General features: G+C 38.2%; 352 protein-coding genes (2 of these 352 cut by a window edge). 151 read left to right on the top strand and 201 right to left on the bottom strand.

The features are described from left to right. The 7 genes from R3E32_02970 to R3E32_02940 form a co-directional block, all read right to left on the bottom strand. A protein-coding gene (locus R3E32_02970; GenBank protein MEZ4883675.1) for an ATP-binding protein crosses the window boundary here: on the bottom strand, positions 1-283 show its start. It extends 2,210 nt beyond the left edge of the window; the window shows 283 of its 2,493 coding nt (coding positions 1-283); the start codon lies at positions 281-283; the stop codon falls past the left edge of the window. A 79-nt stretch (positions 284-362) separates the two neighbouring features. Further along, on the bottom strand, positions 363-776 hold the full coding sequence (locus tag R3E32_02965; protein ID MEZ4883674.1) for a response regulator: 414 nt from the start codon (positions 774-776) through the stop codon (positions 363-365). Between the two features lie 37 nt (positions 777-813). Continuing rightward, entirely contained in the window at positions 814-1,518 is a 705-nt protein-coding gene (locus R3E32_02960; protein MEZ4883673.1) for a LytTR family DNA-binding domain-containing protein, read from the bottom strand. Between the two features lie 17 nt (positions 1,519-1,535). Beyond that, on the bottom strand, positions 1,536-3,722 hold the full coding sequence (locus tag R3E32_02955; GenBank protein ID MEZ4883672.1) for a response regulator: 2,187 nt from the start codon (positions 3,720-3,722) through the stop codon (positions 1,536-1,538). 2 nt (positions 3,723-3,724) lie between these two features. Beyond that, positions 3,725-4,267, bottom strand: a complete 543-nt coding sequence (locus R3E32_02950; protein ID MEZ4883671.1) for a heme NO-binding domain-containing protein — start codon at positions 4,265-4,267, stop codon at positions 3,725-3,727. Positions 4,268-4,415: 148 nt separating this feature from the next. Beyond that, entirely contained in the window at positions 4,416-4,952 is a 537-nt protein-coding gene (locus R3E32_02945; protein ID MEZ4883670.1) for a heme NO-binding domain-containing protein, read from the bottom strand. A gap of 230 nt (positions 4,953-5,182) precedes the next feature. Next, positions 5,183-6,325 (bottom strand): PLP-dependent aspartate aminotransferase family protein, encoded by a 1,143-nt coding sequence (locus R3E32_02940; GenBank protein MEZ4883669.1) that lies wholly within the window; start codon positions 6,323-6,325, stop codon positions 5,183-5,185. 374 nt (positions 6,326-6,699) lie between these two features. Here R3E32_02940 and R3E32_02935 point away from each other — a divergent pair, with 374 nt between their 5' ends. The 5 genes from R3E32_02935 to tnpA are packed head-to-tail and all read left to right on the top strand — an operon-like array spanning position 6,700 to position 10,015. Continuing rightward, entirely contained in the window at positions 6,700-7,113 is a 414-nt protein-coding gene (locus R3E32_02935; protein MEZ4883668.1) for a hypothetical protein, read from the top strand. 17 nt (positions 7,114-7,130) lie between these two features. Next, positions 7,131-7,427: a hypothetical protein gene (locus tag R3E32_02930; protein ID MEZ4883667.1), complete on the top strand. Its 297-nt coding sequence runs from the start codon at positions 7,131-7,133 to the stop codon at positions 7,425-7,427. Then, on the top strand, positions 7,370-9,163 hold the full coding sequence (locus R3E32_02925; GenBank protein ID MEZ4883666.1) for a tetratricopeptide repeat protein: 1,794 nt from the start codon (positions 7,370-7,372) through the stop codon (positions 9,161-9,163). The genes R3E32_02930 and R3E32_02925 overlap by 58 nt, the downstream gene beginning before the upstream one ends. Before the next feature lie 13 nt (positions 9,164-9,176). After that, positions 9,177-9,653, top strand: a complete 477-nt coding sequence (locus R3E32_02920) for a hypothetical protein (GenBank protein ID MEZ4883665.1) — start codon at positions 9,177-9,179, stop codon at positions 9,651-9,653. Next, on the top strand, positions 9,587-10,015 hold the full coding sequence (gene tnpA / locus R3E32_02915; protein ID MEZ4883664.1) for an IS200/IS605 family transposase: 429 nt from the start codon (positions 9,587-9,589) through the stop codon (positions 10,013-10,015). The genes R3E32_02920 and tnpA overlap by 67 nt, the downstream gene beginning before the upstream one ends. 94 nt (positions 10,016-10,109) lie before the next feature. On the opposite strand, the gene R3E32_02910 is transcribed toward tnpA, so the two are convergent. The 4 genes from R3E32_02910 to R3E32_02895 all read right to left on the bottom strand — a co-directional run bounded on the left by R3E32_02910 (position 10,110) and on the right by R3E32_02895 (position 15,246). After that, complete coding sequence (locus tag R3E32_02910; protein MEZ4883663.1) at positions 10,110-12,353, bottom strand: amino acid permease; 2,244 nt, start codon at positions 12,351-12,353, stop codon at positions 10,110-10,112. Between the two features lie 170 nt (positions 12,354-12,523). Next, positions 12,524-13,054 (bottom strand): GNAT family N-acetyltransferase, encoded by a 531-nt coding sequence (locus R3E32_02905; GenBank protein MEZ4883662.1) that lies wholly within the window; start codon positions 13,052-13,054, stop codon positions 12,524-12,526. A 17-nt stretch (positions 13,055-13,071) separates the two neighbouring features. Next, positions 13,072-14,133: an alkaline phosphatase D family protein gene (locus tag R3E32_02900; protein MEZ4883661.1), complete on the bottom strand. Its 1,062-nt coding sequence runs from the start codon at positions 14,131-14,133 to the stop codon at positions 13,072-13,074. Positions 14,134-14,169: 36 nt separating this feature from the next. Then, positions 14,170-15,246: a glycosyltransferase family 1 protein gene (locus R3E32_02895; protein MEZ4883660.1), complete on the bottom strand. Its 1,077-nt coding sequence runs from the start codon at positions 15,244-15,246 to the stop codon at positions 14,170-14,172. A 428-nt stretch (positions 15,247-15,674) separates the two neighbouring features. On the opposite strand from R3E32_02895, the gene R3E32_02890 reads away from it, so the two are divergent. From R3E32_02890 to lysS, 7 genes are all read left to right on the top strand, one after another. Next, the gene (locus R3E32_02890) at positions 15,675-16,214 is read left to right on the top strand and encodes a hypothetical protein (GenBank protein ID MEZ4883659.1); all 540 of its coding nucleotides are present in this window, start codon (positions 15,675-15,677) and stop codon (positions 16,212-16,214) included. Positions 16,215-16,319: 105 nt separating this feature from the next. Then, positions 16,320-18,722 carry a TonB-dependent receptor plug domain-containing protein gene (locus R3E32_02885; GenBank protein MEZ4883658.1) on the top strand — a complete coding sequence of 801 codons (2,403 nt, stop codon included), beginning with the start codon at positions 16,320-16,322 and terminating at the stop codon, positions 18,720-18,722. A gap of 203 nt (positions 18,723-18,925) precedes the next feature. Further along, a complete protein-coding gene (locus R3E32_02880) occupies positions 18,926-19,348 on the top strand; it encodes an ABC transporter substrate-binding protein (protein ID MEZ4883657.1) in 423 nt (140 codons plus the stop codon). 108 nt (positions 19,349-19,456) lie between these two features. After that, the gene (locus R3E32_02875) at positions 19,457-21,904 is read left to right on the top strand and encodes a DUF3536 domain-containing protein (GenBank protein ID MEZ4883656.1); all 2,448 of its coding nucleotides are present in this window, start codon (positions 19,457-19,459) and stop codon (positions 21,902-21,904) included. 32 nt (positions 21,905-21,936) lie between these two features. Further along, positions 21,937-22,452 carry a hypothetical protein gene (locus R3E32_02870; GenBank protein ID MEZ4883655.1) on the top strand — a complete coding sequence of 172 codons (516 nt, stop codon included), beginning with the start codon at positions 21,937-21,939 and terminating at the stop codon, positions 22,450-22,452. Between the two features lie 34 nt (positions 22,453-22,486). Then, positions 22,487-23,521, top strand: a complete 1,035-nt coding sequence (locus tag R3E32_02865) for an NAD(P)H-dependent glycerol-3-phosphate dehydrogenase (protein MEZ4883654.1) — start codon at positions 22,487-22,489, stop codon at positions 23,519-23,521. A gap of 123 nt (positions 23,522-23,644) precedes the next feature. Beyond that, positions 23,645-25,153 carry a lysine--tRNA ligase gene (lysS, locus tag R3E32_02860; GenBank protein ID MEZ4883653.1) on the top strand — a complete coding sequence of 503 codons (1,509 nt, stop codon included), beginning with the start codon at positions 23,645-23,647 and terminating at the stop codon, positions 25,151-25,153. Positions 25,154-25,228: 75 nt separating this feature from the next. Here lysS and dapB read toward each other — a convergent pair whose 3' ends face one another. Then, positions 25,229-25,945, bottom strand: coding sequence for a 4-hydroxy-tetrahydrodipicolinate reductase (dapB, locus tag R3E32_02855; protein ID MEZ4883652.1), 717 nt, complete (start codon positions 25,943-25,945; stop codon positions 25,229-25,231). A gap of 323 nt (positions 25,946-26,268) precedes the next feature. Here dapB and R3E32_02850 point away from each other — a divergent pair, with 323 nt between their 5' ends. The 4 genes from R3E32_02850 to R3E32_02835 all read left to right on the top strand — a co-directional run bounded on the left by R3E32_02850 (position 26,269) and on the right by R3E32_02835 (position 29,456). Next, entirely contained in the window at positions 26,269-27,660 is a 1,392-nt protein-coding gene (locus R3E32_02850) for a PQQ-dependent sugar dehydrogenase (protein ID MEZ4883651.1), read from the top strand. Positions 27,661-27,719: 59 nt separating this feature from the next. Continuing rightward, on the top strand, positions 27,720-28,151 hold the full coding sequence (locus R3E32_02845; GenBank protein ID MEZ4883650.1) for a DoxX family protein: 432 nt from the start codon (positions 27,720-27,722) through the stop codon (positions 28,149-28,151). Positions 28,152-28,264: 113 nt separating this feature from the next. Then, positions 28,265-28,735: a toxin-antitoxin system YwqK family antitoxin gene (locus R3E32_02840; GenBank protein MEZ4883649.1), complete on the top strand. Its 471-nt coding sequence runs from the start codon at positions 28,265-28,267 to the stop codon at positions 28,733-28,735. After that, positions 28,713-29,456 carry a copper homeostasis protein CutC gene (locus R3E32_02835; protein ID MEZ4883648.1) on the top strand — a complete coding sequence of 248 codons (744 nt, stop codon included), beginning with the start codon at positions 28,713-28,715 and terminating at the stop codon, positions 29,454-29,456. Before R3E32_02840 ends, R3E32_02835 begins: the two co-directional genes overlap by 23 nt. Positions 29,457-29,464: 8 nt before the next feature. On the opposite strand, the gene R3E32_02830 is transcribed toward R3E32_02835, so the two are convergent. The 3 genes from R3E32_02830 to R3E32_02820 form a co-directional block, all read right to left on the bottom strand. Then, on the bottom strand, positions 29,465-30,223 hold the full coding sequence (locus R3E32_02830; GenBank protein MEZ4883647.1) for an ATP-binding cassette domain-containing protein: 759 nt from the start codon (positions 30,221-30,223) through the stop codon (positions 29,465-29,467). 63 nt (positions 30,224-30,286) lie between these two features. After that, complete coding sequence (locus tag R3E32_02825; protein MEZ4883646.1) at positions 30,287-31,570, bottom strand: hypothetical protein; 1,284 nt, start codon at positions 31,568-31,570, stop codon at positions 30,287-30,289. Then, on the bottom strand, positions 31,567-33,360 hold the full coding sequence (locus R3E32_02820; protein ID MEZ4883645.1) for a L,D-transpeptidase family protein: 1,794 nt from the start codon (positions 33,358-33,360) through the stop codon (positions 31,567-31,569). The genes R3E32_02825 and R3E32_02820 overlap by 4 nt, the downstream gene beginning before the upstream one ends. A 240-nt stretch (positions 33,361-33,600) precedes the next feature. Between R3E32_02820 and R3E32_02815 the strand changes: the two genes are divergently transcribed. The 5 genes from R3E32_02815 (at position 33,601) to R3E32_02795 (ending at position 37,759) form a co-directional block, all read left to right on the top strand. Continuing rightward, on the top strand, positions 33,601-34,467 hold the full coding sequence (locus tag R3E32_02815; GenBank protein ID MEZ4883644.1) for an SPFH domain-containing protein: 867 nt from the start codon (positions 33,601-33,603) through the stop codon (positions 34,465-34,467). A 154-nt stretch (positions 34,468-34,621) separates the two neighbouring features. Beyond that, the gene (locus tag R3E32_02810; protein MEZ4883643.1) at positions 34,622-34,819 is read left to right on the top strand and encodes an Arc family DNA-binding protein; all 198 of its coding nucleotides are present in this window, start codon (positions 34,622-34,624) and stop codon (positions 34,817-34,819) included. A gap of 130 nt (positions 34,820-34,949) precedes the next feature. Then, a complete protein-coding gene (locus R3E32_02805) occupies positions 34,950-35,498 on the top strand; it encodes a sugar transferase (GenBank protein MEZ4883642.1) in 549 nt (182 codons plus the stop codon). 7 nt (positions 35,499-35,505) lie between these two features. Further along, positions 35,506-36,924 (top strand): radical SAM protein, encoded by a 1,419-nt coding sequence (locus tag R3E32_02800; protein MEZ4883641.1) that lies wholly within the window; start codon positions 35,506-35,508, stop codon positions 36,922-36,924. 292 nt (positions 36,925-37,216) lie between these two features. Continuing rightward, positions 37,217-37,759 carry a hypothetical protein gene (locus R3E32_02795; GenBank protein ID MEZ4883640.1) on the top strand — a complete coding sequence of 181 codons (543 nt, stop codon included), beginning with the start codon at positions 37,217-37,219 and terminating at the stop codon, positions 37,757-37,759. Positions 37,760-37,893: 134 nt separating this feature from the next. On the opposite strand, the gene R3E32_02790 is transcribed toward R3E32_02795, so the two are convergent. Together R3E32_02790 and R3E32_02785 are read right to left on the bottom strand one after the other, a co-directional pair. Continuing rightward, positions 37,894-40,722, bottom strand: coding sequence for a TonB-dependent receptor (locus R3E32_02790; protein ID MEZ4883639.1), 2,829 nt, complete (start codon positions 40,720-40,722; stop codon positions 37,894-37,896). Between the two features lie 290 nt (positions 40,723-41,012). Next, positions 41,013-41,738 carry a hypothetical protein gene (locus R3E32_02785; GenBank protein MEZ4883638.1) on the bottom strand — a complete coding sequence of 242 codons (726 nt, stop codon included), beginning with the start codon at positions 41,736-41,738 and terminating at the stop codon, positions 41,013-41,015. 432 nt (positions 41,739-42,170) lie between these two features. Here R3E32_02785 and R3E32_02780 point away from each other — a divergent pair, with 432 nt between their 5' ends. Then, on the top strand, positions 42,171-43,214 hold the full coding sequence (locus R3E32_02780) for a histidine kinase (protein ID MEZ4883637.1): 1,044 nt from the start codon (positions 42,171-42,173) through the stop codon (positions 43,212-43,214). A 197-nt stretch (positions 43,215-43,411) separates the two neighbouring features. Beyond that, positions 43,412-43,996 (top strand): response regulator, encoded by a 585-nt coding sequence (locus R3E32_02775; protein MEZ4883636.1) that lies wholly within the window; start codon positions 43,412-43,414, stop codon positions 43,994-43,996. 172 nt (positions 43,997-44,168) lie between these two features. Here R3E32_02775 and R3E32_02770 read toward each other — a convergent pair whose 3' ends face one another. Next, on the bottom strand, positions 44,169-44,360 hold the full coding sequence (locus R3E32_02770; protein MEZ4883635.1) for a hypothetical protein: 192 nt from the start codon (positions 44,358-44,360) through the stop codon (positions 44,169-44,171). 326 nt (positions 44,361-44,686) lie between these two features. On the opposite strand from R3E32_02770, the gene R3E32_02765 reads away from it, so the two are divergent. Then, positions 44,687-44,878, top strand: coding sequence for a LytTR family DNA-binding domain-containing protein (locus tag R3E32_02765; protein ID MEZ4883634.1), 192 nt, complete (start codon positions 44,687-44,689; stop codon positions 44,876-44,878). Positions 44,879-45,002: 124 nt separating this feature from the next. Next, positions 45,003-47,759 carry a T9SS type A sorting domain-containing protein gene (locus R3E32_02760; GenBank protein ID MEZ4883633.1) on the top strand — a complete coding sequence of 919 codons (2,757 nt, stop codon included), beginning with the start codon at positions 45,003-45,005 and terminating at the stop codon, positions 47,757-47,759. 16 nt (positions 47,760-47,775) lie between these two features. On the opposite strand, the gene R3E32_02755 is transcribed toward R3E32_02760, so the two are convergent. After that, positions 47,776-51,471, bottom strand: a complete 3,696-nt coding sequence (locus tag R3E32_02755; GenBank protein ID MEZ4883632.1) for a CheR family methyltransferase — start codon at positions 51,469-51,471, stop codon at positions 47,776-47,778. Positions 51,472-51,836: 365 nt separating this feature from the next. Here R3E32_02755 and R3E32_02750 point away from each other — a divergent pair, with 365 nt between their 5' ends. Beyond that, positions 51,837-54,140, top strand: coding sequence for a TonB-dependent receptor (locus R3E32_02750; GenBank protein MEZ4883631.1), 2,304 nt, complete (start codon positions 51,837-51,839; stop codon positions 54,138-54,140). Between the two features lie 91 nt (positions 54,141-54,231). Here the strand turns inward: R3E32_02750 and R3E32_02745 are convergent, their stop codons facing one another. After that, positions 54,232-54,939, bottom strand: coding sequence for a hypothetical protein (locus R3E32_02745; protein ID MEZ4883630.1), 708 nt, complete (start codon positions 54,937-54,939; stop codon positions 54,232-54,234). A 231-nt stretch (positions 54,940-55,170) separates the two neighbouring features. Here R3E32_02745 and R3E32_02740 point away from each other — a divergent pair, with 231 nt between their 5' ends. Beyond that, positions 55,171-57,972, top strand: coding sequence for a hypothetical protein (locus R3E32_02740; GenBank protein ID MEZ4883629.1), 2,802 nt, complete (start codon positions 55,171-55,173; stop codon positions 57,970-57,972). Positions 57,973-58,048: 76 nt separating this feature from the next. Here the strand turns inward: R3E32_02740 and R3E32_02735 are convergent, their stop codons facing one another. Beyond that, positions 58,049-60,415, bottom strand: coding sequence for an FAD-binding oxidoreductase (locus tag R3E32_02735; protein MEZ4883628.1), 2,367 nt, complete (start codon positions 60,413-60,415; stop codon positions 58,049-58,051). A 418-nt stretch (positions 60,416-60,833) separates the two neighbouring features. Between R3E32_02735 and R3E32_02730 the strand changes: the two genes are divergently transcribed. After that, the gene (locus R3E32_02730; protein ID MEZ4883627.1) at positions 60,834-61,928 is read left to right on the top strand and encodes an AAA family ATPase; all 1,095 of its coding nucleotides are present in this window, start codon (positions 60,834-60,836) and stop codon (positions 61,926-61,928) included. 147 nt (positions 61,929-62,075) lie between these two features. Here the strand turns inward: R3E32_02730 and R3E32_02725 are convergent, their stop codons facing one another. From R3E32_02725 to R3E32_02715, 3 genes are all read right to left on the bottom strand, one after another. Next, positions 62,076-63,326, bottom strand: coding sequence for an NAD(P)/FAD-dependent oxidoreductase (locus R3E32_02725; protein ID MEZ4883626.1), 1,251 nt, complete (start codon positions 63,324-63,326; stop codon positions 62,076-62,078). A 2-nt stretch (positions 63,327-63,328) separates the two neighbouring features. Continuing rightward, entirely contained in the window at positions 63,329-64,648 is a 1,320-nt protein-coding gene (gene rseP, locus R3E32_02720; protein MEZ4883625.1) for an RIP metalloprotease RseP, read from the bottom strand. Positions 64,649-64,750: 102 nt separating this feature from the next. Further along, entirely contained in the window at positions 64,751-66,250 is a 1,500-nt protein-coding gene (locus R3E32_02715; GenBank protein ID MEZ4883624.1) for a GH3 auxin-responsive promoter family protein, read from the bottom strand. A 217-nt stretch (positions 66,251-66,467) separates the two neighbouring features. On the opposite strand from R3E32_02715, the gene R3E32_02710 reads away from it, so the two are divergent. After that, entirely contained in the window at positions 66,468-67,019 is a 552-nt protein-coding gene (locus R3E32_02710) for a hypothetical protein (protein MEZ4883623.1), read from the top strand. 161 nt (positions 67,020-67,180) lie between these two features. Beyond that, positions 67,181-67,726, top strand: a complete 546-nt coding sequence (locus tag R3E32_02705) for a hypothetical protein (GenBank protein ID MEZ4883622.1) — start codon at positions 67,181-67,183, stop codon at positions 67,724-67,726. A 103-nt stretch (positions 67,727-67,829) separates the two neighbouring features. Here the strand turns inward: R3E32_02705 and R3E32_02700 are convergent, their stop codons facing one another. Beyond that, a complete protein-coding gene (locus R3E32_02700) occupies positions 67,830-69,281 on the bottom strand; it encodes an NAD(P)/FAD-dependent oxidoreductase (GenBank protein ID MEZ4883621.1) in 1,452 nt (483 codons plus the stop codon). An 80-nt stretch (positions 69,282-69,361) separates the two neighbouring features. Continuing rightward, the gene (locus R3E32_02695; GenBank protein ID MEZ4883620.1) at positions 69,362-69,880 is read right to left on the bottom strand and encodes a DinB family protein; all 519 of its coding nucleotides are present in this window, start codon (positions 69,878-69,880) and stop codon (positions 69,362-69,364) included. A 722-nt stretch (positions 69,881-70,602) separates the two neighbouring features. Between R3E32_02695 and R3E32_02690 the strand changes: the two genes are divergently transcribed. The 4 genes from R3E32_02690 (at position 70,603) to R3E32_02675 (ending at position 77,448) form a co-directional block, all read left to right on the top strand. After that, the gene (locus R3E32_02690) at positions 70,603-72,408 is read left to right on the top strand and encodes a M12 family metallopeptidase (GenBank protein ID MEZ4883619.1); all 1,806 of its coding nucleotides are present in this window, start codon (positions 70,603-70,605) and stop codon (positions 72,406-72,408) included. Positions 72,409-72,685: 277 nt separating this feature from the next. Further along, the gene (locus R3E32_02685) at positions 72,686-74,995 is read left to right on the top strand and encodes a discoidin domain-containing protein (protein ID MEZ4883618.1); all 2,310 of its coding nucleotides are present in this window, start codon (positions 72,686-72,688) and stop codon (positions 74,993-74,995) included. 199 nt (positions 74,996-75,194) lie between these two features. Further along, complete coding sequence (locus R3E32_02680) at positions 75,195-76,730, top strand: M12 family metallopeptidase (GenBank protein ID MEZ4883617.1); 1,536 nt, start codon at positions 75,195-75,197, stop codon at positions 76,728-76,730. Between the two features lie 73 nt (positions 76,731-76,803). Then, on the top strand, positions 76,804-77,448 hold the full coding sequence (locus R3E32_02675) for a DUF4377 domain-containing protein (GenBank protein MEZ4883616.1): 645 nt from the start codon (positions 76,804-76,806) through the stop codon (positions 77,446-77,448). A 104-nt stretch (positions 77,449-77,552) separates the two neighbouring features. Here the strand turns inward: R3E32_02675 and R3E32_02670 are convergent, their stop codons facing one another. The 4 genes from R3E32_02670 to R3E32_02655 form a co-directional block, all read right to left on the bottom strand. After that, on the bottom strand, positions 77,553-78,824 hold the full coding sequence (locus tag R3E32_02670) for a DUF3570 domain-containing protein (GenBank protein ID MEZ4883615.1): 1,272 nt from the start codon (positions 78,822-78,824) through the stop codon (positions 77,553-77,555). 83 nt (positions 78,825-78,907) lie between these two features. Then, positions 78,908-79,126 (bottom strand): DUF4266 domain-containing protein, encoded by a 219-nt coding sequence (locus R3E32_02665; protein MEZ4883614.1) that lies wholly within the window; start codon positions 79,124-79,126, stop codon positions 78,908-78,910. 87 nt (positions 79,127-79,213) lie between these two features. Beyond that, the gene (locus R3E32_02660) at positions 79,214-80,644 is read right to left on the bottom strand and encodes an FAD:protein FMN transferase (GenBank protein MEZ4883613.1); all 1,431 of its coding nucleotides are present in this window, start codon (positions 80,642-80,644) and stop codon (positions 79,214-79,216) included. Positions 80,645-80,903: 259 nt separating this feature from the next. Beyond that, positions 80,904-81,611 carry an RDD family protein gene (locus R3E32_02655; GenBank protein MEZ4883612.1) on the bottom strand — a complete coding sequence of 236 codons (708 nt, stop codon included), beginning with the start codon at positions 81,609-81,611 and terminating at the stop codon, positions 80,904-80,906. Positions 81,612-81,751: 140 nt separating this feature from the next. Between R3E32_02655 and R3E32_02650 the strand changes: the two genes are divergently transcribed. The 3 genes from R3E32_02650 to R3E32_02640 all read left to right on the top strand — a co-directional run bounded on the left by R3E32_02650 (position 81,752) and on the right by R3E32_02640 (position 84,280). Next, positions 81,752-82,738: a stage II sporulation protein M gene (locus R3E32_02650; GenBank protein MEZ4883611.1), complete on the top strand. Its 987-nt coding sequence runs from the start codon at positions 81,752-81,754 to the stop codon at positions 82,736-82,738. Positions 82,739-82,760: 22 nt separating this feature from the next. After that, positions 82,761-83,732 (top strand): polyprenyl synthetase family protein, encoded by a 972-nt coding sequence (locus R3E32_02645; GenBank protein MEZ4883610.1) that lies wholly within the window; start codon positions 82,761-82,763, stop codon positions 83,730-83,732. Positions 83,733-83,794: 62 nt separating this feature from the next. Continuing rightward, positions 83,795-84,280, top strand: a complete 486-nt coding sequence (locus R3E32_02640; GenBank protein MEZ4883609.1) for a PKD domain-containing protein — start codon at positions 83,795-83,797, stop codon at positions 84,278-84,280. Positions 84,281-84,396: 116 nt separating this feature from the next. Here R3E32_02640 and R3E32_02635 read toward each other — a convergent pair whose 3' ends face one another. Next, on the bottom strand, positions 84,397-85,959 hold the full coding sequence (locus R3E32_02635; GenBank protein ID MEZ4883608.1) for a hypothetical protein: 1,563 nt from the start codon (positions 85,957-85,959) through the stop codon (positions 84,397-84,399). Between the two features lie 90 nt (positions 85,960-86,049). Here R3E32_02635 and R3E32_02630 point away from each other — a divergent pair, with 90 nt between their 5' ends. Continuing rightward, a complete protein-coding gene (locus R3E32_02630) occupies positions 86,050-86,409 on the top strand; it encodes a hypothetical protein (protein MEZ4883607.1) in 360 nt (119 codons plus the stop codon). 33 nt (positions 86,410-86,442) lie between these two features. Here R3E32_02630 and R3E32_02625 read toward each other — a convergent pair whose 3' ends face one another. From R3E32_02625 to R3E32_02605, 5 genes are all read right to left on the bottom strand, one after another. Beyond that, entirely contained in the window at positions 86,443-87,756 is a 1,314-nt protein-coding gene (locus R3E32_02625) for a glycosyl hydrolase family 18 protein (GenBank protein ID MEZ4883606.1), read from the bottom strand. Between the two features lie 411 nt (positions 87,757-88,167). Continuing rightward, positions 88,168-88,989, bottom strand: a complete 822-nt coding sequence (locus tag R3E32_02620) for a BtpA/SgcQ family protein (protein ID MEZ4883605.1) — start codon at positions 88,987-88,989, stop codon at positions 88,168-88,170. A gap of 28 nt (positions 88,990-89,017) precedes the next feature. Next, positions 89,018-89,971, bottom strand: a complete 954-nt coding sequence (locus R3E32_02615; protein MEZ4883604.1) for a succinylglutamate desuccinylase/aspartoacylase family protein — start codon at positions 89,969-89,971, stop codon at positions 89,018-89,020. After that, the gene (locus R3E32_02610; protein MEZ4883603.1) at positions 89,972-90,913 is read right to left on the bottom strand and encodes a hypothetical protein; all 942 of its coding nucleotides are present in this window, start codon (positions 90,911-90,913) and stop codon (positions 89,972-89,974) included. A 73-nt stretch (positions 90,914-90,986) separates the two neighbouring features. Further along, positions 90,987-92,453 carry a hypothetical protein gene (locus R3E32_02605; protein MEZ4883602.1) on the bottom strand — a complete coding sequence of 489 codons (1,467 nt, stop codon included), beginning with the start codon at positions 92,451-92,453 and terminating at the stop codon, positions 90,987-90,989. Between the two features lie 198 nt (positions 92,454-92,651). On the opposite strand from R3E32_02605, the gene R3E32_02600 reads away from it, so the two are divergent. Further along, positions 92,652-93,212, top strand: coding sequence for an STM3941 family protein (locus tag R3E32_02600; protein ID MEZ4883601.1), 561 nt, complete (start codon positions 92,652-92,654; stop codon positions 93,210-93,212). A gap of 76 nt (positions 93,213-93,288) precedes the next feature. On the opposite strand, the gene R3E32_02595 is transcribed toward R3E32_02600, so the two are convergent. Continuing rightward, positions 93,289-95,688, bottom strand: a complete 2,400-nt coding sequence (locus R3E32_02595) for a choice-of-anchor B family protein (protein ID MEZ4883600.1) — start codon at positions 95,686-95,688, stop codon at positions 93,289-93,291. Between the two features lie 227 nt (positions 95,689-95,915). Between R3E32_02595 and R3E32_02590 the strand changes: the two genes are divergently transcribed. Further along, complete coding sequence (locus R3E32_02590; protein MEZ4883599.1) at positions 95,916-96,557, top strand: viroplasmin family protein; 642 nt, start codon at positions 95,916-95,918, stop codon at positions 96,555-96,557. Between the two features lie 143 nt (positions 96,558-96,700). After that, positions 96,701-97,996 carry a HAMP domain-containing sensor histidine kinase gene (locus tag R3E32_02585; GenBank protein MEZ4883598.1) on the top strand — a complete coding sequence of 432 codons (1,296 nt, stop codon included), beginning with the start codon at positions 96,701-96,703 and terminating at the stop codon, positions 97,994-97,996. 7 nt (positions 97,997-98,003) lie between these two features. Here the strand turns inward: R3E32_02585 and R3E32_02580 are convergent, their stop codons facing one another. From R3E32_02580 to R3E32_02555, 6 genes are all read right to left on the bottom strand, one after another. Continuing rightward, positions 98,004-101,666 carry a family 16 glycoside hydrolase gene (locus R3E32_02580; GenBank protein ID MEZ4883597.1) on the bottom strand — a complete coding sequence of 1,221 codons (3,663 nt, stop codon included), beginning with the start codon at positions 101,664-101,666 and terminating at the stop codon, positions 98,004-98,006. A 122-nt stretch (positions 101,667-101,788) separates the two neighbouring features. After that, positions 101,789-102,229 (bottom strand): 8-oxo-dGTP diphosphatase MutT, encoded by a 441-nt coding sequence (mutT, locus tag R3E32_02575; GenBank protein MEZ4883596.1) that lies wholly within the window; start codon positions 102,227-102,229, stop codon positions 101,789-101,791. Beyond that, a complete protein-coding gene (locus tag R3E32_02570; protein MEZ4883595.1) occupies positions 102,214-103,038 on the bottom strand; it encodes a sterol desaturase family protein in 825 nt (274 codons plus the stop codon). The genes mutT and R3E32_02570 overlap by 16 nt, the downstream gene beginning before the upstream one ends. A gap of 99 nt (positions 103,039-103,137) precedes the next feature. Beyond that, positions 103,138-103,896, bottom strand: a complete 759-nt coding sequence (locus R3E32_02565; GenBank protein MEZ4883594.1) for a hypothetical protein — start codon at positions 103,894-103,896, stop codon at positions 103,138-103,140. A gap of 30 nt (positions 103,897-103,926) precedes the next feature. Continuing rightward, on the bottom strand, positions 103,927-104,895 hold the full coding sequence (locus tag R3E32_02560; protein ID MEZ4883593.1) for an alpha-E domain-containing protein: 969 nt from the start codon (positions 104,893-104,895) through the stop codon (positions 103,927-103,929). Between the two features lie 79 nt (positions 104,896-104,974). Further along, on the bottom strand, positions 104,975-106,435 hold the full coding sequence (locus R3E32_02555) for a circularly permuted type 2 ATP-grasp protein (GenBank protein MEZ4883592.1): 1,461 nt from the start codon (positions 106,433-106,435) through the stop codon (positions 104,975-104,977). Positions 106,436-106,620: 185 nt separating this feature from the next. On the opposite strand from R3E32_02555, the gene R3E32_02550 reads away from it, so the two are divergent. Continuing rightward, entirely contained in the window at positions 106,621-109,935 is a 3,315-nt protein-coding gene (locus tag R3E32_02550; protein ID MEZ4883591.1) for a transglutaminase family protein, read from the top strand. Between the two features lie 111 nt (positions 109,936-110,046). Here the strand turns inward: R3E32_02550 and R3E32_02545 are convergent, their stop codons facing one another. The 3 genes from R3E32_02545 to R3E32_02535 form a co-directional block, all read right to left on the bottom strand. Further along, complete coding sequence (locus R3E32_02545; GenBank protein MEZ4883590.1) at positions 110,047-111,219, bottom strand: lamin tail domain-containing protein; 1,173 nt, start codon at positions 111,217-111,219, stop codon at positions 110,047-110,049. 75 nt (positions 111,220-111,294) lie between these two features. Next, positions 111,295-115,803: a DUF5689 domain-containing protein gene (locus R3E32_02540; protein ID MEZ4883589.1), complete on the bottom strand. Its 4,509-nt coding sequence runs from the start codon at positions 115,801-115,803 to the stop codon at positions 111,295-111,297. Positions 115,804-115,866: 63 nt separating this feature from the next. Beyond that, entirely contained in the window at positions 115,867-116,604 is a 738-nt protein-coding gene (locus R3E32_02535; GenBank protein MEZ4883588.1) for a hypothetical protein, read from the bottom strand. 321 nt (positions 116,605-116,925) lie between these two features. On the opposite strand from R3E32_02535, the gene R3E32_02530 reads away from it, so the two are divergent. The 3 genes from R3E32_02530 to def all read left to right on the top strand — a co-directional run bounded on the left by R3E32_02530 (position 116,926) and on the right by def (position 118,720). Next, positions 116,926-117,324, top strand: a complete 399-nt coding sequence (locus R3E32_02530; GenBank protein ID MEZ4883587.1) for a hypothetical protein — start codon at positions 116,926-116,928, stop codon at positions 117,322-117,324. A 308-nt stretch (positions 117,325-117,632) separates the two neighbouring features. Then, positions 117,633-118,031, top strand: a complete 399-nt coding sequence (gene ruvX, locus R3E32_02525; GenBank protein ID MEZ4883586.1) for a Holliday junction resolvase RuvX — start codon at positions 117,633-117,635, stop codon at positions 118,029-118,031. A 95-nt stretch (positions 118,032-118,126) separates the two neighbouring features. Continuing rightward, positions 118,127-118,720: a peptide deformylase gene (gene def / locus R3E32_02520; GenBank protein MEZ4883585.1), complete on the top strand. Its 594-nt coding sequence runs from the start codon at positions 118,127-118,129 to the stop codon at positions 118,718-118,720. Positions 118,721-118,856: 136 nt separating this feature from the next. On the opposite strand, the gene R3E32_02515 is transcribed toward def, so the two are convergent. The 3 genes from R3E32_02515 to R3E32_02505 form a co-directional block, all read right to left on the bottom strand. Beyond that, complete coding sequence (locus tag R3E32_02515) at positions 118,857-120,242, bottom strand: L-serine ammonia-lyase (GenBank protein ID MEZ4883584.1); 1,386 nt, start codon at positions 120,240-120,242, stop codon at positions 118,857-118,859. A 159-nt stretch (positions 120,243-120,401) separates the two neighbouring features. Further along, on the bottom strand, positions 120,402-121,889 hold the full coding sequence (locus tag R3E32_02510) for a CHAT domain-containing protein (protein MEZ4883583.1): 1,488 nt from the start codon (positions 121,887-121,889) through the stop codon (positions 120,402-120,404). A gap of 287 nt (positions 121,890-122,176) precedes the next feature. After that, the gene (locus tag R3E32_02505; GenBank protein ID MEZ4883582.1) at positions 122,177-122,335 is read right to left on the bottom strand and encodes a hypothetical protein; all 159 of its coding nucleotides are present in this window, start codon (positions 122,333-122,335) and stop codon (positions 122,177-122,179) included. A gap of 176 nt (positions 122,336-122,511) precedes the next feature. On the opposite strand from R3E32_02505, the gene R3E32_02500 reads away from it, so the two are divergent. Then, on the top strand, positions 122,512-123,987 hold the full coding sequence (locus R3E32_02500) for a hypothetical protein (GenBank protein ID MEZ4883581.1): 1,476 nt from the start codon (positions 122,512-122,514) through the stop codon (positions 123,985-123,987). On the opposite strand, the gene R3E32_02495 is transcribed toward R3E32_02500, so the two are convergent. The 3 genes from R3E32_02495 to hemL form a co-directional block, all read right to left on the bottom strand. Then, entirely contained in the window at positions 123,974-124,303 is a 330-nt protein-coding gene (locus R3E32_02495) for a hypothetical protein (GenBank protein ID MEZ4883580.1), read from the bottom strand. The genes R3E32_02500 and R3E32_02495 overlap by 14 nt on opposite strands. A gap of 269 nt (positions 124,304-124,572) precedes the next feature. Further along, complete coding sequence (locus R3E32_02490; protein ID MEZ4883579.1) at positions 124,573-125,643, bottom strand: HAMP domain-containing sensor histidine kinase; 1,071 nt, start codon at positions 125,641-125,643, stop codon at positions 124,573-124,575. Positions 125,644-125,720: 77 nt separating this feature from the next. Then, a complete protein-coding gene (hemL, locus tag R3E32_02485) occupies positions 125,721-127,013 on the bottom strand; it encodes a glutamate-1-semialdehyde 2,1-aminomutase (GenBank protein MEZ4883578.1) in 1,293 nt (430 codons plus the stop codon). 575 nt (positions 127,014-127,588) lie between these two features. Between hemL and R3E32_02480 the strand changes: the two genes are divergently transcribed. From R3E32_02480 to R3E32_02460, 5 genes are all read left to right on the top strand, one after another. After that, positions 127,589-128,530, top strand: coding sequence for a cysteine synthase family protein (locus R3E32_02480; GenBank protein ID MEZ4883577.1), 942 nt, complete (start codon positions 127,589-127,591; stop codon positions 128,528-128,530). 20 nt (positions 128,531-128,550) lie between these two features. Beyond that, positions 128,551-129,054, top strand: coding sequence for a M67 family metallopeptidase (locus R3E32_02475; protein MEZ4883576.1), 504 nt, complete (start codon positions 128,551-128,553; stop codon positions 129,052-129,054). Positions 129,055-129,088: 34 nt separating this feature from the next. Beyond that, positions 129,089-129,367 carry a MoaD/ThiS family protein gene (locus R3E32_02470; protein ID MEZ4883575.1) on the top strand — a complete coding sequence of 93 codons (279 nt, stop codon included), beginning with the start codon at positions 129,089-129,091 and terminating at the stop codon, positions 129,365-129,367. A 50-nt stretch (positions 129,368-129,417) separates the two neighbouring features. After that, complete coding sequence (gene moeB / locus R3E32_02465) at positions 129,418-130,608, top strand: molybdopterin-synthase adenylyltransferase MoeB (protein ID MEZ4883574.1); 1,191 nt, start codon at positions 129,418-129,420, stop codon at positions 130,606-130,608. A 369-nt stretch (positions 130,609-130,977) separates the two neighbouring features. Next, positions 130,978-131,685 carry a transglycosylase SLT domain-containing protein gene (locus R3E32_02460; protein MEZ4883573.1) on the top strand — a complete coding sequence of 236 codons (708 nt, stop codon included), beginning with the start codon at positions 130,978-130,980 and terminating at the stop codon, positions 131,683-131,685. Between the two features lie 93 nt (positions 131,686-131,778). Here R3E32_02460 and R3E32_02455 read toward each other — a convergent pair whose 3' ends face one another. Next, entirely contained in the window at positions 131,779-132,282 is a 504-nt protein-coding gene (locus R3E32_02455) for an RNA polymerase sigma factor (protein ID MEZ4883572.1), read from the bottom strand. A gap of 470 nt (positions 132,283-132,752) precedes the next feature. On the opposite strand from R3E32_02455, the gene R3E32_02450 reads away from it, so the two are divergent. Continuing rightward, complete coding sequence (locus R3E32_02450; GenBank protein ID MEZ4883571.1) at positions 132,753-133,799, top strand: endonuclease/exonuclease/phosphatase family protein; 1,047 nt, start codon at positions 132,753-132,755, stop codon at positions 133,797-133,799. Between the two features lie 16 nt (positions 133,800-133,815). Here the strand turns inward: R3E32_02450 and R3E32_02445 are convergent, their stop codons facing one another. The 6 genes from R3E32_02445 to R3E32_02420 all read right to left on the bottom strand — a co-directional run bounded on the left by R3E32_02445 (position 133,816) and on the right by R3E32_02420 (position 139,818). Beyond that, on the bottom strand, positions 133,816-134,151 hold the full coding sequence (locus tag R3E32_02445; protein MEZ4883570.1) for a phage holin family protein: 336 nt from the start codon (positions 134,149-134,151) through the stop codon (positions 133,816-133,818). 157 nt (positions 134,152-134,308) lie between these two features. Continuing rightward, entirely contained in the window at positions 134,309-134,785 is a 477-nt protein-coding gene (locus R3E32_02440; protein ID MEZ4883569.1) for a Dps family protein, read from the bottom strand. A 69-nt stretch (positions 134,786-134,854) separates the two neighbouring features. Then, positions 134,855-135,190 (bottom strand): phosphoribosylpyrophosphate synthetase, encoded by a 336-nt coding sequence (locus R3E32_02435; protein MEZ4883568.1) that lies wholly within the window; start codon positions 135,188-135,190, stop codon positions 134,855-134,857. 717 nt (positions 135,191-135,907) lie between these two features. Then, complete coding sequence (locus R3E32_02430) at positions 135,908-136,930, bottom strand: AraC family transcriptional regulator (protein ID MEZ4883567.1); 1,023 nt, start codon at positions 136,928-136,930, stop codon at positions 135,908-135,910. Positions 136,931-136,967: 37 nt separating this feature from the next. Continuing rightward, positions 136,968-138,584: a hypothetical protein gene (locus R3E32_02425; protein ID MEZ4883566.1), complete on the bottom strand. Its 1,617-nt coding sequence runs from the start codon at positions 138,582-138,584 to the stop codon at positions 136,968-136,970. 43 nt (positions 138,585-138,627) lie between these two features. Continuing rightward, a complete protein-coding gene (locus tag R3E32_02420) occupies positions 138,628-139,818 on the bottom strand; it encodes a DUF5706 domain-containing protein (protein MEZ4883565.1) in 1,191 nt (396 codons plus the stop codon). Positions 139,819-139,839: 21 nt separating this feature from the next. Between R3E32_02420 and R3E32_02415 the strand changes: the two genes are divergently transcribed. Continuing rightward, positions 139,840-140,751 carry a YihY/virulence factor BrkB family protein gene (locus R3E32_02415; protein MEZ4883564.1) on the top strand — a complete coding sequence of 304 codons (912 nt, stop codon included), beginning with the start codon at positions 139,840-139,842 and terminating at the stop codon, positions 140,749-140,751. Positions 140,752-140,848: 97 nt separating this feature from the next. Next, positions 140,849-143,242 (top strand): FHA domain-containing protein, encoded by a 2,394-nt coding sequence (locus R3E32_02410; GenBank protein MEZ4883563.1) that lies wholly within the window; start codon positions 140,849-140,851, stop codon positions 143,240-143,242. Positions 143,243-143,246: 4 nt separating this feature from the next. Here the strand turns inward: R3E32_02410 and R3E32_02405 are convergent, their stop codons facing one another. Genes R3E32_02405 through R3E32_02395 form a run of 3 tightly spaced genes read right to left on the bottom strand, consistent with a single transcriptional unit; the run spans position 143,247 to position 146,090 of the window. After that, the gene (locus R3E32_02405) at positions 143,247-143,999 is read right to left on the bottom strand and encodes a hypothetical protein (GenBank protein ID MEZ4883562.1); all 753 of its coding nucleotides are present in this window, start codon (positions 143,997-143,999) and stop codon (positions 143,247-143,249) included. Next, positions 143,992-144,159 (bottom strand): DUF2256 domain-containing protein, encoded by a 168-nt coding sequence (locus R3E32_02400; protein ID MEZ4883561.1) that lies wholly within the window; start codon positions 144,157-144,159, stop codon positions 143,992-143,994. Before R3E32_02400 ends, R3E32_02405 begins: the two co-directional genes overlap by 8 nt. Positions 144,160-144,194: 35 nt before the next feature. Next, positions 144,195-146,090: a DUF885 domain-containing protein gene (locus R3E32_02395; GenBank protein MEZ4883560.1), complete on the bottom strand. Its 1,896-nt coding sequence runs from the start codon at positions 146,088-146,090 to the stop codon at positions 144,195-144,197. Positions 146,091-146,157: 67 nt separating this feature from the next. On the opposite strand from R3E32_02395, the gene R3E32_02390 reads away from it, so the two are divergent. Together R3E32_02390 and R3E32_02385 are read left to right on the top strand one after the other, a co-directional pair. Further along, the gene (locus R3E32_02390) at positions 146,158-146,772 is read left to right on the top strand and encodes a rhomboid family intramembrane serine protease (GenBank protein MEZ4883559.1); all 615 of its coding nucleotides are present in this window, start codon (positions 146,158-146,160) and stop codon (positions 146,770-146,772) included. 10 nt (positions 146,773-146,782) lie between these two features. Further along, entirely contained in the window at positions 146,783-147,094 is a 312-nt protein-coding gene (locus R3E32_02385) for a hypothetical protein (GenBank protein ID MEZ4883558.1), read from the top strand. Positions 147,095-147,105: 11 nt separating this feature from the next. Here the strand turns inward: R3E32_02385 and R3E32_02380 are convergent, their stop codons facing one another. From R3E32_02380 to R3E32_02345, 8 genes are all read right to left on the bottom strand, one after another. Next, positions 147,106-147,945: a hypothetical protein gene (locus R3E32_02380; protein ID MEZ4883557.1), complete on the bottom strand. Its 840-nt coding sequence runs from the start codon at positions 147,943-147,945 to the stop codon at positions 147,106-147,108. Positions 147,946-148,038: 93 nt separating this feature from the next. Continuing rightward, a complete protein-coding gene (locus R3E32_02375) occupies positions 148,039-148,458 on the bottom strand; it encodes a hypothetical protein (GenBank protein ID MEZ4883556.1) in 420 nt (139 codons plus the stop codon). 195 nt (positions 148,459-148,653) lie between these two features. Next, the gene (locus R3E32_02370; GenBank protein ID MEZ4883555.1) at positions 148,654-148,869 is read right to left on the bottom strand and encodes a hypothetical protein; all 216 of its coding nucleotides are present in this window, start codon (positions 148,867-148,869) and stop codon (positions 148,654-148,656) included. Positions 148,870-148,903: 34 nt separating this feature from the next. Beyond that, entirely contained in the window at positions 148,904-149,092 is a 189-nt protein-coding gene (locus R3E32_02365; protein MEZ4883554.1) for a hypothetical protein, read from the bottom strand. A gap of 107 nt (positions 149,093-149,199) precedes the next feature. Beyond that, entirely contained in the window at positions 149,200-149,502 is a 303-nt protein-coding gene (locus R3E32_02360) for a hypothetical protein (protein MEZ4883553.1), read from the bottom strand. 283 nt (positions 149,503-149,785) lie between these two features. After that, positions 149,786-150,442: a hypothetical protein gene (locus tag R3E32_02355; GenBank protein ID MEZ4883552.1), complete on the bottom strand. Its 657-nt coding sequence runs from the start codon at positions 150,440-150,442 to the stop codon at positions 149,786-149,788. A gap of 4 nt (positions 150,443-150,446) precedes the next feature. Continuing rightward, a complete protein-coding gene (locus tag R3E32_02350; GenBank protein MEZ4883551.1) occupies positions 150,447-150,737 on the bottom strand; it encodes a hypothetical protein in 291 nt (96 codons plus the stop codon). 70 nt (positions 150,738-150,807) lie between these two features. Continuing rightward, positions 150,808-151,689: a DUF4339 domain-containing protein gene (locus R3E32_02345; protein MEZ4883550.1), complete on the bottom strand. Its 882-nt coding sequence runs from the start codon at positions 151,687-151,689 to the stop codon at positions 150,808-150,810. 371 nt (positions 151,690-152,060) lie between these two features. On the opposite strand from R3E32_02345, the gene R3E32_02340 reads away from it, so the two are divergent. Beyond that, entirely contained in the window at positions 152,061-153,533 is a 1,473-nt protein-coding gene (locus R3E32_02340; GenBank protein MEZ4883549.1) for a hypothetical protein, read from the top strand. An 84-nt stretch (positions 153,534-153,617) separates the two neighbouring features. Here R3E32_02340 and R3E32_02335 read toward each other — a convergent pair whose 3' ends face one another. Continuing rightward, positions 153,618-153,830, bottom strand: coding sequence for a hypothetical protein (locus R3E32_02335; GenBank protein ID MEZ4883548.1), 213 nt, complete (start codon positions 153,828-153,830; stop codon positions 153,618-153,620). Positions 153,831-154,125: 295 nt separating this feature from the next. Between R3E32_02335 and R3E32_02330 the strand changes: the two genes are divergently transcribed. Further along, positions 154,126-154,941, top strand: coding sequence for a hypothetical protein (locus R3E32_02330; GenBank protein ID MEZ4883547.1), 816 nt, complete (start codon positions 154,126-154,128; stop codon positions 154,939-154,941). Positions 154,942-154,954: 13 nt separating this feature from the next. Here R3E32_02330 and R3E32_02325 read toward each other — a convergent pair whose 3' ends face one another. From R3E32_02325 to R3E32_02275, 11 genes are all read right to left on the bottom strand, one after another. Then, on the bottom strand, positions 154,955-155,797 hold the full coding sequence (locus tag R3E32_02325; GenBank protein ID MEZ4883546.1) for a toll/interleukin-1 receptor domain-containing protein: 843 nt from the start codon (positions 155,795-155,797) through the stop codon (positions 154,955-154,957). 207 nt (positions 155,798-156,004) lie between these two features. Next, entirely contained in the window at positions 156,005-158,278 is a 2,274-nt protein-coding gene (locus R3E32_02320) for a glycoside hydrolase family 3 N-terminal domain-containing protein (protein ID MEZ4883545.1), read from the bottom strand. A gap of 151 nt (positions 158,279-158,429) precedes the next feature. After that, the gene (locus R3E32_02315; GenBank protein MEZ4883544.1) at positions 158,430-159,314 is read right to left on the bottom strand and encodes a glycosyl hydrolase family 17 protein; all 885 of its coding nucleotides are present in this window, start codon (positions 159,312-159,314) and stop codon (positions 158,430-158,432) included. Positions 159,315-159,438: 124 nt separating this feature from the next. Continuing rightward, on the bottom strand, positions 159,439-160,869 hold the full coding sequence (locus tag R3E32_02310; GenBank protein ID MEZ4883543.1) for an MFS transporter: 1,431 nt from the start codon (positions 160,867-160,869) through the stop codon (positions 159,439-159,441). Between the two features lie 47 nt (positions 160,870-160,916). Beyond that, entirely contained in the window at positions 160,917-162,410 is a 1,494-nt protein-coding gene (locus tag R3E32_02305; GenBank protein ID MEZ4883542.1) for a glycoside hydrolase family 30 protein, read from the bottom strand. Between the two features lie 246 nt (positions 162,411-162,656). Continuing rightward, positions 162,657-163,955, bottom strand: coding sequence for a glycosyl hydrolase family 17 protein (locus R3E32_02300; GenBank protein ID MEZ4883541.1), 1,299 nt, complete (start codon positions 163,953-163,955; stop codon positions 162,657-162,659). A 132-nt stretch (positions 163,956-164,087) separates the two neighbouring features. Then, entirely contained in the window at positions 164,088-167,546 is a 3,459-nt protein-coding gene (locus tag R3E32_02295) for a hypothetical protein (GenBank protein ID MEZ4883540.1), read from the bottom strand. A gap of 102 nt (positions 167,547-167,648) precedes the next feature. Next, positions 167,649-168,497 carry a glycoside hydrolase family 16 protein gene (locus tag R3E32_02290; protein ID MEZ4883539.1) on the bottom strand — a complete coding sequence of 283 codons (849 nt, stop codon included), beginning with the start codon at positions 168,495-168,497 and terminating at the stop codon, positions 167,649-167,651. A 140-nt stretch (positions 168,498-168,637) separates the two neighbouring features. Further along, positions 168,638-170,011: a T9SS type A sorting domain-containing protein gene (locus R3E32_02285; GenBank protein ID MEZ4883538.1), complete on the bottom strand. Its 1,374-nt coding sequence runs from the start codon at positions 170,009-170,011 to the stop codon at positions 168,638-168,640. Positions 170,012-170,186: 175 nt separating this feature from the next. Continuing rightward, complete coding sequence (locus tag R3E32_02280) at positions 170,187-172,124, bottom strand: hypothetical protein (GenBank protein ID MEZ4883537.1); 1,938 nt, start codon at positions 172,122-172,124, stop codon at positions 170,187-170,189. Between the two features lie 207 nt (positions 172,125-172,331). After that, on the bottom strand, positions 172,332-175,478 hold the full coding sequence (locus R3E32_02275) for a glycoside hydrolase family 2 TIM barrel-domain containing protein (protein MEZ4883536.1): 3,147 nt from the start codon (positions 175,476-175,478) through the stop codon (positions 172,332-172,334). A gap of 453 nt (positions 175,479-175,931) precedes the next feature. On the opposite strand from R3E32_02275, the gene R3E32_02270 reads away from it, so the two are divergent. The 5 genes from R3E32_02270 to R3E32_02250 all read left to right on the top strand — a co-directional run bounded on the left by R3E32_02270 (position 175,932) and on the right by R3E32_02250 (position 183,545). Beyond that, positions 175,932-178,643 (top strand): hypothetical protein, encoded by a 2,712-nt coding sequence (locus R3E32_02270; protein MEZ4883535.1) that lies wholly within the window; start codon positions 175,932-175,934, stop codon positions 178,641-178,643. A 330-nt stretch (positions 178,644-178,973) separates the two neighbouring features. Continuing rightward, complete coding sequence (locus tag R3E32_02265) at positions 178,974-179,522, top strand: DUF4258 domain-containing protein (protein MEZ4883534.1); 549 nt, start codon at positions 178,974-178,976, stop codon at positions 179,520-179,522. 82 nt (positions 179,523-179,604) lie between these two features. After that, a complete protein-coding gene (locus R3E32_02260) occupies positions 179,605-181,578 on the top strand; it encodes an acetoacetate--CoA ligase (GenBank protein MEZ4883533.1) in 1,974 nt (657 codons plus the stop codon). A 291-nt stretch (positions 181,579-181,869) separates the two neighbouring features. Further along, a complete protein-coding gene (locus tag R3E32_02255; protein MEZ4883532.1) occupies positions 181,870-182,259 on the top strand; it encodes a response regulator in 390 nt (129 codons plus the stop codon). A gap of 158 nt (positions 182,260-182,417) precedes the next feature. After that, positions 182,418-183,545, top strand: a complete 1,128-nt coding sequence (locus tag R3E32_02250) for a DUF3524 domain-containing protein (GenBank protein ID MEZ4883531.1) — start codon at positions 182,418-182,420, stop codon at positions 183,543-183,545. A gap of 66 nt (positions 183,546-183,611) precedes the next feature. On the opposite strand, the gene yjjX is transcribed toward R3E32_02250, so the two are convergent. Beyond that, positions 183,612-184,757 carry an inosine/xanthosine triphosphatase gene (gene yjjX / locus R3E32_02245; GenBank protein MEZ4883530.1) on the bottom strand — a complete coding sequence of 382 codons (1,146 nt, stop codon included), beginning with the start codon at positions 184,755-184,757 and terminating at the stop codon, positions 183,612-183,614. Between the two features lie 197 nt (positions 184,758-184,954). On the opposite strand from yjjX, the gene R3E32_02240 reads away from it, so the two are divergent. Beyond that, a complete protein-coding gene (locus R3E32_02240) occupies positions 184,955-187,462 on the top strand; it encodes a hypothetical protein (GenBank protein MEZ4883529.1) in 2,508 nt (835 codons plus the stop codon). 3 nt (positions 187,463-187,465) lie between these two features. Here R3E32_02240 and R3E32_02235 read toward each other — a convergent pair whose 3' ends face one another. Together R3E32_02235 and R3E32_02230 are read right to left on the bottom strand one after the other, a co-directional pair. Continuing rightward, positions 187,466-188,188 (bottom strand): hypothetical protein, encoded by a 723-nt coding sequence (locus R3E32_02235; GenBank protein MEZ4883528.1) that lies wholly within the window; start codon positions 188,186-188,188, stop codon positions 187,466-187,468. Between the two features lie 175 nt (positions 188,189-188,363). Then, a complete protein-coding gene (locus R3E32_02230; protein MEZ4883527.1) occupies positions 188,364-190,079 on the bottom strand; it encodes an ATP-binding protein in 1,716 nt (571 codons plus the stop codon). Positions 190,080-190,307: 228 nt separating this feature from the next. Here R3E32_02230 and R3E32_02225 point away from each other — a divergent pair, with 228 nt between their 5' ends. From R3E32_02225 to R3E32_02205, 5 genes are all read left to right on the top strand, one after another. Next, positions 190,308-192,713, top strand: a complete 2,406-nt coding sequence (locus R3E32_02225) for a TonB-dependent receptor (GenBank protein MEZ4883526.1) — start codon at positions 190,308-190,310, stop codon at positions 192,711-192,713. 3 nt (positions 192,714-192,716) lie between these two features. Further along, on the top strand, positions 192,717-193,172 hold the full coding sequence (locus tag R3E32_02220) for a hypothetical protein (protein ID MEZ4883525.1): 456 nt from the start codon (positions 192,717-192,719) through the stop codon (positions 193,170-193,172). Continuing rightward, positions 193,169-193,744: a non-canonical purine NTP diphosphatase gene (locus R3E32_02215; GenBank protein ID MEZ4883524.1), complete on the top strand. Its 576-nt coding sequence runs from the start codon at positions 193,169-193,171 to the stop codon at positions 193,742-193,744. Before R3E32_02220 ends, R3E32_02215 begins: the two co-directional genes overlap by 4 nt. A 62-nt stretch (positions 193,745-193,806) precedes the next feature. Next, complete coding sequence (locus R3E32_02210; protein ID MEZ4883523.1) at positions 193,807-194,379, top strand: RNA polymerase sigma factor; 573 nt, start codon at positions 193,807-193,809, stop codon at positions 194,377-194,379. Next, a complete protein-coding gene (locus R3E32_02205) occupies positions 194,372-195,832 on the top strand; it encodes an outer membrane beta-barrel protein (GenBank protein ID MEZ4883522.1) in 1,461 nt (486 codons plus the stop codon). Before R3E32_02210 ends, R3E32_02205 begins: the two co-directional genes overlap by 8 nt. Here R3E32_02205 and R3E32_02200 read toward each other — a convergent pair whose 3' ends face one another. Then, the gene (locus tag R3E32_02200; GenBank protein ID MEZ4883521.1) at positions 195,833-196,417 is read right to left on the bottom strand and encodes a tRNA-(ms[2]io[6]A)-hydroxylase; all 585 of its coding nucleotides are present in this window, start codon (positions 196,415-196,417) and stop codon (positions 195,833-195,835) included. A gap of 105 nt (positions 196,418-196,522) precedes the next feature. Here R3E32_02200 and R3E32_02195 point away from each other — a divergent pair, with 105 nt between their 5' ends. Continuing rightward, on the top strand, positions 196,523-197,749 hold the full coding sequence (locus tag R3E32_02195; GenBank protein ID MEZ4883520.1) for a glycosyltransferase: 1,227 nt from the start codon (positions 196,523-196,525) through the stop codon (positions 197,747-197,749). A 3-nt stretch (positions 197,750-197,752) separates the two neighbouring features. On the opposite strand, the gene R3E32_02190 is transcribed toward R3E32_02195, so the two are convergent. Continuing rightward, positions 197,753-198,952: a glycosyltransferase family 39 protein gene (locus tag R3E32_02190; protein ID MEZ4883519.1), complete on the bottom strand. Its 1,200-nt coding sequence runs from the start codon at positions 198,950-198,952 to the stop codon at positions 197,753-197,755. Positions 198,953-198,997: 45 nt separating this feature from the next. On the opposite strand from R3E32_02190, the gene R3E32_02185 reads away from it, so the two are divergent. Further along, positions 198,998-199,990, top strand: coding sequence for a hypothetical protein (locus tag R3E32_02185; GenBank protein MEZ4883518.1), 993 nt, complete (start codon positions 198,998-199,000; stop codon positions 199,988-199,990). Between the two features lie 53 nt (positions 199,991-200,043). Here the strand turns inward: R3E32_02185 and R3E32_02180 are convergent, their stop codons facing one another. After that, positions 200,044-200,691: a hypothetical protein gene (locus tag R3E32_02180; GenBank protein ID MEZ4883517.1), complete on the bottom strand. Its 648-nt coding sequence runs from the start codon at positions 200,689-200,691 to the stop codon at positions 200,044-200,046. 375 nt (positions 200,692-201,066) lie between these two features. Continuing rightward, the gene (locus tag R3E32_02175; GenBank protein ID MEZ4883516.1) at positions 201,067-201,780 is read right to left on the bottom strand and encodes an SGNH/GDSL hydrolase family protein; all 714 of its coding nucleotides are present in this window, start codon (positions 201,778-201,780) and stop codon (positions 201,067-201,069) included. Between the two features lie 82 nt (positions 201,781-201,862). On the opposite strand from R3E32_02175, the gene R3E32_02170 reads away from it, so the two are divergent. After that, complete coding sequence (locus R3E32_02170) at positions 201,863-202,651, top strand: hypothetical protein (GenBank protein ID MEZ4883515.1); 789 nt, start codon at positions 201,863-201,865, stop codon at positions 202,649-202,651. A 54-nt stretch (positions 202,652-202,705) separates the two neighbouring features. Then, positions 202,706-205,078, top strand: a complete 2,373-nt coding sequence (locus R3E32_02165; protein ID MEZ4883514.1) for a hypothetical protein — start codon at positions 202,706-202,708, stop codon at positions 205,076-205,078. Here R3E32_02165 and R3E32_02160 read toward each other — a convergent pair. Both R3E32_02160 and R3E32_02155 read right to left on the bottom strand, forming a co-directional pair. Next, a complete protein-coding gene (locus R3E32_02160; protein MEZ4883513.1) occupies positions 205,075-205,677 on the bottom strand; it encodes an SET domain-containing protein in 603 nt (200 codons plus the stop codon). The two genes, R3E32_02165 and R3E32_02160, sit on opposite strands and share 4 nt — an antisense overlap. A gap of 126 nt (positions 205,678-205,803) precedes the next feature. After that, a complete protein-coding gene (locus R3E32_02155; protein ID MEZ4883512.1) occupies positions 205,804-206,742 on the bottom strand; it encodes a hypothetical protein in 939 nt (312 codons plus the stop codon). An 81-nt stretch (positions 206,743-206,823) separates the two neighbouring features. On the opposite strand from R3E32_02155, the gene R3E32_02150 reads away from it, so the two are divergent. Next, the gene (locus R3E32_02150; protein ID MEZ4883511.1) at positions 206,824-207,279 is read left to right on the top strand and encodes a MaoC family dehydratase; all 456 of its coding nucleotides are present in this window, start codon (positions 206,824-206,826) and stop codon (positions 207,277-207,279) included. Between the two features lie 27 nt (positions 207,280-207,306). Here R3E32_02150 and R3E32_02145 read toward each other — a convergent pair whose 3' ends face one another. From R3E32_02145 to thrS, 3 genes are all read right to left on the bottom strand, one after another. Beyond that, complete coding sequence (locus tag R3E32_02145; protein ID MEZ4883510.1) at positions 207,307-208,185, bottom strand: lysophospholipid acyltransferase family protein; 879 nt, start codon at positions 208,183-208,185, stop codon at positions 207,307-207,309. Positions 208,186-208,252: 67 nt separating this feature from the next. Then, positions 208,253-208,891, bottom strand: coding sequence for a translation initiation factor IF-3 (gene infC / locus R3E32_02140; protein ID MEZ4883509.1), 639 nt, complete (start codon positions 208,889-208,891; stop codon positions 208,253-208,255). Between the two features lie 433 nt (positions 208,892-209,324). After that, positions 209,325-211,268, bottom strand: a complete 1,944-nt coding sequence (gene thrS, locus R3E32_02135) for a threonine--tRNA ligase (protein MEZ4883508.1) — start codon at positions 211,266-211,268, stop codon at positions 209,325-209,327. 262 nt (positions 211,269-211,530) lie between these two features. On the opposite strand from thrS, the gene R3E32_02130 reads away from it, so the two are divergent. Further along, positions 211,531-212,025, top strand: a complete 495-nt coding sequence (locus R3E32_02130) for a hypothetical protein (GenBank protein ID MEZ4883507.1) — start codon at positions 211,531-211,533, stop codon at positions 212,023-212,025. A gap of 8 nt (positions 212,026-212,033) precedes the next feature. Here the strand turns inward: R3E32_02130 and R3E32_02125 are convergent, their stop codons facing one another. Then, positions 212,034-213,113: a tetratricopeptide repeat protein gene (locus R3E32_02125; protein MEZ4883506.1), complete on the bottom strand. Its 1,080-nt coding sequence runs from the start codon at positions 213,111-213,113 to the stop codon at positions 212,034-212,036. A 90-nt stretch (positions 213,114-213,203) separates the two neighbouring features. On the opposite strand from R3E32_02125, the gene R3E32_02120 reads away from it, so the two are divergent. Then, the gene (locus R3E32_02120; GenBank protein MEZ4883505.1) at positions 213,204-214,364 is read left to right on the top strand and encodes a hypothetical protein; all 1,161 of its coding nucleotides are present in this window, start codon (positions 213,204-213,206) and stop codon (positions 214,362-214,364) included. A gap of 5 nt (positions 214,365-214,369) precedes the next feature. Here R3E32_02120 and R3E32_02115 read toward each other — a convergent pair whose 3' ends face one another. Next, entirely contained in the window at positions 214,370-215,218 is an 849-nt protein-coding gene (locus tag R3E32_02115; protein MEZ4883504.1) for a DUF4037 domain-containing protein, read from the bottom strand. 154 nt (positions 215,219-215,372) lie between these two features. Here R3E32_02115 and R3E32_02110 point away from each other — a divergent pair, with 154 nt between their 5' ends. From R3E32_02110 to R3E32_02100, 3 genes are all read left to right on the top strand, one after another. Continuing rightward, the gene (locus tag R3E32_02110; protein MEZ4883503.1) at positions 215,373-216,185 is read left to right on the top strand and encodes a crotonase/enoyl-CoA hydratase family protein; all 813 of its coding nucleotides are present in this window, start codon (positions 215,373-215,375) and stop codon (positions 216,183-216,185) included. Positions 216,186-216,463: 278 nt separating this feature from the next. After that, positions 216,464-217,435, top strand: a complete 972-nt coding sequence (locus tag R3E32_02105) for an NADPH:quinone oxidoreductase family protein (protein MEZ4883502.1) — start codon at positions 216,464-216,466, stop codon at positions 217,433-217,435. Between the two features lie 117 nt (positions 217,436-217,552). Beyond that, positions 217,553-219,226: an AMP-binding protein gene (locus tag R3E32_02100; protein MEZ4883501.1), complete on the top strand. Its 1,674-nt coding sequence runs from the start codon at positions 217,553-217,555 to the stop codon at positions 219,224-219,226. A gap of 40 nt (positions 219,227-219,266) precedes the next feature. On the opposite strand, the gene R3E32_02095 is transcribed toward R3E32_02100, so the two are convergent. Both R3E32_02095 and R3E32_02090 read right to left on the bottom strand, forming a co-directional pair. After that, on the bottom strand, positions 219,267-220,481 hold the full coding sequence (locus R3E32_02095) for a molybdopterin molybdotransferase MoeA (protein MEZ4883500.1): 1,215 nt from the start codon (positions 220,479-220,481) through the stop codon (positions 219,267-219,269). Between the two features lie 110 nt (positions 220,482-220,591). After that, the gene (locus R3E32_02090; GenBank protein MEZ4883499.1) at positions 220,592-223,594 is read right to left on the bottom strand and encodes a GH92 family glycosyl hydrolase; all 3,003 of its coding nucleotides are present in this window, start codon (positions 223,592-223,594) and stop codon (positions 220,592-220,594) included. Between the two features lie 196 nt (positions 223,595-223,790). Here R3E32_02090 and R3E32_02085 point away from each other — a divergent pair, with 196 nt between their 5' ends. Both R3E32_02085 and R3E32_02080 read left to right on the top strand, forming a co-directional pair. Continuing rightward, complete coding sequence (locus R3E32_02085; GenBank protein MEZ4883498.1) at positions 223,791-225,449, top strand: DUF4139 domain-containing protein; 1,659 nt, start codon at positions 223,791-223,793, stop codon at positions 225,447-225,449. An 85-nt stretch (positions 225,450-225,534) separates the two neighbouring features. Next, entirely contained in the window at positions 225,535-231,384 is a 5,850-nt protein-coding gene (locus tag R3E32_02080; GenBank protein ID MEZ4883497.1) for a carboxypeptidase-like regulatory domain-containing protein, read from the top strand. Here the strand turns inward: R3E32_02080 and R3E32_02075 are convergent. Then, on the bottom strand, positions 231,381-232,061 hold the full coding sequence (locus tag R3E32_02075) for a hypothetical protein (protein MEZ4883496.1): 681 nt from the start codon (positions 232,059-232,061) through the stop codon (positions 231,381-231,383). The two genes, R3E32_02080 and R3E32_02075, sit on opposite strands and share 4 nt — an antisense overlap. A 95-nt stretch (positions 232,062-232,156) precedes the next feature. Here R3E32_02075 and R3E32_02070 point away from each other — a divergent pair, with 95 nt between their 5' ends. The 7 genes from R3E32_02070 to R3E32_02040 all read left to right on the top strand — a co-directional run bounded on the left by R3E32_02070 (position 232,157) and on the right by R3E32_02040 (position 238,532). After that, entirely contained in the window at positions 232,157-233,239 is a 1,083-nt protein-coding gene (locus tag R3E32_02070) for a hypothetical protein (protein MEZ4883495.1), read from the top strand. Positions 233,240-233,289: 50 nt separating this feature from the next. Further along, positions 233,290-233,916 (top strand): sigma-70 family RNA polymerase sigma factor, encoded by a 627-nt coding sequence (locus R3E32_02065; protein MEZ4883494.1) that lies wholly within the window; start codon positions 233,290-233,292, stop codon positions 233,914-233,916. Next, positions 233,913-234,539 (top strand): hypothetical protein, encoded by a 627-nt coding sequence (locus R3E32_02060; GenBank protein ID MEZ4883493.1) that lies wholly within the window; start codon positions 233,913-233,915, stop codon positions 234,537-234,539. Before R3E32_02065 ends, R3E32_02060 begins: the two co-directional genes overlap by 4 nt. A gap of 13 nt (positions 234,540-234,552) precedes the next feature. Beyond that, on the top strand, positions 234,553-235,059 hold the full coding sequence (locus tag R3E32_02055) for a TRAP transporter small permease subunit (protein MEZ4883492.1): 507 nt from the start codon (positions 234,553-234,555) through the stop codon (positions 235,057-235,059). Positions 235,060-235,119: 60 nt separating this feature from the next. Then, entirely contained in the window at positions 235,120-236,475 is a 1,356-nt protein-coding gene (locus R3E32_02050) for a TRAP transporter large permease subunit (GenBank protein ID MEZ4883491.1), read from the top strand. A 120-nt stretch (positions 236,476-236,595) separates the two neighbouring features. Continuing rightward, the gene (locus R3E32_02045) at positions 236,596-237,531 is read left to right on the top strand and encodes an NAD(P)-dependent alcohol dehydrogenase (protein MEZ4883490.1); all 936 of its coding nucleotides are present in this window, start codon (positions 236,596-236,598) and stop codon (positions 237,529-237,531) included. Between the two features lie 14 nt (positions 237,532-237,545). Then, positions 237,546-238,532 (top strand): N(4)-(beta-N-acetylglucosaminyl)-L-asparaginase, encoded by a 987-nt coding sequence (locus R3E32_02040; GenBank protein MEZ4883489.1) that lies wholly within the window; start codon positions 237,546-237,548, stop codon positions 238,530-238,532. Positions 238,533-238,675: 143 nt separating this feature from the next. On the opposite strand, the gene R3E32_02035 is transcribed toward R3E32_02040, so the two are convergent. Both R3E32_02035 and R3E32_02030 read right to left on the bottom strand, forming a co-directional pair. Continuing rightward, a complete protein-coding gene (locus R3E32_02035; protein ID MEZ4883488.1) occupies positions 238,676-241,690 on the bottom strand; it encodes a TonB-dependent receptor in 3,015 nt (1,004 codons plus the stop codon). Positions 241,691-242,068: 378 nt separating this feature from the next. Continuing rightward, positions 242,069-245,077 (bottom strand): TonB-dependent receptor, encoded by a 3,009-nt coding sequence (locus tag R3E32_02030; protein ID MEZ4883487.1) that lies wholly within the window; start codon positions 245,075-245,077, stop codon positions 242,069-242,071. Between the two features lie 532 nt (positions 245,078-245,609). Here R3E32_02030 and glmM point away from each other — a divergent pair. Then, entirely contained in the window at positions 245,610-247,010 is a 1,401-nt protein-coding gene (glmM, locus tag R3E32_02025; protein MEZ4883486.1) for a phosphoglucosamine mutase, read from the top strand. An 11-nt stretch (positions 247,011-247,021) separates the two neighbouring features. On the opposite strand, the gene R3E32_02020 is transcribed toward glmM, so the two are convergent. From R3E32_02020 to R3E32_01985, 8 genes are all read right to left on the bottom strand, one after another. Continuing rightward, entirely contained in the window at positions 247,022-248,137 is a 1,116-nt protein-coding gene (locus R3E32_02020) for a serine hydrolase domain-containing protein (protein MEZ4883485.1), read from the bottom strand. 97 nt (positions 248,138-248,234) lie between these two features. After that, positions 248,235-249,056, bottom strand: a complete 822-nt coding sequence (locus tag R3E32_02015; protein MEZ4883484.1) for a 2,3,4,5-tetrahydropyridine-2,6-dicarboxylate N-succinyltransferase — start codon at positions 249,054-249,056, stop codon at positions 248,235-248,237. A gap of 48 nt (positions 249,057-249,104) precedes the next feature. Continuing rightward, entirely contained in the window at positions 249,105-249,653 is a 549-nt protein-coding gene (locus tag R3E32_02010; protein MEZ4883483.1) for a metalloregulator ArsR/SmtB family transcription factor, read from the bottom strand. Between the two features lie 318 nt (positions 249,654-249,971). Beyond that, on the bottom strand, positions 249,972-250,937 hold the full coding sequence (locus R3E32_02005; protein ID MEZ4883482.1) for an AAA family ATPase: 966 nt from the start codon (positions 250,935-250,937) through the stop codon (positions 249,972-249,974). A gap of 224 nt (positions 250,938-251,161) precedes the next feature. Further along, positions 251,162-252,514 carry a peptidylprolyl isomerase gene (locus R3E32_02000; GenBank protein ID MEZ4883481.1) on the bottom strand — a complete coding sequence of 451 codons (1,353 nt, stop codon included), beginning with the start codon at positions 252,512-252,514 and terminating at the stop codon, positions 251,162-251,164. 33 nt (positions 252,515-252,547) lie between these two features. Further along, positions 252,548-253,423 carry a peptidylprolyl isomerase gene (locus R3E32_01995; GenBank protein ID MEZ4883480.1) on the bottom strand — a complete coding sequence of 292 codons (876 nt, stop codon included), beginning with the start codon at positions 253,421-253,423 and terminating at the stop codon, positions 252,548-252,550. A gap of 57 nt (positions 253,424-253,480) precedes the next feature. Further along, positions 253,481-255,472: a peptidylprolyl isomerase gene (locus R3E32_01990; GenBank protein MEZ4883479.1), complete on the bottom strand. Its 1,992-nt coding sequence runs from the start codon at positions 255,470-255,472 to the stop codon at positions 253,481-253,483. Positions 255,473-255,677: 205 nt separating this feature from the next. Continuing rightward, on the bottom strand, positions 255,678-256,811 hold the full coding sequence (locus R3E32_01985) for a cytochrome c peroxidase (protein ID MEZ4883478.1): 1,134 nt from the start codon (positions 256,809-256,811) through the stop codon (positions 255,678-255,680). A gap of 314 nt (positions 256,812-257,125) precedes the next feature. Here R3E32_01985 and R3E32_01980 point away from each other — a divergent pair, with 314 nt between their 5' ends. The 7 genes from R3E32_01980 (at position 257,126) to R3E32_01950 (ending at position 267,626) form a co-directional block, all read left to right on the top strand. After that, complete coding sequence (locus tag R3E32_01980) at positions 257,126-259,300, top strand: ATP-binding protein (GenBank protein ID MEZ4883477.1); 2,175 nt, start codon at positions 257,126-257,128, stop codon at positions 259,298-259,300. Between the two features lie 98 nt (positions 259,301-259,398). Further along, positions 259,399-260,118 (top strand): outer membrane beta-barrel protein, encoded by a 720-nt coding sequence (locus R3E32_01975; protein ID MEZ4883476.1) that lies wholly within the window; start codon positions 259,399-259,401, stop codon positions 260,116-260,118. A 103-nt stretch (positions 260,119-260,221) separates the two neighbouring features. Further along, the gene (locus R3E32_01970; GenBank protein ID MEZ4883475.1) at positions 260,222-261,229 is read left to right on the top strand and encodes an AAA family ATPase; all 1,008 of its coding nucleotides are present in this window, start codon (positions 260,222-260,224) and stop codon (positions 261,227-261,229) included. 175 nt (positions 261,230-261,404) lie between these two features. Further along, complete coding sequence (locus tag R3E32_01965; protein ID MEZ4883474.1) at positions 261,405-261,854, top strand: MarR family transcriptional regulator; 450 nt, start codon at positions 261,405-261,407, stop codon at positions 261,852-261,854. A 26-nt stretch (positions 261,855-261,880) separates the two neighbouring features. Then, positions 261,881-262,993: an HlyD family efflux transporter periplasmic adaptor subunit gene (locus R3E32_01960; protein MEZ4883473.1), complete on the top strand. Its 1,113-nt coding sequence runs from the start codon at positions 261,881-261,883 to the stop codon at positions 262,991-262,993. A gap of 96 nt (positions 262,994-263,089) precedes the next feature. Further along, positions 263,090-266,248 carry an efflux RND transporter permease subunit gene (locus tag R3E32_01955; protein MEZ4883472.1) on the top strand — a complete coding sequence of 1,053 codons (3,159 nt, stop codon included), beginning with the start codon at positions 263,090-263,092 and terminating at the stop codon, positions 266,246-266,248. A gap of 61 nt (positions 266,249-266,309) precedes the next feature. After that, complete coding sequence (locus tag R3E32_01950) at positions 266,310-267,626, top strand: TolC family protein (GenBank protein ID MEZ4883471.1); 1,317 nt, start codon at positions 266,310-266,312, stop codon at positions 267,624-267,626. 4 nt (positions 267,627-267,630) lie between these two features. On the opposite strand, the gene R3E32_01945 is transcribed toward R3E32_01950, so the two are convergent. From R3E32_01945 to R3E32_01920, 6 genes are all read right to left on the bottom strand, one after another. Continuing rightward, on the bottom strand, positions 267,631-268,773 hold the full coding sequence (locus R3E32_01945; protein MEZ4883470.1) for an anti-sigma factor: 1,143 nt from the start codon (positions 268,771-268,773) through the stop codon (positions 267,631-267,633). After that, positions 268,774-269,322: a sigma-70 family RNA polymerase sigma factor gene (locus R3E32_01940; GenBank protein ID MEZ4883469.1), complete on the bottom strand. Its 549-nt coding sequence runs from the start codon at positions 269,320-269,322 to the stop codon at positions 268,774-268,776. 78 nt (positions 269,323-269,400) lie between these two features. Then, on the bottom strand, positions 269,401-270,189 hold the full coding sequence (locus R3E32_01935) for a permease-like cell division protein FtsX (GenBank protein ID MEZ4883468.1): 789 nt from the start codon (positions 270,187-270,189) through the stop codon (positions 269,401-269,403). A 116-nt stretch (positions 270,190-270,305) separates the two neighbouring features. Beyond that, the gene (locus R3E32_01930) at positions 270,306-271,067 is read right to left on the bottom strand and encodes a hypothetical protein (protein MEZ4883467.1); all 762 of its coding nucleotides are present in this window, start codon (positions 271,065-271,067) and stop codon (positions 270,306-270,308) included. Positions 271,068-271,089: 22 nt separating this feature from the next. After that, the gene (ilvA, locus tag R3E32_01925) at positions 271,090-272,373 is read right to left on the bottom strand and encodes a threonine ammonia-lyase (protein MEZ4883466.1); all 1,284 of its coding nucleotides are present in this window, start codon (positions 272,371-272,373) and stop codon (positions 271,090-271,092) included. Between the two features lie 44 nt (positions 272,374-272,417). Continuing rightward, positions 272,418-272,954, bottom strand: a complete 537-nt coding sequence (locus tag R3E32_01920; GenBank protein ID MEZ4883465.1) for a DUF1232 domain-containing protein — start codon at positions 272,952-272,954, stop codon at positions 272,418-272,420. 134 nt (positions 272,955-273,088) lie between these two features. Here R3E32_01920 and R3E32_01915 point away from each other — a divergent pair, with 134 nt between their 5' ends. Beyond that, positions 273,089-273,307, top strand: coding sequence for a hypothetical protein (locus R3E32_01915; protein MEZ4883464.1), 219 nt, complete (start codon positions 273,089-273,091; stop codon positions 273,305-273,307). A gap of 3 nt (positions 273,308-273,310) precedes the next feature. Here R3E32_01915 and R3E32_01910 read toward each other — a convergent pair whose 3' ends face one another. The 12 genes from R3E32_01910 to R3E32_01855 form a co-directional block, all read right to left on the bottom strand. Further along, positions 273,311-274,597 (bottom strand): cation:proton antiporter, encoded by a 1,287-nt coding sequence (locus R3E32_01910; protein MEZ4883463.1) that lies wholly within the window; start codon positions 274,595-274,597, stop codon positions 273,311-273,313. Positions 274,598-274,612: 15 nt separating this feature from the next. Then, positions 274,613-275,338 carry a hypothetical protein gene (locus R3E32_01905; protein ID MEZ4883462.1) on the bottom strand — a complete coding sequence of 242 codons (726 nt, stop codon included), beginning with the start codon at positions 275,336-275,338 and terminating at the stop codon, positions 274,613-274,615. A 19-nt stretch (positions 275,339-275,357) separates the two neighbouring features. After that, positions 275,358-277,757: a hypothetical protein gene (locus R3E32_01900; GenBank protein MEZ4883461.1), complete on the bottom strand. Its 2,400-nt coding sequence runs from the start codon at positions 277,755-277,757 to the stop codon at positions 275,358-275,360. Positions 277,758-277,997: 240 nt separating this feature from the next. After that, a complete protein-coding gene (crtD, locus tag R3E32_01895; GenBank protein MEZ4883460.1) occupies positions 277,998-279,461 on the bottom strand; it encodes a 1-hydroxycarotenoid 3,4-desaturase CrtD in 1,464 nt (487 codons plus the stop codon). Positions 279,462-279,604: 143 nt separating this feature from the next. Beyond that, entirely contained in the window at positions 279,605-284,644 is a 5,040-nt protein-coding gene (locus R3E32_01890; GenBank protein ID MEZ4883459.1) for a T9SS type A sorting domain-containing protein, read from the bottom strand. Between the two features lie 255 nt (positions 284,645-284,899). Then, the gene (locus R3E32_01885) at positions 284,900-286,444 is read right to left on the bottom strand and encodes a tetratricopeptide repeat protein (GenBank protein MEZ4883458.1); all 1,545 of its coding nucleotides are present in this window, start codon (positions 286,442-286,444) and stop codon (positions 284,900-284,902) included. A 223-nt stretch (positions 286,445-286,667) separates the two neighbouring features. Next, complete coding sequence (locus R3E32_01880; GenBank protein ID MEZ4883457.1) at positions 286,668-292,112, bottom strand: T9SS type A sorting domain-containing protein; 5,445 nt, start codon at positions 292,110-292,112, stop codon at positions 286,668-286,670. Positions 292,113-292,194: 82 nt separating this feature from the next. Beyond that, a complete protein-coding gene (locus R3E32_01875) occupies positions 292,195-292,800 on the bottom strand; it encodes a hypothetical protein (protein MEZ4883456.1) in 606 nt (201 codons plus the stop codon). Then, positions 292,797-293,057: a hypothetical protein gene (locus R3E32_01870; GenBank protein MEZ4883455.1), complete on the bottom strand. Its 261-nt coding sequence runs from the start codon at positions 293,055-293,057 to the stop codon at positions 292,797-292,799. The genes R3E32_01875 and R3E32_01870 overlap by 4 nt, the downstream gene beginning before the upstream one ends. A 48-nt stretch (positions 293,058-293,105) precedes the next feature. Next, positions 293,106-293,927, bottom strand: a complete 822-nt coding sequence (locus R3E32_01865) for a sialidase family protein (protein ID MEZ4883454.1) — start codon at positions 293,925-293,927, stop codon at positions 293,106-293,108. Beyond that, the gene (locus R3E32_01860) at positions 293,896-294,270 is read right to left on the bottom strand and encodes a hypothetical protein (GenBank protein MEZ4883453.1); all 375 of its coding nucleotides are present in this window, start codon (positions 294,268-294,270) and stop codon (positions 293,896-293,898) included. Before R3E32_01860 ends, R3E32_01865 begins: the two co-directional genes overlap by 32 nt. Positions 294,271-294,678: 408 nt before the next feature. Next, complete coding sequence (locus R3E32_01855) at positions 294,679-296,880, bottom strand: sodium-translocating pyrophosphatase (protein MEZ4883452.1); 2,202 nt, start codon at positions 296,878-296,880, stop codon at positions 294,679-294,681. Positions 296,881-297,166: 286 nt separating this feature from the next. Here R3E32_01855 and R3E32_01850 point away from each other — a divergent pair, with 286 nt between their 5' ends. The 3 genes from R3E32_01850 (at position 297,167) to R3E32_01840 (ending at position 300,755) form a co-directional block, all read left to right on the top strand. Continuing rightward, positions 297,167-298,168, top strand: coding sequence for an SPFH domain-containing protein (locus R3E32_01850; GenBank protein MEZ4883451.1), 1,002 nt, complete (start codon positions 297,167-297,169; stop codon positions 298,166-298,168). Between the two features lie 67 nt (positions 298,169-298,235). Next, on the top strand, positions 298,236-299,714 hold the full coding sequence (locus R3E32_01845) for an IS66 family transposase (protein ID MEZ4883450.1): 1,479 nt from the start codon (positions 298,236-298,238) through the stop codon (positions 299,712-299,714). 33 nt (positions 299,715-299,747) lie between these two features. Then, on the top strand, positions 299,748-300,755 hold the full coding sequence (locus tag R3E32_01840) for a hypothetical protein (protein MEZ4883449.1): 1,008 nt from the start codon (positions 299,748-299,750) through the stop codon (positions 300,753-300,755). Positions 300,756-300,859: 104 nt separating this feature from the next. Here R3E32_01840 and R3E32_01835 read toward each other — a convergent pair whose 3' ends face one another. From R3E32_01835 to R3E32_01820, 4 genes are all read right to left on the bottom strand, one after another. Further along, a complete protein-coding gene (locus R3E32_01835) occupies positions 300,860-301,807 on the bottom strand; it encodes a DUF4249 domain-containing protein (protein MEZ4883448.1) in 948 nt (315 codons plus the stop codon). A gap of 701 nt (positions 301,808-302,508) precedes the next feature. After that, complete coding sequence (locus R3E32_01830; protein ID MEZ4883447.1) at positions 302,509-303,378, bottom strand: nucleoside phosphorylase; 870 nt, start codon at positions 303,376-303,378, stop codon at positions 302,509-302,511. A 310-nt stretch (positions 303,379-303,688) separates the two neighbouring features. After that, the gene (locus tag R3E32_01825; GenBank protein MEZ4883446.1) at positions 303,689-305,875 is read right to left on the bottom strand and encodes a T9SS type A sorting domain-containing protein; all 2,187 of its coding nucleotides are present in this window, start codon (positions 305,873-305,875) and stop codon (positions 303,689-303,691) included. A 310-nt stretch (positions 305,876-306,185) separates the two neighbouring features. Continuing rightward, the gene (locus R3E32_01820; GenBank protein ID MEZ4883445.1) at positions 306,186-306,806 is read right to left on the bottom strand and encodes a YigZ family protein; all 621 of its coding nucleotides are present in this window, start codon (positions 306,804-306,806) and stop codon (positions 306,186-306,188) included. 31 nt (positions 306,807-306,837) lie between these two features. On the opposite strand from R3E32_01820, the gene R3E32_01815 reads away from it, so the two are divergent. Then, positions 306,838-307,374: an NUDIX hydrolase gene (locus R3E32_01815; GenBank protein MEZ4883444.1), complete on the top strand. Its 537-nt coding sequence runs from the start codon at positions 306,838-306,840 to the stop codon at positions 307,372-307,374. A gap of 177 nt (positions 307,375-307,551) precedes the next feature. Further along, the gene (locus tag R3E32_01810) at positions 307,552-308,982 is read left to right on the top strand and encodes a nucleoside transporter C-terminal domain-containing protein (GenBank protein MEZ4883443.1); all 1,431 of its coding nucleotides are present in this window, start codon (positions 307,552-307,554) and stop codon (positions 308,980-308,982) included. Positions 308,983-309,293: 311 nt separating this feature from the next. Here the strand turns inward: R3E32_01810 and R3E32_01805 are convergent, their stop codons facing one another. After that, positions 309,294-310,742 (bottom strand): hypothetical protein, encoded by a 1,449-nt coding sequence (locus R3E32_01805; protein MEZ4883442.1) that lies wholly within the window; start codon positions 310,740-310,742, stop codon positions 309,294-309,296. A 34-nt stretch (positions 310,743-310,776) separates the two neighbouring features. After that, the gene (locus R3E32_01800; protein MEZ4883441.1) at positions 310,777-311,703 is read right to left on the bottom strand and encodes an SEC-C metal-binding domain-containing protein; all 927 of its coding nucleotides are present in this window, start codon (positions 311,701-311,703) and stop codon (positions 310,777-310,779) included. 367 nt (positions 311,704-312,070) lie between these two features. Here R3E32_01800 and R3E32_01795 point away from each other — a divergent pair, with 367 nt between their 5' ends. The 4 genes from R3E32_01795 to R3E32_01780 all read left to right on the top strand — a co-directional run bounded on the left by R3E32_01795 (position 312,071) and on the right by R3E32_01780 (position 317,179). Beyond that, a complete protein-coding gene (locus tag R3E32_01795) occupies positions 312,071-314,431 on the top strand; it encodes a TonB-dependent receptor (GenBank protein ID MEZ4883440.1) in 2,361 nt (786 codons plus the stop codon). Between the two features lie 76 nt (positions 314,432-314,507). Continuing rightward, positions 314,508-315,509 (top strand): DUF4249 family protein, encoded by a 1,002-nt coding sequence (locus tag R3E32_01790; GenBank protein MEZ4883439.1) that lies wholly within the window; start codon positions 314,508-314,510, stop codon positions 315,507-315,509. A gap of 98 nt (positions 315,510-315,607) precedes the next feature. Further along, on the top strand, positions 315,608-316,606 hold the full coding sequence (locus R3E32_01785; GenBank protein ID MEZ4883438.1) for a DUF4249 domain-containing protein: 999 nt from the start codon (positions 315,608-315,610) through the stop codon (positions 316,604-316,606). A gap of 93 nt (positions 316,607-316,699) precedes the next feature. Then, positions 316,700-317,179 (top strand): hypothetical protein, encoded by a 480-nt coding sequence (locus R3E32_01780; GenBank protein ID MEZ4883437.1) that lies wholly within the window; start codon positions 316,700-316,702, stop codon positions 317,177-317,179. Positions 317,180-317,344: 165 nt separating this feature from the next. Here the strand turns inward: R3E32_01780 and R3E32_01775 are convergent, their stop codons facing one another. Beyond that, on the bottom strand, positions 317,345-317,707 hold the full coding sequence (locus R3E32_01775) for a TM2 domain-containing protein (protein ID MEZ4883436.1): 363 nt from the start codon (positions 317,705-317,707) through the stop codon (positions 317,345-317,347). A 272-nt stretch (positions 317,708-317,979) separates the two neighbouring features. On the opposite strand from R3E32_01775, the gene R3E32_01770 reads away from it, so the two are divergent. The 4 genes from R3E32_01770 to R3E32_01755 all read left to right on the top strand — a co-directional run bounded on the left by R3E32_01770 (position 317,980) and on the right by R3E32_01755 (position 322,221). Further along, positions 317,980-318,645: a hypothetical protein gene (locus tag R3E32_01770; protein MEZ4883435.1), complete on the top strand. Its 666-nt coding sequence runs from the start codon at positions 317,980-317,982 to the stop codon at positions 318,643-318,645. Between the two features lie 98 nt (positions 318,646-318,743). Next, positions 318,744-320,291, top strand: coding sequence for an SPFH domain-containing protein (locus R3E32_01765; protein MEZ4883434.1), 1,548 nt, complete (start codon positions 318,744-318,746; stop codon positions 320,289-320,291). A 108-nt stretch (positions 320,292-320,399) separates the two neighbouring features. Beyond that, a complete protein-coding gene (locus tag R3E32_01760; protein MEZ4883433.1) occupies positions 320,400-321,395 on the top strand; it encodes a TraB/GumN family protein in 996 nt (331 codons plus the stop codon). Between the two features lie 67 nt (positions 321,396-321,462). Continuing rightward, positions 321,463-322,221, top strand: a complete 759-nt coding sequence (locus R3E32_01755; GenBank protein MEZ4883432.1) for a phosphatase PAP2 family protein — start codon at positions 321,463-321,465, stop codon at positions 322,219-322,221. 8 nt (positions 322,222-322,229) lie between these two features. Here the strand turns inward: R3E32_01755 and R3E32_01750 are convergent, their stop codons facing one another. Both R3E32_01750 and R3E32_01745 read right to left on the bottom strand, forming a co-directional pair. Further along, positions 322,230-322,679, bottom strand: a complete 450-nt coding sequence (locus R3E32_01750) for a hypothetical protein (protein ID MEZ4883431.1) — start codon at positions 322,677-322,679, stop codon at positions 322,230-322,232. A gap of 809 nt (positions 322,680-323,488) precedes the next feature. Further along, positions 323,489-324,391 (bottom strand): LD-carboxypeptidase, encoded by a 903-nt coding sequence (locus tag R3E32_01745; GenBank protein ID MEZ4883430.1) that lies wholly within the window; start codon positions 324,389-324,391, stop codon positions 323,489-323,491. Positions 324,392-324,588: 197 nt separating this feature from the next. On the opposite strand from R3E32_01745, the gene R3E32_01740 reads away from it, so the two are divergent. Both R3E32_01740 and R3E32_01735 read left to right on the top strand, forming a co-directional pair. After that, entirely contained in the window at positions 324,589-325,452 is an 864-nt protein-coding gene (locus tag R3E32_01740; GenBank protein MEZ4883429.1) for an ABC transporter ATP-binding protein, read from the top strand. Positions 325,453-325,527: 75 nt separating this feature from the next. Next, entirely contained in the window at positions 325,528-329,127 is a 3,600-nt protein-coding gene (locus R3E32_01735; GenBank protein MEZ4883428.1) for a M1 family aminopeptidase, read from the top strand. A gap of 72 nt (positions 329,128-329,199) precedes the next feature. Here the strand turns inward: R3E32_01735 and R3E32_01730 are convergent, their stop codons facing one another. The 3 genes from R3E32_01730 to R3E32_01720 all read right to left on the bottom strand — a co-directional run bounded on the left by R3E32_01730 (position 329,200) and on the right by R3E32_01720 (position 333,503). After that, positions 329,200-329,823 (bottom strand): Uma2 family endonuclease, encoded by a 624-nt coding sequence (locus R3E32_01730; protein ID MEZ4883427.1) that lies wholly within the window; start codon positions 329,821-329,823, stop codon positions 329,200-329,202. Positions 329,824-330,023: 200 nt separating this feature from the next. Then, positions 330,024-332,285: a beta-glucosidase BglX gene (gene bglX, locus R3E32_01725; protein MEZ4883426.1), complete on the bottom strand. Its 2,262-nt coding sequence runs from the start codon at positions 332,283-332,285 to the stop codon at positions 330,024-330,026. Between the two features lie 33 nt (positions 332,286-332,318). Then, positions 332,319-333,503 (bottom strand): family 16 glycosylhydrolase, encoded by a 1,185-nt coding sequence (locus R3E32_01720; protein ID MEZ4883425.1) that lies wholly within the window; start codon positions 333,501-333,503, stop codon positions 332,319-332,321. 299 nt (positions 333,504-333,802) lie between these two features. On the opposite strand from R3E32_01720, the gene argH reads away from it, so the two are divergent. Together argH and R3E32_01710 are read left to right on the top strand one after the other, a co-directional pair. After that, positions 333,803-335,185: an argininosuccinate lyase gene (gene argH / locus R3E32_01715; GenBank protein ID MEZ4883424.1), complete on the top strand. Its 1,383-nt coding sequence runs from the start codon at positions 333,803-333,805 to the stop codon at positions 335,183-335,185. A gap of 67 nt (positions 335,186-335,252) precedes the next feature. Further along, entirely contained in the window at positions 335,253-336,287 is a 1,035-nt protein-coding gene (locus R3E32_01710; GenBank protein ID MEZ4883423.1) for an amidohydrolase family protein, read from the top strand. Between the two features lie 127 nt (positions 336,288-336,414). Here R3E32_01710 and R3E32_01705 read toward each other — a convergent pair whose 3' ends face one another. The 3 genes from R3E32_01705 to R3E32_01695 form a co-directional block, all read right to left on the bottom strand. Beyond that, entirely contained in the window at positions 336,415-337,521 is a 1,107-nt protein-coding gene (locus R3E32_01705) for a YCF48-related protein (GenBank protein MEZ4883422.1), read from the bottom strand. A 262-nt stretch (positions 337,522-337,783) separates the two neighbouring features. Beyond that, positions 337,784-338,530: a TIR domain-containing protein gene (locus R3E32_01700; protein ID MEZ4883421.1), complete on the bottom strand. Its 747-nt coding sequence runs from the start codon at positions 338,528-338,530 to the stop codon at positions 337,784-337,786. A 115-nt stretch (positions 338,531-338,645) separates the two neighbouring features. Beyond that, entirely contained in the window at positions 338,646-339,935 is a 1,290-nt protein-coding gene (locus R3E32_01695) for a hypothetical protein (protein ID MEZ4883420.1), read from the bottom strand. A 164-nt stretch (positions 339,936-340,099) separates the two neighbouring features. On the opposite strand from R3E32_01695, the gene R3E32_01690 reads away from it, so the two are divergent. The 3 genes from R3E32_01690 to R3E32_01680 all read left to right on the top strand — a co-directional run bounded on the left by R3E32_01690 (position 340,100) and on the right by R3E32_01680 (position 342,048). Continuing rightward, a complete protein-coding gene (locus tag R3E32_01690; protein ID MEZ4883419.1) occupies positions 340,100-340,909 on the top strand; it encodes a TerC family protein in 810 nt (269 codons plus the stop codon). A 4-nt stretch (positions 340,910-340,913) separates the two neighbouring features. Beyond that, positions 340,914-341,339, top strand: a complete 426-nt coding sequence (locus tag R3E32_01685; protein ID MEZ4883418.1) for a hypothetical protein — start codon at positions 340,914-340,916, stop codon at positions 341,337-341,339. Between the two features lie 145 nt (positions 341,340-341,484). Further along, the gene (locus tag R3E32_01680) at positions 341,485-342,048 is read left to right on the top strand and encodes a hypothetical protein (protein ID MEZ4883417.1); all 564 of its coding nucleotides are present in this window, start codon (positions 341,485-341,487) and stop codon (positions 342,046-342,048) included. A 161-nt stretch (positions 342,049-342,209) separates the two neighbouring features. Here the strand turns inward: R3E32_01680 and R3E32_01675 are convergent, their stop codons facing one another. Further along, the gene (locus R3E32_01675) at positions 342,210-342,353 is read right to left on the bottom strand and encodes a DUF5522 domain-containing protein (GenBank protein ID MEZ4883416.1); all 144 of its coding nucleotides are present in this window, start codon (positions 342,351-342,353) and stop codon (positions 342,210-342,212) included. Between the two features lie 8 nt (positions 342,354-342,361). Continuing rightward, positions 342,362-343,411, bottom strand: a complete 1,050-nt coding sequence (locus R3E32_01670) for a rhodanese-related sulfurtransferase (protein ID MEZ4883415.1) — start codon at positions 343,409-343,411, stop codon at positions 342,362-342,364. Between the two features lie 315 nt (positions 343,412-343,726). On the opposite strand from R3E32_01670, the gene R3E32_01665 reads away from it, so the two are divergent. Continuing rightward, positions 343,727-345,127: a M12 family metallopeptidase gene (locus R3E32_01665; protein ID MEZ4883414.1), complete on the top strand. Its 1,401-nt coding sequence runs from the start codon at positions 343,727-343,729 to the stop codon at positions 345,125-345,127. 292 nt (positions 345,128-345,419) lie between these two features. Next, positions 345,420-346,022: a DUF4377 domain-containing protein gene (locus R3E32_01660; protein MEZ4883413.1), complete on the top strand. Its 603-nt coding sequence runs from the start codon at positions 345,420-345,422 to the stop codon at positions 346,020-346,022. A gap of 136 nt (positions 346,023-346,158) precedes the next feature. Here R3E32_01660 and R3E32_01655 read toward each other — a convergent pair whose 3' ends face one another. From R3E32_01655 to R3E32_01640, 4 genes are all read right to left on the bottom strand, one after another. Next, entirely contained in the window at positions 346,159-347,553 is a 1,395-nt protein-coding gene (locus R3E32_01655; protein MEZ4883412.1) for an NAD(P)(+) transhydrogenase (Re/Si-specific) subunit beta, read from the bottom strand. Next, positions 347,553-347,834, bottom strand: a complete 282-nt coding sequence (locus R3E32_01650; protein ID MEZ4883411.1) for an NAD(P) transhydrogenase subunit alpha — start codon at positions 347,832-347,834, stop codon at positions 347,553-347,555. The genes R3E32_01655 and R3E32_01650 overlap by 1 nt, the downstream gene beginning before the upstream one ends. 150 nt (positions 347,835-347,984) lie before the next feature. After that, a complete protein-coding gene (locus R3E32_01645) occupies positions 347,985-349,061 on the bottom strand; it encodes an NAD(P) transhydrogenase subunit alpha (GenBank protein ID MEZ4883410.1) in 1,077 nt (358 codons plus the stop codon). 172 nt (positions 349,062-349,233) lie between these two features. Next, on the bottom strand, positions 349,234-349,527 hold the full coding sequence (locus tag R3E32_01640; protein ID MEZ4883409.1) for a metalloregulator ArsR/SmtB family transcription factor: 294 nt from the start codon (positions 349,525-349,527) through the stop codon (positions 349,234-349,236). A gap of 129 nt (positions 349,528-349,656) precedes the next feature. Here R3E32_01640 and R3E32_01635 point away from each other — a divergent pair, with 129 nt between their 5' ends. Beyond that, positions 349,657-350,796, top strand: a complete 1,140-nt coding sequence (locus tag R3E32_01635) for an FAD-dependent oxidoreductase (protein ID MEZ4883408.1) — start codon at positions 349,657-349,659, stop codon at positions 350,794-350,796. A 195-nt stretch (positions 350,797-350,991) separates the two neighbouring features. Then, positions 350,992-352,410, top strand: coding sequence for a TlpA disulfide reductase family protein (locus R3E32_01630; GenBank protein ID MEZ4883407.1), 1,419 nt, complete (start codon positions 350,992-350,994; stop codon positions 352,408-352,410). A 171-nt stretch (positions 352,411-352,581) separates the two neighbouring features. Here R3E32_01630 and R3E32_01625 read toward each other — a convergent pair whose 3' ends face one another. Then, entirely contained in the window at positions 352,582-353,229 is a 648-nt protein-coding gene (locus R3E32_01625; GenBank protein MEZ4883406.1) for an HD domain-containing protein, read from the bottom strand. Positions 353,230-353,372: 143 nt separating this feature from the next. Between R3E32_01625 and R3E32_01620 the strand changes: the two genes are divergently transcribed. The 5 genes from R3E32_01620 (at position 353,373) to R3E32_01600 (ending at position 356,965) form a co-directional block, all read left to right on the top strand. Beyond that, a complete protein-coding gene (locus tag R3E32_01620; GenBank protein MEZ4883405.1) occupies positions 353,373-353,855 on the top strand; it encodes a thioredoxin family protein in 483 nt (160 codons plus the stop codon). A 46-nt stretch (positions 353,856-353,901) separates the two neighbouring features. Next, a complete protein-coding gene (gene ccsA / locus R3E32_01615) occupies positions 353,902-354,600 on the top strand; it encodes a cytochrome c biogenesis protein CcsA (protein ID MEZ4883404.1) in 699 nt (232 codons plus the stop codon). 34 nt (positions 354,601-354,634) lie between these two features. Then, positions 354,635-354,994: a preprotein translocase subunit YajC gene (yajC, locus tag R3E32_01610; GenBank protein ID MEZ4883403.1), complete on the top strand. Its 360-nt coding sequence runs from the start codon at positions 354,635-354,637 to the stop codon at positions 354,992-354,994. A 131-nt stretch (positions 354,995-355,125) separates the two neighbouring features. Beyond that, positions 355,126-356,055 (top strand): YbbR-like domain-containing protein, encoded by a 930-nt coding sequence (locus R3E32_01605; protein ID MEZ4883402.1) that lies wholly within the window; start codon positions 355,126-355,128, stop codon positions 356,053-356,055. A 34-nt stretch (positions 356,056-356,089) separates the two neighbouring features. Next, complete coding sequence (locus R3E32_01600) at positions 356,090-356,965, top strand: alpha/beta fold hydrolase (protein MEZ4883401.1); 876 nt, start codon at positions 356,090-356,092, stop codon at positions 356,963-356,965. 16 nt (positions 356,966-356,981) lie between these two features. On the opposite strand, the gene R3E32_01595 is transcribed toward R3E32_01600, so the two are convergent. Both R3E32_01595 and miaA read right to left on the bottom strand, forming a co-directional pair. Further along, a complete protein-coding gene (locus R3E32_01595) occupies positions 356,982-358,238 on the bottom strand; it encodes a hypothetical protein (protein MEZ4883400.1) in 1,257 nt (418 codons plus the stop codon). A gap of 20 nt (positions 358,239-358,258) precedes the next feature. Next, positions 358,259-359,170: a tRNA (adenosine(37)-N6)-dimethylallyltransferase MiaA gene (gene miaA / locus R3E32_01590; GenBank protein MEZ4883399.1), complete on the bottom strand. Its 912-nt coding sequence runs from the start codon at positions 359,168-359,170 to the stop codon at positions 358,259-358,261. Between the two features lie 242 nt (positions 359,171-359,412). Between miaA and R3E32_01585 the strand changes: the two genes are divergently transcribed. Beyond that, on the top strand, positions 359,413-359,889 hold the full coding sequence (locus tag R3E32_01585) for a hypothetical protein (protein MEZ4883398.1): 477 nt from the start codon (positions 359,413-359,415) through the stop codon (positions 359,887-359,889). Positions 359,890-359,905: 16 nt separating this feature from the next. On the opposite strand, the gene R3E32_01580 is transcribed toward R3E32_01585, so the two are convergent. Beyond that, complete coding sequence (locus R3E32_01580) at positions 359,906-361,585, bottom strand: choice-of-anchor B family protein (GenBank protein ID MEZ4883397.1); 1,680 nt, start codon at positions 361,583-361,585, stop codon at positions 359,906-359,908. Positions 361,586-361,745: 160 nt separating this feature from the next. Between R3E32_01580 and R3E32_01575 the strand changes: the two genes are divergently transcribed. Further along, positions 361,746-362,390: a response regulator transcription factor gene (locus R3E32_01575; GenBank protein ID MEZ4883396.1), complete on the top strand. Its 645-nt coding sequence runs from the start codon at positions 361,746-361,748 to the stop codon at positions 362,388-362,390. 190 nt (positions 362,391-362,580) lie between these two features. Here the strand turns inward: R3E32_01575 and R3E32_01570 are convergent, their stop codons facing one another. After that, entirely contained in the window at positions 362,581-362,730 is a 150-nt protein-coding gene (locus R3E32_01570) for a 30S ribosomal protein THX (GenBank protein MEZ4883395.1), read from the bottom strand. Between the two features lie 60 nt (positions 362,731-362,790). On the opposite strand from R3E32_01570, the gene R3E32_01565 reads away from it, so the two are divergent. Further along, a complete protein-coding gene (locus R3E32_01565) occupies positions 362,791-364,008 on the top strand; it encodes an alkaline phosphatase (GenBank protein MEZ4883394.1) in 1,218 nt (405 codons plus the stop codon). A gap of 339 nt (positions 364,009-364,347) precedes the next feature. Here the strand turns inward: R3E32_01565 and R3E32_01560 are convergent, their stop codons facing one another. The 3 genes from R3E32_01560 to R3E32_01550 form a co-directional block, all read right to left on the bottom strand. Then, the gene (locus R3E32_01560) at positions 364,348-364,755 is read right to left on the bottom strand and encodes an integrase core domain-containing protein (GenBank protein MEZ4883393.1); all 408 of its coding nucleotides are present in this window, start codon (positions 364,753-364,755) and stop codon (positions 364,348-364,350) included. Beyond that, positions 364,749-365,171: a hypothetical protein gene (locus R3E32_01555; GenBank protein MEZ4883392.1), complete on the bottom strand. Its 423-nt coding sequence runs from the start codon at positions 365,169-365,171 to the stop codon at positions 364,749-364,751. The genes R3E32_01560 and R3E32_01555 overlap by 7 nt, the downstream gene beginning before the upstream one ends. A 473-nt stretch (positions 365,172-365,644) precedes the next feature. Further along, positions 365,645-366,886 carry a hypothetical protein gene (locus tag R3E32_01550; protein ID MEZ4883391.1) on the bottom strand — a complete coding sequence of 414 codons (1,242 nt, stop codon included), beginning with the start codon at positions 366,884-366,886 and terminating at the stop codon, positions 365,645-365,647. Positions 366,887-366,901: 15 nt separating this feature from the next. Between R3E32_01550 and R3E32_01545 the strand changes: the two genes are divergently transcribed. After that, positions 366,902-368,002, top strand: coding sequence for an IS4 family transposase (locus R3E32_01545; GenBank protein ID MEZ4883390.1), 1,101 nt, complete (start codon positions 366,902-366,904; stop codon positions 368,000-368,002). A 21-nt stretch (positions 368,003-368,023) separates the two neighbouring features. Here the strand turns inward: R3E32_01545 and R3E32_01540 are convergent, their stop codons facing one another. The 11 genes from R3E32_01540 to R3E32_01490 form a co-directional block, all read right to left on the bottom strand. Then, a complete protein-coding gene (locus R3E32_01540) occupies positions 368,024-369,049 on the bottom strand; it encodes a hypothetical protein (protein MEZ4883389.1) in 1,026 nt (341 codons plus the stop codon). A gap of 514 nt (positions 369,050-369,563) precedes the next feature. Then, the gene (locus R3E32_01535) at positions 369,564-370,484 is read right to left on the bottom strand and encodes a hypothetical protein (GenBank protein MEZ4883388.1); all 921 of its coding nucleotides are present in this window, start codon (positions 370,482-370,484) and stop codon (positions 369,564-369,566) included. Between the two features lie 10 nt (positions 370,485-370,494). Next, positions 370,495-372,990, bottom strand: coding sequence for a TIR domain-containing protein (locus R3E32_01530; GenBank protein MEZ4883387.1), 2,496 nt, complete (start codon positions 372,988-372,990; stop codon positions 370,495-370,497). Positions 372,991-373,023: 33 nt separating this feature from the next. Next, on the bottom strand, positions 373,024-375,384 hold the full coding sequence (locus R3E32_01525) for a VWA domain-containing protein (protein MEZ4883386.1): 2,361 nt from the start codon (positions 375,382-375,384) through the stop codon (positions 373,024-373,026). Continuing rightward, on the bottom strand, positions 375,374-376,036 hold the full coding sequence (locus R3E32_01520) for a hypothetical protein (protein MEZ4883385.1): 663 nt from the start codon (positions 376,034-376,036) through the stop codon (positions 375,374-375,376). Before R3E32_01520 ends, R3E32_01525 begins: the two co-directional genes overlap by 11 nt. A 13-nt stretch (positions 376,037-376,049) precedes the next feature. Then, complete coding sequence (locus R3E32_01515) at positions 376,050-378,629, bottom strand: hypothetical protein (protein ID MEZ4883384.1); 2,580 nt, start codon at positions 378,627-378,629, stop codon at positions 376,050-376,052. 4 nt (positions 378,630-378,633) lie between these two features. Continuing rightward, positions 378,634-379,362, bottom strand: a complete 729-nt coding sequence (locus tag R3E32_01510; GenBank protein ID MEZ4883383.1) for a ubiquitin-conjugating enzyme E2 — start codon at positions 379,360-379,362, stop codon at positions 378,634-378,636. A 303-nt stretch (positions 379,363-379,665) separates the two neighbouring features. Then, entirely contained in the window at positions 379,666-379,983 is a 318-nt protein-coding gene (locus R3E32_01505) for a hypothetical protein (GenBank protein MEZ4883382.1), read from the bottom strand. A gap of 25 nt (positions 379,984-380,008) precedes the next feature. Beyond that, a complete protein-coding gene (locus R3E32_01500) occupies positions 380,009-381,373 on the bottom strand; it encodes a hypothetical protein (GenBank protein MEZ4883381.1) in 1,365 nt (454 codons plus the stop codon). Between the two features lie 17 nt (positions 381,374-381,390). After that, the gene (locus tag R3E32_01495) at positions 381,391-382,593 is read right to left on the bottom strand and encodes a ThiF family adenylyltransferase (protein ID MEZ4883380.1); all 1,203 of its coding nucleotides are present in this window, start codon (positions 382,591-382,593) and stop codon (positions 381,391-381,393) included. Positions 382,594-382,600: 7 nt separating this feature from the next. Continuing rightward, positions 382,601-383,659 carry a serine/threonine-protein kinase gene (locus tag R3E32_01490; protein MEZ4883379.1) on the bottom strand — a complete coding sequence of 353 codons (1,059 nt, stop codon included), beginning with the start codon at positions 383,657-383,659 and terminating at the stop codon, positions 382,601-382,603. 345 nt (positions 383,660-384,004) lie between these two features. On the opposite strand from R3E32_01490, the gene R3E32_01485 reads away from it, so the two are divergent. Beyond that, a complete protein-coding gene (locus R3E32_01485) occupies positions 384,005-385,384 on the top strand; it encodes a DUF2157 domain-containing protein (protein ID MEZ4883378.1) in 1,380 nt (459 codons plus the stop codon). A gap of 150 nt (positions 385,385-385,534) precedes the next feature. Next, complete coding sequence (locus R3E32_01480) at positions 385,535-386,125, top strand: GDYXXLXY domain-containing protein (GenBank protein ID MEZ4883377.1); 591 nt, start codon at positions 385,535-385,537, stop codon at positions 386,123-386,125. A gap of 110 nt (positions 386,126-386,235) precedes the next feature. Here the strand turns inward: R3E32_01480 and R3E32_01475 are convergent, their stop codons facing one another. The 6 genes from R3E32_01475 to R3E32_01450 all read right to left on the bottom strand — a co-directional run bounded on the left by R3E32_01475 (position 386,236) and on the right by R3E32_01450 (position 391,836). Further along, positions 386,236-387,336, bottom strand: a complete 1,101-nt coding sequence (locus R3E32_01475) for a bifunctional 3-deoxy-7-phosphoheptulonate synthase/chorismate mutase type II (protein ID MEZ4883376.1) — start codon at positions 387,334-387,336, stop codon at positions 386,236-386,238. 75 nt (positions 387,337-387,411) lie between these two features. Continuing rightward, on the bottom strand, positions 387,412-388,254 hold the full coding sequence (locus tag R3E32_01470) for a prephenate dehydrogenase (GenBank protein ID MEZ4883375.1): 843 nt from the start codon (positions 388,252-388,254) through the stop codon (positions 387,412-387,414). 41 nt (positions 388,255-388,295) lie between these two features. Beyond that, positions 388,296-389,477 (bottom strand): aminotransferase class I/II-fold pyridoxal phosphate-dependent enzyme, encoded by a 1,182-nt coding sequence (locus R3E32_01465; protein MEZ4883374.1) that lies wholly within the window; start codon positions 389,475-389,477, stop codon positions 388,296-388,298. A 65-nt stretch (positions 389,478-389,542) separates the two neighbouring features. After that, on the bottom strand, positions 389,543-390,382 hold the full coding sequence (locus R3E32_01460) for a prephenate dehydratase (GenBank protein MEZ4883373.1): 840 nt from the start codon (positions 390,380-390,382) through the stop codon (positions 389,543-389,545). Positions 390,383-390,732: 350 nt separating this feature from the next. Then, positions 390,733-391,194 (bottom strand): DUF2147 domain-containing protein, encoded by a 462-nt coding sequence (locus R3E32_01455; GenBank protein ID MEZ4883372.1) that lies wholly within the window; start codon positions 391,192-391,194, stop codon positions 390,733-390,735. Between the two features lie 12 nt (positions 391,195-391,206). Further along, positions 391,207-391,836, bottom strand: coding sequence for an LON peptidase substrate-binding domain-containing protein (locus R3E32_01450; GenBank protein ID MEZ4883371.1), 630 nt, complete (start codon positions 391,834-391,836; stop codon positions 391,207-391,209). Positions 391,837-392,288: 452 nt separating this feature from the next. On the opposite strand from R3E32_01450, the gene R3E32_01445 reads away from it, so the two are divergent. Then, positions 392,289-394,403 carry an alkaline phosphatase D family protein gene (locus tag R3E32_01445; protein ID MEZ4883370.1) on the top strand — a complete coding sequence of 705 codons (2,115 nt, stop codon included), beginning with the start codon at positions 392,289-392,291 and terminating at the stop codon, positions 394,401-394,403. A gap of 130 nt (positions 394,404-394,533) precedes the next feature. Here the strand turns inward: R3E32_01445 and R3E32_01440 are convergent, their stop codons facing one another. Together R3E32_01440 and R3E32_01435 are read right to left on the bottom strand one after the other, a co-directional pair. Continuing rightward, positions 394,534-394,764: a hypothetical protein gene (locus tag R3E32_01440; GenBank protein ID MEZ4883369.1), complete on the bottom strand. Its 231-nt coding sequence runs from the start codon at positions 394,762-394,764 to the stop codon at positions 394,534-394,536. A gap of 575 nt (positions 394,765-395,339) precedes the next feature. Then, positions 395,340-396,002, bottom strand: coding sequence for a heme exporter protein CcmB (locus R3E32_01435; GenBank protein MEZ4883368.1), 663 nt, complete (start codon positions 396,000-396,002; stop codon positions 395,340-395,342). Between the two features lie 77 nt (positions 396,003-396,079). Between R3E32_01435 and accC the strand changes: the two genes are divergently transcribed. Then, complete coding sequence (accC, locus tag R3E32_01430) at positions 396,080-397,570, top strand: acetyl-CoA carboxylase biotin carboxylase subunit (protein MEZ4883367.1); 1,491 nt, start codon at positions 396,080-396,082, stop codon at positions 397,568-397,570. Between the two features lie 292 nt (positions 397,571-397,862). Here accC and R3E32_01425 read toward each other — a convergent pair whose 3' ends face one another. Continuing rightward, positions 397,863-399,983, bottom strand: a complete 2,121-nt coding sequence (locus tag R3E32_01425) for an AAA family ATPase (protein ID MEZ4883366.1) — start codon at positions 399,981-399,983, stop codon at positions 397,863-397,865. Positions 399,984-400,090: 107 nt separating this feature from the next. Between R3E32_01425 and R3E32_01420 the strand changes: the two genes are divergently transcribed. From R3E32_01420 to R3E32_01395, 6 genes are all read left to right on the top strand, one after another. Continuing rightward, entirely contained in the window at positions 400,091-400,939 is an 849-nt protein-coding gene (locus tag R3E32_01420) for a DUF1963 domain-containing protein (protein MEZ4883365.1), read from the top strand. Between the two features lie 134 nt (positions 400,940-401,073). Continuing rightward, on the top strand, positions 401,074-402,669 hold the full coding sequence (locus R3E32_01415; GenBank protein MEZ4883364.1) for a caspase family protein: 1,596 nt from the start codon (positions 401,074-401,076) through the stop codon (positions 402,667-402,669). Positions 402,670-402,684: 15 nt separating this feature from the next. Then, positions 402,685-403,722: a hypothetical protein gene (locus R3E32_01410; protein ID MEZ4883363.1), complete on the top strand. Its 1,038-nt coding sequence runs from the start codon at positions 402,685-402,687 to the stop codon at positions 403,720-403,722. Next, the gene (locus tag R3E32_01405) at positions 403,707-404,678 is read left to right on the top strand and encodes a MoxR family ATPase (GenBank protein ID MEZ4883362.1); all 972 of its coding nucleotides are present in this window, start codon (positions 403,707-403,709) and stop codon (positions 404,676-404,678) included. The genes R3E32_01410 and R3E32_01405 overlap by 16 nt, the downstream gene beginning before the upstream one ends. After that, positions 404,668-405,825: a hypothetical protein gene (locus tag R3E32_01400; GenBank protein ID MEZ4883361.1), complete on the top strand. Its 1,158-nt coding sequence runs from the start codon at positions 404,668-404,670 to the stop codon at positions 405,823-405,825. The genes R3E32_01405 and R3E32_01400 overlap by 11 nt, the downstream gene beginning before the upstream one ends. Before the next feature lie 8 nt (positions 405,826-405,833). After that, complete coding sequence (locus R3E32_01395; protein ID MEZ4883360.1) at positions 405,834-409,556, top strand: tetratricopeptide repeat protein; 3,723 nt, start codon at positions 405,834-405,836, stop codon at positions 409,554-409,556. A 73-nt stretch (positions 409,557-409,629) separates the two neighbouring features. Here the strand turns inward: R3E32_01395 and R3E32_01390 are convergent, their stop codons facing one another. Further along, a complete protein-coding gene (locus R3E32_01390; GenBank protein MEZ4883359.1) occupies positions 409,630-411,351 on the bottom strand; it encodes an AAA family ATPase in 1,722 nt (573 codons plus the stop codon). A 164-nt stretch (positions 411,352-411,515) separates the two neighbouring features. Then, on the bottom strand, positions 411,516-413,141 hold the full coding sequence (locus R3E32_01385) for an AAA family ATPase (GenBank protein ID MEZ4883358.1): 1,626 nt from the start codon (positions 413,139-413,141) through the stop codon (positions 411,516-411,518). A 99-nt stretch (positions 413,142-413,240) separates the two neighbouring features. On the opposite strand from R3E32_01385, the gene dacB reads away from it, so the two are divergent. Beyond that, entirely contained in the window at positions 413,241-414,737 is a 1,497-nt protein-coding gene (gene dacB / locus R3E32_01380) for a D-alanyl-D-alanine carboxypeptidase/D-alanyl-D-alanine-endopeptidase (protein MEZ4883357.1), read from the top strand. A 17-nt stretch (positions 414,738-414,754) separates the two neighbouring features. Here the strand turns inward: dacB and R3E32_01375 are convergent, their stop codons facing one another. Both R3E32_01375 and R3E32_01370 read right to left on the bottom strand, forming a co-directional pair. Then, entirely contained in the window at positions 414,755-415,978 is a 1,224-nt protein-coding gene (locus tag R3E32_01375) for a T9SS type A sorting domain-containing protein (protein ID MEZ4883356.1), read from the bottom strand. Between the two features lie 198 nt (positions 415,979-416,176). After that, complete coding sequence (locus R3E32_01370) at positions 416,177-416,995, bottom strand: DUF6503 family protein (GenBank protein MEZ4883355.1); 819 nt, start codon at positions 416,993-416,995, stop codon at positions 416,177-416,179. Between the two features lie 198 nt (positions 416,996-417,193). On the opposite strand from R3E32_01370, the gene R3E32_01365 reads away from it, so the two are divergent. Next, entirely contained in the window at positions 417,194-417,727 is a 534-nt protein-coding gene (locus R3E32_01365) for a hypothetical protein (GenBank protein MEZ4883354.1), read from the top strand. Positions 417,728-418,164: 437 nt separating this feature from the next. After that, a complete protein-coding gene (locus R3E32_01360; GenBank protein ID MEZ4883353.1) occupies positions 418,165-420,570 on the top strand; it encodes a TonB-dependent receptor in 2,406 nt (801 codons plus the stop codon). A gap of 106 nt (positions 420,571-420,676) precedes the next feature. On the opposite strand, the gene R3E32_01355 is transcribed toward R3E32_01360, so the two are convergent. The 11 genes from R3E32_01355 to R3E32_01305 form a co-directional block, all read right to left on the bottom strand. Next, positions 420,677-421,294, bottom strand: coding sequence for a hypothetical protein (locus R3E32_01355; protein ID MEZ4883352.1), 618 nt, complete (start codon positions 421,292-421,294; stop codon positions 420,677-420,679). 105 nt (positions 421,295-421,399) lie between these two features. Continuing rightward, the gene (locus tag R3E32_01350) at positions 421,400-421,948 is read right to left on the bottom strand and encodes a DUF3841 domain-containing protein (GenBank protein MEZ4883351.1); all 549 of its coding nucleotides are present in this window, start codon (positions 421,946-421,948) and stop codon (positions 421,400-421,402) included. A gap of 91 nt (positions 421,949-422,039) precedes the next feature. Next, entirely contained in the window at positions 422,040-423,167 is a 1,128-nt protein-coding gene (locus R3E32_01345; GenBank protein MEZ4883350.1) for an ABC transporter permease, read from the bottom strand. Beyond that, complete coding sequence (locus tag R3E32_01340; GenBank protein MEZ4883349.1) at positions 423,164-424,273, bottom strand: ABC transporter permease; 1,110 nt, start codon at positions 424,271-424,273, stop codon at positions 423,164-423,166. Before R3E32_01340 ends, R3E32_01345 begins: the two co-directional genes overlap by 4 nt. 240 nt (positions 424,274-424,513) lie before the next feature. Further along, positions 424,514-425,254 (bottom strand): ABC transporter ATP-binding protein, encoded by a 741-nt coding sequence (locus tag R3E32_01335; GenBank protein ID MEZ4883348.1) that lies wholly within the window; start codon positions 425,252-425,254, stop codon positions 424,514-424,516. A gap of 222 nt (positions 425,255-425,476) precedes the next feature. Next, entirely contained in the window at positions 425,477-426,376 is a 900-nt protein-coding gene (locus tag R3E32_01330) for an ABC transporter ATP-binding protein (GenBank protein MEZ4883347.1), read from the bottom strand. Positions 426,377-426,804: 428 nt separating this feature from the next. Then, positions 426,805-427,722, bottom strand: coding sequence for an HlyD family efflux transporter periplasmic adaptor subunit (locus R3E32_01325; protein MEZ4883346.1), 918 nt, complete (start codon positions 427,720-427,722; stop codon positions 426,805-426,807). A 57-nt stretch (positions 427,723-427,779) separates the two neighbouring features. After that, positions 427,780-429,081 carry a TolC family protein gene (locus R3E32_01320; GenBank protein MEZ4883345.1) on the bottom strand — a complete coding sequence of 434 codons (1,302 nt, stop codon included), beginning with the start codon at positions 429,079-429,081 and terminating at the stop codon, positions 427,780-427,782. A 95-nt stretch (positions 429,082-429,176) separates the two neighbouring features. Continuing rightward, on the bottom strand, positions 429,177-429,800 hold the full coding sequence (locus R3E32_01315) for a helix-turn-helix domain-containing protein (GenBank protein MEZ4883344.1): 624 nt from the start codon (positions 429,798-429,800) through the stop codon (positions 429,177-429,179). 117 nt (positions 429,801-429,917) lie between these two features. Next, positions 429,918-430,682 (bottom strand): enoyl-CoA hydratase-related protein, encoded by a 765-nt coding sequence (locus R3E32_01310; protein ID MEZ4883343.1) that lies wholly within the window; start codon positions 430,680-430,682, stop codon positions 429,918-429,920. 14 nt (positions 430,683-430,696) lie between these two features. Next, the gene (locus tag R3E32_01305) at positions 430,697-431,950 is read right to left on the bottom strand and encodes a DUF3570 domain-containing protein (GenBank protein ID MEZ4883342.1); all 1,254 of its coding nucleotides are present in this window, start codon (positions 431,948-431,950) and stop codon (positions 430,697-430,699) included. Between the two features lie 239 nt (positions 431,951-432,189). On the opposite strand from R3E32_01305, the gene R3E32_01300 reads away from it, so the two are divergent. Together R3E32_01300 and R3E32_01295 are read left to right on the top strand one after the other, a co-directional pair. Then, positions 432,190-432,801 (top strand): DUF937 domain-containing protein, encoded by a 612-nt coding sequence (locus R3E32_01300; GenBank protein ID MEZ4883341.1) that lies wholly within the window; start codon positions 432,190-432,192, stop codon positions 432,799-432,801. 115 nt (positions 432,802-432,916) lie between these two features. Beyond that, positions 432,917-433,816: a YihY/virulence factor BrkB family protein gene (locus R3E32_01295; GenBank protein ID MEZ4883340.1), complete on the top strand. Its 900-nt coding sequence runs from the start codon at positions 432,917-432,919 to the stop codon at positions 433,814-433,816. On the opposite strand, the gene R3E32_01290 is transcribed toward R3E32_01295, so the two are convergent. Continuing rightward, positions 433,799-434,743 (bottom strand): hypothetical protein, encoded by a 945-nt coding sequence (locus tag R3E32_01290; protein MEZ4883339.1) that lies wholly within the window; start codon positions 434,741-434,743, stop codon positions 433,799-433,801. The genes R3E32_01295 and R3E32_01290 overlap by 18 nt on opposite strands. 175 nt (positions 434,744-434,918) lie before the next feature. Between R3E32_01290 and R3E32_01285 the strand changes: the two genes are divergently transcribed. Continuing rightward, positions 434,919-435,674, top strand: a complete 756-nt coding sequence (locus R3E32_01285; GenBank protein ID MEZ4883338.1) for a hypothetical protein — start codon at positions 434,919-434,921, stop codon at positions 435,672-435,674. Between the two features lie 126 nt (positions 435,675-435,800). Here R3E32_01285 and clpB read toward each other — a convergent pair whose 3' ends face one another. Then, a complete protein-coding gene (clpB, locus tag R3E32_01280) occupies positions 435,801-438,431 on the bottom strand; it encodes an ATP-dependent chaperone ClpB (GenBank protein MEZ4883337.1) in 2,631 nt (876 codons plus the stop codon). Positions 438,432-438,992: 561 nt separating this feature from the next. Between clpB and R3E32_01275 the strand changes: the two genes are divergently transcribed. The 3 genes from R3E32_01275 to R3E32_01265 all read left to right on the top strand — a co-directional run bounded on the left by R3E32_01275 (position 438,993) and on the right by R3E32_01265 (position 448,108). Further along, positions 438,993-444,470, top strand: coding sequence for a C25 family cysteine peptidase (locus R3E32_01275; GenBank protein ID MEZ4883336.1), 5,478 nt, complete (start codon positions 438,993-438,995; stop codon positions 444,468-444,470). Positions 444,471-444,647: 177 nt separating this feature from the next. Beyond that, positions 444,648-445,580 (top strand): type IX secretion system membrane protein PorP/SprF, encoded by a 933-nt coding sequence (locus R3E32_01270; protein ID MEZ4883335.1) that lies wholly within the window; start codon positions 444,648-444,650, stop codon positions 445,578-445,580. Between the two features lie 668 nt (positions 445,581-446,248). Then, positions 446,249-448,108 (top strand): DNA topoisomerase IV subunit B, encoded by a 1,860-nt coding sequence (locus R3E32_01265; protein MEZ4883334.1) that lies wholly within the window; start codon positions 446,249-446,251, stop codon positions 448,106-448,108. A 4-nt stretch (positions 448,109-448,112) separates the two neighbouring features. Here the strand turns inward: R3E32_01265 and R3E32_01260 are convergent, their stop codons facing one another. The 3 genes from R3E32_01260 to R3E32_01250 all read right to left on the bottom strand — a co-directional run bounded on the left by R3E32_01260 (position 448,113) and on the right by R3E32_01250 (position 452,573). After that, positions 448,113-449,363 (bottom strand): Hsp70 family protein, encoded by a 1,251-nt coding sequence (locus R3E32_01260; protein ID MEZ4883333.1) that lies wholly within the window; start codon positions 449,361-449,363, stop codon positions 448,113-448,115. A 134-nt stretch (positions 449,364-449,497) separates the two neighbouring features. Beyond that, on the bottom strand, positions 449,498-451,984 hold the full coding sequence (locus tag R3E32_01255) for a penicillin acylase family protein (GenBank protein MEZ4883332.1): 2,487 nt from the start codon (positions 451,982-451,984) through the stop codon (positions 449,498-449,500). Between the two features lie 97 nt (positions 451,985-452,081). Next, complete coding sequence (locus tag R3E32_01250) at positions 452,082-452,573, bottom strand: YkgJ family cysteine cluster protein (protein ID MEZ4883331.1); 492 nt, start codon at positions 452,571-452,573, stop codon at positions 452,082-452,084. A 106-nt stretch (positions 452,574-452,679) separates the two neighbouring features. On the opposite strand from R3E32_01250, the gene R3E32_01245 reads away from it, so the two are divergent. Beyond that, the gene (locus tag R3E32_01245; GenBank protein MEZ4883330.1) at positions 452,680-453,249 is read left to right on the top strand and encodes a YdeI/OmpD-associated family protein; all 570 of its coding nucleotides are present in this window, start codon (positions 452,680-452,682) and stop codon (positions 453,247-453,249) included. Between the two features lie 103 nt (positions 453,250-453,352). Here the strand turns inward: R3E32_01245 and R3E32_01240 are convergent, their stop codons facing one another. The 5 genes from R3E32_01240 to R3E32_01220 all read right to left on the bottom strand — a co-directional run bounded on the left by R3E32_01240 (position 453,353) and on the right by R3E32_01220 (position 460,979). Further along, on the bottom strand, positions 453,353-454,489 hold the full coding sequence (locus R3E32_01240; GenBank protein ID MEZ4883329.1) for a glycerate kinase: 1,137 nt from the start codon (positions 454,487-454,489) through the stop codon (positions 453,353-453,355). Between the two features lie 217 nt (positions 454,490-454,706). After that, a complete protein-coding gene (locus R3E32_01235) occupies positions 454,707-456,908 on the bottom strand; it encodes a S8 family serine peptidase (protein MEZ4883328.1) in 2,202 nt (733 codons plus the stop codon). A gap of 894 nt (positions 456,909-457,802) precedes the next feature. After that, positions 457,803-458,522 carry an arylesterase gene (locus tag R3E32_01230; GenBank protein ID MEZ4883327.1) on the bottom strand — a complete coding sequence of 240 codons (720 nt, stop codon included), beginning with the start codon at positions 458,520-458,522 and terminating at the stop codon, positions 457,803-457,805. Positions 458,523-458,651: 129 nt separating this feature from the next. Further along, entirely contained in the window at positions 458,652-459,428 is a 777-nt protein-coding gene (locus R3E32_01225) for an SAM-dependent chlorinase/fluorinase (protein ID MEZ4883326.1), read from the bottom strand. A 39-nt stretch (positions 459,429-459,467) separates the two neighbouring features. Continuing rightward, positions 459,468-460,979, bottom strand: coding sequence for a sigma 54-interacting transcriptional regulator (locus R3E32_01220; GenBank protein MEZ4883325.1), 1,512 nt, complete (start codon positions 460,977-460,979; stop codon positions 459,468-459,470). 222 nt (positions 460,980-461,201) lie between these two features. On the opposite strand from R3E32_01220, the gene R3E32_01215 reads away from it, so the two are divergent. Continuing rightward, a protein-coding gene (locus R3E32_01215) for a tetratricopeptide repeat protein (protein MEZ4883324.1) crosses the window boundary here: on the top strand, positions 461,202-461,373 show its 5' end (the start). Its footprint extends 2,078 nt past the window's final position; the window shows 172 of its 2,250 coding nt (coding positions 1-172); its start codon is at positions 461,202-461,204; the stop codon falls past the right edge of the window.

Raw genomic sequence — 461,373 nt, 5'->3', positions numbered from 1 at the left:
TTGTTTGAAGTTGGTGACAAATGTGATTAATATTGGTGAGTTTTATATCTCTAACTTTTGCTGCGGGATAGGCAAATAAAAGATCGAATTTTTTTTCGCTGCATCGTTCTTCTTTAAACTCTACACTCGGAATATTCCGAGCCCATATAGATACAAATGAATATCCCTTTTGTGTGACGAGTGCTTTTACAAACTCTTCACAGTTTTTTTGGGTTTCAATAGATCCACCAACTGCTAAAGATAATTCGTACAGTGTGATAAGGTTGTGTGTGTGTAAGGTCATCCGTGGTACTAAATTGAAAGGCGATATTAATCTTGTGTGATATCCAACATTGGACTTTTTATTGTTGAGGTTAAATGGATTACTCTTTTAGTTTTTTCAACAAAATTTCTTTTTCCTGTCTAAGCACTAGCACCTCCTTTTGAAGATTGACAATGTTCAAAATCCTATATTTGGTATTCAAATCTTTGGAAATGAAATCAAATGCTCCCATTTTCAACATGTTTTTTGGAGTGTTTTTATCTACCGAACCCGAAATAACAATCACAAAAATGTCCTTGTTGAACTGTTTGATTTGCTGCAATACGATTTCCCCACTTACATCAGGCAAGCTATAATCCAGTAAGATAACATCTGGATTCAATGCTAAATTTGCAATGCAATCTTGACCGTTTGCAAACACATGAAGGTTGTATTCCTCCTTTGAGTTGAAGATATACGACAGCATTTTGCTATACATTACTTCATCATCAACAATAAAAACATTTAATTTCATTCACTTAGGATTTTATAGTGTGTTATTTTTTGGTGGACTACAATAGGTTCAATCTATCCATTAAAATAGGTTTGTTTGAACGGCTAATCGGAATCACTTTATCTGCTACGACAAGAGTATTGTCTTCAATATCAATAATCTTATTCAAGTTTACGATATAGGAACGATGCACCTTCAGAAACCGATTTTGAGGCAATTTAGACTCCATGTTCTTCAAGGTACTATGAACAATGTGGCGGTTTTTTGTAGTGAAGATTGTAGCATAATCTCCTGATATTTCAACGTAAAGCATATCGTCGTATTTGATACGCACATACCGATTGTTGTCTTTGATGTAGATTTCCTCTTCGTTGAGTCCTTTGCTTTCATCAATTGAATTATCGTTGGTTTTCTCATAGATAGCGATGGCTTTCTGCACCGCTTGTTGCAGCCGAGGAAAACGCACAGGTTTTTGTACATAATCAGTTGCTTCGTACTGAAAAGCTTCAAAAGCATATTCCGTTTTTGAAGTGGTAAAAATGACTTGAGGCATCACCGAAACGTGGTCTAAAAGTTCAATACCCGTCAAGCCTGGCATTTCTACATCCAAAAAGACAAGGTCAATCTCCTTTTTTTCCAACACTTCCAATGCCTCCTCTGCATTTTCGCAAATTTGGACTACTTCTACTTCAGGAATTCTACTGCATAATTTTTCAAGTGACTTACGAGCCATCAATTCATCATCTACTATGATACATTGCATTTTCATGGATATTTTTTTTAGGATTGATATTCTTTCATCCGGTTGAGTTCGGATGCTATTAAAGTTATTTTTTCAGGCAAAGCGGCTTCAATTTCATCCATCAATTCGAGCAGTTCTTGACCAGTAGAACCTCTTGCAACCATCTTTTCTACTTCTCTAAATTTGGGTTCAAAGGAAGTCAAGCCTACTATCGAGAAAGTAGGGGCAATTTTGTGCGCCAATTTGGACAAATCCTCCCAATTTTTGGCTTCCGTATATTTCTTTAAATGAGGTACTTCTGAAACAGTGCTTTCAAAAAAGCTTTCAAACATATCTATCATGTAGTCTAAATCGCCTTCGTAAAACTCATGTAGATAATCTTTATCCAGTTCCCCTACAAAGACAAATTCACTATCAGGGTTGTATGCTTCTATTTCAACTGCTTTATTTTTTTCAACAAGAGCAACATCTTCTTCAATGGTAAATACATTCGCTTCAATTCCTTCTTTATTGTTCGATGTCTGTGCATAGGTCTTGATACCTTCCAATAATTGAGTCGGTGTAAAAGGTTTGGTGATATGACCATTCATTCCCAAAGACAAGGCTTTTTCTCGCTGATCCAATAATGCCGAGGCTGTTAGTGCAATAATTGGCGTATTTTTGTTAAGGTTGTGACTGTTTCTAATCGCAATCGTAGCCTGATAACCATCCATGACAGGCATCTGAATGTCCATCAAAATGAGGTCAAACTGTTGCTTGTCGACCCACTCCATAGCGTGTTTCCCATTTACTGCCATTTCGTGACGTACATTCCACCTTTTGAAAAGACCATCTAAATACTTTCGATTCATCTTGTTGTCCTCCACCACGAGGATATACAATTTATCCAACTCAAAATTATCAATAACCTTCTTTGACTTTTTTTCATCTTTGAAACCTGCATCTTTCACAGGAAGCGTGAATGTAAAAGTTGTACCTCTGCCGACTTCACTTTCTACAGTAATTTTTCCGCCCAAAAATTCAATTAGCTTCTTTGTAATCGGCAATCCCAAACCTGTACCACCATACTTCACACGAACTTCATTGTTCGCTTGTTTAAATTTCTCAAATATAGCACCGAGTCTATTCTTTTCAATACCAATACCTGTATCATACACCTTGAATTTTAGCAACATGTCTTCACCATCCTTCTCCATCAATTTTACCTGCAAGCCAATACTTCCAGACTCCGTAAACTTTTCGGCATTGCCCAATAAATTCAACAGTATTTGATTGATGAGCATTTGATCACTCAAGATGTAATTTTCAATAGCAGTATCTACAAAAGATTCTACTTCAATGTTTTTACTATTCAGTTTGATTTGAAACGTTTTTTGAAGCGCACGAATCAAACCTACCAAATCAATTGGGTTCTCATTGTATTCAATCTTTCCAGCTTCAATTTTTGACAAGTCCAAAATATCAGAAATTAGTGCTTGCAAAATATTGGCAGATGTTTGAATTATATCAAGGAATTCTATTTGTTCTTTCGTAGGACGGGTATCGTACAACAAGTTGGCCATTCCAATCACCGCATTCAAGGGTGTGCGAATTTCGTGACTCATACTTGCCAAAAACTGTTTTTCTGCTTTTTGCATCTGTTCAGCCATCCTTTTTGCCTGTTCAATTTCCAGTAGTTCGATGTTTCTTAGGGTTACATCTCGGTACTGCCACAAATGGCCTAAGTATCTATCTTTTTCAAAAATGGGTATGTAATCTCGTTCCAAAACCAGTCCATCTTTCATAAACAACCTCTCTTCTACACATATCTTTCTGGATTCAAGTAATTCATTCACTCTATTAATAAATCCTTCTGGATCCACAAAAAGATGTTTAGACATCTCTGCCGAGCCACGACAATCCATTCCAATCAAAGCTTCGGGAGGTGCATCAATGTGAAAGGTTTTGCAGAAAAAACCATTTGTTACCACTACCCTTCGATCTTCATCCTCCAATAATATACCCGAATGAAGATTGCTAATCAAAGTAGATAGACGTAACTCACTTGTCTGTAAGTCTTGCGTACGTTTTAAGATACCCTCCTCTAAGTTATCATTCAGTTCTTTAAGTTGCTTATTCACCTGATACAACTCCAGTGATTTTTCTTCCAGTATCCTCTCGGCTTCTTGACGAGCCATTTTCTCACGTTGAAACCGTCTTTGATACAATGCTTCATTACTACTCATGTCTAATATTTTTCAATCGTAAGTTTAACTTTTTTGCCATCTTCTGTTATATTAACCTTTTCTATACTTGCCGTTTCACCAAAATGCTTCAAACATCCTTCAATAAGGCCAACTGCCAAATCCCCCATAGCTCTCTCTGATTGATACATCATTACCAATCGATTTTCAGTTTCTCGGTAGGTACTAAAAGTAGGCAATTCAGATTTTGCGTATAATTTTTGTACCTGTATATGAATATGTTCTTCAATGCTTTCTAAAAGATCAAAAGAGGATTTCATTTCTTCAAAGCCAAGCGGATGGTAAATTTTCGCAAAACGATGAAACAGATAATTTCCAAATACATTTAGCAAGGTGGAAAACGGAATATTTTGTTCATCACTTAATTGTTCAACCAATGCAAACATTTCCGAAGAAGGGTATGTACCTATTGAAGTATAAGCACCCTGAGATTTCACCTCTGATTTAACAATAATCGAATCAACTGTTTCATAACCAAACTTATCCTCCACCATTTCTAAAAACTCTGTAAAAACGACTCCTTTCATTGAACGAAATTTTCATTAATGATATGTGTTTTATAAAGTACCGTCATCAAAAACACTATCCAGTTGGATAAATATTCGATGATATTATCTCTATTATTCACCAAATTCTTAATCCAAAGCTTTGTCAAGAGGCCTCCTTACTATGATACTATTTTTCAATTGTGAGCTTAACTTTCTTACCATCCTCCGTTTCATTTGTCTTCCTTATGCTTGCTGTCTCGCCAAAATGTTCCAAACATCCTTGAATAAGACCAACCGCCAAATCTCCCATAGCCCTCTCTGATTGATACATCATCACCAACCTATTCGCTCCTTCTCTACGAACACTAAAATTCGGCAGTTCGGCATCTGGATACAGTTTTTTGACCTGAACATGAATGTGTTGTTCAATGCTTTCCAAGAGCTCAAAAGAGGTTTTCATTCCTTCAAATACAAATGAATAGATTTTCGCAAAACGATGAAACAAATAATTACCAAAAGCATTCAGCAAGGTGGGAATAGGAATATTTTGTTCATCACTTAATTGTTCAACCAATGCAAACATTTCCGAAGAAGGGTATGTACCTATTGAAGTATAGGCACCTTGAGATTTTATTTCTGATTTAACAATAATCGAATCAACTGTTTCATAACCAAACTTATCCTCCACCATTTCTAGAAACTCTGTAAAAACAACTCCTTTCATTCAATGAATTTTTAATTTGTGATATGTGTGTATCTATATTTAGTATAGACATCAAAAATGCTACCAAAAGCTTTTCGTTTTGGTAGCATCTACTTGTTTTCGGGCATGTTTCTTCAACAAACCCCCATTGTTAAGCTATAAGTTAAAAAAAATTACAGTTTCTTGACAATTTAGTTCAGTTATTGGCCAGAAAACTTGCCTGTGTTGAATGATTTTAGTCAATTAAACAATCACACTTTCTCCAATGCCTGCTCCAAATCTGCAAGAATATCTTCAATCGCTTCAATACCCACAGAAATACGCACCAAGCTATCTGTTAAGCCCCTTGCATATCGGTCATCTCTCGGTACTCCTGCGTGCGTCATTGTTGCAGGATGCGTCACCATCGTTTCGACAGCCCCCAAGCTTTCCGCCAGATAACAAAGCTCTACACTGTTCATCAATGTTCTTCCCGCTTCAATTCCACCGTTCAACTCAAACGAAATCATCCCACCAAAAGACTTCATCTGACGTTTGGCTACATCGTGATTGATGTGACTTTCCAACCCTGGATAATTCACCTTCGACACCTTAGGATGCGCCTCCAAAAACTTGGCAACCGCCATACCATTCTCAGAATGTCGGTCCATTCTCAAAGCCAAAGTTTTGATGCCCGACAAAGTCAACCAACAATCAAATGGGCTTGGAATCGCTCCCAAACTCTTCTGCACAAACTTCAATTCGTCATACACATTTTGGTGATTCGTGATGACCGCACCGCCAATAATTTGGTTGTGACCACTCAAATATTTGGTCGTACTGTGCAGCACAATGTCAATGCCCATCTCCAATGGTCGCATCAAATAAGGCGTTGCAAAAGTATTGTCCACACCCGTCAAAATACCGTGTTTCTTACCGATTGCGGCCACTCCTTCCAAGTCTGTCACCTTCAATAATGGATTGGTAGGTGTTTCGAGCCAAATCATTTTGGTGTTCTCTTGAATCGCAGGTTCAATGGTCGATAGGTCAGATGTATTGACGTAGGTAAAGGTCATGCCGTACTTGGTCAAAATCTGATTGCACAAACGAGTCACACCGCCATACACATCATCACTCATCACAAAGTGATCACCCGCCTTGAACATTCTAAACACTGCATCTACCGCCGACATTCCCGAAGCATAACACACGCCATACTCCCCACCTTCCAATGCCGCCAAATTTGCCTCCAATACCGAGCGAGTAGGATTTGAAGAACGGGTATAGTCAAAGCCCTTGTCTTTGCCTACTTCCTCCAATACGTAAGTAGCTGTTTGGTAAATCGGTGGCACAATCGCACCTGTTGTTGGGTCGGGCTTGATGCCTGCTCTCACTACTTTTGTTTCAAATTGCATATTGATTGATTATTTTTTTGATAAAAATGTTTGTTTCAATGTCTGTGAAAATCAAACTGCGATAATACGAAAAATCAAAGAACAACACTGCAAATGGGCAAAGTGTTCTTTCAATTTGTGTAAAGACTACTGCTTTAGACTTTGGACGAGGGAGCAGAGATGCGAGAAGTGAGATATTAATCAGTTGATAATAAATGATTTACGATTAAACGACAAAAACAAGTAAATCATTGATTACCAAATCTTGACATCTTGCTTCTCACTTCTTTCGTCCAAAGTCCAATACTACTAAAAAGTAATTTTTGTTATTTCCCTAATTTTTAGGATATTGCCTACAATTTAAAATTCATCACCATTTACAAATACATTTCACTATGGATCCCATCACTATTGCAGCCATCAGTACCGTTGTAGCCTACATGGCAAAAACCTTTGCCGACACCAAATCCTTCAAAGATTTCACTAATGAATTTTCCGAAGAATCCATCAAATGGGTCAAGCCCATTTTTCTGAAAGAAGCGGAGGATAAACCCAAAGAAGTAGTCGAGAAACTCCAAGAGAAACCCGATAGCAATGCCCGCCAAAACCAAGTCAAAGCTGCACTTGAAGTAGCCATAGAAGATGATGCTCAGTTGGAAACGCACATTCAAGCGATGGCAAAAGAAATTGAAGCGAAGAAAAAGAGAGGGGAAAGTGTTTCGATTGTGAACAGCAAAAATGTGATTCAGGGAAGCACGATTCATGTTGGTGGGAATTTTCGTCAAGGGGATACAACAATCAATAAATAGCTATCCATGCTCCATCCATGTCCCATCTATACCCCATCCGTAGCCCACGAATTAATTCGTGGGCTACGGATGGGGATTTAATACAAAGAATTATGGAAAAAAACATCATACAAAATAGCAACATCACCGTCACGGGTAATTTCCATCAAGGCGACATCATCACCCACCACAACTACTTCAATGAAGAACGCAAAATTCCGCAAAAACTGACCTTTATTCCACCAGTGAATTTGAGTGAGGTCATGGTAAAACGACCTTGGCGCAGGCATTTGTCGAAAAAAACAAGGACAAATACCTACACTTCGTTTGGCTGACGCAAAAAGACGACAATCCGCAAGCCATTTTTTTGAACGATGTGGATTTGTTGAACTCCCTGCAATTGAATTTTGAAGGGAGCAATCTATCTGCCGACGACCAATTGAAGTTGATTTTTTCGGCGATGCGGCAATTGGTAAAACCCGAAAAGCCGAACTTATTGGTGATAGACAATGCAACGGCTGCCCTGAGCCAAATCCGAGAAATCCCCACTCCTCCCGAATGGCAGGTATTGGTCACTTCTCGTCAAAGCATCGGAGGATATGAAGAAATCCCACTGGGTTTTTTGTCTGAAAATGCCGCCTATCAACTGTTTATCCAACACTATACGCACTCTGTCACAGTCGAAAATACAGCACTCATCCACCGACTGCTGAAAGCCCTCGGCTACCACACCCTCTCCATAGAACTCTACGCCAAAACCGCCCAACACCTCAATATTCCTCTGCAACGACTGGAACAAAAACTGCAAAACAGCCTGCAATTGGGTTATGAAACCGCTATCAGCAGCCCACACCGACAAGGCAAAAACATCGAACAGGTATTCCCCTATTTGGTGGAGATTTTCCAATTGGGTGAACTGTCCGAAAAAGAGGAAAAGCTGCTGCGATTGTGGACTTTAGTGCCTCCTCAGTTTGTTTCTTTGGATTTCGTGTTGATGTTGTGGGGCTTACATCCCGACAAAGACGATGTAGAATGGTATGCCTATATGAATGCCGCCAAAAAGTTGGCGCAAAAAGGTTGGTTGGACAGAGAAGAACAGGAAAATGGCAGCACACTCTACAGTATGCACCGAGTGATTCGGGAAGTGCTGCACCAAAAATGGGTCATCGCCGACTATGAAACAGAATACCTCCCCTTTGCAGAATCGGTGGGCAGCTTTCTATACGAAGGAAACCACAATGTGTCCCTCCGAACCTATTTGATTCCCTTTGGTGAAAACCTCCTCCACTTTCTCGACAAAGAAAAGCACACTTCGTTATTGGGAGCATTGGCAACTGCATATCAAAAAATCCACCGCCTTGATGCCGCCCTTGAAGCCTATCAGGAAGCCTTAGACATCTATCGAAGATTGGCACAGGCGAATCCACAAGCCTTTTTACCCGCAGTCGCTACTACCTTGAATAATTTGGCGGTTTTACACAGTGATAAAAATGAGTTCGCCGCCGCCCTTGAAGCCTATCAGGAAGCCTTAAACATTAGAAGAAGATTGGCACAGGCGAATCCACAAGCCTTTTTACCCGATGTAGCTGGTACCTTGAATAATTTGGGGATTTTACACAGGGCTAAAAATGAGTTCGCCGCCGCCCTTGAAGCCTATCAGGAAGCCTTAGACATCAGAAGAAGATTGGCACAGGCGAATCCACAAGCCTTTTTACCCGATGTAGCGATGACCTTGAATAATTTGGCTAATTTACACAGTGCTAAAAATGAGTTCGCCGCCGCCCTTGAAGCCTATCAGGAAGCATTAGACATCTATCGAAGATTGGCACAGGCGAATCCACAAGCCTTTTTACCCAACTTAGCCATGACGATGGTCAATCTGAGTATTTTTTACCTGCAAAGCAAGCCCGATAGAAAGGCTTCGGTAGAATTGGCAAAAGAGGTGGTGTTGATTGCACTTCAATTTCAGCAGATTCCGATTGTCATGCAGTATGCACGAGCAGCAATTCAGGTTTTGAAGGCTTGGGAGGTAGATGTGGAGGAGTGGTTGAAGGAACAGGGGGGTGGGTAGATACCCCTATTCGTTGCCCACCATTCATAGCCCACGAATTAATTCGTGGGCAACGAATGGGGTAGCCATGACGATGGTCAATCTCAGTGTTTTTTACCTGCAAAGCAAGCCCGATAGAAAGGCTTCGGTAGAATTGGCGAAAGAGGTGGTGTTGATTGCACTTCAATTTCAGCAGATTCCGATTGTGATGCAGTATGCAGGAACAGCGGTTCAGGTTTTGCAGGCTTGGGAGGTCGATGTGGAGGGGTGGTTGGAGGAACAGGGGGTTGGTAGATACCCTATTCGTTGCCCACCATTCATAGCCCACGAATTAATTCGTGGGCAACGAATGGAGATTGGGATGAGGAATACCAAAATTTTGCCTTATTTTCACCCTTTTGTTTTCAGAAAATTTAAGTATCAAACCCATCAAAAAACAATACCATGCACACTTTTCACCAGATTTGGATTCATCTCGTTTGGTCGACCAAATATAGAAATCCATTGCTAAACAAACCTATTCGCAAACGGGTTTTTCAGTTTATGCGCCACAAAGCCAATGAACACGAATACACAATAGACCTCATCAATGGTGTGGAAGACCATGTGCATTGTTTGATTTGCCTCAAACCCACAGAAGCATTGAGTGATGTGGTCAAAAACATCAAAGGCAGTTCTTCTCGTTGGGTCAATGAAATGCAATTGACAGACGAACATTTTACTTGGCAAGTGGGATATGGTGCTATTTCGGTTAGTCCAAGGAATGTACAGCAGGTTCGCAATTATATTCTGAAACAAGAAGAAAACCATCAGAAGAAGGGTTTTGAGGAAGAGATGAAGGAGTTTAAGGCAGCATTTTATTATGATGCGTGAATTCCTATTTGTAGCCTATTCGTTGCCCACGAATTAATTCGTGGGCAACGAATACTGTTGTCAAAGTTCTCCGACTCTTGACAAAGTTTCGCTGCTACTCCCCTATCACCCTACCCAACAAAGCCTTCACAGGATGGTAGTGTTTCACCATAATCACGGTATTCTCCGAACCTTTGGCGATGTTTTCGGGAATACTACCGAAGAGGATTTGGGGGTAAATGCTGTCACGAGTCGCACCGACCATGATAGCATCATAGTTTTTGCCCTCTTCGATTACTCCTTTGGTGATGTCGGAATGATGGATAATTTTGCTGTTGACCTTTACTCCTTTTTTAGTACCAACCCTTAGAACTGCCTCCTCCAATTGTGCTCTCACTTCAATGGATTTTTCCGCATTGATGTCTTTCGGTTGCACACTACAAACGGTTACACTACCATTTTCATACATTCTACCAATGGATGCCGCATATTGTTCGGCGGCACGAGCATGTTCACCGCCAGCCGTTGGGAGGAGAATACTTTGCAGTTGAAGTCCCGTTTTGGGGATTTTGACGAGCATGAGATCGGTGCGGGCGTGTGTGACAACGGCATCGGTTATTTCCCCCAGTATTTTTTCGCCTCTCGTAGAAAAACCTTTCCAACCCATTACTATCAAATCGCAATCATGGCGGCGGCTAATTTCCAAGATGGCTCTAGCGGTATTGTGTGCGATGCAGACCAAAGAAGTCACAGGAACGCCATGTCTTTCACCACTTTGGTCTGCGCTATCCAAAAGCCCTTGCTCCTCCTCCACCAATCGGCGGTGATTGCCCCGCACAGGCGTTTGTTCGGGTACATTGACGACCCTCAAGGCGACTACTTCGCCCCCTTTTTCTTTGGCAATAGCAGCAGCGAGTTTCATCAAATTATCTAAAGTAGCGGGATTTGAAATCGGTACCAAGACCCTAAAGGCTTCTTTTTCATCAGAGGTAAGGCTGTAATGACCGACAGCCACCCTTGATTCTTCACCAGGCAATGAGTCTGCTTCTGACTGCGTTCCTTTCCACATCAAAAAACCAACCATACCGAGCAGCAATGCACCAAAGGCCAAAGCAACAGGAAGCGGATGGTGGAAAATTTGGCTCAATAGGTAAATGTTGAAGACAATACCCAAGCCTGGTAAAATCGGCACTAATGGAACTTTGAAGGGACGCACCATGTCGGGAAATTTACGGCGGTGCACGATTAATGCGGCATTGACCAATATCAAAACCAACAATAAGACCGTATCGGCAAAATGCGCCAAATCTTCTAAGGGCAGCAGCAATACAAATATCAAAATACTGCCTGCAACTAAAAAAGTGGCGATAATGGGGGTGCGTGTTCGGGGATTGATGGTCCCAAATTCTTTTGGAAAATGCCCCAATTGACTCATCGCCAATGCCACCCTTGAACCTGCCATGATCGAGGCATTGGAGGCAGAAATCATAGAAAACAAACCTCCTGCAATGATGACCATGCCGCCTACACCCCCCAAAAACATTTTTGCAGCTACACCCATTGCCGCTTCGTTGTATTCGGTGAGATTTGCAGCCAAAATAACCAAAACCACCATTGTATATAAAACAGTGACAATTCCCATAGATAAAAAGATGGCTCGTGGAATATTTTTTACAGGGTCTTTCACCTCTCCTGCCGAGGCTGCAATGGCGGAAAACCCAAAGAAGGTGATGAAAACCAAAGCGGAGGTGCTAACGATTTGCACGACATCGGTGCTAAATTTCTCGATGACTTCTTGGGGATTGACATGGCTCAAACCTCCAATGACAAACCACATCAACAACAATACTTTCACTACCGTAACGATGACCTGGAAACTTCCACTTTCTTTTGTTCCCTTGATGTTCAACATCGTGAGGGCAATCAAAGCAACGATTCCAGACAGTTGTTCTACGGGAGAATGCCACAAAAATTCATTGAAGTAGCTCGACAAACTCGCAATGTAGAAAGCACAAGAGGAAGCATATCCCAAAAACAAAGCCCAACCGACAAAATAAGCCAAGGGTGCGGGATAGGTTTTTCGGGCATACAAATAACCTTCGCCAGAACGGGGATAGATGGATACAAATTCGCAATAGGTCAGGGCGGTGAATAAGGCTACAAGTGCTGCCAACAAAAAGGAGAGAATGGCAGCAGAGCCTACATTCCTGATAGCCAAGCCAGAAAGGGTGAAAATACCTGCGGCAATCATGGTACCAACACCAATGGCTAAGGCGGTGGTCAGCCCCAAATCTCGGCTGAGTTCTTCTTCATGAAAAGGCTGTTCGTTTACTGCATCTGTGCTTGCAGAATTGCTCATAATAGATGATTTTGTAGTTTGAATTGTTTGCTTTTAGGTGCAAATGGCATGAAAGAGTGCGGTGTGTAAATATAATAAAAATGCCGACTTGGTTTTTCAATTTTTGCCTTTGTCAGTTGAATTTCAAAAATTTTTGAAGCCTTTATCCTCAAATCAAACTATAAATATCTCTATATCAGAACGTACCAAATCATGTGATGGGCATCCTTTCCCCAATAATTTCTAAGGGTAAAGGTGGGCCTACCCAATTTTTTTCGCCAAAATTGTTGAGAAGTTCTGTACCCACTGTCGAGACAAAATTTTTGGATGCTTCTACGTTGAAGCGTTTCTACCAGTTTTTTGAAGAGCAAACTACCAATTCCCTTTCCCTGAAAAGCGGGAAGTACATAGACACTTTTGATTTCGGGAACTTGGACATAATCAAGGGCTAAATTTTCGGTGATGATTCGGTTTGGTTTGCCATACGCTGCAGTCGCTACAATCTGCTCACCATATCTCGCTACCAAATAAAATGCCTCAGATCCATTTGTTTGAAAATACTGTTGCAGTGTATTCAATTGTCCTTCAATTTCTTCTTCAATTTCAGTAGCACTGATGGGTTGTATTTGCTCTTGTTCAAAAGTATGGTGAATTGTTTTGACAAACAATCGGCGAATCGCTTTTATATCTGTTACCTTTGGGCTATCAATGGTGACTTGCATAGTATTCCAACTTTTCTTCAATAATTCCATGTAAATGTATTGATTTCTTTGTTATCCAATCCACGCATCAAAGCTTTCACTTCAATGGTTTCTCCCCATTTTATCTGCAATACGCCAAAATTCAGCTCACTGGCCACTTCTCCTACTCTGTATTTATTGGCTTCCCCTTTAAAGTTGGTATAAGCATGGGTCAAGCCACTGGAAGTAAACTCATAAATTGGATACTCTATGCCTTCCACCTCCAATTTAGAAATTTCGCCAATGTGTCGGTCACCGCTCAACAGGATTACCCCTTTGGCTTGGGTCTTTTTGATGAGGTCAAACAATCGCTGCCTCTCGTTGGGAAAATTTGCCCATTTTTCATAATTGTGTTCTTCTGGAATAATCTGGATGCCATTGCCAATAATGTGCAATTGGGCAGTGCTATTTTGCAGTTCGCTTTCGAGCCATACCCACTGTTCTTCCCCCAAAATCGTCCCCTCCAAATTAGGTTTATATCCTCCAAACAATAACTTATTTGGATCATCCCTAAAATATCGACTGTCCAACAAAATGATTTTTACTTGTTTTCCTGCATTGCCGAGTGTATAGGATTGGTAAACTCCTTCCCTACTTCTAACAGCTGCATTTGTTGGCACTCCCAAAAAATCCAACATCAGTTCTTTGTTTTGATTTTTAGCATCAAAGTCTTTTCCCCCATTGTTCAATCCATAATCATGGTCATCCCAAATACCGACAATAGCCGTTGATTTCATTAGTTTTTGGTATCTTTTTACTTTGAGTTGCAAATTATATTGTTTCTCCATGTAGTCCTTATTTGCAGAATCTCCATAAATATTGTCCCCCAGCCATATCCACAAATCTGGATGGTAAGTATTTATGGATTGCCAAAGCGGTTGGGCATCGTATTGATGGTTGCAAGATCCAAAAGCGATGGTTCGCACGGTTTTGGAGGGATTGGGTTGTTTGGGAACAACCATGTTGATTTTACCTACAGAGGACAAATCAGCATGGGTTGAATTGGTTTTACAGGAAACAAGAAAAATAAATATAAATGTTATTTGGAGTAAACGAATCATAGGTTTTTTTTATGAAATTTATAAGGCCGCCTTGTACTATACATCTTGGCTCACAGAAATCCTTTCTATTGTTTCAACATCTTGGTATGGAAGACCTTTTACCTCTTTATCTTCCGTAAATTTCGCTAAAAATTGTCGAAAATGCAGTGCGCAGTTTTCCCAAGTGAATTGCTTGGCATAAGGAAGACAATTTTCTCGATTGACTTGCAGGGCTTTTTCAACCGCTTTTGACAAATCTATATCCAATGCTCCAACTGATGCATCACCAATGACATCTTTTGGGCCTGTGACGGGAAAAGCTGCAACAGGTGTCCCGCAAGCCAAAGCTTCTAGCAACACCAATCCAAAGGTGTCTGTCAGACTTGGAAATACACACACATCTGCATTGGCATAATAAGCCGCCAATTTATCACCATTTTGATACCCAACAAACACTACGTTCGTATATTTTCTTTGCAGTTTAGCCAAACGAGGGCCATCACCAACGACTACTTTTGTTCCTACATTGGAGAGTGACAAAAATGCTTCAATGTTTTTCTCGTAAGAAACCCGTCCCACATATAGTAAAATTGGTTTTTGAAGTCCCTCATACACCTCACTTTTGATGGGTTTGAAGACCTCTAAATCTACACCTCTTGACCATACTTTTACATTTTCAAATTTTCGGTTGTCGAGTTCTTCCTTCATGCTTTCGGAAGGAACCAATACATGGGAAGAATGTGCGTGGAAACGGCGATAGCAAGGATAACTCCACGAAAGTGGTATGTGTAGGTATTGACGGAGGTAAACAGGAAACCGAGTATGATAGGAAGTAGTGAAAGGCAGTTGCCGTTGAAGGCAGATTTGACGGGTAGCCAGACCAATAGGGCCTTCTGTACCAATGTGAATGGCATCGGGTTGAAATTTGTCTATCGCTGCTTCCACTTTATTGCGGGCAAATAAGGTAAGTTTTATTTCGGGATAGAGGGGAAATGGAATCGTGGGAGAATTTTCGGGTGTAACAAAATATATTTCATCTCCTTTTTCCTTCAATATTTTGGTTACCGTTTGGTAAGTTCTCACTACACCATTCACCAAAGGTGTCCAAGCATCCGTAGCAATGAGTATTCGCATAATAAGCAGATTTTGAAGTATAAAAAATTAAGTGTTACTTCAAACCTAAGTGCTTTTATTGATTGATAAAACCCATTTCAACGAATTAACAAGAACATAAAAATGTGTTTGTATTCACTTAAAAAAAGCTTAACATTGGGTGTTCTTTTTCTTGCCAATTAAAATCTGAGAGAAAAATTTCTAATACTGTCAAAAAGCTTTGGTCATTTGAATTGTTTTGGTGAAATTTGAGATAAAAGGTAAATCATATAGAGATATCAATTATTTGAAACGTCCTTATTGTGCATCAACCATTAATTAATTGATAATGAAAAAAATGCACCCAATATATAAACTTAAAAATTTCCTGTACATTTGCGATATAAAACCGAGTGATTGTACAAAAGAGGCAAATTTCCATAAATATTGATTCTTTGAATTAACATAAAATGCTGAAAAAATCCCTGCCAATATTGATGTTGATTGTAGTCATATATAATATGACAGGGATTTTTATTGTCTTCAAAATTGAGCAATATCATATCAGAAAAGATATAAAACATCAAATAAAGGCAGGTATTCCCAAAGATGAATTACATTTTTTTAGTTTCTCTCAAAATGAGTATGAGCAATTAGAATGGATAAGACCGGATATAGAATTTCGTTTGGGCAATAATATGTTTGATATAGTTCGGGTAGAAAATTTTCAAGATTCTATTCAATTATATTGTGTGAATGATAAAGAAGAAGCTATCCTTTTTGCCCAGTTAGATGAAATGATTCGAAAGAAAATGGAGCAGGAATCTAATACCTCGGATAGTCCGCTCAGTAAAGTTGTCAAAATATTCAAATCGGTATATACTTCTGATTTATTTTGTTATCAATTCACTACTCAATCATCTCAAATTTCATCAGATTACCATGATTTGAATAGTTTTTATTCTTCACCTTTTATTGAAAATTCAACTCCTCCGCCAGATACTGTTTAATTCTATTTCAGATTACTTCCTTTACCCTTATTAAGATTCTTGTTAAGGAAGGGAAAGGTATGTCTTTTTATTAACAAAAATTTATAACGAATTAAACAGAACAAAATGAAAAATTCATTTTTTTTCGTATTGATGATGGTTTGTTCATTGCTAACCTTTGGACAAACCAGTCAACTCAAAGGAAGAGTAGTTGACGGACTCGAAAGAACTTCTTTGATTGGAGCTAATATTTTTATTAACAATTCGAAAGGAGTTGTAACTGATAAAAACGGTGAGTTTACCATAAATTGTACCGACTCGGTTCTTTTAAAGATAACTTTTGTAGGCTATAAAACGCTGCAACAATATTTTAAATGTAAGGATGGTGGTATGATTCAAATCACCATGATGCCTAATTCACAAAAATTGGGTACAGTAGAAGTTACAGCCACTTCAAACCCCAACAAATCACAACTGGAACAACCAAGTTCTATTGTAAAAATAGAAAAAATGGCTCTGAAAAGAGCCACAGGACTCTATCTCGATGATGCCATCAATACCAATGTACCAGGTGTAACTATGCAGCGTAGAACGCAGTCTGGTGGACAACAAATCAATATCAGAGGTTATGGCGGCGGAATGGGATTCAGAGGTGTGAGCAACAACTTTGACGGTCAGGGTGTCAAAATGTATCTCAACGGTATTCCAATTACCGATGCTGAAGGTATTACAGTGATGGATGATATTGATTTTGGCTCTGTTTCAAATACCGAGATTCTGAAAGGTCCATCAGGGAGTTTATACGGTTTGGCCATTGCAGGAGTTGTCAATATGAAGACGGAACAAGCTCCTAAAAACACCACCTCTATCGATCAGGAAGTTATGGCAGGAAGTTATGGTTTGTTGAGAACCACCACTCGCTTGAGTATTGGAGCAGAGAATTCTTCGCTGTTGCTCAACTACGGCCATCAGCAATTTGACGGATTCATGCCCCACACCAACTCACAAAAAGACTTTGTGAATTTGATGGGAGATTTTCGTTTGAATGATAAACAATCCATCACCACTTATTTTGGTTATGCGGACAGTTATGACGAACGCAATGGCGAATTAACAAAAGAACAGTACGAAACCTTAGATTATTCGGGAAATTCAAGATACATTCAGAATAATGCACACTCGGCGGTTAGAACGTTCAGAGCAGGCTTAGGACATACGTATCGATTCAATAAGAATATCTCAAACACCACCACAATTTTTGGTTCGTCACAAAACAGTGACCAAAGTTCTGCTGGAGGGTGGACTGATAAATTACCATTGAATTATGGTTTACGCTCTGTGTTTGAAAAGAAATTTCAGCTATCTGAGAAAATTAAATTAACAGGTATTACAGGAATAGAAGCCCAAAAAATGAATGCTTCAACTCTAGGGTTTGGTATGGGTACAGACAGTACCAATCTTAGTGGTTACAATACTATAACCAGCATTCGTAGCAATCAAGCAACTGCGAATTCTACCTATTCCTATTTCACTCAATGGACTTTGGGTTTACCCATGCAGTTTAGTTTAACCGCCGGAGTGGGCGTAAGTAACATGAGCATTCGTTTAGAAGATCGCTTGTGGGGATTGAGCAATAATACACCAGAAAATACCAAATTACAAGTCTATGAAAACAAGTACAACAATTTGGTTTCACCTACTATTGCCATTAACAAGAACATAAACAGTGTTGCTTCTGCTTATATTTCTTATTCTACTGGCTATAAAGCTCCGGTAAGCGGAAATATCTTAATTGCTACAACAGGTGAGTTAAATACAGGTTTGAAACCAGAAAAAGGGACTCAAATTGAGTTGGGAACAAAAGGTAGTTTCATGGACAATAGATTGTTTTATACGGCAGCTATCTTCAATGTAAAGTATGAAGACAAGTTTACAACAATTACGGTTCAAAATCCAGAAAATACAGCTACTTTATACTCGTATATAGTGAATGGTGGCCGTTTAAATAACAATGGACTTGAAGTATTGTTGAGTTATAAAGCCATAGAATCTAACACCGGATTTATTAAACTGCTACAACCTTTTGTCAACTTCACCTATTCTGATTTTGAATATGAGAATTATCAATTCCAAAAAATTGGGAAAAACTCTGCTAATAAAGACAGTACAATTGTGGAGGATTATTCAGGAAAAGCAGTAGCTGGAGTAGCACCCACAGTCTTCAATGCAGGAATTGATGTAGAGACAAAAATTGGTCTATATGGAAATGTCTATTACAATTACCGCAGTAGTATGCCTTATACTTCTGACGGCTTATATAAAACCAATTCGTACAGTTTGCTCAACGCAAAATTAAGTTACCACAAAAGCATCAGGTATTTTGAGTTTGATCTTTACGCAGGAGCGAACAATATCTTGGGGACGCAGTACTACAATATGGTATTTGTGAATCAATTATCTGATGCGTATATTCCTGCACCCAATGAAATCAATTTTTTTGGAGGTTTAAATCTTAAATACAAATTCTAATTATAGGTCTTCGCATTAAAAAGGAATAAATCGCAACCCACCCCTGCCCCTCCAAGGAGGGGAATACTTGTACCAAGTGGGAAATTCCCCTCTTGGGAGGGGTAAGGGGTGGGTTTAAGTAATATAAACAATCAATGCGGAAACCAATAATTACTAAGGCCTGCTTCTAAATTCAGAAGTAGGTTTTTTTTAATATTATACCTATGAGAACCAACATTTTATTCCTGCTGACTACCCTGACATTTATGAGTTGCGGAAGGTTTAGCAATAAAAACGAAAAAAATGAAACCCAACAAAGGATTGTTTGTATTTCCAAACAATACTCAGAAATAATATTTGCTTTGAAAGCACAAAAAAATATTGTTGCAGTGGATTTGTCAAGCACTTACCCTCCTCAGATACAACAACTACCTACAATTGGCTATCACAGGGCATTGAGTGCAGAAACAATTTTGGCCATGAAACCAACACTAATACTGCATGACAATAATATCGGACCAGAACATGTGGTGAAACAGTTATCGGAATTAAAAATTCCAATGAAAACATTTGGAGATTATCAACCTACTATTGAAGGTACAGACTCATTGATTAGAGAAATGGGAAGTTATTTTGGAAAGGAATAACTAACTAAAACTTCATTTTTGCAGTTTTACTATTTAGACATCAGATAAAGTTTTATTTGGCGGAATAAATTCCATCCTACTTATTTCTCTTTTCACTATTTTTACCCCATGACAAATAAATATATCTGCATACACGGACATTTCTACCAACCGCCACGAGAAAACGCTTGGCTGGAAACCATTGAGATACAAGAATCTGCAAGTCCTTTCCACGATTGGAACGAAAGGATTACCGAAGAATGTTATGGCCCAAATGCTGCTTCAAGAATCTTGGATGATGAAAAAAACATCACCAATATTGTGAACAACTACGCCAATATGAGTTTCAATTTTGGTGCAACTTTACTTTCTTGGCTCGAAGAACACAAACCAGAGGTGTATTTTCCCATTTTGGAGGCAGATCACGCTAGCCAGCAAAAATTTTCGGGACACGGCAATGCCTTGGCTCAAGTGTACAACCACATCATCATGCCACTTGCCAATGAACAGGATAAAATAACTCAAGTCGTTTGGGGTATTGCGGATTTTGAGCACCGCTTCAATCGCAAACCTGAGGGAATGTGGTTGGCAGAAACGGCTGTGGATTTGGCTACCTTGGAAGTATTGGTCGACTACGACATTAAGTTCACTATCCTAGCACCACAACAGGCACACAAAGCCAAGTTGTTGGATGCAGAGGAATGGATAAATGTGAATGGCAGCAGAATTGACACCAAAAAACCCTATTGGTGCAAACTACCATCAGGACGTTCGATTGCCTTGTTTTTCTATGATGGTCATGTAGCCAAAGATGTGGCTTTTCAGAGGCTTTTGAACAGCGGTAAAAACTTTGCCTATCGTTTGGCAGGGACAGCCAATATGTATGACGATAACCCACAAATCATCAACATTGCTACGGATGGCGAAAGTTATGGACACCACCACAAACATGGTGATATGGCACTATCGTATGCCATTGGTTATATCGAATCACACGAGTTGGCGCATTTGACCAATTATGGGGAATTTTTAGAAAAATTTCCTCCCAAACATGAAGTGTTGATTCACGAAGATTCCTCTTGGAGTTGTGTCCACGGAATCGAGCGTTGGCGCAGCAATTGTGGCTGTACAAGCAATGATCACCACCACCAATTATGGCGTGCGCCTTTGAGAGAAGCTTTGAATTGGCTAAGGGATGAACTAAAAAAAGTATATGAGCAGGAAATGAAGTCTTTTACCGCCTACCCTTGGGAAATGCGGGATGCTTTTATTGAAGTAATTTTGGATAGGTCGGAAGAAAAATTGGATAAGTTTCTTGCTGATTGGTGTAGAAAACCCATTGAAGGAAAAGATAGGACTAAGATTGTCAGAATGTTGGAGATGCAACGCCATGCGCTGTTGATGTTTACCAGTTGTGGTTGGTTTTTCGATGATATTGCACGCATTGAAGCACAGCAGATTCTACAATATGCAGCTCGTGCAATTCAATTAGCAGGATTAGAGGCAAATATAGATTTAGAACCTTCATTTTTAGAACTATTGGCTTTGGCTCCCTGCAATGATAAAACATTGGAAAACGGAGCAGATGTTTACAACAAATATGTTATTTCTTCAAAATTAAGCCTTTACAAAGTAAGTATGCAGCATGCTGTCTATTCGCTTTTTGAAGACCTACCCGAAAATATTGAAGTGCTGAACTACAAATCAGAGAGCGGTGTGTTGTATAAATATGAAGCAGGTCAGATTAAAATGGTAGTTGGAAAGGTGCGTGTTCGCTCCAAAATCACCTATGCCAAAGCAGATTATAGCTTTGGTGCCTTGTATTTAGGACAACACAACATAGTAGGCAATACCTCAGAAATCATTGATGATGAAACTTTTGAAGAAATGCACCAAAAAATGAAAGAGGCATTTTACCAAAGTCGCATTGTGGAATCCGTCTATATCATGAATCAACCTCGATACTTACACAAAGGAGCATTCACTTTTTGGGACTTATTGAAGGAAGAGCAACGAAAAATTTTGAGGAATATCGCCCAAGCGGGTCTTGAACAGGCAGAAAGTTCTTACCATAAGATTTATGACAGCAATTACCACTTGATGAATGTTCTAAAAATCGCAAACTTAGATGTTCCTCGCTTGTTTCGCAAAAACTTGGAAGTGGTGATTAACAGTGATTTGCGGGCAATTTTCGGAAAACCTACTATCAATTTGAGAAGGTTGGAAGAATTGGTAAAAGAAATCAAAAAATGGGATGTTGATTTGGATAAAAAAATCATTGGTTTTGAAGCGAGCAACAAAGTTTACGAAATGATCAGTGGTCTGAAGACAAGTAGTGATGAAATTCGTACTTTGGAAACGCTCAAAAATACCTTACATTTTTTGCAGCAAATTAACATTGGTTTGGACTTGTGGAAAATTCAAAATCAATATTTTAAACTGGGTAAGCAAATTGTTTTGGAACGTGCAGACCTGCCTCCAAGTATGGCAGAAGATGCGCTTCAATGGTGGAAAGTCTTCAAAGAAGTGGGCATTTACATCAAAGTAAAAATGAATTTAGATGCTTTAATAGATTGACAGATAATTAATAACCTTTATACCTTTTTGGTATGGAAAATGAACGCAATCAATACGACAAAAAAGATTCCTTAAAAATTGGCAATCAGGCAGAAAACTCTTTTGCTGCAATTGCCGAACAAGGTGGTTGGACTGTAGAAAGTGCCAATCGTCAACAAAATATTTATGAGCATTGGGATTTTAGAATTTCAAAAGAAAACAGCCGATATAAAGTAGATGTGAAGGCCCGAAAAAGAATTAGTCGAAGTGACCAAGACCTTCAAGATGAATGGATTTGGATAGAAATTCACAGCGTCAGAAAAAACGATCAAGGTTGGTTATTTGGAGGGGAATCGGATTTGATTGCGTTTGAACAAAAAGATGCTTTTTGGTTGGTATTGCGAGAAGATCTGAAAACATTGATTCCACAAAAAGTCGAAAAAATTTGGGTTGAAAAATCTTGGCAAGCACAGTACAAACTCTATCGAAGAAAGGGTAGGCATGATATTTTGACCCTGATTAAAGCTACTGATTTGAAGGAAATAATCTGGGAAATATGGAAAAAGTGATTGGATAAATTATAGACTAAAAATTCAAACAAATATGGATTACTATGGTGTCATCGGTTCTGGAAATTTTGGTACGGCAATGGCCAATGTCATGGCTCTCAACGGTAAAGTATTGATTTATGTTCGTCGCCAAGAAGTGTATGACAATATACTGCACAAACGCTTCAACCGAGGACAAACGATGCATGCCAACGTTCAGCCGACCATGAGTTTAGAAGAAGTGGCTAATAAATGTAAACTGATTGTTCCATTGGTTCCTTCCTCCAATTTTCGAGAAATGATTCAGAAAGCAGCTCCTTTTCTCACTCCTGAACATATTTTGGTACACGGAACGAAAGGCTTAGACATTCAACTCCCCACTAATCCAACGACAGAAAAAGCTATTCCTCTTCGCAGAGAATACATACATACGATGTGCGACATCATTCAACAAGAAAGTGTGGTCATCCGTGTAGGTTGTTTATCAGGGCCTAACCTATCCAAAGAAATTGCTAACAATGAACCTACTGCAACAGTGGTTGCGAGCCGTTTTGATGAAGTGATTGAACAAGGAAAACAGGCATTGAAAGGTTCGATGTTTCGGGTTTATGGCAGTCACGATGTTTTGGGAATAGAATTAGCTGGTGTGTTAAAAAATATCATGGCCATTGGAGCTGGGATGTTGCGGGGCTTGAATTTTGGAGAAAATTCTAAGGCGATGTTGATTTCTCGTGGTTTGGGTGAAATGATTAAACTCGGAAAAGCTTTGGGAGCTGATACGAGTGCTTTTCTCGGGGTAGCGGGTGTGGGTGATTTGGTGGCAACTTGTTCGAGTCAGCTGAGTCGCAATCATACAGTGGGTTATCGCTTGGCAAAGGGAGAAAACTTAGATACTATTGTGGAAGACATGAATCAAGTGGTGGAGGGTATCAAAACGGTGAAAATTGCTAAGGGAATTTCGATGTTTTACCACCTTGAATTGCCCATCGTTGAAGGGCTCTATCGTGTTTTGTATGAAGGGGATAGCATCAGTAATTGCATGAATTATTTGATGAGTCATGGCTTTGATAAGGACGTGGATTTTTATTAGCCGTATAGTGAAGATTGAATTGTCATACATGATTGGGCATTTAAAATATTTCCTATTTCTACAACTTTACTTACCTTTACGGATTAATTAGTTATCAAACAGATTAGCACAGAAAAACACATCATGGCAAGAATATTGAGCGAACAGGAACAAATTAGAAGAGACGCATTGCAGGCGATTATTGATTTGGGAATCAATCCTTACCCTCCAGAAACTTTTGAAATCAATGCGAAAGCGGCCGACATTTTGGCACAATACAATGACGAGGAAAAGAATTTTCAAGAAGTCAGTTTGGCTGGGCGATTGATGGGAAAGCGAATCATGGGCAAGGCTTCTTTTGCAGTGATTCAAGACTCTACTGCAAAAATTCAATTGTATATCAATAGGGATGAAATTTGCCCTGACGAAAACAAAGATTTATACAACAAACTGTTCAAAAAACTATTAGACATCGGCGATTTTATCGGTGTCAAAGGGTATGTCTTTACCACCAAAACAGGCGAAACAAGTATTCATGTCCATGAATTGAAGCTACTTAGCAAATCTCTGAAACCTTTGCCGATTGTGAAGGAAAAAGACGGCGAACGCTACAATGAAGTCACCGATCCTGAGTTTCGCTACCGACAACGTTATGCCGATTTGGTGGTCAATCCTCAAATTCGAGAGGTGTTTATCAAGCGGACAAAGATGGTCAACTCCATGCGAGAATTTATGAACCGTTATGGATATTTGGAAGTTGAAACACCGATTTTGCAGCCATTGTACGGTGGCGCTGCAGCCCGCCCTTTCAAAACACACCACAATACACTCGACATGACCTTGTACTTGCGAATCGCCAACGAGTTGTATTTGAAGCGATTAATTGTTGGAGGATTTGATGGAGTGTATGAGTTTTCTAAGGATTTCCGAAATGAAGGTATGGATCGTTTCCACAATCCCGAATTCACACAAGTAGAGCTTTATGTAGCCTACAAGGACTATGAATGGATGATGGATTTTACGGAAGAGATGCTCGAAAAAGTAGCAATAGATCTAAACGGCACGACCAAATTTCAGATGGGTGACAACACAATTGACTTCAAACGCCCTTGGAAACGCTATACCATGTTTGAAGCCATCGAGCATTTCACAGGCATTGACATCTCTGCAATGGATGAAGTAGAACTTCGTGAAACCGCCAAAAAATTAGAGATTCACATTGATGCGAAATTGGGTAAAGGTAAAATCATTGATGAAATTTTTGGAGAGAAATGTGAGCCGCATTTGATTCAACCTACTTTCATCACCAACTACCCTATAGAAATGTCGCCGCTTGCCAAAAAACACCGCAGCGAAGCAGGTTTGGTAGAACGTTTTGAAGGTATCTTCAATGGCAAGGAATTCTGCAATGCTTTCTCGGAATTGAACAATCCGATTGACCAAAGGGAGCGTTTTGAAGAACAATTGGAGTTGGGCAAACGAGGCGACGATGAAGCAATGGTTTTGGACGAAGATTTCTTGCGTGCTTTGGAATACGGAATGCCTCCGACAGCAGGAATTGGAATCGGTATTGACCGTTTGGCAATGGCGATGATGAACCAACATTCTATTCAAGATGTACTGTTTTTCCCGCAAATGAAAGCGGAGAAATAAGTTGATGGATTAGATTAGTGACTGGTGGATTGGTGGTAAATCTAATCAACTGGTCACTAATCTACTATTCACTGATTAACTCCCTCCCAACATATCCTTCATTGTAAACATCCCCTTTTTACCCACCAACCATTCTGCCGCCTGAATTGCCCCCAAAGCAAAACCTGCACGGGTATGAGCCGTATGTTTGATTTCAATGGTGTCAATATCAGAAGAATAGGCAATAATATGTGTGCCTTTTACATCCTCCTCTCGATGGGAAACAATGTCCACATTTGCTGCTTCTCCGCTCGATTGATTGACCCATTTTTGCTTTGAAGGATTCATTTCCATGATTCCTTCTGCAAGTGTAATGGCTGTTCCACTGGGAGCATCAAGTTTTTGGGTATGGTGAATTTCATCAATTTGCAGATGATAATCAGGATAATCCGACATCATTATTGCCAACTTTCGGTTCAATTCAAAAAAGAGGTTTACACCAATGCTGAAATTGGAGGCGTAAAACAATGTCTGGTTTTGGGCTTCACAAAGTTGGGTAATTTCCTCCAATCTGTTCAACCATGCGGTTGTGCCTACAACAATCGGTACATTGGCTTCAAAACATTTCAAAATATTGTGGTAAGCAGCATCGGGTGTGCTAAACTCTATGGCCACATCTGCCTTTTGCAGGTTTTCGATGGTCATTTCTGAAGCATTTTGACTGTTGATTCTCAGCACTATTTCGTGCTTTGTTTCAATCAACGCTTCAATGGTTTTACCCATTTTACCATATCCTATGAGTGCGATTTTCATGGGTTTATATTTTTTTGTTTGGTCTCTCATTATCAAATCTTTGCGAAAAAAAAACTTATTTAAGTCGCTAATATATTCAATTTTCTTCAACAAATTAGAATGGGCATCGTTGAAAAAGAAACTATTGAATATCATTTAGACTTTGGACGAGGGAGCAGAGATGCGAGAAGTGAGATATTAATCAGTTGATAATAAATGATTTACGATTAAACGACAAAAACAAGTAAATCATTGATTACCAAATCTTGACATCTTGCTTCCTACTTCTCACTTCTTTCGCCCAAAGTCCAAAATATCATCTTTACCTTATTATTCAAAAAAATATGAGTACAACACAAAAACCCTTTTTCCTTTTTTGTATGCTATTGCTAATCTGTAATTTTGCACCAGCACAACCCACCCTAAAACTACAAACTACCACCCTAACCCTCCGAACCATTGCCCAAGATCTGGTCGTTCCGTGGGAAATACTTTGGGGACCAGACAATTGGGTCTGGATGACCGAAAGAAGAGGCAATGTCAAAAGAGTGAATCCTGAAACAGGAGAAGTGAAGCAGTTGCTGAACATTGAAGACTGCTACGAACAGAGTGAATCTGGTCTATTGGGTATGGTTTTACACCCAAATTTTGAAACTACTCCACATGTTTTTTTGGTTTACACTTATTTAGACAATGGCATCAAAGAACGCTGTGTGAGATATACGTATAACGAATCAACACAAAAACTAAATGACCCTTTTGTGTTAATTGAAGGTATCAAAGGTAATACCACACACGATGGTTCTCGCCTGCTCATTCTTCCCGATTTAACTTTATTGATGACCACTGGTGATGCCCAAGATCAGCCTTCTGCTCAAAATAAAGATGCCCTTACAGGGAAATTTTTGCGAATGAATTTAGATGGCAGCATCCCCAGCGATAACCCCTTCAATAATTTGACCTACTCTTTCGGACACCGCAATGCACAAGGTATGGTATTGGCAAGCAATGGAAAATTGTATAGTTCAGAACATGGACCTAACAATGATGATGAATTGAATATCATTGAAATGGGTAAAAATTATGGATGGCCTGATGTGCATGGTTTCTGCAATGGTGTGATAGAAGAGGCTTTTTGTGAGGCCAACGATGTAGCCGAACCCATTAAGGCATGGACTCCGACTTTGGCAGTAGCAGGAATTGACTACTATGACCATCCGGCAATACCCGAATGGCAAAACAGTATTTTGCTGACTACATTGAAGGAGAGTGACTTTCGTGTATTGCATTTGAATGAAGCAGGTGATTCCGTTGTGCAAGAGGAAATATATTTAAACCAAGATTTGGGGCGATTGAGAGATGTATGTGTAGCACCTGATGGGCGCATCTTCTTGGCAGTCACCAATCGAGACGGTCGAGGTTCTCCAAAGGCAGGTGATGATAGAATTGTAGAATTGAAAAACGATGAAGAAACCAACATTGAGGAAATATCTGCCTTCAATTTCACATTGTTTCCCAATCCCAACAATGGAATATTTACCTTTTCTTGGGAATCCTCCTCTTCGATGACCAATTACCAGTTACACATTGTGGATATATACGGTAAAGAAATTTACAAATATGAAGGAAAAGACAGCAACCTTCCCATAAATTTAACTACCTTTCCCTCAGGAATGTTTTTTTTGCAAGTTCAACAGAACCAAAAGGTTTGGACTTCAAAAGTAGTTATTCATTGAGAATTGGCACTACTCTTTTCTAGTCAAAAATCTATTTCACCTCCAAAATCTATTCGTTTATGCAACAACACAACGAACGAAACCGAAACGCTGCCTTGCTTTTTATCCGTTTATTATTAGGCATCATTTTTCTGATGCAGGGCTATGGAAAAGTCTTTTCCATTGGAGTAACAGAACTGTACGATTCTTTTTTCACCGAATACGAAACCACGTTCCTACCTATTTGGATACTCAAACTTACCGCCTACTACACATCTTATGTTGAATTAATCGCTGGCGGCTTGCTAATTCTTGGTTTATTTCGCAATTTTGCCTTATACCTTTTAGCAACTGTATTGCTGGTCGTATCTTTTGGACACGGTGTCATGATGCCAATATGGGATTTGCAGCACGTACTTTTTAGAGCTGTATTATTAGTTCCATTATTGCTACTCCCTGAAGAATGGGACAATTGGCAACTTGAAAATTGGATACGCAAAAAAAATAATTAAAATACTTTTTCGATATGAAAACAAAGGTTTTAAGCTTTTGTGTAATCTTGTTGTGTTTCCTTTCAGCCTGTTCTGGCTCACAGCCTAGCGAAGTGAATATCAAGGAAATAAAAATGAAGTCAAATGAAGCAGGTAAAAGTCTTGCTTATCGAGATGGAAAAGTTTTTACGGGTACAGTCGTTTCTTATCACTCCAACGGCAACAAGTTTACTGAAAAACGATACGTAGATGGCATAGAAGCAGGCGAATGGACTACCTATTATGCGGATGGTAAAAAAATGAATGCTGGCAATATTGTCAATGGATTAAATCACGGCGTTTTTCATGATTGGTATCCGAACGGTCAAGTAAAATACGAACAACCTTATACCAACGGCAAAAAACATGGCAAATGGCTTTCGTGGTACGAAGATGGTCAAAAATGGACAGAGCGAGATTTTGAAAATGACCAACTCAACGGCAAAGTTTTGGTTTGGACAGAAGACGGCCGTTTGGGAAAAGAATATACTTACCGCCAAGGCCAATTGATTGACAAAAAACTGCATTTTGAAGAATGGGAAGATGAAACCGAAAATAAAAATTGAAATCTGCGCCAACTCTCTGCAATCTGCCATTCACGCACAAAAAGCAGATGCTGACAGAGTGGAATTGTGTGGTAATCTTTTTGAAGGAGGCACTACGCCAAGTGCTGCAACGATTCAACTGGCAAGAAAACATCTGACAATTGACCTATTTGTATTGATTCGCCCAAGAGGAGGTGATTTTTGTTACAGCGATTTGGAAATAGAACTAATGCTGGCAGATATTGATTTTGCTAAAAAAGCAGGGGCAAATGGTGTTGTTTTGGGGGTACTGCAATCGGATGGCAAAATAGATGCCGCACGCAATCAGCTACTTGTTGAAGCTGCAAAACCGATGCAAGTTACATTTCACCGAGCTTTTGATGTCTGTTCACAACCTTTTGAAGCATTGGAGCAAATTATTGACTTGGGTTTCGACCGAATATTGACTTCGGGACAACAACAGACGGCTATTGAAGGGGCAGATTTGATTCGTAAACTTGTTGAAATAGCGGGTGAAAGGATTCATATTTTGGTAGGTTCGGGAGTCAATTCCGAAAATATTGCAGCATTGAAGGAAAAAACAAACGCAAAGGAATTTCACTGTTCAGCAAAAGAATTGGTTTGCAGCAAAATGTCTTTTCAAAACGAAAAGGTGAATTTTGGAGGCAAAATAGAAATTCCTAACAATCATTATTTTGAAAGTAGCATAGAAAAAATTATAGCCTTCAAAAACCAACTTTAAAAATCCACCTACTTCCCCGCCCCTTCTCTCAAAGCTCTCAAAAACTCCGAAGCAAAGATAAAATCATTCACCGCCTCATTTTTGCTCTTCAAAACTTCCTTGTTGTTGCCCTCCCACTCCTTCAATCCGTGGTGCAAAAACACAATTTTTTCACCAATTCCCAAGACCGAATTCATATCGTGCGTATTCATGATAGTCGTCATTTTGTATTCTTGGGTGATGTCGTGTAGCAACTCGTCAATCACAATTGCAGTCTTAGGATCTAAACCTGAATTGGGTTCATCACAAAACAAATACTTGGGATTCAGGACAATGGCACGGGCAATACCCACACGCTTCATCATTCCTCCACTGATTTCACCAGGAAACTTGCCGTTTGCTCCATTGAGAGTTACTCTTTCCAGACAAAAATTCACTCGATCCAGTTTTTCTTTATGTGTCATATTGGTGAACATATCCAACGGAAATTTCACATTTTCCTGAACGGTCATCGAATCAAACAAGGCAGATCCTTGAAACAACATCCCAATTTTGGTACGTATTTCCTTCTTTTCCTTACGGTTCAGCTTGGTAAAATTAACACCATCGTATATCACATCCCCCGATGTTGGCTCCATCAATCCGATTAGGCATTTCATAAAAACCGTTTTGCCCGAACCACTCGAACCAATGACCAAGTTGATTTTACCTGTTTCGAATTTAGCGGTGATGCCCTTCAATACTTCTTTATCATCAAAAGATTTTCTAATATTTACTGCTTCTATCATGAATTGGGAAATTGATTTGGTGTTGAGACAAATATAGGAAAATCCAACAATTCGCCAATTGTTTTACCAACGAATCGGGATTTTTTGTGTCCGAACATCAATATGAACAAAGGAAGTTCTGCTCGAGTTCTGCTCATAAAAACCCATTCCACCAATAAAAGGTTTATACCAACTTTGTTTTTGAAAACTATCTATCAAATCATACAGTACTTTTGCATCTTCAGAACTCCGTTTTCCGTCCCTATTTAAATCATCCATCCAACCATCGTTATCATTGTCTATGTAAATATCTACAGCCCGTCCAAATTGATGCCGACTATAAGTTTCATTGTCTTTCAATTGGTTGTAATAAGGTGTGCGATAACCACTCAACACTGCAAATTTATCACACTTCAAACCAGCGTCATTGACAGCGGCCAACAATAATTCCAACTTTATCAGCAATTGTTCGTCCAGATAAACATAGTTAGGATATTTCCATTTCCCTTCTTGATTACTCAAAAATTCGGAAAGTTGAAAGTTGGGTGAAACATAAGCTTTCTCATTCGTTTTGTTTACTTCAATGAACCCTTTTGGAGCAGCGTGTTCTTCCTTTTGAGGCGAAGGGTAGTTGCCTATTTTGAAGTCTTTTATTACCAAATCTTCTTTGCCTAAAGGCATTGGGGTCATCACCCAGCAGTTGATTTTCATGGTTTGGCTTGACCCCACAGGAGTCAAAACGATGGTATATAATCCACTAGCTTTAGGAGCTGTCCACTTCCACGAATGATTGTCTTTTTTGGTTAAATTACCTTTCGTTGTCACCACTTTTATTTGGGAGGATTTCTCGCCTCCAACCACTTCAAAAACAAAAGCTTCTTCAGGAAGTAGATATACACCAAATACATTGAAGTAAGATACAATGCCATTGAAAATCAATCCAAAAGTCAGTACATCTTCTTTGGCATAGCTGGGTATATTTTTAAAAAGATTGTTTTTTTTGACTTTTACCTCAATGGTATTCACTCCATCTACATTGCGTTCGGAATCTTCATCATCTGTTATATTTTCTTCTGGAACATCTGCCACTTCTGCTGCGATATCATTCGGCATATTCTCATACATCCCATCACCTTTCTGCTCATTTTCCTCTTGAACATCTTTTACACTGATTTCGTCCAATTCGATACTTGGAATATCCTCAATAACTGTGATGTTATCTGATTCACCGTTGTATTCTTTTCCGATTTCTTGCTTTTCGGAAGATGGAAATTTGGGATGCAAATTTATTAACTGAAAGTACTCAGCAAGTACTGCCATTGCAATGATAAAAACGATGACATTTAATAAAAATCTAAGTATTCTCATTTTTCAACTATAGCTAATTGTTTTTCATCAAACTTATACACGTCTTCCTCAAAATGTATTATAGCATCTTGGTCTGCCCAGGTGGTGAAATACACCAAAAAAACAGGTACTGCTTCTACTAAATTTTCTACATCGGTTTCTGTCTTATTCATGTATTCCGCTACTTTTTCTTCTGTCCAATTACCTTCATTTTTAGCCAATAATTTCACAGTTAAAGCATTTGGATCTTCAACACGAACACATCCGTGACTAGCATCTCTTTGATTTTCACTGAATAAAGCTTTAGCAGGAGTATCATGTAAATAGATATCCATTTCGTTTGGAAACATAAATTTCACTCGCCCCAACGAGTTGTCCACACCAGGTTGTTGTACCAATTTGAAAGGAAAATTATCTGCACTGATTTTAGTCCACTTTATTTTTTTCGGGTCTAATTTTTTGGCATTTCTACTCCAATCTTCATAAATTACCATATTCTTCTCTTTGAAGTAATTAGGATTTTTCTTAATTTTAGGAAGAAGGTCATTTTTTGCAATTTCTGGAGTTGGAGTCCATGTAGGACTAAATACTATGTGGTCGATTTTGTCTTTGAAAGCAGGAGTTGGATTGTATGATTCTCCAACAACGACCTTCATGTCTAAGGTAACTTTCTCATTTTCTACAAAATACAACTGAAATGCAGGAATATTGACCCATACATATTTTTCACCCAAATTTTCTGGAAGCCATCTCATTCGCTCCATATTAAGTTTGATTTGAGTGATTCTCTTCTCTACAGGAACATTCATTATTTGCAGTGTATTAGGCCCAATAATGCCATCTGTGTTCAGTTTATTGCGTTTTTGAAAATTTTTCAGAGCATCAACCATTTCTTTTGTAAAAGTATGAGAATTTAGATTTTCTGAAAGACCTTTTTCTCTCACCGCTCTATTAGCAGTGTCTTTTGTAGCAACTGTTTTATTCACTTCAATGCTAGTATCTTTTTGAGAATTGAACTGTTTATTAGATGTTTCCTTCAACTGTTTTTTGGACATAGAAGAACGCCAATATTTAGTAGACAAATCGCCAGTTGCTGTCAAATACGTAGCTATTGTAGGCACAGCTTCATGTTTTTCTCCTTCTTTCAGCACCAAATCCATGGGTAATTCCAGCAAATTTGTATCGTTTTTTATCTTGTTGTAATAGAGTAAAGTTGTTTTGAGGTGTTTGTAATCGGGTATTTTAGGGGACAATTCGTTTACCGTAGAATTTATGTCACCGCTATTAATAGTTTGTTGAAGGTGTTTGAATACATCTATTTTGCGTTTTTCAAAAATAAATGCTGTATCTATCTCTGCAGGTTCAAATTGCCCTTTTGATAAATGTTCCATATAAGTAAGGTAAGCCTGTGAAAGTTGAATTTCAAATTTTGCAGCTTCTTCCTGTTCTATACCTATTCCAAAAATCTTTTCTTGTAAGTTTCTCATTGCAGGCACGCGATAGTTACTTACTAAGAGTCCTTCTTCATCGGCTTGTTCGAGTTTGTCCAATAGATTACAAGCAAGGTTGGTAAGTATTTCTCTTTCTTCATCCACCCATAAGGATTTATAGTTTCTCAAACGGTAAAAATCTTGAAGATTATCAGTCAATTCTTCCTGCCTTTTTTCAGATAAATATTCATCATATATCCAATTAGTAAGTGTATCACTAATTTGGTGTATATAAAAAGTAAGTTCTTTTTTGTCAAGTTTATTACCCTCTATATTGCTTGCATTGAGATTTAATTGAAGGAGAATGAATACAAATAACATATTAATTACTTTCTTAGTCTGTATAAACATTTTTCGATGGGTTATTAGGTTTATTGAGTAGAAAATTTTAACGCCCTTATCAAGATTATGTTTATTACCGTTGGAAAACCGAAATTCTGTCGATTTACTCTATCCATAAAAAATAATTTTATTCAATTTCTTTATTTAAATGGAACTTTTTGCACCCAAAGTGATATTAAAATAGTATCATTGTAATTCAAAAAACAAAATTTCAATCCTATGCAACAACAAGAAATTTCTCGTTCCGCTTTGTCGGGTTACATCATGATTTTGATAATCATGGGTTTAATTGCAACAGCTTTTTTCCTGTTTTTCTCTTTTCCGCCTCCTCAATTGCTGTTTGGGATGATTCCCATTATCATTGCCATTTTTTGCAGTATGGGCTTTTTCATTGTCGACCCCAATGAATCCCGTGTGTTGATACTTTTTGGAAACTATCAAGGCACGATTAAAGAAAACGGTTTTTACTGGGCGAATCCTTTTTTGGTCAAAAAGAAAATCTCTTTGAGAGCCAGGAACTTCAATAGTGAATTGATCAAAGTCAATGACAAATTGGGTAATCCGATTATGATTGGAGTCGTCTTGGTTTGGAGAGTGACCGATACTTTCAAAGCTGCTTTTGAAGTAGATTTTTATGAGAAGTTCGTTACCATACAAAGTGAAGCCGCTGTTCGAAATTTGGCAGGGCGTTATCCCTATGATTCTTTTGACGATGATGAAGCAGAAATATCGCTTCGCTCAGGTGGTGAAGCAGTACACCATGTTTTGGAAAGTGAATTGGTCGAGCGTTTGTCAATGGCAGGTATTCAGGTGATTGAAGCTCGGATTAGTCACTTGGCTTATTCTTCTGAAATTGCAAGTGCCATGCTTCAAAGACAACAAGCGACTGCAATTGTCGCTGCAAGATTGAAGATTGTGGAAGGTGCGGTAAGCATGGTTGAATTGGCTTTAGATGAATTGTCTAAGAAACAAATCGTGGAATTGGACGAAGAAAAAAAGGCTGCAATGGTCAGCAATTTGATGGTTGTGCTTTGTTCCGACAAGGCGGCAAGTCCGATTGTGAATGCAGGAACGCTTTATCCGTAGAGAAATTCAAATTCAAGGCTCAAATTCAAACTCAAACTCAAAAAAACAATGAAATGATTTGAGTAAATGGCAATTGGGGTAGTTTCTACTTCAATTGCCATATCTTAATTTCACTAGTCACCGATTACTAATTTTAACCAATCACCAAACAATCATGCCTAAGAAAAAACAATTTGTTTTGCGAATTTCTCCAGAAATGTACAAGGCACTCGAAAAGTGGGCTGCAGACGAGTTTCGGAGTACCAATGGACAATTGGAGTGGATGATTCATGAGGCATTGAAGAAGGCAGGGCGATTGCCGAAGAAAGGGGAATTGGAGGGAGAAGAAGGCATTAAAGATAAAGGTGGATAATATTTAGAAAAGCCTGTTTGAAACTTGCTTCAAGAATTTCGCTCAAGTTTGGAAACTTGATCGTGCGAGATTGTGTTCTTTCTTATATCTTTTGTCTTGTGTCTGTTATCTTTCGTCTAAATGCCTACTAATGAAACGACTCTTCGACCTATTTTTCTCCTTCGTGGCTTTGACCATTTTTTCCATTCCCATGTCCATCATTGCGGTATTGCTGACCTTCAAAGAAAAACATCCCATCTTTTTTACCCAAGACCGAATTGGCGAAAACAAGATTCCCTTCAAAATTTGGAAATTTCAGACTTTGGTGGGCGGCACACCGACTCCAACGGGTGCGGTGCTAAGAAAAACGGGATTGGATGAACTTCCGCAGTTTATAAATGTACTAAAGGGTGACATGAGCATCGTAGGGCCGAGGGCTTTGACTCAATTCGACATTGAGCGACTGAATTGGGACGATGATTTTCATGCAAAACGGTGGCACACCAAACCAGGCATTACGGGTTTCGCCCAACTCTATGGCGGACAACACCGCAAAACTTCTTGGTTTTGGGATGTCTATTACCTCAAACACTCCAACGTTTTTGTGGACTTCTGCATCGTTGCCCTTTCGTTTTTGATGAATATTTTTGGCAAACAGCGAGTCCGCAAAATCGTCTTTCAAAAAGGCACTCTAAAATAACATTCCCATGAAAGTCAAAATGATATTACCCGCATTGGCAGAAGCAGAAAGTCCATTTTGGCGACCCATCAAATACTCCTTGTTTCCGCCGCTTGGCTTGGCAACTTTGGCCGCCTACCTTTCACCAAACGATGAAATCGACCTGCAAGACCAACACGTTGAAACACTTAACTTAGAGGACTTCCCCGATTTAGTAGTTATCCAAGTATATATCACCAATGCCTACCGTGCTTATAAAATTGCAGACCACTATCGAAGTCGAGGGGCGTATGTGATTTTGGGCGGTTTGCATGTCACCTCTTTGCCTTTTGAAGCGGCAGAACACGCAGATTCGATTTTCATGGGCCCAGGGGAAGAAACTTTTCCTCAATTTTTGAAGGACTTCAAAAACAACACACCCAAAAAAGTTTACAATTCCTCTATACGAACCTTGGATAAAATCCCTCCAATCAGACGAGATTTAATCAAACGCAACCGCTATTTAGTGCCTAACTCAATTGTCGTGACAAGGGGCTGTCCACACCATTGCGACTTTTGCTACAAAGACGCTTTTTTTGAAGGAGGCAGAACTTTTTACACCCAACAAGTGGATGATGCTTTGGCCGAAATTGACCGATTGCCAGGCAAACACCTCTATTTTTTGGACGACCATCTGCTCGGAAATTCCAAATTTGCGACCGCCTTGTTTGATGGAATGAAGGGCATGAATCGGGTTTTTCAAGCGGCTGCAACTATAGATTCGGTACTGCGAGGAGATTTGATTGAGAAGGCGGCAGAAGCGGGATTGCGTAGTTTATTTGTAGGTTTTGAAACTTTTTCACCCGAAAACCTCAAACAAAGCAACAAGAAACAAAACCTCCACAAAGACTATATCAAAGCGGTCAATCGCCTTCATTCTTTGGGTATTATGATAAATGGTAGCTTCGTTTTTGGACTGGACGATGACGGCCCCGATGTCTTCCAAAGAACCGTTGATTGGGGTGTTGAAAATGCCTTGACCACTTCCACCTACCACGTTTTGACTCCTTATCCTGGCACTCGACTCTACAAAGATATGGAAGCGCAAGGTCGCATTTTAACCAAAAATTGGGATTTGTACGATACCCGAAATGTGGTCTATCAAACCATCAAATTGTCGGCGGAGGAACTCAAAAACGGCTACGATTGGGCATACAAGGAGTTTTACAGTTGGAAGAACATCTTCAAATCGAGTTTTCAACACGAATCGCACAAGCACAAATTGAAGCACTTCTTCTATACAGGCGGTTGGAAAAAATTTGAGCCTGTTTGGAATTTTCTGATTAAAACCAAGAGCCTCAACAATATGTTGCCGATTTTGGAGTCTATTTTGTCGAAGGTGAAGGTTGGTGAAGGGGCTGCAATGTTGGAGGATGATTTGGATATAAGTATTGGACTCAAGACATAAGAAACACATTACCCGATTAATTTTCAAAAGTCCAACTATGAATTTCACGTCTTACACCTATTTCACTCCACCCAACTCACAGTCCCATTTCTCGACTGCAAATAATCCCCCTGCGAATCATTCAAATATGAAAAGGATTTGCCATTACCTAAAAGGTTAGTATAAATTTATAACGATTAAGCCATAAAATGAGCACTTGTTAATGCTATAAAAATAAAAAAATAGATATTTGGTTTAGTATGTGTAAAACTCTTACAAATTAAATAACTCGCTACTCAAAAGAAAACAAAACATGGATAAATTATCACAACAATACAATAATTTAAAACAAGCGTATCGAAAGTATGAAAATTTATGCAACAAAGAGGAAATCGAAAGCGAGGAAGAATGGCAGGAGTTTTTCAATCTTAGTGAGGAATTTATTAATCAAATGTCTAAGACTTCCCTATTTGTTAATGAAGAAGCTGAATATAGTGTTGAAAACAATAACCAATTGATAGAAAGATTGCTAAAAAGCATTGATGAAAATAAATGGGAAGATGTATATTTGGCATCCAATTTAATTAATTATCAATTAATTGAAGAATACTCAATTAGCTTGATTTGTAAAGGGGTACATAAAATTCTTGCAAAAAATAATTTAATTGAAATTTCGGAAGGAGTTTCCATTGAGTGGGCTAAAGGAGTGCTATTGGAATACATTGTAAGATTGTTAGATGCTCATTTAAAACAGGAAATAGTAAAGCAAACCTTATTGAAGATTATTTCAACAGTAGATGCAGATGATAGTGACAACTACCATTTGATTCATGCCTCAAAATCAAGGGCGAACTAAATAGAAGGCAAAAAAAGGCGTTGAAGCTATTCATGCTCCAACGCCTAATGTATTCAAACCCAAAATTCATTATTTTTTGAAAAAACTCCCTTTTCCCACTTCCCACTTCCCACTTCCCACTTCCCACTTCCCACTTACTTTATGTTAAAATGCTTCAACTGATACGTAAAAGTCAAGAGAGCATATTGCTGCAAAGCATTCGTTTCACTGTCTTCAATATACGTACTTGTCACATTACGAGAAATGTTGTTGTTTTGCTTCAAGATGTCAAACACCGCCAATGAAATTTCTCCACGGTTGTCTTTGAAGAGTTTTTTGCCAATGCTGGCGTTCCACAATAGGAAGTTTTGATTGAAACCATCTGAAAGGCCTGTGTAAGATTGATGGTTCAAATCGGTTCTCAAGACCAAACCTTCAATTGGAGTCAAAGTCAATTTGAAGCTCGTGTTTTGATTGAAGTAGCTGGTGTTCAAGTCACTTCTCAAGCTGTTGTTGACATTGCTAAAATTAGAGCGAGAAGAAATCGTGAAATCTACTTTTTCGCTAATGTTGCTGCTCAACACTGCGCCCAAACCAAAAGTCGAGTTGTTCGCAAAGTTCAGTTCATCGTTTACCAAGCCAGGTTGTTTGGTATAATCTGCCGAAATATTGAAGTTCAAATTCGACTTGATGGGGCTAATCGGCAAACCGTAGGTAATAAAAGAACGGATTTTGCTGTATCCATTTAAGTTCACAGGTTGCGACAATTGTACGCCGTCTGCTAAGGTGAGGTTGTCAAAAATCGGATTATCAGTTTGGTCTAAATAGGTGCTTCTCCCGATGTAGTTATCACTGAAAGTCAAGTTCAAAGTCGCAAAAAACACAGTGGATTTATCGGTATTCGTTGCAGAATATCTGGAGAAAATATTGTGTTGATACGCCTGCGTCAAATCGGGATTTCCAAGCGACAATTGCAGCGGATTGGAGTTGTCGACCACATTTTGAAGCTGTTCCAAATTCGGCAAATCGGTGTTGCTGCGGTAGCCCAAACGGATGTTTTTTTGTTTGGAAAGATTGTATCGAAGCATTGCAAAAGGTACAACGGTGGTAAAATCTTGCTTCAAAAGTCGTTCATTAGGAAACAGTTGATCGCTCTCCAAAGTCGTTTTCTGCAAGTTGGCTCTTGCCATCACCATCAGGTCTTTGTTGGGACGATAGTTGTAGCCCAAACCGAGTTGTTGGATAAATGCGTGGCTCTCAAAAGTATTGGAAAGGTTTTCGTTGAATTGGTCGAATCCTTCTGAATTGGGGTCAAAATCATAGGTTTTTTTGTCCGATTTGTCTTGTTGCCAATCCGCACTGTAGTTCAACATCAGCATACTTTTTTCTCCAATAGGTTCTGTGTAGGAAATGTTTGCGCCTACTTTCCAACCATTAGCATCCAAAATAGATTGTTGGTACAAAGAGTCGTTGATGCTTTCGGTAAAATATTGATTGGCGGACTCCAAAGTGCTTTCACCTTGTTTTTCGGTATAACCTGTGTTCACATTCACCGAAAGTGTTCGGCGGTCTTTCTCAAATTTGTGGCGAAATAAAATACTATTGCTGAAATCCACTGCTGACAAATCGGATAGAAAATTGTTGCTCGTTTGGTTCAAAAGCGTATTGTCCAAAGCCGTTTGTCCGAAAGTCGCTGAGTAGCCATCGTTTTGCTGCAATGTCAGACGTGGACGCATGGTGATGGAGTTGTTGCTATCTATATTGTAGTCCAATTTGGCCGAGAATCGGTGGTTGATGTTGTTGCTTTCGCTGTTGTTATTTTCCGTGTAAATTTCGCTGGCATCGGTGACATCCAAAAATTCCCTTTGCAGGTTTTCGATGGATTCAGTGTTGCTTTTGTTGAAGAAATAACTTCCTGATACTTCCATTTTTTCGCCCCATTTGTCCGAAAAATTCAAGCCAAAAGCACTGGTTGTAGATATTCCACCACTCGGATTCACCAAAAAGTCGCTTACCGAGCTGCCTCCTCCAAAACCACCACCACCACGACTTCCACCGCTACCAGAACCACCTCTACTACCTCCACCACCACGTCCGCCTCTTCCTCCTCGGCTACCACTGCTTCCCACAACACCCAACAAATCTTCGGTGCTGAAATTTTGAACATTCACATTGTTGGACAAACCAATAATCGAAATGCGTTGGTCACCATTGAAGAGGTTGATATTGCCGCCCAAAGCATATTTGTTGTCCAAACCATACCCCAAATAGACCTTGCCAAACTGTCCGTTTTTGCTATTGCCTTTGGTGATGATGTTGATGGTTTTGCTGCTTTGTCCATCGTCGAAACCTGTGAATTTGGATTGGTCGCTTTGTTCGTCGTAAATCTGAATTTTGTCGATAATTTCGGCAGGTAAGTTTTTGAGTGCAGCATTGGGGTCTTCACCAAAAAATGGACGACCATCCACCAATACCCTTTTCACATCTTCCCCCTGCGCCTGTACTTTGCCATCTTGAATCACGACCGTAGGCATTTTTTCGATCAAATCCTCTGCATTTGCATCGGGATTGACCTTGAAAGCATTGGCATTGAACTGTGTAGTATCTCCTTTTTGTACTGCAATAGGCAGTTTTTCCTTTACTTCCACACCCTCCAACTCGGTTACTTCTTCGGCTAAAAAAAGTTTGCCGATATCATTGTTTTTCTTGGTGATTTCAAGGCTTTTTTGCAGTTCTTCAAAACCCAAAAAGGACACCTTCAATGTGTAAGCACCTCGCTCCAAACCTTCAAAACGAAATTCGCCATCAAGATTGGTGACAACAGTTTGCTCAAAAGTCACATCTGTTCCCGTCAAAGAAACGTGTGCGCTTGGCAGGGTAGTATTATCGGCTTGCGACTGAACGACTCCTGTTAGGCTTGCATTTTGAGCCATTGCAGAAAGGCTGGTAAATAAAATAGTTAGGGCTAAAATTAAGTTTTTCATGGTTTTATGCACGGTTAAATATGAATTTTGGACGAAAGAAGTGAGAAGCAGGAAGCAAGATGTCAAGATTTGGTAATCAATAATTTACTTGTTTTTGTCGTTTAATCGTAAATCATTTATTATCAAATGATTAATATCTCACTTCTCGCATCTCTGCTCCCTCGTCCAAAGTCTAAATGAATTGAAAGAAGGGAATTTATTCTAAAAAATATAAGAGCCATCCATTCATCTCATTGCTTCAACAAATGGATGTACTCTTATTGATAACCTAAATACTTTCTACTATGCTACTATTTCTGGCTTCCTCGTTTGCCGCCTTTATGCTCACCTCTTTGAGCTTTGTGTTCGGCTTTCAAGGCTTCCATTTTGGTGATTTGTGCAGGAGTCAAAACGGCTTCAATCGCTGCTTTTTGGCTTTTCATCAAATCCTTCATGCTCGCTTTGGTGGCTTCTTTGTCGGTAGAATTTTCCCAAAGGACTTTCTTTCTATTGCCATACTGCAACAAAATAGACTGAATTTGAGATGCTTGTGTCGTGGACAATCCCAACTCCTCGGTCATTTTTTGGGTGTGTTTCTGCGCTCTTTCTTCAGGGTTCATATTCGCATGACCTCCTTTTTTACCACCTTTGAAGCCACCTTTGTGTTCTCCTCTATTGGCTTTTCTTTCTGCTTCAAGGGTTTGTAATTTGGTCAATTGTGCGGGAGTCAAAACGGCTTCAATTGCAGCTTTTTGGCTGGTTCTCAACTCTTTCATCTTTTCTTTGGCAGCTTCTTTATCCGCAGTGCCATCAAAAAGAGATTTTGCTTTTTGGCTGTATTCCAAATTGATGGAATAGACTTTGTTGGCTTGTGCATCCGAAAGCCCCAATTGTTCGGTCATTCTTTCGGAGTGTTTTTTCGCCTTTTCTTCGGGGTTCATGTCACCGAATTTGTGGTTGGCTTTTTGAGCGTAAATAGAGCTTACGCCCAACAACAACATCAAACATGATAACATTAATTTGCTTGCTAATTTCATTTTTTGAGATTTTAAATAGAATGATAAAAAAATAATGATTGTCACAGGTTTCGATTTCGATGCGGTTATGGTTGACAGCTTCAAAAGCGAAATGTAAAGTGACGTTGAAAAATCGGTTATTGATTATCAACACTGCAAAAATGCCGCAATTTGTAGCCTGTGCCAAAATTATTCAATGAACGAGGTGATTTCCTCTATGAAACTTGTTCTTTTTTTTGAAAAGGGTAAAGATTTTGAAAATTTACTTCTTAAAAAATTGATTCTTAGCAAAATAAATTAGAGATTTTTCAAAAGAGGAAACTTCCCAAGTTTCATTTCACCGATTTGGGCTTAGAATCTTTTTTCATTGACAAAAACAGCCTGTTCATTGATTAAACTTTGTGCTTCTGTTTATTTACTTCAATTTTACGAAAACAAACAAAACCCATCGTCATGAACTACATTGGAGCAAAACGCACTTGGTTACAAATCCTGTTTTGGGGAGGATTGTGGTTACTGATACCGCTTATTCTCTCCTCCGATAATTTTTTTAGCAAGACATTTTACCGCAGCTTGATAACATTTGCGGGCATAGCCATCCTTATATACATCAACCTTGAAGTGTTGCTACCTCAACTTTATTTCCAAAAAAGACAAACTGCCTATATTTTTGCTGCAATTCTATTGATTGCCCTACTTGTCTTTTTGTTTGACTGGGATTTAGCACCATGGGCAGAATACATTAGCAGAAAACCCAACAAGCCATTTGCTGATTCAGATAAGGCGCAGTCATTCTTCAATATGTGTTTGATAAGTTATTCTATGCCTTTTTTTACTTCATTGATTGGCAGTACTTTATTTGAAGTTGCCCGCTACGCATCAAACAAAGAGAAAGAAAGTGTCCAACTTCAAAAGGAGAAATTGGAGGCGGAAATGAATTTTTTGAAATCTCAAATCAATCCGCATTTTCTCTTCAATGCGCTGAACAATATCTATACGCTGACGGTCATCAAGTCCGACCTTGCGCCTGATAATTTGCTCAAACTTTCGGATATGCTTCGGTACATGCTTTATGAATGTAAGGCAGACAAAGTGCCGCTTCACAAAGAAATTACCTACATCGAAAACTTTATTGACCTCTACAAATTGAAGGATAGCAGTGGACTGAATATTGAAGTGGAGATTGACAAACACCGCCCAGATTTGATGATTGCGCCTTTGTTGTTTGTTCCTTTTATCGAAAATGCCTTTAAACACAGCAAAATTGAAGATACAAATAAGGGGTGGATTCGCATCGGATTGAAGGTTTTGGAGCAGAAAATTGTGTTTGAAGTCACCAACAGTATTCCTTCTCATGCGTTTACCAAAGACAAAACGGGGGGCATTGGGCTGCAAAATGTGAAACGTCAATTGGAGTTGATGTATCCTCAAAAACATGATTTGCAGATTGAAGAAGATGGGAAAAGGTTTCGGGTATTACTGGAGATGGAGGTTTGAGGACAGTGGGCGATTGACGGCAGATGCTTTTTTATTGCCTGTTCAAGACTCTTGGCTTGAACAAAATTCTTGTGAGAAGTGTCCACACTCCTACCTCTATACAATCGCAAGTTTGGAAAATTGCTGCAAGGATTTCGTTCAAGTGAGGACACTTGAACGGGCGAGAATTTCAATCATTTAAAACTAAAAATAACCAAATGATCACAACTATAAAATGCTTAGTAGTAGATGACGAAGAGCTTGCGAGGATATTACTCGAAACATTCATTAGACGTTTGCCGCAATTGGAGCTAGTTGGAAAATGCAAAAATGCCATTGAAGCAATTGAAGTGTTGCAAAAACAAACAGTGGATTTGCTTTTTTTGGACATTCAAATGCCCGAATTGACGGGAATCGAACTTTTGAAGACTTTGCAGCAAAAACCGCTGGTGATTTTTACGACTGCTTATTCCGATTATGCACTAGAAGGCTATGCTTTGGATGTGACAGATTATTTATTGAAACCCTTTAGTTTTCAACGCTTTGTGCAGGCGGTCAATAAAGCTAATGAAATGCTGCAATTGAAGGCAACTGCTCAAAATGTGGCTGCAAATACCAAATATCCTTCTACCAATTTAATTCCTTCAAATACAGAGGAAACGGGTGATACTTCAAAGGAAAAGGATTACATTTTGGTCAAATCCGAACATCGGGTGCATCGCCTCAAATTTGACGATATTCACTACATCCAAAGTATGCGGGAATATGTATCTTTTTATACCAATCGAGTAGGTAGCCCGTAAGCGGTTTGCCTACGGGAGTACCTCTCACACCACCGAGCGTACGGGTCTCGTACTCGGCGGTTTCCTACCCATCTCCGATGATGCTCTTTTCACCATCACCAGCTATTTTGTACTTTAACATAGGGCTACTATCTGTCTATGCTTTTACAGCAATGGGTGACAACATAGCTCCCTATCCAATTTCCAAAAGGGTAAGATTCAGTCCTTCGCCATGAGCAATCAATGCTCGGCTACTATGACCTCTGCTGACTTCTGCAATTGCCACCTTGCTTGTTACCAAGCGGTGTTTGCTCTTCGGCTGATGCGTTGCCTCCGTCTTTACAATTACAGACCTCCCTCGGTAAGGTAAATATCCTTCGGTCAATCCCTGCTGAATCTACTGTATAAGTACAGCATCAAATAATTGATGTTTAGGGCGTTAGTATGCGTGGCTACCTTACCCGACCTATACAGCCTCATATCCAGTTTCTGTTCGTCAGTACCGACCTTTGCAGTCCTGCTTACTTCCAGTGCTTGGGTCGCCCCAAACCACCTTGCAGCTTGCTAACAGTTCGAGTCGTCACACCCGCCTGTAAGAGACTTTCACTCTCTGGACATTTTGCTTTCTCTTCACAAAATCAAACGATTCTTTAGGCAATAAGCTAAATCTTCGTTATATTTACCATTCAAGGCGCACCACAAGGTCAGATTTTGTCGCTTTATTCTTTGAAACAGTTGGAGAAAGACTTACCTACTGACCGTTTTATGCGGATTCACAAATCCTATATCGTGGCGATTGACCAAATCAAAACATTGGAGGGCAATATGTTGGATATTGGCAAAAAGGAGTCTTTACCGATTGGAGCGAGTTATCGGGAGGAGGTTTTGGGGAGGATTTTTTGAAGTGATAAACAGCAAAATATGTATTTGCTGTTTTTAGCAAAAATATAGATATTTGTTTTGTGATGAGTCTTGTAAATCAAGAACTTCACCTATAATATGTTCCATCAACCACAAACTTTTATCTATGAAAAAGTCATTACTGACCCTCCTGTTTTTTTCTCTATGTGCCATCACCGCAAGTGTTTATGTAATGAAAATCAAACAATTATCAATTTCAGAAGCAAAAGAATCAAATCTTCTACGAGCCTCTATCCAGAATTTTGAAGAAAAAACCCATTCGTTTATCGGTGCTTACGAGTATATCAGGCAAATGAAAGCGAACTTGAAAACAGGGCATATTGAGGCGGCAGATTTGGTGAAGGCGCAACAAGCAGCCGATAAACTCGCCAAAAATCGAACAAAAAAAGCAGATCAAATTCATTGGAAATTTTTGGGGCCTACTAGTGTAGGTGGTCGCACCCGTGCAATTTTGGTGGACAAAGACAATTCGCAGCGAATGATTATTGGAGGTGTATCAGGCGGTATTTTCACCTCCAATGATGGCGGGCTGAATTGGACAGATCACCCCCAAAATACCGAATTTCTTTCCTTGTCGATTTCGGCTATTGCACAAGCTCCAAATGGCGATATTTATGTCGGAACGGGTGAAAATTTTGATGGGCGGTCGTATGGTGAAGGGAAATTGGGAAATTCTGTTTTGCCGGGAACGGGTGTGTATAAATCAACAGACAGAGGCAATAGTTTTCAGCTATTAGCATCCACTATTCCGAATCTTAACAATGGAAGCAGCAATATTTATAACCGTGATTGGGCTGCCATTCAAGATATTGAAGTACATCCTAACAATTCCAACTGGGTGTATGTGGCAACGAGTAGAAGCTTGCAAATCAGTCAAGATGGCGGTGAAACTTGGTCGAAAGCCAATGGAATTCCTACAACATCTGTAGCGTATGACATTGCAGTAGCAGAAGACGGAACAGCCCATGCAGTTGTAGGTTCAAGGTATTATCAAGCGATAGACGGCCTAAATTTTACTGGTGAATTTACGGGTACGAGTCTGGGGCAGTTTGAAATTTCATCGGGTAATAAGGTGTTGGCTATGTCACCTTCTGACAATGATTATTTATACATTGTCACCGTCAAAAGCAATGGCTGTTTGCGGAAAGTATGGCAATCCAAAGATGGCGGTGAAATTTGGATCATTATTGGTGAGGGCGACAATACCTTTTTCAATCCTATGAGGAATGGAAATAGTTGTCAGGGTTGGTATGACTTGTGTGTAACGGTTGATCCTGCCAATAAAGAACGTATCTTTTTGGGTGGGGTAACATTGTGGTCTTGGTCGCCAGAAGATAGCTGGAATCAGTTGGACGGCGGTGCATCACCTTACGATGTGCATCCCGACAAACACACACTTGTATTTGACCCCAACAATTCCAACACTTTATACATTGGTTCGGACGGTGGCATCACCCGTAGTTTGAATGCCCAAAATTTGTACCCTACTTTTGAAGCTATCAACCAAAACTACTTTGCCACCCAATTCTATGGCATTGCAGCCAACATTGAAGGGAATGTAATTGGTGGAACTCAAGATAACGGAACCGTGTTTGTTGCACCTGATGGCAGTTCTATTTATGACGGAGGTCAGCCTTATATCACAGGTGGTGATGGTGGATTTTGTGATATTTCTAAGCTCAAGCCTTTGGCGACATTTGTATCTTCAGTAAATGGTGGAATCAAACGCTCGGGTAGTGCAAAACCTCCTTTTAGCTCATTTTTTGATTACAATGCAGACTGTGCACCTACTAATCCTGAAGGTAGTTGCAACCCAGATGGACACTTAGACGGCAACCCCTTGTATATCACTCCGTTTATATTGTGGGAAGATGTGTTTGCCAATGCAATTGATCCCAGTGTACAAAAAACCAAATTCATCACTGGAGCTTGTGACGGTCGGGTGTGGATGACCGAAGGAGCATTGGATTTTACGGCTATTCCTAGTTGGAAGCAGATTGGTAAATTTGTGGCAAGTCGCTGTATCAGTGCTTTGACGGTTTCCTATGATGGAACTACTGTTTATGCAGGTACAGCGGATGGCCGAATGATGTGTATCTCCAATTTGGATAGTGACAATCCTTCAACTAAGGAATTTCTCATAGAGGGGGCAATAGGTCAGTACATTAGCAGCATTGACGTTGACTACAATAATGGACATATTGTGGTGGGTTTGGGCAATTATGGTCGAGACCAAAACATCGTGAAATCCTTCAATGCCAATTCCGTCATCCCCACTTTTTCGTCTATTCAGCACAACCTTCCTTTGATGCCCGTTTATACGGTAGCACAGAATAAATTTAATGTTAGTCCGCTCGTTGTAGGAACAGAATTGGGGATTTGGATGTATGATGAAAATACCCAAACATGGACGGAGGAAAACGGCTCAATGGGAAGAGTACCTGTGCATAGCCTTCGTTTTCAGCAAGTAAAAGCGGCACATTGTGGCGTTTTGTATGCAGGTACGCACGGGCGAGGTATTTACCGCAGCACCGATTTTCTTTTGCCAGATTGTGAAGATATTTTTCCCGGTGATACGGTAGGAATTGAACATTTGAACCAAATTTCACAACTTCAATTGTATCCCAATCCTATGTCTAAAAAAAGCACTTTGGAAGTTACTTTGATTGAAGCAGCTGATTTACAACTTCAAATTTTTGACCTGCAAGGGCGAATAGTTCGACAGCAATATTTGGGTGAATTGGCGGCTCACAACCACAAAATTGACATTCAAAGAGGTGATTTGGTAGCTGGTGAATATGTAGTAGTGCTTCAATCGAAGAATGGGCGAGCGAGCAAAAAAATGCTTGTAAAAGACTTTTAGCAACACTCAAAAACCATTACATATCTACAATCATGGTGTAAGGCTTGATATGTACTGTAAAAACAGTGCCTTTACCCAATTCACTTTGCACTTCAATTTTTCCACCATTTTTTTTGATGGTATTGTTCAAGATACTTAGACCAATACCTGCCCCCTCACGGGTTGTAGCAATTCTTTGAAAAGGTTGAAATAATAGATGTCCGTATCGTTCGAGGTCAATGCCAATACCATTGTCTGCCACACTAAACACAACATAACCATCTTGTTCCTTCACTTTCACAGAAATTTCGAGAGGTCTATTGTCGTCTCTATATTTGATGGCATTGTCCAACACATTGTACACCATACTTACAAGGTAGGGTTTGACATAGTAAAAGTTAGGGCTATCATTGAAGTCGGTTTGTATAGTAGATTCTAATTGTGAAAGCTGGTCAGTAAGTTGAGTTTTTACCTCATAGAAAATATCTTTAATATTAATATTCAGAATAGCGTGTGAACCATTTTTTTGAAAATCAAGAAATTGCATCAAACCATTGAGAACCGATTCAAGTTTTTGACTCGCCATTCCTACCCTTTCGAGGAGTTTTTTTCTATCTGCTTCATCCTTTGCTTTACTCAAAGATTCTACATAGGATTTCATTCGCAAAATTGGCGCACGCAAATCGTGTATAGCTCCATTTACAAAATCATCTAAAAAAGAATTCAATTCTTCTAAATATTCATTTGCATCCTCTAAATCAGCTGTTCGTTCTTCTACTTTTTGCTCCAATTCTTCATTGAGCCTTTTGATTTCCCTTTTTCTAGCCTTAATATCTGACAAATCTCGGGTTGTAATTGCTACTTCTTCTACATTTCCATCTCTAAAAATGGGGCTAACCTTTGCTTCAATAAAGACTACTTCACCGTGTGGAAGTATGAAATCCAAATTATAAAACACATTTTCGCCCGTTTCAAAAACCTTGTCAATTGCATATTTGATGATGTCTTTATTTTCAGGAGTAACCCGATCATAAACTATAGTACCAATCACCTCATCTCTATGATAACCTGTAAAAGTGAAATTCAAATCTAAGAAAGTTCCCTCTCTATCATAAATGGATAGGTTGTCAATTGCATTTTCAAAAACGGCCTTATAACGTGATGAGGTTGCTAAATTTTTAGCAGCCATTGATTTTACCTCATTGATGTTCGTAAAGGTGATAACGACACCGTTGATCATGTTTTCAGAGGTTCGGTAAGGCAATATCCTCATTAAGAAGAAATTGTCATGTATATCTATCACTTCTTTTTCAATCGTATTGAGATTGAGCAATACTTTTTTGGCTAAACCTGCCAAATCCACATTTTTTAGAGTATGAGAAAAAGTAGTTATAGAACGACCGATATCGCTATCTACTAAGTCCAATTGTTCGCTTATTGCAGAAGTAAATTTTCGGATTCTTAGGTAATTGTCCAAGAAAATCGTCGCTATTTCAGTACTTTTCAAAAGGTTTGCAATGTCATTGTTTATCGTTGTATATTCTTCAATTTTAGATTGCAACTCCGTATTTACCGTATAAAGCTCTTCATTGACCGATTGCAATTCCTCATTTGTACTTTGAAGTTCTTCGTTGGTAGCCAACAACTCTTCATTAGAAGCTTGTAACTCTACATTTATTGATTCAAGCTCTTCAATCAGCGACTTTTTTTGTTCTTTTACTTCTTTGAGTTCCAGTTCCAAAGTACGTACACGTTCCTCTTTCAACAATCCTGCATCAACTTCCAAAACATTTTCAGAGCTTAAAGCGGTAGTACTTCCTTTGATAAAAATTTCGACCAATACAACTTTATTGTCCACTTCTGGAATGTGCACCCAAGAGAAATTAATATCCAAATTAAACAACTCTTCATATTTGTTGAAGGGAACATCTTTATATGAAATCGTCTGTCTGGTTTCCAATGCACGACGCACTCCATTTCTAAACAACAAACTCTCTTGTGATTCTAGTAGATTTTCAATGTTCATCCGCACGAGTGCCTGTGGAAAGTGAAACAACTGCCCTACATTACCATTGATAAACAATACATCGAGTTCCTTACTGAGAAACAAACAAATAGGGGAATGTCTTCTGACCAATGCACTTGTGAAAAATGTTTCTTGTCGCTTGTAATTTAAATAGTTATCTTCTGAATTGGATGAACTCTCCGAAGGCTTTAAAGTTGATTTCCTAGATGTTTTTGAAGCAAAATTTTTTGTAACCCAAGCAGGAGCTTTTTTACTATAAGTATTAACCACATCATATACATTTTCATAAATATTCCATTTTTGGTCAATTGAATGAAAGAATTGCTTCAAATTTCCAATTGATTCGCTAGGCCCTAAGAATAGATATCCTCCTTGATTGAGTGAATAATGATAATTTTCCAACAATCTTTTTTGAACATCGGTATTTAAATAAATCAAAAAATTACGGCAACAAATCAAATCTGCATTGATAAAAGGAGGATCTTGTAATACATCATGGTTCACAAAAATAATGCGTTCTCTAAGCTTCTTTTTAATATGAAATTTGTCCATTTTCAAATCAAAAAATTGCTCCAAACGTTTACTGCTAACATCTGCAACAATGTTGTCGTGATAAACTCCCTCGCTCGCAAAATTGATTGCTAAATCATCCACATCCGTTGCAAATATTTTGAAATTGGGAGGAAGGTCGTTCTCCACCATATACTCCATCATCAGCATGGCTATGCTATATGCTTCCTCGCCAGTAGAACACGCTGCAATCCATATCCTAATCGTTTCATAAGAATTTTTATTTTTTACAATTTCGGGAATTATCCTTTCTTGTAATATTTCAAAAGCTTCTGGGTTTCTGAAAAAACGGGTTACTCCGATTAAAAATTCCTTTCCTAGTAATTTTGCTTCTGATGGATTGACCTCCATATATTCATCATAATCTTCTATTTTGTAGATATGATTCAACTGCATCCGCTTCTCAGAGCGTCTCAAAAGCGTTTGTTTTCGATAAGCTTCAAAATCAATCCCCGTAGCGTTGTATACCTTCAACAAAATCCTTTTAAATATGCCTTGCAAACTAATGTCGTTTTCTTCATCGAGCAGTTTGTGGGGAAAAGTATTCGCTAATTTGGTGACAGTTTCAGCCAACAATGAGGGCGTTAACACATTATCTGCCAACCCAATAGAAATGGTCGCCAAAGGCATTCCATTAAATTTTGCAGAGTTTGGATCTTGAACAAGGACAATTCCACCAGCTTCTTTGATTGTTCGAGTTCCCCTAGATCCGTCCGTTCCTGTACCTGACAAAATCACTCCAATAGCATTACTGCCCTGATCGTGGCCCAATGAGTGAAGGAAGATATCAATGGGTAAGTTTAACTTACCACTCCGATTGACCACCAGAAGAACTCCATTTTTTATAACAATGTTTTTATCACGAGGAATCAAATAAATATGATTAGGATATACGGGCATGTCATGATTCACCGTCAGTATTGGTATCTTTGTATATCGTGCCAATATTTCATCCATTAAGCTTTTGAAATCAGGCGATAAATGTTGAATAATCACAAAACTGGCATCTATATTATCAGGTATATGACTAAAAAATTGCCTCATTGCTTCCAACCCACCAGCCGATGCCCCTATTCCTACCACTCTCAGTTTTTTACCATGCCTAACCTCTCCAACAATATTCTGAATCAGCTCCATCTATATGATTTTTTTATAACAAAAAATAAAATTGTTATTATCCTAACCTACATTCACGAGTTGCCAGTATTGAATTTTCTAATTAATTGAATTTGTTTTAAAAATAAAATATACGTAAATTTTATTTTGTTTTTTAAAATTCTTAATGAATTAATTATCAAAATCTATTTTTGAATGTAGAATCCTAAGTAAATAGTTTATTATAAATACTGGCATTGTTCATTGGGTTAGTAAGCAGACAATTCTATAAAAGAAAATTTATAGTTTGAAAAGGGAAGCACTAAAATAAGGGATTATCTTTAAATAGCAAATATTATTCTGCAATAATTTAATAATACCCCAATAATTAATTTTTATCTTCGACTATGAAAAAAATTACCTGCACTTTCTCGCTTATGTTTTTTAGCATACAACTTTTTGCCCAAATAGCTATTGTTCGTGGTAAAGTAGTCAAACAATCTACCAACGAACCTATACCTTATGTCAATATTACTGCAGCTAAAAATGGCATTCAATCAGATTTTAATGGTGAATACCAATTAAATTTAACTGAAGGCAAACATACGCTAAAATTTAGTTTTATTGGATTTGAAACACAACAAATTGAAGTAACATTAGTCGAAAATCAAATCCAAGAATTAAATATTTCTTTGGTCGAACAAGAGGAATTACTACAAACAGTGGTTGTAAGTGGGAGTAAATATGAAAGACGTTTGAGCGAAGAAACCGTTTCTATTGAAGTGATTCGTCCTTCTATCATCGAAAACAGCAATTCTGCACAAATGGATGAAGCATTGGAGAAAGTGCCAGGAGTGAGTGTAGTAGATGATCAAGCCAACATCAGAGGAGGTAGCGGGTACTCTTATGGAGCAGGTAGCCGTGTGTTATTACTCGTGGATGACATGCCGATTTTGACCAGTGATAGTGGTTCTCCCGCTTGGGATTTCATTCCACTGGAAAATGTACAACAGGTTGAAGTGGTGAAAGGAGCTTCTTCTGCACTCTACGGCTCATCGGCACTCAATGGCATCATCAATATCCGCACTGCTTACCCAACTGCAAAACCTTACACCAAAATCAGTATTTTCAATACACTCTACCAAAAACCTGCTGACAATAAAATCATTGCAGCCAATGGTGAAGTCACCGAAAAAGCATGGTGGGGAAACAAAGCACCTTACGAATTGGGTGCAACTTTCACACACCGCCGAAAAATTGGACAATTTGACTTAGTTGGAGGTGCTTATCTATACAAGCAAAAAAGCTGGCGCAAAGAAGAATTTATCGAAAGATACCGCATCAACCTCAATACTCGCTACCGCTTCAAAAACACTCCAAACCTATCTATTGGATTGAATTTCAATGCTCAAAAAACAGAAAGTGCTACCTTCTTTTTGTGGAATGGCAGCGGTGCAGAAGCTTACCTACCGTGGAATACGCTCGAAACGCCCTTGAATGACCGCAAAAATTTCAGTATGGATCCTTATGCCGAATACTTCAATCCCAAAAAAAATATCCGCACTAAACTACAAGGACGTTACTACTACGTGGACAACCAAAACCAAACTGACCAAAGCAAGACAGTCCACAACTATTACGGTGAATGGCAGTTTCAAAAAAAATATCCAACTGCAGATTTTTCCTATACTTTGGGCTTAGTAGGCTCGGCGGTCAATACAACAGCCGAACTCTATGATGGCTTTTTCCAATCCTCTAATCTATCCGCTTACGTTCAGTTAGACAAAAAACTATTTGACCGACTCAACATTGCTTTGGGAGGACGCTATGAGCGCAACAAGCTGCAAGGCAAAAAAGAAGCAAAACCTGTTGGTCGTTTGGGTTTAAACTACCAGTTGGCAGAAGGTACATTTTTGCGGGCTTCCTATGGCGAAGGCTACCGCTTTCCTACCATTGCAGAAAAATTTGTATCTACGAGTCTCGATGACAGAGGTTTAATTACGGTTAGCCCCAATTTGGAATTGGAGTCGGAAACGGGATGGAGTGCAGAACTGGGTATCAAACAAGGTTTTAAATTGGGTGATTGGCAGGGGTACGCAGATCTTGCAGGTTTCATCAATGAATATCAAAACATGATGGAATTTACCTTCAATTATTGGGAAGATCTTCAAGCATTGGCATTCCGATCCGTCAATATTGGCGACACGCAAATAACGGGGATTGATGCGAGCATTGCAGGAAAAGGCAAGATGGGAAAAGCGGAGGTAAATGTTTTGGCGGGTTATACCTACATCAATCCTCGCCTCGAAACACCTTTGGACTCTATTCCAGCAGGTTCTTGGCCCGCTGGCCCAAATATCGAATATGGTGATGGAACAAATGCATTGCTCAAATACCGATTTCGCCACTCTTTCAAAACAGATATTCAAACGGATTACAACAAAATTTCGGCAGGAATCTCGCTTCGTCACAACAGTTCCATTGAAGGGATTGACAGCATTTTTCACTTCATCATTCCCGACCTTCAAAAATATAGAACCGAACACGACAAAGGTGTTTGGCTAATGGATACTCGTATTGGCTATGAAATCATCAAAGGAGGTACGCTTTCTTTTATTTGCCGAAATTTGTTCAACAAGGAATACGCTATTCGACCTGCCTTGATTGAAGCTCCAAGAAGTTTTACCTTCCGATTTTCACAGGAACTTTGAAGAAAATTCATACATTTTACCCACTACCGCTCAAAGAATAACTTCCCGATTGTATTTTTCAGATAGTTTGAGTTTGTAGGTTCATTTATTGCTAAGTTGTCCATTCGCCATGTGCTATGCCAACCAACCACCATTTACCATGATGTGCTTCAAAAAATAAGCGCAACATCCCCCAATCCATACCTCCAAAATCGGGATTTGTGCCATCCATGTAGTACTCAACCATGATGGCATTGGGGTAAACTTTTCGCCAATTGTCAATCATATTTCCTGTTCCTTCAGTAGCGTTGTATTTGACCTTTCTACTTGTTTTATAGTCTTTGTTGTAGATATATCGTTCATAATATTCCGAAAAAGGCAAGCCAATTGCTCCTCCTTCTCCATCACTCATACCCCAATTAATGGTCGTTGTGTCTCCCCATGCATACATTACTTGACTTGCAGCATATACCTGGTCTTTTTTTATATCAATATAGGAATAAGGTGAAAAACGAATACCATGAATAGGATGAGCATATTGTTTACCGATACTCGCAAATGCTTTTTGGCTGATAAGTTGAATGATTTCTGTTGATTTAGCCTCAATAATTGCTTTCGTTGCGTTGGGAGGTAATTTAGAAGATAGCATGGTAAGTGTATCAATACTCTTTGCTTCTGCTTCTTCTAATTTGGCTTTACTCATTTCTTCTCCTACTTTTGGAAGATGCTTTTGAGAGATTTTTTTTGGTTTATTGGGTTGATTGCAGGCTGTCAAAAAGAACAGCGCAAGCAATATTATACTGAGAATGTTTTTGTGCATACTTATGATGGTTTTAGGGATTGTGTTCATTACAATTTTTAAGGTAAATCCTATAAAACAGTTATATGGGTATTTGATTTTCAATCTTTTGAGTTCAACTAAAAAATGATTAGATTTGTAGAGATTAGGTGAATACTGTTTTAAAGGTATTCGTTTTCAAACCCTTCTAACTACAAACCATCTAAGAAATAAAGCATTACATTGGTATTGTACCCTAAAAAATCAATCAACATGAAAAAATTACTCCTTTACTCTTGGATATTTTGTTTATTAGCGGTCAATTTACAGCTATTAGCGCAAACAAACAATAACTCACTTAAAAATCGCCGCCCTCCAAGTCGCACAGAGATTGACGGCACAAGTCGAAATAATCAACCTGAGAAAAGAGCTTGTTTGGAACAATCTGCTTCAGAAAGTTTACGCTTTCAAAATCTAACTTATACCATCACTTACTTAAAGCATATTTCAGCACGTATCGAACAGAATGGTCATTACTATTCGGATGTAGTCATTGAAATAGAAAGAATCAGTCCAACGATAGACTATAAAGGATTTGATCTCACTGATTTATTCAAAGGAAACATTGAAGTAACAGTCCGTTTGCAAAGGCTAAATGGGCAAGGTCAAGTAGTAGATACCAAGACATTCAAAGAATCCCTTTCAGCAAATGAAGTAGTTTGGCGATACAATTTCCCAGACTTTGATAGTTCGAAAGACTGCCCATTGAATCTGCAAAGTGTCACTTTTACCTTAAAAAGTAGCAGCACATTGCAACAACGAACTCAACTCATTGATGAATATGTACAGCAATTGTCAAAATTGGAGGCTTATGCTAAGGAGTTGAACAGATTAGAAGAACCTAATTTGTCTAATTTGAGTAGTCAAGTAGATGAACTCAACAATTTGTCTTACAAAATCAAAGCATTGGAACGTTATAATTTTAGCGCATTGAATCTGACACCAAATAGCAGTGAAGATTTTGCCTATCAGTTGAGCATTTTACAAACACAATACAATGATTTGCAAGCGACCTTGCCAAATATTTACTATGATGCAGGCATTCAGAAACTGCGCTATCCTGCCGAAGCCAAAAAATATTTTGAAGCAACGCTGCGATTGTATCCACAACACATTGGTGCAAGAAACGAAATAGCGAACTTTCATTTTGCAGAAAACAACATTTCAGCGTATTTACAAGACATTGAAGAACTGGAAAAACTCCGCTATGATGGCACAGAACGTTTGGTCAACAAAGCCTTCAATTGGTATTTAGATGCAGCAAGTATGCAGGCAAATCACCCAACAGAATATGAAGCGGCAATGCTGATTTATGAAGATGCCAAACATCTCTGCAAATATGGCTATGTGAGGGATTGCTACGAACAATTAGAAAGCCGCAAAAGGCGTACAATTGAAGTCATAGGTGCCCAAAAAACACAATTGTATGAAACGATGCTCTACGATGCCATGCAAGCAGCCAATTACAATCGTTTTGGAGACGCACAAAATTTATTGAGACAAGCTGCTCTTTATCAGCAAAATAACCACAACTGGATTCCGCTTACCATCAGCACTCATCAGACGCTGTCTCACGTCTATTGCACAATGATCAATGATGCAAACCAACAAATTCAACGGGGTTCACTCATTGAGGCCCGTCAAGCATTGGATCAAGTGAACGTTTTAGAAAATGATTGGAAGTATTGGAGTTGGACCCGAAATGATGCTACATGTGGTGGGCAGTTGGAGCAGGCATACGTCAGATTGTACCAATCTTACCTAAACAACTCAAATCAATTGACCAATCAAAACAACTTCAAAGCTGCCCGTCAATCTTTGACATCGGCGCAGGATTTGTGTCGTCAGCAACAATTCAACTGCGGCAATGAACTGGAGCAGGCTTACTTCAAAATTCAAGAGGCAGAATATAAACAGACCATTGAGAAAGGTCAGCAACAACTTCGAAGTCGCAGATATTTAGATGCAGTTACCTATTTTGAAACAGCGGAAAATATTTGCAGTCAAGACGATAGAATCACTTGTGCCAATTCTTTAGCTGGAGGTTTGTACGATTCTTATATGGCATTGGCACAGCAAAAAGCGGCAGCCAAGGAATACGAAAAAGCAACCGACTATTTTAGAAAAGCACAACAAAATATTGACCGTTATCAACCAGTCAACTATGCCAACTTACAGCGTCAATTGATGGAAGCGATGCAAGGCGTTGGGGAAAATTACGTTGCAGATAAAATGGTGGAGGCAGAACAAGCAATTCGCAAGAATGAACTTTGGGAAGCCAACAATATTCGTGGGGAAATCGACGATTTGATTGCCACTTATCAACTGCAATCTGACCGAAACATTGGCGATAAAATGGAGGAAATAAATGGCCGTATTCAATCGCAGCAGTGCATCAATACTGCAAAAGATATTTCTGACCGCTATTTAGAAGCCAAACGATTAACAGACAATCAGCAATTTGTGATTGCAAATGCCACAATTGGCACAGCCCTTCAATTGAGCTACGAAAATGCAGACTGTCAAATCGCTACGCAAAAATTGGTGACGCTACAAAACCAAATTTTGCCTGCTGTGGAATATCAACAAATGATGGATGTAGTGAACAACTTGGTAAAAAATCGAAGTTATACTGCTGCAATTGATGCTTATTTGAAGGCAGGTGAACACGCTGAAAAGTACCAACTGTCAACATCTTTAAAGCTCAATCATGCAAGTTTGTATGAGTTTTTGCAGCAATCAGACATCGGCTGGCTTCAAGTAGCTGGTGTTCAATATTTTCATCAACAAAAAGACTGGAACCAAGTTCGTTCGCTCATGCGTATTTTGGCAACTGCTTATTCTTCAAAGGCTGCTAAGGATTTCTTCTCCTCTTTAGGTACGGACTTGGCTCGTGCGGACAAACAAAACACCAATTTTGATGTGGCAGATTTGGGGATAGAACAGTACCAACTCAATTCCTTCAAAATATATAAGAAGTTCAAAAAGGCTTATGCGAAACAATGGAAAAACTGATGTTTTGGAGTTTTGGGGTGTTAAAGTGTTGATTTCAAAATATTAACACCTCAACACCTCAAAGCAGCCTTCAAACCTACACCAAGCTATAGCGTTTCGGAGAAATAATATTGTTTGGATCCAACACCTGTTTAAGTTCTTTGGTAATACGCCAAAACTCATCTTTTTCAGATACAACCTGTTCCATCTGATTGATAGCCATACGGTATAAAATAAACCCTTCGTTCATAAATGCGCTATTGAGCTCTTCAATACAGGTATTTGCTTTGGCTAATTTTGCAGCATCTCTTTTGTCAAAAGCGAGATTGATTACCCCCTCCAAAGATTTGGTATTAATCATATTGAGGGTAATGTAAGCATCAAAACCCCATTTACGAAAAATAGACGTGGTCAAAGCATTCATTTTCAACACGGACAAACCGTCCATCGGCACAATCGGCAAACTGAACAACAATCCTGCATTGCTGTGGTCTGGATCAGATTCATTTTCGGGTGTACCTTGAATGGGGTAATACACGCTTTTGAGTGCCATATCGGAAGGAATACCCAAACTCAAACCAAATGCTTTCTCTAAGGCATTTATGACTAAGCCTTTTTGTTTGAAAAATGGAATGAATTGCAGTGAATGAAAGATTTTTTTGAGTTTTTGCAGTTTTGGAGTCGTCACCAAAGTCACTTTGCCGTAAGGTGACAAGTGTTTTTTGAGTTGAGCAAAACACTCTTCTACATGTGCTTTTGTTCCCATTACCCCTCCAATAGCACTCCAAGAATTTTTCATTTCTGCTTCAAAAAGTTGCTGGGCAAGCGGGCGAGCCTCTGCTTCTGACAACCCTTCTTCAGTCATCAAGGTGTCCATGACATGAGGAATCAAAGCAATTCTTCCACGTTCTCGATTAGCAACATGAATGGCAGTTTGCAGAATACCCAAACGTCTCAGCCTCGCCAATACCTCAATAAATTGCGGCAAAAGGTGTTCTTGTTCCAGACCACAAAGTATTGCTCCATGTACTGCCCGTTTTGGAATCAATTCAAAACCCGCTTTGACCACAATACCATAGTTAGACTGAAAAAACAACCCATCAATCGAAGGACCAACGCCATGAGGATACAAGTGTGTTGTTTGTGCTTGTTCGTAATGGCCAAAACCTGTACTGATTATTTTGCCATTTCCCAGTACAACTTCCATACCTGTAAGGTTTTCAACCCTTGAAGAGAAATAACCCACTCCCCTATCCAATGAGTTGCCTATCAAACTTGTACCTAAGCCCGAACCTGTGACATTGAAGATAAAAGGTAGATTGCGTTCTTGTAGGTATGCATACAACTGACCTTGTGTGACTCCTGGTTCAATGACTGCATAACCATGCTGTTCATTCACTTCAATGATTTTGTTCATCTTGGCAAGCGACACAACCAATGCGCCATCTTTGACAGGTAATTTAGAACCTAAGCCCCAATTTTTGCCAGTACTAATTGGGTAAAGTGGAATCTTGTATTGATTGGCCAGTTCAACAATTTGTTGTACTTGCTGTGTATTCGTTGGAAATACTATACCCCTGATTTTTTTCGTAATAGCAGCCGCATTTTCGGAGTCATAACTGATGTCTGTTTCAGAAAAGCGACAATTCTCTGCACCAAGAATTTGGCTAATTCTATGTGTAAATCGATTTTTTTTTATCAACACATTGTCGGGTAAGTCATTGCCATATCCATTGGTGTTTACCAGCAAAGCGTTGTCGGAGTGTTTTGAAAAATTTAATTTGCTCCCTTCTAAAAAACTAAGTTTAAAGGATGTTTTGGCTATTGCCTTCTGATTTTCTTTGATATAGAAACTACAAATTCCCTTAGTTACAAATAAAGTGCGGTAGGTATCTACTACGTCAAACATTTGCTGTTTTGTACAAACAGTCAGTTTTGGTAAATCCAATGGGTCAAAATAAACAGGTGATATTTGCTTCAATGACTCTACATTGTGCGGTATTACATCATAAGTTTCAAACTTATATCCTACATCATAAAGAGAAGACAGCAAATGAGGTTTGATGATAGCAATCCACCCTTCTTTTTCATACAGTTCCATGTATTCTTGTATTGCAATCTGCAACCCCATAAAGATGATGCTTTCTTCTTTTTTGTTAAAAAGGGATTCTTCTTTCGCAAAACGACCTATTTCTATGGTATTTGAACGGTTCATACCATTGTGTAAATAAGTTTCCGTTTCTTGTTGGTACAAATCCTCAAAATTAAACTGCTGATAAGAAGGTACAATACAAGCGGTGCCTACTAACTTCTGGTCTGGCTCTTGACAACAAAGAATGTAAATTGCATCCAATTTATGGAGTTGGTCTTTGATGTAACCTGCTGTTTTGTATGTAGCTTTGACAAGTTCGTGAGCTTTATTGGCTTCATGTGGTGTCTGCGCCAATCTAAATGAATACTTCATAAGGTCAAGTAATTTTAGGGTACAATTAAATAGAGCGGTTTCGCTCCGACAATTGGTTAAAACTATCGGTTAGGCTTATCCACATAATTTTGCTACTTTGTTCCGTATTATCGGACTATTAGTAAGTCAGTCAACAAAAATTATTGCAGATTCCTCTGTGATTTGGGGTGGGTTATAAAGTTATTTTGGATTTGGGGGGATACACTACAAAACATAGGTCAATAAAATGTATTATTGACAAGATGTCTTTTCTTAAATTTAATGAAATAGAAGCTAAAAACGAAAAATTCGATAACGGTGTGTGTTCCAAAATTAACAAAAAAAATTTGTTCTACCTAAAAAAAGAAATAAATTAGTAGAGATTTTTCAGAGAAAACAAACATAGTATCATTTTTTTCAAATTGATTATTATATAAATATGCCTAACAGCCTATATATTGCAGCAACCAATCAAAGTATTGGAAAAACTACAACTACTTTGGGTTTACTCACAACACTTAGAAAGAGAGGAATTGATGTCGGCTATTGTAAACCAATGGGGCAGATATTTGTTAATCACAATGGATGCAAAGTAGATAAAGATGCTGCCTTATTTGCAGATATTCTAGGTTTTGAATTGGATCCGAGCTTGCATAGTCCGTTCATTATGGAGAAAGGTGATAGTTCAAGTTACATACAATCTCCTTTTTATGAAATCATTGCTCAAAAAATTGATTATGCATCAAGTAAACTCGAAGCCCAACATCAATGTGTAGTTTATGAAGGTACAGGACACCCTGGAGTTGGGAGCGTATTTGATTTTTCCAATGCAGATGTTGCCCAAAGATTAGGAACATCTGTCATATTGATTGTAGAAGGTGGAATTGGCTATACCATTGATTATATTACACTCTGCAAAAATTTATTTGAATCTAAAGGTGTACCAATTGCAGGAGTAATCGTGAACAAAGTTTTTCCCGAAAAAATGGAAAAGGTTCAGGAGAGTCTTCAATGTTATCTCGAAAAACAAAAAATTGAATTATTGGGCCTTGTTCCTTTTGCAAAAGATTTGGCATATCCCATGCTTTCTACTATTGCCACCGAAATTCAAGGTAAAGTTTTGTGTGCTGAAGATTACATGCACGAGTTGGTGCAAGACATTATTGCAGGTTCTTTAATTGATTTAGATGATTTGAATACGGATCACAACTATTTATTGGTGGTGAGTACACAACGATTAACGGCTGCATTGACAAAGCTGCAAGACATTTGGAGTTACAAGAATATACCCCCCGATTTGACAGGAGTAGTAGTGACAGGATCTACACTTGTATCGGCGGACAACCTTTATTTCTTGAATCGCCACAACATTCCTGTAATTCAAACACATTTTGATACCTATGAATCGGTTATAAAAATCAATAAGTTGGATGTTAAATTGAACACCAAATCTCCTCAAAAAATCAAACATGCCATCGAATTGTACGAACAGCATGTAAATATTGACAGGATTTGTACTTTTTTAGGTGTGTAACACTCCTTTTTAGGTTCATCGAAGACTATATTGATAAAAAACTTTTGAAGTTTATTATCAAAGGTATAAGGTTTTTAAAACCAGTGCTTTCTTAAAAAAACTTCAAAATTTTTAGAAATGCCACTAAAAACCTATGCGAGTCTTTCTTTAATTAGCAGTGTTTTCAATTATTACCTCGGCAGTGAGCCTACCCGAAAGCATTGCAGCATTGATAGACCCATTGAACGTATAATCACCGCATACATATACATTGTCTTCAACAGGGTGAATGTCTTTTTTATCAAAAGGTGCAATCGTTGTTTTTGTAGGCAAAGCGTTTGGAATGTGATACGTTTTTAGGTGTCGAAGAATGACCACTTCTCCAAACCATTCCCTTATTTCGTTTTGCACCGCCAACCTCAGTTCATTCAAGGTCAATTCAGTAGGCTTTACCACCGTCACCGACAAAAGCGATTGTCCTTCGGGTGCATAACTTGGCTGCACCAAATTAGGCACACAAATATTGTTAATCAAGCCATTTCGATTGCCATTGAGCATCAAAATTGGCTCTTTCACCAGATTCCACGGAGTTGAAAAATACAAACAATACGTGCCGTTTGTTTGAGAAGGAACATCATCTAATGGTATCAATTTTTTGGCTGCATGAACATCTGTCGCAACAATAATACATTCGGCATCAATTGTTTGCCCATCCTCAATCACCACTTTCCCCTCTTTGATTTCCACTACCTTGCTATTGAGTTCAATCACTCCATCCTCCAGCTGATTCGCCAGTTGTTCGGGAATCGCTTGCATACCACTTGCAGGTAAAGCCGCATACCCCTCGCCGAACATTTTGAAGACAAATTCAAACATTCTACTCGACGTTTGCAGCTGTTCTTCCAAAAAAATGCCTCCCAAAAAGGGTCGAAAAAAATGCTGGATAATTTCGTTAGAAAAATTCCATTCTTGCAGAAACTCAAGTGTAGTTTGTTCTTTTTGGTGAAAGATTTGCGAAACCTTCAATCGTTTTTGACGGTTCCGCAAAGCCAACATTTTCATTTTATCTGCAAAATTGACAAAGGGAGCTTTGAAGGTCGCAAATATTTTTTGGGGTTCTCTGAAAGGGTCTGCAATGCGGTAGTTTTCATACCCATATCGCACCAATGATCCAGCCGAAAAATTTCCTAAATGAAGTGTGTTGTAGTTCAACAATCGCTGTGCTTCGGGATAAGCCGTTAACAATACTTGAAACCCCCTATCCAACAAAAAACCTTCGACTTTATCGGTTCTTACCCTACCTCCAACAGCATCAGAGGCTTCCAATACTTTTACACTCAAACCCTCATTTTGCAGGTGAATGGCTGCGGATAAACCTGCCAATCCTGCTCCTATGATTGCGACATCGTATTTCGACATAACTATTTGAAAAGCTTATAAATATCAATTCCAAAGGCAAAGACCATCAATGCCATAATCAGCACAAAACCAAATATCTGTGCTTTTTCTAAAAAATTATCACTCAAGGCTCTACCTGTCACCATTTCAAATAACAGGAAAAGCATGTGACCTCCATCTAAGGCAGGAATCGGCAAAATGTTCATAAATGCCAAAACAAAAGACAACAAGCCTGTGAGAAACCAAAAACGATCCCAATCCCAAACAGGGCCGTAAATCTTCGCTATACCAATAGGACTCGTCAAGGATTCTGTCACCTTCAATTTGCCAGAAAACAACATCCCAAAGCTAACTACTTGAGCTGCAATCAAATCATAGCCTTCTCGATAGCTGTAATGGAAGGATTTGCCCCAATCATAAGGTGCAAAATCGTATTTTTCTTTAGATGTTTCAATATCTGGCTGAAAGCCCAATCGCCCTGCTGTATCTACTTTTGCTTGCAATACAACTGACTGACCATCCCGTTTCACTTTCAATGTAACGGTATTATCTTTGTATTCCTTCAAAGCTTCTTGTAGAATCGGAAAATTTTTAACTTCCGTATCCCCAACTTGTTCTATCACATCACCCACTTTCATTCCCCCACGTTCTGCCCCAGAATCTGGTGCAATCGCAACTACCGAAATATCTTCATACATCGGTGAAATAAAAGGTTGTCGGATATTTTTATGAAAATCTTTGGGCAAAGCAATCTCTTCTATCTGACCATCTGCATGTTGAACTGTAATCGAATTTCCCAAATATAAATTAGTCGAGACACACTCACGGAATCTTTCGGGTGTATTTCCATTCACAGCAATGATTTTATCACCTGTTTTCACACCAATCTCTTGAGCCGTCTCGTAGGCATACACACCGTGTTTATTCAGTTCACTGACAGGCAAATATTCAGTTTTGAAAACGTGAAGGTACATCGCAAAAATCAAAATTCCTGTAATCACATTCATCACAATACCGCCAATCATCACAATAAAACGCTGCCATGCTGGTTTGGCTCTAAATTCCCACTCTTCGGGTTCTGGCGACAAATCTTTGGCATCTTGTGTTTCGTCAATCATCCCTGCAATCTGCACATATCCCCCCAAAGGCAACCAACCGATACCATATTCTGTATCTCCAATTTGTTTGGACCATATCTTCTTGTCCCAAGCATCGAAGAAAATATAGAACTTATTGACTCTCATCCCAAAAGCTTTTGCAGCCATAAAATGCCCTAATTCATGCACAAATACCAGAAGTGATAATCCTGCAATTAGCTGCGTAGCCATGACAATTGTACCCATACTATTTATTGATTCGTTTTTAAATTTTTATCTTACTAAAATGCAAAGTTAGTGTTTTTAACAGGGAACAGGAAGCGAATGTTTCCAAACCGTTGTAAATCCCTAAACATTAAACTTTTTTAATGCTTCTACCAATTTTCGATCATTCGATAAATGTGGCAGTTTGTTTTGTCCACCCAACTTGCCAATAGATTTTTGATAGGCCTTGAAAACGCCCTTTTGGACTGCAATAATCTTCAAAGGTTGCAAAATCCGCCCTCGAATCAAATCCGCATAGTAGCTGTTTTGCCGCACCAAAGAGGCATCTATCTTTGCAGCAAAAACAGACAAATCATTCGGTAACTGCTCAAACTCAATATACCACTCGTGAAAAGGCGTTTCTTCAACGGTGTTTATTTTGGGCGCAACAGTAAAATCGTTCACCAAAGCATCTGATTCTTCAACCGCTTCCTTCAATGCTGTCTCAATTTCCTTCCCAATCACATGCTCTCCAAAAGCCGAAATAAAATGTTTGACACGACCCGTCACCACCAACTTTGGTGGCTGCACAGAAATAAAGCGCACTGTATCGCCCAAAATATACCCCCACAGTCCAGCATTGTTGTTGACGATAATAGCATAATTCACACCTACTTTCACTTCTTTGATACTCAATCTTGTAGGATTTTCTGCAAAAATTTCGTTGGTAGGAACAAACTCATAAAAAATGCCCGAGTTAACAGTCAATAAAAGTCCTTCTTCTCGGTAATCGTTTTGGTAAGCTATCAAACCCTCCGAAGCTGCATACAATTCAAGTGTATCAATTTTCCCTCCAATCGTTGCCTCCATTTTAGCTTGGTAAGGTGCATAATTTACACCACCATGCACCATCAGCCGAAAATCGGGAAACAATTCTTTTGCCTTTTTGCCACTCTTTTGCTGCAATCGCTCAAAAAACATCAACATCCACGGCGGAATCCCGCTGACCATAGACATATTCTGTTGCAGCACTTCTTCAATAATCGCCTCCAATTTTTCTTCCCAATCTTCAATACAATTCATCTCGTAATCAGGAATCTTGTTTTTCTGCAAATAATTGGGAATGTGATGGTTTACGATACCTGACAAACGCCCGATTTTGATGCCATTTTTGTCGGTCAGTGCTGGACTACCCGATAAAAACACCATTTTGCGGCTGGTGAAGGTTTCCGAAATTTGGGTATGGTGTATATAATGTAGCAGCATCGTTCGAGTCGATACAATATGATTCGGTATAGATGATTGGGTGACAGGAATATATTTTGTGCCAGAAGTTGTCCCCGAAGTTTTGGCGAAATAAAGTGGTTTTCCTTTCCACAATACATCTTTCTCTCCTTCAATAACCCGTTGAATATAAGGATTCAAGGCTTCATAATCCCGTAAAGGAACGGCTTGTTTGAATTCGGAATAGGTATGTATGTCATTGAAGTGATGGTCTTTGGCAAAGACGGTTTTATTCGCAGTCGTTTTGACCAAGTTGGTCAATACTTGCTGCTGACAGACAATCGCTTGTCGACTTTCTTTCTCGGTTTTTTGTACCGTATAAGCTGCCCATTTTTTGGCTATTGAAGATTTTAGGCTCATGATATTTTAACGTTTAAAGGTTCAAAATTATCAGCGTTATCTGTGTTATCCTCTTAATCTGTTATTTTTTTTCACAATTTTTTCCAAACCGAAAAACCTATGCGTCTAAAATGGGCGAAACAACGACAGTAACACTTCAACAAATAAAAAGAAAGCATTACTAAGTTGGCACAAACAAGAAAAAATAATTTTTTAAAAAACTTAAATACCTCTTATCATGACAAATTCAAAAAGTATTTTCAACCAATTATTCGCATTAATTGCTCTTTTCGTTTTGACCACATTATCTATCAGCAATGTATCGGCTCACACTTCAAATACAGATGTTGATTTCACTTACAATCAAACAGACGTACAATTTGCAGTAGAAAACGATTTCACTGAAACTGCAAGCCCTTTTGCTCCTTTGAATCCCAACATTTACAGTGCTGCCTCAATGGGTATCAAGATAAAAATCAAAATTATCATCATTGTCAAGAAAAAGAAAAAAGGCGTAGTTGAAGCAGTTGGAATAAGAGTACCACAAGAAAGCAAAACCACAGAATTAGCCTCCAATGAAATTCTATTGGAAGTATCGAGAGAAGGGAACAGCTTTTTGATGCGACCACTCAAAGGAGAACTTGCCAATAGTATTTTAATGGTTCCACAAGGCTTCAAAGTAAGCAAAGAAGTTTCCTTGAAGTTGGGTAGCAAAGAGCCATTCGGATTAAAGGCAACTATGAAAGATATCAGAGTGAATAGTTTGGGCAACTTTGAGATTCAAGATTAATAATTTTTATTTTTTCTCACTCTTTTTTCCAAAGTCAGAATTCCATGCGTCTAAAATGGACGAAACAACGAACGTAGTACTTCAATAAATAAAAAGAAAGCATTACCAAGTTGGCACAGAAAAGAAAACATTTTTTTTTAAAACTTTAAATACCTTATATCATGACAAATTTAAGAAGCATTTTCAATCAAGTATTCGCTTTTATTGCAGTTTTAGTTCTTACTACTTTATCTATAAGCAATGTATCGGCTCATACAACAGATGCCGTATTCACTCAAAACCTTACAGACATTCAATCTGCAATGGACAGTGATTTTGCAGATGCAGCCAGTCCTTTTGCTCCTCTTTCACCCAATTTTTATAGCCCCGAAGCAATGGGTATCAAAATTAAAATCATCATTATCATCATTATCAAGAAAAAGAAAAAAGGAGTAGTTGAAGTAGTCGGAACAAGGATTGCGGAGCAGGGTTTGAAAACACAATTAAAGGAAAATGAAGTATTGGCAGAAGCAACAAGAGATGGTAAAGAATTCTTCATCATGCCTTTGAAGGGTGTTCATGCAAACAGCGAGTACGGATTTCCACCAAGTTTCAAATTATCTAAGGATGTATCTTTGAAATTGGGAAGTGAACGACCTTTGGGATTGAAAGCTATAAGAGTAGAAATGAATGTAAACAAAATGGGAAATTTTGAAATCCAAGATTAACATTGAAGCACTCTCAAATATGTAAGAAATAAGATTGAAGCAAAATAAAACCCATCTTAACATCAAGTTAGGATGGGTTTCTTTTTATTGAGAAAACTTGTATTTATCTAAACTCCAACACCTCATCTTCAAAACTGCTGTATTTGAAATTGAAGATGTCCAAAACATAATTTTGGTGTACCCTCCACGGAGTTTTTGAGCCTTGTTTGGGGAGTTGGTCTCTTGCACGAAGAACATAGCCCGAATTGAAGTCCAAAAAAGGCACTTCAATGATATCACTGCCTTTCAGACGGGGAGTACATTGTTGGACATTCTTTTTTTTCATGTAGTTGAGGAGGCGACAAACATATTCACTGGTCAAATCCGATTTCAAGGTCCAAGAGGCATTGGTGTAACCAAAAAACATTACAAAATTTGGTAAGTCACTAAACATCATCCCCCTATAACAAAAAAGATTAGATGATTGAATGGATTTGCCATCTACAGTAAGTTGGATATTGCTGAGTACTTTCATTTGAAGTCCCGTTGCAGTGACGATTAAATCTGCTTCAATTGTTTCGCCCGATTTCAGTTGTATGCCATTTTCGGTAAAAGTTTCAATTTGATCCGTCACAATTTGTGCTTTTCCCGATTTGAAGGACTCAAAAATGTCACTATCAGGAGCCAAACACACCCTTTGGTCCCAGGGATTATAGCTGGGTTTGAAGTGCTTTTCTACTTCAAAATCCTCTCCAAGTTCTTTTTTGGCATTTTTCACAAATAGATTTCTCACAAAATTGGGCTTGCTACGGGCCAATTTGAAGAAAAGCATCCCCAAAAGAATATTTTTCCATCGGGTGATAGCATAGGCAATTTTTGAAGGAAGCACACGGCGCAAACCATTGGCGATAAAATCTTTAGAGGGGGCAGATGTGATATAGGTAGGCGATCGCTGCAACATGGTGACTTTTGCGGCTTTTTTGGCAAGTTCAGGAACCAAGGTGACAGCCGTTGCGCCACTTCCAATGACCACCACTTTTTTGTGGGTGTAGTCAATATCGGAGGTCCATTTTTGAGGATGTACAATGCGCCCTTTGAAGCGGTCTCGACCTTTAAATTCAGGTGTGAAACCTGCTTCGTAGTCATAATAACCACTGCACATAAACAAAAAATTGCAGCTAAATTCCACTTTTTCATGGGTATCTGTTCTTTCAACAGATACTGTCCATCGAGCTGTTTCAGAAGACCATGCAGCAAAGGTGACTTTGTGTTTGTAGCGGATTTTTTGGTCAATACCTCCATCCTTTGCGGTATCTTGAATATACTGCAATATGGAAGGCCCATCTGCAATTGCTTTTGCTTCTTCCCACGGACGAAAAGAATAACCTAATGTAAACATATCAGAATCAGAGCGAATGCCTGGGTAGCGAAACAAATCCCATGTTCCGCCCATTACATCTCGTGCCTCCAAAATGGCGTAAGTTCGCTCGGGACAATGTTCCTGTAGGTGGTGCGCTGCTCCAATGCCCGAAAGTCCAGCTCCTACTATTAGTACATCTACATGCTGTAGTGTCATATGTATTTTTGTTTGTAGTTGATTAGTGAATTCCGCTAATATTCAAGACAAGGTTTGGGTTTAAAGAATCAGTTTAGATTTTAACAGGAGGTCTTCAACTCTTCTATTTGTTGAGTATGGCGTTTGCAATGCCCTGCTACAAATGCTATCCAGTTTTTTACATTCAACATGCCTAATGTCATGTGGTTGAAAGCGATTTTTTCTAAAGGCAACTCGGTTGTAGTTACAAAATCGTCTATTTTTGAGCGGATAGTGCGATAGGCTGCAATGGCTTCTGCTTTGGTGGTGAACCTTCCTTGTGGCACAAAAAAATCGGGTGCGTTTACTTTTCGTCCTCTTGTGGTAACGATTTTCACAAGGTGTTCATTCTCCCAATTTTCAAGCGCAGCATCCTGTACTTTTGAAGCATGTTTTTGAATGCTGCTAAGTACCCCTGTATCTATCATGACAAGATGTTCTACAATTTCCGACATAGACCATTGTTCATCAGAAGGTTTTGAATGAAATGATTCTTCACTTACATCCTGCAATGTAGTAATTAACTCTCCTTCGCTTTCTTTCAAAAGACCAAGTAGGTAAGTTCTCTCAGCATTGTTCATGTTCTTTCAGCTATTTTGGGATGAAACTAAATTTTACCTATCCCAAAAGTAAAAACTTTCAGCAGGAATTGTTTAATATCTTTAGCCTTTAATCAGTTGCATGAAGTTAATTTTTCTTTTCTGCTAAACATCTTTTTATTTGCAAAGCAGCAATTAAATCGTTAAATTGCATTAATTATGTTTTTGCAACCCTCCTTTTAGTGAAGCTTCAAGTTTGAAGTACATGCTCAAAACTTTGTGTGCACTGCAATCAAGTTTCAACAATAAATAACAGGTAAATAATTGAAGTTGAAGTACATTTAACTTTATCTGTTTTCACTCAATATCCAATAACTCACACATATTTATCTCAAACTAAATTTGAAAAACAAAAAGCTTGAGACGAAATCTTTCATAACAACAATATTAAATAATCTATTTTTTAAAATAACGATTTCATTCCCTGTCACTGTTTACACCATTATAATTTGCTTAATATGAAATCACTACCTTATACTTAAAAAATACTGCATTTTTTACAGCAAAAAACTGTGGTAAAGAATGAAGCAATATTAAAATCATCTTTCTAATAACACACTTTATCAAAATCATTTAAACATTACCAAATGAAAAATCTTCACAACAAAAATGCCGCATTTTTGACACTTCAAAGAATGCAAAAAACATCTCATTTAACTATTCTTTTTTCCTTATTCCTGTTTTGTCTGGTAATCTCATCAGATATGTTTGCTCAGAGAGGCAGGGGACGAGATGTCCAACCAAGCAAGCCTACCACACCTACTGAGGTTGGTGAAAACCAACAAGATGTAGAAGAATACAAACCCGATGTCACACAGCGCAATGTACGCACTGTTGAAGGAACTTTACCACTCCATGATGAGGTAATTGAATTTGACATTGAAGTATTAGACGGACTGGCTATTTTTGAAGGGGATATGGTTCTTGGCGATGCTGCCCAATATGACCCCAATATTGAACATGCGGTGGCTATTTCTGGTGCAAATTACCGTTGGCCTAATGGCATCATTCCGTATGTGATTCAAAGCGGACATCCTAAAAAAACACAGATTGAACAGGCAGTTAAGCACATCAATGACCGAACCAAACTGTGCATCAAACCTCGTTCGGGTGAATCAGATTATGTAGAATTTATCAATGGCTCAGGTTGTTGGTCGTATGTAGGTCGTCAAGGCGGTAAACAACAAATCAGCATTGGAGCTTGCAGTTTTGGCAGCACCGTTCACGAGATATGTCATGCAGCAGGCTTGTACCACGAACAATCCGCTCCCAATCGAGATACCTACATTACCGTAAATTTCAACAACATAGTTGACAGCAAAAAACACAACTTCGACAAAAAAGGATTTAGCGTCACTGCCTACGATAAGGGTTCGATTATGCACTATCCTCCTTATGCTTTTTCCAAAAACGGTCAAAAAACGATTACCTGCAAAAGCAATCCTTGCAACATCGGACAACGCACTGCAATGAGTGCCAATGACATTGCAGGAATCAATACTTTGTATGCCAGTGCATCGGGCTGTGGAGGTTCTGCTCCAATTTGGGAAAGTTTGGGTGGAACAATTACCAGCAATCCTACAATTGTCTCGTGGGGATCAAACCGTTTAGATGTTTTTGCCAGAGGCACAGATGGTGCAGTTTGGCACAGATGGTGGGATGGTAGCCGTTGGGGTGGATGGGAAAGCCTCGGTGGAAAAATCCCTGCAGGAACGAATATTAGTGCTGTTTCTTGGGGCGCAAACCGCCTTGATTTGTTTGTGCAAGGTATGGATGGTGCTTTGTGGCACAAATGGTGGGATGGTCGAAAATGGGGAGGTTGGGAAAGCTTAGGTGGAAAAATAACCAGCGATCCAAGTGCTGTTTGTTGGGGATCTAACCGCATTGACGTGTTTGCAAGAGGAACAGACGGTGCAGTTTGGCACAAATGGTGGGATGGTAGCCGTTGGGGTGGATGGGAAAGCCTCGGTGGAAAAATCCCGGCAGGAACAAATGTAAGTGCCGTTTCTTGGGGTGCAAATCGCCTTGATTTGTTTGTGCAAGGCATGGATGGTGCTTTGTGGCACAAATGGTGGGACAGTCGCAAATGGGGAGGTTGGGAAAGCCTCGGTGGAAAAATTACGAGCAATCCTGATGCCGTTTGTTGGGGTTCTAATCGCATAGATGTATTTGCAAGAGGTACTAACGGTGCCGTTTACCACAAATGGTGGGATGGGAGCAGATGGGGTGGTTTTGAAAGTCTTGGAGGAGTTATTCCTGCTGGAACAAATAGCAACACTGTGGCGTGGAGTGGCAACCGTTTGGATTCTTTTGTACAAGGCATGGACGGTGCACTTTACCACAAATGGTGGAACGGCAGCAAGTGGGGCGGATGGGAAAGCCTCGGTGGAAAAATAACCAGCGATCCTCTAAGTGTAGCATGGGGACCGAATCGCTTAGATGTGTTTGTGAAAGGAACAGACAATGCGCTCTGGCATATGTGGTGGAATGGTAGCAAGTGGGGGAAATAAAAATGACCTAACCTTAATTTTTCGCCTAAAGCCTTCCTTATCTTTTTTCATAAAGCAGGTTATTACAATCAATAACCTGCTTTTTATCAAACATCAAGGAGAAATTTACAAGAATGTATGCCTGCAATTTTTAGATTGTTCTCTTCTATTTGGAGAGTAGGGTTAATAAAAATTACTTCAAATCTTTTTTAAAAATGTCGGAACGTCTATCTGAAATTCGTCTAATGGAGCATCTTTCTTTACAAACCTTTTTCCTTAACATTAAATAGTTTTTTAGATGAAACACTTATATTTTTTCAAAAAATCTACATGGTTAGTAGCTATAATTTGTTTTTTGACATTCAGCAGTTTTGTAGGACACCCTACCGCTACACCCGACAATTCAGATATTAGCTTAACCTCTCGCATAGAGGATGCTTTGATAAGTGCCAAAAACTACCTACAAAGTTTTTTTGGTGAAACAGTTTCGGCTGCAGTTGAAGAAGCAGAAATAGAACTATTTGTCAATAGTTTGGAGTGCAACTTAGAACCTTCTTGGGAAGCACACCCCGCTGAAGGCAAAAAACTACTGATTTTGGGTCGTCCTGGACCGCTTGCAAGGGCTTTGGGCGAAGGCAATCAAGTCAAAGTACGAGAGGAGGAAGCTCCTCAAAGTGATTCTGGTGTGGGCAGAACAAATTCAAATACAGGAAATTCACGAGCTAGAGGCAGAGGAGTTGCGCCATCTACCAATACTGCTCCTCCTACTGGTGAAGATGGGCCTACTCAGCCCAACAAACAAGAGATTATTCAATTGGTGCAAGGAGCAGATGCTTTATTGATAGAGGCGAGTTCATTGCAGGCTAAAAACTTGAAGGAAAACGATTATGTGCAGGCTGCTTTAGACGGAGGAGTTCCTATTGTAATGGAAAACCTTGATGGTCAAACTTTATCAAGCCTTACAGGAGTCGGGTTTGATGTGAAAGCAGGTATTATCAAGTTGCGTAGAAATGGCAGCATTGAAATGGATGTTTTGGGTACGGAAAGCGATCTACAATCGGTTGCCAATCAAGTAGAACCCAATCCGTTGGAAGGAAAAAAGAGTGAAAAAGTAAAAAACAGCAGAGAGTATCAAGAGGCTGTAAGGCGCAGAGCAAGAGGCGTTCAAGAGGACGAAGAACCTGATGTTGTCAAAAATGAACCACAATTTGATGACTCTCCAAAACTTACCTTGGAGGATGTAAAAAACGAGGCTATAGAAATACTAAGTAGCCATCAAAAAATGCCTATACAAAAACCGCAAGCGGATTTTGCAGGAGGTATTAAAGACTACTCTAAAGGAGATCCATTTTACATCAGTTTGACAGGTTACAAACAAACGACAACTAGCCAAAAGAGTTATTACAAAGTCGAATTGAAGGTTCAGTTGTTTGCCGCTAGTACTCAGAAATATGTAAAAGTAACAACTACGGGCGGGTCTAAGTTTATTGCAGCCGCTAGTGGTACAAGCTTAACTTGGAATACCCGCTTAGATAAGGGTTATTACACCGATCAAGTGAGAGTAGAATATGGACCTATTACATCAGGACATGGTTTGGTAATCGAAGATGAAAATCCAAAAAGTCAAAACAATACTGGTCAATACATTGTATCAAAAGGATTTACAGTGGGAGCAAGTGCAGATTTTGCCAAAGACCCAAGTATGGGAGTGAATGCTTCTTACTCTCAAACAGAAACATCGGTTCAAAATTTTACAGATTTTACCTGCTTCAATGCAGTAGAAAACAACTACGCCAAATTCAGATGGGAAATGACCCAAACAGGGAATTCAACACCCTACAACAACTATTGGGATTTGAGAGATTATGGCTGTTGTGACTGGGATCCAGGACTTTACTCTCTTCCTACAATGGCAACAGGCAGTTTGAATCCTCAATCGGAAGTAGTATGGCGAGCTCCAAAAAACGAAAACAGGAAGATTACCTTCAAATTATACATTTACCACTATTTAGTAGATTTCTATAGAACTCGTTGGAAATGGTACGATTTTGATTTTGGACATTGGAATGCCCTCACTGGTCCTACTTATGCTTACCAAAAAACTTTCACTGTAGATTTTAGTTCTGTGTGGGTACCGAGCCTTTCGGCAGGAAGACCAACAAATATGTCCAGTATCAACAGCAGTTATCGTTGGGAATCTGGTAGAGCAGTAGATGGCAAAAATGCCAATGACCGTTGGGGTTCTTCAACAGCGACTAAATACGAATTGAATCCTTGGTGGGAAGTAGATTTGGAAAGCACAAGAACGATTCAAAACATTGAAGTATATGATGCCAATTGGACTTGTTGCAGTAGCTGGCGTTTGAAAGACTACTACATCATGTTGGCAAATAGAGAAGATGATTTTTACAAAGCAGGGCGGGTATCCAAAACATTGGATGAAGCCTTGGCTACTCCAAGTATCAAAGCAGAGTTTTTTCCTGGTATTCAAAATGGTTACAAAAAATACAACCTAACAGGTAGTTACAACAATTACCGCTATGTTCGGATTTGGATGAAAGGAAATGGTATTATCCCTCTTTGCGAAGTAGTAGTCAATCGACCATAAAGCCATAACATTGAAGGAGAATCTAAATATTTGAGAATGAGCTATTCCTTTATTTTGAAAATGAAGGAATAGCTTTTTTGAGTACAAAAAACTATACTTATATTTTCGTTACCTTTATTTTCAAAAAAATGTCGGATTCTAAGATTCAAATTCGTCTAATAGTCCATAAAACCTCATTTTTTATTGTAAACATATTATCATGAAATACACAAAATTATTATTTCCCTTATTCGTTTTACTATTGTTCTTCAATGATTCAACTCTACATGCTCAATCAAGGGGTAGTTCTCGCATCCCTCAAGATGCCGAAACCTATAAACCCGACAACGACAATAGGAAGATAAAAGAATTGGATGTTACACTACCGATGCGTTTCAATCGCCAAAGGTTGAAGCTGGAAATAGTGGACAATATGGCGATTTATGAAGGTGATATTGTGTTGGGACATGAAGCTGAATTCAATGGAGAAGTATCATTTGCAGTCGCTATAGCAAACAATACATATAGATGGGAAGACGGAATTATGCCTTATGTTCTTTCACCCAGCCATCCCAGAAAAACAGAGATTTTACAAGCCATTGACCATATCAATAAAAAAACTAAAATATGTATGGTTGAGCGCACCAATGAACGAGATTATGTGAACTTTTTGTCAGGAAGCGGTTGCTGGTCCTATGTAGGCCGCCAAACCTTTGAACAAGCCATCAATATTGGCAATTGCAGCCTTGGTAGCATTATTCACGAGATTTGCCATGCAGCAGGATTGTACCACGAACAATCGAGAAGTGATCGTGATCAATTTATTGAAATAAAATGGGACAATATCAGCGAGGACAAAAAGCAAAACTTTGATAGAAAAGATGCAACAGGTATGGATATTGGTGTGTATGATTTTGGCTCTGTGATGCACTACCCTGCAACGGCTTTTAGCAAAAATGGGCAGCCCACTATTGTGAGTAAAGTCGGCGCAAAGGCTTTTGGTCAACGAGATGGCTTGAGTCCTATGGATATCAGCGCATTGAATAACTTGTATAGTGAAGCTCCTGGTTGTGGAAATGAAGAAGTGGTGGTTGCCCCTCCTACAACAGGTACTGGAGGTGGAACAACTACAACAACACTAGTGCCTACTGGTGGTGGAGAAACAAAAACGCCTAATCCTACAACTGGTACTGGTGGTGGAGAAACAAAAACACCTAATCCTACAACTGGTACTGGTGGTGGAGAAACAAAAACACCTAATCCTACAACTGGTACTGGTGGTGGAGAAACAAAAACGCCTAATCCTACAACTGGCATAGGCGGTGGAGAAACAAAAACGCCTAATCCTACAACTGGTACTGGTGGTGGAGAAACAAAAACGCCTAATCCTACAACTGGCACAAATCTCGGAACAAAGATAAGAGGTGGGAATTTGGGTAATACAGGAAAACCCATCGTCACAACACCCGAACCCAATACAAAAGAACCAAAACCTATCCAAGGAAAAGTAAGCTTTTTCTCTGAGGTCAACTACGAGGGAAAATCTATACAATTGACCACAGGCCGTTATAGTGTTGAACAATTACTCAAACAGTTGGGTACAGAAAACATTCGCTCAGTATTGTTCGGCAAAGAACTGGTGATTGAATTTTATCTAAAAGACCGCAATCGAAAAGTATTGTCGGAAAGTATCCCTAACCTGACCGACTTCAAAGAAAGATACGAAATGCTGATCATTAAGGGGAATAGGAGGTAATTAATTGCCCTCCGTTTAGGATAAATAACAGCATTTTTTTCATCAACATTTTTTTACAAAATTTTCTAAACATATGAATTTATTACCAATAGTTTTTGTTTTTTTAATAGCATGTAGTAGTGCCAATGTATCAGATACTTCTTCAAGTCAAGAACCTGCAAAAGAGAACACTACTGCAATGCCCGAAAGTGATGTTCCCTCTACTAAAGCAAATACAACGACCTTGTGGATATCACATTATCAAGTGCCTTGTGTAGGCGAAGGCGATGTTTCTTTATGTTACTTGGCCCAAGAAGGCCCATCTATTGTAGAAGATAATTGGGAGTATTTTTACGATGTTATCCAAGGTTTCGACGACTATGAATTGGGCAATGTGTACCAATTGAAGGTCAACAAAACCGAACGAAAATCACCCATTCCCGAAGATGCAGGCGGTTTTGAGTATTCACTGGTAGAAATAACAGCCAAAGAAAAGGCTGATGCAAATACTACTTTCACCTTACCTCTTAGAATGGAACCTTCCGCCTTGCCTTTTATTATGAAAAAACCAGAGGGTGACGATTACTACCTACTTGATTACACCAAAGTAAACTTAGCAGACAAGACACTGAAAACGGATTTGGAAAAAGCCATCAAAGGAAATAGCACCTTTGCAGGAATTTTTGAGCATACGAGTGACCCTAACACCATTTTGTTGAAGAGTTTGGAAGTGGACTAACCAGATAAATGAATAATTGGAAAAGGGCGGCAACTTTGGTTGCCGCCCTTTTTTTATGCTTTGCATATTCATCAAACAAGGATTTAGCTTTCTTCTTATGGTCTTTAAAAGGTAAATCCCATATCCAAACTAATCAACCATGCCTTCAATCCGTCACTTCTGTCATACAAAGTACCTCGTAGGTCAATGCTTTTGAACAACAAGATATTGGCAGGTTTTTTACCCAATTTGAGCATTTTCATACGTCCAATACCGTTGAGAGGTGAATAGTGAACGCCTACACCATATTGCTGACTGCTGAACGCCGAAAGATCGTAATCCGAAGTATAGAAAGTATCGGATAGACTGTGTTCTTTGTAAGGTTTGAAGTAATCCGCAGCCGTCTGTGTATAGTAACGATAGTGGGGGTAAATGGAGAAAAAGCGATTGATTTTGAAGGGAATTTCAAGGCTAGCTGTATGTCCTGTGATACCCCAATCATCGGAATAATAACGGTAGTAACTTCTCAACAAAATTTTGTCAGATAAGTAGTAGTTGATTCGCAATCCCAACGGAATTTTGAGACGGGTATCGGGCAATTGTTCGATTTTGGCTTGTTGCTGTTCTAAAAAATACACACGGTGAAAAGGTGTGGACAACAAACCTGTTTGATAGGTAACTTCTGGATTGAAAGCGATTTGCATTCGCTTATTAATTACTTGCGAGTACGTTGCCGATAGGTTGTAGGACTGTCGGATATTGGTGTTGAGCAAAGCACCTTGATTCCGCAATTCGATGGGATAAATCAAGTCCCAAGTATCAAAAAATGCTTGTGCTGCAAGGCTTATTTCTCGGTTGTTGTCCTTAGACGCTTTGCTGAAATTCAATCCACCTTGAAGCGAAGTAACGTCATATTCTCTGGATCCACCAATCATTACTCCGAAACTCTTGTTTTTGTCTGGCACAAGGCGTGAATATCCCACATTGAAGTAAATCCGCGAATCACTGCTTGAAGCAGAAGAAATACGGGTGTCAATGTTGTCCGTTGAAGCAGAGGAATAAAAATCAAAACCTGCGGTAATGTCCATTTTGCTTTTTTCATTTAGAGGCAAATTGACAATGATGGTCGAAGTATAATCCTGCAACGATTCTGTTCCTATTCCACCTGTCACGGGTGAATGATTGCCATCTTGACTGTAATAGCTAAACAAAATATTCATCTCCGCTTCTTCCAATTGTTTGGTTGGAGCATCTATTTGCGTTGAAGAATTATCAATTGTGGGGTCAGGAGTGCTTTGACCCATTGAGGTTTGGGATGCCAATAATACGACAACAATAAGAGTATAAAAGCTTTTGAGAGTACGTGCTTTATCACACAGAATGGTTGCTAAATTCATATTGAAGTGATCTATTAAATGAAATGTTTTTTTCGTAGATGGGTAAAATAGCCTTCTGAAATTTTTGTAGTACTATTTGTAAGCTAATTGCAGCCACAACCGCCTCCTACTTTCCCTCCATTCGCGCCAGAAGCTCCTTCTCGGTAGGTCTGAAAATTGGTTTCATACATTTCTACTTTGCGTTTACTCAGCTTCATGTCTTCATCGTTGAGGTACATTTTTTGGTATTCTTTGACGGATACACAGGAACTTGTGAATTGAATCGCAAAGCAACAGAAAATAAATATTTTGAGTAGTTTCATTTTTTGTGTTTTTGTGTGTTGGAGTATTGATGTGTTTGTGATACTCGAATAAAAAAAAAATCATAGTTCCAACATTGTTAAACAACGTCACTCATAATAATTAAGAGCCAAATGTTCAGAGGTTTTGATTTCATTTTCATCTGTCACCAACAAACACTCAATGCCCTTCAATTGATTCACCAAATTGATGCCCGCACCTTCACCCAATACAAAAATGGAAGTCGCCAGAGCATCCGCCAATTCTGCATCGGGGCAAATAACGGTTACGCTTTTTAAGCCCGTAACAGGCATACCTGTACGAGGGTCAATGATATGAGCATAGCGAGTTCCGTCAATCATCGCAAATTTTTCGTAGTTTCCCGAAGTCACTACGCTTTGATTGACAATACTCAGCCACGAAAAAATTTTGTCCTTTTCTTGTGGATCTGCAATTCCGATTTTCCAAACCGTTCCATCTTCTTGTTCTCCCCAACCAATCAAATCGCCTCCCGCATTAACCAATCCATTTTCAATACCCATTTCTTGCATGATTTTCTTCGCCCGATTAGCGGCATATCCTTTACCGATTGCACCAAAACCAATCCTCATGCCTTCTTCCTTCAAGAAAACCGTTTGTGTTTCATCATCCAAAATAATGTTGTGGTAATTGATTTTAGCTACGGATGCTGCAATTGCTTCTTTACTTGGCAGTTCGGTCATCGAACCATCAAACTTCCATACCTTCTCCAAGGATGCAAAACTGATGTCAAAAGCTCCATCCGTCAGTTTAGAAACCCTCAATGCTCTGTGAATCAAATCATAAAGTTCTTTGTCGACCTTCACAGGCTCAATGCCTGCTTTGCGGTTGATTTCACTGGTTTCGGAATCTTCTTTCCATGAAGAAATAAGGTTTTCGATGCGGGTGATTTCTGCAATACCTGCATTGATAGCATCCCATGCCAACTGCTCATCTTCCTGAATAGCAGACACTTCAAAACGAGATCCCATCAACTTCAATACCTTGGTGTGGGTTTTGTTGGTCTCCTTTTCGGAGTTCATGCCTTCGGAGTTCATGCCCATTTTGGAGAAACTAGAAAAGTAGGCTATGTAATCCTTTATTTCAAAGTCTTTTTTGTAGCCCATTCCTCCCAGTTTTTTGCCAGTGTGGTCGAGGAGAATCATTGAAGGAAAAACACCATTTGGATTGTACGTTTCGGCCAATTTGTCATTGTGTGCCGTTTGTTCATCACTCAATCGGTTCTTTTTTTGAGCTGGAAAATCGGCTTCGACCAATATTAGATTTTGAGAAGCATATTCTTCAAACTCGGAGGAGGTCAATACTTCTTGCTTCAATTTCATACAGGGTTTGCACCAATCTGAGCCTGAAAAAACTACTAAAATGGGGTTCTGCGTTTTTTCGGCTTCTTGTTTTGCGACTTCAATATCGGTGTACCATTGGATTCCTTCTGCAAATGTTGCATGAGCATAGAAGCTGGTCAGCATTAACAAAAACAAAAATTTTATTGCAAATAATTTCATAAATTAAAAAAAATTTGTGTAAGCAATACATACAATTGCAGCCTAGCATTTGTTTAGTATTCTTGCTGTAAATGTATATCTTAATATCGTAAAAAGAGAGTATCTTATTGCAGTAGGCAATAAAGGCAGCTATGTTGACAGGTTTTTCAATCCTTAGTTTAAGGAACTGATTTTCAAATATTAATTTTTGGAATACAAATAATAATAAAGTATTGAAGGTGTAAGATTAGTGCAGTTTTTGTAAATGAAATGGCGTAAATTAGGAATTGAGGTGATTGTAGTCCTTGAGAATTGTTTCCAAGAAAATACGAGCAGGTAAACTGCTTTCTATATCCAATAGTTTTTTCAATTTAGCGACCAGAGCTAATATAACTTGGTTATTGCTAGTCTGTTTGGCATCGTTCATGATTTCTTTGATAAGCGACACATCCTTATCGGTTAGGTTTTGTACTTGTTTGAAGGTCACTTGATAGTTTTCATCGGTAAATTCAAATAGTGTATCGGATAGCTTTTTACGAGATTTGAGACTAACGACTGCCGTACCTGCTGCCATGTCCCCCAATCTTTGACCTTTGCCATTCATTACGATGGTCAATACTGCCAAACCTCCAAAGGTCATAAACACGTCAATCAAACGAAACAACCAGCGAATAAAATAACTACCAAACGATACGGGTAGTCCATTGATATTGATTACTTTGATGTTCATTTGTCGTTTACCAATACTCTGCCCATTCATAAACAACTCACAAAGAAGATGATACAACCAAACTGGAAAGATAAATATCAAAATAATGGCCCATTGGGGTAATGCGCTTGAAATAATGTCTATGAAATAGAGCATACCCAATAAATACATTCCTAAGATGAGGTAATCAATCAAACCTGCAATAAAACGGTCTCCTAGTCCTGCGGCTTCGTATTCTATCGCCACATTTTGTGTTGTATCAATACTAATTCTTTCCATAAATCAAGTCGGTGATATTGTTTTTTCTTTAAGTTCTTCTAATGAATTGCGAAAGTTATCAAAACTTTCGTAATCTTGGCATATATTTGATTTTGAACTTGTATATTAAATTCTTAACAAGCCCCCAAATTACTTATAAAATGCGAGAACCTGCTTTTATCAAAAAAAATAAAGATAAATGGCAACGTTTTGAAGCCTTATTAGATAAGAAAGAACGTACTGTAACTCCCGATGAGCAAGCTACGCTTTTTATCCAAATTACCGATGACCTTTCTTATGCCAAAACTTTTTACCCAAAAAGTTCGATCACACAGTATTTGAATACTTTGGCAGCAAAAGTACACCAGTCTATCTACCGAAACAAAAAAGAGGAAAGCAGTCGAATTGTTCAATTTTGGAAATACGAATTGCCGATGGTCATGTACGAAGTACGCCACAAACTGCTGTATGCTGTATTGATTTTTGGCATTGCCGTTGCGATTGGAGTGATTTCGAGTGCCAACGATGCCACATTTGTGCGATTGATTTTGGGAGATGGTTATGTCAATATGACTCTTGACAACATAGAAAAAGGCGACCCAATGGGTGTTTACAAACACATGGAGCAAATGGAAATGTGGGTATATATTGCATGGAACAATGTGAGAGTTTCGTTCATGGCATTTATTTTTGGTGTATTTCTGTCATTTGGAACAGGTCTTGTGCTACTCCAAAATGGGATTATGCTTGGGGCATTTCAGTATTTTTTCTACCAAAAAGGACTATTTCTCACCTCTTTTCTCACAATCTGGATACATGGCACACTCGAAATATCAGCGATAGTCATTGCAGGTTGTGCAGGTTTTGTGATGGGCAACAGCATTTTATTTCCCAAAACTTATTCGAGGCGACAGTCTTTCTTGATAGGTGCTAAAAAAGGCTTGAAAATAATTGTAGGTTTGATTCCCATATTTATCTTAGCAGCCTTTTTTGAAGGATTTGTTACAAGATTGACCGAAATGCCTGATTTGTTAAAGCTAACGATTATCTTGATTTCTTTGGCTTTTGTGATTTGGTATTTTGTGGTTTATCCGAAGCATTTGATGACTTTAGGTGAGAGAGCAGAGGAATTAGAAACGAGAGTTTAAAAATTGAAAATGATACTTATTGATGAAACACTTATTTGATATATTTATAAAATCCTTAGAAGAACACAGTGCTGCTAAACCTCCCTTCAATCTGTATGAGCCTGTCGACTATCTGCTGCAATTGGGCGGAAAAAGAGTGCGTCCTGTGTTGTGTCTGATGGCTTGTGAACTGTTTGACACAGATGTTAAAAAAGCTCTCGCACCTGCAATAGGCATTGAGTACTTTCACAATTTCACGCTTGCACATGATGATATTATGGATGCTGCTCCCCTACGACGTGGCAAGGAAACGATGCACACGAAATACAACTTAAATACTGCAATTTTGTCGGGTGATGTGATGTTTGCCAAAGCCTATAGCTATATCTGTCAAGTAGATTCTTCTATTCTTGGACTTGTACTTCAAACATTTAACCAAACGGCCATTGAAGTATGTGAGGGGCAACAATACGATATGGATTTTGAAACCTTGCCTGTAACGGAAGTAAGTGTGGAAGATTACCTCAAAATGATAGAATTGAAAACAGCCGTATTAATTGCTGCAAGCCTGAAAATTGGAGCCTTAGTGGGCGGTGCTTCAATTGAGGAAGCTCAAAATTTGTACGAATTTGGGCGATTGGCAGGCATTGCATTTCAGCTACAAGACGACATTTTGGATACCTATAGCACGGATGAAAATTTTGGAAAGCAAGTTGGCGGTGATATCATTCAAAATAAAAAAACCTTTCTCCTTTTGGAAGCGGTAAATCTGGCTGACGAGAAAAATAGGAATAATATATTGCACTGTATTTCTCTTCAAAATTTCGACAAAGAAGAAAAAATAAATACAATAAAAAACATATTCAACTTATTGAAAATAAAAGAAAAAGCAGAGAAATTAATGGAATCTTACTACCAAAAAGCTTGCGAACATTTGGATGCAACTAAGCTAAGTATGAAAAAAAAACAATCTCTTCTCACATTTATTGACTATTTAATGAAGAGAAAACAATAATTTTGCTTAAATTGTGATATGAACCCCAAAATCATTAATCCCTAATGTAAACCTATTCAGATATGAAACAATTACTCCTACTTTCTTTCTGTTTATTGTTCAGTATATGCAATTATGCTGGAGTTGGTGTCGGAAGTACTCATGTAAATGAAAGCGAAATAGTTGCAGATATCAATATCGTAGAAACTGCTGCAACAGCTTTTTTGGATCGTGCGCCAATTTACGACAAAGATGTTTGCAAATTAGATATGTTGTTTGACCTCACGATTGAAGGCTTAACTGTAACATTCAAAAACAAAGCCGTAGGCGAATATTCTAATGTAGAATGGACATTTGGTGATGGAGCAATCTCAGAAACCAAAGATATTCAACATACCTACAAAAAATCAGGAATTTATTATTTCACAGTGATGATTCACAATACATCAACAGGTTGTATCGATTTTATTGGCGGAAATTACTATTTACAAGCGACCAATCAATTGCACAATCCACAAAAAATCACACAAGAGGAAGTCAATCAATCCAAGATTTTAAACCTTGAATAAGATTGAAGTAAATTTGTTATTTATCAAACAATAAAATTGATTTAAAAAAGATATATTCCCGAATTTAATTCAATAGCCTACTGACTTTTTTGTTGGTAGGCTTTTTTATTTCTACTTTATTTATTTTTTGATTCCCAATCTTTTATCATTACTTCTCTAAGGGGAACTTCTTCTATTTTGCTGTTCAACCAATGTATCAGATTGAGGTAGGCACTTGCAGATTCTTCAAATTTTTGGAGCATGAGATGTTGAAGGGCATCCTTAAATTTTTGGTACAATTCTTTTGTCAAATCAAGATCACTAGTGCTTACCAACCTATGTAAATATTTTAAGATTGTATCTTCTACTTTATACAGTCTTTCTTTTTTCTGCAAAAATCGGCGTGTCGACTTGATTTCATATTGCAGTAAATCAAAGTAAGAGTCTCCCATATCATAGTAAATCAGCAACTTCAAAATTTTTGCATAACAGACTGTTCCATCCGCTCCATTTTGCTTTTCGTGAACATCAATTTTGGATTGCCATTCTAAAGCATTGTTCAACTGACCTGTATAAAACAACAACTTACTAACTTCAAAATAGAGATATATTTTCGTCTCATCATCCAAAACCGTTTTATATTTTTTTAGGCCTTTTACTATCCCGGGAATTAGTGCCAATGCTTTGTCAAATTGTCGTGTATTGAAGTAGTAATTGGCTAATAAGCTATGTGTTGTGTCAAATAACTGTGAATAATAATGAACGCTAAGTTTTTCAGTGTATTCCTTTTTTTCAGAAATAACTTGTACTTTTTTCATAATATCATTAAACTCACCATAGCGTTTAAGTTCTATACAGTTGTATAGTAGATTATGACAAATTTCTATATAGTCAAATATCTTATCCTCTTTGATTTTCTTATTTTCTTCAAGTAGTTCTAACTGCATTTTGTCATAAAAAAAAGCTATTGAATATTCTTGTTTGATGGTATGGTACAAAGCCCAAATATTATAAAACATTTTTTTGGAATCATAAACCAATGCTTTGTCTATATTTTGCAGTAATGGATGCCTCATCACTTCCTCGTACTTTTTCAATTCTTCTTCCGTTCTCACTACCATATCTTCTCTATAAAGGTCATACACTTTATCAGAAAGCATGTGGTATTGATGCGTATTTTCGATAACCTCAAATAAATACGCTCGCTCTGTCAAGTATTTCTTTTTGTATTCCTTTAGCTTTTCATTGGAATAACACATGGCCACACAAGAATATTCCAATTCCAATACATTGATCAAATTATTGATTTTTTCATATTCCCAAGCTATTTGTTTTGTTTTTCTAATAATTTTTAATGCTCGTTTGTAAAAACCTCGGTGATGCAACAATTTGACGGACTCCAAATCTTCATTGATTTTTGAGTCAATATCTTTACCAGAATAATAAGATCGTAAACTTTTGAGGATGAAATTATAAAGGTAATTTTTGGTGACTGAAAACTGCTTGATGAATTTTTCATTTTTGAACTTCTTCAAAATAGCCGTTTCGTCATATTCTTCTTGTTTATCAACTACTTCAAATAGTTTCACATAGTTCTTTTGTTCTCCTTTCACATGAGTTGAAGAAAAAACCTTGAAATAGCGTTTTTCGGATTGTTTGAGAGATTTAATCAATCTAAATAAATCATCAGAAGTAGCCATATATCATCTGCAAATTAGTATCCTTAAATAACAATTAAGCATCATCAATTTACCAAAAATACTTAACTTGCCACATAAATCTATTAATTAATGACCAACTTCTTTCAACGAACTTTTATCATAGCATTGCTTTCAGGTGTTGCTCAATTATTTATGCCTTTTTGGATAGTAGTAATAATTGCAGCAGTAGTGAGCTTGTTCACAGCAGACTCCGCAGCAAGCGGCTTTGCAAGCGGTTCAGCTGCAATTGGGACTTTATGGCTTTTCACTATCATGTATTTAGATATATCCACTTTGTCAGTTCTGACCAATAGGATGGTAGAACTTTTCACCCTTCCTTCAAAAACTCACCTCATTACGATTACCGTTTTCATTGGCTCGCTTCTTGGCGGGATGGGTGCAATGACAGGTGCTTTATTGCGGCAGTTGTTTCTGAGAAGCAAGGCCTGATTGACCTAAGAGTTACATTTACCTCATTTCCTATCAGTTTGCCAATCGATTGTAAACATCAATTAGCACTTTATACAGTGGTGGGCGGGCTGTAGTGGCGGCTCTCTGTTTTTGAGAGGAAGCAAACAGCAATTTTGCCTCTTCTCCACATACTTGAAATTTTTCTTGCAGCAATTCCCATAAATCTGTATGACCTTTGTCATAACCCAAAGCCCACATACCTACTCCTCCAATATCTTCGGTAATCGCCAAATCATATTTTCTTCCAATACTTTGTTTGCTGTCAAACCAACACTGCTTGAAATCTCCAGCTTTGCCTCTTACAAAATAAGGTGTTGCACTTTCGATATGCCATTTTTCGGTGTATTGTCCCTCGTATTTCGATTTGATTTCTGCAAAAGTACGGGAACTCACATAAGCCATACTATTGGAAGGAACTCCATAACTTTTTGTCTGCCATTCTCTACCGTAATAAGGAACTGCTAATATCAGCTTAGCCCTATCTACTCCTGTACAGATATAGTTTCTCAAAGTAGTTTCTAAAGATAAATATCCCTTCAATGGTGCAACTGGGCCAGCATGTTTGCTATTGGAATAATGGTAGTCGTAGCCCATGATGATAAACGCATCTACTACATCTTGCAAAGTTGCTACATCGTAAATCTGATAGTTGTTGAGTCCAGGAACAGCCATCGTCACAGAAGATCCAGGACGTTCTGTTTTCAAGCGTTTGGAGAGATATTGTACAAATTCGGTTAGCGAAGCTTTTTGTTCTCGCCGTACTCCTTCAAAGTCAATATTTACCCCATCGGCATTTCTATCATCCAATAATTTCATCAATGTATCGGTCAATCGAGTCCAAGCTTTTTTGTTGGTTAAAAAGCGAAAATTGTTCGTTCCTCCAAAATTGGTGACAGCCAACTCCACTCGATTACCCGCAGCTTTCGCCAAATCAATCGACTGTGTGGTTTGCCAATGGTGAATATCTCGATAACCGCCCGTATAGGCATTAAGGTCGTAGCCAAAATAGCAAAAGGTAGTAAGTAACGAAAAATCATAGCGTTGATATGCATCAGCCCCCATCCAATGTGGATGATAACCATACACCTGCTTTTTCATTCCACAGCCAGAATTTTCACTACAACTAGGTGCAATAGAAGTTTTGAGTTGTTCAAACGTGTTAAAAGGCATCACATCAGAAGATTCTGCTTCATTTTCTTCATAGAACGTAGCTTGCTCGTGTCTAATAGAGATATGTTCTTCTGGTTCAAAATCTTGGGCTTCGGTATTGGTAAAAATCAGTAGGAAAAGTAGTGGTGCTAAACAGTAATAGTTGTAAGTTCTCATTGTAGAAAGTTTTTATGCAAGATTAACAAGCATAAAATATGCCATAGACTTTCAAAATATGTCAGAAACTTGGTGGACATTAAGCGAGTTAACAGACTATTTTTAAACTAAAAGTCATTCTTGATTAATGACTTAGCCTCAACTTTAATTTTCATTTTTTACTTTCGTTTGAGATGACAGCAAAATAGACCTCCTCTCTTATATTTCTCCCCCAGTTTATAGCCCAACAATACACCTAAGATTCTATTTTTTATTGCTGTGCCATCTTCTGTATAATTAGATATATTTTCCAAACCTAATTGGTAAAAGATGTTCACTATGAATGAATTTAATTCAACCTCTGCTCCCGCCATCAATCCAAAATCCAAAGGTTGAATATATCGTCCTCAACAACATTTACGATTCAAAATTTCAATCTTTTCTCCATTTCATAACTCTTTCCATAAGTCTCCTAACCCTTTCCTTCTCTAATTCATTCGCCCAATGTCCATATTTTTTGAAGTAAGAACCCACAATCAAGGCATCGGCCACCTGTAAGTATTCCTCTACATTCTGCAAATTGACCCCTGATCCTACCAAAACAGGAATTTCTGTTTTAGCCTTCACTTCTTTTATTTCCTCTAAATCAGCAGTTTGACCTGTTGAAGCTCCAGTAACAATCACTCCGTCACTGCGAAAAAAAGCAGCAGCTTTGGCAGTTTCTGCAATGTCGACATCAGCAGTCAAAGCATGTGCGCTGTGTTTCTTTTTAATATCGGTCAAAACCAAAATATCTTCACCTTCAATGTGTCGCCGATAGCGCATCAACTCACCCGCACAGCCATCTATCCATCCTTCATCTGCTACATGTCCAAATACGAATCCTTCCACTCGTACAAAATCCAATCCTCCTGCTTTCGCTATCGCCAATGCCGATTTGTTGGCACCAGCCAATACTTGCACACCACAGGGGATTTGGGTTTCCTGCTTGATTTTGTAAGCAATGATGCTCATCATTGCTACGATTTCTGGATTGGCTTCTCCTTTTAGGTAAGGCGTATCGTGCATATTTTCAATCATAAGGGCATCTATCCCTGAATGCTGCAAAAGAATAGCTTCTTGTGTTGCCTTTTCGATGATTGAAGTTGTTGAGCCATCATAATTTGGGGTATTGGGAAGAGCTTGTAGGTGTATCATGCCAATGATGGGTTTGGCAATTTGAAAACATTGATGGAAGCGGTTGATCGTAGTCATTGAAGCTTTCTTTTTTGCAGTATTAAGATCAAACCGTTCCCAAATGCAATATCCTACCTCCTGTTTGATTTACAGGACTCACGCTTTTGCCAATCACAATCCCATCATTAGGAGCATAGTATTTTTGCATTACATCGCCAAAAATATTTCGTATAGTAGCAATCAATTCACCTTGTTTCACGAAATCTGTCACCTCGGGCATTACAGTTAATACACCACCTGTATCTGTATAAATCCATTTTGAGTCTTTGCAGTAAACAGTTGGTTTTTCTGGAATTTCAATTTCATCATCTGTCATCTTCAAGTATGCCAACACATTGTGAATTCCAATCAATCCAGAGCGAATCATGCGTTTTTGAAAACGGTTCGGATTGCCAACTTCAAGGGTAACAGCACATATTCCCATTTCATCAGCTGCCCCACGAAGCGTACCGTCAGAAGGGGGATCGTTGACTACAATTTGTGCATTTTGCAATTCGGCTAATTTTGCAGTCATGGTCTTACTCAAATCTGCTCGAACATAATGCGAATTGATACGCCCAAGACTTGCTGTATGCAAGTCCAATAAATATTCAAACTCATGAATCACTCGATGAATAATTCGATAAGCATATACCTGACTTACATTGCCGTCTATTTTCCCCGGCATAATATGGTTAAGGTCAGTTCCGTCATTGAAACGTCGTTTGCGGCGAATAAAACTTGGCACATTTACAATTGGTACACCCACAACTGTTCCACGTAGTTCTTTGGCATCCAATTCTCCAAACAACCGCTGAATGGCTGGAATCCCATTTAGCTCATTCCCATGCACTGCCGCCGTTAAACCCAAAACAGGGCCATCTTTCAAACCCCTTGCAACCATTACGGGGACATTGATAGGGTTTCCCAATCCGTCCGAAATCAATTTTACCCAAAATCGGGTAATTTCACCTTTTGGAGCACTTTCAATCTCTAACTTATTTACATTTCTAATGTCCATCTATATTCTCCTTCGTTTGGTTTCTAAATAATCAAAAATTAAATCTACTGCTTGTTCCACTACAGGTTGCCCCGATTGCTCGGCAGCTTGTGGGAGTCCGCCAACGCTTAAAGTATTGATTTCGGATAATACCCTTTTTCCATCGTCATCCACAAGCGTATCAAATCCACATACCACAATTCCTTGTTCCAATAAGCTCGGGCTTATTGTTGCGGCAATCAAGTGTTCCTGTTCGTCTGCTTCCGACAAAATGGAACTTCCGCCTTGCGCCACATTACACATCCAAGAGCCTTTAGGTGGCAACCTCAATGAAGCTCCCAAAATCTGCCCATTCACTAAAATAACTCGTTTATCTCCTTGATGCACATTTTTCAAATATTTCATTCCCAAATACGCACCATCTGTTGTGAGATTTTCTTTAAGAGTCGGTAAAAACTCATTGAAGTCCATCATACTATTACCATAATACACCTGCTCTCCTTCAATTTTTACGATACCCTTGCCACCATAATTTCGCAAAGGCTTCAATACTATCGAAAACTCCTTTTTGAATTGCAGAATATCTTCGATTGTATGACATAGTTTTATTGGAGGACAAACATAAGGAAAATTTAGCAGATATTCTTTGGAACTAGTCATTACTATACCACTTGGACGGTTGACAATGTATTTTTCAGGAAAATTATTCTTCAAAAAATCAAAAAATCCTGCCCCAATAGGTCGAGGTAATCGCATCATAATCAAATCATAATCCTTCAAATTACACACTACCGTATTCTTCAAAAACTGCCTTCCATCTTTCTGAAATTCAAAATTTTCGTCAATCCTCGTGACCTCTAAACTTGTACTGGTAAAATGGTGAAAAAAGGAATCATTGGCAGGATTTCCTCGACTGGCAACATCAATACTACTGCAATTTGGATGTTGTAACATAGTTCGCATGAGAGCATAAATAGAGTTTTCTGAACTATGCCCACTGTGGTCCGTTAATGTTAAAACTTTGTATTTCATTTATTTACAACATAATTTCGTTAACCAAGGTTTGGTCATCATTTAGCGGTTTAAACAAACGCATACTGAACCTTCCTTTGGCATTAATGAGTGTGTGCGACATTTTATCAATCGCAATGGTAGACAAGACGGTTTGAATATATGCTTCAATCAAATCATCTAAACCGATACCTAATTTATTAAAGTCCCTACGGTCAGTGAGTATCAACCGATTCGTATCGCTATCCCAACTCCCATCCTCGTTTTTGATTGAAAGGTTTGTACCCAATATATCCCACGAATCACCGCTTTCCGATATTTTATCAACCAACGGTTTGGCTGCTCTTCGGGAATAAACACCCAATGGACGTATCCCTTCCTTCGTACTGCTTACCATCATCCTTAGGTCAAAAACATAAGTATTTCCCTTTGCATTGGGCATCGTTCCTACGTGGTAAAACTTCCCATCTGAACTTATAGAACTCCAATGATAGTTACCAATCAAACTTTGAACAATAAAACGCTCATATTCAAATTCTTTTAACATAAAATCATCGAGTTCTTTTTGATTGACAATCGTAAAAACCCCCTGCCCAGCATTGCTGTAAGGAATTTTTATCACCGCTTGTCCTCCCATTTTTTTGACCCATAGCGGAATTTCGGCTTTGCTTACATCCCAAATTGTTTCGGGAATAATGATTTTCAAACCAGCAGACCGAATGTCGGCATTGAAAAAATCGTATGCTTTTGCAGCTACCATCTTATTCCGACCACCTGTTAGACAAGCAATAATAGGATTTAAGATGCGTGTTTTGGTATGTAAAGGAATACGGTTCCAAGGACGCTGTGTCACATACCGAAAAGCTGCTCGGATTTGATGCCATTCTCCATCTTCGGTTCGTATAAACATTACCCCATCTTCAAATTTCACAGGTGGATCTTTGTCGAACTGTTCAAAATAAGCGTAATAAACTGGTTCTTCAAATACATCTGCAATCACTTTAGCATACCCTAAGGTTTCCATCGGATTTTTGTCGTGTATAACCGCCAATGCACCTTTGATTCGGGGTGCGCCACTCTTCGACTTCAAATAAGGTTTGAAAGTACGCTCTATCAATAGACGATAACTACCTTCTTCTTGGTGATCATCACGCAATGGCATAGATTTTTGGCCAGACGGACAGGAATTGTTTTCAATAACTACCATCTGACGCTTGCCTTTTGCAGAGGTAACATTGATTAGATCCGCTCCTGCCCACATAAAATACTTGCATTGATAATCCAACAATTCGCTCAGTTTTTCTCGATCTACCATCGGATGTAAATGACAGTATCGATTCACAATCCTGTCTTTATCTAAATTCAAGAAAAAGTTGACCATTGGGTGAATGGTTGAATTGAATGCTTTGGCGTACCAGTGGTCTTCTGCTTCAAATGTTCCTGGTTGGATTATTTGAGCATTGTGTATTTGACTGTTTGTTTCGCTTGACATAGTTTTTGTATTTTAGAAGCTACCTTTTTTTTGAAGCCGCAATAATAGACTTTAAATGTCTATTTTGTCACACTTTAATTTAAAAACTTTTGCTTAATATTTCTCTATTTTTCTCTACTAATTTTGGAACTTATATCTGTTTATAAGAGTTAAATTAACAACTAAATAACGCAATGATTCACATATAAAAAGAAGAAAATGAACAACACAGACATCATTGAAATTCCTCTCAGCAAAGTAAAATTGAGCTTACTTTTGCTGAGTTCTATACTATTTGTCGTTTTGAGTTATTGGTTACTTCTACGGTATATCAATTCCCATGATTCATTTTTTGAAGGTGATTCATGGTTCATTTGCATTGTATCGGTATTGGGATTTTTGATGGGTTTGGGTGGAATGTACTTTTTCACCAAAAAATTATTTGATAAAAAACCTGGACTGGTGATTGACGAATTGGGAATTATCGACAATTCAGGTGGTTTGTCCATTGGTAGAATTTATTGGACAGATATTATTGATATTTATGAATATACAGTTCAGGTAGGTATAGCATCCAAACAAAGATTCGTGGCTATAACCCTTCAAAATCCCAAAGATTACATCGCTCGCCAAGCCAACCCATTGAAGAAAAAAATAATGCAATCAAATGAAAAATACATGGGAACACCTGTCAGTATTTCTGCAAATGGACTGAAAATTTCCTTTGATGAGTTATTGATTTTGATTGAAGAGAAAATGCAAAATTTTAAACAATCGTAGAAAAAATCAATATTCTTCAAAGAGTAGACTTCAAAAGTCTCCACCTCGAATGTGGTATTTATTTTGTTGCCAGTATTTAGTATTTCAATACCTTCCTTGTTTCGCCTCCAAATTTCACAATATACAAGCCCGATTCTGCTGATTCTCCCCAATTGAAGCCAATAAGTTCATGCTGCAAAAACCTCCGTTGCAAAACCATTCTTCCCATGCTATCAAAAATTTGCAGCAAAATAGGATTGGTAGTAGCAGGGACATTTTCAAATTGAAAAATTGTTTGATTTTCAAAAGGATTGGGTATAATTTGCAGGTTGAACCGATTGTTTGAAATGGGCTCTTCAATGTCAGTTGGATTTGCATCCATGATTCTAAAAACGTCTATTGCAGCTTCTACCACCAAATCCGCTGAAGATCCTTTTGCAGTGATAATCAACTGCATATTTTGTGTTGCAGGCAAATACTCCAACACATTAAAGGATTGCTGATGCCAAACATTCTGGGTTTCATAATCGGTATAAATTGTTTGTAAATCAACAGTATCTATACCGTTTTTCAGTTCAAATTTTACAAAATCCGCTTCATTATCTGATACATCACTGCTGCAAAACCATTGGTAAAAAGAAAGAATGGGCAGATTGAAATCGGTGAGATCAAAAATCGGTGAAAACAAAGTCGTTGTGCCACCATCGAGGTCATTGTCCTCCAATTCGCCTCCGCTACTGCCAGTCACAAAACAGAAATTGCTAAAATCATCCTGCACATCTTTGTCGGGATTGCACGCACTTCCATCCTCCAAAAAAGTTCCTTTAGGCACATCCCTCTTCCAAACGCCTGTCATATCTCCCGCAACGCTGACCGACCAACCGAAATTAAGCCAAAAATCATCTTCGTATTCCCGTTGAAGTTCCAAACGCAAATGTGTGTTCGATTCATTCACCACTATATCTTTAATCCATGTTACCAAGCCCCATTTGTATGCCAAAATCAAGTATTTGTCAGCGTAAAAAGAACTTATAGAAATATTCCCCGATTCGTTACTCAATTGTGCGTAGTTAATTGCAGGTATTTTTGCTTCAAACTGTACTCCTTCAATCGGTTTGCCTGTTGCTTTATCGACTATTTCTACTGTCAATTCAAAACTTGTACGGGCTTGAAGTTCTACATTCAAGAGCATTATTTTTGCCGTTTCTAAATTTACATTTTCGATTGTCAATGGCTCATAACCATACTTGTAGAATGAAAAAGTATATGTTCCAGCTTGTGCTACTCCTGTTTTGAAGTGTCCTCCAAAATCACTTATTTCCATACCTTCTTTTCCTTCAATCTTTATCTCTACTCCTTCAACAACTTCACCTGTTTCCTTATTGGTAACATTGCCTTCCACATAAGCGGCTCTTTGGTAAGTAGGGCGCAAAACAAACAAACCTTGCTCACGGTCAGTCGCCAAAATATTACCCGATGGTAGAAAAGGATAAGCCCCCCAACATCCCAATGCTCCCATACCACTGTGCAGCGAAGTATCGAAATATTCGGTTTCGACCAAAGCATCAGGTTCGTGCGCATCTACAATGATTACGCCATCATTATAATAAGAAATCACCAGAAAATCATTGAATACATGCACATTGTGAGGCATCACATTTTCGCCGGGTGAAGATTGGTATCTATCCAACTCTCGGATGTCACTCAAATCAGAAATATCATAAGAAGCTATGTAGGCATCGTTTTTTTCATCGGTTGTAAATACGACCTGCCCATTATCCGAAAACCAAGCATTGTGTGTAAAATCATTTGGCGTTGAATGAGTTGCCAAAACCACTGGATTCATCGGATCACTTACATCTGCAATCATCAACTGTCCTACATATACTTCTGAACTCAATAAAATACCGTTCCTTACATACGCATCGTGTGAATATTGGTGGGTAAAGTCATACAAAAAAGTGGGCGCAAGAGGATTGGGCTTCAAATCCAATATTTTGACTCCTCTTTGTGCCGTCGGAATAGTTTTTTTGAAATTATTGTAGCCCGACAAATACGCCAAGCCACGCTCATCAATATAAATATTGTGAGCAGTATTGAGGCTGCTATCTTCAATGTAAACCGAGGTATCTATAGACATAGGTAAATTTTGAAGATCAATGATTTGCATTCCTCCTTTTGTTTCATTCACAACGTAGAGATAGTGTTCATAGGTCTTTAAATCACGCCAGATACTACTTTCACCTTCAATGAAAAACAACTCTTGTGGCTCAACAGGGTTTGTGACATTGACAATCGAAACTCCCGTCTTCACTCCCACCAAGGCATACTCATTGCCTGATTCATCTACATATCCCCAAACATCATTTAACCCATCTGGATAAAAAAGATTAGACAAGGAGTCCATTTGAATTTGAGCAAAAACTGGGAGAAATAAGGTGCCAACAATAAAGCATACACAAGCAAATTGCAGCAAGGATAAAATGTATTTTTTCATCAAAAAAAGATTGAGTTTTTTGTAAAAAATCAAGCAGCAAAAGTACAATTTCTGTGAACTTTGAGCTGTCAGCATAGTTGCTTATAGTTGTTTTGGTTTAACTTTATATGCTAATTATATCAATTGTTTGTTTGAAAGCGTTATTTTAATCGTTCAATGACACACTAAATGGGATCTTCAAAAAATCCGTATATTTCGACTTTTATTGAAAAGAAAGAATTAGAGGTATGGCAAAAAGTAAGAAAAAATACTACGTAGTTTGGGAAGGCAATGAAACAGGCATTTTCGACAATTGGGCAGATTGTCAAGCCCAAATAAAAGGTTTTGCTGGAGCGAGGTACAAATCCTTCCAAAGCAAAGAGTTGGCGGAAGAAGCCTATTATGGAAATAGCAGCGATTACATCGGTAAAAATGTAAAAAACGATACTTCTTTGACAGAAGAACAGTTGCGCTTAATCGGGAAACCCATATTGGAAAGCCTTGCAGTAGATGCAGCTTGCAGTGGAAATCCAGGGGTTTTGGAATACCAAGGCGTTGATACCAAATCGGGGATTCGTTTTTTTCACCAAGGGCCTTTCCCTCAAGGAACAGTCAACTTGGGTGAATTTTTGGCTTTAGTACATGGTTTGGCATATTTGAAGCAGAAAGGCAGTAATATTCCTATTTATTCAGATTCGAGAACTGCAATGGCTTGGGTTCGCAACAAACAGGTAAAGACTACTTTGCAGCGAAACAATACCAACCGCCATTTATTTGAACTGATAGATAGGGGTTTAGCATGGCTAAAAAACAACACCTACTCCAATAAAATATTGAAGTGGGAGACAGCAGCATGGGGCGAAATTCCAGCAGATTTTGGTAGAAAATAAGTAGTGAATGAAAATTAAAATGAAAAAAATCTTTGATAAGCAGGCTATTATAAAAAATTAGTTGTTAAGTTAAATTTGACTAACTACTTAAGTAATATTTTATTGACAATTCTAAGTAAAAGTCTAAACATCAACACAATTACATGAACCTATACGACAAAACCCTTCAATGGAAAATAGCTTTGATAGCAGCAGCACTCATCATCGTTGCCATCAGTTTATATTACAGCCAATCACTCGCCAATCAGTTGGCAAATGAAGAGCGTAAAAAGATAGAATTATACGGCAAGGCGGTAAATGAAATCAAAAATATTTTTTCATTTATGAACCAAAAGGAACAGTTAGACCCTTTGGCACAGAAGGTATTGGAAGAATATGAATCCAATATTCTTGCTTTTTTGCAGGAAATCACCACTTCGAATACGACCATTCCTGTCATCCAAACCAATGGCAAGGACCAAATTACAGGCACTCGAAATCTCGACCCCAATGACAATGAACGAACCTTTGATTTGAAAAATTTGGAAGATGCTGCCATTGTGATGGACGAATTGGAGGCTATGAAAAACAGTTTTCCTCCCATCGAAATTTCGGCTCGCTTCAACGAAAGAGATGATGAAGGAAACGAAACAGGTAAAATATTGGAGCGAAAAAGTTTTATTTACTACAATGAATCAAGTATCCTGCAACAATTGCGAACCTATCCCCTCTTTCAGTTATTCATCATTTCTATTTTTCTACTGATTGCGTATGTGGCTTTTGATGCTGCAAGACGAGCCGAACAAAACAAGGTGTGGTTGGGTATGGCGAAAGAAACAGCGCATCAATTGGGTACACCTTTATTTTCGATGGTAGGCTGGGTCGAAATGCTCAAAATTTCGGAAGACCCCAGCGGGGAGGCACAAATGGTAGGTGAAGAATTGGAGAAGGATGTGGGACGCTTACAACTCATTGCAGACCGTTTTTCAAAGATTGGCGCACAACCCAAACTATCTCCTACCAACATTGTAGAATCTGTCAAAGAAACGACTACTTATATGCGCCGCAGAGCGTCCAAACAAGTCGTGGTGAGTTTTGAATCCGCACAACCTGAAATTCGTGCCAATGTAAACAATGTTTTGTTTGATTGGGTCATCGAAAACCTTATTCGCAATGGACTGGATTCGATGGGCCCAGAAGGGAAATTGGATGTCAAAATGTGGGAAGAGGCAGGCAAGGTAATCATTGAAGTAACGGATTCGGGTAAAGGGATTCCAAAATCCAAATTCAAAACAGTTTTTAAACCAGGTTACAGCACCAAAAAACGGGGCTGGGGTCTTGGTCTATCACTCTCCAAACGCATCGTGGAGATGTATCATAAAGGGAAAATTTTTGTTGCTCAGTCGGTTTTGGATCAAGGAACGACTTTCAGAGTGGTTGTGCCTGTTTTGGAGGATTAGTGGCTGATTACTTCAGCCTCCTCACCTTCAAATTCCTATACCACACCTTATCTCCGTGGTCTTGCAGCGCAAGATGGCCTTTTTTTGACATGCCAAAAGCGGGCATATCTTTGAATTTGCTATTGGCAATCAGTTCGTTCCATTCTGGGGTAAACATTTCCACCTCCACCAATTTTCGACCATTTAGCCAATGCTCAACCTTGCCATGGTTTGATACAATTCGAGCCTGATTCCAGTTACCAGCAGGTTTCACTGTTTCGTATTGGCAAGCAATCAAATCGTACAAATCACCCGCTCGGTGTTTGGGATATTTGGCATCGGGATGGCACACATTGTCCAATACTTGCATCTCAGGTCCTGTTCGCCAAACAGCGTCGTATTCACTGGATTCCAAGACATTGTAGAAAATACCACTATTCCCACAAGCCTGAATTTTCCAGTCCACGCTTAGCTCAAAATTCTCGTATTCATCATCCGAAACAATGTCACCGCCCTCGCCATTTGAAGTATCCAACATCAAAGCATTGTCTTCAATTCTCCAACCTTTCCCAACAGTTTCTTTGCCGTAATTATGCCACCCTTCTATGCTTTTACCGTCAAAAAGTAAGCTCCAACCATCGGCTTTCTCTACTTCACTAAGGGTATTCATTGCAGTAGAAGGCTTTGAAGTTTTGCTCTCAAAGCCTTTGTCATTTTCGGGAATCGCATTGAGGGTGTACCATGCCTCCGAAGACCACAATTCATGCCCTTTTTCACTGATAAATGGGTTCGCAATCCGCAAATACACAACGTGTTCAGCTTTTATGTTTTTCAATTCAAGGAACACTTTCTTTCGGTCTTCCGAAACCTGCACTGATTGAATCGGCAAGGTTTCTTCATCAAGTTTAGGACCACCATAATCCTCCGTAGGTTTGTACCACCATTGTTTGGCTTGGTAATCACTTGTATTCCAGCCATCTCCATTTCTGAGAGGTTCGGTAAATTCAATTTCAAAACCATTCGATTTGACACGCACCGCCAACATTTCAAACGTTCGGTCTTCTTTGTAGGCCATTCGCTGCAAACCATACCACAATCCGCCTGTATGCTGCCAATTACCCGATGAACCAATCCCGCCCATATACAATGCACCGTCAGGTCCCCACACGATTCGATTGATTCCCGCTTCCAAACCTTGCGTAAACCGAAAAACAACACCTTGGTAGTTGCCGTTTACTTTTTCGACAAATACCCGCTTCAATCCGCCATGTGTCACTTCCCCATGAATCATCTGTCCTTTGTACAATCCATCATTGAAGTAAGTGGGTTGACTCGGAGAATTACCGATTTCGTTTTGCGGAAGCCAAACCACAGGCAGTGTTGCTTCAATGCCTTCTGTCCCTGCAAAATCAACTGAACGTGAGCCATACCAAGCATTTTCTTTGACGTGCAGGATTTTGCAGGAAGGCAGCCAATCGCCTTGATTGTCTGCCACAAATATTTCGCCATCCACACCGATTCCGATACCATTTGGAGTTCTCAAACCGTGAGCGATAAATTCTACTTTGCCTGTCTCCTTAGAGATTTTCACCACTTTTCCACGGTCGGGAATTTGTGGATTGGTACTTGCACCTCCTGATTGAATGGCGGTTGCCAAAGTCGCATAGAAATAGCCATCTTTGTATTCCAAACCAAAGGCAAACTCATGAAAATTAGCGGAAGTGCGCCAATCTTGCGAAACGGCTCGGTATTCGTCAATGATGTCGTCGCCATTCGTGTCCACCAATTTGGTCACTTCTTGTTTTTGCAGCACATAAATTTCGTTGTCCACCACCTTCAATCCCAAAGGTTCTGCCAAACCTGATGCAATGCGTTTGGTGGTGATTTTTTCGGGATTTCCGGATGCCACATTGTCCAAAATATAAACTGAACCTGTTGGATCCCAAGTACTAATAACCAAGCGACCATCTGCTAAAAAGTCCATTCCACCGACTTTTGGAGTAAAATCGTTGGGGCGTGCTTGGGTGACTTCATAGTTGGGATGCACAGACTGCAAGGGGAAACCATCGCCAGGAATTTCGGGTGCATTGATAAACGAAGGGGCGGGATATTGAAGGTTGGGAGCTTGTTGGGTTTTGTGGTGAAGCAGGGCTGCAATGGGTACTTTATCAAACTTTTCTGCTTTGCTGCTTTTCCACTCAAAGGTCAAACCTTGTCCACCCAAACCTTGAAAAAACAGAACTTTGAGGGCATGTTTGCCTTTGCCGAGTGCCATTTTTCCTTCAATGGCTTCCATCCCATGAAACCCATCGTTGTCAACAACTATTTGTTGGTTGATAAACAGTTGAGAACCATCGTCACTCGTCAATTTGAAGGTGTAAACATCCGATTCTGATACTTCCAAATAACCATCGTAGCGAATGACATAGTTGGATTCTATCGAAACAAAATCGGTACTTTTGACCACTACATCCGAAACCACAGTTTGGAAATAGGGCTTGGCTTCAAAATCAAAATCCGTAAAAGTCGGTATCGGTTTGTCTTTCCAAAAAGTCATCAATACGCCTGATAATAAATCTCCATCCGCTATTTCTGTGCCTTTTTGGTGAGCAGTGTTTTCAGTGTCTGTTGCGGTAATTTTCTGCTCTTTTGCTTCAGTATCAGCATCCAAACCCATGATATAACCTACCATTTCTTCAATGTCCTTGTCGGCTACTTCGGGATGGGGGGTCATGGGCGTTTCGCCCCAAACACCTGCGCCTCCATTTTTGATTTTTTGGACCAAATAGTCTTTACTATTTGGATTGTTGGGATATTTTTGAGCCACTTCAATATAGGCAGGCCCAACGGTTTTCTTCAGTCGGTTGTGGCATGTTTTGCAGTCGTTTTGGGCAATCAACTTTGCTCCTTTGGGAAGGTCTTCCTCCTCTTCAATTTTGTTTTCATTCAGTATAAAAGGTGTGCCTAAAAATTTGACAGTCAAATGTGTACTCTCATTGGACTTGAGTATCAATTTGGCATCTACATCAATTCCTTCTACTGCGCTGTTTAGCTTTCTAGGACTGTTTTGGATGATTTCCAACTGACCATCCGTTTCGATATCTTCTATTTTTGAGATGGAACTAACGTTGACCAACATAGCTAGTTCAAAACCTTTGGGTACATTTTCTGTGGTGAAAATGCGTTCCAAACCTTGCTGATGTGTGCCGCTGTTGAAGTGTTCGACTTGTTCGGTCACATTGATGTTTTCACCTGTTGGGGTAGTCAGTTCATACATCAATTGCACATATCCGTTCTCAAAACGATGTCCTTTGTATTTGGCAGTCAGCAAAGTAGCATCGTGGTCTTCTACCAATAACCACGGGTTTGCGTATTTATTAACCATCCAAGCATCACCATAACTGACAGGCTGGGGGCCGTGCATGGTGTTGTAAACAGCTCCCTGAAAGACTACTCCTCCACTCCATGCCTTATATAGAGAGGCTTTGTCGGTGCGGTAAGCGACCCACATTTTGTCGTCCAAAGCGAGGGTAATCATTCGGGCTTGTGTGTCCAATACCGAGCGAAACACCCACGGGCTATTTGGACGTTCTTTTTGTGTCTCTTGGTTATTTGTAGTATTATCCTCACATCCAACGAGAAACATTAACAAAACTGTACTAAAAAAAAGATAGAGTAGGGTTGATTTCATAGTGTTCTTTTGTCTGTCTTCGTAATTGAAGGCATGAAAATAACAAAATTAATGGCAGTGTTGAAAGATGCAGAGAATGAAGATAAATATTTTTTGAAGACAACATTTCAAATCAATTGTTATTAAAATTCTCCTATTTGAGAATACAAGAATTTGACAATGGGAATGTCTGCTGGTGCAAAATCATAGTTTTGCATTTCCTGCAATGTCACCCATTCTATTGCAGCATGGTCATGGAGCTGGAATTCACCAGAAAGGTAGAAGGTTTTGTAGGCCAATAAGCGGATGTGAATATGTGGGTATTGGTAGTCAGTCTGATATAAAAAATAGCCAATGCGGGTTTCGATACCCAATTCTTCCTGCAGTTCTCTTTGAAGGCAGATTTCAGGACTTTCTCCTACTTCAATTTTACCGCCTGGAAATTCCCATTTTCCTGCTAACCTATCCCCTACTTTTCGCTGGGCAATCAAGATTTTGCCGTCTTTTTCGAGAATTGCAGCAGTGACTTGAATGACATTGAAGTCGGTATTTTTTTCGTTTTGAAGTCTTATTTCTTTACCCATACCAAACCTTCTTGGGTAGGAGTATTTGAAGTAACGGATTCCATTTCAAGTTCTTTTCCATTGGTGGTTTGCTCATACGTTTCATCATAATCCGTCCGCAAAGTTCCTATCATTCTATCCCAAAAAAGGAAATACAAGCCGTAATTGCCGTGAAATTTTTTGTGGTGTAGGTTGTGTGCTACTGATGTATTGACCCATTTGCCGAGCCAGTGTTTGTGGAAATTTTTCGGATATAGTTCAAAGCCCAAATGCCCATAGACATTGTACATGATTTGGAACAAGAAAAACAATCCAATTGCAGATTTGTGAACAGGCAAAGTGAAGGCTATCAAGGGTAATATAGCCACTTCTACTACTGCTTCCAGTGGGTGAAAGGCGTAGGCTGTCCACGGTGAAGGATTGGTGGATTTATGGTGGACAAGATGAACGTGTCGGTACAAAAATGGATGGTGCATGGCCCGATGTGCCCAATAGAACCAGGTGTCGTGCAGAAAAAACATCCATACCCAAGTGAAAGCATAATACGCCATTCCGTATTCACCTATCTCGCTGTAAGTATTGGAGTATGCGCCAAAGGTTACAAAAGTTAAGAAGCCAATGGTGGCAAAAATGGTGACAGTGAGGAGTGAAAAAAGTATATCTCTGCCATAATCGGTCAGTTTGGGCATCTTCTTTTGGACTTTCCGAAACCACATTTGGCGTTTGAAAATCACATAGAATAGTGTAAATGCGATGGTCGCAAAAAAGAAATAGCGAGATACAATTTTTGTCACATCTTTCAGCCAAAACTCAAAAAAGGAATGTTCCATTGGGATTGTTACTTTGTTCTCTAAAATTAATGCAATTCATTCTCTTTACACAGAAAAGGGTGATTTGTTCGTTGAATTTCGGATAATTTTTACCATTGCCTATATTTCACCCATCCAATCATCTGGAATTTCCTTGATGATTTCTTTCAGACGATGTCCCCAAATTTCGCCAATATCGCCTGTATCTTCCTCATAGTATCGTTTTTCTATGATTACTTTGGAATCTCTTCTGAGGATGACTACATCTATTGGATAACCTACATCGTTGGCACTCACACGGGTAGAGTCAAAAGATAGAAACCCTGTCTTCAAGGCATAACGAATTGAAGATTCGTAGGTAAGTGCGCGATTAAAGATGGGCTTACCATATCCAGAGTTTCCGATGATTGTAAAAGGAGAAGCTTCACCAATTTCTATCCAATTTCCTTCGGGGTAGAGCAAATACAGTTTGTGTTCTTTGTCGTTTTCCAATTGACCGCCAACGATGGTAAAAAGATTGAAAATCAAACCCGACTCTGCCAAGGCTGCCTTATCTTCCTTGGCTACCCGCCTCAATTGTTCCCCAAAAGCATTGACAGCTTTGTACATTTTGTCAAAGTTCAACTCATTTTGTTCGAGCAACTCTTCAAAATAAGTAACCGCCTTATCCCGTATGGATCTCAATCCTGAAGTCATCAAAAAGATGCTGTTTTTGCCATCCGAATGAAGCGATATTTTTTTTGCAGTAGTTGTTTCATTTCCAGAAGTGATCCGGGTATCAGCAATGGCGACAAGCCCTTCTCTTACTTTTATTCCTACACAATAAGTCATAAATACAATTACATCTATTTTAATAAGTGGGCTTTTTGATAGCTCCAAAAATGGGGTTTAGTAAGCCTCAAATATAGCTTATTCAAAGTATTCTTTTTCGATTAACTCGTGAAGTTGGTAAATTTTGTTCAATGAACTTGTCAAAAATTCTTGTAGATTACCTTCAATTTCTTCATATTCCAAATACTTAAAACTATTTGCCAATTTACCAGCCTGAAAAGCCAACTGAGAGTTTGGACTTGCTGCAAAAGTAAGACAAGAGAGCATTTCGTTCACTTTTGATAAAGAAAACGCTATGGAACAAGGAAGTGTTGGATGGCTTAGTAAAAATTCTAATACCTCTTTTTGATTGATTACACTTCGGTAAACCCTCCTATACATATCAAAGCTTTCCAAAATTTTTAAAGTTGTAGTCCATTGATAGACAGCAAGAGGATCTTCTTGTTTATTGTTAGTAAGTGAATGAATGTCAATAATTTTATTCAACAATACACGGATAATCTGTGCAGACCTTTCCACATGAAAACCAAGCTTCAAAAATGCCCATATATCATCGTTTAGGAGGGTACTATTGGCATAGGATCGAATAATCGAGCAATGCTTCCTAGCATTTACAGTAAAATCATACAATCCTCTTGTTTTATAAAAATCAACAGAATAGGTTTTGACAAAATGATAGTATTGGTTGATTGCCTCCCAAAGACCTGTGGAAAGAAGATAACGGACACTTCTTGCATTCTCTCTGGCGTTTTGCACATTGGAAAAGATGGAATTGGAATTAGTAGGATTAAAAGTCACTTCAATCAAAATATCTTGTTCCTTGAAGCTAGTGGACAGGGATTGTTGCTGGCCATTTTGTTGCTGCTCTTGGGTTATAGATTTAACGCCCGCCATTTGTAAAATAGAAGTTAGAATGACTTCTTTTTGTAGGGTCATAGGAGCATCTAACGTAGAAAAATACTGCACATTCAAATAACGTGCAAGGTGTTCTGAGCGTTCAATGTATCGTCCTGTCCAATAAAGCGAATTGGCAACTCTGGCTAACATAGGTTATATTTAAGTATGGTACTAAAAAAAATGACAGATGAATAAATTATTTACTTGTGAATTTTACTCTGCTTGCAACCTAAGCATCTATTACCCAAGTATCTTTTGAGCCTCCTCCCTGAGAAGAATTCACAATCAAACTACCTTCTTTCAGTGCTACTCTGCTCAGACCTCCTCCCAAGGTAAATTGGTAATCTTTTCCCAATAATGTGTATGTACGCAAGTCTATGTGTCTGGGTTGAAATCCTTTGTCCTCGTCGATATAAGTGCTGTGAACGGAAAGACTCATTTTAGGTTGGGCGATAAAATTTCTAGGATCGGCTTTTATTTTGGCTATTATTACTTCCAGTTCTGCATCAGATTTGGTATCACAAATTTCTACACCATATCCACCAGACATATCTACTGGCTTGATAACCATTTTTTTGATATTGCTCAGCACATGATCTAAATCCTTCTTCCTTTCACACAAGAATGTCGGAACATTCTTGATAATAGGATCTTCATCGAGATAATACTTTATCATATCTGGCACATAAGAACAAACTGCTTTATCGTCTGCTATTCCCGTACCTGGAGCATTGACAATCGTGACATTGTTCTTTTTGTAGGCAGACATTAACCCTTTGACTCCCAATAAAGAATCAGGTCGAAAAACATCAGGGTCTAAAAATGCATCATCAATCCGACGGTAAATCACGTCTACTTTCACCCGTCCTTTGATGGTTTTCATATATACAAAATTGTTTTCTACAAAAAGGTCTCTACCTTCAACAAGCTCTATTCCAGTAGTTTGCGCCAAAAAAGAATGTTCATAATAAGCTGAATTGTACAAGCCCGGTGTAAGCAATACACAAGTAGGTGCCCACGCATTACTAGGAGCGACTGACTCCAATACTTTGCACAATTCAAAAGGATATTCATTGACAGCTTTCACTTTGAAGTTGTGAAAAACATCCATCAATGTTCTCCTCAAGGCTTTCCGATTCGATAGAACATAACTCACACCCGAAGGGCTCCGTAGATTATCCTCCAATACATAAAAATTGCCATCTACATTTTTGATTAAATCTGTACCACATATATGCGTATAAATCCCTCCTTTTGGAGAAATCTCTTCCATCAATTTACAGTAATGAGACGACGATAAAATGAGCTTTTCTGGAACAACCTTATCTTTTAAAATTTGCTTTTTGTTGTAAATATCTTTGACAAAAAGATTGAGGGCCATATTTCGCTGCTTCAAACCAACTTCTAAATACTCCCATTCTTTAGCACTTATGATACGGGGAAATAAATCGAACGGAAAAATTTTTTCGGTTCCTCCATTTTCTTCTGAATAAACGGCATAAGTAATTCCTTGATTCAAAAAAGACAACCTAGCATACTCGTTGAGTTTTCTAAAATCTGAAATTGACATAGACTCGAAAAGGCGGTGAACATCCTTGTAAGATTCATTCACCTTATCGCTTCTTTCCCAAACCTCATCTTTCAAATCAGGTGAAAATTTGTAATTGGAAAATGGAGAAGTATGACTCATTTTATTTGCCTTTAGTGGAATTTAAAACTACGGAAATATTATTGAAATAATAATATTGCTACTACAAAGATTGCTTTTTTTTTAAAAAAAAAGAGATTTGGTTCTATTTTTATTACTTTTGAAGGATTATTTTTAAAGAATTTTAAAGATAATACACTGTTTAATAAAATCAAAAATTGGCATTTATGGCTATTCATGTAGCAATACAACATTTCACCCAATACCTTTACAATAAGCCGATTCATGTTTCTCCGCAGGTTATTAGGTTGAGGCCTGCACCACATTCTCGAACCCCTATTTTGGGTTATTCTTTGAATATCACTCCCAAAGAACATTTCATCAATTGGCAACAAGACCCGTTTGGCAACTACTTAGCTAGGGTGGTATTTCCTGACAAAATTCACTCGTTAAGCATTGAAGTGGAGGTCATTGCAGATATGATCAGCATCAATCCTTTTGATTTCTTTCTGGAAGAGTATGCTCAGCATTTTCCATTTAAGTATGATCAACAATTGCTCAAAGAACTCACTCCTTATCTGGAAATCAAAGAAAGTGGGTCTCTTTTAATCCAGTGGGTTGAAAAAATGAAACTGCAAAAACAAACCGAGGAAACAACCAACGACTTTTTGGTACGACTCAACCAACAACTTTGTAAAGATATTAATTATACCATACGATTAGAAACAGGTATTCAAGATTGCGAAACTACCTTGAGCAAAGCTTTGGGTTCTTGTCGTGATTCAGCTTGGCTATTGACACAAATTTTTCGACATTTTGGCTTGGCAGCACGTTTTGTTTCTGGCTATTTGGTGCAATTGAAAGCCGATGAAAAACCATTGGAGGGGCCATCGGGAACAGAGGTGGACTTCAATGATTTGCACGCATGGACAGAAGTTTATTTGCCCGGCGCAGGTTGGGTAGGATTGGATGCTACTTCTGGTTTGTTGGCGGGTGAAGGCCATATTCCTTTGGCTGCAACACCAGACCCAGGAAGCGCAGCTCCAATTAGTGGCTTTACAGAACCGTGTGAGGTAACATTCAAATACAAAAATGAAGTATCCAGAATTTATGAATCGGCAAGGGTCACCAAACCATATTCTGATGATCAATGGCAGGCAGTTTTGGCACTAGGAGAGACGGTAGAAGAAACATTGCAGCGAGGAGATGTACGCCTAACTATGGGCGGTGAACCTACTTTTGTGGGTACAGAAGATAGAGATTCACCCGAATGGAACGATGATGCTGATGGAGAAAATAAACGCAAACAGGCTTTGCAGCTCGCTCAAAAATTGAAAAACCACTTTGCTGCAAATGGATTCATCCATTTTGGACAGGGCAAATGGTATCCCGGTGAGCCTTTACCCCGATGGCAATATGCGATTTTTTGGCGAAAAGATGGTAAAGCACTTTGGATAGACGAATCTTTGGCTGCCGACCCCACAAAAGACTATGGGATGACTGAAAAACACTCTGAAACGTTTATCAAAACCCTTAGCACACAATTGGGCATCAATGAAAAAAATTGCCTGCCTTGCTATGAAGATATTTATTACTTCCTTTGGGAAAAAAACAATCTGCCCGTCCAAGTAAATCCCGAAGATATTGACAAAGAAGATAGTCTGTCAAGGCAAAAACTTTTGGAGGTTCTACAAAGAGGGCTCGACAAAGCCGTAGGATATGTATTACCTATTGCCCATGATTATGTGGATGGTGGTTGGAAATCTTGTTTATGGCAATTTAATAGAAATGAGCTTTTCTTGATTCCTGGCAATTCTTCAATGGGCCTTCGTTTGCCTTTGAACCGCTTGCCCAAATTACTACCTGAACAGGAGGAAGCTCCTTATGAAGTGAGTCCTTTGGACGAACTACCCCCCTTACCTGATCACAAAGATTTATCTACTAGTACAATTGACAAGGGCATTGTTCCTCTTAGAACCGCTTTGTGTGTTGAGCCACGAGAGGGCAAATTGTATGTCTTTATGCCTCCTTTACAGTCGCTCGAAAGTTATGTGGAACTCTGTTACCACATCGAACAAACGGCAACTATTTTGTCCCTCCCTGTGATTATTGAAGGCTATCATCCGCCTACAGATTACAGACTGGAAAAATTGGTCGTTACGCCTGACCCGGGAGTGATTGAAGTAAATGTTCAACCTGCAAAATCTTGGCAAGAAATTGTCCACAATTATGAGCATTTATTTGAGTTGGCGAAGGAATGTAAATTGACCTCTGAGAAATTTATGCTCGATGGCAAACATACAGGTACTGGCGGTGGAAACCACATCACTCTCGGTGGAACGACTCCAAAAGACAGTCCTTTGCTGCGAAAACCATCATTGCTGCGGAGTTTTGTGAATTTTTGGCAAAACCATCCGGGCTTGTCCTACTTGTTTTCTTCTGCCTTTGTAGGGCCAACGAGTCAAGCACCACGAGTTGATGAAGGCCGCAAGGAAATCTTGTACGAATTGGAAATCGCTTTCGACCAAATTGATAAGTACGAAGATCCTCCTGCATGGATTGTCGACAGGGTATTCCGCAATCTGCTGATTGACCTTACGGGAAATACACACCGAGCAGAATTTTGTATTGACAAACTCTACAGTCCTGATTCACAATCTGGTAGATTAGGGATATTGGAAATGAGGGGTTTTGATATGCCTCCTCACAAGCAAATGTGCTTGGTGCAATTGCTGCTTATTCGGACACTTACAGCGTGTTTTTGGAAAAATCCTTACAAACAAAAGCTGGTGCGTTGGGGAACAGAACTACACGATAAATTTTTGATTCACCACTATGTGAGAGAAGATTTAATGGATGTGGTTGAATACCTTCAATCCAATGGTTTTGATTTTAAGATGGAATGGTTAGAGTCGTTTTTTGAATTTCGATTTCCTATTTTAGGCACTTTAACCGTCAAAGACATGACCCTGACCTTGCGGACGGGCATAGAACCGTGGAATGTTTTGGGAGAAGAAATGTCAAGTAGTGGCACTGCTCGTTATGTGGATTCATCTGTTGAGCGAGTCGAAGTATTGGTAGAAGGCTTCAATGCAGATCGGTACAAAGTACTCTGCAACCGCCATGCCGTTCCAATGATTGCGACTCCTACCAAGGGAAAATATGTGGCTGGTATTCGCTACAAAGCATGGAACCCTCCTTCGGCATTGCATCCTACTGTTGGAGTGGATGTGCCATTGGTATTTGACATTTACGATACTTGGAACAAACGCTCTATTGGGGGTTGCACCTATCATGTTGCCCACCCTGGAGGACGAAGTTACGATACATTCCCTGTCAACAGCTATGAGGCAGAAGGTAGACGCATCTCCCGCTTTTGGGATTACAACCACAGTATTACGGATATTGTATCACAAGAAAAGAAACAAGATGGACCATATCGCTATACGACCATAACTGAACAACCTGCCGAAAACATTGAAGTGAATGAAGTACCGCCTAATTTGGATTATCCGCATACGTTTGACTTGAGGAGGGTTTGAGTCACTAATTTCACATAGAAAAAGGGCAATAAAACGGTATCGTTTTATTGCCCTTTTTTATCTGCAGACTGCAAAAGTTTTAAGAACTTTTGTAGTCTTTTAGTACTGTTGTTATCTAACAATCAATTTTTGAACTGACAAGTCGCCACCTGCAAAATTGACATGAAGCGTGTAAAGTCCTTCTGGTAAGTCGTTGGTATTGACTTGAACTTGATTGAAGGTACTGTTCAAGACTTTGGTCACTACTTGCTGACCTGTCACATTGAACAATTGTACACTTTCGATAGCTCGTGGAGCAGTCACCAATACAAAGTCCGATGAAGGATTAGGATATACCCGAATCGGCACTTGATTGATGGAAGTCGCTGCCAAAGATTCTGGATGACACTCACATTCATGGTCTCCTAAGAAACTAAAGGTATTTTTGCGGTAAGACCACCAGCCTTCACCAGTAAAGGTTCCACCCAAAACAAAACCTACCTCATTCAAATCTTTGCGGCCACTCATGTTGTCGGTCGTGCGAATGATGGTTTGGTCTAAGGTTAGGCAATAACCATCTCCATCAATCCAACATTCTTCGACATTGCCAAATGCAGTTAGGTTAGAAGGATTCTCACCAATCACACCTACCACATCCACTAAATTGCTGTAAGCTAAAAGATCTATCTCTGTTCCTTTAACCAATGCCATTGCATCATTGCCATTGAAGCTCATGGTTCTATTGGTATCGTAATCGGGGTTCAAAAACACATTTGCTTTGCCTGACAAATCAAATTTTTCGTAATAGTTTCTTTGTTCGTAATCAAACGTTGCAGTATAACCAAACTCATCGGAATCTTCATACACTACGTCCAAAATCACGTTGCCATTTGAATCCAATTCAGGCTCACCCGTTACAATATTGAATACGGTATCCACATTCAAATAACCATTCCAAACAGGTTTGTCGAAAGCAGAAAAAACAGTATTGGGTGTTACAATCGTTCTATCCAATACGATTACATAACTTTCATCAGGCTGCAACATATAGGCTGGTAGTTGGGTAATTGACTTTGGATTGGTTGTTCCGGGCGCATCTGTTGCACCATTTCGGAAACGAGCTATGGAGTAACCTGACAAGTTGATGGCTTGCTGTGTAGGATTGTAAATCTCTAAGGCTTTGTTATTACCATATCCTTCAACGTATTCTGAGATGAATAAGTCGCTACAAGGTTGGGCCATGAGATTGGGACTACTAAGTTCTAATATAGCCACCAATGCAATTAATAGTATTAATTTTTTCATTTTTAACTAAGGTTTTGTTTTTAATATTTGAAGGCATAAAAAGGAGGCTGTAACAAAAACAGCCTCCTCTATTAGCTATTTATTAACAACGAATTTCTCCGCTTGATTATTGACACTCAAGATATACATACCGTTTGGCAAATCCTGTAAGTCAATTGACAATTTTTCGTTTTGTGCATTTTTGATGCTATTAGCATACACCACTTGACCTGCCATATTCTGGATACGAATAATCGCATCTGTTGGTTGATCAGCCGAAAACTGAAGCGTTACTTCGCCTTTTGCAGGATTTGGATACAATAAAGTAGTCCATTTCACTGCCATTACATCATCAATGCCTACCATCAAAGTTCCACCCAGTTCTTGGAAACGTTGAGAAAATTCTTGGTAATGTAAATTCGCAATCGTTGCGTCATGTACCACTACTACATTTTCATCGTTGCGGAAACGAGCAGAGTTAGACCAGTTGAAAGAACCTGTCCACACCAAAGCATCTGATTCTGGATGTCCTTGATCCACAATTAATGTTTTGTGGTGAAAGATGTAAGATAAATTATCTTGAAGAATTTGATCATTGCCCAATCCGTCAAACAAAATACCATACGGATAGTTAGAACCTTCTCCAAAAGGATTGAAGTCATCGTCAAAAATACCTGCCACATAAGTACCTTCGTTGTGTTCATCCAAAATAGCATAGGCTACATTGTTGAGTGTAAAAGACAGAATTTCAAAGTACAATTCGTAGTCTGCACTTCTAACCGTTTCGATCAGCTTATCTTGTGGATCTTCACTTGGCGTGAAAAACAATTCTACACGTTTTCCTCCAATCAAAAATTCATTGGGTGTATTGTGGCGTTTTTTGTCACCAAATTTACCCGACAGCATTTCTTCAAATTCAATCTTATAAGCTCTAGCCAAACTTTGATCTTGGAAAATAATCACATTATTTGGATCCACATTCAACTGATCATCAGATAAATTCGTTCCTCCTGTCCAAAGTAATGGTTCATTAGGATCTGGCGAATCTGCATCAATGATGATAAATTTGTTGTGCTGAATTCCTCCAATCTCACCAGCAGCGGGAGCAGGTCGTCTGATTTTTTGCCCCGGGAATAAATTATATGCTCCTGGACTTGCATCAGCATCTGTTACCAAACGTACAACAACACCTCGATTGTGTGCTGCAATGATTGCATCTAAAATGCCATTGGAAGTATCCATGGTATAGCTCGTTACATCAACTGTATATTTGGCATTGTTGATGTAGTAAATCAAAGTATCTGCTATTCCAAAAGGCAAAAACAAGGCATCTCTACCTGTTGATACCGAAGTATCTACTTTGCGGTTGAAAAATGCTTCAATATGTCCCGTTGAAAGTGAAACAGTTGCAAAAGCCTGAACAGAAGAGGTCGACACATCACCCGTTTCGCCAACACTTGTTGCCTGCACATAATAAATCTGACCAGCTTCCAAACCTTCCAAAGTTGCCGTGTGATTGGTCACAAAGTTTCCATCATTTACGATTTCACCCAACTCTAAAGCCTCTGTCAAACCATAGCTAATGGAGGTTGTACCATTATTCAAGGTTTCAAAGTTAACTTCAAAAGAAGTCGTTGTCATATTGTTTTGAGTCAACTGAGAAGCAAAAACAGGTGGATTGCCCAAATATTCAAAGTCTTGAAGGCTTCTTGGCAATAATTGATAGGTGTCTTGAAACTGTCCCAATATGCCAGTGATATTGATAACTCCTTGTGGAATAGGCGTTCCAGCAATATCTGTTCCTGCATTGATACGCACTTCATACAAACCTAAGCCGCTGACTAATTGATAATTGCTGCTTCCTGCTGCAAAATTTCCTGTACTAAAAAATTTCACATTGTCGAAACGAATCAATTGTCCTTCGTAGTCCTCTTTGTAGCCTTGTGCAGGTAATAAACCAGTCACTGGTTCGGGCAGCATATTGCCTGAGCTGATTACTTCCACCGAAAAATCTCCGCCGTCTGTAATCTCCAACAAATTGTTGAATTCCGATAATTGACCTTTCACCTTGATAATATCGCCAAGTATTACATTGTCCAATACACCGCCAGTTGCAAAAACTGCAATACCCGCTGTTTCGTCTTGAAAATAGCGAATCGCTCCAAATTCTGCTCCATTCGTCACCGTACCTTGAACCGTAACTGTTGCACCTGCCAACTGTGTGCGGGCTTCTGCAATCGTTATCACTCCTCCGCCTGTATTGCCGCCAATGCCCAAATCGGCTCGGCTTCTTGGCAACAATTGATAGGTTTCTTGAAACAATCCCATGATACCCACTGCTGCAATTGCATCTTCTGGAATAGCTGCGCCTTTGATATCAGTACGTCCATCCACACGCAAAGCATAGGTATCCATCGTTCCACCAATGGTCACATCATAGTTCGTACTATTTGAAGGAAAAACGCCCGCTTCTGGAAATTTCACCCCTTCAAAACGAACCAATTGTGATTCGTACTGTATAGAGTAACCTTCACTTGCAGTTAGTGTTTTGGGTTCAGGCAAATCATTGCCGCTACTCAAAATTTCAAATGCAAAACCATCTCCACTGATTTGAAGCAAATTGTTGAAGACCGACAAAGGGCCTGTTATTCTAACTTTATCACCAGACATAGCTACTGCTGCAAAGTCGGTATTGAAGGTCGCAATTCCAGCCGTTGCATCTTGCATATAGCGAGTACCGCCAAATTCTGCGCCCGATGTAATAATTCCTTCAACCGTTACCACTGAACCCAATTCCATCGCTCTCGCTTCTGCAATTGTGATCGCACCGCCAGTATTTTCTTCACCCAAATCTGCCAAACTGCGAGGCAATAATTGGTAGGTATCTTGAAACTGTGACATAATGCCCACTGCTGCAATTGGTTCTTCTGGAATCGGAGTGCCGCCAATGTCTGTGCGACCGTCCACACGCAAAGCATAAGTGTCCATGCTTCCGCCAATCGTGACATCATAGTTGGTGCTGTTGTCTGCAAAAACACCTGTTTCAGGAAAAGTCACCGCTTCAAAACGAACCAACTGACCTTCGTAAGCTTCTGAAAAACCATCGTTTGCAGCCAAAGTTTTGGGTTCGGGTAAATCGTTGCCACTGCTCAAAATTTCAAAAGTGACATCACTACCAATTTGCAGCAAATTGTTAAATTCGGTCAATCCCCCAGTGATTTCCACTTCATCTCCAAGGCTTACGGCTGCTGCCAAGTCATTGCTGAATACCGCCAAGCCTGCTGTTGCATCTTGAATATAGCGCACACCACCAAATTCACTTCCAGAAGTGATGATACCTTTTACCGTCACAACAGTTTCAACTGCTTTGGTACGGGCTTCTGCAATCGTGATCAAATCGTTTCCGCCTGTCATGCCTCCCAAATCTGCCAAACTACGAGGCAAGAATTGGTAGAGGTCTTGAAACTGCGACATAATGCCCACTACTGCAATCGGTTCTTCTGGAATCGAAGTACCGCCAATATCTGTGCGACCGTCCACACGCAAAGCATAAGTGTCCATGCTTCCGCCAATCGTGACATCATAGTTGGTGCTGTTGTCTGCAAAAACACCTGTTTCAGGAAAAGTCACTGCTTCAAAACGCACCAACTGACCTTCGTAAGCTTCTGAAAAACCATCATTTGCAGCTAGAGTTTTTGGAGTTGGCAAGGCATTGCCGCTACTCAAAATTTCAAAGGTTACACCACTGCCAATTTGCAGTAAATTATTGAATTCTGTCAATCCACCAGTGATTTCTACTTCATCACCAAGGCTTACGGCTGCTGCCAAAGCATTGTTGAACACTGCGATACCTGCTGTTGCATCTTGAATATAGCGCACACCACCAAATTCACTTCCAGAAGTGATGATACCTTTCACAGTTACAATCGTTTCTGTGGCTTTGGTGCGGGCTTCTGCAATGGTAATTAAATCACTCATAACAGGTGCTAAACCCAAGTCGTCTAAACTTCGAGGAAGCAATTGGTAAGTGTCTTGAAATTGAGCCATAATACCAACTGCTGCAATAGCTTCCGTTGGAATCTCTGCACCTCCAATGTCTGTGCGACCGTCCACACGCAAAGCATAAGTGTCCATGCTTCCGCCAATTGTGACAGCGTAATTCGTACTGCCTGCAGGAAAGGTACCCGCTTCGGGGAAAAGTACCCCTTCAAAGCGAACCAACTGACCTTCATAGGCTTCTGAATAGCCTTCGCTTGCAGTCAAAGTTTTGGCTTCGGGAAGATCATTACCAGAACTGACAATTTCGTAGGTAAAACCATCACCGCTGATTTGCAGCAAATTGTTGAATTCAGAAAGTGGTCCTGTAATGACTACTTCATCACCTGATTTGGCTGCTGCTGCAAATTCCGTGTTGAAGGTTGCAATCCCTGCTGTTGCATCTTGCACATAACGAGTGCCGCCAAACTGTCCATCAGTGGTAACAATTCCTTTAACTGTTACTACTGATTCTAAGGCTTTTGCACGAGCATCGGCAATGCTTATTTCTTGCGCCTTGAGCGATGTAAAAGTTAAAAATAGGGTTAAGTAGAATAAAAATCGTTTCATTGTGCTGATTTATAATGAAAAAAATTAAATTATTTATTACTATATTTTGACAAATATTATTCGTCAATAATTATTCACATTAACAGTTGTCTTCTGCTGAAACACTATATCGTTTCCAAGTGCTGTCTGTGCATGTGCAACTATGTTGTAGTCCCGTGTCAATCCTGTATTTGGCGGTATATTCATACGAAACATACCTGCGCCCTTTTCGTTTTTGATTTCCACCAATTTCTTGTTCAAGTATTTGCCATCCGTCAAGTCGCCATGGTACCATTTCACTTTGGTATAACCTTTTGGCAATCGCAATTCCAAGATATATTCCCCTTTTTTCTTCAATTGATTGTCAGCTTTGATGTCTATTTTTACCTTTTCATGTTCCACTATCAGTTCTCCTTTCTTGTTGTATTCTTTTGTTCCCACTCCCAATGTATCGTTGTGGTAGGGAATTTCTGCCATCACTTGTCCATTGCGGTAAAGGCGTTTTCTGAATCCTTCTTTTTTACTTTGTTCAAAATTGGTCACTTGATACAATAACCTATCTTTATCTTGGTAAAACCATTTCGCTTCCCCCTGTTTTTCACCTTCCACATAATCTATTTCCGCACTCACATTACCATTTTTGTAGTAAGTTGTCGCCAATCCATGTCGCTTACCTTCTTTGTAGTTAATTTCGGTTCGGGTTCCATCGTCATCCGTTTTTTTTATCAGGCCATTTTTTAAATCAGAAGAAGACCCACCAGATTCACAGGCTGTCAACAAAAAGAGGCTAACCAAAAGAAATTTGAATATTTTTTGTGTCACACGTTTTTACTTTAAGGTTTCATACTAAATAATAGTGCGAAATTACTATTATTCGGTAAAATTAGAGGAATTGAAGGATTAAAACATTGTTATTAATTGTCGAAGAGGTTGCTAAAATCAGTACAAAATTACTTGGCATTACTGCTATAAGAACGAATAAAAATTAAAATGAGAATAAAAATTAAAAAATAACTTCAATATCATTTTTTTACGAAAGGAATTTTGTGAACTTATTTTTTGAAGTGTTCCATATTTAATAAGTATCCGTATTTTGTGCGTTTATTTAACTTACACTCAACAAAATCATACGCTGCAATAAACATGACAATTCTCCAATCCATAGAATTTTTCACCGCCATTAACTTAGCTATTACAGGTTTATCCCACTTTTTGCAGCCCAAAATATGGGTGGACTTTTTTGTGTTCTTACACTCCAAAGCCAATGTCGGCAACATTGTCAACGCACTAATTTCGGTGGGGATGGGTTCTTTTATATTGTCGTTTCACCTTGTTTGGGACTTTCCAAGAATCTTAGTGACAATGTATGGTTTCTTACTGGTCTTGAAAGGTTTCTTATTCCTTTTGATTCCTTCAATGGGCATCAAAAGCATTGGTAGTGTTACCATAAAAGGAGCTGAAAAATTTAGGATTGTCGGTTTGGTGATGTTTTTATTGGCCATCGGGATTGTATATGGATTGGTGGTAGAAGGGGCTTTCTGAAAATTATAGATATATGGAGTCTCTGTATATTAACGAAATCTTCCTAATGGATTGGAGTGTTGAAAAATACAAACACAGATAAATATCATTGCAGTTCAATCCCATCCTCTTGGGTTTTGAAATCTCAAACAATCAACAGCCGATTGATTGTTTGATTGGCAGTTGGAGGAAAGGTAATGGTGGTAAAGGAAAATGAAAATTAGAATGAAAATGAAAAAATTAGACATTTCATACCTTATCTTTGCAGCGAACATAGAATTGAACATCATTTATTACTAATTTTATCATTGAGGACTGTGGCAAGAATAATGGCAATTGACTATGGTATGAAGCGGACAGGCATTGCAGTGACAGATCCTATGCAGATTATTGCAACGGGCTTGACGGCAGTAGATACTAAAACCATTTTCGATTTTTTGAAGGAATATCTCAAAAATGAGGATGTAGAACAGTTCGTGGTAGGCTATCCGATTCACTTAGATGGTGATGAATCGCAGATGTCTTTGGCGGTGGATAAATTTATTGAAGACCTGCAAAAAAATCATCCGACAATTCCTGTGGATAGAGAGGATGAGCGTTTTACTTCCAAAATGGCAGCGCAGGCACTTGTGCAAAGTGGTGTAAGGAAAAAGAAACGCCAAGATAAAAAATTGCTAGACGAGGTAAGTGCGGTATTGATTTTGCAGGGATATATGGGGCATCGTTGAGGTGTTGATATCAACTATTTCTGCCTTTTCGAAGCCTCTACGTCACAGAATTTTTCAATTAATTATTTTATAATTATTATAATTTTATTTTATTCATGATACTTCCAATTATTGCCTATGGTAATCCCGTTTTACGACAAGTTGCTGATGATATTCCTGAGGATTATCCTAAACTGAAAGAATTAGTAGCCGATATGTATGAAACCATGTACAATGCCAAGGGAGTTGGTTTGGCTGGGCCACAAGTAGGTTTATCTTTGCGGATATTTGTAGCAGATACCATCCAAATTTTGAAGGAGACACCAGAGGACAATGATTTTGCAGGGGAAGAAGGCATCAAAAAGGCTTTTATCAATGCAGAAATAATTGAAGAAAGCGGTGAGGAATGGGCTTACGATGAAGGCTGTTTGAGTATTCCGAATATCAATGAGAGTGTGACAAGAGAGGAACAGGTTCGGATTCAATATTACGATGAAGATTTTAATTTTTACGATGAGGTTTATACGGGCTTCACTGCTCGTGTGATTCAACATGAATACGATCATATTGAAGGCATACTTTTTACTGACCATATTTCTCCTTTGAAACAGCGTATGATGAAACGCAGATTGGAAAAAATTTCTAAAGGGGAGGTTGATGTGAATTATCGAATGAAGTTTAATGTGGTGAAAGGTAAGAAACGGAAGTAGCTAAGTAGTAAATCAAGACAATTAAAATGAAAAAACACACTGATAAACAGTTGTTTGAGAAATTTGAATTGTTGAGATAAATATGGTTGAATACTTACTTAGTCTGCTGCTAAGTGATGCCAACTAAATCACCAAATTAACTTCCTGGCATCCCATAAGTAGCCGCTAATCCTCCTCGTGCTGTTTCCTTGTATTTAGAAGACAGGTCATTGCCCGTTTGACGCATCGCCTCCACTACCTGATCGAATGAAATAAGTGGTTTTGTTGTTCTATTGGAAGCCAACAGATAGGCATTGTAGGCTTTGATAGTTCCATTGGCATTTCGTTCGATGCAAGGAACTTGTACGAGTCCTTTGATGGGATCACAAGTCATTCCGAGGTGATGTTCCATGGCGATTTCGGCGGCCGAACTGATTTGGTGAATGTCTCCTCCATATACAAAACTAAACAAAGCCGCAGCCATTGCCGCAGCCGAACCAACCTCCGCTTGACACCCCAATTCTGCCCCTGAAATAGAGGCATTTTCTTTGACAATGTACCCAATCATTCCTGCTACCAGCAGACCTTTTTGCAGCAATTCATAGGGCATTTTGCAGTCATTGCGTAAATATTCCAAACAAGCAGGAATAATGCCTGCTGCCCCATTTGTAGGAGCAGTCACAACCATTTGCCCATCTGCATTTTCTTCAGAAGTTGCTAAAGCATATGCATTTAAACGAGCAAAAAAAGCATCTCCATAGCGTTGTTGGCTTTCCATTTTCAAGGCATTTTCGTACATAATTTTGGCTCGACGATGTACGTTTAAGCCACCCGGCAAAACACCTTCTTTCGCCAAGCCTCCTATCACGCTTCGGTGCATCACTTCAATGATTTCTTGGATGCCCTTCAATATACTTTCTTGATTGCGTTCACTAATTGCCATTTCGTTTTGCAGCAGAAACTCATCAATAGGCAAACCCGATTTTTCCAAAACAGTCATCAATTCTGCAAAATTGGAGTACGGAAATTTAGGTTGTAAACGGTCGGCTGCTTTTATGCTTGCCCCTTCTTTTTGGATGAAGCCCCCTCCTATCGAAAAATAGGTTTCTTCAAAGACGGATTGAAAATCTTTGAGTAAAACAAATTTCAAGGTATTGGGATGCCAATATTTACTAGGGGTATAATCGAAAAAAATATCGCTTTCTTCAAAAGGTATTGTCCAGTTTTTGAAACGAATAAAGTATTGTTTTTTAGGTTCTTCAAAATAATTGTTCAGTTGCTCAATATCCACCATGCGGGGTTCTTGCCCCAATAAACCTGCAAAAATCGCTCGGTGCGTACCATGACCGTGACCTGTTGCAGCCAATGCACCATACAATTCCACTCTTATTCTAAGCTTATTGGTGTCTTCTGTCGATACTTGCTGCAATGTTTTCCAAACATTCCGACGAAAACGGTTGGCAGCTCGCATGGGGCCAACCGTGTGTGAACTTGAAGGACCTGGACCTATTTTGAATAGTTCAAAAAAAGAAGTGGTAATCATGAACACAGATTTATTTTGGGGTTAGATTGATTAATCGAAAAGATTCTTTTATTTACAACAACAACTGGTTAGATGCAAAAAATGAATATCCACAAAGTACCATTTTGAATTTGTAATGAAGCCCTATAAGTTAAAACTTAACGGTAAAATGATATATGCTTAAAGGTTGGCGATTAGTTGGGCATCTCTTTGTTTCCTAAGTTTCTCCAAACCGCTTTTGAGGTGCTGTTCGACTTTTCGCATAGGTTGAAGTCCGTCTTTGTCATTGCTAAAGATTTCTTCTAATAAATAATCTAATTGACTTTCACCATATTGGTCAATCCAATTGTTTACATCATTGATTCTTATAGGATTTAATTCGGGAAGTAAACGACAACATTGAGGAGATTTTGCAGCGATTTCGGCCAGCAATTCTCTTATTTTTCCTTTTTTAAATCCTTTACTAAATAACTGTTTGAAGAAACCTCCGCTGATTAAGGGGTATTTTACATTAATAAAAATAATGACTTGGGGGAGACTAAAGTCATATTGTATATTCCAAAACGAATTGATGTACCAATCCAGTAACTTGGTGGTTTGTGCATCCCAATCTGTTCCGTCAATGCTGTGTTCCAATACAATTACACCTTTTCGGCTTTGGTATTGTTGAACAATTTCTATTGCTTTTACTTGTAGGCTATTGTTGGTTTTGAAGGTATTAGAGAGTTGGCGTTTGAGCGTATTTTGCATATCCAACAACTGCCCAAATATGGGCCATACTTCTTTGATTTGTGGTCGAAAAATCTGTTCTTCTTTAGTAATTGGAATAGCCTTAAATAGCTCAATTTCTGCAATGCGTGAAATAAGGCTGCTGTGACTTTCGTCCGCCTCACCATATACGAGGTAAATATTGGGTTGTTTGGGGAGTAGTTCTACACGATTGATAATACAATTGCAAAAACTTTCAACTTGGGGAGAACGGTTACACAATAAGTGTTTGTAGCGTCCTAAACCAGAGGTTTGGGTATCTGCTTCTTTTTGATACAAACCCCATGCAAAATTGTCTAAAGAGATTTGCTTTTTACTGTAAACCCGGCGACTAATTTTGACTTCATTAATTGATACTTCTTTGCCTTTGAGGTCAAATTCAGCTTTGGCATCTTTAAAAGCAACTTCTATGTTGTTACCACCTATCAGACTTTGGTAGAAAGCTACTGCAAAATCTGTAGCCAGTTGATCCTCAATGCTTCTATCTGTTGCAATAACTTTTGTAATACCTGCATTTAATAGACCTTCAACCTGTCCTTTGGTAGAACATCCGTTTAGAAAAACCAATTGCAGATTCTCTTGTAATGCAAGGTAATCTGCTAAAGCTTTTGCATCTGTTGACTGCTGTAAACCTTCAAAAGTTTCGAGCATGATTTCGCCACTACCTGCATGACCACCATAGTGAAACGCAACAATACGACCACGATTAGCAGGTCGTCTGAATGCTTTTACAATCTTGTCAATTGTAGCACTGTAGATTATACTTATCTCATAAGCAGCATTGACGGTGTCTTCACATACTTCTTTTATTCCATCTAATTCTTTTACCAAAAAATGGAGGTGTTCACCATTGAAGTAATCATTGGCGAAAGCTAACAATATGATTGGCTTTTGCGGCATAATGCAGGAAAGTAACTTTTTTTTTACTAATTTTAACGTAAATATACACCACAAGGTTATGGAGTCGTATATTTTCGTGCAAATACCTTAATAGAAACTTCCCTCTCATTGTAGATAGAGAGCTATAATGAAGAGGGAAGCACATATTGCTAAAAACCATTTTAAAAACTATATAGCTATTGGAGTAGGCTATAAAGTGTTACTGTTTTTTACTAATAATCTTTAATTAGCCAAAGTTGAAGACTATAAGTTTATAACTAATTTTCTTCAATGGCAAAAAACATATTTCAATATTCGTATTCATCTAAATCCCATCCAGTTATGATTATTTCTGGAGTTCCTCCTTTAATAGTGGATAGTTGATGGTTGCTAATAATGTTTTCATCAAATTGGTTAGACAAATTTGATTTTTCGATGTTTGTTGAAGTAAATTTTGAAAATAGCATAATGTTAAATTTTAAAATATTCGGGAGTTGTTTTCTAAATACAAATGCAATATGGGGATAAATGGCATCGTGAGAAAGGATAAAAACTTGTCTATTTATAGACAGTCTCAACAAAAAAATCAATTGTCCTTTTTTGTAAAAAAATATTAATCAACAGATTACAAATTAAATGTTCTATGGAAAGCTTGATACAGATAGTGGATAAATTGAAGCAGCCAGAACTTAGAATGTTGAGGGGTTTTTACAAAATAAAGCAAAACAAAGAGCCTAGTAAGAAGCTTGAGCTATTAAATTTGATAACTAGAGATAAAGTAAAAACTGATTCAGAGGCTATGGAAAGATTGTATGGGGGATCCAATTCTGTTTCTGGTTTTTCACATTTAAAAGAACGACTGAAAACGGACTTGCTTAATACAATCCTCTTTTTACACCCAGAAAAGATTTATTCAACGCTTTTTATAAAAAACAAACTTGAATGTAGGAAACTAATTATTCAGGCCGAGTTGTTATTAAACAGAAGTGACATAAAAATTTCTAATGATATTTTATTAAAAGCACTTGCTATTGCTGAAAAATTTGAATTCCCAGACCTTGAAATTCAAATAAGAGATACATTGCGAGCTAAAAAGGGGTTCGAATTCAAATTTGAAGATTTCCATGAACACAATAAACGGATTGAAACTTGTATAAAACTTCAATCTGCAATATTGAAATCCAAAGAATACTACTATTATATTCAGTATTTGAACAGTACAAATACTCCGAATCATTTAGAATACGAAAATTTTGTTTTAAATGCTCTAACTGAAATCAAACAGTTTATTGAAGATACAAAATCAGTTCAAATTAAATATTGGTACTATTTAGTAGCTGTTCCTTTTTATATTAGCACAAAGAAAGACCATGAGCAGGGAATCAAGCTACAACTTGAATTTATCAAACTTATTGAAAAAGAAGTTTCGATTCGTTCTAAATCGGCCATAGGAGGTACCAATATGCAGCTTGCTCACATATATTTAGTGACTAATGATTACACTAAGGCTCTCAAACCTGCTTTGAAAGCAGTTGAAAACTTCCGAAAAGACTCATTCAATTATTTGAGAGCCTTGGAATTTCTATTTTGGACTTATTTTCGGACAGGAGATTTGGTAGCGGCAGAAAGTACAATTGAAAATGCACTGAATCACAAATACATCAACCGTTCACCACATTTTAGTGCTAAGTGGAAATACCTAAAGGCTAACTTGATGTTTTTGAAAGGAGATTTAGAGGCTGCTCATGATTATTTATTGCAGTCAGACGAATTGACCAAAGATAAAGGAGGTTGGTATATCGGCTTCAAACTATTACTTATATACATTACTTTTGAACAGGAGAATTATTATTGGTTGGAATCTCAACTCGAAAATTTCAGAAAATTGATTGCCAGAAACAAACAGGCAAACCTAAAACGAGCAAAAGTAATTCATAAAGTTGCCCACACGCTGTTACAAAATCATGGTGATTTCCAAAGAGCTCAGGAGCTTAGTCAAAGAGAGTTGAGTTTATTAAGTAATGCCGAAAAGGATATGGAATGGGATCCGACGGGTTATGAGGTAGTACGGTTTGATGATTGGTTCAACAAAAAAAAGCTAAATATTACATCAAAATAAGTTTCTCAACTTTTTCGTCATATTGCTCACCTAGTTTTTCCTGAATATTTTGCAAATGTTCTTGAATAGACTCTTGCATTTGCTTTCTCACAAAATCTAAATAGGCCTCTGTTTCTTCCTTGCTAAGTTCTACTTCATTAATATCCGATTTATTTTCCTTTGATAATCTTATTGTATTATCGGATTCCTCCACCGAATTTGAAGCTTTCTCCTCAACAGTGTTCGGAAATGTTCTAGGAGCAGATGTATTGTTTGGTGCTTGACCAAAATACAAGCAAATAATAGTTGAGATAAGAGCAAAAAGGCTGATTTTCATCTTACAGGTATTTTATAGAGCTAATTCAAAAAAAATACAGAAAATGGAGCAGCGAGTACAACATTGCAAGCGAAACCCGCTGCCCTTATCTTCACTCAATGAATTTATCATTAAGAAAGAGTATTCTGTAAGGTACTATGCGTTGCATAGTAGCTATTATAACCTCTTAATACAAACAAGAACAAAATAGTTCCCTAACGCACATTTTTTTTTGAAAAAAGAAGTCAATTTACCTGTAAGTCGCTTTGTATAAACCAATAGTTACACCTTCAAGCTATTTTTTTTTCCTCCAATGAATTCAACTGCTTTCTTGGAATGATGCGTGGAACTTCAACAGTAAAAATACTACCGTTTGGCACATTGTCTTCAATCCTTATTGTACCTTCATGAAAATCAACTAATTGCTTGACTATAAACAAACCCAAACCAGTGCCTTTTGCTTTACGGGTATCTTCATTGCCAACTCTATAAAACTTGGTGAAAATCTTTTCTTTTTCAGCTTCTTCAATCCCAATTCCCTCATCTTTCACAATCAATTTGCACGTATTTTTATCTGCAATCAACTCAACATATATTGTAGAATTTAGTGGTGAATACTTAATAGCATTTTCCACTAAGTTGATAATGATTGAGGTAAGTGCACCAGAATCACCTTCCACAAAAATCCCCGGCTCAATAGCAATATTAAAAGCACGTTGCCGTCCAAATTTGTCTTGGATATTGCGTGCGCTTTCCTCCACTATTTTAGACAAGCTTACATCAAATCTAGTAAAAATAATAGACTGGTTTTCAATCTTGGCAGCCATCAAAATATTGTCCACCAATGATTTGAGTCGTTCCGTATCTTTTAATGAATTTTGAAGCAATCGACGTTGTTGATCGAAGTCCAATTTGCGAGTATAAAGCGTTTCGAGCGAAAGTTTGATACCTGCAATGGGAGACTTCAACTCATGCGTAATGGACAACAAAAAATTTCGCTGCTGACGGTGAAGATCCAATTCCTTTTTAATTCCAGCATGAATCTTGTAAGCTCCCCAAATCAAAATCAAAATAAAAAGCAAGCCTACGCCTAAGACAATCAGATTACTATTTTCTCTCTCTGCCAATGCCATATTGTAGCCCGTTGAGCCCAACACATCTTCCGCCTTCAAATTGTTTTCTTCAAAAGTTTTTTCCAAAATGCCAATAGAATTTTGGAAATGTTTGTTACTCGCACTTATATTGTAGTAAATCCACCATCCAAAACCCAAAACTGCATATAGACTGATGGCATAGAAGCTGAACATTGGGCGAGAGGCAAAATCAGATATTTGATTAATTTTTTCTTTAAGCTTAGCCATAGCAATTATTGGTATATTTCTAAATTTGACATTTCCATTACGAAAGTAATCAAACGTCGCTGAAAATCAAAAGCAAATCAAAAAATATTATCCAATGCCTGACACATAATCACAGCAGCTCGCTCCAAATCTTCTGTAGAATGAGCTGAGGATACAAAACCTACCTCATATCCCGAAGGTCCTATATACACACCATTCTCCAACAAATATTGATGCAATTCTTTGAAATAGTTCATTTTACCCGCTTCAATTTGATCTGACCGCTGCACCTTATCCGCATCCGTAAAAGCAATCCAGAAAATGGAACCAATAGAAAACAAATGAAAAGGATAGCCTTTCTCTTTTGCATATCCATTGATAGTATCCACAAATATTTTGGTTTTCTCCTCCAATCCTTCATAGAAATTTTCGGCAAGACATTCTTGTAGTTGCGCTGCACCAGCCGCCATTGCCACGGGATTTGCAGACAAAGTACCTGCTTGATAAACAGGACCATCTGGTGCCACAAAACCCATTATCTCCTTACTCGCCCCATACGCACCAACAGGCATTCCACCTCCTATTATTTTGCCATAGGTAATAATATCAGGTGCAATATTATAATAACCTGCTGCTCCTTCAAACCCCACTCTAAAACCCGAAATCACCTCGTCAAAAATAAGCATTGATTGGTATTCAGTACATTTTGCTCGCAGTAATTCTAAAAATGATTTGTCTTGAAGCAAAAGTCCATTGTTGGCAGGAATCGGCTCCACTATCACCGCCGCAATATCATCTTTATAATCTTCAAATGCTTGACTCAACGCATCTGCATCGTTCAATGGTATCACAATCGTTTCACGAGCAAAAGATTCGGGAACACCTGCTGAAGAAGAAACTCCAAAAGTCACCAATCCTGATCCAGCTTTGACCAACAAATGATCAACATGACCATGATAACACCCTTCAAACTTAATCACCTTATTCTTGCCCGTTGCCCCTCTCGCCAATCGAATGGCAGACATCACTGCTTCTGTCCCTGAACTGACAAATCGTATTTTTTCGATAAAACGATTGTTGGCCAAAATCAATTTTGCCAACTTGTTTCCATACGCTGTTGGTGTACCAAATGAAGTACCTTTCTCCACTGCTTCAATGATGGCAGTTTTCACTTTTGGGTGGTTATGCCCTAAAATCAAAGGTCCCCAAGAACAGCAAAAATCAATATAAGTATGATTGTCTTCATCTGTCATTCGACATCCATCTCCTTTTTTTATAAATAGTGGTGTTCCATTAACAGATTTGAAGGCTCGAACAGGAGAATTGACTCCTCCTGGAAAATACCCGAGTGCTTCTTGATACAACTTTTTAGATTTTATATTATTGTGCATAATAACAAAAAATATGTTTTAGAATTTGAAGATGCAAAAATACTACTTTATTAGGCGAATAGCATTCCACGATTTGCTTTTTTAAAAAAATACAAAAAAATAAGTTCATTATTAGCCACTATATCAAAAAACAACTTATATTAGCAGCTTAATAAAAAAAGAAATTTACATCCTCTCCTATGAAAACAGGTTATACATATTTTTTGTGTTGCTGTTGTTGTTTAATCTGCTATTAAACGGAGAGGATATATCATTGTATGGGATATACCCCAAAAAGCCTTTCCACAAAAAAAATGGAAAGGCTTTTTTTATGCTTCTATACAACCATTCAACCTTTTTATTGTTGATAATTAAATATAAGTAATTCCATCTTCAGGATGGTAAAACAGAATTAAACATGATTTTTTCCTTCACACTTATCGCTAATTATTGCTGCTGCTGTTGTTGCATGAATCGCTACTTTGGTGAAAGGGGAAAAATATGTGAATAATACGCAAATAATCCATCTAAAAAAATAGAGCCTTTTCGCTAAAGTAGTAGTGAAAAGGCTTTTTTTTATGCCAAAAAATTAAAAAATGACTGCAATACAAATATCATCCAATTCTGGATTAATCAAGAGAATCAATGAGATAGAACATCTTATCGGCAATACGCCATTGTTGGAGATTCGCAATGCCTATCGAAAACGAGGTGTTAGAATCTTTGCCAAACTAGAATGGCAGCAACTCGGTAACAGTGTGAAAGCTCGCCCTGCCTTCAATATTTTCAAACAAGCTATTTTGAACGGCAAAATCAAAGCAGGTATGCACCTTTTGGATGCTACTAGCGGAAATACAGGCATTGCCTATGCTTCAATTGGGGCCGCACTTGGCGTAAATGTCACACTTTGTCTTCCCGAAAATGCTTCACAAGAGCGCAAATTGATTCTCAAATCATTGGGAACGAACATCACCTATACTTCTCGCTTTGAAGCAACTGATGGTTCGCAAGTGAAAGCACTTGAAATGAAGGACGCACTTCCAGAACAATATTATTATGCCGACCAATATGCAAACGACAACAATTGGAAAGCACATTACTACACAACTGCCGAAGAAATCTATCAACAAACCAATGGAACAGTCACACATTTTGTGGCAGGTTTGGGAACTACGGGTACATTTGTAGGCACAAGTCGAAAATTGCAGTTGTTGAACCCCAATATTCAGACGGTTTCATTGCAGCCTGAGTTGGCACTACACGGAATGGAAGGCTGGAAACATTTGGAAACAGCGAAAGTTCCTAAAATTTATGATAGTAGCATTGCCAATCAAAATTTGACAGTCGACACTATGGAGTCTTACGAATGGATCAAACGGTTTGCCCGAAAAGAAGGGATTTTATTGAGTCCCTCTGCTGCTGCAAATTTAGCGGGCGCAGTGAAAGTGGCCGAACAGATTGAAGAAGGAGTAATTGTCACCGTTTTTCCTGATAATGCAGATAAATATGGTGAAGTATTGAAACACATTTTTGGATAAAATAAAATATAAAATTCACAATGTCTAACCAACTATTAAACATTACAGAAGAAGCCTCCGAGGTTATGATTGCAGATGCGCTCAATGCTTTTCCCAATGAGTGCTGCGGTTTTTTCTATGGAAGTGAGAATGAAAATGAACGCATCATCACTATTGCCAAGCCTGTAGTGAACAGCAAAGAAGGTGACCAAAGAAGGCGTTTTGAAATATCCCCTTTTGATTATATGAAAGCCGAGCAATTTGCACTTCAAAATGGCTTGTTGCTTCTGGGTGTTTACCACTCTCATCCCAATCATCCTTCTGTTGCTTCAATACATGACTTAGCGAAAGCAATGCCTTACTTTTCGTATGTTATTATTTCGGTAATGAAGGGAAAGTTAAATACGGTTCAGTCTTGGAGGTTGAAGGAAGATGTACGGGAATTTGAGGAGGAAAAGGTCAATATATATAAAATACAAGGAGCGAGGAGTATAGAATCAGGAATTGTTCCTCAAATTGCTTCCGTTTCGGAAACAAAATATTAATACATTAATCAAACAAACATAAACACATAAAAAAATGGCTAAAATAATTATTCCAACACCGTTGAGAAAATTCACAAACGGTCAATCTACTTTTGAATCTGATGGTACAACTGTTCAAGCAGTTGTAGATAGTTTGGTAATAAAAAACGCTACTCTTGGTCAGCAAATCCTTGATGGAACAGGTAATATTCGCTCTTTCATTCGGGTTTATGTTGGTGATGAAGACATCAACGAGTTAGAAGGGGCTGATACAGTGGTAGATGACAACTCAGTTATTAGCATTGTTCCCGCCATTGCAGGGGGAATAAGTTGATAAAACTCAAGTTTAAGGTACAATCTAAGATTAAAAAAACAACAATAAATATGTCATTATTAAACGGCAGAGCAAAAAATATTCAATTCTCAAAAGAGGAATTAGAGCGGTATAGCCGACACATTATCATCCCAGAATTCAACATTGAAGGACAGCGAAAACTAAAGGCTGCAAAGGTGTTGGTGATTGGTTCGGGAGGATTGGGCAGTCCGTTGTTGCTGTATCTAACGGCTGCAGGTGTGGGTACGATTGGTATTGTGGACTTTGATGTAGTGGATGACAGCAATCTTCAACGTCAGGTCTTGTTTTCGGTGGACAATGTGGGACAGCCCAAGGTTGAAGCAGCAAAAAAACGATTGGAAACACTTAATCCACACATAAATTTTATTCTTCACAATCAGCGTTTGACTTCCGACAATGCCCTCGAAATCTTCAAAGATTACGATTTGGTGGCGGATGGCACAGACAATTTTCCAACACGCTATTTGGTGAATGATGCGTGCGTATTGTTGGGTAAACCCAATGTGTATGCATCTATTTTTCGCTTTGAAGGACAGGTTTCGGTCTTCAATTATACAGATGAAAATGGGGAAGCGGGCCCTAACTACCGTGATTTGTTTCCCGAACCGCCTCCTGCCGAATTGGTTCCCAACTGTTCGGAGGGTGGTGTGATTGGCGTATTGCCTGGTATTATTGGCAGTATGCAAGCATTGGAGGTGATTAAGGTGATTACTGGAGTGGGTAAAACCCTTTCAGGACGGCTATTTTTGTACGATGCGGCTACGTTTGAAACTCGCACATTGAAGGTGAGAAGGAGTAAAAATAATCCTTTGACGGGTGAAAATCCTACTCAAACAAGTTTGATTGATTATGTGGAGTTTTGTGATGTCAAACTTCCTGGGGCAAATTTGGAGGAAAAACCTGTGAAAGAAGTTACCGTCAAAAATCTTCAAAGCCTTATCAAAAAAGGCATTGATTTTCAGCTCATTGATGTTCGTGAACCTTATGAATACGAGATTGTGAACATTGAAGGAGAATTGATTCCACTGGGTCAAATTGCAGAGAATGTACACCGAATCGCAAGGGATAAACAGGTCATTATTCATTGTAGAAGTGGCAAACGCAGTGCTGATGCTATTCGTGAATTGGAGAAAATAACTGATTTTGACAACCTTTACAATTTGAAGGGCGGCGTATTGGCCTATGCAAAAGAGGTAGATACGAGTTTGGCGACTTATTAACTGAACTTGAAAGTATCTTTCTTTAAAAATCCTTATTTGTTGATAAGCAATAAATAAGGATTTTTTTATTTACTTCAGTGAAGACTCCTGACTGTGTGATTGATTTTGTGGAAGATTCTGTTGTCTTAGTTGAAGTTTCCCCATTTTCTTTTCAACAAATTATCCACTTCCCTTTCCCTTATTATGCACACTCACCATAGTCAATTAGACGTTCTTGTAAACACTCAATACACCAATCTTCCTATAAAAGCTTCTTTCATTTTTTTTATCCACATTACAGTCAAGTTACAGATTTTCAACTCTTTCGTTTTTAGCGTATCTTAGTGTTGAACGGAAAATTTTATTATTTACTGCTTAAATCTTGGAAGGATGAATCTTATAAAATTTGACAGAAAAAGACTGTATCAGGCGTTGGCCAAACAATATTTGAAGGTGATTGTGGTGTTTATTTTGCTCTCCAATTTTGCGACTTACACATTCAGCAATTGGACTATCCAAAAACACCGCAACAACGAACCACAACGATTGTATTTGCTCGAAACAGCCGAACCATTTGTGTATGATGTGGGCGATTTCGAACAAAAGGTAAGAAGTATATGCCACAAACTACGTGTTCCTCCTGAGTGGTTGATGGCTGTGATGCACTCCGAATCACGTTTTGATGCATCGGTTGCCAACTTCAAAGGGAGCGGCGCAACGGGTTTGATTCAATTTATGCCTACTACGGCCGAGGATTTTGACATTACGACTGCCAAACTCCGAAACCTGAACCACGTTCAGCAATTGGATTATGTGTATGCTTATTTTGATGCCAAACGAAAACAATACAAACAGTATGAAACGCTTACCGATTTGTATTTGGCTGTGCTGTACCCAAAAGCATTGGGAGAAGATTACTGCTACACGCTATATGCAGAGCCTTCTAAACCTTATGAAATGAACAAAGGACTGGATGTCAACAAGGACGGCAGGGTAACGGTACAGGATATTGACCTGTTTTTGAAGCAAAAATATACTACCGCTTATAGTATCAACAAGCCTTCGTTTTGGGGAAATTTAGTGACATCTGTGTGGTGATATTGATATTTTCTATTCAAGAATATTTCTACTACAACAAAAGGGCAGACTCCACTAAGAATCTGCCCTTTTACTTTAGAATTAACTAACTGATTATTTCATTCTTTGATTGAATTGTTTTTTGAGTTGTCTTCTTGCCAAGAAGATGCGGCTTTTGACTGTTCCCATTGGTAAATCAAGTGCCTCTGCAATCTCATCATATTTATAACCTCTAAACCGCATCACGAAAGGTACAGATAAGGTTTTGGGCAGTACATTTACCAATTGCACCAGTTCCTCATAAGAAACTTTCCATTCACCGTCATTAGAGACTGTTTTACCACTATTGATATAAAAATTATTATCAGAATGGTCTAAAACTATGTTGGCTCTTTTCTTACGACGATAACCATTGATAAATAGATTTCGCATAATCGTAGCGCACCAAGCTTTGAAGTTAGTACCTTGCTTGAAAAGATGACCTTTGGTTAATACTTTTAGTACTGTATCTTGGTATAAATCTTGGGCTTCGCTGCTACTCTTCGTCATATAGTAAGCGAAGTTTAACAAATATTTTTCTACTGAAGGAAGTTGTTGCTGAACATAAGATGTTGACATAAATAAGGTTGTTTTTAGGTAAAAAAAATGGTAATGCAAGAAGCCAATAATAGTAGTGTAGAAAAATTTAATTGGAATTGTTTTAGTGATAGAAGTATTTACGAGATTTTTGTGAGTTTGGATTATGAAGATTCAAAAAAATTAAAATAAACAAAAAAAAACATTGGAATCTTGCTAAAGAATAGGAAAGTAATATATCAACTCATATAGGTATTTTAGGTTATGGTAATAGGGTGTTTGCATTATTTTATGCAACAACTTGTATCAATAAAACAAGCTAAGATGAATTTTGTTTATAAAAACTTTTAAAAAAGTGAACTTTTTTGAAAATCCATCCTTCTTCATTTCAAATCAAAGCTATTGATTGTAGTGCATATTATTTTTGCTGCAATTAATGCCGATATTCAATGCTCACAATACTCAAATGTCAAGAATCATTGATGGCGTTGTAAAAAAAAATACATTGTTGCATGAAAACAATCATTATCATTTTAAGCTGGTTATCAGTACTCTTTACGCTTATTCCTTTCGTCAAACGTGATGCTTGGTGGATTAGAGTTTTTGATTACCCCAAGATTCAATTCACTGTTTTTTCTATCGTTTGTTTGTTTCTTTGCTTTCTATTTATAGGCTTCAATACGCCTCATGAATGGTTCTTATTGCTGAGCATGCTTACTTGTATTTTATATCATGGTTATATCATTGTTCCCTACACCTACTTTTTTCCTAAGCAGTCTTTGAATTGTGACTCGAGAGAAGAACACAATAGCATCAGTTTGCTCATTTTCAACGTTTATATGTACAACAAAAAATCTGATGAGTTTCTGCAATTGGTAAAAGAAAATCAACCTGATTTAATATTGCTAGTAGAAACAGATAATTGGTGGAAACAACAAGTTGAAGTATTAGACCAAAATTATCCGTTCAAAATGGAATATCCTGTAGATAATACCTATGGGATGCTACTTTTTTCAAAATATGTGCTTACCGATTCTCATATCAACTTTTTGGTAGAAGAGAATATTCCCTCCTTTCACACCAAAATTGAGTTGCCTTCTAAACAAATGGTTCAATTTTATGGATTGCATCCAAAACCTCCCGTTCCAGGAGAAAGTTTACAATCTACTGAAAGAGATGCCGAATTGTTGTTGATTGGCAAAAAAGTTCGACATCAGGAAATGCCAGTGATTGTTGCCGGCGATTTAAATGATGTTGCATGGTCTTACACTTCAAAATTGTTTTTGAGAATCAGTGAATTATTAGATCCGAGAATTGGTCGTGGTTTCTATAATTCATTTCATGCCCAGTATCCAATGTTTCGATGTCCTTTGGATCACGTTTTTCACTCAAATCATTTCAAATTATTGACATTAAAACGATTATATCGATGTGGTTCAGATCATTTTCCTATTTTTATTCAACTTTGCTATCAAAAGGAGGCTCCTGAGCAACAAGATACTCCCGCTGCCGACAAAGCAGATATTATTTTGGCAAAGCAAAAAATAAATGCTATTTGAACCAAATTCCTATTTTCTACTTTACAAACATTCCCAAAATATAGTTGAGAATGGCTAAAAGGATAGAAAAAACTATCGCTACTCCAAGTCCACTTACAGAAAATCCATCTATTAGGGAATCCGTAAATAAAACCATCGCGCCATTGATTACCAAAAGAAAAAGACCAAGCGTAAGAATTGTAATAGGGAGTGTGAACAATGTAATGATGGGTTTGATAAATGTATTGATTAATCCAAGTACAATCCCTACAATAATCGCTTCTCCATATCCCGCAACAGATACGCCGTCCATAAGTTTTGAAGCCAAAAAAACGGCTAATCCATTCAGTAAGATAGAAATGAGAAATCGCATAAGAATAATGTTTTTAGGTGTTAAAAAATTTGAATAAATTATTCTCAATATAATGTTCTTGGATGGATTTTCCAAATTTGTTAAAAAAAACGAAATGGGAGCAAGAACAATGTTCCTGCTACCCCATTTCTAAATTACACTACTAAATGGCATTGTGTTATTTCTCCAAAAAAGAACGGAGCATCCAGTGTTTTTTCTCCATTCCTTTAATAATATTATTGATAAGATCAATTGTTCCAACGTCACCAATTTCTGATGCCGCTTCGGTACTGGCAACTAGATATGTGAGCAAATTTTCGAAATCGTCCATCACTTCTTCAACCATTTTATCTCCACTCAAATCTGTACCAACTTCTTTTATGGTAGATTTTTCTAAATATTCTTTTAAGGTACTAATAGGTGTATGATTGAAAACTCGGATACGCTCCGCAATTTCATCTATATTCAGTTTTGCCATGTCATACAATAACTCAAAATTTTCGTGAAGATCGAAAAAATCTCCTCCTTTCACATTCCAATGAAAATTTCTAAGCTTTTGATAATGAACATGATAGTTACACAATAACTCATTCAAAGGATTTACTACTTTTGCAGTTTCCTCTTTAGTAAATCCAAGTCTTTTTGCGGTTGTCATACTTTTGTTCTTTGACATTTTTTGTTTTTTAGGTTAAAAAAGGGTTGTGTATATCACTATACCAACAAGTTATTCGTTGCTATGAATCATTTCTTCACTATTCAATTCCACTGCTTTTATAAACTCCACCAACTCCATATCTGCATACATGCCATAAGCGGTTACTATGATACCCTTATCACCGTTCTTGCATTCAACCGCATATACAATTGACATATCACTTGGATTTGATTCACCTTCAAAGCGATGAAATTCAACAATGTGAACATCTTTAGGATATACTGTTTTGTTAGAATCAATGCAAATCATCTCGTTGTTTACTACTTTAAAACTATTGCTAAACCCCCTATGTTGAAGCCCTTCAACAGCTTTAGATAATGTCGAATAAGATTGATTGGTAGCCATAAGTTGGAGAATTTTAAAAGTGATGATAAATGTTCTACTATGGGAGGCGGTCAATATACTGCCATCCATTAAAATTCAGTATATAAAACATGGTTTACTCCTATTGTTATGAGCATTAAATGCAATAAAAGATATATTTTATGTACTTACACTGCCTAAATGATAGTTTTCGGCATACAATCTTATAAAGATTATTGAAACAAGTGACCACTAAAATATACCTAATGGATTAGATTAGCTTGATTAAGAAAATTCAATGGATACTAAAAACTATAATTAATGAAGCAGTATAAAGGAATTACCATAGTAGGATTATTAATAGGTTATGATATTAAAACACATCAACTAATTTTTTGTTTACCTCGATATACAATTTAATAAAATAAAATTATATTAATGTAATAATGTCAAAGAACTAAAAAACGGCTTTTGTCAAATTAAAAAATTATTGACAAAAGCCTTGTAATAAGGTTTTTAGGAGGGTTTTATGAATTAATGAAAAAAATCGATAGGATTGCCAAAAAGTAAATCTCAATATTATTTTTCAACCTACTCCAATTGTTTTCTAATGAGAAAATATATCTTGATGTTACTCAAAAAATCCTTGCTACATTCCGTAATCTTTTCATAAACCAAAGATAAATACAAATGTAGAATAACTCACAACCCAATCCGAACACATTGTACCTCAAATAGAATTACTACTACTATGAATTATTATGTTGTAATCTCAGTCATCACTTTTTTAGCATATTCTTTGGGTTGAACGCCATATTTTTCCTTGAAGCATTTAGAAAAATGACTTGCATTGGAATAACCCACCTTTTCCGAAATTTCTCCAATATTAAAGCTTCCTTCTAATAACAGTATCTTGGCTTTGCTCATTCGATAGTTCCTTAGATAGCGATTGATTGTTGTACCAAATACCAACTTGAAGCCTTGCTTTAGCTTTTGTTGATTGATACCTGCCAAGCGTGCCAAATCTGTAATTTTGGGCGAATCCTGAATATCTTCGACCAAAATGTCTCTCGCTTTCACTATTTTATCTACATCATATTGCTTCAACAAAACACGCTTCCCTTCAAAATTCATATCATCATCATATTGATTTATTTGCATAGAAAGCACCTCCAATGTTTTGGATTCCAAAAAAATACGCCGCACCATTCCTGTATGTTCACACTGATTCATCGTATCTAAACTTTCAGATATGACATAACTGTAATTGCTTTGATGCAGAAAAGAAACCTCTCCATCAACATCCGACAGTAGTTTTGAAAACTGTTCAGGCAAATCAGGCAGATTGCACTCTATTTTATTAATGTATTTTGCTCTATCTATTTGAATAATCGTAATCAGTAAAGGAATATTTGAAGGAAATCTAAATCGCTCTACTTCATCACATTTAGCACAAGCAATCGATCCCATGTAGGTATTCAATTGGTATTGTCCATTTTCTCCCATTGAGTGTACAACTTCGCCCAATGAACAGTAAATGAGTCGAAGAGGCACACATTCTGAGTTTTCGTACTCAATACTCATCATTTCATACAAAGTACAATTGAAAGTCAATAACTTTACGCCATCATTGAAATGAACAGCTCTAATTTCTCCTTCTCCCATTTTTTCAGGTAGCTTCAATATAGCTTCATCACAATCTATATTGTAATCTACACTCGCTATACCCGCAATTTTTTGTACTACTTCTTGTGAGTGATATGAACTTAAGACAAATTCCATTGATTGAGTTGTTAATAGTAAAAAAAGTCGAAATATACTACTTTTTTTCTAACAACTCAACCTCCATCATTTTATCTTCTTTTACATAACCCACTTCTTGTTCATCAATGTACACAACCAATTTATTACCTCCTTTTCGTACAATTGAATTATTTTCAAAACTATCCAAACCACTACCGCCAGATAAAAATAAATTTATACCTTTAGATACCTCTCCCGATACTTCAAAACAATCATTACCACCCAGTCCATATAAATGAATCTCATCAGTTTCTACACTATAAAAAATCCTCTCATAAAGGATTCTTCCTTTCTTTCCATTTTCATCCACTGCATACATTTTCAAAGATGTCTGCTTATCATCCAAGCGTTCCACTTCAAACCATTCCTGCTCATTGCTGCCAACCAATACAGCTTTCTTTGCCAAAATTTGATAAAACTTCACCGCATAATCCACCAATCCATTCCTCCTACTCTTCAATTTTTCTATGATTTCTTTACCCGAAATATTAAAAATTTGTTCAGGCAATTGCCTAACAGCCAGTTCAATAATAGAATCTGTTAATTCTTGTTTGACTGAATCTGAAATAAGTTTCCAATCATCCATAGAAAATTCATTCAAAAATGATTGATCCAAATCTTTTGCCTGCATCGTCATTCCCTTCACATCGTTTACTTTCCCTCCAAAATGTTTCATTTTACGCATAGCCCATTTCCGAGTCGTCAGCCACGGTAGTAAACCTTCAAACTGAACAAAAGCTTGATCCCTATCTCTTGGCACAGGACGGTAAATAGCGTATGAGTCTTTTTCAAACTCTGCCCATCGCCATTGATCTTGATGCCGATCCCAATCTCCTATCAACATGTCCAACAACCTCGCTCTTGCATACATCCAAGCATCTACTTTATCTTCCTGATTTTCATGTAGTTTCTCAAAGAGTTTATCAGTGCTTACCACATTCTTAGAATAACCAAATCTTGAAAAAGCAGACAAATCATCATCCGGCCGAACCTCCAACATTCCCAACATATCCCCAAAAGATTCCCTGTATTCTCCCAAATAATCCGTTGCAGGCAAATAATAAATTGTTGGAGTAGTATGGAATATACCCACTGCCTCTGCTAAATAGGGAACGACCAAAAAACCATACGGATGCGCCGAAGAAATACCATCTTGTAGAAAATTCTCCACAAAAGTACCTTGAAATACAGGCTTCAACGCCCCACCAATATCTTTGTCAATAGACCGAAAAGTGTATTCTACACTATCCTTACTAATGAAACGAAGCGATTTGGTTTGCATTCCACCTCCTTTTTTGATAGGTGTCAAGCCACCTTTTGCAGTTGTAATATCCAAACAAGGCACTTTGATAGGAGTCGCCCATTCTTTTCGATAATGTTTACCAAAAAATAGACATCCAAATTTACTACGCTTGTATTTTGTACTGCCTACTACTATGGTGCTGTCACCCTCTGTTGCAGCCTTCAAGGAATCCGTGATAAGCGTTGCATTGTCTAAATCATGTTTATCTAATTCAATACTTCCTTGAACTGTTGCAGTTAATAAAAATAAGCTCCCCAATATGGCAATAAGGCACACAAAGCAGAAGCGTAAACGGGTAAAAAAGCGGAAAAATATAGTGGAGTTAAACATAAAAAAACATCAATGATTTAGTTGAAAATTTTAATATATTCACTTACGTAGTAGTATAAATAAAAATAACAATAAACGTAAGCACGCTGATTACCAAGCCTCCCATAAAGGTATTGTAAGAAATTCGCAGTAGTTTATACTTTCTTTCCAAAACCAAACCCAGATAATAAATATCAACACTCATGTTGTCATACAGTAGTTTCTGGTCCATCTTGAAGTTATTCAAAAACTCTACGAATTTCTCCAATGGTATCTGCGTGAAATTACCAAAAAACAAAACACTCGATTTTCGTTCCTTCAATTTCTTCTCTGTCATCGTCTTTTCCGTCACCTTTGGACGAGCTGAAAGTACTGCAAAAACTACCGAAATAAGTGAAGCCACCAAAAGAACCATGATTGGAACAATGAACCGATACCGTTCTATCATCATGCTACTCGAAATAGTGAATCCCGTTCCTGCAAAAGTAATGATAACCGACATGATGATTGTGTTGATACTAATCATCATATTAGCTTTTGCATCTGCAATCGAACTCAAGTTGATATGGTTTCGATATGTTGCTCTATACAACGTTTCAATGCCCCGACCAAAACTTTTTCCTGCTTTTTTCTTTTTGCGATTTTGTTTCGACTTCAGTAAATTACCATGTTGTTTCTTGATATTTTTCGCTCTTCTTGAGCTAAACTTTTCGACTGCATATTGAGTAAAAAACTCGTTGTCCAATAAAAAATCCAACTCAATCTGTTCCCATTCTGAAGCAGTGTGGCTTTCACCTAAATTCTGCTCCACTTCAATCCGAAGCAAAGTTCCTTTCCTAAAAAAATCTTTCTTACCAATGTGCATTAAATTCGCATCGTGTAGAATCTCCTGCAATAGATTACCAGGATGGTCTGTTAGTGAAGAATTGCGAATCAATACCAACACCCTATCCAATTTTTCTTTAGGATAGTCCAATTCCATTAAAAAATCTTCGGCAATAATTATACTTTCGTTATCATGGTCTCTATAATCCGCCATATAACCTGTATTTTGGAAGCACGCTGCCAGCATCAATATTTCTTTATCTCTTTGGGATAATTCGTAGTATTGTGCCATATCTTCACATACATCTAATATTTCCAGTGTATGGTTGTAAGTATGATAAACTAATTTCGTAGAAGATTGTTTCTTAAACAATTGGTTAATATGCTGTTTTGCTTTTGATAAAACATCTATTTTTTCAGTTTTTGCCATTATTGTATTATTTTCTTATACATGATTCGATACTTAAAAAACTTCTATTCTTTTGCCTTAGAAGTAATTGACGAGGCCATTAAAGATAACATTCTATCTTTAGGTGCATCCATTGCCTATTTTACTATGTTCTCATTTGGGCCCGTCATCGTTATCACCATTGCATTGGTTAGCATTTTTTTTGGTGAAGAAGCCATTCGTGGCAACATTTTTAATGAACTCAATTCCTTATTAGGAGCCAAAGCAGCCATCCAAGTACAAGCATTGGTTGAAAATGCCTACCGAAGTGGCTCATCTTACAGTGCCACCATTATCGGAATTGGTACTTTCTTCTTTGGAGCTACTGGCGTTTTCGTAGAACTAAAAGGCGCACTCAACATCATTTGGGGAGTGAAAGCAAGTCCTCGAAACGGTATTATTCAATTTGCCATTGACCGTTTTTTATCTTTTGCCATGGTTATTTCCATCGGATTCATACTACTTGTAGCACTCATTATCAATACCTTCATTGCAGCTTTTAGTGAAAAAATATTGACCATCATTCCCGAAATTTCGGAAATTTTATTAACTATTTCAAGCATTTTATCTTCCCTCATCATACCCAGTTTTCTTTTCGCCATCCTCTTCAAAGGTTTACCTGATGCCAACGTCAAATGGCGTGATGTCTGGATCGGTGCTTTGTTCACAGGCGTTCTGTTTACCATCGGCAAATCCCTTATTGGATTCTACATCGGCAACAGTGAGATTACCAATACTTTTGGCGCAGCAGGCTCTCTCGCCGCTTTGCTAATTTGGGCCTACTATGCCGCTCAAATCGTACTTCTGGGAGCAGAATTCACCTACGTCTATGCCAAACATTTTGAGACCAAAATTGAAGCATCGGAGTACGGAATACGGGTAAAGCGAATTGAAAAAGAAATCAGAACCAAATAACAGCCTAAAAGCAAAATTTAAAACCCAGAAGTCCTATAATGTTTAAAATTTCGCATAAAATTGTTGATTGAAGATTATTATTGCTTATTATTGCTATATGAATAAAAAATTTGCCAGAATACTACTCTACAAAGATGGAAAGATTCAACGCCGATTGGTTGTTCGCCAAAATCAATCTGCACCAATAACCATTGGCAAACAAGGATTTGGATCTATCATAGATATTGAGGAAAGATTTATTTCGAGAAATCATGCACGCATTGAAGTAAGAGAAACCTCTGAATTGTGGATTCAAGATTTGGACAGCACCAATGGCACTTTTGTCAATGGAGAACAAATTACTGCACAATTATTGAAGGATGGTGATGTCATTACCTTGGGATCGAAAAGCGTTTATAAAATTGCTATTGAAATGCTGAGTCCCAACGAAATGATAGAAGAACCAAGCTACACCGAACAAGTTGATAATGACCCCAAAAGCACTTCTTCCCATAAAAATAGAGAATACCTAGCCTCCGACATCATCAATGTACTCGACCCAAATAGCACAGGCGACTTAGCTTCCATGCTTCGATTCAAACCCGAGATAGTCATTGGCCGCTCCAAAGAATGTGACATTCAGTTGGATCAATTAACTGTTACTCGAAAACACGCTGTCATTCTCAAAAAATCTGAAGACTCCTACATTATCAAAGATTTGGGATCAAAAAATGGCACTTTTGTCAATGGCGCTCGTATCAAACCTCAAATTGAAATAAGTATTTCTAAAGCCGATGACATCAACATTGGAGCTTATAAATTTAGATTGGGCAAACCTGCCGAAGATATTCGTAAACATAAGGCCATCATTGTAGAAGGCGTTACGAAAACTGTCAATCGAGGTAAAATTACCATTTTGCGAGACATTAGTTTTCAAGTAGATGCACAAGATTTTGTGGCAGTCATGGGGCCTTCAGGTTGCGGCAAATCTACCCTGCTTAGGGCTTTGAATGGAGATTTTCCAGCTTCAGAAGGAAGAGTCTTTATTCACGATATGGAACTGTATGGAAACTACGATTACCTCAAGCGACTCATCGGATATGTGCCTCAAGATGACATTGTTCACAAAGAACTCTCTGTCGAAAATTCCTTGTACTATGCCGCAAAATTGCGCTTGTCTTCCGATGTGAGCAAGGAAGATATTTGGGAAAAAATCAATGATGTATTGACCAACCTCAACATCAATGACCCCGAAATCAGAAAGCGAAAAGTAGGTGACTTATCTGGTGGTCAGCGAAAAAGAGTGTCTATTGCAGTAGAATTGCTAACCGATCCGTCCATATTATTTTTAGACGAACCTACTTCTCCCCTTGACCCAGAAACCATTGAAGACTTTTTACTATGTGTCAAAGACCTCACCAAAAAAGGAACAACGGTGATGATGGTGACACACAAACCCAACGACTTGTACTATGTGGACAAAGTGATTTTCTTGTCAAAAGGTGGTTACATGACTTACTATGGCGGAAAAGAAAACTACCTCTCTTTCTTCAATGCCAAAAATGTGATTGAAGTCTATTCCAAAAATGGAACGGTCGAACAAGGGCATTTGTGGGCAGAAAAATGGAAACAAACCCATCAAGAAACGGATCTTGGACAAACAGCCAACCAAGAAATTGAAAGGAGGCAGGATGCTTCGATGCTTAGTCAATTTTTTTGGCTGACCGTCCGCTACTTCAATATCAAAACAAGTGATGCAGCCAATACACTGATTCTCTTAGCACAAGCTCCCATCATTGCAGGACTGATTGCCTTGATTTTTGAAGAAGTAGAACTGAGTGTACTTTTTCTGATGTCCGTTTCTGCAATATGGTTTGGAACGAACAACTCAGCCAAAGAAATCGTAGGTGAACTCCCGATTTATCGGCGTGAGCGAATGTTCAACCTCCGCACACTTCCTTACATTTTCTCCAAAATAGTCGTTTTGACTTTTTTCTCAGCGATTCAAGTCTTGATTTTCGTAGCCATTATTTATTACCTCGTTGGGACAGACGCATTGACGTTTACGGCTTATTGGGACAATGTATTTTTGATGCTCTACCTCTGTTTTTCAGCCACTTTGCTGGGTTTGTTGGTGTCTGCATTGGTCAACAATACCGAAAAAGTCATGACTATTATTCCGATTGTTTTGATTCCACAAATCATGCTGGGCGGTGTGATGGCAACGATTCCTTCAAAAAGTGCCGTAGAGTTTGCGAGTTATACCATGCTATCTCGTTGGGGGACAGAAAGTTTCGCCTACGTCCAAGACTCCATTCGCTCTTATATGGCATTGCCTACTCAGCCCGATTCATTGGTATATCGAACAGTTGATGCTGTTGAATTTCTAAATTTACCCAATACGCTTGAATTAGCTCCCGAATTGAGTTCCAATTTGTGGGCCATTACGGTATTAAATTTAGTGGTATTTTTGGGTATTGTGTGGGCATTGAGGAGGAAGGATAGTGTGTAAAAATCTATTGCACAAACTCCCATTGTGCATCCTCTTCCACATTCGTAATCGTAGTCGTTCGGCGAATACAAGTCCCAATCGTTGTATCAACCACAGGGTTGGATATTTGTCGAATCGTGTCTTGAATCAAAGATGCATATTCTATCACCAACTCCTGATGTGCCAATCTCAACAAATTGAAAGTGCGGTCATTGTAACTAATAGGTGCACTCGTTGAAGCAATGGCGGTCACATCAATCAATGGAAAATTGACAAATGTTACCGCCGATTTTTCTTGATTGTCATTTCGCCAATACCATGTATTGTCTTTCACACTGAATCCACCATCAATCTGTTGCTGCGAACCATTGTCGAAATAGCTATAAGTTCCATCACATTTATATGTTCCTTTTTTATCAATATCCAATGTATAATGAATGTCAATATCATACAAAAACGTTTCACCTACTCCTGCTGTTGTATTGCTAACAATGCTATTCAACTGCTGACCTTCAAACTCGTTGTTCACCGTTTGATTTTTCGTTTCTGTTCCTGCTATACCCAGCGAGTCACAGGCCGTATTGTTAAAGTTGATGCTCGTCTGAACCACATTTCGTTCGTCCAATGTAAATTTTTTTAATTTCCATTCTCCCGCCAAACGGTCGGTACGTGTTCGGAAACTCAAAAGAGGATCGTCACTCCCTTTTTTCAAACATGCTACCATCATTGGAGTCCACAACACAAATAGCAATAACTTTAGTAAATCCTGTTTATTCATTGATTTTAATTCGATTAGTATCATTTTTTTTGGAGCTACACCCCTTGCTGCAATATTTCACCTCCTCCCAATCTTTCGCCCATTTTTTGCGCCAACTGAAAGACCGTCCACAAACCACACATACTTTAGTCGGAAAATCTTGTTTTTTTCGTTGCTTCATTTTCCTATTATTTTACATTTTCTGACACCCGCCGTCTATCGCCCATCGTCTTCTGTTCGTATTTTTTCGTTAGCCATCAACTTACGAATCTCCTTCACAGGTGCGCTTCCAAAACTCAAAAACTGCTCATGAAATGCTTTTAAATTGAAGTCTGCTCCCAGTTCTTTTTTCTTTTCCTCTCGAAAATTGTAAATCTCGGTCAAACCTGCAAAATAGCTGCAAAGTTGCACTTGACTCAACTGCGCTCTTCTCCATTTTTCCTCAGCTTCCGTTTGTTCTTGAAATGCCTCGTGAATCAACAATTCCATTGCATCTTCCTGACTCATTTCCAACACATGCACCGAATAATCCAAAATCGTATTGCAGACTATCCGCAAATTCCATTTGTAGTACATCAACCACATTTCAGGTGCATTATCACCATAACCTTCTTCCAACATCATTCGCTCGGCATAACAAGCCCAACCTTCAATCATTGCCCCATTACCAAAAATACTTTTCACCAAACTAGGCGACTGATTCGCATAAACCAACTGTGCATAATGTCCTGGAATTGCTTCATGTATGTTCAAGATTTGCAGCATATAGTAGTTGTATTCCTTCAAATAACTTTCGGCTTGCTCATCGGTATAGTGGTCGAGAGGAGTTACATTGTAGTAAGTCGCCGCATCTTTATCAAAAGGTCCTGGGGCAGAAATCGAAGCTCCTGCTGTGCCTCGCATATATTCGGGTGTTGCTCTCACCTCCAATGGTTTTGAAGGGTCAAGGTAAAGCAAATCTTTTTTCTTTACAAAATCAACCAATTCAGGCAGTTGTTTTTCGATAGACGTTATAAATTCACCACGTTTGACGTGCTTTTGCGAAATTATATCAATCAACATTTCGACCTTCATCAATTTATCCTCTGGCGCATTTGTGGAAGGAAAATACTTTGACCACAACTTGTCTGCAATCCCAAACATTTTTTGGTGAATCGCCACTTTTTCTTTCACTGCAATATCGTACAACTCACTCGCAGAATAGCCCGATTGAATGTCGAATTTGAATTTTTCGTCATACAGTTCTTTCCCAATTCTGAAACTACGAACATCTGGAAAATTCTCTAAAGCAGGCAGTAGTTTTTTGTTCAAATATGAGTCAAACATCTCAATTGAAGTAATTGCTTCCTCCAGACGTTGGTAAAAGTTTTCCTTAGATATTTTCTCCCAATCTTCTGGTTTGGCTTCTTTCGCCAAGTTCTTAATTTTGGTATTGAAGACATCCAAAGTACCTCCTATTCGATAGACTGCCAATTGTGTGTGTTCTAAAGTAGGATCTTTGATATTTGTGATAGCAGCTTTGTAGTAGGCGGGTACATGCTGCATTTTTTCATAGAGTTTTGCGATTCTTTTCGATGCAGAGATTTCATCGTCACTAACCAAACGATCAAAGCTTCCTCCAATGTTGTAAACAGAAGGATTCCATTCAAAGCTGCGAAACGTTTGACTATACCACAAAGCGGACTCCAATTCATTCTTGATCAAAGCATAATCTGTTTTGTCCTCATTCGAAAATTGTCGAATTCCCTCCAATGCTTGTAGTTCTTTCAATAATTGCAGGTAGGTTTTTTCACTGCTTTCCCTCTCGCTTTGACCCAAAATAGTCATTTGTGTGTCATAATCAGACAATCCTAAATAGGCAGCGTATTCGGGATTGAGTGACCAATAAGTTTTGAAGAAATAATCTTTGTATTCTTCAAAAGAAGAAAACTTTTGACTCATTCCATCACTCTTTTTTATACCGCCCATCTGTCTCATGTTAATACCGTCACTGTTCGTTTTCATGCCTCCTTTTTTGCCAGGCCCAAACAATATGGTTTGGGCATCTGTCTTATTGATGCTCGTAAAAAGCAAGATAATTGCTAAAAAACACCCTATATGGAACTTATTCATTTGCAAAAGAATTTTTAAATAGAAATATTTGGCGAAATTCGTGTTATTTGCAGTAAAAACAAATTTTATGCTGACCCTTTTTATTATTGGCCTCACAGGTATTGTTTCTTTTCTTTGCTTCAATGACCCCGTATTGAAGCAAAAGTTGCTCTTGTACCCCTACGATATGGTGCGAAATAACAACTATTACCGCTTCATCAGTTCGGGTTTTGTTCATGCCGATTGGATGCACTTGCTCTTCAATATGTGGGCTTTGTATCTATTTGGAGGAATGGTTGAATCACGTTTTGGTGAATACTTCGGTGGAATGGGGATAACGCTGTATTTGCTGCTATATTTTGGCGGAATGGTAGCTGCGAGTTCGGTTTCTTTTATGAACCACCGAGAAAATCCTGCTTATCGGGCATTGGGTGCATCGGGTGCAGTATCAGCCGTCTTGTTTGTCGCCATAGTCTTTGACCCGTGGATGAGTCTTATTATTTTTCCCATTCCTATTCCTATGCCTGCCATTGTGTTGGGCATTGCATACTTGGCGTATTCTTATTGGGCTGCTAAACAAGGCAGGGACAATATTGGTCACGATGCCCACTTTTACGGTGCATTGTTTGGAGTCTTGTTTATCATTGCTTTTAGGTATGAAACTGCAATTGAGTTTTGGAATCAGTTGATGGGCAAGTTTTAAGTAAAAGACGGTGAAAAAAATACTTGTTATTGGGAGTGGCGGCTCGGGCAAATCTACCTTATCGCTTCAACTTCAAAAAATACTACAAATTCCTCTTATTCACTTGGATGAATACTATTGGTGTGCGAATTGGGTCGAATCTACTAAGTCTGAATGGGAACAAAAGGTCAGACAGTTGATGGAAGGTGAAACGTGGATCATGGATGGCAATTATTCCAGCACTTTGGAACTGAGATTGACCAAAGCTGATACGGTCATTTTTCTGGATTTTCCGAGAATAAAGTGCATCACAAAGGGTGGAATAGACAATTGTAAAAAATAAATATTTATTTTTTAGTTACAACATGAAGGACACGCTTCTTTCAATGATTTCATTAGTACAGATTGATTGTTAGGGTTTTCTTCAAATTTTTTCCATTCAGGCAAAATGTGTGTTTCTATCCATTTCCATCTTTCCTCAAAATTAGCAATATTGTCGCCTGGAAATTCTTGATTGTCACCTGGTACTGGTGATGTTAAAAGATTTCCTTTAAAAAATGTTATAAGATCAGAATCAAGTGTCCACCAAATACTCGAATAAGGACTATACATAATAGGTTGTAATATTTGACTTTGCTCATAAAAGAGCAAATCTTTATTTCCTTCCCAAACATCACCTTGTTCGATTTTAGCCCAACCATAATAAGCTTCCTTGCTAATTTGACCAGCACAATATAACTTTTCGATTTCAGCTATTCCGTTCTCTTGAAAAGCCAAATGTTGCCAGAATAAATCTTCATATACGCTTCTATTTCCTTTAAATACATCATCTTTCAAATCAGTTCCAAAATCAAAGTCGTCTTGACTCTCTCCTACTTTCCCCGAAACAATAGCTGCTAACCCTGCCCACTTAAATTTTTCAGGGTTTTGTAAATATATTTGAGCATAAGAGCAAGTAATGGATTGATTCTTTATAGTAGAATTGGGAAAAGATTGCAAATATCTTCTTGCCTTATCTTTCCAAGATATTGAGGAATCAATATTGGAATTACGAGCTAAATCACCACAAGGTTTTACAGGTACAGGAGAAATCCCTATCCTTTGTCCCGACCTATTGGCAGGAGTGGCGATTGTAGCACTTGGATTGAATACTACTTCTTTGATATTATCCGTATTGTCATTTATTGGTTTCACACTACCCTGAAGTGCGAGAATTTAAGCTTACACTCCCTTCAAAAGGAACATATACATCTATTCTGGCTTCTTTGTAGCCTCTTGGGAAATACCTTACAAAAAACCATTTGGATGATACGACCACCTACCTTTAGACACCTCTCTAATCATATCTTCTGCGGGAGCGACTCCTGCAAGGATAGCGATGGATTCTATTTCTTGATAGGTTTTATTTTGTGTAAGGGTCGTTCTTATTTTAGCATCTGCCTCAATTATTTTTTGGAGTTGGGGAGCTATTTTTCCCGTTAGTTGTTGCTTCAATTTATCCAGTTCTTTACCAAACATTCCATTCAACCAATCTTTCCCTTTGTACTTTAACAATTCTGAAGGAGTAAACAACTTACTCAATGTTTCCATATATTTAGCATCCATGGTATTCATATCTGCGCCTGCTACAATCGCCCACAATAACACTTGAATGTTTTGTTGTTTTATTTCGGGGTGTTTTGCATATCGTCCAAGTATTTCTTGCACAAAGTCAGCTTGTTTTCCTTTGAGTGGAGCATATAAATGACCATCTCCTCTACTTGTGCCTGCAGGCACCTGCACGCAAGCAAAAACTACGAGCAGTCATCGTATAAACTCCACTTGTCAGACGAAATCCTCCATCTTCAGTAGATGGTTGAATATCAAGAGGGCGGTATTCCGACTCCAAAGGCTCAAAATTGCTTAATAATTCAACTTCATAAATGGCATCATCAAAATTCGTAGAGATAGGTCTTTTTTGTCAAATTTTTGGAGTACTTCACTAAAGGATTTTTGAGCAGTCTTGATTTTAGGTAGTTTAATGCCATCACCTTTGTTAAAAATTTTTGGAAATTCTATTTGAGCAAACGTTAAAGACATTGGTAGCCAAAGAAGAAGTATAATAAATAGTTTTTTCATTTTCCAATATTTTATATTTTTTGCAATTCATTATCTATCTTCTATCTCTTTCATCTTCATCATTATCCTCATCATCTTTTGAAGATTTATAATCCTCTTTAGCATCTTTCAACATATCCTTAATCAAAGATTTATCTTTCAATATTTCATTAACATTATTCTTCAATTCTTCCTCTGTTTCCTCCGATTTATCAAAATCTTTTAACATAGCAAGTGCATTCATGTATATAATCCCAGAAACAACAGTCACTGAATATATTGTTGCTGCAACTACTGCGCCTCCGCCTACTGTACCTACAATAGGAACGAACTTGAAAAAAGTACCTAAAATTAAAGAGCTGCCACTGCTGCCCCTAAGTTTGTAGCAACAGCAGAACCTATACTTTTTATTATATTCTCCTTAAATGGAATGCCAACTTCATTGTTTATCCTAATATACATCGTCCAAATGTTAGTAGCAGCAGCAGCTATATCTGCCCCTGTAATTGGTATGAAGCCACTTGCTACTGCGAGTGCAGAATGTAACTTAACGATTCCTGCTAATTTCTCAGATAGTTGGTTATCTGCAAAGCCACTGACGGCATTTGAAAGCTTCATAGCAGAATTAATCAATTTCCAGTCTTCTTTTTTCATATCCATATATATTAATTATTTTATAATTACTAAATATTCAAATAATTATCACTAAATCAATTCCCATAAACCTCCTCCGCCAACAAAACATACTCCCCAAACTTATTCGTTCCAGTCACCCGAATCGTATAATTACCATCAGTTTGAGGTGTAAATAGCATTTCTTCGAATTGAGTAGAATCTCAATGAGTTCCGCCTCGTTGCAGTTGTTCGCCAGCAGCATCCAAAATTTGCAGTCTATAGCCCAAATTGTATTTTTCGCCTTTTCCCATTGTCTTAATCATCAAAGGAGTATTGGCAGTTCCCTCCAATTGATAATCATCATAGCTCCTTCGGCTAAAGTCTGCTCATAGCGTTTTCCCATTTCTATCACTTGAAGATCAGGCTTATCGAAGGTATAGTATTTGACTGCGTAACTACCCAAATTGCTTCTTCCTTCTATTCGCAAGGTGTAAGTTGCATCTTCCGTAGGCGTAAATGGATTTTCGTCAAATGTCTCAGCAGCCCAATTCACTCCACTTTTCCACAATACTTCTTCATCGCTGTTCAATATCAAAACAAGATAGCCCAACCTGTCTTCCGTTCTCGTTTGTAAAATCACAGGTGTATTCACATATCCTTCAAAGGTGTAATCGTCGTACGCTCCTTCTCCAATTCTATTGAAGTATTTCTCTGCATTGTCCTCCAATGCAATCACCTTGTTAGGTTCTTGTTCTTCATCATCAATATAGGAGATATGTAGTAGATAGTTCCCAACCTTGTTTGTACCCCAAACCCGAACCGTATAAGTAGCTGTTTTTAAAGGTGTAAAAGGAATTTGTTCAAATTGGTCAGATACCCATACACCTCCTTTTTTCTTCAAAATTTCTTCATCTGGATTGAGTATTTCTATCCGACAACCCAATTTTCCAAATACCTTCACTTCAATCAGAATCGGCACATTTTCAACTCCTTGAAATTGGGTGTCTTTGTAGGCATCCTTGGCGAGTTGCTCCGAAACAGGTGGTAACTTCGCCGTCTGAATCGGTGGTTTGCGTATAAGTTTTGCCCTCTACTTCAATCACAACCGTTACATTTTGCAATGTCTCTTGATTGATTTGGTTGTGAATTTGAATGGTGTAGGGAAAAGTGTTTTCTTTTTGAAGAATGAAAATAGCTATGGCAACGGAGGCAGTGATAAGGGCACCGATAATCGGTCCCCATCCTGGCCAAAGTTTTGATTTTGGTTTACACATGTTTGGTTTGTGTTTTTTAGGGTCAGATTAAGATTATGGATTGGATTGCAGAATTATGGATTACCTTAATTCAAGGTGTTTTATCATCGACATCTGCTCTGTAGAAATGATGAAATAACAATATATAGGGTAAACTTAAAATAGTCCTTAGAAAAATTCCTGAATCACTTCCAAGTATTCCTTCTGAAAAATAATTACAAAACAAAAAGGGTAATAAAAACATGCAGCTAACTGCAATGCGTTTTAAGGGAAAAGGATAGCGTCTATTAACCATCAATATTCTAAATCCAGCTATGAAATTAGCAACTGCTGCTACCATTACTAAAAACATAATGAATCCAATGTGACTAGCAAATTCATTTACACAGCCGATGGTAAATCCAAATAATAATAATATCAAATCAAATATAGAACAATCCATTAAGTCTCCCCAAGGCACAATAGAGATGTAGAAGTAAGCAAAGCCAAATAAAGCATGTGCTCCCATAATAACCATTATGAAATTACCTGTGATGGTGTCTTTTTGTGAATCAAAATACTGTTTAAAATACCACCAGGAAGCAATAGCAAGCCCTGTAACACCAAGCATTCCCACAGATGAAAGAGCAACATCCAATAAAATGATGTTTAATACTAATAATATTCCTGTTAGAATCATTGCAGTTTTGTAGTTTACACCTGCTTTATCCTCTACCTCACTATAATCGTATCTTGGTTTATTATTTTCTTCTTCTATTACCGATTCTTCAACAGGAACTGGCGGAGGAGAAGTCTTTATTATATCTATCAATTCGGGAAGGTCTCCTGCATTTATCCAATCAGCTAAACCTGCTCTCCATACTGGGGTATCTTTAAAAATGGGTTTATTGGATAATTCCTCAAATGATAAAGGTCCTACTTTAGAATTTCCGTCAAAAAAATAGTATTGTGTTATTTCTTGTAATTGGTTCATAGAATGAATAAATTAAAAATAAAAGATTAGTTAAGATTTTTGTAAATCATCGAATGAATGGTTAGTCCACCCGATGATTGAATTACTATGAGAAAAACTATTGCATTTTTTAGGTTAAAAACTTTAGTTCCGTTTAATGGCTTTAACAGACACGCTTATGGCATGGTTCCAAACTATTCTGCTCCATTTTTTGGCAAAATATCTGGGTTTATAGCTGCAATTCTTGACAATTTATTGAAATATCAATATATACATTTATTATTTTCAATTAAATATAAAATTTGACTTTTGGACAAAAAAAATGATTTATCATTTTCACCAAATGGCTGTATATTTATCCACAAAACCCCTTTATGCAAAACCAGCCCTTGATGTCTATTTTAGATTCTTTTGAAGAAAAAGAATGGAACAAATTTGAAGATTTCTTGCGTTCTCCATTTTTCGATGTCAAATCTCAAGCTCAAGTAATTGACATATATTTGGTTATAAAAAATCATTATGCAGAAAAAGAAAATACATTTCCAAATGACAACCAACTATGGAACGTATTGAAGCAAAAAGATACTTTGAACACTAATTACCTTACCAATTTGTTATACGAATTAAATACGCAAGCAAAACGCTTTTTGGCTTATTCCTACTATGAATCCACAAGCTCTTATTTGTTCAATAACTTGCGAATTCATTCTCAGCTTGCACTACCCAAAATATTCAAGCGTTTTCATGATAAATTGGTAAAACGAGCTTCTAAAAAAGCAGTAAAAAATGAGACTGAGTATTTTGAAAACTATCTTTGGAAGAAAGAAGTAGATATTTTTTATGGCAAAACCGACCGCAAGTTTGATAGGATCTCTCACCTTCAAGAGATGACAACTGACTTGGATTACAGCTATTTAATCGGAAAACTGAAGCAGTATTGTATTCTATTGAGCAAAGTAAAAGAAAAAAACGAGCTTCAGGGTTTTACCTTATTCAAAAAATACCTGGCTGATTATATGACACAATTTGAACTAAATGCAGCTTCAACTCCTCCCCTTTTGCAGGTTTATTTGCAGATGTTAAAAACGATAGAAGAAAAAACTTTTGCCAATATTGCAGAATTAAGAGAGTTGTTCTTTGCTTATGGAGATGCTATGGAAGAAAGGGACAAAAGCAATGTTCGGCAAACGATTATCAATCTTTATACCCAACAAATCAATAAAGGAATTTTTCTATATAGACAAGAATTGTTTGATTACTACAAAAAATTAGATAGCGAAAATTTATTGACCAACCGCAAAAATGAAATTCAATACCTCAACTATCAAAACGCTGTTTTGAATGCGTTTGAACTGTCGGCTGCAAATGAAGCTCAAAAAACAATTTACCTACAATGGGCAGATAAATTTATTCGTAAATGTAAAAAACGCATCTACCCACATCAATATGCCGAAAATGCCTATAATTTCGCAACAGGAAGTTTGCTTTTTCAACAAAAAAAGTGGGCAGAAGCCGAAGATATTGCGGATAAACTAACCAGCGACCCTAAGAATCCTTATTACTCTCTGAGAGGCTATGTTTTGTGCATTCGTTCTCTTTATGAACTAAAAAATAACTCTGAAAGATTAGAATTTAAAAGAAAATCGCTCTATAATTATGCTCGAAGAAAGTCTTTAAAGTCACATACCAAAGAACATTTTAAGGAATTTGCCATCATTATAAAACAATTCATTCAATTGAAAACCAAAAACTTAGAAGAACCCGTCTATAAAAAGTTGAAGAAAGAAATCGAAGAAAAGAAAAAACTCCTTCACCGAAATTGGTTGTTAGAAAAATTAGAAGAAGCAAGTAACAAATCTCAATAATATTTCATTGAAAAAGCCAACAGCCTTTACACATTATATTGCAATAGATTGTTGGCTATAGATTCATGTTTTACATCAATCTTATTAAATCAATTCTTCTACTTCAATGTCATTTTCACTTGGCCCCCCGACTCCTCCTGTACCGCCTTTGAGTTTCGACGATTGGTTTGTGCTAAGTACATTGTCAGCGAAAACAAAAAATGGAGAAATGGTATCAGGGTCTTTGAAGCGGACAGACGATTGGCTAACAGATGTTTTCATTCCGAAACATCTGGCAATTAAATTGCGTGCATTCATGTTTGTATGTATTTAAAAAATGAAAAATAACCCCGCCCCTATCCTTCCATTGAAGGGTGAGTAGGGCAAATACAAAAGCACGCTATTGCAGCATTATCCGCGGCTAAAAGACTGAATAGCAGTTTATTTTCTAATCATTAACTGCTGCAAATATATGGGGAAAAGTAGGAGGCTGGCGAACAATGAAGTACCGATGATTTCCAATAAAATGACTTTAATTTCAACTTTTTTTCAGAAGAAAAAGTAAATTTGGAAAAACGATTGTCTTCAATACCTTCAAAAAAATTATTTCAGAATGAGTTTTCGATTAAATACCATTGATTTATTGTTTGATAAGATGGCAGAAAAAGAAGATTTGCCATTGAATGCCAGCAGTTTTCATGTTTTTAGTGATAAAATAATGGACGCAGTTGGAGAACATTTGGGAATTACTATTAGTCAGAAATACTTAAACGAGAAGTATAAAATAATCGAAAAATCTAAAAAAATAAACAAAGGCTCTATTGTAGGCAGCAAAGCACATTTTGATGCCATTGCTAAATATTTAGGATATATTGATTTACATGATTTTGAAAAAAAAATGTTTCCCCCATCAAGCGAACTTTCGCCTATACTATGGGCTTGCAAAGGACTATGGTACAGCTACCTTCGCTGCAATTCGGGCAGAAATGATGTATTGATATCTCCCATCGAAATCTATGAAGCTGATGGCAAAATGTGGATGATTATGCGAGGGCCGTCCAATACCTACAAGGGTGAATTATTATTGAAGGGAAGTTGTTTGTTTTGTGCTTTGGATTCGGGTACAAACAAAATGTACTACGTCACCTACAAAATTGGTGAATGTTTGAATGCCAAGGCATTGATAGGCACTTTTTGTGGTATGACCACTGCGGGCGACCCAATTGCAGGGAGGGAAGTTTTGGAAAGGCGAACAGATTACAAAAAATTGGAGGAAATGCACAACAAAACGGTTTCATTGAAGGACACAGAAACCCTTGAACAATATGTGGATTGGCGCATTGCCAAATATTTTGAGAAATACGAAACCAATTACATCAAAATCACCAATGTTGGTACGTTCAGTTTGAATGATTTGGTGATGGAGTAAACCCAAAACAAGTTCAAATTGAAGGAGATTGGGAATACAATAATCGAAGCACTCCATAGAGATTTTGACTACCTCCAAACAAATTTCCTATGCCATGTGCAGAAGCTAAATAATCGCTTTTGTCTTGAAACCAAGCCGTTTGCCCTCGATTGTAGGTGACTTTTACCCAATTTTTAGCTACATCACCTGACATATTAGTGTGTTCAATTTCTTCAATCGTATCTGCCTGAATATATATATTTTGGGTCTTTTTTTGAAACCATTCTTTTTTATCTCCACCATAAGCAATACCTCTTTCGCTCAATCGCAATTCTCCAACAAAAGAATTTCGGTAAGCAAAAAATCCATATTCTTTTGGTGCATACCAAATTTTGTTGAAAAGATGTTTGGTTGCCTCGGTATTTGGGAGAAGGTTTTGCATATTCTGAACCATCTTTAAAACATGATTCGCAATTTGGGTCATATCCCTATTTTTTGACTCGATTGCAGCAAACTTATCGGCAAAAACGAGAGGGAAAATTTTCAATATTTCTTCATAAGTAATTTGATGCCAAATAGGTATAATTTTAGGCTTATCCAATTCTGCCAATGCAAAAAAAGCAGATGCTTCTGTTATTGTCCATTTTTTGGTCAAATAAGGTTCGCTTACCAATGCCACTGCAAACTGACTATTGACAACTCCTTTGTTGATTTCCCACATTAAAGAAGTCTGTCTATCTCGAAGTTGCTCAAAAGAACCCCAAACTTTCAACCCTGCCTGTTTCAAATGCTCATACAATTGCCGAGCAAAATCTCTGTCTTCATTTGCAAAAGAGAGAAAAACATCAAATGCATATGTTTTTTCGTTTTTTTTCATATTAAAAAATCAGAATCTCCAAAATTCAACAATTAAAACCCTTTAACATACTCAATTGGACTTTGGACGAAAGAAGTGAGAAGCGGGAAACAAGTTGTAAATGTTTGATAATCAATTATTTGCTTATTCTTACCATTTAATCGTAAATTATTCATTATCAATTGATTAATATCTCACTTCTCGCATCTCTGCTCCCTCGTCCAAAGTCTAATACTCAAACTCTCCCTTCAATCCCCCAACATTCACCTCAAACTCCCCTTCTTCCGTCACCCATTGATTATCAATCCCTACAAATGCTAAATTTGAAGCACGAATCGAAAATTCCACTGTTTTGCTTTCACCTGCCTTCAAGTCCACCTTTTCAAAACCCCGCAATCTTTTCACCGAAGGAGTAACTGTTGCCACTTTGTCGGTAATGTAGAGTTGCACTACCTCTTTACCATCCATTTTACCTGTGTTTTTCACTACTACTGAAACATTCAAATTTCCCTTTGCATCCAATTGCTTGCTACTCAAATTCAAATCACTGTATTCAAAAGTTGTGTAGCTCAATCCATGCCCAAATTCCCATTGTGGATTGAAGGCATTATAGCTGAAATCGGTTTTGATTTGGTCTGTACCTTTGTGGTCGTAGGTCAAAATAGAATGAGGAAACCTTGGATAAGTGTAAGGTAATTTACCATTGGGATTGTAGTCACCAAATAGCACTTCCGCAATCGCTCGCCCCCCTTCATTGCCAGGAAGATATGCCAACAACACTCCTGCTACTTTTTCTTCAAATTTGCTCACCAACCGTGGACGACCTTCCGCCAATACCAATACAATCGGAGTACCCGTTTCGACAATCGCTTCCACCAATGCCCGTTGTGCATCAGGTATGTACAAATCGTCCCTATCCCCAGGTTTTTCGGTATAAGGCATTTCTCCTAAACAAACAATCGCCACTTCAGCTTTTTTTGCAGCCTCTACCGCTTCCTGAATATTTACCGCCTCCAATTCGCTTGCACCTTCCACAAAGGTTACTTGTTCTTTGCCTAATTTGGCCTGTATTGCTTCCAATATAGTCTGTTTGCCTTTGGTGTTGTATTGCTCATTTCTTCCTTGCCAAGTACCTGTCCATCCGCCATTTAAGGCATTAATAGAATTGGCAGTAGGCCCTGTCACCAACACCTTTCCAGTTTTGGATAGAGGTAAAATATTGTCGTTGTTTTTCAGCAATGTCAAACATTCCAACGCTGTATTGAAGCTGGCAGTAGCATGTTTTTCGGATCCAAAATCGGGATATTTATCCGCATTGTAAAAAGGATTTTCAAACAAACCCAATTGAAATTTTAGCTTCAAAATGCGACTTACCGCCTCGTCAATGCGCTCCATCGGTACTTCTCCTTCTTCAACTAATTCCTTCAATAAAACAGGAAACTCTGTATTCATTGGCACCATGCTCATATCAATACCTGCATTAACCGCCATTTTTATGGCTTCTTTGTGGTCTTTGGCAACTCGATGACGACTGACCAACAACAAAATATCCTCCCAATCCGATACTGCCAATCCTTCAAAACCCATTTCATCTCGAAGTAAATCTTTCAGAATCTTAGGGTTGGCATGAACGGGAATACCATTCATTTCGCCAGAACTGATCATAATCGTTGCGGCACCTGCATCTATGGCAGCCTGAAAAGTAGGTACAAAATACTCCTTCAATTGGCGTTCGGGAATGTAGGCAGGCGTACGGTCTTTGCCTGTCCACGGTGTGCTGTATCCCAAAAAATGCTTCATACATGCAGCTACATGATAAGGATTGTTCAAGTCATCACCTTGATACCCTTTTACCATCGAAACGCCCATTTTTTTCACCAAAAATACATCCTCTCCAAAAGTTTCCCATAAACGAGACCAACGAACATCTCGTCCCAAATCAAATACAGGTGAAAATGTCCAAGGAATACATGAGGCCCTTGTTTCATAGGCAGTTATTGATCCTAATGAAAAAGCCAAACTTGGATTCCAACTTGCAGCTAAGGTAATTTGTTGGGGAAAAAGCGTGGCATCGACTGTATAATTCGTTCCATGAATCGCATCAATACCATACAGAACGGGAATACCTTTTTCTTTCATGGCTATCTCTTGAATGTTGGTCATGATATCACGCCAATGCTCCCTTGTATAAGCATGTCCTGACACATTCATAATAGAACCCACTCTCAAATCTCTAAACACTTTCTTCAATTTGGCTGGGTCTAACTGATGAGGTTCTTTTGTATTGTGAGGTTCTCCAACTGAAATCATATCAAGTGCCAATTGCGTCATTTCTCCTACTTTGTCTTTCAAAGACATTTTAGACAACAAGTCAGCAACTTTTTGGTCTATTTCGTCTGCTTTTTCTTTGGGAGTTTCTCCTATTGAAGTATAGGGCATAAAAGAGAGCATAAAAATCATTGAAGACAATAGCATTAAAAGGAATGTAATTTTTCGTTTCATTTTAACTAAAAACTTATATAGGTATCAATAAAAAAGCAGGAATCAATATTCCTGCTTTTTGGATTAGCATCAAAGTTAAAACTATAATGTCGCTTGACACACATTTGTGCTACCAAATTTTAGCGGCATCAGTCCATTCATTTTTACTATTTCACCACTTAAGATTTCCTTTTTTGTCCCACAATCCCCAATAAGCACCTACATCACCTTCAGCACCTACCTTCCAAGATTCATCAAATGAAGTAAAATAAAAAAGATCAATGTTTTCTTCTTTCGACCACTTTTGTGCGTTGATGAAATATTTCATGGTATTTTCATTGGAGGGATGAGCATCTTTTAAACTAGTACCATGACTTGGCCATCCTGTTTCAGTAATGATAACTTTCTTACCATTAGCAGCATGTAAGGCTTGATAGTACATTTGTTTCATGTGCAATAGAGAATAATCAAGGTGACAGCTTTCCCAAAAAGGATAACAGTTGGCCAAAATAACATCACAGGCTTCGGTTATTTGAGGGTGAACCGTAAATTCATAATAGGCATCTACATAACCTACTTGCGTATCAGGAAGTGCTTCTTTAACCTGGTGAATATAATTCAGTAATTCTTCATGTGTTAAATCATTGCGATAAAGCACTTCATTTCCTACCGCAGCAATGTCAACAAGACCATTTTTAGCCAATTCAATTAAGCCCTCTATTTCTTTTTCATTTAACTCTTTATCTTTACCTAACCAAGCACCCACTAGTGTTTTTAAACCATAATCGTGCGCCACTTTCGGAATCAATTCATTACCCTCGATACAAGAAAAAGTACGGACCCATTTTGTATAAGGAGCAATAATTTCCATTCGTCTCCTAATCTGTTCTTCACTTAAAATACTACCTGGCTCTTGCCCTTCTTCATAAGCACTATAACATAGTCCATGCATTCCATCTTGTAATACTTGGTGAAACAAGGCAGTTAATTCTTCATTGGTTACATCGCTATAATCAATTCCTCTTAGGGATAATTGTTTTTCTATTCTATAAGACATATTTTGATTTTATTTTAAGTGGTTTAATCTAAAATATTTTTACTGACAAAAAAAACATACGCTTACTTTCAGCACAATCAAACTGCAAACCAAACAATATAGACTCAATTAAAAATATTCTTATTTATAATTCTCCTCTACGTTCCACAAGTGCCGCTTGTATTTCTTCAGCCCTTTCTTCTGATAGTGTATAAGTCCACATTACCCAAATTGCCAACGCAGCTGTTGTTGCGGGAATAACAATATCCGCAATACGAAGATTGGTCATGGTTTCAGCTGTTTGAACAGCAGCATTTTGGTCAAATCCTACCAATTTCAAAACCAAACCTCCTAAAACAAGAGCCAATGCTTGCCCCAATTTCACCATCCACCAATAAATCGCTCCAAAAGTTCCTTCCTTACGAGGCATTCCATTTTCTAATTCATCCAAATCACATACATCAGCAGTCATACTCATCATTAAGGTAAATAATCCGCCGAGACCAAATGCCATGAATGGGATTGGCATAAAGATTAACCAAGGATTTCCTGGGCTAAAACCCCACCATTTGAGAATATAACCCACAATAGAAAGTGCCGTTGAAATTAGAAAAGCATTTCGTTTTCCCCATTTATTGGCCATCCAAGAAACAATTGGAATAACCAAAAATGCGGTTGCAAACGCAGTTACTGTAGAAAACCATGCAGGCCAGTGTCCAGTTGCGCCAAAGTCACCGTTAAACATATAATAAACGATGATGAAATAACTAAAAGAAGCCACCAACTGAAAGCCATTAAAAACCAAAAATGTAGCTCCACATAGTTTGACAAAAGGTTTGTTTTTGGAAACTTGAACTATGCTAGCAACAAGGTCTTTTACATTAGAAAACATGGTTTTAAATGTAATTTCTTTTCTATTTTCCATGTGAGAAGCATCAATACCTCGACAGAATATGGCTGGCAAGACTCCTAATACCATACAAATAACACCAACAATAACAGAAAGCTGTCTAACACCAATAGCTTGTGTTTCAAAAAGATTTGGATTGGCAATCAGTACCCAAAACCACGGCACAATCATCCAAGCAATCTGACCTACTATTTGCGAAGATGCCATTAAACGAGTACGCTCATTGTAGTCAGAGGTCATTTCGTAACCCAAACCGATTAATGGCGTAGCATACATGGTATTACCAATTAAAAAAATCATGGAAAAAATAAGGAAATACCAGAAGTTATACATCTGCGAATTTTCTGGATTGAGTTGCCATAACAGGGCAAATAGCAAACCACTCAAAATAGCTCCTATAAAAATGTAAGGTCTTCTCCTACCCCATTTTGATTTTGTGTTATCCGAAATAAAACCCATAATAGGATCCGTGATGGCATCAAATATTCTTGGCAAACCACCTAATAACCCTGCTAAAAAGGGATCCATACCAAAAGCGGTAAGCAAAAAGAACATAAAAATTCCTAATGCCCCTGGCAATAAGTTGAGTACTAGGTGACCTGCACCAAAGGCAGCTTTTTGCACAAAAGGGACTTTATGTCTTGCACTTGTAGTGTGTTGTGTCATTGTTATTTTTTTAGGCTGATGATAAGTTAAGTTGGAATTTTTTTGATTTATTTTGGAATTACGATAGTTTGAATAGCTTGTGCATCAATCGTTATGTTTGTAGTTTTGTCGTTCAATGCTATCGTAAAATTTTTCGTTTCTGTTCCTTGATTGAGTACCACAACTGCAATTGATCTATCGGGGTTTTCAGCAGCTGTTATCAGCAGCTTATCATCTGAATTCTCAAAACCTATCCTTTTTGCTCCCGGTCTGATGTATTTGCTGAAATGAGCCATCGTATAATATATTGGGGTAAAATAAACCTCATCTTTTTCGGGGTCGACAATCACAGGCGCAACACACCAGTTTTTAAACCAGTTAGGCCCCCCCTGTTTGTCCAATACCATGTTCCAATCCACCCAGCCATCTACCCAATTGTTGAGACAGCCAATGATGTCCCGAGCATAGCGGTAAACAGGTGCATATTTTGGGTGCATGTGTTTGTCTTGTTCTGGTGCCCAATCCCAACCCCAATCTGTGGCTTCTTTTGACCAATACCATTTGTCATCCTTCCACTTGGGAATTTCAGAATCTACACAGGCTTCGGTCTGAATAAGGTACTTAGAAGGAGCTTTTTTATGTGCGTATTGCAGTTCATCGGGAAACACTTCAAATGTACTCGCATACCAGTGAATGGCAGTACCATCATAATATTTTGAAGTTTCCTCATTCTTGTACATTTCATCTACCCAATGCTTCAAGTGTTCACGATTTTGGTCATAGCCTAAAATCTTCAAATCACCCTTTCCATCAGCTTCAAGCTTTGGTCCCAAATGATTTTGAACAAAATTCGTCATCTCCTCTGCTGTGAAGTGCATACTTTCCCAGTTTTTGTCATTTCCCAAAGGCTCATTTTCTACCGTAAAACCCCAAATATCGATTCCCTCCGCTTTATAAGCATCAATATACTTTGAGAAAAACAATGCCCAAGTATCATTGTATTCAGGCAAAAGCTTACCCCCTCTCCAATCCTTGTTGTCTTTCATCCACGGTGGAGCTGTCCAAGGTGAGGCAATGATGTTGAAACCATCTTTAGAAACAGCCATAGCATCTTTAATCATTGGAATGATGTCCTCACGGTCTTCGTCTATCGAAAAACTTTCCAGCTCTTTATCCCCCTCTACTGGTGCATAGGAGTAATTACTCAAAGAAAAATCGCAGGAGTTCATGTGTGTTCGGGTCAAGGAGTATTTCGCCCCACTTTCTCCAAAATAAGCCTCCAATATTTTATTACGATTTTCTTGGCTCAGTTTGTTGAGTAGAGAAGCCGATGCTTCTGTAAAAGAACCTCCAAATCCAGTGACGGTCTGGAATTTTTCATCAGGTAACAACTTTATGGTTTCGGTTTTTTCTGCTTTAGAAAATTCCGACAACTTCTTCAATTGATTGCCACTTGCAGAAGTCTCATAGACCTCGACCTTCAATGGCTCTACCTTTTCGTTGCAAGCACTGAACATCATAATCAATGATAATAGGATTGTAGATTTTTTTAACACATTCATCTCCTTTTGTATTTCTTTAATATTTCGAAAAGTCCGTTCGGACTTGAATATTTGTAGAAAAATTAAACCAGTGATTACAGAACTCCATAAGAGTTGGTGATTAATACATTTGAAAACATTCTATAAATATTGCACTCCTACGGAGTAAACGTTCGTCTGTATCGTCTAATTAATTCATTAGACGGCGAAACAATACGCACCATCGAATAAATTCGACGATACAAAAAACTATCACTTAGTGAACTTTTACTGCACCGTCACACCCACCTTAACAGGTGGATTCTTTACCTCTTTCATCAATGACTCCTTGTCTCCATTGTAGGTTTTGCCAATAGACTTCCCTCCTCTCGTTAATCCTTCAAACACTCCTTTATCCACCAAATCCCACAAAGCATATTTCGCTTGTCCGTCAATGGTAAACAACCCAAAGTGATTTTCTGAGCCACCAGAATTGTGTGCATCCTTCCAAATTTCATCAAAAGCCTCAAAATAGAAACAGGAAATCCCTACACTATCTGTCCACTCTCGCATGTATTGGTGATACAATGCTTCTTTATATTCATCCGTAGCCTGAGACCCTTTATTGCCATAATGCCCATTGGAGAAACTTGCCCAACCTGTTTCCCCAATATGAACAGGTTTTTCAATTCCTAAACTCTTCATGTAGTTTACCGTATTTTGGTACTGAGACATCGCATATTCTTTGGCACGCACCATCGCTTTTTCTATCTTTTCCTCATCCGATAGCGATACCTCACTCTCCAATGTACCCCAAAAATCGGGATTGTAATGCGTATCGTGCATCGGATACGTATGCAGCGATATGTAATCTACGGCTTTCATCAATGCCTCTAAATCAGGGACATGGTATTGGTCTTCTCCACCTCCCCAAGAAGCAAAATTATCAGAACTGGTAATCCAAAGGTCTTTTGACAATTTGTTCGTTTTCTTCAACTCTTGTAGGTGATTCACCCACTTCAAAATCACCCACGGCTGTACAAAATAACTTGCCGCCCACTTGACCATTGCCTCATTTCCAACGGCGATTACCTTTACAATGTCAGGGTACTTATTCGCCAAATCTACTGCTCTTTGAATCTCAGCAGCGTTGCCTTCAGCATCTTCCTCGTCGTGATTAGGAGCTTGATTCGTCCACGCATTGGCACAATCAATCCATGCCCCTAGCATAACATACATTTCAAAATCTGGATTTTCGCCCTTCAATTGATGAATGGCTTCCAATGCATTGGAGGCATGTTTCAATTTTGTATTGTAAGTCCTCAATACTCTAATACCCATTGCATGAAGGATTTTCATATCTTCCTTCAATTCTTCAACAGTAGGCTGTATATCACGACTTTTCTGACGATAGCCACCATACGAAATTGCTTGATAATTTGGATTTCCTAGTATATTTTTAGCTGTCACTTCTTTTTTGATTTGTGGTTGGGTATCTCCCCCTGCATCTTCGGATTGTCTTTGATTGCAGGAAAAACTAACTATTAAAAATATGGCTATCAATAAAACTATTGGTATTCTAATCATAGTCGTCACATTTATTTAGAAGGAAGTTAGGGCATAGCTGCGGTATTTGAGGACAATTATGTTTTAAAATGCGAAAGATGAAATCTGTTTAATTAGCAAAGTAAAATTCCACTTCCCGAATCTCCCCCTCTTTCATTTTAATTCCGATTTTTTTATTTGAACCCTAATTTGAATAACATCACCTGTTCTTTCAAAGACTTGTTTGCTCATCGCTACATCCAAACTTAATGATTCAAATTTATTAATAGTATTGTCTTTACGAATTATTTCCAATCCGTTTGACTCAGCCAATTGATATACAATAGGCACTTGACAGAATGTAAAACAGAGTGAATCTGATTTTACCTCCAATTGCTTGTGTTCAGAGTGAACATCCACATATTCAAACACTTTACTATTAGTAAGTAATTCGTCTTTTCGCAATAAGCTAGGATTGAAGCAGAGTTTACCTTCTTTGATAAAGACTCCCAACTCTCCAAATCGGCTCAAAATATCTTCTTTCACCTGTCCTGTCATTCCAGGCTGCTGTGCGCCCCTTCCCGCAGGCGTATGCGAATAAGGGTCGGTAGGAAATGCGCCGTAGAGTTTTGGAGATTTGTGAACGCCAATACCTTCGTTGATTTCATAGTAATGCTCCAACAATCTGCCAATGACCTCAGCCTCCTCTTTCTCCTCGATCGCCTTCAAACAACACTCTTGAACCGCCAATTGCAGTTTAGAAACCATGTGCCAATAAATAGAACCTAAACCTTCATAGCCAAAGAATGTACCTGACCTTCCTGTGAATGCTTTGTGATTGAACACTTCTTCAAAAATTTGAAGCACCAAATCTTTGTCTTTTTCGACCAACTGTGAATAGCTACTTTCGGCAAGCTGCTCCAATGTAAAGCTCAAATCATTGGCATTTTTGAAGCTGCCATTGAAGTGATACTCGCCATTGATGTCTTTCTCGACAACTTGAGCATTCCCTTCCGAAACTAAGTACTGCAATAGTTCGGATCGAAGAATTGCTTTTTCGGGAATGGTATTTTTTGCAATAAATCCAAGTAAATCCTTGTTGGGGTAGAGTATATAACTGTATTGGTCTTCCCTAAACAATGCGCTGTTTTTCAAGGCATCTAACACTTTCAAAGCTTCCTTTGAAGAAAGATAACCCGCACTCAATACGGCTACTTGTCCTTCCAGCATTTCACTCAAATGAGAAATAGAAACTGCTGTGTCACTTTCAATTGTCACCAAATTATAGGAGTGGTATAGATTGTCGCTTCTTCGATTTGCTTCAATTGAATGTTCTAAGTATTGAAGGGAAATTTCTACAAAGTGCTTCAAATCAGCCAAACTGACTGTTTTCTTTACACCTGAAAAAGCGTGTTCATAAATCTGCCACCTAAAATCACTCCCTGCTTCTCCCAATGCGTCTAAAACCTCTTTGCGTTGGATATCATTGATTGCCCCTGACAACAAATCTATATGGGTATTAAAGGCATCTACAGTTTGAGTAAAGAAATTTGCTAATTCTTCGGAAATTTCCACTTCCTCCAATTTTGATGCCGCAAATACTCCTTTGAAGAAGTGCAAAAATCGTCTCAAATAGTACAACGTGACCATTGATATACCATTACCAACCAGAGCATTATTAGCATCATTCCATTCTGGGCGTTGTGTATTCATCCAAATACCTCCTTCAGGAATGAAATTGGAGAGTTTCGCCAATACTGTTGCCAGTATTTTTTCTATAAAGTTAACATTGTAAATTGCTCCGCTTTCATCTTGAAGCAATGCGCCATCTGCACCTTGCACCTCTCTTCTTTCACGTATTTTAGTGTCTAGATGATGATCAAAATCAATGGTATCTTTTGAGTTTTTTAGAATGTCTTGGTAGCTCTTGATTTTGTAGGGAACATTGGCATAGACAAATAAATCTTGGTTAAAATAGCTTTCCAGCTTACTCGGCTTGTATTCTTCTACAAATTCCAAGAACTTCAACAAATAAATGATTTGATGGTCGCCCCAATAACCAATATAAGACCAAGGATCGTCAGGTTCAATGGCTTCCCAGTCAAATCCATCTTTGGTGACTCTATATGGATTGTAGCCATCGAAAGTAGTGGCGTTCAAAAATTTATGGATCATGCTTTCGATGAATTCAGGGTAAGAATGAGCAAGTGCCTCCCAATTCTGGAAGATATCTCTCCAGTTTCCTTGATAGTCCAAAATCTTTGAGCCATCGACTTCACTTTGCGTATTGATGGAAAACTTGTTCCAAGGTCTGCTCGGGTCTCCATGTCGTCGGCTGAACTTCAAAGGCATATACTCCAAACACAGGCGTTTGAAATGTGGGTCATTACTTTGGTCGACAATCTCTTTTAGCTTCGATAAAGTAAAAATACCGGTTAGTTCATCCAATGTTTTCTTGTGAGCAGCATAGGACTCCTTGTTCGCTTTTTGAAGATAGTTCGTAAAATCCCACTTTTCGATTTGATAGTTGTTGTCGAAAATACCTCCTCGCATGATGTTGAAGAGGGTATTGGAGAAATGCCGGGAATCCCTGCGTTCATCTGCGGTCAATTGCAATCCATCGGAAGCAGCAGTCAGTCTAATCAACTTTTCTGTTCCCATCTGTATGTCTTGCTCAACCAATTGAGATAGGTTTTTGTCTTCTGTTATCGATTTGATAATCTGCGCAACTCCTGCATGGTTCTGATTGATATTAGCAACAATGTTCCACGATTTTTCTGTATTGGAAGGAATGGATAACTCGGTGTGTAGAAAGTAAGCTCCTTTTTCTGCTTTGACATCTATTTCTTCGTGAATGGCTTTTCCTTTTCGGAAGTTCTTCAATTGTAGGGACGAGACAAGGTATTTTGGGTTTTCTAAACCCATTGACCATGCTATGTTTGCTTTGAGGGCTTCACTTGGTTCTGCTTTATCGACAATGATGGCACTTAGGGCATAGATTCCCAAACCAGATTCCTTGTCCAGTTCGCTTCTTTTATAGGCATCCACCAGATTACTGGTGCTATTTTGTAAACCACTGGGAACGCCAAAGGGCATGATGTTTTGGATTCCATCCAATACCGAAATTTTGACTTCACTATCAGCGTGATTGACAAGTGTTGTCTTCCTCACAAAGCCATAGATATTGCTGGAACTCCATTGATAGCGAAAGGTAAGTTGAAGATTGTGATTGGTTTCTTCAAAAATCACTTTGTTTCCATAAACACTTTTGTATAGATTTCTAGTGACTGCATACATTCCATCGAATCTATCCGAAATAGGTTCCCAAAGGTGTGACTTACCTCCTTTTTCAACCCAAAAAATACTTTTACTGCCTGTGATTTCGGCAGATTCGGTGATTTTATCATGGGTATAATAGGGGAATAAAGCATTTTCTGCATCCTTTCTACCTGCACTCAATCCTCCATTACTCGAAACAAACATCCAGTGATTGGAGTCACTCACTATGCTCATAAAAAATGGCTCCATCTCATCACTATTGGAGATTTTGTAGTAGTTTTCGCCCTCTATTTTGACTCGGCTCATAACTACTTGTGACTTATCGACTTTTTGATTAGATTCTAACACATTCATTATTTAATCTCTTCAGTTTTCAATTCAATGAATAAAACTCCAATATCTCGATTTTGTAAGTATTTTCATACTTTAGGTAGAATAGGATAGAAAAATAATTATTTAATTAACTTCTTTGTAAACCCGTACATAGTCGACCAACAAAGTTTGTGGAAATTTTGTATCACTATTTGGAGATCCTACATAATCGCCGCCTACTGCTACGTTTAGTATCATGAAGAAAGGATGATCGTACACCCATTCGCCTGGCACATCTTCGGGAGCAATTCGTTGATAGAGATTGTCATCTACATAAAAATCAATGAAATCTAATCCCCACTCTATGGCGAAAACATGGAAATCTACATCAAAACGACTATTTTCTAATACGAAACTTGACGTAATAGAGCCCCCCCCCGAATAGCCTGGTCCATGTACAGTCCCTTGAACTAAAGTTGGTTCCTGTCCTCGATTTTCCATAATGTCAATTTCGCCACATTGAGGCCATCCTACGGTTTCAATATCACTCCCCAACAGCCAAAATGCGGGCCAAAGACCAAATCCCCTAGGCAATTTCGCCCGAGCTTCAAAGCGACCATAAGCTTGATCGAAAATTTCTTGTGTTTTAATTCGAGCAGAAGTATAATTTTTGCCTCCAAAACTTTCACTTCTTGCAACGATAGCCAGCATACCTTCTCCATCTAAAGATACATTGGTAGGAGCATTTGTATAGTACTGTAATTCTCTGTTACCCCATCCGTTTTGACCTGTTCCAATATCAAAAGTCCACTTTGTGGCGTCTGGTAATTCACCAGAAGAGCCTTGAAAATTATCTTCCCAAACCAACTCATAGTTTCTATTTGTTGTGTCTGCATCTTTTGTACATCCAGAAATTGCAAAAAGAATAAAGGATATAAGTACGCCATATATTAAAATATAATTTATTTTAATCATGTTGAATATTTTAGGCATTAAATAAATACTTTACAAAAAGATTGGTTATAGACTTTTGAAGTTTATCATTTTGAATAACACTAAATTATAGTCTTTCAATTCAATAGCAATAAACTTCAAAAGTCCTCTGTTTTTCAATAACCATTATTCAAAGTCCCTTACTCTTTAATAAGTTTCATACTGAACACACCCTGTGGTGTTTTTACTTGAGCAAAGTACAATCCTGCATCTAAGTTAGATGCGTCAATTTTTGCGATATTACTGTTATCTGGAAGTATAGACAATACATTTTTTCCTGCCATATCAAACACTTGAATAGAGGACATTCCTACATTTTTGGTTTCTAATGTCCAGCTATTCTGTGTAGGATTAGGGTAAACAAGTGCCCCTACTGACTCCAATATAATATCATTGGTGCTTACATTGCCATTAGAAGTAAAATATACATTGTCAATAAATACCGTACCATTGCCATCAAATTTCCATTGGAAAATATCATTCAAATCATAGTCAAATCCAGTAGAAGGATAATCTATAAAATGCTGCAATGGGATAAAAACACTTTTCCACTCTCCCTGAACCAAAGTCTCATCTCCACCAGATGTTGAAATAGAATACCTTGGCTCTGCAATGTTTCCACCAGGAATACCTGCGGTTGCGTCAATCAAATAAAAATTGAATAGTGTTGAAGTAGTTGCCCAATAGTCTAAATGTACATAAAGATATGAACTCAAGTTTACAGCATCCCATTGAGCACCATAAAAAGACAGGTTTTCTATTTTAATTGTTTTGTTACCGTCGCCTGCAATCTCTGTTTCTGAAATAGTACCTCCTCCCTGAAAAGCATTCAAGTTGAAATTAGTAACCGTATTCTCAGCTGCATAAGACTCACTGTAAACAGAAAGTACCTCGCTTGCATCAATTGTTGGATTCGGAGCTGATACAGTAGGCTCGCCTGAAGGCGGAGGAGAGGCATTGAATGTAACATTGTCAAAATATACTACATGCCCAGTTGCTCTTGGACCATAACTTGGGAAAAAGATAAATTGGTCTGGGGTTTCAGGGGCTCCTATCCATCCAGACATATTAAATTCAATTAACACCCATGCATCTGCAACTGAATTAGGAATAACAACTTCAGGAAAAGCAAATCCAGTTGGTGACGCAAATTTGAGCGCAACAGGTGCAGCAAAGCCCTCTTGGTAAACCATCATCCTTACAATCTTGTTTTGCTCCGTAATAGTAAAGGTTCCTATATCAGAACCGTGCATGGACTCACATCCAGCACTACCCCAACCTGCATCAGTTGCATAACTTATATCCATTTTGGCAACATTGGCAGAACCATTTAGGGCATCAACTGAAGGATTGGCGACCACGCTAAAGGTAGGATTGCTTTCTCCCATTGGTGCTTCAAAAGTTGCCCATGTCCAAGATGCGCCAAAACCATCTGGCTCAAAGTCAATCGGTGCATTTTGTGAAAAAACGAATGTTACTTGTAGTAAAAGAATTAAAAGAGTAATTTTTTTCATTGTATTTGTTTTATAATAATTAAATATATTTATTAAAAATTAAAGTAACTTCACAATTCCTATTTCAGTAAAACACATCATGAAGTTACTCTTTTGTTAAAGTTAAATGATTTTTACTTATGAAAGCAGGTATTTTCTAAATAAATATTGCCATTTCCATCAAATTTGAATTGAATTATTTGTAGAAATACACATTGTCCAAGTTAATAGTTGGAATATCACCTGAAAGTACCAATTGAGCCAAGTTTTTTCTACTATTCAAACCTACGAAATTAGATAGTGGAATGTCTAAGCTAATCCATTGATTAGTAACTAAGGTTGGGCTGCTAAAAGGCAATTCGTGGCTAGAATCATCTCCTCCACCAAAACTTCCATCTGCTCCAAAATCTACCAATAAAATCTTGAATACTGCTGGCGGTGCGGTTGGGTCAGGTGTCCAAATATCCATATGGAAATGGGTCATATCGCTTGCATCTATCTGCTGAGAAACAAATTCGATTCCAACAAAATTGAGTAGTTTGTATTGCTTTATATCGTCTCCCTGTACTTGAATGTCAAAGTTGACTGCCGTTGAAAATTCCCAGAATGGATTCCACGTATCTACTGGCACATCGTTGTAAGCATTACTAAACAGAGAGATTACATTTGCAGCATTACGAGTAGGCGTTGGGGCGGGGGTAGTTGGAGCAGATAAATCTTCAACTTCTTCATCAGATTTGTAGAAATAAACGTTGTCAATAAAAACGTTGGGGAGGTCTCCAGATAAAACTAATTGCCCCAAATGTTTTCTGTTTAATAAGCCTATGAAATTCGCTAATGGAATATCCAAACTTACCCATTGATTGCTAACCAAGGTAGGACTTGTAAAAGCTAGCTCATGGGAAGTATTGTCATTGCCTTCTACAACTCCATCTGCTCCAAAATCGACTAATAAAACCTTGAATGCCGCAGGAAGATCAGTTGGATCAGGTGTCCATATATCAATATGAAAATGCGTCATATCAGTTGCATCGATGGTTTGAGTTTTAAACTCAATACCGACAAAATTGAGGAACTTATATTGCTTCACATCATCTCCATCTATTTGGAGGTCAGAGTTTGTCGCTGTTGAAAATTCCCAAAATGGATTCCAAGTATCAACTGGAACATCTACATAAGCGTTGCTAAACAAAGAAATTACGCTATCTGGGTTCTGTGTTGGAGTAGGAGCTGGAGTTGCAGGTCTTACAGCTTCTCCTGTAGATACAACTTTTAAAGAACCTACTGCATCAAGTCCTGCTAGTTTGGCACTGATCACTGCTTCCTCACCACCAACTACAGATACAATACCTGTAGGACTCACTGTTGCAGTACTGGTATTAGAGGAAGTGAAATCAAAATAGGAAGGAGCAGTTTCTACTCTTTGATTGGCACCTGTAGAGAGGTTGAATATGGTGAATGTTCCACCAATTGGTAAGTCATCACCTATCTCAGCAGGAATCTCTTGGTCTTGTCCCTCCAATATTCCAGTTTCGGCAAGTACTATATTGCCTAGTTTTTCAAACTGTACTTCATCAATCCAGAAAGTATAGCCTTTTCCATCTTCTGGTCCTTCAGAGTAGAAAAACATCCCTTTTTCTTGGATTAATTTGGAAGGATCGGGGATTGGGATGTAGTATTTCTTCCAGTTAGTATTAACGTTTAAACCAGATATAGTTGCCACATATTTGTTTTCATCCAAATCATTTCCAAAACCCACAACATCGATTGAGGCAGCTTTAGAGGCTCTTGCCCAAAAAGTAAGTGCATCATAACCAGAAAGATCTCGCCCTGAACCTAAATAAAAACTTCCTCCTGCATAAGCTCCTTCTGGATCTCCTACATCGGGAACAGCAAATCTCATAGACGCAGTTCCATCATATTTTATATCTGTATCTACATCAAAAGCGGTCACTTTTGACCCACCAAATGCAGCATATTCCATGCCTCCTGTAAAGGTATCCAAAAAGACATCCCCATTGGTCGGAAAGGAGGCTGGTTCTAATTCATCGATGTCTCTGGAACAGCTAAAATTTATTAGAAGAAAAGTTATCATTAGCGCAATCACGCTATTATTGCAATGTATGCTTTTCATTTTGTTTGTATTTTTTATTATTGATTGTGAGTATTGGGATAAAATAGATTCTTAGAGATTTTGAATGGTCAAATGATATTTTTGAAATATCAGGCTTTTGAAGTTTTTCATTAGGAAAGAAAGTTAATAAAATTTTACAACTTTTTTAACTGCAAACTTCAAAAACCCTTTATTTCACCAACCAAATAGCAATGGAGCTATCTTTTTTTACATGATATTGATGTGCAAATAGGTTCTGATTTCCCATTCGGAGCCATTTCCATATCCTAATGCATCTGGATTACATTCTAAATCACCTGTCACCCCTAAGCTTTCTGTTGGGCAGTAACGCGGAGAATACTTATCTAAAGAACGCCATGTGTAACGCAATCCCAATTGTGAATTTGGCAAGCCAAACCAAGATTGTTTTCCTACAGTTGTGGATAGATCTGCCGTAAGTTGTAGTGGGAAGGTCTGGTTAAAGTCACGGTGATAGTCAAAAGGTCCCCAATCATCTACTTTTACGATAGACATGAATTTTACTTTTTTGAAAATAACACGTAAATCACCTCCAAATCTTTCAATCAATCTATCATCGCTACCGTTGGCTTGTGCATTTCCTGCATAAAGGTTGGCAATCAATCCCAAGTCTGGATTTACCTTTGAAACAATTCGTGAATTTACTTCCCATAAATCTTCTGCTGGTGGAGCACCAGGGAAAGGAAATGTGGTACGTCCATCTGCAAAGATACCAATTGCAGCATCTTGAGTAGTAGGCAAATGACGATATACAAAGCCAAGATTTGCTGCAAATTTTGCATCTTCCGCCATATCGTTGTCCCACTCATACATCCAAGTACCTGGGGTAGGGTCATAAGTTAATAGTATTTCTCCTGCAACCGTTTCTCTGTTGCCTCTCACTACAAAAGGATCATCTACGATGTTTCGAGGTCTTCCTGGAGCAGCTACGCCAGTTGGAATAGGCCCAACAATTGGCTTTTGCCACAAGAAGTTGGGAGCAATTTGGAAATTACCTGTTGTATAAGTAAAACCAGTCAAAAAGTTGTATTGATTTCCACTACCACTGTCTTTTAACCTCCAACCTGTATAAGTTCTTGTATAATCTGCTCCGCCAAATGCGACCAATCCCATTGCAGCACCCTGTGCATACCAATTGATAGGACCTGAAGAGAACGTAATTTTGGCTTTTCCTCCCCAAGTATCTTCTGGTTGAATCTCATCTTGATATATTGGAGAATCTAATCCCATATCTTCGTCAACCACTTGGAACTTTCTTCCCACCAAAGGGTCGCCTCCCCAAATACCTCCAAGCTCGATTCCCAAAGCACCTATTTCTTTCTCCAAATGAAGTGTCGCTCTACGAGTTCTAGGCATAGGTATCGCAAATGAACTCACTGCAGCACCTGGCTCATCAATGTCTTCGTGAAAAACACCTGTCACATCAAAACCTGCAATATGACGACTGTATTTCACTAATACTGCGGGGTTTGCTCCCCACCAAAGTTCAGGGCCAAATGCTACTTTCAGTCCTTTTAACCCTTTTTTTCCATCAATCTCAAAACCGAAAGGAGCTTCACCATTGTAGATATCTATATTGGGACCGTAATTTGCCTCTGGATACAAGCCAAAAAAGTCTCCTTCATACCCCCAGTGATAATGACCTGTACGATAAAAACCTCTGAGGTCAAACTCTTTACCCTTCCATTCTACGTCTGCTTGATAGAGTTGAAGGCGATTGAGAGAAGGAATAGTCAAAGCTCCTTGATTGGTATTTACTTCACGTACACGCCCTCTATTTTCATAGAAAATTTCATTGATAGGATTTTCCGCTACGTTTCCAAGAATATTGAAGGTTACATTTGCTCGAACACTTGCGCTCGGATTTGCTTCAACACCTACATAGAAGGATTCCATATGGTCGAAACCCTGAAAACTTGGGTAGGTCAAATTTTGAGGATCTTTACTTTCGGGTGTTGAAATCAAATCCCCTCCCGTAGTGAAAGTTGTAAATTCAGCTCTCAAACCACTTAAACGAATTTTTTGAGATTTTTCACCTTCCAAAGCAGCATTATCTCCTCTTGCTTTGAGAACAGCATCCATGAGGTTAATATTTGAGAAATGATTAGTTACAGTCTCAAGAGTAACCCCATTCATATAAGGATTTAAGGAATGTGCTTCTTTAAGCGAATAATAGGCTGCACGAGGATAGAGTGTATAGAGTCCACGTTGATTGGTTTCTCCTTTGGCGCAAATACCAAACCACTCTTCGTTCATATTATTTTCTCCTTGTACAAAATCCCTTTGGTATCCACCATTAGACCAAGAAGCGTTATTATCATGAACATCTAAATTTATTGTTTGTCCAAATTTCCACCACCCATCACTGAACTGGAAAGTAAATCCACCGATAGAGTTTCCTGCTTTTCCCAAACCAGCTGCATTCTCATATATCTCTTTCCAGTTGCCTACCATATAGTAAGCTTGTGACTGCTGATCTTCTGCGTTTTCAATAGCATTGAAGGCATCTGCACCAAATTCAGTAAATAATATAGGTTTGTTAACTTTGTCTCTAACAGTTGTGAACGCATCCCCAAAAGATACTCCACGATACATATTTACACCATATATATCAACATCTTTACATTCTTCAGCAATGATGTCGATAAACAAAACATCACCATTACAGATTGCCACAGGATGGGATCCATCCATTGACTTCATTTTAACAGCTGCATCGTTCATGAGTTTGTACATGGGTCTTCCCCGTTTTTCCCCCACTTCTCTTTTTTTATCCTCTTCATCTGGAAAATCTTCTGTTTCTGCGCCTGCCCAAAAAAGACCATAGTTGTTTTCATTTCCTAAAAGATACAAGAGTAAACCTGGTGTATTCTTATACTCTTCGGTCATTTTGGTCACTTCTTCCATTAACAATTTTTGTGTTGCTGGATTTCTATAATCTGTCACAGCTACCCAAGAACCGTTTATGCTAAGACCATAGCGACCAAAAGAATGATTCAACATTGTATAAATACCATATTTTTCGTATATGTATGCAATCCACTTTGGTTGAATTCCAGTATATATTCGGATTGTATTGACTCCCATATTTTTTAAGAGAGACATTTCAGCATCTAATGCTGCTTTAATCACATCATCAGATTGATTCCACAAACTGTAGTTGAAGTTAGTACCAATCGGAAAATAATCCCAGTTCATACCATTAACCATAAAGTCATTCCCATTTACGACCAATCTCATTCCATCCTTATCCTTTGAGACGGAAACTTGGTTCGTTTGGGTAAATGCAGGACTTGCCAGCAATAAAAGAAGTAGTGTTAAGTAGAAGTTTTTCATTTTGTTTGTTGTTTGTTTGCAATCTGAATGAATGTTATTCACTATTTCACTTACAGGAAAATTGTGTCATATAACTTCATGGAATATTTCTTTTCACTCATGAATTTAATGTATTCTTTGCAAATATAAACCTACTTTTGTGATTAAGTTCACAAATTCCTTCTATATTAATGGAAGACGTAGTTCATCAATTATTTCATCAATTATTCCTGAAACTACTACAAAATGACATTTTTGAAAAAATAATCATTTATTATTCAAACATTTAAGTCATTAACAAACTTGCTCATGATTAATTTTGACTACATCACAAAATATTTTCCTTGCTTGATTCTTATCCTTTTTATAAGTCATCAAGCTTACTCTTTTTCTGGAAAGTATCCTATTCAAAATTTTACTCCTACAGAATATAAGGCGGGAATCCAAAATATAGATTTCGCTCAAAATCGAGATATGAACGTTTTTGTAGCAAATAATTTGGGAGTCCTTTCTTATAATGGAAATGATTGGAAAGTACACAATTTCAAAAATGACAAGAAAAAGAGATCTTTGGCATTTGATGAAAACAACAATCGCTTGTATGTGGGTTCTCAAGGAGAGTTTGGATTTTTTGAAGAAAATTGGAAGTATACCTCTATTGTAGATATTATCCCAAAAGATTCGAAAGATTTCGACGATGTTTGGGATATTTTCTTTTTAGACTCCAAAGTTTATTTTTGTACCTTCAAAGGAATTTATATATATGACAACGAGACGATTACAGTAATTCGAAATCAAGAAGGGTTGAATAGGTCATTTTACGTTGATAAAAAAATATTCACCCAAAATCAACAAGGAAGGCTTTTTGAAATTAAAGGTGATAAGCTGACTAATACTTATCCTCAAAAACAAACTGGCCAAATTATTTCAGGCATATTGGCAAAGGATGGAGGACATTTGTTGTTTTATAATTCGGGACAAATTGAGTTCAACGCTGCATTTAGTGCTACCGAATCCTACGAGGATTTAATTAAAACTTTACAAGGAAAATATGTCAATCATGTCCTTCAACTTTCAGATACTCGTATAGCTATTTCTACGCAGACTTCAGGCCTATTTTTGTATGACTTCCAAACAAAATCTATCGAAAATTTAACTACCCAAGATGGTTTACAGACCAATGCATGCTTACGTTCCTTTCAAGATTTTTCAGGAAATTTATGGATAGGAATGCAAAATGGAATTGCGCTCATAGATATAAATTCTCCCATACAATTCATTAATGGAAAAGCAAACGTACAAGGAAGTGGATACGAAACATTTGAAACAGATATAGGTACTTATTTTACAACCTCAAATGGAATCTATTTTTTGCCAAAAAATGCCAATCAAAGTGTATTTTTGAAGGGAACTGAGGGCCCTGCCTATGGTATGCAAAAGATTGCAGGAAAACTTTATGCTGGACACCACACCGGCTTATTTCTTTTAGAGAATGGTAATGCAAAACGTTTGGTCAATACTGAGGGTTTGTGGCAGGTAAAGCAATTGCGTTCTAATCCTGACTTTGTGATTGGAGGTGCTTATGACGGTCTATATCTTTTTAAGTTAAATGAAAATAAGGTGTTAGAAGGAGTTCAAAAAATCAATGGCTTCAATGAATCCAGTCGCTTTTTTGAAGAAGACAATCAAGGAAGGATATGGGTTGGACAGTTTTACAAAGGTTTGTATCAACTACAATTAACAGAAAATTTAACCGAAGTAAGTGTCAAGAAAATATCTGATGACTATGATTTGCCTATTGACGAACAGATCATCCTCAGTAGAATTGACAATGAGATTTATATAGCAACAAAAGCAGGACTGTACAAACTCGACCAAAAAACAGATAGAATCGTAGATGCAGATTTATTTTCGAAGTATATTGGAAAAAAAACGGTTTACCTAATTACACAAGACCTGCAAAAAAATATACATCTGTTTGCAGAAAACTTGGTGGGTTCTTTTAAACAAATTAGTTCCAATAACTATAGCTTTGTTCCTTCTTCCTTGTTTCAATTTCGCTATTCTTTCAACAATGACCTTCTCAATATATCGATAAATGTAAATAGTGGTATTTATTACAATGCAAATAAAGGCTTTATACATTATCAACCTGAATTGGAAAATTATCCAGCACTTAAGAAGCCCCTTGTGGTCGGTAGGGTTTTTAGTGTTGCGGAAGATAGCATTTTATTTGTCCGAAGACCATTTGAAGTAGAACCTGAAAATAAAGAGAAAATAATCAAAGTCAATTCTTACCAGGCAAAGGTCTTGCAGTTTTATATAGAATCATTTCAATTCAATGTAAATAGCCAACAGTTTCGATATTTTTTGGAGGGTTTCGATGAAAAGTATGGAGAATGGACTACGGTTACTACAAAAGAATACACCAACCTCAATGAAGGAGAATATACATTCATTGTACAAACTCGAAATTATTTTGGAGAAACAGTTAGTAGTCATCCTTTGGTATTGAAGGTTGCCCCGCCGATTTATAGGAGTTTGTTAGCAAAAATATTGTATGTAATTTTTGGTCTTTTGTCTTTGTTTATGGCTTTTAGATTTCAAAGGAATCGATATAGAAAAAAGGAAAAAAAGATTGTAGAAGTCAAAAAACAATTGCTTTTAGAGAAACAACAAAAACTAATCGAAATAGAACAACAGAAAGAGCAAGAACTTACCAAATTGAAGCAAGAAAAAATGTTTGACGAATTGAATCACGTAAAGAGTTTGTTGGCTGCTTCAACGATGAATTTGGTTGTGAAAAATGAATTCATTGAAGGAATTAAAGAAAATTTGAAGCAGGTCAAGCGCAAAGGAAAAAGCAATGAAACCAAACAAGCATTGGAACAAATAGTGAGAGAGATAGATACAACGCTAAGACTACAAGAAGATTGGAAACAGTTCAAACATCATTTTGACCAAGTACATAGTGACTTTTCTATTCGTTTGGCTAAGGAATTCCGTGACCTCACTCCCAATGACCAAAAACTCTGTGCTTTTTTGCGTCTGAATTTGAGTACAAAAGAAATTGCCAGTCTTATGGGAATATCTATAAGAGGGGTAGAAATTGCTCGTTATCGCTTACGTAAAAAAATAGGTCTCGAAAAGGGACAAAACTTGTCTAAGTTTATACTAGAGTATTAACCATAATATGATTTTCTGACAAAATCTGTGAAAATTGATTTCCCTGCTGCAATGATTTGACATTCTACATTTTGGGGTGTGTGGATTTTGGAGGGATTTTTATGTCCGATACTTCTCCCACATAAACAGGAACATGGGTAATTTCCTGTTTTGGAGGAATTGTAAGAATGGTGGACACGCTTGTTGCAGGAACTAAGCGTCAGCAAGCAGAAAGCTAAAAATAGCGTCAATTTTTGCATGATAATGGCTTACAAAAAAAAGTTTTTGCAAATATGCCCGAAGCGTTGTATTATTGCCCTTTCACTTCAAAAATTTCGCAAATCAATAATAATGGCAACTCCTACTAAAAAACAAAATATTGTTCTTAGCACAGCACTTTTATTATTGCTTTGGCTGCTACAGCACTTTGGAATTATTGATGTTTCAGAATATTTCCCTCAAGACAACAAAAATCCTTCTATTGAAGAACAAACCAACACAGAAAAGGAGAACAAAGAACCTTCATTGCCTTCCGCTCATTCCAAGACCACAGAAGAATTGGACAAAGCTCCTAAAGCATTGCCTAAAACAAAAACGCCACCTCCAAATACGGTCAATAGTGATCTGCTTTCTGAACGCCTGGTTTATACACGGCATGCACGTTGTAGAATGGACTGTCGGTATATTTCGGAAGCAGAAGTCGCTTATATTCTGAGGAATGGAAAAATCAACCCTCAAAAAAGCAAACCGCACGATGCCCCCTGCCCTACTTATGCATTGGAGGGAATAACACCAGACGACCGACAAGAAGTTAGAATAGTTTTTGCGGCCTGTGATGATGCAACTAAGGTAATTACTACCATTGATTTGGGAAAGGAATACCAATGTCATTGCGAATAAATAAAGAAAACTGATTACCTAATTTTTTTTTTGCGTCTAAAGAATAATTTTGACACTCTCCAAAAAAAATACTTTTAATAACATGATTCCTCTTTGGCAACCTTCCGAACAATTCCAACAAAACTCTAACCTCAAATCTTATATTGATTGGTTGATCATCAACAAAGGGTTAGAATTTGGAGAAGATTACCACCAACTTTGGCAATGGTCTATTGACCAACTTGCAGTATTTTGGGAAACGATTTGGGAGTACTACGAAATCAAAAGTTATTCTCCTTATCATCAAGTATTGTCTATTCCTGAAACGGATACAATGATAGGCACGAAATGGTTTGAAGGAGCAACACTTAATTATGCTGAACATGTTTTTCGAAATCAAACTGATGCGTATCCTGCCATTGTTTTTCAGTCCGAAACTCAAGTTCTGACCCATATTACATGGCAAGATTTAGAGCATCAAGTAGCGACTATGGCCACTTATCTAAGAAGCATTGGGGTGGAAAAAGGAGATAGAGTTGTCAATTTTATGCCCAACATCCCTCAAACAGTCATTGCATTCTTAGCCGCCAACAGTATCGGAGCTATTTGGTCGAGCTGTTCGCCAGATTTTGGCACCAAAAGTGTAGTTGATCGATTTCAACAAATTGAACCCAAAGTGCTTTTTACAGCCGATGCATACAGTTATAATGGCAAGATTTATGACAAAACAGAGGCTATTCAATCTCTTATTGCAGATTTGCCTACTTTAGAACAAGTCGTTTATTTACCCTACATACATTCTGACCGCAAAGGTGATAACATTCCCAAAAGTGTTCTTTGGCAAGAAGCTATGAACACCCCAACTCAACATTTAGTCTTTGAATCTGTGCCCTTTGAACATCCTATTTGGATTGTCTATTCTTCAGGTACTACGGGCAAACCCAAAGCCATCACACATAGTGTAGGAGGTTCATTGGTAGAACATTACAAAGCTTTGGGTCTTCATCAAAATTGTCAAATAGGGGATCGTTTCTTTTGGTATTCTACTACGGGTTGGATGATGTGGAACTATGCCCTGGCCTCTTTATTGTTGGATGCTACGTTGGTAATTTATGATGGGTCAGCAGGTTATCCGAATATAGAGCAATTGTGGAATTTTGCAGAACAAGCACACATCACCCATTTTGGTGGCGGGGCAAGTTATTATATAGCCTGTATGAAAGATGGCTTAAATTTTGTGAACTCCAATAAATTAGCTAAACTACAATCCATTGGCTCGACTGGCTCACCACTTCCTCCCGAAGCTTTTGAGTGGATTTATAATTTTGTGAAAAAAGATGTATGGCTCATTTCATTGAGTGGTGGAACCGATATTTGTAGTGGTTTTGTAGGAGGCAGCCCTTTTTTACCTGTTTACAAAGGAGAGATTCAGTGTAGAATGTTGGGAGTGGATTTGCAAGCATACAATGAGGAAGGAATTTCGGTCATTGAAGAATTGGGCGAAATGATTATTGCTCAACCCATGCCTTCTATGCCTATTTATTTTTGGAATGATGCTGGAAATCAACGTTATCACTCCAGTTATTTTGAGACATATCCCAATGTATGGCGACATGGTGATTGGATAAAAATAACCGATAGAGACACTTCTATAATCTATGGGCGTTCCGATGCAACGCTCAACCGTGGAGGAGTCCGTATTGGCACAAGTGAGGTATATAGTGGGGTGGAACAATTAGAGGCGGTGAAAGACAGTATCGTAATATGTTTGGACAAAGAAGGAGGTCAACATTACATGCCTCTCTTTGTTGTATTACAAGATGGCTTAAAATTGACTCCGGATTTGAAACAAAAAATCAAGAACAATCTTCGTTCACTATTTAGTCCGAGACATGTACCTGACGCTATTTTTCAGATTGAAGAAGTACCTTATACTATTAGTGGCAAAAAAATGGAAACACCTATCAAAAAAATATTGATGGGAGTACCTCTTGAAAAAGCTATCAGCAAGGGTGCTATGAAAAATACACATTCACTTCACTATTTTATTAATTTTGCAAACGAGAATAAAATTTAATTTTTATATGCATTTAAATAAATAATTAACAATTATAATGGTATTAGATGTATAATATTTTTTTTCTTAAAAATACGGTATGGTTCATTAGCTACCTAACATTTTAGACCCTTTTTAGGGGACAAAAAATAAAATCTAATTTTTATAATTTAAAATTTTTACTTAAATAAACAATAATAAGTTAAAAATAATTATTAAGTTTTTTTACCTATTTGAACTGTTAAGTAAAAACAAGCGGCTTATGAACCATACCAAAAATACATTTAAATTCACAACTATTTTGCACATAATATGAAAACAATAAATTCAGTTTTATTAATTGAAGATAATGAAATAACAAATTTCTACAACAAACATTTGTTTATTAAAAATGGATTTGTAGAAGATGTTAAAATTGCTACGAATGGGAAAAAAGCACTGGAATATCTCTATAGTGCTGAGAATAAACCAGACCTGATATTACTTGACCTCAATATGCCTGTCATGAATGGTTTTGAGTTTTTGGACGAATATGAAAAAATGGATTCTGAGGTGCGAGAGGGAATTGTTATCTGTGTGTTAACCACCTCATTACATGAAGAAGACTTGGAAAAAGCAAAGAAGTATGAGGTCATAAGTCAATACTGCAAAAAACCTCTTTCTGCTGATCAAATTCAAAAAATTATTACTCAGTTTTTCTAATCTCCCCATCGTATTTTTTTTCAATTAGATTTCATCCAGTATACCTTTTTTTATAAGAGTTTAGTTATATTACCACTTCAAATCAACTATCTACTTGTTCATGCCATTAATCAAATAGCTAATATAACAGCATTCTTAGCCATTTTTCAAAAAATATTATGAATATTTTACTACTAGAACCTTACTTTACTGGCTCACACGCTAGTTGGGCAGATGGATATGTGAAACACAGTGGGCATCAAGTAGAAATTTTTAAGCTCCAAGGTTATTATTGGAAATGGAGAATGCATGGAGGAGCAGTAACCTTGGCCAAAAAGTTAATGAAAAGCGATTTTCAGCCCGATTTGATTTTGGCTACCGACATGCTCGACCTAACTACCTTCCTTTCGCTTACCAGAAAAAAAACAAAGAACGTTCCTACAATTGTTTATTTCCATGAAAATCAATTGACTTACCCTTGGTCGCCCGTAGATGTAGATGTAGCATTGAAGCGTGATAACCATTACAGTTTTATCAATTACACTTCTGCCTTAGCTGCCGATGCTGTTTTCTTCAATTCAGCTTACCACCATCAATCCTTTCTTACTGCCCTCCCTCGGTTTTTGCAGCAATTTCCCGACCACAACGAACTACAAACAGTCATGGAAATTGAAGAAAAAAGCTATGTGTTGCCATTAGGTATAGACTTGCAGATGTTTGATAGATATAAGCCTTACTGGCTTCCTGTCAATGAAGTCCCTTTATTGCTTTGGAATCACCGCTGGGAATACGACAAAAATCCACAAGAATTTTTTGAAGCCCTTTATTTGTTAGCCGCAAAGGGAGTTGACTTTGAATTGGCAATTTTAGGCGAACAATTCAGCCAGCAACCTAAAATATTTCATCAAGCTCAAAAACGACTAAAGGATAAAATCTTGCATTATGGTTTTGTAGAAAACTTTGCAACCTATGCAAAATGGGTATGGAGAGCTGATATTTTGCCAGTATCTTCCAAACAAGATTTTTTTGGAGGAAGTGTCGTACATGGTATTTACTGCAATTGTTTTCCGATTATTCCCAATCGATTGGCTTACCCAGAACATATTCCCGAAGAATACAAAAACCAACACTTGTACGATAGTTTTGAAGATTTTGTGATTCGATTAGAAGATGCCATCATCAATATTGATCAAACAAGAAACCGAGAGGTTCAAGATTATGTGTCAAGATATGATTGGCGAACAGTAGCACCTCTTTATGACGAAACCTTTGAACGTGTGCTCAAACAATACCACTCAATCTACTAAAATAGAAGAAGATACATACTTTACAAATTTAATTTCAATAAATAACAAACGATAAAGTCATTTTTTCTATTCATTGACTCCCTTCACCATACTGTACACTACCAAATCCACAAAATGGTCATATAGCCATTCTGCATCCTTCAATGTACCCTCCTCTCGAAAACCCAATCTTTCAGGTATTGCACGGCTTTTGGCATTTTCTACCGCACACCTTATTTCGATTCGATGTAGATTCAGTGCATCAAAACCGTAGTCAACCAATGCTTTACAAGCATGAGTCATGATTCCTTTTCCTTGATAAGCATCCGCCAACCAATAACCAATACTTGCTTGTCGGTGCATTTGGCTAATCGTATTGAAACTAATTACGCCAGCCAGTTTTTCTCCAAGCCAAATTCCCAATACCAAGTTTCGGCCTACTTTGTAATCTCGAATTCCTGCTTCAATATTGGCCAAAGAATCCCCAACTGTTTGATTGAAATCAAGCCACGGCAACCATTTTCGGAGATATGCACGATTGATTTCGATGAGTGCGAATTGCTCCTCAGCATGTTTGGGTTCACGAATAGCTAAATAAACATGCTCGTTTACTGGAATCTTTAACATTGGAATTAGTTCTCCCTCCTCTTTTTTTATTGAAGAAAACACCTTCCGTTTTGTGTATAAGTCATTATTTTTGAAGGGAATGATTGCTAAAATTATTGCTTGTTCGTAGAGAATTACCCGATTCATTACATTCTGAGTTAGCAATCCTGTTGCCCCATTTTTCTGTTTAGAGTTGTTGTCTCCAAAAACCAAATCATTGGCGTGTCCCAATTCATAACCTTGGTGTATCAAATCTGCAATAGAAGGAGCAATCTCAAAAGAAGCCGTCCTTGCCTTTCCAATAATTGTTGGATTATCTTTAGAAAGCACTATTATCCATGCAAAAGCTTCCATCTTCCCTGCAATATTATAAGTTAATCCACCTTCAATTCCTACCCAAAAATTGGCATCCTGTGACTCTAATCGTGCATTTTTTGCCCTATTCATTGCTCCTTCAAATGTCTCTACATCACTCATAGGTTGGTCACTGACACCAGAACCTACACTAATTCCCTTTACTTCAAAGTCATGGTTGGAGAACATTCTCTTAAAACCCAATAAAGTAGCTTTGATCTTTGTAGGGTTGGCTGATGCCACAATGATATTATTATTTTTTAGAATAGTCAAACTGAAAGTTTTTAAGGATAGAAAATGTATTAGTTATGGAAGTCAAAGGTAAAAAATTCTTAAAATCTAAAACTCGAAATAGGCTTATAGATAGTTAATTACCATTATTTTTTATCTATTCTATTCATGTTTACCAAAGTGGACTAATATTTGCTGTAAAAAAATACCCACCTAAGAACAACTAAAACCACTTAACCATGAAATTTACGATACTCAGCTTCTGGCTGTGGTTATCAATGGATAGCCTATTGTTACCATTTAAGCTATCCGCCCAAACCGTAAGTCCCTGTCCACAAGATTATAATAGACTTATACAGCTTGCTCAAAAAGAAGGTGAAAGGGAAAAGTATGCCGCTGCAATAAGTTTACTAAATGATGCTGAGACATGTGATCCTTCAAAAGAGAACGAAGTCGACACCAAACTAGTACAACTGGCTAGCAAATGGGAAAACACACAAAGGAGGGCAATTAATATGGCTACAAACGCCATAAATGCACTGAATAAGGAAAAAGAAAAAATAATCCAACAAAAAGAAGCCGCTGAACGAAGTTCTTTTGAGGCAAGAAAACGAGAATTGGAAGCCTTAGAGCGCATTGAAGCAGAAAAAAAACAACGAATAGCTGCCATCTACCAAAAAAATAAGGCAGATAGTTTGAGTAGTTTTGCCTTGCAGCAACAAATGAATATTGAAAAACGCTATTTGAATACGCAAGCAGACTTACTACTTGAACAAGGAGATTTGGTAAAAGCATTTAGAATTTCGGAATATGCCCGCAAAAACGACTCTCTCATCAAAAATAATTTCCTCCTCAATAAAATTTATTACCATCAACCTTTTCAAATTGACAGTCAAAAATTTGCAGCCCCATTTTATGGTATTGTAAACAATTTTGATGAGTCTATAAGGGATATCCAATTCTCACCTGACAATACGCAGTTACTCCTTACTTTTGAGAAACAATCTAACCTTTTGATATTAGAAGAACCTGGTCATGAACAAATTTTCGTAAAAGGACATTCAGCACCTATTGTTGCTGCCCAATACTCTCCTGATGGAGAATATATTTTTACGGCTTCAATGGATAGCACCATAAAAATTTGGAATCGAGATGCTTTGTTTTTAAGCAATTTCAAAGGATTATCAGGAAATCTTCGTGATCTCCAAATTTCAGAAAACGGTCGTTATGTATTGACAGGTGCTTATGGAGAAGCCAAAATATGGGATGATGACGGCAATCTCTTGCTTGTGCTACCTGTACCAAATCAACAAATTACAAAAGTAAGTTGGAGTCGCAACCAAAAATATATCCTACTGCACTATGGCAATACTATTGAAGTATTGCAGCGAAAAGGGAATAATCTCAAGTATAAATCCATATTTTCCAAAACTTTTTCCACCAACTTTCATTCACTTCAATTTTCGAAAGATGACCAGTATATTTTAGCGGCGGCTGATGATGGCACTTCAAGAATTTGGCAAATTAACGGGAGGGAATTGAAGGAAAAGATGGTATTGAAGGAACATCAATCGGCAGTTAATACAGCTTATTTTTCTAGTAATTATAAATTCATTATTACCGCATCTGATGACTTTTCTACCAAGATATGGAAGTGGGATGAGGTAAAAGGTGTGGCAACAGAGATTGAAGGTTTGCTGTTGAAAGAGCAAAATTCGGCTATTCGAAGCGCACGATTTTCGGCAAACGAAAAGCAAATAATGACAGTTTCGGCAGAAGGAAGCCTTAAATTTTGGAATTGGAAGGCAAAACCCATTCCCTTTTTTGAAGGAACTTTCCATTGTCCTGCGATTTCTCCTGCTGATTACTTGTTTGCTGACATTGCAAAAGACCAAATTGAAGTACGGAATTTTAATAATGAAACCCAGTCTATATGGACACATCAACAAACGGGAATACTTCATTTAGATTTCTCTGAGGATGGCAAATATTTGTTGAGTACAGGGACAGACAGCACTTTGAAGGTTTGGGATTGGAAGGAGCAAGTATTAATGGATAGTCTGAAAATTAACAGTTCACAATTATTTGCAGAATTTTCACCAACAAATAGTCAATTGATTGCAATTGGTTCGTCAGATGGTTGTGTTCGCTTCTATGATTGGGAAAAGAAAAAATTGGTTAAGGAATTGAAAGCACATCAAGCTCCCATTAATTCTATTCATTTTTCTAACGATGGTCAATTCTTGGCCTCTGCTGCTGATGATAAAATGGCAACTATTTGGAATACTCAAACTGCTGAAAAGGTGATGATGCTGCAAGGGCATACAAGCCCCGTGATTCATGCACGCTTTTCGCCTAATGGCAATTATTTGGTAACGGCTTCAAATGATAAAGCAGGAAAAATTTGGCAAACAAATGGTAATCAGGTGATTCGACTGGATTACAAAGGGCATACATTAGGACTTTCAGATGCATGTTTTTTGGGTAACAATGACCAAATATTGACAACCTCTATGGATGGTTTGGCTAAAATTTGGGATAAATCGGGGAAATTGTTGCAGGACATTACAAAACACCATTCAATAATTGCAGCAATGCCCAGTTATGACCTTCAATACCTACTTATTTTTACCTCCCAAGGTGTATTTATTGAGTATGTAGATAGCGAAAAATTAATCGAAAAAGTGAATCAGTTGGGTGTTCCAGAATTGACAGAGGCAGACAAAGAATGGTTTGATTTGAAGTGAGCTCTATTTACCTTCTACAATCGTTAGTTCATCGAACTCTACTGTCTGTTTATCTTCTACAAATACACCTACATAATTCCAATTCAATCCTTTAGCGCCCTCATAAGCGAGTGTGCCATTGATGTAATATTGGACCATATCCCCCCGTACTTTCACTATCCAAACATCCTGCATCCCGTCTTCATTGTCAAAACCTGCGGTGATTGGAAAAGGGCGTGGTAGATATTCTCCATTTGTTTTGATATTGACGCTAACGTATCCAGATTTGGTAATACAATAGCGGACAAAATTATTTTCATCAGTACAAAAAAACAAGCCATACTCTGAATCTTCGCTACCTTTTTTGTGGTCTGCAATTAGTTCCACATCGTAGTCAGTCGGAATACTGTCAGGTAAGGAAACTGTTGCCCAAGTAAAAAAATTATCTTCTCCATATTCAAATATGAATTTACCTCCATACACAAGGCGAGTAGAAGTTTCGGTGATTTTAGCTGTCCAATTATTGATATTGCTGTCAAAGGTTTCTCGAAACAAGATTTTATTAGCAGGTTTTTTAAGGAGTTGGCTACTGTCAACCATGGCATTGCCTATGATTCCACCTGTTCGCAAGGAATCAACTTGATTGGATAATTTTGATATTTGTGAGTTGAGTCCAAAAAATGTCAATGCACAGCCAACAATAGCACCAATCAGTAATATGAAAAAAGGATGTCTATTAAGACGCATATAAGGAACGATTTTAAGGGTTAGACTATTTAGTAACGAATAAGAATTAAAATGAAAAAACCACGAAATCAGATTGTTGGAAATTTCAAATGCACAACTTATTTTTTGACCGTTACTTAATTAAATTTAAAGGTAAATATTCTAAGGGAAAAACCCAGTTATTTTTGCTGCGTTTTTATGCAAGGTTTTTATGAATCGAAAAATAAAACGTTGTTCCTTTGTTTCCGTTCGAATCTACCCAAATTCGTCCTCCGTGTTCTTCTACAATTTTTTTGCAGATGGCCAGGCCGATCCCCGTTCCTTCAAATTCGCTACGAGAATGTAGACGGCGAAATAATAAAAATATTTTCTCATGAAATTCTGGTTGAATACCAATTCCATTGTCTTGAACTGCAAATAGCCAATGCCCCCCTTGGTCTGTGCAGCTAATTTTCACAACAGGAGTAATCCCTTCTGCCTGAAATTTGATTGCGTTTGTGATAAGGTTTTGAAGTAATTGACGAAATTTAGTAGCGTCTGCATTAATGGCAGTCGGTAAATTTTCTACTTGAATGCTTGCATTTTTTTCTTGGATTTTTGCTCTGAGGTCAAATTGGATAGTTTCTAATAAACAGTTAATGTTCAATATATCAAAATTCACACTTTGCGAGTTAACCCTCGAATAGGTAAGCAAATCTTCTATTAATTTTTGCATGTTGATTGTTGCCTTCTTCAACATCAGTAAATACTGTTTTTCATCCTCATCAAATTTTTCACTCGCCGACAATTCCAATAGATCTACCAAACCTTGTATAGAACAGATAGGCTCTTTGAGATCGTGCGAAGCGATATATGCAAAATTTTCGAGTTGCATATTAGACTCGATATATTTTTTCAATTCTGCATTTTTGAGATTTAATTGTTCTACATTGTTTTCAATGATTAACTGCTGTTTTTTCCGCTTGCTAATATCTTCGACCATCCCAATAGCATTAACAATGTGCCTTTGCTTATCTCTAATAACAGCAACAGATAAATTACTCCAAACAATTTCTCCAGTCTTTTTGATAAATCGTTTTTCTATCACAAAATTATCGCTTTCATCCTCAACCAAATCCTTAGCTGCAATTCGTTCTCTCTCTCTATCTTTTTCAAAAGAAATATCCGCCGCAGATAAACCAATCAATTCTTTTTCTTCATATCCCAACCAATCACATAAAGTAGGATTTGCTTGAGTGATGATTCCTATTCCATCGGATATTGCAATTCCCACAGGATTGTACTCATATAGATTCCGAAACGAAACCTCGCTTTCTCTGGTTGCACGCAGCAATTCCTCATAAATCAATACCAAACCAAGCATTTTGTAAATCAAGATGATGAAGAACGCAGAAATGGAAACGTTTTTGATAAAACTCATTGATTTTGAGTCCAATTCCAACCTACCGTAGAAAAACTCAAAATCCAACAAATACAAGATACCAAAGATTCCCATGTAGCTACCGAATACAGCAAAAGATTGGTAAGGTCGCCCCAAATAATAAATAAAGCCAGACATTCCAATCGCTATCAACAATAAATGAAGATAAGATTCTTCACCCAACCAAAATGCTAAAAACAAAATAACTATTAAAAAATAACTAAGCATCAAAACATTAGATACAGAATGCAAATAAAACCGATTCAATGCAAATACTATCCATGAAACAAAAATTGTCCCAATTAAAAGAGCCACCAACAATGGATGAAGATATACTCTGTCTATATAATAAGCTAACAAAACAAAAATTGGAATAAGTGTACTCATCAAAGCATCAACATTAAGCATACGTACTTTGAGAGCAATTTCTTTGTTGTCCTCTTTTTTGATGCCAAAATTTAGAAGATAATCAAAAAGCCATTTTATATTCATGCGATAGGTGTTAACTATAAACTTATTTTTAGTTGTTCATTGATAAATCTACAAAACAGACATCAAACATTTTTCTCTAAAACAGAAGATAAAGCTTCTAAAATTATGCCACTCTACTTTGGTCTTGGTAAAAATCCATATCAACACATAAAACTACCAACTTCCATGAACTTTATCTTGCTCTACAACATTGTAGCTTTGTAAATTCTATGATTTGACAAACAACCCATGAAATACAAATACATACTCCAAATATTACTCTTTTTAGTTTTCTCCTTCAATGCCTTACACGCCCAATCCCAATACACCCTAAGTGGCTACATTAAGGACTTCAAAACAGGAGAAACACTCATTGGCGCAAACGTCTATAACAGCGACAACAAAGTACAAGGTACATCCGCCAATCTATATGGTTTTTATTCGCTCACTCTACCCGAAGGTAAATACAAAATAGAAGCTTCATTTTTAGGGTATAGCACCCAACAAATTGACATCGAACTGAATAAAAATATTTCTTTCAACTTCAAAATGGTGCAGGATGGAATATTATTGGAAGACATCATTGAAGTAACTGCCAAACGCAAAGATGAAAATGTCCAAAGTACGGACATGGGGCGTGTAGATTTGTCTATCGAAAGCATCAAATCTTTACCTGCGCTTTTGGGTGAAGTAGATGTATTGAGAGCGATTCAACTCTTGCCAGGAGTGATGTCGTCTGGCGAAATCAATTCAGGGCTATATGTGCGAGGTGGAGGACCTGACCAAAACTTGATATTGTTGGACGAAGCCGTAGTTTACAACACAGGCCATTTGTTCGGCTTCTTTTCGGTCTTCAATCCAGATGCCATCAAAAATACAACCTTGCACAAAGGCAGTATGCCCGCCGAATTTGGAGGACGGTTGTCCTCGGTTTTAGAAATAGCAATGAAAGAAGGCAATAACCAAGAATGGGAAGCCGCAGGCGGCATTGGTTTGATTTCCTCCCGTTTGACCCTACAAGGACCTTTGGTGAAAGACAAAAGTTCCATCCTCATTTCGGGGCGACGAACGTATGCCGATGTATTGGCGCAGCCGTTTTTGAAAGGAACCAACTTTGAAGGGAATGGCTACTTTTTTTACGACCTCAACACCAAAATCAATTACCAGTTTTCGGACAAAGATAGGATTTATGCCAGTGGTTATTTTGGGCGAGATGTCTTAAACTACCGCTCAACGGATGGTTTTGTGTTAGACATGCCGTGGGGAAATGCAACGGCAACAATGCGCTGGAATCACCTGTTTAACAACAAGTTGTTTTTGAATATCTCTGCCATCTACAACTCTTACAACTTTGAAGTAAAGACCGACTTCAATGACTTCAGTTCTTCCCTCTATTCGGGTGTAAACGATTGGAACTTCAAGCTCGATTTTGACTATTTTCCCAATCCCCAACACACCATCAAATATGGCGCAAATTACACCTACCATACGTTCACTCCCTATACCATTGACGCACAAGTAGGTGAGACCAACATTGACACCGACACACTGACCCAACAATACGCCCATGAAGCTGCGATTTATGTACAGGATGAATTTAGTATTGGAAAAAGACTGAAAGCAAATGTGGGAATTCGGGCTTCGGCTTTTCGGCAAGTAGGCCCTTACCAAAACATCGTGCAAACAGGTATTTCGGACATTGATAGAGATACGATTCAGTATGCCAAAGGAGAACCTATTGAGACTTATTTTGGCATTGCTCCCAGGTTGAGTTTGCGCTATACGATTGATGAACAAACTTCATTGAAGGCAAGTTATGTATTTAGCAATCAATACATTCACCTCGTCTCCAATGCTACTTCAACTTTACCAACCGACCTTTGGGTACCGAGTACCGCAAAGGTTAAACCACAACGAGGAGAACAATACTCATTGGGAATTTTCCGCAATTTTGCAGAGGATAAATATGAAGCCTCAATTGAAGGCTACTACCGAAACATGGACAACCAAATCGAATTTTCCGAAACCTATGTTCCAGAATTGAACACCAATATTGAAGACCAATTTGTATTTGGTGCAGGACGTTCGTATGGTTTGGAGTTGTTTTTGAAAAAGCGGAAAGGTCGCTTCAATGGATGGATAGGTTATACGCTTTCACGCACTACTAGGAAATTTCCAGACATCAACGGCGGCAAGAGTTTTCCTGCAAGGTATGACCGCACACATGACCTTTCGTTAGTGGGTTCTTACAAGTTGAGCGATAGGTGGCAGCTTTCGGGAACGTTTGTGTATGGCACAGGACAGGCTTTGACAATTCCGAATAGTTTTTATGTGATTGAAGGTTGGGTCTATTCGGCTTTCGATAGTCCACGAAATTCTTACCGCTTGAAACCCTATCACCGTTTCGACATTGCGGCTACTCGTGACCTCCGCAGCCCCGAAAAGAAGCAAAAAAACCCTAACTTTGAATCGGAATTAGTCGTAGCGATTTACAATGTTTACAGCCGCCAAAATCCGTTTTTCGTGTATGCAGTTCCAGAAATCAACGATGAAACAGGTGGTACCGGCATTACGAATGGCTCAGTGGATATCAAATTAAAGCAGGTGTCTATTTTTCCGATTATTCCGTCAGTGACATGGAATTTTAAATTTTGATTTATGTTTGAATTCAATAAAGTAAGTATTTCCAAGCTATTTGAAGAAGAACTCTATAGTTTAAAAACGGAGGAACCTTCAAGTGATGTCTCAAATGCAGACAAGAAAATAGCCCTTGTAGCGAATTATGCAAAAGATGAATTTCCCAAGATAGAATGGGATTTGTTGGAGAAAATATTGAAGGCTGCAAAGGTCGATATGGAGCAAGTTGCCATTTTTCATGCTCAGACCGAGTCTTTTTCCTTCAAATCTATACTTGAACAAACACAATCCAATAGACTGATTGTGTTTGGATTGAAGCCTTCTTCTTTGGGATTAAACATTCGATTGGGCTTGTATCAGTTGCTCACCTTTAGAGGCTGTCAAATTTTGTTGGCGGATGATCTTACGACTATCTCAAAGGATGTACAACGAAAAACATATCTTTGGAGAAATTTGCAAAAAATGTTTGAACTATGAAATTAATTTTTGCTACGAACAACCCAAATAAAGTTTCGGAGGTAAAAAAGGTGGTTGGCGATAAATTTGAAGTAGTAAGCCTCAAAGAGTTTGGTTTTACGGACGATATTCCCGAACCTCACGACACTTTGGAGGAAAATGCCTACGAAAAATCGAGTGTGATTCACCAAAAATTTGGGGTCAATTGTTTTTCGGAAGACACTGGCTTAGAAGTCTTTGCATTGAATGGCGAGCCAGGAGTAAAATCAGCACGATATGCAGGCGAATTATGCAAAGCAAGCGACAATATAAGCTTATTGTTGTCAAAATTAAAGGGCATCGAAAACCGGCAAGCACAGTTCCGAACAGTTGTTTCATTGATACTCGAAGGGCAGGAATATCAATTTGAAGGTATCGTAAAAGGTAGCATAATTGATTCACTTAGAGGCGACAAAGGTTTTGGTTATGACCCTGTTTTTGTGCCAGAAGGATACAGCCAAACCTTTGCAGAAATGGATGCAGACGAAAAAAATAAGATCAGCCATCGAGCAAAAGCTATTGAAAAATTAGTTGTTTTTCTAAAAAATTACTAATTTGGAGGGTAAAACAAGGGGACATACAACGTTTTCATCTAATTTTCGCTCTATAAAATCGTATGATGTTTAAAAACGACATCCCAGATAAAAAACTTATTCAAGGCTGTATTGCTCGCAAACGAAAATTTCAGGAGTTGCTTTATGCAAAGTTTTCTCCCAAAATGTTTTCCATTTGCTTGCGATATGCCAGTGATTATCACAGTGCAGAAGACATTCTACAAGAGGGCTTTGTGAAAATTTTCAAAAATGTTCACAAGTTTAGATTTGAAGGCTCATTTGAAGGATGGATTCGGCGTATCTTTGTGAACACGGCCATTGAACATTTTCGTAAATCGGTTCCTATGTATCCCATCATGGATGTCAACAATTCGCACTTTGATGTGATTGATGATCACACGATAGAAAACCTTGCTGCAAAGGATTTGATGAAAATGGTACAAAGTTTGTCACCTGGTTATCGAACGGTCTTCAACTTGTATGTCATTGAAGGGTACTCACACAAAGAAATTGCTGATATGCTTGAAATTAGTGAGGGTACTTCAAAATCACAATTAGCTAGAGCTAGATACATTTTACAGAAAAAAGTACACGAATTATACAACAGCAACACTGTTAAAGAAGCTTATGTCTAAATATCACATAGACGATATTTTCCGAGAAAACCTAAAGGACTTCGAAGTATTTCCTTCTTCAAGTATTTGGGAAAACATGGATTTGCCATTACCCATCCCCTTCTATCGGAAGCCTGCATTTATTACTTCTACAGTGATTGGTGTTCTAGTGTTAATTGGTTCTTTATTATACATTTCAACAAAGAGTACTTCTACTTCAAACAATAACATTTCAAATATTGCTATAAACACACAAGAAGTCGTAGACCGCAATAATACACCTTATGCTATAGTGATTCCTTTTTCTCCTGATTATAACATATCATCAAGAATAAATTCAAATCCTTCTAATGATAATAAAGTTAATGTTGATCAACATATTGCACACACACACGCAAGCAGTTTCACTACGAGTAGTACATCTAGTGCAAATGATTTGGAAGTAAAATCAAGTATTGCACACACACATTTGTTCCATTTTGATGATGGCAACTCTTCTCCTTACTTTTCAATTTCTCGTTGGGAGTCCATGCCCGTTAATACACCTTTTTATTCGAACTTCAATACAATTGGAGTTAACACAAAAAGTATTTCAGACGCTACACACTATTTTGGACTTTACAATTTGTCATCATCACCCTTGACTGCTACTAATTCATTAGACCAAAAAATTTCTTCATCAGAGGGTACATTGAGGGATTTAGTTACTGACTTAGAGGCTATTCAAAGTATGCCTATTGCACTGTTGGATGAGCCAGATATTGACATCAATGCTAACGATAAAGAGTTGTTTGTAGGCACAGAACGAGATGCAATTATGTCTCGTTACCGTCAACATCTTGATTTAACAAAAGGTTTTCATATTGGTGGGTTCACCTCTGCTCACAATAACTGGATTCTGAACCCAGCTTTGAAAGAAACTGTTACACAAAACAGCAACTTAATACATCAATTGGATTTTGGTTACTCCTATGGAGTTGCGATGGGATACGAGTTTAGCAACAAATGGGGCCTTCAATTGGAATGGATAGTCAATTCTGAGCAAGGACAAAAGTTCTCCAAAGAAGCCGTATATCGCACTTCTTCAAGAAATTCCAACACGGACATCAATCTCACCTACACTTATTTTCCTGTCCTCTTGAAGTACCGCAACCAGCGAATGTTCTCTTTAACCAAACAGCCATTGGTTATCAACTACATTACAGGTATTCAATACGGTATGTTGAAGTCTGCTGAAATCAACATCAACAATCCTGTTGTTCAAGAAGACTTGTTGCAGTTGAGTAGTTGGGGTTTTGTATTGGGTTTAGACTATGACTTTTATCTCAATAAAAATTACTTCCTCACCTTTGGCGCACGAACGAGCTTAAGCACAAGTTCAGATTCCAAATACAAGCCTGTTTTTCCGACAGCCAATACCTCCAATAGTTTGTTGATAGGATTAAGAGCAAGTTTCAATTATCAATTTGATTAATCAATGCAATGCTGCTCGAATTTCTAAACCATTGATTACCTGCGCTTCCTTCTCTACAAACTCCTCTAAACGTTTGTAAACAACATCTTTGTCATAATAATTCAAGGCCATTTTCACAAAAATATGTCCATGCTTTGCTTCCGAAGCCCACAATATTTTGTAAAAGCGGTGCATTTCAGGGTCATCTTGTGCATCCGAAACCATTTTGAAACGTTCTGCACCACGAGTTTCCACTACTGAGGCCAATAACAATCTATCCATCAATCGGTCATCTTTTCCATGTCTGCAAAACTTCACCAATTCCTGCACATACGAATCACCTTTGATTTGATGGGCTAATTGTATGCCTCGCTTCTCCATCAATTCATATACCTGTTGAAAATGCTCCAATTCTTCCACCGCTGTCGCTATAAGTTCAGGAATAATCTCCACTCGGTCTGGATATTTTGCTACAAAACTCATGGCCATTGAAGATGCTTTGCGCTCACAATCGGCATGATCTTGCAAAAAACTACTAAAGTCATTCATCACTGCTTCAATCCATTCTGGTTTACTTTGACAAGCTAAATCAAGATTTAATTTCATAGTTTCAGTATATTTTCTATTCAATTTGCCTAAAAATACGACATTTGCTTTAGTAATTAATGACTTGCAATTGCTTTTTCAAAAATTTAAACCACAATCTATCTTATGGAAATTGAACACAACCCCCCTCTCAATAACTTAGGAATAGTTGTGGTGATTCCTTGTTACAATGAGAATCAGTTGATTCGCAGCCTTCAATCCTTGTCTAACTGCAATGCTCCAAAATGTACTGTTGAAGTCATTGTAATCATCAATGGTTCAATGAACTCTCCTCTTGAGATTCAACTCCAAAATTTGCGAACTTATGAGGATGCTCAAAAATGGGCAAATCATCAAAGTCATTCATGGCTGCAATTTTTAATTCGACATTACCCACAATTATCTCCTAAACATGCAGGCGTTGGTTTGGCACGCAAAATCGGTATGGATGAAGCTGCACAACGTCTTGAAAGTGTAAGTAATCCCAAAGGCATCATTGCTTGTTTCGATGGAGATAGTCAATGTAATAAAAATTATTTTGAAGCATTGGAGACTCATTTCCTGCAATATCCCAAAACACAGGCTTGTAGCATCCATTTTGAACATCCGATTGCTGGAACTGAATTTTCTGAGGAGGTTTATCAAGCTATTGTCCAATATGAATTACACCTAAGGTACTACATTGAAGCCCAAAAATGGGCGGGGTTTCCGTATGCTTACCAAACTATTGGATCGAGTATGGCTGTGCGTTCAAATGCTTATCGACAACAAGGCGGGATGAATCGCCGAAAAGCTGGGGAAGATTTTTACTTTCTTCACAAATTCACTCCATTGGGTCATTTTTCGGAATTGAATACAACTTGTGTCATTCCCTCGCCTCGTATTTCTGATCGTGTGCCTTTCGGAACAGGCAAGGCTATTGCAGACATATTACAACAATCCAACTCCTCTCCTATTTACCAAACCTATCATTTTCAATCTTTTGTAGATTTAAAATTCTTTTTCCTTCAATTAACAAAATACTATGAAGTCGACTCATCTCAATTTTCGAGCCTCATGAAAGAATTACCAAAGTCAATATTTAACTTTGCATTACAAATTAATTTCAACAAAAAACTTAATGAAATTCGCAACAATACCAGCAACTACTGTACCTTTCACACACGTTTTTTCAAATGGTTCAATGCTTTTATGGTTATGAAATATGTCCATTTTGCGAGGGATTATTATCATCCAAACATTGCCGTTGAAGTGGCTGCAAAGCATTTATTGAAAGAACTAATTACTTGCATTGAAGTAAAAGATAGTAAAGATATGTTGTTGGCTTTCAGAGAAATTGCACTAAGAAAATGAGGTTTAAGTTTTAACCATTTTGGGTTTTCTACTCCAAAGATTCCAAAAAGAAGCGGCCAAACCCAACACAAACAATCCAAAGCCCAATAAGTATTTGGAGGTCAAAATATCAAACCACTGTTCTGCAATCTGCCAACTATTGGCTGTAAAAAATCCACCTGTTCGGGTATTGTGTCCTTCATACAACAATCCTTGGATAAACTGCAATTCGAGCAATGAATTGGGAGAAGAAACTACGAATGCAAGTCCAAAAACCATCAAAGAAATCGTGCTATAATAAAAGCCGAATTGAAATTTATTTTGCTTTGAATTAGAAAGTTTACGCCAATTCAAATAATATAAAATTACAAACAATAAGGTTATCAAGAATAATCCTATTCTAACAAGCTCAATGGTATCTCCAATCCAATCACTTTCTATATGACCGTCTGTACTGAAAAGAAATGTTACCACCGATTGCTGCAATAAGATACCTGAAAATAAAAAAGTTACAATAAAAAAACCGAGCATCTGGCTTACCCTTTTTTCGATTTTTGGCGGCTCCTCCAAGCTTTCTGCACGGTACAATTGAAGTCCAAAAACAAAAGCAATCAAAGGCAGCAGCAAAATACCCGCATATTTTGCCGAAAAAGCCAAGCCTGCCATACCACTTGCCCATAGCAAATACTTGGTATTGAATTCCTCTGCCAACATACATGTGAAATACAGACTCGCCAAAATGAAAAACAACTGTAAAGTATCGGGATGAGCAATTGTACTGTATTCTAAGAGGGTAAGTGGAATAAACATCATCAAACAAGCACTCAACCAAGCTGTCCATCTTCCAAAAAATCGCCTTGCTATCATAAAAGTCAAACCCACGCTTCCTAAACCAAATATCCAGCTTATAACTCTCAATGCCAACAAAATATGCACATCGGTAATAATGAAAAATTGCTGCAAAAATAATAACGGTATCAACACCAAATTGAAGAAAAAATGACCGTAACTTACAAAATGTATCCGCAAGGTCTGCGCCTCCAATCCTCCACGAATAACTTGCACATACCGCCCTTCGTCAGGATAAAATACCGAAGCCATTTGCACATTGTCGCAAGCAGTGAACAACATGGGCAGCAAATAAGCCACAAAATAGCCTATCAACAACACTGTAAACAACATTGCTTCCACATCCCAATTGTAATTGTTTTGTAACTTCACCATCTTTTTAAGAAAAATTCAGAATAGAAACCAAAATGAAAACCATTGATGGGCATAAATAAGGTCTCAACAAATATAGGAACAATTGTGGGTTTTGCATTGTGCATTGTATTGTTAAGCGGCTATGCTTTGGCGAGTCATTATTTTGAAATGGGCTATACCAACATCATAGACACGATGCAATATGACCGACACCAACGCTTATTGGCGGGAGAATCTCCTTTCTTCAATCCGTGGCAATACCGTGTTCTTGCTCCTTATGCCATTGAAGTCTTGGCACAAATAGGCTTGACTTTGGGCTTGTCGACTGCCAAGACTTATTTTGCAGTTTTCATGGGTTTTCGCTTTTTAGAACACCTTGTCATCTTTGGTTTGGCTTACCTTTTTTATCGAAAATTTACTGCAAATTCTTACCTCATTCTGTTTGCCTTCATTCCACTATCATATGCCATGTCTCGTGCCGTTTTTGATAGTGATTTGAGTTTCAGCACCTATTTGGATGTTATTTTCTTTTTGTTGGCTGCAGTTTGTTTGTGGTATGAGCGTCCTTTGTGGTGGTTTGTTCCACTGTGTATTTTGGCTGCTTTCAATAGAGAAACGGCTGTATTGATTCCGATTTTTCTGATGGTTGATTCGGTAAACTGGAATGGACTACAAAGTAGGGTTCACTCTTTGCCTCAATTGAAGGTAGGCGCACTTTGTTTAGTATTATTTGTAGCCATTATTGTGAGTTTACGGATGCATTATGGTTATCCCCAACGTGTTGCACCAGATATTTCTTATATTTTGTGGCTCAACTGCTATTTGGGTCACACGCATTTTTGGACTTTCGGTATGTTCAATATCTTGCCTTTATTGACTTTTATGGTTTTCAGGTATTTACCTACTCGATTGAAGCTATTGTTTTGGGTAATTGTCCCGATTTGGTTTGTCATTCATTACAGCATGACGGCTTGTCATGAAAGTCGCCTGTTCTTAGTGCCTACGGTTTTGGTGTTTATGCCTGCTGCTTTGGTTTTGATAGATAAAAATCAAGAATAAAAGATGAAAAATAAAATATAATCAACTGAAAGTCAATATTCTTTTAGCTAAAACTACTCCTTCACCAAAACGGCTTTCTTCAAAATATAATTACAGTGATCTACATCTGTTCCGTTCAACTCGAAAGTACCTTCAAAAGTACGAAAAGCATCCAGTTCGTATGCTTTTGAAGGATTAGCCTTTAATTGCAATTCCAAAATAGATTCTGGCCCTGCTTTTCCACAAAAAAAGCAAGCACTAAAGGGATTAGCTGATAAGACATAGTAATGGGTTTCTACATCTACGGGAATAATGAATCCTTTGATAGACACCTTTTTACCATCCAATGATTTTACGATTTGACCAAATGTAGGATATAAATACAAGGCACTGTCTTGGGCTGCAATTTTTTCTTCAAACTTAATGTCTGTGAGTGTCAACCAATTGATTTCATAAATACCTCGCTCATTGGGTTCATAATCTGATATACTTTGTGGGGGAGTCAGCATTTTATTGTCTGCAATGCTGTAACTATTCACGGCTACGGTATCATTTGCTGCAATCGTATCCATTAAAGAATCATTTGTCTGGATATTTGCAACTACTTCAATGCTATCTGTTTTTGAATCATTGCCATCGTTGGAGTTTGTTGAATCATTGTTACAAGCAACAAAATAAATGACAAAACATAAAATAAGGCAAAAAACAAGTCTATTATTCATGGTGCAAATAGTATTCTGATAGTACAGTAAAAATTCTGATAAATAATGTTTTGTAAAACCAATAACCAGTCACTAATAGACTAATTACTGTAATAGGTTGTTTGAAGAGCGAATTTATATAAAAATAACTATACTAAGTAGTCAGCCATATTTATCTTAACAATTAATATTCCTCAAACAACTGTTTTGGACTTTGGACGAAAGAAGTAAGAAGCAGGAAGTAAGATGTAAAGATTTGGTAATCAAAGATTTGCCTGCTTTTGTCGTTTAATCGTAAATTATTCATTATCAATTGATTAATGTCTAACTTCTCGCATCTCTGCTCCCTCGTCCAAAGTCTAAAACTATTTATCAGTGTGTTTTTTCATTTTCATTTTATTTTGCCAACATTCCTTTCACCTCCTCCAATATCAACTCTACCCACAGTCGATACATTTCGCCAGAAGGATGTAATCCATCCTTTGCAGTCAATGCAGGATTGTCTTTTGCTTGTCGAGAAATAGGTGTAATATCAAAGTACTGAATACTGTATTTATCGGTGATTTGCTTGTTAATAACATTGAAAGCGTCAATTTCTGATCCGATTGCAGCTGCATTTGCAGCTCCAAATGGTGTAGCACCATAGTCGGGAATCGAAACCACGAAGACCCTTTTTTTGTTGTCTTTTGCCAATTTCACCGCAGTTATCAGCAGTTCTTCAAACTCTACTTTATATTGTTCAATACTTTTCCCTTGATACTGATTATTCACGCCAATCAGCAGCGAAACAAGATCAAAATTATTTTCCAATTCAGCTTCATCAATCGCATCTTTTAAATTAGCAGTAGTCCAACCTGTCTTCGCAATCAACTGAGGATCTGCTACTTCAATACCTACCAACTGTAAGTTCTTCGCCAATTGTATGGGCCAACGTTCAGCCTCTTCAACAGATTGACCAATCGTATAAGAGTCCCCCAAAGCAAGATAAAGTATTTCGGAAGTTTCTGAAATAGGTGGATTTGGTGTCATGTTTGTAGGGTTTTCTTTTTTGCAGCCAACCTGTAAAAATATCACAGTTGCCAATAAGATAAAAAGGTTTATTTGCCGCATAAATTATTTCTTTTTGTATATTGATTCGTAGTTTAATAATTTAAAGCCTAAAGACTGTGTAATGTTTATAAATTCAAAAACCATGAAAAAAATAAATTTTGCCACCCCTATTCTTTTCTCTTTTTGGCTTACACTCTTCAGCTGCTCTTCAATGCCTAAGGAGCGTCCATCAGATTTTTCTATCAGACTGAGCGATCACGGAGGAATGATGCCAACGGGATATAGTATTGAACTTTCCAGCGATAGTTCTAATATCGACTACCATGTGTTTAATGCACACAACAAAGTTTATTTTCAACTCACGGACAAAGAATTAGACAGCATCTATCAACTATGCGTAAAACAAAAATTTAACAGCATCAAGGAGAAAAAAGAGATGGTCTATGATAGAGGCGGTACAAGTATCAACATTCGAGCAAACGGAAAACAAGTTCAGAAAAGTGATGCAGGTACGAGTTTTATTCGTAAAAAATATATTAAAAGATTTGAAAAAATTGATGCAATGGTTCGTAAAATAGCCAAAGATAAAACCGAACCTCTCAAGCAAAACATTGAAGTACACATTGAAGATAGTTTACTCTCTCCCAATACCTTTATTCACTTCAAAGTCAATAGTGGCGGATTTACAAGTTATCATTTTGATTCTGAAAAAGACGGTGAACAAAACAGCATTGAAGTGCCTTTTTATATCGGTCCCAACCATGTATCGGTTGATTGGGTAGAAGGTCGTGAAAAAAAGCATCACCGACAGAATATTGCAGCCAACAAATTTGTTATCAATATTGCAGATAGCACAAAACAACTGTATTTGCTCAAAGATGGTGATAACATTGCCTTAGAAACAGAGAAAAATATTGAGGAAAATGAATAATTTTTCCCTTCAAAATGCGCTATTGAATAATAGTCTGAACCCTAAATAGAAAACATGAAAAACCCTATCAAAAAGATATTTTTTTACCTGATAATCATTGCATTTTTCTCTCCAACAACTTTGCACACTTGCAGTGATTATCCGATGGCAGAAGATTATCGTTACAGCTTATTTAGCCCCAATACTGCAGGCTTGCAGCAGTACCGTCCTTTTTATTTTACCACTATTTTTCTGAATGAAGGCGTGCCAGAACTTATCAAAATGGGAATAGACACAAATTTGCAGGAGTGGGCAAATTACCTCGAAAACGAAGTAGAAATTGAAGAAATACGCAAGTTTCTGTACAGATATCAATTTAAGCAAAGTGATGTGGAATATGTAAATATGGATGCGCTAAAAAACAAAAACATCTATAAATATCAATTGGTTAAACATTTGGTAGAAAAACAAGATAAGGCTACACTTGATTACATACTCTATGCCAAAGAGGTAGAAAAGGCTTTGGAAATCGGTGGCGCATGGACAGATGATAAATTGGCCAAACCTGCACTTCAAAAACTCATTGACCTCGCCAAAAACGTCTATCCACAAGCAAATCCTAAACTGCAATTGCGATATGGCTACCAAATGGTGGTTTTAGCTCGCTATCTCGAAGATTATCCTCAAGCAGTCAAACTATATGACCAATATATCAAACCACTTCAAAGTGAAAGCATTGTGAAATATTGGGCAATGATGCATAGGGCAACAGCTCTATTCCATACGGGTCAAGAAGCGGCAGCAGATTACAATTTTGCAATATCCTTCAAAAATGCTCCCAACAAACGACACCGTGCCTATCAAGGCTTTGAAGGAAATAACATCGAAGCAAGTTTGAAATTCGCTAAAAATGACCAAGAAAAAGCGGCACTTTGGCTGATGAAAGGCATTAGAAGCCCAGGCAAAGCATTGGAGAGCATCAACAATGTATATGCGCTTGCTACTGATATGCCCGAATTGGAATTGTTGATTACCCGAGAAATCAACAAATTAGAAGACTGGCTACTTACGCCTGCTTACACAGGTTTTGAGTCAGCAAGTATTTTTATCAACTACGAAGAAATTGACGACCAAAACAAAGAAAACGACCGAAAATATTTGGACAGAATATTGAACTTCGTCGAAAAAGGAATTCAAAGCAATAAGGTCCATAACCTTGCATTTTGGAATTTATCAGCTGCTTATCTTTCATTTATGAACGACAACTACCTGCAAGCCAACACCTATTTGCAGCAAGCCGAAACTGCAAAAGGAACAAATGAAGAAATTCAAAATCAAATCCACCTCACCCGAATTATGGCATTTACCAACGATTATGGCGGTATTTCGCAAGAGGCAGAAAGTCAGCTTTTTGAATCGCTGCAATGGCTTCAAAAAAACTATCCACCTGATAAACAAAAAGAAAGTGAATATGGATACCCAAGTCCTACTACTTATGAAAAAGTGATGTTTGCTTTGGCTGCTCGCTACGAAAAAAACAAAGAAGTATCAAAAGCAGCTATGTTTATATCTCAAGTAAACAATTTATTACGTGCACCTACAAAAGAATTTATCAACTCCAATTATAGCGATTACTTTTTCTACCTCAATGAGTTTGCAGATACCAAAGATTTGGAAAACCTATTGGAGCTGGCAGTCAAAAAAGATAAAACACCTTATGAGCAGTTCTTAACCCAAAAAGTAGTTGAAGACCAAAATAGAATATTGGATTTACTGGGAACCATGTATCTGCGACAAGATAAAATGGAAGAATCATTGGCAGTTTTCAATCAAATCCCAAAAGACTATTGGAAAAGCGATGCCTTTGATTATGAAACCTATTTGGATGCCAATCCTTTTTATGCCAATTTTTACAGCGGACATACCGCAACGATTGGTGATACAATACGATACACCAAACTCGAATTTGTCAAAGAAATGTTGAATTTGAAAACCATTGCAGCAGAAGGAGGACTCGATGAAGCATCCTGCAATTTCTTGATAGCCAATGGATATTACAACATGACTTTCTACGGCAATTCGTGGATGATGGTGCGTTATTGGGCAACAAGTGCATGGGAGTACAGCTTGAGTACCTCAAACAAACAATATGATGATATTGCCAATTTTTATGGTTGCACACAAGCCAAAAACTACTATGTGAAAGCAGCAGAAATAGCAAGTTCTTGTAGTTTTGCAGCCTTGTGTTATAGAATGGCTGGAAAATGTGATTACCGACAGGAATTGTTTGAAAAAACACTTGCTGCCGATAATCCTTGGGACAGGGAAGAACCACAGTTTAAGGACAATCATTACTACAATCTTCTACGCAGCAATTTTGCAGCGTATTACGATAAATTGATTGACGACTGTACTTCAATTTCCGATTTTATTGCTTGGGGAGATTAAACAAGTACCGTTTTTGTATGCCATTTTAGGTTGGTAACTGACTGATATTGGTGATTATCCATCAAGAAATCACCAATTTGCCCTAAAGTTTTCACCTCCAAAAAGACCAACAACGGCTGTTCTACTTCTCTAAAATGTACCAAAGCATTCTTGATTTTTTCATCCCATACGGAATGATATTTTTCAAAATCTGTTGGACTATATAGACCCCTACATCCTGGACGAGCACACTCCAAGGGCATTTCGGTTTCTACATTGAGTGGGCCATATTCACAGGTGATTTCCTCCCCCTCTTCAATGTCTCGAATCACAAGGTCAAAGCCATAACCCGTACACAAAGTATTGCTATCACAGCAGTGATTGGTGTATTTCGCAAAATCCCAACTCACTACTCGAGTCCCTTCAGCGTTGATATAAGCATATTTTTGGGCATATTGTTTAATGCTTGCATCATACTGCTCATACACAACTTCTGGTATTTCTATTTCTAAAGCATCATGTGCCTGAATCACCGTACCTTTGGGAATAAATGCCTTCGCAAACACACCATACCCTACCACATCATTAATATACCGCAAACTTGTTTGAGGATGTATCATTTAGATAATTATTTGTTTAAATTAAAGTAAAACACGATATGCAATCTTCAACGATTTTCCTTTTGAAACTCGAAAAAGATAATGATAATAGACTTCAAAACATGTTTTGGTCACATATTTTAAACCTCAAAATAATACTCTACAAACTTCATTTAAATTCGACTTCCCAAAAGTCTTCTCCAAAAAACCCCAATTCTCCAAATCAGCCATTCCCATCATACAACCTCCACCGCCTGCCCCACACAATTTCAAAACATATTTCCCTGATTCTAAACCATTTTCCCAAAAACTACGAAAATGATTTGGAATCATTCGCTGGAAATATTTCCATTGCAGAACAGAAAGTTGATGGATAGAATCTTTCAATATTTTTCCATTTCCTTCCAAAAAAGCCTCGATACATACATCATTCACGGGCTTCAATTGTTCTCTACAAAAAAAATCAAAATCGGGAGTTTCTAATCGGTTTAGAAAATATTGCACCAAAGGCTCCGTTTCCCTCGACAATTGGGTATCTATCAAAAACAAAATCATTTCACCTTCTTGCTTCATATCCACTTCAATGGTACGAACTTCATTTTTCGTTTTCAAAACCGCTTGATTCAAATAACACACCAAAGGGTCAAATCCCGAACTTTGCCCATGAAAATGAGACTCCAATACGGCGAACTGTTGCTGCAAAGCACGAAGTGAATTTATCTTCAATTCTTCCGCCGAATCATTGCCATACTTGCTCACTACCCCCGCTACAACCGCCCCCGAACTCCCCAAACCATACCCTTTTGGGATATTAGAATCAAAAAACAGCCCTTGTTGCAAATCTCCAACGAAGCGATCTAAATCAATAATCAATGATAATTTTTGATAACGTATCATTTCTTCAATTGCGACTACAAATTGCTGCAATGCACGATTCGACCAATTTGCAGATTCAGCCAATGGACTATTCAAATTAAGAAATCTAAATTGCCCATGATAAGCTTCAAAAGGTATTGCCAAAGCATTGCCGCCTACAATGACGCTGTATTCTCCAAATAGCAAAATTTTTGACGAAAAGTGTTGCATCGCTTTTTTGGGGTTAAATTTCCGAAAATTTGTAAAACTATTGGGTAAATTTGCTTTATTAACCAATAACAAAAAATACAAATGGAATTTAAAAATTTTGCCGAGTTTAAGGGAATGGAAGGTAAAGCATTGCCAACCAGTGAGTGGATTACGGTCACGCAAGAGATGATCAATGCTTTTGCAGAAGCTACTTTAGATTTTCAGTGGATTCACATTGATGTCGAAAAAGCTACAAAATATTCACCTTTCAAAACACCGATTGCACATGGATTTATGTCCGTTTCGCTTTTATCGAAGTTCGTGGAAAGTGTGGCAGTCATCAAAAGTGCCAAAATGGGTGTGAATTATGGTCTGAATACTATCCGTTTTCCCCATCACGTACCTGTTAATAGCAGATTAAGAGCACAGGTGACTGTCGCAAAAATAGAAGACTATGCTGAAAATGCCATTAAAACGTTTTGGGATTGTGTCGTAGAGATTGAAGGAGTTGACAAACCTGCCTGTGTGGCACAGTTTATTACATTAGCTTTTGAATAGTGATTATTAGTGACTGGTAATTAGTTGCTAATTACCAATCACTTCACTAGCCCGCTTATGCTTCCATCTACGGTGCGTCCATAGCCAATATTGAGGTAATTCTCGGATTTGTTCTCCCAACAATCGTGTATGCTTTTCGGTAATTTCTCCATAAGCAGTTTGTAAAGGATGGTCTTCAATGGTTACAAACTCCATTTCGTAGTACCCTCTTTTTACCTTTTTTATATAGCAAAATAACACAGGCATGTTGTATTCTTTTGCATATTTTTCTGTGCCGAACAAAACAGCAGTATCTTGATTCAAAAATTCCATCCAATAGGCACGAGTGCTGGAAGAGGGGGATTGATCAGTACCAAAAAAATAGGCAACTGGACGAGAAGCATTTTCTGCAAAATAATCTTTGGTATCTTTTTTTGAAACCAAGTCAATACCAAACTTAGCCCGTGATTCTCTTAATTTTTTATCGAAAAATGGATTGGAGAGAGAACTGTAAACGCCCATCATTTGATGCGGGATTTGAGGATTGGTGCCAACTGCCAGCATTTCCCAATTATTGAAGTGACCTGCTGTCACCAAAATACTTTGTCCTTTGTGGAAATATTTATCAAAAATTTCTGGATTCTTGACCTTACATCTTTCTATTATCTCCTTTTCCGAAATACTAAATATTCGAATAGACTCGACTATCAAATCACAAAGATGTTGATAAAATTGCTTGCCAATACGTTTGATTTCCTTGGAGCTTTTGTTTGGAAAAGAGTTTTGGAGATTAGCAAATACCACTTTCTTACGATATCCTACTACATAGTACAAAATAACGAACAGCAAGTCAGAGATTCGCAGCAAAACTGCAATCGGAAGCAAAGAAAGTGGTTTGAGAATTAGGTAAAAAAGTATTCGACTCATGGTAAACTTTCGTCAGGTTGTATTGAAGTTTTCCCTAACATTGAAGCAGCATCTTCCAACATTGATGCTATTCTTCTTCATCAGATATTTCTCGGTTTTCAGTATTGCCGCTTTCTCCAGTATTCGTTACAGAACCTTCGGTTTTCTTTTTCGGTGCTACTTTTTTAGGGCTAATAAACGCAAACATTCTCTTACCATCTAAGCGAGGCATTTGTTCGAGTGCGCCATATTTGCTTAAGCGTTCTGCAAATTTCAGGAGTAACAATTCTCCTCTTTCTTTGAAGATAATCGCTCTGCCCTTAAACTGAACATACGCTTTCACCTTTGAACCTTCGATCAAAAAACGCTCAGCATGTTTAGATTTAAACTCAAAATCGTGCTCATCTGTGTTAGGGGTAAACCTAATTTCCTTAACAACAGTCTTTTGAGTTTTGGCCTTAATTTCTTTCTCCTTGCGTTTCTTTTCATACAGAAACTTACTGTAATCTATGATTCTACATACAGGAGGACGTGCAGTTGCAGCTATTTCTACGAGGTCTAAATTGAGGCGATAAGCCATTTTCAAAGCCTCAGATGTTCTGTGAATTCCTTGTTCTACGTTGTCACCTACGAGTCGCACTTCAGGTACACGTATTCTTTCGTTAATTCTGTGTTCAGGTCCTTTATTTTGAGGTAACCTGTTTGTCTTTCTTCTAGGTCTTGCCAATTATTATTGTTATTTAAATGAAAAAATAAGTTGCAGTAGGAACATTGAATAGTAGAGTATAGTTTCAATGAGTTAAATATTCCATCAATAAACCTACAATTATTAGACGAATATACGCTATAAAAGTTTTATTCGGTATTCTAATTTAAAAAAAAATATCTAATCTTCCAAGTTGAATGAAATATTCAGCATAATAAAAGAAAAATTTCAAATAAAAATCCACATATTCCTCATTCATTCTCAAGATTATTTAGCTAAGTTTTTGTACGAGAACAGGGAGCAAATTCATGACATCTTTACCTAATACAGTAAAAATCAAATGAATCAACATTTACTCATTCGCATAAAACTTCGGTATAACCGAGTTAAGCAGCTAATAATTAGTCACTAATAAATTCATTTCGGCATTAGGATTCCTGTTCTCGCAAAAAAATTATGCAACAACAGGTTTCAAATCTTGCAATTCTGCATTGCAAAGCTCCAAAAACTCTACCAATGTCATTGCTCCTTTATCTCCGTTGCCTTCTCCATGTCGTCTGACAGCCACCGTAGCATTTTCTTCCTCACGTTCTCCAATAATCAATTGGTAAGGAATTTTTTGCATGGACGAATCCCGAATTTTTCGCTTGATAGATTCTGCACGGTCATCAATTTCGGCACGAATACCATTCGCTTTCAATTCTTTTAAGACTTGTCCTGCATAATCCAAGAATTTATCGCTAATTGGTAAAATCGCTACTTGTTGAGGTGCTAGCCACAATGGAAAATTACCCGCACTGTTTTCAATCAAAACAGCAATGAATCGCTCAAATGAACCAAAAGGTGCACGGTGAATCATCACTGGACGGTGCTTTTGATTATCTGCTCCAACATACTCTAGCTCAAAACGTTCGGGTAGATTGTAGTCCACCTGAATCGTTCCCAATTGCCAAGAACGCCCAAGTGCATCCTTCACCATAAAATCCAATTTTGGGCCATAAAAAGCCGCTTCATCGTATTCGATTACCGTATTCAAGCCCTTCTCGGTAGCTGCTTCGATGATAGCATTTTCTGCCTTTTCCCAATTTTCCTCCGAACCAATGTATTTAGAACGATCTGTCTTGTGACGTAGCGAAATCTGAGCAGTAAATTCACTAAAACCCAATTTGGAAAACACCAAAGTCACCAAATCAATCACATCCTGAAATTCTCCCTTCAACTGCTCGGGCATACAGAAAATGTGGGCATCATCTTGTGTAAAGCCACGAACCCGCAGCAATCCATTCAATTCACCTGTCTGCTCGTAGCGATACACTGTACCAAATTCTGCCAATCGAAGCGGTAAATCACGATAAGACAACTGCCCCACTTTGTAAATTTCGCAGTGATGTGGACAATTCATCGGCTTCAACAAATATTCCTCACCTTCCCTCGGTGTGTGAATCGGTTGGAAAGAATCTTTACCATATTTGGCATAATGTCCAGAAGTTACATATAATTCTTTTTTTCCAATATGAGGAGTCATCACCATTTTGTAGCCACGTTTCGTTTGCTCGCTCATCAAAAAGTCTTGCAAAATATTTCGCAGCATCGTTCCTTTCGGCAACCACAAAGGTAAACCAGAACCCACTTTCTCCGAAAAAGCAAACAAACCCAATTCCGTTCCTAATTTTCGATGGTCTCGTCTTTTGGCTTCTTCCATCATCTCGAGATAATGGTCCAAATCGCTCGCTTTTGGAAAACTAACCCCATAAATACGGGTCAGTTGTGGATTCGCATCATTTCCCCTCCAAAATGCGCCTGCGATGTTGGTCAATTTGAAGGCTTTAATCAAACCTGTATGGGCAATGTGTGGACCTCTACACAAATCCACAAAACCACCTTGTGTATAAAAAGTGATGCTTCCATCTTCCAAACCTTCAATGAGTTCCATTTTGTACTCATTGTTTTTATAAAACTCAGCAGCCTCCGCTTTCGTCACATCGCTGCGAACAAATTTACTATTGAGTTTTGCCAAAGATTTCATTTTCTGCTCAATCTTTTCCAAATCTTTCGCATTCGGAATCTGTCCGCCAAAATCCACATCGTAGTAAAATCCACTGTCAATTGCAGGGCCAATCGTAAATTTAGCTTGTGGGTAAAGAGATTGAATGGCTTCTGCCATCAAGTGCGCTGTTGAATGCCAAAATGTTTTTTGACCATCCGTATCTTCCCACGTCAGTAATTGCAAGGTTGCGTCTTCGGTCAATGGGCGTGTGGCATCCCACACTTCATCATTTACTTTTACAGACAATACTTTCTTAGCCAAGCTATTACTCAATGACTTGGCAACGTCTAAACCTGTTACGCCTGCTTCATATTGGCGTACATTGCCATCGGGAAAGGTGATGTTAATCATAATACATCTTTGCTTTTTTGTTTGTCGTCTTAATTGACAATACTGCTAAACATTGTTTTTTTAAAATTGTAGGCAAAAGTATTCATTCTATTCAACCTACCCAAACATTAGTTAAAGTAAAGTGCAATTGCTACTTTAAATTAGTAGCCTACATTCAAGTAGCTATTTTTTACAAAAAATATACACTCTTCAAACTGGTTTTTTTTTCAGAATACTTTTTATCTTTAGAGAAAATTACCTCACCAAAAAAAAAATACATATCATGTTTAGAAAACTTTTATTTCTAGTTTTAATATCCTATTTCTGCACAGGCTGTGCTTCAATTTTAAGTAAAAGCTTTTATCCTCTCAAACTAACCAGTACACCTACAGGGGCAAAAGTAATTATAACCAATCAAAAAGGAGAAATCTTCACAGGTAATACTCCCGCAACAGTACAGTTGAATTCAGGAGTAAGTTTTTTTAAAAAAGCTATATATGAGATAACATTTAGTGAAGATGGCTTCGAACCCAAAACCTATCCAATCATTGCTACCTTAGATGGCTGGTATTTTATGAATATATTTATAGGTGGGGTTATCGGTATGTTGATTGTAGACCCAGCAACTGGTGCTATGTATAAAATAAATGAGCAATATCTTGATTGTAATCTAAGCAAAGATACCAGTATGAATAACCTCCGCGAAATCAAAGTCTTTGATTTGGCAGAAATCCCCTGTGAGTGGGAAGAAAACCTGATTAAAATAAATACCAAATAAAATAACTATCACTTCACTCGCTCCAAACCCTCCTCCGCCAACTTCAATTCAGGTTCAAACTTCAATGCTAACTCATAATCCGCTTTTGCAGCCGCTTTGTTACCCAATTTTTCATCGCAGTAACCACGCATATAATAGGCCTTCGCAAAAGCAGGAGAAACCCGAATTGCAGCGAGAAAACTCTTTTTGGCTCGTTCAAAATCCCCTTTTTGAAAGTAGATATAACCCGTATTGTAATGAGCATCTTGAAATTGTGGACTGATGGAAATTATCTTGGTATAAGCCTTTAATGCTTCGTCTTCCTGTTTATTTTCCTGCAAAAAGATGGCTTTGGCATAAACTGCTTCAATAGAAAGTGGGTCAATTTCAGATGCCTTATCGTAATACTTCACACATTCTGCACTTCCTTGTTCAGCCAATACCTGAGCCAAAATCATATTGGGATTGTAGGCATCTGGCTCCAATTGCAGTGATTTTTTGAGGTTGGTAATCGCATCTTTCGTTTTTTTCTCATCCCTCGCAATCATTCCTTTCCAAAAGTAAGCCTCTGCAATATTGGCATCTTGCGCCAATACCCCATCAATTTCTTTGGTCGCTTCTTTGTTTTTACCCACATAAAAATAATACTTTCCCAACTCTAAATGCAATTGCAGCGATTCCTTTGGAATGTTGCGAATCGCTCGTTCCATTATCCGAATAGCAGGCGGCAATTGTTGCGATTTGAAGTAAATTTCGGCAGCAGCCAAATAATAACTGCTTTGTGTAGAATCCAATTTGATGGCTTTGATGAAATCCCCAACAGCATATTCTGCTCGACCTTCCTCCAAATACGCATTTCCTCTAGTAAAATAAAGTTCTGAATTGAGTGAATCCTTGATAATGCGGTCTGACAACAAGCGAATTTTGAGGTTTTGTTCCATTGCAGATTGGGCAGAGGGCATTTTTTCACCTTCTATTTTGTCCGCTTCATCAGGAACTTCTTCTGTCTGTTTTACCGAAGTATCTGTATCCTGTTGATTACATGCCGAAAAAATCAAACAAATCGACATAAAACACGTCATAAAATATTGCCAATAACTGCTAATCATATTTTGTATCTTTTTTATAAAAAACTTCAAATGGATATTTTTCCTTTAATTTTCATTTATTCCTTAGGTTTGCAGCAAAAATAACACAAAATGCAAATTCACCGTTCCAAATTTTTGATAGCATTTTTAATGCTTCCCCTTTTTTTCCTTCAATGTACCAGTACTTCCAACGATACAAATGAGGAGAAAGATACTCATTCTGCGGTTGATACTACAAAAAAAGCTGCCGTAGAAAAATCTTCGAGGATAAATCCTGATTTGATTTACCCACAAGAAAAACACTTCCGAAACATGCGCCAACTCACTTTTGGTGGCGACAATGCTGAAGCCTATTTCAGTTTCGACGACTCCAAATTAGTGCTTCAAGTAACCGACAAAGAAAAAGGCGTTGAATGTGACCAGATTTTTTATGCCACTATTCCACAAACAGACAGCGAAACTTTCGACATGAAGTTAGTCAGCACAGGCAAAGGTAGAACAACTTGTTCGTATTTTTTGCCGGGCGATTCTACCATTATTTATGCCTCGACCCATCAAGCAGGTGAAGATTGCCCTGCACCGCCCGAAACCGATACCAAGGCCTACGTTTGGCCCATTTATCCAACTTTTGAAATCTATAAAGCCGACTTGAACGGTGATATTATTACAAAAATGACCGAGAATGGGTCTTATGACGCAGAAGCAACTGTTTCACCAGATGGCAAAATGATTGTTTTCACCTCCACCCGAAACGGAGATATTGACCTCTACACCATGGACATTTATGGTAGAAATGTGAAACAGGTAACGAATGAATTGGGCTACGATGGTGGTGCGTTTTTCTCGCCTGACAGCAAAAAACTCATATTCCGAGCTTCTCGCCCCAAAACTCCCGAAGACATCAAAAAATACAAAGATTTCTTATCCCAAAACCTTGTAGCACCGACCAATATGGAATTGTTCGTCTGCAATGTCGACGGGTCTGAATTGAAGCAAATCACCGAACTAGGCAATGCCAACTGGGCGCCCTATATGCACCCATCTGGCGAAAAAGTTATTTTTGCTTCCAACCACACCTCAGAGCGGGGCTTTCCCTTCAATTTGTTTATGATTAATTTGGATGGCACAGGATTGGAGCAAATCACCTTCGACACAACTTTTGATTCTTTCCCCATGTTTTCCTACGATGGTAAAAAAATCGTTTTTGCTTCCAACCGAAACAATGGCGGCACAAGAGATACCAATGTATTCATTGCAGATTGGGTAGATTAGATTTTTCACTCTCGCAATTTCACTTCAAAACGCTTCCAAAAAGCAGTCAAATCAAAATCAGGTCTTTCACGCCCTACCAACTCATACACTTCCGCAATGAGTCGCAGCATTTCTGCAACGCCCTCTGCTTCTTTGCTGTTCAACAAACTTTGCATTCTTTGCAGAAAATCAGTGGGTTGAATAGGCAGTTGCTGCTCAATGATCCAATTCAAACCTTTTGCTTTTCCAGGATGATACACCCGATTGAGGCAAAAAATCGTTTGTAACATTTTCTTCAAATCCTCTACCAAACATTCGTAAATGAACAGGCTGTCATTTCGATACACACCCATACCTTCATAGACCGATTTTGGAGTAAAAGTAAGTGATGTTTGTAAAGTTTTAAAAATCAAAGCTTCTGGATAGACTTCAATCTGCTTTCGCCAATCTGCTACAATACCTTTATCGTAGAAAACTTCCGAATTGTTGATGCCAAACAAAACAGCTTGATGACTCAACTCAATGTCATTGTTCTTAATCACTGCATCTACCGACTGCTGAAATTTGTCTGCTTTGATGCGGCCAAAGTCAATTTTGATGCCTTCCACATATCGCCCAACCGTCATAAAATCGTGTTCTTTGCCGCCAATGACATACACAGGATTCAAATACTCTGCGTCCTTTCTCCACAATTCGTATTGTTCATCAGAAATATCGTTGTAGAGGATAAGTAAGTCAATATCAGAATATTGGTCGGTCAACTCATAAGCGACCGAACCCACAATAGAAATGGATTGTATAGCAGAATCTTCTACCAACAAACGTTTGGCTTCTTGATGGGCTAAGTTTTTGAGCAGTTCATTGTTATTTTGCATGTTATTGAAGTTTGTATTATTTGATTTTGAAGTCCCAAAGATATTCCATCTCACTCCAAGTCCATTTCACCAAAACTGCTAAAAAACAGCCTATCAATTTTAGAATTAAAAAATTATCTTTGCCTACAACTTCTAATAAATTTTACTTCAAAACATGACTTACGAAACATATAAGGTATCAATCGAAAACCACATTGCAGTTGTTTCCTTCAATCGTCCTAACAAAGCAAATTGTTTGAACCAAAAAGGCTGGGAAGAACTGCAACAAGTATTTGAAGACATGGATGCAAATCCAGAAGTGCGGGTAGTCGTTTTGACGGGGGAAGGCAAACATTTTTGTGCAGGAATTGATACGAGTATGTTGATGGACAATGTACAACACAAAGGTATCAAATGTGAAGGAAGGCGGCGAGAAGCTTTTTTAATCGGAACAGGCAAATTGCAGCGAAATGTCACCGCTATTGAGAAATGCCGCAAACCTGTCATTGCAGCCATTCACAAAGCCTGTGTGGGGGGGGCGATTGACATCATTACGGCTTGTGATATGCGCTATGCAACGACCGATTCCTACTTTTCTATCAAAGAAATAGACTGGGCTTTGGTCGCAGATTTGGGAACATTGCAGCGACTTCCCAAAATCATCAATCCGAGCATTGCAGCAGAATTGGCTTATACTGGGCGGCAATTTGACGCAGCAGAAGCCAAAGAAATGGGTTTGGTCGGACAAGTGTTTGAAGACAAAGAACAGATGATGCAACATGTTATGGATATTGCTACTACGATTGCCTCAAAATCACCACTTTGTATTCGTGGCACAAAGCAAATGTTACTCTATACCCGTGACCATACCGTTGAAGAAGCATTGAACCATCAAGTTCTTTGGAATGCTGCCATGATTTACTCCGATGATTTGATGGAGGCAGGCATGGCGAATATGCAAAAACGTAAACCAACTTTTAAAAATTAATCACAGATTTTAGAGATTTTGCAGGTGATAATAATTGGACACAAATAGAAAGATATAAGCATTTAATTACAAATAAATATAATTTTTATTAAATACGCTATTTCTGAGGTTATACTAACATTTACAAGGGCATAGCCCTAACACTATTTGTAGGAAAATACTGTAGTGATAGTAACTTAGGAGCGTAGCTTCGGCACTTATAAATAATGGGTTTTTATGGGGTCAAGACTATCTGTACCATCAGTGCAATCTGCAATTAACAAACAATTCAACAATATATGAAAGCAATTCTCTGCAAAGAACTCGGACCACCTTCCAAATTGGTCTTAGAGGACATTCCCTCTCCAAAACCTGGCAAAAAAGAAGTTTTGGTACAAATCAAGGCTTGTAGCATCAACTTTCCTGACACCTTGATTATCCAAGGTTTGTATCAATTCAAACCCGAATTGCCTTTTTCTCCTGGGAGTGATATTGCAGGCATCGTGAGGGCGGTGGGCGAAGGTGTGAAACACCTCAAAGTAGGCGATGAAGTATTTGGACTGGTATCGCATGGCGGTTTTGCAGAAGAGGTGCTTGTTCCTTCAAACAGTTGTTTTCCAAAGCCTCCGATGATGGATTACAAAATTGCGGCTTCTTTTATGATGGCTTATGGTACTTCGTATCACGCCCTGAAAGACCGAGCCAAATTGAAGGAAGGCGAAACTCTTTTGGTTTTAGGTGCTTCTGGTGGTGTGGGTTTGGCGGCTGTTGAACTGGGCAAAATCATGGGTGCAAAAGTGATTGCAGCGGCTTCAACGGCAGAAAAATTGGCGATTTGTAAGGAAAAAGGGGCGGACGAACTTATCAATTATACGGCCGAAGATTTGAAGGAAAGGGTGAAGGAACTGACGGGCGGCAAGGGAGCAGATGTAGTGTATGACCCTGTTGGAGGAGCTTATACCGAAGCAGCTTTGCGGGCTACAGCTTGGGAAGGGCGTTTTTTGATTGTCGGTTTTCCTGCGGGTATTGCCAAAATCCCGATGAATTTACCCCTTTTGAAGGGTTGTCAAATTGTGGGCGTTTTTTGGGGTAGTTTTGCGATGCGTGACCCTCAGCGAAACATGGCTAACACAATGGAATTGATTCAAATGTACGCCAAAGGACAATTGAAGCCACACATTCACGCAACTTATTCTTTGGAGGATGCGCCTAAAGCATTGGAGGAAATGATGAACCGAGAGGTGAAAGGGAAGGTTATTATTGAGCCTTGATAAAATAAAACATCGAGTTTTGTTTTATCAATTGAGAGGAATTCTGTAAAAAGAGGCTTCTACAGCAATGAATTGAAAAGTAAACAATCAACCAATTATAAATTAAACACAAACAAAATGGCAGCAGCACTTAAAACATTGATTGAATCCTTCTATGACAAGGAAAAAAACGTTCCTAACAAACCTTTTCTCCGTCAGCCTTTTGGCGATAAATGGGAAGTTTATACCTACGGAGAAGTAGGGCAAATGGCTCGAAAACTGGCAACGGGCTTAAAATCTTTGGGCTTGCCTCCAAAAAGTCACATCGGTTTGGTTTCCAAAAATTGCAGAGAATGGATCATTGCAGATTTGGCGATTATGATGGCGGACTACATTTCTGTGCCTTTTTTCCCAACTTTATCAGGAGAACAGATTGCAGAAGTATTGAAATTGGGAGATGTAGCGGCTTTGTTTGTAGGCAAATTGGATGTTTGGGATGACATGAAAACGGGTGTTCCTGCTGATATGCCGATGATTCGATTTCCGCACTACAAAGGAGGTTCTAAGGTAGAAGTAGGTGAAGATTGGAACGAGTTCATGAATCGTTTTGAACCCATTGAAGGAGAGCCTTCTGCAAAACTCGACGACCTTTGGACCATTATTTTTACCTCTGGCACTACGGGTACACCCAAAGGAGTGATGCTTCCTTACCGTGCACCTTCTGAATTGATGGAGGCAGCTAAGGTTCGCAATGTATTGAAGTTGGACTTCAATGGCGACAATGATTTTTTCTCTTACCTGCCCTTGAATCACATTGCAGAACGTGCCATTGTTGAAGGCGGCTGCTTGGCTTTTGGAGGTCAGATTTCTTTTTCTGAATCCTTGGCTACTTTCGCTAAAAACCTACAAGAATCCTACCCTACTACTTTCTTTGCAGTACCTAGAATTTGGACGAAATTCCACCTGAGCATTCTGGCCAAAATGCCACAAAAGAAATTGGATTTGCTCCTAAAAATTCCAATTATTTCGGGAATTATCAAGAAAAAATTAAAGGCAGGTTTGGGCTTGTCTAAGGCAAGAGTCTGTGTTTCAGGTGCTGCTCCTATTCCACAGTCACTCAAAGATTGGTATGCTAAAATCGGTGTTCCCATTGCAGAGGGTTATGGCATGACCGAAAATTGTGCTGCCTGTACTTTTTTGACCACTGATGAAAACAAACCTGGTTCGGTCGGTAAACCTCAAGACAAGGTAGAAGTGCGAATTGACCCTGAAACTGAAGAGGTTTTGATGCGTGCGCCTTATGTGATGACAGGCTACTACAAATCTCCTGACAAAACTGCCGAAACACTTGAAAATGGTTGGTTGCATACGGGCGATCAAGGGCGAATTGACAAAGATGGTTATCTCTATTTGACGGGTCGGGTGAAAGATACCTTCAAAACTGCAAAAGGTGAATTCATCGTGCCTGCACCTATCGAGTGGGGTTTTGAGAACAACAGCGACATCGAACAGCTTTGTTTGTTGGGTTTGGGTCTGCCACAACCTGTGTTGTTGGTCGTTCCTTCTGAAATTGGAGTGACCAAATCTCGACAAGAATTGAGAAGAAGCCTTGCCGACACATTGATAGAGGTCAATAAAGGCTTGGAAAGTTACTGCAGAGTGTCGACGATTGTGGTGGTGCAAGATGCGTTTAGCGTGGAGAATGGAATGTTAACCCCTACTTTGAAGGTAAAACGCAGCAAGTTGAATCAACGATACAAAGATTTGTTACTGGCTTGGCACGAACACAAAGAAGAGGTGGTTTGGGAATAGGTTGGATGGTTGGCAACCAAAACATATTTTAGTTTTAATTTTAATTTTCACTCCCATTCCTATACCGCATTAGCCCAAACACCTCGCCTGCTGCAAAATCGTTTCGATCACTCGGCAATTCCAAAAAGCCGTCTGCATCTACCAGATTTGCCAAATCACCAGAGCCTTGCCCTTCAACGGGAATCGCCCAAAGTTTGCCATCCTCACCATTCTTCAATTTCACCTGCAAAAAATAAGTCAAGGCAGGTCGAAAATGAAAATCAGATTGGAGGATGGCAAACTCTTTTTGGAAAGGAGGCAAACCCAAACTTTTGCGAAGCCACGGCTGAAAATAGCGGTGGGCGCACATAAAGGTCGAAACGGGATTGCCAGGCAAAGCAAAAATATGCACACGACTGTTTGCTGTTTTTCCAAACCAAAAAGGCTTCCCAGGTCGCTGTGCTACTTGGTGAAACAACTTTTCGACCTGCAATTCCTCCAATACCTCTGGCACAAAATCCAACTTCCCTTTTGATACGCCGCCACTCAAAATAATCACTTCAAAATCTTGCAAATACTCCGATAATTCTTGGTGAATGTGCGCCTTATCGTCTGGCAAATGTCGGGTTTCGGCTGCAATGCCCCATTGCAGCAGTGTAGTTTGAAGCGAATAAACGTTGGATTTTCGGATTTGATGCGGCAAAGGCGTTTCTGCGACATCGACCAATTCATCCCCTGTTGAAACAATGACCACTTTTGGCAAACGACTTATCTCCAGATGTGTTTTGCCAATCGTTGAAGCCACTGCAATTTCTGCCGAAGAAATAACTCGACCTTTTGGAACAATCAGCCCTCCTTTTTGCCGATCCAGCCCTTGCTGATGTACGTTTTGACTGTCGTTGATTTCTTCAAGCAGTATGGTCGCCTTGCCATTCACAATTTCCACATCTTCGTAGCGAATGACCGTATCTGTATTTTTGGGTAAAATGGCCCCTGTCATCACCTCCAAACAATTGTCGCTATTTTGCAGCGTTTTCTGAGCCATTCCCGCAGCCTGCAAATCCTCTATCGAAAAAGTGCGCTTACCTGCTGCAAAGGTTTGGTATTGAATCGCTATGCCATCCATCGTGATGCGTGGAAAGGGAGGAAAATCTCTATCTGCCTTCAAATCTTCTTGCAGCACTCGCCCCAAGGATTGAACCAAAGGCACTGTTTCTGTGCCTATATTGCAGATATGGTCGAGGACTATTTGGGTAGCTTGTTGGATGCTTATCATGGAAATGAAAATAAAAGTGAAAATGAAAATTAGTGATTTGGCAATGGTTAACAACCTTGCCAATCTCAGATGCCGAAGAAATCAGAAATCGGTACAGTTGAGCGACAAATCTACTCAATCACCACCTCATCCACAAATACCCAACACTTTCCGCCAACTCCCTTGTGCCAATACGGAACATCACCTCGATTTTTGGCTACCACCTTCACATACCTCGCCGATTTGTTCACCTCACACACATAGTCTTTCACCTCCGAACCCTCCAACATTTCCACAGGAATAGCAGCCGTTTTGATGGTTTTCACCTCCTCAAAGTCTTTACCATTGTCCGAAGTCCAGAAAGTAACCGAAGTAGGCAAGAAAATCCACGAATTTTGGTCACGAAGACAGCCAAGTGTCAGTTGGTGAACCTCTTGCGATTTACCCAAATCAATCACCGCTTCCATGTCCACCCCTTCATAGCCCTGCCAAGAACCTGTCCTAAAATCGGCTGGCGCACGGATGAAGTCAATCAAAGCCAAATCGCCTCCACCAGAATATTGTGGAGCGTATTCGGTGAACAATTCTATTTTACGGTTTTCGGGAATTTTGAAGAATTTGGCTTGAATCGTTTGGCTCTTTTTGCCGTTCTTTTTGGCTGCAAAGGCGGTTAAAGTAGTTGTTTCAGTTAGTTGGATAGAGGTTTGATAAACAGGTGATTCCATTGAAGGTTGGCTACCGTCCAAAGTGTAGTAAATCGCATCGTCGCCCAAAACTGTTCCCAACTCCACCGTAGTTGTTTCCATAAACGTTCTGTCGCCTTTCGCTACAAAAGGCACAGGCACAATGAGGTGTTCGGTGATGGCGGAGGAGGGAATATCACGGTTGCCGCTTCCCCATTTTTCATTGGGTTGGTCGCCCATTTCAAAAACCAAAACACCCCCTCGCATGATGTCTTCGTGCCGCAAAAAAGAAGCCGTAAAAATTTGGTCATTGAAGGTAGCCCGCTGAATGTATTTGTTTTGGCGGCTGTTGTTTTTCGCTTCAATGACAAACTGTTTACCGTCCTCAAGATTGAGCATCACCTTATCAAAAAGCGGTGAACCAATAGCATACACATTTTGGGCGGGAGTCACTGGATAGAAACCCATTGCAGACAGCACGTACCAAGCCGACATTTGGCCACAGTCTTCATTACCCGACAAACCATCTGGCGCATTGTGGTACATTTCCTCCATGATTTGCCGCACCTTTTCCTGCGTTTTCCACGGTTTTCCGACATAGTTGTAGAGGTATGCAATGTGATGACTCGGCTCATTGCCGTGTGCATATTGACCAATCAAACCTGTGATGTCCGCCTGTTCTCGCCCCGAAGTTGCAGATTCTGCCCCAAACAAAGCGTCTAAACGAGCTTCCAAAACCGATTTGCCGCCCAACAACTGTATGAATCCTGCAATGTCTTGCGGCACATAATAGCTGTATTGCCAAGCATTTGCTTCGGTATAATTGAAGTTTACCTCAGCAGGGTCAAAGGGTTGCCACCACGTATGATTGAGTTTTGCCCGCATGAATTGGGTCGAAGGGTCAAAGATGTTTTTGTAGGATTGACTACGCTTCAAAAAATATTCGTAGTCCTCCGTTTTGCCCAAATCTTTCGCCATTTGGGCAATGCACCAATCATCGTAAGCATATTCGAGGGTTTTGGAAACCGACTCCGATTCAGATTCCGAGGGTATGTAACCCAATGTTTTGTAGGCATCCAAGCCCAAATGATTCTGCTCGGCACTGTGTTTCATCGCTTCAAAAGCCAATTCCACATCGTAGTCCCGAATCCCTTTACGGTAAGCATCTGCAATGACAGGAATGGCGTGATAGCCAATCATACAGCCTGTGTAATTGCTCGCCAATTCCCAAATCGGCATGATTCCGCCTTCACGGTATTGCGACAAAAAAGTTCGGATAAAATCGTTGGTACGCTTGGGTTCGATGAGTGTATAAAGCGGATTTGCAGCACGATAGGTGTCCCAAAGTGAAAAGACGGTGTAGCGGTCAAAACCTTTGGCAGTGTGGATTTGATTGTCCATTCCTCTGTATTTGCCGTTGGTATCCGTATAAAGATTTGGGGCAAGCATGGTATGGTAGAGGGCGGTGTAAAAAATGGTTTTTTGGTCTTCCGTTCCTCCTTCAATCTGTATTTTGTTCAATTGCTGCTGCCAATTGCCGACATTGTCTTCCATCACCTCCACAATTTTCTCCAAATTCCAATCTTTCGGACTTTCTTCCTCCAAATTTTTCCTCGCTCCTTCAATGCTTACCGCCGAAATAGCCACTTTCACCATAATAACTTCATTGGTGTCTGCATCAAATTTGACATAACCTTTGACGTTGGTTCCCTTCAATTCTTTTGCACCAATTTTGATAAGGTCGTCCAATGCCAAACCAAACTGCTTGAAGGGTTTAGAAAATTGCGCTACAAAATAAACGTGTTGTTCTTTCGCCCAAGCGTCTGAAATGCGGTAGCCTTCAATTTCGGTATCGCTCACGACCTTCAATGAAGCCTCCAATACTTTGTCACGGTGCAACAAGTCGATGATGATATTGGCATCTTTTGATTTGGGGAAGGTGTATTGATGGTAGGCAACTCGTTTGCTCGCCGTTAGTTTTGCATGGATGTTGTAACTTGTCAAATCCACACTGTAAAAACCTGCTTTGGCGGTTTCGGTATCGTGGCTAAAAGCCGAACGGTAGCCCAATTTGCCATCTGCGCCATTGTTGAGCGTCACCGTTCCCACCGTTGGCATCAACAAAATATCGCCATAATCCGAAACCCCTGTTCCGCTTAAATGTGTGTGGCTGAATCCATACAACAAACTATCGCTGTAATGATACGCCGAACAGCCGTCCCAACCCTCCAAACGGGTATCTGGACTCACCTGCACCATACCGAAAGGTGCAGTCGCTCCAGGATAGGTATGCCCATGCCCACCTGTACCGATAAAAGGATTGACATATTTCAAATAGTCTTGAAGGTTTTCTGTGAGGATTTCGTGTTGAGCGGTTTCCGTTTTTGTTTGCTTGTTGCAACTTGCGAAAAGAGCTAAAAAGCCGATGAGGAGGATTGCAGTTTGTTTCATTTTGCAGTGTTTTGGTTTCGTCCTCAAATGTCGCCAAATCTGTTAGATGTTGGCGAATTTTTGGCGTGGATTTTTTTTTGAAGTGGCTATACAATTTGACCATTTCAAAAAATCAATGGATTTATAAGCTAAAATTTCTACATTCAACGTTGAATATAGAAATTTTTATTTCTTCATGTTAATCCATCTTTTTCTTATGAAACACCTTCTTTACACCATCGCATTGTTGTGCGTATTTGTCCATCTGCAAGCCCAAACCCTTGATTCAAAAGCCAAAATTCTGCAAAGCCAGATTACAGCAGCGACCGTTTACCTCAATGCCGCAGAAGTCCATCGAACTACAAAAACACAACTTTCGTTGGGTACAAATCAATTGATATTCACCGACCTATCTCCGAAAATGGACAAAAATAGCATCCGCCTGACTGCTGCAAAGGGTGTCAACATCCTGTCTGTCACTGTTCGCAACAAAGACCGCAAACTAGAAAATAAATCCGATTTTATCAAAGAAATGGAGGATTCGGTAGAGTGGGCAAACGACCAAATTACCCTACTCAACAACGACTTGGAAGCCTACAGACTCGAAAAAGAACTACTGCTGCAAAACAAAAACATTGGCGGCACTCAAACGGGAGTCGACATCACCGAACTCAAACTAGCGGCTGACTTTTACCGACTTCGCCTCAAAGATATTCACCAATTGCAGCAAAAAACACAAAAGGAGATAGAAGAAAGTAGAACCCTTTTGTCCAATTTGAAACACCGCCTGCAAGAACCTTTGCAGCAATGGAACACACCCAAAAAAGAGGTTTTGGCAACTGTTGAAGCAAATACTGCACAAAGCGTTGATTTTGAATTAAAATATTTGGTATCTGATGCGCTTTGGAGTCCAAGCTATAATTTGCGGGCAACCGACATCACCAAACCCATCACCCTCGAATACCAAGCCCAAATCTATAACAACACAGGTATTGACTGGAAAAACATCCAACTCAAACTCTCTACTGCCGACCCCACACAAACCGCTGCCAAACCAGAATTGGAGGTTTGGACGCTCAACCACCAACAACAAAAATCGTACGGAGAAGGAATTGTTGATGCCAAACTTTATGGCTATGGTTTAGATACTGTTTTTGTAATAGATCCCATCACTTATGAGGAAAAAATGGAAATAGTACGGAATGATTCAAATATTCAACAAGTTGAAGTAAGCGAACTCAGCACCGAATTTGTAATTGAAAAACCATACGATATCCCTTCTACTGCAAGCCCTTATGAGGTTGCCGTAACACGATACGATTTGGATGCTCACTACAAACATTTCTGTGTACCCAAATTGGACAGAGGCGTATTTTTGTTGGCGCAGGTAACAGGTTGGGCAGATTTGAACCTCATTGAAGGGCCTGCAAAAGTGTACTACCAAGATACGTACATGGGAACATCTCTCATTCAGACAAGTGGCATCAAAGACACCTTGGATTTGTCTTTGGGCAGGGATGAAAAAGTGGTCATCACACGCACCAAACGCCAAGACGAAAGTGGCAAAAAGTTTTTGGGCTTCAATGTCAAAGAAACTTTCCTCTACGAAATTGCCCTCAAAAACAACCGTGCTACACCCATACAAATTGAAGTACAAGACCAAATCCCTGTGTCACAAGAAAAAGACATTCAAGTAGATGCCATCGAAATCAGCAATGCGGAACAAGACGAATTGAGTGGCAGATTGTTGTGGCAGTACAATCTAAAAGCTGGGGAAAGCAAAAAATGGGTAGTGGCTTTTTCGGTGAAATATCCAAAAGGGAAAAATGTGGTGATTCGGAAGTCAAGGGCTATTTATTCTCCTCGCTTTTTTTAGTTGGGATAGTGACCTCTTTTTTCTTTCTACTTTTGTATGACTTCCAAAGTTCAATACTACACATTCACCATACAAGTGCAAAATGATGAAAACCAATTTTATACTTTTTTTTCAAACCATCATCTTGGGTTTATTCTTGTGTTCATTTGCCGATTTAAAGGCGCAAAATAAACCTAACACCTCTTCCAAACAAAGCGATATAGCTGCGTGGTACAAAATCACCGATGAAGAAGCCGAGCAAATTTTGAAGGGAAAGCAGGAAATTGAAGATAGCACTTTGCTGCACAGCTTGACGGGTATGGCTTCAAGAGAAGAATTTTACCCCAAAAACATCGAACACAAAGGCTATTACCTAAAAGTGAGTGTAAACGCCGAAAATCTTGATTTTGAACTTCGAAGCTTCAATAGCATTTCTGCACAAATATTGAACATTCAGCGAGGATTTGCGCTCCGTGTGGTAGATTCAATGGGGATTTTACTGCAAAATGCAGATGTCACCTACAACAACAAAAGACTGCCTTTTGAAGCCGCAACACAAACCTACCGATGCCAAAAATGCAAGAAAAGAGGCTTATTGGTCATCAAAGCTTTGGAGGAAACGGTCTTGTATGAAGTGGAGAAAGAAGATAACTATTGGCGTTCAAAACCCTTTTTTCAGACCAAAGTGGGCAAAATTGTCAAGTTTCCCTATACGCTTGCCCAACGTTTTTGGAGGAAACTAAAGACCTTTAGCTTCTTTGAAAAAAAGTATCATGGCAAGGAATACCAAGGTTATATCGCCTGCAACCAACCCAAATACCAACCGCTCGACACCGTAAAAGTGAAAGCATTTATCACCAACCGAAAAGGCAAACCTTTGACCCAAATCCTAGAGGCAAGGCTTCAAAAAGGAAAGTATGACCGAAAAGCGATTTGGAAACAAGATGTTGAACCCAATAGAAAAGGAAATTATGAAGTAGAGTTGGTCTTGGGCGATTCCCTTCAATTGGACGAAACCTATAGCATTGGTTTGTATAACACAAAGCCAAACCAATACAGTTCGTTGATGTCTCAATCCTTTGACTACGAAGATTATGAATTGGATGCCATTGAATACAGCTTCAAAAGCGACAAGGAAAAATACGCTGCCGAAGATTCGATTGAACTACATTTGTCTGCCACATACAAAACGGGTTTGTATGTGCCTGATGCGTTTGTGAAATTGACCGCAAGAACAAGGGTACTCGATTATACGGATAAGGTTGACAATTTTCAGGCGGATGAAGTCTTGGTGAAAGATACGATTTGGACACACTCACAAGTCCTCAATGCAAGTGATACGACCTTGATTTACTTCCCTTTATCTGCTCTCCCAAATGCCAATGCCAAAATATGGGTGGATGCTGAGTTTACAGACAGCAGTGGAGAACTGCAAGGTCAATCACTTAGTTTTGAAGTGACACAAAAAAATGTTGAAGCAGGTTGTTTGCAATTGCGATTAGAAGGAGCGTATGTCATTGCAGAATGTATCGAAAATGGAACATCTGTTCCCAAAAAAGTAAGTTTTGACATCATGGGAATGGATAGTGAAATTTACGGTCAACGTGTAGTAGAACTTCCTTACAGTGAACGGGTTAATGGTGGCGTTTCTACCTATTGGATACTAAGCATAGATGGTGATGAAAGCACCTCTTTGGATATGGAGAAATTGCAGCCCAATATTGAAGCAGGCAATTACCAACAAAATGACTCTATTTATATTTACCTTCAAAACCCTCGACAAATACCTGTTTACTATTCCATTTACGAAGGGAAAAAACTGCTTCAACAAGGCGAAACCGAAGAAGAACGATTTGTATGGCAGCACATAAAAGGTGGTAAAGAAAATTATTTCATAGAATACAGTTATTTGTGGGCGGACGAACCGAACAAACAATTGCGGCAATTTGATTTCCCCAAAAACCGCTTGGACATTCGCATCGAACAGCCCAAAAACATTCAGCCAAGCGAAAAAGTCACCGTCAAAATCAGCGTGAAAGACCACCAAAAAAAGGCAGCCTCAAAGGTCAATTTGCTTGCAGGGGCTATCAATGGTCAATTTGAAACCTTTGACAATTTTTCGGGCCCTTATTTACGACAGAAAAAAGCGAAAGAACCCAAAGGTTTTCCTGTATTGGAATTGAATCTTCTGGATAGCGAAAAGGGTAAAAAGAACGTGGAGCGAATGTGGTACAAAAAACTGCAATTGGAGCAAAAAACCTACTACCAACTGCGCTATCCCGACAAAGGAGTTTTCATGCAAATGGATAGCATTGAAGAAATTAGCCCACAAGATACTTTTTACAGAAGCATCGCCCAATTTGCTCCACATTTGGTAAAAGATGGCAAAGAACAACCGATTTACCTAATTTTTTGCAACAGGCAATTGGTGCATTATTATGAGGTCAATAGCAATGCCCCCTATAGTTTTGTGGGGCAAAATGGCTACAACCAAATAGAAATTCGAGGCAGGGATTTTTCTTATACCATTGACAGCGTGTTGTTGAAGAATGGGCATAAACTGACCTTTTCGATAGACGAAAATCACTACCTTCAATCGGAACAAGCCAGACACATTCACCGTCAAGCTGCAAAACCAGAATTGAGCAAGCAAGAACTCAATTTATTGAAGCAACAAATCTTCTTTTTGCGAACACCCTATGAAAAACTCGGTGATTATTATGTACTTCAAGATGCCCATACGATTCACCCAATTGAAGCAAAACGAAGCGGCACTTGGCAAATCGGGCCCTTTTTCCCCCGCAACAATTTGACCCTTATTCGCAAAAATCACTACCACAATACCTTTTTGTTTGAAGAAGGATTTGAATACGAAATTGAAGCACAACGAGAGCGTTTGTACGAAAACAAACACTTTGACAAGCCTTTTCCCTTACCCTATTCGCTTCCCCAGAAACCCATTGGACAAGTCCTTTTTCACCCCAAAAATATCGTAACCCAAGACACGCTTCTAAAAATATCATTTGACACAAAAGCGTACCGAACCAATAGAAAGAATGGGCTTTACAAATTAGAATACATTACCCAAAAAAACCTAAAAGACGATTTGTTCGCCATTGTTTTGATGGCAAACGACAGCACCTATGGCGTTTATGAACCCAATACCCGACAATGGAACAACCTTCCTCCTCATGATTACCAATTGTTGTTGGTCAAAAACAGTGGTGCTTACTTCCAAAAAAGCTTCAAAATCGAAGCCAATGCGCTTACTTTTCAACGAATAGATACGACTGCAAATTTTGTGGTAGATAGTGCTTATCAGTTCTTGAATGGATTGACGCAAAAGCGGTTTCAGCCTATTTCTAAAAAGAAAATTCCAGAACAGAAAGTAAAAAAATACTTTGGCAATATCAAAAGTAATGGTGTTTCGGGTGTTGAAGGACAGATTACGGATAAAGAAACGGGTGAGCCTTTGATTGGAGTGAATGTAGTAGTGAAAGGAACAACTACAGGAACTGTGACAGACATAGATGGTTTTTATCGTTTAGACTTGATTGCAGATGATTATACCCTTGAAGTGTCTTATATTGGTTATGAAACAACTACAATGAATACAATGGTAACGACTTATGGTCATCAAGAGTTCAATCTTGAATTGGAAGAAAGTAAGCTTTCTTTGGATGAAGTTGTGATTGTAGGATATAGCACATTCAAACGAGGCAGAGGGGATTATATGGGAATCATAGGAAACTTGAAGAGAGAAGATCAGACTGTTACATCCAAAATGATAGTAAGTATGCCAACACTAAATGTGAGTTCAATTGCAGGTATGGCAGCAGGAGTTTACCAAGGTAATGATAAGTACGATGTGCTTACAATAACAGGCGCACGTGATTCAGCAACGGAATATTACATAGATGGCATTAAAGTTAGAGGGCTGGATTCATTACCAAATTCAGCCCTCTCAGATTCAAAAGTACAACTCCGCTCCAACTTCTCAGACTACGCCTATTGGCAGCCCAACCTGCTTACCGACCAAAACGGAGAAGCCTATTTCACCGTCACCTTTCCCGACAATTCGACGCAATGGCGCACCTTCGTTTTGGGAATGAACGACAAAGAGCAAGGAGGTTTTGCTTCTACAAAAACCAATGCCTTCAAAAAAATCATGGGACAACTTTCCGTTCCCCGTTTTTTGATTGAAGGAGATGAAACCGCTATTTTGGGTAAATCCTTGAACTATACAGAAGACTCCATACACATCGAAACCCAATTTAAAATGAACGAAGAAGTGCTGCAAAGCAATTCTGCTAACATCAAAGAAGCACTCATAGAAAAAACCAACATTACCGCCCCTTCAAACCGTGATAGCCTGATTATGACTTATTTATTGACCACACAAGATGGATATGGCGATGGTGAAAAGCGGCAAATTCCTATTCTGAAAAAAGGCGTAGAAGAAACAACAGGTGATTTTTATGTCTTGGAAAACGATACGCCCCTTCAGCTTTCCTTCAATGGAAACTTGGGCGAAGTCCATCTCTATGCCCAAAACAGCATCTTCGATTTGCTGCAAAAAGACTTGGATTACCTTCAAAACTACCCCTTTGGCTGTAATGAACAAAACGCCAGTCGTTTGATGGCGTTTTTGCTCGAAAAAGAAATCAAAGCACAATTGGAGGAGCCTTTTCGACACGAACAAGAAATCCGCAAAACCATCAAAAAACTCGAAAAAGCACAAAACAACAACGGTTCTTGGGGATGGTGGCAAAACGGTAAAACCAATCCGTGGATGAGCCTCTATGTGACCAAAGCACTGCAAAAGGCAAAAGACATGGGCTATATTATTCCTGCAATAAATACTGCATTGAAGCACATTACCAACAGTTTGCCCCAAAATCTATCTGCTTCAATATCTACATCAAGGAACTTAAACCCTCCTCTTTTGATGAAGATGAAGATGAATTCCAACCGACAGTTGTTGAACACCTTAGCATTTTTGAGTGAAATCGGGCAAAATGCCGACTATGAAAAATACTTGAAGTCAATAGAGTCAAATCTATCAGAACCCACACTTTACGACCAACTGCAAATCTTGAAAATTCGCCAGATTTGGGACTTGCCCCACGACCTGCAATTGTTGGACAGCCTCCGACAAGAAAGCACTTTCGGGAATTTTTATTGGGGTAAAAACGGGTATGGATGGTATGACAATGCGATTCAAAACACACTTTTGGCCTTTAATATTTACCAGAGAGCCAATCGAACAGAAGATTGTCAAAAAATCATTGGCTACCTTTTGGAGCGAAGAGGGCGCAATTGTTGGCGCAATACCTTTGAAACTGCCCAAATTTTGCAGGCGATTCTGCCGACTTTATTGAAGGAAAGTGGAGGAAAATTGGAGGAAAACCAATTGGTTTTATCGGGTGCTTTTGACCAAACGATTACCGAATTTCCTTTTGAAGCCAAAGTATTGATAAACAAATCTTTGACTGTTCACAAAACAGGCAGCACGCCCCTTTATTTCACCACCAATCAATCCTTTTGGAATCCAAAACCGAAAGCAAAATCTGATGTTTTTGCAGTTCAGACTTCTTGGCAAAATGCTCAAAGTGAGTCTCTTCAATCATTGAAGGCTGCGGAGAAAGCAACATTGAAGGTGGATATTGAAGTGAAAGAATCGGCAGAATATGTAATGATTGAAGTGCCGATTCCCGCAGGTTGTTCTTATGGAAACAAGGGTAAAAATTCTAACCCTTATGAAGTCCATCGAGAATATTTCAAGGAGAAAGTGGCGATTTTTTGTGAGAACTTGCCAGTAGGCAAGCATAGTTTTGAAGTACCTTTGGAAGCAAGATATACGGGAGATTATACAGTGAATCCTGCAAAAGTGGAACAAATGTATTTTCCTGTTTTTTATGGGCGGAATGAATTGCAGCGAATTGAGATAGATTAAAATTCCAATTCCCCTGGTACTTTTCTATCTTCAATTTCCAAAAACTGCTCCAATTCTTGCTCCAAATACAAGGCTTGTTCAGGTGTTTGGAGGTTGGTTAACAGCTTGGTATGTTTCCCTGTCACGTCAATCAAATACAAGTGGTATTCCTGACTGGTTGAACCATTTTTTCCACGATTGATTTGAAGTTTGCAGAACAATTGGTCAATTTCGCTCACCTCCAATTCACAACTGCCCCGCCACGGAAGTGGTTCATGCAAAATTTTTAGTCTAGCTGAAGTTACATTGATGTGGGTGGTATTGAAAAAGCCTGCCAACACAGTGTAAATCAAACCTACTCCAACTGAAAGATGGATTACTCCAAAAATTGCCATCATCCATATACCTTCTGTAAGCGCAATGTAGTACCAAACAGCCATAAATCCGTTCCAAAACAAGGCGAAAAAAGCCAAGAAGATGTATATAGGTGAATACCATTTATAGCTGATATCTAAGCTGCTGCGAAGTTTTAGAATTTCGAATTTCTCGGGCATTGGTATGGCAGGGCGGGGAATTTTCACTTGCTCTTCAATACTAAAAATGGCATTACAATTCGTACATTTTGCGAGTGCTTTTTGAATATTGATGTTTTCGGCAGGAATTACCTCGCCACAATTCTTACATTTGATATTGGACATTATTTTGTGCTTTTCGGATTTTGAAGGTTTTGATATTGAAAATACGGCTAATTTCCGATATATTGCAGTAAAAATACACTGATTTAATAAAAACGATGGCAACACAAGAAACGGAAATACACTTATTGCAGCACCAACCTAGCAAGTTGGTACTATTGTATCAGCCTTTACTGCAAAAATTGATACAACATTATTGGAAACGTTTGGACAATTCTTATAGTTCCCCTTCTGAGTTATTGCAATACACTCAAAAAAACTTACCTTCTTTACTGCAAAAAATCTTCAAAAAACAGGGAGAAAAAACAAGCATCAAAACCTTAATCGTTGAGGCAGCAAGATTGTTGTTCAATGATTTTGAAGACACCTATTTTTTGAAAAACAATTCCCCGCAATTGGTGGTCAAATATTCATCCATGATTGTGGCAAGAGTTCGGTCGTATGTGAATACACAAAATCTAAAGGAATCGGATGCCGAGGATGTCATACAATCTGTTCAAGAAAAGCTGATTCTCAAAATACAGGGTGGGCAATTGGCGAGTTTTCAGGGCGGTGCTTTGGTGCGGACTTTTTTGTTTCGTGTCATCGAAAACCTCATCAAGGATGTCTTGAAGTCTTTGCGTACCAAAAAATCTAAGATAAGCAGTAGTGGAACTGAATTGAAGGAGAACCATGCGGTTGAAAATTCAGTTTTTAAGTCTTTGATGGGTAAAATAGATTTGGAGCAACAGACAAAAGTCCTTAGCTATTTACTGCAATTGTACAAAAACATTGACCGTCAGAAGTTTGAATTGAGTTCTAAGGTTAACTACCAAATAATACTGGGTGGTAAAGATTTGAAATTCTTGGCATTGTCCGATGATTACAAAGTAGAGTTATTGGTCGTTTTTGGCAAAGACTACACGCATCTATCTACGGAGGAAATTTGGAAAAATTTGATTGTGTTCACCAATGAACTTGAAGGAAAGAACAACACACTTGACGCTCTTTGGAAATGGTTCACACGTCACCGTAATTGGATGACGGTCAAAATATTGTTTATCCAAAGATACGATGGCGAGTTGAGCAAAAAAATGACAAGTGAAGAGAAAACTTTATTGACAAAAATAAGTGTGAGGAGTTTGAGCAAGTTTGTAGATGATTATTTTGGCGAAGTAGTTCATGCTTATTATTCACGCTGATTTACCTTTTTTGGGAAAAACGTTTATATTATTAGAGGCTTCTGTATTGTATGAAGAAACAAGCATTTGAGCAGTTAAAAAAATCGGTTCAGCAGGGCGACACGTCACCTTTAAGTTTGGTTGTCAAGGCAGTAGCCCCCAAATGCATTCGACAACTGCAATTGAAGTTTGGCTGTTCCGTTGCCGAAGCAAAGGATATTTTTTCAGATGCCTTCATCAAATTCCACGATTTATTGGTAGCCAATAAAATAAATCACGGAAACATCAGTGCCTATATTTTTGCAATCTGTCGAAGCATTTACATTGACAAGCACAGCAAAAAACGAAACTTGACCAAAAGGAAAGAGGTGCTAATAGACCATCAAGAGGAAATGACAGCACAACAGTTGTTTCGGAAAGAAGATGCTCAAAACGATCTCGTTTTCAATCCTTTGATAAAGGAAGAGGAGGAACAAGAACAACTCAAACAGCAAAAAAACGAAATGGAAATCATCGTCAAAGCATTGAAACTTATGCACCCACGCTGTCGTCAATTGCTGACCTTGGCCATCATGCATAAAATGCGGTATGCAGAAATTGTGGAAATTATGGGTTTTGCGAATACCCAAACAGTGAAAAGTGCCAAATACAATTGTCTGAAGAAACTCAAGGATATTATCAAAAATACGGACAAATGAATGGTTTTTTAATTGAAAAATACCTGCAAAACGCCCTCAGTGATTCGGAAAAAAAAGCTTTACTCCACGAGCTTCAATCCAATCCAGCGTTTGCGGAAGAATGGCAGTTTCAGCGATTGCTGCGGCAAGTCCTGCAAACTGAAAAGCACAAAGTCTTAAAAAGTAATATTTTGAAGGAATTGGACGCATTGGAGGAAGCTGGAGAAATTCAGCCTTTACCCTCCTTATCGCCTACTTCAAACATGACCGATGTTATTTCAAAATACATTGCAGATAATTTGGCTTTGCTTCAACAGTGGTTTACGCCCTATTCCTACCCGAGCATTGCGAGGGGTGGAAATCTGGAGGTCTTGATGCCTGAAGAAAATACCAATGCACAATACAGCCTTGATTTTGAGCTAAAAAACCCCATTAACTTAAAGCTGAGTTTGAGTATATTTAATGCCAAAAACGATTTGGTTTTTGCCGAAAAAATTCCTCCTCAAAGTCGTACATTTACCATTTCTCTGATGCCTATTGCAGAAGAATTGCACCCAGGTTGGTACTATTGGCAGTTGGGCCATAGCCGAATTGGAGAAGTCAAACGGGCATTTTTTATCAACGCTGAGTTGAATCCATTTTAAAATAATTCGTTTTATGAATAAATTAATTCACCTATTAGAACGCATTAGCGAATGGGCTGGAAAAGCGGTAAGTTATCTCACAGCAGCTTTGGTCTTTCTGATTTGCTACGATGTATTGATGCGTTACCTTTTCAATTCCAGTCAAATTTGGATGACCGAAGTAGAAATTTATTGCTTTGCGTTGATTTTTTTGTTTGGAAGTGCCTATGCTTTCCAAAAAGACAAGCACGTTCGAGTAGATGTATTTTACGCCAATTACCCTCCCAAAAAAAAGGCATGGATTAATTTGTTGGGAGGCCTATTTTTACTGCTCCCGTGGTGTGTGGTCATTCTAATCGTTTCGTTTGACTACGCCATGACCTCTTTTAATATGGGCGAAGGTTCTCCACAACCCGGTGGATTACCCGCCTTGTACCTTTTGAAGTTTTCTATATTTATTGGCTTTTTGCTGTTGTTTTTACAGGGCATTGCCTCCGTTTTGAAGTCTATCGCAGAGATTAGGCAGCCCATTGATTCTTAATTTTTTTGGATTGAATTTGTAAACTGTATTTGAACTTTCACATAGCAACCAACCCTTCAAATGGAACTATTAGCAATCATTTTATTCATCACCATTTTTATCCTGATTCTTAGAGGTTATCCCGTTGCCTTCACTTTAGGCGGCGTTTCCACCTTATTCGCATTGGGAATCATCGTTTTTGCGCCTGAATACTTGAGTTTTTCGGATTTTAGGCTGTTGGTTTCGAGGTACATGGGACAGATGAACAACTATGTCTTGATGGCAGTTCCTTTGTTTATTTTCATGGGCATCATGCTCGAAAAATCGGGCTTAGCAGAAGGACTTTTAGAAACTATGGCCTTGTTGTTTGGTAAATTGAAGGGAGGTTTAGCCATTTCGGTCGTGCTTGTAGGAGCATTGTTGGCGGCTTCAACGGGTATCGTGGGTGCAACCGTTGTTACGATGGGTTTGATCAGTTTACCGACCATGCTCAAACGTGGTTATGACATTCCGCTTGCCACAGGAACTATTGCCTCATCGGGTACTTTGGGTATCATTATTCCCCCTTCTATCATGTTGGTTTTACTGGCCGATACCATCAACAGCAGCAACAGAGGGGCTTCTGCTGTTGATGTCGGAACCATGTTTGCGGCTGCTTTATTGCCAGGATTGTTGCTTGTCATAGCCTACATTGTTTACATCCTCATCTATTCCAACATACGCAAAGATGTTGCCCCACCTATGACAGACGAAGAGATTGCAGTATTTAGAGGAGAAGGATTTGTCAAACGAGTTGTACAGGCTTTTGTATTGCCATTCGTCTTGATTGTTGCTGTATTGGGTTCTATTTTTGCAGGTATCGCCTCTCCAACCGAAGCGGCAGCCGTTGGGGCTTTGGGTGCAACTTTATTGACGATTCTCCAAAAAGGTTTGTCTTTTGATATTTTGAAGGAGGTGATGCAAGAAACTACACACATCACTGCAATGGTGTTTATGATTCTACTGGGAGCAACTACTTTTACACTCATTTTCAGAGAATTGGGAGGAGATGATTATTTGGTGGAGTTGATTACACAATCCAACCTCTCCCCTATGCTGTTTTTGGGTTTGGTCATGGTGGTAATCTTCATTGCAGGTTTTTTCATTGATTTCATCGAAATCATTTTCATCATAGTTCCAGTAGTGACTCCTATCTTCAATGCTTTTGAAATGGATATGCTTTGGGTAGGTATCTTGATTGCCATGAATTTACAAACCTCTTTCCTTACACCTCCTTTCGGATTTTCCCTATTTTACCTCAAAGGTGTGGCTCCACCAGAAGTGACCACACAACACATTTACAAAGGCATTGTGCCGTTTATTGCTGTCCAATTGATGTTCATTGCCATGGTCGTTGCTTATCCAGAGTTTATTTACATGCTGTTTGGGAAATCGTAGATTGAGAACAGGCTTTACATCCTTTGCCATCCTCCAAACACTACACATATCTGAGTCCATTTTAGATGAAGACAAGTTTGAAAAATTCGAGACATTGTTCATACCAAAATACCCAAATCAATGAAAACAGCCCTCTACAATTCTTATGGTAGCACAGAAGTTATTGAAATCAAAGATGTTCCCATCCCTACTTTGAAGCAAAGCGAATTACTAATCAAAGTCGAAGCAGCAGGACTCAATCCCAAAGATATTCTACTGAGAAAAGGTAAGTTCCAAGGACTTTCAGGAAAAAAATTCCCCAAACAAATAGGATTTGATTTTGCAGGAATAATTGAAGACAGCCATCACAGCACTATTTTCAAAAAAGGTGATGCTGTTTTTGGAATGGTAAATGGTTGGAATGGAAGATGTTGTTCAGAATATGTGAATGTTGCAGAAAATGAATTGTATCACCTACCTACAAACATTTCTTTTGAAGAAACTGCAGGTATTCCTCTTGCAGGTCAGACTGCTCTTCAGGCCATCAGAGATGAAGCCGACCTTCGAACAGGTCAAAGCATCTGTATCAATGGTGCTTCGGGAGGTGTCGGAACATTAGCCATACAAATTGCGAAGGAGTTGGGCGGAATTGTAACCACCATTTCAAGTCAAAAAAACATCGCCCTATGTCAATCTTTGGGAGCAGACCATGCCATTGATTACAACCAAACAGACATCAATAGAAGCCACCAAAAATTTGATGTATTCTTCGATGTTTTCGGGAATTATTCCTTCAAATTGATTTCCCAGAACTTAACCAAACGTGGTGTGTATGTAACGACTGTCCCAAGTCTCAGCATAATAAGAGACAAAGCTGCCAACCTTTTTAGAAGGAAAAAAGCCAGATTGGTAGTTGTTAGGTCCAAATCATCTGATCTTCAATGGCTCTCTAACAAAATTGTATCTCAAAAAATAGTTCCTGTCATTGACAAAATTTTTCCTTTGGATGATATGAAAGCAGCCCAAAAGCAAATTGAAACAAAACGAGCCAAAGGAAAGGTAATTATCAAATTATAAAAAAATTATCCATCATGCACACACGCCGCAACTTCTTATTCCAATCCATCTTAACCACTTTCGGTTTGACCTTCAACAGTTGCTATACCGAAACCAATGCTACTTCAAAAATGTCAACAGATCCAAAAAACAACTTCAAGCCCACCGTTATCTCGACTTGGAACCACGGTTTATCCGCCAATGAGACCGCTTGGAAAGTCATTGAAGCGGGTGGCAAAGCGATTGATGCCGTTGAAGCGGGAGTACGAATCGTTGAGGCCAACCCCAATATCACTTCGGTAGGTTATGGCGGATTTCCCGACAGAGATGGCAAAGTTACTTTGGACGCTTGTATCATGGACGAAATGGGCAATTGCGGCTCGGTTTGTTTTTTGCAGTACATCAAACACCCTATTTCCGTCGCTCGAAAGGTAATGGAGATCACGCCTCACGTTATATTGGCAGGAGAAGGTGCGCTTCAATTTGCAGTCGAACAAGGTTTTGAGAAAGAAAATCTGCTCACCCCCGAATCAAAAACTGCATGGGAAGAATGGAAAAAGGAATCCAAATACCAACCCATCATCAATATCGAAAACCACGATACGATTGGCTTGTTGGCAATTGACCAAAAAGGGAACATTTCGGGAGCTTGTACTACCAGTGGCTTGGCCTTCAAAATGCACGGACGGGTTGGTGATTCTCCAATTATCGGCGCAGGTTTGTTTGTCGATAATGAAGTCGGCGGAGCAACTGCCACTGGTATGGGAGAAGCAGTTTTGAAAACGTTGGGTTCGTTTTTGGTGGTGGAATTGATGCGGCAAGGCAAAACACCTCAGGAGGCTTGTGAGGAAGCAGTGATGCGGATTGTGAAAAAACAGGCATACCAAGATTTTCAGATTGGTTATTTAGCGATAGACAAACAGGGAAATTATGGAGCATATTGTATTCATTCGGGATTTGACTTTGCAGTGCATCAGGAGGGGAAAAATCAGTTGGTGAATAGTGATTTTTACACCAAGTAACCAACAAGTAACAAAGCGGTGAATAATAAATTTCAAACAAAAAACCCCTTTGAAGTACCATGACTACAAAGGGGTTTTTTCGTTTAGTTAATGATAGAAGGATATTCCAAAAGTCTTTATTTCCTTCAATTTGTTGATGCTTCTTAAAAGTTGAAGGTCAAACCAGTGCTGATAATCCTCGGCATTACAGAACGAAATAACATCGGTAATTCTACTGCTGTTTGTGTCTTAATTAAGTCTGGAGTAACATCTTCAACGCTCAAACTCAAAGAACCTGGATCGATAAACAACAACAAAGCCTTTGTATCTGCAATGTTTGTTGCGCTGACATTTAGGTTAATTTTCTCACCGAGGCGAGCAGAAACGCCTACACTCAACAAGCCAAAACTATCCAACTCTACGGTATTGCGGCGATTTCCCCATCTTTTGCCTGTGTAACGATAACTCGCATACAATCTAACATTTTTGATTTGATAAGAAGGTGTAATTTCAAACATCACTTTCGGTACATCTGGCACATCATTGTCCGAAAAATCTTCAATAAAATCATCGCTTGGCGTTCCCGGGGCAATCGGCATGCCATCCAAATCCACATAAATTGGTGATTCAGGATAGGTGTCACCAATGAATACTGGATGGGTTGTGCCATTCAAATTGTAGTAACTAAATTCGGCTAATGTGGGATTTTGAAGGGTACCAATCAAACGGACATCGAAGTTTTTCGCCAAATTAAACACTCCTTCTATTTCCATTCCTATTGTACGAATGGTATTGAAGGTTGTTGGTGATCGAACAGTTGTGCTATTTGCTCCAATAGCAAATTGCTGGAAGGGTACTTTCTCCATTTGACTGTAAAACCCATTTACAAAAAGTGATGCTTTCGACACATTGAGTTTGTAACCCAACTCCAATTGGTTGATGATTTCTACTTCTCCTCTGCCGATGTCTATATTTGTAAAATTATTTTGGTAAAAAGCCAATTCGGGTGCTTTGTTACTCAATGTCAAACGCCCATATACAGCACTGTTTTTATCCACTTCAAGGTTTGCTCCCAGAGAAGTAGATACATAGCTGTAATTGTAGTCAAAATCTCTCCAAATACCTGTACTCCTACGGGTCGCCAAGTCGTACCAAGTCGTGTAATCACCATCCTGACCTACTGGGAATGCCAAAGGTGCGCCCGTTGTAGGATTCAAAATTGGAGTTCCTGTTGCTGGATTAATAAACAATTGCAGCCCATCACCCGTCAAGGGATTGATATCGTCAAGAGGTCTGTCATAATCTTCTTTTCTGCCTTTATGAGTAATATTTTCATATCGAAGTCCAAAGTCTATGTTTAACTTATCGTTTACTTCCCAAGAATCACTGAAAAAGAAAGATACATTACTAGCAGTTCCTTCGTAGTTTACATACGAACCTCCGCCATGTGTGAGCAAACCGTTTTCATCACCAAATACAAAATCGGGTTGAGGGCCTAAAATAGCCGACATGGGATTGGGGTGAGTAGCCATCAACAAACGAGGCTGGGCTTCATTGGTTCCGATGCTAATATGAGCCGTAAAAAAATCTTCTTGGTCAAAATGGCTTAAATAACTTCCAAAGGTCAATTCGTGATTGCCTACTTTCTTGGACAAGGAAATTTGCTCTATGATGTCAGTGAAATCTCCTTCAAAATCAAAGACTCCCACTCCTGTAACAAAATTGGTGGGCAAATTGTCAATACCATCCAAAGCACTGTACAAAACCTCTCCTGTTTCGATATCTGTGTAAGTGAATTTATCAAATTGAGGCTGTCCATAGAAAAGTGCTGGGCCATTCGCCTTGGGCAGAAATGCTTGAAGTTCAAAACGTTTGTCATCTTCTTTGAAAATAGCATACTTGATGTTGTTCTTCAATATCCACCCCTTCCCCAAATCTTGACGAATTTCTAATCCTGCTGAGTAGGTCTGAGCGTGCATACCATCATCTATGTGAAAATCTCTTTTGGCATTTGGATTATTCTTTACAAAACGTCCATCAATAATGTTATTGCTTTGAACATTCACAAAATAGGTGTCTTCTGTAATGTCAAAACCTTCTAATGGTGTATTATTCTTTACATCTACGATTGGCACACTTTGATAAAATGTCACCCTATCATTGAGCAATTTACCATAAAATTTAATTGTTCCTTTGTCGTGTGTTTTCTTAAAGTTGAATTTTAGCTGTCCTCCTACATTCGCATCATAAGGAATATTTCGTGCGCCTTCATCACTTCGGTAAAAACCTCCAATATTGTATGTCCATCCTTCTTTTCCAATAGGCCCTCCCATGTCAAAATCTCCTCTCAACAAAATATTTCCACTACCCTGAACAGCAGATTCTAGTTTTACCAAACCTTCAAACTCACTTCCTCCTTCATTAGAAATAAAATTGACTATCCCCCCAGGTGAATTGGCTGAAGTAATAGAAGCACTACCTCCACGAATCGCTTCAACACGACTTACTGTTGCATCAAGACGATGAAACATGTCTATGAATCCATAAAATAATTGGGAACTCATAATGGGAAGTCCATCTTCTTGCAGCGAAATGTAGCGATATCCCGGTTGTGAACGTGATCCTGAAGCCAGCCCTCTTGCATAAATCTTTGCTCCTACTTCTCCCCCTGCATTGTCAACATAGACTCCTGGTACAGCTTGCATTAAATCACCAGCACTACGAGCGTTTCTGTCTTCAATACCTGTTGGGTTAATGGTTGTAATACCGATACTTGATTCGAGTTTTGTTCTTTCATCAAAAGCTCCTGTCACTACAACTTGTGACATTTGAAGGGCTTGTTCTTCTAAGGTGATGTTTAATATAGTTACTTGACCTTCACGAATAACAAACCTTTTGGTTGTAGGTTTGTAACCAATAAACGAAAAATTAATTTCTACTTCGTAAGAACCCGATACTAAATTTGAAATCTCATAATCCCCATTTTCATTGGTAATGGTTCCTCTTGGAAAATCTCCTTTAATGACAACGTTAGTTCCTGGTAATGATTCTCCTTGGGTATTGGTAACAGTTCCTTTTACTGAACCTGAATTTTGGGGAAACAACTTAGAGGTAACAAAAAATAGTAAAAAAGAAAAAAATGCTATTTTGTAAATAGTTCTTTTAGTGATGGTTGCCATATAATATAATCTATTGGGTGAATATAATTTAAATATTAAATTACTAAAGATAAAAACAAAATAAGTGTTTCACAAATACCATGCCTTGCTTGAACAATAAATCATATTTTATTGATACAATAATTCTACATTCTACCATACTACTAATTTTAAATGAAAATATTCAACAAGTAATGAGTAAACTATTATCATATACAAAAATTTATATTAATGGCGTATTGGTAAATATATTATTACAATAAAAAATCCTTACAGTCTGATTTACAAACCATAAGGATTAATTGATTGTGCAGTATTTCTCAAACTACTCTAAGTATTGTAAAACCTATAACTATCGTTTGATTTTGGAGTAGCGTTACTAAGTTTAGGCTTTACCTATTAAAACGTAAAAGTCAATGCGCCTGTTACAATCCTCGGCATTACTGCACGAAACAACATAGGGCGGCCTTGATCAGCAAATTCTTTAATCGATTCAGGTGTAACATCTTCAGCACTCAAAGTGAAAGAGCCTGCACCGACAAATAATAACAATGCTTCAGTTCCAGCTAAATTAGTACCACTTACATGAAGATTGATATTTTCTGTCAGGCGAGCAGAAATTCCTGCACTCAACAATCCAAAACCATCCAGCTCAACTGTATTTCGACGATTTCCCCAACGTTTACCCGTGTAACGATAATTTGCATAAATCTTGACGTTCTTAATTTGATATGATGGTGTAATATCCAACATCACTTTAGGAACATCAGACACATCATTACCCGAAAAATCTTCAATAAAATCATCACTTGGTGTACCTGCTGGAACGGGTACTCCATTGGGATCTAAATAAATGGGTGACTCTGGGTAGGTTTCGCCAATGAAAACAGGGTGCGCTGTGGCATTGAGGTTGTAGTAGCTGAAATCCGTAAATGTTGGATTTTGAAGAGTTCCAATCATCCGTAAATCAAGATTTTTAGCTATAGTAATTACAGCTTCTATCTCTGTTCCAATGGTACGAATATTATTGAAGGTATTAGGACTCCTAACTGTCGTACTGTTTTGACCAATAGCGAATTGTTGGAATGGTACATTTTTCATTTGACTATAAAAACCTGTTAGGAACAAAGAGGCTTTTGATACATTCAATTTATATCCCAATTCCGCTTGGGTGATTTCTTCTATCTCTCCTTTTCCAATTTCAGAATTTAAGAAATTGTTCTGGTAAAAAGCCAACTCTGGTGCTTTATTACCTAAAGTGAAGCGACCATACACTGCACTATTATCATTTATTTTCACGTTTCCACCCAATGAAGCAGAAAGATAACTGTAGTTGTGTTCAAAATCTCTCCATACATCTGTACTACGACGAGTTGCCAAATCATACCAAGTCGTATAGTCACCGTCTTGTCCTAATGGAAAAGCAAGAGGTCTGCCAGTAGCGGGGTTTAATATAGGTGTACCCGTTTGTGGGTTGATAAACAACTGTAATCCAGCACCTGTTGCAGGGTTGATTTCATCTGATGGTCGGTCATAATCTTCTTTTCGTCCCTTGTGTGTAATGGATTCATATCGTATTCCAAAATCTAAATTCAATTTCTCATTGACCTGCCAAGTATCATTTGCAAAGAAAGAAATATTGGTAGAAGTAGATTCATAGTTTACGTAAGCACCTGCACCATGAGCAAGTAAACCGTTCTCATCACTAAATACAAAATTGGGTTCTGTAGTCAAAAAAGGAAATGCTTTCACAGGATTCGGATGAGTTGCCATCAACAATCGTGGCTGTGGCTCATTTGTACCCAAGCCTATGTGTGCAGTATAAAAACTTGTTTGGTCAAAATTACTGAAATATCCACCTACTGTTAAATCATGATTTCCTACTTTTTTGGACAGAGATAGTTGATCCACAATATCTTTAAAGTCTCCTTCAAAACGAAAAACACCTAAACCAGAAAGAAAATTGGTAGGAAGGTTATCAATACCTTCTGGTGCGTTGTATAAAACTTCTCCAGTTTTAATGTCCGTATAAGTAAAGTTGGTAAACCCTGGCTGTCCGTAAAATTCGCCGGGGCCGTTTACTTTCGGAAACATTGCTTGTAGTTCAAAGCGATCATCATTTTCTTGAAAAGAAGAATATTTAATATTGTTTTTCAATGTCCATCCACTCCCTAAATCTTGACGTACATCTAAGCCTACCGCAAAACTTTGTGCGTGCATTCCATTGTCAATATGAAAATCGGTTTTAGCATTTGGATTTTCTTTCACATTTCGTCCATCAATGATATCGTCACTTTGAACATTGTAGAAATAGGTATCTTCGGTAATATTCCATCCTGATTGTGGCGTATTGTTTGCTAAATCTACAATCGGCACACTTTGATAGAAAGTCACTCGGTCATTCAACAGTTTTCCATACAATTTGATAGAACCTTTATCATGTGTTTTTTTGAGGTTGAACTTTACTTGTCCTCCAATATTGGCATCATAGGGTACGTTCCGAGGGCCTTCGTCCCATCTGTAAAAGCCTCCTAAATTGTATGTCCAGCCACTATCGCCCATCGGTCCGCCCAAATTGAAGTCACCTCTTGCAAGTATGTTCCCACTACCTTGAACAGCAGTTTGCAGTTTTACCATACCTTCAAATTCGTTTCCTCCTTCTTTGGAAATAAAATTGACGATACCACCTGGGGCATTTGCAGCAGTAATAGAGGCACTTCCTCCACGAATTGCTTCCATGCGGCCTACGGTAGCATCCAATCTGTGGTACATATCAACAAAACCATAAAACAATTGACCACTTGTGACGGGTAGCCCATCTTCTTGAAGAGAAAGATACCGATAGCCTGGCTGTGAGCGTGAACCAGAAGCGAGTCCACGAGCATATATTTTTGCTCCAACTTCTCCGCCCGAATTATCGACATAAGTGCCTGGAACAGCTTGAAGTAAGTCACCTGCACTTCGAGCATTTCTTTCTTCAATGCCTTTGGGATTGAGGGTAGTGATACCCACACTCGACTCCAATTTGGTACGTTCATCGAAAGTACCAGTCACTACCACTTGTGACATCTGAAGAGCTTGTTCTTCTAGTATCACATTCAAAGTAGTCACTTGTCCAGAACGAACTGTAAATCTTTTGGTAGAGGGTTTATACCCAATAAAAGTAAAACTAATTTCTACTTCATAAACCCCTGGTGGCAAATTTGATATTTCATAATTGCCATTTTCATCGGTAATTGTTCCACGCGGAAAATCTCCTTTTAGCACCACATTCGTTCCCGGCAAAGTTTCACCCTGCGTATTCACTACCGTTCCCTTAACCCCACCCGAATTTTGAGAAAACAGATGCTGTACAGTAAAGAACAAGAATGTAATTAACATCAATTTGTAAACAATAATTTTTTTCATAAAATACCCTATTTTTAAAAATTTTATGTGATAAATAAAGCTTAATTTAACATTCGATTACCCTATAACCATTTTGTTTTCGCTAAAATGGAAAGAAATTCAAAGAAAACCAATTATAATAAATTAAATAAACCTGAAAGTGTAAACCTTTAAAAAAGAACTCTGGATGGGTAGGATTAAAAATAACATTAGTAAAGATAATAATAAAGTCAATTACTTGCAACAATATTATAATTCTTGATAAACGCAGAAACTTTAGTTAATGTCTTGTGATTATATTGAAAAAAAAAAACTTTTTAGTAGAAAAATTATCAGTTAATAGAATCCATCTATCTTTTTACATATAAAAAAGGTGAAACCAATTGATTTTTTTTACAGGAAATATCTGAAATCTGCAAAAAGCAATTCTCATAGTGTAAACTAAAAATGACTAGAAAATTTTCCGCATCATTTTTGGATGATTATTGGCTAATTTTAGTATTTTTACGTTCTTTTTCTATTTAAAATAAATTAATAAAAAAACTATACATTTTTGGCACTTATCAAATCAATTTCGGGTATCAGAGGTACTATCGGCAATTCGGTAGGAAATGATTTAACTCCAATAGACCTTGTCAAATTCACAGCAGCATATGGTACTCATCTACTGCAATCTCTCGGTCATACTGAAATGAAAAAAGCAGTTGTAATAGGTCGAGATGCTCGCATTTCAGGTCAAATGGTCAATAATATTGTTGTTGGCGCACTTCAATCAGTGGGTATTCATGTAATAGACATAGGACTAGCTACTACACCAACTGTAGAAATGGCAGTAACTGCCGAAAATGCAATTGGAGGAATCATTCTTTCAGCAAGCCATAATCCGAAGGAATGGAATGCGCTGAAATTACTGAATGAAAAAGGCGAATTTTTGAGCAAAGAAGCAGGTGAACAAGTGCTACAAATTGCCGAATCTGGCACTTTTCAATTTGTAGATGTAGATGAAGTTGGTAGTTACACCTTTAAAGAAGACTATCTTTCTTACCACATTGCGCAAATTCTTCAACACGAATTAGTAGATGTAGCCGCAATTTCATCTCGTTCCTTCAAGATTGTGGTAGATGCGGTTAATTCTGTAGGTGGTTTTGCAGTTCCTACTTTATTGAAGGCTTTGGGAGTAGAGGATGTTTTTGAATTGTACTGTGAACCAACAGGCCGTTTTCCACACAACCCAGAACCTTTACCAGAACATTTATCCGCTATTTCGAACGAAGTCAAACGCCAAAATGCAGATTTAGGTATTGTTGTAGATCCTGATGTAGATAGATTGGCTTTGGTATGTGAAGATGGTGAAATGTTTGGAGAAGAATATACTTTAGTAGCTGTGGCAGACTATGTTTTGAAGCATCGAAAAGGTAGCACGGTTTCTAACTTGTCTTCTACAAAAGCATTGAAGGAAATTACCGAAAAAGCTGGCCAAAAGTATTATGCAGCAGCAGTGGGAGAAGTGAATGTAGTGGCTCAAATGAAGGCTGTTGACGCAGTTATTGGAGGTGAAGGAAATGGCGGAATCATTGTTCCAGATTTACACTATGGACGAGATGCCTTAATAGGTATTGCTTTATTTTTGAGCTACTTAGCCAAATTTGGAGAATCTTGCTCCATGCTTCGATCTTCTTATCCTACTTATCATATTTCTAAAAATAAAATCCAATTAACCCCTGATATTAATGTAGATGTAGTTTTGGAACGTATTGCTAAGAAGTATAAAAATTATCCACAAAGCACCATTGACGGATTGAAGTTAATTTTTGATGGAGGGGACTGGGTACATCTTCGAAAATCCAATACGGAACCCATTATTCGTATTTATTCAGAAAGTAATTTGAAGACCACCGCAGAATCAATGGCCAATAGAATCATGCAAGACATTAGAGAGATTTCAAAAGAATAAATACCAAATCATCATCGGTTAATCAACTCTAATATGGCAATGCCAATATCATCTACTCTCCTATTGTAGTTAGACAACACAACTACTGCCGTTTGCGTTTTTTCAATAAAGGCTACATAGGTACTGAATCCTCCTGTTTTGCCGCTATGCGTATAAATGAAGGGATATTTTTTTTGATTTCCTCTTTCAATAATGAACCATCCTAAACCTACGTGATTTTTTTTCAAATCTGTATCATTCTTTATCTCAAAACATTCTTTTAAAAAAGAATAACCAACATCTTGACTCATACACGCTTTTGTGTATTGAAGTAAATCACGAAGACAACTATATAGTCCTTCACTGGCATACAAGGAGGCATACTTCAATGGAAGTTCAACATTCCCCGAAAAATCATGCCCTTGTGCCCCTTCATTTGGCAGAAGATTTTCCACCAACTTTGTATCCTTCAAGTTCAATGGCTTCAAAACATATTGTTGAAGTAACTTGGTATAAGATTTTCTGCCAGCCGTTTCCAACAAATGTCCGAGTAAACCTATCCCAAAATGAGAATACAAAAACACTTTTTCATTTTTTCTAAGAGCCTGTATGTGTTTTCTATCTATAGCAGGGGTGAAATCCATCAAAAATTGATATGCATCTCTAAGTTGGTAGTCAGCAAGAGGATCTTCTTTATTCTTCATTTTGAAGGGAAGATTGCGAGGCATTTTAGGGAAACCCGAAGTATGGGTAGCAAGCTGTTCTAAGGTAATATTTTTCAAAATGGAATTTGCAGAAACTACAGAATCGGGTAAATAAAGAGCAATTGAATTTTCCAACTTTACGACTCCCTCTGCTACCATTGCTGCAAGCAGTGCCGCTGTGAAGGTTTTGGTAACAGAGCCAATACCAAAAAGTAGCGTGCTGTCAGTTTTTGTCTTTTCTATTTTATCTGCACCTTCAAATTGATAGTAATAAGTATAACCACCTTCTACAATACCTACTTGCAGTTGCTGCATGTTTTCTTCTTCCGAATAAGCATCTACAATCTGCTTAACCAAACCCTTCAATGCTTGACTCGGCTGAGCTTGTCCTGATATTGCAGTAAAAAAACACAAAATAGCTATGAATATAGGGCGTTTTACCATTTGCAAAAATTAAAAAAAGCCCGTTAGTGATGAGGACCAACGGGCTTTCTATTTAAAATCATATTCATTCTGACTCGTTATTGACTGCTTTATTTTTCTAAACAGCCACATCATAATCACGTAGTGCATGATTCAAAGATACCTTTTTATCGGTTGATTCTTTGCGCTTTCCAATAATCAAAGCACAGGAAACTTGGTATTCGCCAGCAGGGAATTTTTTTGTATAACTGCCAGGAATAACTACCGATCTTGCAGGCACCCTTCCTTGGTAATAGATAGGCTCTTCGCCACTCACATCGATGATTTTTGTAGATTGTGTGATGACCACATTAGCACCTAATACAGCTTCTGTTTCTATCCGTACACCTTCTACCACTATACAACGAGAACCAATAAAGCAGTTGTCTTCAATAATGACTGGACTTGCCTGAACAGGTTCCAACACACCACCAATTCCAACACCTCCACTAAGATGCACGTTTTCACCTATTTGAGCGCAAGAACCGACTGTTGCCCATGTATCAACCATCGTACCACTACCAACATATGCCCCAATATTGACATAAGAAGGCATCATAATAACTCCAGGAGATAAATAAGCTCCAAAACGGGCAAGGGCGTGCGGTACTACCCGCACATTTAGGCTTTTAAAATTTTTCTTTAAAGGGATTTTATCATGAAATTCAAATGGCCCTATTTCAATGGTTTCCATCTGACAAATAGGAAAATAAAGAATAACTGCTTTTTTTACCCATTCATTTACCATCCAATCTCCATCATCTGAAGGAAAAGCGACTCTAATTTTTCCCTTGTCCAACGCTTCAATAACTGTTTCTATAGCCAATTTTGTTGCAGGTTGCTGCAACAATGTTCGGTCATTCCATGCTTCTTCAATGAGTTGTCTTGCCTGTTCTAACATGATTTTCAATAAATAAAAAAAACTAAATTTGAGGAGTTAAATACAACATTATCGTTTCCCTGTCAAGCTTTTAACAAAACGCATCACTTCATCAATACGCTCATAATTCAACGAATAATGAATGTATTTACCATCTCGCTTTGTAAAAACAATATCTTCATTCCTCAATATAGCAAGATGCTGAGAAGCAGCAGATTGCTCTATACGCAACTTGATAAAAATCTCGGTAACGGTCATTCTAGTGTTTTCTTCCAGCAATTCGATAATTCGACGGCGAACCTTGTGGTTAACTGCTCTTAAAATTTTACTCGCCTTTTTTACCGATTTGAAAGGTAATGAAGGAGGTAATAATTCATTGCGATGTAGTTTTTCTACATCAAACTCCAAGTCATGATTACCCCAATGAAGCTGACCATCTTCTACCATAAATTCTTGAAAAACATCCTTATTCAAGTAATATCGGGTATTGTGATGTGAGGAAATTTTAAGAAATTGTTCAAAATTTACAACTTGTGTAGTTCCATCACTAAATTCAATCTCTAAAACGTAATTATCAATATACTTTGCACTAGAAACGTGTAAACTATTTTTAGCCATGCTATAAAAATTTTAATGAACCAATAGTTAAGAAATATACTAAAAGTAGTATCGCATGTAAGTTACATCTTTCTTCAAAATTTTCAATAAGTCTTCATCTTCATAACAGTATATTTATTTCTAATATCCTAAAAACCAATTTGCTAAAAAAGCATTTTTTTAATTTCGTTTTGTAATATGGCATTTTAATGACGATAAAAGCGAATAGCCTATATGCCAATTTTGAAGCAGTAAAAAGTAGAAAATTACAAAGATGTAACTAAGAACAACTAAGACATTTAACTGCGTAAAAAAACTTATTCTAAGAAATAAGATTCTCTATAACAGTCCTTCAATAATACTTTCGATAGAAATGCCTTCAGCTTCGGCTTTGTAGTTTTTCACAATACGATGACGAAGAATCGCTTCTGCCACGGCTTGAACATCTTCAATATCAGGAGAGTATTTACCATTGATAGCAGCATGACATTTAGCTCCAACTACCAAGTATTGAGAAGCTCTTGGGCCAGCTCCCCAAGACAAATAATTGTTTGCAGAAGGAGAGGCATCTTTGGTATTTGGGCGAGTTTTACTTGCCAATCTAACAGCATATTCCAATACATTGTCTGCAATAGGAATTTTACGAATCAATTGTTGGAAAAAACGAATTTCGTCTCCCGAAACAATTTTCTTTAAATCTGTTATTTGGTTTGTAGTAGTCCTTTTTACCACATCTACTTCCTCCGCAAAACTCGGGTAATCCAACTTGATATTGAACATAAAACGGTCCAATTGCGCTTCTGGTAGAGGATAAGTACCTTCTTGTTCGATAGGGTTTTGAGTAGCCAAAACGAAGAAAGGAAGTTCAAGTTTATGGGCAATACCTGCCGCCGTCACAGAACGTTCTTGCATCGCCTCAAGCAGAGCAGCTTGTGTTTTAGGAGGCGTACGGTTGATTTCATCTGCCAATACGATATTGGCGAAAAGGGGGCCTCTACTGAATCGAAACTTTCGGTTGTCGTCCAATATTTCCGCTCCTGTAATATCTGATGGCATCAAATCGGGTGTAAACTGTATGCGTTTGAAGGACAAGTCGAGCACATTAGCAATGGTTTGTACCAAAAGGGTTTTCGCCAATCCAGGTACACCGACCAATAAACTATGCCCATCACAAAAGATACAAATCAATACTTTCTTCACTACATCGTCTTGACCTACAATAATTTTACCTATCTCACTTCTTAAATTTCTATACGTTGCGGCTAAAGCATCTACCGCTTCTACATCAGATTTATATGTTGCCATACTTAATAAAATCAAAATTGAAAATGTATAATTGAAGCAGAAAAAATCTAAGAACAAATCGTTTGGGCTTCAATCTACACTGATTATGCTTGGAATTAGGTTTAAAACTCGTTTTTTCAATAAAAACGGATGCGAATATACAAACAATATTGATAGGGGATTGCATTTTGGTAATACGGCTCTCACCCTAATCCATAATTTACCTTTTTTTAACCATTCAAAACTTAGTTAATCCACTTCTCCATCATCGTGCAATCTTTGTATTCTTCATTCACAAAAATATAGGTGCGTTTGACTTTACGATCCAACCAATTTATCAAAGTTTCGTTTTGCTTATTGCTTTTTACAATTTTCTGTACTTTGCTGTAATCATCTTTCAGGTTTGCGACATGCGGACTTGTTCGACTATATAGATACAAAATACGGTAAGCATCATCACCTTCTTTTGTCTGATATTTGATAGGCTCCGAAATTTCCCCTTCTTTCAGTTCTTCAATTGCAAAAAAGTCATTTGGATCCAATTGATTCATATCATATACACTTGATCCAGATTGCTCACTCACAATCAACCCCCCTGTTTTTTTAGTAGCCTCATCATCCGAGAATTTTTCTACTGCCTTTTGAAAAGTCAGTGAATCATCCTCCATAATCAATGTGCGAATACTATCCAATTGTGTTTGAGCGTCCTCTAATTGCTGATAGGAAATTTTTGGTCGCAACAAAATATGGCGAACATGGATTTTATCCCCTCGTCTTTCAAGCAATTGAACGATGTGAAAGCCAAACTTTGTTTCCACCGTTCCCGAAATATCGCCAGGATTTCGAAGTCGAAATGCCGCCCCTTCAAATTCTGGCACCATCTGTCCTCGCCCGATAAAACCTAAATCACCTCCTTGTGGCCCACTAGGCCCTTCCGAAAACTTTTTAGCCATGTCTCCAAAATCTGCTCCTTCCTCAATTTGCTTTTTTATCTCAGCCAACCTCGCAATTGTTCCTTCTTTTTCAGTTTTTGTCAATTCGGGTTTAATCACCAGGTGCCCCATTTCTATTTCAGCATTGAAGTAAGGCAAACTGTCTCTTGGAATCTGATTGAAAAAAGTTTTTACCTCCTTAGGAGTCACTTTGATATCACTCAACACTTTTCCTTGCATGCGTTGTGCCAACAACAAATCCTTCACATCGTCACGAAACTCCTCCTTCATCTGCAAAACCGTCTTATCATAATAATCTTCAAACTTTTGCTCATCACCACCAAAAAGTCCCAAGAAATAATCCATCCTTCTATCAATTTCAGACTCTACTTCTTCCTCTGAAACCTCCAAACTGTCTATTTCAGCGTGAGTGACAAACATTTTCTCCAAAAGCAGTTGGTCCAGAATTTGGCAACGTAGCCCGTCATCTTCCATGCCTTGATTGATTGCTGCCCAATACTGTTCTTCTATATTTGACTTCAATACAATTTTATCCCCTACCACTGCAATAATTTCATCTACTAAGATTTTTTCTTGCGCCTGCACAAAGGCAGAGCTCAAAAACAGTGAAAAGACAAAAAAGATTATCCAATTATTTACGCTCATATTGTTATTATTGATACTTTAAGTTTTATTTAATCAATCGAACACTTCATATTGATTCTTCTCAAGGGCATCTTTATAAATCTCATCCTTCATCTCTTTGATGTGTTCAATGCGCCGTTTATTCACCATCATTTTGGTAATCTCTCCCTTCTTGTAATCCAAAGGAGCAAGTTTTCCTTGCAGTCCATAATCTTCAATCTTGACGAAATAAATATTTACTGCATCTCTAGTCTCAAACAAAGAAGCATCTGATAATAATTCATCTACTTCTTCTTCTGAAATAGGAATTTCTTGGCTAAACTGCTCCAAAGTATGCCAAGTAGGACTCAGTGAAAAATTGATAGCATACTGAAAACAATACGTTTGCAGTGATTTCATAGCCATTTCACTTCCACTCTTTAGCCAATATCGTACAGAATCCAACTGAGGCGATTCTTTTTTGAGAATGACAAATTGAACCTTCAATATAGGATCACGAAGCAAAAAACTTTCTTGATGTTCTTGATAATAGTTGCTAATATCAGATTCAGTAATCACTGTATCCATATTCTTTTGAAGCAAATTTTGTTCGTACAAAAACAGTAACAAAGAAGCGCGATAATCTGCTATTTTTTGCTCTATTTCGTCCTTGCTATTGGGGAGTTCTAGTTCCGCCTTTTTCAAGAGAAGATTGTGATGTATCCAATCATACATATAATAATTGCTGAGATTGACACTATCTTCTGATGTATAATTATCACCCAACATCTTCTCTAAGTCTGAACGATAGAGAAATTGATTGAATACTCTTGCTATTGGTTCATTTTCATTGCTCGCATCACTGCTACCAAACAAGCTACAAGCCGACAAAAATGCCATACAACAAAACAGAAAGACAATTGAAAACACAGCAATAAGTCTGGAAATCATCTACAAAGACTCGATTTATCACCCATTGAATAAGATAAAAACTAAAACGACAAAAAGCTACTTATAGATGCTTTTCAACACCTCTTCATTTACTTTTATAGGATATTTTTGGCGCAGTTCTTCCACCCATTCTTTTTCAAGTTCGGATTGGTAATCTGCAATTATGTATCCCCTTGCTTCTCGTAATTCTTTGGTCATTGCAGGAAGCATCTCATTGATTTTGACGTAAGTAAGGCTACCATCTTGGTTGTTAATTGGAATAGATATCCCTACCTGTTGAGGCATATTATCAACCAATTCATTTTGCCCAGTTTCATATTTACCTTTCTTTACTGTCACAACTTTTTCTGCTCCTTCTTTATTAAAGTTAGCCTCCAAAGCATCGTAGTTAGTCGGTGATTTTTTCAATAACTTATAGACTTTTTTGGCAAGTGAAGGGTCTTGAATGGTGATAACAGCCGCATCTACTCGTGGGGGCCATTGGTAATTTTGTTTATTCGCTTCATAGAATTTATTTAGCCCTGTTGTATCCTCCAATGCCTTGTTCCATACTTTTTGTTCGGTCAATTCAAACAACAAAGTACCATCTCTAAATTCTTTCAACAACTGCTTAAATTCGGGATATTTTTCACTCAATCGGCTTTCCTCCACTTCCATCAAACTCTGCTCAACGAACATGTCGTACAGTAAATTTATAGTTGATTCTTGAGTTTTACTTCGAGCTTTCAATTGGTTATTTTGGATAAATCGTGCAAAATGTTGCTGGGTATATTGGGTTTTCCCCATATTTGGAACTTCAAGAGAGAACATCACATCCGACAAATTTTCTGCCTGACTCATCTGCCATCTCCCTCTCACCACATCTTCCTGTTTTGGATCTTTGAAAGGATCTAATTTGTTTGGATTCTCTTTGAATTTGTAATCGTTTTTCAATCTTTTCAAAAAGACTTCTTTCGATACTTTGGAACGGCTATCTCGTTTGATTTTCTTTTTGATTTCCGCTTCTTCCTCTTCAAAACTACCCACTTCTTCTTTCTCCAATAATTTTACGATGTGCCAACCCAAGCGTGTTTGAATAGGTTTGGAGACATCTCCTACTTGCTTTAAGCCAAATGCTGCCTCCTCAAACTCTGGCAACATACGTCCGCTTCCAAACCATGGAAGTTCGCCTCCTTTATTAGAAGTCTGTTTATCATCAGATTGTAATTTAGCTCTTTCTGCAAAATCACCTCCGTTTTTGATTTGGTCATACAATTGGTTTATTTTTTCCTTTGCAGCAGTCTTTGCCTCTTCCGTATCCGAATCTTTCGATTTTACCAAAATATGTGCAGTCAAAACCCTACCTTTTGCAGCTCTTATATCGTGAACCTTTACTATATGGTAGCCAAATTTGGTGCGAATAATATTCGAAATTTGCCCTTTTGGAGTTTCATAGGCAGCCGATTCAAATGGATAAACTGTTTGAAAGGCAGTAATATATCCAAGCATCCCATCATTATCTTTCACAGAAGGATCTTGTGAATACATCTTTGCCATCTTTTCAAAACTCTCTCCTCCCAGTATTTGTTTGCGAATACCTGCCAATTTGTTGTAAGCCACAGTAGTATCTTGCGGAGAAGCATCTTCTCCGATTCTTATCAAAATATGACTGGTCTTCACTTCTTTGGTCATTCGAGAGTAAGCTTCTCTTATTAAATTAGCACTTACCTCCTTGTCATACAAGTAGCTCTGTGCTAATTGCTTGTAGTATTGTTCCAGTTGAGGTGCAATGTGTGGAAGTGTATCAATTCCCAAATTTTCTGCCTCTTTTACTTTCAATTTGAAGTTGGTATATAGTCTCAAATATTCATCTACTGATTCAGGACTGTATTGATTCTTATCCTGTGAGTTATGTTTCTCATATACATAAATAAATTCAGACAAAGTGACCGATTCATCGCCAAATGAAAATAAAATCGGATCGTCTCCTTGTTGATTGGCATACACGTTGACAAAGGAGAATTGTGTCGCAACCGTGAGGCACCAAAACACTATGCACTTAATATTCATTTTATCGTAATATTTGTTTGTAAAAATTTGGCTGCAAAAATAACGAATTTGAAGTAGTTTTTATGGTATAACTAATAAATGACGTTTTTCGAGGTAAATTTTGCAGTAAAAAACGAGATGAAAAGCGTTTAATTTGCTGTATCAAAGAAGAAAATACAAGATTTTTTTTCTGTTCCTTAGTAAACAATAAACCTCTCATTTACTTCTATTTGAACGGATTTGAAAAGGCTGGGTTATTGATAAATGTGGTGTCGGTTAAAGATTCCAAAAAGACGACCAATTGCCTTTTTTGTTTTTCGGTCAAACCCAATCCTTGATATACTCCATTTTTGAAGCGAACCGCAAAATTAGGATCAAGGTTAGGCGAATATTTCATACCTGAATTGTAATGTTCTACCACTTCTTCCAATGTTTGAAAACGTCCATCGTGCATATAAGGTGCTGTAAGATCAATATTTCTCAGTGTTGGCACACGAAACATACCATTGTCTATCACATTGTTGGTAATAGAACCCAGTCCTTTATCTTCTAATGACAAATATTCTTCTGAAGAATTTAGTCCATCATTGGCAAACAAATTATCTGCGAATAAATTGTTGACATCATTCCCGTGACAATGAAAACAATCTCCTTTTTCACTGAAAAAAATTGCTTTCCCTTCAATCGCATCCTCTGAAAGGTCATCATTTAGTCCAAGATAATACTGATCATAAGGAGAGTTTATGCTTATTAAGGTGCGTTCAAATTGGGCAAGTGCATTGGCAACATCTTCTTTCTGAATGATTTTGATACCAAAAGCTTTGTAAAAGGCAACTCGATAATCTGTCTGCTGCATCAATCTTTCTACCGCTTTACCCCATTCTAAGTGCATTTCGATAGGATTCGGAACAGGCTCAAGTGCTTGTTCTTCTAAACTTGCTGCTCGTCCCGCCCAAAAAAAGCGGTCTTTCCATGCCAAATTAATGATAGCCATTGAATTACGATTCCCTGCAATACCGTCAATACCAACACTGAAAGCACTTCCGTTGTCAGTGAAACCAAACTGCTGATTGTGGCAACTTGCACAGGATTGAGTGCTATCCCCCGATAGAATAGGATCATAAAATAACATTCGCCCCAACTCTACCCCTTGTTCGGTCAGGAGATTATTAGGATTTGAAGGAAATGGAGGTACCAGTTCATGTACTTCAATTACTCTCAAAGTAGGATTATAATCAATAGTATCCCAATTAATCACATCAATTTCAGGAGGTTCAGGAAGATCATCGTCTGTTCGACAAGCATCCAAAAATAGGATGATTGGCATTAAAATAATAAGTAGTATGATAATTTTTTTCATAGATGACAAAACCGTTTTCTTTCAAAAAACATTATTACAAACTATTAGAACCGTGAATAAGTTGCGTCTTTTCTCCATATTCTTTTGAAAGTACTATGACTTTTTTGTCATCTATCCTTTTTAGGCATACAAATTGTTGAAATAAACAGTATGCCTAATAGATTTAGAAGTGTTATTTTTACTTTTTTATTCGATTCAAATAAACTTTGTATCAATATAAGTCCTTATATTGACGTTTACTTCTTGGCATTTAGCTCACTTCACCCATAACTTAAATATTTATATATTTTGCCAACAGCACATTTCAATGAAAAATGACACCATCTAAACACACTCTTTTTCAAAAAATAACAACGGCTTTGAAGCAGTGTGATTTATCAAAAGCACTCGAACTTGGGGAACTCGCTTTAGAAAATGCCAAAGCTGTAGAAAACCATGAAGAACTTGCTCAAGCCTATATTTTGATGGTCAAAATTTCGCAAAGGAAAGGACTTTATAGCGGTAATCATGTGCAAATTGAAAAAGCATTGGAGTATGCAAACAAAGCATACGAACTAATTCCCTATTTAGATTCACCCTTTGCCCAAGCAGATATTTACAATTCTATGGCCCATGCATATCTTAATAATCAAGATATTAGCAAAGCCTATGATTTTGTAGAAAAAAGCTTAAAACTGTGTGAAGAAAATGATTATACAAAAGGGAAATACAATGCCTATATGATTTTTGTGGGTTTGTATGGCTTACAAAACAATTTTAGCACTGCATTAGATTATGCCTTTGAATGTTATCATTACTCCAATGAAAATGATGATAAAGTGCTGTTGATGCGTTCATTGCACTCTATTTCTTCTCTATATATTGCTACCCTTCAATACCACGATATTTTTGAATATGCCAAACAATTGCTCGTATTGGCTCAGTCGCTACAAGACAAGGAAACTGAAATGGTGGCACTAATCAATCTTTCGGTAGCTTACGGAAGTACGGGCGACTACAAGAATTGTATGACACACCTAATGGATGCCTTGAAGAAAAGTGAAGCCATTCAATATAGAAGCAACATTGCCAAGTGTCATGGAAATATAGGAACGCTTTATACACTTCTCTCTAATAACGAAGAGGCACTTAAACACTACGAAATTGTATACAACAATTACATTGATGCCATTGACAAAAGAGATGAAACTGCATTGTTAATTAATTTGGGTGATCTCTATTTTGGTCGTGGGGAATTAGAACTTGCAGATACCTATTATACTCTTTGTTTGGAATTGTCAACCCGCATCAACTTCAATGAAAGGATTGCGACTTCTCTTGTCAATAAAAGTCAACTCTACAACTCAAAGGGCAATCATGATGAAGCATACGCTTTAGCACTTCAAGCGCAACAATACTTCGATAAAATGAGTCATGAAACGGCTGATTATCATGCTCACTTAATCAACTTGGCCGAAATATTCTTGGCAAAACAAGATTTTGAAAAATGCATCAAATACGGTGAAGAAGGTCAAAAACTGTGTTTGAGCCGAAAAGATAAACACCACCTTTCACAAGTTTTTGATGTGTTGTCCAATGCCTATGCAGAATTGAAAAGTTTTGAAACTGCATTGGCATTCAGAAACAAATATGTAGAACTGAAGCAAGAATTGCTGGACGAACAAAAGTATTATCAAATCATTGATATGCAAATAGCGTATGAGACTGAGAAAAAAGAAATAGAAATAGAAATTCTCACCAAAGAAAACCAATACCAAGCATTGCTGCTCGAAAAACGGAAAAAAATTGAAGTTCAAAACGAGTTGTTGAAACAAGCCAATCAAGAATTGCAGCAATTTACCTACGCAGCTTCTCACGATTTGAAAGAGCCGCTTAGAATGATTGGTAGTTATACCACATTGCTGGAACACAGGCTCAAATCGCACCTTGACGATTCTACCAAAGAATTTATGGGCTTTATTTCATCGGGTGTTAATAGGATGAATAAACTACTTGAAGACCTATTGAAGTATGCTACACTGTTGAATAACAATCAACAAGAGGATTTAGTTGACCTCAATAGCGTGGTTCAAGATGTTTTGGATAATTTTCAGTTGAAAATACAAGATACCAATGCACATATTGAAGTAGTCCAACTACCTATCATCAAGGGTTATTACTCTCAATTATTGCAGCTTTTTCAAAACCTGATTAGTAATGCCATCAAGTTTAAAAAAGACAACGTTTCACCTCACATTATCATTTCAGTACAAGAAGATGTTCGACAATATATCATTAAAGTAGCAGATAATGGTATTGGTATTCCGGAGGAGTTTCAGAAAAAAGTATTTGACATTTTTTACCGCCTACATCGCCAACAAGACTACGAAGGAACGGGGATTGGACTTGCGCTTTGTCAAAAAATAGCCATCAAACATGGCGGCATCATCTGGATGGAATCCGAAGAAAACAAAGGCACTCACTTTTATATCTCCTTCCCTAAAACCTGAATTTCTGCAAAGGCAGCTATTTTTGGTGAACATACGTTGGAGGAAGTAGTTTAAGTGTTATATCTTTGCCCTTACCTTTTTAATTAAAAATTTTGATAATGAAAAAAATCTTCTGGTTCGTTGTGTGTGTGTGGATGAGTATGCCTTTGATGGCCCAACAAGAAGAAGACCCTACTCCAAATCCCAAAGCGATAACAAGAGATAGGATTACGATTGAATTTGTACACAGTAATTGGATATGGGACACGCAACCCACCACTGTTGAAACAAAATGGCATAGCCGTGGCATTAACTTTTTATATACCTACGATATTCCCATCGCCAACTCTAAAAATATCAGTGTAGCACCAGGTTTGGGCATCACCAATTCCAATGTATTCAGTAATGTAAGGCTGGGTTATGATACCCTTGACAATGTGGTAAGCACTACAATGACCGCCTTTGCTGAAAACCTTACTGTCAATAAAAACAAAATTAGCACTACCCATCTGGTCATTCCATTGGAACTTAGACTAAGAACCAACCCCAATAAAAGCAATAAAACTTGGAAGTTGGGCTTAGGAGTTCGTGTAGGTTATCTACTGGAAGCCAAGCACAAATACAAAGGTTCAGACATCATTGACAATACATCTCGTGAAATATTTATCAAACAAAAAGACCTTTATAACTTCAATAGACTGAAATATGCAGGAACTGTAAGAATCGGATATGGTAGCTTCAATTTGATTGGAGAATATTCATTGGCTACCTTACTTCAAAAAAACAAGGGGCCGAAAATCTATCCTATTTCGGTTGGTATTACTTTCAATAGCCTTTAACTTAATGGTTGATTGATAACAAAATCCCGATTTTTCATTGGGATGTAATCAACAATTCCACAGTTCCCACAATTTTACAATCAATTATTTCAAATTTACTACCATGAGCGATTCCATTTCTCCAATGATAGACATTGTCGAACTAAACGAGCGCATAGAGCGTGAAAGCGCATTTGTAGATATACTCAACGCAGAACTGGGCAAAGTCATTGTCGGACAGAAATACATGCTGGAAAGACTTCTGTTAGGATTACTTTCTAAAGGACACATTCTACTAGAAGGTGTTCCTGGGCTGGCAAAAACACTGGCCATCAAAACACTTTCACAAGCCGTACAAGCCGATTTTAGCCGAATTCAATTTACCCCCGACCTCTTGCCTGCCGATTTGATTGGTACACTGATTTATAATCAAAAGGCACACGAGTTTACGGTCAAAAAGGGACCAGTTTTCTCCAATTTTATCTTGGCGGATGAAATCAACCGTGCGCCTGGAAAAGTACAAAGTGCTTTGCTTCAAGCGATGCAAGAGCGTCAAATAACCATCGGTGATACTACCTTTGACTTGGAAGAGCCTTTTTTGGTGATGGCCACTCAAAATCCATTGGAGCAAGAAGGTACATATCCTCTACCCGAAGCACAACTCGACCGATTTATGTTGAAGGTCATTATCAGCTACCCAGAATTTGAAGATGAACGCCACATCATGCGGATGAACATCAACCAAACTTTTGGGAAAGTAAATCCTATTTTAAGGAAAGAATCTTTGCTGAGAGCCAGAGAGGTAGTGCGTCAGGTATATATGGACGAAAAAATAGAACGCTATATTTTGGACATCGTTTTTGCGAGTCGAAACCCCGAAAAATATGGTTTGGGACATCTCACCCCTTTGATTAGCTACGGTGGTTCGCCTCGTGCAAGCATCAATTTGGCTTTGGCGTGTAAAGCGTATGCGTTTATCAAACGACGAGGTTATGTGATTCCAGAAGACGTTCGGGCAATTTGTCACGATGTCATGCGTCACCGCATCGGCATTACCTACGAAGCGGAAGCCGAAAACATCACTTCCGAAAACATCATTGACGATATATTGAACAAGGTAGAAGTCCCATAAAATACTTCAATACAAACCGTTTTATATTAAACGCCGTAGATAGACAAATAAATATAGTCTCTTCTACGGCGTTTTAGTTTGTAAGTTCATGAAGTGTTAATTTTTCCAAAAATTTAGTTGCACCAACAACTTTTTACCTACTTTTGCATTGTAACGATTATTCTAATCAAAATCAATGTCACAACTTCCAAATTTAGAAACAACCTTACTTCCTTGGATCGGTAAAACTGCCAAAATGTTGCGGGTATTTATGGCAGATCACTTCAAAAAACACAACTTCGATTTGACAACCGAACAGTGGATTTTGTTGAGCAGACTGCATGAAAAAGATGGGCAGGCTCAAAACGATTTAGCACTGATTACCGAACGCAATAAGGCCTCATTAACAAGGCTTATCAATACGATGGAAAAGAAAAACTACGTGGCACGAATACCAGATGTGGATGACAAAAGAGTGAATAAGATATTCTTGACTACCAAGGGAAATAAAATATTTGAAGCTACTTTTGAAACCATGAAAGGGGCTGTAGAAGAATTAGAAATGGGTATTACCGTGACGGAGGTACTTACGGTCATTGAAGTGATGAAAAAATTACAAAAAAATATTAAAATACAATACAAATAGTTGCAGCACAAACTACTTTTTAACCTATGAATTTACGCACAATTATTACATCCATTCTTGCCATTTTACTAGTCGTAGGGGCAGTTTTTATGAACAAAAAACTAAGCAACACGCAAAACCCTCCAAAGCCCAAACCTCAAAAAAAGGTCGCTATGGTCGTCACCGATACGGTAAAAAATGGCAGTACCCCTATCACCATTACTACCAGTGGTAATTTGGCAGCCAAAGAAAGAATCGAATTATTTGCCGAAGTACAAGGTATTTTTGAAGACACAGGTCGAGATTTTCTTCCTGGCGAATACTACAAAAAAGGAGATTTACTCATAAAAATCAATGCCGACGAGCATCGTGCCAATATGCGGGCTCAAAAAAGCACTCTTTATAACCAAATTGTTGGTCTTTTACCTGATTTGCGAATGGACTACCCCGAATCTTTTCCAAACTGGGAAGCCTATGTTCGTGACTTCAATATTGACAGATTTGTTCCTCAATTACCTACGCCCTTCAATGAAAAAGAAAAACTCTTCATTGCAGGTCGAAACATACTGCCTACTTTTTACAGCATCAAAAATATGGAAGAACGCCTGTCGAAATACACCATTCATGCCCCTTTTTCGGGCATTCTCACTCAAAGTTTGGTTCGTCACGGCGCATTGGTCAGGGCTGGGCAAAATTTAGGAGAACTAATCAATCCCAATTTGTATGAATTGGAGGTAGCTATCAATACGAGTTATGCAGATTTATTGAAAATCGGAAAGACCGTTGATTTGCACAATGTAGAAAAAACCAAAACTTGGAAGGGAAAGGTAGCTAGAATCAATAGTTTGGTAGAAGAAGCTTCTCAAACAATTCCTGTTTTCATTCAAGTAAGTGGCAGTGGGCTTAAAGAGGGAATGTATTTGGAAGCAGAAGTGACTGCAAAAGAGGAGGTGAATACGTATGAACTCTCTCGAAAATTATTGTTTGATGAAAATAAAGTATTTGTAGTTAAGGATAGTTTCTTGGTTATTCATGAAGTAAATCCTGTCTTTTTCAAACAAAATACAGTAGTTGTTCGTGGATTGGAGAATGGAACACAGGTTTTAGCCAAATCTTTGCCAGGCGCATACGATGGCATGAAGGTCAAAATTTTTGAATAAGAAAACGGCTAAACATTTTCTCTTGGTATAGGATACAATTTTTAGACATTCCAAGCAATCTATTCTTTCAACATCCAGTATTTTTAATATCCAACTATGAAACAAATAATCGCCTATTTTATTAAATATCCAGTGGCAGTGAATGTGCTGCTGATAGCCATTGCGCTTTTTGGGCTAAGAGGAGTTACCCAAATGAAATCTTCGTTTTTTCCACAAGTACCTTCAACACTTATCACCATTTCAGTTGCCTATCCAGGGGCTTCTCCAGAAGAAATTGAGGAAGGGGTTGTTTTGAAGATTGAGGACAACTTGCGTGGTTTGGTGGGAATTGATAGGGTGACATCCAAATCATCTGAGAACAGTGCTACCATTACTGTCGAAACCTTTGAGGATGCGGACATTGACATTGTGTTGGCAGATGTAAAAAATGCAGTAGATAGAGTACCCAATTTTCCAACAGGCATGGAGCCTATTGTAGTAGCTAAGCGGGAATCTATGGACGAAGCTATTAGTTTTACAGTTAGTGGAGAAAATGTTCCACTCAAAACATTGAAGCAAATAACTCGAACCATTGAAGCAGATCTCAGAGCTACGGAAGGTATTTCGCAGGTAGAAGTAACAGGTTTTCCGCAAGAGGAAATTGAAATTGCGGTGAGAGAGAATGATTTGCGTGCATACGATTTAACTTTTGAAGAAGTGGCGAGAGCAGTATCAAATGCCAATATTTTGACAACAGGTGGAAATATCAAAACCGACACTGAGGAATATTTGATTCGAGCCAATCACCGCTCTTATTATGGTGATGAACTGGACTATATTGTGGTTCGTTCTGACCCTTCAGGTAGAAAAATCCTTTTGAAGGACATCGCTTCAACTCGTGATAAATGGTCAGAAAGCCCCGATCGTTTGTACCACAATGGAAATACAGCTATTCAAGTACGCATTTCTACCACAAACAATGAAGATCTTGTTTTTGCAGCAGCCAAAGTGAATGAATACATAGAAAAATTCAATCAAGAGAATAATAATATTCAGCTAAATGTGAATCGTGATGCTTCTATAACCATTGCTCAACGAACACAACTATTGATGGAGAATGGAGGCATTGGTATTTTATTGGTGTTGATTTTGTTGTCTTTGTTTTTGAAACCTACGCTTGCTTTTTGGGTGGCCGCAGGTTTACCTGTCTCTTTTTTGGGAATGTTCATTTTTGCTCCAAGTCTGATTACCATCAATGTGGTTTCGCTTTTCGGAATGATTATCGTGATTGGGATATTGGTAGATGATGGAATTGTGATTGGAGAGAATATTTTCTACCACTATGAACTGGGGAAAACCCCCATTCAAGCGGCGATTGACGGAACGATGGAAGTGATTGTTCCCATTATTTCGGCAGTACTCACTACCATCATCGCTTTTTCTACCTTCTTTTATGTGCAAGGAAGAATTGGACATTTTTTCAGTCAAGTAGCCACTGTAGTGTTATTGACCTTGGGTATTTCACTCATTGAAGCCTTGATTATTTTGCCTGCCCACATTGCCCATTCTCGTGCATTGCAGAGAGAAACAAAACCTTTTTTATTGAACGTCTATGCTGATAGATTCATGCTTTGGCTTCGGAATAATATTTATACGCCCGTACTTGTGTTTTTTCTTAAAAATCAATTATTGGGTTTTGCCATCCCAATTGCACTATTTATCATTACTTTAGGTGCAATGAATGGAGGGATTATCAAATTTACTTTTTTCCCGTCTGTGGCGAGTGATCAGGCAACTATCACGCTGCAAATGCCGCAAGGTACGAGTGAGCACATCACAGATTCTTTGATTTCTATTATTGAAGTGGCGGCATGGAAGGTCAACGAAGATTTTACGGCTCGTCAAACAGGTAACTTATCGGTTATCGAAAACACCATCCGACGCATTGGCCCTGGCACTTCAAATGCCACTCTTTCCGTCAATTTGTTACCTGGTGAATCGCGCGATTTTTCGTCGGACGAAATTTCTAGTGCAATAGAAAGGGAAGCGGGCCCAATTTATGGTGTTGAAAATTTGGAATACAATTCGGGTAGCAACTTTCGGGGCAAACCAGTGTCGGTTTCTTTGGTCAGCAATGACATCAAGGAATTGAAACAAGCAAAAGAAGTTTTGAAAACTAAGATGACTGAGATGCCTCAACTAAAAGATATTTCGGACAATGACCCTATGGGAATCAAAGAAATTCGATTGACGCTGAAAGACAATGCTTATTTGTTGGGTTTGTCGCTCAACGAGGTGATGACGCAAGTAAGAAGTGGCTTTTTCGGACGTTCTGTCCAAAGATTTCAGAGAGGTCGAGATGAGATTCGGGTATGGGTTCGCTATGACAAACAAGAACGAAATTCTATCAAAAATCTGGATAATATGTGGATTGTCACACCTTCACAAAACCGTGTGCCACTTTCGGAAATTGCAGATTATCAAATCGAACGAGGTGAAGTATCTATCAATCACCTCAATGGTAAACGTGAAATTCTAGTAGAAGCCAATTTGAAGAACTTCAAAGACAGTGCTACTGAGATGTTGGATTCTGTAAAAGTAAATATTATGCCCTCTATCTTGTCTCAACATCCCAATATAACGGCATTGTATGAAGGACAAAACCGTGATGCGATGAAAACGACCAATTCTATGAGATCGGTACTACCAGGTATTTTGTTTCTTATTTATGCCATTATTGCTTTTTCATTCCGTTCTTATAGTCAACCTTTGCTGCTGTTTACGATGATTCCTTTTAGTTTGATTGGTGTTGCATGGGGACACTATATTCATGGTTTTCCGATTAATATGCTTTCAATGTTAGGTATCATTGCTTTGATTGGGATTGTGGTCAATGATGGTTTGGTTCTGATTGGCAAATTCAATGGCTTTTTGAAGGAGGGTATGCCTTTTGGTGAAGCACTCTATGAAGCAGGCAGATCTCGATTTAGAGCTATTTTACTAACTTCTATTACCACAATAGCAGGATTAGCTCCGCTTATCTTTGAAACAAGTCGTCAAGCACAATTTTTGATTCCAATGGCCATTTCTATTGCCTATGGTATTTTTGTGGCTACTTTCCTAACTCTATTCATGTTGCCTTTGTTGCTTTCTGTCAATAATACCTTGAAAGTTGGTGGAACTTGGGTTACAACAGGTAACCGACCTACAAGAGAGGATGTTGAAGCAGCCGTTATTGAACAAAAATCAGAAGAACATGAGTTGGAAATGAGATAATACTCAGTTATCACACAATTTTCCATCAAACCATCACATTTAACAATTCAGTAATTTAACAATGAAACAATTTATCTATAAAACCCTCATTTTATTACTATTCCCCTTTGCTTTTCTGCAATCTCAAACTATTCTGACCCAGACTCAAGCTGTTCAAACTACACTTCAAAACAACTATGGAATCAAGGTAGCAAAAAACAATATTGAAATTGCAGAAAATAATACGAGCAAAGAAAACAATCGTTTCCTTCCAACTCTGAACGCCAATGCCGGTTCTAATGCTAACTTGGGAGGTTCGACTCAAAAATTCGGAACTGGAGCTGAAAACAATGTGAAAAATGCATTTACTTGGAGTGCAAATGGTTCGGTGACTGCAAACTATACGCTTTATGACCAAACACGCACCTACAATTTGGAGCAATTGCGAGAAGTTCTGAACCTTTCTGAACTGCAATTGCGACAAACCATTGAACTCAATTTACTGCAATTGCTAAGTGGCTACTACGAAATTGCTCGTTTGACCGAAAGTCTTAATTTACTAGCTCAAACACTTGAAGTATCCAAAAGTCGTTTGCAGAGAACCCAATATCAATACGAATATGGTCAAGGGATTCGCCTCAACGTGCTGAATGCAGAGGTCGATATACAGAGGGATAGCATCAATTATCTAAATACACAACAACAACTAGCCAATGCCAAACGGAGTTTGCAAGTGATAATGTCGAGTACAGAAATTGGCGATTTTGAAGTAGATACAACCGTTGTATATCAAGAGAACTTGTCTTTAGTTCAATTGATTGCAGATGCTCAAAAAAACAATGTGGATGTCCTGTTGGCGAATAAAAACATCTATATCTCCAACTACGACTTGCAAATTATTGATGCCCAAAGAAAACCGATAGTAGGCGCAAGTGCTGCTTACAATTACAGCTTTCAAGACAATGCACCTGAAGCGTTTATCACTTCTTCAACTAGTAGAGGCTTGACAGCAGGTGTGAGTGTTTCGTGGAATATTTTTGATGGCGGGGCTAGAAAAATCAGAGAACAAAATACGCTCATCAATATCAGCAACCAACAAATTCAAAAGGAACAACTGCTTCAACAACTGCAAATTAACATCACAAATGCTTGGGAAAGTTATCAAAATGCTTTGTACATATTGCAGGTAGAGCAATCAAATTTGGTAACAAATCAAGTGAATTTTGATTATACACAGGAACGCTTCAAAACAGGACAGGTTTCTTCGGTTGAGTTTAGACAGGCACAGTTGAATTTACTAAATGCTGCAACAAGTTTTAGCCGTGCTAAATACAATGCAAAGGTTATTGAATTGGAGATGATTCAGTTAGCAGGAGGTTTGTTGGAAGTGAAATTTTAGTTTTTCAAATATTTCTATTCTCCTCTTTAGTTTTTAGATATATTTGAGTGGGAGAAGGCAACAAACTTCCTCCAACAGGCTCTAAGGTAATGAAGAAAGATATAGCTTGTTTTTGAAGTTTTTGAAGTTTGAAAAAATTATCTTTGTTTTTTTCCATTTTAGGTAGCAAACCTAAATTATAAGGACTAGCAACATTGGAAATTTCAGCCCATACTTGCCATTGTTTGTTATTGGGTGGAACAGGTAATTTACTCGCTTCAATATAAGTATCGCCTTCATGATTGTTCCAATAAATGATTGCCTCCATATTAGGCATATCCTTTTTTGTTGACACTAAAAGAACTTCTATTGAAGAAACAGAATTAGCCATGAAGCTATTGCGATCATCACTGTATCCTGCCTCCAGTCCATCTATAGCTTTTGTATTGCCTATATCCAATACTGCTATTTGTTCACTGGTTTTACGAAATTCATTCATCATAAAGAAACTAGCCCCTGCACTAATCATTAATATTAAAGCCGCAGCGGCAAGGTATTGCCAATTTCTCTTGGCAAGATTATGGGTATGATATTTTTCGGAAATATCACTTTTCCTATTATTATGTTGTTTTTGTCGAATATGATTAGAAGAAACAGACATTTGATGAGAACCTTCTACTAAATCATCTTGAATTTTATCTATATTATTCAGCATATTAAATAAGCTGAACTCGTCTAAGGTAGGTGCTTCTGAAATAGATAACTGAATATATGCCTTCTCAACTTTCTCAACTTCAACCTGTAGATATTTGTCTTTAGCAATAAGATGTGTAATTTCTATAGATTCCTCTTCTGACAGTGCTCCTGCTACATACAGTTCCAATATACCAGAAGATGCGATATCTCGGTTATTGGTAATTGACAAACTTTGGGTTTGATTGTCTATGCTCTCAATTTGATGAAGTATATCATCGAGTGTATTGTCATTTAGGTAAGGTGCATATTCCAAACCTATTTTACAGTATATACGCTCAATTTGTTCTACTTCTTTAGCGAGTAGAGGATTAGTAGCGATTTGTTGGGTGATTTCAGCAGATTCTGATTCATTAAGTACCCCAGCAATGTAAAGTTCTAATAACCCTGATGATAAATATTCTTGTGTTTTCACCTAAATGACTACAATTTTCCTAAGTAATAAAATAGCTGTTCGCAATCTGGTTTTTACAGTTCCCATAGGTAGGCTTAATTCTTGAGCCGCCTCTTGCTGGGTATATCCTTGAAAATAAATCAAGTCAATAAGGTTTTTATATTTAGGTTCTAAATTATTAATTAAATCTTTGATACCTATTAAGTCGGTATTATTGGAGTACTTTAATCCAAGAAAGTTATTTTCAATTGTTAATTGTTGATCTTGGTATTGAGTTAATTTTTTGTACTCTTTGGAGCGGGTTTTATCAATGGCAGAATTTCGAGCAATATTCAACATCCAAGTGAACAAGCGTCCTTTTGAATCATCGTATTGAGAAAACCTTTGCCATATTTTGCAGAAAGTTTCCTGTAAAACATCATTTGCAAGTTCCTTATGATCAAGTATCTTGAAAATTACTCCATAGAGTGTTTTTGCATATTGTTGATACAATACACTAACTGCTCGTTTGTCTTTTTGACGAAGGAGTTTTAGTATTTGTTCTTGGGTGAACTGTTGTCTGTTTTGCATATTAGGGTTATAGTGAACTAAAAATAAGCTTTTTTTTCTGAAAAAAAAAATAAATATGCCTGAATTGTTTAGAAAAATTTAATAGAGGTCATCAAATTTCATTTGAAGATACTTGTACACAGCTGTGCGTGTACTCCACCAAGAAAGCATAACACCTATAATTATTATTCCAATGCAAATAAAAACAAAGTAAATAGGATTGGCAAGCAATCTTAACTCTGCAATACTTCTCTGAGTTAGAACCAAAGTTAGCAACAATAAAAAAGAAGCTATCAATCCACTCAAAACGCCATTGTAAAGGCTTTTTATAAGAAATGGATGGGCGATAAACATTCTGGTTGCTCCAACCAATTGCATACTTTTCACAAGAAATCGATTGGAGTACATATTTAGTTTGATGGTATTATCTATAAGCATAAAGGCGATGAACATAAATACGATACTTAAAAGCCCAAAAATAATGCTTATCTTTTGTATATTGGTATTTACCAAATCCACCAATGCTTCTTGATAAAAAACTTCCCGAACAATAGGCTGTTCCATTAGGTCTGCCTTTATGATGTGAAGGCTATCTGTATTGGCAAAGGATGATTGTAGGTACAGATAATATGCCGAAAATAGCGGATTATAACCCAACACCTCCACAAAATCTTCTTCGTAGTTCTCTACAAAATCTTGAGCTGCATCTGCTTTGGATACATACTTAGATTTTTTAATGAAAGGTTTTTTTTGTAAGTATTCGTCGAATAATAACAATTCTCGCTCTTTGGCTTGGTCGGTGAGTATGACTGTTACTTCAATGTTTTCTTTGAAGTGCGTAGAAAGTGCTTGAGCATAGGTTAAAAAAACACCCAATAATCCCAACATGAACAATACAAGTGATACGCTAACTATAGCGTATAAATAGGAGGGTTTTGAAGCGTTATTTGCCTTTTTTTGCACTTTACGGATTAAATTAATTGAAAAAAGTTAGAAAAGCTACATTAGTTGATAGGATTCCATACATCGTCACTTACATCTGATTCTGTAAATTGTTTGATCATATCAAAAATCAACTTGCTTTCAGTTTGTTTTCTATCACTCGCCATGCGAATGAGTTGTTCATTGACATTTTCAGACAAAGATACCAAGTTAATTTTCCAATCTGCGGTCTTGTCTTCACGTGTAAACTCGATGAATGTATTGGTATTTGCTTTATTGACCCCCATAGAAGCTCTTGCTCCATTTTCACCTTCTTTTCTGATTTCGCCGAGATTGGTCATTTGCACAGTCGTTTTGTTTGTCCATTCATGATCAACCGTATAGATTAACAAATCTCTACCTGTCATTTTTTTTACTTCTCCATGAGGAATTCTTTTACGAACAGACAATACCATGAATTGATCTACAGGAGTCAGTTTTTCTACTTCACTTTTCGAACTGTTCAAAGCCCAATCTAGCACTTTGCCGTAATAGTCTATAGAGTATTTGTCGATATTTTCAATTGCATCTTTACCACTACTGGCTAAAATAGCCTTTTTATAGTTTTCATAACGTTCTTGAATATCCGTTACTTCCTTTGAAGTAGGAACAATTTTTTTGAATTTTTCGAGCTCTTCCTTCGTATTACCCGACAAATCCGTGTCCTCATCTGTTTTTTCAGTTTTATTCTCTACGGTTTCTTCTTTCTGTTCATTTCCCTCTGATTGGCAAGCACTCATAAAAGCAACTATACAAACCATCAATAAAATCGAAAACTTTTTCATGTTGAAATATGATTATTTTATTTTAAATCAAATAATTAAACAAACTGGGATTTTCATTCACCAACGTATATTCTATATTGTTCTCATTCATTCTTTGAAGGAACATTTCGTAATTCTCTTTTTTCTCCAACTCAATACCTACCAAAGCAGGCCCTTTCACTCGGTTATTTTTTTTTGCATATTCAAAATGAGCAATGCTGTCATTAGGTCCCAAGACTTTATCCAAAAACTCACGCAAAGCACCTGCTCGCTGTGGAAAGTTAATAATAAAATAATGTTTTATTCCTTCATAAATAAGTGACCGCTCTCTGATTTCAGGCATTCGTTGGATATCATTGTTTCCCCCACTAACCAAACACACCACATTTTTACCTTTGATTTCCTCTTTGTAAAAATCCATTGCTGCAATGCCTAACGCACCTGCGGGTTCAACAACAATAGCATCGTCGTTGTACATATCCAAAATAAACGTACATATTTTCCCTTCTGGAACCAATTGAATAGCATCCAATACTTTTTTGCAGATACCAAAATTCAATTCTCCTACTCGCTTAACAGCTGCTCCATCTACGAACGTATCTATATTTTGAAGCGTCACAACCTTGTCTTGTCGAAAAGCTTCCCACATTGCAGGAGCACCTTCGGGTTCTACTCCAATAATTTTTGTATTCGGACTAAGTGACTTCATATAAGTTCCCACACCGGAGGAAATACCTCCTCCTCCAATCGGCAAAAACAGATAGTCTATATGCCCATTGAATTGTTCCAAAATTTCGTAGCCCACTGTCCCGTTCCCTTCAATGACCAGAGGATGATTGAAAGGCGGAATCACCACCTTATTATGTTCTTTAGCATACGTCAATGCTTCAGCCGAGGCATCATCAAAAGTATCTCCAACCAATACAACCTCAATCATCTCCTTACCCAGTTGTACTACTCGTTTGATTTTTTGAGAAGGTGTAGGTGTAGGCATATACACCTTGCCGTGAATACCTAATAAACGACAAGAATAGGCAAAACCTTGTGCATGATTGCCTGCACTTGCACAGACTACTCCATTCTCTGCCTGCTCTTCGGTCAAGTTAGACATCAAGTTATAGGCACCACGAATTTTATAGGAGCGAACGACTTGTAAGTCTTCTCGCTTCAAAAAAACGTTTGCGCTGTATTTGTCTGATAAATTTTCGTTTCGCTGTAGCGGTGTTTCTACTGCAATCCCATTGAGACGATGGCTGGCCTTGATGATATTTAATACATCAACAGCTCTTTCTTCATGAATATTTACTTTCGGCACGATGCTAGACATCTGAGGTAAGTTGGTTAAATAGAAAATAATGCAAAATTAACAAATTATACATCTTTTCCTTTCGGTCCTTGACTTTCGCCAGGAGGAGTTGGGTCGGAAGGGGCTTCACTTTCCCAATTAAACAAATCATCCAACTCATCTAATTCAATGAATAAGTTGTTTAGTTCTTCCCATTCCAAAAAAAGTGTTACCTCTTTTTGAATGATGTTAAGCAGCCAAAAAAGTAAACTAATATCGTCTAAAAAGCCTACTATTGGAAGCACATCTGGGATGAGGTCTAAAGGTAAGACAAAGTATAGAATGGTTGCAAGACTCAACGCTAAATTTTTCCGAGAAAAATCATGGTAGTCACCATTTATTGAGGCAACAACAAGACGATAAATATCTTTCATCGGTTTCAAAACTTCTTCTTGAAGGCGGCCGTCATTCTCCGCTTCCATCAATTTTTGGGCAGCCGACTCAATAGTAGCTACCAATTTAAGTGGATTGGACAAAAAACTACCCGCTTTTACCAATAACAAGCGAAACAATACGGTTTTGGAAATCTTCAAGCCATTTTTTATCAAGTCAGGTAAGGCCATGGCTAAACAATAATTTATGGGTTTACTTGCAAGTGTGAAAAATAATGTTCAATTTACTCAAAAAAAAGCACAATTGCCCTTTTGCAAATATCTTTTTAACGCAATAACGTTATTTTAATATTGATTGAAGTAATATGGAATACTTAGAAATAGAAATCGTCATTAAGAACACGGTCGCAACTGCAATCGACGAAAAAGGTTGGGCTAATTTAGCCAAAATAGGGATTCTCTTGCGTCAAAATGGAGTCAAATATGCCAATCTTTCTAAAATGCTCCAAAATTATGGACATATATTAGAATTCCGAAAGGATGCCAATTTTGAACCTCCCGTTATCTACGTCAAAATCAAATAATTATCAATGTTTATCCACTTTTCCTGCAATTGTTTCAATTGTAGGAGCTTTCCACCTTTCATAGCCCACAGGTGCATCTTGCGCTTTACGTACTGCTCGGCTCGTTCGTTGTTTGTCGTAAATCATCGCTATCGTCATGATTAAACTCGTTGCAATGATGATAAACAACAAAATACCTGCTTCAAAATTGGCTACTCTCGCATTTGGAGGAATAGCATAAAACAATAGAATGGTTATCAATCCACGAGGTGCTATGAACAATTGAGGAACAATATCTTTCCCTACAAATATCCGCAAAACCACAAAACGAATCACATAAATCGATACAATGATTAAGCCGCTAATCATCGCTACATTCAGGCTTGCCAAAGATGTAAGTGAAATGGTGATTCCGAAAATGACAAAGAAAAAAGTTCGCACTACAAAAGCAGTTTCCATTGTAATGATATGCAAACCTTCATAAATCTCCTTGGCTTTTTCCATATGCAGCCATTGCTTCATTCTCCCTCTAAAAAACAATGGCATATTGGCAATCAATAAGCCAAAAACGAGAATAATAATCAAACTGGAAAGATGCATTTTTTTACCCACCGAATACAACAACAACAACACTGCAATAAGCAAAAACAACTTGGTATGGGTCTTGATTTTTTGAAAAATTAAGACAATCAAATAACTGGCTATCAACGAAAGTACAACCGTCAAAAGGACATTGCCACCAAAACCAATGAAACCACTCGAGTGTTCGGCGGCATCCATTTGCCCACTCAAAAAATAAAAAACCATGATCCCCAAAATATCGGAAAAGGTGCTTTCATAAATATGGAATTCTTTTTTAACCTCGTTCAAGCCCGACACACTTGGAATGATGATGGCACTCGACAAAATAGATAGTGGAGTGGCATAAAGCCAAGCAGCTTGCATGGACATATCTGGAATAAAATGATGCAAAATCAAAGCCGCCACCCAAATGGATAAAAGTAATCCCACAAGCGCAATTACAAATGCCTTGGCAATGGGTATGGATTTCTCTCGCTTCAATTCTAACTCCAATGCAGCTTCTAATACAATCATTATCAAACCTACAATTCCCAATAGTTCGAGAACAGGAAAGAAATTAATTTCCTCTCCACCAATAGCATCCAATCCAAACTTCAATCCAATACCCAATATTATGAGCATCAGCACAGAGGGAATATTAGTCTTACGTGATAGTTCTCCAAAAAAGAAGGAAAGGATAATGATTACAGATGCCTCAATAATCAAATTATAAGAAGTTAAAATTTCCATATATACGATTCTTATTTATTTTTTAGATATTTTGCAAGTAAAGCCCCATTCTTCAATAAGTAACATCAAATCATGCACATGACTTTCTTCTTTGATAATCATCTGTGCATCAATTTGATTAGGAGTTTCATTTGAAGCCAATAGCGCAGGCTTGTGATTCCAATCAAGATATGGAGCAGTTGCTAACAAATCCATCAATTGAAGCACATAATCTATCTTTTCGGCAGGTTCTTTGGGACTTATTTTCAAATGGTACAAACCACCTATCTCTTCTCCTGACTCCAATAAATAACCTTTTGACAACAATTGTGAATAACTCACAAACAATAAGCCTTTGACTGTACTGAGCTTCAATCCCAATCGTCCTAAATATAATATAATTCCCTTCAAGTCATCAGTAACCAATTTTTTGCCCACACCAATCGCATTGTCAAACTGCACAATGCGTCCACTCATGTAGTTTTTGATGTGTGAAAACCCTGCTAATAGCAGCAAGCCAACCAACAATCCATGAAAAAGAGGATAAATGAGTATAAACACGCTTACAAGAATCAACACTACCAAGGGTTCATAAACCAGCAGCAGGTGGTAAATCCATTTTTTAGGATATTTCTGAAAACTGCCAAACACATCCAATCGCTCCAATATTTGGTGTATAAATTGCAGCAAAAAATAGAGTGCAAATAAAACAATGGCAATCGTCAAAAAACTCCCCAAACTAAATTGAGTATATGTATCCATCTGGTTTTTCTATCTTTTTTCACTTATGAAACTTCAAATGCCCTTTTTCCTCCAACAACCGCCCAATATCATTGGCAATCGCCTCATTGATTTCAAGCCACCCGTCCAAATGACGAATCAAAATTCCCAAACTAATCAACCTTTGAAGAATATTGTTATACTTTTCCTTAAAGGGCGTGCCAAACAATTTCCGCAATCGGTATTCATTCGTTCGTTTTTCTATCATAATGGCAGCCAATAATATAGTTGTATTTGGAGTAAGAAAATCGGGTAAATCATAAGGAGGATTAGCGTCATGAACCACCCTTTCGGCATCCAACTTTCGGGTAGAAAAAGACCAATGATTGAGCGCATCGCCCACATTGCCATCAGAACCCTTGTAAATATCGTTGGTCATTTTTTTGAATTGTTGAGGAGTCACCTCCCTATCTTCCTTATCTATCAGAACCTTATGAGTAGCTCCGTGACGAATCAAAATAGCTTGACGTATTTCCTCTACTCCCATCCGATCGAGGTTAATTTCCGCTTGAAAAATTTTATCAATCCCGTAAATCTTATCCAAATGCGCTTTGAGCCAGTTACTCATAGAAACCACGAAGAAAATTCGGCCAGAATAACCATCAATAAAATGGCTCAACTCCCGTACATTTTGACTTAATGAAATAGTAGGGCTAGCCCAAAGTTCGAGGTCATCTATCCAAACCAAAGGAAAATCATTGAGTGTATAGTTTTTGACAAACTCCAAAGCAGCACCCAAATCATAGCTACCATTCAATTTTCTACCCTTTACCTGAATCACTGAATTAGGCAGAAGTCGAATAGTATTCTCTGAAAAAAATTGATTCGCTACCAATTCACCAAAAAGTGATTTGCCCGAAAAACGCTGTCCACTCAAAATAATCGCTCCTCGAAAACCCAGTTTCCACTGTCCTATCAGCGACTTAACGTGTTGAAGTTCTGCTTGTCTTCCCACCCAAAAAGACTCACCTATATATCCTTTGGTCAAAAAAATACTTGAATACTGATTGTTAGCTGCCTCAGGTGTACGGCTTTGCACGTACCGCACAATTTTTTCGGATATACTCAATGATTTTTCGTCTTCCATTGAAGACTTCAATTGTCGAATAAGTCTTACTTGCTGCTTCAGCCAATCTTTTGTTTTTATCAACCATTCATTTTGATTGATTTTCAATTGATTGATAGTAGATTGCAGTGCAATTGGCAAAAAATCATCCTCGTCATAAACTGACGTAACCCTAAAAGTTTCCTTCAATCTCTCTTTTACCAGCATTTCCAATTCAAGTAACTCTTGCTCCCAAATAGCGGTTTTCTTCAAAAAAGCATTCAATGGCTGGCTAATTTCTTCTTTTTTAACCTCCAATATTTTACCATCCTTGCTTTCATTCGACAATAAAATGGCTCGATTGCGAATATTCAACAAAGACATTTTGATACCATTTGTCACACTTTCGGTCAACTCCCACACTTCGTACAACAAAGGCAATATCTCAGAGTCCAACCACTGCCTCACACTCTTCTGAAAATTAATTTCTTTAAATTGAAGTAAACCCTCATTTGTACCTACATAAACTTTCGTTTTTTCTACCAAAGACTCTAACTTTCCCTCCAGTCCAATCGCAAAAACTTTATTGTGGTTTAGTGTTCTAATGTTTCCTTCCACATCTTCCAAATAGACCACTACCTTACCAGCTCTTTCTGCAATGTGTTCTGATATATATTCAATCGTCTGTTGAGCACTTGTTTTTATATTCGCTATTTCTTTTTCGCAAAGAGCAATCGTTTGGTTTACAAAATCTCTAATCTCTGCAAAGTGCTCGGTTGTCACTTCAAGTTTTTCACCTTGATGCCACAAAACCTTAATTTGTTGGGGCAATTGTTGTAGCTGTTCACGATAAGTTTGCCAAGGATTTGCTTGAAGTTTCCACTGATCAATTTGTTTTCCACTCCCTCCTTTAGATAGGTGAATGTGCTTTATTTGCTCATCAAAGTAGGCTTTCAAAGCTTCAAAAGCATTCACAACTGTCTCTTTAGATTGTAGTTTCAATTGAAGCATATCTGATTCAGCTACTACTTTATCAGCAAACAGGATTTGTGCTTTTTGTTGTTCAAAAAAAACATCTCTCCACAATACCAAGAAACGCTTTGCACGATCTGCCCACAAAAAATGAATCACATAAAAAGGCAACAAGACTTCGGTTTCTTCAACGTTTTTTTCCAGCGTAATCTTCAATTGTTCCAAGCTAAAATCTCCGATTTCTATCATTTTTTTAGATAGTAATACAGAACCCTCTACAAGAGCTTCCGAATATTTAGGCCAATCCTCATGCGACCAAGTCCTTTCTATAGCTTGTTCAATCGGAATATCAAAAGCAGATAATTGAGTTTTTAGTTGTTGCATTGATAGAGTTTAGCAGATACTGTTTATTCAATAGCTAGGATTAAAGATATAATTTTTTCAATGCCAATTGAGAAAATCTTGATAAAATTCAAGAAAACCTCTTAAATTTTAATATTTAGACAAACTTTTGAGAATTGGTAACACCTTGACATACCATAATCCACCACTAATCAACCCAAAAAACTTTGATTAAATGAATGAACTTTCAGAATTTTGAAGCAGAATGATTGTTTATTTTGCTCATCTATCTCCAATTAGCCCATCCACAATCTTTGCCGACAACAAACAAAGCGGAATCCCTCCCCCAGGATGCACACTACCACCACAAAAATACAGTCCCTTTATACTGCTCGAAAAATTGGGGTGCCGCAAAAAAGCTGCAAACTTGTTGTTAGAATTACTACCATACAAAGCTCCTTGGTGCGAAGCCGTTTTCGCTTCAATGCTTCGAGGGTCTAACATGGCTTCCGTAACAATATGTTTGGAGATATTGACCTTCAACATTCTGCTCAATTTTTGCAGTACATTCTGGCGGGTCACTGCAATGAGTTGTTCCCAATCCTGTCCCTCATTTGCAGGAACATTCACCATCACAAACCAATTTTCACTGCCTTTTGGCGCATCGTTTGGCTGGTATTTAGAACTGATATTCAAGTAAATAGTAGGGTCTTGATAAACTGTTTTTTGCTGAAAAATATGGTCAAATTCCGCTTTATAGTCTTTGCCAAAGAAAATATTGTGCAAATCCAATTGAGGAAATTGCTGCTTAATGCCCCAATAAAAAATCAAGGCAGAACTTGATTTCGGTTGCTGCAATGTTTTTTCGGGAGCTTTTTGATTGGGCAACAATTTTCGGTAGGTGTAAAAAACATCCATATTGCTCACCACCTTGTCAAATTTCCACCGCTTCTCTCCTACCTTCAATCCCAACACTTTTTTGCCATCTACTTCAATGCTTTGCACTCGGCTATTGAAGTGAAAAACCACACCCAATTCTTTGGCTACCCGCAAGAGTGTTTGGGTAATCGCATACATTCCTCCTATCGGAAAATAGGCGCCAATATTGTGTTCTAAGTGAGGAATAATGTTAAGCGTTGCAGGAGCTTGATAAGGATCAGAACCATTGTAGGTAGCAAAACGGTTGAAAAGTTGAACAACTTTTGGGCTAGTAAATTGCAGTTCATTCGCCTCATTCATGGTTTTGGTCAAATCCAATTGAGATAATTTTGAAATGGCATTGAAGGTTTTGGGCATCAAATATGTTTGCATTTTATGAAGCGAACTTTCAAGAAAAATCTTTTTGGTCAAATCGTATTTTTGGCGGCTTCTCTCCAAATGCTCATAAACCTTTTGGGGATGCTCCCCCGTTTTTTTATAGACTTCAATACAAAAATCCTTGGGCTTCGACAATCCTTCAATAACCGTCCCGTCCTCATAAAAATATTTGCAGACCATCGGCAAACGGGTATAAGCAAAATAATCCGTAGTGTTTTTGTCTGCCAACTCCAACAATTCATCTACCAAAGTCGGCAAAGTAAACAAAGAAGGCCCCGCATCAAAGCGAAAACCATCCTGCTCGATTTGCGACAACTTGCCACCCGCATAGCCATTCGCTTCAAAAACAGTCACTTCAAAACCTCTACAAGCCAAACGAATAGCGGTTGCCAATCCTGCAATACCTGCTCCTATGATGCCGATTTTCATACAAACTCAATTATTCTTTGCTTCAAGATTACGAAAATTTTTTGATAAAAAAACTCCCTACCAAACCAAAAGTTCGATAGGGAGTTCTTTTCATTAAATGTTTAAGTTTTTATTCTAAAAACTCAAGTTCATTTTCAGGATGTCTATTTGGTCAAGAACAATTTGACAAATTGAACATCACCTTCAGCAGTAGTCAACCTTGCAATGTAAGTACCAGAAGGCATCTCGTTGCCAAACTGTATTTCATAACTTTGACCAGCTTCAACTTGACCATCGAACAAAGTAGCCACTTTCACACCCCTTATATCAAACACATCCACACTGACCTGTTCTTCTGTAATCAACTCAAAACTAATGACTGTTTGATTGGCAAAAGGATTTGGCGTTGCTGTCAATATAGTAGTTTCTCTAAAGTTGGTTTTTCTTCCCCTTCCTCGTGGACGAACTGGAACTTTCACCATTATCGTTGCTACATTGCCATCACAATCTGTAACAGTAAGGATATAATCTCCTGCTACTGTAATTCCCGTTGCATTTTTAGTAGAAGCGGTATAAGCTCCAGGTCCTGTCCAAGAATAGGTCAATGTTCCACAATTTGCATTTGCACTTGTCACAGTGACAATAATAGATCCAGTTGCTGCAGGATTAGCTGAAGAAAGACCAATCACGTTATTCACTGTAATAGAGATGCAGGCAACACAATCTGTTCCGCCACAATCAGCACCTGTTTCATCGCCGTTTTGAATACCATCCGTACAGGTAGGATCAGGACAAACTGCTGGGCAACTTCCACCACAGTCAACACCTGTTTCATCGCCATTTTGAAGTCCATCACTACAAGTAGGACAAGCTGTTGGGCAACTTCCACCACAGTCAACACCTGTTTCTGTACCGTTTTGGATACCATCTGTACATGTTGGGCAAATACTCACACAACTTCCTCCACAGTCAATGCCCGTTTCGTCTCCATTTTGAATACCATCGGTACACGTTGGACAAGCTGTTGGGCAACTTCCACCACAGTCAACACCTGTTTCATCACCGTTTTGAATGCCATCGGTACACGTTGGACAAGCCGTTGGGCAACTTCCACCACAGTCAACACCTGTTTCATCGCCGTTTTGAATGCCATCGGTACACGTTGGGCAAGCTGTTTGGCAGCTTCCACCACAATCAACACCTGTTTCATCGCCGTTTTGAATGCCATCGGTACACGTTGGGCAAGCTGTTGGACAGCTTCCACCGCAATCAACACCTGTTTCATCACCGTTTTGAATGCCATCGGTACACGTTGGACAAGCTGTTGGGCAACTTCCACCACAGTCAACACCTGTTTCATCGCCGTTTTGAATGCCATCGGTACACGTTGGGCAAGCTGTTGGGCAACTTCCACCGCAATCAACACCTGTTTCATCACCGTTTTGAATGCCGTCGGTACAAGTAGGACAAGCTGTTGGGCAACTTCCACCACAGTCAACACCTGTTTCATCACCGTTTTGAATGCCATCCGTACAGGTCGCACAAGCCGTTGGGCAACTTCCACCACAGTCAACACCTGTTTCATCGCCGTTTTGAATGCCATCGGTACACGTTGGACAAGCTGTTGGGCAACTTCCACCACAGTCAACACCTGTTTCATCGCCGTTTTGAATGCCATCGGTACAGGTTGGACAAGCTGTTGGGCAACTTCCACCACAATCCACACCTGTTTCATCGCCATTTTGAAGTCCATCACTGCAAGTAGGACAAGCCGTTGGACAACTTCCACCGCAATCAACACCTGTTTCGTCTCCATTCTGAACGCCATCACTGCAAGTAGGACAAGCCGTTGGGCAACTTCCACCGCAATCAACACCTGTTTCATCGCCATTTTGAACGCCATCACTGCAAGTAGGACAAGCTGTTGGGCAACTTCCACCGCAATCAATGCCTGTTTCATCGCCATTTTGAAGTCCATCACTGCAAGTAGGACAAGCCGTTGGGCAACTTCCGCCACAATCAACACCTGTTTCATCCCCATTCTGAATGCCATCACTACAAGTAGGACAAGCCGTTGGGCAACTTCCACCGCAATCAATGCCTGTTTCGTCTCCATTCTGAATGCCATCACTGCAAGTAGGACAAGCTGTTGGGCAACTTCCGCCACAATCTATACCCGTTTCATCGCCATTTTGAAGTCCATCACTGCAAGTTGGACAAGCCGTTGGGCAACTTCCGCCACAATCAACACCTGTTTCATCCCCATTTTGAAGTCCATCACTACAAGTAGGACAAGCTGTTGGACAACTTCCACCGCAATCAACACCTGTTTCATCGCCATTTTGAAGTCCATCACTACAAGTAGGACAAGCTGTTGGGCAACTTCCACCACAGTCAACACCTGTTTCATCACCGTTTTGAATGCCATCGGTACACGTTGGACAAGCTGTTGGGCAACTTCCACCGCAATCAACACCTGTTTCATCACCGTTTTGAATGCCATCGGTACAGGTCGGACAAGCTGTTGGGCAACTTCCACCGCAATCAACACCTGTTTCATCGCCGTTTTGAATGCCATCGGTACAGGTCGGGCAAGCTGTTGGGCAACTTCCACCGCAATCAACACCTGTTTCATCGCCGTTTTGAATGCCATCGGTACACGTTGGAGTAACCAATACCAGTTGGAACATTCCATTTCCGTGTGTTCCTGCTACCAAAGTATTGTCACTTGCTCGCAATCGTATATGGCTGGTTACAGCATAACCAATATCATTTGGCCCCACTCTTTCCCATACCGTAGTTGCTCCACTCAAGGTGCTGGTGCAATACAAACCTGTTGAAGTTCCTATTAAGTAATACGTTGAAGTTGCTCCTTTCACAATGCTACTTGAGCGAATAGAAGCCAATTGTACTGCTGTGGTCGAACCTTCCACATTTGTCCATGTTGGGCTTGCTGCATTGGCATTGGTCGTGTGATACACATTGATGATGCCGTAGTTGGAATAGGTGATCAACACTTCATTGTCATTTTCTGGATTCACAGAAATACTGCTCACTACTCCTGAACCTCCTGCGGGGGTGATATTGACGGGGGCAGTTGCAGCAGTAGAAAACGCTGGGTTGTTCAAGCGAAACACTTTGCCATCGCTCGTGCCGATAAATAATTTTCTATTGGTATCGGTAGCAGAATAAGTACTTCCTGCAAAAGCACCATTTCGTGAAGTTGACATGGATTGAATATCCCCCGTTGTTGCAGTGCCTACTCCTGTCAAGTTTTGCCAACCAGTCGCACTATTGTTGGTCACAGTTCCATCTTCAATTGTCGAGGCGATTCGTGTTCTGTATAGGTTTCCTTCAGACGCATAGTACAAATAATTGGTATTGTCTTGGTCTAAGTGAAAGTAGGTTACGAAAAGACTGGTTGAACCTGCTGGTTTGATGTCAAAGTAATCTTCCACTCCTGCGGTAAAGACACTGCGGGAAATATCTCCATTTTGTGAGCCGTACAATACGTTTTGGTTGTCGGTGTCTGTACCCGATATGCAGCCTACTGCAACTCCATCTCCTCCTCCAATTGATTTTGCAGTCATTCCTGTGCTGATGCTGGTTGTTCCATTGTCTTGTGCGCCACCAACGACCAAACTGTTTCCTGTGGTAGGGTTGATGTCCACATAGTAGTATTGGTAGGTGACATAACTGTTGTTGAGGCTCGTCCATTCTACAGGTGTCACGGTAATGTCTGCTTTGTGGATTCCTCCATCTGTGCCTGTATATACAATATCGTTGTTGCCTGGGGCAAAAACAATTTCATGTATATCTGAGTGATGTGTTACACCTCCTACATTGTATTGAGCAGCACCATTCGCATTCAAATAACCTCCAATGCGGGTTGTTCCTGCTGTTGAAGAAAAACCATTTGTGGAGCGGTAAATGTTTGTTCCGCCAATAAATACCAGATTCGCATTGGCTGGATTCACAACTATGGTCAAATCATATCCTCCTTGATGGGAAAAGGGGTCGTTGCCTATGTCGCAACCTGGTTCGTCGGGCAAGTTGGCGGATAAATTCGTCCATGTAGTGGTGGTTTGATTCCATTTGTAAAAATCTGCTTCGGGGGCAGGCGTTCCTGCGCAATCGCTGACGGTTTTGTTGTCATAGAGTACATACAAGATATTTTCGCTGCTCGGTGCAATGGCTATCACGATTCGACCATAGTTATCTACTGTGTTCCAACCTGCGGGTGTCGTTGCAGAGCCTGTTCCTGCAATTTTTGTCCAAGAACCGTTTGCTCCTGTGGTGGATGTCCAAACGCCATCGCTGTCGCTTGTGCCGTCAAAGGCGGCATATAAGCGTCCTGTGGAGGTGACGGCTATATCGGAATACACATCAAAGTTAAAGATTCCCAACACTTGTTCCCAAGTCGTGCCACCATCGGTAGAACGTTGGATCACATCGGTTGCGGCGGCATATACAGTGCCATTGGTCGGATCTACTACGATTCTGTGGACAAAATCAAAGGGGTTATCGCCTCCTTCTAATGTTCCTGTTTGGGTGGCGGTTAAGGCTGTCCAAGTGACTCCATTATCGGTTGATTTCCAGATTCCAAATCCTTTGTAGCCTGCATCTCCTAAAGAAGTGGAAGCCTCCAATTCTCCTGTGCCGTAGTACCAGGTGTCTTCTTGTCCTGCACGGGTATCTTGTGCAAGAGAGGTGACATTGTGGATTTGATCGTTGGGGGAAACTTTTACCCAAGTCGTTCCGCCATCGGTGCTTCGGAATACACCTGAACTCACTCCTCCTGCCAACATGATGTTGGCGTTTCGCACGTCAAAACGGATAGAACGGGTGCGTCCACCCAAATTGCCAGGGCCTCTTGGGGTAATGGTAAAATCAGATGCCCCTTTTTCCAAGCTTCCTGAACCTCTAAAAATAGGGACTTTCATGGCGGCCTTCAATTCCAATTCTTTGACCCCTTCTGGAATTTTTCCAGTTTTGGGATTTTTTTGAAGGTCGTACTCATATTGAAGTCGCTCGCCTACTGTCCGAGCCTTTTCTTCTTTTGTCTTTTCTTCTTCTGAGGGCTTTTCTCTGATCTCTTTTTTGTCAGTGATTCCCTTGTCTTTGATTAGAAAATTTTGGGCGATAATTAGCACAGAAAAACAGAGTAGGGCTGTTAGGAATAGTTTTGTTAATAAGTTGTTCATACGCTTAAGTAAATCCTTTTAAGGTTTATATTAAAAAAAGCTAACAAACAAAGTAAGCGTATTAATTTGTGATTTAGGCAAATTAAAGGGAGTACAGATAGATGGACATGCCAATTTTCAGACAACTTGAAGGCAGACAGATAGGGGGACAAAAGTACTTTTCATATCCAAATTATTGAAAGTCATTTTTTTGAATACTATTCGTTCCTTTGAATATTCATAAAGATGAAAACATCTTAAAAATAACCCATTTTATCAAAACGAATGAATGAAGTCTTCTAAGGAAGCTCCCTCATTAATTTCCAATCTCTTTCGAAGCCTATATCGTGTTTTTTTCACTCCTCCAATAGAAATTCCCAATATTTCAGCAATTTCCTTACTATTTAAATGGAGCTTTATGAAAAGAAACAAGCGTTCTTCTGCCTCACTAAGTGTAGGATGAATCGAACGCAAACGAAGCAAATAACCTGGGTGAGCTTTCTCAAAATTTGTTTTGAACAGCTCCCAATCCGAACTTGTTAGAATTTGTTGGTTGTAGAATTGACTATCAAAATTTTCTTCTTTTGCAGGAGATTTTTCTTCCTCTTTTTGTAGCAACGATATTTTCTCCTTTTCCAAAATCTCTAATTGAGCATTTTTTTTCCTCAACAGATAGGTGATTTCTCTTAGACTTTCATGACTTTGCGCCAAACTTAGTTTGGTAAATTTGATTTGTGAACGCCACCTCCAAACAATAAATCCAATCAACCCCAACAAAAGCAGTAGAAATCCTATACTTCGCTCCAAAGACTGTTCTGTTTCTATTAGTTCCAATTTGTATTTTTGCAAAGTTGTTTCCTTTTGTTCGTTTTTGTATTTTGCTTCCAAATTGTTAATTTCTCCTCTTACCTCCATTCCCATAAGACTATCATGTAGGTAGTGATGTTCTTTAAAAAAATACAAGGCTTTCTTTATATCTCCTTTTTGTTCATACGCATCTGCGAGACCTCCATAATTGATTATCAAAAGATCATCCCACCCATTTTTTGAATTTATTTTGACACACTCCTGCCACAATTCCAATGCCTTATCCAAACTATCCAAATCAAAATAAGCCGATGCTATATTGCTTAGATAGTTTGATTGTCTATATGTTGATTTTGTGGCAGGAGTAGTAAGCAAAGCCTCTTTATAATATTTTAATGCATCTAGAGGTTTACCTTCATTCCCCAATAAAATACCATAATTACTCAAAGTAACTCCCAAAGACCTTTCCCCACAATACTTTTTTATCAATGGAATCGCTTTTTCATAGTATTCATGGGCTTTTTCATGGTTGTCCAAATAATTGTACATTGCTCCCATCTGTTCCATACTCATCGCTACATTTTGACTATCTGCTGCCATTTCAGCTTGAAACAAGGATTGTTCAAAAAAACAAAGTGCTATTTCATAATCTTCTAAATCTGTGTAGAGGGAAGCCTTATATAAATTAACCCTTCCCTGCCAAAGAATATTTTTTGCTGCAATTGCAAACTTCTCTGCCTTCAATAAATACTCCATTGCTTTAGAGTAATCTTGAACATCAACATAATCATCTGACAAATACATATAGCCATAGAATTGATGCAAACTATTTTTATTTTTTATGGCACTATCTAAAAAGTTTTGATGTAGTGTCAATTCTTCTTCAAAAGTATAGGTTGAGTCTGGTGAAACAGGATTTGTCGCATGGTATTTTTCCATAAAGCCAGGTTCCCCACAAATTGCAGGTATCCAAAGTAAAAAGAGGATTATGGAAAAGATAAGTGGGTTTTTCATGCTCAAATATTAATAGGGTAAATGGCAAAAATACATTTTTTACAGTAGAGTGCCACCTTGTTTATTCCCTATCCAACCTCACAGTCGAATTTTGTACCTTAACGAAACAATAAAAAAACTCCCTACCAAACCAATTGGTTCGATAGGGAGTTTCCAATATTCGTTGAAGTTAGAAGTCTCACTTCAAGCTTCTTCACTTTAACTTAAAAAAAAATACTATTCTTTACTCTTTTACAAACTTACCCCTCACATAACCTTCTGGTGTTTCGATAGACAGCGTATAAAAACCTGTTGGTAAATGTCTAATATCTAAGTGGATCGAATTGTCGCCACGAGCTGTTTGCAGAGATTTTCGAGACAACAATTTACCACTCACATCATACATCAATACATTTACTTGGAAACCTTCAGTATGAAACAATACTGTTAGGTCACCACTTGCAGGAACTGGTGATATACTGTACAATACCAAAGTAGTAGCACGGTCAACTGGTGCATTAGCAATAACTCCTTTTCCTCCACTGCTTCCAGCCAAACTAACCGTTGCTACTGCTTCATCGTCTTCAATTGGTGTCGTAGTAATGTTGTTGTTTGGAGTAGAGTCCAAATCCGTTTCATTTGCAGCAGAAACCTGTGCAAAATTGACTACAGGATTGTTGAGATTCAAGGTAAACAAAACCAAATTCATGGTAGCACTTGATCCACCTGTCAATGTTCCTACATTCCATTTCTGGAAATAGAGGTTGAAGTTACCTTGTGAAACAGACTGACTAGTGAATGCCATTCCACCCGGAATAGAATTTTTCACTTCAACACCTGTTGCCGTCAGCGTACTGTTGTTAGTCACAGTGATGGTAAACGTAACGTTTTGGTAAAGTGTTGTAAATGGTTTGTCAACAGTTACATTGACTTCCAAATCAATTTTATTCCCACCTCCACAAGTTTCAACGGTTTTGATGACCATATTGGATTCACCAACGTAGTCTTCACAGCCAAATCTACGAGCACATCGAATATAATAAGTGGTCTGCGAAATGAAACTTGGGTCAAAGTTGGGAGAGTTGGTGTTTGCAATGGGAAACCAATCAGTGCTTGCAGTAGTGAAAGGTGTACCCGTTGTGCTTTTGAACCACAAATACTCCAAAGCACCTGTTCCTCCTGATGGTAATGCCGCATTCACAATCATTGTAGGGTCGAAAGAAGGGCTGCAACCCGTTTCGTTAGAGCCAATACTTCCGCCATCTGTCACATTGTCACAGATAGTTGGAGGATTGACCGTAGCATCATCTTCATCGTCTTCATTCGGTGTATTGTTGGAGTCATTACCAGGCGTAGAGTCCAGATCCGTTTCATTGGCGGTTTGGACTTGTGCAAAGTTGGTAATCGGTGCATTGATTTGTTCTACTTGGACGTTGATGGTCAAAGTTGCGGTACTGTTGCTGTTTAGATTTCCGATTGTCCAAATTCCTGTTCCAGAATCATAAGTGCCTTTGCTGGCAGCAGAACCTATATAAGAAAGTCCACTTGGTAGTGCATCTTTCACACTTACGCCTGTTGCATTTGCAGAACCTTTGTTGAGGAGCACCAAAGAGTAAGTGAGGAAATCGCCCACTTCTGCTTCCGTTTGTGATACATTTTTGGTCAATTGCAAATCAATCTTGTCGGGTTGTGTATTCGCTCCAATTGTAGCGTTGTCTTCATCGTCTTCGTTGGGAGTATTGTCAGTATCGTTGCCAGGCGAGGAGTCCATGTCGGTTTCGTTGGCTGTTTGTACCTGAGCGAAATTCACTACAGGTGCGCTATCAGTCAAAATGAAAATGGTGATGTTCAAAGTAACGCTTTCGTTGGGTGCAAGCGTGCCAATTGTCCATATACCATTCCAAGAACTGTAGGAACCTTTTGAAGCGGTACTTCCACTGAATGCTTGTCCCGTTGGGATTTGGTCTTTCACCGATACACCTGTTGCAGTCATTGGACCTTTGTTGACAACTGTAATGGTGAAGGTTCGGTGCGTAAATTTGACCAATTCGGTATTGTTGACCGTTTTAGTCAATTCCAAATCAATAAAACTGTCTGTTGGAGTAGGAATAATGGTCACGCTTGATTCATCGTCTTCGTTGGGAGTTTGGTCGGTATCGTTGCCAGGAGTAGAATCAACATCGCTTTCATTTGCCGTTTGGACTTGTGAAAAGCACTTGATTGGATTAGGGATGCTTATCACATTCACCGTCAACTGCAATGTTTTGGTCTGTCCATTCAAGATTGTGCCGACTGTCCAAGTTTTGGTGGCATTGCTGTAAGTTCCCGCACTTGGATTATCACTGAAATACTGAACACCTACTGGCGGAGTGATTTTTACGCTTACACCTGTGGCTGTCGCTGGGCCTTTGTTGGATAAGGTCAAAGTGTAGGTCACTTGATTCCCTGCCACTGCTTGAGATACATTTGCCGTTTTGGTTAACTCCAAATCTATCTTGTCGGGCTGAACATCGGGACTTATGGTAGCAGCCGCCTCATCGTCTTCATTGGGCGTATTGTCGGTGTCATTGCCGGGAGTAGAATCCACATCAGTTTCATTTGCCGATTGAACCTGTGCAAAGTTGGTAATTGCAGTATTTACATTCAAGATGAAAAGCTTCAAAGTTAAAGTAGCTGTTTCGTTTGGAGCCAATGTTCCCACAACCCACGTTTCACTGAACAATACATAACTTCCCTTACTCACCGTTGCGCTAGTAAACGCCATTCCTGTCGGGATTTTATCTTTTACGCTTACACCTGTCGCTATCACAGTTCCCTTATTCGTCACGCTAATGGTAAATGTGCGGTTGGTAAATTTGACCAATAATGAATTGTCCACTGTCTTGGTCAATTCCAAATCAATATAATTTCCTGTTGAACAGACATTTGGGCAACTTCCACCGCAATCAACACCTGTTTCATCGCCGTTTTGAATGCCATCGGTACACGTTGGACAAGCTGTTGGGCAACTTCCACCGCAATCAACACCTGTTTCATCACCATTTTGAATACCATCGGTACACGTTGGGCAAGCTGTTGGACAGCTTCCACCGCAATCAACACCTGTTTCATCACCGTTTTGAATGCCATCGGTACACGTTGGGCAAGCTGTTGGGCAACTTCCACCGCAATCAACACCTGTTTCATCACCGTTTTGAATGCCGTCGGTACAAGTAGGACAAGCTGTTGGGCAACTTCCACCGCAATCAACACCTGTTTCATCGCCATTTTGAAGTCCATCACTACAAGTAGGACAAGCTGTTGGGCAACTTCCACCACAGTCAACACCTGTTTCATCACCGTTTTGAATGCCATCCGTACAGGTCGCACAAGCCGTTGGGCAACTTCCACCACAGTCAACACCTGTTTCATCGCCGTTTTGAATGCCATCGGTACACGTTGGACAAGCTGTTGGGCAACTTCCACCGCAATCAACACCTGTTTCATCGCCATTTTGAAGTCCATCACTACAAGTAGGACAAGCTGTTGGGCAACTTCCACCACAGTCAACACCTGTTTCATCACCGTTTTGAATGCCATCGGTACAGGTTGGACAAGCTGTTGGGCAACTTCCACCACAGTCAACACCTGTTTCATCACCGTTTTGAATGCCATCCGTACAGGTCGCACAAGCCGTTGGGCAACTTCCACCACAGTCAACACCTGTTTCATCGCCGTTTTGAATGCCATCGGTACACGTTGAACAAGCTGTTGGGCAACTTCCACCGCAATCAACACCTGTTTCGTCGCCGTTTTGAATGCCATCGGTACACGTTGGGCAAGCTGTTGGACAGCTTCCACCGCAATCAACACCTGTTTCATCACCGTTTTGAATGCCATCGGTACAGGTCGGACAAGCTGTTGGGCAACTTCCACCGCAATCAACACCTGTTTCGTCGCCGTTTTGAATGCCATCGGTACAGGTCGGACAAGCTGTTGGGCAACTTCCACCGCAATCAACACCTGTTTCATCACCGTTTTGAATGCCATCGGTACACGTTGGACAAGCTGTTGGGCAACTTCCACCGCAATCAACACCTGTTTCATCGCCGTTTTGAATGCCATCGGTACACGTTGGACAAGCTGTTGGGCAACTTCCACCACAGTCAACACCTGTTTCATCACCGTTTTGAATGCCATCCGTACAGGTCGCACAAGCCGTTGGGCAACTTCCACCACAGTCAACACCTGTTTCATCGCCGTTTTGAATGCCATCGGTACACGTTGGACAAGCTGTTGGGCAACTTCCACCACAGTCAACACCTGTTTCATCGCCGTTTTGAATGCCATCGGTACAGGTTGGACAAGCTGTTGGGCAACTTCCACCACAATCCACACCTGTTTCATCGCCATTTTGAAGTCCATCACTGCAAGTAGGACAAGCCGTTGGACAACTTCCACCGCAATCAACACCTGTTTCGTCTCCATTCTGAACGCCATCACTGCAAGTAGGACAAGCCGTTGGGCAACTTCCACCGCAATCAACACCTGTTTCATCGCCATTTTGAACGCCATCACTGCAAGTAGGACAAGCTGTTGGGCAACTTCCACCGCAATCAATGCCTGTTTCATCGCCATTTTGAAGTCCATCACTGCAAGTAGGACAAGCCGTTGGGCAACTTCCGCCACAATCAACACCTGTTTCATCCCCATTCTGAATGCCATCACTACAAGTAGGACAAGCCGTTGGGCAACTTCCACCGCAATCAATGCCTGTTTCGTCTCCATTCTGAATGCCATCACTGCAAGTAGGACAAGCTGTTGGGCAACTTCCGCCACAATCTATACCCGTTTCATCGCCATTTTGAAGTCCATCACTGCAAGTTGGACAAGCCGTTGGGCAACTTCCGCCACAATCAACACCTGTTTCATCCCCATTTTGAAGTCCATCACTACAAGTAGGACAAGCTGTTGGACAACTTCCACCGCAATCAACACCTGTTTCATCGCCATTTTGAAGTCCATCACTACAAGTAGGACAAGCTGTTGGGCAACTTCCACCACAGTCAACACCTGTTTCATCACCGTTTTGAATGCCATCGGTACACGTTGGACAAGCTGTTGGGCAACTTCCACCGCAATCAACACCTGTTTCATCACCGTTTTGAATGCCATCGGTACAGGTCGGACAAGCTGTTGGGCAACTTCCACCGCAATCAACACCTGTTTCATCGCCGTTTTGAATGCCATCGGTACAGGTCGGGCAAGCTGTTGGGCAACTTCCACCGCAATCAACACCTGTTTCATCGCCGTTTTGAATGCCATCGGTACACGTTGGAGTAACCAATACCAGTTGGAACATTCCATTTCCGTGTGTTCCTGCTACCAAAGTATTGTCACTTGCTCGCAATCGTATATGGCTGGTTACAGCATAACCAATATCATTTACCACTCTTTCCCATACCGTAGTTGCTCCACTCAAGGTGCTGGTGCAATACAAACCTGTTGAAGTTCCTATTAAGTAATACGTTGAAGTTGCTCCTTTCACAATGCTACTTGAGCGAATAGAAGCCAATTGTACTGCTGTGGTCGAACCTTCCACATTTGTCCATGTTGGGCTTGCTGCATTGGCATTGGTCGTGTGATACACATTGATGATGCCGTAGTTGGAATAGGTGATCAACACTTCATTGTCATTTTCTGGATTCACAGAAATACTGCTCACTACTCCTGAACCTCCTGCGGGGGTGATATTGACGGGGCAGTTGCAGCAGTAGAAAACGCTGGGTTGTTCAAGCGAAACACTTTGCCATCGCTCGTGCCGATAAATAATTTTCTATTGGTATCGGTAGCAGAATAAGTACTTCCTGCAAAAGCACCATTTCGTGAAGTTGACATGGATTGAATATCCCCGTTGTTGCAGTGCCTACTCCTGTCAAGTTTTGCCAACCAGTCGCACTATTGTTGGTCACAGTTCCATCTTCAATTGTCGAGGCGATTCGTGTTCTGTATAGGTTTCCTTCAGACGCATAGTACAAATAATTGGTATTGTCTTGGTCTAAGTGAAAGTAGGTTACGAAAAGACTGGTTGAACCTGCTGGTTTGATGTCAAAGTAATCTTCCACTCCTGCGGTAAAGACACTGCGGGAAATATCTCCATTTTGTGAGCCGTACAATACGTTTTGGTTGTCGGTGTCTGTACCCGATATGCAGCCTACTGCAACTCCATCTCCTCCTCCAATTGATTTTGCAGTCATTCCTGTGCTGATGCTGGTTGTTCCATTGTCTTGTGCGCCACCAACGACCAAACTGTTTCCTGTGGTAGGGTTGATGTCCACATAGTAGTATTGGTAGGTGACATAACTGTTGTTGAGGCTCGTCCATTCTACAGGTGTCACGGTAATGTCTGCTTTGTGGATTCCTCCGTCTGTGCCTGTATATACAATATCATTGTTGCCAGGGCAAAAACAATATCATGAATATCTGAGTGATGTGTTACACCTCCTACATTGTATTGTGCCGCTCCAGTGGCATTCAAATAACCTCCAATTCGGGTTGTTCCCGCAGTGGAAGAAAAACCATTGGTCGAGCGGTAAATGTTTGTTCCTCCAATAAATACCAGATTCGCATTTGCTGGATTGACCACAACGGTCAAGTCATATCCTCCTTGATGGGAAAAAGGGTCGTTGCCTATGTCGCAACCTTATTCGTCGGGCAAATTGGCGGATAAATTCGTCCATGTAGTGGTGGTTTGATTCCATTTGTAAAAATCTGCTTCTGGTGCAGGTGTGCCAGCACAATCGCTGACGGTTTTGTTGTCGTAGAGTACATACAAGATATTTTCGCTGCTCGGTGCAACGGCTATCACGATTCGACCATAGTTATCTACTGTGTTCCAACCTGCGGGAGTACTTGCAGATCCCGTTCCTGCAATTTTTGTCCAAGAACCGTTTGCTCCTGTGGTGGATGTCCAAACGCCATCGCTGTCGCTTGTGCCGTCAAAGGCGGCATATAAGCGTCCTGTGGAGGTGACGGCTATATCGGAATACACATCAAAGTTAAAGATTCCCAAAACTTGTTCCCAAGTCGTGCCACCATCGGTAGAACGTTGGATTACATCGGTTGCGGCGGCATATACAGTGCCATTGGTCGGATCTACTACGATTCTGTGGACAAAATCAAAGGGGTTATCGCCTCCTTCTAATGTTCCTGTTTGGGTGGCGGTTAAGGCTGTCCAAGTGACTCCATTATCGGTTGATTTCCAGATTCCAAATCCTTTGTAGCCTGCATCTCCTAAAGAAGTGGAAGCCTCCAATTCTCCTGTGCCGTAGTACCAGGTGTCTTCTTGTCCTGCACGGGTATCTTGTGCAAGAGAGGTGACATTGTGGATTTGATCGTTGGGGGAAACTTTTACCCAAGTCGTTCCGCCATCGGTGCTTCGGAATACACCTGAACTCACTCCTCCTGCCAACATGATGTTGGCGTTTCGCACGTCAAAACGGATAGAACGGGTGCGTCCACCCAAATTGCCGCGCTCTTGGGGTAATGGTAAAATCAGATGCCCCTTTTTCCAAGCTTCCTGAACCTCTAAAAATAGGGACTTTCATGGCGGCCTTCAATTCCAATTCTTTGACCCCTTCTGGAATTTTTCCAGTTTTGGGATTTTTTTGAAGGTCGTACTCATATTGAAGTCGCTCGCCTACTGTCCGAGCCTTTTCTTCTTTTGTCTTTTCTTCTTCTGAGGGCTTTTCTCTGATCTCTTTTTTGTCAGTGATTCCCTTGTCTTTGATTAGAAAATTTTGGGCGATAATTAGCACAGAAAAACAGAGTAGGGCGGATAACAAAAACTTTGTAGAGTAATTGTTCATGTGTTTTTAGTTTAAAAAATTGATTCAAATAAGATTTTAGTCTGATTTGAAGGGAGGAAAGAGCAAAAATCTATTTGTAAACGAAGGGGAGGAGAAAATGTATGGTATGAACGTATCTTAAAAGGGAGTGACAAATATAAGTAGATAGCGTGTGTTTTTGGAAAATAAGAGGGGGACAAATATGTAGACATAGGTAGTTTCAAAGCCATTTTCATGGTGGACAGATGTGGAGACAATTTTATTAAGGATATTTATTTTGTGAAATCAACCTGAACATATTTTCTCACACTATTGTACTTTAAATATAGCAAAAAACAAAAACTCCCTACCAAACCAATTGGTTTGATAGGGAGTTTCGTTATAATAGGATTGGCAACTAATCGCCAGTTACCAACCATCAATCACTCCTTATAAAAAAGGAGCAATAACCAATGCCACAACTGACATCAATTTCAAAAGAATATTCAATGAAGGACCAGAAGTATCTTTGAAAGGATCACCAACAGTGTCACCTACTACAGCTGCTTTGTGAGCATCCGAACCTTTGTAAGTCATCACACCTTTGATTTCCACACCTTCTTCAAACATTTTCTTAGCATTGTCCCATGCACCACCAGCGTTTGATTGGAAAATCGCCATCAATACGCCAGTAACTGTAACACCAGCCAACAAACCGCCCAACATTTCAGCACCGCCATTGCTTCCAAACAAAAGAGGGCCAAAACCAATCACCACTGGGGCCAATACTGCCAACATACCAGGTTTCACCATCTCACGGATAGAAGCTTTGGTGGAAATTTCTACACATTTGCTGTATTCCGCTTTGCCGTCTGCTGCGTCAAAAGTAGCTTTATCCGCTGCAGACCAAGTGTTCATTTCTTTACCATCATTTTTACGCATCACTGCCAAAGCTGCGGTCAATTCAGGAATGGTTTTAAACTGTCGTCTAACCTCTGTGATCATGTCCATTGCGGCACGTCCAACGGCATTCATAGCCATTGAAGAAAACAAGAAAGGCAACATACCCCCCAAGAATAAACCTGCCATTACCATAGGATTAGCAATGTTGATGCTTGTAATACCAGCAGTTGTCATAAAAGCAGCAAACAAAGCCAATGCTGTCAAAGCAGCCGATCCAATCGCAAAACCTTTACCAATTGCAGCCGTTGTATTTCCTACCGCATCCAATTTATCGGTACGCTGACGCACCTCTTTTGGTAAATCACTCATTTCGGCAATACCACCTGCATTGTCCGAAACAGGGCCATAAGCATCAACTGCCAATTGAATACCTGTATTCGATAACATACCTACTGCTGCTATCGCAATACCGTATAAACCGGCAAAATGATGCGCTCCAATAATAGCGATACAAAGCACAATAATTGGAATAGCAGTTGACTCCATACCTACTCCCAAACCTGCAATAATGTTCGTAGCAGCACCAGTTGAAGACTGATCTACAATTGATTTAACAGGTTTTGTGCCTGTTCCAGTATAGTGTTCGGTAATCAAACCGATCAACAAACCTGCAGCCAAACCGAAAATAACCGCATAAAATACGCCCATTTCATTGTATTCGATTCCATTGTAAGTCCATACATCAGGAAGCATTGCTCTTACAATCAAAAAAGTAGCCGCCAACATGATTCCCGCCGAAATAAACTCACCCATATTCAAGGCTTTTTGAGGATCACCACCTTCTTTGACTTTCACAAAGAAAGTTCCTATAATCGAAGTAACGATACCTACACCAGCCAATACCAAAGGTAACAAAATAGCAGAAAGTCCATCAAAAGCTTCTGTACCTGTACCCCATGCTTGCCCGCCAACAGTAGCACTGCCAATAAACGCAGCACCCAATACCATTGTAGCAATAATAGACCCCACATAAGACTCAAAAAGGTCTGCTCCCATCCCTGCAACATCTCCAACATTGTCGCCAACATTGTCTGCAATAGTAGCAGGATTCAATGGGTGATCTTCAGGAATACCTGCTTCTACCTTACCTACTAAGTCTGCTCCAACGTCTGCTGCCTTGGTATAAATACCACCGCCCACACGTGCAAACAAAGCAATAGAAGAAGCTCCAAAAGAAAAACCTGTCAATACGGTAATCACTTGGTTGATGTTCCATCCCAAGTTTTGGTAAATCAAGAACAATGTTCCCAAACCAATCACACCTAAACCAACAACGCCCATACCCATCACAGAACCACCTGCAAAAGCAACTTCCAAGGCACTGCCTAAGCTAGTACGAGCAGCATTAGTTGTTCTTACATTTGCTTTGGTAGCAACCTTCATGCCGATGTAACCTGCTAATCCAGAGCAAAATGCACCCAAGATAAAAGACACCGCAATCATTGGAGAACTATTTGTATCCGAAGCTCCACCAATACCCAACAAAATAGCTACTACAAATACGAAAATCGCAAGGACTTTGTATTCTGCACTTAAGAATGCCATTGCACCTTCTTCAATACTTTTGGCTATTCGTGCCATTCTATCTGTTCCTACAGCTTGGTTGGCTACCCATTTTGATTTCCAAAAAGTGAATAGCAAAGCCAAGACACCAAATAACGGAATTAATAACGTAATCGTTTTTCCCATAACTTAAATACTCTTTTCTGTAATTTTATGATTATTTTTCAAGATATTGTTTCAGGGCGCAAAGTTATTAATTTGAATTTGCTTTATACTAAGGATGTTTGGATTTTTTTAACAATACAAGTCTTTTATATAGCTAATCATCTTATTTGATTTGATCTTACAAAAGATTTTGTTTTTTCATAAAAAAATCCATTTCAATTTTGGAACTCAATCTATTACCGCTTTGTTTAATGCTTGAAATTAAGCTCCAAAACCTCTTAAACAACCATCATAATCGCTATCACAAATGCTTGGAATAAGATACATTAAGTTCGATGCAAACAAATACGTCATTCACTACAAAGGTGGTAAAGCAAAAAAAGAAGGAAAAGGACTTTCTTTTTGGTACTATGAACCCACTTCTTCAATAGTAGCCATTCCTTCGGGTAGTGACGATGCGCCTTTTATCTTTGAAGAATTTACGGCTGACTATCAATCCGTTACTGTTCAAGGACAGCTTACTTACCAAATTGACGACCCAAAACAGTTGGCAGAACTACTGGATTATACCGTTGATTTTCGAGGTAAATACACTTCCGATGATTTTGAGAAACTCTCTCAACGGCTTGTGAATGAGATACAAGCGGCAGTAAAAACCCTTATTCAAGGTTTGTCTTTGAAGGAAGCAATTCGCAGTTCTTCGGCTATGGAGCAAACCATTTTGAATGAATTGGCGGGTTCAGAAGTTGTGCGATTGTTGGGTGTAAAACCTTTGAGTATTAATATCTTGGCGGTAAAAGCAATGCCTGAAATGACTCGTGCTTTAGAAGCTCAAACCAGAGAAGCCCTTCAACAAGAGGCAGATGAAGCCATTTATGCCCGTCGAAAATTTGCAGTAGAGCAGGAACGTACCATCAAAGAGTCGGAGTTGAACACCCAAATTGCGGTGGAGGAAAAGAAAAAACAGATTTCGCAAAAGAAAATGGAGGCAGATATCGAAAAAGCTGAAAATGACCGCAAACTCCGTGAAATGACCATTGCAGCTGATATTGAAGTAGAGAACCAACGACAACAATTGATTGATTTAGAGACAGAAAATCGACGCAAACAGGCAGATACGGAGGCTTATAGATTGGAGAAAATGATGACTCAATACAAGGAGGTGGATTGGCGTATTTTGATGGCATTGAAGGGAGATAGTGGTTCTAAGGAACATATTGCGATTGCTTTTAGAGAACTTGCCGAAAATGCACAACAAATTGGTACTTTGAATATTACTCCTGATTTATTACAGGATTTAATGAAATAAAAGCTAAAAGGTTACTATTCAGCACCCCATAATTTTCAAAAAAAGTACTGTGAAATAGTGCGAAAAATTGAAATTATTTTTATTTTATGCCATGCTTCCCCAACGACTACAAAAAATAGTGGCACTTCTATCACTTTCCATTCAAAAATTGATTGGCGAGATATGTAGCTATTTTGAACAACAATTGGCTCAAAAGGAAGCTCGCATCCAAGAATTGGAAAACCAACTGAGTAAAAATAGTCAAAATAGTTCAAAGCCGCCCTCAACAGATAATCCTTATAAAGATAAACCCGAACCTAAAAATCTACGGAAAAAAACCAAACGCAAGGTAGGCGGACAAGAAGGGCATAAAGGACATAATCTCAAAATGGTTGAGACTCCTGACCATATAAAGGTACATAGAGTCAGTAGATGTGAGTGTTGTGGTGAAGATTTGAGTGATTGTGGCGTGAAAAAGACTTACCGCCGTCAGGTGTATGATATTCCACCCCTTCAACTTGAAGTGACAGAGCATCAAGCAGAAGTAAAAAAATGTAGTTGTGGGCATGAGACCCGAGCCTCTTTTCCTGTGGGCGTGAATCACTATGTTCAATATGGCTCAAATATCAAAGGCTTTTTGGTTTACTTGCAAAACTATCAGCTACTTCCTTATGAGCGAAGTGCAGAATTGATAGAGGATGTATTTCAGCATAGGTTGAGTACAGGTACGCTAAACAATACCCAAAAATATGCTTTTGAACAGTTGGCAACTTTTGAAGAACAGTTGAAAGCTCTTTTGACACTTGCCACTATTGCAGGTTTTGACGAGACAGGTTTTCGAGTAATGGCTAAATGTTGGTGGCTTCATAGCTGTTCCACAGAAGACCATGCCTATTATGAGGTGCATCAGAAAAGAGGCAATGATGCAATGGACGATATTGGTATTTTGCCTGACTTTGAAGGCATTGCCATACATGATTTTTGGAAAAGTTACCTGAAGTATGAATGCACACATGGTTTGTGTAATGCTCATTTGCTTAGGGAATTGAAGTTCATCAAAGAACGATTCAAACAAGATTGGGCAGATGAATTAGCTGCCTTACTTTGCAAGATGAAAAAAGTCCGAGATAGAGCTGTTTTGAAGGGAAAATCCTCACTATCAAAGCAAACTCTAAGGAAATATCAAAAGAGATACGACCTCATTATTCAACAGGGCTTTGAGGCGAATCCTTTTACCCCTCCAAAAGTGAAGAAACCAGGTCCTGTAGCTAAAACCAAGCCGCTGAATCTACTGGAAAGAATGAGAGACTTCAAAGACGATATTATCCGTTTTTTAGTTGATTTTCAAGTGCCATTCGACAATAACTTTTCAGAGCGAGATATTAGAATGATGAAGCTCAAACAAAAAATATCTGGCTGTTTTAGGTCAAAGAAAGGGGCTCAGTATTTTGCAAGAATTAGAAGTTATATTATGACCGCCCGTAAGCAAGGGGTGAATGTCTTCGAAGCTTTAGTTGACCTCTTTGAAGATAATAATACCTACTCTAAACTTGTCAATTCCGCCTAATGCTGAATAGTAACGCTAAAAGCATATTCAGCCATGTGTGGACTTCAAAAAGAGCGAGTTATCATCGTTACTGCCAAAACCCGATTGGAGAAACTCAAAAAACGCTTCAATACCATTTCTCAGGCCAAGTTTTATTTGGAACGTCAAGGGAGTGACTTTGACGCATTGAAGAAGGAGGATGATGTGATGAATTTTTCGGTAGAACAGGTGCAGAAAGATTTGCAGGGAGTGGCGAAATCGAAGGTGATTAGCAAGGAATTTTTACCCAATTACCTGTTTTCCAATCAAGACATTGTAGTAGTGGTTGGGCAAGATGGCTTAGTGGCAAATACAGCAAAATATGCATACGGGATTCCGATTATTGGCATAAACCCCGACCCAACTCAATATGATGGTATATTGTTGCCTTTCCAAACCAAAGACATTGAGCGCATTGTCGAAAAAACATTGGCGGGAAGATACCAACACAAAGAGGTTACGATGGCAGAAGCTCGCCTCAATGACGGACAGCGTTTGTTGGCTTTCAACGACTTATTCATTGGTCCTCAAAGTCACCGCTCAGCTCGCTACAATCTTACCTTTCACCAACAAACGGAGTGTCAATCTTCGAGTGGCATCATCGTTTCAACAGGTGCAGGTTCAACAGGTTGGCTATCTTCTCTAATCAATATGGCAAACGGCATCACCTCTACTTTTTCATCCAGTATTGACCCAATGACTGGCAGATTTTCTCCTGCAAAAATATCCAAATCTACAAAGTCGAGTTTTTCAACAGCCCAATCCATTTCCCAAGAACCTTTGCCGTGGGATACTGACAAATTGGTGTTCATTGTACGTGAGCCTTTTCTCAGCCGAACTTCCAATATTTCGATGTCGGCGGGTTTGATTCACCAAAAAGAACATTTGCACATTGAATCTTTGATGCCACAAGGCGGAGTGATTTTCAGCGATGGAATTGAAGAGGATTTTCTGCAATTTACCGCAGGCACAATTGCAGAAATTGGGATAGCGAAAGAAAAAGCTCATTTGGTAGTTGGATAAGTAGTAAATTAAAATAGCGACGAAAACACTGATAAAAAGTTGTTTGAAAAATTTTGATTGTTAAGATTAAATATGGCTAACTACTTACAACAGGTCAAATATTCCTATTTTTCAATCACCAACCCAACCTCGCTTACGCCATAGCCACACCAAATACCGAAACCTCCTTCCACATTGTCAATCACCTGAGTAGAACCACCAAAAGGGCCGTTTGCACTGCTGCTAAACTCCAATGTGCGCCAAAAATCATAGCTCGCTTGGTCAATTGAAGTCCAGCGAACCTGAACTGTATCTTCGACTTCAAAATAACCATAGGTGTCAATATCAATTGGACTGCTTTGGGGCTGTCCTTTATCTAGTGGGAAGTAAAATTTTTTGCCATTGACCAACAAATCGTCAAAAACGGAACGAGGTGCAGGATAGAAAGGTTCATCGTTGCGTTGGGTAAAAAGGCGGTAGTAGTTCCCCAACTCAGCAGGATCTTTTAGTGAACCATATACACGCCAATATTTTTCAAACTCTTTATTGGTATGCTGTTCTGCCCAAATTGAATCGAAAGGTACAGGTTTTGGAATCGAAGTAATGGCAGATAGAGTTTCCCCTTCTTGTGTGGTAATATATAGGGTATAAGTTTTGCCAATTTCACCCAAAATTTGTGGAGGAAAGGAAGTGTACAAACAATAATCAAAATTGTCTGGAATCGAATCTGGAATAATGCCATTATCCCCTCCTCCAAATGCGACCAACAATTGCTGTTCTGCTTCGGTTAAATCCGACCAGCAAAATTCCTGTAATTCTACTGTTTTAGAGCCATCAGATACGGTAACCTTTGCACCTCTAACAAAATTTTGTTGATAGTTTTCGAGGGTAAATGTACCGAAATAGGGGAAATTAGTATTGAGAATGACTATGGGAGTTTGTCCACTATAAATACTTCCCTCTACTACGATTTGAGGAACAGGGTTAGGCAAGTCGAGGGTAATTTCTTTTTCGCAATTGACGAGCAAGAAAGTGGTTATGAGTAGAATTGCTATTTTTATATGGTGCTTCATGGCTTCTTTTGAATGTTTGAAAACATTGTAAAGAAGGAAAACAGGTGGAGAATGGTTTTGTTTGGTTTTGAGTTAGTTTTGTTTTGAAGCAGCACTGAATAAAAAAATTTTGGCAGTAATTGTACAGTATTTGAGTTCTAAAAAAATAGAACTGCTTACTACCAATAGTTCGTGCAATTTTTAATGAACACAGAGGCACGGAGGCATAGAGTTTTGATTATCAAATAATTAGCAAAATAAAATTTGTTCTCTAAATTGTTGATAATTAAATTATTGTGATTTCTACACGAACTATTGTACTACAGCATACGCTAAATAAGTGGCAGCTTTTATTTAAGACTCATTTAGGAGTCAAATATTTGTAGAAATATAGAAGAAGGTATCATTACAACTCCTTTTGGAGTTGAACCACAGCAGTATTTGCTTATTGTATTTAGTGCTTGAACGGAAACCTGTCCCGATGATAAATCGGGATGGAGTTCTGTAATTGCTTGCACTATTTTCTACAAATATTCAAGGGATACCTGTTCCAAAGAAATCGGAAACGGACTTATGAATTGCCATTTATTTACTTTTTGCTGTTCTACTTCGTTTTACCTACTTTTGAAGGAAGTAAACTGAATGATGCAGTTTCAATTCTCTCTGTTTCAAAATGGATTGAATTGCATTTAAATTCACATGACAAGAAACCGCAACTTCCCCTATTCATCACACAATTTATCTAACACAAACACAATCAGCTTTTCGACCACTGCTTTTGGGTCTTCACTAAAAGTATTTTCTACTCGATTGGCGATAATAGCATTCATAGACAAAGCATTGTGTCCAAACAAACGGGCAAAAGCATACATACTTGCCGTTTCCATTTCGAAGTTGGTTATTTGGTAGGGCGAATCTTCAAATTCAAATTCTTGTAACAGTTGCAATTTGTTTTTCAACATAGGCGAAACCCGCAAGGTGCGGCTTTGTGGAGCATAAAAGCCAGGGCTGGTGATGGTAATGCCTTTAATTACATCCGCTGCCACTGTTTGCAGCAATTCGTAGGAAGCTTGGGCTACATAAGGTTGCAGGTAGCGAGCCAATTCGGGCAATGCTTCTTGAATTTCCTCCTCCTCTTCGTTGGGCTGAAAATCGTAAAAAGCCATCAGATTGTCCAAGCCAATACCAAAAGCCGATGCCACAAAACTATCTACTTCAATGCCTTTTCGCAAGCCTCCAGAAGTGCCTATTCGAATGAAATTTAGCGAGTTAGGTTTTTCCTTCACCTCTCTTGTTTCCAAATCAATATTGACCAAAGCGTCTAATTCGGTATAGACAATCTCGATATTGCTCGTGCCAATACCCGTTGAAATCACTGTCAAACGTTTGCCTCTGCACATTCCCGTATGGGTAACAAATTCGCGTTTGTGCTTAATCACTTCAATAGTGTCGAAGTATTTGGAAACCATCGCTACACGGTCGGGATCGCCAACAGTGATGATGGTATCTGCAATGTCGGATGGCAACAAATTGAGGTGGTAAATACTGCCATCGGGGTTTAAAATCAATTCTGATTCGCCAATTGGGTTCATATATCAACAAATGAAAATGAAAAAAAATCTTTAGTCTTGACTACCTTGTAACGAAAATTATTTGACATTTGCAAGGCCACAGCCCTGACCCTGTTTGTAGAAAATAAATAGAATAGTAACCATAAGGAGCGTAACTTTGGCACAACTAAATAACTGATTATCTGTGGTATCGAGGCTACGTCCCTTAGAAAAAAATATTACTTGTAGTTCTACACATCCGGGATTCCGATTTCATCGGAATGAAATATAAAGAAATTTAAGAAACAATGTATTCAGTTTTTAATCTTTCGTCTTATGTCTTTCATCTAAATCACCTTGCTCTGCCTACCTTAAACACGGCTTCCCTTTCATCTGCCATGACTCGAATGAGGTAAATACCTGCCTTCAAATCGTCTTGTATCAACTCAATACGGGTATCTCCTTCTGCAACATATTCGCCCATCAAATGGCCAAAAACATCAAATACTTCAATGATCGTATTCTCCGTATTTTTGGGAACTTCAATAATCAAGTTGCCCCGTTTGTTGAAGAATCGGTCAGAATTGAGCAATACAATACGCTTATCGGGAGGATTGACAAAACAGTAGTCAACCTCTACAAAAAGAGAATCTCGTAACAAAAATCCTGTTTCAGCATTTTGGATGTTAAGGTAATAATAACCCGAAAAATCAGGGGATGCTGTTGCAGTAACTTGAAGGCTGTCAAGAATGGTTTCTCCTGGACTCCAAAATACTTCTAAATCGTCTGACACCACCAGATTTTCGCCCAAAATAACCGTTTCACCCAAACAAATGTTTTGGTCAGGCCCTGCATTGAGACTAAAATCTATCAACCCCCTCAAAGACAACAAGGTATTAATCGAATTCAATTTAGCATCGCCACATAGTTGAGTGTAGGTTGCCGACATCAATTCGGCAGCAGTCGACATTTTGATATCACCCGTAAAGGTAGGCAAACTTGCCAACATCAATTTATCCGCATTTTCTCGTCCCAAAACCTCCCATATTTCCATCATTGCAGACGAAAAAATCTCGCTATCGGGATAAATAAAACTCTCGTTTACTTCACTTTCTGGATCTTCTGCCAAATAGTGCATGGCATCGGGATACCTTTTGCTGGTATTCGTATTTCTACCTGAAAAGAACTCATTGTGACCATCCCAACTGAACATTTTCCACCAATTATACTCGCTAATACTGCGAGAATACGAAACGGCAAAATAATCGCCAATTGCTTCATCCAATGCCAATCTTTCGTAACCATAATTGCAGAAAGCGCAGTAAGTATGCGAAACTGCATGACCGTATTCATGCACAATCACATCTGCATCTTCTGCATCATCTACTCCGCCTTCTCCAAACAACAATTTGCTTTGAGATCCGCCATACTGAAACATGGATTGGTCTTCAAAAGTGCCATCTGACTTTTGAAAAGAGTGTGCATCTACTGCAATATACAGATTTTTAAGGGGATTTACATTTACATTCAAACCACACTCACTAGTCAATGTCCCCAAACCTACCAAGTAATCTCTATAAGCATTGAGGTGGTAATAAGCATTTACATCCTCAAAGGCATCTTCGGATCGGGTAAAATCAAAAATGGGAGAAGTCACCGTAACAGGTGGCACTACACGAGGATCAAATTCTCCAAATCCAAAAGCATCATTTTCCAAACGATAGACACCATTGTTGAGTGTTACTTCAATGGTTACTTCTTTTCGCTCGGCTGTCAATTCAGGACTGTCCGCATCAATTTTATCTCTAAAGTTACCATTCAATCCATACGTTGCATTTGCTGAGGTGACAGGATCTGGTAAAAAAACATAGGCAGTTGCCGTTTCTAAGGTTGCAGCTTTGGCTTTTGGAGGTGTTTTATAATGACGATTTTGATCTTTTGCCGATAACACATTTCCCTCCAAATCCAACACATATTCTACAAATTCATGGGTCGTTTCGTTGATGCCTCGAAATTGGACTCCAATTACTGCATTTTCCTCACTATTGAAGTAAATGACTGCTCGTATTTCACTTTCCAATTCAAAGTTCTTTTTTTTAAGAAAAGAACCTGACAATTGCTTCAATGCAGCATACGATTTAGACAACTGCAATTTGCTTTTTTGTACTTTGTCAAAATCGAGTGTCAACTCAGTAGCAGACCAAATTTCCCCACTCCAATTCACATTTACCTGTACATAACTGCGGTAAACTGGTAATCCATTGAAGTGAGGCTGATAGCGGTAATGATAGCCTGTCGAACCTTCTCTCACCTCCTCCAATTCAAGAGTCATTTGTGCAGATTTTTTGTTCGGCAACAGTTTATATGCATAGCTTTCGATGCCACTTTCGATGTTTTTTTGCCCCACATTTACCTTGTCAAAATGCGCTTTAGCTTGGTAAGGATTTGTTTTTGTAGCAACATTTGCAGCGGGATATTGATAGGCTGCCAGCACTATAAAGGCTGTAAGACAGAACATTAGCAAAAAGATATTTTTCATTGTATGTATTATGTATTTTTTTGTTTTCTATTTTTCAGTTTTAAAAAGCAATGCTGCGAACTTGTTTGTAGAATATGCCGTAAAAAAGACATTTAGGGGCATGGCCCCAACACCACATAAACGACTCATGGATATTTTTAGTGAAGGAGTTAAAGACTTTTGTAGTTTACTTTTCAGAGCATACTGATTTCCAAACACTCCATATCTTCAAGAATAAACTACAAAAGTCTCATTCCACTAAAATCTTCGATGAACCACATAAACTATTCAAAATAAGCAATTCGTGATGTGGCTACGCCATCCAACCATTTCACAATTCCTTCAATTCCACTCCCCTAACCTCTTCCAATTCTTGTAGTTTCTGCTCCACATCTCCTTCTGCCACAGTGACATTCAATAAACATTCGTTGTCATAACCTTGACTTTGTATTTCAATGTCATTTTTTTTCACAATTCGCATTACTTCATTCATGAGTATGTAAGGAAATTGCAGTTGAAAAAACTTCATAAGGCGTTTTTCTTCAATTTCTGCTATTTCCAAGGCCTCTTTGGTCGCCGTTTTATAAGAACGGATAAGGCCAGGAACGCCCAATTTTGTACCGCCAAAATAGCGCACCACTATAACCATCACATTAGACAAACCCTTGGAGTCTATCTGCCCAATGATAGGACGACCGGCTGTGCCAGAGGGTTCGCCATCATCATTGGCTCGATAGTCCTTTTCTTTGTCCAAACCCAAACGATAAGCATAACAGTGATGCCTTGCTTTTGGATGTTCTTGTTTGATTTCTTCCAAAAATGATTTTACATCTTCTTCTTCATATACTGCCTTTGCATAAGCGATAAATTTACTACCTTTCTCCTTATACTCACCTATTGACAGTTCTTTTAAGGTCTGATAGGTGTCGTTTATGGTGTTTTTTTCGGACATAGAAATACAAATTCAAATAAAAAATAAAGGTATGAATTTTTGTAGTAATTGTGGCAGCGCAGATATTGGCTTGACCTCCATGCCAGATGATAGTTTTGAAAGACAGTATTGTAGCAATTGTCATACCATTCACTATCAAAACCCTAAAATGGTGGTAGGCTGCATGGTGTATTGGGAGGATAAAGTCCTACTATGCAAGCGAGCAATTGAACCTCGATATGGTTTTTGGAATGTGCCTGCGGGTTATATGGAGAATGGGGAAACTACGGACGAGGGCGCAAAACGAGAGGTTTGGGAGGAAGCAAAAGCAACGGTTGAGATTGAAGGATTGCACTGTGTTTATAACCTTGCCCATGTCAATCAAGTGTATTTGCTTTTTTTGGCTCGGCTTCAAAATCTCGATTTTAGTAAAGGCGTGGAAAGTTTGGAGGTTCAATTGTTTACTGAGCAAGAAATTCCGTGGGAGGATATTGCTTTTACTTCAACGGTTTTTGCGCTTCAACGGTATTTTGAAGATCGAAAATTGGGGCGAAAAGGGAAGACTCATTTGGGGGCTTTCAGACTGTAAAAAAGAAATTTAGGTATTTCTCTAAAAAATCAACTCTAGCTAATATTTGGAAATCGCCCTTACAATCTATATTTTTAGCCCGCCATCTTCATAAAATAGACTGCAAAGGTGTTGAAACTTCTGCTATCTCTTCAAATGGCTCAATTTCTTAGTATTATTTACTAAATCAAACAACGAATGTCCACAAGTGAACCAAGTGTTTTAGATCATGATACTTCCATACGCCCTAAATCACTCATTGTCTTAGGCCTGGCTTTTTTAGCCTTACTTTTTTTCACATTCTATGAATCCGATTTTGCAGTAGCACTGAACGACATAGTGAGGGGTTGTATCGGAATGGCATTTCTTTTAGGGACAGCTACTTTACTGAGTGTCAATCGAAAGGCAATTGACTGGAACTTGGTGGTCAATGGAATCTCATTGCAGTTGATCTTTGCAGTGGCAGTCCTAAAAGTCCATTTTATTTACCAAATTTTTCAATTCATTTCGAAGTTTTTTGTGAAGGTATTGGAGTTTACCAATGCAGGGGCGAGTTTTTTGTTTGCGAGTTTCCTAACTGGGAATATTGAAGGGCCTTTGGTGAATTTTGCCTTCAATGTCTTGCCGACTATCGTATTTTTTGCAGCTTTGGCCTCTATTTTGTTCTATCTTGGTATTTTACAACGCATTGTAGCAGGTTTTGCTTGGGTGATGAGTCGAACGATGCGCTTATCGGGTGCTGAAAGTTTGGCGGCTGCGGCAAATATTTTTATTGGTCAGACGGAAGCTCCTTTTGTAGTCAAGCCTTATTTGGAGCGCATGACCCGTTCTGAAATCATGTGTTTGATGACAGGCGGTATGGCTACGATTGCAGGAAGTGTGTTTGCAGCGTATGTGGGATATTTGGGAGGCGACAACCCCGAACAACAATTGCTATTTGCGACTCATTTACTATCGGCTTCGATTATGTCTGCGCCTGCGGCAATTGTAGCGGCCAAAATGATGGTTCCCGAAACCAATTTTATCAATGTGAACGAACCTTTGACTGTTCCGAATACAATCGTGGGCAGCAATATCTTGGATGCCATCACCAAAGGTACAACGGATGGTTTGAGATTGGCGGTCAATGTGGGTGCAATGTTGTTGGTTTTTACTGCTTTGATGGCGATGATGAATGGTATTTTGTTTGATTTTATTGGCTATTATACGGGCATCAATGACTTAATCAGTTCGGCAAGTGATGGAAAATATGAGGGCTTAAAATTGGAATTGATTTTTGGATTTTTGTTTGCTCCGATTGCTTGGCTGTTGGGAACGCCTTCGGCAGACATAGTATCGGTGGGTCAGTTGTTGGGTGAAAAAACGATTATCAATGAGTTTGTTGCCTATACTTCAATGGGAGGAATGAAGGAAGCAGGTGTCTTTGTGTCGAACAAAGCTTTGATTATCTCTACCTATGCCTTGTGTGGTTTTGCGAATTTTGCGTCAATTGGTATTCAGATTGGTGGTATCAGTGCAATTGCACCTGGACAGCGCAAAACCCTTTCGGAATTGGGTGTCTATGCTTTGATTGGTGGTACTATTGCAGCGTTTATGACGGCGGTGATTGCAGGGATGTTGGTTGGATAATGGTGTAGGGAACGCATAAAAAATAAGTTTCCGATTTAGACTTTTGTAGTTTCATTTAAAAATATATCAGAAGGAAGAAAATCAACTTTCTATCAACAGAAAACTACAAAAGAATTACTGTCAATTTATAATAGGTAAAGTTATTTTTCAATATAAAAACGGTTGATTGACAAATATTGTGAAATGAGGCTTCGGTAGCTTATGCTTTGAAAAGCTTACAAAGTCACTTTAATTGAAAATCATTTTTTTATGAACTGCAGTTAACGAAGTCTTTATAGACTCCACAAAAATTTTCAATGAACCATAAAAACTTAAAAAACCAACTCACATTCCTCACTCTCCAAGTCTTTCTGCACCTGTTTGAACTTCGCTTCTTTCACTGTACCATCTGGATAACGAACCGTTACTTTTTCATTTCTACCGAATTTTCTGGGTAGTTTGACTTTCGTAGAAGAAGTCGCAACTTCCTCTTTATTTTCTACAATAGGAGGTTTTTTGAGAACATCCCCAACAAGCGTATTCATGATCTGCTCTATATCTTCTTTTTCCATTTCATCCTCCTCTTCATACCATTCTGGATTTAATATGGGTTTGTTAGATACCTCTTTTTTGAGTTCAAAACTATCCAAAAAGATTTGCTTTTCTTTTTCCCATACTTCTTCTTTCACACTGTCAGGTTTTGACCATTGATGGACAAAACTGTATTGCCACAAATTAAAGTTACCCCCGTTTGTAAATATTTTGGTATTCTTGTCATAGAAGGCTTTGAAGGATTGGTGCAATTTTTGGTCAATCAATTGGAGCGATAAAAGAAAATCGTATAAATAACACGCTCCCCATAGTCCAGCAAAAACATCCATTCGATAATCTACAAACATCCCTCCCTTAGTTGCCAAAAATCTATCTAAGGTATTGGTTTTGAAGCCAAAAAAGCGATTAGTTTTGTTGTGTTGCTTTTTGTTTTCTTCCATCCAATAACTAATGATTAGATTCCATATCTCGCCGCTAATCAAAAAAGAAATACCTCTTTCGTGCATATACCTATTGAAGTAAATCGCTAAGTGATTCAAAAACATTTCTCTGTCTTTCTTGAACTGCGTCTTTAGTTGATTCAAATCAGAAGTGTAGTCACATTGAAGTGCTTCATTCAAAAAAGCCAATAATGGGCCATCATTCTTGTAATCAAACTTATCCATATCCTTGCCTAGTTCGGTAAGGTCTAATACGCCTGTTTCTTGGTATTTTTCATAATATTTTTGGCTTTCTATTAGCAACAATGCTCCTGCCATTTCCATGTTTCCTCCCCATACTTTGGGAGAGTCGCTTACAATTTGGTAAATGTTTCGATTAAGTTTTTCGACCAAATCAGCATGGTTGTAGTAAATCAAAAAACGGGTAGAGCTAAACAATAAATCAATATCTTGCAAAGGATTCTCAATATATCTATCCACATAAGAAGATAACATCTTCTTATCTTTTTGGAAGCAGTAATAAGGAAGCATATCCGACATCAAATACATCTCCATCTTCTCAAACAAAGGTTTTTGGTTTTCTCTCAAAACAGCTTCCAATTCAAGTATTTTATCGTATTGTTTGGTGAGTTTATAAGGATGTTTAAGATCTATGAGGATGCCTACTAAGTCGTATTCTTCAATCACAGACTCTTCGATTTCTTCTCCCTTCAAAAAATCCATTACATCTTCATACCAGTCAAATACGGTTTTTTCTGTACCAATTATACAAAGTTCTTTAATCGTCATTTTTTATACTAATCTAACAAATAAATAAAAGTTATTATTTCCCACAACACCGTTTGTACTTCTTCCCACTTCCGCAAGGACAAGGGGCGTTTCTGCCAACTTTGGGAGTAGTTCGGAGTGACACTATTCTTCCTCTACCTTTGGGTCTTACCTCCATTATTTCGTCAACATTATGACCTTCTTCATGCAATTGATCTTTAATGAATCCCAGAACAATTGCTTGTTGTGCAGGTGAAAAATCTTTCATGATAACTTCTACATCCAATCCTTTTTCTGTTCCTTCAAAAAAAGTATCCAATGTTTTTTGAAAAAAGTCCTCATCCAAGTATTTCTCCATTTCTTCTTCACCCAACATATTCGGAAGTATATCAATCCATTGTGAATGTGGCAATTCATTCATTACCCTATCAATATCACGCCCTCTTTCTACCACCTCCTCCATCAAATAATTACTTGCTTGCATTTTATTGTTATACACCGAAATGAACTTATTCACTTCCACTGAGTCGGTGGGATCAATACCTGCTTCAATTGCGGCCATCATAAAAGTCTTTGCCATACCCCAATTATCAGGATTACTTCCTTCTTCTGCTATTTCATCTGCAATTTCCAGAACTACCTTCGCTAACTCTTTCCCGTTTTTGATATATCCTTTTTTATCTAAAAAAAGGAAGTACGCCTCCAATATATGAGGCAATTCTTCAAAAAAATCTTCATCTGAGGATATTTTTCTGGGTAAAATTTCTGTACAACAAGACATTAAACTCTCAACAGTCCACTCTTCTGGCATTTGTTTCTCATAGTCATACATATAATTAGCAAATACATCCACAGCAAAACCTGCATGGTCTTGTTGTTCTTCTGTTAATTCCTTGAAGAAAGGGTCTTCCATAAAATCATTGACCCACTTCTGTGTCCTTATTTTAACTGCTTCTCGTTTTTCTTCACTCCAATTTGTCATTGCAATGTATTATTTATTAAGCTTTCAAAAAAAACTGGTTGCAGCAAAAATAGCCCTTTCTCTTGAAAGAATAGAGTGCATTTTTCCTCAATTTGCCTTAAAAGCTGAACATATTTGGCAAAAATTGTAATGGCAGGGCTTTTTTTTTCACATTACTTTTGTCCTTGAGTATTTGGTGAATGGCAACCATAATTCTACATTAACCGTCACCTCAATAACAACTATTGCAGTGATTATTAGATTAGTGAACTGTGGATAATCTCCTAAACATCTTTTTATGAATTGGTTGTATAGAGAAAATAATTGCCACTCATCTATCTTTCACTTTACTAAACTCTAATTGAAGTCAAAAAACACTTTACAATTGATGAAAAAGAATATTTTGCTCTTATCGCTCCTACTACTTTCCTTCAATGCTTACTCCCAACAAAAATACACCATCAGTGGCTACATTGAAGATGCCGAAACGGGTGAAAAACTCATTGGAGCGAATGTATATGATGGCAAAACATTTGCAGGGACAACTACGAATAGTTATGGTTTTTACAGCATCACGCTCCCCGCTGATTCTGTTGATTTGACTATTTCGTATGTAGGTTATCAGACCTTTAGCGAAAAAATATGGCTCAATTCTAACCTGCAAAAAGACATTTCTGTAGATGCAAGTGTGGTTCTCAAAACAGTTGAAGTGATTTCCTCACAAACTGCCGAACCAATCCAAGAAAATACCCAAATGAGTTCGGTGAGTATCCCGATTAGTCAAATCAAATCTATGCCTACTTTTTTGGGTGAAGTCGACATTATCAAGGCATTGCAGTTGATGCCTGGCGTTCAGTCGGGATCGGAGGCATCGAGTGGCTTGTATGTAAGAGGTGGCGGCCCTGATCAAAATTTGATTCTTTTGGATGGCGTGCCTGTTTACAATGTGTCCCATCTTTTTGGCTTCTTTTCGGTCTTCAATCCTGATGCTATCAACAGTGTGGAATTGATAAAAGGTGGATTTCCTGCAAGGTATGGTGGGCGATTGTCTTCGGTGGTGGATATTCGGATGAAAGAGGGAAATACAAAACGTTTTGGAGGCTCGGCTTCTATTGGTTTGATTTCCTCAAAGCTTACGCTTGAAGGGCCTTTGGTGAAAGACAAATCTTCGTTTATTGTTTCGGGTAGAAGAACTTACATAGATTTATTGGCGCAACCTTTAATCAGTGCAGATACAAATGGCGATGTAAAAACGGGTTATTATTTCTATGATCTCAATGCGAAAGTGAATTACAAATTTTCGGACAAAGATCGTTTGTATTTGAGTGCTTATACGGGTGATGATGAATTTTATTACCGTGAAAAGGACAGTTTTGGAGGGGATAGTGATGAATTCAAAAGCGATTTAGGGTGGGGAAACCTCACTGCAATGCTTAGATGGAATCACGTCATTACCCCAAAATTATTCTCTAATCTTACACTGACTCATAGCCGCTATCGTCTGAATATTTCGAGTGAATATGAGGAAAATGATACCGATGGGGAAGGTTTTTACGAACTGGCTCGCTACTATTCGGGTATTCAAGATTGGGCATTGAAGTTTGATTTCGATTTTTTGCCTACCCCTAATCATTATATTCGATTTGGCTTAAATGGGACGCATCATTCTTTTGAACCTGGTGCACAGCAGTTTAAAGTACAAGAAGCGTCTGAAATTCCGCTTAATATCAACCTCAAAGATGATTTTGTGAAAGCTGTAGAGTTGGGTGCTTACATTGAGGATGATGTAAAAATCAATGACAAATTGAAGGCAAATGTGGGTTTGCATTTGTCTGGCTTTTCGGTGAAAGACCATTTTTATACGAGTCTTCAACCCCGCATTTCTGCTCGTTACCTATTGAATCCCAACCTTTCATTGAAGGCTTCTTATACTTTTATGAATCAGTATATTCACCTGCTTTCGAGTACGAGTGCATTGAATTTGCCGAGCGACTTGTGGGTTCCTGCTACGGATAAGGTGAAGCCTCAAGAATCGCATCAGGTAGCGGTGGGTTTTGCTCAGACCTTGAAGGATGATTTTGAAGTGAGTATTGAAGGCTACTACAAAAACATGGACAATTTGATTTCTTACAAAGATGGGGCAAGTTATTTGGATGGCACGAAGGATTGGCAGTCCAAAATTGAAGCGGGTAAGGGAGAGGCGTATGGCTTGGAGTTTTTGGTGCAGAAGAAAGTGGGTAAAACAACGGGTTGGATTGGTTATACTTTGTCTTGGAGCAACCGTCAATTTCAGGAAATCAATTTTGGGGAGAAATTTCCCTATCGCTATGACCGCCGTCACGATATTGCGATTACCATGATTCATCGCATCAGTCCAAAAGTGGAATTTTCTGCTAATTGGGTGTATGGCACTGGTAATGCTACGACCTTGGCTGTTGCTCGATATCCTCGTGCGACTTTGCCTTCGGTTTATGGGGCAGGAAATTTAGGCTATGGAGATATTCAATATTACGGTAGCCGCAATGATTTTCGAATGCCAAGTTACCACCGTATGGACGTAAATTTTAGTTTCATTAAAGAAAAAAAGGTAGGTGAACGCCGTTGGAATGTGGGTCTGTACAATGCTTATAACCGTAAGAATCCATTTTTTATGTACCAAGATTACGATTATCAAACGAATGAAAAGGTATTTAAACAGGTGAGTATTTTTCCTGTATTACCTTCAATATCTTGGAATCGTAGTTTTTAATCACAGATTTTCAGATGAAACAAATTACGCTGATAAATATACGGAACATAAATTAACACCTCAATACAAAAAACACATGAACACTACAAAACAATATATTTCTATTTTACTTTTAGCGACTTGCAGTTTAATTTTGGCAAGTTGCGATGAAGACAGTTTTAGCACAGTCGTTGAAGTTGACTTGAGCGAATACGGTAATCAGTTGGTGGTACTTGCACCTTTTCAACCTGATTTTCCAAGTGCTGACTTAAATCATTTTCAATTGAAGTTGGTAAAAAGCAATGATATACTCAATGAAAATTCTGATTTTCAGCCAATTACCAACGCTACAGTAGATATTTATGAAGAAGGTGAACTGTTTGTTACTTTGTTTCATAGTGAGAATGGAAACTACGGCTCACCTATTGGTAAAGGTCCCAAAGTAGGCAAAGATTACCGAATAGAAATCAATAGCACTGATTTTGGGAAAACTACTGCTGAAAGTCAAGTTCCCAACAAACCTCAAATTCTTCAAGCTTATATTAGCGATGAAAACTACTACGACGCTTCGGAAGAAGCGGAAAAAATAGAGGTTACTTTTGAGATAAAAGACGAGTTGGATGTTGCCAATTATTACTACTTGACGGTCAATTCTATAATAGATGATGGTATAATTGAGCCTTCTTATTGGAATGTGTGCTTTAGTACAAGTGACCCCGCTTTTGATGAAGATGAATACAATGATGATTTTTTTGAAGTAGAGGAAACACCTACCAATTACTATTGTGATGGCTTCGCTACTTTTCGGGATTTGATTTTTGAAGGTGAAACTAAAATCGTTAAAATTTATGTCGACAAGTACTATGTATATGACTACACCTTTGACCCCGAAACTGGTGAATCACAAGAATTTCGCAGAGATATTCAAGTTGTTTTTGGGGCTATGAGCCGTGATATTTACAACTACAAACGCTCCGCCAGAACACAGTCTTGGAATGAGGATAATCCTTTTGCAGAACCTATTCGGGTGTATAGCAATATTGAAGGAGGTATTGGGATTTTTGGTGGGTTTGTGGAAACGTCGGTGATTTTGGAGTGATTGAACATGGAGGCACAGGAGTCTTTTCTGCACTCAGCTTGGAGTTTAAACGCTGAGATGGATAGAATTAATTATTACCAAACTTAACAACTCAAACAATGAAAAACCACCTTACCCTTGTTTTTCTATTGATTTTTGCCTCAATATTAGTTAGTTGTGAAGAAGAAGATTTCAGTACGACGGTAGAAGTAGATTTGAGTGAGTACGGCAATCAATTGGTGGTATTGGCTCCCTTCAAAACGGACGTTACCTTAGATGTTGATACACTGTGGTACAATCATTTTTATCTGGTTTTGACAAAAAGTAATGATATTTTGAATGAAGACCAATACTTTGAACGCATCGAAGATGCCGTTGTCGATCTTTTTGAAGAAGGAGAATACAATTTGACTTTGAATCATTGGGAGAGGGGTATTTACATTTCTAATGCGAATACAGGCATTGAAGCAGGTAAAAACTATCATATTGAAATTCATTCTCCAGAATACGGCAAAGTGACTGCAAAAAGTTATATCCCTAAACGTGTGAAGGTTTTGAAGGCATTGATGAGTAATAGCAACTACTACGATGCTTTAGAAGATGTTGAAAAAGTGGAATTTACAATAGAAATAGAGGATGAAGCGAATGTTGAAAATTTCTATTATTTGAATGCGAATATCATTGTAAAACTGGATTCTTCTGATTACGATATCCAGACAGACCTCACTTTCAATGATCCTATTTTTGATAAAGATGATTTTAATTCGGATTTTTTAGAAATCGAAGAATTCTTGAATCCTCAATTTGACTGGTCCGTTACTTTTCGAGATGAGCTTTTTGAAGGTCAAAGAAAAAGCCTTAAAATTTATCTGAAAAAGAGTGATTTGGAAGGCTCTGTTTATGACCCCGATACAGGGTTTTTTGTAGAAGCTGAGAGAGAGATTTATTTTATCATCGGTGCAATGAGTCGTGACCTCTATCTCTACAAACGCTCTGCACTTTCACAGTCCCGAATTGCAGAAAATCCTTTTGCAGAAGCTATTCGAGTATATAGCAATATTGAAGGAGGTGTTGGGATTTTTGCAGGTTTTGTAGAAGATACGGTTTGGCTGAAGTGATAAAAACCCTATTCAGTAGTGACTATTGGGTTCTAAACTCGTCTTGAATTCGACAACTATTTTATTTATAACCTAAAATTATCCTACAATTAGATGGCTAATCGCAACTTTTTTGATGTTATCAAAAACACAATTGAAGATATTCAAAAAACCAACAAGGAAAATCCAAAAGAAGAAACAGCTGAACCGACTGTTTTTGACTTGATTAAAGAAAAAATCAAGCAGGTAGAACAAAAGGGAAATGCCAAACGTGCGGAAGCGGGAAAAAAACCTGGTAGTATTTTGGACTTGATCAAAGAAAAAATTGAAGAGGCTCGAAACGAAAATCAAAGTAATCCCGACCAAAAAACTGCACCTCCTTCTATTTTTGACAAACTGCAAAAAAGGGTGGAGTTGAAGGAAAAACGCCGCACCAGTGCTTTGTTGAAAACTGTTATTGATGATTATGGATTGGATGTAAGCAATTTACCTCAAAGTTCTATTACCCAAATCCAGACACAGTACCAAGCAGATATTAAAAAGGTCAATGAACATTATGCCAATATGCTCAATGAATTGGTGAATAAAGTTTAGACGTATGTAGAAAGACGTAAGACAAAAGATATAGGTAGAAGGATTTAAGATATAAATGTGTTGATTGTGAACAAATTGTATTTTTAATGCAATTTCACTTTTCTACTTAAATTGTTCGATGTCAATAATTTAAAACCTTTTGTCTTACATCTTTTGTCTTTCTACTTAAATCTCAGCTCGCATATATTTCACATCCTGAGCTACTTCAAAGGCAACTTTTTCGTTGTAATCCAAGGTCATTTCTTTGTGTTTCAGTATATCATAAATAACTCCCACTCCTAAAAATCCCCAAGTCAAAACATAAGCAATTCCCATCCCAATCTGCCCCAATAAAAAACGTTGCACACCTGCAATGCCTATAAAAGCCAACAAATTCATGACCAATATAAATCGAGGGCTGTATCGCTGAGATTTATAACGTTCTGAGAAAAGCTCCATTTCTTCTTGGTCAAATCCTCTCACCAATTGTTCTACATAACCCAATTCTATTGTCTTGATACTCGGAAATTGTTTCATCAATGATTTCATCTATTCTTTTATTTTTGAAGGTTTTGTAAAGTGTATATACCCACCCAACTGCAAAAAAAAAGAAAACGTTCCTACACTGAGGCATCTTAAATAATTTTAACACTCCGCACCATTCTAACTAATGCCAGCAAGTCATTTTGAGTTGTCAAAATAGATTTCGCAATATGGCCAAAAAATCGTATCTTACTAAATAAATATTAAGGAACTAAAACACCTACTTTTTTTGTTGTCAATACAAAGAACAACTACACAACATTAATAATAACCCAATTATGCAAGATTTCAATTTATGGTGGGATGCAATTCCTCTCCTTCAAAAAACCTTCTGGTTGATAGCCATACCTTTTACCATCATTTTTTTGGTTCAAACTATACTTACCTTAATAGGTTTAGATGCTGACCATGATTTAGATATGGATACAGATTTAGACATGGATACAGATGTGGATGTTCATACCGACATTGAGCATATAGACCATGTTGAAGCAGCAGATGCTACTCTTGGAAGTATAAGACTCTTCACTGTCCGAAATTTCATCACCTTTTTCACCATTTTTAGTTGGTCTGGAATAGTATTCAGTCGAATGGGAATGGGTGCAGTTGCCGTATTGGGTTTGGCAGCTATTTTGGGTTTCTTTGTCATGCTAATCGTTGCTTTTATGTTTTTGGGAATGAGCAGAATGGAGCAAAGTGGCACTATGAACATCAAAAACACAGTGAGTCAAATTGCAAAAGTATATATCCCTATTCCTGCTGACAAAAAAGGCAAAGGTCAAATCCAATTGGCTGTACAAGGACGCATTGAAGAATTTAATGCTGTAACAGAAGATGACAATACCCTTCCGACAGGTTCAAAAGTGCTGGTATTAGAGGTGTTAGGAGGACAATTGGTTCTGGTAACAGCCTTCAATGAGCAAGTCACCGATACTTTATACTGATCAAACTTCAATATCAATATACAAACTTAGGTTCAAATATTGATTTATAAATAATTAGAAAAAATAATTAAATTATATAATTCTTAAAAATCAATAAAATGGGAGAACTTCCAATCTTAATGGCAGCTATAGCAGGACTTGTGGTAATCACTTTTTTGGCACTCGTCAAACGCTACAAACGCTGTCCTTCCGACAAAATCTTGGTCGTATATGGTAAAGTAGGCAGTAATTCTGATGGACTTACCAACTCTGCAAGGTGTATTCACGGTGGAGCAGCATTTGTTTTACCCATCTTTCAAGACTACCAATACCTCGACCTTGTACCGATGTCTATTGACGTGAATTTGACCAACGCTTTGAGTCGGCAAAACATTCGTGTGGACGTGCCTTCTCGGTTTACGATAGGTATTTCGACCAATCCAGTAGTGATGACCAATGCAGCAGAACGTTTGTTAGGATTGAAGTCGGCACACATTCAGGAATTGGCACGTGACATCATTGTAGGTCAATTACGTTTGGTCGTTGCAACGATGGACATTGAAGAAATCAACTCAGATCGTGACAAATTCTTGACCAACATCGCTTCAAATGTGGAGTCTGAATTGCAAAAAATTGGTTTGAAACTCATCAATGTGAACATTACTGACATCCGTGACGAATCAGGTTATATCGAAGCTCTTGGTAAAGAAGCAGCTGCAAAAGCGGTGAACGATGCCCGAAAATCAGTGGCTGAACGTGAAAGAGATGGTTCGATTGGTGAAGCAGAGGCTTTGCGTGAACGACGTATTGGTGTAGCAGAAGCCAATGCTACGGCAAAGGCTGGGGAAGCGGAAGCCCTCAAAGGGGAAAGAATTCAAGTTTCGGCTGCCAACGCCAATGCGGTCGATGGTGAGAACTTGGCAAGAATTCAGGTGGCAGAGTCCAATGCCCGACGATTGGAGAAAGAGGCTGAGGCAAATCGCATTGCTTTGGCTGCTGAAAACGTACAAAAAGCGAAAGCTTTGGAGGAATCTTACCTAGCCGAAAAGCAAGCGGAAGAAGCAAGGGCCCAAAAGGAAAAGGCTACACAAATGGCAGACGTGATGGTGGCTGCGGAAGTAGGAAAATTGAAGGTAGAAATTGACGCTGAAGCACAAGCAGAGCAAACCCGCCGAGTGGCAAAAGGGGAAGCGGATGCGATTTTCTTCAAAATGCAAGCTGAAGCAAGGGGTAATCTTGAACTCTTGAACAAACAAGCGGAAGGTTTCCAAAACCTGATCAATGCAGCTGGCGGCGATGCTCGTGAGGCGGTATTGATGTTGATTGCCGACAAATTGCCTGAATTGGTGAGAACACAAGTTGATGCTATCAAGAATCTTAAAATTGACAAAGTAACCGTTTGGGACAATGGCGGAAACGGCAATGGAAGCGGCTCTGGCACTTCTACGGCAAATTTCTTGTCGGGTATGTACAAATCTGTTCCTCCATTAGAAGAACTCTTCAAAATGGCAGGCATGGAACTACCCAACTATCTCGGCAAAACGGCTACAAATGGCAATGGAAAAGACCACAGCAACGGCAAAACCATTGCAACGAATGGCAAACACGATGCCAACGGTGAATCGGAGGCGATTGTAATTGAAGATTTGAATGGCAAAGGAGAATAAGTATTCCTCTAATAACTTCAATTAGCAAAAAATTTAAAACAAGCATTTGGCAATCAGGTGCTTGTTTTTTTGTTAACTTTATGATTCAAAAAACAAAAAATAGCAAACATGAAATGTTCTAAGCTGCTGCTAATCCAACATTTATTACTGATATGTGTACTTTGTTTTTTCTTCAATACCATTGCAGCCCAAAACTCGCTGCTGTGGAAAATTGAAGGGAATAACTTAGAAACTACTTCTTATCTTTACGGCACGATGCACTCTCAAGACAAGCGTGTGCACGATTTGGGCCGATTGGCAGTGCCTTATATTGAAGCATCTGATGCGGTGGCATTGGAGTTGATTATTGACTCAACGGACCTTTTTCGGATGATGACAAGCATGTTTGGAGGTATGATGATGAAAGACACAACCTTGCAAGATTTATATGAAAGAGAAGATTATCAAGTAGTCAAAAAATTCATTGCCGATAAAATGGGAATGTTTGCATTTTTATTGAAGGTGGACAAAATGAAACCACTTTTCATCTCTTTGTTTGCAGAAGAAATAGCTACTTTGGAGAGTCCAAATGGGCATGAAATGGATATGGCACTCGACCAATTTTTTCAAGCTGTGGGTGCTGAAAAACACAAAAAACTCATCGGCGTAGAAACTTTTGAAGAACAAATGGGGGCATTCAATCGGATTCCTTTGCAAGAACAGGCGGTGATGTTGTTGGACATGGCACAATTGGAACAACTCGGAACAGGTGAAGCTGTACAAGATACTTCTGTACAAACCTTGATGTACTATTATTTAGCGCAAGATTTGGAGGGTTTGATGGAATGGTATGACCGTGAACAGAACTATTCCGATTCCAGTTTTGATGCCGTTATCTTGCTGGAGCGCAACTATCGAATGGCCGATAGAATGGATAAAATCGTACAATCACAGGCTACCTTTATCGCAGTTGGTGCATTGCATTTGCCTGGCGAAGATGGTCTTATTCAACTGCTTACCAACAAAGGGTATGAACTTTCACCTGTGGTAATGATCACACAAGGCGTTGAAGGAATGAGCAAAATGACACAGACTAAAGAACTGGAAATGCAGAAAAAAGAGTGAACATTTCCTATTAATCTACGTTTGAATTTGTAGTTTTATGTGTTTAAGAATTGTTAAATTAGTCTTCATGCAAAAATCAATCGTACTTCTCTGTTTATTATATATATGTGTTTGTTTCAACAATGATTTAAAAGCACAGGAACAGCAGTATTCGTATAAAAAGTCATTTCAGTTAGACATACCTATTAGTGTTGGAAGTGGCCTGTTATGGATGTACAGCAATCGCCTACACAATAAAAAAGAAGTATTTACCGAAGAACAATTAGAATTGTTAGACATAGAAGGCATCTCAAAATTTGACAGGGTTTCCTGCGGCAATTGGTCTTTGGCGGCACATCAAGTCAGCAATGCTTTTCTATTTACCTCACCTATACTTCCTTTCACCTTATTGCTCAACAAAAATATCAGAAACTCCAGCAATAGTTTTGCAACAATTGGCCTATTTACCTTCGAAACCCTCGCACTCAACAATGCTTTGACGGGACTAACAAAAGAAATCTTCAAAAGAAGACGGCCTTTATTGTACAATCCCTCTTGTCCCATAGACATGAAACTAAGTAGAAATGCCACTTCTTCTTTCATTTCAGGACATACCTCCAATGTAGCGGCCATGACTTTTATGACTGCCCAAATATATACCGACCTCAATCCAGATTCCAAAGGCGCGCCTTTTGTTTGGGGAACGGCTGCCATCATTCCCGCTATTACCGCCTATTTGAGGGTGAGAGCAGGCCGACACTTTCCAACCGATGTGATGGTCGGATACATAGTAGGTGCAGCAGTAGGAATTTTAGTACCAAGACTGCATAGAGTAACGGTTGAGTAATTCGCTATTTACTTGTGCCACCTTGCCCAGTAGCCTCTACAATCAAAATGTATCATCTGCTGGCTTAAAAAATTGGTTTCTTTCTTGTAAGTGCCAATACCTCCTTCGTTTTTGACAATCTGTTCGTCCAATATTTTGAAGACAATATCCACATCCTTCGCATTGGATTTTCCATCTTTATTGACATCCAAAACCACAATATCAATGGCCTCACCACTCAAATGTTTGCTATTTTTAGCCGCATTGCCATATTTATTTAAGAAACCATTGTCCCAAAAATAACGTTTGCCACTCAAAACCAAAAAGTCTGGAGCGAAGCCCTTTTCCTTTAATTCTTTCTTCAACTGTTTGTAGTATAGTTTGGATTCCTTCGCTACACCTATCAGCATAAAAGCATGTAGCCAGTACAAACAGAACAATAAAAAAATCAACAAAAAAAGTGAACGTAGTAATTTCATAACATCAGAGGGCAGTTATTCAAAAGATTAAGGTTCTTTGACAAAATCTGTGATTTGAGTCTTCGGAAGTTTGCCGCTTACAAAATCAAAAAACTATTTCACTAAAAATTAACCTCTTATAAAATGAAACTTCCGAAGTCTTTATTGCTTCCACAAAAATTGTCACAGAACCAAGATTAATAAAAAAATTGCTTCTTCAAGTAAAAACAATCAACTGATAATCATCATGATAAGGCAATTAAAAGATTTTCACATTCTATTTTCTCCATCTTTTTCAAAAAAAAATCCTTCCTCATTAAACTTTAATCTTTCATTTGCATCCAATATACTGAAACCAACGCAATAAAACTACTGCCATAGTAAAAAAATAAAACGCTCTTAAAACCCGATGAAAATCACCACACTAAAAATCAAAGCTATTAAAAACCTAAATTGTAAGAAAACCTAAAGCCAGTGAAAAGCATCATTAAAACCTCAAAAACCATTAAAACCAAACTGTTCTGAAGTAAGAAATCGCCAACATTAAACCTCAAAACCATTAAAACCAAACTATTTTGAAATAAGAAATCGCCAATATTAAACCTCAAAACCATTAAAACCAAACTGTTCTGAAGTAAGAAATCGCCAATATTAAACCTCAAAACCATTAAAACCAAACTGTTCTGAAGTAAGAAATCGCCAATATTAAACCTCAAAACCGGCCTTAATTCCTTGAAAACCATATAAGGAAAATCACTTCCTTATATATGCAAAGCACGCATTGTTTAACCCACAATGAACGTGCTTTTTGCATTTTAGACATCATCTATCTATTCGCTTAAAAAATCCAACTTGCATAACTCTCCCACCTCCAATCTTACCTTCTGTCCCATCACCAAAGCTCGATTGTCTTCCAAATGCCCCGCAGGAAAACCAAAAGCCACAGGATAATCATATTCTGCAATGTGGTCTCGAATAATATCCAAAGCCGTTTTACCAAAAGGTGTTGTATTGTCACTCATTTCGGTCATCCCTCCAATCACCAACCCCACCAAATCCTTCAATTTTCCACACCGCTTCAAATTCACCATCATGCGGTCAATATGGTACAAATATTCATCTAAGTCCTCCAAAAACAGCAGCTTACCCGACGTATCTATATCAGAAGGACTTCCGAGCAAACTATATAAAATAGACAAATTGCCGCCAACCAACTGCCCCTCTCCCACTCCATCTCGGTTTTTTGGATGTGCTTCAAATTCATACTTCAAGGTTTCCCCAAACAATACTTTCCGCAAACTTTCCAAAGCCTCCACACTATTCGTAGGAAAACTAATCGGCATCGTAGCATGAACCGTAGTCGTATCGTAGTTTGTATGAATATGACTGTGCAAAACCGTCACATCACTATACCCCACGATCCATTTAGGGTTTGCTTCAAAACCAGTAAAATCAATTTGATCAACTATCCGAACCGTACCATAACCACCTCTTGCACAAATAATTGCTTTAATATCATTGTTCTTCAATTGCACTTCAAAATCCTTTGCCCTTTCTGCATCACTCCCCGCAAATTGATGCAACTGCAAACCAATCGTACTTCCCAAGATAGGCTGCAATCCCCAACCTATAAACACAGGTAAAACTGCTTTCAAATCTTCTTCTGCAAAACTTCGAGCCGTACAGACAATGGCTATTTTATCGCCTTGTTGAAGGAAATGGGGTATTCTCATAGGTTAAAAACATTTAATTTTCCCAAATTTGCATCCAAAATTAGCAGCTTTCATAAAGTTATTCTCCCTTTATTTATTTTTATTTGTAACTTTCATGCCTTTGAAAACTACTAACCCAAGAAAGAAACCATAACCAATATGAAAATTGTATCCATTCAATTTTCATTTCTATACCCAATTTTTATTATCAATATCCTATGCAGTTAAAAATTCGCAACCTCTCCAAGACCTACGCTAATGGAGTACAAGCCCTCGACAATGTTTCCCTTGACATAGAAAAAGGAATGTTTGGATTACTCGGTCCAAACGGGGCAGGAAAATCCACATTGATGCGTACCATTGCTACCCTTCAAGAACCTGATAGTGGCTCGATTCAATTGGGTGACATTGACGTATTGCAGCAAAAACACGAACTCCGCAAAACCTTGGGATATTTACCCCAAGAATTTGGCGTATATCCTCGTGTCAATCCTGTGGAACTTCTTACCCACATGGCAATCCTCAAAGGCATTACCAACAAATCCGAACGCACCAACCTCATTGAAGCTCTGCTCAACCGCACCAATCTCTGGAATCACCGCAAAAAAGCCATCAGCAGTTTTTCGGGCGGAATGAAACAGCGTTTCGGCATTGCACAAGCTTTGCTCGGCAATCCTCAGTTGATTATTGTGGACGAACCAACAGCAGGTTTAGACCCTGGCGAGCGTAACCGTTTTTACAATCTCCTATCCGAAATTGGCGAAAATGTGGTGGTGATTCTGTCCACACATATTGTGGAAGACGTGAAAGAACTCTGTGAGAGAATGGCGATCATCAATCAAGGTAAACTATTGTTTGTAGGCTCTCCAACAAATGCTATCAACGATTTAACGGGAAAAATTTGGGAGAAACGCATTGAAAAATCTCAAATGGAGGATCATTACAATACCTACAAAGTCATTTCTTCAACACTAATGGCGGGTAAACCCATGATTCACATTTACAGTGAAACAAATCCTGGAGATGGTTTTCAAGCAGTTGAGGCGGACTTGGAGGATGTATTTTTCTCGTATGTTCTTTAAGATTGTGTTGAACTATTAATTGAAACCCCCTAACACACCAACACTTTAACACCCAAAACATAAACACAAAACATTATGTTTCGAGAATTTTTCACCTTCGAACTTCGCCACCGCTTCAAACAGCCGATGGTCTATATATTCCTCATCATCACCGCATTGCTCTATTTTTTAGGAGTCACCGTAGAAAATGCAACTATTGGAGTCAGCGTGCGAAACATCCATGTCAATTCACCTTATGCCATCATAGCATGGTCTGCATTTTACGCCTTCATCGGATTGATGTTCACCACCGCTTTCGCCAATACCAGTGCGCTGCGTGATTTTAGCTACAAATACGATGGCATACTGTTTTCTACACCATTGAAGAAATGGGGCTTTTTCATGGGGCGATTCTGGGGCGCGTGTTTGGTAGCCATCATTCCTGCTTTGGGCATTTTTGTAGCCGTCCTATTGGGCAGTCAGATGCCGTGGATTGCAGAAAATAAGTTGGGGGGATTTTACCCAATGGCTTATTGGGAATCATTAATTTATTTTATCATTCCCAATGTATTTTTTGCCTCCGCTATCATTTTCTCCATTGCCATCTTGACCCGAAGCACGATTATGTCTTTCATTGGAGCCATTGCCATGATTGTAGGATATGGCGTAGCTATTAGCTATGTCAGTGATTTAGAAAGTGAACTATTGGGCATTATGCTCGACCCTTTTGGCATCAATTCCTTACAAGTATTGACCAAATACTGGACTATTGGTGATAAAAACACCATAACGATGGGCATCAATCCATTGCTGATAGCCAATCGCTTGTTGTGGTTTATAGTAGGATTGTTGATATTGGGCGCATCCTATTTCCGTTTCTCTTTTACCGCCCGAAAAAGCAAACGCAAATCCAAAGAATCTGCTGTAAGTGCGGTGATGAAACCCGCCTTTGCAGTTTTAACACCTTTGCCCAAAGTGCACATTACGGACAATGCCAAAACCCGTTGGCTGCAATTGTGGACACAAATCAAATTGGATTTTATAGGCATTTTGAAAAGCACTGCTTTCATTGTCATCATGGTTTTTGGGTTGTTCAATATGGGAACGGCATTGACCCATGCCAACGAGGCGTATGGTTTGACGGCGCATCCTGTTACCTACAGTGTGATGGAGTTGATTCAAGGTACATTGTACTTGTTCGTCTTGATAATCATGGTGTTTTATAGTGGCGTATTGGTTTGGAAAGAGCGAGATGCCAAAATGGACGGCATTTACAACGCCTTGCCCTACCCTACTTGGCTCCCATTTGTGGCCAAATACATTGCAGTCATCGCCATTGTTGCAGTCATTCAATTGATTGCAGTTTTTACAGGCATGGCAGCGCAGGCGATGTTTGGCTACTTCAATTTTGAAATAGGCGTATTTTTCAAGCAGTTTTTCTTGATTGATTGGGTGGGTTTTGCATTAGCAGCCGCTTTGTCTATGTTGATTCACGCTTTGGTGAACAACAAATATTTGGCTTATTTCGTGTTTTTAGTCGTCTTTTTCCTCAATGGTTTGATTTGGGTTCCTTTGGATGTTCAGAGCAATATGGTCAGTTTTGCAGCTACTCCAAATCCTGTTTATTCTGATATGAACAAATTTGGTCCCTACACAGAGGGTTTGGTGTGGTTCAGCATTTACTGGATTTTCTTTGCAGCCTTATTGGGCATTGCAGTGATTCTGTTTTGGGTCAGAGAATCAGGCGCAAGTTTCAAACAACGAATGGGTATTGCCAAAAGACGTTTTGCAGGGAATTACAAAATAATTACCGCAGTTTTTGCTCTTTTGTGGTTGGTGACAGGTGGGTTTGTATATTACAACACGCAGGTTTTGAACACCTACGCTACACCCGATACCATTGAAGAAAGAAGCGTTGAGTATGAACAAAAATACAAGCAATACGAAAATCTTGCTCAACCCCGCATCACCGATATCAGTTACAATATTGAAGTTTTTCCTTATGAAAGAGATGTGAAAATTGAAGCGAAAGTTTGGGTCAAAAACAAGTCCACCGAACCCATTGCAGCGATTCACTTCAATATGCCTCAAAACTTCAAAGCCAAAGTTGACCTTCCCAATTCAACCATTGAAGCAAAAGATACGGTTTTGAATTATTGGATTTACAATTTGAAAACACCTTTGCAGGCAGGTGACAGCCTTCAATATGTGGTACATTCTGATTATATCACCAAGGGTTTTGAAAATGATGTGAGTTTTACGCAAGTAGTTCAAAATGGTACTTTCTTCAACAACATGGATTTTATGCCTTCAATGGGTTATCAGGAAGGCTATGAACTCTCCGACAAAAAAGACCGAAAAGAACACAATCTTCCTGCAAAACCTACAAGGATGCCCGAATTGGAACACAATTGTTCGCAACACTGCATGAACACCTACCTCTCCAATGATTCGGATTGGGTGACAGTGGATTGTACGATTAGCACGGCAACCGACCAAATTGCAATTGCACCTGGTTCGCTGCAAAAAGAGTGGACGGAAGGCGACCGCCGTTATTTTCACTACACGCTTGACCATCCTTCCTTGAATTTTTACTCCTTTATTTCAGCACGTTATGAAGTAGCGAGAGATAAATGGAAGGACGTAGATGTGGAAGTATATTACCACAAAGGACATGAGTACAATGTGGACAAAATGCTCAATTCTATCAAAAAATCATTGGATTACAACTCCACCAATTTTAGCCCTTACCGCCACAAACAGGCCAGAATCATTGAGTTTCCAAGATACCAATCGTTTGCACAGGCATTCCCTGGCACGATGCCTTATTCCGAAAGCATTGGATTTATTGCAGACATTGACGAGGAGGAAGAGGATATTGACATGGTGTTTTATGTGGTGGCGCACGAAATGGCGCATCAATGGTGGGCGCATCAGGTAATCGGAGCAAACATGCAAGGTGGTACCGTTTTGTCCGAAACTTTTGCTCAATATTCGGCTTTGATGACGATGGAAAAAGAGTATGGTCGTGACCGAATGAACAAGTTTTTGAAGTACGAAATGGACAGGTATTTGCGGGGTCGAGGTGGTGAAAGCGATAAAGAAATGCCTTTGATGCGTGTTGAAAATCAACCGTATATTCACTACCGAAAAGGCAGTGTCATTATGTATGCACTTCGAGAGTTCATTGGAGAAGAAGCCTTGAATGGTGCATTGAAAACACTGGTGGATTCTACTGCTTATCGTGAACCGCCTTATCCCACTACACTGACATTGATGGGTTTGTTGGAAGAAGCTACGCCTGATTCCCTTCAATATTTGCTGACGGATATGTTTGAAGAAATTACCTTGTACAGCAATCGAACCTTGGAGGCAAGCTACAAAGAACTTGATGGCGGCAGGTACGAAGTGACCTTCAAAACGGAATCTCAAAAGTTCAAAGCGGATTCTGTGGGCTTGGAAACGCCTGTCGAAAGGCTGAACGATTGGGTGGATATTGGCGTATTTGGTGAAGCTCCAAAAGGCAAAAAAGAAGGCGAATTGATTTACAAACAACGTGTTCGCATCAATAAAGCCGAAAATACGTTTACGGTGATAGTACCTGAAAAACCTTCAAAGGCGGGGATTGATCCAAACCACATTTTGATTGACCGAGTTCCTGATGACAATGTGAAGAAGGTAAGCGAAGGGGGGTAGAACGGAAATTTTAAGCCGCCGCCGCTTCAAAATACTGCAACAGCAACTCTATTGCATTGAAGGATGTATCTCCTATTTCGGAAATACGTCCTTCAATACAATCTCCAAACCTTCAAATACCTTTGAAGTCAAGGCATCTTCATCCGTCAATGCGGCAAAAATAGTTTCTGAAACAAATCTGTTCGTTGTATCGTCCAGATGATAGGCAAATGCCAAATTGTGTTCGGGGTCAATTACCCAATACTCCAAAACACCTGCCTCTTGATACAATTCAAACTTGTCTTTCATCTCCTTCTTAGAATTCCCGGGCGATAGAATCTCCACCACTAAATCAGGCGCGCCTACACAACCTTGTGTATCTAATTTGTCTTCGTCACAAACCACACACAAATCTGGCTGAACAACAGTATCTATCTTGTTTCCTTTGATTTTGGATTTAGGAAGGGGCAAACGAACATCAAAAGGAGCAGCAAAAACATCGCATTTTTTCGTAGAAAAATGTTTATATATCAACACATATAGGTTTCCTGAAATTCGTTGATGCTTCACATTTGGAGCTGCCATTGGCAATAAACGACCTTTCAACAGTTCCACTCTCTCTTTGAATTGCCAAAGAAGGTAATCTGCATAGGTGTAATGTTTGTTCAAATCAAGTTGGCTAAGAGAAGTAATCATCGTTTTTGTTTTTTGGTTCATTGACAATTTTTGTGGGGTCTATCAAAGACTTCGGTAGTTTCGTTTCATACGAAAATGATTTTCAATAAAATGGGCATGTAATTTTTTAAAGCATAAACTACCGAAGTCTAATCTCACAATATTTGTCAATGAACCTATTTTTTTTTAGAATAACGATTGGGAGAAGTTGAAGTTTTTTTTAGGACGACTCACAGGTCAATCTATTTCAAAATAAACGTATCCTTCAATACCGTTTCCGAACTTCCACCCACCATCACATCAAAATCACCAGCCTCCACAACAAACTTTCCTTGATTGTTGTAAAAACCCAATTCTTGTTCGGTCAATGTAAATTCAACCATTTTGCTCTCTCCTGCCTTCAAAGCAATCTTTTCAAAACCCTTCAATTCTTTGACGGGACGGGCTACACTTGCCACTCGGTCACGAATGTATAACTGAACCACTTCTTCGCCATCCATTTTACCCGTATTTTTCACATTGACAGAGACTTGCACTTCCTTTTTATCGCTATTTACCGCAACTTTGAAGTCTGAATATGTAAAATCTGTGTAGCTCAATCCATGCCCAAAGGCATAAAGCGGGTCATTGGTTTCATCATTGTAATGCGTCCAAAAAACTTCCCCCTTATTTTTTGCCGCAGAACGACCCGACTCTTTGTAGTTGTAATAAATCGGCACCTGTCCCACCTGTCTTGGAAAAGTCATTGGAAGTTTACCACTCGGATTGTAGTCACCATACAAAACCTCTGCAACCGCATGACCAGTTTGCGAACCCAACTGCCAAGCCTCTACAATGGCAGGCACATTTTCGTCTGCCCAAGTCACCGCCAAAGGACGACCATTCATCAATACCAAAACTATATTTGGGTTTACAGCATGAACTGCCTCCAATAATTCTTGTTGTAATCCTGGTAATTGAAGACTCGAGCGGCTGCGCCCCTCCCCTGATTGAAAACCATTTTCTCCCAAAACCATCACAACAATATCCACCTCCTTTGCAGCAGCTACGGCTTCTTCTATCCCCGTTTTGTCGGTGGTATTGATGGGCAATTGAAGGTGAAAAACAGGGTCTTCCAAATTCAACTTTACACCCATAGAATAATTCAATTCATTGCCATCATAAGCTTTCATTCCCTCCAATACCGAAACAGCTGTATGGTTGTCAGAAGCCAATCTCCAATTGCCCAAAGGACTATTTTTATCATCCGCCAAAGCTCCAATCAAAGCAATTTTTTTGCCTTTTTTGGGGAGAGGCAACACATTTCCTTCGTTCTTCAACAATACAATGGATTTTTTCGCCAAGTCCAAAGCTGCAGCATGGTGATCAGCATGATTCATAAGCGTTTTTTCTCTCTCCTCATCGCAGTACCGGTAAGGGTCATCGAACAATCCCAAAGCAAATTTCACCCGCAATATCCGCCTTACAGCATCGTCAATATAGTCCATTTTCACCTTGCCTGTTTCCACTAAGTTCTTCAAATGATCTACATAAGCATGAGATTCCATATCCATATCGGAACCTGCAGTTGCAGCGATAAGAGCAGCATGAGCATCATCTTCTGCAAAACCGTGGTTTTTAAGTTCTCCGATAGAACCCCAATCCGACACCACAAAACCTTCAAACCCCCATTCTCCCTTCAAAATATCCCTTTGCAGAAAAGGGTCACCTGTTGCAGGAACACCATTCAACGAACTGAACGAGTTCATAAATGTTTGTATGCCTGCTTCTTTCGCTGCTTTGAAAGGAGGCAATATGACATTGTAAAGCGTTGAAAGTCCAACATCTACTGTATTGTACTCCTTACCTGACTCCACAAAACCATAGCCTGCAAAATGTTTGGCGCAAGCTGCAATCGTATTCGCTGCACTTAAATCCTCTCCCTGAAAACCTTTCACCCTTGCTACCGCAATCTGAGTTCCCAGATAGGTATCCTCTCCTCCTCCTTCCATCACACGCCCCCAACGGGCATCCCTCGAAATATCCATCATTGGCGCAAAAGTCCAATTCAAACCTGCTGCCGATGCTTCAATAGCTGCAATGCGAGCCGACTCTTCAATCGCCTTCAAATCCCAACTTGCAGATTCTGCCAATGGAATCGGACTAATCGTTTTGAAGCCGTGAATCACATCAAAACCAAAGATGAGTGGAATCCCCAACCTCGATTCTTCAACAGCTATTTTTTGCATGGCACGCACCTGTTTCGCTCCACGCACATTGAGCATCGAACCCACTTTTCCCGATTTGATGTGGTCATATTTGTACTTATTATCCCCATCTTTTGGAGCAGGACCCGTTGCATCAAAGAAGCCAGAATATTGGTTCATTTGACCGACCTTTTCTTCTAAGGTCATTTCTTTTAGTAGAACGTCTATTTTTGACTCCGTTTTTTTGTCTTGGGCAATCATAAATGTGGTAAAAAACAAACAGATGATAGGCAAAAGGAAGTAATATTTCTTAGTCATTTTTTTGATTTATTTATTAGGCTGTTGGTGATTTTATTTTAGTTGAAAAACCCTAACATAATCCACATACATCCTTTGTGGAAACTGCGTTGTAGCATCGGGTGAACCTGGCCATTGGCCACCTACTGCAATATTGAAGATGAAGAAAAAGTCTTTGTTGAAGGGATAGTTTCCGTTTACGTCCACATTCGTTAGGCGGTAAAATTCATTGTCATCCACATACCATTTAATTGAATTCGCTTCCCACACCAAAGAAAATACATGGTATTTATCCGAGAATTTTTCGCCTCCATTCAAATAATATCCCTTTCCCTGATAGTTGCTATACCCTTGCCCCTGTGCGCCCCAATGCGCTGTTCCATGAGTCGTTGAAGGTTCGTGTCCAACCAATTCCATGATGTCAATTTCGCCACAAGCAGGCCAGCCAATGTCTCCAATATTTTGTCCCAACATCCAAAGTGCAGGCCAAATGCCTTGACCTTCTGGCAAAATCGCTCTGATGTCTATGCGACCAAAAGTGAAGGTTTGTTTGTTTTGGGTGATAAGTCTTGCAGAAGTGTAAGCCGAAGCATTGAAGCTCTCTTTCTTGGCTTCAATGACCAAATTTCCATCCGTCAAATAGGCATTATCAGTGCGGTCGGTATAGTATTGAAGTTCTTGATTGCCCCAACCATGTCCACCGATTTCACGTGTCCAATCTGCTGCGTTGAGAGCAATTCCTTCAAATTCATCGCTCCATACCAAGTTGTAACCTGTATAAGATTCAGGAGTAATGTAGCCATTTTCTGGCATTTCTACGACGTTACGAATCGTTCCCAGGCCTTCTCCATTTAAAATTGTGGCATTTACAGCATTGGACAACACCACTTTGAATTCCTCGTCTGCTTCATTTAAATTATCGGGTAATACCTCTACTTCAATGAAGGCAGTTTGCTGCCCTATTGGAATATTCAAGGTTCCTGTCGTCTTTACAAAATCTATTCCTTCATCTGCTGTAACTTCAAGGGTCTTGTAATCTACTCTCACTATATCTTCAGCTACAATGTTAAGAGAAACTTGAAAACGAAAGGTTTGACCCTCGTTTCCTTCAAAAAGGGTGACACTACCAATGGATAATTGTGGCAATTCTGGAGTTGGAGTATCATCTGATTTTTTGTCACCACAAGCTGCAGTGAGTAAGTTGAAAACAAGGATAGAAAAGAATAAGAATTTGTTCATCAAAGGTTTTTTTTGAATTATCAATCCCAAAGATAGTGCTTATTTTGATTCGATATTTAGTTCATAAGTTACACAGTCCATTAGGTCTTAAATATTTGTAGAAAACAACAATGGAACTACATAAGGGTTCAACCTATTTATTTATTTTCCTATAATTTCGTACAAAACAGACTCTACCAACCAACTAATCATCTTCAAAACATAAATTTACTAAAAAACTTGCACACTTCAATCCTATCCCCTAACTTTGGCGAAATTTAACCCTACCTTAAATAAAGGTTAAAAAAAAGCAACACTATATGAAGCTTTGGCAAAAAGGCTTTGAAGTAAACAAAGAAATCGAAAAATTTACTGTCGGAAAAGACAAAGAATTAGACGTTTTCCTCGCTCCACACGATGTATTAGGATCTCTGGCACATATCAAAATGTTAGAGAGTATTGGATTGCTTTCCTCCAATGAACACCAAATTCTCTCCCAAGAACTCCAAAACATTTACCACGAAATCCAAGCCGAACAATTTGAAATTGAAGACGGTGTAGAAGACGTTCACTCACAAGTAGAGGGAATGTTGACGCAACGATTGGGTGACATGGGCAAAAAAATCCACAGCGGACGTTCCCGCAACGACCAAGTTCTGGTGGATTTGAAGTTGTTCATTAGGGACGAACTGCAAGAAGTCGTGGAATACATTCAGCCCCTTTTTGACCTTTTATTGCATCAAAGCGAAAAATACAAAGCTGTTTTGATGCCAGGCTATACGCACTATCAAGTAGCGATGCCTTCCTCTTTCGGATTGTGGTTTGCCGCTTATGCCGAAAGTTTGGTGGACGATATGCTCCTGTTGCAGGCAGCTTACCGAGTTTCTAACAAAAACCCATTGGGTTCGGCAGCAGGATATGGTTCATCTTTTCCTCTGAACCGTCAAATGACCACCGATTTGTTGGGATTTGAAGCCTTGAACTATAATGTAGTCTATGCACAAATGGGTCGTGGCAAAACCGAAAGAATCGTAGCTTCGGCTTTGGCTTCCGTTGCAGCGACTTTAGCAAAAATGGCGCAGGACGTATGCCTATTTATGAGTCAAAACTTTGGCTTTGTGAGCCTTCCGAAAGATTTGACCACAGGTTCGAGCATCATGCCACAAAAAAAGAACCCCGATGTATTTGAGTTGATTCGAGCCAAATGCAACAAAATTCAAGCTTTACCCAATGAAATTGCGATGATTACCACCAACTTACCCGTTGGGTATCACCGTGATTTGCAGGTCATCAAAGAAAGTTTTTTGCCTGTATTCAAAGAAATGAAAGATTGCTTGGGCATTGCTCACTACGCATTGCAGCACATCATTGTGAAGGAAGGTTTGGTAGAAGATGAAATGTATAAGTATATGTTCAGTGTTGAAGTGGTCAATCAGTTAGTCCTTGAAGGTGTGCCGTTTAGAGATGCTTATAAGCAAATTGGGATGGACATTGAAGCGGGCAACTTCAAGCCTTCTTACGATTTGAAGCACACACACGAAGGAAGTATAGGCAATTTGTGCAACGATCAGATACGGCAATTGATGAAAGATGTATTGGAGGAATTTCGGTTCCAGCAGGTTCGGGAAGCATTGGAGGCTTTGTTGACGACTGATGTTTCTTCTATTGAATCTCCACAAAACGAAAAACATTCTATTTCTTAAAATATTAATTGAGGCGTTCACTTTTCCAGTGAACGCCTTTTTTTTGAACCATAAACAAACATTTTGTATGACAACTCTAACAGCAACACAAACACAGAGAGTTCAGACACAGCAAGAAGTAATTAACTCGCTTGAACCATGGGACTTGCGAAGTATCGTTACGAAAAAGATTATGGACAAAGGCGGTTGGGTGAACACACACAATCACTTAGATCGTGCCTATACTTTGAATGCAGAAACGTTCCCTTACACCAATGCTTACTTGAAAGATAAATGGTATATCGTTGATAAAATGAAAAGTGAGTCGACTGTCGACCAGATTTACGGACGTATGGCAAAAGCGACCGAATATTTTTTGGAGCAAGGCGTACAAGCGTTGGGTACTTTCATTGATATTGACGACATCATGGAAGACAAATCTATCAAGGCGGCCATTCGTTTGAGAGACAATTATGGCAGTGACATCGAAATCAAATTTGTGAACCAAGTTTTGAAGGGAGTAATTGACCCAAAATCTCGTGCATGGTTTGATTTGGGAGCACAGTTTGTGGATATTATCGGTGGATTGCCTGCAAAAGACGATGGACACGAAGAAGAACACCTCGATATTTTGCTTACAACTGCAAAAAGTATGGGCAAAATGGCACACGTTCACATTGACCAATTTAACTCTCCTGACGAAAAGGAAACCGAACTATTGGCCCGCAAAACCATCGAACATGGTATGCAAGGTAGAGTCGTTGGAGTGCATGGTATTTCGATTGGCGCACATCCTTTGACCTACCGCAAAGAATTGTACAGTTTGATGCGTGAGGCGGATTTGATGATGATTGCTTGCCCAACGGCATGGATTGACCACGACCGCACAGAACGTTTAGTGCCAAGTCACAATTCGGTTACGCCAATTGACGAACTACTTCCTGAAGGCATCACCGTTGGTCTGGGCGTTGATAACATTTCGGATGTGTACAAGCCTTATTCTGATGGAAATATGTGGACAGAACTTCGAGTAGCTTTGGAATCTTGCCACTTCTACGATATTGACCAGCTTGTGAACTTGGCTACGACCAATGGTTTGCGGGTGTTGGGAATTACTGAATAAAATGTTTTTTTTTATTCCAATGGCGAGAATTCATTCTCTAATATAGGTTATAGGATAAGTGACTTCGCCATTCTTGAAAATATTTGACCTTCAAGTAGATAGAATACGCATCGTTAGACAATTCTATCTACTTGATGTCAAACCTATTGATTGTTTTTCCAATACTGAAAAGGGTATTTTTTGAAGGGGAATAACTCAATCCCGTAAAATCACACTCTTTAGGAATTTCCGTTTTTGTCCATTCCATTCCTCCATCTATTGTTTGAAAAACCTCATAAAATTTCAATACCAATAGAGGCTCAAAATTTCCTTCAAAGACTTCAAAAACAGGGCTAAATACAAACCCCTCTGTTCTTGAGCTAAAGTGAATCAATGCGTGTGAATTCATTGGACTACTGATCTCCTTCCAAGAATTTCCACTATCTTTTGTTTGATAAATAGCTCTCCCACAGATAGCAAACCCAAACTCTTCATCAATAAAGTACATTGAACTTAGAGTAGCATTATTAGGTTGTGGATTTGACGCTATTTGCCAATTCAAACCATTATCTTTAGACTTCAATATAAAGGATTTGTTGTATTCATCTGAACCCCATATTATCAAAAATGAAGAAGTTGCAGTGAATTGGTAAGACCTTATCCGCTTTAATGGTAGAGGAATTTCATTCCATGTCTCCCCTTTGTTGTTTGTTTTGACCATTCGCAATTCTGAATTATCATCCTCATTGCGAACGGTAAACAAGCCCAGTCCGTTTTCTTGATCAAAGAAAATTAAATCGTGAATGTTCAAAACATTTTCAAAATATCTTTCCGCCCAATTCTCTCCACCATCACTTGTATGCAATAAAACAGCTCCACTATGTGTATTAGTAGAAAAATCAAAAATGCTTTTACCTCCAATATAACCAATGGATTCATCTATGAAGTAAATGGTCTGCAAGTGAGCAAATCTATCCGAATTTGAAGTAGTTTTTTTGTAATTGGTCAGTTCCCAATCAAGACCACCATTTGAAGTTTTGAGAATAGTCCCTGCAATTCCTACTACGTAGCCCACTTCGTTTGAAGTAAAAAATAAATCACTTTTAGAGTTATTAAAGTAGTCGACAGTATTTATTGCCCATCTATCCAATACCTCTGTACATGACGATTCAGTGAAAGGTTCTTTCTCCTTATTGCATGCTAATAGGGCGAGAAGGGGAAAGAAACAAAAAAAGAAAGAGATAAGTTTATTCATGTATAGTAGAACGATTTTTTTGAGAAAATAGGTGGACTGAACTTCGTATGGCTTTAATGTCGTGCCGTTTTCGCAATATTGACCAGCCTGTGAACTTGGCAACTATGGTTTTACAAGTTTTGGGTATTTAAAGATAATTTGTAAAAAGGAGCTTATAGATTACAGTAATTTTGAAAATTACTGTAATCTCCTATTTTGAGACAAGCTCATTCTATTCCTTCAAAATCTTCTCTTTCGCCTCTGCAGAAGTTAAATGCTTGTATCAGAACTTATCTCCCAACAAACCAAGCACTGCATAGGTAATTTTATTTCGTTCCAACAATTCTTCCTGATGCGACACCAATCCCAACATAGAACCTCTTGTTATTTGTTTCAATCTACTTTTGAGGATGGTCAAAGAATCGGTAAAATCTTGGTCGCCTTTTTGGGTCGCAATCAAATCCAATTCGTTCAAAGCTTCGGGAAGTTTGCCATCCGATATCAAAGCCCTAATTTTCGTTACATCCCATGTTTTTTCTGTCTGTTTTTCAGAAGCTATGTTTACGACCTCCTTTGCTTTTTCTTCAATAATTTTCACCAAGTCCCCTACCACACTAATCCAAGCTTCATCCTCGTTCTGCCAATTGCTGATAGGTTGTCCAGACCTCGGAAGTCCTTGGAAATCAGAAAATTCACTTCCTTGAAAATAAACGGGACGAATCAACATTGGCACAATTCTCACCTCTCCTCTCTTGCCTCTTTCCATTAGGATAGGTATTTCAAAATCATTGATAAAATCAGATGCCAAAAAATCCGAGCTTACCAACAAAATAGCAATGTGTACAGTTCTTAGTTTCTTTTCGATCTCCTCTTTCCAGTTTTGGCCGCCTGCTATTTGTTCATCGTCCCAAACATCAATTTCATTTCTTCTAATCATCAAAGAAAGATGCTTCAACAATTTGTCTTTGAAGGGTTTGTCTTCTTTGGCATAAGAAAGGAAAATGCTGGTTGGATTTTGTTGTGTATTCAATTCTTCAGTTTTTAGTGCTTGAGAGATAAGTGTCAAATTCTATCTACCTGTATCACATTCAAAGATATAAAATTTATATTATTTTTTTGAGTTTTAACAAATTTATACACCATTTTCAACTTTGCTCCTCTACATTCCACTTCCACGATACCTTCAATGCCCGACTCAATATATACCCACTCCAAAACAACACAATCGGCACTACGACATACAACATTCTCGGATAAGCCGACAACAAACTCGTTGCTCCCAAATACACAAAACTCAGTAAAACTATGTAGTTCACTTCAATAGGAATTTTACAAAGATTCATCACCCAAAGAATGGTCGCCAACAACATCACCGATAACAACAAAACATTGGGCGGAAACCGAAGCATCGTTGTATCTCGCTGTGGAAAATAACTAATAGGCATCCCAAAAAATAGGCGGCTCACATTGCTGACCACATTTCGGAGGTATTTGACAGGACGGTTTTGGATGTTTTGCAGGGCAATGGTTTTGTAGGCATTGTCTTGCTCAATGATTGGCAAACTGAGGATGTAATCCATGTCTGCTTGATGGTTTTTGGCGAGTAGTTCGGCATTGCAGGGAAAAACAGTGTCGTGGCAATTGGCGGTAAAAGTGCTGTTGTTCCAATCTCCATACTCATTCTCGAAGGGCGTACTCATCCAATACAAAGAACTTCCACCCGAATTTCCCCAATATAAATATTTTCCAGTAAGTGAATACGTGTAAGTTAAATATGGAACATTGACGAGGAAAGCAAGTACAAAAACAAGCAATAAATTTCGGATAGTTTCTCCCTTCAATTGAAGTTGTCGCCTCAAAACAAATTGCAGCCCTGCAATGAATAACAGAACCAAAACCACATATCCAAAAACAATCTTGGTCAATGCCAAATAACCCAATACCACACCACTTCCCCAAACAAATTTTCGTTCCCCACCAACATTTGCACGAACAAACAAATACAAAAACAGAGTAATCAAAAATAGGCTGAATGGTTCGGTCAAAATGCTTCCCAATTCCTGATAGCTGATGTAATAGCAGCCCCAAATAACTCCAATAAAAGTAGCGATTTTATGAGACACATAATAGCTAAGTGATCGATGCAAAAAGACAATGGATAAGTATTGAAACACAGCATTGAAAAGCGTGATACACAGCAAAGGCAAACCCAAATAGACAAAAGGCATCAAAAAAATGGGATAGCCTGGCCCATTCCACAAATTGAAGTCAGGTGATTTGGGAGAATAAAATCCGTGTGTTAAATTTTCTGCAAATTGATAGTAGCGACCTTCGTCGCCGCTAAAGGAATCTTCGTGTAGCAACAACACCAATGTGGTATAGAGCAAAAGGAAAGGAAGGTATTGCAGGTAGGCGTTCAACTTAGGGATGTTCATGCGTGAGTTGTTTTGTCCAAACAAAAGTAAGTCAAAAATAGACTATTATCAAACTTGAAAGTTGCCAAGCTCGCTAGCTATCTAAAGTTTTCGATGAATCAAAATAATCCGTATTTTGCAGCATCTATTCTACATTTTTTCACCAAAACAATCAATCACAACCAATGGAAACCCTAAATATTGATAATCTTTTCACCCTCTTCATGCTCATCATGCTACAAGCAGTTTTAGGTTTTGACAACCTACTGTATATTTCCTTAGAATCTAAAAATGCGCCAGCCGACAAACAATCGTATGTACGGAAAGTCGGCATTGGTTTGGCGATTATCTTGCGTATTGTTTTGTTATTTATCCTTATCAGCGTTATTCAATATTTTCAAGACCCCATTTTCGGCATACATATTGGAGATTATGTGCATAGTCAGTTCAACATTCACAGCCTCATTGTGTTGTTAGGGGGAGCGTTCATTATTTACACTGCCATGAAAGAAATATGGCACATGATTTCTTTGCAATCTGAGGATGAACACGGACATATAGAGCAAAAGAAAAGTTCTTCAACAGGTCAAGTTATATTTATGATTGTATTGATGAACCTTGTTTTTTCTTTCGATTCCATCTTGAGTGCCATGGCTTTGACCAAGGTTTTTTGGGTGATGGCAACAGCAATTATCATTGGTGGTCTTCTGATGATGTGGCTTTCGGATCGGGTCTCCAACTTTTTGCAGCAAAATCGAATGTATGAAGTTTTGGGTTTATTTGTATTGTTTTTGGTCGGCGTTATGTTACTTTCAGAAGGAGGACATTTGGCGCATATAGAATTGTGGGGTAGCGAAATACACCCTATGAGCAAGGCTACTTTCTACTTCATTTTGTTCATTATGGTCATAACCGATGTGGTACAAGGTCGCTATCAGAAAAAACTGATAATGGAAACTGCGGCAAATCGTTCACAGTTGCAAAATAATAGTTAAAATCATGCACTTTCAAATAAAAACTACTGTCCAACAAGACTACCAAAACGTATTTGTTGGTTTCGATAGAAAATTGTTTTTGGCACTCAATCCTCCTTTGATGCCCCTCAAACTTTTGCGTTTTGATGGCTGCAAAACGGGTGACGAAGTGCATTTGCAGTTAGCATTTGGGATGAAATGGATCAGTTTAGTAACTGATTTTCAGGAAAGGGGAGATGAGATTTTCTTTATTGACGAAGGTGTTCAACTCCCTTTTTTCCTCTCTAATTGGCGACACAAACACCGTATCATCAAAAACAAAACGGGTAGCATTCTAATTGATGATATCACCTATCGAAGCTCTTCCAAAATAATGGATTATTTGCTCTATCCAGTGTTGTGGTTGCAATTCAAATACCGCAGTCCTATTTATCGAAAGTTGTTTCGCTAAAAAAAAACTTTATTAATAGAAATCTTAACTTCAACGAAAACCGTTATATTCAATGAGATCATGACTTTTGAAGTTTACTTTTACATCTTCAAAAGTTCACAAAGACCATATACTTGTTTATCTATCTTCTAAAAACACAAACAGAATGAAAAAATTAACTTATTTATTGGCGATCTTGTCATTTGTATGCTTTCTAAACATCAATGCACAAGCACAAACACCAGAAAAAAAGGGATTCGATAAAAGTCGATTATTTACAGGTGGAAGTATTGGCTTGAGCTTCTCCAACAACTATTCTTTCGTTGAAGTATCGCCAATCATCGGTTACTATTTCACCGACAAGTTTTCGGCAGGATTAGGTCCTTCGTATCAATACCACAAGTTTGGTTTCCTCGATTATAGCTTCAATATAATCGGAGCAAATGCTTTTGCCCGTTACGATATTTTGGACAATTTTTTCCTGCATGGAGAATACGGCGTATTTTCTTACAAAGATGACTCAGATAATAGTCGACAGAGTTTTTCTATGTTGCCCATTGGAGGAGGATACCGCCAATTTATGGGGCGTACTTCCATCTATGCCATGGCTTTGTACGACATGTTTTATGCCAAAAACAAAGACAATCAAAACCTATTTTATTTTGTGGGTAATGGCCTTCGTACCAATACAGGGTGGATATTCAGAGTTGGTGTAAATTTTGGGTTCTAAATGAGTTTATTTGACTAAAAGGTATCTGTTCCGGGCTGCTATTATCCTAATCAACCATCAAGAGCCAAATTTTAGATATTCTTATATCATCGGATGAGGGCTTCAAATTAGTATTCCTCATCCGATGAATTTTAAAAGTTTAGTTCGATGATATTCCTATTCTATTTCTTCTTCTTATACCCATAAGGACAATGCTTACAACCATTTTTGCAGCAGTAACCCCGCTCCAAAAGATACTTTTCAGTCAATACCATTAGCCCTTCTTTATTGAAGTAAAAATCAATTCCTTCTTCCAACTTTGCCATCTTTTGCGCTATTTCTCTTTTCGTTCTTCATATAATTTTGGACGCAACCGATTATTGCGTCCCTTGCGGTAAATCTGTTGCCCTTTTTCGATGCCTTTTCGCCGTTCTTTTTGTTCTTCAAAAGGTAGGTGAATCGTTTCTTGACAGTCTTCACCACAGCAAGCATCGTATTTTGCAGCACACTCCTCACACTGAATAAACAACAAATGACAAGCATCATTTGCACAGTTGATGTGTGTATCACATGGTTTCCCACATTGATGACACTCACTAATGATTTCATCCGAAATCCGCTCACCCAATCGGTCATCAAATACAAAGTTTTTACCTCTAAATTTGTTCTCCAGCCCCTTCTGTTCCACCTCATGAGCATAGTTGATAATGCCTCCATTCAGTTGATGCACCTTCTTGAAACCCTTGTGTTTGAACCATGCACTCGCCTTTTCACATCGAATACCGCCTGTACAATACATCACAATATTTTTGTCTTCCTTACCCTTCAAAATGTCCTCTACAATCGGCAGTGAATCCCGAAAAGTATCTACATCAGGACAAATCGCATTCTCAAAATGCCCCACCTCACTCTCATAGTGATTCCGCATATCCACAATAACCGTTTCCTTATCGGCTGCCAACTGATTGAATTCTTCCGCATTCAAGTGCTTCCCTTTATTCGTCACTTCAAAGGTTTCATCATTCAAACCATCCGCCAGAATTTTGGGTCGAATCTTGATTTTCAATACATAGAACGACTTCCCATCATCTTCCACTGCAATGTTCAAACGCACATTGTCCAAAAAATCAATGCTATACAACTGCCTTTTCCATGCTTCAAAATGTGGTTCAGGCACACTCAATTGAGCATTAATCCCTTCAGTCGCCACATAAATACGGCCAAAAACACTATACTGTTCCCATGTACGGTAGAGTTCATTGCGAAATGCTTCCACATCATCAATTTTCGCATATTGATAAAACGACAATGTAACCCGTTTAAAAGGTTCTTCAACGAGTTTTTCCTTCAATAGTCTTTTGTCAAATTTGTTGTAAAGAGCCATTTTTTATAAATACTTGATGATTGATGTTGGATTCTGCAAAAATACAAATTTTCTAAAATAACTTTTGTACAGCGATAAACACAGATTTTATGAAAGAGTTCCCAATTCTACATTGTATTGAATGTAGTTGCCATAAGCAAATAAATAAATAAATTTCCTATAAACTACTAACAATAATCATTTTAAACCGTTTAAAACCATTTTGACTACTATTTTTATTAAAAATGTGGTTTTATCTGCCTTCCCATTACCCTTATCTTTGTGGTATCATTATTAACAAACAACAATTGTAAACTTTAATTAAAACCTCAAAAGATGAAAAACACAATGTTAAACATCAGCCGACTTTCAGTAGTCATCATTTGCAGCTTAATTCTTAGCTTTCTTTTTGCAGACAACGCATGGGCGCAACGCAGTTTCAAAAGAAAACCTTTGGTCATCCAAAAAAACACCACGATTAGCCCAAAGATTTTTGGACAATTAGATCCCGAAATGTACAAACCCGAAGTTACGAACCGTGATATTAGACAAGCTTCCATTCAATTGCCTTTCGCAAAAAGCCCACAAACTTTGAATGTAGAAGTCATTGACGGATTGGTACTTTTAGATGGCGACATTATTGTAGGGCGAGCAGTTGAAGTATTTGGTGACGGTGCTGCTGCAATCAGTGGCAACAATTACCGATGGACAAACGGTGAAATCCCCTATGTGATTGCCAACAATCACCCAAAACGAAATGATATTCTAAGTGCTATCAGTCGCATCAATGCTGAAACCAAATTGTGCTTATCTCCTCGCACCAATCAGTCTGACTATGTAGAGTTTATATCAGGTGGAGGATGTGCTTCTTGGGTAGGTAAACAAGGTGGTCGTCAAGAAATTGTAATTGGAGGTTGCTCAATAGGAAGTATTCAACACGAAATTTTACACGCATCAGGGCTATTCCACGAACAATCTCGACAAGATAGAGATAGCTATATTACCATCAATTGGAACAACATCACAGCTGGCAAAAGCCACAACTTCCAAAAATACACAGATAGAGGTTATGCAGGTGTGGACTTAGGCAGTTACGATTTTGGTTCTATTATGCACTACGGCCCAACTGCTTTCAGCAAAAACGGACAACCGACCATCGTAAGCAAAGTTGCAGGTAAAACGTTTGGGCAACGTACAGCCTTAAGTACAGGTGATAAGTCAGCCGTTGCAGCTTTGTACCCCAATGGCGGATGCAACACAGGCGGCTCAACTACCAATGTAACAGAAGATTGCATTAGCTTCAATTACAATAACATATCTATCAAACCTTATACCAATGGACGCTACCGCATCATTGAAGGTACAAGTCACGCCATGTTTGTCTTTCCCAACTATGCAGAAGCCAAAAAAGCCTACGACATCATCAAATACTACAAAATGAACAAATCTTGTTTTGTAGGACGACCTGACCCTTCTTTTGAATATATGCTTGTAAACAACAATGCTCCTCAAGGAAATATGTCAGGTGAAGATTGTATAAGCTTCAATCCCAACAATATTCAGGTGAAACAAATTAGCGGACGTTGGAAAATCATAGAAGGTAGCCACTACATCTTTGACTTTGGCAGCAACTACACCGAAGCCAAGAAAACGTATGACATCATCAAAAAACACGGATTCCGAAAAACTTGTTATGTCGGACGACCTGATCCTTCTTTCCAATACATGAAAAAGTAAGTTTAAGCAAGAGGACAGAATAGAGAAGTAAAAAGTCAAACTTCAATACTTTGATTGGAAGCATGTTGAACTTCTCTTTGTTTAACAAAATTTTTGTCCAACTTCTTAAAGCCCACAATTACTAAAATCAAAAGTTTGGTAATCTTAAACTGGAAAAATTTCAAAGAACGCAAATGTTGATACACTGACTTTGCGTTCTTTGCTTTTTTTTGAAAAATATAAACATTTTGCCAAAGCAACAGCGTTTATATATAAACCACTCTAATTTTCAACACCTATTAAAACCAAAATCATGTATCAGCTTTCAGTAATTTTTTTATTTTTAATCAGTTGCAACACTACTACTGCTCCAACCTCCACTAAGCCAAGCGATGACCCTCAAAACGAATCTACTCCAACGGAAGTGCTTGATATGTGGATCAATCACTTTCAAAGTCCGTGTACTGGATCTGGAGATGCTGTACTTTGTTTACAAGCGCAGTTTGGTGAAACCATCAAAGAAGAAAATTGGGAATATTTCTACGATGCCATTGAAGGTTTTGACGACTATGAATTAGGCAATATTTACCATTTGAAAGTTTCCAAAAAAGATGTAGAAAACCCCGTTGCAGACGGATCTTCTTTTACATATCACATGGAACAATTGGTAAGCAAAAAACCAATCAGTGAAGACACCACTTTTACCTTATTTTTGAAGCAAGAAGGCGTTCCAGCCTATATCAGTAAAAATGAGGAAGTTGATAATTATGTCTTGGCAAATGAATTGGTGGTAGTGACTGATAGTGAAGCTACTGCAATGGCTCTCGACAAAAAATTAGCAGAAGAAACTCCCTTCAATGGTGTTTTCAAACATACAAACGATAGGGATGCTATTGTATTGATAGGATTGGAGTAAAACATCCATGCTGCTCTGCAATGACATACGACTCAAATAAGTTGAACCTAATATTTTTATAAAAAACGGGACTTGGATTTTTACATATCCAAGTCCCGTTTTTTTATTTTATAAACCCAGTTTTCATTTATACCAACTACTCCAAATTCTTCAATTCTGTTACCAATTTCTGAATTGAGTCTTTGGCATCTCCAAAGAGCATCTGGTTGTTTTCATTGAAGAACAATTGGTTTTGAATACCTGCATATCCCGTACTCATACTTCGTTTCAAAACAATCGTTCGTTTTGCTTTTTCAACATCCAAAATCGGCATTCCGTAAATAGGACTCGATTTATCAGTTTTTGCAGCAGGGTTCACCACATCATTTGCGCCCACAATGATGGCTACATCTGCTTTTGGCAATACCTCATTGGATGCGTCCAAGTCCATCAACTTATCATAATTCACATCCGCTTCTGCCAACAATACATTCATGTGTCCAGGCATACGTCCCGCAACAGGGTGTATCGCATAACGCACATTTACACCATTTCGCTCCAAGACTGTTTCTAAATCCTTACAAACATTTTGCGCTTGAGCCACTGCCAAGCCATAGCCTGGCACCAACACCACATTGTCGGCATAAAACATCAACATGGCCGCATCATTTGCAGTAGTTGGTTTTGCTACTTGATTCTCCTGGCCAGCACCGCCACTTGTAGCCGCACCGCCACCACCAAACGATCCAATCAATACGTTTAACAGAGAACGGTTCATGGCTTCACACATCAAAATGGTCAAAATCGTTCCAGAAGAACCCACCAAAATACCCCCCAAAAGCATGATTTGATTGCCGTAAATAATACCTGCCATCGCAGCAGTAAGTCCTGTAAATGAATTCAGTAGAGATATTACTACTGGCATATCTGCCCCTCCAATGGGCATCACGAAGGTATAGCCATAAATCAATGAAATGACCAACAAGACAACAACAAATATCATGTCAACATCCGTTCCCATGAGCATATAACCAATCACCCCTACAATGACCAATACAATTATAGTGTTCACAATTTGCGGAATCGTCTTGTCACCAAGGCTTCCATTCAGTTTTCCATAAGCCACCAAGCTCCCTGTAAACGCCACACTACCAATAAACAGCGTCAGCAAAATGGTCAGTTCTTGTGAAAAAACAACTTCCCCCTGTGATTTGCCGTAAATTTCAATAACTGATACCACAATCGCACACGCTCCTCCAAATCCATTGAAAAGCGACACCAATTCAGGCATTGCAGTCATCGCCACTCTTGTAGCATACAATAACCCTATTCCAGTACCAATCGCCAAACCTGCAAAAATCCACAAGTAGTTATTTTCAGCCCCTTCCATTGGAATGAATAGTGTCAAAAAAACGGCGAAAATCATGGCAGCACCTGCTATCAAGTTGCCTTTTCGAGCTGTTGCAGGGTTACTCAATCCTCGCAATCCCACAATGAATCCAACAGCAGAAATCAAATAACCTATTTCAAAAAGTGTGTTGATATTTCCCATTATTTCTTTTTCTTTTTACTGAACATTTCCAACATTCGGTTCGTCACCGAAAATCCACCCATCACATTGATTGTCCCCAATATGACCCCAATAGTGGCAATGACAAGGGTAAAATAATCACTTGGATCGGCGGTGCGTATCAAGATAATGGCACCAATAATGACCACTCCACTGATTGCATTAGCACCAGACATCAAAGGTGTGTGCAAAACAGTGGGTACTTTGGAAATCAATTCCCACCCAAGAAATATAGTGAACACCACCAAATAAATCGTAAGCATGTTTTCTGAAAAAAATTGAAGTATATTCATGATGAATGAAAATTAAAATCGAAATGAAAATTAAAGAGGAAGGAAGCCATAGAAGAAATGTGGGATATCATTCATGAAAATAAAGTCTCGTTTCTCGAACCCTCTTCTTTCCTCCAAAGTCTAACAAATATAACTCTTGGCAATGATTTCATCTTCAAAATCAAGATGCAATTCGCCCTCTTTGATCATCAATTTTACATAGTTGTAAAAATTGTTGGAGAACAACAAACTTGCATCTATGGGCATTTGTGCGGGCAAATTGGAATCCCCAATAATTGTCACACCGTTATGTTTTATGATTTTATTGTCTTGTGTCAAAGCACAGTTGCCGCCCGTTGAGGAAGCCAAATCCACAATGACCGAGCCTTTTTTCATGCCTTCCACCGTCCGTTCTTCCACTAAGATTGGGGCTTTTCGGCCACGCAATTGAGCTGTTGTGATGATGATATCGGCACGCATAGCTCGTTCATGCACCAATTCTCTTTGCCGTTGTTTGTATTCTTCGGTTTGTTCGACTGCATATCCTCCTGCACTTTTATCGTCTTTTGCGCCTTCTACTTCAATAAATTTTGCCCCCAAACTCTCTACCTCCTCCTTTGCAGCCGTTCTTACATCAAAAGCTTCAATTCTTCCGCCCAAACGTTTTGCCGTAGCAATAGCCTGTAAACCAGCTACTCCTGCTCCCAAAATCAATACTTTGGCAGGTGGAATACTACCCGCTGCGGTAATCAACATAGGAAAATAAGAGGGAAAATGGTTGGCCGCTGTCAAAACAGCTCGATAACCTGCAATGGATGCCATTGAAGAAAGCACATCCATAGATTGGGCAAGGGTTGTTCGAGGAATCATGTCGAAACTAAATGCACGCAAATCCATCGCCTTCAACTCTTCTCCAATGGTTTTTTCGAAGAAAGGCTGAAACAAGGAAATGACCACTGTTTGTGGTTTACATTTGCTCAGTTCTTCCTTTGAAATTGGGTGAATGCTTGCGATCAAATCTGCTTGCTGCAAAATGTCACTGCGGCTTTTTGTCACTGCTCCAACTATTTGGTAGTCTTCATCGCTGAAAGATGCTCCTCCCCCAGCTCCATTTTCTACCCATACATTTACTTTCTCTTTTTCTACCAATTTTTTGGCTACCTCTGGCACGAGAACCACACGAGCATCTATTTTTTCTTGTATTATACCGATTATCATAAGCAGAAAAGGATTAAAAATAAGTAGTTTGGACTGTTTGTTCCGAAAAATTTAGGTACAAATGAACGCAATAAATTCCGTTTTACATTCATTAGAAAGGCTAAAAATAGAAAAAGCTGTAAGATTTACAAACTTACAGCTTTTGATTTTCAAAAAATATCTATTCCTTTATTTAACCCATATTGCAGTTGCAGTCATCTAAACAGTTGAGTATTTGCAATACAGACTTTTCCTTGAGGCTATAAATTACTTTTCTGCCATCTTTTGTCGAACTGAGAATTCCCTTCAATTTCATGTTGGAAAGGTGATGCGAAGTTAAAGACTGCTCAGTGTTTAGTTTTTCACAGATTTCTCCAACAGATAAATCGCCATGCAAATCGAGCAGTTCTACGATTTGCAGCCGAACAGGGTGGGCAATTGTTTTGAGTATAAAAGCAATTTTTTCCAGTTTTTGTACGTTTCGCACTATCATAGAATTGAATCAAAATTGAAGTTGAAAATATTAAAATAGTTACATTCTTTCAGCTATTAAATGTCAAACACTGAAAGATTGTTTTCTTTTACGTTATAAAAAAAATCAAACACAAGCATACGGATGGTAAGTTTTTGGGAACAACAGTCTTTTCTTCAATATGATTACATCATCATTGGCAGTGGTATTGTAGGTTTATCAGCGGCTGTATCGCTGAAAGAAAAACAACCGAATCATAAAGTTTTGGTATTGGAGCGGGGTATTTTCCCAACAGGTGCGAGTACCAAAAATGCGGGTTTTGCGTGTATTGGCAGTTTGGCAGAGTTGTTGGACGACCTTCAAAAAATGACTGCTGAAGAGGTGGTTCAATTGGTACTACGACGATGGAAGGGTTTACAACTTTTGCGTAAACGTTTGGGAGATGCTTCGATTGATTACCAATCTTTTGGCAGTTATGAACTGTTGGAAGCATCAGAAATGAGTGATTTGGAAAATTTGGAGCAGGTGAACGACTTGTTGAAGCCTATGTTGGGCGGCAAAGTTTTTAGTGTGCTTTCCTCCAAAAAAATACAAGAATTTGGCTTTTCGACTCAACATTTTGAGGGGATTGTCTGCAATGCTTTTGAAGGTCAATTGGATACGGGAAAAATGATGTCATGTTTGTTGCAATATGCCCAAAGTCTTGGAGTTGTGGTGATAAATGGAGCAGAAGTTGTTGATTTTGAAGAAAAGAAGGGGCAAATGCAAGTATATGTCCAGTCTCCTATTTCCCAACAAAAAATGACTTTCATTGCTGCAAAGGTAGCCGTTTGTACCAATGCTTTTACTCCTAAATTGTTGCCAAATATTGATTTGAAGCCTGGGAGAGGTCAAGTTTTGATTACTCATCCTATTGACAATTTGTCTTTTAAAGGCATTTTTCACTTCAATCAAGGATATTATTATTTCCGAAATATCGGTAATAGGGTTTTGTTTGGTGGTGGTCGCAATTTGGATTTTGAAAGGGAAACAAGCAGTGATTTTGCAGAAAATCCTATTATTATCAATGACTTGAAGCAAAAACTTCAAAATCTAATTTTACCAAATGCTTCTTTTGAAATAGATATGAACTGGACAGGAATTATGGCTTTTGGAAAAGATAAGTCCTCTATTCTGCGTTATTGGGAGGAGAGCGATAAAGTGGTGATAGGTGTTCGGTTAGGTGGTATGGGTGTGGCTATTGGCAGCGAAATGGGAAGACAAATAGCTGAAATGCTTTTGTAAATGTATCGAAATGGTCTTATCTTTGCACGAATAGCAAGTCTCACCAATTAGTTTTCTATAAAAATAAAATTCAGAGTGAAATTTACCCTTATGCTTTTACTCTGCCAGTTAATGTTTATACATACAAACATATCAAGAAAACTTACTCACTAATATTTTATATACAAAACATCAATTTTTGCTGAATTTACCAACATGAAAAAAACACTTTTCCTCTACCTTTTTCTATTCTTTTATTCTTTCCCAAATCTTTGCGCCCAAAATAGTGCTGTATTGAGTGGCAAAATTACCAATGCACAAGGTAAAGCACTTGGCATGAACCTAACACCTATTTTTCTACAAGGACAACAACCTGATTATGTGGTTGAATTGGCTTCAAATAATGAATTTAACATTCACCTCAACCCTATGGATGCGCCAAGAATCGTGACCCTTCTACATGGCAAACGTAATATTGAAGTCTATATCGAACCAGGTGATAGCGTATTTGTGGATATAGATATGAATCAGTTTAACAAAAAAACCTCCTTTGAAGGAGGTGATATCAACAACTTTTTCTTTTCTGAATTGCCAAAGAGTATCCCGACTCAAAAGAAAGCATTGTTGGAAAAACAGGGCGGCCCTAAAGAGTATCGTGCGTTAATGGACAGTGTTATTGCTGTTCAACATCAACTTTTGGAGGAATATGCCAATACACACACTATTTCGGAGGAAGCAATGAATTTTGGTACTTTGCAAATTGATTATCAATATGCCAATCACCTACTAACTTACGTGTTCAACCTCAATCGAAGACGTGGAAAACAACCTTCTGTGGACAAGGATTACTTTAGCTTTTTGGAGGAAATGATTGTTGAAAATCCCGCTTTGGCAAATTTGCAGGCGTATTCCAGCTTTTTGAACAACTATATGACCTATCAGCTTTTGGTCAAAATGAGAAAAACGCCCCGATATGATGCTTCAAAGTATTATGCTGATTTGTGTGCAATTGATAGGGCAACTATCAAGGATAAATTTTTACTTTCGATGATACTTACCCAACATTTGGTGGAAGGTTTGCAGCGAAGTCGGGTTGAGGATTTGAAGGAACACTACCTTTATGCAATGGAAAATACGAAAACTGAAAAATATACCATTGCAGTAAAATATGTTTATGACCAAGTAAAACATCTGGAAGCGGGAACTGTTGCACCTGATTTCAAGGTTTTGAACATTGACGGAGAAGAAGTTGCATTGAGTGATTTTATAGGCAAAGTGGTCTATATGGATTTTTGGGCGAGTTGGTGTGGACCTTGTAAACAGCAGATTCCCCATGCCAAAAAGCTTAAAGAAAAATTTCATGATAAGGATGTAGTTTTCCTTTATTTGTCTATTGACAAAAATGAAAAGCAATGGCGTGACTTCGTAACGAACAAAGAATTATCTGGAGTTCAATTGATTGCAGGTAAAGAGAAAAACAACATCAGTCAAGTTTACCGTGTTTCGGGTGTTCCAAAATACATTTTGGTGGATAAGGAGGGCAAAATTGCAGATAGTATGGCTAAACGCCCTAGTGAGGATGGTATTGAAGATGATATTGAAGGTTTGCTAACTGAACCTGTGAAAAGCAATTAAGGAACGAATGAAAATTAAAAATGCACTTTGCACTCAGCCATTTATGAAATAAACTTTGTAAAGTTATTTTTGAATCGTTCCTAATCTGGTCTATCCAGTACCCTACAGGAATTGAACCACAAAAGGTACAAAGAAACACAAGACTTCAGTCCTTACTGACTAAGTGACTTCTTACTCCAATGTTTTTTCACAACGATGGATGTTTTTGTCTTTTCGCTTCGACAATACTGCTTCACCATAATCAGTGCAATAGTGGTGCATTTTCAGAAAATCAAGGTTCATTTCGTTCCATGCTTTATCGGAATATATCTTATCGAATACCAACTCCCATTCTTTTCGCAAAAGTTCTTTTTTAGCAAGATAAGAGGGCAATGTGAAGTGGTATAAATCGGCATCGCACATAATCTTTTGCATCGTATTGGTAGGATTTTGAGGCATTCGGGTAGCTTCAATACAATCCAATACTTGCTGCAATTTTCCAGCAGGATAATTGATTTTTTGTAAATATTCTGTGGCAATTTGTTTGCTCGCATCTTCATGTCCCATGTATTGAACGGTGTGTCCAATATCATGAAACCATGCTGCAATCATCAATATTTCTATTTCATCTTCTTTCAATCCGCTGTTTTTACCAATCTCATAAGCCGCCTGAACTACTTCCCATGTGTGTTGATGGTTGTGAAATACAAGATTTTTGGGAAGGTTTGTTTTGAGTAATTTGGAGGCAAATCTCGCTACTTTACGTAGGTATTTGGTACTCAAACATTCTTTGGCTTGGTTCGTTAGTGGATTTGAAAGTTCCATAATGGTAGAAGGCATGGTAATTCAATTAATATCTAAGTATAGACTTAAAAAAGCCTATAAAGTAACTGCTATTTTTGAAGAAATAGTATGCGAAGAGTTTCTTAACTTTACAAAATATTCAGCAAGTTACATTTTCTAACTATAAATTAAACGAAATCATGGTAAAAAAGTTGAGTTTGGGGTTGCTGATGTCTTTGTGGGTTGCAACGGCTGCTGTTGGTCAAAACGATGAGGAGATTTTGTCGAAAGAGGTCTTAGCTGAAAGGTTGGATTATTTCTTCAAAGGCAGTTGGGAGAAGCTCCAAAAAAAAGCTGCAAAAAAGAAACAATTGATTTTAGTGGATTTCTATACAGATTGGTGCAAAGTCTGCAAACAAATGAAACAAGTTGTATTTGCAAGTGTTGAGGCAAGAGCATATTTTCCCGAAACATATATGGTGTATAGCCTCAATGCCGAAGACCGTCAGGATGTAGCCCAAAAATTCAATGTTTCGCAGTATCCGACGTATATTTTCTTGAATGACAAAGGAGAAGAAATTCAGAGATTGACAGGTATGATGACCAAAACGAGCTTTTTGCAGGCAAGTCAGGCCGCTGCAAAACCTATTGTTCCTTACACTCAGTTTTCTTTTTTTAGGTGATTTTTTGAAGAAAAAATATTGAATATAATTACTAATTAAAACTTTAATGAATCAGTATAGCTTTTTTGTAAAAACCTTTCTAAAGAAAAATTGGTGGAAATACATCGGTGTTGCGCTGATAGTTTACAGCCTCATTGCAGGTATGTTGATACACATTCCTCCTTTACCGATTATTTATGAGAGTATTCGCAATTTGTTTTATCATGTACCTATGTGGTTTGCCATGATTATGATTTTATTGATGTCTGTCATTTTCAGTATCAGACACCTGCAAACGAATCACCCATTATACGACGTGATTGCTGCTCAAACCGCAAGTGTAGGTTTGTTGTTTGGATGCTTGGGTATGGTGACAGGAATGTTGTGGGCTACTTATACTTGGGGTGAACCGTGGAGCAATGATCCTCAACAAATGTCTTCTGCTATTGCGCTGTTGATATACTTTGCTTACTTTGTGCTTCGAGGTTCGATGGAAGATGCGGATAAACGTGGCAAAGTTTCGGCGGTTTACAATATCTTTGCTTTTTGCGCCTTTATTCCTTTGATTTTTGTTGTACCCCGCTTGACCGATTCTTTGCATCCAGGAAAAGGAGGAAACCCTGCTTTCAATTCGCTTGACTTGGATTCAACGATGCGAATGGTGTTTTATCCAGCAATTATCGGTTGGATATTTGTCGGTATGTGGATTGCTTCTTTGAAAACCCGTTTGGAGTTGATTCGTTTGAAGAAGCTGGAAATGATGTAGATAAATTTGTATTCAAACAAAAAAAATATAAAAAATGATGTTGATTTCTGTATTATTGGCACAAGCTGCGGGTCCAGACCCGATGATGAATGTTTTCTTTATAGTTGCCATCGTGTTTGTTTTTTACTTTTTTATGATTCGCCCACAATCTCGGCGTGCAAAAACCCAAAGAGAATTTTTGGACAATCTACAGAAAGGTGATAGAGTCATAACGATAGGCGGGATTCACGGTCGAATTGCAAAATTAAACGACAATACAGTTCTACTTGAAGTAGATACGAATGGTACAAAATTGAAGGTAGAACGCTCAGTGATTTCTATGGAATTTACCAATGCTTATCATACAAGTGAAAATTCTGTTGAAGAATCAAGAGATAACGTGAAGGCTTCTTAGTACAGAAAAATTAATCGAAGGGCAGCTTATTTTTTAGCTATTCACTTCAATTTAATCGTATTTAGAAACCCACAACCAGACAACAATTAACCTATTACAGTTCTGGTTTTTAATCCCAAACAAATTACCAAATGTCTTGGTTTTCCAGTGAAGATAGAACTACTTTTTTTGCTTGTTTGTGCATTTCGTGCATGATATGGCTTTTGAGTGCACTATCCGAAAACTACAAGACGGAAGTGAAGGTAGATATAGAATTCACCAATTTTCCAGAAGACAAAATTTTGGTAGAACCACCGGATAGTATCTTGTATTTGTTTGTCGATGCCTCAGGTTCAGATTTGATGCGAAGCATTGGTTTTTATCGCCCAAAAATCAAATTGGATTACCAGAAACTCCTCAATACCAATTCGCTCAGTACGGCTTCCTTCATCAACCAATTTGAAGAACAGTTATCAGGTTTGAATATTATTGATATCAAACCTGATAGCATTTATCTTGATTTAGAGCAAAGATTGATCAAAAAAGTTCCCATCGTATTGATGGAAAAAATAGAAACTGCAAAGCGCTTTGAAATAGCGGGTCAAGTAACCATTGAGCCTGACAGCGTGTTGATTGAAGGGCCAGAATCTCTTGTAGATACCATACGATTCATGCTTACAGAAACATTGGAGTTGAAAAATGTCACGCAAGCAGGAAACGGGGAATTGAAGCTGCAAAATAATTTTCCTAAAAACGTTCAGATAGCCCACAAAACAGTTCAATACGGCTTTACGGTAGAAGAATTTACCGAAAAACGCTTGACCATTCCCATAACTACTGAAAATCTCAAGGTCAATAAACCCGTAGTGTTATATCCACGAAGTGTTGAACTTCAATGTCTTGTTCCAACAAGTGAGTACAACGAAATTGATAAAACCTATTTTGTAGTCATCGCTGATTTTACCAACGTAGATTTATCCGTCCACAAAAAAGTGCCTTTAGAAGTCGTTGAACAGCCTATCAACGCCAAATTTGTTCGCATACTCACCAAACAAGCAGATTTTATTGTATTTGATATTTGATTGCAGATTTTTATTTTCATTCGTTACTTAATGTATGTCTTCAAACAAAACACCCGTCGCCCCCACATTGCTACCCCTTGATTTAGCAGATGGCAGTCAAACAGCAGTGAGTATTTTCACTTCAAATTGTGCCACCCCCAATGCGCCAGTCATCCTTATTTTCCCTGCAATGGGGGTTCGAGCAGCTTATTATTATGCACTTGCTCAAGCCATTGCAGATAAAGGTTATCATGTAATCACTGCTGACCTTCGAGGACTCGGACACTCTTCGGTGAGGGCTTCCCGACACAACGATTTTGGATATTATGACATACTTACTTTTGACTTACCTGCCATTGTAGCAGCAGCCCAAGAACATTTTGTCAAACATCCCATTTATTTGATGGGACACAGTTTGGGTGGTCATTTTTCGGTTTTATACGCAGCTTTACACTCGCACTCCAAACAATTGAACGGATTGATATTTGTGGCAGCAGGTTATCCATATTACAAAAGTTGGGGCAAAAGACGTGCGCCTTTGATGTGGCTGACTACACAGGGCTTTTATGCACTTAGTAAAATCATAGGTTACTTCCCTGGCAAGTTCATTGGTTTTGGAGGTAGAGAAGCCCGAACATTGATGCGGGATTGGAGTTATTTGGCACGGACAGGGAATTTTAAACTCACAAACTCCGAGCATGATTTTGAAGCACTTATAACAACTATAGAATTACCCGTTTTATCTATTTCGTTAGAAGGAGATAATTTTGCCCCTCCAGCAGCAGTTGAAGGCTTCAATGCAAAATTCAAGAAAGCAGCTTTAACCCATCTACATTTGATTCCCAAAACGGGAGAAAACTTCAATCATTTTTCTTGGGTTAAAAAAAATACCGCAGTCGTGGATAGTATCGTCAATTGGATGCTAAAGTGATTGGACTACCATCATTTTACTTCAATAATTCACTGGTTTCTCTCCTTCTATAATCTTTTATCAACAAAAAGTAAGCAAATACTGCCAACATATACATACAGGCGGTAATGACGAAAATAGTACCATATCGCAGATCCATTTTACGAAGAAAACGAAAGATTTGTGAACTAAAAAACCAACTGCCCGACCAAATAGATGAGGTAATAGCACTCATCAACTCCTGATTCTTTCGACCAACATAATACATCGTCATTTCGGAAGTCATCGGATTGGCGAGGTTCATCAAAGGCTGTCTAATAAAATAACAAAAAATAGCGAGGTATATGGCAAATGGCCAATAACTTAGAAAGTCGCTGATTGCCAACAATAGCAGCGCAAGAACGGCCAATGTCTGAGTGATGGTAATGGCCTCATAGCCAAATATTTTTTTGATAGATGGAGTCAATAATATGGTACTCGCTACTAGCACAGCAGTTATAGATCCAAGCAATGAAAACTGGTTAGAATCCATTCCAAATACATTGAAGAAAAATAAATTGATGAATGGAATTGTCAGCCCTGCTCCTACCGCAAGCATTAGTAAAGGTATTGCTGCTCGTATTATCAAGCTCCAATCATAATCCCTAAATGAACGATGAAATGTTTGGGTATCTTCCTCCAATTTCTCATCTTTCGTCATTTTCAATATAAAAAATACTGCAATAACTCCAACTATACTGTATAACTGCAACAAACGTTTGTCGAGTAAACGGTGGTCTGCAAACCAATCTCCTATTAAATAAGCCAATACAAAGTTGAATATTCCCACAATAATTATACTTGCACTCCAAGAAGCTGCATTGAGCGAAATAGCTTCTGTGTGTGTATCTGACGCTTCGTTGCGGATGATGTAGGGCAAAATAAGAATGTGCAATGAACTAAACGAGATTCCCCAAAGTATGAGTGCAATTTTTAGCAACAAATCATATTGATATTCAATCACTTCAACAATCAACAATGAAACCAAAGGCAGTGTAATCGCTGCAGCGAGAAAAAATGGTCGAATAGCTTTTCCTTTGATAAACATACCAAAAGGAACTGCGAAACCTGCAACAGCTAAAAAACGGTAGGAAATGAAATCTGCAATTTGATAATCCAAATAACCACTTTTTTGAGCATAGATATTGAGCGTCAAAAAGAAGGCAGAATTGATTATTTGTAGGCAAAAAGCTGCTGCAATTAACCATAAAATATTGTTGTCTATTTGTCTATAAGACTTCAAGAGTTTGGTCATATATTTTCACATTTCAATGGCTATTTTTCCATACCTATGCGTTCGCTGACAAAGGTAAGAATATTGCCCACGTCTAACGGATGAAACCATGAAATGTTCGGGTCTTTGCAAAACCAAGTCATTTGGCGTTTGGCATATCGGCGGGTATTGCGCTTAATCAACTCAACGGCTTTTTCGAGGTCATGGAGTCCATCAAAATACTCAAAAAGTTCTTTGTAACCAACCGTTTGCAGTGCATTTAGATGCCGAAAAGGATACAACTTTTTGGCCTCTTCCAATAGTCCATCTTTCATCATTGCATCCACACGTTGATTGATACGCTCATACAATTCGCACCTATCTAACCTCAAGCCGACTTTGATAATATTGAAAGGACGGTTTGCCCTCGGACTTGTGCGGAAAGAAGAATAGGATTTACCTGTTCCCACACAAATTTCTAAGGCACGAATCAATCTCTGTGGATTGTTTAAATCTACTTCTGCGTAATATTGAGGGTCAAGACGCTTGAGGAGTTCTTGTAAAAAAGACAGTCCATTTTGTTCAAATTTGGCAATAATATCGGCTCGGATCTCTTTCGCAATTGCAGGAAAATTGTCCAAACCATTACAAACAGCTTTCACATACAAGCCCGAACCACCTGTCATTAGCACTACTTTTTTTTGCTCAAATAAATCCTGCAAAACTTTGAGCGCATCTTTTTCATAATCTCCAACCGTATAATTATCTGTGATTGAAAGATGGTTGATAAATAAATGAGGAACTGCTGATAACTCTCGCATGCAAGGCTTTGCAGTGCCAACATTCATCTCCTTGAAAAACTGACGGCTATCGCAGGAAAGGATAGATGTATCCAGACGCTGTGCCAATTTGATAGACAAACAGGTTTTTCCGACTGCAGTAGGACCTGCAACAACAAGTAAATGCTTTTGCATATTTAGGATTGTGTGATAAGCAGAAAAGTTCGAAATTTGTAATAATAGAGAATGCTTGCTTCTAAATAGTTGTCTTTTTGTGGGGTAATAAAAGTATATAACGTCATACTTACCTGCAAAGGTTTTCCATGCTGAAAATTTTTCCTTTTGTTTAGTTTGTCATGACTATGTAAAATCATTGTGCCATTGCATCAAAGGGCATACTTCTTGTAACTATATTAATAAAATAAGTATTTCAATCGATGCAGATAAAAAATTGGTTTATCCCTTTATGGTGTATTTTCGCTATCTTGTTAAGCTTCATTGCTTGTAAGGATAAAAATCAAGATAAAATTGTGGGTACATGGGAACGCTATGATGACCGTGCAGCAGGTACTGTGGTGATGGTTGAAAAAATAAATGATCATTTTGAAGGTAAAATCGTGAAAGCCAATGGCGAATTGGCCGAAGACGGTTTTGTAGAAAATGATGTCAAATGGCGCAAAATTACCCCACAGACTGCTACTTATTTCACTGGTGAGGATCTAAATAAAGGTATTGACAAGTATGGAAAAGTACAATATACCGACTATCATGAAGTTTATTTTGAAATAGTAGCCGAAGATATACTCCGAGTGACCTACTTCACAAATGGATTCGACGACTTTGGTGAAAAACAAAAATGGAAGCGTATAAAGGATTTTCAAGAAACGTATGTAGCAGATTCATTGTTAAAATAGAAGGTGCTTATTGAAGCTAATTCTTTATCAACTTCTTGCTTATTGTATAATTTCCCGCACGAAAAGCACAATAATATAACCCATTTACTAAATTTTTGCCATCTAATATCATCTTAAATTCGCCACTTTTGTGCCTATTTGTTCTCACCAAAGTCTGAACTTTTTTTCCACTCACATCGTAAATTTCTAAAAGCACTTTTGTATTCGCTTCTGGAATAACATACTCAATATAAGCAGTTTCTTGAAAAGGATTTGGATAAACCTGCACCTGAAAAACAACATTCTCTGCATTTTCTTCAATCGTTTTGGTAGCAGATTCCTCATTCGCATCCAAAGGATTTGCAATCACAACTTCATTGCAGGCATCCGATAAATCTGTTTGCAGTAGGCTCCCATTCTCACTCACAAAACCTGGCTGCAATACGATTTTATCCGTTGCCCGAAAAGTCATTTTTCCTCCATCTGCAATAATTGCATCAGAAACAATGCTTGAATTGGCTGAAAACGACCATTCATGGCTGTAAGTTCCCTTAATCTCTATATCTTCCTCGCAGTCCTGCAATGGAAAAGTGGTGCGAACGACAAACAAACCATTTGCCATATCCGAAGCAATAATATTGCCCGATGGCAAATACGGATACACTCCCCAACAACCTTTAGAGCCATTGTAGTTTGTATTTGTAGAAAAAGTATCAAAATAAGCCGCTTGAAATGGGTTTTCTGGGTCTGAAATGTCAAACAATTGAACTCCATCGTGGTAGTAGGAAACAAACACATAATCATTGCCATAAATAAAAGGGTTGTGGGCAATGCTATTGGTATGAGTAGGTCCCTCCAATGTTGATTTGAAGACACTTATTTCTTTTATATCCGACAAATCTGACACGTCAATTATTTTGACCGCTTTGTCTTTGGTTTCATCTGCCAACACCAAGATATTGCCATTCTCCGATACCCAATTGCTGTGATTCAAACCTTTATTGGAATAACTTGTCAATGAACCTAATATCAAAGGATTGTCAACATCCGAAAAATCATATACAAACAATTTGCTGCTATAAATATGAGAAGCATAACCAACATTATCACGCACATACATATCGTGTATGTAACCTTCTCCCAAATCTATGTTTTTTAGCAAGGTCGGACTCTCTGGTGAAGTTGACAAATCCAAAATTACAACATCATCTACATCTGTGCCAACGGAATAAAGGCGAGCATTGGGTTCATCAATAAAAATATTGTGACTCTGGGCAAAAAATTCATTGCTATCATACACTTTCGTCACCGAATTGGGTAAATCAGAAAGGTCAAAAATCTGCAAAGTCGCAGCTCCCTGATCCGCAACACTATAAGCATAATGACTATAAGTCTTGATGTCTCGCCATAGAGAATTGCTATTTCCTGCAATACGCTGTACTTCAATAGGGTTTTTCGGATTGGTTACATCTATAAAATGCGTATATTGAGTAGAACCAATAATTGCATATTCCCTCCCGCTCTCATCCACGTATCCCCATATATCATTGAAAACCACCCCTGAAATATTCGTAATGGTATTGTCATCCCAATTGGACTGCAATTCCATATTGAGTGAAACTTGTGCAAACATTGAAATGGACATACTCCAAAGAAATAGGATAGTAAAAAACCACTTCAAAATGTCGGTTTTGGTATTTGATGGATTGTTTTTCATACAAAAAAGAATTTATAAGGCAATATTAAGGAATTTTAGACAGAAAAAATGCAGGATTGGTTTCAAAAAACTACTAACACTGTAACATTCTGTGTACTTTTGTGTTGTCATTGTTTAGAATAAATCTAAATAAGAAAACAGAAATTTAATCTTTTTTGCTATGGTAAGCGTATTGTTAGCCGATGCCCAATACTTAATACGGATGGGACTTAAAAATGTGATTGCGAATAGAACTGACATTGAAGTAGTTGCTGAAGCTGCTACAAAAGAAGCAATGCTGTCAGAACTATCACAACATCAACCCAATGTACTTATTATGGACTACCACGATTCAGACGCTTTCAGCTATGAAGACATTTTTTTGATTCGCAAAACAGCTCCCAATACAAAAGTGTTGATTATATCTTCAGACAATGATAAAAACACGATTTTCAAGGTAATGGAAACAGGCATCAATGGTTTCTTGACCAAATTTTGTGACCGAGCCGAAATCATCAGTGCTATCTATGCTACTGCAAAAGGGGAACGTTTTTTCTGCAATAAAATCGTCAACCTCCTCCTCGAAAAACACATCCGCCAATCAGATGCAGAAAATTGCAGCCCTGCAAGCCTAACTGTTCGAGAAACAGAAATCGTACAACTCATTGCAGAAGGCATTGCTACCAAAGAGATTAGTGAGCGTCTTCACCTCAGTACCCATACGATTTATACCCATCGTCGCAACATTATGAAAAAATTGGGAGTCAACTCCGCTTCCGAGCTAATTCTGTACGCCATCAAAACAGGAATTGTTCAGACGACTTAGTTTTGAAGTTTTAGTACTTTTTCCAAAAATAGAGGTAGTTCATTGCCAAGATCAAACTTCAAAAATCATATATCCACTTGTAGGATACATGATTCTCTAATTAACGAAGGTTATTTTTTTGATTTCTCAACAAAACAAAAAAAGGCGGGCAAAAGCCCACCATTTCAATATCTTCTATATAATCAAATACTTACGATTCTTTTTCTTCCTCCGCTTCTACCGTAGTTTCAGGTTTAGCTTCTTTTGGCTGATAGACTTTGGTTTTTTTCTTAGGTCTGATATTACCAAAAGAACCTCTTGCAATCTTACCTTTTTTTGAACGAATATCTCCTTTGCCCATAATAAAAATATGTTTTAATGTAATTAAAAATTAATTTCGCTGCAAAAATACCAAATAATCATGAAAAAACTATTTCTCCTATTTTTAATATTGGTCTCCTGCAATGCTTCTCAACAAATTACTACCTCAGCTGCAAAATCCTACACTGAAAAAGCTGACAAAGACGAAAAAGATGCCCCAAAACCTAAGAATATCATTTTGATGATAGGTGACGGTATGGGCGTGTCACAAATCACCGCTGCCATGTATATGAATAAAAACTACCTGCATCTCCAACGCTGCCCTACCGTTGGCTTACTCAAAACCCACGCTGCTGACAACATCATCACCGACTCTGCAGCAGGTGCGACTGCCTATGCTTGTGGAGTAAAAACCTATAATGGAGCTATTGGCGTAGATGTCAACGGCAAACCCCTCGAAACCTTGCTAGAATATGCTGAAAAGCAAGGCATGGCAACAGGTTTAATTGCCACAAGTACGATTACCCATGCTACTCCTGCTTCTTTCATTGCCCATCAACCGAGCCGAGATATGTATGAAGCCATCGCCAAAGATTTTTTGAAAACGGATGTGGATTTGGTGATTGGCGGCGGACGCAAACACTTTGAAAAACGCAAAGATGGCCTCAACTTATTGGACAGCCTTAAAGAAAATGGTTATTTCGTAACAGGTGACTTCGCCAAAATCAATAAGAACATCGAAAAATTCTACCTGTTCACCGCCCCCGAACATCCTGGAATGAAATCGGAGGGCCGCAATTACCTCCCACAAGCGACTGCCCTCGCCCTTGATTTTCTCTCCCGCAAATCAACTGACAACAAAGGTTTTTTTCTGATGATTGAAGGCTCACAGATTGACTGGGGTGGACACGCCAACGACACACAATATGTTCTGGATGAACTACTTGACTTCAATCAATCTATTGGTCAAGTGCTGGATTTTGCGGAAAGAAATGGGGAAACTTTGGTAATTATTACTGCTGATCACGAAACTGGAGGCTTGAGCCTTGCTCCTCCTTCTCATAAGGAGTATAAAACGAAATCGGATGAGGAACGCATTGCCTACAATAAACGCTATTATGATGCGCTGACGATGACTGCTGATTTTAACAATGATACGATGAAGAATGATACGCTTTTCGGGATGTTTTCAACGGGATATCATACAGCGGTGATGGTGCCTGTGTTTTCTTTTGGGGTTGGGAGTGAGGGGTTTGGGGGGGTGTATGAGAATGTTGGGGTTTTTGAGAGGGTTTTTGGGTTTTGGAGAGAAGAATAGTCAAAAGAAAAAAGGTGAGTCGTCCTAAAAAAACCTTACAGTGAAATAATATGTACTGAAATAGTTTGGCACTCAAAAAATTGTCCTAATTACTCTTTACAAGGTCAATTTTTATCCTAAAATAACTTTACGTAAAGTTACAAAAAAAGATTAAATTTACCAAATCAAGTGAAGCGGAATGTGGCTCTGCTGGGGAGCAACCACACAAGGAATAGCTTGATTTGGATGGATACATTCTATCAGAGCAACTTTGAATGATTTTTCATTTAGAGTTGCTATTTTTTTATCTATGTAAAATGTGATAGAATCTATCCGTTCAACAGATGCCTAAGAAAACCCTTACGTTAGTTTTGTATTTTCCTGTTTATCAACAACTTGCTTCTTTCTCCATCTATTTTTTAACTCCCCTGTTTTCAAATGCGCTTTTTGGGGTGTCAAATAATTGATACTTCCATGAGGTCTGACCGTATTGTAATTTGCAATAGATTGATTAACAATTTGTAATGCGTGTTCATAATTGTCAAAAATTTGCGCTAAATCAAAATCTACTTTCAAAGTACCATTGATACTTTCTGCCATGGCATTTTCATAAGGAGAACCGCTCTGAGTCATACTAATACGAATATTATTTTCTGTTAGTTTTTCAATATATGCAAAACTACAATACTGCACACCTCTATCAGAATGATGGATTAAAGACCGTTTTGGAAATTGGCGATTTTTTAGAGCGAGTTCTAAAGCTAACAAGGTCCCTCTGCCTCCAGACTTTCATGGAGTTGATGCCCCATAATTCTTCGAGAATAGGCATCAGTAATCAAACTCAAATAAACAAAACCTGTCTGCAAACGAAGATAAGTAATATCACTCACCCACAACAATTCTGATTTCGTAACCTCAATATTATCAATCAAATAAGGGTACTTCTTTAACCAATGGTGGGAGTTGGTTGTTTTAGATTTACGGCGTTTTCGCTTGACCAACAAATTATTTTCCCCCAATAAATTAAAGAACTTATCTCGACCCATTTTTATCGCATGTTTGTGAAATATTCCATCCTCTTGAAGGCGGTGGAATAATTTGCGACCTCCCATTCCCTTTACTTTGACTCGTAAATCCTTCACACTCTTTAAGATAATTTCTTCCTCCAAGGCTAAACGGCTCATATAACGATGACGATTATACCACGCTTAACGACTTTTACCGAACAATCCACATAGCACACTTAGGCTCAATGTCATTCAATTAAGGTAAAAATAGCAAAAGAGGAGATAATATAGTAATTTTACAGATTCATACAATTACTTGAAAATCACTAAAAATCCCCTCTAATGCGAGCAGTAAATTTACAGATTATCTCTGAGTTAAAAAAGTTTATGGAAAGAGCAGAACATGAAAAATCAAAATACTGTGTTCACAATAGTGCTTTTACTCGTAAACGCAAGCTGACTTTTTCAAGAGTTACACTATTGATACTAAATTGTTTAAAGAGAAGTTTGTCTGTGGAACTAATAGATTTCTTTTCACAAATCGGAGCATTAGACGAACTGGTGGCTAAGAGTACTTTTAGTATGGCTCGTAAGAAACTCAAAAGGAGTTCTTCGAAGATTGGAACAAGGTATTGTTTCAAACATACTGATTATAACGGATTGCTGTGATTTCGATATCCTCCTAACGAAGCCGCGATTAACAAATTCTGTAACCAGTCATGATGATAGACAAATCCGTTGAGTCTTGCCGCAGGACTGATTAAGACAGCTGATTCATCCCAAGCCTGTAAACAAGAGGGTGAAAAATTATGAAGAAGGGCAAAAGCTCTGAAATTATGAGTAGTGCTAAGTATATCTCCATGAAACATTTGGGAGTTGTTGGCATGTCTATTCATTGCCCTCATGGATCTATCTATCATGTTGGAGGTTTTGTGTGCTTTGGGAAAGTCAAAATGTGCTAACCACTTGTTTTTCTTTTTACAGAGTTTAAGAATATTATCTTTCATGGGGCAGGAAGGCACATTCTTAGCTGTCCATTCCCGAAGCCTTCTTATATGTTGTGCGAATTGTCTTTTTGAAGTAGTTCGATAAGCCTTCCACACCTTATCTGCTGCTGTATTGAAATAGTCTTGAATCTTTTTTGTAGCTCTGTCTCTAATTTTTAGAAAGGCGTGTAAGAAACATTCAATGACTTGAATATTTGGATAGAGTTTTTGCCATGCGTTCTGTGTAGCTGTCCACCCATCTGTATTTACTGTATTAGGTTGGTAGTCAGATGACACATCCTCTGCTTCTTGTTTGAATACACCATAAGCTTCTTCCAAAGAATCCGCATCTGCGCCAGAAGAAACTTCCATACCTAAAAAACAGTTTTGTCCCACAGTTGTAGCCACATAAGCTTTTTTACCTTGTATTTTTACATGGTGTTCATCTGCTAAAATATCGGAAGGTAATTTTTCTGGGTCATGGATGGTTGTGCCTACAATGCTATAATCACTAAAACAATTATAGAGGCGAGACCACCACATCGCATTGTATCCAAAAGCAAATGCCAATGCCCAGAAAGGAACACCGAACCGCTTTAAGAACAAGCCTTTAGAAGCTATATACGTCTTCGCTCTGCAATAAGGCAGAATGAAACTTGGGCGTATTTGATAATTTTGTCCCGCTACTTTTATTTTTCGCATTTGGATATTCATTTTTTTCGACGGCCGAGTTTTGCCGTTAAGCACATAACCTTTAGTCATTTGTGCAGGAAATAACTCGGGGCTTGTTGCCCATATTTCGCTAATTATTTGGCGAGCTATTTTTGGGTCGTTTAAAAATGAATCGTATTTATTTTCCAAAATCGGTAATACAATCGTACAATTTTTGTTAATTTGAGATGCCATTGAATTTGCACTTGTTTGGTTCGTACTTTAAACATAAGCTTTTTCAGTGGCTTTTTTATTATCACAGCAAAACGTTACAATCAGCAAACATACTATGAACAAGCAGGAGAGAGTGTACGCAAGTGGAAAGGCTTTACCCTGAAAGCTGCGGATGGTTCTATCGCTTATTTATTTAATGATAAGGCGAATAAAATGGAGGAATATTTTGGTTTACATAGAGGTAAGGTGATGGCACGTTTGATGGTTTGCTATGATGTTCTGAATGAATTGATTGTGTTGGGTAGAATGGATAAGATAAAGACCTCAGAAAATGCGATTGTCTATGACTGGTTAGATACCTTGCAGGCGGAAATGAGTGAGACCGAACGCTCTTTGATGTTGTACGATGCGAAATTTGCGGGTTTTCGTATGATTTATGAACATTTGGAGCGCAAGTTAGACTTTGTGATGCGCAGCAGCCCCGAGTTTAGCATTCAAATCAAGCGATTTGTAGAATCAGGTAAAAAACAACAAATCATTGATATGCACCCTACTACTCAGGCAGTCAAGGAAATGCAAGAATTAGGCTATTCAATAAATATGGACACACGTTTGAAAGTACGTTTGGTACGCATTGAATTAGCCGATGGGAAAATAGAAGTGCTTATCACCTCTTTGTTAGATAAAAAAAAGTACCCTCACTCGGATTTCCAACCCTTATATCAACTTCGATGGGGTAGTGAAACATGTTATGATACTTTGAAAAACAAGTTACAAATTGAGGTAGTCAGTGGACATTCTCCCGAAGCCGTTTTACAAGATTTTCATGCAGCCCTGATGTTATCCAATCTTCAAAGCGTTGTAGAACAAGAGTGTAGGAAAGAAGTAGAACAAATCAGTGGACGTAGAAAATACGATTATGCAGTTAATGAGAATGTCGCTATTGGGTGTATGAAACATCGAGTCGTACAATTATTTATCTCAGAACAACCAGAAGAAATTCTCGACCAACTCAAAGTTTTGTTTATAAAACACACTGAACCTATTCGTCCAGATAGGAGTTTGCCTAGAATCAAAAAAATACAGCATTTGAATGGTAAATATAAAACGCAGAAAAATTATCGAAGAGCTATTTGATATATAAATAATGAAAAAACATCAATTAATTCCTCGAAACCTTAATTGAATGACATTGCTTTGAAACCACCTACGTCTTAGCGTTTTGGCTTTCATTTCAGTATGTGTAGTATAAATCACACTCACTTTCTGGCTTCCACTGAGTCTAAAGAATAAAAGTGTCACCTCTGTGTCTCGGGCATGATAGTGTGCTTTAACTCTAAGGCAAAAAGGCTCAATTTCTTTTTGGGACTTCCCAATGGCTTGATTTTGCTCTTGTTGCGAGGCAATATATTCCGCTTCTTTAGGCAAAAAAACTTTTTCAATGAACTGCTTGGCATTGAATTTCTTTTTACCCACATAAAGAATATGTGATTTTTTGGGCACACATATAAAATGAATAAATATTTTTTTGCATTTTTTAATTAACCTATTGTCATTGAATCCATTATCTACACTCAAATACAATTGAGGCAATTCAAAATCAAACTCCTTTGATGCTGCACTCAGTAAGTCCTCCGCTTTGTCCAGTAGTGTACAACTAACTTCTATGGCATCGTCTTTTTTTCCTGATAAGTCAAAATAAATAGGATAAAACACATCTTTTATGCTGATTCCCACCAAAGTAAGTTGAAAGCCATAGACAGTGCTGTTGAATTGACCACTGAAAAATTTAGCAAATTTATCGCCAATCGGAAAATTCTTTAACCATTGTTTGAAAATACTATGGTCTATCACAATAGTCATACAAGAACGAGATTGTTGGCTGTCACTTCCCTTACCTAAAGGAATAAATGCGTTTAAAAAATATCTAATCAATAATTTGTTGACTAATTCAATTAATTTTGAATAGGTAAATTTTTTCCATATTTTGTATAAATTCGTACTTTTTATACCTTGTGCTTGTAATATTTGGTGAAGGTTATGTAAGCCATAAAGTTCTCCAACTAAAAAAATCAATAGTATTTTACGCAACTTGTACGCATCATCGGCTGTCAATTTTGTATCTTGCAACTCATCCACTAAATTCATTGCAGGTTCTAAGTGTCCTTTGAGGTAAAGTTTCAAGCTTTCTAATAGTGTGTTTCTAACTTTTTATCCATGATGTAATTCGTTTATATATCAATAGTCTTTTTTTACTGCAAAAATCGCTAACATTTTGCAGTTTATTCATGCCGCAACTGATTTTTTTTCAAATCGTTGCGGTATTTTGAAAAATGCCCATTTAAGGAAATTTAGGGTGGCAGAGAAGTTAGGTTTGGGGTAAATTCTAATTGTAATGTATTTTGGTTTTAAGAAAAATGAAGAAGGCGTAATAGGGATTTGTTGTCAGTAAAACTAGGGTAAATGAATCAAACAACTTTGCATAAAGAAGTAACTTAGCAATGAAAGATATTTAAAGTTAAAAATAAAAACATAAATTTTATTTTAACTTTTTTTTATTTTTTGATGCATTTGCCCTAATATAGAGGGACAAATCTCTATTGCTCTCCATGAGAAATGATGCTTTGTATGGAATATTTTCGACTGATTATCATACGGCTGTGATGGTCTCTGTGTTTTCTTTTGGAGTGGGGAATGATTATTTATATGCTATCATCAACAAAGCATCATATTCTTTGTCTTTAAGCAAGCTATCATAATTATCCACTCTTATAGTAAATTCTTGTAACTTTATAGGCCGGCAAGATAAAATAGCCATTCCCTCATCTCCAACACCTTCTGAAAAATACTTAGAATCTTTGTCGGTAACATTAAATCTTTTACCAAAACTATCATAAATATATACATCTAAATCAAGTACTCCTGTTTCTCCTAAAGCAACAATTACGTAGTTGTTTTTATCATATAGTTTTCTGTCATATTTAAAACTTTCCCCTTCTTTTAAATGCCTTGCAGTTGCATCAACCACTTTATAACCCCGATTAAGTAATAAATTCTCTACTAAAATAGCTCTTACAATTAAGTTCTCCTCTAAATATGAAATATCATTTCCCAAGAATTCAGCAAATTTATAACTTAACTCTTCAGAATCATTATTTTCAATTATATTCTTTTTCCTAACCTCGACGTTAAAAAAGTTCCAAGCAGTTTCGTCCTTGTAATTACCTTTCCCTTCAATTAAGTGTACTTCTTTTATGGAGATTGGGATGGGATCAAACCTTAAAGAAAAATTTATTGTTTTTCCTGGTTCAACATTAGTAATATTTGGATATATTTCTATTGAACCACTTATTGATCTAAGAGGATATTTGTTCTTATAAGAAAGATCTGTTAAATAAAAGGCACTTTCGCTACCTGGCATATACACTCTACAGCTAAAGGTATTCTTAGTATTATTTACTATTCTAAGGTGAAATGTAGTTGATGATGGTGAATGAACTACTTTAGTTATTGAAATGTGATCCTTATTAGATTGGCTTCCGACTGTTGGGTTGCTAATAGCACTTTGTGAAAAAACTTGTTGCGAAAACATAAATAAATAAATCAGCATATATTTCATGGTAAATAAATTAGTGTAAGTATTTTCTAATATCAACTGTTCCATCTTGATAACCAATAAAAATAAGGCGGTTATCAATAGAAAATTTGGCACTGTAAATAGTTCCTTTATTAGTTTTTATTTGTTTAATTAACCTTTTGTTAAAATCCCATATTTTTATGGTTTGGTCTGAGGAAGCAGTCAATAAAAATTGATCATTTGAACTAATTGAAACAGACCATATTGTACTTGAATGAGCAATAAAACTACTAACACAAATTCTTTCTTTTATATCCCATACTACCAATTTTCTATCTTGTGATACACTTACCAACTGAGTACTTCTAGAATTAAAACATATACATCTAACAGGCTTACTGTGTACTTCAATACTATCAAAAAAAGAGCCATCAGGATGCCATATTTTTACACTTTTATCAGCTGAACCAGTTGCGATATATTGTGAATTTGGAGAAAAAACTACACATAATATTCTAGATGTATGGCCTCTGAGTGTTGCTATCTCTTCTCCAACATTACTCCATATTTTTGCAGTATTGTCAGCTGATGCAGTTACAATATATTTCCCATTTGGAGAAAAAGAAACAGATAATATTTTATCAGAATGTCCTATTAATTCTTTTATTAATTCCTTATCGCTATGAAGTTTCCATATTCTTGCAATACAGTCATCAGATGCCGTAACAACAAATTGATTATGTGGCGAAATACAAGCACCAAAAATTGAACCTGAACCAGTGTATTCTTCTAAAAAGTATCCCTTAGTATTCCATAATTTTGCGCTTCCGTCAGTAGAACCTGTAATGAAATACTCTCCTTTTTCACTGAGAACTAAGCTTCTAACAGCAGATTTATGCGCCTTAATTGAATTAATAATATCTAAAGATATATTTTTAACTGTAGTATCTTTAGATACATATTTATATTCTTTATTTTCTTTTACAATTGCAAATTGATTAAAAAATGGGTAAATTAGTTCAAATTTTGGTTCAATTATAATTTCTTCATTCTCGGTTTTAAAGCCAAATTTGCCTTCAGATTGAAAAGGCTTCCATTCTATATGACTATAATATTGATTTTGTTGAGCATTTGCCTGTTCCAAAATCATTCGTCCTTCTTTAGATAAAGGGTTGATTTTAAGCGCAAGAGAAGCATGTTGAATAGCTGTTTTGAATTTTTTTTCGTGATAAGCACTATTAGCTATCTTCAAATAATCAGAATACTGAATTTCATCCTTAATTATTTTAATTTGTTTATCAATTTCTTTTTTAAGAGGAATTATATTACTTTCAAACATCAAAGAAGCTGATTGATATTTTTTCAAAGCTGATTTCCATTCTTTCTCTTTTAAAAAGGAATCACCAATATCAGTTGCTTCTTTAACTTTTTTCATTACATCAAGGTGGTTTCTTACATTATAAGCCATTTTTTGTATTATAGGGTATCTTATTCCAAAAGCAATATCAATCAATTTTAAGGAATTTTCGTAATCTTTTTTATGATACAAATCTTCCGCTTGAGTAATATAAAATATGAAATCTATTTTCGTTTGACAATCATGTATTTTATTAATTAAGTAATCAGTATTTACATTAAACCCTTTTCTGAAACGTTCATTAGCTTCTTCATATTTTTCTAAAGCTCTCGCCCAATCATTCTTTAAAAAATATGAATTCCCTTCATGCAAAATATTTTTAAAATCATCTTCCTGTACCTGAAAAAGAGACTTCTCACAATCCTCTATAAGAACTTTTACTTCTTCTAATCCTTTTAAAATATATGCACTTTGTAAATACTCTAATGCTACTACATAATTTTGAAGTTCAAAATGTTTCTTTCCATCAGATAATTTCTGCTCAAATAAAAGTTCATTTTCACATAATGCAACCTTTTTCCTAATGGTATTAGGCAATGGCATCCAGTTATTATAGTGTAATTCCAAAGCTTTATTGAATAACTCAATTGCTTTATTCCAAGCTTTCAAAGCAGCTTTGTTTTCTGCCAACTCTATTAACTCATTAAATTCTATTTTTTGTAATTCTATTTTTTTTTTCTCTTTAATGTCTAAAACCACTTTTTCCAGTTCATAAGCAATTTCTGTGTAAGATTTATCTTCATTATCCGAGCTTTTTATTGATATATTATTTTTAGGTATAGGTGCAATATTTTTTAAAGGAGTTAGATTCCAAGCACAATCTCTAGCCAAAATAGGAATCACTCTTACGCTTTCCTCTTTATGCAATTCTAATGCCTTAATTAATTGTGTTTCATAGCAAAAGTCAGACGCAAAAAAATCGCTACTAAGAAGCAATAGTATAATATCAGCATTTGTTAATTCATTAATAATTTTACTTTTGATATTTGAACCTGCCTGTAAAAGTTTATGATCCCATACCTTATCAATAATTCCAGCACGTTGTAGTGCCTTTAGGCTACTATTTATACTATCCCTTATAGCTACATCAATATCAGAATAAGCAATATAGACTTTAATACTTGTTCTCATTAAATTATAAATATTTCTTTTAAAAAAGACTGCCTAATGTTGTTTAGTAATTCTAATTCTTTTACTATTAGAACTATGAATCAGCTGAGCTCCTTGATGTTTTTTTTCATTCAATATGGAAGCATCATTAACTTGCTCTTTCTTTTCCAAATACTGTAATGTTGTTTTACTGTTCATAGATAATTGAATAATATCGCCATCATTTAATTCTCTTTCTCTTTTAATAACCACATTATTAATCAAGGTTTCTCCTAAAGGCGAGATAACAACTTTTGCTTTTTGCTCATTAAAAGTAAGAAGTGCATGTTTTCCAATCACATAACCATCTGGCCATTTAATACGAACGTGACAATCCACATCTTGTCCTATATAAATACTTAAGCATGCTTTTAACCATTTACTAATAGGCACTTTTTGACCTCTAAAGCTAGCAGGTGATAAATATTCCAAATAAAAACTTTCCAATTTAGATACTACGGTATGAATCAACCCTCCCAATATACCTCCATAAATAATAAAGCCCAATAGTTTACCTATTTCTGGATTGATATTAATTTGAGTTAAAATAAAATAAAATGGATATGCAATTAAAGCTGCAATAAATCCTCCTTTTATCCCTTGCTGCTTCTCTATTGAAGAATGAATTGTAATAACATAACCCAATGCTGTTCCAAATAATATCCAGCTAAACAACCTACCTATAAAAGGTATTGCACTAAAATAATTAACAAATAGAAAAGATTCTGCTAAGAAAATTATAAAAGCGATGAATCCTCCAATTAAGGTACGTAATACAACTTTTGAAGGTCTAAATGTTCCGCCTTGTCCAGATTCTTCTACAGCAGATAATGCCAAACTTAAACCAATTCCTAAAGCTGTACCACTTAAAGTTTGGATAAAAATACTTCCAGAAAACTGTTTATCATCTTTATCAAAAACAGATTGAAGAAAATCTTGGTAAAACCCTAAATCAATTGAATCAAAAATGAGGAAAATGCACCACCCGATAAAACCTCCCAAAGAACCAAACCACAGCCAATTCAATAAACGGTTGATTCCTTGCTGTGTAAAAAAATTAGCTTTATCATTTGGGGCAACACCATCCTTACATTGAGACGGATAATAACAACAAGAATTATTGTTTGCCTCCCAACTATCTAAGGATATTAAATGAGAACATTTTGTTACAACATAATCTTCATCCTCAAAAGGAAGCATTGTGATAGGATCGGAGCTTTTAACTTTGGGGTTTTTAACATTTAAATATTTTTTAACATATTTTTTATTAAATTGATTCTTCCTGAGAATAGGAATCATTATAGACAATAATAGTAACAATCCTATTATGAATAATAAACCACCAATAAAAATAGGAAGTTTAGAAGAGTCAGTAGTTGGAACGAGGCTTACAGCTTGTGTAGTCGACCCAAATGAATATTCTTTTAAATCTGTAAAACTTTCTGCATTATCCTTAAATTCCAGTTTGAGTTCTCTCGGCTCGCCTCGAAATACAGCATTGGGAGGACGAAGTTTTACCAAATAGTTGTGCCCTATACTTTTAGCAACTTGCTGGAACGCATTAGCCAGTTTATCAGGGGATGCAGCAAATTGATACTCATCATCTATATTTGAAGTATATTTGGGTATTTTTTCCAGAAAACTTGCATCTACATCATTCCCCAAACCAATTGTGAATATTGAAAAGTCGCTTCCTAAAGGACTAACAGCTCTGTAAACATCTTCTTGATTATACCTTGGAACGCTTTCATCTTCATATCGAGGAACCATTATTTTCCCCTTACTATTGATAATATCATTTTTACCATCAGTTAGTAAGATAATAACCTTCTTTCCGCTTTTATCTTTTAGCCTTTCTACTTTATTAATGACAGCATAATGTAAATCTGTATCATAATCACTTTGGGTTTGTTGCGAGCCTACAACATCTTCGAAGTTACTAATAGTCAGTTGCTTGTTACTACTAATATTATCATCAAAAGTAGCAAAGTAGGTAGTAGCTGGGATATTGGGTAATTCCAAAGTTTTTTTGATGGCGGATTTTGCCTTTGATAGTTTCTCTCCCCTCATACTACCACTTCTGTCTAACAAGAATAAAACGTAAACTGGTGCAGTTGCTCCATCTCCCAAACTTGACTTTATAGTATGAGGTTCAATTTTTGTCCACTCTTCATCATATATATGCAAATTATCTCTTACCATTTGTTCCTCTACACCATTTCCTCCAACAACAATATTCAAATATACATCCAATAACTTATTTTCTTTGTCAACTTCAATTTCATTTACCTTTATGTATGAAGAACCATCATTACCTACTAAAGGTATAGTACATAGAAGAAGTAATAAGAAAATAAAGTATTTGTTAGCTTTCATTTGGGTTATTTTTTTCTTTTGATTGAAACAACTCTTTCCAATTTATCCATGTAGAATTTGCATCCGCATTGTTTGCTACTCCGTTTTCCTGTTTGCTAAAAAAGCCAGTTTCAAAACTCTCGGTCAAAGAATCCAGTACAATGGCTAAATGATAAGGTTCTTTAAAAAAACCTGTGTGTATATTCAAGTCAAATGTCGATAGAAAAGGGCCATGTCCAGGGTGTGTATGAAACCACCCTAAAAGGATATCATCTGGAAATTCTTGTAAATAGTCATCTAATACCTGTAATACCCATATTCCAAAATTGAGTCTTACAGAACTGCTGAAATCTACATTTTCTGCCGCAATAAACTTTTCAATACTTACTACCAAGTTATCTTTTGAATCGTTTTCATACCCATATTTTCCTAAAAAAAAACCTCCAACTTCATTTACAGTATTCTCAGGAGTAGCTAAACTTTTTTCAACCCATTTGGTAATAGATTGATAACACGAAAAAGTTAGATAGACCGTTTTAAGGAGTGTGTCGCTATAAATTGAAGACAAATCAATCTTAATAAAATTATCTAATTTAGATAAAACCGTTTCTTCAAAGTCTTCAAAAGGCTTACACTTGTTTTGTTTGACATTTTTTATTTTAATGGATTTCATGTAATTTAAATCATTAGGTAATTCTGTTCTTATTCCTATTTTTACGATTGCTTCTTCTCCATCTTTGAAAATCTGTCCATTTAAACCAGTTTTGGTCGAGCTCTGATGTGGTATTATTTAAACTCCCATTTTGCTTTCTCGTAAAAAATGCAGTGTCTATTTCTTCAGTATTTGGATCTTGTTCCATTGCGAATTGATAAGGCTCTTTAAAAAAACCTTCATGTATCGAAATATCGGGCGTAGAAAGGAACAAACCATGCCCAGGGTGTGTATGAAACCAGCCAATTAAATTCAAATCTGCATATCTTTGAGTTGCCATATCGTATTCTTGCCAAGCCTTTGTTCCAAATTTAATTTGATACAATCCATTTCTTTCTGGGGTAACAGGAACAAACTTTTCTAAAGAAACCCTGTAGGTATCCATATTTGGAATCAATTCGTAATATCCTAATAAAAAACCGCCTATTTCTGGAATTACACCCGTTTCATTGTCTTTGCTAAATCCTTCATTTTCAACAAAATAATCAATTTTAGATGCACAATTGAGTTCTATATATACTTCTGATACTGCTGTATCCTTCCAAAGTGTCTTTAAGTCCATTTGATAATAAGAACTATTATTCATAATATTTTGAAATAACAAATTGGTTTCATTTACTCCATTTTCAATTTTTCTTTTCTGAAGTTGAATTCCTCCATAGTTTTCTTTCTTTTTGATTTTAATTTTTGACACATTACCCCCTGTTTGGGAAGGTGTAGTTACTGTATTATTTATTCCCGCCAATCTTTCTTGAGCTATAGCTTGGTGTTTCGAAGGTTCGTAATTATTATTTTTTTTATAAAGGAATGAGATAATTTTTTCTCGCATAATGTACCCTCCTAATAGCAATAATACAACCAATACAATAGATAGCCATAATAACCAATTTGTTGTAGTGCCTCCTATAGTAATTCCTTCTTTTGACACCCATTCATGATTTGAATCTCGAAATTTAATATTACTCCCTTCTTTTAAATTATACTTCTCAGATTCAATATAATACTTAATGTCACTCTGAACTTTAAGTTTATTTAGATCTCCGTTATTAACTATAAATAAATATGGAGGTTTACCGCCTCTTATTTCAAAAACATAACTATCACCTGTAGAACCTTCATAATTAACATCAAAGGGTTCTATTTCTTTCTGAAATGTAATCAATACTTTGTTGTCACCTTGTCCTACTATATAAAATTGGTAATTCTTTTCAACCTCTAAGTTTTCAATAACCAAAGAATACTTTCCTTTTTCAAAAATCCATTTAGAATTTTCTCGTATTTTAGAGAAAGGCTCAGAGTCTCCTATATTATCAGTAGGAGATAAATCAAAATATTCTCCTGCCTCTCTTCTTGGCTCTCCTTTAATTATTGTGATTATTGCAGTATTCTCTACAATTTTAGGTTCTGCTGCGACAAGATTACTCAAATCACGAATCCTTTGACTCGCGTGGGAACGATGTTCCCCTCTTGGATAATTTAATAAATAGTCGTTATATCCTTTTATATTATCATTAGTCTTAGCTTTTGCCCATGCCTGTTGTTCTTCATTCCTTTTTTTCAATGCGTCTTGCTCTAATGCTCGAATTTTTGCTTCAACTTCTTCTTTATGAGCATTTGGGTAATTTCTCCTATAATTCTTTAAAATCCCTATAGAGTTGGTACTTTTTACTTCTATCCATTCTTTTTCTGAGTTAAGCATTTGTGAAACATTAGAATCCTCTTTACTTACACTGCTTTTATGTTCAGATTCTACATAATCTTGAGACTCGCATATCTTGTCTTGTATATGTAAGTCTAATGCTTCCCATAAATCAGCTAACTCACCTTCTAATCTATTACAATCCTTATTTTGATTTCTAAATTCTTTTTTAATATTCTTGATAATATCATCATTATTATTATATTTTTTACTTAGTAGAACTTGAAATAAATTTTTTAATTCATTCTTTTCATCTTTATTAATTTTCTTTAATTCAGTTTTCTTTTCTATTTTAACTTTTGGTTGGTTATTATTTATAATATTTTTTGTTTTCAGCCATTTACTCGGTACTTCAATATTTATTTCTTTGTTAAGAATAATTTCTTCATTCGAAATTTCATGATAGTTTATTTCGATTCCCAATTTAAACCGTCCCCTTATTTTATTACTATTTAATTCAGTTTTATTAATAGGAAAAATTAATTCAGTAACCTCATTCTTATTCAAATTCACATATCCCACATCTTTTAATTTTTTATCCAATAGAAATTGTTTTTTAGGAATATAAACATTACTTATAGTAACTTGAATTTTAGTGTCACTTGAAATGTTGCTTTTTATCTGAAGGGTAACTTTTATGCCTCCACGTTTCGCATTTATATCAAATTCTCTACTTACTTTATCTTTAGTAGAAAACCACTTCTCTTCTGAATCTTCTAATACAGCTATACCTACAACAATTTTTAACTCCTCTTCTAAATCAGCTCCATACTTAACAATCTTTGGAGGAACTTGAGCAAATAGCATAGTAAATTGAATAGAAAATAGTATAAAAAATGTAATAATATTTTTCATAAGACTAACTCAATTTTGTGATTTTAATAGAACTTCCCCCTTCTACACTTCCAAGTGGTTTATTATCAGAATTCTGACTAGTATCTGTTATACTTTCATTTGATATTTTTGTAATTTTTATCTTCGGTTTAGGCTTCACAGGCTTAGGTGGTGTAGGTTGCACAAATCCATCTTCAGGTAATAACAATTCATCAAAATCCACATATATTTTTCGATTCTTATTCACAATCCCCATAGGTTCTGCATATTGCCGAACCCATTCCGCAACCATTGGATCTTCAGGATATGGATCTGTATTTATGGCATGGTAATTTTTATATTGAAGTATTTCACCAATAAACCTAACTAACATATCTAATGTGTGCCAAGCACCTAAAGCTTTGTCGTTTACGCATATATGCCCTTTATTAGGTTCGTCATATCTTATATTTGGATGCCAAATTGGAGTACGCATATAGCACCTTGGAGGGCTTGTAACGCTTGGATAATCCGAAGGGAAACTAATTTCTGCAGTATGGTGGAATCCATAGATAGGAGATTTATCGGAATTAATCCCTATAATACTTTTAACATTATAATGAATTAAGTAGGCATCAGGAGGGGATTTTCCTAATTGTCTCAATACTTCATAAGAAATTTTGTTACTTCTATTACAAAATTCCTCCAATAAAAGATGTTCTTTTGCTTTACGTTTATGTCTTGGGTTTTTAAGTTTAGATAAATTATAATTCATATTAATATTATTAATGAAAATTAATTCTATTTTGTATTCTGAGTATCTAAGCAGATTTAAAGAAATATTGAAATTTTCGCAAAATATTTAAAATAATAATTTTGCGAATTTAAAAGTATGTAAATAATTTTGCTTAGATGCTTGATAAACTGTTTCAAAAATAAATTGTGATTACCAATATAACGCCAATTAAAATTGAGTGTTAAGCTAAATCTAAAGAAACTTTTGAAATAGTGCAGTGTATTAACGATTTCAAGTAAAGTACTATTAGCATTTAATCATGCAATTGTATTTGTATTTTTTTTAAATTCCACCTGCTTCAATAACGGGAAATAATAGTAAAGTATCATTATGCTTTACACCTGCATCCAATAAAGTAACATTTTCTTGTATTTGAACTCCTGTACCTTTTGATACTAATCTAAATATATAAGGTTGTCCTTCCTGATTAATCCTAGAGATTCCTAGACTAGGTTCTTCAATTAAGCTATCAATAACTTGTTTGCCTGTAGATTGAGCAGGCAATTCTACTGACACCTCATAGTTATCTGGTTGAATCCTGACTACTACACTTAAATCAGTATTTTCATTGATTGTAACGTTATCATTATAAGTTCCCATTTAAATATATTTTAAGGTGAATAAATTAATATTTGTCAATTTTTTTGATTTTAATTCCGCTGCTTTTTGGTTTAGGTATTGAAGACTTATATCCTAACTTCACTGGTTTATCCTCATTTTTATGCGACACAGTATTTGCTTCTTGCTCTCTTTGCATAAAAAACCATATCGCACCAGCAAATATTAGAATCATTAAAAAACCTATACTTACATATATATATGAAAAAGAGCTTTCTCCTACTTTTATTTGTTTCTCTACTCTTTGCCCACTATTATCCGTGAAAAGAAAATTATAGGCAGAGCCATCAGCTTTTAAATTTAAATTTTTAATAGAATATTCAAAGTAATCTCCAATTTTCACTTCAGAATTTAAAGTGATTTTTTCTGTGAAGTCTCTTGTTCCTCTCTTACTCCAACTTAGAGTATAGGGAATTTGACCTCCTTGTATAGTTATCATTATTTTTTCGTTATCATAATAAAGGCTATCAAGAATCAAAGGCGTTATTTTATATTCAAAATTTTTTACTCCCATACTTCCATTTCTACCTTTTATGGTAAGAGTATATGGTTTCTCCTCTAAATTTTTGATATTAAGATGATAAGAAAAATCCCCTTCATTGTTCCACTCAAAACTCTCATTATCTTGAAGGCCTTCCACTTTAAATGGTTTATGTTCCGAATCATCCATATAATTTGCTTGCGAAACAATCGGAATCTGTACACTATTTCGCTCCCACTTAGGTTCTAATATTTCTATTTTACTCAATGACGCAATATTAGAATCTGCTTGTTTTCTATGTTTTCCAATAGGATATTTTTTTCGGTATTCTTCAAATGCAGTCAATGTATTTGTACCTATAGCGGTATCCCAATCGTTTTGTTCAGCAGCAATTTTAGCCTGAATTTTTCGTATTTTTTCTTCGGCATTTTCCGAATAATCCCCATTCGGAAAATTTTGCAAATAATTATTATAAGCACTAATTGTATTTAGGCTTGTAGCTTCCAACCATGCTTCTTCATCAGGATTTTGATTTGAATAAGAGTTGTCATAATAACTTTCCAATTCTCTTATTCTTTGCCGAGCATCATTCACAAACAATCCATAAGGGAATATACTTATGTATTCATTATAATTGGCGATATTATCTTCCTCTTTTACTGCTGTCCAAGCAATTCCATCTACAATATAAATAGCAGCAAGGTTTTCTTTTGCTTGATCGATATTTTTTCCATTGGGATAGTTATTGATGTAATATTCATATCCTCTTGCATCTAAATTCTCCCCGTATTCTCTTGCAGTTAACCATGCTTCCTTTTCATCTGTTTGTCCATTAGCTACAATAGACATTAACAAACACAGGAGCAACAAATGGATAGATATTAATTTCATAGTAAAAAAGAGTACTTTTAAAAGTTATATAAACTTAAATCTCCAGTAAGTTCTACATAATTAGTAGTTTCATTTGCATGGACTTTTATGATGTGCAAAGGAGGAATTCCAATTTCTTTCAGTGATAATTGTTGATTCTCAAAATTGCCATCTATAACTGCTATATCTTTTGTGATAAAAATTTTATCATTTGGTGCTGTTTGGTGTTTTGCGATAAGGTTATTTGTAAAATGTGGTCTTGCAATAACCACAGGAATACTTTCTTTATTACTTTCTGAGTTAATTTCAAGAATCAAATCATGATCTAATTCTATCACAGGGTTTTCATCTTTGAAATATTCCTTCAACCAAGACAAAACATCTTCTATACTAAAATCAGCACTTAGCGGTGATTCTATAATGTCTTCATAAACAAAATGACTCAAGCAGTCCTCTTTTAAGTATGCAGATTTATATAACAACGATTCATTACTCATACCTTCATAGTAATACGTTTTGCCAGCAGTCAGTTGTTCTACATTGTTATGAATGACTTTGAGAGACTCTTGGACTTGCATTGCTCCAATGATTGAAGAAGATATAGGAGTAGTAGGTATTCTTCCCTGAGAAACATTCCGTTGTGCAACATCTAAACATCCAATCTTGTACTTAATATTAGCCCATGCACTCTCCGATAAGGAACACTCATAGCATGATACAGTTGGTTTGTAAACTACACATTTGCCTGCCAAATTTTCAATTCCTCCATCTATCCAAACTTTGTTTACCTTATGACAGGATCTATTTAAAGATAACCTTGCTAAGCGGTTGTCCAAACATCCAATAACAACATCCATTCGTCGAAATAATCCCAGTCCAACATCAATCGAAATATCCCCTTTGATTGTTCGGACATTAATATTAGGGTTTATTTCCCTAATTCGCTCTGCTGCAGTATCTGCTTTGTATTTACCTCCTTTACTATCTGATTCTCTAAACAAAATAGACCTACACAAATTAGAATATTCAATAGTATCAAAATCGACTATAAATACATTTCCAACATTCAGCAATGTAAGATTTTTCAATACTTCATTACCAAGGGCACCTGCACCAACAACCATGACATTTGCATTTCTAACTCGGTCTTTTTCCCACCAAGAAATCATCTGGAAGGTACTGTCCCACTCACTGGGGGGCATTTTCAATGATATTATTTTTTGAGTGGATGTGTCAATCATATCGATATTATTTTTTAGGTTTAATGGTAATCTTTTGTTTACTTTTTGATATTTTAATGATTTTCCCTGTTTTTATTGAAGGTGTTTTTTCGTCATTTATTTGAGTAGTTTTTATTACTATAGGCTTTATTATAGGTTTTATGAATGGTAAAGATTTTTTATGATCTTCATTCTGCAGCCCTACTAATCCAAACAAATCTTGCGATCTTCTTACTCTTTTTTTGGCATCTCTAATCAAACACTGTTCAACTATGGTACGATAAGGTTGTGGAATTAAGTCAAAATTCGTTGGTATGGGATTGTGAAGTATATTATTCCTAATTTGAAAATAGGTTGTTGCAGTATTTATTACTCCAAAAGGAAGTTGCCTTTTGAATATAAAATACACTAGCATCCCCAAAGCCCATAAGTCCGCATTCAGGCTAATTTGTGGTTGTCCATATTCATTTAGAACAGAATAATCATTACTAAATATTTCTGGTGCCATATAAGCTGGTGTTCCAACCAAATCAATCTTTTTTTCCTTTACCAAGACCAGTCTTTTTTGAACTTGACTTGCCAAGCCAAAATCTCCAATTTTAATTATGAAATCATTTGGGTTTTCTCCTGTAATGTGAATTAGTAAGTTCTCAGGTTTTATATCTCGATGTATAATATTATTGTCTCCTAGAAAAGCCAATCCTTTAAGAATACCCCTAACAATTTTTTTTATCTTTAACAATGATTCTCTATCTAAAGGATTTTTCATTGATCTTAATAGATTCTTTAAATCACCTCCATTTGCATATTCCATAACTGCTGTTTGTTTCACTTCACCAGATAAGAACTCAACATCATATCCTGAGTAATATCTTATTAAATTAGGGTGTTCTAACTTAATGGCTTTTTTTATTTCTGAAATAACATCATATTTAGATACTTGTCCGTTATAAAACTTTAAAACCACATACTCACCTCTAATTTTAGAGAAGGCTTTATATACCTCCCCAAAACCTCCTTTTCCCAAAAAGTCTTTTTGGTCATCAAATAAGTATGTTTTTCTAAACTCTTGTATAGAGACTTTCATCTAATAATTATTTATTTTTAAACTATATCATTTTAATTTAAATAGTTATTTCTCTTATATGAATATTAGGTCGTTTAATAATAGTGTAAATTTAAGACAGGTATTTTCAAAAAACAATATAACTTTAGTTATAATTATCTTATATCTCTTTATCTTAAAGTTATTATAATTTTCAAAAATTATCTTATGGAGATATACTCCTATGTAATAAACGACCAATTTTCTTTCCCAACAACAACCATCAGAAAGTTAATTACCTTTTTATGACAAAAAAAAAATTAAAAACTATATTTATCCATTCTCCCAAATTTCCCCTATCTTCATAATCCCAAAACCAACACCCTTATGAACCAACCCGAACAAAACTCCTTCCTCCAATCCCAAATCCCCCTATGGCTCTCCAAAGGCTGGATAAGCAATGATACCGCCCAAGAAATACTTCAATACTATGAAAGCACCGAAGTCACACCGTCGATGTCAATGCCAAAAAACAGCATCAACTGGGGCTTCATCATCATGGGTATATTGGGAGCAACATTAATAGGCAGCGGCATCATCTTGATATTCGCACACAATTGGGACGATTTCAGCCGAAGCACCAAAACAATTCTGTGTTTTCTACCCTTGATAAGCGCACAAATCATTTATGGATATAGTTTTTTCAAAAAATCGGATTCAGTAGCATGGATAGAAAGCACAGCCATATTTTTGATGTTGATGTTGGCGAGTTGCATGGCATTGATCAGTCAGACCTACAATTTGCCAGGTACAATACAAGATTTTTTATTTGTGTGGTGTTTGCTAACCATTCCCTTACTCTATCTCAGCAATGCCACTTTGGTTTGTGTATTGTATTTGTGTCTGATTAGTTCGTGGGCAATGGGAGCAGGGAGGTATGGTGAAAGCATCTGGTATTGGGGATTTCTGTTGGCAGCATTACCGCACTTGTGGAAAAATTTGCAAGTATTGCAGAAAGGATATGCTACAAAAAACTTTGTTGGTTTTGGAGATAGGGCAAGGGCGAATTTACTGGGATGGACTTTGGTCATTACCTTCGTTATTGCCATACACAATGTTTTTGAAAACCGTGTTGCTCTAAATTGGTTGCTTGGAGATTCTATCATTTTTACTTTTTTGTATATGCTTGGTAAACAGTTCTTTGGCCAAGAAAAAAGTATGTGGTTGCGGCCATTTCAGACCACTGCGATTGCAGGGATTTTTGTTATGTCTATGTTTTTGACCTTCAAATGGCACCTGAGTGATATTGATTTTTCAAAATGGATAGCTGGGAAAAATTACCCTCAATTTGCTACTTGGGTCAATTTTGCCGTTTTGCTCATTGCAGTTGTTGCACTCAAAGCTTTGGCGATTCAGTTTTGGCAAAAAGGGCGGCAGGTGAATTATTTATTGTTGAGCTTTCCAACAATGGTTTTGGTTGGTATTTTTATAGCCTTATCTACGAATGATTTTTGGGTGAGGGCCTTGTTCAATTTGTACATTTTCGCATGGGGATTGTACTATGTCAATGAAGGAATCAAGCATCAATTGGTGGCTTTGGTCAATGCAGGTACTTTGTTTTTGGCGACCTTACTCATTGTACGTTTCTTTGACAGCGATTTGGATTTCTTATTGAAGGGAATCGCTTTTGTAGTAATTGGTGTGGGCTTTCTGACTGCCAATTATGTGTTGACCAAACGATTGAAGCAGGTGAATAGTGATGAGTAGTTGAGTGAATGGTGATTTGGTTTCCACAAATTATTCTTCCGAAACCATAAATCATAAATTCCTGTTCCCTTTTCGCCATCATCAAAATCCTTCAAGTTCCTTACCATCTTTACCATCTAAAAGTTCATCTTCAAAAAATCCAATACAAAAATGAAAAAACCAATCTATCTTACCGCTGCTTTTTTCATAGTCATGTTGCTGTATTTGGCCTACCCTGCCTATTTGATTGCAACACATGAGAATACGCTCAGCACAGGACAAGTTTTTCGATTCAAACCACGACCCGTTGATCCCTATGATGCTTTTCGAGGCAAATATATTGTGCTTTCTTATGAAGAAAACAGTCTGACCTATCCCAATGCAATGGAAACTTTTGACTTCAATTCAAAGGTGTATTTGGAGGTCAATACAGATGCTCAGGGTTTTGCCAAAATCACGAATGCCTACACCCAAACTCCCGATTTCTCCAATTATATCGCTACAAATGTCAATTATGTCGATAGCAATACCATCTACTACAACCTGCCTTTTGATCGCTACTATCTGAATGAATACGATGCGCCTGTTGCAGAACAAGCTTACAATGATATACTTAGACAACAAAACCGCAACGATAGTACAACCGTTGCGGCTTATATAGATGTTCGTGTTAAAAACGGTTTGGCAATTATTGAAGAGTTGTATCTTCAAAATCAGCTAATTAAGGAATATTTGGAGGGATTGAAGCGATTGAAAAATTGAAGAATATTGGAAACCACTTCAAGAAATTGACCCTGCAATTAGGCGATTGATAAAATATACAGATGAGAAATTAAAACACTAAATAAGATGATGTGATTTCAATTCCACCATTATGCAATCTCACTATTCATCACCTTTGTCTGGTGTCGAATAGATTCATTGTGTACTGCTGTATATAAATCCTGCATAAAATGTGCGCTCAAACCTACTTTTTCACCTTCTGCAATTCGATCACGAATCAACTCATCCCACCTTGCAGGCTGCAAAATTGTGATGCCATTTTCACGCTTATAATCTCCGATTCGCTCAGCAATACCCATTCTTTCGACCAAGAGTGAGAGTACTTCCTTGTCTTTTTCGTCAATCAATTCTCGCAAATCGTCCAAATTGTGTTGCACCATCACATCATCCGTTGAAGTTTTACGAATGACCAAAGAATTAATGATTTCGCCATATCTTTCTGGTATAACCTGCTGTTTAGCATCGCTCAATGCTTTGGCAGGATTGATATGTGATTCAATCATCAATCCGTCAAAATTCAAATCCATCGCTTTTTGAGATACTTCCTGCAAAAGATCTCGGCGACCACAAATATGACTAGGATCACAAATAATAGGTAATTCAGGAATACGGCGCATCAATTCAATCGGAATTTCCCAAAGCGGAATATTGCGGTAGCGGGTTTGACTATGAGAGGAAAAACCACGGTGAATAGCCGCCAATTTGGTAATGCCCGCTCGGTTCAAACGCTCAAATGCACCAATCCATAGATCCAAATCGGGATTTACAGGATTTTTCACCATCACAGGAATATCCACATCTACCAAAGCATCCGCAATTTCTTGAACTGCAAAAGGATTGACCGTAGTTCTTGCACCAATCCAGAGGATGTCAATGCCCATTCTAAGAGCTTCATAGACGTGTTTCACATTCGCCACTTCACAGGTTACAGGCAATCCCGTTTGTTTTGAAGCGTTTTTCAGCCACTTCAAAGCAGGACTTCCCATGCCTTCAAAACTATTTGGGCGAGTACGAGGTTTCCAAATACCTGCCCGCAAAAGGTGTATTTTTTGTTTTGACAAGCGTTGAGCCGTTTCCAACACCTGTTCCTCTGTTTCGGCACTACATGGACCGCTAATCAACAAAGGTTCTTTTCTACTCAATCCTAAACCCCACTCTTCCAGCGGTGTAATATTCAATTTAACTTGCATAATTGCTATAACTTTATTTTTGTTAATAATGAATTTTTGTTTTTCTGATGGTTATACTGAGAACAATTCCTACATTTACTTCAGGATTTTCCGAATCTCATTCGCAGACTGCATCATTTTCGCCAGCTCGTCAAATTCTCCCTGCTCAATATGCCATCTCCAAAGTAGTAAATTTTTGACATACGTATTGATTACCTCCATGATATTGTCTGCATTTTGCTCAAATATTTGCGACCACATTTCGGGTGAACTTTTCGCCAAGCGCACAGTGGAAGCAAAACCTCCACCAGCCATATTAAAAATATTTGCTACACTTTTTTCTTTCTCCAACACTGTATTTGCCAGTATGAATGAACTAATATGCGAAACATGTGACACATACGCTGCATGAACATCATGTTCGGCAGCATCCATTTCGATTATCCGCATCTTCAATCTACTATACATAAATCCTACCGTGTGTTTCGCCTCTGGGGTACTGTCTGTGGCATTGCACAAAATCGCCACCTTACCGTCAAACATTCCACGAATTGCGGCCCTCGGCCCTGAATATTCTGTTCCTGCCATAGGATGTGAAGCCACATATTGACCTCTTTTAGGGTGATTTTCAACTGCTTTCACCATGCCACCTTTTGTTGAACCCATATCTGTCACCACAGCATCGTCTTTTATAGAATCCAATACGATTGGTAATAATTTGATAATCGCATTAACAGGAACAGCCAAAATCACCAAATCCGCTAACTCAACCGCTTCCTTCAATTTCATCACTTCATCTACTAAGCCCAATTCTAGTGCATCTTCAGTATGTTTTGGATTTGCATCCACACCAATCACTTTTTGCGTAAACCCTCGCTCTTTTAGGTCCAAGCCCAAAGAACCGCCTATCAATCCCAGTCCTATAATCGTTGTAGTCATCTTCTTGAAAAATTGCTTAATTTTTGAACCCTAGCAAAATCTTAATTGTTCATCGGAGTTTGATGGTGAAATTTTTGAAGTCTATTTTTTGCTTCCTCCAATACTTTTAACGAACTGCAAAGTGAAATTCGCACATACCGTTCACCTGCCGACCCAAAAATAAATCCAGGAGTCATAAATACATTCGTTTTCTGCAACAATTCATCTATCCATACCTCGACAGACAATACACCCTCAGGCACTTTTGCCCAAACAAACATACCCACTTGATTGGAAGTATAACGACAATCCAACATGTCTAATATTTCATAAGCCATCTTTCGCCTAAGCCCATATTCCTTATTTTGCAGCTCATGCCAATCTTCTGAGTTCGTCAAGGCTTCAATTGCAGCCTGTTGAATACCCAAAAACATCCCCGAATCCATATTACTTTTCACCTTCAATATGGGCTGCAAATACTCACTTGCGCCAAGCACCATCCCCACACGCCAACCCGCCATATTGTGTGACTTACTCAACGAATTTAGCTCAATTGCCACCTCCTTTGCACCGTCCACTTCCAAGATACTTTTCGGGTCTTTGTTTAGTACCAAACTATATGGATTATCATTGACTATCAAAACATTGTGTTTATGAGCAAAGGACACCAAACGCTCAAACAACTTGTAAGAAGCATCTGCACCTGTTGGCATATTTGGATAATTTACCCACATTATTTTGACTTTTTCTAAATCCATATCCTCCAATGTCGCCCAATCAGGTTTCCAATTGTTCTCCTCCATCAAATTATACGGCAACAAATTAGCGTCCAATAGTTTAGAAACAGACGAATAGGTCAAATAACCAGGATTGGGGACCAATACACCGTCTCCGGAATTCAAAAACGCCATCGAAATGTGCATGATTCCTTCCTTAGAACCCATCAATGGCAATATCTCCGATCCTGAATCCACATCCACATCATAGACCCGTTTGTACCATTTTGCCATTGCAACCCGAAGTTCAGGAATGCCTGTATAGCTTTGATAACCATGAATATCTTGTCTATTTGCAGTCTTTTTCAAGGCATCAACCGTCTGCTTTGAAGGGGGTAAATCGGGGCTACCAATGCCGATATTGATGATATCTTTACCCTCCGCCTTCATTTCTTGAATTTGCCGCAATTTTTTGGAGAAATAATATTCCTCAACAGTGTTCAATCTATTTGCTGTCGAAATAATCATTTTTTTTATGTATTGGTGTGCTGTTATGTTAATGTGTTGAAATTAAGTACTGAGCCATTCAGCCATCAAATCGTCCGGTGCTTAACTCCTCTTTGGTATTCGCCCAAAATCTGCAATTCATTGATATAAGGCTGAATAGCCTCCAAAGATTTTCTATATCCATCATAATCTGAAAACTCAACATCCAAATGAAAAAAGTATTCCCATGCTTTACCTACAACTGGCAACGATTGAATCTTGGTAAGGTTGATACCTTGTTCGCTCAAGATTGTCAGCGTTTTAGCCAAAGAACCCACTTCATGGACCAAGTGAAAACAAATGGAAGCTTTATTAGAAGGCAGTTGCGTTTTTTGGGTAAATTCTTTGTGCTGTAAAACCAAAAAGCGGGTAAAATTCCTTTTGTTCGTTTCAATACCCTCTGCTACAATTTCTAACTTGTAGTAATCTGCCGCCAAACTACTGGCTATTGCAGCCCTTCCTCTGGTTCTTTTTTCGCTCAACTCTTTGGCACTCCAGGCTGTATCAATCGTTTCCACAGGTTTCAAATGATGTTTATCCAGAAAATTTTGACATTGAAGAATCGCCATCGGATGTGAATGAACTTCCTGAATATTTTCTACTTTTTGACCATCGACACTTAACAAATGATGCTGAATCCGCAAATAGACTTCTCCAATAATCTTCATTTCAGAATTTCGGAGCATTGCATAATTGGGTAATATCGTCCCTGCAACGGTGTTTTCAATCGCCATCACCCCATAATAATTGGGCTGCTTTTGGAAAGTATGGAACATTTGCGGAAATGTCTCACATTCAATGCTCTCTATCACTTCCCGCTCTCCAAAATATTTGAAGGCAGCTATCTGGTGAAAACATCCTCTAATCCCTTGAATCGCTACTTGCATAGTATAATTTTGAATTTGCTTCTTTTAAAACTTCGAAGGTCTTCAAGACATCGAAAGTTTGTGACTTGTTACAAAAAAAAAGCCCCGACTTTTTTAGTCGAGGCCTTTGTAAATGATTCTTTTGTATATGACATTACCATTTCCTCAACTTTTCGTCTGGAGCACAGAAATAAAAAAAATAAAAACTGCTATTTGAAACGGTAAAATTCATGTTCTCTTTGTTTATGATGCCGTAAAGCTAAAGGAGTTTTTATTCTCCACCAAATATTTTTTGAAGAAATCGCAAAAAAAGTGAATTATTTTGTGATTTATTGAAATAATCTGCCTTTTCTTTACAAAACTATCAATCGCTAGTTCACTCTTGTCCACACATTCGATTTTCCAAGCCATCGCATACCCGCAATGTATCCCTTCAAATACAAGCTACCATCCTCCTGCAATTTTAGATAACCACTGTATGTTTTACCCGATCGAGAATTGTAAACAGTTCCACCTGTCCACTCCTTTGATTTAGCATCATATTTAAAGTCCCTCAAAACCACAAGACCTACAATCGGTTGATTCCTCAACGCAGTATCCTCATTGTAAATGTCTTTGCGGGGAGTACCATCTGCATTATTCGGTTCTGAAATCCAAACAATTTTCCCAAAATAGGTATCTCCTTTTTTATACACTTCAATTTTCCCATCTTTTTCTGGAACCAACCAAGTGCCTACAATTTCATCGGCTCCTGATTGTGCCAATACCAGATCTTGTCCCAATAAAAAAGTGCTCAACAAGACAGTAATTACACTCTGAAAAAACAATTTCATACTTTGTTAATTTTATAAATCAAGTTTGTTAAAATTCTTAAAATATCCATTCATCTGTACTTTTGCTTTGATTTCCTCCGTGCGAATGACCACAGGAACAATATCCTTCAAATGAGTCAATATATTTTGCAGCCTTTCACTCTCTTTTTTTAACTGCAATAATTCATATTCTTGCTCAAGCGAAAAACCAATATTGTGTGCCACTTCAAAAGAATAGAAGTCTGCTTTGACAAACTCTTTGACCTTCAATGCTTCATATAGCAACGTCAATTGCTCGATTATCATGATTCTCGCCGCTAAATCATCATCCTCTATATTCTTTTGATACATCACCTCAGCAGAAGGATACAATTTTCCCTCAGTTATTCTCTGGAAGTTTTTCAAACGAAAAGGACGAATACCTTTTGTCACCACATCCAATTCACCGTTTTGATACACTTTTTCAATAGAAATCAAACGCATTTCCGTACCGAATTCTTTTACTTTACCATCAATATACACTGGAATTCCAAAAGTTGTTTGCTGCTTGTCACATTCATAAATCAATTGTTTGTAACGTGGCTCAAAAACATGCAGTTTCAGTTTTTCTTCAGGAAAAACCACTAAATTGAGTGGAAAAAGGGGTAAGAAATTGGTATCCATAAGTTTGATTTGTGAAGATAAAAGCAAAACAGACGTTTTACAATACACTACAAAAGTACAATATATCAGCAAAATTGTTTTTGCCTTCTGACCTATAACTTATAAAGCAGAGTCGAATGACCTAATTGGCAGGAGTTTATGCTAAAATCCCAATTGAATATTAAAGAAAAAGGTGACAATTCATTAGAAATTGCCACCTTTTTTATAAAGTCTTTATTATAAAAGAAAAGACAATATAGGTTTAATTTTAGCTACTACAAATATAAATCAAAAACACAGTTCCTTCAAGTTCTATATGTCCATTAACAAAACATTAACAAAGAATGATAGTATTTTATTTGATAAATGACAGCCAAGTAACAATAAAATAACGTCTTGCCAAATTCATTCTTACACCTTACCAAATCCTCCTTCAATAAAAATCGTAATTTACCTTCAAAAAATACCAAAACATGAAAAAAATCCTCCGTGCCTCCGTGCCTCTGTGTTCAATGCTCACTTCAACTGCTCCGACTTTATCGAAATGTCTCATTGGCAAAGTTGTTAACTCTTGCCAAAGTTTTCGCTCTTATCTCTCCACCTCTCTGTCTCTCCGTTCAATTATAATGTTACTCCTGATTTGCCTCACTTCAATGGCAAATACTCCCGATCAACCCAATGGCATCCAACAACTTCAACGCAGTTTCGCCTCACAAAATACCGACTTATTAGACGTTGATTTAGCCCCATTTTACCACGGCGTAGCATCAGGCGACCCCTTACACGACCGAGTCATTATTTGGACACGAGTGACCCCAACAGAAAACATGGAAGCCATTGCAGTAAAATGGTGGATGGCAAGCGATGTAGATTTGCAGAATGTGGTGCAATCTGGTGAAATTACCACCGATGTCTCCAAAGATTTTACCGTCAAAATAGATGTAACAGGTTTGCAGTCAGGCACAACCTACTATTACGTTTTTGAAGCACTGGGCAAAAAATCACTGATTGGCAAAACCAAAACAACGCCCATTGGAGCAAGTTCCGAGCATCTAAAATTTGCAGTCGTTTCCTGTAATATGTACCAAAGTGGTTATTTCACCGCTTATAGAAAAATTGCGGAACGCAACGACTTGGATGCGGTCATTCACTTGGGCGATTACATTTATGAATACGGCAATAGTGGTGTTTGGGCTTTAAGCGCAGAACGCCCACATGAACCTACAAACGAGGTGATTACCCTTGCAGATTACCGCACCCGATATTCGCTTTATCATTTGGATGCCGACCTAAGAGCGGCGCATCAACAGCATCCTTTTATTACTGTTTGGGACGATCACGAAGTCGCCAACAATGGCAACAAAGACGGTGCAGAAAACCACACACCCGAAACCGAAGGTGACTGGAATGTTCGCAAAAACGCTGCTCGAAAAGCCTACTACGAATGGATGCCGATTCGAGAAGCCGAAAAGTTTTACCGCACCATTTCCTACGGCAATTTGATGGATTTAGTGATGATAGACACCCGTTATGAAGGGCGAGAAGAACAAATTTACGATATCAACAGCCCCGATTTGCAAGATGAAAACCGCACGATGTTGGGACAAGAACAATTGCAGTGGTTTGAAAATCAATTGAATAATTCCATTGCAAAGTGGAAAGTCGTTGGCAATCAGGTGATTTTTTCGCAGATGAATTTGAGTTGGTTGGAGGCAGTCGGTACAGGCTTCGATGTGGATTCGATTCAGAGTTTGGTCTTGGATGTTTGGGACGGTTATCCTGCCGAGCGTGACAAAATTATTCGATTTTTGGACGAACAAAATATTGATAATACGGTGATTCTGACTGGTGATTTTCATACAAGTTTGGCGGTAGATGTGAGCATGAAACCCGTTGGAGAGAATGCCACCTACAACCCCGAAACGGGTGAAGGTTCAATTGCCGTTGAATTTGCGACACCGAGCATCAGTTCCCCCAATTTTGACGAATATTTTGGAGCAGCCGTTGCTGCTGCTTTGGAGTCTTGCCTCAATACAAGTCTATGTGTACCGAACCCCAATCCGCACCTCAAATTTTTGGATGTGGACAGACATGGTTATTTCATTTTGGATGTTCAACCCGAGGAAGTACAGGCAGATTGGTATTTGATGGAAAGCATTGTCGTTCCTGATGCCAATGAAATTTTTGCAGGTGGTTGGTTTTCAACTGATGGCGGCAATCACATTAGCCCTCGTACAAGTCCAAGCCCTGCAAAAGCGATTCAAGATATTCCCGCACCGCCTGATCCTCCAATGGTTACGAACATTGAAGACAATGCTGACCTCAACAGTGATTTGGTGATTTTGAGTTTATACCCCAATCCTGCAAGTGATTTTTGTTTGGTCAATTATGTGCTTTCTTCTCCGCAAAATTTGCAAATTCAATTGGTGGATGTGCAAGGTAAAGTGGTTTTGGAGGTTTTGAAGAAAAAACAAAATGCAGGAAATTATACTTTGAGTTTGGAATTGAAGGATTTGAGTGTGGGGGTTTATTATTTGTGGATGGGGGTTGGAGAGCGGAAAGTGGTTAGGGAGGTAATCAAGGACTAACAAAACTTTACACTGAACTTGTATCGTTTTCATCATCATCCTTTTCGCTATTTATTTGTTCTTCTAACGGTCGAATACTACTCACTACATCATTAATCAATAGAACTAAATACTTATCATAAATATTGTATTATATATATATATACGATTTATCATAGATTGAAATAAGATAAACAACGATTTCTCCATCAGCTTGCTCTACTACTTCGTGTATAAACGTAATCACACGCATCCCGCCACTTTTCCCCCTTCCTTTACTTTTGACAGCTTCTTTGATTTTTGTACCCTGTCTTGGGTTTTTCATGAGTGTTTGCTGAAATTCTCCCAACTCTCTTTTGAGAGAACGATATTTTTTCACCAATCTTTTAGCTTCTTTCTCAAAGTTATCCGTAGATGCTACTTAAAAATTCCTCTAATGTTTTCATCAGTTTTTCACCCCTTTGTATTTGCTGCACCTCCTTAAATCCTTCCATAAGACTTTTCCGTAAAGTCATGTATTGCAGCAAGGTAGGCAAATGTTCACTAATTTTTTTCCATGCTTCTATAGGAATCCGTACAGCCGTTTGTTTGCCCGTAGCATCTGTTAAATATTGAACCTCAATTTGGATAGACCATATTTTTCTATTTTTATTCTCAGTTATCTAATTTACCCTTTTGATTGGAGAAATGTTAGTACTTTGTATTTTATAGTTACTTTTCTAACAAAACAAAAAAACACAAGAATTGGTTCTTTTCAAATATCGGTGAGTGAATAATTCAGACTATTAAGATAATCATTTAGTTTTGTATCAATTAAACATTCACTGAAAATCATCTATTAAAATACAAAATCAAATGACCTTCCCTCCCAAAAAATTCTTCCTTATAGACGCTTTAGGCGCACTACTAACCAAATTGTCATTGATTTTCAATTAATTGCATTTAAATTTCCCTTCTTCAATCCCTCCATAAATAAGGAAACAAAATAAACGACAAGACCAACATAATCCCGTCAATCGCCAACAGAACGAGGATATCTTTCTCTGCATTTCCATCCCCTTCAATGCCTAAAACGGCTGCTTTGGAGAGGGTTATCAACAAAGACAAAACGGGAATGACCACAGGAAAACTCAGCACGGGCATCAGAGTCGCATTGTTGCTAGCTTTGGAGGAAATGGCTGAAATCAAGGTGAAACACAGCGCAAAACCTACTGCGCCCAATATCACAGTGGTCAAAAAAAGAGAGGTGTTTTCGATAGGATATCCCAATAATACGGAGTAAACGCCCAAAGCCAAAGTCGCCAAAAATAAGAGTAACAATACATTGTAAACCATCTTGGACAAAATAATGGCTTCGGGAGAAGCAAGTGTATAGTAATACAATTGACGATTCTGGCTTTCCTGCAAAAAACTTTTGGCAACCGCATTGACCGAGGCAAAAAGCATGATGATCCAAAACAAAGTAATCCAAGCTACTCCTTCAATCTCCATAAACGCCAAATAAACAACAACTACCGTAGATATGACGTACAGCAAAATCCCATTGAAGGCATACTTTTGTCGCCATTCAAGCAAGAGGTCTTTTTGGATAAGGTGAAAAACTTGGTTTAACAGATTCATATAATTCATTGATGCGACAAAGATAGTTCAAAAAGCCTATTTTGTTCCTTATATTTGCCCTTACTAAAAAACAAACTATGCAAAAAATACTCGTTGCCAATCGTGGAGAAATTGCCCTACGCATCATGCGCTCCCTCAAAGAAATGGGCATCCAAACAGTTGCCATTTTTTCGGAAGCCGACCGCAATTCACCTCATGTACGTTTTGCAGATGAAGCAGTTTGTGTGGGACCACCGCCTTCGAATCAGTCCTATTTGAAGGTCGAAAAAATCATTGAAGTCTGTCAGGAATTGGGCGTTGAAGGCATACATCCTGGCTATGGTTTTTTGTCCGAAAATGCAGATTTTGCCCGAAAAGTCACAGCAGCAGGTATCACTTTTATTGGCCCTCCAACGGGTGCGATAGAAACGATGGGTAGTAAATTGGCGGCAAAAGCAGCTGTTTCTCAATACGATATCCCGATGGTTCCAGGTACAGAAGGCGCAATAGAAGATGAAAAAGAAGCGATGGAAGTTGCGCTTCAAATCGGTTTCCCTATTCTTATCAAAGCCTCGGCTGGTGGCGGTGGAAAAGGGATGCGAATCGTAGAGAATGAAGAAGAATTGGCAGAACAAATGCAACGAGCAATCAGTGAGGCCAAAGCTGCTTTTGGAGATGGTTCGGTTTTTATCGAAAAATATGTGGGTTCACCTCGACACATCGAAATTCAGGTCTTGGCAGATACACACGGCAATGTATTGTACCTTTTTGAGCGAGAATGTTCTATTCAGCGTCGTCACCAGAAAGTGGTGGAAGAGGCTCCTTCTGCCGTTTTGACTCCCGAACTTCGAATCAAAATGGGGGAAAGTGCGGTGGATGTGGCACGAGCATGTGACTATGTTGGTGCGGGAACGGTGGAGTTTTTACTGGATGAAAATTTGAATTATTACTTCCTCGAAATGAATACCCGTCTGCAAGTCGAACATCCTGTTACAGAATTTATTACAGGAATTGACTTGGTAAAAGAACAGGTCAAAGTTGCGAGAGGTGAACGACTGAGTTTTACACAAGACAATCTACAAATCAATGGTCACGCCATCGAATTGCGGGTATATGCCGAAGACCCAACCAACAATTTTCTGCCCGATATTGGCACTTTGGAAAAGTACAGACCTCCTGTTGGAGAAGGAATACGAGTCGATGATGGTTTTGAAGAAGGAATGACAATCCCGATTTACTACGATCCGATGATTTCAAAGTTGATTGTTCATGCACCCAACCGAGCTGCAGCTTTGAAGAAAATGATTGAAGCGATTGACAACTATCAAATTGAAGGAATTGCCAATACACTGGCTTTCGGCAAATTTGTGATGCAGCATCCTGCTTTTATTTCAGGTAATTTTGACACACATTTTGTAAAAAACTATTTCTCACCTGATGCACTGCAAAATCACAGCGAAGCGGAAGCCAAAATTGCTGCATTTATCGCTATGCAGGTTTTTGAAGAGTCCAAACGCCAACATACGATTGACGACTTTTTGCACAGCAGCAATGGGGATAGTAAATGGAAGGTGAGGCGGAGAGTGTGAGGAAATTCAAATACAAACTCAAATTTCAAATTCAATTGACCAACTTTTTTATCCACCTCTACCTGTTTCTTCAAAAACAGGTAGAGATGTAATATATTGATAATCAATGGAAAGATGAATAAAGGCTAAATTCATGAGTCCGTTCAGATGCTTTCTGTAAATTCAAGTACACATCCTTATCAGGTTGCTGCAAAAGAATAGAAAACGTTGGCAATTTGTCTTTGATGGAAAAATCCCAAACTTCGGTATTCCAAGATTCTGCTCGGATTAGATTGACAAAATAATACAAGTATTACTTTTCTTCCTCCGTTTCGTCCGCCGAACCATCATCAATAGGCTCACCTTCATAGTATTCCGTATCCTTGTCCGCCATGTTCATCAAATGCCCCAACTGCTTCATGGTTTCCTCATTGGCTTGTGGGGATTGGTCAGATTGAGTCACGGATTTACTTTTTTTTTGTGGGTCGAATACCAAGATGCGTTCTACGGTTTCTTTAACAGGTGGAATGTCCTCTTCGGTAAGGGTCATCAATATCTCTTTGGTCAAAGGGGCAATTTTAACCAACCTATTTGCTTGACGTTCTACACATTCGCCAAATAAATTGCGGGCAACACGGGCGTTACCAAACGAAGAATTGCGTTTTTCGTAGAGTTCTTCAAAAATAAACATCAGCTTTTCTTCGCCATCTTCAGAGAGGGTAAAGTCCGCTTTTGAAGCAAAAATCTTGAAAATGTCCAGCAGTTCTTGTGGTTTGTAATGCTCAAAAATATAGTATCTATTGAAACGAGATTGAAAACCTGGATTGGACTTGATAAAATCTTCCATTTCATCGGGATAACCCGCCACAATGACAACCAAGCGTTTGCGGTAATCTTCCATGCGCTTCAATAGGGCTTCAACTGCTTCTGAGCCAAAGTCTCGTTTGTCACCTCCTCCTCTCGCCAAAGCATAGGCTTCGTCAATAAACAATACGCCATCAAGTGCCGCTTTCACCACTTCATCGACCTTCAAAGCCGTTTGTCCGATATAACCTGCTACAAGTCCAGCTCTATCGGTTTCGACCAAGTGACCTCGCTCTAAAATACCTAAGTGCTTGAAAATGCGAGAAATCAAACGAGCAATCGTAGTTTTTCCTGTACCTGGAGGTCCCATAAAAACCATGTGCAAACCTCTGCTCGAAGTAGCCAAACCTTTTTCTTCCCGCAATTTTTGGATTTTGAGGAAGTTAATCAGCGTTTTGATTTCTTCTTTGATGTTTTTCAAACCAATCAACTCGTTCAGTTCAGCAAAAACATCCTCCATAGATTCATTTTCGTCCACTTCTACTTGTGTCACATTGGCAATCGCTTTTTTGGGTTCTTGTGATAATTTTACAATCTTCTCCAATATTTTTTCCTCCTCTTTGGTCACTTTTCCATCGGCTTTCACGATGATTGAAGCAAAACGGTACAAATGACTTGATACTTCTTCAAATAGCTCATGCCCCAATTTGGAGAGAATCACAGGCAGCAGCATTTCGTTTGGAAATTGCCCTTTGACATTGAAGATTTTGAAGTCTTGGAGCAGTTTTATTTTTTCGCCAAAATTGGGATTTTGCAGCATATCGTTGATGCGGCTCAATTTGATGGCATCGCCCATATCGCCTTTGCCCAACAGTCGCTCATACATATACACCAAAGCAAACTGCACCCGACGAGAATTGACGGTTTCTACTGCCGTACACATATTGTAGATTCGGATAATGTCTTGTATAAACAATTCTTTTGTATCAGGGTCATTGACAATGATATCCGAATCATTCGACATTTTGCGAATGGTTTCTTTGAAGATTTTGTCTTTGTCCAATCTCTTGCAAAGGTCGAGGTAAACTTCTCCTTCGTGTCGCAACATTTGCAGATAAGCCTCATCTACAATGTCTTGTTCAATAGCTTGTTCGGGTGAAATTTTGTCTTTTGGAGCAGCTCCACCGCTTTCTTCCGTTTGCTCTTTTACCTTTTCACTTTTGCCAAAACGAACAATGTTTAGATCCTTTTCTTCGTCATACGCTGCAATTGCCAAAAATAGGTTTTGCAGTTTATCTTTCATGTCTTCTTTCAAATCGAGCAATGGCAGCTTCAATTTGCCTGATTCGTCAAACAATTGTTCGATTTTATCAATTGCCAAATACCCTTTATTGAAGTGTATATTGCTATCTGTCAAAATAAAACCGCCATTAGTTGAACCCAAGTTGTTGTCATAAAACAAGAATATTTCTTCTCTTGCCAAGTTCAATCCTGGGAATTGCTGTGACATCCGTAGGATGGTCAATGGAGGTACTTTGCCAACTGTGTAAAAACGATTGACCTGCAATTCGTCTTTATTGAAGTGGTCTGCTATCAGTTTTTCGATTTGATTCGAAGGTATTTTTGCCATAGTTTGTATTTTTTTCGACCTACAAAGCTAAAAAAATGAATCGCAATTGATGAATGATATGGATGAATTAATTTTTGTAAATTTGATAACTCATAAATTAACAGCACATGATTCGTTTACTTCAAGAATTTATCAATCGAATAGCCCAAAAAGATGGGAAACAAGTTTCGGAAGTTGATCCTAAAGAAATTTTAGCAGATTTACAGCCACAAATAGATGCTCTTGCTAAAACTTACATTCACATCCGCACTTCAAAAACAGAACCGCTTACATTCATAAACAGCAAGTTTGGTGGATTCCCTTATTTTCCTGCAAATCAAAATTTTCCTACAAGCAAAGAAGGTAAACCCCTCCGGTTGTTGGCACAGTTGAATTTTGCAGAGATGCCTAATTTGTCGCCATATCCCACAGAAGGGTTACTACAATTCTATGTGACTGGCGAAGACAATCTTCATGGTTTAAACTTGCGACAGCCGAGCAAACAAGAAGATTGGAGGGTATTGTTTTTTGATACATTGGATTTTGAAGCCCGCAATGACTTCGATGAATTGTATGAAAGTGATTGGAAATATTCTCCCTTGATGGTGTCACCTTTGAGTTTGGAATTTGAATTGAAGCAAGATTATCCCAGCTACCCTTCTTTAGAATACCATCAATTGATCCAACCTTTGTTTCAGAAAGTGGTGAAAGGTGATTTTGCAGATTTATTGGAGGATTTGTATTTGGACAAAGAGTTCGGGATAGGGCATAAAGTGGGTGGTTTTCCTTATTTTACTCAAAATGAAGTTCGGGAAAATCAGCCAGAATTTTCAGACTATCAATTGTTGTTTCAGCTAGATTCTGATGCAGACAAGATTATGTGGGGAGATGTGGGTGTGGCTAATTTTTTTATTCGAAAGGAGGATTTGGTGAAACGGGATTTTGATAGGGTGTTGTATAATTGGGATTGTCATTGATAATATATGATTTTTAGACTGTAAGTTGGGTTAAAGTATTTTTTCAAGTAACTTATTTTGAGATAAATATGCTCTTAATTTGTTAAGTTTGGTGAAAAATCTTATTATTGGCTTTTAATACAATAATAGAAAGTATGAGTAACAACACCTATTCCGTTTTTTATATTTATTCTGATGAAGACAATACATGGCGCAATGAATTGGAAAAGCAATTGGCTTTGTTGGTCAATGAAAAATTTATTGATACTTGGGGGAAAAACAGGATTCATGCAGGGAGAGAATGGAAAAAGGAAATTGAACGAGAACTGCAAAAAGCAGATATTGTTCTTTGTTTGATTTCTGCCAGTTTGTTCAATGACGATGATGCAATGGAGCAATTGAAAATTGCCAAAACATCTGAAAAACTTATTATTCCTATTATATTACGCCCTTGTTTATGGAATATTAGTCCAACTCTCAAAGACTTAAGCCCTTTACCCAAAAACCAACAGGCAATCAGTACTTGGGCTTCTAAAGAATCGGCTTATTTAGAAGTAGTACAAGAAATAATGGATATTGTAAATACCGAAATGGCTTCTAAACCAGAAGAAAAGTCTTTGATAAAAAACACGGATATGCCAGATACTAATTATTTTGAACATGGTTATGCACTTTTAATAGGTATTCGTTATGAGCATTGGAGCAACAAAGTAAGACCACTAAATGGCACTTTAAAAGATATTGAAGCCTTAAATTCCCATTTTACCAATCTTCAAAAAGCGGGCTACAAACAAGAAAACATTATCCAACTTACAGAAGAAAATGCTACGGCATCCAATATATTAAATGCCTTAGATACTTTGGCAAATAAAACGAAGAATGACCCCAATGCTTCTGTTCTAGTTTATTATTCGGGACATGGCGAAACAGATGGAACAAACTATTTTTTAGTTCCTTATGATTTTGATTTATCCCAATGGAGAAAAAACAGAACCTTCCATGAGGATAAAGTAGTGCTTTCTAAACACTTTGCTCAAAAAATCACTGAAATAAGAGCTAAAAAAAGTATGATTGCTTTAGACTGTTGCCATGCCGAAAACATACCTGTAGAGAAAAACTTAGATGCTCTGAACGCTAAATTTTTGAAAGGTTTTGTAGAAGAATTAGATACAGAGTTCAATGATTCGCCTGTAGAAAGAGGGGGGGCAGGAGAGATGAAGAAAGGAAGTGGTCGTGTAATCTTAACCTCTTGTCAAGCCAATGAAACTTCTTTGGATTTGGGAACAAATGGATTGTTTACCCAAGTATTATTGGAAAGCCTAAGTGGAGCAGAAAACATACGAAAAGATGGTTGGGTGAGGCTAATCGACTTAATGAACTATGTCCCTGCAAAAGTATCAGAAAAAGCGTTGAGTAAATATCATCACCAACAAAACCCAGTTTTCAAACGAATAGAAAATTTGGGTGCAGAAGACTTTATTATATGTGCTTATAATATTGCAACAGCGAAAAGCATAATTGTTAAACCTGAGCCTCCTATAAACGAAAATATAGATACAATGACCAAAGAAGAAATTATCAAACTTATTGACCAAGATATTGATGAAGCCTTAGATGCTTTAGATAAAGTCTTTGGAGACAGCAATGGTACTTACAATGACCTTGCTAACGAGTATTTTGAAAGGCCAGACAACTTCAATAAAGCAACTTACAGAAGTAAACTCAAAAGATTTGTAAAGAGAAAAATGTGAAATTAATCACCTAATATGACTGTAAAAGAAATAAAAAGCCTTATTGACCAAGATTTGGACGCAGCATTCGAAATCTTGGATAAATATTTTGAGGAGGACCCCATTTACAATGCCTTCAATGATGAATTTATATCACCTCCTCTTAACTTCGATAAAAGAATTTTCTGCCGCCGTTTACAACGATTTGTTCAAAGAAACAAAGAACTGATAAATGCGGAAAATGAAGACAAAAAATTTTTGCAGCCCGACAGTTCCGACCAAATATATCAACTTCTTTGCAATCTCAATTTTACCTCTCAAGTCAAGTATTTCAAAGCGATTGTCAAAAGCAAAAAGCCTATTATTCCCTTTGTGATTAGAGCCGAACAAAACTATGGACAAAGTTGGCTTTACAATAGGCTGATTTACCACTACCAAACAGAAAAACCCATTCACCCTCCAATCACCATAGACCTAAAAAGTTCTCAATTCAATGTATCGAGTTTGGTACAGCATCTGGCTTTGAATATTGGGGTAAAAAAATACGACGAATCTGAATCCATTGATGTTCACAGGCATCAAATCAAGGAAGTGTTGCTTGAAAAAATAGAAACTGCCTCTCAAATTTTGATAATCAAAAATGTCAATATCTTGATTCATTCGGAAGATTTTGAAGCATTCGTGGACATCATTGATTATTTTTTCACCAAAATAAAGTCCTCTACAATTCACAAATGTATCTTCTTTTTTATTGAAGATGAATTAACAATAGGCGACCCTTATTCCCAATATTGTATTTTTTCATCTAAAACCAAAGCCTTTCAAGCCAAGCAAGAACAACTCTTAAAATTCATTGCATTGACTCCCATACAGGCATTGACCAACAAATGTATTGAAGATTGGTTGGGCTTGGCAGAAGAAGACATTTGCGATTGTTTTAATTTGGAAGAAAAAACAATTGAACAACTTTTAATAGACTGTGGAAATGGACATCCCGAAAAAGTCCTTTATTATATTTGTAGAGAAATTGGTCAAGAATTCGATAAACACAAATCCAAATGGCTGAAATATTAACTTTTAATGGCAATGCGCTTGAGAACCCAACAGAGAAAGAACATGAATTGGGCTTGGAATATTATTGGGCTTCAGATGAATTGATAGAAGCGGTGAACCTTGCCCTTGCCCTCCAATACAAACGCCCACTATTGCTGATGGGTGAACCTGGCTGTGGCAAAACACGCTTGGCGGAAGTCGTTGCTTATGAACTACATGGAGAAAAAATGCAAGATCACTATTTTCGTTGGGACATCAAATCGACCACCAAAGCCAAAGATGGGATTTACCAATACGATGCCCTAAAGCGACTCTATCATGCCAACTTGGGCGATGCACAAAATAAAAAAACGGAGAACATCAAGGAATACATCGAATACGGAAAATTGGCAAATGCGTTTACCCAGCCGCAAAATGGAAACAAGCCCAACGTTTTGTTAATTGACGAAATCGACAAGGCGGATATTGATTTTCCCAACGATTTGTTGTTGGAGTTGGAAAACAAAACTTTCTTTATCAAAGAACTCGGCAAAGATGGAGAGATAAAAGCCCAAAGCGATGTATTGGTCATCATTACGAGCAACCAAGAAAAAGAACTGCCTCCTGCATTTTTGAGGCGTTGCATTTTTCACTTTATCAATTTTCCAGAAGAACAATTGGCGAAAATTGTCGAGCATCACATCGAAAGCGTGGACGAAGATGTGGTTGAAAAAGCATTGGAACTTTTTTCTGAAATCAGGGAAAACCTCAGCGATACAGACAAAAAACCTTCTACAAGTGAATTGATTGATTGGTTCAAAATGATTGATTATTACACCCAAGTCAAAGCCGACAAGCCCAATGCTGAAAACAGAACGAAAACTCAAAATCGCTTAATCGAACAATTGGATTTAATCAATACGGGAAAAATTCCCTTCAAGCAAGTATTGTTGAAAACCATTGAAGCCAATCAAAAAATGGAGAACGATGAATTTTAGCAAGCCTTCTCTTCCCTTATACGATTTTTTCCTTGCTTTGCGTAAGAATGGTTTTTCTCTGGGCATTGCGGAATACAATGCCTTGATGGATGCTTTGCAGGGTGGTTTTGGTATGAATAAAGAAATGGGTTTGGCAGAAGAAAATAGACTTTTTCGCTTGTGTAAATTGTTGTGGCTAAAACCCAATCAAAGCGAATTTGTTTTCAAAAGTTTATTTGAGGACAAATTCAAGAAAACAAAATGGGAAAACAAAAACTTGAAAGAAGAAGATGCGAAGCAAGAGGAAAAAGACGTGGAAAATTCAAACAATGAACCCGATTTCAACGACCCACAACTCAATGAAAACACCTTATCAGAAGAAGAAAATAAGGCGCAAAATCAACTCAACAATCTTCCCAAAACTTCATTGGTAAAATATGTTTTGGGCAGTGGCGACGGCGAAAGTATTCAATTGTCCACCTCACAAAAACCCAAAAAGAAATTCTTTTTTTCCAACAATTATTTTGACATCAGCAAGCGGCAAATGCTGCAAGTCTGCCGTTTTTTGCCCCTCAAACAGGCTTCGATAAATCAGCAAGAAATAGACATAGAAGCAAGCATTCAAGCGTTTGCAGAGAAAGGAGTGGGTTTTCAGCCTGTATTTCAAAAAAAAGAAAGAGTGGTCAATAATGTCTTGTTGTTGATAGACAATGGCGGTTCGATGATTGCTTTTGAACAGTTGGCAGAGACTTTTGCAACTGCCCTAAAAGATGCCTTTCAAACCCACAAAGAAGCCAACAAACAACAGATTGCCCAATACTATTTTTACAACATACCCGAAGAATACGTTTACAAAAATACGGCTCATACTGCCTATGATAAAACAGATGATATAATCGACAATTTTCTATCTATCTATTCCTCTGTCATCATCATCAGCGATGCGGGGGCTGCAAGAGGCGGAAATTCTACGGCAAGGTTCAAAAAGACACTTCGATTTATTTTGCAAATCAAAAAAGTAACGGAGAAAATCGTTTGGTTGAATCCAATGCCCGAAAAAAGGTGGGTGGGAACAACGGCTGAAAGGATTGCCCGATTGATTCCCATGTTTGGTTTGGACACCCAACACAATTTGCAAACTGCTATCAATACACTTCGAGGAAAATAATTTCTAAAATGCCAGATACTACTTACGACATACAAATTGCCCATTTTTGTGAAATGGGAGAAGGTTACGAAGAATTTTTGTACTTTGCTGCCCAACCTCTATTGTTTTCCACCGATTTGCTCTACAAACTTTGGCTCAACTTTCGAGCTTACAAACACAAAACCCCTCAAAAACAGGCTTCTTACATCGTGGTTTCTGATTTGATTTTATCGGGAATATGTAAAGTGATTGGAGCAGACTTGTTTTGTATAGAAGAAGAAAAGAGAAAAAAATTGAGTGCTTTGTTAGCTCCTCCAATAAGAAAAAAAGTGGCTTTTTTCATCGAACAATACGCCCTTCAAAACAAATCCCAAATAGGAGAGAATGTCTATAATATCCATACTTTGTGGGCAAAAAGCGTGTACGATGCACAAGAAATGGAGAGAATTATCATTGAGAAAATAAAACAAGAAAGCAATGCGTATCAAAAAGCAAACTACCTATCACTCTACTTCAAAACTCTTTCTACCGATTCAAAGGGCTTGGAAAAGGCAAATATTTCTTTAGAGTTTACGGAGGATGTTAATGACCCAGATATATTGAAATATGTTCCTAAGGAGTTGGAAGAAAGGATAAGGAATTGGGAATCTATAAATCGGAAAACTCTACTTTCTTCTCTCAATAACGATACTTTTTCAGAAAGCCAAATACCTGAATACCTTACCTTTATCCCTCCTATCGACCTGAGGGATGTCATTGGTCGGGAAAAGGATTTGAAGCGTTTGGAGAAGGCAATTTTGGCTGCTGATATAAGTTACAAAATTGTGCTGATAAGTGGTATGGGGGGTATCGGGAAAACGACCTTAGCGCAGGTTTATGTCGAAAAAAACAAAGACAAATACCTACACATTGCTTGGCTGACGCAAAACGACAACAACCCCGAATCCATTTTTTTGAATAATATGGGATTGTTGAGTTCCCTACAATTGAATTTTCAAGACAGCAAATTGTCAGCCAAAGATCAATTGAAAACGGTTTTTGCGGCAATGCGGCAAATTGTGAAGCCCGAGAAAAATAATCTATTGGTGATAGACAATGCTACCTCTGAATTACAGACACTTCGAGAAATCCCTATGCCTCCTCATTGGAAAGTTTTGGTAACTTCTCGGCATGAAATAAAAGGTTGTGAACAATTAAGATTGAGTTACCTAAGTGAAACAGATGCCTATCAATTGTTTCTGTTACATTATAATAAGCCTGTGACTCAAAAAGATATCGCTACTGTTCAAAATATACTCAGTGTTTTAAGCTACCATACCCTTTCCATAGAGTTATACGCAAAAACTGCTCAACACCTCCAAATTCCCCTATTCCGATTGGAGCAAAAGCTGCAAAATAGCCTTCAATTAGGTTATGAAACCGCAATACAAAGTCCCCACAAGCAGGGCAGAACCATCGAACAGGTATTTTCCTATTTGATAGAGATTTTTCAATTAGGTGAATTGTCTGAAAAAGAGGAAAAATTGCTGCGATTATGGACTTTACTTCCATCTATTTTTATTCCCGTTGAAAGAATTTTGTCTTTATGGCAACTGGATGTTGAAAAAGACGATGTGGAGTGGTTTGGGTACATAAATGCTGCTAAAAAATTGAGGCAAAAAGGTTGGTTAAGTGTAGAAGAACAGGAGGATGGAAGTAAAATGTATGCTATGAATAAAATTTTACAACAAGTCCTCCTTCAAAAATGGAATATTAAAGATTATGAAGCAGAATATAGACCTTATCTTGATTCTCTTACACGCTTACTTAATGGAGCAAAGGGCGATTTAGCACTACAAACCTATTTAATTCCCTTTGGGGAAAGTGCTTTAAAATGCTTAAAAGAAGATAATACTATTGATTTAGTCAATGCATTAGCAAATTCTTATAATAAAAATAATCGCTTGAATGATGCTTTTGTAACTTATGAGAAGGGCTTAGGTATCTATCGAAGATTATCAATGGAAAATCCGCAAATATTTTTGCCTAATGTAGCAAACACCTTGAACAATTTAGGTGCAATACATGAGCGTAAAAGCGAATTTAATATAGCCCTTAAAGTTTTTCAAGAAGCCTTAAATATTTATCGGAGATTATCAAATAAAAATCCACAAGAATTTTTATCAGATTTAGCTAAGACTTTAAATAATTTAGGCACTGTATATTATATTAAAAATGAGCTTGACCAAGCTATTATTTACTATAATGAAGCCTTAGAAATTTATAGAAGGTTAGCAGGGGGAAATCCACAGGTATTTTTACCTAATGTTCCTACTATTTTAAATAATTTGGCTACTCTATATGGTAATAAACAAGAGTTTTCTAAAGCTCTTCTTTATTATGAAGAAGCCTTAGAAATTTATCGAAGATTAGGAGAGGAAAATCTACAGGTATTTTTACCTAATGCTGCTACTATCTTAAATAATTTGGCTAGTCTATATAATAGTAGACAAGAGTTTTCTAAAGCTCTTGTTTACTATGAAGAAGCCTTAGATATTTATCGAAGGTTAGCAGGAGGAAATCCACAAGTATATTCACTTAATCTAGCAAATACTTTGAATGACTTAGGAGCAATATATAAGACTAAAAGTGAGTTTAATGCAGCTCTTAAAGCTTATGAGGAAGCTTTAGGGATTTATAAACAATTGAGTAAATCTAATTCACAGAATAATGATTATCAAAAAAATATGTCAGAAATCTACTCAAATTTAGGTTTCATTAATTCAGAATTACAGAATCATAAAGAAGCAATAAAATACATAGATAAATCATTATACTTAAATCCTGATAATTCATCACTTAGAAAAAATAAAGATGAATTAGTAGATAACCTTGAAAATTTAACAAAAAAGGAAGTCAAGAATGATTCTGGTTCACCAAAAGAAAACAATAAAAAATATGAATTTGATGTGTTTTTATCTTTTGCAAATGAAGATGCAGAGTTTGCGAAAAAGATTAATAATTCCTTAAAACAATTAGGATTAAAAGTTTGGTGTTCTCTTGACAAACTAAGAAGAAAAAAAAGTTCATTACTTTGGGGCATACAAGAGGGAATTAGAAAAAGTGAATTTGCAGTTATAATCGTAAGCGAACCTTATTTAACTAATAAATGGAATGTTGCTGAAGCGGCTACTTTTTTTGCATTAGAGAAAACAGACCAACCTAAAATTATTCCTATAGGTTATCGTATTACTTATGAAGAAATATTGAAAATATTCCCTTTATTTTTTATAGACAGATTTGAATATGTTGATGCCTCAAATTTGAATATTAATCAAATGGCACGCAAAGTCTTAAAGCAAATCAATTATGTGCGATATCAACCTCAATCCTCTTCCAATTTTAGAGAAGTTTTTAATACGATTTGGTATTCTCCAAAGCAATTTGGCATATTCGCCAATCGAAATCCTTTTATAGGTTTACTTCTCTTAGATTATGAAGGACTTTACTATAAAGGACAAAGAAAAGAGCTTTTTCAAGAGAAAAATAAAGAATTGTTTATTAAAGCAACTTCTATTCAAACTATTGAACATACCAGAATGGCGGGAGATGTAGCCAATAACTGGGTAAAAGTAAGTTATGATAATGGTCAAACTGCTTGGTTTCAAGACCATAGTGTTTATTTTGTAGATAGTCATCCTTTGAGTAATTTATTGGGGGGAAGTAACAATCTATATGCAGTCTTACAATTATTGTATGGAAAATCTAATTAATTATCAAAAGTAGAACCAAAAGCATTTTCCCTCAACAAACAAGAAATCATATCTTTCCCCCTCAAAATACTAATCACTCCAAAACCAAAGGCAAAACATAAGGCACTTTCCCTCCAAAAACAACCGACACCTCCACAATCTGCTCTTTCGGAATTTGATGTGCCAACAACTCTTTGTGGTATTGATTTCGAGCAATCTGTTGAGCAGCCTCTTTGAGGGTTTGGTTGATGCGTTTGTGGAAATTCCCGTCCGACTCCTTTTTATTTCGTTGAATCTGTTTGAGTTCCATTATGATTGCCTTTTGGCTTTTGTTGTGAGGCATAATCATAATGTCATACCTTCCCTCCCCACTTTCTCGATTCGAGCGAATGATGTAATCGTCTCCAATCACTGCCAACAAACCCAAAACATACGCCTGATACACTTTTTCAGGTTCTCCAGCTGTATCAAAGAAGCTGAAAGTGTCGCCAATGATTTTTTGGAAACCCCTTTCAAAATCCTTCAAGCGGTTGTTCAACAGATGTTCAGTCGTTTCAATCAGCGATTCCCGTCTGACTTTGAGGTTTTGACGCAACCAACTGATAACAATATCTTGAAAAACCGTTTTGATTTCGTAATTGGGCAATCGTAGGAGGTATTGTTTGCGACTGACTTCTTCCACGATAGTCAGATAGCCGCTAAAGGTGAGCAAAGTCCAGAGCAGTTCCCTATCTGTTTTAAAATCGGGAAAAACGAAATTTTCATCCAACCTTTTCTCTACACTTTCCCCTGCAATCAATTTTTCCAGCGTATTGTAGGTATTGTTCAAGTCGGGTTCTGTGATGCGTTCTTTAATCAAGGCATCCGTTCCTGTATTTATCCAATAAGCTTTGAAGCCTTGTTTATTTCTATCTATATAATTGACAATAGACCAAGGATTGTAAACATGAGTAGTAGTACCAAATTTATAGCCATCATACCATTGTTTTACTTCCTCAAGTTTATCTTTTAGATTAAAATAAGATAAAATTTCCTGTGTTTCCGATTCTGTAAAACCAAACTTACCTGTATAAAATGGGTCTAAAATGGTATAGACACCTACATTATTCATCTCTGAAAAAATACTTTCCCGTGCTATACGCATTATTCCCGTTATCAAGCCCTTTTGGAGGTAGTCATTTTCTTTAAAGGTATCTCCCATAAATACTTTTAGGAATCCGATAATACTTTTATAATAGCCGTTTTTATAACCTCCAATGACAGGCGTATCGTACTCATCTACCAAAATGATAGATTTTTTTCCAAAATGGATATGGAGATATTTACTCAATTTTTTTAGACTCGACTCACACTCTGTTTGATTGAATTTTTTCAAGATAAATTTTTCAACTTCCTTTTTCTCATACGACTTCAATTGATTGGATTCCAAAAGATAATCGTGATGTCTATACAAATTGGTGATTAGGTCTTCAATATGAGCATAACAGCGTTCCCAATTTTCTCCTCTTGCTTTTTTCAAAGAAATATTGATAACAGGATACTGATTTTGATGCTGTTTGCAAAAATCGGTCTCTTTGTCGATTAGAAACTCACTGAATAAATTGTTATTTTCCTTTTCTTGAATGTCAAAAAAATGTTCAATCATCGAAAGATTGAGGGTTTTTCCAAAACGGCGAGGGCGAGGCATCAACAAAACATGGTCGGCATCGTAGTAAAAATCCTTAATCAACAAAGTTTTATCTACAAAGTAGCCGCCATTTTCGACTATGTATTTAAAATTGGAGTGTCCTTTTAGTATTCTTTTTCTTTGGTTCATATTTATGTTCGTTTGACTCTTCTATCAAAAATACTAAAAATTTTACAAATTGGACAAATTTGCTTTCCTTCAATTGTAGGGCAATATTGAAGGAAGGCTTGGGATAAATTTCTATTTTTTGGGGAGGGATTTTGAGGGGTAGAATTTGTAAAAGAATCGAGCAATTACTTCAAGGAATAATCAATCTCCAACTCCGAAACCTTCCCTTTTCTCGGTTTCTCCAAAAACCCAACCGCCAACTTCAAAATTCTGCGCTTGTCTCCTTCAAAAGCAGCAGTATATTGGTTTTCTTCAATTTGCTGCATCGCCTTGTTCAAGAGTGTTTCCATTGTTCCCAGCTTTCCATGTTTGAACTCAATCACATAGATTTTTTTGGGAAGCCGCAAAACCACATCGGCACGTCCCATACTACCCGATTCTTCGGATTTGATGCGAACACCTATGAGCATCATCAACATTTGGAACAAAGCGTGGTAGTAGGCTTCGTCTGTATTTTTGCGGAGTTCGTGGGGAATATTGCTGAAAAAACGGCGAATCAAACTGATTGCTTGCGGCATATCACCCAATTGAAGCGCAGAACGCAGACGGTTGGCATCCAATTTTACTTCATCGTAGGGCAACTTGTAAAAATAGTAAAGCAAATAAGCCGTAAAAGACCATCGGACTTCATAGTTTGGGTAGGTCAAATAATACTCTTTGATAATGTCAACCGACTTTGTTTTATCAATGGTCAAATAACCTGTATTGTAGAGCAAGTGATTGATATTTAGTTGTTCCAATTCCTTGCTTTTGAAAAACTCGCTTTCTACTCTTAAATTTTCATACGATTTAGCATTTTTGTTGATGGGAGTATTTTTGTGATAGGTTCGATGCAGAATAAAATCTACCAGCAATTTTGGCGTACCTGAACCATACCAATAACCTTCAATTTTTTGGTAGTAGAGTGCAGACAATACAGAATAGGGGTTGTAGATTCGGTGGATGCCATCCCAAGAATATCCATCGTACCAAAACTGTAGGTAGTCTAAAAGTTCTGCTACTGTTTTGCCTTCCTTTTCAGCAAAAGCCTGTAAATGTGGGGCAAAATAGTGTTCTATTTCGCTGCGGGTAAAACCTAAAATGGCGTGGAAAGGGTCGTGCTCTGACAAATCTGTGAGGTTGTTCAATACCGAAAAAACAGATACACGAGCAAATTTGGAAATTCCTGTGATAAAAACCATTCGCCAATAACCTGGGAGATTCTTAATTGTATCGTAAAAATCCCGCATGATTTCTTGGTTGTCTTCTATTCTTTTATCATCGGCAATATGGTCTGTAATCGGTTTGTCGTATTCATCTATCAGCAGAATAATTTGCTTTCCTGTTTGACGATAGATATGTGTTACTAAAGCAAAAAAATAGGTTTTTATATTGTTGTACCGTCTGTCAAAGTTGTAAGGAATTGCATAAAAATTTTCTAAGTAATCAATGATTGATTCTTCAAACTCTGCTTTACTGCCTCCACTTTTTATCAAAGAAAAGTTCAATCGAATGACAGGGTAGTTTCCATGCTTTTCCCAATCGATTTTGTCGTAAATATACAAACCTTCAAAAAGTTCTTTTTTCCCTTCAAAAAAAGCTTCGAGTGTACTGATAAATAGCGACTTACCAAACCTACGTGGGCGAGCCAAGAAATAGTAAGTTCCTTTATCCTCCAAAAGACGTTGTATTTCTTGTGTTTTGTCCACATACAGCATATCTGTTGTACGCAGACGTTTGAAATCAGAATTGGACAATGCAAGTGCTTTCATAAGGGAAAGATACGGAATTATGCTTATATTCGATAAACAAACAACTATTTTCAAACGCAATTAGTTTCCAAACTTCCATCTAAAAACCTATCTATCAACATGAAATTCCATCTTTTCTTCATCGCTTTCCTCTTATTCACCTCAAACCTTACCCTCTCCCCCAATCTGCCCAACTCCAACAGCAACGGTGCGCTTCAAGAAGCCCTGCAAAAATTTCAAAATGACCCCGAATTGCAAAACGCTTCTTGGGGATTTTACGCCAAATCGGTGAAAACGGGCAAAGTAGTGGCACAATACAATGCCCAAAAAAGTCTTGCCCCTGCTTCTTCGATGAAGGTAATCACTACTGCAACGGCTTTGGAAATATTGGGTAAGGATTATACATTTGAAACTGTATTGGAGTATGATGGTCAGGTAGATGCAAGTGGCACATTGAAGGGCAATGTCTATATCAGAGGTGGTGGCGACCCAACTTTGGGCGCACCGAGAGATGATTTGGGTAAGTCGTATGAGGAGGTTTTGCAGCAGTGGGTAGGGGCGATTCGCAAAGTGGGAATCAAAAGCATTGAAGGATATGTGGTGGGGGATGCTCGTTTTTTTGAAGAAGAAAGTGTACCTCCATCTTGGTTGTGGGAAGATTTGGGCAATTATTATGGAGCAGGGGCAAGCGGCTTGTCGTTCCATGAAAACCAATATTTTGCTTACTTCAATTCGGAGGCAAAAGAAGGCAGTAATACACAATTGACCAAAATAACGCCTTCTATTCCCAACTTCAAAATAGTGAATCGGGTAACATCAGGCGAAAAAGGTTCGGGCGACAATGCCTATATTTTTGCAGCACCATACAGCAATATCGCTTATATTCGAGGCACTATTCCGCCTGCTCGTCAAGGTTTTAGGGTAAAAGGTAGCATTTCAAATCCTGCACTTTTTTGTGCTTATCAATTGCAGCAAGAACTGGTCAAAGTGGGCATTGAAGCGGGAAAAGGCTATTCAACAGTGCGAATATTGGAGCATGAAGGTAAATATGTGCCTCTAAAAAGAACTTTTTTGACAAAAATCATTTCTCCTCCTCTTTCCAAAATTGTCTATTGGACCAACAAAAAAAGCATCAATCTTTTTGCAGAACATTTATTGAAGGCATTGGGCAAACACCGATTCGGCAAAGGCACTCGTGAGAATGGCGTTCTACTCGTTGAAGAATACTTGAAGACCTGCAATGTGAACACCAAAGGGTTTTTTATGGAAGATGGCAGCGGATTGTCGCCCATGAATGGCGTGACGGCCCAACAGTTTGGAGATTTGTTGTATGTCTATCGAAACGAAACAAATTATCCAACTTTCTTTGAGTCGCTTTCCGTTGCGGGGAACACAAGTGATGATGGTGGACTCAAATCTTTTTTGCAGGGAACTGCCGCAGCGAACAAGGTTTTTGCCAAAAGTGGTTATATTGAGCGCGTTCGGTCTTATACAGGCTATGCTCAAACGGCTTCGGGCGACCAAATTGCTTTTGCATTGATGGTGAACAACTACACTTGTTCCAATTCGGATATGCGAAAAAAAATGGGGGATTTGGTAGAGAAATTGGTGGATTAACTTCTTTAGAAGGGTATCTATTGCAGAATCACCTTTCTGATAAATGAGCGATTCCCAACTTCAAACTGCACATAATACAAACCATGTGTCATTTCCTTCAAATCTACTTCAATAAACTCCTGACTAAGGGGTTTTTGTCCTGCAAAAATAGACTTAACCAACTGCCCTGAAGCGTTCAGCAATTTGACTGAAAAGGGTGATTGAGGCATTTTTTCAAAAGCTATCTGAACTACATTTTTTGCAGGATTGGGTGAAATTTTCACTGCAAAATTTGCAGCTAAGTCCTTATCAATACTCGTTGAATGTAACAAACCTGTTATCATCCGCACTTTGGAAGGATTCAATGGGCGACCGCCTGCATCGGTTGTAGGAATCGAACTATTGACATATAAGGTATCACCAGTATGAGAAAGTGCCAAACCATTGGGACGAGAAAAAGTAGCCTCCAAAGCTGCTCCATCTTCGTTGCCTCGCTGCGAACTTCCCGCAAAAATCTCTATAGTGCCATCCATTTCTAAGCGGTAAATATTGTGTGTGCTATGACTTGCTACATATAGTACATCTTCTTGTGGCGAATAAGTGATGTGACCATTACTAGCTACAGAAAAAGCGGTGCCAGGTGTTTGAGCAAAAAGCGAGATTGTTCCTGCTGGGGTGATTTTTATAATGTTGCCATTACCAAAATTAGACACATAGAGATTGTTGTCCTTATCAATAGTGATGCCGTTTGGACAACTAAACAAATCACCAGAAGCAAAAAGTGAGCTTGTTCCAGTAGGAGTAACTTTGCGAATCGTATTAACAAAATTGCCACAACAATTGCAGACATATAGATTGTCATCAGGATCAATTGCTATGCCCACATTACAGCTGATTCCGCTTGTGGCAAAAAAAGATAGATTGCCGTCAGGAGTGATTTTGGAAACAGTTCCTGTGCCAATGCTGCTTTGAAACAAATTCCCTTTGCTATCGAAGGCGTTTCCTGAAGCTCCAAAAAGACCTGTGGCAAAAAGACTGACTTCGCCTTCTGGAGTGACTTTCCACACATTTTTGCCATTGGCATTGTCAAGTGCTTCACCAAAATCTGCAACAACGACATTGCCATAGGCATCGACTTTTACACCTCCCGATGCATCGATTTCTTCGACTAAAGTACTCACTTGAATTTGGGCAAAAACAGAAACTACCGTAAAGATAAAAACGAAAACCAAAAAAATAATTGAGTAAATTGCTTGCTTCATTTTTGAAAATTTTAATCAAATGAACTGCAATTTATTCGTCAAAAACTTCCCTCTCTGAATATATAAGACGCAGATTTGTATTTTTGGCTGCAAGGTGAGCGAAAAAAAGCTGCCGCTTTTGCAACAAATCTTACGTCTGGTGTCTTGCATCTTTTGTCTGTTTATTGATTATCAAGATTTCAATTAATATTTCATTACTTAAATTTCCTTAAATCCTTCTGGTGCTTCAAACAAATTGTCCTCGACTTCCACAAACTTGAGATTGCTCAAAGTCGCTTCTCCTAATTGTTCGGTCAAACCATCCTTTGTAGTCCATCCCCAAAATTCCCAATTCGTTGCAATCGGGACACCTGACACTTCTTTATAATTTTTATAGATAATAGCATGAGGATCTTCCTCTGCTTCAGCCTGTGTTTTATTGGCAGTGACGATATAGGCAGCTACGTCAATTAGATGTTTTTCTTCATCTGCATACACAACATACCAATCGTCAGGAGCATCACCCGTTCCTGCCTTGAAAGTTAGTTTGTGAACTAGATAAGATTTGTCGTTCATCGTTTTAGGTTCGTAGTCCGACCATACTGTACCTTCATCACTCAATTTGAAGGGGAAAAGGAAAAAATAAGACCACGTATAGGCATTAAAACGCACTCTTTTTTCATTTTCTATATCGGGTGAATAATATACTTTGTCATTGACATAGTACATTTTATCTCCATTTTGTAGTTCAATCAAACCCTTGCTCGAATTGGTCAGTAAGGTCATTTTACCATTCATTCTTTCCTTGCCGCCAAACATGAGTAAGATATCAAACTGAATCGCTGTTTTCGACAAAAAGCCATATCGGTTGTGCGCTTTTTCCACTTTTTCTACAAAAGGGTCTTTTGATATGGCTACCCTCGTTTTAGGGGGATTTGCAGCTTCATTCTTTGCTTTGTTTTCAGTTGTAGAGTTGCTATTGCAGCCGATAAAAGCAAGAATAACAATTGCTAAAAGCATAAAAAATTTGTAATTCATGGTACTTTTTTTGGATTAAACGTTTCTTTACTTCAATTTTCGTATCCGAATTGAAGTACTAAAAGAAAATGGTTTTGGGCTGAAATTGTTTTACTTAAACACACTTCAATCCATAATTACCAATCACACGACAAATGAGGTAAAACCCAAAGCAATCTACTCGTTTTTTTGTATTTTTGACGCTTCAAATAAATAACATTGAAAAGTAGGTTTTCCAGCATATTATTGATTTTCATACTAATTGCCCCCATCTTCCTCACTTACAGCTGGCTGCAATGCCAAAAAAGTATTGTCAAAAACCAAGTAAAAACACAACTCATCGCCACGATAGAAAAAGAAGAATTGGTCTTGCTGAAATTCTCGAAAACTGAGGCAAAAACAAAATTGAAGTGGGAACACTCCAAAGAATTTGAATTTGACCAACAAATGTATGATGTAATTGAAAGCGAATCAGTTGGAGATTCAATATTTTATTGGTGTTGGTGGGATTATGAAGAAACAGAATTGAACCATATTTTGAAGGAATTGGTAGATTATGCTTTGGGAAATGATTCACAAAATAAAAAAAATCAAACCAAACTCATTAGTTACTTAAAGTCATTGTATTGCACAGATAATTTTGAATGGGATTCAGATTTACAAACCATCCTCCAACAAGAGTTTTTTACCCATTCGATTGATTATCTCTCACTTTCATCCTCTCCTTCTACACCTCCTCCAAAATTAGGTTAAACATCTCAACTGGCGAAACTTCTAAAGTTCATCCAGTTTCCCAATCAATGAATTTCATTTCATTACGTATGCTGCTATCAAATTATTCCATTTGACAGACTGGATAACTTAGTCAGTAAGCACTGAAGTCTTGTGTTTTTTTTTCGACAAATCGGAATGTTCCATTGGCAAGACTTTGATTTTTAAACCACAAAAACATCAAAAGGACACAAAAGACTTTTATAATTTCTTTTGTGTTGTTTGTGCCTTTTGTGGTTCAATTCCTGCAGGGTACTGGCTGGACCAGATTAGACAAATCAAAAGAATAAACTCTTTATTCGTCAAATTCAAGTCATTCACTAACAATTTGTTGAAGGGCTTGAATATTGAATTTCGTAATTAATTTTGTTACAAGTCTATTCTGGCATATTTCTGTTTAACTTAAAAAAACAACAACAATGAAAAATATATTTATACTGTTGTGGTTATTGGGAATGTCCTATAATGCTCATTCTCAAATAATCACCATCAAAGAGCAAAATAGCAATAAACCACTCGAATGGGTAACATTATTCAGTGAACACCCGAGGGTTTTTACCACTACCAATGTAAGAGGACAAGCTGATATCACTCCTTTCAAAGGAGTAGAAAAAATCGAAATTCGCACAATCGCCCACGAAACCATCACAAAAAGTTATGCCGAACTTGAATTGGCTTCTTTTGAAGTATTTCTCAATCTTTCAACACATTATGTAGATGCCGTAGTAGTTTCGGCTTCTCGTTGGCGGCAAACCTCAAGTGATATTCCTTCAAAAATCATTTCGATTTCAACCAAAGAGGCAGCCCTTCAAAATCCACAAACAGCCGCAGATTTGTTGGGAATATCGGGAAAAGTGTATATCCAAAAAAGTCAACAAGGTGGGGGAAGTCCTATGATTAGAGGTTTTGCCACCAATCGCTTGCTTTATACAGTAGATGGCGTGAGGATGAACAATGCCATTTTCCGAGGCGGTAATATCCAAAATGTCATTTCGCTCGACCCTTTTGCCACCGAAAGTACCGAAGTGTTTTTTGGCCCAGGTTCGGTAATTTACGGAAGTGATGCCATTGGAGGAGTGATGAGTTTTCAGACCCTTACCCCTCAATTCTCGCTTACCGAAAAACCCTTAGCAACAGGTAAGGTAATCGCTACTTATTCTTCTGCCAATAAAGAGAAAACGGGGCATTTCGACATCAATTTGGGCTGGAAAAAGTGGTCATTGGTGAGCAGCATCAGTTCGTTTGATTACAACGATTTGCGAATGGGAAGCCATGGCTCTGATGATTATTTGAAGCCTTTTTATGTAGAACGCCGAGATGGTGAGGATGTAGTGATTGAAAATGAAGATCCAAGAATCCAAATTCCTTCTGCTTACTCGCAGCTCAATTTGATGCAAAAAATACGCTTCCGACCAAACGAGCAATGGGATTTTCAATACGGTTTTCACCGCTCCCAAACCTCCGAATATGGACGCTACGACCGCCACAACCGCCTACGAAATGGATTGCCTCGCTATGGGGAGTGGGGTTATGGTCCCCAAAAGTGGATGATGAACAATCTCAACGTCAGCCATAACAGCAACAAAAAAGCCTTTGACCAAATGACCATTCGCTTGGCACAGCAGTCTTTTGAAGAAAGCCGTATCAGCCGTGACCTCAATAAATCGGGTAGAGAAATTCGCACCGAAGAAGTAGAAGCCTATTCTGCAAATATAGATTTCAACAAAGAATTAAGTACTAAAAACACACTTTTGTATGGCTTTGAATATGTTATCAATGACGTGACTTCAACAGGAATTGACGAGAACATCTCTACTGGAGAAGTTCAACAAGGGCCTTCAAGATATCCACAAGCTACTTGGCAATCCATTGCCGCCTACATGAGCAATCAATACAAAATGTCGGATAAGTTTTTGATTCAGGCAGGTTTGCGTTACAATCAATTCATTTTAGATGCCGAATTTGACACCACCTTCTACCCTTTTCCATTTACCGAATCCCATCTCAACAAAGGTTCTTTGACAGGAAGCATCGGCATAGTACACCGCCCTTCCGAAACATGGGTTCTCAGCTCCAATCTTGCCACAGCTTTTCGCTCTCCCAATGTGGACGACATCGGTAAAATCTTTGATTCTGAACCAGGTGCGGTTGTAGTTCCCAATCCCGACCTTGAAGCAGAATATGCTTACAATGTAGATATTGGAGCGGTCAAAACACTTGGTGAAGCAGTGAGAATAGATTTATCAGGCTATTATACAGTGCTTGATAATGCATTGGTTCGCCGTGATTTCACTTTGAATGGCAAAGATAGCATTGTGTATGATGGAGAATTGAGTCAAGTACAAGCCATTCAAAATGCAGCAGTTGCGAATGTATATGGTCTGCAAGCAGGTATTGAAGTAAAACTGTCGTCTGGCTTTGGTTTTTCTTCGGACTTCAATTACCAAAAAGGGGAAGAAGAATTGGATGATGGTTCTAAAAGTCCTTCAAGACATGCTGCACCGTTTTTTGGTACGTCAAGGTTGACCTACTCCAAAAACCGCCTCAACCTACAATTCTATGCTGTGTATCAAGGTGAACGCAAGTTTGAAGATTTGACGCAAGAAGAACAGGGGAAAACCGAAATTTATGCGCTCGATGAAAATGGAAATCCATACTCTCCAAGTTGGTGTACCTTCAATTTGAAGGGAACCTATCAACTGTCTGACCATATTTTGGTGAGTACAGGCATCGAAAATATTGCTGATAAAAGGTATAGACCTTATAGCTCAGGTATTTCGGGTGCGGGCAGGAATTTTATTTTGTCGCTTAGGGCGAGTTTTTAGAGTTTAGACGGGAGATGAAAGGCATGAGAACAAAGGCTTTACGAAATCATATTGCTTATGTCTTTCATCTTTTATGCTTTATTCCAATTCTTTCAGCTAAAACTTTTCAAAGCAGTATGTTCTTTATCTGCTTCAATGCTTTTACAATCACTTCAAAATCAGCATCTTCATTTACTTGATAAGGGCGACTGACTTGATAGGCTGTATCTTTCAGTACCACAAAACGCCAGTCTTTGCCAATCACATACACACCATAAATAGCTTTTCCATCCTTGTTTTGAACCTGAGCAACCAACATCGCTGCAAGCAGTTGTCCTTTAGGGTCGTTGTTACGCCCTTTTTCGGGTTTGTATTCATGGATAAAAAGATAAGGTTTGCGAGGTATCTGTCTGCCTTTTGCCAACATCCAATCTACCCGCCCATACAATTCCCAATTTCCCACCTCTGCTGCTAAATTTCGCTGTGAAAAAGGCGTGTAACCTGTATCGTAATAATCAATCACCAACAACAAAGGTGCAATAAATTGCATTTTGAGTTCATCCTCATTCCAATCTTCATAATAGCGATTAAAAATTTCACTCAAATGGGTCAATTGTTCTGCTTCTTTGTCGGTAATGATTACTTGATTGTATAACCAACTGTCCATCAATGCAAGTGATTGTTGTTCAATACCAAATTCTCGTTCTAAATCCTCCCACAACCAATTCTCAAATGACCGTTTCATCCCCTTGTTTTTTTATTTGATTTCTACAAGATACTACAATTTTACATGAAAAATTGTTTTAGAGAATCTTGTTGTAGAAAAGGCAGGAAAAAAGCAACACCTTCATCAAACTAATTCACCTTCATCAAATTCAAAATCCACATCTGCCTTCAACTTCAAAGGGCGAATGTCGACTACCCACTCCTTCAATAAAAAAGGCAAAGTAGCTTGAATAGAATCGGATTCGTGAAGGTTTTGGGGACTGACTTCAAAAAGTTCCTTCAATTTTTGGGTAGGTAAAATGACCTCTTTTACTCCGATGATGAAATAATCCAAGACCTCATTGTTCCAAGCTCCGTAACTACTCAAAAGGGCGAATTCATCAGGACATTCAAATTCAATGGTTTGTACCCCACTTTCAATTTCCAACAAACTCAACAAATTACTCGCATCCTCCAAAGTTGGGCTTTTGCCATAAACACCACCACAAGAATGCCACGCCCAAATCGGTGCATTGCCTTTGCAGTCAATAGATTTCATTTCCATTTGATCCCGCATCCATTCATACGCTCGTTTCCAAGTAGGGCTGTTATACCTTTCCCATTTAGCAGTCAAAATACCTTCCTTTAGAAGCTCTTCAATAGACTGCTTTGCTTGAAATGTCCAAAGTCGCATAGTCTTTTACCTTGATTTTGAAGTATAAATTTATAATTTCATATCTCGCTCCTCTCCTACCATTTCTATCATCTTAAACAACAGTCCAATATCACTCCACCTTCCGATAACTCGCCACCGCCAACACATTGAATACCACCGCCAAAACCGCCATTGCCCGAAAATTGTGCGCCACATCCGCAAAACCACTTCCCTTCAATAGAACAGAGCGCATCACATTTACAAAATGCGCCAAAGGGTTGGGAAGTGTCAAGTATTGCGCCCATTTTGGCATACTCTCAATGGGAGTGAACAAACCACACATGAGGATAAAAATGATGACGAAGAAAAAGGTGATAAACATCGCCTGCTGTTGCGTGTCCGAAAGGTTGGAAATGAACAAACCTATACCCAAAACGGCAATCAAATTCAGCACACAAAACAAAAACACAATTCCCAAATTTCCCCGCATTGGTACATCAAATATCAGCTTTCCTGCGGTCAATCCAACTGTCAATAAAATCAATCCAATCACCAAAAAAGGAATCATTTTGCCGAGAATGAACTGCCACTTTTTGATAGGAGTCACATTGATTTGCTCGATTGTCCCAATTTCTCGCTCTCTCACGATGTTCATGGCCGTCAGCAACATCACCAAAATCGTCACCAACTCGCCTAAAATACCTGGCACCATAAAATCCTTGTAGTCCAAGTCTGGATTGTACCAATTGGAGTTCACAATTTCGATTTGTGAAAAAGGATTGCGTTTTTGCACCAACAATTGAGGCACAGCATCTTGCCGAATTTCACCATTGAAGGATTGAATAATAGCAGAAAGGTAAGACGCTCCAACAGTTGCTTGTTGCCCATTGATAGAGTTGATGAGCAATTGCAGTTCGGTTGATTTGTTTTTGTAAAAATCTCGCTCAAAATGAGGCGGAATCGTCAGTGTAATGTCCACCAAACCACTTTGCATCAACTCATCCGCTTGTTTATTGGAGGACGGCATTGCGGCCAAAATAAATCGGTCCGACACTTCAATTTTATGAATCAACTGCCGAGAATAAGCCGATTGATCGTGATTCACAATCGCCAATTGCACATCCCGCACCTCATTGCTTGCCGCAAAAGACAAGACAATCAACTGCACAATCGGAACGACCGTAATCAGTGGCAAAATCGCCTTGTTGCGGAAAATTTGGATAAATTCTTTCTGGATGATATACAGTAGCTTTATCATTTATAAACGACTTTAAAATTCTTCCATGCTGCTAACAACAACACGCACATCATCAACACCAAAACCAAGGTCGGATGGAGAATCTCTTCAAAACCCGTTCCCTTCAGCATGATGTTTTGTTGGATGATAATGAAGTATTTGGCAGGCACAATTTTGGAAACATATTGTAGGAAAGTGGGCATACTCGTTATCGGAAACATGAACCCTGACAGCAACATGGTAGGCATCAAGAGACTAAACAAGGAGGTCATCATAGCCGCTTGTTGTGTAGCCGATTTGGTCGAAATCAGTACGCCCAATGCCAAAGACACCACCAAATACAACAAACAAAGCACCAGCAACAAGCCCAAACTCCCCAATATCGGTACGTCAAAAATGTAATACCCCATCCCAAACACGACCAAGGCGTTTATGAAAGACAACAAGATATAAGGAGTCACCTTGCCCAAAATAATGACCATAGGTGGCAAAGGTGAAACCAACAACAAATCCATCGTGCCTGTTTCTTTTTCTTTCGCAATCGTCAGGGAAGTCATCATCGCCGAAATCAACATCAAAATCAAAGCCACCACACCAGGAATAAACGTATAAGCACCAATCAATTTAGGGTTGTAGAGCATCCGCAATTCGAGGTCAATTTGGTAAGGCATCGCCTCCATTTCCGACCGCTCTTGCTGAAAAGTCCGAATCATTTGGCTTGCATAACTCGTCAAAGTAGTCGCATAGTTGGGTTCAGAAGCATCTGCAATCAATTGAATCGTCACCTGTTTGTCTCTATAAAATTTCGCCTGAAAATCAGCAGGAATCACCACTCCCATTTTCACCCTTCCCGCTTCAAAACCCCTCTCCAAAGCTGCTTTATTAGGCGGCAATGTGACCAAACTAAAATGTCCCGATGCCATCAAATGCTCGATCAATGCCTGACTCAAATCATCTTGCGCCTCATCTATCACTGCAATCGAAGCCCCTTTGAACTCGTTGGTAATCGTGTAGCCAAATATCAACACTAAGGCAATCGGCATCCCAAACAGAATCACCAAAGTTCGGGTATCCCGCAAAATGTGCAACCACTCCTTTTTGACAAAAGCAAAGAAAGACTTTAACATTCGTTTGAATTTAAATTAAAATACAATCACAACATTTCACATATTTTGTTGCTCCTCAAATACCGTCCTTATTTCTTGTAGTGGAAAAAGTGCTAAAATCCGTTAAGCACAAAATTCTGTTTGAGCGAAGCGAGTTTATTTTGTGTAGGATTTTCGTGCTTTTGGAACGTTAAGCAAGAAATTCAGACTTGACTTTTTGGTTCTTTTTTGTCAAGAAAAAAGAACAGCAAAAGACCTACATTATCCACGAACCAACTTCAAAAACACCTCATCCATCGTCTCCACTTCAAATTGTTCCTTCAAAGCACGAGGCGAACCCAAAGCCTCAATCCGCCCCGCCACCATAATCGAAATACGGTCACAATATTCCGCTTCATCCATATAATGCGTTGTCACAAAAATGGTTACACCACTATTTGCCGCCTCATAAATCATCTCCCAAAACTGTCGGCGAGTCGCAGGATCTACGCCCCCCGTAGGCTCATCCAAAAAAATGATTTTCGGTTCATGCACACTCGCCACCGAAAACGCCAAACGTTGTTTCCAACCCAAAGGCAAAGAACCCACCACTTTTTTGACATGGTTCTGCAAATCCAATCGCTCCACAATTGCGACTGTTTTCACCTTGATTTGCTTGTGAGAAAGCCCATAAATTCCCCCATAAAAACGAATATTCTCCGCCACCGTCAAATCCTCATACAAACTAAACCGCTGACTCATATAGCCAATATTCTCCTTGATGCGCTCCGTCTGCTTATACACATCAAACCCGGCAACCGTTGCCTCCCCTTCCGTTGGACGGCTCAAACCATTCAACATCTTGATAGCCGTCGTTTTTCCCGCACCATTCGCTCCCAAAAAACCGAATATTTCGCCTTGCGCCACTTCAAAAGTGATGGCATCAACGGCAGTAAAATCACCAAAACGTTTGGTCAAGTTTTTGGCTGTAATTGCAGCTTGTTTTTGTTGTGTTGCTTTCATTTATCAAGTGTTTTGTTCCCACTTCAACTTTTGTCACAGCCTGCTCCGATGACTGAATCGGAGGTCTGCGACCGTTGACAAAGTTTTCGTTCATAAAAAAATCTCTCATCTTCTCCATCTCAGCGTTCAATTTCAAAAATCCAGTGCAGAAAAAACTCTCCATCTCTCCCACTCTCCGTTCAATTTCAAAAATCCAGTGCAGAAAAAAAACTCTACGTTCCATCACATCAAATCCAAAAACACATCCTCAATCGTTGCTTTCGCCTCCTTCAATTCCACCTCCTTATGCCCTTTTGAAGTCAAAAAAGCTTCAATTTCACTTTTTATTGCAAAGTTTTTTGTAGTTAAATGTAAATATTCTCCAAAAGGCTCAACCCTTTCCGCAAAAGGTGCATCTCGTAAATCCTTCAATAGTTGGTAAAAATCAGCAGAACGCACTGCAAACAACGGCTTTTGATAACTATTCGTAATATTTTCAGGTGTGTCAATTTGCAGAATATTTCCTGTTTGAATCAAGGCAATGCGCTCACAAAGAGCTGCCTCGTCCATATAAGGCGTACTGACAAGGATGGTAATTCCCTGCTGCTTCAATCGCTTCAACATTTCCCAAAATTCCGCACGGCTCACCGAATCCACCCCCGTAGTAGGTTCGTCCAAAAACAAGACTTCGGGTTTGTGAATCAAGGCACAACACAAAGCCAACTTCTGCTTCATCCCACCTGACAATTTCCCCGCTCGCCGTTTTTTGAAGGGAACTAACTGTTCATAAATGTCTTCAATCAAATGGTAATTCGCCTCAATCCTTGTCCCAAAAATCGTTGCAAAAAATTGCAGGTTTTCCTGTACAGATAAGTCGGGGTAAAGCGAAAATTTACCAGGCATATACCCAATGATTTTGCGGATTTTTTTGAAGTCCTTCACTGTATCAAAACCCACTACTTCCGCTCTTCCCTCATCTGGAATCAACAAGGTGGTCAATATCTTGAACAAGGTCGACTTTCCCGCCCCATCAGGCCCAATCAAACCAAACAATTGTCCCTCCTCTACCGAAAATTGTATGTCAGACAAGGCTTTGGTTTTGCCGAAAGATTTGGAAATATTGTGGATTGATATTGAAGTCATTGTTATTGTTATTGTTATTTTTTGAACACAAAGACACGGATGCACAGTTTTTTTAGCGTATTTAGTGTCTGAACGGAATCTTGCAAGGAGTTCACAGTCAAACTATTGGATGCAAAAAATCATTTGAACTTTTTTGGATTTTCAAGAATACCAATACCTTCAATAAATTCCTAATGAATTAGGAACAAGTTATTACAAGAATATAGAATCTTCGTGAAATATAGGCAAAAAGTTCGCTTGTTTAAACAATTAGTTATGTTTTGATAGTCAAATGATTGAGAGTTTCCGTTCAGGCACTATTTAGCAAAACTTTGCCAATAATTTCCAATTTTGGCAACAGTTGAAGCGGTTACTGAACGTCGACATCAAGAGATTTTTGCTTTTGTCATGCTGAAATTTTGTCCAAAAAACAAAGTCAACCCAACTCACTAATCACCAATCACAACCCCACTCCCAAAATTCACCTCCGCAGGCATCCCAATCTTCAAAAAACCATCGGGATTAGGCACTTCCACCTTCACCGCATACACCAAATTCACTCTATCCTCTTTCGTTTGAATCGTTTTTGGGGTAAACTCCGCCTGTTCCGCAATCCAAGAAACCGTCCCTTTCAATGTGCGAAAATCCTCTACACCACTGTCCACCAACACCTCCAATTCCTGCCCCAACTTCAACTGTTGCAATTGCACCGCACTCACATACATCCGCAAGGTCATTGTATCCAATTGACCAATGCGATACAGTGGCGTTCCCATACCTACCACCTCCGAAGGTTCAGATAATTTGGTCAGTACCATTCCATCTATCGGATTGTAAATGTAGGACTTGCGAATCTGTTCATTCACCATAGCAATCTGTGCCAACATCGGTTCTTTCTCCGCCAAAATTCCACGATTTGCCGTTTTGGTTTGGGATTGAATAGCATTGATGCGCTGTTCGACTACGGCAATTTCCCCATTCAAATCGTCCAACTGCTTGGGAGTTGCAGCTTTTTTAGCGAGTAAACGGCTGACCCTATCTCGTTCTCTCACCAAATTGGTTTTTTGGCGGTTCAGCACTTCAATATCCGCAAAGGTTGTTTGGAGTTTTTTGGGCAAAACGCCCATACTTGCTTCAATTTGTTTGCGTTGCAAATGTAGTTGTGTTGTGTCCACAATCGCCACCAAAGTTCCCGCTTTCAAGGTTTCCCCTTCCGTTGCTTTCAAAAACAACAAACGTCCATTCGATTCTGAACTAACCATCACCGTTGTCGCTTCAAAATTGCCGTAAGCGTCTGAAACTGCGGCTTTTTCCTTGCAACTTGTTAGGGCAAGGAGTAGGAAAAAAAATGTGAGATATTTGAACATGATTTTGTTTTTTAGATTCTTCGTTGATGCTTTTTATTTTTATTCTCATTTTAATTTTCATTCTAAACTACCTCTTTCATTCCAAAACTCCAATTGCGTTTGCAGCAATTCGGTTTGGTGAACAATGAGCTGTTGTCGGGCAAGCAATTCCGCATTCACTTGCAAAATATATTCCGTTGTATTGATGACTCCTTCTTCCAATTGCACTGCCAGAGATTGAAGAATATCTGCTTGTAGTCCAGCAATTTTCTCATCTGCTTCAATCTGGGCATATATGCGTTGGATATTTGCCAAATAATTTGCCTCTTTTGATTGGAGATTAAAATCAAATGTTTCTTGTTGGTTTTGAAGTTGCTGGGCTTGAAGGGTTAAAAGAGATTTGTCCAACTTTTCCTTTTTCCAGTCGGTGATTTGCCAACTAAAGCCCGCACCAATCAGCGCAAAGGGAGCAGGATTGTTGTCCAACATATTCAAGGGGTTGGGATAGCCAAATCCCGTTTGTGCAAAAGCATTGAGTTTCGGTTTTCGGGCAGCGGTAATCAGGTCAGATTGTGCCAAAATAAGCCCTCGCTGCAATCGAAGGTATTCTTGTTCAGGACGATTAATTGAAGGAATTCCTAAAGGTTTTGACATTGCAGGGAAGACCAATTCTATATTGTCAGGTAAGTCCATTCCCGTTAATGTAGCAAGCGTTCCAATCATTCCTGACAACTGAAAAGCGAGCTGATTCTGTTGCGATTGCAGCTCCATTTCTTTGACTTGTAGCTTTGTTAATTCACTTTCCAAAACGACTCCATATTCTACGCCTGCTGCAATTTGTGTCCGCCTTGCCTCCAAGTCCTTGAGCGAAATATCAAATACTTTGGATTGTTCTCGCAAAAGTGAAATAGTCAAAAACAATTGGTTAATGCGCTCTCGAAGTTTGTAGCGTTCGACTTCAATATTTTGCTGATTTACCTTTAGTTGTGCCTCCTTCAATGTGCGCTGTGCTTCATTCATTCCTCCATCCAATACCACATAGTTTGCCTCCGCATACGTTTTGAAGGAAACCAACGGCTGATTGATATCAAAAGGCAAAGGAGTACTGCCCTCTGCATCCAACTTGACACTTTCAGACTGCAATCTTGCATCGGCTTTGAGGAAAATTGAAGGTAGCTTTGCGATGTCTAATTGCTCCAATTCTTTTTGGTGAATTTGATTGAGCAATTCTGAATTTTGCAGATTGGGGTAGTTTTTTTCCAATAATAAATAAGCTTCTTTTAATGACAAACTATTGGTTGTTTGTGCATTTAGCCCATTGAAGTGACACATCCACAAGGCTACAATTAGTACTATTTGAAGTGCAAATTTATTCATCATTGAAGTTCAACTTTTTTATTTAACTATTTGGTTGATTTTAGAGCAAAAAAAAGTTTAAGATGGGTTTGTAGAATAGAAAAGTTTTAAAAACTTTTCTACTCTTGATTGCTTTCATTCACCTCCAAAGCATTTCTCACAAAGTCCACAATTACTTCTTTTCTTTGCTGCATCAATTGATCAAAATTGTTTTCAGGTATATTCATGATGTTACAGAAAATAGGTTTTGCCATAAATGGAAAAGCACACATAGCCAAAATATTCAACAATAGATGGACAGGAGGGATTTTCCGAATCTTACCTTCGTTCATTTCTTGCTGCATTTGACTCATAAAAGCAAGGATGACAGGGGAAAACTGCGCCCGTTTTTTCAATTCTACAATGAAACTTTCTCGTTTTTGTGACAACTCAGACATGATGAAAAATGGAATGTCGGGATATTCGGTAAGTACCGAAATATAGGTATGAACTACTTCTTCAATTTTTTCCATCACCGTTCCCTGATATTCCATTGCCTTTGCAAATTGAGGAATAACAGTGTTCAATATCTGCCCAATGATTTCTTGGTACAATTTCTCTTTGGTCCGAAAATAATAGTGCAACATCGCCTTGTTGATGCCTGCTTCGTCTGCTATTTCTTGCATTCGGGTAGCAGCAAAACCGTTCTGCACAAATTGTTGTCGTGCGGCTTCCAATATTAGTTGTTCTGTGTCTTTTGCCATCTTAACCGCAAAGTTAAACTATTTAGTTAATTTCTGCAAATATTTTTTCTTTTCTTTTGATTTTTATCTACTATACTTTGTAAATGAGAAGCTTATAACTTGAATGTAAGGTGTGTATCAGGTACGAAATTTGGCAATGGCTTTTCTTGTAAAATCGGATAATACCAAGTGTCCACTCATTGCCGCACGTTCGGCCAAGAGTTTATCCCAATGTGCTGTTCCTTCCCAAAAAACTTGCTTCAACAAACGCATGGCTTCGGGATTGGAGTTCGCAAGTTTTGTAGCAAGTGTTTGAATGGCAGCATCCATATTCTCGACACTATCATACACTTCTGCGTACAAGCCCTTATTTTTTGCCCACTGTGCTGACTCCCATTCGGTAGCATTAATAGCCAATTGAGACATAGCAGATTCGCCAATTTTTCGGGCTACGGCAGGCCCCACCACAAATGGGCCGATTCCAATCGCCAACTCACTCAATTTGATTGCAGCATGTTGAGTAGCCAAACAATAATCCACCGCCGATGCTAGTCCAACGCCTCCTCCAACGGATTTTCCTTGTACCCGTCCGATAATCAACTTAGGACATTTGCGGCATGCGTTGATAACATTGGCAAAACCCATAAAGAATTTTTTACCTGTTTCAAAGTCATTGATGGCTGCCAATTCGTCGAAACTTGCACCCGCACAAAAGGTTCTATCACCTTCACTTTTTAAGATTATGACTATCACCGATTCGTCCTCTCCCATTGCAGTGATAGCAGTTGATAAGTTCGCCAAAACTTTGGAAGGTAGCGAGTTGTGTGAAGGGTGAAAAAAGGTGATAGTGGCAATATTGTTTTCTATTGCAGTAGTAACAGAGCCTTGTTGTGTTTTAGTCATATTTCAGTAGTGTTTTACATCAAAAAATCCAAACCCAAACTTAGTAAAAAAGCAGATAATCCATCCGATCTTCGATAATAAGCTGCCCGAAAATCTACTCCTTCAAATAATGTCGCTTTCCTCCCACCTGCAAACGGAGTTTTGAAACGCCCTACTCCATACAAGGGTGCATATCGAATCCCAAAACCTACTTTGTGGCTGCTGAGTGCTGACAGATCATAGTCTGAAGAATAGTAATTTGCGTCTAATTCATGTGTTTTGAAGGGGGCGAAATATTTGGAGGCCGTTTGGTAGTGATAGCGATAGAATGGAGCAAAAGATAGAAAAGGATTTATTTGGATAGGAACTTCAATACTTGCTGTATGTCCTTCAATGTCAAAACTATCTCGGTAATACCGATAATAGGTTCGCAGTACAAAAAGGTCGTTGAGATAATAATTCAAACGGATTCCCAAAGGCAATTTGAAGCGCTCTTTCGGTAAGTTTTCTACCCGAACTTCGTTGTTTTCGGCAAAATATACTCGGTGAAAAGGAATGGATAATAAGCCCGTCTGGTAAACTCCTTCTGCAAAAAGTGAAGTCTGCAATCGGGGATTTAACACTTGTGAATAAACGAAAGACAAATTATAGGTTTCTCGAATTTTGGTATCCGCCCACTTTTTAAACCTCAATTCTTCGGGATAAATCAGCCAAACCCATATATCAAAGTAATATTTCCCTGCTACCTCAAAACTTCGATTGTTGTCTATAGAAGTAATGCCCCACTTTGCTCCAATGGTAGAAGATATGTAATCCACTTCTCCTGAAAAACCTGCACTCAGTCCGTAGTAAGTGCGTTTTGGGAGTTGCTGTCGGGTATATGTTGCCTCAACACGACCTCTGAACTCGTGACGAGAGGCAGAAGATACCCGAAAATTGATGCGGTCATTGGAGGCTGAAGTATAGGAGGTCAGCCCTCCGTCAAAGTTGAGCGTACTAATGCTATCCAATGGAATATTGACAACAATGCCAAATTCGAGGTCGTGCAGTTCCTCACTTCCTGTACCGCCTGTCACCGCAGCGTGATCGCCTTCTTGCTCATAATAGCTAAAAAGCAGATTCACTTCGGTTTGATCCAATTGCCGAAAATGACTGTTTGTAAATGAACTGCTGTCTCTGGTATTGACAATTACGTTGCCGTCCGCTACAAACTTATCATTACCATTATTTTGGGCAATCAAAAAAGGGCAAATACAAAAAAAGAGAATGATAGTCGAAAAATAATTCATGTCATTTGGATTCAAACAATTGCAAGAACGTGCCGAAATTAATACATTGCAGTCAAATGCCCAATCATTGCTATGTTAAATAATAGTGAAAAGCCTTCTGGAAACAGAAAAACAATTGATTATCAATTTATTACAACTTAGAAACTCTTATTTCATTCTACTTTGTGTTACTTTTGTAGTAAAAAATCGTCTGCAATAGTATAAGATTATTTTCATTCAAAAATAAATATAAAATCAACATGAATTTTTTAGACTATTTAACAGACAAATTTGGGGGGGAAGTTATTGGTCAAATTGCTGCTTTTTTGGGCATCGACCGTGAAAAAGCATTGTTGGCATTGAGTCAATTGATTCCTATTTTTACCACTGCTTTGGCGAACAATGCAGCGAGTAAGGAAGGATCTTCTTCTCTCTTCAATGCAGTAGAAAACGATCATGATGGAAGCATTATGAGTGGATTGAGTAGTTTTATTACCAACTATATGACTGGAAAAGGTAGCGGTATCTTGCGTCATGTATTGGGGGAACAAACACCTGAGGTGGCAAAATTTGTGGGTAATAACTCAGGTTTGAATATGGCCGAAGTTGTATCATTGATGCAAATTGCCGCTCCTATGATTATGGGAATGTTGGGAGCACAACAAAAAGAAAAAAACTTGCAGGAAGATCAATTGTCTGATATGTTGAAAACTTCAGTGACGCAAGTAGCTAAAACAGATCCTAAAAACATGGGTATGATTGGCAAATTGTTGGATGCTGATGGTGACGGAAATGTATGGGATGATGTAGCTGGAATGGGCATGAGTTTTTTGAAAAACTGGATGAACGGTCGCAGCAGTCAACTAAAATAAACAAAACATAAAACTGAAATTTATGAGATACAGATGATGAGAGCTTGCTCAATTTTCTGTATCTTTTTTTTATTCACTGCCCTAAAAAACACTTTAACTTGTGTTTGATAATTGAATGATTAAGAATAAATTATCGCAACTCAAAAAACTTAGCTTACCTGGCTTCAATGGAGTTCCAATTTACAATGTATTGGAATTCATTTGGCGAGAAGTAGGGCGAGATTCTATTCACAATAGAGCATCTGCCGCTGCTTTCAATATTCTTTTGGCCAGTTTTCCTACCTTATTGTTGTTTTTTTCCATCATTGCCTATATTCCCATTCAAGATTTCAGCACTACCCTTTTGGATTTCGTGATGTATTTACTTCCTCTCAATGCCCAAGAAATGGCGAGATATACAATTGGGGAACTTATTGGTACTTCCTCAGGATCAGGCGGTTTACTATCATTGAGTGTTTTGCTTACCTTGTATTTTGCGTCCAATGGTGTTCGGTCTTTGATGTTGGCATTGAGTGGCCGCCAAGATACGGCTTTTTACAACCGCAGTTTTCTTCGTAGAGTATTGGTTTCTATTAATGTTACGCTGCTCATTTTTTTAGTGACCATTATCTCTGTAGTTGCCATTTTGGTAGGACAATACCTCATCAACCTGCTCATTAACTCTCTACACGCTGAAAGTAGTTTTGCAGTAATAGGATTGAGCTTACTTCAAATTATCACAGCTTTCCTGCTTGTTTACAACGTGATTGCCCTTATTTACCGACTTGCTCCTGTGGTAGAAAATAGCAAATGGGGATATGTAAGTCCTGGGACTATATTGGCGACCTTCTGCTCTCTTCTTTTCCTGAAAATTTTTGGCTATTTCGTCAATACTTTTGGTGAGTTTGACAAATTGTATGGATCATTAGGTGCTTTGATTGTACTTATGGTATGTTATTATGGAATTGCCTTGATGTTGATTATTGGTTTTGAGTTGAATATCGGTATTCAAAACAGGTCAAAACAACTGGTCTAAACAGTTTTTCTGTATTTCTTGCTGACGGCTTTCATTCATAAATTTTTGGTAGGTTTTCTCATTAAAGTCTTCAAAGGCTGTCTTACTCTTTGTTTGGTGAATCATATTTGCCAATCCCTTCAAATCATATTGTTGGAAAAGATACGCTTTTAGACATTCACAATAAGTCAATTCCTTGTCAGTAGGAATATTGGGAGGTAGGTTTTTTAGGCATGACTCTCTTGCCATGAGCTGGTATTGTGCCAATTTTTGTTCACTCGGATGGTCGAATAATATGTGGTTGTTGTTGGGATTATTTTCGCTATACAGAACCATAAATTCATCACCAGTTTGAATAGGCAATCCTGTTTTGGCAAGATAATAAAAGTCCATTTTTTTGTAGAGGTAAGCATCACCATAATACCATTCATCTAAGACCTTGAATTTGTATCGAATATTCCCTCTAAGTGATTTTGTTTTCCCATCTTCAGTCTTCAATAAGTGTTCTTTGTTCGCATTAATTTCGGTGATAGTTGCAACAGCAGTCAAACCTCCTAAACTGAGCGGGGGGGCTGCATCGTTGGAAAAAAAAGTAAAGTACAGTATTGCAGATAGTAAGGCAATTACAATGATGGTAATACCTGTATTGACACTAAGCAATTCCCATTTTGCAGCTTTTTTCCGTGTTTTTCCTACATGACTTGTAGAATAGACATGGGGAATAAATTCATATACAAATTGCTTATTTTGTCTTGTTATTTTAATCTCAAAAAGTTCACCATCAATAAAAAAGCTGAATATTTTCAAGTCTTCACTTTCAAGTATGACTTCTTCGGACAACTTGAATCCATCCAATGTCAAGACTAAATTGCCATTGGAGAAATCATGTGAGAGTTGCAGTAAATGTCTTTTAAATTTACCTCTATATATCCAACTTTCTTGGTGCATATAAACTAAAAAATAATTAGTGGAATGTTTGTTTAATTTTAAACCGCAAGATTCAGCAATTAGTATTTAGATTACTCAAAAATAACCTTTTCACGAAATAAATGGTTAAAAATGTAATTGATGGGGTGGTAATTTTTATTTTACTTTGCAGTAAGAAACAAAAAATAATTCAAATATGAACTATAAACACTTTCTCTTCCATATAGGCTTCTTTTTATTGATACTTTCTGCAAGTGGTATAAAGTTGTATGCCCAAGTTGAAGACATTAAAGACGCATCGGAAAGTAATAGCAACAATAGTGATGGGGATAACAATGGCAATGGAAGTAGTTCTGGTGGTAACTTTTTTATTGATATTGCCTTTGACTTTTTTTCGCTCGGCTTCCAATACCATACTTATCAACTGAGTCGTGAAAAAGAAATGCCTAATATCAGTTCTATTGAAGTACATCCCACGATTGGCTATGGGAGTGGCAATACCATCGTTGTTGCACCGAGATTACGTGGAAATTGGGGTTTATTTTCCGCCGATTTTCGTTACTTCAATTTAGTAGGCGGTGGTTTGTACCAAACATTCGATGGACAGTTTTTACTGAATGTGGTGAATGAAAAAGAGGCAACTTTGAGAATGGGAACAGGGTTTATGCACGAGTATTCGGGTGGAAAAAGCACTTACAACGAACACTTTTTTGGTTTGGATATTCGCTGGAACAAGGATGCTTCAATTACCTCTAACGCCGAATTTCGGATTGCCAAAGATTATTCTACTGGTGCTACTCCTCGCCTCGAACTGAATTTGAGGGTAAATCAAAAAATTTTTGAGAAAGGACGTATTGTGGGTTATTGGACAGTTGGCGGCATTTACCAACGCTACTTCAATCAGATAAACGTTTGGACAGGTCAAACAGGATTGAACTTCGCTTTGCGATAGATGTAGGGTGTAGATATAATAGATGGCCCGCCCTGAAAAAAGTTTACAGTTAAAAAATATGTGTTGAAATAGGCTTACTGCCAAAAACCGTCCTGTGTCTTACTTCCTACATCTTGCATCTAAAACTCAACTGAACAAATCCGAAATATCTACTTCTTCCTCATTCCTTGTATAAAACACCAACTGTTCATCCACCACATCTATATAAATAGTGCGATCTTGCCCCACATTGCCCTCCAAAATCTTTTTAGATATAGGATTTGCTATCTCACGCTGAATCAAACGTTTGATAAGTCTTGCGCCATATTGAAGATCAAAACCATTGTCCACCAACCAATAAAGGGCATCTGTGGTGATGTCCATTTTCAGCTCTTGGCGTTCGAGTCGAACTTCTAATTCCCTCAATTGAATTTTGACGATTTTGTAGAGATCACGTCTGCGAAGAGGCTTAAACATGATGATTTCGTCAATTCGGTTGAGAAATTCTGGACGAAGAGATTTTTCCAATAAACCAATTAACTCATTGCGGGTTTTGGTGTAGGTTTCTGTCAAATTGTCTTCTTCTGTACCTTCAAAACGTTCCATAATCAATTGCGAACCCATATTGGAGGTCATGATGATGATGGTGTTTTTGAAGTTAACTACACGCCCTTTACTATCCGACAATCGCCCGTCATCCAATACTTGCAACAAAAGATTAAAGACATCGGGATGTGCTTTTTCGATTTCATCCAATAGAATCACCGAATAAGGTTTGTTGCGAACTGCTTCTGTGAGTTGTCCACCTTCATCATATCCTGCATAACCTGGAGGTGCGCCAATCAAACGAGAAACCGTATTGGCCTCCTGAAACTCAGACATATCAATCCGAGTCAATGCGTCCTCATTGTCAAACAAAAAAGTCGCCAAAGTCTTTGCCAGCTGTGTTTTGCCAATACCAGTAGTACCAATAAAGACAAACGAACCAATTGGACGGCGAGGATCTTGTAGTCCTGCCCGACTTCTGCGAATTGCATCCGAAACCGCTTGCACCGCCTCAGGTTGTCCAACCACCTCTTTGGCTAGTTCCTCCTCCAATCTCAACAATTTTTGACGCTCCGTTTCCATCATTCTACTAATAGGAATCCCCGTCCATTTCGACACAACACTCGCAATGTCTTCGGCATCAACTTCTTCCTTGATGATTCGGGTTTCTCCTAAATTGTGCAGTTTTTCTTCCAATTCTACGACATTTGCCTCTGCATCTTTGATTTTACCATATCGAAGTTCCGCCACACTCCCATAATTCCCTTGTCTTTCAGCTTGCTCTGCCTCCAATTTATATTGCTCAATAGCTTTTTTCTCCGTTTGAATCGCATCCACCAAGTCTTTTTCACCTTTCCAAACTGACATGAATTCTTTGTGAGCTTCCTCCAATCGTACCAATTTGCGGTTAATACCTTCCATTTTGGTGGCATCTGCTTCTCGCTTAATCGCCTCTTTTTCAATCTCCAATTGACGAATTTTTCGGCGAATTTCGTCCAAACCTTCTGGAACAGAATCAATCTCCAATCTAAGTTTTGCAGCCGCTTCATCAATAAGGTCAATGGCTTTGTCGGGCAAAAAACGATCGGTAATGTAGCGATTCGATAATTCCACAGCACTCAAAATCGCTTCGTCTTTGATAATAACTTTGTGATGCGTTTCATAACGTTCCTTCAAACCTCGCAAAATGGAAATTGCATCTTGCAGTGTAGGTTCGTCAATAATGATTTTTTGGAAACGTCTTTCAAGTGCCTTGTCTTTTTCAAAATATTTTTGGTACTCCTTCAATGTAGTTGCACCTATTGCCCGCAAATCACCCCTTGCCAAAGCAGGCTTCAAAATATTCGCAGCATCCAAAGCTCCTCCTTCAGTAGCACCTGCACCAACAATGGTGTGAATTTCGTCAATGAACAAAATGATTTGACCTTCGGCTTTCGCTACTTCATTAATGATAGCTTTCAATCGTTCTTCAAATTCACCTCGGTACTTAGAACCTGCCATCATCGCACCCAAATCAATCGTGTAGATTGTTTTGGTTTTTAGGTTTTCAGGTACATCGCCATTCACGATTCGGTGGGCGATACCTTCTGCAATGGCAGTCTTTCCCACCCCTGGCTCACCTACCAAGATAGGGTTGTTTTTGGTTCGTCGAGATAGGATGTGTAAGACTCGGCGAATTTCTTCGTCCCGTCCAATAACAGGATCCAAAGCCCCTGCTTGCGCCCGTTCATTGAGGTTGATGGCATATTTGTCCAGCACATTGTAGCGAGATTCTGCGCTTGCATCGGTTACAGTTTCACCTTTTCTCAATTCCTTGATGGCCTTTTCCAAGTCAGATTGATTGACTCCCTCTCTTTTCAAAATTTTGGAGGCATCGCTACTAACTTCCAATATTCCAAGAAGAAGGTGTTCAACGGATGTAAATTCGTCTTTGTATTCTTTGGCTATGGATTGGGCTTGAAAAATAGCCTGTGTCATTTGCTGTGAGGGAAACTGCTGCGTACTGTGTTTGACCGTAGGTAAACTATCCAGTTTCTCTTCTATGTTGGTGGATAAGCGACTCACGCTGACCCCTGTTTTTTTCAAGATATAAGGAATCACATTTTCATCTACTTCAATGAGTGCCTTCAACATATGTAATGGTTCTATCAATTGATGTTTCTTATTGAAAGCAATTCCTTGAGCAGATGCAATGGTTTCTTGCGATTTTATAGTGAAATTATTGAAATTCATTTTATTGTGTGTTAATTAGTTTAATAATTTAGGCTAAAATCAAAAGTATTTTTTGAAGGATGAGTAAGCTTCAAACAGTCTTAGCCTATTTGGACTATCAATTTATGTGCCTTTTGGATAAATCTTTATGAATATGACAAAAATGACAGTCAAGAACAAAGGGTATAGGTCAAACTGTCAGTAAATGACCAAATATAGTTCGGATACAACCGCTTTACATACATTTCAGTTCATCAATAACTGTCAGCGATATATCAAAATATTTTCACATGACATTATTATGTCAATAAATTGTAAAAAAACTGACGCACAAATACAGATAAATACGTATTTTTGCACTTGATTTTACGTCTACTACTACAAATGCCCACTAAATTCTATCTACCATTTAATCCTCCTAATAAGCCTTTATTTCGTTTGAAAAATACTTTCATTGAGTAATTGCAATTCTCTTATTTCTTGCAATTACCACACAATGAATGGTTTATTTCTATCTCAATGTTTACTTATTATCATTATATGTTTATAATAAATTTTCTACAAAAAAATCCTTTATTAGTTATGAGGAAGTTATTACTAGCTTTATTGTTAACACTCTTGGCGCCAGTTTTGCTCGCACAAAACTACTCCAACGAGTGGATTGACTATTCTAAAAATTACTATAAACTACGAATTGCCAAAGATGGTTTATACCGAATTCCATTTACTACTTTGTCTCAGTCAGGTTTGGCGAACCTAAGTGGTTCTGGGTTCAAATTGTACTGTAAAGGAAAAGAAGTGCCTATTTATGTGAGTACTAATGGCTCTCTGACCAGTAGCGATTATGTAGAGTTTTATGGTGAAAAAAACGATGGTGAATTTGATACTCAAATGTTTCTATTTGATGATTATCAACTGACTGACGAAACCAGTCTTTTCACTGACTCAATTGCCTATTATTTGGTTTGGCAAAGTAGCGGTAGTTCACAACGGATTACCAATGTTTCGAACAACCTAACCAATCCCCCTACAAAAGAGCCGTATTTTATGCATAGTGAGAACTTGTTGCATAGAAATATATTCAATGTAGGTGAGCCAGACCGAATTGCAGGTGTAAACTATAACTATGCAGACTTTGAAAAAGGGGAAGGTTTTGTAAGTTCTATCATCCAAGGTCAGACTAATAAAACATTTAATATCAACACTCCTGCACTTTTTACGGGTACAGGTGCGCCTCCTGCAAACTTGGAAACTAAGGTGGTAGGTAAAAATAATGATTTTTTCAACTTCAAAGACCATCACATTCGAATAAAAGTTGATGGAACGACTTATATAGACAATGTTTACGAAGGATACGACACACCTACTTACACGAGTACAGTCCTGAGTAGCGATATTACCAGTCCTCGAACCTCGGTGGTTTATGAATCGGTTGGAGATATTTTCTCAACTCCTTCCCAAGATTGGCAGTCTGTGGCTTATACCAAAATCACATACCCAAGAGCCTTCGACTTTTTGGAGTATAGTAGTGGTTCATTGATACCTGCCAAAAGCTTTGCTTTTACGCTAAATGACAATGCGGATACTTATATCGAAATTAAAAATTTCACAGGCGGGTCTTCTCCAGTAGTATATGATTTGACCAACAACAAACGCTATATTCCAACTGTACAGAGTGGCATTTATAAAATTCGATTGCAGGCAGGTACGAATGTAAACTTGAAGCGACGACTACTCATTTCCAGTACAGACAATGGTACACTTGGAAGAATCAATAGCTTAACCGAAAAAAAATTCACCAATTATCAAAGTATTGCTAATCAAGGCAATTACATTATGATTAGTCATTCTTCGCTCCGTACAGGTTCTACGGATTGGGTTAAAACCTATGCTAATTATCGAGACGAATCTAATGGCGGTAGATTTAAGGTTGTATTGGCAGATATTGAAGAATTGTATGACCAATTTGCATGGGGAATCCCCAATCATCCTTTGGCAATTCGACATTTTATCAATTATGCGCTAGATAAATGGAGTACAAAACCGAAACATGTGTTTATGATTGGAAAATCAATTAGCTATCGAATTACTACTACACCTAGTACTTTCAGGGCCAATTTGATTCCCACTTATGGACATCAACCTTCAGACAACATGTTGGGAGTTCGCAATATCTTTGGATATAGTGTGCAAGTAGGTATCGGACGGCTCAGCGCAAATACACCAACAGATGTGCGAAACTACTTCAACAAAATTCAGCAATATGAAGCCAATGAACCTTGTACTAGAGCAGATAGACTGTGGCGGAAACACGCTTTGTTTATGGCCACAGGTGATAATTCTGCTCAATATGTCGAATATGAAGGTTTCTTAAATGATTACAAGGAGTTCTTTGACGATGCCACCTATTATGGAGGTAAGGTATTGGATATTCAAGCAGCTAAAAATTATAGTTCAAGCTTCAATACCCGCCCATTCATTGAAGAAGGTGTATCTATATTTACCTTTATGGGGCACTCTACTGGGCAAATCTGGAAAACAGATGTATTGACAAATCCTGCAGGCTACAACCAGCCTGCCCCACGTTTTCCAATGGTTATTTCTGGGTCTTGCTTTGTAGGTGATATTCACAAATCAACCAATAGTGATGCTTCAATGGCTGAAGCATACGTACTGTCCAACAATAAAGGAGCTATCGGATTCTTGGCAACAGTTTCATTTGGTTTCCCTTCCACCTTGGATATTTATACCCATGAATTGTACCGTCAATTTACAGGAAACAATGGCAGTCCAATCAATCAAGGAAAACCGATTGGTGAATTGATAAAAAACACATTGGAGAATATTTATATCGCTTCCCCTGCAGCTTCTTTCTATGAAGGGGTGAAAGCTACAAGTGAAGAATTTACCTTCCAAGGTGATCCTGGTTTGATCATTGGTAATATCAAGGACAAACCTGAATACATCATCGAAAACAACTATCAATACAAATTTATAGATATCCCCAATGGTTATACCAGAAAAACTGTTTCTCGTGATGACGTGCAGGTATTCAATGAAGCAGGTAGTTTGATTAGTTCTGGTGTAAACTTAGTAGAAGCAGAGGCGGGTGAAACCTTAAAATTCCTTGTTCGTTCAACGAATTTGGGTAAAGCTGTCACCAACAATTATAGCGTGAAAATATCTCGAAGAGTACAAGGCAGCACAGTTGCTACTACATTGAAAGACGTTTCTTTACCTTCTGCAAAATACGAAAGTATTCATGAATTGGAGATTCCTTATCCAGCAGGAACCAATCAAAATACTACTTATGAGTACATCGTGAAAGTGGATGCCAACAATGCTTTGGCTGAAGATTGTGAAGACAACAATGAAGTGATTTTGCGGGTACGTTATGCACCAGATGCGTGTAATGAAGTTGCCAATCAATATGCCAATCTTAGTATCACAAATGCACAATCTACTTATTGTGTCACCGATCCTGCCATACAATTGCAGGCAAACATCAATGGTGGAAGTTTCAAAATCAGTCAGGTAGGTGGCCCTACTTACAATGTGAATATATTCCAGCCCTCTCAATTGGGAGGAGGTCAATTCATCATCACCTATACCATTACCGATGCGGGTACAGGCTGTGTGTTTTCTACAGAAGAGTCCGTTACCGTTGTACAGCCTATTGCAGTTATCGAAAGTGTTGATATAACCGAAGTATGTGTAGGAGATGAGATTCACATAGATGCCGCAGCTACGGATGGTGAGTATATATGGGACTTCAAAGGTGCAACCTTTACAGGCAGCAATCAAAATCCGACTCTTTCTTGGAATACTCCTGGCGACAAATTCATCACCTTGAAGGTCAGCGAAAATGGTTGTGAATCCACAACGATTACACAGTTAATCAAAGTCTATTCACAAGTACCTGAAAATTTCCCAATTGACTGTGACGCAAGCAGTACTTCCATCACTTTTTCATGGAACGTAGAAGGTGCAGCATCTTTCAACATTAGTGGAAACAATGTCTTGGTCACTCAATTAAGTGGCAATGCCAATAGTTATACTTTCGAAAATTTGCAGCCTGAGGAAGAAGTAACTATCACAGTAGCCGCTATTCCAAATGGAACTTGCGATGAAGTACAAAGTACGCTCATGTGTAAAGCTGCTTGTGGAGGAGAAACGCCTGTATTGGACATCGAAAGTAGCTATTGTGCTCAACAAACTACGGTCATCAACGCACCTATCATCAATGGCGTGCCAATCACTAATGGTACCTTTAATATTACCTTGTCAAATGGTAACACTACACAAGTATCCAATAATCTTTCTACAAGTGTTTTGCTTCAAGGAGAAAACACCATTGTTTACGAATACACAGAGGAAGGTTGTACCTATACTTCGCAAGAATATGCTGTAACTGTCACCAATCCTCAGGTGAGCATTACTGGAAATGAACTGATTTGTCCAGGCGATGCTGTCACATTGAGCGTACCTCAAACTTTTTCTGCTTATGAGTGGAATATTCCAAATGCCAATGGATCTCAATTGCAAGTGAGCGAAGGAGGAATGTATAGTGTTATTGTAACTGATGCAAATGGATGTACGGCAATGGATCAATTTGAAGTAGGAATGGCAGTAGATCCAAATGGTGAGATATTTACTTCATCAGGTACTTCTCTATGCGATGGTGACAACATGACACTGCAAGCTCCTTTTGGCTATATTAGCTATATTTGGTCTAATAATGCTTCTAACTCACAAACACTTGTTGTCAGTCAGCCAGGTGATTATTTTGTAAATTATGAAGACAGCAATGGATGTTTTTGGAGAGCAGATATCACCATCACAGGTCCTCAAACACCGACTTTTGAAGCCAATTGTAATAGTGGAACTTATGTTATTCAAGCAATGGGTGATTACGATGCTTACTTGTGGGAAGACGGTAGTACAGAACCTACATTGGCTGTCACAAGTGGTGGACTCTATTATGTAACCGTCACCGATGCTTCAGACTGTACGAGTGTTGGATTAATAAACGTATCGGATGCCCCTTTTGAAGTAATGAACGTTGGTCTTAGTACAGGAGAAGACAATGCAATTTGCGAGGGAGAAGAAATTACTCTTTCAATTACCAACAGCACAGCTACGAATGTCACATGGAGCTTCAACGGCACAACTCAATCAGGAAACTCAATTACTGCGAACCAAGCAGGTATATATGTTGCATCGGCTACAATCGGAGGATGTACCAAAACTGTAGAACAAGCAATTGTGGTAGATCCAACGAGCCAACCAACAGCTGCCTTTACATCACAAAGCAATAATATCTGTTTGGGTGAATCCATCACCTTTAGTAATGCTTCAGCAAATGCCTCAGCTTATAGTTGGACATTCACCAATGATTTGTCTGGCTCCATACTAAACAGCATTGACGAAAATCCTACACTTAGTTTTGACGAAGTAGGAAACTATACCGTAGAATTGGTAGTAGATGCGGCTTGTGGAACAAAACAATCAACCGAGACAGTAAACGCTGCCTTCAAAGTAAGTGACAATCCAAATGTCACTATATCAATGCCAGAAATGAGTTTTTGCGCTGGAACAAGTGTTACATTAACTGCCGAAGGTGATGGAATGGAATATACTTGGGATGGCGGCGAAGCAACAGGTACAGTAAGTGATGAAGTAAAAGTACAGCCTACACAGACAACTACTTACATGGTAACAGCTGTGAACGAAGCAGGGTGTTCTGAAACAACTTCCATCACCGTAGATGTCGAAATCTGCAATTTTGACATTCCAAACGTCATCACACCCAATGGAGATAACTTCAATGACTACTGGCATATTCCTCAAGTAGATGCGGGTAACAACTCTATCTATGTAGAAATATACAACCGTTGGGGACAGAAAGTATATTCAGCTATCAACTACAACAACGAAACCGTTCGTTGGGATGGTCGCAACGATGGAAGTGATGATTTACCACATGGCACTTACTACTATGTGATTGAACTCAACGACGGCACTGCGCCATTGACGGGCAACGTAACGATCCTTAGATAATCTTTTTGACAATAGAGAATGAAGGACATCCTGTTGGTTGTTCTTCATTCCTTTTTTTAAGTATCCTATTTTTTTAACAATAACTTGAACTTTGTTCAAAAAAATACAACAAAAATCGACTGTCGTTTACCGTTAGTCGTACTCCGAACAAAGTTTATGATTAATATTTTCTTCAAAATGAAACGGATAATTACTTTCATCCTTATACTGTTCTTCACCCAAGAAATCTATGCACAGCAGGTTTATCAACTTACACATTACATGATAAACGACTTTGCCTTTAATCCAGCCGTAGCAGGTAGCGATGACACCTTTGTTGGAAAAGCTTCTTTCCGCAAACAATGGTCAGGTATTGACGGTGCGCCAACAACAGGTATGGTCAGTATGCACGGCAACCTGAGCGAAAATAGAACCGTTGGTATCGGAGCTATCTTGTACAGCGATAATACAGGTCCTATTGGAAGAACAGGTGCAACATTGGCTTATGCCTATCAATTACCTTTAGTAGAGAATGAAACCTACTTGGGTATTGGTGTTGGAGCCAATCTAATGTCTTATAAAATCAACTTCAATGAATTGATTACCAGAGACGAAGGCGATCCACAAATTGGAGCAGGTGACCAATCCAAAATGGGTGCAGATGCCAATTTAGGATTATATTTGAAAGGTCTCAACTTTTGGGCAGGATTGTCTGTCAATCAAATGTTTGCCAGCAAATACACTTTTGTTGGTGATGTGGAATCCATCGAAAACAGCCGTCACATCTTTTTGGGTGGTGGCGTAACCTTCAATGCGAGCGAAAATTTAGACATTGCTCCTTCTATCTTGTTGAAATCTGTTGCAGGTGCAGGCGCACAATTTGAGTTAGGCGCAAGAGCGATTGTAAACAAAAACTACTGGGCTGGAATTTCTTATCGTACAGAAGACGCACTCGCTATTCTCGTTGGGCTTCAATTGGATAGCAGCCTTAATTTGGCATACTCCTACGACATCACTACTTCTGATTTGAGCAATTATACTAGTGGTACACACGAAATCACAGTAGGCTACAATTTTGACTTCTTCAATAGAAAAGCAAAAAAGAGTATTCCGAGTGATGATATAGAATAGTTTTATCATTTTATAATCTTCTCTAATCATCTGATAAAGAGAAGTATGTGAAAAAGAGGCAATAACTGAAAAAGTTTTGCCTCTTTTTTTGAAAAAAAAAATCAATTAAATTCTTCAAAATCATACTCTCATTTCGTCTATTAAAGATGAGAAGAAGATAATAGAAAAAGTCAGTGATTTGTATTTACAACATGAATCTACAAAATCACAGTTAGCAAACTATTCATATTGACTGATTGTAATATAAGTACACATTTAATCAAACTAAATTGGTATAATAATTGCAGTATGAACAGCAAAATAAAATCAATTAAAATTCTATAACTTTTCATATTAATATAATATTTCAATTTAACCTAACCCCAAGACACTAAAGTCATGTTTTTTTATGAAAATAGAGAAGGCCTTAAGAATGCTGTACGAATGATATTCGATACAGCATTTCTTTATTTATTAAGGATATGCATTTTCTTGCCAATACTCCGCATAGCAACATTCAAAGAATATACTCCCAATTTCATTTTCCAAATAGTTTGAGAATCAGACTTTCTTTTCATTTTAAGTTTCATTCATTGATTACTTTTGCGTTTGGATTTCAAAACAAAAATTTCCAAAATTCCATTATTTTTAGTATTTTTGCTAAAATAATTGTAAAAAACCATAAAGAAATGTCTGTAACAACATATACTGAAGATAACATAAAATCACTTGATTGGAAACAACACATTCGACTGCGTCCTGGAATGTATATTGGTAAATTAGGAGATGGCTCTGCACAAGATGATGGTATTTACATTCTCATCAAAGAAATCATTGACAATGCCATAGATGAATATGTAATGGGATTTGGCAAAAAAGTAGAAGTGCATGTATCAGATAAACGGGTGATGGTGCGAGATTACGGGCGTGGGATTCCATTGGGAAAAGTGATTGACTGTGTTTCGAAAATCAACACAGGCGGTAAATACGATTCCAAAGCCTTCAAAAAATCCGTAGGGTTGAATGGAGTCGGAACAAAAGCGGTCAATGCACTTTCTCACTACTTTCGTGTTGAGTCAGTAAGAGATGGTAAAAAAAAGATTGCAGAATTTAAACAGGGCAACATTGTAAAAGACCACCGCATACAAGATACCGATGAACAAAATGGCACGTATGTCCTTTTTGAACCTGATCTCACCATTTTTAAACACTTCAAATTCATACCTGAACATCTCGAAAATCAGGTAAAAAACTATGCCTACCTCAATTCGGGCTTGAGCATTTTCTTCAATGGTCAGCGGTATTATTCCAAAAATGGATTGCTTGATTTATTAAGTAGCAAAACCAATGGAACCGAACTGCGCTATCCTATTATTCACCTCAAAGATGATGACATTGAAGTAGCCCTCACACACGGCAATGCGTATGGGGAAGAATACTATTCTTTTGTAAACGGTCAATATACTCCCTTGGGAGGCACGCATTTATCCTATTTCAGAGAAGCAATTGTCAAAACGATTCGAGATTTTTATGGCAAAAGTTTCGATGTAGCAGACATTCGACAGGCATTGATTGGGGCAATCAGTGTACGGGTAGAAGATCCTATTTTTGAGTCGCAAACCAAAACCAAACTTGGTTCACAAAACATGAGTCCTGATGGGCCAACAGTGCGTACTTTTATCAATGATTTTTTGAAGGAAAAACTCGACAATTTCCTCCACAAAAACAAAGAAGTGGCCGATGAACTATCAAAACGTATCCAACAATCGGAAAGAGAACGCAAAGAAATTGCAGGGGTAAAAAAATTGGCAAAAAAACGCGCCAAAACTGCCAACCTTCACAACAAGAAATTGCGAGACTGCCGTTTTCATCTCAATGACAAAAAAGACGATGATAAATCCTACAATTCCACTCTATTTATCACCGAAGGAGATTCTGCAAGTGGTTCTATTACCAAAGCAAGAGATGTTGAAACCCAAGCGGTTTTTAGTCTCCGTGGAAAACCCTTGAACTGCTATGGAAGTACAAAGAAAGTAGTTTACCAAAATGAAGAATTCAACCTTTTGCAGCACGCCCTCAACATTGAAGATGGCATAGATGGTTTGCGCTACCAAAAAATTGTGGTGGCTACGGATGCCGATGTCGATGGTATGCACATTCGCTTATTGCTGCTGACCTTTTTCCTCCAATTCTTTCCTGAAGTGGTACGAAATGGTCATGTGTATATTTTAGAAACCCCCTTGTTTCGGGTAAGGGATAAACAACAAACGATTTACTGCTACGATGAAACCGAAAAAAGGGCTGCTGTTCAGAAACTTCGTGGCAAACCAGAAATTACTCGCTTCAAAGGTTTGGGAGAGATTTCGCCTGACGAATTTGGCAATTTTATTGGTGAAGACATTCGTCTTGAACCTGTGATTATGAGTCCAGATGCTTCTATTGAAAATATTTTGGATTACTACATGGGCAAAAACACTCCTGATCGTCAGCAGTTTATCATAAATAATTTGAGAATGGAAGAAGATTTGATTGTGGAGTTGGCGGAATAAAAACTCAAAACAACACCGAACTATATGCCAATCCAAATGCCACACTATTGAAGCTATCGCCTGACCGAATAGCTTTTTCTCCAAACCGTTTAGCAAATAATTCTCGCACTATAGGCACAAGCGAACTTCCGCCTGTCATAAACACGCTGTCCACATCCGATGCTTCCACAAAAGCATCTTCCAAAAAGACATCCAAGTAGTCGTCAATCTGCTGCATGTCTTTGTGTACGAACTGATTGAATTCCGAACGGGTGATTTTTTGGTGAATTTCGATGTGGGCTTGGTCAAAATCAATCGTTGTTTCGGCTTCGCTTGATAGTGCAATCTTTGCATTTTCAATGGCTTGTAGAACCGAGTAGCCCAAGTTTCGCTCAACGAGTGTAATCAGTCGGTTGAATTCACTGCTGTAATTCGTGGCATAAAAAAAGTCATCCAATTCCTTGCGCACTTTTTCGCTTTTGAAGTAGTTGAGGTCTTGCCAAGCACACAAACGACGAAAATAATGACTCGGCACTTCCAGCATTTTGTTCATGGATTGGTATTGCAGTCCATAACCAAAATACCGCACCAATTTTCGCCACATCACCTCTGCATCCAAATCATCCCCACCAATATGCACACCTCCTTTGGCAATCATATCCGAGCTTCGATCGGTTTGATTGATTTTTGCAGGATTCAACTGCATCAAGGTAAAATCGGAAGTACCACCTCCCAAATCTGCTACCAAAACCATTTCAGGAGATTGAAGTTGACGTTCATAAGTGAAAGCCGCTGCAATGGGTTCGTACTGAAAATGAACCTGTTGAAAACCTGCAATCTTTGCAGCTTTCTGTAAACGTTCTTGTGCCAAAGTATCTCTTGCAGGTTTTTCGTCAAAAACCACAGGCCGCCCAAAGATGGCAGTTGTCACGTTTTCGCCTACAAAATCATCGGCTTTTTCCTTCAGAGATTGCAGGATGAGTGCGACCAAATCTTCTAATTGGTAGTCGACTTGATAGATGGTTGTTTGGGTAAAGGAAGCATTCGGTAGGGCTGATTTGATGGAACGCATTAGCCGTCCTCTCATCGAATTTCGCAAAAACTTCTGCAATCCTTCCTTGCCAACCATGTACTCCCCTTTGTATTCTTGCGGAAAAGGGAAGTGCAAAATGGACGCGTCTATAAAGGAGTGAACAATTTGATTGGTTTGTTTGTCAAAAATGGCCAATGCGGAGTTGCTTGTTCCGAAATCGACACCATAAACGTAGCGTGACATGGGATTGTATTTTTTTAGATTTTGTTCTTTTGTCTTGAGTCTCTGGTTTTCAGCTACTTCTAAATAAAACGACAGACCACAAAAGTTTTAAGAACTTTTGTAGTCTGTCTTTAATCTTTTGTCTTGATTCTAAATCATTTACCGAAAGACTGCTTCAACAATACTCCACCACTTTCATCCGTAGCGTTTTTCATGAACCAAAGCGGATAATATTCGCCATCAACCCATGTTTTGACAAAATTGGTGTAATACGGGCTACCAGGATTTCCCGATTGACCGCCAGGATAAACACCCCAAGCCTGTATAGAGTCCCCCAATTCTACAACCATTCGCCAAGAAGGGCCATGTCTTTCGCTTGTTGCATTCAAAATTCCACGGTTACCATTCGTAGCCAAACCCTGCATACTAAAGGTCGGAATCTTGGCTAAGTGGGTGATGGCAGTACCTTTGAAGTTTCCCCAAGTATATTCTTTTACATTTTTTACTTGCCAAAGATCGAGTTCGGTCACTGCTGCCGAAAATGCTTTTTGCGCCAACATTGCAGCATTTTCCTTTTCGGGTGTTGCTTTGATATCCAATAGTTTGTGATTGGGTTGGGTAGTATAAAGTTGAATAGTGGGGTAGGCTTGTGGATATTCCATTGGTGTTTTAGCAATTTCGGCTGCTTCTACTTCATCCCAAATTAAGATAAACAATTGATTCCAAAGTTCTTCAAAAATTGAAGGAGCGAGTTGCTCAACCGTATTTTCATAATTCCATTCTTTGAGCAAATTGTAAGACAATTTTTCTTTTTCACTCATTGTAGAATCACTTAAATAGCTCAAAACCACAGGCAACAACTCGGCTGCCTTCAAATTGTAGTTGTCATTTTGAAGGGCTTTCATGTCTTCTACTTCAATGTCTTTGAGCATTGTCAGTTGTTGGTTCAACCTTCTATTTCTATAAAATTCAAAATTTCCGCTGTAATAATAGGGATAATCAATTCCCGCAGGATGTTGATTGGCAGAACTCACAAATCCTCTTGATGGATTGATTACGTGCGGATTGTGTTCTCTTGGTATATACCCTTGCCACTGTTCAGAAGATTTTGTTCCATCTTGCACTCTTTTTCCCTGACCTAGTTTTAAGAGTGGGAATTTTCCCTGATGCCACATAGCTATCGTTCCGTCTTTAGCCGCAAATGCAAAATTTTGGGCAGGACATTCGTAGGTCTTCAATGCGTCATTGTAATCGTCGTAATTTTTTGCTTTGTTTAACAAATAGAAGGTTTTGAACTCATTAGACCCCTCATGTGCCTTCCAATGCAATGCCATATTGTGTTTGGGGTTGGTTTCGTCTTGATAGCTAACTGGTCCAATATGTGTATAAATGACCGTATCATTGACCACATTTCCGCCTTTGATTTTTATTTCTTCAATGCGCTGGGTAGTTTTTCGCCATTCTCCATCAAATTTGTATTCGGCTTTCGTAGCATCGTCTTTGAAGACAATTTTGTACCAATCGGCTACATCGTGTCCACCATTTGTCACTCCCCATGCAATGTTTTCATTGAAGCCAATCACAATGCCGGGAGAACCTGGAAGGCAAACGCCATATACATTCATTTCGGGCGTTTGTAATTGAAATTCAAGCCATATAGAAGGCAGGTTCAAACCCAAATGTGGATCATTACAAAGTATGGGGTTTCCCGATTTTGTTTTGCTACCACTTACCACCCAATTGTTGCTACCATTGTCTGGATCGGGTTTGGTGAGAAGTGAAGGATGTAGTAAGGCTTGCTCTTCATTGTTGAAGTTGGTAGATGAAGCATCTACACTTATAGTATCTATTTTTGTAGCTTCAAAATTCCAATCTGTATTGTTGGGTATGATAGGGTCAATTCCTTTTGGAAAATCTGGATACATGATTTGGAAATCTTCTCTTCCAAACAGTTTTAGAGCATTGGTCATTTCAATATCTCGCTCTCGAAAAGACAAATCTTTTGCCATATAGGTGTATAGATTTGCTAGGCTTTCTATCGTCCATTTTTCGGGCCAATAACTCATGAGTTTGAATTCTAAGGGTAAATTTCGGTAACTCAATTTCTCTATATAGGCATTGACTCCATCCAAATATGCTTGTGCGGCAGCCATTGAAGTAGCGTCTGCTTTAATGTTTTGTACTACTTTTTCGGCAGCGAAGCCCATCCCTATTCGCCTTTGTTCTTTGTCGTAATTCAAAGTCGGTGTACCAATAATTTCGGACAATCGCCCTGCGGCAGCTCTTGATTGAAAATCCATTTGCCACAATCGAAGTTGTGCTGTAATGTATCCTTGTGCAAAATACAAATCATGTTCGTTTTCGGCGAAAATATGCGGAACCAGTCGTTTATCATAGACTACTTCAACTGGAGATTGAAGACTGGGATGGTGAATATTCTTGGCAATATTCGGTTTTTCGGTTTCACCATTTTGCCAAAATCCTACAAATGGGTTGATGAATTGTCCCAATGCAGGTAATCTACTAGCTGGTGTTTCTTGCAGTTTTTCACCGACTATCGGAAATGCTGTCACGGGGTAATTGAGCGCATACACCAGCGCAATTGTCAATATTAAAGATATTAAAAATTGGATAAATTTCATGTATGATAAAATGATGTAATTGCAATGTAATTAATCCCTAAAAATACGAAAAAAACACATGAATTCAGTATGACAGTTCCTATTGATATTTTTTATTTTATTCAGCCATCATTCGCTCCAAAATGTGAAATACTGCGGGGCAATGGTTGGCATTGGTGGCGTGTAGGTGTAGGTTTTGGGAAAATTCCAGTTGGTCAGTATGTGGGTATTTGCGACAAGCTTTGGGGCGGTGTTCGTAAATGAAACACTTATTGTCCGATTCTAAAAAAGGGCAAGGCGTACTATTCATCACAACATCTCCGTCTTCATCTATTACCAAATATTCAGCTTCAAATTGTGATGGTTTCATACCCAAATATTTGGAAATACGGGTAATGTCTGCTCGCAACAACATTGGCGGAATACTGGTGCAGCAATTGGCACAATCCAAACAGTCAATTTCTCGAAAGACTTTTTCGTGCAGTTCATCTCCTAATTCATCGAGTTTTTTGCCTTTTTTGCGGCGAAGATTGCCTGTGAATGTTCGAAGTTTTTTTTTGTTTGCAGTTTTGCGGTCTCGCCAATCTTGTATAAGGTCTGATTGTTTCAAATTGAAAAATTATTAAAGAAAAAGATTTGAAATAGGTTGTAATAAAATGGAAATAGTTAGAAATTAGCTACTTGAATTTATTTTCTCTCCATTTTACTTCAAAATTATGCAAATATTTACACAATTCTATGCCCCCAATCGCAAAGCATGGCGAAAATGGTTGGCTGAAAATCACCAAACTGAAAAAGGTGTTTGGCTGATTTACTATAAAGTGCACACCAATCAACCAACAGTGCCTTATAATGAGGCAGTGGAGGAAGCACTGTGCTTTGGTTGGATTGATAGCAAGCCGAACAAGTTAGACGATGATCGGTATATGCAAATGTTTACACCTCGAAAACCTAAAAGTGTATGGTCACGTCTTAATAAAATACGGGTTGCAGCTTTGATAAAAGAAGACAAAATGATGGATAAAGGTTTAAAAGCCATTGAAGTAGCAAAAAAAAATGGACATTGGACTATCTATGATGAGATTGAAAACTTGGTGATTCCTGAGGATTTGTCAAATGCTTTGAGTGAAAATCTAGTGGCACAACAATTCTTTGAAAAGTTTAGTGATTCTTCTAAAAAAAATATATTGTGGTGGATAAAAAGTGCAAAACAAGCTGCTACTCGACAACGGCGAATTGAAAAAACCGTGGCTTTGGCGGCAGTCAATAAAAAGGCGAATCATTAGGGAAAACTTCAAAATTCAAGTACAAACTCAAATTCAAAACACATTGGTTTAGAGTAAATGAAACATCAATTTGGGTTGGATTATTTTGAAGGTTTCACTTTGGTCAAAGCGTCAATTGCATGAATCGCAGCAAATTATAGGCGGCAAGAGTGAGATCTTGCTTCGTACTTTTCAAGGCATCGGATAGTGAGTTTGGGCGATTGGAAATAGATATGGCATAGGTTAAACCCACAAGTTTTTCCATCACCTCAGGATTTGCATCCAATGTGCCGCACAAGGCGATAACAGGAATGTTGAGAACTTTTGCAGTATCACATATTCCTTTGACCACTTTACCTTGAAGCGTTTGGGCATCTATTTTGCCTTCGCCTGTAATGATGAGTTCTGTATGGAGTAGTTGTTCTTTGAAGTCAGTGATTTCCATAACCAATTCTGTACCTTTTCGTGGCTCAGCATTGAGGAAAAAATAAGCCCCTGCTCCCATTCCACCTGCGGCTCCTGCTCCTTCTATGTTTTCTACATCCTTGCGGTAATTCCATTTAGCGATTCTGGCAAAATTTTCTAAGCCCAAATCTAAGGATTCTATTTGGTCAAAACTCGCTCCTTTTTGACGACCATACATATATGCTGCACCTCGTGGACCATAAAGAGGACAGTCGACATCGTAGGCAAAGGTAAAACGGGTATTGTCTAGGTATGCTTTGAGATTGGTAGCATCAATTTTGGCAATGTGTTCCAAACTTTCTCCAATAGGGGCAAGTTCCATGTTGTATTTATCCAAAAAGCGATACCCCAAAGCGTTTGCCATACCAATTCCCGCATCATTGGTAGCACTGCCTCCAATGCCTAAAATAATGTGTTCAACTTCTTGCTCTAAAGCATCTAGTATCAGCTCACCTGTACCATAGCTACTTGTGTAATAACAATTTCTTTCAGAAGGCATCAAAAGATGTAATCCTGATGCGGCAGCCATTTCGATAAATGCAGTTTTTCCATCTCCAGATATACCATAACTCGCTTCAATTGGGCGCAATAAAGGATCAGTTACTTCGAGGTTGTGTAGTGTTCCTTGTGTGTGGTAGGTCAAAATTTTGGAGGTTCCTTCACCGCCATCCGCTAATGGAAATAAATGGTAGTCTATGTCTTTGTCTTGTAGTTGAAGTCCATCTGCAATCGCCTGTGCAACGTCAACTGCATCAAGGGCATCTTTGAATTTATCTGGTGCTATGAGAATACGCATGAATTGTCTGTTTGTAGATTGAATCTGTTGAATGTAAAAATAGTTAAATGTTGCTGTTCAATCCTAAATAATTCCCCAAAAATCGTATTCTACAGTTCCAAAACACCTATTTGCTAAATTGAAAAAGCCTAATTTGTTAGAAATGTGGGTTTTTAATCCCGTCCTTCAAACAAATTAGGCCAAAAGTTTATTTTATTACTTCAACATTTTCGCAAAATCAGTAGATTATTATAGACTGCTTCAATGGCTGATTTGTTCCTGCCAATTCCACAATATATCTACCCTTTGGCTGAGTGCTTAAGTCTAACTCAAACCTATTCAGTCCTTCTTCAACTGGCAAGTTTTGAGAACTTACCAATCGTCCCAATAAATCATAAACATTTAGATTGACTTGTGTAGCTTTTTCCTCCAAATATTCTACAAATAATTGGCCATTTGAAGGATTTGGAAACGCTTGCAAACCTGGTACATAGGCTTCTATTTGTTCTATTTCTTCTTTCTCACCTGCGATTGTTGGTTTATCTTCTGTATTTATCTGATAAGCACTTTTGGTAAAAAAACCAACCGTTGCTGAATACTCGCTTTGCTTGCCAAAGCAATTGCAGGCAACTTGAAGTTCATATGATTGCTCTTCTTCCAAATTATCAATGAATACAGGGATTTCAACTGTTGTCAATGATTTCCAAGTATTGCTCGCTTTCTTTTTATAGCGAAGTTTGTAACTTTCTACATATTTATTGTCCTCTAAAGACCAACCTACTCGTACTTGCTTTGAAGAAATGACTTTAAGATTGATACCTGTCGGAGGCATACACTGAATAGATTTTGTAGTGAAACTGCTTGCAGGACTATAATCGCTTAGATTGTCTCCACAAAAAGAAGCTACTTTGACTACATACGTTTTGTTGGGCTGCAAATTTTGAAGGTAAAAGACAGATGCAGTGGCATTGGTGTAAATCCAATTAGAAGCAGTTTCTAATTTGTAGGCAATTTTGTAGGATGAACTTCCTTCATTTCTCCAACTCAATAAGGCAGTTGTAGGGCTAAGTTGATCGGTTGAAGGTGATTCTGGTACACTACAATTAACTGACAATAAACAATTAAGGGTTTCATAGGCATTGATACGTCCTGTTCCCATTGAAGTCGCAAATTGTGAATCTAAAATAGGATCGGTATTGGCTAATAAACAAGCAACTATATCATCTGCAGCAATTGTTTTGTCATAAGATTTCATCAGTCCTAATAAGCCTGTCACCATTGGAGCAGACATTGAAGTGCCGCTATTGATTTCATATGCATCATTTGAGATGCTTCCAGTGCTGATAATGGTTCCGCCTGGTGCGGATACGTCAATCCAGTCACCGTAAGTAGAAGATGTCAATTTTTTGTCTGCAAAATCTGTACTAGCCACTGCCAAAACATGATTGTAAGCTGCAGGATAGATTTTCTTGCTGTCATTATTGTTTCCTGCTGCTGCTACAATAATAATTCCTTGGTTATGTGCTTCGTTAATCATATTTTGATAGGTTTCGGAAGATGCCTTACTCCCCCAGGATAGATTGATGACATCTACACCCATCGAAATCGCATAACTTATTCCCTCCCATCCATGTGTTATTTGTGCGCTGGTTGCTTGAGCATCTTCCGTAGCTTTGATGGGTAGAATTTTGATTCCATTGCCAATAGAGGCAACTCCTAAATTATTATTGGTTCTAGCTGCTGCAATTCCAGTAACGTGTGTACCATGTCGGAGATAGGGAGAACCTATTGGCGGACTAGGGTTATTATCATTGTCTGCTGCATCCCATCCTTTGTAATCATCTATATAACCATTTCCATCATCATCTATTCCATTGTCAGGAATTTCTCCTTCATTTACCCAAATGTTATCTTTCAAATCTTCATGGGTTACTTTTATAGCATCATCTACAATTGCGACCACAACGTCATTAGAACCACTAGTAATATCCCAAGCTTCAAATACTTGCATTTTACTCAAATACCATTGTTGTCCTTCGTATTGATCGTTGGGTTCAGCCAATACATAGTCCATAGGAATTGGCTCAACATAATCGACCATATCTTGTTTTTTCAAATCTCTTATAAATGCTTCAATTTGTTTATCTTCCTCAAATTCAATTTGATATAAGTTTTGAAAAGTACTTGATTTGAGGTTTTTATAAGGTCTAAACAGTTTGTAAGCTTTGAATTTTTGAAGCAAATCTTTGAAGTAAGGATATGCATTGACATCAGATTTGCTATTGATAGCAGGTAACTCTACTTGAGAGGTAGATTTTAGCTTTAAGAAAATTTTACCCTCACAGTATATTTCTTCTACTTTTTGAGCAGATAATTCTAAAACACACAACGTCAGCAATAGGCACACAACTAGCCTATTTAATAATCGAAAATAACTCATGGCTTGTTAATTTTAATACTGCACGCATACCGCAATAAGCAATACATACAGTTAGCATTTTATGCAATATTTGAAAATATGATAGAAAAAGTATATGACTGTTTACTCAAATTAGCATTTTATAACTCTTATATATTAAAAGTCATACTAACTTCAATAAACAATAAATAAACATTATGTAAAAAATAATATTTATTTGACTTGTAAATATGTAGAGGCTTAACCTACACTCACAAGAAAATAAGATAGATGCTTGAATGAACTTAAAATGTAAGGGGAAACAACAGGTATAGAGGGTCTATAGAGGAGGAGAATAAACGTTGAAATCTTCTAAAAATTTGAAGAATAAAAAGTCATAATGCTTGACAAACAGCAATTTCACAAATTGATTACTTGATAGTTTCATGTTCTAAATGTTAATGTAATAAACACACTTTTTTTTTATACTTGGCTGTGGCTAATCCAAATATTCAGATTGTTTTTCTTAGTAAATACTATTTTTCATTGAAAAATAGTAGTGGCTTTTACTAATCAATTATTAAGCATAGTGATAAACAAAACTTTCAAGGGATGTGAGTCTATAAGGGAGATAGTGATTATGGTTGTTAGGTTAGTAGTATTAATTTATGACAATACTAAGACAAATAATATGCCAAAAGTCAATAATTGCAAATTAATGTTTAAACACTAATCAAGGTAAAAAATAAATACGTATTAAACATCAAGCAATTACAGAGGTAGCTCAAAAAATCTATAAAACAGATAGTTCATTTTGAAGTTTTTATCAACTTCTATCGATTTTGAAATTGAAGTTTATTCCATCTTGGTTTTCTTTTGAATTTTGGATATACCTGTATATTTTTTTGTACAAATCTCCCGATAGCGACAATTAGATTACGCTCCCTTCAAGATAGGAGCTACATATTGCCACACTGTTTCGGCAACTAAGCGATGTCCTTTTTCGGTTGGGTGAATGCCATCTGGCTGATTTAGTTCAGCTATGCCGCCCACTTTCTCTAACAAAAACGGAATAAGTACGACCTCGTTGTTGTCAGCAATATCTTTGAATACAGCTCGAAATTCAGTGGTGTAAATACTACCCATGCTTGGCGGGGCTTCCATTCCAGCTACTATAACCTTTGCATCAGGATATTTTTCTTTGACTTTATCCAAAATAACCTGCAAATTTTTGTGTGTTTCATCAGGCTTGACTCCACGCAAAGCATCATTTCCGCCCAGTTCCAACACAAAAATATCTACTTTTTGCTTCAATACCCAACCAATTCGATTGGCGCCCGTTGCAGTGGTTTCTCCGCTCAAACCTGCATTGATAACTCGGTAAGGCAAGGCTAAAGAATCTATTTTTTCTTGAATGATTTGAGGATAAGCCATCGCCAGTTCATCTTCCAATCCGTAACCTGCGGTCAAACTATCTCCAAAAAACAATATATTCTTTTTTTGGGTGTCGTTCAATTTAGGGTTTTCTGCTACTTGGGAGTTATCAACTGCATTTTCAGCAATCTTTTTGGTTATATTCTCTTGTGCTGCATCATTGCAGCTCGTAAAAAGTAGAGCGATGATGAATAGAGGCAGAAGTTGTTTTATGAATTGCATACAATCTATACGTTCTTTTTTAAATGAATTGTCTTTTCTTGGAGGATAACCATTCAGTGAAGTAAATGGTTCGGGTGATTGCGTAGAATTGTATGGTGAAGAATGATGTGTAATGGTTGGTTTACAAAATCACTCAATCATCGGAATAACCTCTACTCCTACGCCATAATATGCTCCAAAATAGTTTTGTGCATTGCCATTTCTCACCGAAATTTCCAACAACCCACTGCTCCCAATCAAACACAAAGGCGTTCCCTGTTCGACATCAGCATAAGTGCGTTTCAAAGAATCCAAACGATGTTCTAACAATTGAATCGATAAATGCAATGGACGCAAAACACGAATATTGGTAATCAAATTGCCGAAGTGGTCTATATAAATTACTTTACCTGCGTATTTTTCGGATTTGGTCACGTGAATAAAAGGAGAATGATTGTGTTGCAAATTGATGCTGTTACCCAATGCAGCAGGTGCAACACCTGTTGATAGATGTGCTGCAATGGGAGCAAAGATATCTCTTCCATGAAAAGTAGGACTAATATGTTTTAAAAAATATTTAGAATTGGTGACAGAAACAGCATGATATACCTCATTCTCAGCCAACACCAAATCCAATAAACCATTGTCGGGCGCAACGAAGGTATGGTGTGGCGTTTTGACCACCACGATTTTTCGCTCGCTGCCTACTGTCGGATCAACGACCCCCACGAAGATAGTTTTCTCGGGAAAATAACGATAGGCACTCCACAAAATAAACGCAGCTTCTCCTACTTGCTGAGGGCGGATTTCATGTGTAATATCCAGCACTTGTACATCTGGATTCATGCTTGTTATGACACCTTTCATCATTCCTACATAGGCATCTTTTGTTCCAAAATCAGTTAATAAGGCTATCGTTGAGTTCATAGTAAATGGTGGTTAGAAGATTTTGCAGTAGGTCTTTAACTAAAAATTATCATCGTCTTCATCCTCCTCATCATAATTATCTTCAAAACTCGAAAGATTGAACATACTGTTGAACAAATCCTTAAACTGAAATCCCGATTGTACCAAAGATTTATTCAATTGAGAATATTCCGCTAATCCGTGCAATAAAAATTCCATCAAAAATAATTTCTCATCTTTAGAAGCATCTCGATGGTACTGTTTCACCACTTCAATCAAACCAGGAATGCTGTACAACATTCGGGCATAGGCTTCATTTGGTAAGTCATTCATCATGTCAATTTCGTGACCACTGCCAAACCAATCAATAATTCGACGATATGGGTTCGGTTTTTTACTCTTTTTGAAGGATTCAGGATCAGGAAAATGTTCGACAAACATGGTTCGAATCGCTTTGCCGATGAGATTTTGAGCCACAATAAAAGGGCCTTCTTGTTCCCCTTCATAGACCAATTCTATTTTACCAGTAATTGAAGGCACGACACCCCAAAAATCACCTACTCTTACATGTGTCTTTTTTTCACTGTTCAGCAACATTCTGCGTTCTGCCGAACTTGCCAAATTTTCACGAGCCGAAATCGTCAACCGAGCCGAAACTCCACTTTTAGCATCCACATATTCACTTTTTCGAGCTTCAAAAGAAATTTGCTCAATCATATCCAATGCAGTATCATTGAAGCCAATCTTTTCACGTTGATTACTCGAAAGTTTTGCCTCTTGTTCTGTTATTCTTCTCGAAATTTTAATGTCCGCAGGATAATGCGTCAAAATTTGACTTTCGATTCTATCCTTCAATGGCGTTACAATACTTCCTCGATTGGTGTAATCTTCGGGATTGGCAGTAAATACAAATTGAATATCCAAAGGCATCCGCACTTTGAAACCTCTAATCTGTATGTCACCTTCTTGAAGAATATTGAAGAGAGATACTTGAATACGAGCCTGAAGGTCAGGAAGTTCATTGATAACAAAAATACCTCTGTGCGAGCGAGGCACTAAGCCAAAGTGGATTACCCTTTCATCAGAATAGGGTAGTTTCATGGTTGCAGCCTTGATAGGGTCAACATCACCAATTAAATCCGCTACACTTACATCCGGCGTTGCCAACTTTTCGGTATAGCGGTCATTTCGGTGCATCCAAGTAACAGGTGTGTCATCTCCATGCTCGCTAATTAAATCTTTGGCGAAACGAGAAATAGGACGAAGTGGGTCATCGTTGAGAGCTGCTCCTTTTACCACAGGAACATACTCATCCAATAATTTGACCATCAAACGAGCAATACGTGTTTTTGCTTGACCCCGCAAACCCAGCAAAATCATGTTGTGTCGAGATAACAACGCTCGCTCTATATCAGGCACTACTGTATTCTCAAAACCAATGATTCCTTTGAAAACTGGCTCTCGATTTTGAAGTTTTTGTATTAGGTTGTTGCGAATTTCTTCTTTGATCGATTGGGGACTGTAGCCAGATGCTCGCAATTTACCGAGCGTATCAATTTGATGTATGTTCATATAATTATTTTGCAAAGTTACCGAACTTAATAACTTGTTTTTTACAATACGGTGAGTGAAAACAAGATGCAAATTAACATTATTTTATGGAAAATGTTCAGTTTTTTTAGGTAGAGTAAAAAAGAAGATAGTTCCTTTCCCTATTTCAGACTCCACTCAAATGATTAATTTTTATCCAATTTCTGCTATCTTCACGTTTTATTTTACCTTTTGATTTAAAGGATGGCACGCTCAAAAAAGAAGTCAGTACAAACAAAACAACAAAATACATCTGCCTCTCCAAAACACAGACAGAGGGCATCTAATTGGTGGAAAGATAAAACCGTACAGTGGTCATTGGCTGCAATATTGGCGATTACCTTCATAGCCTATATTCCTGCCCTTAGTGGAGAGT

Source organism: Chitinophagales bacterium (assembly GCA_041392475.1).
Taxonomy (GTDB): domain Bacteria; phylum Bacteroidota; class Bacteroidia; order Chitinophagales; family UBA2359; genus JAUHXA01.
This window is presented reverse-complemented; position numbering and strand designations above follow the sequence as displayed.

Coding starts and splice junctions, on each gene's coding strand:
- R3E32_02350 (MEZ4883551.1), bottom strand. CDS start 150,737: ATGTGTAAACCAAAATCAAAACTTTGGCCAGGATGGGGACCGATTATC.
- R3E32_02880 (MEZ4883657.1), top strand. CDS start 18,926: ATGAGAACCAACATTTTATTCCTGCTGACTACCCTGACATTTATGAGT.
- R3E32_02100 (MEZ4883501.1), top strand. CDS start 217,553: ATGGCAGCAGCACTTAAAACATTGATTGAATCCTTCTATGACAAGGAA.
- R3E32_02545 (MEZ4883590.1), bottom strand. CDS start 111,219: ATGAAAAAATTAATACTATTAATTGCATTGGTGGCTATATTAGAACTT.
- R3E32_02800 (MEZ4883641.1), top strand. CDS start 35,506: ATGAAAGTCAAAATGATATTACCCGCATTGGCAGAAGCAGAAAGTCCA.
- R3E32_01900 (MEZ4883461.1), bottom strand. CDS start 277,757: ATGCAACAACTAAAAACTCAATTATCTGCTTTTGATATTCCGATTGAA.
- R3E32_02495 (MEZ4883580.1), bottom strand. CDS start 124,303: ATGAAAATCAGCCTTTTTGCTCTTATCTCAACTATTATTTGCTTGTAT.
- R3E32_02120 (MEZ4883505.1), top strand. CDS start 213,204: ATGCAAATTCACCGTTCCAAATTTTTGATAGCATTTTTAATGCTTCCC.
- R3E32_01730 (MEZ4883427.1), bottom strand. CDS start 329,823: ATGAACCAAAAAACAAAAACGATGATTACTTCTCTTAGCCAACTTGAT.
- R3E32_02955 (MEZ4883672.1), bottom strand. CDS start 3,722: ATGAGTAGTAATGAAGCATTGTATCAAAGACGGTTTCAACGTGAGAAA.
- R3E32_01885 (MEZ4883458.1), bottom strand. CDS start 286,444: ATGAAAAACCCACTTATCTTTTCCATAATCCTCTTTTTACTTTGGATA.
- R3E32_02390 (MEZ4883559.1), top strand. CDS start 146,158: ATGCTGACCCTTTTTATTATTGGCCTCACAGGTATTGTTTCTTTTCTT.
- R3E32_01660 (MEZ4883413.1), top strand. CDS start 345,420: ATGTATCAGCTTTCAGTAATTTTTTTATTTTTAATCAGTTGCAACACT.
- R3E32_02675 (MEZ4883616.1), top strand. CDS start 76,804: ATGAATTTATTACCAATAGTTTTTGTTTTTTTAATAGCATGTAGTAGT.
- R3E32_01820 (MEZ4883445.1), bottom strand. CDS start 306,806: ATGTCCGAAAAAAACACCATAAACGACACCTATCAGACCTTAAAAGAA.
- R3E32_02905 (MEZ4883662.1), bottom strand. CDS start 13,054: ATGCAAGTCACCATTGATAGCCCAAAGGTAACAGATATAAAAGCGATT.
- R3E32_01420 (MEZ4883365.1), top strand. CDS start 400,091: ATGATTCGTTTACTTCAAGAATTTATCAATCGAATAGCCCAAAAAGAT.
- R3E32_02090 (MEZ4883499.1), bottom strand. CDS start 223,594: ATGAAACAAACTGCAATCCTCCTCATCGGCTTTTTAGCTCTTTTCGCA.
- R3E32_02595 (MEZ4883600.1), bottom strand. CDS start 95,688: ATGAAAAAATACATTTTATCCTTGCTGCAATTTGCTTGTGTATGCTTT.
- R3E32_01265 (MEZ4883334.1), top strand. CDS start 446,249: ATGTCTGTAACAACATATACTGAAGATAACATAAAATCACTTGATTGG.
- R3E32_02540 (MEZ4883589.1), bottom strand. CDS start 115,803: ATGAAACGATTTTTATTCTACTTAACCCTATTTTTAACTTTTACATCG.
- R3E32_02690 (MEZ4883619.1), top strand. CDS start 70,603: ATGTTTGCTCAGAGAGGCAGGGGACGAGATGTCCAACCAAGCAAGCCT.
- R3E32_02275 (MEZ4883536.1), bottom strand. CDS start 175,478: ATGAAAAACTTCTACTTAACACTACTTCTTTTATTGCTGGCAAGTCCT.
- R3E32_01680 (MEZ4883417.1), top strand. CDS start 341,485: ATGAAAAAATTAACTTATTTATTGGCGATCTTGTCATTTGTATGCTTT.
- R3E32_02280 (MEZ4883537.1), bottom strand. CDS start 172,124: ATGAAAAGCATACATTGCAATAATAGCGTGATTGCGCTAATGATAACT.
- R3E32_02550 (MEZ4883591.1), top strand. CDS start 106,621: ATGGCTATTCATGTAGCAATACAACATTTCACCCAATACCTTTACAAT.
- R3E32_02815 (MEZ4883644.1), top strand. CDS start 33,601: ATGCAACAACAAGAAATTTCTCGTTCCGCTTTGTCGGGTTACATCATG.
- R3E32_02115 (MEZ4883504.1), bottom strand. CDS start 215,218: ATGCAAAATAACAATGAACTGCTCAAAAACTTAGCCCATCAAGAAGCC.
- R3E32_02265 (MEZ4883534.1), top strand. CDS start 178,974: ATGGCAACTCCTACTAAAAAACAAAATATTGTTCTTAGCACAGCACTT.
- R3E32_01225 (MEZ4883326.1), bottom strand. CDS start 459,428: ATGAACTCAACGATAGCCTTATTAACTGATTTTGGAACAAAAGATGCC.
- R3E32_02260 (MEZ4883533.1), top strand. CDS start 179,605: ATGATTCCTCTTTGGCAACCTTCCGAACAATTCCAACAAAACTCTAAC.
- R3E32_02835 (MEZ4883648.1), top strand. CDS start 28,713: ATGAAACCGAAAATAAAAATTGAAATCTGCGCCAACTCTCTGCAATCT.
- R3E32_01915 (MEZ4883464.1), top strand. CDS start 273,089: ATGGAATACTTAGAAATAGAAATCGTCATTAAGAACACGGTCGCAACT.
- R3E32_01450 (MEZ4883371.1), bottom strand. CDS start 391,836: ATGGATACCAATTTCTTACCCCTTTTTCCACTCAATTTAGTGGTTTTT.
- R3E32_01950 (MEZ4883471.1), top strand. CDS start 266,310: ATGAAACAATTTATCTATAAAACCCTCATTTTATTACTATTCCCCTTT.
- R3E32_01405 (MEZ4883362.1), top strand. CDS start 403,707: ATGGCTGAAATATTAACTTTTAATGGCAATGCGCTTGAGAACCCAACA.
- R3E32_01860 (MEZ4883453.1), bottom strand. CDS start 294,270: ATGAACAATTACTCTACAAAGTTTTTGTTATCCGCCCTACTCTGTTTT.
- R3E32_01920 (MEZ4883465.1), bottom strand. CDS start 272,954: ATGGCCTTACCTGACTTGATAAAAAATGGCTTGAAGATTTCCAAAACC.
- R3E32_02945 (MEZ4883670.1), bottom strand. CDS start 4,952: ATGAAAGGAGTTGTTTTTACAGAGTTTCTAGAAATGGTGGAGGATAAG.
- R3E32_02630 (MEZ4883607.1), top strand. CDS start 86,050: ATGACCAACTTCTTTCAACGAACTTTTATCATAGCATTGCTTTCAGGT.
- R3E32_02165 (MEZ4883514.1), top strand. CDS start 202,706: ATGAAAAACCCTATCAAAAAGATATTTTTTTACCTGATAATCATTGCA.
- R3E32_01570 (MEZ4883395.1), bottom strand. CDS start 362,730: ATGGGCAAAGGAGATATTCGTTCAAAAAAAGGTAAGATTGCAAGAGGT.
- R3E32_01485 (MEZ4883378.1), top strand. CDS start 384,005: ATGAACCAACCCGAACAAAACTCCTTCCTCCAATCCCAAATCCCCCTA.
- R3E32_02950 (MEZ4883671.1), bottom strand. CDS start 4,267: ATGAAAGGAGTCGTTTTTACAGAGTTTTTAGAAATGGTGGAGGATAAG.
- R3E32_02560 (MEZ4883593.1), bottom strand. CDS start 104,895: ATGTTAGCCAGAGTTGCCAATTCGCTTTATTGGACAGGACGATACATT.
- R3E32_02185 (MEZ4883518.1), top strand. CDS start 198,998: ATGGGCATAAATAAGGTCTCAACAAATATAGGAACAATTGTGGGTTTT.
- R3E32_01465 (MEZ4883374.1), bottom strand. CDS start 389,477: ATGATTATTTCGACAGCAAATAGATTGAACACTGTTGAGGAATATTAT.
- R3E32_02810 (MEZ4883643.1), top strand. CDS start 34,622: ATGCCTAAGAAAAAACAATTTGTTTTGCGAATTTCTCCAGAAATGTAC.
- R3E32_02475 (MEZ4883576.1), top strand. CDS start 128,551: ATGTCTAACCAACTATTAAACATTACAGAAGAAGCCTCCGAGGTTATG.
- R3E32_02340 (MEZ4883549.1), top strand. CDS start 152,061: ATGTCTATTTTAGATTCTTTTGAAGAAAAAGAATGGAACAAATTTGAA.
- R3E32_01360 (MEZ4883353.1), top strand. CDS start 418,165: ATGAAAAATATATTTATACTGTTGTGGTTATTGGGAATGTCCTATAAT.
- R3E32_02150 (MEZ4883511.1), top strand. CDS start 206,824: ATGGAATTTAAAAATTTTGCCGAGTTTAAGGGAATGGAAGGTAAAGCA.
- R3E32_01650 (MEZ4883411.1), bottom strand. CDS start 347,834: ATGCTTACGATTTATTTGGTGGTGTTCACTATATTTCTTGGGTGGGAA.
- R3E32_02795 (MEZ4883640.1), top strand. CDS start 37,217: ATGGATAAATTATCACAACAATACAATAATTTAAAACAAGCGTATCGA.
- R3E32_02210 (MEZ4883523.1), top strand. CDS start 193,807: ATGATGTTTAAAAACGACATCCCAGATAAAAAACTTATTCAAGGCTGT.
- R3E32_02045 (MEZ4883490.1), top strand. CDS start 236,596: ATGAAAACAGCCCTCTACAATTCTTATGGTAGCACAGAAGTTATTGAA.
- R3E32_02735 (MEZ4883628.1), bottom strand. CDS start 60,415: ATGAAGTATTCATTTAGATTGGCGCAGACACCACATGAAGCCAATAAA.
- R3E32_01605 (MEZ4883402.1), top strand. CDS start 355,126: ATGTCTTGGTTTTCCAGTGAAGATAGAACTACTTTTTTTGCTTGTTTG.
- R3E32_02330 (MEZ4883547.1), top strand. CDS start 154,126: ATGAGTTTTCGATTAAATACCATTGATTTATTGTTTGATAAGATGGCA.
- R3E32_02215 (MEZ4883524.1), top strand. CDS start 193,169: ATGAAATTAATTTTTGCTACGAACAACCCAAATAAAGTTTCGGAGGTA.
- R3E32_02840 (MEZ4883649.1), top strand. CDS start 28,265: ATGAAGTCAAATGAAGCAGGTAAAAGTCTTGCTTATCGAGATGGAAAA.
- R3E32_01890 (MEZ4883459.1), bottom strand. CDS start 284,644: ATGAACAACTTATTAACAAAACTATTCCTAACAGCCCTACTCTGTTTT.
- R3E32_01275 (MEZ4883336.1), top strand. CDS start 438,993: ATGAGGAAGTTATTACTAGCTTTATTGTTAACACTCTTGGCGCCAGTT.
- R3E32_02060 (MEZ4883493.1), top strand. CDS start 233,913: ATGAATGGTTTTTTAATTGAAAAATACCTGCAAAACGCCCTCAGTGAT.
- R3E32_01475 (MEZ4883376.1), bottom strand. CDS start 387,336: ATGCAAGTTAAATTGAATATTACACCGCTGGAAGAGTGGGGTTTAGGA.
- R3E32_01260 (MEZ4883333.1), bottom strand. CDS start 449,363: ATGTCACGCTACGTTTATGGTGTCGATTTCGGAACAAGCAACTCCGCA.
- R3E32_01410 (MEZ4883363.1), top strand. CDS start 402,685: ATGACTGTAAAAGAAATAAAAAGCCTTATTGACCAAGATTTGGACGCA.
- R3E32_02470 (MEZ4883575.1), top strand. CDS start 129,089: ATGGCTAAAATAATTATTCCAACACCGTTGAGAAAATTCACAAACGGT.
- R3E32_01815 (MEZ4883444.1), top strand. CDS start 306,838: ATGAATTTTTGTAGTAATTGTGGCAGCGCAGATATTGGCTTGACCTCC.
- R3E32_02640 (MEZ4883609.1), top strand. CDS start 83,795: ATGAAACAATTACTCCTACTTTCTTTCTGTTTATTGTTCAGTATATGC.
- R3E32_02220 (MEZ4883525.1), top strand. CDS start 192,717: ATGTTTGAATTCAATAAAGTAAGTATTTCCAAGCTATTTGAAGAAGAA.
- R3E32_02335 (MEZ4883548.1), bottom strand. CDS start 153,830: ATGAATGCACGCAATTTAATTGCCAGATGTTTCGGAATGAAAACATCT.
- R3E32_02055 (MEZ4883492.1), top strand. CDS start 234,553: ATGAATAAATTAATTCACCTATTAGAACGCATTAGCGAATGGGCTGGA.
- R3E32_02365 (MEZ4883554.1), bottom strand. CDS start 149,092: ATGAATGCACTTGCTATGTTAAAAGATTTTGATAAATCGGAGGAAACA.
- lysS (MEZ4883653.1), top strand. CDS start 23,645: ATGGCAAGAATATTGAGCGAACAGGAACAAATTAGAAGAGACGCATTG.
- R3E32_02615 (MEZ4883604.1), bottom strand. CDS start 89,971: ATGGACATTAGAAATGTAAATAAGTTAGAGATTGAAAGTGCTCCAAAA.
- R3E32_02190 (MEZ4883519.1), bottom strand. CDS start 198,952: ATGGTGAAGTTACAAAACAATTACAATTGGGATGTGGAAGCAATGTTG.
- R3E32_01740 (MEZ4883429.1), top strand. CDS start 324,589: ATGCAGTTAAAAATTCGCAACCTCTCCAAGACCTACGCTAATGGAGTA.
- R3E32_02230 (MEZ4883527.1), bottom strand. CDS start 190,079: ATGAATATAAAATGGCTTTTTGATTATCTTCTAAATTTTGGCATCAAA.
- R3E32_01985 (MEZ4883478.1), bottom strand. CDS start 256,811: ATGAAAAAAATTATCATACTACTTATTATTTTAATGCCAATCATCCTA.
- R3E32_02325 (MEZ4883546.1), bottom strand. CDS start 155,797: ATGAAAAAAAACGAAAAAACATATGCATTTGATGTTTTTCTCTCTTTT.
- R3E32_02645 (MEZ4883610.1), top strand. CDS start 82,761: ATGAAACACTTATTTGATATATTTATAAAATCCTTAGAAGAACACAGT.
- R3E32_02530 (MEZ4883587.1), top strand. CDS start 116,926: ATGACAATTCTCCAATCCATAGAATTTTTCACCGCCATTAACTTAGCT.
- R3E32_01490 (MEZ4883379.1), bottom strand. CDS start 383,659: ATGAAAGTCTCTATACAAGAGTTTAGAAAAACATACTTATTTGATGAC.
- R3E32_02040 (MEZ4883489.1), top strand. CDS start 237,546: ATGCACACACGCCGCAACTTCTTATTCCAATCCATCTTAACCACTTTC.
- R3E32_02600 (MEZ4883601.1), top strand. CDS start 92,652: ATGAACAACACAGACATCATTGAAATTCCTCTCAGCAAAGTAAAATTG.
- R3E32_01795 (MEZ4883440.1), top strand. CDS start 312,071: ATGAAAAAGAATATTTTGCTCTTATCGCTCCTACTACTTTCCTTCAAT.
- moeB (MEZ4883574.1), top strand. CDS start 129,418: ATGTCATTATTAAACGGCAGAGCAAAAAATATTCAATTCTCAAAAGAG.
- R3E32_02635 (MEZ4883608.1), bottom strand. CDS start 85,959: ATGGCTACTTCTGATGATTTATTTAGATTGATTAAATCTCTCAAACAA.
- R3E32_01515 (MEZ4883384.1), bottom strand. CDS start 378,629: ATGAAAAATATTATTACATTTTTTATACTATTTTCTATTCAATTTACT.
- R3E32_01595 (MEZ4883400.1), bottom strand. CDS start 358,238: ATGACCAAACTCTTGAAGTCTTATAGACAAATAGACAACAATATTTTA.
- R3E32_02870 (MEZ4883655.1), top strand. CDS start 21,937: ATGGAAAATGAACGCAATCAATACGACAAAAAAGATTCCTTAAAAATT.
- R3E32_02345 (MEZ4883550.1), bottom strand. CDS start 151,689: ATGAACCAATTACAAGAAATAACACAATACTATTTTTTTGACGGAAAT.
- R3E32_02900 (MEZ4883661.1), bottom strand. CDS start 14,133: ATGATTCGTTTACTCCAAATAACATTTATATTTATTTTTCTTGTTTCC.
- R3E32_01370 (MEZ4883355.1), bottom strand. CDS start 416,995: ATGAATTACAAATTTTTTATGCTTTTAGCAATTGTTATTCTTGCTTTT.
- R3E32_01995 (MEZ4883480.1), bottom strand. CDS start 253,423: ATGATTTCCAGACTTATTGCTGTGTTTTCAATTGTCTTTCTGTTTTGT.
- R3E32_02290 (MEZ4883539.1), bottom strand. CDS start 168,497: ATGCCTAAAATATTCAACATGATTAAAATAAATTATATTTTAATATAT.
- accC (MEZ4883367.1), top strand. CDS start 396,080: ATGCAAAAAATACTCGTTGCCAATCGTGGAGAAATTGCCCTACGCATC.
- R3E32_02820 (MEZ4883645.1), bottom strand. CDS start 33,360: ATGTTATTTGTATTCATTCTCCTTCAATTAAATCTCAATGCAAGCAAT.
- R3E32_02730 (MEZ4883627.1), top strand. CDS start 60,834: ATGCCTAACAGCCTATATATTGCAGCAACCAATCAAAGTATTGGAAAA.
- R3E32_01835 (MEZ4883448.1), bottom strand. CDS start 301,807: ATGAAGCACCATATAAAAATAGCAATTCTACTCATAACCACTTTCTTG.
- R3E32_01435 (MEZ4883368.1), bottom strand. CDS start 396,002: ATGAATCTGTTAAACCAAGTTTTTCACCTTATCCAAAAAGACCTCTTG.
- R3E32_01780 (MEZ4883437.1), top strand. CDS start 316,700: ATGGCTAATCGCAACTTTTTTGATGTTATCAAAAACACAATTGAAGAT.
- R3E32_01790 (MEZ4883439.1), top strand. CDS start 314,508: ATGAACACTACAAAACAATATATTTCTATTTTACTTTTAGCGACTTGC.
- R3E32_02805 (MEZ4883642.1), top strand. CDS start 34,950: ATGAAACGACTCTTCGACCTATTTTTCTCCTTCGTGGCTTTGACCATT.
- R3E32_02450 (MEZ4883571.1), top strand. CDS start 132,753: ATGAAAACAATCATTATCATTTTAAGCTGGTTATCAGTACTCTTTACG.
- R3E32_02890 (MEZ4883659.1), top strand. CDS start 15,675: ATGCTGAAAAAATCCCTGCCAATATTGATGTTGATTGTAGTCATATAT.
- R3E32_01770 (MEZ4883435.1), top strand. CDS start 317,980: ATGCAAGATTTCAATTTATGGTGGGATGCAATTCCTCTCCTTCAAAAA.
- R3E32_01620 (MEZ4883405.1), top strand. CDS start 353,373: ATGGTAAAAAAGTTGAGTTTGGGGTTGCTGATGTCTTTGTGGGTTGCA.
- R3E32_01395 (MEZ4883360.1), top strand. CDS start 405,834: ATGCCAGATACTACTTACGACATACAAATTGCCCATTTTTGTGAAATG.
- R3E32_02300 (MEZ4883541.1), bottom strand. CDS start 163,955: ATGATTAGAATACCAATAGTTTTATTGATAGCCATATTTTTAATAGTT.
- R3E32_02680 (MEZ4883617.1), top strand. CDS start 75,195: ATGAAATACACAAAATTATTATTTCCCTTATTCGTTTTACTATTGTTC.
- R3E32_01670 (MEZ4883415.1), bottom strand. CDS start 343,411: ATGGCTCTTTACAACAAATTTGACAAAAGACTATTGAAGGAAAAACTC.
- R3E32_01720 (MEZ4883425.1), bottom strand. CDS start 333,503: ATGAACAAATTCTTATTCTTTTCTATCCTTGTTTTCAACTTACTCACT.
- R3E32_02005 (MEZ4883482.1), bottom strand. CDS start 250,937: ATGGCAACATATAAATCTGATGTAGAAGCGGTAGATGCTTTAGCCGCA.
- R3E32_02510 (MEZ4883583.1), bottom strand. CDS start 121,889: ATGCCGCAAAAGCCAATCATATTGTTAGCTTTCGCCAATGATTACTTC.
- R3E32_02425 (MEZ4883566.1), bottom strand. CDS start 138,584: ATGTTTAACTCCACTATATTTTTCCGCTTTTTTACCCGTTTACGCTTC.
- R3E32_01625 (MEZ4883406.1), bottom strand. CDS start 353,229: ATGCCTTCTACCATTATGGAACTTTCAAATCCACTAACGAACCAAGCC.
- R3E32_01785 (MEZ4883438.1), top strand. CDS start 315,608: ATGAAAAACCACCTTACCCTTGTTTTTCTATTGATTTTTGCCTCAATA.
- R3E32_01965 (MEZ4883474.1), top strand. CDS start 261,405: ATGTCACAACTTCCAAATTTAGAAACAACCTTACTTCCTTGGATCGGT.
- R3E32_01675 (MEZ4883416.1), bottom strand. CDS start 342,353: ATGGCAAAGTTGGAAGAAGGAATTGATTTTTACTTCAATAAAGAAGGG.
- R3E32_02455 (MEZ4883572.1), bottom strand. CDS start 132,282: ATGTCAACATCTTATGTTCAGCAACAACTTCCTTCAGTAGAAAAATAT.
- R3E32_01390 (MEZ4883359.1), bottom strand. CDS start 411,351: ATGAACCAAAGAAAAAGAATACTAAAAGGACACTCCAATTTTAAATAC.
- R3E32_02650 (MEZ4883611.1), top strand. CDS start 81,752: ATGCGAGAACCTGCTTTTATCAAAAAAAATAAAGATAAATGGCAACGT.
- R3E32_02960 (MEZ4883673.1), bottom strand. CDS start 1,518: ATGCAATGTATCATAGTAGATGATGAATTGATGGCTCGTAAGTCACTT.
- R3E32_01525 (MEZ4883386.1), bottom strand. CDS start 375,384: ATGAAAGCTAACAAATACTTTATTTTCTTATTACTTCTTCTATGTACT.
- R3E32_02755 (MEZ4883632.1), bottom strand. CDS start 51,471: ATGGAGCTGATTCAGAATATTGTTGGAGAGGTTAGGCATGGTAAAAAA.
- def (MEZ4883585.1), top strand. CDS start 118,127: ATGATACTTCCAATTATTGCCTATGGTAATCCCGTTTTACGACAAGTT.
- R3E32_02395 (MEZ4883560.1), bottom strand. CDS start 146,090: ATGAATAAGTTCCATATAGGGTGTTTTTTAGCAATTATCTTGCTTTTT.
- R3E32_01240 (MEZ4883329.1), bottom strand. CDS start 454,489: ATGCGTATTCTCATAGCACCAGATAAATTCAAAGATGCCCTTGATGCA.
- R3E32_01775 (MEZ4883436.1), bottom strand. CDS start 317,707: ATGAAATCATTGATGAAACAATTTCCGAGTATCAAGACAATAGAATTG.
- ilvA (MEZ4883466.1), bottom strand. CDS start 272,373: ATGTCTAGCATCGTGCCGAAAGTAAATATTCATGAAGAAAGAGCTGTT.
- R3E32_01320 (MEZ4883345.1), bottom strand. CDS start 429,081: ATGATGAATAAATTTGCACTTCAAATAGTACTAATTGTAGCCTTGTGG.
- R3E32_01970 (MEZ4883475.1), top strand. CDS start 260,222: ATGAGCGATTCCATTTCTCCAATGATAGACATTGTCGAACTAAACGAG.
- R3E32_02740 (MEZ4883629.1), top strand. CDS start 55,171: ATGAAAAAATTACTCCTTTACTCTTGGATATTTTGTTTATTAGCGGTC.
- R3E32_02655 (MEZ4883612.1), bottom strand. CDS start 81,611: ATGGAAAGAATTAGTATTGATACAACACAAAATGTGGCGATAGAATAC.
- tnpA (MEZ4883664.1), top strand. CDS start 9,587: ATGCACACTTTTCACCAGATTTGGATTCATCTCGTTTGGTCGACCAAA.
- R3E32_02195 (MEZ4883520.1), top strand. CDS start 196,523: ATGGAAATTGAACACAACCCCCCTCTCAATAACTTAGGAATAGTTGTG.
- clpB (MEZ4883337.1), bottom strand. CDS start 438,431: ATGAATTTCAATAATTTCACTATAAAATCGCAAGAAACCATTGCATCT.
- R3E32_02155 (MEZ4883512.1), bottom strand. CDS start 206,742: ATGCAACACTTTTCGTCAAAAATTTTGCTATTTGGAGAATACAGCGTC.
- ccsA (MEZ4883404.1), top strand. CDS start 353,902: ATGAATCAGTATAGCTTTTTTGTAAAAACCTTTCTAAAGAAAAATTGG.
- R3E32_01345 (MEZ4883350.1), bottom strand. CDS start 423,167: ATGATAAAGCTACTGTATATCATCCAGAAAGAATTTATCCAAATTTTC.
- R3E32_02665 (MEZ4883614.1), bottom strand. CDS start 79,126: ATGAAACTACTCAAAATATTTATTTTCTGTTGCTTTGCGATTCAATTC.
- R3E32_01385 (MEZ4883358.1), bottom strand. CDS start 413,141: ATGAAAGCACTTGCATTGTCCAATTCTGATTTCAAACGTCTGCGTACA.
- R3E32_01255 (MEZ4883332.1), bottom strand. CDS start 451,984: ATGAAATTTATCCAATTTTTAATATCTTTAATATTGACAATTGCGCTG.
- R3E32_01500 (MEZ4883381.1), bottom strand. CDS start 381,373: ATGAAATTAATATCTATCCATTTGTTGCTCCTGTGTTTGTTAATGTCT.
- R3E32_02715 (MEZ4883624.1), bottom strand. CDS start 66,250: ATGAGCCTAAAATCTTCAATAGCCAAAAAATGGGCAGCTTATACGGTA.
- R3E32_02310 (MEZ4883543.1), bottom strand. CDS start 160,869: ATGACACAACACACTACAAGTGCAAGACATAAAGTCCCTTTTGTGCAA.
- miaA (MEZ4883399.1), bottom strand. CDS start 359,170: ATGCAAAAGCATTTACTTGTTGTTGCAGGTCCTACTGCAGTCGGAAAA.
- R3E32_02370 (MEZ4883555.1), bottom strand. CDS start 148,869: ATGAAAAAACTATTTATTATACTTCTTCTTTGGCTACCAATGTCTTTA.
- R3E32_01445 (MEZ4883370.1), top strand. CDS start 392,289: ATGAAAAAAATCCTCCGTGCCTCCGTGCCTCTGTGTTCAATGCTCACT.
- bglX (MEZ4883426.1), bottom strand. CDS start 332,285: ATGACTAAGAAATATTACTTCCTTTTGCCTATCATCTGTTTGTTTTTT.
- R3E32_02895 (MEZ4883660.1), bottom strand. CDS start 15,246: ATGCGAATACTCATTGCTACGGATGCTTGGACACCTTTGGTGAATGGT.
- R3E32_01270 (MEZ4883335.1), top strand. CDS start 444,648: ATGAAACGGATAATTACTTTCATCCTTATACTGTTCTTCACCCAAGAA.
- R3E32_02570 (MEZ4883595.1), bottom strand. CDS start 103,038: ATGGAACATTCCTTTTTTGAGTTTTGGCTGAAAGATGTGACAAAAATT.
- R3E32_01755 (MEZ4883432.1), top strand. CDS start 321,463: ATGCAAAAATCAATCGTACTTCTCTGTTTATTATATATATGTGTTTGT.
- R3E32_02620 (MEZ4883605.1), bottom strand. CDS start 88,989: ATGACTACGATCAACCGCTTCCATCAATGTTTTCAAATTGCCAAACCC.
- dacB (MEZ4883357.1), top strand. CDS start 413,241: ATGAAATTCCATCTTTTCTTCATCGCTTTCCTCTTATTCACCTCAAAC.
- R3E32_01300 (MEZ4883341.1), top strand. CDS start 432,190: ATGAATTTTTTAGACTATTTAACAGACAAATTTGGGGGGGAAGTTATT.
- R3E32_01830 (MEZ4883447.1), bottom strand. CDS start 303,378: ATGAACCCAATTGGCGAATCAGAATTGATTTTAAACCCCGATGGCAGT.
- R3E32_02610 (MEZ4883603.1), bottom strand. CDS start 90,913: ATGCGAACTATGTTACAACATCCAAATTGCAGTAGTATTGATGTTGCC.
- R3E32_01980 (MEZ4883477.1), top strand. CDS start 257,126: ATGACACCATCTAAACACACTCTTTTTCAAAAAATAACAACGGCTTTG.
- R3E32_02865 (MEZ4883654.1), top strand. CDS start 22,487: ATGGATTACTATGGTGTCATCGGTTCTGGAAATTTTGGTACGGCAATG.
- R3E32_01220 (MEZ4883325.1), bottom strand. CDS start 460,979: ATGAACATACATCAAATTGATACGCTCGGTAAATTGCGAGCATCTGGC.
- R3E32_01635 (MEZ4883408.1), top strand. CDS start 349,657: ATGGTAAGTTTTTGGGAACAACAGTCTTTTCTTCAATATGATTACATC.
- R3E32_01910 (MEZ4883463.1), bottom strand. CDS start 274,597: ATGGAAATTTTAACTTCTTATAATTTGATTATTGAGGCATCTGTAATC.
- R3E32_01600 (MEZ4883401.1), top strand. CDS start 356,090: ATGTCTTCAAACAAAACACCCGTCGCCCCCACATTGCTACCCCTTGAT.
- crtD (MEZ4883460.1), bottom strand. CDS start 279,461: ATGAAAATCGGCATCATAGGAGCAGGTATTGCAGGATTGGCAACCGCT.
- R3E32_01565 (MEZ4883394.1), top strand. CDS start 362,791: ATGAAAAAACTATTTCTCCTATTTTTAATATTGGTCTCCTGCAATGCT.
- R3E32_02760 (MEZ4883633.1), top strand. CDS start 45,003: ATGAAAAAGTCATTACTGACCCTCCTGTTTTTTTCTCTATGTGCCATC.
- R3E32_02420 (MEZ4883565.1), bottom strand. CDS start 139,818: ATGGCAAAAACTGAAAAAATAGATGTTTTATCAAAAGCAAAACAGCAT.
- R3E32_01350 (MEZ4883351.1), bottom strand. CDS start 421,948: ATGCGACTTTGGACATTTCAAGCAAAGCAGTCTATTGAAGAGCTTCTA.
- R3E32_02780 (MEZ4883637.1), top strand. CDS start 42,171: ATGAACTACATTGGAGCAAAACGCACTTGGTTACAAATCCTGTTTTGG.
- R3E32_02580 (MEZ4883597.1), bottom strand. CDS start 101,666: ATGAAATCAACCCTACTCTATCTTTTTTTTAGTACAGTTTTGTTAATG.
- R3E32_01295 (MEZ4883340.1), top strand. CDS start 432,917: ATGATTAAGAATAAATTATCGCAACTCAAAAAACTTAGCTTACCTGGC.
- R3E32_01695 (MEZ4883420.1), bottom strand. CDS start 339,935: ATGAACATCCCTAAGTTGAACGCCTACCTGCAATACCTTCCTTTCCTT.
- R3E32_01800 (MEZ4883441.1), bottom strand. CDS start 311,703: ATGACAAATTGGAGTGAAGAAAAACGAGAAGCAGTTAAAATAAGGACA.
- hemL (MEZ4883578.1), bottom strand. CDS start 127,013: ATGCACAATAATATAAAATCTAAAAAGTTGTATCAAGAAGCACTCGGG.
- R3E32_02010 (MEZ4883483.1), bottom strand. CDS start 249,653: ATGGCTAAAAATAGTTTACACGTTTCTAGTGCAAAGTATATTGATAAT.
- R3E32_02670 (MEZ4883615.1), bottom strand. CDS start 78,824: ATGAATTTAGCAACCATTCTGTGTGATAAAGCACGTACTCTCAAAAGC.
- R3E32_02825 (MEZ4883646.1), bottom strand. CDS start 31,570: ATGAGAATACTTAGATTTTTATTAAATGTCATCGTTTTTATCATTGCA.
- mutT (MEZ4883596.1), bottom strand. CDS start 102,229: ATGGGTAAAGAAATAAGACTTCAAAACGAAAAAAATACCGACTTCAAT.
- dapB (MEZ4883652.1), bottom strand. CDS start 25,945: ATGAAAATCGCACTCATAGGATATGGTAAAATGGGTAAAACCATTGAA.
- R3E32_02095 (MEZ4883500.1), bottom strand. CDS start 220,481: ATGATAAGCATCCAACAAGCTACCCAAATAGTCCTCGACCATATCTGC.
- R3E32_02415 (MEZ4883564.1), top strand. CDS start 139,840: ATGATTCGATACTTAAAAAACTTCTATTCTTTTGCCTTAGAAGTAATT.
- R3E32_01330 (MEZ4883347.1), bottom strand. CDS start 426,376: ATGACTTCAATATCAATCCACAATATTTCCAAATCTTTCGGCAAAACC.
- R3E32_02235 (MEZ4883528.1), bottom strand. CDS start 188,188: ATGCGTCTTAATAGACATCCTTTTTTCATATTACTGATTGGTGCTATT.
- R3E32_02555 (MEZ4883592.1), bottom strand. CDS start 106,435: ATGAGTCATACTTCTCCATTTTCCAATTACAAATTTTCACCTGATTTG.
- R3E32_02130 (MEZ4883507.1), top strand. CDS start 211,531: ATGTTTAGAAAACTTTTATTTCTAGTTTTAATATCCTATTTCTGCACA.
- R3E32_01940 (MEZ4883469.1), bottom strand. CDS start 269,322: ATGCAAAACAGACAACAGTTCACCCAAGAACAAATACTAAAACTCCTT.
- R3E32_01665 (MEZ4883414.1), top strand. CDS start 343,727: ATGAAAAACACAATGTTAAACATCAGCCGACTTTCAGTAGTCATCATT.
- R3E32_01735 (MEZ4883428.1), top strand. CDS start 325,528: ATGTTTCGAGAATTTTTCACCTTCGAACTTCGCCACCGCTTCAAACAG.
- R3E32_02205 (MEZ4883522.1), top strand. CDS start 194,372: ATGTCTAAATATCACATAGACGATATTTTCCGAGAAAACCTAAAGGAC.
- R3E32_01340 (MEZ4883349.1), bottom strand. CDS start 424,273: ATGTTAAAGTCTTTCTTTGCTTTTGTCAAAAAGGAGTGGTTGCACATT.
- R3E32_02790 (MEZ4883639.1), bottom strand. CDS start 40,722: ATGAAAAACTTAATTTTAGCCCTAACTATTTTATTTACCAGCCTTTCT.
- R3E32_02065 (MEZ4883494.1), top strand. CDS start 233,290: ATGAAGAAACAAGCATTTGAGCAGTTAAAAAAATCGGTTCAGCAGGGC.
- R3E32_01480 (MEZ4883377.1), top strand. CDS start 385,535: ATGAAAAAACCAATCTATCTTACCGCTGCTTTTTTCATAGTCATGTTG.
- R3E32_01685 (MEZ4883418.1), top strand. CDS start 340,914: ATGCACTTTCAAATAAAAACTACTGTCCAACAAGACTACCAAAACGTA.
- R3E32_02015 (MEZ4883484.1), bottom strand. CDS start 249,056: ATGTTAGAACAGGCAAGACAACTCATTGAAGAAGCATGGAATGACCGA.
- R3E32_02785 (MEZ4883638.1), bottom strand. CDS start 41,738: ATGAAATTAGCAAGCAAATTAATGTTATCATGTTTGATGTTGTTGTTG.
- R3E32_02075 (MEZ4883496.1), bottom strand. CDS start 232,061: ATGTCCAATATCAAATGTAAGAATTGTGGCGAGGTAATTCCTGCCGAA.
- R3E32_01550 (MEZ4883391.1), bottom strand. CDS start 366,886: ATGGCATCTCAAATTAACAAAAATTGTACGATTGTATTACCGATTTTG.
- R3E32_02180 (MEZ4883517.1), bottom strand. CDS start 200,691: ATGAATAATAGACTTGTTTTTTGCCTTATTTTATGTTTTGTCATTTAT.
- rseP (MEZ4883625.1), bottom strand. CDS start 64,648: ATGGGTACAATTGTCATGGCTACGCAGCTAATTGCAGGATTATCACTT.
- R3E32_01905 (MEZ4883462.1), bottom strand. CDS start 275,338: ATGGATACATATACTCAATTTAGTTTGGGGAGTTTTTTGACGATTGCC.
- R3E32_02515 (MEZ4883584.1), bottom strand. CDS start 120,242: ATGATTACCACTTCTTTTTTTGAACTATTCAAAATAGGTCCAGGTCCT.
- R3E32_02460 (MEZ4883573.1), top strand. CDS start 130,978: ATGAATCTTATAAAATTTGACAGAAAAAGACTGTATCAGGCGTTGGCC.
- R3E32_02070 (MEZ4883495.1), top strand. CDS start 232,157: ATGGCAACACAAGAAACGGAAATACACTTATTGCAGCACCAACCTAGC.
- R3E32_02830 (MEZ4883647.1), bottom strand. CDS start 30,223: ATGATAGAAGCAGTAAATATTAGAAAATCTTTTGATGATAAAGAAGTA.
- R3E32_02710 (MEZ4883623.1), top strand. CDS start 66,468: ATGACAAATTCAAAAAGTATTTTCAACCAATTATTCGCATTAATTGCT.
- argH (MEZ4883424.1), top strand. CDS start 333,803: ATGAAGCTTTGGCAAAAAGGCTTTGAAGTAAACAAAGAAATCGAAAAA.
- R3E32_02105 (MEZ4883502.1), top strand. CDS start 216,464: ATGAAAGCAATTCTCTGCAAAGAACTCGGACCACCTTCCAAATTGGTC.
- R3E32_02695 (MEZ4883620.1), bottom strand. CDS start 69,880: ATGAACAATGCTGAGAGAACTTACCTACTTGGTCTTTTGAAAGAAAGC.
- yajC (MEZ4883403.1), top strand. CDS start 354,635: ATGATGTTGATTTCTGTATTATTGGCACAAGCTGCGGGTCCAGACCCG.
- R3E32_01630 (MEZ4883407.1), top strand. CDS start 350,992: ATGAAAAAAACACTTTTCCTCTACCTTTTTCTATTCTTTTATTCTTTC.
- R3E32_02910 (MEZ4883663.1), bottom strand. CDS start 12,353: ATGAGCAATTCTGCAAGCACAGATGCAGTAAACGAACAGCCTTTTCAT.
- R3E32_01930 (MEZ4883467.1), bottom strand. CDS start 271,067: ATGAAAAAGTTTTCGATTTTATTGATGGTTTGTATAGTTGCTTTTATG.
- R3E32_01745 (MEZ4883430.1), bottom strand. CDS start 324,391: ATGAGAATACCCCATTTCCTTCAACAAGGCGATAAAATAGCCATTGTC.
- R3E32_02050 (MEZ4883491.1), top strand. CDS start 235,120: ATGGAACTATTAGCAATCATTTTATTCATCACCATTTTTATCCTGATT.
- R3E32_02410 (MEZ4883563.1), top strand. CDS start 140,849: ATGAATAAAAAATTTGCCAGAATACTACTCTACAAAGATGGAAAGATT.
- R3E32_02930 (MEZ4883667.1), top strand. CDS start 7,131: ATGTCCCATCTATACCCCATCCGTAGCCCACGAATTAATTCGTGGGCT.
- R3E32_02430 (MEZ4883567.1), bottom strand. CDS start 136,930: ATGGAATTTGTCTTAAGTTCATATCACTCACAAGAAGTAGTACAAAAA.
- R3E32_02020 (MEZ4883485.1), bottom strand. CDS start 248,137: ATGGTAAAACGCCCTATATTCATAGCTATTTTGTGTTTTTTTACTGCA.
- R3E32_02030 (MEZ4883487.1), bottom strand. CDS start 245,077: ATGAAAAAAATTATTGTTTACAAATTGATGTTAATTACATTCTTGTTC.
- R3E32_02725 (MEZ4883626.1), bottom strand. CDS start 63,326: ATGTCGAAATACGATGTCGCAATCATAGGAGCAGGATTGGCAGGTTTA.
- R3E32_02160 (MEZ4883513.1), bottom strand. CDS start 205,677: ATGATACATCCTCAAACAAGTTTGCGGTATATTAATGATGTGGTAGGG.
- R3E32_01840 (MEZ4883449.1), top strand. CDS start 299,748: ATGTGTGGACTTCAAAAAGAGCGAGTTATCATCGTTACTGCCAAAACC.
- R3E32_02035 (MEZ4883488.1), bottom strand. CDS start 241,690: ATGGCAACCATCACTAAAAGAACTATTTACAAAATAGCATTTTTTTCT.
- R3E32_01710 (MEZ4883423.1), top strand. CDS start 335,253: ATGACAACTCTAACAGCAACACAAACACAGAGAGTTCAGACACAGCAA.
- R3E32_02360 (MEZ4883553.1), bottom strand. CDS start 149,502: ATGAAAAAAGAAGACTGGAAATTGATTAATTCTGCTATGAAGCTTTCA.
- R3E32_01975 (MEZ4883476.1), top strand. CDS start 259,399: ATGAAAAAAATCTTCTGGTTCGTTGTGTGTGTGTGGATGAGTATGCCT.
- R3E32_02445 (MEZ4883570.1), bottom strand. CDS start 134,151: ATGCGATTTCTCATTTCTATCTTACTGAATGGATTAGCCGTTTTTTTG.
- R3E32_01530 (MEZ4883387.1), bottom strand. CDS start 372,990: ATGAGAACAAGTATTAAAGTCTATATTGCTTATTCTGATATTGATGTA.
- R3E32_02490 (MEZ4883579.1), bottom strand. CDS start 125,643: ATGGCTAAGCTTAAAGAAAAAATTAATCAAATATCTGATTTTGCCTCT.
- R3E32_01520 (MEZ4883385.1), bottom strand. CDS start 376,036: ATGAAATCCATTAAAATAAAAAATGTCAAACAAAACAAGTGTAAGCCT.
- R3E32_02315 (MEZ4883544.1), bottom strand. CDS start 159,314: ATGTCTTATAGAATAGAAAAACAATTATCCCTAAGAGGAATTGATTAT.
- R3E32_02625 (MEZ4883606.1), bottom strand. CDS start 87,756: ATGAGAACTTACAACTATTACTGTTTAGCACCACTACTTTTCCTACTG.
- R3E32_02125 (MEZ4883506.1), bottom strand. CDS start 213,113: ATGATTAGCAGTTATTGGCAATATTTTATGACGTGTTTTATGTCGATT.
- R3E32_02440 (MEZ4883569.1), bottom strand. CDS start 134,785: ATGACAACCGCAAAAAGACTTGGATTTACTAAAGAGGAAACTGCAAAA.
- R3E32_02750 (MEZ4883631.1), top strand. CDS start 51,837: ATGAAAAAAATTACCTGCACTTTCTCGCTTATGTTTTTTAGCATACAA.
- R3E32_01705 (MEZ4883422.1), bottom strand. CDS start 337,521: ATGAATAAACTTATCTCTTTCTTTTTTTGTTTCTTTCCCCTTCTCGCC.
- R3E32_01850 (MEZ4883451.1), top strand. CDS start 297,167: ATGCTTGGAATAAGATACATTAAGTTCGATGCAAACAAATACGTCATT.
- R3E32_01750 (MEZ4883431.1), bottom strand. CDS start 322,679: ATGAAATTACTACGTTCACTTTTTTTGTTGATTTTTTTATTGTTCTGT.
- R3E32_02080 (MEZ4883497.1), top strand. CDS start 225,535: ATGAAAACCAATTTTATACTTTTTTTTCAAACCATCATCTTGGGTTTA.
- R3E32_02320 (MEZ4883545.1), bottom strand. CDS start 158,278: ATGAAACGAAAAATTACATTCCTTTTAATGCTATTGTCTTCAATGATT.
- R3E32_01470 (MEZ4883375.1), bottom strand. CDS start 388,254: ATGACTACAACGATTATAGGACTGGGATTGATAGGCGGTTCTTTGGGC.
- R3E32_01305 (MEZ4883342.1), bottom strand. CDS start 431,950: ATGAATTATTTTTCGACTATCATTCTCTTTTTTTGTATTTGCCCTTTT.
- R3E32_02940 (MEZ4883669.1), bottom strand. CDS start 6,325: ATGCAATTTGAAACAAAAGTAGTGAGAGCAGGCATCAAGCCCGACCCA.
- R3E32_01285 (MEZ4883338.1), top strand. CDS start 434,919: ATGAACTATAAACACTTTCTCTTCCATATAGGCTTCTTTTTATTGATA.
- R3E32_02705 (MEZ4883622.1), top strand. CDS start 67,181: ATGACAAATTTAAGAAGCATTTTCAATCAAGTATTCGCTTTTATTGCA.
- R3E32_01955 (MEZ4883472.1), top strand. CDS start 263,090: ATGAAACAAATAATCGCCTATTTTATTAAATATCCAGTGGCAGTGAAT.
- R3E32_02200 (MEZ4883521.1), bottom strand. CDS start 196,417: ATGAAATTAAATCTTGATTTAGCTTGTCAAAGTAAACCAGAATGGATT.
- R3E32_01535 (MEZ4883388.1), bottom strand. CDS start 370,484: ATGAAATATATGCTGATTTATTTATTTATGTTTTCGCAACAAGTTTTT.
- R3E32_02875 (MEZ4883656.1), top strand. CDS start 19,457: ATGACAAATAAATATATCTGCATACACGGACATTTCTACCAACCGCCA.
- R3E32_01425 (MEZ4883366.1), bottom strand. CDS start 399,983: ATGGCAAAAATACCTTCGAATCAAATCGAAAAACTGATAGCAGACCAC.
- R3E32_01505 (MEZ4883382.1), bottom strand. CDS start 379,983: ATGGGAACTTATAATGATAACGTTACAATCAATGAAAATACTGATTTA.
- R3E32_01760 (MEZ4883433.1), top strand. CDS start 320,400: ATGAAATGTTCTAAGCTGCTGCTAATCCAACATTTATTACTGATATGT.
- R3E32_02850 (MEZ4883651.1), top strand. CDS start 26,269: ATGAGTACAACACAAAAACCCTTTTTCCTTTTTTGTATGCTATTGCTA.
- R3E32_01335 (MEZ4883348.1), bottom strand. CDS start 425,254: ATGAAAGCAACACAACAAAAACAAGCTGCAATTACAGCCAAAAACTTG.
- R3E32_02270 (MEZ4883535.1), top strand. CDS start 175,932: ATGAACGTTTTTGTAGCAAATAATTTGGGAGTCCTTTCTTATAATGGA.
- R3E32_01690 (MEZ4883419.1), top strand. CDS start 340,100: ATGGAAACCCTAAATATTGATAATCTTTTCACCCTCTTCATGCTCATC.
- R3E32_01575 (MEZ4883396.1), top strand. CDS start 361,746: ATGGTAAGCGTATTGTTAGCCGATGCCCAATACTTAATACGGATGGGA.
- R3E32_02405 (MEZ4883562.1), bottom strand. CDS start 143,999: ATGAATAAACAGGATTTACTAAAGTTATTGCTATTTGTGTTGTGGACT.
- R3E32_01810 (MEZ4883443.1), top strand. CDS start 307,552: ATGTCCACAAGTGAACCAAGTGTTTTAGATCATGATACTTCCATACGC.
- R3E32_01825 (MEZ4883446.1), bottom strand. CDS start 305,875: ATGAAAAATATCTTTTTGCTAATGTTCTGTCTTACAGCCTTTATAGTG.
- R3E32_02085 (MEZ4883498.1), top strand. CDS start 223,791: ATGAAACACCTTCTTTACACCATCGCATTGTTGTGCGTATTTGTCCAT.
- R3E32_02885 (MEZ4883658.1), top strand. CDS start 16,320: ATGAAAAATTCATTTTTTTTCGTATTGATGATGGTTTGTTCATTGCTA.
- R3E32_01960 (MEZ4883473.1), top strand. CDS start 261,881: ATGAATTTACGCACAATTATTACATCCATTCTTGCCATTTTACTAGTC.
- R3E32_02590 (MEZ4883599.1), top strand. CDS start 95,916: ATGGCAAAAAGTAAGAAAAAATACTACGTAGTTTGGGAAGGCAATGAA.
- R3E32_01585 (MEZ4883398.1), top strand. CDS start 359,413: ATGCAGATAAAAAATTGGTTTATCCCTTTATGGTGTATTTTCGCTATC.
- R3E32_01580 (MEZ4883397.1), bottom strand. CDS start 361,585: ATGAAAAACAATCCATCAAATACCAAAACCGACATTTTGAAGTGGTTT.
- R3E32_01355 (MEZ4883352.1), bottom strand. CDS start 421,294: ATGAAACGGTCATTTGAGAATTGGTTGTGGGAGGATTTAGAACGAGAA.
- R3E32_01415 (MEZ4883364.1), top strand. CDS start 401,074: ATGAGTAACAACACCTATTCCGTTTTTTATATTTATTCTGATGAAGAC.
- R3E32_01315 (MEZ4883344.1), bottom strand. CDS start 429,800: ATGGCAAAAGACACAGAACAACTAATATTGGAAGCCGCACGACAACAA.
- R3E32_01990 (MEZ4883479.1), bottom strand. CDS start 255,472: ATGAATATTAAGTGCATAGTGTTTTGGTGCCTCACGGTTGCGACACAA.
- R3E32_01495 (MEZ4883380.1), bottom strand. CDS start 382,593: ATGATTGACACATCCACTCAAAAAATAATATCATTGAAAATGCCCCCC.
- R3E32_02000 (MEZ4883481.1), bottom strand. CDS start 252,514: ATGAGCGTAAATAATTGGATAATCTTTTTTGTCTTTTCACTGTTTTTG.
- R3E32_02480 (MEZ4883577.1), top strand. CDS start 127,589: ATGACTGCAATACAAATATCATCCAATTCTGGATTAATCAAGAGAATC.
- R3E32_01645 (MEZ4883410.1), bottom strand. CDS start 349,061: ATGATAATCGGTATAATACAAGAAAAAATAGATGCTCGTGTGGTTCTC.
- ruvX (MEZ4883586.1), top strand. CDS start 117,633: ATGGCAATTGACTATGGTATGAAGCGGACAGGCATTGCAGTGACAGAT.
- R3E32_01310 (MEZ4883343.1), bottom strand. CDS start 430,682: ATGACTAAAACACAACAAGGCTCTGTTACTACTGCAATAGAAAACAAT.
- R3E32_02500 (MEZ4883581.1), top strand. CDS start 122,512: ATGGAAAGCTTGATACAGATAGTGGATAAATTGAAGCAGCCAGAACTT.
- R3E32_01235 (MEZ4883328.1), bottom strand. CDS start 456,908: ATGAGTTATTTTCGATTATTAAATAGGCTAGTTGTGTGCCTATTGCTG.
- R3E32_02775 (MEZ4883636.1), top strand. CDS start 43,412: ATGATCACAACTATAAAATGCTTAGTAGTAGATGACGAAGAGCTTGCG.
- R3E32_01510 (MEZ4883383.1), bottom strand. CDS start 379,362: ATGAATTATAATTTATCTAAACTTAAAAACCCAAGACATAAACGTAAA.
- R3E32_02505 (MEZ4883582.1), bottom strand. CDS start 122,335: ATGCTATTTTCAAAATTTACTTCAACAAACATCGAAAAATCAAATTTG.
- R3E32_02935 (MEZ4883668.1), top strand. CDS start 6,700: ATGGATCCCATCACTATTGCAGCCATCAGTACCGTTGTAGCCTACATG.
- R3E32_02685 (MEZ4883618.1), top strand. CDS start 72,686: ATGAAACACTTATATTTTTTCAAAAAATCTACATGGTTAGTAGCTATA.
- R3E32_02965 (MEZ4883674.1), bottom strand. CDS start 776: ATGAAATTAAATGTTTTTATTGTTGATGATGAAGTAATGTATAGCAAA.
- R3E32_01325 (MEZ4883346.1), bottom strand. CDS start 427,722: ATGTTCAAATATCTCACATTTTTTTTCCTACTCCTTGCCCTAACAAGT.
- R3E32_02145 (MEZ4883510.1), bottom strand. CDS start 208,185: ATGAGTCGAATACTTTTTTACCTAATTCTCAAACCACTTTCTTTGCTT.
- R3E32_01935 (MEZ4883468.1), bottom strand. CDS start 270,189: ATGTTGGGATTATTGGGTGTTTTTTTAACCTATGCTCAAGCACTTTCT.
- R3E32_02605 (MEZ4883602.1), bottom strand. CDS start 92,453: ATGTCAAGCGAAACAAACAGTCAAATACACAATGCTCAAATAATCCAA.
- R3E32_01555 (MEZ4883392.1), bottom strand. CDS start 365,171: ATGAGCCGTTTAGCCTTGGAGGAAGAAATTATCTTAAAGAGTGTGAAG.
- R3E32_01765 (MEZ4883434.1), top strand. CDS start 318,744: ATGGGAGAACTTCCAATCTTAATGGCAGCTATAGCAGGACTTGTGGTA.
- R3E32_01375 (MEZ4883356.1), bottom strand. CDS start 415,978: ATGAAGCAAGCAATTTACTCAATTATTTTTTTGGTTTTCGTTTTTATC.
- R3E32_02225 (MEZ4883526.1), top strand. CDS start 190,308: ATGAAATACAAATACATACTCCAAATATTACTCTTTTTAGTTTTCTCC.
- R3E32_02295 (MEZ4883540.1), bottom strand. CDS start 167,546: ATGAATGTGTTAGAATCTAATCAAAAAGTCGATAAGTCACAAGTAGTT.
- R3E32_02305 (MEZ4883542.1), bottom strand. CDS start 162,410: ATGAATGTGTTAAAAAAATCTACAATCCTATTATCATTGATTATGATG.
- R3E32_02435 (MEZ4883568.1), bottom strand. CDS start 135,190: ATGGCTACCAATCAATCTTATTCGACATTATCTAAAGCTGTTGAAGGG.
- thrS (MEZ4883508.1), bottom strand. CDS start 211,268: ATGATTAACATCACCTTTCCCGATGGCAATGTACGCCAATATGAAGCA.
- R3E32_01245 (MEZ4883330.1), top strand. CDS start 452,680: ATGCAAATATTTACACAATTCTATGCCCCCAATCGCAAAGCATGGCGA.
- R3E32_02255 (MEZ4883532.1), top strand. CDS start 181,870: ATGAAAACAATAAATTCAGTTTTATTAATTGAAGATAATGAAATAACA.
- R3E32_02745 (MEZ4883630.1), bottom strand. CDS start 54,939: ATGCACAAAAACATTCTCAGTATAATATTGCTTGCGCTGTTCTTTTTG.
- R3E32_02170 (MEZ4883515.1), top strand. CDS start 201,863: ATGAAAAAAATAAATTTTGCCACCCCTATTCTTTTCTCTTTTTGGCTT.
- R3E32_01400 (MEZ4883361.1), top strand. CDS start 404,668: ATGAATTTTAGCAAGCCTTCTCTTCCCTTATACGATTTTTTCCTTGCT.
- R3E32_02845 (MEZ4883650.1), top strand. CDS start 27,720: ATGCAACAACACAACGAACGAAACCGAAACGCTGCCTTGCTTTTTATC.
- R3E32_02250 (MEZ4883531.1), top strand. CDS start 182,418: ATGAATATTTTACTACTAGAACCTTACTTTACTGGCTCACACGCTAGT.
- R3E32_02240 (MEZ4883529.1), top strand. CDS start 184,955: ATGAAATTTACGATACTCAGCTTCTGGCTGTGGTTATCAATGGATAGC.
- R3E32_01230 (MEZ4883327.1), bottom strand. CDS start 458,522: ATGCAATTCATAAAACAACTTCTGCCTCTATTCATCATCGCTCTACTT.
- R3E32_01855 (MEZ4883452.1), bottom strand. CDS start 296,880: ATGGGAAAAACGATTACGTTATTAATTCCGTTATTTGGTGTCTTGGCT.
- R3E32_02175 (MEZ4883516.1), bottom strand. CDS start 201,780: ATGCGGCAAATAAACCTTTTTATCTTATTGGCAACTGTGATATTTTTA.
- R3E32_02285 (MEZ4883538.1), bottom strand. CDS start 170,011: ATGAAAAAAATTACTCTTTTAATTCTTTTACTACAAGTAACATTCGTT.
- R3E32_01455 (MEZ4883372.1), bottom strand. CDS start 391,194: ATGAAATTGTTTTTTCAGAGTGTAATTACTGTCTTGTTGAGCACTTTT.
- R3E32_02110 (MEZ4883503.1), top strand. CDS start 215,373: ATGACTTACGAAACATATAAGGTATCAATCGAAAACCACATTGCAGTT.
- R3E32_02400 (MEZ4883561.1), bottom strand. CDS start 144,159: ATGAAGCAACGAAAAAAACAAGATTTTCCGACTAAAGTATGTGTGGTT.
- R3E32_01290 (MEZ4883339.1), bottom strand. CDS start 434,743: ATGCACCAAGAAAGTTGGATATATAGAGGTAAATTTAAAAGACATTTA.
- R3E32_01460 (MEZ4883373.1), bottom strand. CDS start 390,382: ATGCAAGTAGCGATTCAAGGGATTAGAGGATGTTTTCACCAGATAGCT.
- R3E32_02700 (MEZ4883621.1), bottom strand. CDS start 69,281: ATGACACTACAGCATGTAGATGTACTAATAGTAGGAGCTGGACTTTCG.
- R3E32_02585 (MEZ4883598.1), top strand. CDS start 96,701: ATGAACCTATACGACAAAACCCTTCAATGGAAAATAGCTTTGATAGCA.
- R3E32_01655 (MEZ4883412.1), bottom strand. CDS start 347,553: ATGGGAAATATCAACACACTTTTTGAAATAGGTTATTTGATTTCTGCT.
- R3E32_02660 (MEZ4883613.1), bottom strand. CDS start 80,644: ATGAAATTATTTGCAATAAAATTTTTGTTTTTGTTAATGCTGACCAGC.
- R3E32_01805 (MEZ4883442.1), bottom strand. CDS start 310,742: ATGACGATTAAAGAACTTTGTATAATTGGTACAGAAAAAACCGTATTT.